General features: G+C 65.4%; 426 protein-coding genes and 3 tRNA genes (2 of these 429 running past the window's edge). 250 read left to right on the top strand and 179 right to left on the bottom strand.

Annotated elements, in window-relative coordinates:
• The 3 genes from QO014_RS08590 to QO014_RS08580 all read right to left on the bottom strand — a co-directional run.
• On the bottom strand, window positions 1–169 hold the start of the coding sequence (locus QO014_RS08590; RefSeq protein ID WP_266348269.1) for a glycoside hydrolase family 95 protein. It extends 2,063 nt beyond the left edge of the window; the window shows 169 of its 2,232 coding nt (coding positions 1–169); it begins with the start codon at window positions 167–169; its stop codon lies off the left edge, out of view.
• Window positions 170–286: 117 nt separating this feature from the next.
• Window positions 287–1,393, bottom strand: coding sequence for a mannitol dehydrogenase family protein (locus QO014_RS08585; RefSeq protein ID WP_266348268.1), 1,107 nt, complete (start codon window positions 1,391–1,393; stop codon window positions 287–289).
• Window positions 1,390–2,400, bottom strand: coding sequence for a zinc-binding alcohol dehydrogenase family protein (locus QO014_RS08580; protein WP_266348267.1), 1,011 nt, complete (start codon window positions 2,398–2,400; stop codon window positions 1,390–1,392). Before QO014_RS08580 ends, QO014_RS08585 begins: the two co-directional genes overlap by 4 nt.
• Window positions 2,401–2,811: 411 nt before the next feature.
• Here QO014_RS08580 and QO014_RS08575 point away from each other — a divergent pair, with 411 nt between their 5' ends.
• From QO014_RS08575 to QO014_RS08510, 14 genes are all read left to right on the top strand, one after another.
• The gene (locus tag QO014_RS08575; protein WP_266348266.1) at window positions 2,812–3,714 is read left to right on the top strand and encodes a GntR family transcriptional regulator; all 903 of its coding nucleotides are present in this window, start codon (window positions 2,812–2,814) and stop codon (window positions 3,712–3,714) included.
• Window positions 3,715–3,827: 113 nt separating this feature from the next.
• The gene (locus tag QO014_RS08570; protein ID WP_266348265.1) at window positions 3,828–5,099 is read left to right on the top strand and encodes an ABC transporter substrate-binding protein; all 1,272 of its coding nucleotides are present in this window, start codon (window positions 3,828–3,830) and stop codon (window positions 5,097–5,099) included.
• A gap of 89 nt (window positions 5,100–5,188) precedes the next feature.
• Complete coding sequence (locus tag QO014_RS08565; protein WP_266348264.1) at window positions 5,189–6,055, top strand: carbohydrate ABC transporter permease; 867 nt, start codon at window positions 5,189–5,191, stop codon at window positions 6,053–6,055.
• Window positions 6,055–6,876: a carbohydrate ABC transporter permease gene (locus QO014_RS08560; protein WP_266348263.1), complete on the top strand. Its 822-nt coding sequence runs from the start codon at window positions 6,055–6,057 to the stop codon at window positions 6,874–6,876. The genes QO014_RS08565 and QO014_RS08560 overlap by 1 nt, the downstream gene beginning before the upstream one ends.
• Window positions 6,877–6,975: 99 nt before the next feature.
• Window positions 6,976–9,198, top strand: a complete 2,223-nt coding sequence (locus QO014_RS08555) for a glycoside hydrolase family 95 protein (protein WP_266348262.1) — start codon at window positions 6,976–6,978, stop codon at window positions 9,196–9,198.
• Window positions 9,199–9,420: 222 nt separating this feature from the next.
• Window positions 9,421–10,335, top strand: coding sequence for a phosphotriesterase family protein (locus QO014_RS08550; RefSeq protein ID WP_266348261.1), 915 nt, complete (start codon window positions 9,421–9,423; stop codon window positions 10,333–10,335).
• A 129-nt stretch (window positions 10,336–10,464) separates the two neighbouring features.
• Complete coding sequence (locus QO014_RS08545; protein WP_266348260.1) at window positions 10,465–11,304, top strand: SDR family NAD(P)-dependent oxidoreductase; 840 nt, start codon at window positions 10,465–10,467, stop codon at window positions 11,302–11,304.
• A 514-nt stretch (window positions 11,305–11,818) separates the two neighbouring features.
• Window positions 11,819–13,210, top strand: coding sequence for an NAD-dependent succinate-semialdehyde dehydrogenase (locus tag QO014_RS08540; protein ID WP_266348259.1), 1,392 nt, complete (start codon window positions 11,819–11,821; stop codon window positions 13,208–13,210).
• 74 nt (window positions 13,211–13,284) lie between these two features.
• Window positions 13,285–14,064 carry an acetoin reductase gene (locus tag QO014_RS08535; protein ID WP_266348258.1) on the top strand — a complete coding sequence of 260 codons (780 nt, stop codon included), beginning with the start codon at window positions 13,285–13,287 and terminating at the stop codon, window positions 14,062–14,064.
• Between the two features lie 869 nt (window positions 14,065–14,933).
• Window positions 14,934–16,463, top strand: a complete 1,530-nt coding sequence (locus QO014_RS08530) for an ABC transporter substrate-binding protein (protein ID WP_266348257.1) — start codon at window positions 14,934–14,936, stop codon at window positions 16,461–16,463.
• 89 nt (window positions 16,464–16,552) lie between these two features.
• Window positions 16,553–17,500, top strand: a complete 948-nt coding sequence (locus QO014_RS08525) for an ABC transporter permease (RefSeq protein ID WP_266348256.1) — start codon at window positions 16,553–16,555, stop codon at window positions 17,498–17,500.
• A gap of 22 nt (window positions 17,501–17,522) precedes the next feature.
• Window positions 17,523–18,401: an ABC transporter permease gene (locus tag QO014_RS08520; protein WP_266348255.1), complete on the top strand. Its 879-nt coding sequence runs from the start codon at window positions 17,523–17,525 to the stop codon at window positions 18,399–18,401.
• Entirely contained in the window at window positions 18,398–19,384 is a 987-nt protein-coding gene (locus QO014_RS08515) for an ABC transporter ATP-binding protein (protein ID WP_266348254.1), read from the top strand. Before QO014_RS08520 ends, QO014_RS08515 begins: the two co-directional genes overlap by 4 nt.
• Window positions 19,381–20,232 (top strand): ABC transporter ATP-binding protein, encoded by an 852-nt coding sequence (locus QO014_RS08510; protein ID WP_266348253.1) that lies wholly within the window; start codon window positions 19,381–19,383, stop codon window positions 20,230–20,232. The genes QO014_RS08515 and QO014_RS08510 overlap by 4 nt, the downstream gene beginning before the upstream one ends.
• Window positions 20,233–20,235: 3 nt before the next feature.
• Here the strand turns inward: QO014_RS08510 and QO014_RS08505 are convergent, their stop codons facing one another.
• Both QO014_RS08505 and QO014_RS08500 read right to left on the bottom strand, forming a co-directional pair.
• Window positions 20,236–21,228 (bottom strand): GntR family transcriptional regulator, encoded by a 993-nt coding sequence (locus QO014_RS08505; protein ID WP_266348252.1) that lies wholly within the window; start codon window positions 21,226–21,228, stop codon window positions 20,236–20,238.
• Window positions 21,225–21,986, bottom strand: a complete 762-nt coding sequence (locus QO014_RS08500) for an SDR family NAD(P)-dependent oxidoreductase (RefSeq protein WP_266348251.1) — start codon at window positions 21,984–21,986, stop codon at window positions 21,225–21,227. The genes QO014_RS08505 and QO014_RS08500 overlap by 4 nt, the downstream gene beginning before the upstream one ends.
• A 65-nt stretch (window positions 21,987–22,051) precedes the next feature.
• On the opposite strand from QO014_RS08500, the gene QO014_RS08495 reads away from it, so the two are divergent.
• From QO014_RS08495 to QO014_RS08485, 3 genes are read left to right on the top strand one after another with little or no spacing between them, the layout of a single operon-like run.
• The gene (locus QO014_RS08495) at window positions 22,052–23,230 is read left to right on the top strand and encodes an N-acetylglucosamine-6-phosphate deacetylase (RefSeq protein WP_266348250.1); all 1,179 of its coding nucleotides are present in this window, start codon (window positions 22,052–22,054) and stop codon (window positions 23,228–23,230) included.
• Window positions 23,227–23,688: a helix-turn-helix domain-containing protein gene (locus tag QO014_RS08490; protein WP_266348249.1), complete on the top strand. Its 462-nt coding sequence runs from the start codon at window positions 23,227–23,229 to the stop codon at window positions 23,686–23,688. Before QO014_RS08495 ends, QO014_RS08490 begins: the two co-directional genes overlap by 4 nt.
• Window positions 23,685–24,173, top strand: coding sequence for a hypothetical protein (locus tag QO014_RS08485; RefSeq protein WP_266348248.1), 489 nt, complete (start codon window positions 23,685–23,687; stop codon window positions 24,171–24,173). Before QO014_RS08490 ends, QO014_RS08485 begins: the two co-directional genes overlap by 4 nt.
• A gap of 16 nt (window positions 24,174–24,189) precedes the next feature.
• Here the strand turns inward: QO014_RS08485 and QO014_RS08480 are convergent, their stop codons facing one another.
• From QO014_RS08480 to QO014_RS08470, 3 genes are read right to left on the bottom strand one after another with little or no spacing between them, the layout of a single operon-like run.
• Complete coding sequence (locus QO014_RS08480) at window positions 24,190–25,242, bottom strand: malate/lactate/ureidoglycolate dehydrogenase (RefSeq protein WP_266348247.1); 1,053 nt, start codon at window positions 25,240–25,242, stop codon at window positions 24,190–24,192.
• Window positions 25,243–25,279: 37 nt separating this feature from the next.
• On the bottom strand, window positions 25,280–26,770 hold the full coding sequence (locus QO014_RS08475; protein WP_266348246.1) for a M81 family metallopeptidase: 1,491 nt from the start codon (window positions 26,768–26,770) through the stop codon (window positions 25,280–25,282).
• Between the two features lie 55 nt (window positions 26,771–26,825).
• A complete protein-coding gene (locus QO014_RS08470) occupies window positions 26,826–28,130 on the bottom strand; it encodes a type III PLP-dependent enzyme domain-containing protein (RefSeq protein ID WP_266348245.1) in 1,305 nt (434 codons plus the stop codon).
• A gap of 273 nt (window positions 28,131–28,403) precedes the next feature.
• Here QO014_RS08470 and QO014_RS08465 point away from each other — a divergent pair, with 273 nt between their 5' ends.
• From QO014_RS08465 to QO014_RS08450, 4 genes are all read left to right on the top strand, one after another.
• A complete protein-coding gene (locus QO014_RS08465) occupies window positions 28,404–29,249 on the top strand; it encodes an IclR family transcriptional regulator (RefSeq protein WP_266348244.1) in 846 nt (281 codons plus the stop codon).
• Window positions 29,246–30,751, top strand: coding sequence for a M81 family metallopeptidase (locus QO014_RS08460; RefSeq protein ID WP_266348243.1), 1,506 nt, complete (start codon window positions 29,246–29,248; stop codon window positions 30,749–30,751). Before QO014_RS08465 ends, QO014_RS08460 begins: the two co-directional genes overlap by 4 nt.
• Window positions 30,748–31,134, top strand: coding sequence for a RidA family protein (locus QO014_RS08455; RefSeq protein WP_266348242.1), 387 nt, complete (start codon window positions 30,748–30,750; stop codon window positions 31,132–31,134). Before QO014_RS08460 ends, QO014_RS08455 begins: the two co-directional genes overlap by 4 nt.
• A gap of 110 nt (window positions 31,135–31,244) precedes the next feature.
• Window positions 31,245–32,609, top strand: a complete 1,365-nt coding sequence (locus QO014_RS08450) for an aspartate aminotransferase family protein (protein ID WP_266348241.1) — start codon at window positions 31,245–31,247, stop codon at window positions 32,607–32,609.
• Between the two features lie 450 nt (window positions 32,610–33,059).
• On the opposite strand, the gene QO014_RS08445 is transcribed toward QO014_RS08450, so the two are convergent.
• A tRNA-Gly gene (locus QO014_RS08445) sits at window positions 33,060–33,134 on the bottom strand.
• A 288-nt stretch (window positions 33,135–33,422) separates the two neighbouring features.
• On the opposite strand from QO014_RS08445, the gene QO014_RS08440 reads away from it, so the two are divergent.
• The 5 genes from QO014_RS08440 to QO014_RS08420 all read left to right on the top strand — a co-directional run bounded on the left by QO014_RS08440 (window position 33,423) and on the right by QO014_RS08420 (window position 36,660).
• Window positions 33,423–34,013 carry an outer membrane protein gene (locus tag QO014_RS08440; protein ID WP_266348240.1) on the top strand — a complete coding sequence of 197 codons (591 nt, stop codon included), beginning with the start codon at window positions 33,423–33,425 and terminating at the stop codon, window positions 34,011–34,013.
• Window positions 34,014–34,250: 237 nt separating this feature from the next.
• A complete protein-coding gene (locus QO014_RS08435; protein WP_266348239.1) occupies window positions 34,251–34,739 on the top strand; it encodes a prolyl-tRNA synthetase associated domain-containing protein in 489 nt (162 codons plus the stop codon).
• An 84-nt stretch (window positions 34,740–34,823) separates the two neighbouring features.
• Complete coding sequence (gene trxA, locus QO014_RS08430; protein ID WP_266348238.1) at window positions 34,824–35,747, top strand: thioredoxin; 924 nt, start codon at window positions 34,824–34,826, stop codon at window positions 35,745–35,747.
• A gap of 12 nt (window positions 35,748–35,759) precedes the next feature.
• The gene (locus QO014_RS08425) at window positions 35,760–36,437 is read left to right on the top strand and encodes an LON peptidase substrate-binding domain-containing protein (protein ID WP_266348237.1); all 678 of its coding nucleotides are present in this window, start codon (window positions 35,760–35,762) and stop codon (window positions 36,435–36,437) included.
• 22 nt (window positions 36,438–36,459) lie between these two features.
• Window positions 36,460–36,660 (top strand): Trm112 family protein, encoded by a 201-nt coding sequence (locus QO014_RS08420; protein ID WP_266348236.1) that lies wholly within the window; start codon window positions 36,460–36,462, stop codon window positions 36,658–36,660.
• Between the two features lie 34 nt (window positions 36,661–36,694).
• Here QO014_RS08420 and QO014_RS08415 read toward each other — a convergent pair whose 3' ends face one another.
• The gene (locus QO014_RS08415; RefSeq protein WP_266348235.1) at window positions 36,695–37,933 is read right to left on the bottom strand and encodes a ubiquinone biosynthesis hydroxylase; all 1,239 of its coding nucleotides are present in this window, start codon (window positions 37,931–37,933) and stop codon (window positions 36,695–36,697) included.
• Window positions 37,934–38,155: 222 nt separating this feature from the next.
• On the opposite strand from QO014_RS08415, the gene tesB reads away from it, so the two are divergent.
• From tesB to xth, 7 genes are all read left to right on the top strand, one after another.
• Window positions 38,156–39,007 carry an acyl-CoA thioesterase II gene (gene tesB, locus QO014_RS08410; RefSeq protein WP_266348234.1) on the top strand — a complete coding sequence of 284 codons (852 nt, stop codon included), beginning with the start codon at window positions 38,156–38,158 and terminating at the stop codon, window positions 39,005–39,007.
• Window positions 39,008–39,316: 309 nt separating this feature from the next.
• Entirely contained in the window at window positions 39,317–39,655 is a 339-nt protein-coding gene (locus QO014_RS08405) for a P-II family nitrogen regulator (protein WP_266278742.1), read from the top strand.
• 162 nt (window positions 39,656–39,817) lie between these two features.
• The gene (locus tag QO014_RS08400; RefSeq protein WP_266348233.1) at window positions 39,818–41,164 is read left to right on the top strand and encodes an ammonium transporter; all 1,347 of its coding nucleotides are present in this window, start codon (window positions 39,818–39,820) and stop codon (window positions 41,162–41,164) included.
• Between the two features lie 164 nt (window positions 41,165–41,328).
• Complete coding sequence (locus tag QO014_RS08395) at window positions 41,329–42,531, top strand: aminotransferase class I/II-fold pyridoxal phosphate-dependent enzyme (protein ID WP_266348232.1); 1,203 nt, start codon at window positions 41,329–41,331, stop codon at window positions 42,529–42,531.
• Between the two features lie 24 nt (window positions 42,532–42,555).
• A complete protein-coding gene (locus QO014_RS08390; RefSeq protein WP_266348231.1) occupies window positions 42,556–45,111 on the top strand; it encodes an FtsK/SpoIIIE family DNA translocase in 2,556 nt (851 codons plus the stop codon).
• A gap of 105 nt (window positions 45,112–45,216) precedes the next feature.
• Entirely contained in the window at window positions 45,217–45,858 is a 642-nt protein-coding gene (locus tag QO014_RS08385) for a LolA family protein (RefSeq protein WP_266348230.1), read from the top strand.
• A gap of 344 nt (window positions 45,859–46,202) precedes the next feature.
• A complete protein-coding gene (gene xth / locus QO014_RS08380) occupies window positions 46,203–47,006 on the top strand; it encodes an exodeoxyribonuclease III (RefSeq protein WP_266348229.1) in 804 nt (267 codons plus the stop codon).
• 363 nt (window positions 47,007–47,369) lie between these two features.
• Here the strand turns inward: xth and QO014_RS08375 are convergent, their stop codons facing one another.
• From QO014_RS08375 to hemC, 6 genes are all read right to left on the bottom strand, one after another.
• Window positions 47,370–47,615 (bottom strand): hypothetical protein, encoded by a 246-nt coding sequence (locus tag QO014_RS08375; protein WP_266348228.1) that lies wholly within the window; start codon window positions 47,613–47,615, stop codon window positions 47,370–47,372.
• 125 nt (window positions 47,616–47,740) lie between these two features.
• Window positions 47,741–47,816, bottom strand: a tRNA-Thr gene (locus QO014_RS08370).
• A gap of 101 nt (window positions 47,817–47,917) precedes the next feature.
• On the bottom strand, window positions 47,918–49,480 hold the full coding sequence (locus tag QO014_RS08365) for a heme biosynthesis protein HemY (protein ID WP_266348227.1): 1,563 nt from the start codon (window positions 49,478–49,480) through the stop codon (window positions 47,918–47,920).
• A 10-nt stretch (window positions 49,481–49,490) separates the two neighbouring features.
• On the bottom strand, window positions 49,491–50,690 hold the full coding sequence (locus QO014_RS08360; RefSeq protein ID WP_266348226.1) for a COG4223 family protein: 1,200 nt from the start codon (window positions 50,688–50,690) through the stop codon (window positions 49,491–49,493).
• A gap of 45 nt (window positions 50,691–50,735) precedes the next feature.
• Window positions 50,736–51,467, bottom strand: a complete 732-nt coding sequence (locus tag QO014_RS08355) for a uroporphyrinogen-III synthase (RefSeq protein ID WP_266348225.1) — start codon at window positions 51,465–51,467, stop codon at window positions 50,736–50,738.
• 4 nt (window positions 51,468–51,471) lie between these two features.
• Window positions 51,472–52,410 (bottom strand): hydroxymethylbilane synthase, encoded by a 939-nt coding sequence (gene hemC / locus QO014_RS08350; protein ID WP_266348224.1) that lies wholly within the window; start codon window positions 52,408–52,410, stop codon window positions 51,472–51,474.
• Between the two features lie 98 nt (window positions 52,411–52,508).
• Between hemC and tsaD the strand changes: the two genes are divergently transcribed.
• From tsaD to acs, 7 genes are all read left to right on the top strand, one after another.
• Window positions 52,509–53,603 carry a tRNA (adenosine(37)-N6)-threonylcarbamoyltransferase complex transferase subunit TsaD gene (tsaD, locus tag QO014_RS08345; RefSeq protein ID WP_266348223.1) on the top strand — a complete coding sequence of 365 codons (1,095 nt, stop codon included), beginning with the start codon at window positions 52,509–52,511 and terminating at the stop codon, window positions 53,601–53,603.
• Entirely contained in the window at window positions 53,600–54,079 is a 480-nt protein-coding gene (locus QO014_RS08340; protein WP_266348222.1) for an NUDIX domain-containing protein, read from the top strand. The genes tsaD and QO014_RS08340 overlap by 4 nt, the downstream gene beginning before the upstream one ends.
• On the top strand, window positions 54,076–55,044 hold the full coding sequence (locus QO014_RS08335; protein ID WP_266348221.1) for an NAD(P)H-dependent glycerol-3-phosphate dehydrogenase: 969 nt from the start codon (window positions 54,076–54,078) through the stop codon (window positions 55,042–55,044). Before QO014_RS08340 ends, QO014_RS08335 begins: the two co-directional genes overlap by 4 nt.
• Window positions 55,045–55,164: 120 nt before the next feature.
• On the top strand, window positions 55,165–55,446 hold the full coding sequence (locus QO014_RS08330) for a YciI family protein (protein WP_266348220.1): 282 nt from the start codon (window positions 55,165–55,167) through the stop codon (window positions 55,444–55,446).
• 34 nt (window positions 55,447–55,480) lie between these two features.
• Window positions 55,481–55,900, top strand: coding sequence for an EVE domain-containing protein (locus QO014_RS08325; RefSeq protein ID WP_266348219.1), 420 nt, complete (start codon window positions 55,481–55,483; stop codon window positions 55,898–55,900).
• Window positions 55,861–56,568, top strand: coding sequence for a class I SAM-dependent methyltransferase (locus tag QO014_RS08320; protein ID WP_266348218.1), 708 nt, complete (start codon window positions 55,861–55,863; stop codon window positions 56,566–56,568). The genes QO014_RS08325 and QO014_RS08320 overlap by 40 nt, the downstream gene beginning before the upstream one ends.
• A 122-nt stretch (window positions 56,569–56,690) precedes the next feature.
• On the top strand, window positions 56,691–58,643 hold the full coding sequence (gene acs, locus QO014_RS08315) for an acetate--CoA ligase (RefSeq protein ID WP_266348217.1): 1,953 nt from the start codon (window positions 56,691–56,693) through the stop codon (window positions 58,641–58,643).
• Window positions 58,644–58,829: 186 nt separating this feature from the next.
• On the opposite strand, the gene QO014_RS08310 is transcribed toward acs, so the two are convergent.
• Together QO014_RS08310 and QO014_RS08305 are read right to left on the bottom strand one after the other, a co-directional pair.
• Complete coding sequence (locus QO014_RS08310; protein WP_266348216.1) at window positions 58,830–59,030, bottom strand: DUF1674 domain-containing protein; 201 nt, start codon at window positions 59,028–59,030, stop codon at window positions 58,830–58,832.
• Between the two features lie 12 nt (window positions 59,031–59,042).
• Window positions 59,043–60,341, bottom strand: coding sequence for an SAM-dependent methyltransferase (locus tag QO014_RS08305; RefSeq protein WP_266348215.1), 1,299 nt, complete (start codon window positions 60,339–60,341; stop codon window positions 59,043–59,045).
• Between the two features lie 161 nt (window positions 60,342–60,502).
• Between QO014_RS08305 and htpX the strand changes: the two genes are divergently transcribed.
• From htpX to QO014_RS08280, 5 genes are all read left to right on the top strand, one after another.
• Window positions 60,503–61,486, top strand: a complete 984-nt coding sequence (gene htpX / locus QO014_RS08300) for a zinc metalloprotease HtpX (RefSeq protein WP_266348214.1) — start codon at window positions 60,503–60,505, stop codon at window positions 61,484–61,486.
• Window positions 61,477–62,844, top strand: a complete 1,368-nt coding sequence (gene rsmB, locus QO014_RS08295; RefSeq protein WP_266348213.1) for a 16S rRNA (cytosine(967)-C(5))-methyltransferase RsmB — start codon at window positions 61,477–61,479, stop codon at window positions 62,842–62,844. The genes htpX and rsmB overlap by 10 nt, the downstream gene beginning before the upstream one ends.
• Before the next feature lie 111 nt (window positions 62,845–62,955).
• The gene (locus tag QO014_RS08290; RefSeq protein WP_266348212.1) at window positions 62,956–64,719 is read left to right on the top strand and encodes a heparinase II/III family protein; all 1,764 of its coding nucleotides are present in this window, start codon (window positions 62,956–62,958) and stop codon (window positions 64,717–64,719) included.
• Window positions 64,720–64,789: 70 nt separating this feature from the next.
• On the top strand, window positions 64,790–66,406 hold the full coding sequence (gene purH, locus QO014_RS08285) for a bifunctional phosphoribosylaminoimidazolecarboxamide formyltransferase/IMP cyclohydrolase (protein ID WP_266348211.1): 1,617 nt from the start codon (window positions 64,790–64,792) through the stop codon (window positions 66,404–66,406).
• 215 nt (window positions 66,407–66,621) lie between these two features.
• Window positions 66,622–68,541, top strand: coding sequence for an NYN domain-containing protein (locus QO014_RS08280; protein WP_266348210.1), 1,920 nt, complete (start codon window positions 66,622–66,624; stop codon window positions 68,539–68,541).
• A 93-nt stretch (window positions 68,542–68,634) separates the two neighbouring features.
• Here the strand turns inward: QO014_RS08280 and phbB are convergent, their stop codons facing one another.
• Window positions 68,635–69,363 (bottom strand): acetoacetyl-CoA reductase, encoded by a 729-nt coding sequence (gene phbB, locus QO014_RS08275; RefSeq protein ID WP_266348209.1) that lies wholly within the window; start codon window positions 69,361–69,363, stop codon window positions 68,635–68,637.
• A 56-nt stretch (window positions 69,364–69,419) separates the two neighbouring features.
• Window positions 69,420–70,601: an acetyl-CoA C-acetyltransferase gene (locus tag QO014_RS08270; RefSeq protein ID WP_266348208.1), complete on the bottom strand. Its 1,182-nt coding sequence runs from the start codon at window positions 70,599–70,601 to the stop codon at window positions 69,420–69,422.
• A 276-nt stretch (window positions 70,602–70,877) separates the two neighbouring features.
• On the opposite strand from QO014_RS08270, the gene phaR reads away from it, so the two are divergent.
• The 3 genes from phaR (at window position 70,878) to QO014_RS08255 (ending at window position 72,761) form a co-directional block, all read left to right on the top strand.
• The gene (gene phaR, locus QO014_RS08265; RefSeq protein ID WP_266348207.1) at window positions 70,878–71,489 is read left to right on the top strand and encodes a polyhydroxyalkanoate synthesis repressor PhaR; all 612 of its coding nucleotides are present in this window, start codon (window positions 70,878–70,880) and stop codon (window positions 71,487–71,489) included.
• 171 nt (window positions 71,490–71,660) lie between these two features.
• Window positions 71,661–72,029: a YkvA family protein gene (locus tag QO014_RS08260; RefSeq protein ID WP_266348206.1), complete on the top strand. Its 369-nt coding sequence runs from the start codon at window positions 71,661–71,663 to the stop codon at window positions 72,027–72,029.
• Window positions 72,030–72,254: 225 nt separating this feature from the next.
• Complete coding sequence (locus tag QO014_RS08255) at window positions 72,255–72,761, top strand: invasion associated locus B family protein (protein ID WP_266348205.1); 507 nt, start codon at window positions 72,255–72,257, stop codon at window positions 72,759–72,761.
• 109 nt (window positions 72,762–72,870) lie between these two features.
• On the opposite strand, the gene QO014_RS08250 is transcribed toward QO014_RS08255, so the two are convergent.
• The gene (locus tag QO014_RS08250; RefSeq protein WP_266348204.1) at window positions 72,871–74,214 is read right to left on the bottom strand and encodes an ATP-binding protein; all 1,344 of its coding nucleotides are present in this window, start codon (window positions 74,212–74,214) and stop codon (window positions 72,871–72,873) included.
• 4 nt (window positions 74,215–74,218) lie between these two features.
• On the bottom strand, window positions 74,219–74,941 hold the full coding sequence (locus QO014_RS08245) for a response regulator (RefSeq protein ID WP_266348203.1): 723 nt from the start codon (window positions 74,939–74,941) through the stop codon (window positions 74,219–74,221).
• A 160-nt stretch (window positions 74,942–75,101) separates the two neighbouring features.
• Between QO014_RS08245 and QO014_RS08240 the strand changes: the two genes are divergently transcribed.
• The 19 genes from QO014_RS08240 to QO014_RS08150 all read left to right on the top strand — a co-directional run bounded on the left by QO014_RS08240 (window position 75,102) and on the right by QO014_RS08150 (window position 90,570).
• A complete protein-coding gene (locus tag QO014_RS08240; RefSeq protein ID WP_266348202.1) occupies window positions 75,102–75,425 on the top strand; it encodes a hypothetical protein in 324 nt (107 codons plus the stop codon).
• Between the two features lie 269 nt (window positions 75,426–75,694).
• Window positions 75,695–77,242, top strand: a complete 1,548-nt coding sequence (gene ffh, locus QO014_RS08235; protein WP_266348201.1) for a signal recognition particle protein — start codon at window positions 75,695–75,697, stop codon at window positions 77,240–77,242.
• Between the two features lie 55 nt (window positions 77,243–77,297).
• A complete protein-coding gene (rpsP, locus tag QO014_RS08230) occupies window positions 77,298–77,654 on the top strand; it encodes a 30S ribosomal protein S16 (protein WP_266348200.1) in 357 nt (118 codons plus the stop codon).
• 276 nt (window positions 77,655–77,930) lie between these two features.
• On the top strand, window positions 77,931–78,482 hold the full coding sequence (gene rimM / locus QO014_RS08225) for a ribosome maturation factor RimM (protein WP_266348199.1): 552 nt from the start codon (window positions 77,931–77,933) through the stop codon (window positions 78,480–78,482).
• Window positions 78,479–79,192, top strand: a complete 714-nt coding sequence (gene trmD, locus QO014_RS08220; protein ID WP_266348198.1) for a tRNA (guanosine(37)-N1)-methyltransferase TrmD — start codon at window positions 78,479–78,481, stop codon at window positions 79,190–79,192. The genes rimM and trmD overlap by 4 nt, the downstream gene beginning before the upstream one ends.
• Window positions 79,193–79,373: 181 nt before the next feature.
• Window positions 79,374–79,691 carry a 50S ribosomal protein L21 gene (gene rplU, locus QO014_RS08215; protein ID WP_266348197.1) on the top strand — a complete coding sequence of 106 codons (318 nt, stop codon included), beginning with the start codon at window positions 79,374–79,376 and terminating at the stop codon, window positions 79,689–79,691.
• Window positions 79,692–79,748: 57 nt separating this feature from the next.
• The gene (rpmA, locus tag QO014_RS08210) at window positions 79,749–80,021 is read left to right on the top strand and encodes a 50S ribosomal protein L27 (protein WP_266348196.1); all 273 of its coding nucleotides are present in this window, start codon (window positions 79,749–79,751) and stop codon (window positions 80,019–80,021) included.
• Window positions 80,022–80,139: 118 nt separating this feature from the next.
• On the top strand, window positions 80,140–80,811 hold the full coding sequence (locus QO014_RS08205) for a GNAT family N-acetyltransferase (protein ID WP_266348195.1): 672 nt from the start codon (window positions 80,140–80,142) through the stop codon (window positions 80,809–80,811).
• Complete coding sequence (locus QO014_RS08200) at window positions 80,783–81,340, top strand: GNAT family N-acetyltransferase (protein WP_266348194.1); 558 nt, start codon at window positions 80,783–80,785, stop codon at window positions 81,338–81,340. The genes QO014_RS08205 and QO014_RS08200 overlap by 29 nt, the downstream gene beginning before the upstream one ends.
• The gene (gene obgE, locus QO014_RS08195) at window positions 81,337–82,380 is read left to right on the top strand and encodes a GTPase ObgE (protein ID WP_266348193.1); all 1,044 of its coding nucleotides are present in this window, start codon (window positions 81,337–81,339) and stop codon (window positions 82,378–82,380) included. The genes QO014_RS08200 and obgE overlap by 4 nt, the downstream gene beginning before the upstream one ends.
• Complete coding sequence (proB, locus tag QO014_RS08190; RefSeq protein ID WP_266348192.1) at window positions 82,377–83,534, top strand: glutamate 5-kinase; 1,158 nt, start codon at window positions 82,377–82,379, stop codon at window positions 83,532–83,534. Before obgE ends, proB begins: the two co-directional genes overlap by 4 nt.
• A 9-nt stretch (window positions 83,535–83,543) precedes the next feature.
• Window positions 83,544–84,833 carry a glutamate-5-semialdehyde dehydrogenase gene (locus QO014_RS08185; protein ID WP_266348191.1) on the top strand — a complete coding sequence of 430 codons (1,290 nt, stop codon included), beginning with the start codon at window positions 83,544–83,546 and terminating at the stop codon, window positions 84,831–84,833.
• A 59-nt stretch (window positions 84,834–84,892) separates the two neighbouring features.
• Complete coding sequence (locus QO014_RS08180) at window positions 84,893–85,513, top strand: nicotinate-nucleotide adenylyltransferase (protein WP_266348610.1); 621 nt, start codon at window positions 84,893–84,895, stop codon at window positions 85,511–85,513.
• Between the two features lie 113 nt (window positions 85,514–85,626).
• Window positions 85,627–86,067, top strand: a complete 441-nt coding sequence (rsfS, locus tag QO014_RS08175; RefSeq protein WP_370877119.1) for a ribosome silencing factor — start codon at window positions 85,627–85,629, stop codon at window positions 86,065–86,067.
• 12 nt (window positions 86,068–86,079) lie between these two features.
• On the top strand, window positions 86,080–86,559 hold the full coding sequence (gene rlmH / locus QO014_RS08170) for a 23S rRNA (pseudouridine(1915)-N(3))-methyltransferase RlmH (RefSeq protein WP_266348189.1): 480 nt from the start codon (window positions 86,080–86,082) through the stop codon (window positions 86,557–86,559).
• A 191-nt stretch (window positions 86,560–86,750) separates the two neighbouring features.
• Window positions 86,751–88,085 carry a murein hydrolase activator EnvC family protein gene (locus tag QO014_RS08165; RefSeq protein WP_266348188.1) on the top strand — a complete coding sequence of 445 codons (1,335 nt, stop codon included), beginning with the start codon at window positions 86,751–86,753 and terminating at the stop codon, window positions 88,083–88,085.
• Window positions 88,082–89,416 (top strand): S41 family peptidase, encoded by a 1,335-nt coding sequence (locus tag QO014_RS08160; RefSeq protein WP_266348187.1) that lies wholly within the window; start codon window positions 88,082–88,084, stop codon window positions 89,414–89,416. Before QO014_RS08165 ends, QO014_RS08160 begins: the two co-directional genes overlap by 4 nt.
• Before the next feature lie 102 nt (window positions 89,417–89,518).
• Window positions 89,519–90,037: an RNA pyrophosphohydrolase gene (locus tag QO014_RS08155; RefSeq protein WP_266348186.1), complete on the top strand. Its 519-nt coding sequence runs from the start codon at window positions 89,519–89,521 to the stop codon at window positions 90,035–90,037.
• A gap of 158 nt (window positions 90,038–90,195) precedes the next feature.
• Window positions 90,196–90,570, top strand: a complete 375-nt coding sequence (locus tag QO014_RS08150) for an RcnB family protein (RefSeq protein ID WP_266348185.1) — start codon at window positions 90,196–90,198, stop codon at window positions 90,568–90,570.
• Window positions 90,571–90,656: 86 nt separating this feature from the next.
• On the opposite strand, the gene QO014_RS08145 is transcribed toward QO014_RS08150, so the two are convergent.
• The 5 genes from QO014_RS08145 to QO014_RS08125 form a co-directional block, all read right to left on the bottom strand.
• Entirely contained in the window at window positions 90,657–91,061 is a 405-nt protein-coding gene (locus tag QO014_RS08145; RefSeq protein WP_266348184.1) for a F0F1 ATP synthase subunit epsilon, read from the bottom strand.
• A 27-nt stretch (window positions 91,062–91,088) separates the two neighbouring features.
• On the bottom strand, window positions 91,089–92,537 hold the full coding sequence (gene atpD, locus QO014_RS08140) for a F0F1 ATP synthase subunit beta (protein ID WP_266348183.1): 1,449 nt from the start codon (window positions 92,535–92,537) through the stop codon (window positions 91,089–91,091).
• Between the two features lie 26 nt (window positions 92,538–92,563).
• The gene (locus tag QO014_RS08135; protein ID WP_266348182.1) at window positions 92,564–93,445 is read right to left on the bottom strand and encodes a F0F1 ATP synthase subunit gamma; all 882 of its coding nucleotides are present in this window, start codon (window positions 93,443–93,445) and stop codon (window positions 92,564–92,566) included.
• Between the two features lie 67 nt (window positions 93,446–93,512).
• Entirely contained in the window at window positions 93,513–95,042 is a 1,530-nt protein-coding gene (gene atpA, locus QO014_RS08130) for a F0F1 ATP synthase subunit alpha (RefSeq protein WP_266348181.1), read from the bottom strand.
• On the bottom strand, window positions 95,042–95,602 hold the full coding sequence (locus tag QO014_RS08125) for a F0F1 ATP synthase subunit delta (RefSeq protein WP_266348180.1): 561 nt from the start codon (window positions 95,600–95,602) through the stop codon (window positions 95,042–95,044). Before QO014_RS08125 ends, atpA begins: the two co-directional genes overlap by 1 nt.
• A 456-nt stretch (window positions 95,603–96,058) precedes the next feature.
• Between QO014_RS08125 and putA the strand changes: the two genes are divergently transcribed.
• Window positions 96,059–99,922: a trifunctional transcriptional regulator/proline dehydrogenase/L-glutamate gamma-semialdehyde dehydrogenase gene (gene putA, locus QO014_RS08120; protein WP_266348179.1), complete on the top strand. Its 3,864-nt coding sequence runs from the start codon at window positions 96,059–96,061 to the stop codon at window positions 99,920–99,922.
• A 170-nt stretch (window positions 99,923–100,092) separates the two neighbouring features.
• Window positions 100,093–100,497: a hypothetical protein gene (locus tag QO014_RS08115; RefSeq protein WP_266348178.1), complete on the top strand. Its 405-nt coding sequence runs from the start codon at window positions 100,093–100,095 to the stop codon at window positions 100,495–100,497.
• A 15-nt stretch (window positions 100,498–100,512) separates the two neighbouring features.
• On the opposite strand, the gene ccmB is transcribed toward QO014_RS08115, so the two are convergent.
• Together ccmB and ccmA are read right to left on the bottom strand one after the other, a co-directional pair.
• Window positions 100,513–101,181, bottom strand: a complete 669-nt coding sequence (gene ccmB / locus QO014_RS08110) for a heme exporter protein CcmB (RefSeq protein WP_266348177.1) — start codon at window positions 101,179–101,181, stop codon at window positions 100,513–100,515.
• Entirely contained in the window at window positions 101,181–101,780 is a 600-nt protein-coding gene (ccmA, locus tag QO014_RS08105; RefSeq protein ID WP_266348176.1) for a heme ABC exporter ATP-binding protein CcmA, read from the bottom strand. The genes ccmB and ccmA overlap by 1 nt, the downstream gene beginning before the upstream one ends.
• Window positions 101,781–102,077: 297 nt before the next feature.
• Between ccmA and acnA the strand changes: the two genes are divergently transcribed.
• The 4 genes from acnA to QO014_RS08085 all read left to right on the top strand — a co-directional run bounded on the left by acnA (window position 102,078) and on the right by QO014_RS08085 (window position 108,177).
• Complete coding sequence (gene acnA, locus QO014_RS08100; protein ID WP_266348175.1) at window positions 102,078–104,768, top strand: aconitate hydratase AcnA; 2,691 nt, start codon at window positions 102,078–102,080, stop codon at window positions 104,766–104,768.
• A 207-nt stretch (window positions 104,769–104,975) separates the two neighbouring features.
• Window positions 104,976–105,728 carry a DUF1223 domain-containing protein gene (locus QO014_RS08095; protein WP_266348174.1) on the top strand — a complete coding sequence of 251 codons (753 nt, stop codon included), beginning with the start codon at window positions 104,976–104,978 and terminating at the stop codon, window positions 105,726–105,728.
• Window positions 105,729–106,006: 278 nt separating this feature from the next.
• Window positions 106,007–106,666 carry a hypothetical protein gene (locus QO014_RS08090; RefSeq protein ID WP_266348173.1) on the top strand — a complete coding sequence of 220 codons (660 nt, stop codon included), beginning with the start codon at window positions 106,007–106,009 and terminating at the stop codon, window positions 106,664–106,666.
• A gap of 59 nt (window positions 106,667–106,725) precedes the next feature.
• The gene (locus tag QO014_RS08085) at window positions 106,726–108,177 is read left to right on the top strand and encodes a RimK-like ATPgrasp N-terminal domain-containing protein (RefSeq protein WP_266348172.1); all 1,452 of its coding nucleotides are present in this window, start codon (window positions 106,726–106,728) and stop codon (window positions 108,175–108,177) included.
• A gap of 1 nt (window position 108,178) precedes the next feature.
• On the opposite strand, the gene QO014_RS08080 is transcribed toward QO014_RS08085, so the two are convergent.
• Window positions 108,179–109,339 carry a CobW family GTP-binding protein gene (locus QO014_RS08080; RefSeq protein WP_266348171.1) on the bottom strand — a complete coding sequence of 387 codons (1,161 nt, stop codon included), beginning with the start codon at window positions 109,337–109,339 and terminating at the stop codon, window positions 108,179–108,181.
• A complete protein-coding gene (locus tag QO014_RS08075; protein WP_266348170.1) occupies window positions 109,336–110,616 on the bottom strand; it encodes a D-alanyl-D-alanine carboxypeptidase family protein in 1,281 nt (426 codons plus the stop codon). The genes QO014_RS08080 and QO014_RS08075 overlap by 4 nt, the downstream gene beginning before the upstream one ends.
• Window positions 110,617–110,985: 369 nt before the next feature.
• On the opposite strand from QO014_RS08075, the gene QO014_RS08070 reads away from it, so the two are divergent.
• The 9 genes from QO014_RS08070 to QO014_RS08030 all read left to right on the top strand — a co-directional run bounded on the left by QO014_RS08070 (window position 110,986) and on the right by QO014_RS08030 (window position 118,090).
• Window positions 110,986–111,858, top strand: a complete 873-nt coding sequence (locus QO014_RS08070) for an urease accessory protein UreD (protein ID WP_266348169.1) — start codon at window positions 110,986–110,988, stop codon at window positions 111,856–111,858.
• A gap of 33 nt (window positions 111,859–111,891) precedes the next feature.
• Window positions 111,892–112,194: an urease subunit gamma gene (locus QO014_RS08065; RefSeq protein ID WP_266348168.1), complete on the top strand. Its 303-nt coding sequence runs from the start codon at window positions 111,892–111,894 to the stop codon at window positions 112,192–112,194.
• 8 nt (window positions 112,195–112,202) lie between these two features.
• Window positions 112,203–112,511, top strand: coding sequence for an urease subunit beta (locus tag QO014_RS08060; protein WP_266348167.1), 309 nt, complete (start codon window positions 112,203–112,205; stop codon window positions 112,509–112,511).
• Between the two features lie 13 nt (window positions 112,512–112,524).
• Window positions 112,525–114,234, top strand: a complete 1,710-nt coding sequence (ureC, locus tag QO014_RS08055; RefSeq protein WP_266348166.1) for an urease subunit alpha — start codon at window positions 112,525–112,527, stop codon at window positions 114,232–114,234.
• A gap of 125 nt (window positions 114,235–114,359) precedes the next feature.
• On the top strand, window positions 114,360–114,824 hold the full coding sequence (locus QO014_RS08050; protein ID WP_266348165.1) for a DUF29 domain-containing protein: 465 nt from the start codon (window positions 114,360–114,362) through the stop codon (window positions 114,822–114,824).
• Window positions 114,821–115,507, top strand: coding sequence for an urease accessory protein UreE (locus QO014_RS08045; protein ID WP_266348164.1), 687 nt, complete (start codon window positions 114,821–114,823; stop codon window positions 115,505–115,507). The genes QO014_RS08050 and QO014_RS08045 overlap by 4 nt, the downstream gene beginning before the upstream one ends.
• On the top strand, window positions 115,455–116,240 hold the full coding sequence (locus tag QO014_RS08040; protein ID WP_266348163.1) for an urease accessory protein UreF: 786 nt from the start codon (window positions 115,455–115,457) through the stop codon (window positions 116,238–116,240). Before QO014_RS08045 ends, QO014_RS08040 begins: the two co-directional genes overlap by 53 nt.
• Window positions 116,237–116,863 (top strand): urease accessory protein UreG, encoded by a 627-nt coding sequence (gene ureG, locus QO014_RS08035; RefSeq protein ID WP_266348162.1) that lies wholly within the window; start codon window positions 116,237–116,239, stop codon window positions 116,861–116,863. Before QO014_RS08040 ends, ureG begins: the two co-directional genes overlap by 4 nt.
• Before the next feature lie 57 nt (window positions 116,864–116,920).
• Window positions 116,921–118,090: a M20 aminoacylase family protein gene (locus QO014_RS08030; RefSeq protein ID WP_266348161.1), complete on the top strand. Its 1,170-nt coding sequence runs from the start codon at window positions 116,921–116,923 to the stop codon at window positions 118,088–118,090.
• 13 nt (window positions 118,091–118,103) lie between these two features.
• Here QO014_RS08030 and QO014_RS08025 read toward each other — a convergent pair whose 3' ends face one another.
• Window positions 118,104–119,099, bottom strand: coding sequence for a TerC family protein (locus QO014_RS08025; RefSeq protein WP_370877118.1), 996 nt, complete (start codon window positions 119,097–119,099; stop codon window positions 118,104–118,106).
• A gap of 276 nt (window positions 119,100–119,375) precedes the next feature.
• Here QO014_RS08025 and ilvD point away from each other — a divergent pair, with 276 nt between their 5' ends.
• Window positions 119,376–121,226, top strand: a complete 1,851-nt coding sequence (ilvD, locus tag QO014_RS08020) for a dihydroxy-acid dehydratase (RefSeq protein WP_266348159.1) — start codon at window positions 119,376–119,378, stop codon at window positions 121,224–121,226.
• Window positions 121,227–121,290: 64 nt separating this feature from the next.
• Here the strand turns inward: ilvD and QO014_RS08015 are convergent, their stop codons facing one another.
• A complete protein-coding gene (locus tag QO014_RS08015; RefSeq protein ID WP_266348158.1) occupies window positions 121,291–121,875 on the bottom strand; it encodes a glutathione S-transferase C-terminal domain-containing protein in 585 nt (194 codons plus the stop codon).
• A 121-nt stretch (window positions 121,876–121,996) separates the two neighbouring features.
• On the opposite strand from QO014_RS08015, the gene QO014_RS08010 reads away from it, so the two are divergent.
• Both QO014_RS08010 and QO014_RS08005 read left to right on the top strand, forming a co-directional pair.
• Entirely contained in the window at window positions 121,997–122,362 is a 366-nt protein-coding gene (locus tag QO014_RS08010) for a winged helix-turn-helix transcriptional regulator (RefSeq protein WP_266348157.1), read from the top strand.
• Between the two features lie 244 nt (window positions 122,363–122,606).
• Window positions 122,607–123,641 carry a MerR family transcriptional regulator gene (locus tag QO014_RS08005; protein ID WP_266348156.1) on the top strand — a complete coding sequence of 345 codons (1,035 nt, stop codon included), beginning with the start codon at window positions 122,607–122,609 and terminating at the stop codon, window positions 123,639–123,641.
• 19 nt (window positions 123,642–123,660) lie between these two features.
• On the opposite strand, the gene QO014_RS08000 is transcribed toward QO014_RS08005, so the two are convergent.
• On the bottom strand, window positions 123,661–125,163 hold the full coding sequence (locus QO014_RS08000; RefSeq protein ID WP_266348155.1) for a M48 family metalloprotease: 1,503 nt from the start codon (window positions 125,161–125,163) through the stop codon (window positions 123,661–123,663).
• Window positions 125,163–125,969, bottom strand: coding sequence for a thermonuclease family protein (locus QO014_RS07995; protein ID WP_266348154.1), 807 nt, complete (start codon window positions 125,967–125,969; stop codon window positions 125,163–125,165). The genes QO014_RS08000 and QO014_RS07995 overlap by 1 nt, the downstream gene beginning before the upstream one ends.
• A 275-nt stretch (window positions 125,970–126,244) precedes the next feature.
• On the opposite strand from QO014_RS07995, the gene QO014_RS07990 reads away from it, so the two are divergent.
• On the top strand, window positions 126,245–126,754 hold the full coding sequence (locus QO014_RS07990; RefSeq protein ID WP_266348153.1) for a heme-degrading domain-containing protein: 510 nt from the start codon (window positions 126,245–126,247) through the stop codon (window positions 126,752–126,754).
• Window positions 126,755–126,764: 10 nt separating this feature from the next.
• On the opposite strand, the gene QO014_RS07985 is transcribed toward QO014_RS07990, so the two are convergent.
• The 6 genes from QO014_RS07985 to QO014_RS07960 form a co-directional block, all read right to left on the bottom strand.
• Window positions 126,765–127,631: an RNA polymerase factor sigma-32 gene (locus QO014_RS07985; protein ID WP_266348152.1), complete on the bottom strand. Its 867-nt coding sequence runs from the start codon at window positions 127,629–127,631 to the stop codon at window positions 126,765–126,767.
• 345 nt (window positions 127,632–127,976) lie between these two features.
• Window positions 127,977–128,573, bottom strand: a complete 597-nt coding sequence (locus QO014_RS07980) for a CarD family transcriptional regulator (protein ID WP_266348151.1) — start codon at window positions 128,571–128,573, stop codon at window positions 127,977–127,979.
• A 441-nt stretch (window positions 128,574–129,014) separates the two neighbouring features.
• Complete coding sequence (gene fdxA / locus QO014_RS07975) at window positions 129,015–129,353, bottom strand: ferredoxin FdxA (protein WP_266348150.1); 339 nt, start codon at window positions 129,351–129,353, stop codon at window positions 129,015–129,017.
• A gap of 117 nt (window positions 129,354–129,470) precedes the next feature.
• Entirely contained in the window at window positions 129,471–129,875 is a 405-nt protein-coding gene (locus QO014_RS07970) for an RNA-binding S4 domain-containing protein (RefSeq protein WP_266348149.1), read from the bottom strand.
• 28 nt (window positions 129,876–129,903) lie between these two features.
• Complete coding sequence (locus QO014_RS07965) at window positions 129,904–133,278, bottom strand: helicase-related protein (RefSeq protein WP_266348148.1); 3,375 nt, start codon at window positions 133,276–133,278, stop codon at window positions 129,904–129,906.
• A gap of 580 nt (window positions 133,279–133,858) precedes the next feature.
• Window positions 133,859–134,710: a DUF3108 domain-containing protein gene (locus QO014_RS07960; RefSeq protein WP_266348147.1), complete on the bottom strand. Its 852-nt coding sequence runs from the start codon at window positions 134,708–134,710 to the stop codon at window positions 133,859–133,861.
• Between the two features lie 256 nt (window positions 134,711–134,966).
• On the opposite strand from QO014_RS07960, the gene rpmB reads away from it, so the two are divergent.
• Window positions 134,967–135,266, top strand: coding sequence for a 50S ribosomal protein L28 (gene rpmB / locus QO014_RS07955; protein ID WP_266348609.1), 300 nt, complete (start codon window positions 134,967–134,969; stop codon window positions 135,264–135,266).
• 75 nt (window positions 135,267–135,341) lie between these two features.
• Here the strand turns inward: rpmB and QO014_RS07950 are convergent, their stop codons facing one another.
• The 4 genes from QO014_RS07950 to QO014_RS07935 form a co-directional block, all read right to left on the bottom strand.
• A complete protein-coding gene (locus QO014_RS07950) occupies window positions 135,342–136,367 on the bottom strand; it encodes an esterase-like activity of phytase family protein (RefSeq protein WP_266348146.1) in 1,026 nt (341 codons plus the stop codon).
• A complete protein-coding gene (gene cobT, locus QO014_RS07945) occupies window positions 136,364–138,265 on the bottom strand; it encodes a cobaltochelatase subunit CobT (protein ID WP_266348145.1) in 1,902 nt (633 codons plus the stop codon). Before cobT ends, QO014_RS07950 begins: the two co-directional genes overlap by 4 nt.
• 133 nt (window positions 138,266–138,398) lie before the next feature.
• The gene (gene cobS / locus QO014_RS07940) at window positions 138,399–139,385 is read right to left on the bottom strand and encodes a cobaltochelatase subunit CobS (protein ID WP_266348144.1); all 987 of its coding nucleotides are present in this window, start codon (window positions 139,383–139,385) and stop codon (window positions 138,399–138,401) included.
• Window positions 139,386–139,477: 92 nt separating this feature from the next.
• On the bottom strand, window positions 139,478–140,101 hold the full coding sequence (locus tag QO014_RS07935) for a J domain-containing protein (protein ID WP_266348143.1): 624 nt from the start codon (window positions 140,099–140,101) through the stop codon (window positions 139,478–139,480).
• Window positions 140,102–140,170: 69 nt separating this feature from the next.
• Between QO014_RS07935 and QO014_RS07930 the strand changes: the two genes are divergently transcribed.
• A complete protein-coding gene (locus QO014_RS07930) occupies window positions 140,171–140,434 on the top strand; it encodes a BolA family protein (RefSeq protein WP_266348142.1) in 264 nt (87 codons plus the stop codon).
• Window positions 140,435–140,451: 17 nt separating this feature from the next.
• Here QO014_RS07930 and QO014_RS07925 read toward each other — a convergent pair whose 3' ends face one another.
• From QO014_RS07925 to QO014_RS07915, 3 genes are all read right to left on the bottom strand, one after another.
• A complete protein-coding gene (locus tag QO014_RS07925; RefSeq protein ID WP_266348141.1) occupies window positions 140,452–141,147 on the bottom strand; it encodes a Crp/Fnr family transcriptional regulator in 696 nt (231 codons plus the stop codon).
• A gap of 178 nt (window positions 141,148–141,325) precedes the next feature.
• Window positions 141,326–142,456 (bottom strand): 3-dehydroquinate synthase, encoded by a 1,131-nt coding sequence (aroB, locus tag QO014_RS07920; protein WP_266348140.1) that lies wholly within the window; start codon window positions 142,454–142,456, stop codon window positions 141,326–141,328.
• Window positions 142,453–143,055: a shikimate kinase gene (locus QO014_RS07915; protein ID WP_266348139.1), complete on the bottom strand. Its 603-nt coding sequence runs from the start codon at window positions 143,053–143,055 to the stop codon at window positions 142,453–142,455. The genes aroB and QO014_RS07915 overlap by 4 nt, the downstream gene beginning before the upstream one ends.
• A 142-nt stretch (window positions 143,056–143,197) precedes the next feature.
• Here QO014_RS07915 and QO014_RS07910 point away from each other — a divergent pair, with 142 nt between their 5' ends.
• A complete protein-coding gene (locus QO014_RS07910; RefSeq protein WP_266348138.1) occupies window positions 143,198–143,344 on the top strand; it encodes a hypothetical protein in 147 nt (48 codons plus the stop codon).
• 2 nt (window positions 143,345–143,346) lie between these two features.
• Complete coding sequence (gene xerD, locus QO014_RS07905) at window positions 143,347–144,318, top strand: site-specific tyrosine recombinase XerD (RefSeq protein ID WP_266348137.1); 972 nt, start codon at window positions 143,347–143,349, stop codon at window positions 144,316–144,318.
• A gap of 28 nt (window positions 144,319–144,346) precedes the next feature.
• Here xerD and QO014_RS07900 read toward each other — a convergent pair whose 3' ends face one another.
• The 10 genes from QO014_RS07900 to pdxY form a co-directional block, all read right to left on the bottom strand.
• Complete coding sequence (locus QO014_RS07900; protein ID WP_266348136.1) at window positions 144,347–144,526, bottom strand: hypothetical protein; 180 nt, start codon at window positions 144,524–144,526, stop codon at window positions 144,347–144,349.
• 307 nt (window positions 144,527–144,833) lie between these two features.
• Entirely contained in the window at window positions 144,834–145,619 is a 786-nt protein-coding gene (locus QO014_RS07895; protein ID WP_266348135.1) for a sugar isomerase domain-containing protein, read from the bottom strand.
• A 35-nt stretch (window positions 145,620–145,654) separates the two neighbouring features.
• Entirely contained in the window at window positions 145,655–146,398 is a 744-nt protein-coding gene (locus tag QO014_RS07890) for a GntR family transcriptional regulator (protein WP_266348134.1), read from the bottom strand.
• Entirely contained in the window at window positions 146,395–147,300 is a 906-nt protein-coding gene (locus QO014_RS07885; protein WP_266348133.1) for an ROK family protein, read from the bottom strand. The genes QO014_RS07890 and QO014_RS07885 overlap by 4 nt, the downstream gene beginning before the upstream one ends.
• On the bottom strand, window positions 147,297–148,163 hold the full coding sequence (locus QO014_RS07880) for a carbohydrate ABC transporter permease (protein ID WP_266348132.1): 867 nt from the start codon (window positions 148,161–148,163) through the stop codon (window positions 147,297–147,299). The genes QO014_RS07885 and QO014_RS07880 overlap by 4 nt, the downstream gene beginning before the upstream one ends.
• Window positions 148,160–149,047, bottom strand: coding sequence for a carbohydrate ABC transporter permease (locus tag QO014_RS07875; RefSeq protein WP_266348131.1), 888 nt, complete (start codon window positions 149,045–149,047; stop codon window positions 148,160–148,162). The genes QO014_RS07880 and QO014_RS07875 overlap by 4 nt, the downstream gene beginning before the upstream one ends.
• 159 nt (window positions 149,048–149,206) lie before the next feature.
• Window positions 149,207–150,502, bottom strand: coding sequence for an ABC transporter substrate-binding protein (locus QO014_RS07870; protein WP_266348130.1), 1,296 nt, complete (start codon window positions 150,500–150,502; stop codon window positions 149,207–149,209).
• A gap of 279 nt (window positions 150,503–150,781) precedes the next feature.
• Window positions 150,782–151,198: a DUF3830 family protein gene (locus tag QO014_RS07865; protein WP_266348129.1), complete on the bottom strand. Its 417-nt coding sequence runs from the start codon at window positions 151,196–151,198 to the stop codon at window positions 150,782–150,784.
• A gap of 110 nt (window positions 151,199–151,308) precedes the next feature.
• Window positions 151,309–152,031 carry a DUF429 domain-containing protein gene (locus QO014_RS07860; RefSeq protein ID WP_266348128.1) on the bottom strand — a complete coding sequence of 241 codons (723 nt, stop codon included), beginning with the start codon at window positions 152,029–152,031 and terminating at the stop codon, window positions 151,309–151,311.
• The gene (gene pdxY, locus QO014_RS07855) at window positions 152,028–152,891 is read right to left on the bottom strand and encodes a pyridoxal kinase (protein WP_266348127.1); all 864 of its coding nucleotides are present in this window, start codon (window positions 152,889–152,891) and stop codon (window positions 152,028–152,030) included. Before pdxY ends, QO014_RS07860 begins: the two co-directional genes overlap by 4 nt.
• A gap of 109 nt (window positions 152,892–153,000) precedes the next feature.
• Here pdxY and QO014_RS07850 point away from each other — a divergent pair, with 109 nt between their 5' ends.
• The 6 genes from QO014_RS07850 (at window position 153,001) to QO014_RS07825 (ending at window position 155,984) form a co-directional block, all read left to right on the top strand.
• The gene (locus QO014_RS07850) at window positions 153,001–153,888 is read left to right on the top strand and encodes an HpcH/HpaI aldolase/citrate lyase family protein (RefSeq protein ID WP_266348126.1); all 888 of its coding nucleotides are present in this window, start codon (window positions 153,001–153,003) and stop codon (window positions 153,886–153,888) included.
• A gap of 385 nt (window positions 153,889–154,273) precedes the next feature.
• Window positions 154,274–154,549: a DUF1344 domain-containing protein gene (locus QO014_RS07845; RefSeq protein ID WP_266348125.1), complete on the top strand. Its 276-nt coding sequence runs from the start codon at window positions 154,274–154,276 to the stop codon at window positions 154,547–154,549.
• A 73-nt stretch (window positions 154,550–154,622) separates the two neighbouring features.
• Window positions 154,623–154,898, top strand: a complete 276-nt coding sequence (locus QO014_RS07840) for a DUF1344 domain-containing protein (protein ID WP_266348124.1) — start codon at window positions 154,623–154,625, stop codon at window positions 154,896–154,898.
• 78 nt (window positions 154,899–154,976) lie between these two features.
• Window positions 154,977–155,252 (top strand): DUF1344 domain-containing protein, encoded by a 276-nt coding sequence (locus QO014_RS07835; RefSeq protein WP_266348123.1) that lies wholly within the window; start codon window positions 154,977–154,979, stop codon window positions 155,250–155,252.
• A 90-nt stretch (window positions 155,253–155,342) separates the two neighbouring features.
• Window positions 155,343–155,618: a DUF1344 domain-containing protein gene (locus QO014_RS07830; RefSeq protein WP_266348122.1), complete on the top strand. Its 276-nt coding sequence runs from the start codon at window positions 155,343–155,345 to the stop codon at window positions 155,616–155,618.
• 90 nt (window positions 155,619–155,708) lie between these two features.
• Window positions 155,709–155,984: a hypothetical protein gene (locus QO014_RS07825; protein ID WP_266348121.1), complete on the top strand. Its 276-nt coding sequence runs from the start codon at window positions 155,709–155,711 to the stop codon at window positions 155,982–155,984.
• Between the two features lie 81 nt (window positions 155,985–156,065).
• On the opposite strand, the gene leuD is transcribed toward QO014_RS07825, so the two are convergent.
• The 3 genes from leuD to QO014_RS07810 all read right to left on the bottom strand — a co-directional run bounded on the left by leuD (window position 156,066) and on the right by QO014_RS07810 (window position 157,655).
• Window positions 156,066–156,671, bottom strand: coding sequence for a 3-isopropylmalate dehydratase small subunit (leuD, locus tag QO014_RS07820; RefSeq protein ID WP_266348120.1), 606 nt, complete (start codon window positions 156,669–156,671; stop codon window positions 156,066–156,068).
• Between the two features lie 85 nt (window positions 156,672–156,756).
• A complete protein-coding gene (locus QO014_RS07815) occupies window positions 156,757–157,173 on the bottom strand; it encodes a metallopeptidase family protein (RefSeq protein WP_266348119.1) in 417 nt (138 codons plus the stop codon).
• Between the two features lie 2 nt (window positions 157,174–157,175).
• Entirely contained in the window at window positions 157,176–157,655 is a 480-nt protein-coding gene (locus QO014_RS07810) for a GNAT family N-acetyltransferase (RefSeq protein ID WP_266348118.1), read from the bottom strand.
• 239 nt (window positions 157,656–157,894) lie between these two features.
• On the opposite strand from QO014_RS07810, the gene QO014_RS07805 reads away from it, so the two are divergent.
• Complete coding sequence (locus QO014_RS07805) at window positions 157,895–158,167, top strand: hypothetical protein (protein ID WP_266348117.1); 273 nt, start codon at window positions 157,895–157,897, stop codon at window positions 158,165–158,167.
• A gap of 69 nt (window positions 158,168–158,236) precedes the next feature.
• Here the strand turns inward: QO014_RS07805 and leuC are convergent, their stop codons facing one another.
• The 5 genes from leuC to gloB form a co-directional block, all read right to left on the bottom strand.
• On the bottom strand, window positions 158,237–159,655 hold the full coding sequence (gene leuC, locus QO014_RS07800; protein ID WP_266348116.1) for a 3-isopropylmalate dehydratase large subunit: 1,419 nt from the start codon (window positions 159,653–159,655) through the stop codon (window positions 158,237–158,239).
• Window positions 159,656–159,918: 263 nt separating this feature from the next.
• On the bottom strand, window positions 159,919–160,734 hold the full coding sequence (locus QO014_RS07795) for a class I SAM-dependent methyltransferase (RefSeq protein WP_266348115.1): 816 nt from the start codon (window positions 160,732–160,734) through the stop codon (window positions 159,919–159,921).
• Between the two features lie 77 nt (window positions 160,735–160,811).
• Complete coding sequence (rplS, locus tag QO014_RS07790; RefSeq protein WP_266348114.1) at window positions 160,812–161,198, bottom strand: 50S ribosomal protein L19; 387 nt, start codon at window positions 161,196–161,198, stop codon at window positions 160,812–160,814.
• A 154-nt stretch (window positions 161,199–161,352) separates the two neighbouring features.
• Entirely contained in the window at window positions 161,353–161,802 is a 450-nt protein-coding gene (locus QO014_RS07785; RefSeq protein WP_266348113.1) for a cupin domain-containing protein, read from the bottom strand.
• A gap of 8 nt (window positions 161,803–161,810) precedes the next feature.
• Window positions 161,811–162,581, bottom strand: a complete 771-nt coding sequence (gene gloB / locus QO014_RS07780; protein WP_266348112.1) for a hydroxyacylglutathione hydrolase — start codon at window positions 162,579–162,581, stop codon at window positions 161,811–161,813.
• Between the two features lie 108 nt (window positions 162,582–162,689).
• Here gloB and QO014_RS07775 point away from each other — a divergent pair, with 108 nt between their 5' ends.
• Window positions 162,690–163,502: a class I SAM-dependent methyltransferase gene (locus QO014_RS07775; protein WP_266348111.1), complete on the top strand. Its 813-nt coding sequence runs from the start codon at window positions 162,690–162,692 to the stop codon at window positions 163,500–163,502.
• Between the two features lie 57 nt (window positions 163,503–163,559).
• Here the strand turns inward: QO014_RS07775 and metW are convergent, their stop codons facing one another.
• Both metW and metX read right to left on the bottom strand, forming a co-directional pair.
• Window positions 163,560–164,186, bottom strand: coding sequence for a methionine biosynthesis protein MetW (gene metW / locus QO014_RS07770; protein ID WP_266348110.1), 627 nt, complete (start codon window positions 164,184–164,186; stop codon window positions 163,560–163,562).
• Between the two features lie 9 nt (window positions 164,187–164,195).
• The gene (metX, locus tag QO014_RS07765) at window positions 164,196–165,380 is read right to left on the bottom strand and encodes a homoserine O-acetyltransferase MetX (RefSeq protein WP_266348109.1); all 1,185 of its coding nucleotides are present in this window, start codon (window positions 165,378–165,380) and stop codon (window positions 164,196–164,198) included.
• A 178-nt stretch (window positions 165,381–165,558) separates the two neighbouring features.
• Here metX and QO014_RS07760 point away from each other — a divergent pair, with 178 nt between their 5' ends.
• From QO014_RS07760 to QO014_RS07750, 3 genes are read left to right on the top strand one after another with little or no spacing between them, the layout of a single operon-like run.
• On the top strand, window positions 165,559–166,455 hold the full coding sequence (locus QO014_RS07760) for a chorismate mutase (RefSeq protein ID WP_266348108.1): 897 nt from the start codon (window positions 165,559–165,561) through the stop codon (window positions 166,453–166,455).
• Window positions 166,452–167,576 (top strand): histidinol-phosphate transaminase, encoded by a 1,125-nt coding sequence (hisC, locus tag QO014_RS07755; RefSeq protein WP_266348107.1) that lies wholly within the window; start codon window positions 166,452–166,454, stop codon window positions 167,574–167,576. The genes QO014_RS07760 and hisC overlap by 4 nt, the downstream gene beginning before the upstream one ends.
• Entirely contained in the window at window positions 167,576–168,505 is a 930-nt protein-coding gene (locus tag QO014_RS07750) for a prephenate/arogenate dehydrogenase family protein (protein ID WP_266348106.1), read from the top strand. Before hisC ends, QO014_RS07750 begins: the two co-directional genes overlap by 1 nt.
• 14 nt (window positions 168,506–168,519) lie before the next feature.
• On the opposite strand, the gene QO014_RS07745 is transcribed toward QO014_RS07750, so the two are convergent.
• Complete coding sequence (locus tag QO014_RS07745) at window positions 168,520–169,650, bottom strand: DUF2125 domain-containing protein (RefSeq protein ID WP_266348105.1); 1,131 nt, start codon at window positions 169,648–169,650, stop codon at window positions 168,520–168,522.
• Between the two features lie 71 nt (window positions 169,651–169,721).
• On the opposite strand from QO014_RS07745, the gene QO014_RS07740 reads away from it, so the two are divergent.
• Entirely contained in the window at window positions 169,722–170,243 is a 522-nt protein-coding gene (locus QO014_RS07740; protein ID WP_266348104.1) for a gamma-glutamylcyclotransferase, read from the top strand.
• Here the strand turns inward: QO014_RS07740 and QO014_RS07735 are convergent.
• The 4 genes from QO014_RS07735 to ftsE all read right to left on the bottom strand — a co-directional run bounded on the left by QO014_RS07735 (window position 170,240) and on the right by ftsE (window position 173,544).
• Window positions 170,240–171,031 carry a lysophospholipid acyltransferase family protein gene (locus QO014_RS07735; RefSeq protein ID WP_266348103.1) on the bottom strand — a complete coding sequence of 264 codons (792 nt, stop codon included), beginning with the start codon at window positions 171,029–171,031 and terminating at the stop codon, window positions 170,240–170,242. The genes QO014_RS07740 and QO014_RS07735 overlap by 4 nt on opposite strands.
• Window positions 171,032–171,065: 34 nt before the next feature.
• On the bottom strand, window positions 171,066–171,677 hold the full coding sequence (locus tag QO014_RS07730; RefSeq protein ID WP_266348102.1) for a YdcF family protein: 612 nt from the start codon (window positions 171,675–171,677) through the stop codon (window positions 171,066–171,068).
• Window positions 171,678–171,908: 231 nt separating this feature from the next.
• Window positions 171,909–172,838, bottom strand: coding sequence for a cell division protein FtsX (locus tag QO014_RS07725; RefSeq protein WP_266348101.1), 930 nt, complete (start codon window positions 172,836–172,838; stop codon window positions 171,909–171,911).
• Window positions 172,839–172,884: 46 nt separating this feature from the next.
• A complete protein-coding gene (gene ftsE / locus QO014_RS07720; RefSeq protein ID WP_266348100.1) occupies window positions 172,885–173,544 on the bottom strand; it encodes a cell division ATP-binding protein FtsE in 660 nt (219 codons plus the stop codon).
• 527 nt (window positions 173,545–174,071) lie between these two features.
• Here ftsE and hpt point away from each other — a divergent pair.
• Window positions 174,072–174,611 carry a hypoxanthine phosphoribosyltransferase gene (gene hpt, locus QO014_RS07715; RefSeq protein ID WP_266348099.1) on the top strand — a complete coding sequence of 180 codons (540 nt, stop codon included), beginning with the start codon at window positions 174,072–174,074 and terminating at the stop codon, window positions 174,609–174,611.
• 23 nt (window positions 174,612–174,634) lie between these two features.
• Window positions 174,635–175,045 carry a response regulator gene (locus QO014_RS07710; RefSeq protein WP_266348098.1) on the top strand — a complete coding sequence of 137 codons (411 nt, stop codon included), beginning with the start codon at window positions 174,635–174,637 and terminating at the stop codon, window positions 175,043–175,045.
• On the opposite strand, the gene QO014_RS07705 is transcribed toward QO014_RS07710, so the two are convergent.
• From QO014_RS07705 to argH, 6 genes are all read right to left on the bottom strand, one after another.
• Window positions 175,039–177,588, bottom strand: a complete 2,550-nt coding sequence (locus tag QO014_RS07705; protein ID WP_266348097.1) for a TIGR02302 family protein — start codon at window positions 177,586–177,588, stop codon at window positions 175,039–175,041. The genes QO014_RS07710 and QO014_RS07705 overlap by 7 nt on opposite strands.
• A 158-nt stretch (window positions 177,589–177,746) precedes the next feature.
• The gene (locus QO014_RS07700) at window positions 177,747–178,496 is read right to left on the bottom strand and encodes a glucose 1-dehydrogenase (RefSeq protein WP_266348096.1); all 750 of its coding nucleotides are present in this window, start codon (window positions 178,494–178,496) and stop codon (window positions 177,747–177,749) included.
• A 94-nt stretch (window positions 178,497–178,590) separates the two neighbouring features.
• The gene (locus QO014_RS07695; protein ID WP_266348095.1) at window positions 178,591–178,992 is read right to left on the bottom strand and encodes an ArsR/SmtB family transcription factor; all 402 of its coding nucleotides are present in this window, start codon (window positions 178,990–178,992) and stop codon (window positions 178,591–178,593) included.
• A 13-nt stretch (window positions 178,993–179,005) separates the two neighbouring features.
• Window positions 179,006–180,274 (bottom strand): diaminopimelate decarboxylase, encoded by a 1,269-nt coding sequence (lysA, locus tag QO014_RS07690; protein ID WP_266348094.1) that lies wholly within the window; start codon window positions 180,272–180,274, stop codon window positions 179,006–179,008.
• A 74-nt stretch (window positions 180,275–180,348) separates the two neighbouring features.
• Window positions 180,349–180,546, bottom strand: coding sequence for an LPS translocon maturation chaperone LptM (lptM, locus tag QO014_RS07685; protein ID WP_266348093.1), 198 nt, complete (start codon window positions 180,544–180,546; stop codon window positions 180,349–180,351).
• Between the two features lie 75 nt (window positions 180,547–180,621).
• A complete protein-coding gene (argH, locus tag QO014_RS07680; RefSeq protein ID WP_266348092.1) occupies window positions 180,622–182,016 on the bottom strand; it encodes an argininosuccinate lyase in 1,395 nt (464 codons plus the stop codon).
• Between the two features lie 28 nt (window positions 182,017–182,044).
• Between argH and tlpA the strand changes: the two genes are divergently transcribed.
• Window positions 182,045–182,704 (top strand): thiol:disulfide interchange protein TlpA, encoded by a 660-nt coding sequence (gene tlpA / locus QO014_RS07675; RefSeq protein WP_266348091.1) that lies wholly within the window; start codon window positions 182,045–182,047, stop codon window positions 182,702–182,704.
• Between the two features lie 141 nt (window positions 182,705–182,845).
• Here the strand turns inward: tlpA and QO014_RS07670 are convergent, their stop codons facing one another.
• The 12 genes from QO014_RS07670 to QO014_RS07615 all read right to left on the bottom strand — a co-directional run bounded on the left by QO014_RS07670 (window position 182,846) and on the right by QO014_RS07615 (window position 191,956).
• Window positions 182,846–183,250 (bottom strand): type II toxin-antitoxin system PemK/MazF family toxin, encoded by a 405-nt coding sequence (locus tag QO014_RS07670; protein ID WP_266348090.1) that lies wholly within the window; start codon window positions 183,248–183,250, stop codon window positions 182,846–182,848.
• Window positions 183,251–183,260: 10 nt separating this feature from the next.
• Window positions 183,261–184,142 carry a 3-hydroxybutyryl-CoA dehydrogenase gene (locus QO014_RS07665; RefSeq protein WP_266348089.1) on the bottom strand — a complete coding sequence of 294 codons (882 nt, stop codon included), beginning with the start codon at window positions 184,140–184,142 and terminating at the stop codon, window positions 183,261–183,263.
• Between the two features lie 102 nt (window positions 184,143–184,244).
• Complete coding sequence (locus QO014_RS07660; protein ID WP_266348088.1) at window positions 184,245–185,180, bottom strand: electron transfer flavoprotein subunit alpha/FixB family protein; 936 nt, start codon at window positions 185,178–185,180, stop codon at window positions 184,245–184,247.
• Window position 185,181: 1 nt separating this feature from the next.
• Complete coding sequence (locus QO014_RS07655; protein ID WP_266348087.1) at window positions 185,182–185,928, bottom strand: electron transfer flavoprotein subunit beta/FixA family protein; 747 nt, start codon at window positions 185,926–185,928, stop codon at window positions 185,182–185,184.
• 118 nt (window positions 185,929–186,046) lie between these two features.
• On the bottom strand, window positions 186,047–186,766 hold the full coding sequence (locus QO014_RS07650; protein WP_266348086.1) for a rhomboid family intramembrane serine protease: 720 nt from the start codon (window positions 186,764–186,766) through the stop codon (window positions 186,047–186,049).
• A gap of 36 nt (window positions 186,767–186,802) precedes the next feature.
• Complete coding sequence (locus QO014_RS07645; protein ID WP_266348085.1) at window positions 186,803–187,375, bottom strand: cob(I)yrinic acid a,c-diamide adenosyltransferase; 573 nt, start codon at window positions 187,373–187,375, stop codon at window positions 186,803–186,805.
• 10 nt (window positions 187,376–187,385) lie between these two features.
• Window positions 187,386–187,577 carry a twin transmembrane helix small protein gene (locus QO014_RS07640; protein ID WP_266348084.1) on the bottom strand — a complete coding sequence of 64 codons (192 nt, stop codon included), beginning with the start codon at window positions 187,575–187,577 and terminating at the stop codon, window positions 187,386–187,388.
• Between the two features lie 80 nt (window positions 187,578–187,657).
• Entirely contained in the window at window positions 187,658–188,167 is a 510-nt protein-coding gene (locus QO014_RS07635; protein ID WP_266348083.1) for a TspO/MBR family protein, read from the bottom strand.
• A gap of 59 nt (window positions 188,168–188,226) precedes the next feature.
• The gene (locus QO014_RS07630; protein ID WP_266348082.1) at window positions 188,227–189,060 is read right to left on the bottom strand and encodes an SDR family oxidoreductase; all 834 of its coding nucleotides are present in this window, start codon (window positions 189,058–189,060) and stop codon (window positions 188,227–188,229) included.
• A 111-nt stretch (window positions 189,061–189,171) separates the two neighbouring features.
• Window positions 189,172–190,551 (bottom strand): extensin-like domain-containing protein, encoded by a 1,380-nt coding sequence (locus QO014_RS07625; RefSeq protein ID WP_266348081.1) that lies wholly within the window; start codon window positions 190,549–190,551, stop codon window positions 189,172–189,174.
• Window positions 190,552–190,641: 90 nt separating this feature from the next.
• Complete coding sequence (locus QO014_RS07620; RefSeq protein WP_266348080.1) at window positions 190,642–191,580, bottom strand: Gfo/Idh/MocA family protein; 939 nt, start codon at window positions 191,578–191,580, stop codon at window positions 190,642–190,644.
• Between the two features lie 55 nt (window positions 191,581–191,635).
• Window positions 191,636–191,956 (bottom strand): sulfurtransferase TusA family protein, encoded by a 321-nt coding sequence (locus tag QO014_RS07615; protein WP_266348079.1) that lies wholly within the window; start codon window positions 191,954–191,956, stop codon window positions 191,636–191,638.
• A gap of 147 nt (window positions 191,957–192,103) precedes the next feature.
• On the opposite strand from QO014_RS07615, the gene QO014_RS07610 reads away from it, so the two are divergent.
• From QO014_RS07610 to QO014_RS07600, 3 genes are read left to right on the top strand one after another with little or no spacing between them, the layout of a single operon-like run.
• Window positions 192,104–193,534, top strand: coding sequence for an MATE family efflux transporter (locus QO014_RS07610; RefSeq protein WP_266348078.1), 1,431 nt, complete (start codon window positions 192,104–192,106; stop codon window positions 193,532–193,534).
• Window positions 193,531–194,634 (top strand): GNAT family N-acetyltransferase, encoded by a 1,104-nt coding sequence (locus QO014_RS07605; RefSeq protein ID WP_266348077.1) that lies wholly within the window; start codon window positions 193,531–193,533, stop codon window positions 194,632–194,634. Before QO014_RS07610 ends, QO014_RS07605 begins: the two co-directional genes overlap by 4 nt.
• Window positions 194,631–195,599 carry a cupin-like domain-containing protein gene (locus QO014_RS07600; protein WP_266348076.1) on the top strand — a complete coding sequence of 323 codons (969 nt, stop codon included), beginning with the start codon at window positions 194,631–194,633 and terminating at the stop codon, window positions 195,597–195,599. Before QO014_RS07605 ends, QO014_RS07600 begins: the two co-directional genes overlap by 4 nt.
• Before the next feature lie 25 nt (window positions 195,600–195,624).
• Here QO014_RS07600 and QO014_RS07595 read toward each other — a convergent pair whose 3' ends face one another.
• Together QO014_RS07595 and QO014_RS07590 are read right to left on the bottom strand one after the other, a co-directional pair.
• Complete coding sequence (locus QO014_RS07595; protein ID WP_266348075.1) at window positions 195,625–196,233, bottom strand: CAP domain-containing protein; 609 nt, start codon at window positions 196,231–196,233, stop codon at window positions 195,625–195,627.
• Window positions 196,234–196,360: 127 nt separating this feature from the next.
• Window positions 196,361–198,721, bottom strand: coding sequence for a DUF3772 domain-containing protein (locus tag QO014_RS07590; RefSeq protein ID WP_266348074.1), 2,361 nt, complete (start codon window positions 198,719–198,721; stop codon window positions 196,361–196,363).
• A 174-nt stretch (window positions 198,722–198,895) separates the two neighbouring features.
• Here QO014_RS07590 and QO014_RS07585 point away from each other — a divergent pair, with 174 nt between their 5' ends.
• From QO014_RS07585 to QO014_RS07555, 7 genes are all read left to right on the top strand, one after another.
• A complete protein-coding gene (locus QO014_RS07585) occupies window positions 198,896–199,564 on the top strand; it encodes an exopolysaccharide biosynthesis protein (RefSeq protein ID WP_266348073.1) in 669 nt (222 codons plus the stop codon).
• Window positions 199,565–199,809: 245 nt separating this feature from the next.
• A complete protein-coding gene (locus tag QO014_RS07580; protein ID WP_266348072.1) occupies window positions 199,810–200,862 on the top strand; it encodes a LacI family DNA-binding transcriptional regulator in 1,053 nt (350 codons plus the stop codon).
• Window positions 200,863–200,925: 63 nt separating this feature from the next.
• Entirely contained in the window at window positions 200,926–202,173 is a 1,248-nt protein-coding gene (locus QO014_RS07575; RefSeq protein WP_266348071.1) for an ABC transporter substrate-binding protein, read from the top strand.
• A 71-nt stretch (window positions 202,174–202,244) separates the two neighbouring features.
• The gene (locus QO014_RS07570; RefSeq protein ID WP_266348070.1) at window positions 202,245–203,177 is read left to right on the top strand and encodes a carbohydrate ABC transporter permease; all 933 of its coding nucleotides are present in this window, start codon (window positions 202,245–202,247) and stop codon (window positions 203,175–203,177) included.
• A complete protein-coding gene (locus QO014_RS07565; RefSeq protein ID WP_266348608.1) occupies window positions 203,177–204,040 on the top strand; it encodes a carbohydrate ABC transporter permease in 864 nt (287 codons plus the stop codon). Before QO014_RS07570 ends, QO014_RS07565 begins: the two co-directional genes overlap by 1 nt.
• 41 nt (window positions 204,041–204,081) lie before the next feature.
• Window positions 204,082–206,022, top strand: coding sequence for a glycoside hydrolase family 127 protein (locus tag QO014_RS07560; RefSeq protein WP_266348069.1), 1,941 nt, complete (start codon window positions 204,082–204,084; stop codon window positions 206,020–206,022).
• A 195-nt stretch (window positions 206,023–206,217) separates the two neighbouring features.
• The gene (locus tag QO014_RS07555) at window positions 206,218–206,508 is read left to right on the top strand and encodes a hypothetical protein (RefSeq protein ID WP_266348068.1); all 291 of its coding nucleotides are present in this window, start codon (window positions 206,218–206,220) and stop codon (window positions 206,506–206,508) included.
• A 51-nt stretch (window positions 206,509–206,559) separates the two neighbouring features.
• Here the strand turns inward: QO014_RS07555 and QO014_RS07550 are convergent, their stop codons facing one another.
• The 5 genes from QO014_RS07550 to QO014_RS07530 form a co-directional block, all read right to left on the bottom strand.
• Window positions 206,560–208,086 (bottom strand): sensor domain-containing diguanylate cyclase, encoded by a 1,527-nt coding sequence (locus tag QO014_RS07550; protein ID WP_370877111.1) that lies wholly within the window; start codon window positions 208,084–208,086, stop codon window positions 206,560–206,562.
• Window positions 208,087–208,272: 186 nt separating this feature from the next.
• The gene (locus QO014_RS07545; RefSeq protein ID WP_266348067.1) at window positions 208,273–209,022 is read right to left on the bottom strand and encodes an SDR family oxidoreductase; all 750 of its coding nucleotides are present in this window, start codon (window positions 209,020–209,022) and stop codon (window positions 208,273–208,275) included.
• Between the two features lie 124 nt (window positions 209,023–209,146).
• Window positions 209,147–212,584, bottom strand: coding sequence for a pyruvate carboxylase (pyc, locus tag QO014_RS07540; protein WP_266348066.1), 3,438 nt, complete (start codon window positions 212,582–212,584; stop codon window positions 209,147–209,149).
• 126 nt (window positions 212,585–212,710) lie between these two features.
• A complete protein-coding gene (gene mdoH / locus QO014_RS07535) occupies window positions 212,711–214,918 on the bottom strand; it encodes a glucans biosynthesis glucosyltransferase MdoH (RefSeq protein WP_266348065.1) in 2,208 nt (735 codons plus the stop codon).
• Window positions 214,906–216,498, bottom strand: coding sequence for an OpgD/OpgG family glucan biosynthesis protein (locus tag QO014_RS07530; RefSeq protein WP_266348064.1), 1,593 nt, complete (start codon window positions 216,496–216,498; stop codon window positions 214,906–214,908). Before QO014_RS07530 ends, mdoH begins: the two co-directional genes overlap by 13 nt.
• 462 nt (window positions 216,499–216,960) lie before the next feature.
• Between QO014_RS07530 and QO014_RS07525 the strand changes: the two genes are divergently transcribed.
• Together QO014_RS07525 and QO014_RS07520 are read left to right on the top strand one after the other, a co-directional pair.
• Window positions 216,961–217,878 carry a ribokinase gene (locus QO014_RS07525; protein WP_266348063.1) on the top strand — a complete coding sequence of 306 codons (918 nt, stop codon included), beginning with the start codon at window positions 216,961–216,963 and terminating at the stop codon, window positions 217,876–217,878.
• 150 nt (window positions 217,879–218,028) lie between these two features.
• On the top strand, window positions 218,029–219,564 hold the full coding sequence (locus tag QO014_RS07520; RefSeq protein WP_266348062.1) for a UxaA family hydrolase: 1,536 nt from the start codon (window positions 218,029–218,031) through the stop codon (window positions 219,562–219,564).
• A gap of 150 nt (window positions 219,565–219,714) precedes the next feature.
• Here QO014_RS07520 and QO014_RS07515 read toward each other — a convergent pair whose 3' ends face one another.
• On the bottom strand, window positions 219,715–221,061 hold the full coding sequence (locus tag QO014_RS07515) for an Nramp family divalent metal transporter (RefSeq protein WP_266348061.1): 1,347 nt from the start codon (window positions 221,059–221,061) through the stop codon (window positions 219,715–219,717).
• Window positions 221,062–221,209: 148 nt separating this feature from the next.
• On the opposite strand from QO014_RS07515, the gene QO014_RS07510 reads away from it, so the two are divergent.
• The 4 genes from QO014_RS07510 (at window position 221,210) to QO014_RS07495 (ending at window position 223,672) form a co-directional block, all read left to right on the top strand.
• Window positions 221,210–221,524 (top strand): ArsR/SmtB family transcription factor, encoded by a 315-nt coding sequence (locus tag QO014_RS07510; RefSeq protein WP_266348060.1) that lies wholly within the window; start codon window positions 221,210–221,212, stop codon window positions 221,522–221,524.
• Window positions 221,521–222,045: an SRPBCC family protein gene (locus tag QO014_RS07505; RefSeq protein ID WP_266348059.1), complete on the top strand. Its 525-nt coding sequence runs from the start codon at window positions 221,521–221,523 to the stop codon at window positions 222,043–222,045. Before QO014_RS07510 ends, QO014_RS07505 begins: the two co-directional genes overlap by 4 nt.
• Window positions 222,035–222,661 carry an ATP-dependent Clp protease proteolytic subunit gene (locus QO014_RS07500; RefSeq protein ID WP_266348058.1) on the top strand — a complete coding sequence of 209 codons (627 nt, stop codon included), beginning with the start codon at window positions 222,035–222,037 and terminating at the stop codon, window positions 222,659–222,661. Before QO014_RS07505 ends, QO014_RS07500 begins: the two co-directional genes overlap by 11 nt.
• 69 nt (window positions 222,662–222,730) lie before the next feature.
• The gene (locus QO014_RS07495) at window positions 222,731–223,672 is read left to right on the top strand and encodes an aldo/keto reductase (protein WP_266348057.1); all 942 of its coding nucleotides are present in this window, start codon (window positions 222,731–222,733) and stop codon (window positions 223,670–223,672) included.
• 93 nt (window positions 223,673–223,765) lie between these two features.
• Here QO014_RS07495 and QO014_RS07490 read toward each other — a convergent pair whose 3' ends face one another.
• Window positions 223,766–224,266, bottom strand: coding sequence for a hypothetical protein (locus tag QO014_RS07490; RefSeq protein ID WP_266348056.1), 501 nt, complete (start codon window positions 224,264–224,266; stop codon window positions 223,766–223,768).
• Between the two features lie 313 nt (window positions 224,267–224,579).
• On the opposite strand from QO014_RS07490, the gene QO014_RS07485 reads away from it, so the two are divergent.
• On the top strand, window positions 224,580–225,614 hold the full coding sequence (locus QO014_RS07485; protein ID WP_266348055.1) for an aspartate-semialdehyde dehydrogenase: 1,035 nt from the start codon (window positions 224,580–224,582) through the stop codon (window positions 225,612–225,614).
• A gap of 66 nt (window positions 225,615–225,680) precedes the next feature.
• On the opposite strand, the gene QO014_RS07480 is transcribed toward QO014_RS07485, so the two are convergent.
• Complete coding sequence (locus QO014_RS07480) at window positions 225,681–226,352, bottom strand: carbonic anhydrase (protein WP_266348054.1); 672 nt, start codon at window positions 226,350–226,352, stop codon at window positions 225,681–225,683.
• 339 nt (window positions 226,353–226,691) lie between these two features.
• Between QO014_RS07480 and QO014_RS07475 the strand changes: the two genes are divergently transcribed.
• A complete protein-coding gene (locus QO014_RS07475; RefSeq protein WP_266348053.1) occupies window positions 226,692–227,480 on the top strand; it encodes a hypothetical protein in 789 nt (262 codons plus the stop codon).
• Between the two features lie 84 nt (window positions 227,481–227,564).
• Here the strand turns inward: QO014_RS07475 and QO014_RS07470 are convergent, their stop codons facing one another.
• From QO014_RS07470 to QO014_RS07460, 3 genes are all read right to left on the bottom strand, one after another.
• Entirely contained in the window at window positions 227,565–228,062 is a 498-nt protein-coding gene (locus tag QO014_RS07470) for an OsmC family protein (RefSeq protein ID WP_266348052.1), read from the bottom strand.
• 77 nt (window positions 228,063–228,139) lie between these two features.
• Window positions 228,140–231,841 carry an autotransporter outer membrane beta-barrel domain-containing protein gene (locus QO014_RS07465; RefSeq protein ID WP_266348051.1) on the bottom strand — a complete coding sequence of 1,234 codons (3,702 nt, stop codon included), beginning with the start codon at window positions 231,839–231,841 and terminating at the stop codon, window positions 228,140–228,142.
• 143 nt (window positions 231,842–231,984) lie between these two features.
• Window positions 231,985–232,800, bottom strand: coding sequence for a creatininase family protein (locus QO014_RS07460; protein ID WP_266348050.1), 816 nt, complete (start codon window positions 232,798–232,800; stop codon window positions 231,985–231,987).
• Between the two features lie 149 nt (window positions 232,801–232,949).
• Here QO014_RS07460 and QO014_RS07455 point away from each other — a divergent pair, with 149 nt between their 5' ends.
• The 8 genes from QO014_RS07455 to QO014_RS07420 all read left to right on the top strand — a co-directional run bounded on the left by QO014_RS07455 (window position 232,950) and on the right by QO014_RS07420 (window position 243,242).
• The gene (locus QO014_RS07455; protein WP_266348049.1) at window positions 232,950–234,320 is read left to right on the top strand and encodes an 8-oxoguanine deaminase; all 1,371 of its coding nucleotides are present in this window, start codon (window positions 232,950–232,952) and stop codon (window positions 234,318–234,320) included.
• 568 nt (window positions 234,321–234,888) lie between these two features.
• A complete protein-coding gene (locus QO014_RS07450; protein ID WP_266348048.1) occupies window positions 234,889–234,978 on the top strand; it encodes a K(+)-transporting ATPase subunit F in 90 nt (29 codons plus the stop codon).
• Between the two features lie 13 nt (window positions 234,979–234,991).
• Window positions 234,992–236,707 (top strand): potassium-transporting ATPase subunit KdpA, encoded by a 1,716-nt coding sequence (gene kdpA, locus QO014_RS07445; RefSeq protein WP_266348047.1) that lies wholly within the window; start codon window positions 234,992–234,994, stop codon window positions 236,705–236,707.
• 1 nt (window position 236,708) lies between these two features.
• Window positions 236,709–236,876 (top strand): hypothetical protein, encoded by a 168-nt coding sequence (locus QO014_RS07440; RefSeq protein ID WP_266348046.1) that lies wholly within the window; start codon window positions 236,709–236,711, stop codon window positions 236,874–236,876.
• 31 nt (window positions 236,877–236,907) lie between these two features.
• Window positions 236,908–238,995, top strand: coding sequence for a potassium-transporting ATPase subunit KdpB (gene kdpB / locus QO014_RS07435; protein ID WP_266348045.1), 2,088 nt, complete (start codon window positions 236,908–236,910; stop codon window positions 238,993–238,995).
• Window positions 238,996–239,006: 11 nt separating this feature from the next.
• Window positions 239,007–239,612 (top strand): K(+)-transporting ATPase subunit C, encoded by a 606-nt coding sequence (locus QO014_RS07430; RefSeq protein WP_266348044.1) that lies wholly within the window; start codon window positions 239,007–239,009, stop codon window positions 239,610–239,612.
• Window positions 239,613–239,835: 223 nt separating this feature from the next.
• Window positions 239,836–242,550, top strand: a complete 2,715-nt coding sequence (locus QO014_RS07425) for a DUF4118 domain-containing protein (RefSeq protein ID WP_266348043.1) — start codon at window positions 239,836–239,838, stop codon at window positions 242,548–242,550.
• Window positions 242,547–243,242: a response regulator gene (locus tag QO014_RS07420; RefSeq protein WP_266348042.1), complete on the top strand. Its 696-nt coding sequence runs from the start codon at window positions 242,547–242,549 to the stop codon at window positions 243,240–243,242. The genes QO014_RS07425 and QO014_RS07420 overlap by 4 nt, the downstream gene beginning before the upstream one ends.
• A gap of 12 nt (window positions 243,243–243,254) precedes the next feature.
• Here QO014_RS07420 and QO014_RS07415 read toward each other — a convergent pair whose 3' ends face one another.
• Together QO014_RS07415 and QO014_RS07410 are read right to left on the bottom strand one after the other, a co-directional pair.
• Window positions 243,255–244,385, bottom strand: coding sequence for an alpha-D-ribose 1-methylphosphonate 5-triphosphate diphosphatase (locus QO014_RS07415; protein WP_266348041.1), 1,131 nt, complete (start codon window positions 244,383–244,385; stop codon window positions 243,255–243,257).
• A gap of 216 nt (window positions 244,386–244,601) precedes the next feature.
• The gene (locus QO014_RS07410) at window positions 244,602–245,636 is read right to left on the bottom strand and encodes an aldo/keto reductase (protein ID WP_266348040.1); all 1,035 of its coding nucleotides are present in this window, start codon (window positions 245,634–245,636) and stop codon (window positions 244,602–244,604) included.
• A gap of 242 nt (window positions 245,637–245,878) precedes the next feature.
• Between QO014_RS07410 and kdgD the strand changes: the two genes are divergently transcribed.
• Both kdgD and QO014_RS07400 read left to right on the top strand, forming a co-directional pair.
• Complete coding sequence (gene kdgD, locus QO014_RS07405; RefSeq protein ID WP_266348039.1) at window positions 245,879–246,811, top strand: 5-dehydro-4-deoxyglucarate dehydratase; 933 nt, start codon at window positions 245,879–245,881, stop codon at window positions 246,809–246,811.
• Between the two features lie 124 nt (window positions 246,812–246,935).
• Entirely contained in the window at window positions 246,936–247,766 is an 831-nt protein-coding gene (locus QO014_RS07400; protein WP_307257773.1) for an NAD-dependent epimerase/dehydratase family protein, read from the top strand.
• Window positions 247,767–247,802: 36 nt separating this feature from the next.
• On the opposite strand, the gene QO014_RS07395 is transcribed toward QO014_RS07400, so the two are convergent.
• The gene (locus QO014_RS07395) at window positions 247,803–249,395 is read right to left on the bottom strand and encodes a GMC family oxidoreductase (RefSeq protein ID WP_266348037.1); all 1,593 of its coding nucleotides are present in this window, start codon (window positions 249,393–249,395) and stop codon (window positions 247,803–247,805) included.
• Window positions 249,396–249,610: 215 nt separating this feature from the next.
• Between QO014_RS07395 and QO014_RS07390 the strand changes: the two genes are divergently transcribed.
• The 4 genes from QO014_RS07390 (at window position 249,611) to QO014_RS07375 (ending at window position 254,305) form a co-directional block, all read left to right on the top strand.
• Entirely contained in the window at window positions 249,611–250,690 is a 1,080-nt protein-coding gene (locus QO014_RS07390) for a sugar ABC transporter substrate-binding protein (RefSeq protein WP_266348036.1), read from the top strand.
• Window positions 250,691–250,801: 111 nt separating this feature from the next.
• Window positions 250,802–251,821 (top strand): ABC transporter permease, encoded by a 1,020-nt coding sequence (locus QO014_RS07385; RefSeq protein ID WP_266348035.1) that lies wholly within the window; start codon window positions 250,802–250,804, stop codon window positions 251,819–251,821.
• A 5-nt stretch (window positions 251,822–251,826) separates the two neighbouring features.
• Entirely contained in the window at window positions 251,827–253,329 is a 1,503-nt protein-coding gene (locus QO014_RS07380) for a sugar ABC transporter ATP-binding protein (protein WP_266348034.1), read from the top strand.
• A gap of 7 nt (window positions 253,330–253,336) precedes the next feature.
• A complete protein-coding gene (locus QO014_RS07375) occupies window positions 253,337–254,305 on the top strand; it encodes an ABC transporter permease (RefSeq protein ID WP_266348033.1) in 969 nt (322 codons plus the stop codon).
• An 83-nt stretch (window positions 254,306–254,388) separates the two neighbouring features.
• Here QO014_RS07375 and gloA read toward each other — a convergent pair whose 3' ends face one another.
• On the bottom strand, window positions 254,389–254,805 hold the full coding sequence (gloA, locus tag QO014_RS07370; protein ID WP_266348032.1) for a lactoylglutathione lyase: 417 nt from the start codon (window positions 254,803–254,805) through the stop codon (window positions 254,389–254,391).
• Window positions 254,806–254,967: 162 nt separating this feature from the next.
• Between gloA and QO014_RS07365 the strand changes: the two genes are divergently transcribed.
• From QO014_RS07365 to QO014_RS07350, 4 genes are all read left to right on the top strand, one after another.
• Window positions 254,968–256,401 carry an FAD-binding oxidoreductase gene (locus QO014_RS07365; RefSeq protein WP_266348031.1) on the top strand — a complete coding sequence of 478 codons (1,434 nt, stop codon included), beginning with the start codon at window positions 254,968–254,970 and terminating at the stop codon, window positions 256,399–256,401.
• Window positions 256,402–256,414: 13 nt separating this feature from the next.
• Window positions 256,415–257,134, top strand: coding sequence for a FadR/GntR family transcriptional regulator (locus QO014_RS07360; protein ID WP_266348030.1), 720 nt, complete (start codon window positions 256,415–256,417; stop codon window positions 257,132–257,134).
• A gap of 127 nt (window positions 257,135–257,261) precedes the next feature.
• Window positions 257,262–258,005, top strand: a complete 744-nt coding sequence (locus QO014_RS07355; RefSeq protein WP_266348029.1) for an SDR family oxidoreductase — start codon at window positions 257,262–257,264, stop codon at window positions 258,003–258,005.
• A gap of 33 nt (window positions 258,006–258,038) precedes the next feature.
• Complete coding sequence (locus QO014_RS07350) at window positions 258,039–258,884, top strand: fumarylacetoacetate hydrolase family protein (protein WP_266348028.1); 846 nt, start codon at window positions 258,039–258,041, stop codon at window positions 258,882–258,884.
• A 106-nt stretch (window positions 258,885–258,990) separates the two neighbouring features.
• On the opposite strand, the gene larB is transcribed toward QO014_RS07350, so the two are convergent.
• The 4 genes from larB to QO014_RS07330 are packed head-to-tail and all read right to left on the bottom strand — an operon-like array spanning window position 258,991 to window position 262,719.
• Window positions 258,991–259,668, bottom strand: coding sequence for a nickel pincer cofactor biosynthesis protein LarB (gene larB, locus QO014_RS07345; protein WP_370877110.1), 678 nt, complete (start codon window positions 259,666–259,668; stop codon window positions 258,991–258,993).
• The gene (gene larE / locus QO014_RS07340; protein WP_266348027.1) at window positions 259,665–260,459 is read right to left on the bottom strand and encodes an ATP-dependent sacrificial sulfur transferase LarE; all 795 of its coding nucleotides are present in this window, start codon (window positions 260,457–260,459) and stop codon (window positions 259,665–259,667) included. The genes larB and larE overlap by 4 nt, the downstream gene beginning before the upstream one ends.
• Window positions 260,456–261,751, bottom strand: coding sequence for a nickel pincer cofactor biosynthesis protein LarC (gene larC, locus QO014_RS07335; protein ID WP_266348026.1), 1,296 nt, complete (start codon window positions 261,749–261,751; stop codon window positions 260,456–260,458). Before larC ends, larE begins: the two co-directional genes overlap by 4 nt.
• A gap of 14 nt (window positions 261,752–261,765) precedes the next feature.
• The gene (locus QO014_RS07330) at window positions 261,766–262,719 is read right to left on the bottom strand and encodes an NAD(P)-dependent oxidoreductase (RefSeq protein WP_266348605.1); all 954 of its coding nucleotides are present in this window, start codon (window positions 262,717–262,719) and stop codon (window positions 261,766–261,768) included.
• Between the two features lie 86 nt (window positions 262,720–262,805).
• Here QO014_RS07330 and QO014_RS07325 point away from each other — a divergent pair, with 86 nt between their 5' ends.
• On the top strand, window positions 262,806–263,552 hold the full coding sequence (locus QO014_RS07325; RefSeq protein ID WP_266348025.1) for a FadR/GntR family transcriptional regulator: 747 nt from the start codon (window positions 262,806–262,808) through the stop codon (window positions 263,550–263,552).
• Between the two features lie 43 nt (window positions 263,553–263,595).
• Here the strand turns inward: QO014_RS07325 and QO014_RS07320 are convergent, their stop codons facing one another.
• From QO014_RS07320 to QO014_RS07295, 6 genes are all read right to left on the bottom strand, one after another.
• Window positions 263,596–264,888, bottom strand: coding sequence for a nickel-dependent lactate racemase family protein (locus tag QO014_RS07320; protein ID WP_266348024.1), 1,293 nt, complete (start codon window positions 264,886–264,888; stop codon window positions 263,596–263,598).
• Window positions 264,885–265,616 carry an ABC transporter ATP-binding protein gene (locus QO014_RS07315; RefSeq protein ID WP_266348023.1) on the bottom strand — a complete coding sequence of 244 codons (732 nt, stop codon included), beginning with the start codon at window positions 265,614–265,616 and terminating at the stop codon, window positions 264,885–264,887. The genes QO014_RS07320 and QO014_RS07315 overlap by 4 nt, the downstream gene beginning before the upstream one ends.
• Window positions 265,613–266,335 carry an ABC transporter ATP-binding protein gene (locus QO014_RS07310; RefSeq protein ID WP_266348022.1) on the bottom strand — a complete coding sequence of 241 codons (723 nt, stop codon included), beginning with the start codon at window positions 266,333–266,335 and terminating at the stop codon, window positions 265,613–265,615. The genes QO014_RS07315 and QO014_RS07310 overlap by 4 nt, the downstream gene beginning before the upstream one ends.
• Window positions 266,332–267,351, bottom strand: a complete 1,020-nt coding sequence (locus QO014_RS07305; protein WP_266348021.1) for a branched-chain amino acid ABC transporter permease — start codon at window positions 267,349–267,351, stop codon at window positions 266,332–266,334. Before QO014_RS07305 ends, QO014_RS07310 begins: the two co-directional genes overlap by 4 nt.
• 24 nt (window positions 267,352–267,375) lie before the next feature.
• Window positions 267,376–268,245 carry a branched-chain amino acid ABC transporter permease gene (locus QO014_RS07300; RefSeq protein WP_266348020.1) on the bottom strand — a complete coding sequence of 290 codons (870 nt, stop codon included), beginning with the start codon at window positions 268,243–268,245 and terminating at the stop codon, window positions 267,376–267,378.
• 82 nt (window positions 268,246–268,327) lie between these two features.
• Window positions 268,328–269,542 (bottom strand): ABC transporter substrate-binding protein, encoded by a 1,215-nt coding sequence (locus QO014_RS07295; protein ID WP_266348019.1) that lies wholly within the window; start codon window positions 269,540–269,542, stop codon window positions 268,328–268,330.
• 161 nt (window positions 269,543–269,703) lie between these two features.
• On the opposite strand from QO014_RS07295, the gene QO014_RS07290 reads away from it, so the two are divergent.
• From QO014_RS07290 to QO014_RS07280, 3 genes are read left to right on the top strand one after another with little or no spacing between them, the layout of a single operon-like run.
• Window positions 269,704–270,690 carry an aldo/keto reductase gene (locus QO014_RS07290; RefSeq protein ID WP_266348018.1) on the top strand — a complete coding sequence of 329 codons (987 nt, stop codon included), beginning with the start codon at window positions 269,704–269,706 and terminating at the stop codon, window positions 270,688–270,690.
• 12 nt (window positions 270,691–270,702) lie between these two features.
• Complete coding sequence (locus QO014_RS07285; protein ID WP_266348017.1) at window positions 270,703–271,596, top strand: amidohydrolase family protein; 894 nt, start codon at window positions 270,703–270,705, stop codon at window positions 271,594–271,596.
• A gap of 10 nt (window positions 271,597–271,606) precedes the next feature.
• Window positions 271,607–272,605, top strand: coding sequence for an aldo/keto reductase (locus tag QO014_RS07280; protein ID WP_266348016.1), 999 nt, complete (start codon window positions 271,607–271,609; stop codon window positions 272,603–272,605).
• 114 nt (window positions 272,606–272,719) lie between these two features.
• Here the strand turns inward: QO014_RS07280 and QO014_RS07275 are convergent, their stop codons facing one another.
• The 9 genes from QO014_RS07275 to QO014_RS07235 are packed head-to-tail and all read right to left on the bottom strand — an operon-like array spanning window position 272,720 to window position 282,078.
• Window positions 272,720–273,682 (bottom strand): nucleoside hydrolase, encoded by a 963-nt coding sequence (locus tag QO014_RS07275; RefSeq protein WP_266348015.1) that lies wholly within the window; start codon window positions 273,680–273,682, stop codon window positions 272,720–272,722.
• A 2-nt stretch (window positions 273,683–273,684) separates the two neighbouring features.
• The gene (locus QO014_RS07270; protein ID WP_266348014.1) at window positions 273,685–274,581 is read right to left on the bottom strand and encodes an ABC transporter permease; all 897 of its coding nucleotides are present in this window, start codon (window positions 274,579–274,581) and stop codon (window positions 273,685–273,687) included.
• A complete protein-coding gene (locus QO014_RS07265; RefSeq protein ID WP_266348013.1) occupies window positions 274,578–275,633 on the bottom strand; it encodes an ABC transporter permease in 1,056 nt (351 codons plus the stop codon). Before QO014_RS07265 ends, QO014_RS07270 begins: the two co-directional genes overlap by 4 nt.
• A complete protein-coding gene (locus tag QO014_RS07260; protein ID WP_307257763.1) occupies window positions 275,630–277,156 on the bottom strand; it encodes an ABC transporter ATP-binding protein in 1,527 nt (508 codons plus the stop codon). The genes QO014_RS07265 and QO014_RS07260 overlap by 4 nt, the downstream gene beginning before the upstream one ends.
• A gap of 3 nt (window positions 277,157–277,159) precedes the next feature.
• Window positions 277,160–278,266, bottom strand: a complete 1,107-nt coding sequence (locus QO014_RS07255) for a BMP family ABC transporter substrate-binding protein (protein ID WP_266348011.1) — start codon at window positions 278,264–278,266, stop codon at window positions 277,160–277,162.
• A 39-nt stretch (window positions 278,267–278,305) separates the two neighbouring features.
• Window positions 278,306–279,679, bottom strand: a complete 1,374-nt coding sequence (locus tag QO014_RS07250; RefSeq protein ID WP_266348010.1) for an amidohydrolase family protein — start codon at window positions 279,677–279,679, stop codon at window positions 278,306–278,308.
• Window positions 279,676–280,515: a sugar phosphate isomerase/epimerase family protein gene (locus QO014_RS07245; RefSeq protein WP_266348009.1), complete on the bottom strand. Its 840-nt coding sequence runs from the start codon at window positions 280,513–280,515 to the stop codon at window positions 279,676–279,678. Before QO014_RS07245 ends, QO014_RS07250 begins: the two co-directional genes overlap by 4 nt.
• A gap of 7 nt (window positions 280,516–280,522) precedes the next feature.
• Window positions 280,523–280,843 carry a 2Fe-2S iron-sulfur cluster-binding protein gene (locus QO014_RS07240; protein WP_266348008.1) on the bottom strand — a complete coding sequence of 107 codons (321 nt, stop codon included), beginning with the start codon at window positions 280,841–280,843 and terminating at the stop codon, window positions 280,523–280,525.
• Window positions 280,843–282,078, bottom strand: a complete 1,236-nt coding sequence (locus QO014_RS07235) for a cytochrome P450 (protein ID WP_266348007.1) — start codon at window positions 282,076–282,078, stop codon at window positions 280,843–280,845. The genes QO014_RS07240 and QO014_RS07235 overlap by 1 nt, the downstream gene beginning before the upstream one ends.
• A gap of 115 nt (window positions 282,079–282,193) precedes the next feature.
• On the opposite strand from QO014_RS07235, the gene QO014_RS07230 reads away from it, so the two are divergent.
• Window positions 282,194–283,039 carry a helix-turn-helix transcriptional regulator gene (locus QO014_RS07230; RefSeq protein ID WP_266348006.1) on the top strand — a complete coding sequence of 282 codons (846 nt, stop codon included), beginning with the start codon at window positions 282,194–282,196 and terminating at the stop codon, window positions 283,037–283,039.
• A 137-nt stretch (window positions 283,040–283,176) separates the two neighbouring features.
• Here the strand turns inward: QO014_RS07230 and QO014_RS07225 are convergent, their stop codons facing one another.
• The gene (locus QO014_RS07225) at window positions 283,177–283,695 is read right to left on the bottom strand and encodes a flavin reductase family protein (RefSeq protein WP_266348005.1); all 519 of its coding nucleotides are present in this window, start codon (window positions 283,693–283,695) and stop codon (window positions 283,177–283,179) included.
• A 469-nt stretch (window positions 283,696–284,164) separates the two neighbouring features.
• Between QO014_RS07225 and rutF the strand changes: the two genes are divergently transcribed.
• From rutF to QO014_RS07190, 7 genes are read left to right on the top strand one after another with little or no spacing between them, the layout of a single operon-like run.
• Window positions 284,165–284,698 (top strand): NADH-dependent FMN reductase RutF, encoded by a 534-nt coding sequence (rutF, locus tag QO014_RS07220; protein WP_266348004.1) that lies wholly within the window; start codon window positions 284,165–284,167, stop codon window positions 284,696–284,698.
• Between the two features lie 41 nt (window positions 284,699–284,739).
• A complete protein-coding gene (gene rutA, locus QO014_RS07215) occupies window positions 284,740–285,822 on the top strand; it encodes a pyrimidine utilization protein A (protein ID WP_266348003.1) in 1,083 nt (360 codons plus the stop codon).
• Window positions 285,819–287,381, top strand: a complete 1,563-nt coding sequence (locus tag QO014_RS07210; protein ID WP_266348002.1) for an amidase — start codon at window positions 285,819–285,821, stop codon at window positions 287,379–287,381. Before rutA ends, QO014_RS07210 begins: the two co-directional genes overlap by 4 nt.
• 27 nt (window positions 287,382–287,408) lie before the next feature.
• Window positions 287,409–288,461: a CobW family GTP-binding protein gene (locus QO014_RS07205; protein WP_266348001.1), complete on the top strand. Its 1,053-nt coding sequence runs from the start codon at window positions 287,409–287,411 to the stop codon at window positions 288,459–288,461.
• Window positions 288,461–289,888: an amidohydrolase family protein gene (locus tag QO014_RS07200; RefSeq protein WP_266348000.1), complete on the top strand. Its 1,428-nt coding sequence runs from the start codon at window positions 288,461–288,463 to the stop codon at window positions 289,886–289,888. Before QO014_RS07205 ends, QO014_RS07200 begins: the two co-directional genes overlap by 1 nt.
• 1 nt (window position 289,889) lies before the next feature.
• Window positions 289,890–291,308, top strand: a complete 1,419-nt coding sequence (locus tag QO014_RS07195) for an amidase (RefSeq protein ID WP_266347999.1) — start codon at window positions 289,890–289,892, stop codon at window positions 291,306–291,308.
• Between the two features lie 9 nt (window positions 291,309–291,317).
• Window positions 291,318–291,494, top strand: coding sequence for a hypothetical protein (locus QO014_RS07190; protein WP_266347998.1), 177 nt, complete (start codon window positions 291,318–291,320; stop codon window positions 291,492–291,494).
• Window positions 291,495–291,570: 76 nt separating this feature from the next.
• Here the strand turns inward: QO014_RS07190 and QO014_RS07185 are convergent, their stop codons facing one another.
• From QO014_RS07185 to QO014_RS07170, 4 genes are all read right to left on the bottom strand, one after another.
• Window positions 291,571–293,091 carry a DUF1254 domain-containing protein gene (locus QO014_RS07185; protein ID WP_266347997.1) on the bottom strand — a complete coding sequence of 507 codons (1,521 nt, stop codon included), beginning with the start codon at window positions 293,089–293,091 and terminating at the stop codon, window positions 291,571–291,573.
• A 314-nt stretch (window positions 293,092–293,405) separates the two neighbouring features.
• On the bottom strand, window positions 293,406–294,431 hold the full coding sequence (locus tag QO014_RS07180; protein WP_266347996.1) for an ABC transporter permease: 1,026 nt from the start codon (window positions 294,429–294,431) through the stop codon (window positions 293,406–293,408).
• A complete protein-coding gene (locus tag QO014_RS07175; RefSeq protein WP_266347995.1) occupies window positions 294,428–296,026 on the bottom strand; it encodes a sugar ABC transporter ATP-binding protein in 1,599 nt (532 codons plus the stop codon). Before QO014_RS07175 ends, QO014_RS07180 begins: the two co-directional genes overlap by 4 nt.
• Window positions 296,023–297,159 (bottom strand): sugar ABC transporter substrate-binding protein, encoded by a 1,137-nt coding sequence (locus QO014_RS07170; RefSeq protein WP_266347994.1) that lies wholly within the window; start codon window positions 297,157–297,159, stop codon window positions 296,023–296,025. The genes QO014_RS07175 and QO014_RS07170 overlap by 4 nt, the downstream gene beginning before the upstream one ends.
• A 365-nt stretch (window positions 297,160–297,524) precedes the next feature.
• On the opposite strand from QO014_RS07170, the gene QO014_RS07165 reads away from it, so the two are divergent.
• Entirely contained in the window at window positions 297,525–298,424 is a 900-nt protein-coding gene (locus tag QO014_RS07165) for a GntR family transcriptional regulator (RefSeq protein WP_266347993.1), read from the top strand.
• A gap of 100 nt (window positions 298,425–298,524) precedes the next feature.
• A complete protein-coding gene (locus tag QO014_RS07160) occupies window positions 298,525–299,781 on the top strand; it encodes an MFS transporter (protein WP_266347992.1) in 1,257 nt (418 codons plus the stop codon).
• A 113-nt stretch (window positions 299,782–299,894) separates the two neighbouring features.
• On the opposite strand, the gene QO014_RS07155 is transcribed toward QO014_RS07160, so the two are convergent.
• Entirely contained in the window at window positions 299,895–301,211 is a 1,317-nt protein-coding gene (locus QO014_RS07155; protein ID WP_266347991.1) for an amidase, read from the bottom strand.
• A gap of 184 nt (window positions 301,212–301,395) precedes the next feature.
• Here QO014_RS07155 and QO014_RS07150 point away from each other — a divergent pair, with 184 nt between their 5' ends.
• On the top strand, window positions 301,396–302,064 hold the full coding sequence (locus QO014_RS07150; protein ID WP_266347990.1) for an isochorismatase family protein: 669 nt from the start codon (window positions 301,396–301,398) through the stop codon (window positions 302,062–302,064).
• Window positions 302,065–302,258: 194 nt separating this feature from the next.
• Here QO014_RS07150 and QO014_RS07145 read toward each other — a convergent pair whose 3' ends face one another.
• Together QO014_RS07145 and QO014_RS07140 are read right to left on the bottom strand one after the other, a co-directional pair.
• The gene (locus QO014_RS07145; protein ID WP_266347989.1) at window positions 302,259–303,038 is read right to left on the bottom strand and encodes an SDR family NAD(P)-dependent oxidoreductase; all 780 of its coding nucleotides are present in this window, start codon (window positions 303,036–303,038) and stop codon (window positions 302,259–302,261) included.
• Complete coding sequence (locus QO014_RS07140) at window positions 303,016–303,543, bottom strand: 2,4'-dihydroxyacetophenone dioxygenase family protein (protein WP_266347988.1); 528 nt, start codon at window positions 303,541–303,543, stop codon at window positions 303,016–303,018. Before QO014_RS07140 ends, QO014_RS07145 begins: the two co-directional genes overlap by 23 nt.
• Window positions 303,544–304,123: 580 nt before the next feature.
• On the opposite strand from QO014_RS07140, the gene QO014_RS07135 reads away from it, so the two are divergent.
• From QO014_RS07135 to QO014_RS07115, 5 genes are all read left to right on the top strand, one after another.
• Window positions 304,124–305,641, top strand: coding sequence for a sugar ABC transporter ATP-binding protein (locus QO014_RS07135; protein WP_266347987.1), 1,518 nt, complete (start codon window positions 304,124–304,126; stop codon window positions 305,639–305,641).
• A gap of 19 nt (window positions 305,642–305,660) precedes the next feature.
• A complete protein-coding gene (locus QO014_RS07130; RefSeq protein ID WP_266347986.1) occupies window positions 305,661–306,635 on the top strand; it encodes an ABC transporter permease in 975 nt (324 codons plus the stop codon).
• 31 nt (window positions 306,636–306,666) lie between these two features.
• Complete coding sequence (locus QO014_RS07125) at window positions 306,667–307,668, top strand: substrate-binding domain-containing protein (RefSeq protein ID WP_266347985.1); 1,002 nt, start codon at window positions 306,667–306,669, stop codon at window positions 307,666–307,668.
• A gap of 65 nt (window positions 307,669–307,733) precedes the next feature.
• Window positions 307,734–308,555 (top strand): NAD-dependent epimerase/dehydratase family protein, encoded by an 822-nt coding sequence (locus QO014_RS07120; protein WP_266347984.1) that lies wholly within the window; start codon window positions 307,734–307,736, stop codon window positions 308,553–308,555.
• A 2-nt stretch (window positions 308,556–308,557) separates the two neighbouring features.
• Entirely contained in the window at window positions 308,558–309,556 is a 999-nt protein-coding gene (locus tag QO014_RS07115; protein ID WP_266347983.1) for a hypothetical protein, read from the top strand.
• Window positions 309,557–309,566: 10 nt separating this feature from the next.
• Here the strand turns inward: QO014_RS07115 and QO014_RS07110 are convergent, their stop codons facing one another.
• On the bottom strand, window positions 309,567–310,211 hold the full coding sequence (locus tag QO014_RS07110) for a GntR family transcriptional regulator (protein ID WP_266347982.1): 645 nt from the start codon (window positions 310,209–310,211) through the stop codon (window positions 309,567–309,569).
• 239 nt (window positions 310,212–310,450) lie between these two features.
• Here QO014_RS07110 and QO014_RS07105 point away from each other — a divergent pair, with 239 nt between their 5' ends.
• From QO014_RS07105 to QO014_RS07060, 10 genes are all read left to right on the top strand, one after another.
• Window positions 310,451–311,314, top strand: coding sequence for an SMP-30/gluconolactonase/LRE family protein (locus tag QO014_RS07105; RefSeq protein ID WP_266347981.1), 864 nt, complete (start codon window positions 310,451–310,453; stop codon window positions 311,312–311,314).
• A 29-nt stretch (window positions 311,315–311,343) separates the two neighbouring features.
• Window positions 311,344–312,378: a sugar ABC transporter substrate-binding protein gene (locus QO014_RS07100; RefSeq protein WP_266347980.1), complete on the top strand. Its 1,035-nt coding sequence runs from the start codon at window positions 311,344–311,346 to the stop codon at window positions 312,376–312,378.
• Between the two features lie 89 nt (window positions 312,379–312,467).
• Complete coding sequence (locus tag QO014_RS07095) at window positions 312,468–313,991, top strand: sugar ABC transporter ATP-binding protein (protein ID WP_266347979.1); 1,524 nt, start codon at window positions 312,468–312,470, stop codon at window positions 313,989–313,991.
• Window positions 313,988–315,046, top strand: a complete 1,059-nt coding sequence (locus QO014_RS07090) for an ABC transporter permease (protein ID WP_266347978.1) — start codon at window positions 313,988–313,990, stop codon at window positions 315,044–315,046. Before QO014_RS07095 ends, QO014_RS07090 begins: the two co-directional genes overlap by 4 nt.
• A gap of 4 nt (window positions 315,047–315,050) precedes the next feature.
• On the top strand, window positions 315,051–315,839 hold the full coding sequence (locus QO014_RS07085) for an SDR family NAD(P)-dependent oxidoreductase (protein ID WP_266347977.1): 789 nt from the start codon (window positions 315,051–315,053) through the stop codon (window positions 315,837–315,839).
• Between the two features lie 17 nt (window positions 315,840–315,856).
• Window positions 315,857–316,351, top strand: coding sequence for a lactoylglutathione lyase family protein (locus QO014_RS07080; protein WP_266347976.1), 495 nt, complete (start codon window positions 315,857–315,859; stop codon window positions 316,349–316,351).
• Between the two features lie 25 nt (window positions 316,352–316,376).
• The gene (locus QO014_RS07075) at window positions 316,377–317,393 is read left to right on the top strand and encodes a C-terminal binding protein (RefSeq protein WP_266347975.1); all 1,017 of its coding nucleotides are present in this window, start codon (window positions 316,377–316,379) and stop codon (window positions 317,391–317,393) included.
• Entirely contained in the window at window positions 317,386–318,057 is a 672-nt protein-coding gene (locus QO014_RS07070; RefSeq protein ID WP_266347974.1) for an RraA family protein, read from the top strand. Before QO014_RS07075 ends, QO014_RS07070 begins: the two co-directional genes overlap by 8 nt.
• A 583-nt stretch (window positions 318,058–318,640) precedes the next feature.
• On the top strand, window positions 318,641–319,921 hold the full coding sequence (locus QO014_RS07065) for an NAD(P)/FAD-dependent oxidoreductase (protein ID WP_266347973.1): 1,281 nt from the start codon (window positions 318,641–318,643) through the stop codon (window positions 319,919–319,921).
• 119 nt (window positions 319,922–320,040) lie between these two features.
• Complete coding sequence (locus QO014_RS07060) at window positions 320,041–320,397, top strand: carboxymuconolactone decarboxylase family protein (protein ID WP_266348604.1); 357 nt, start codon at window positions 320,041–320,043, stop codon at window positions 320,395–320,397.
• Window positions 320,398–320,476: 79 nt separating this feature from the next.
• Here QO014_RS07060 and QO014_RS07055 read toward each other — a convergent pair whose 3' ends face one another.
• The 9 genes from QO014_RS07055 to QO014_RS07015 form a co-directional block, all read right to left on the bottom strand.
• Window positions 320,477–321,034 carry a TetR/AcrR family transcriptional regulator gene (locus QO014_RS07055; RefSeq protein ID WP_266347972.1) on the bottom strand — a complete coding sequence of 186 codons (558 nt, stop codon included), beginning with the start codon at window positions 321,032–321,034 and terminating at the stop codon, window positions 320,477–320,479.
• A complete protein-coding gene (locus tag QO014_RS07050) occupies window positions 321,034–321,522 on the bottom strand; it encodes an HPP family protein (protein WP_266347971.1) in 489 nt (162 codons plus the stop codon). The genes QO014_RS07055 and QO014_RS07050 overlap by 1 nt, the downstream gene beginning before the upstream one ends.
• Window positions 321,523–321,633: 111 nt before the next feature.
• A complete protein-coding gene (locus QO014_RS07045; RefSeq protein WP_266347970.1) occupies window positions 321,634–323,430 on the bottom strand; it encodes a V-type ATP synthase subunit A in 1,797 nt (598 codons plus the stop codon).
• A complete protein-coding gene (locus tag QO014_RS07040; RefSeq protein WP_266347969.1) occupies window positions 323,427–324,116 on the bottom strand; it encodes a hypothetical protein in 690 nt (229 codons plus the stop codon). Before QO014_RS07040 ends, QO014_RS07045 begins: the two co-directional genes overlap by 4 nt.
• Window positions 324,113–324,805, bottom strand: coding sequence for a hypothetical protein (locus QO014_RS07035; RefSeq protein WP_266347968.1), 693 nt, complete (start codon window positions 324,803–324,805; stop codon window positions 324,113–324,115). The genes QO014_RS07040 and QO014_RS07035 overlap by 4 nt, the downstream gene beginning before the upstream one ends.
• An 11-nt stretch (window positions 324,806–324,816) precedes the next feature.
• Window positions 324,817–325,263 carry an ATP synthase subunit C gene (locus QO014_RS07030; RefSeq protein ID WP_266347967.1) on the bottom strand — a complete coding sequence of 149 codons (447 nt, stop codon included), beginning with the start codon at window positions 325,261–325,263 and terminating at the stop codon, window positions 324,817–324,819.
• Complete coding sequence (locus QO014_RS07025; RefSeq protein WP_266347966.1) at window positions 325,260–327,053, bottom strand: V-type ATP synthase subunit I; 1,794 nt, start codon at window positions 327,051–327,053, stop codon at window positions 325,260–325,262. Before QO014_RS07025 ends, QO014_RS07030 begins: the two co-directional genes overlap by 4 nt.
• Window positions 327,050–327,655 carry a V-type ATP synthase subunit D gene (locus QO014_RS07020; protein ID WP_266347965.1) on the bottom strand — a complete coding sequence of 202 codons (606 nt, stop codon included), beginning with the start codon at window positions 327,653–327,655 and terminating at the stop codon, window positions 327,050–327,052. Before QO014_RS07020 ends, QO014_RS07025 begins: the two co-directional genes overlap by 4 nt.
• Window positions 327,656–327,657: 2 nt before the next feature.
• On the bottom strand, window positions 327,658–329,004 hold the full coding sequence (locus QO014_RS07015; RefSeq protein WP_266347964.1) for a V-type ATP synthase subunit B: 1,347 nt from the start codon (window positions 329,002–329,004) through the stop codon (window positions 327,658–327,660).
• Window positions 329,005–329,267: 263 nt separating this feature from the next.
• Here QO014_RS07015 and QO014_RS07010 point away from each other — a divergent pair, with 263 nt between their 5' ends.
• The 5 genes from QO014_RS07010 to ppk2 all read left to right on the top strand — a co-directional run bounded on the left by QO014_RS07010 (window position 329,268) and on the right by ppk2 (window position 336,583).
• A complete protein-coding gene (locus QO014_RS07010) occupies window positions 329,268–330,434 on the top strand; it encodes an efflux RND transporter periplasmic adaptor subunit (RefSeq protein WP_266347963.1) in 1,167 nt (388 codons plus the stop codon).
• A complete protein-coding gene (locus QO014_RS07005; protein ID WP_266347962.1) occupies window positions 330,431–333,583 on the top strand; it encodes an efflux RND transporter permease subunit in 3,153 nt (1,050 codons plus the stop codon). The genes QO014_RS07010 and QO014_RS07005 overlap by 4 nt, the downstream gene beginning before the upstream one ends.
• Window positions 333,580–335,394: a SulP family inorganic anion transporter gene (locus QO014_RS07000; RefSeq protein ID WP_266347961.1), complete on the top strand. Its 1,815-nt coding sequence runs from the start codon at window positions 333,580–333,582 to the stop codon at window positions 335,392–335,394. The genes QO014_RS07005 and QO014_RS07000 overlap by 4 nt, the downstream gene beginning before the upstream one ends.
• Window positions 335,387–335,629, top strand: coding sequence for a hypothetical protein (locus QO014_RS06995; protein ID WP_266347960.1), 243 nt, complete (start codon window positions 335,387–335,389; stop codon window positions 335,627–335,629). Before QO014_RS07000 ends, QO014_RS06995 begins: the two co-directional genes overlap by 8 nt.
• A gap of 87 nt (window positions 335,630–335,716) precedes the next feature.
• On the top strand, window positions 335,717–336,583 hold the full coding sequence (ppk2, locus tag QO014_RS06990; RefSeq protein ID WP_266347959.1) for a polyphosphate kinase 2: 867 nt from the start codon (window positions 335,717–335,719) through the stop codon (window positions 336,581–336,583).
• An 82-nt stretch (window positions 336,584–336,665) separates the two neighbouring features.
• Here ppk2 and QO014_RS06985 read toward each other — a convergent pair whose 3' ends face one another.
• Complete coding sequence (locus QO014_RS06985; RefSeq protein WP_266347958.1) at window positions 336,666–337,355, bottom strand: GntR family transcriptional regulator; 690 nt, start codon at window positions 337,353–337,355, stop codon at window positions 336,666–336,668.
• 99 nt (window positions 337,356–337,454) lie between these two features.
• Between QO014_RS06985 and QO014_RS06980 the strand changes: the two genes are divergently transcribed.
• Together QO014_RS06980 and QO014_RS06975 are read left to right on the top strand one after the other, a co-directional pair.
• Complete coding sequence (locus tag QO014_RS06980; RefSeq protein WP_266347957.1) at window positions 337,455–339,191, top strand: acetolactate synthase catalytic subunit; 1,737 nt, start codon at window positions 337,455–337,457, stop codon at window positions 339,189–339,191.
• 18 nt (window positions 339,192–339,209) lie between these two features.
• Window positions 339,210–340,262 carry a zinc-dependent alcohol dehydrogenase gene (locus QO014_RS06975; protein ID WP_266347956.1) on the top strand — a complete coding sequence of 351 codons (1,053 nt, stop codon included), beginning with the start codon at window positions 339,210–339,212 and terminating at the stop codon, window positions 340,260–340,262.
• A 26-nt stretch (window positions 340,263–340,288) separates the two neighbouring features.
• Here QO014_RS06975 and QO014_RS06970 read toward each other — a convergent pair whose 3' ends face one another.
• Entirely contained in the window at window positions 340,289–341,005 is a 717-nt protein-coding gene (locus QO014_RS06970) for a FadR/GntR family transcriptional regulator (RefSeq protein ID WP_266347955.1), read from the bottom strand.
• Between the two features lie 323 nt (window positions 341,006–341,328).
• Here QO014_RS06970 and QO014_RS06965 point away from each other — a divergent pair, with 323 nt between their 5' ends.
• From QO014_RS06965 to QO014_RS06945, 5 genes are all read left to right on the top strand, one after another.
• Complete coding sequence (locus QO014_RS06965; protein ID WP_266347954.1) at window positions 341,329–342,324, top strand: ABC transporter permease; 996 nt, start codon at window positions 341,329–341,331, stop codon at window positions 342,322–342,324.
• A 25-nt stretch (window positions 342,325–342,349) separates the two neighbouring features.
• Window positions 342,350–343,366 (top strand): sugar ABC transporter substrate-binding protein, encoded by a 1,017-nt coding sequence (locus QO014_RS06960; RefSeq protein WP_266347953.1) that lies wholly within the window; start codon window positions 342,350–342,352, stop codon window positions 343,364–343,366.
• Window positions 343,367–343,438: 72 nt separating this feature from the next.
• A complete protein-coding gene (locus tag QO014_RS06955; RefSeq protein ID WP_266347952.1) occupies window positions 343,439–345,559 on the top strand; it encodes an ABC transporter permease in 2,121 nt (706 codons plus the stop codon).
• The gene (locus QO014_RS06950) at window positions 345,559–346,653 is read left to right on the top strand and encodes an NHL repeat-containing protein (RefSeq protein WP_266347951.1); all 1,095 of its coding nucleotides are present in this window, start codon (window positions 345,559–345,561) and stop codon (window positions 346,651–346,653) included. The genes QO014_RS06955 and QO014_RS06950 overlap by 1 nt, the downstream gene beginning before the upstream one ends.
• On the top strand, window positions 346,653–348,155 hold the full coding sequence (locus QO014_RS06945) for a sugar ABC transporter ATP-binding protein (RefSeq protein ID WP_266348603.1): 1,503 nt from the start codon (window positions 346,653–346,655) through the stop codon (window positions 348,153–348,155). The genes QO014_RS06950 and QO014_RS06945 overlap by 1 nt, the downstream gene beginning before the upstream one ends.
• A 33-nt stretch (window positions 348,156–348,188) precedes the next feature.
• Here the strand turns inward: QO014_RS06945 and QO014_RS06940 are convergent, their stop codons facing one another.
• The 7 genes from QO014_RS06940 to mdlC form a co-directional block, all read right to left on the bottom strand.
• Entirely contained in the window at window positions 348,189–348,905 is a 717-nt protein-coding gene (locus QO014_RS06940) for an SDR family NAD(P)-dependent oxidoreductase (protein ID WP_266347950.1), read from the bottom strand.
• Between the two features lie 29 nt (window positions 348,906–348,934).
• Window positions 348,935–350,377, bottom strand: a complete 1,443-nt coding sequence (locus tag QO014_RS06935) for an NAD-dependent succinate-semialdehyde dehydrogenase (protein ID WP_266347949.1) — start codon at window positions 350,375–350,377, stop codon at window positions 348,935–348,937.
• A 114-nt stretch (window positions 350,378–350,491) separates the two neighbouring features.
• Window positions 350,492–351,751 (bottom strand): pyruvate dehydrogenase complex dihydrolipoamide acetyltransferase, encoded by a 1,260-nt coding sequence (locus QO014_RS06930; RefSeq protein WP_266347948.1) that lies wholly within the window; start codon window positions 351,749–351,751, stop codon window positions 350,492–350,494.
• 21 nt (window positions 351,752–351,772) lie between these two features.
• Window positions 351,773–353,959, bottom strand: a complete 2,187-nt coding sequence (locus tag QO014_RS06925) for an alpha-ketoacid dehydrogenase subunit alpha/beta (protein ID WP_266347947.1) — start codon at window positions 353,957–353,959, stop codon at window positions 351,773–351,775.
• Window positions 353,960–353,979: 20 nt separating this feature from the next.
• Window positions 353,980–354,747, bottom strand: coding sequence for an SDR family NAD(P)-dependent oxidoreductase (locus QO014_RS06920; protein ID WP_266347946.1), 768 nt, complete (start codon window positions 354,745–354,747; stop codon window positions 353,980–353,982).
• A gap of 680 nt (window positions 354,748–355,427) precedes the next feature.
• Window positions 355,428–357,224 (bottom strand): amidohydrolase, encoded by a 1,797-nt coding sequence (locus QO014_RS06915; protein WP_266347945.1) that lies wholly within the window; start codon window positions 357,222–357,224, stop codon window positions 355,428–355,430.
• Window positions 357,225–357,370: 146 nt separating this feature from the next.
• Complete coding sequence (mdlC, locus tag QO014_RS06910) at window positions 357,371–358,978, bottom strand: benzoylformate decarboxylase (protein ID WP_266347944.1); 1,608 nt, start codon at window positions 358,976–358,978, stop codon at window positions 357,371–357,373.
• A 305-nt stretch (window positions 358,979–359,283) separates the two neighbouring features.
• On the opposite strand from mdlC, the gene QO014_RS06905 reads away from it, so the two are divergent.
• Window positions 359,284–360,900 (top strand): MBL fold metallo-hydrolase RNA specificity domain-containing protein, encoded by a 1,617-nt coding sequence (locus QO014_RS06905; RefSeq protein WP_266347942.1) that lies wholly within the window; start codon window positions 359,284–359,286, stop codon window positions 360,898–360,900.
• Window positions 360,901–361,171: 271 nt separating this feature from the next.
• Window positions 361,172–361,945, top strand: a complete 774-nt coding sequence (locus tag QO014_RS06900; protein ID WP_266347941.1) for a putative universal stress family protein — start codon at window positions 361,172–361,174, stop codon at window positions 361,943–361,945.
• A gap of 168 nt (window positions 361,946–362,113) precedes the next feature.
• On the opposite strand, the gene QO014_RS06895 is transcribed toward QO014_RS06900, so the two are convergent.
• Both QO014_RS06895 and mocR read right to left on the bottom strand, forming a co-directional pair.
• Window positions 362,114–364,771: an erythromycin esterase family protein gene (locus QO014_RS06895; protein ID WP_307257741.1), complete on the bottom strand. Its 2,658-nt coding sequence runs from the start codon at window positions 364,769–364,771 to the stop codon at window positions 362,114–362,116.
• A gap of 204 nt (window positions 364,772–364,975) precedes the next feature.
• Window positions 364,976–366,448: a rhizopine catabolism transcriptional regulator MocR gene (gene mocR, locus QO014_RS06890; protein ID WP_266347940.1), complete on the bottom strand. Its 1,473-nt coding sequence runs from the start codon at window positions 366,446–366,448 to the stop codon at window positions 364,976–364,978.
• Between the two features lie 156 nt (window positions 366,449–366,604).
• Here mocR and iolE point away from each other — a divergent pair, with 156 nt between their 5' ends.
• From iolE to QO014_RS06860, 6 genes are all read left to right on the top strand, one after another.
• Entirely contained in the window at window positions 366,605–367,516 is a 912-nt protein-coding gene (gene iolE / locus QO014_RS06885) for a myo-inosose-2 dehydratase (RefSeq protein WP_266347939.1), read from the top strand.
• On the top strand, window positions 367,513–368,376 hold the full coding sequence (locus QO014_RS06880) for a polysaccharide deacetylase family protein (protein ID WP_266347938.1): 864 nt from the start codon (window positions 367,513–367,515) through the stop codon (window positions 368,374–368,376). Before iolE ends, QO014_RS06880 begins: the two co-directional genes overlap by 4 nt.
• A gap of 87 nt (window positions 368,377–368,463) precedes the next feature.
• On the top strand, window positions 368,464–369,438 hold the full coding sequence (locus QO014_RS06875; protein WP_266347937.1) for a rhizopine catabolism ABC transporter substrate-binding protein: 975 nt from the start codon (window positions 368,464–368,466) through the stop codon (window positions 369,436–369,438).
• 65 nt (window positions 369,439–369,503) lie between these two features.
• Entirely contained in the window at window positions 369,504–370,637 is a 1,134-nt protein-coding gene (locus QO014_RS06870) for an ABC transporter permease (protein WP_266347936.1), read from the top strand.
• Window positions 370,637–371,443, top strand: a complete 807-nt coding sequence (locus tag QO014_RS06865) for an ATP-binding cassette domain-containing protein (RefSeq protein WP_370877117.1) — start codon at window positions 370,637–370,639, stop codon at window positions 371,441–371,443. Before QO014_RS06870 ends, QO014_RS06865 begins: the two co-directional genes overlap by 1 nt.
• 33 nt (window positions 371,444–371,476) lie before the next feature.
• Window positions 371,477–372,586, top strand: coding sequence for a Gfo/Idh/MocA family protein (locus QO014_RS06860; protein ID WP_266347934.1), 1,110 nt, complete (start codon window positions 371,477–371,479; stop codon window positions 372,584–372,586).
• 86 nt (window positions 372,587–372,672) lie between these two features.
• On the opposite strand, the gene QO014_RS06855 is transcribed toward QO014_RS06860, so the two are convergent.
• A complete protein-coding gene (locus tag QO014_RS06855; RefSeq protein WP_266347933.1) occupies window positions 372,673–373,869 on the bottom strand; it encodes an ROK family transcriptional regulator in 1,197 nt (398 codons plus the stop codon).
• 332 nt (window positions 373,870–374,201) lie between these two features.
• On the opposite strand from QO014_RS06855, the gene QO014_RS06850 reads away from it, so the two are divergent.
• The 4 genes from QO014_RS06850 to QO014_RS06835 all read left to right on the top strand — a co-directional run bounded on the left by QO014_RS06850 (window position 374,202) and on the right by QO014_RS06835 (window position 378,841).
• Window positions 374,202–375,410, top strand: coding sequence for an ABC transporter substrate-binding protein (locus QO014_RS06850; protein WP_266348601.1), 1,209 nt, complete (start codon window positions 374,202–374,204; stop codon window positions 375,408–375,410).
• Window positions 375,411–375,514: 104 nt separating this feature from the next.
• Window positions 375,515–376,411: a carbohydrate ABC transporter permease gene (locus QO014_RS06845; RefSeq protein ID WP_266347932.1), complete on the top strand. Its 897-nt coding sequence runs from the start codon at window positions 375,515–375,517 to the stop codon at window positions 376,409–376,411.
• Window positions 376,408–377,286, top strand: coding sequence for a carbohydrate ABC transporter permease (locus QO014_RS06840; RefSeq protein WP_266347931.1), 879 nt, complete (start codon window positions 376,408–376,410; stop codon window positions 377,284–377,286). The genes QO014_RS06845 and QO014_RS06840 overlap by 4 nt, the downstream gene beginning before the upstream one ends.
• Before the next feature lie 34 nt (window positions 377,287–377,320).
• Entirely contained in the window at window positions 377,321–378,841 is a 1,521-nt protein-coding gene (locus QO014_RS06835) for a DUF5060 domain-containing protein (RefSeq protein WP_266347930.1), read from the top strand.
• 79 nt (window positions 378,842–378,920) lie between these two features.
• Here the strand turns inward: QO014_RS06835 and QO014_RS06830 are convergent, their stop codons facing one another.
• The 5 genes from QO014_RS06830 to QO014_RS06810 form a co-directional block, all read right to left on the bottom strand.
• A complete protein-coding gene (locus QO014_RS06830; RefSeq protein ID WP_266348600.1) occupies window positions 378,921–380,099 on the bottom strand; it encodes an alpha/beta hydrolase family protein in 1,179 nt (392 codons plus the stop codon).
• Window positions 380,100–380,197: 98 nt separating this feature from the next.
• Complete coding sequence (locus QO014_RS06825; protein WP_266347929.1) at window positions 380,198–381,376, bottom strand: HlyD family secretion protein; 1,179 nt, start codon at window positions 381,374–381,376, stop codon at window positions 380,198–380,200.
• A 106-nt stretch (window positions 381,377–381,482) separates the two neighbouring features.
• The gene (locus tag QO014_RS06820) at window positions 381,483–382,028 is read right to left on the bottom strand and encodes a GNAT family N-acetyltransferase (protein WP_266347927.1); all 546 of its coding nucleotides are present in this window, start codon (window positions 382,026–382,028) and stop codon (window positions 381,483–381,485) included.
• Between the two features lie 28 nt (window positions 382,029–382,056).
• Window positions 382,057–383,235, bottom strand: a complete 1,179-nt coding sequence (locus tag QO014_RS06815; protein WP_266348599.1) for an alpha/beta hydrolase family protein — start codon at window positions 383,233–383,235, stop codon at window positions 382,057–382,059.
• Window positions 383,236–383,412: 177 nt separating this feature from the next.
• On the bottom strand, window positions 383,413–384,726 hold the full coding sequence (locus QO014_RS06810) for an acetate and sugar kinases/Hsc70/actin family protein (protein WP_266347926.1): 1,314 nt from the start codon (window positions 384,724–384,726) through the stop codon (window positions 383,413–383,415).
• Between the two features lie 455 nt (window positions 384,727–385,181).
• Between QO014_RS06810 and QO014_RS06805 the strand changes: the two genes are divergently transcribed.
• Window positions 385,182–386,006, top strand: a complete 825-nt coding sequence (locus tag QO014_RS06805) for a helix-turn-helix domain-containing protein (RefSeq protein ID WP_266347925.1) — start codon at window positions 385,182–385,184, stop codon at window positions 386,004–386,006.
• A gap of 439 nt (window positions 386,007–386,445) precedes the next feature.
• Here QO014_RS06805 and QO014_RS06800 read toward each other — a convergent pair whose 3' ends face one another.
• A complete protein-coding gene (locus QO014_RS06800) occupies window positions 386,446–387,057 on the bottom strand; it encodes a cadmium resistance transporter (protein WP_266347924.1) in 612 nt (203 codons plus the stop codon).
• Between the two features lie 67 nt (window positions 387,058–387,124).
• Between QO014_RS06800 and QO014_RS06795 the strand changes: the two genes are divergently transcribed.
• The 5 genes from QO014_RS06795 to QO014_RS06775 all read left to right on the top strand — a co-directional run bounded on the left by QO014_RS06795 (window position 387,125) and on the right by QO014_RS06775 (window position 392,083).
• Window positions 387,125–388,492 (top strand): TAXI family TRAP transporter solute-binding subunit, encoded by a 1,368-nt coding sequence (locus tag QO014_RS06795; protein ID WP_266347923.1) that lies wholly within the window; start codon window positions 387,125–387,127, stop codon window positions 388,490–388,492.
• Between the two features lie 33 nt (window positions 388,493–388,525).
• Entirely contained in the window at window positions 388,526–389,341 is an 816-nt protein-coding gene (locus QO014_RS06790; RefSeq protein WP_266347922.1) for a bestrophin-like domain, read from the top strand.
• A 2-nt stretch (window positions 389,342–389,343) separates the two neighbouring features.
• Complete coding sequence (locus QO014_RS06785) at window positions 389,344–390,231, top strand: hypothetical protein (protein WP_266347921.1); 888 nt, start codon at window positions 389,344–389,346, stop codon at window positions 390,229–390,231.
• 260 nt (window positions 390,232–390,491) lie between these two features.
• Window positions 390,492–391,622 (top strand): extracellular catalytic domain type 1 short-chain-length polyhydroxyalkanoate depolymerase, encoded by a 1,131-nt coding sequence (locus tag QO014_RS06780; protein ID WP_266347920.1) that lies wholly within the window; start codon window positions 390,492–390,494, stop codon window positions 391,620–391,622.
• Window positions 391,544–392,083 carry a catalase gene (locus QO014_RS06775; protein WP_307257732.1) on the top strand — a complete coding sequence of 180 codons (540 nt, stop codon included), beginning with the start codon at window positions 391,544–391,546 and terminating at the stop codon, window positions 392,081–392,083. Before QO014_RS06780 ends, QO014_RS06775 begins: the two co-directional genes overlap by 79 nt.
• On the opposite strand, the gene QO014_RS06770 is transcribed toward QO014_RS06775, so the two are convergent.
• Window positions 392,035–392,742 carry a L,D-transpeptidase gene (locus QO014_RS06770; protein ID WP_266347918.1) on the bottom strand — a complete coding sequence of 236 codons (708 nt, stop codon included), beginning with the start codon at window positions 392,740–392,742 and terminating at the stop codon, window positions 392,035–392,037. The two genes, QO014_RS06775 and QO014_RS06770, sit on opposite strands and share 49 nt — an antisense overlap.
• 969 nt (window positions 392,743–393,711) lie before the next feature.
• Here QO014_RS06770 and QO014_RS06765 point away from each other — a divergent pair.
• A complete protein-coding gene (locus QO014_RS06765) occupies window positions 393,712–394,548 on the top strand; it encodes a neuromedin U (RefSeq protein ID WP_266347917.1) in 837 nt (278 codons plus the stop codon).
• Window positions 394,549–394,648: 100 nt separating this feature from the next.
• On the opposite strand, the gene QO014_RS06760 is transcribed toward QO014_RS06765, so the two are convergent.
• The 3 genes from QO014_RS06760 to QO014_RS06750 all read right to left on the bottom strand — a co-directional run bounded on the left by QO014_RS06760 (window position 394,649) and on the right by QO014_RS06750 (window position 396,904).
• Entirely contained in the window at window positions 394,649–395,818 is a 1,170-nt protein-coding gene (locus QO014_RS06760) for an MFS transporter (RefSeq protein WP_266347916.1), read from the bottom strand.
• 143 nt (window positions 395,819–395,961) lie between these two features.
• On the bottom strand, window positions 395,962–396,225 hold the full coding sequence (locus QO014_RS06755; RefSeq protein ID WP_266348598.1) for a LysR family transcriptional regulator: 264 nt from the start codon (window positions 396,223–396,225) through the stop codon (window positions 395,962–395,964).
• 241 nt (window positions 396,226–396,466) lie between these two features.
• Entirely contained in the window at window positions 396,467–396,904 is a 438-nt protein-coding gene (locus QO014_RS06750) for a RidA family protein (protein ID WP_370877109.1), read from the bottom strand.
• Window positions 396,905–397,044: 140 nt separating this feature from the next.
• Here QO014_RS06750 and QO014_RS06745 point away from each other — a divergent pair, with 140 nt between their 5' ends.
• Window positions 397,045–398,100: an ornithine cyclodeaminase family protein gene (locus tag QO014_RS06745; RefSeq protein ID WP_266347915.1), complete on the top strand. Its 1,056-nt coding sequence runs from the start codon at window positions 397,045–397,047 to the stop codon at window positions 398,098–398,100.
• Window positions 398,101–398,108: 8 nt separating this feature from the next.
• Window positions 398,109–399,257: an aminotransferase class V-fold PLP-dependent enzyme gene (locus QO014_RS06740; RefSeq protein ID WP_266347914.1), complete on the top strand. Its 1,149-nt coding sequence runs from the start codon at window positions 398,109–398,111 to the stop codon at window positions 399,255–399,257.
• 12 nt (window positions 399,258–399,269) lie between these two features.
• Here the strand turns inward: QO014_RS06740 and QO014_RS06735 are convergent, their stop codons facing one another.
• Window positions 399,270–400,145 carry a UTRA domain-containing protein gene (locus QO014_RS06735; protein WP_307257729.1) on the bottom strand — a complete coding sequence of 292 codons (876 nt, stop codon included), beginning with the start codon at window positions 400,143–400,145 and terminating at the stop codon, window positions 399,270–399,272.
• On the opposite strand from QO014_RS06735, the gene QO014_RS06730 reads away from it, so the two are divergent.
• The 8 genes from QO014_RS06730 (at window position 400,135) to QO014_RS06695 (ending at window position 408,300) form a co-directional block, all read left to right on the top strand.
• Window positions 400,135–400,266 (top strand): hypothetical protein, encoded by a 132-nt coding sequence (locus QO014_RS06730; protein ID WP_266347910.1) that lies wholly within the window; start codon window positions 400,135–400,137, stop codon window positions 400,264–400,266. The two genes, QO014_RS06735 and QO014_RS06730, sit on opposite strands and share 11 nt — an antisense overlap.
• A gap of 228 nt (window positions 400,267–400,494) precedes the next feature.
• Entirely contained in the window at window positions 400,495–402,072 is a 1,578-nt protein-coding gene (locus QO014_RS06725) for an ABC transporter substrate-binding protein (RefSeq protein ID WP_266347909.1), read from the top strand.
• A 2-nt stretch (window positions 402,073–402,074) separates the two neighbouring features.
• Window positions 402,075–403,013 carry an ABC transporter permease gene (locus QO014_RS06720; RefSeq protein WP_266347908.1) on the top strand — a complete coding sequence of 313 codons (939 nt, stop codon included), beginning with the start codon at window positions 402,075–402,077 and terminating at the stop codon, window positions 403,011–403,013.
• Window positions 403,013–403,900 (top strand): ABC transporter permease, encoded by an 888-nt coding sequence (locus QO014_RS06715; RefSeq protein ID WP_266347907.1) that lies wholly within the window; start codon window positions 403,013–403,015, stop codon window positions 403,898–403,900. Before QO014_RS06720 ends, QO014_RS06715 begins: the two co-directional genes overlap by 1 nt.
• A gap of 8 nt (window positions 403,901–403,908) precedes the next feature.
• On the top strand, window positions 403,909–404,955 hold the full coding sequence (locus QO014_RS06710; protein WP_266347906.1) for an ABC transporter ATP-binding protein: 1,047 nt from the start codon (window positions 403,909–403,911) through the stop codon (window positions 404,953–404,955).
• Complete coding sequence (locus QO014_RS06705) at window positions 404,952–405,935, top strand: oligopeptide/dipeptide ABC transporter ATP-binding protein (RefSeq protein ID WP_266347905.1); 984 nt, start codon at window positions 404,952–404,954, stop codon at window positions 405,933–405,935. Before QO014_RS06710 ends, QO014_RS06705 begins: the two co-directional genes overlap by 4 nt.
• A complete protein-coding gene (locus tag QO014_RS06700) occupies window positions 405,895–406,998 on the top strand; it encodes a LysR family transcriptional regulator (RefSeq protein WP_266347903.1) in 1,104 nt (367 codons plus the stop codon). Before QO014_RS06705 ends, QO014_RS06700 begins: the two co-directional genes overlap by 41 nt.
• 132 nt (window positions 406,999–407,130) lie before the next feature.
• Complete coding sequence (locus tag QO014_RS06695; protein WP_266347902.1) at window positions 407,131–408,300, top strand: NAD(P)/FAD-dependent oxidoreductase; 1,170 nt, start codon at window positions 407,131–407,133, stop codon at window positions 408,298–408,300.
• 77 nt (window positions 408,301–408,377) lie between these two features.
• Here the strand turns inward: QO014_RS06695 and QO014_RS06690 are convergent, their stop codons facing one another.
• The 4 genes from QO014_RS06690 to QO014_RS06675 are packed head-to-tail and all read right to left on the bottom strand — an operon-like array spanning window position 408,378 to window position 412,456.
• On the bottom strand, window positions 408,378–409,754 hold the full coding sequence (locus QO014_RS06690; protein ID WP_266347901.1) for an amidase: 1,377 nt from the start codon (window positions 409,752–409,754) through the stop codon (window positions 408,378–408,380).
• The gene (locus tag QO014_RS06685; RefSeq protein WP_266347900.1) at window positions 409,672–410,772 is read right to left on the bottom strand and encodes an NAD(P)/FAD-dependent oxidoreductase; all 1,101 of its coding nucleotides are present in this window, start codon (window positions 410,770–410,772) and stop codon (window positions 409,672–409,674) included. The genes QO014_RS06690 and QO014_RS06685 overlap by 83 nt, the downstream gene beginning before the upstream one ends.
• The gene (locus QO014_RS06680) at window positions 410,769–412,220 is read right to left on the bottom strand and encodes an FAD/NAD(P)-dependent oxidoreductase (protein ID WP_266347899.1); all 1,452 of its coding nucleotides are present in this window, start codon (window positions 412,218–412,220) and stop codon (window positions 410,769–410,771) included. Before QO014_RS06680 ends, QO014_RS06685 begins: the two co-directional genes overlap by 4 nt.
• Window positions 412,163–412,456, bottom strand: a complete 294-nt coding sequence (locus QO014_RS06675; protein ID WP_266347898.1) for a (2Fe-2S)-binding protein — start codon at window positions 412,454–412,456, stop codon at window positions 412,163–412,165. The genes QO014_RS06680 and QO014_RS06675 overlap by 58 nt, the downstream gene beginning before the upstream one ends.
• A gap of 381 nt (window positions 412,457–412,837) precedes the next feature.
• Between QO014_RS06675 and QO014_RS06670 the strand changes: the two genes are divergently transcribed.
• Window positions 412,838–414,007 carry a chromate resistance protein ChrB domain-containing protein gene (locus tag QO014_RS06670; RefSeq protein ID WP_266347897.1) on the top strand — a complete coding sequence of 390 codons (1,170 nt, stop codon included), beginning with the start codon at window positions 412,838–412,840 and terminating at the stop codon, window positions 414,005–414,007.
• 142 nt (window positions 414,008–414,149) lie between these two features.
• Here the strand turns inward: QO014_RS06670 and QO014_RS06665 are convergent.
• A tRNA-Leu gene (locus QO014_RS06665) sits at window positions 414,150–414,234 on the bottom strand.
• Between the two features lie 634 nt (window positions 414,235–414,868).
• On the opposite strand from QO014_RS06665, the gene QO014_RS06660 reads away from it, so the two are divergent.
• Entirely contained in the window at window positions 414,869–415,813 is a 945-nt protein-coding gene (locus QO014_RS06660) for an AEC family transporter (RefSeq protein ID WP_266347896.1), read from the top strand.
• Here the strand turns inward: QO014_RS06660 and gluQRS are convergent.
• Window positions 415,792–416,673: a tRNA glutamyl-Q(34) synthetase GluQRS gene (gene gluQRS, locus QO014_RS06655; RefSeq protein ID WP_266347895.1), complete on the bottom strand. Its 882-nt coding sequence runs from the start codon at window positions 416,671–416,673 to the stop codon at window positions 415,792–415,794. The two genes, QO014_RS06660 and gluQRS, sit on opposite strands and share 22 nt — an antisense overlap.
• Window positions 416,674–416,753: 80 nt before the next feature.
• Between gluQRS and QO014_RS06650 the strand changes: the two genes are divergently transcribed.
• The 3 genes from QO014_RS06650 to QO014_RS06640 all read left to right on the top strand — a co-directional run bounded on the left by QO014_RS06650 (window position 416,754) and on the right by QO014_RS06640 (window position 418,887).
• The gene (locus tag QO014_RS06650) at window positions 416,754–417,410 is read left to right on the top strand and encodes an alpha/beta hydrolase (protein ID WP_266347894.1); all 657 of its coding nucleotides are present in this window, start codon (window positions 416,754–416,756) and stop codon (window positions 417,408–417,410) included.
• A 112-nt stretch (window positions 417,411–417,522) separates the two neighbouring features.
• Entirely contained in the window at window positions 417,523–418,080 is a 558-nt protein-coding gene (locus QO014_RS06645) for an HNH endonuclease (RefSeq protein WP_266347893.1), read from the top strand.
• Between the two features lie 3 nt (window positions 418,081–418,083).
• Entirely contained in the window at window positions 418,084–418,887 is an 804-nt protein-coding gene (locus QO014_RS06640) for a TrmH family RNA methyltransferase (protein WP_266347892.1), read from the top strand.
• On the opposite strand, the gene QO014_RS06635 is transcribed toward QO014_RS06640, so the two are convergent.
• The gene (locus tag QO014_RS06635) at window positions 418,884–419,375 is read right to left on the bottom strand and encodes a disulfide bond formation protein B (protein ID WP_266347891.1); all 492 of its coding nucleotides are present in this window, start codon (window positions 419,373–419,375) and stop codon (window positions 418,884–418,886) included. The genes QO014_RS06640 and QO014_RS06635 overlap by 4 nt on opposite strands.
• Before the next feature lie 271 nt (window positions 419,376–419,646).
• Here QO014_RS06635 and dps point away from each other — a divergent pair, with 271 nt between their 5' ends.
• From dps to QO014_RS06495, 28 genes are all read left to right on the top strand, one after another.
• Window positions 419,647–420,126, top strand: coding sequence for a DNA starvation/stationary phase protection protein Dps (dps, locus tag QO014_RS06630; protein WP_266347890.1), 480 nt, complete (start codon window positions 419,647–419,649; stop codon window positions 420,124–420,126).
• Window positions 420,127–420,252: 126 nt separating this feature from the next.
• The gene (locus QO014_RS06625) at window positions 420,253–420,732 is read left to right on the top strand and encodes a DUF992 domain-containing protein (RefSeq protein ID WP_266347889.1); all 480 of its coding nucleotides are present in this window, start codon (window positions 420,253–420,255) and stop codon (window positions 420,730–420,732) included.
• A 318-nt stretch (window positions 420,733–421,050) separates the two neighbouring features.
• Window positions 421,051–422,538, top strand: coding sequence for a 4-hydroxyphenylacetate 3-hydroxylase family protein (locus tag QO014_RS06620; RefSeq protein WP_266347888.1), 1,488 nt, complete (start codon window positions 421,051–421,053; stop codon window positions 422,536–422,538).
• Window positions 422,539–422,545: 7 nt separating this feature from the next.
• Window positions 422,546–423,736: an amidase gene (locus tag QO014_RS06615; protein ID WP_266347887.1), complete on the top strand. Its 1,191-nt coding sequence runs from the start codon at window positions 422,546–422,548 to the stop codon at window positions 423,734–423,736.
• Window positions 423,733–424,656: a polysaccharide deacetylase family protein gene (locus tag QO014_RS06610; protein ID WP_266347886.1), complete on the top strand. Its 924-nt coding sequence runs from the start codon at window positions 423,733–423,735 to the stop codon at window positions 424,654–424,656. The genes QO014_RS06615 and QO014_RS06610 overlap by 4 nt, the downstream gene beginning before the upstream one ends.
• Window positions 424,653–426,167: an amidohydrolase family protein gene (locus QO014_RS06605; protein WP_266347885.1), complete on the top strand. Its 1,515-nt coding sequence runs from the start codon at window positions 424,653–424,655 to the stop codon at window positions 426,165–426,167. Before QO014_RS06610 ends, QO014_RS06605 begins: the two co-directional genes overlap by 4 nt.
• Entirely contained in the window at window positions 426,164–426,655 is a 492-nt protein-coding gene (locus QO014_RS06600) for a flavin reductase family protein (protein ID WP_266347884.1), read from the top strand. Before QO014_RS06605 ends, QO014_RS06600 begins: the two co-directional genes overlap by 4 nt.
• Window positions 426,656–426,669: 14 nt before the next feature.
• Window positions 426,670–427,440, top strand: a complete 771-nt coding sequence (locus QO014_RS06595) for a maleate cis-trans isomerase family protein (RefSeq protein ID WP_266347883.1) — start codon at window positions 426,670–426,672, stop codon at window positions 427,438–427,440.
• On the top strand, window positions 427,440–428,429 hold the full coding sequence (locus QO014_RS06590; RefSeq protein ID WP_266347882.1) for an asparaginase: 990 nt from the start codon (window positions 427,440–427,442) through the stop codon (window positions 428,427–428,429). Before QO014_RS06595 ends, QO014_RS06590 begins: the two co-directional genes overlap by 1 nt.
• Window positions 428,430–428,441: 12 nt before the next feature.
• Complete coding sequence (locus QO014_RS06585) at window positions 428,442–429,338, top strand: polysaccharide deacetylase family protein (RefSeq protein WP_266347881.1); 897 nt, start codon at window positions 428,442–428,444, stop codon at window positions 429,336–429,338.
• A gap of 12 nt (window positions 429,339–429,350) precedes the next feature.
• Complete coding sequence (locus tag QO014_RS06580; RefSeq protein WP_266347880.1) at window positions 429,351–429,641, top strand: hypothetical protein; 291 nt, start codon at window positions 429,351–429,353, stop codon at window positions 429,639–429,641.
• Complete coding sequence (locus tag QO014_RS06575; protein ID WP_266347879.1) at window positions 429,638–430,669, top strand: CobW family GTP-binding protein; 1,032 nt, start codon at window positions 429,638–429,640, stop codon at window positions 430,667–430,669. Before QO014_RS06580 ends, QO014_RS06575 begins: the two co-directional genes overlap by 4 nt.
• Window positions 430,670–430,908: 239 nt before the next feature.
• On the top strand, window positions 430,909–432,360 hold the full coding sequence (locus QO014_RS06570; protein ID WP_266347878.1) for an NAD(P)-binding domain-containing protein: 1,452 nt from the start codon (window positions 430,909–430,911) through the stop codon (window positions 432,358–432,360).
• A gap of 27 nt (window positions 432,361–432,387) precedes the next feature.
• Complete coding sequence (locus QO014_RS06565; RefSeq protein WP_266347877.1) at window positions 432,388–433,413, top strand: hypothetical protein; 1,026 nt, start codon at window positions 432,388–432,390, stop codon at window positions 433,411–433,413.
• A 176-nt stretch (window positions 433,414–433,589) separates the two neighbouring features.
• Window positions 433,590–434,564 (top strand): substrate-binding domain-containing protein, encoded by a 975-nt coding sequence (locus tag QO014_RS06560; RefSeq protein ID WP_266347876.1) that lies wholly within the window; start codon window positions 433,590–433,592, stop codon window positions 434,562–434,564.
• An 80-nt stretch (window positions 434,565–434,644) separates the two neighbouring features.
• Window positions 434,645–435,610 carry an AraC-like ligand-binding domain-containing protein gene (locus QO014_RS06555; protein WP_266347875.1) on the top strand — a complete coding sequence of 322 codons (966 nt, stop codon included), beginning with the start codon at window positions 434,645–434,647 and terminating at the stop codon, window positions 435,608–435,610.
• A gap of 233 nt (window positions 435,611–435,843) precedes the next feature.
• A complete protein-coding gene (locus QO014_RS06550; protein ID WP_266347874.1) occupies window positions 435,844–436,788 on the top strand; it encodes an isopenicillin N synthase family dioxygenase in 945 nt (314 codons plus the stop codon).
• A gap of 170 nt (window positions 436,789–436,958) precedes the next feature.
• Entirely contained in the window at window positions 436,959–438,335 is a 1,377-nt protein-coding gene (locus tag QO014_RS06545; protein ID WP_266347873.1) for an aminotransferase, read from the top strand.
• Window positions 438,336–438,512: 177 nt separating this feature from the next.
• On the top strand, window positions 438,513–439,676 hold the full coding sequence (locus QO014_RS06540; protein ID WP_266347872.1) for a histone deacetylase-like amidohydrolase: 1,164 nt from the start codon (window positions 438,513–438,515) through the stop codon (window positions 439,674–439,676).
• A gap of 1 nt (window position 439,677) precedes the next feature.
• Window positions 439,678–441,126 carry an aldehyde dehydrogenase family protein gene (locus QO014_RS06535; RefSeq protein ID WP_370877116.1) on the top strand — a complete coding sequence of 483 codons (1,449 nt, stop codon included), beginning with the start codon at window positions 439,678–439,680 and terminating at the stop codon, window positions 441,124–441,126.
• 70 nt (window positions 441,127–441,196) lie between these two features.
• Window positions 441,197–442,537 carry an 8-oxoguanine deaminase gene (locus QO014_RS06530; RefSeq protein WP_266347870.1) on the top strand — a complete coding sequence of 447 codons (1,341 nt, stop codon included), beginning with the start codon at window positions 441,197–441,199 and terminating at the stop codon, window positions 442,535–442,537.
• On the top strand, window positions 442,537–443,001 hold the full coding sequence (locus tag QO014_RS06525) for a VOC family protein (RefSeq protein ID WP_266347869.1): 465 nt from the start codon (window positions 442,537–442,539) through the stop codon (window positions 442,999–443,001). Before QO014_RS06530 ends, QO014_RS06525 begins: the two co-directional genes overlap by 1 nt.
• A gap of 166 nt (window positions 443,002–443,167) precedes the next feature.
• On the top strand, window positions 443,168–444,265 hold the full coding sequence (locus QO014_RS06520) for an NADH:flavin oxidoreductase/NADH oxidase (protein ID WP_266347868.1): 1,098 nt from the start codon (window positions 443,168–443,170) through the stop codon (window positions 444,263–444,265).
• 2 nt (window positions 444,266–444,267) lie between these two features.
• Window positions 444,268–445,347, top strand: a complete 1,080-nt coding sequence (locus QO014_RS06515; protein ID WP_266347867.1) for an aldo/keto reductase — start codon at window positions 444,268–444,270, stop codon at window positions 445,345–445,347.
• Entirely contained in the window at window positions 445,338–446,288 is a 951-nt protein-coding gene (locus tag QO014_RS06510; RefSeq protein ID WP_266347866.1) for a nucleoside hydrolase, read from the top strand. Before QO014_RS06515 ends, QO014_RS06510 begins: the two co-directional genes overlap by 10 nt.
• Window positions 446,289–446,510: 222 nt before the next feature.
• Complete coding sequence (locus QO014_RS06505) at window positions 446,511–447,083, top strand: ECF transporter S component (protein ID WP_266347865.1); 573 nt, start codon at window positions 446,511–446,513, stop codon at window positions 447,081–447,083.
• Between the two features lie 232 nt (window positions 447,084–447,315).
• Entirely contained in the window at window positions 447,316–448,197 is an 882-nt protein-coding gene (locus QO014_RS06500; RefSeq protein ID WP_266347864.1) for a 2OG-Fe(II) oxygenase family protein, read from the top strand.
• 84 nt (window positions 448,198–448,281) lie between these two features.
• Window positions 448,282–449,244 (top strand): nucleoside hydrolase, encoded by a 963-nt coding sequence (locus QO014_RS06495; RefSeq protein ID WP_266347863.1) that lies wholly within the window; start codon window positions 448,282–448,284, stop codon window positions 449,242–449,244.
• Between the two features lie 12 nt (window positions 449,245–449,256).
• Here QO014_RS06495 and QO014_RS06490 read toward each other — a convergent pair whose 3' ends face one another.
• Window positions 449,257–449,727: a hypothetical protein gene (locus tag QO014_RS06490; RefSeq protein ID WP_266347862.1), complete on the bottom strand. Its 471-nt coding sequence runs from the start codon at window positions 449,725–449,727 to the stop codon at window positions 449,257–449,259.
• A 249-nt stretch (window positions 449,728–449,976) separates the two neighbouring features.
• Here QO014_RS06490 and clcA point away from each other — a divergent pair, with 249 nt between their 5' ends.
• Genes clcA through QO014_RS06475 form a run of 3 tightly spaced genes read left to right on the top strand, consistent with a single transcriptional unit; the run spans window position 449,977 to window position 452,576 of the window.
• Complete coding sequence (clcA, locus tag QO014_RS06485; RefSeq protein WP_266347861.1) at window positions 449,977–451,278, top strand: H(+)/Cl(-) exchange transporter ClcA; 1,302 nt, start codon at window positions 449,977–449,979, stop codon at window positions 451,276–451,278.
• Window positions 451,278–451,586 (top strand): antibiotic biosynthesis monooxygenase family protein, encoded by a 309-nt coding sequence (locus tag QO014_RS06480; protein WP_266347860.1) that lies wholly within the window; start codon window positions 451,278–451,280, stop codon window positions 451,584–451,586. The genes clcA and QO014_RS06480 overlap by 1 nt, the downstream gene beginning before the upstream one ends.
• 36 nt (window positions 451,587–451,622) lie before the next feature.
• Window positions 451,623–452,576, top strand: coding sequence for a tyrosine recombinase XerC (locus QO014_RS06475; RefSeq protein WP_266347859.1), 954 nt, complete (start codon window positions 451,623–451,625; stop codon window positions 452,574–452,576).
• 101 nt (window positions 452,577–452,677) lie between these two features.
• Here the strand turns inward: QO014_RS06475 and QO014_RS06470 are convergent, their stop codons facing one another.
• Complete coding sequence (locus QO014_RS06470) at window positions 452,678–453,475, bottom strand: class I SAM-dependent methyltransferase (RefSeq protein ID WP_266347858.1); 798 nt, start codon at window positions 453,473–453,475, stop codon at window positions 452,678–452,680.
• A gap of 117 nt (window positions 453,476–453,592) precedes the next feature.
• Between QO014_RS06470 and QO014_RS06465 the strand changes: the two genes are divergently transcribed.
• Both QO014_RS06465 and QO014_RS06460 read left to right on the top strand, forming a co-directional pair.
• Complete coding sequence (locus QO014_RS06465) at window positions 453,593–454,384, top strand: helix-turn-helix transcriptional regulator (protein WP_266347857.1); 792 nt, start codon at window positions 453,593–453,595, stop codon at window positions 454,382–454,384.
• A gap of 182 nt (window positions 454,385–454,566) precedes the next feature.
• A complete protein-coding gene (locus tag QO014_RS06460; RefSeq protein WP_266347856.1) occupies window positions 454,567–455,547 on the top strand; it encodes a DMT family transporter in 981 nt (326 codons plus the stop codon).
• On the opposite strand, the gene QO014_RS06455 is transcribed toward QO014_RS06460, so the two are convergent.
• Window positions 455,548–456,357, bottom strand: coding sequence for a GNAT family N-acetyltransferase (locus QO014_RS06455; RefSeq protein ID WP_266347855.1), 810 nt, complete (start codon window positions 456,355–456,357; stop codon window positions 455,548–455,550).
• Between the two features lie 51 nt (window positions 456,358–456,408).
• A protein-coding gene (locus QO014_RS06450; protein ID WP_266347854.1) for an Hsp70 family protein crosses the window boundary here: on the bottom strand, window positions 456,409–457,145 show its 3' portion. Its footprint extends 517 nt past the window's final position; 737 of the gene's 1,254 nt are visible here — the last part of the coding sequence; its start codon lies off the right edge, out of view — the gene reads right to left on this strand; it ends in the stop codon at window positions 456,409–456,411.

The raw sequence follows: 457,145 nt of genomic DNA, 5'->3' as shown, positions 1-457,145 counted from the left end.
GATTGACCGGCTGGTAGGGGCCGCCGGACCAGAACGTGCTCTCATTGAGCTGGATCCGCTCTTCGGGGTATCCGCCGAACACCATGGCGCCGAGGCGGCCATTGCCGATCGGCAGGGCCTCGGTCCAGAGCGCTGCCGGACGTGGATACCAAAGCTCCAAAGCGGTCATCTGCTGTTCCTCTCCATGACGAGAGAAGCTTGCAGGCGGACGACGCAAAGGTCAACAAAGTTGATATCGATATCAACTGAGTTTGAGCGCCGTCCCGGCCGTTTCCGGCCGTGGCGGTCAGCCGCCGAGGCCCGGGAAGATCGCCGCGAGCCGGGGAAAGCCGACATCGGGCCGCACGCGCCGCGCCCAGCGCACCAGACCGCCGGCCCGTCGGTCGATCTTGGCCGCATGGTTCTGCCCGATATCGGCAAGACGATGATCGAGAAACGGATTGCCGAACCGGTCGAGACAGATGCGCCAATAGTCGCTCGCCTCGGCCTGCCTGTCGCCGAAGGCCGGAACCACCTCGCCGATCATGATCTCGTCGAGCCAGCCGCGCACCGTCGGATCGGCGATCATCGCGCGGACCGTTTCGTCGGCCGCCCGGCCGCTCTCGCGCCAGCGCTCCGCCATCAGCGTGTGGCCGAGATTGAGCAGGAACAGCTTGCGCTTCTCGATGAAGTCGAGATCGTCGACCAGTTGGATATCGGCGTGGGAGCAGGGCGGCACCAGCCCGTCCGTCCGCTCGATCGCCCAGAGCGCATAGGGTTCGGCCACGGCGCCGATCGGTTCGATCGGCTCCGAGACGATGCGATCGACCAGCGAGTTCGCCCAGATGCATGCGGTCTCGATCCAGGCGCGGAAGTCGGCGGATGGCGATGCCGCGCCGGCGAGCGTCAGCACGAGCGCGCGCAGCCTGTCGCCGTTACGCTCGACGAGTTCGCACGGCATGATGGTGAGGCCGGGCCTGCCGGCACGGAACCGTTCATAGAGCAGGCTGGTCAGCAGTTCGGGAAAGGTCGTCCATCCGGCCGGTGTCGAATCGGGCTTTTCGGGGACGTCGAAGCCGCGGTCGCCGGTATTGGAGATGACGTAATCGGCATGGTCGACGAAAAGGGTCCGCAACCGCTCCCAATCCGCCCGCGCCGAAAGGCCGTCGGTCACGGCCGTGACGCGACGGTCGACATCGACGGGACGGCCATTCACCAGACCGCGAATCCTGACCGGGTAGGCCGCTTGCGTTCGGAATGCCTTGACGCGCGCCTGTGACGCCGGCGAGCCGGTGGTCTCCACGATGCAGACCGAGCCGACGGCTTCGCCCGCCGCCGCCTCCGAGAGCATCAGGTCGACATGGGCCTGGAGAAACCGGCTCGTGCCGAACTGGATGATCGTCGGCGCGGTCATCCCGCCACGCTCACCATCGCCTTGATCACCTGGCTGCGGTCAGCCGCCCAGGCGGCGATGCTCTCGGGCAAGCCTTCGAGCGTCGTCGTATGCGTGATCAGCTTGCGATAGTCGATCGCGCCGCTCGCCAGCGCCGAGACCACGGCGCTGAAATCCTCCGACGTCGCGTTGCGGCTGCCGAGGAGGCTCATCTCGCGCTTGTGAAACTCGGCATCGTTGAAAATGATGTCGTCGGGCACCACGCCGACGAGCACCATGGTGCCGCCATGGGCGACATAGCGAAAGCTCGCCTGCATGGCGCGCACGCTGCCGGTGGCGTCGAAGACGACGTCGAATCCGTCGCCCTGCGTCGCCTGCATCAGCGCCTCGGGACCCTCGGCCACGGTGTGGATGCCGTCGAAGCCGAAGCGGTCGGCGACCATGGCGAGCCGCTCCGCGCTGGCATCGAGGAGGTGTACCTCCGCGCCGCGCAGCCGGGCAAAGAGGGCGGCGCCGAGTCCGATCGGGCCGGCGCCGACGACGAGGGCGCGATCGGCCGCGCCGATGCCCGACCGGCGCACGGCATGCGCCCCGATCGCCAGGAACTCGACCGTCGCGGCCTCGGCCTGCTCTAGCCCGTCGGCGGCGATGAGGTTCTGCGCGGGCACGTTGATGCGCTCGCAGAGGCCGCCATCGCGGTGCACGCCGAGGACGCCGATCTGCATGCAGCAATTCGGCTTGCCCCTCAGGCAGGCGTGGCACTGGCCGCAGGCGATGTAGGGGTTGACGATGATGCGCGCGCCCTTCTGCCAGCCGGCCGCATCGGCGGCGACCACGCCGCTCAGCTCATGGCCGATGACCCGGGGATAGTTGAGATAGGGGTGCTTGCCTTCGAAGATGTGATAGTCGGTGCCGCAAATGCCGACATGGGTGATGTCGATCGCGACCCAGCCCGGCTCGGGTGCTGCCGGCTCGGGCCGGTGGACCAGTTCGATCGAACCCGGTTGCTGAACCACAATTGCGCGCATGCTGCCTCGCTCTAGATCGGCGGCCAGCGGCCGCGGCGCCAGGCGCGCTCCAACCAGCCGCCTCGCTCATTGCTTTGGCCGAAAGAACAGCGAGCTCTGCGCCGCTGTCAAATGTTTTTATTTTTTCCGTGCATTTCCTTCATCCGCAGGGCGCGCCATGATACGCCATGGCTCGAAACACGGCCCGGAGCCGGGCCGAACTGGGGCGGTGAGGATTGTATGCAGCGGCGCCGGCATGTCTCGTCCATCGCCGCGCGGCGCGATCGGTGCCGCGGCGCCCTTGAGCGGGGCTCTGCGAATGCTGCGGGCCGCCGGACAGGCTTGGGGACAACCATGGCGAGCGCCGTTGACCGCGCTGATTGTTCTTATTAATTTCGATCATCGAAAGTAAAACAGATCGGATCTCGGGGCATGGCACGGAGCGACAAGCGGTTCAGGGAGACCTATAACGCCTTGATCGATCTGTGCTCGACTTCAGCGCCGGGAAGCGCGCTTCCCTCCGAGAATGCGCTCGCCGAACGCACGGGCGTCAGCCGAACCGTCATCCGATCGGTGCTGCAGCGGCTGGAGGATGTCGGCATCGTCACCTGGGAGGGCCGGCAGAAGACCGTACTGCGGTCCGCCACGCCCGAGGATCGGCTGAGCATCAAGGACGAATCGCTCAAGCCCGCCGATCTGGAGGGCGCCTTTCTCGAATGGGTGCTTCGCTTCGACGTTCCGGCCGGAACACCGCTGAACATCGCACAACTGGCGCGCGAATTCGCTGTTACGCCGCACATCCTGCAGGAGTTTCTCGCGAGCCTGAGCCGTTTCGGCCTGGTCGAGCGCGGCGCCAAGGGTGGCTGGCTCCTGCTCGGCTTCACCGCCGATTTCGCGGTTGAACTGTCGGAGTTTCGATCAGTCCTCGAACTCAATGCGATCCAGCATGTCCTCGGCAGTCACGTCGATCATGAAATATGGACCGAGCTCGAAGCGCTGCGGCGCGCACATCTCGAGCTGGAAGCCAATATAGACACGAACTATCATGATTTTTCACGGCTGGATGAGCAGTTTCATGCTGCGATCAATTCTGTCGTGAAGAACAGGTTTGCTTCTGAATTCCAGAAGGTCATCTCGCTGATATTCCACTATCACTATATGTGGGACAAGCGCGATGAAAAGGCCCGCAATGCGGCCGCCATTCGCGAGCACCTCGCCATCATCGCGGCGCTGCAATCCCGAGACGAGGATGCGGCTCTGGCGGCGGCCCGGCGCCATCTGAAAACCTCCATGACCACGCTGCTCTCCTCGTTGCGCGACCACCGCCTGGTCTGAGCACGGCTTTGCGCATGTGCCGTTCGCGGGGAAACGGTATTGCCGATGGTCTAAAATCGAAATATACATCCGGCAATGGCGGTCGATAGGCCGCGATCCTGTGGAGGAATCACATGATTCGATTGGGACGCGTGCTCGGCGCGCTCGGCATTGCCGTGACCATGGCCTGCCAACCGGCATCCGCGCAGCCAACCGGCGAGATTTCCTTGATGAACTGGCTCGGAGGAGCCGATGCGGCCGTCATCAAGCAGGTCATCGCCGGCTTCGAAGCCAAATATCCGGATCTGACCATCAAGCAGGTTCCCGTCACGACATCGGGCGATCAGCGCGGCGGTATCCGCACGGCGCTGCTCGGGGGCCAGAAGGTCGATCTCATCATCAATGCCTGGCCGGCCTTCCGCAAGGAACTCGCCGATGCCGGAATGCTGCGCGACGTCTCCTCCGTCTGGACCGAGAAGAACTGGGACAGCCTGCTGTCGCCGACCTGGCGTGAGCTGAGCACGACCGATGGCGCCGTCTACGGCGTTCCCTATATCTTCGGTTATCGGAGCGGAATCTGGCATGAGCCGCAGGATCTGACCCGCATCGGGCTGACCGCGTTCCCGGCCGACTGGAACGGTTTCACGGCCACCTTCGAGCCGCTGCGCAAGGCCGGCTTTGCCGAGCCGGTCGCCTTGCCCGGCAAGATCTACGGCCATAGCGAATGGTTCGAATCGCTGCTGCTGCGTGTCGGCGGCCCGGAAGTGATCAACGAACTCGCCAGTCACAAGATCAAGTGGACCGACGAGCGCCTGGTGAAGGCGCTGCAATTCTACAGCGAGATGATGGCGAAGGGCTGCTGCGCCGACATCCAGACGATCTACGCCTCGCACTGGGACGACGCGGCCGACCGTCTCTTCGTCGACCGGAGCGCCAACTACCTGCTGATCGGCATGTGGATCAACGCCCGCGCCCGCTCGCAATATCATCTGGAGCCCGGCAAGGACTACGCCCTCGGCAAGTTCCCGGCCTTCGGCCTCGGCCATGACGACGATTCGCTGGTCGATTCTAAGGAAGTACTGGCCACCAATCTCGGCGCGAATGCCGAAGGGGCGGATCTCTTCCTCGACTATCTGATCAATGGCGAAGGCGCTGGCATCATCGCCAAGGCGGGCTTCACCGTGCCGACCTCTGCGGTCGATATTTCGGCCTATGATCCCGTCGCCGCGTCGTCGGTCGGCTACGTCAAGGCGGGCAAGGTGCACTTCGTGCTCGGCGACATGCTGCCCGGTCAGCTCGTCGACGAATATCGCGTGGCGCTGCAGAAATTCATCGCCAATCCCGTCGAGGCGCAGATCATGCCGACTTTGGAGCAGATCGAAGCCGTCGCCGCGCAGTCCTATTGAGATCGGGGCTCAGCATGAACAACGCAACCAATGGCGTGCGCGGAGCGCACGCCAGCTCGGCTACGGCGACAAGAGCCACCCGATTTCACATGCCGCAGTCGATGGCGGCGTTTGCCCTGCTGACGCCCGTCGTGATCTTCTTCGGCCTGTCGGTCATCTACCCGCTCTTCGAGACGATCCGTATCTCGTTCTGGCAGATCCGCGGTCTTGGCAAGCCCACCTTCATCGGCATCGCGAACTACCAGCGGCTGTTCACGGATCCGACCTTTCTCGGCACGCTCTGGACCACGCTGATCTTCACGATCGGGGTGACCGTCATTTCGGTGGCGATCGGCTGGTTCCTGGCGATGCTGTGCTCGTTTGCACCGAAGCAGACCTCGATCTTCCGCCTGATGATCTTCGCCACCTTCGGCATATCGGAGGCCGTCGCCGGCTATATCTGGATCGGCATCTTCAGGCCGGGTGAGTCCGGCCTGCTGAACGGCGTGCTGATCGCGCTCGGGCTCGGCGACTGGAGCCAGGCCTGGCTCGGATCGGCCCATTCCGCGCTGATGGCGCTGATCGTCGCGGCGTCGTGGAGCTCGGTCGGCCTGCCCTTGCTGCTGAGCTTCGCGGCCGTGCAGACCATTCCCCGCACCGTGCTGGAAGCCGCCCAGATGGACGGCGCCAAGCCGCTCGCCGTCGTCTGGTACATCATGATGCCGCTTTCGACGGCCGGCGCGCGCGTCGCCATCTTCATCAACCTGCTGAGCGCGCTCCGCGCCTTCGACATCATCTTCGTGCTGACGAATGGTGGTCCGGCGCGGGCGACCGAAACGGTCGGCTTCTTCATGTACCGGGAATCGATGACCCAGTTCAATCTGGGCTACGGCGCCGCGGCGACCATCGTGCTGCTGGTCGCGGTCCTCGTCGTCGCGATACCGGCCATCGCGCAGCGTACGAAGGGAGCCCACTGATGGTCTATCGTGCCCCGAAATGGATCGTCTTCGTCGTCGGCATCATCGCCCTCATCTGGGTGGTGCCGATCATCGGCATCGTCGCCACCTCCTTCCAGACGCCGGATTCGATCGCGCGCGGCTGGTGGCACTTCAGCCAGAACCAGTTCACGCTGAATGCGTGGCGGAAGGTCTGGACCGATTATCCGCTCGCCAACAGCCTCTGGGTCTCGACCAAGGTCACGCTGATCGCAACAGTCCTGACCATGGTCACGGCGCCGGCGGCGGCCTATGCCTTCCACTATCTGAAGTTTCCCCTTCGCCGCACGACGCTCATCATCATCATCAATGCGTTCGTGCTGCCGCAGCAGGTCGTGATCATCCCGCTGTTCCGCCTCTGGCGCGAAATGGGCATGCTCGACAATATCTGGGCTGTCATCATCCCGTATGTCGGACTGAGCTATGCTTGGTCGGTGTTCCTGGTGAAGTCGTTCCTGGAGGATTTCCCCAAGGACCTGATCGAGGCCGCGCGGATCGACGGATGCGGCCCGATCAGCACGTTCACGCGCGTGGTGCTGCCCAATCTGCTGTCGCCGATCTTCGCCTGCGGCATCCTGCAGTTCCTGTGGTGCTGGAACTCGCTGCTGCTGCCCATGCTGTTCCTGCGCAACGACGTCACGCTGACGGTGCTGCTCGCGCGCATTTCGGGCACCTATGATCCCAATGTCGACCAGCAGGCCGTGGCGGCGATCGTCACCGCGATCGTGCCGCTGCTCGTGTTCCTGATCTTCCAGCGCCAGTTCGCCGTCGGCAACCGCGTCTCGAGCGGCGGCAAGGAATAGGCTCGCCGCAGCGCCATCGCAGGTCCGCCTCGCGCATTTCGCGCGCGGCGGCGCAGGCCCGGCTTGCGCCAATTGGCTTCCGTCACAGGTACGAGAACGATGTCCGACAGTCTTTGGTATCCGAAGGAATCTTGGGTCGAGTGGACGGCGGCCTTGCCCGTCGGCAATGGACGCCTGGGCGCGATGGTCTATGGCAACAGCCGTAAGGAGCGCATCCAGCTCAACGAGGATACGCTCTGGACCGGCTCGCCCTACAGCGCCGCTAACAAGGGCGCGCACGCGAATCTGGGCGCTTTGCGGCAACTGCTCTTCGCCGGCGAATATGCGGCGGCCGAGCGTCTCGCCGACGCCAGCATGATGGCGCGTCCGCGCGTCCAGATGACGTATCAATCCGCCGGCTGGATCTTCATCGAGACGCGTCACCGGCCCGAGCCCGGCTCGTATCGGCGCGAGCTCGATCTCGCCTCGGCGGTCGCCTCCATCGATTATCGCCATCACGGCATCCATTATCGCCGCGAGATCATCGCCTCGGCGCCGGACAATGTCATCGGCATCCGGATGTGGACCGAAGGCGGCGAACGGTTCGACAGCGACATCAGCTATGATATCGAGCAGCCTTTCGCGCCGGAGCTGGACGCCGTGCTGGGCGAGATCGTCTGCCGCGGGCGGAACCGCGCCGAATATGGCGTGCCCGCCGGGCTCGACTGGGTCGCCCGGCTGCGCGTGGTTCCCGATGGGGGCGCGATGAGCGTCTATGATAGCGGGCTGAGGCTTGCCGGAGTCAGGGGCTTCACGATCTGGGTCGATGTCGGCACGAGCTTCGTGCGCTATGACGACGTCTCCGGCGATCCGGAAGCCGCGACGACACGCCGGCTCGATGCCGCCGTCGCGCGCGGGTGGGATGCGATCCGGGCCGATCACATCGCCGATTATCAGAGCCTCTATGGCCGCTTCGCGCTCAGCTTCGGCGCGGGCAAGGACGATCTTCCGACCGATCGCCGGGTCGCCGATCCCGTCAAGGAGACAGATCCGTCGCTCGCGGCGCTCTATGTGAACTATGGCCGCTATCTCATGATCAGCGCGTCGCGGCCGGGAACGCAGCCGGCGAACCTGCAGGGTATCTGGAATGCGGAGTTCCGACCGGCTTGGAACTCCAAATATACGGTCAATATCAACGCCGAGATGAACTACTGGCTACCGGACCCGACCAATCTGGCCGCGTGCTTCGAGCCGCTGATCAGCCTGGTGGAGGATGTCGCGGAGACGGGGCGGGAGGTTGCGCGCGAGCATTATGGCACGGGCGGCTGGGTGCTCCACCACAACACCGACCTCTGGCGCGCGACCGGTCCGATCGACCAGGCGGATCCCGGGCTCTGGCCGATGGGCGGCGTCTGGCTCTGCTGCCAGCTCTGGGATCACTGCGTCTATGCCGGCTGGCCGGACGATCTGCTCCGCCGGATCTACCCGCTGATGCGCGGCGCGGCCGAGTTCCTGCTCGACTTCCTGGTCGAATTGCCGGGAAGCGACTGGCTCGTGACGGTTCCGACCAATTCGCCCGAGAATGTCCATCCTTTCGGCGCGAGCCTGTCGGTCGGCTGCGCCATGGACAACCAGCTCGGGCGCGATCTCTTCGATGCGATCCTGGCCGCCGGGGTGGAAGAGGATGAGAGCTTCCTCGCCCGGGTGCGCGAGACCCGCAGCCGCCTGATGCCGGACCAGATCGGCAAGGCCGGCCAGTTGCAGGAATGGCTCGAGGACTGGGACATGGAGGCGCGCGAGATGGACCATCGCCACGTCTCGCATCTCTATGCGCTCTTCCCGGGCCTCGCCATCGATCCGATCGAGACGCCGGAACTGGCGGCGGCCGCGCGCCGCTCGCTCGAGATTCGCGGCGACGAGGCAACCGGCTGGGGCATTGGCTGGCGCATCTGCCTCTGGGCCCGGCTCGGCGACGGCGAACGCGCCTGGACGGTGCTGAAGCGCCAGCTCTCGCCCGATCGCACCTATACCAATCTGTTCGACGCGCATCCGCCGTTCCAGATCGACGGCAATTTCGGCGGCGCCGCCGGCATTTGCGAGATGATCGCGCAGAGCCGGATCGGCGAAATCCGCCTGCTGCCGGCGCTGCCCAAGGCATTGTCGAACGGGTCCGTCCGCGGCCTGCGACTGCGTGGCGGGATCGAACTCGACATGGCCTGGAGCGCCGGCCGCGTGACGTCATGCCAGGTCCGTGCCGTGCATGGCGGGCAACTGACCGCGCGGTTCGGCGGTGAGGTGAAGGTGCTGGAGGTCGTTGCCGGCGCGTGGAGCCGGATCGTCTAGTCGGCGTCCGGGCGGCGCGGAGGGGCTGTGCGGCAGGAAAGTGCGATAAATCGAGAGGTGGGATCCATTCACGGTTTCGACGAAACGATGAATTGAGCGCCTTACCGGCGCTCGCGCTCGCCCCGGCACGGGAACGGTGGTTGAAGCGGGCGGCTATCCGTGCTGGCATGCCCTTGGGGAAGATCTGCCGTCAAACGGATTGGCTCGATTGAGGAGGAATCGATGAAACAGCTCTTTACGACGCTCGGACCGAGGGGCAAGGCGGAGCTGGGCATGATCCTGCCGCACGAGCACGTCTTCGTCGACCTGCGGACGCCGGATCAGCCGGGCTATGCGCGGGCCGAGAGCGCGGATGTCGTGCGGCTGATGGCGCCGGAGATCGAGCGCATCAAGGCGCTCGGGGTCACCGCCCTCGTCGAATGTTCGACCGGCGGCGTCGGCCGGCGGGCGGATCTCGACCTCGCCGTGTCTCTCGCCACGAACTTTCCGATCGTCGTTCCGACCGGCAATTATCGCGAACCCTGGATTCCCGATTGGGTGCGGTCCGCCACCGAGGCGGAGCTCGAAGCCTGGATGCTGGGCGAATTGAATGACGGCATTGAGGATACCGGCGTGCGCGCCGGGTGGATCAAGCTGAGCGCCGGCGATGACGGGATAACGCCGCTCGAGGCGAAGATCCTGCGGGCGGCGGCCCGGGCCGGCGCACAGACCGGCGCCGTCATCGGCAGCCACACCATCAAGGGCAGCGTCGTCATGGACCAGCTCGATATCATCGAGGCGGAGGGCTATCGCGCCGATCGCTTCATCTCGATCCATACCCAGGAAGAGAAGGACTTCGCGCTCAATATCGCCGTGGCGGAGCGCGGGGCCTGGATCGAATATGACCATGTCGGACGGAGCGAGGATGGCGCGGTCGCCGATCTGATCATGAGCGTGCTCGATGCCGGCTATGCCGACCAATTGCTGCTCAGCCATGATCGCGGCTGGTTTGACCCAGCGCTGCCGGATGGCGGAACGCCGCTGCCCTACACCCATCTCTCCACCGTGCTCCTGCCCGAATTGCGCCGGCGCGGCGTGGAGGAGCCCGTCATCACGCTTCTGACCCATACCAATCCGTTCGAGGCTTTCGCGCGCTGATCGCGCGGCGCCTCGGCGTGCATCGGTCGGCTGCGGTCAGCTTCGTTGCCGGTATCGCTCGATATTTTGTCGGCTTACCAATCCCTGGGGCAGGGGTTTTCGGTGGCCGGATTTCTGGAGGAGGACGCCATGACGAGTTTGCAGGACACGGTCGCCGTCGTAACCGGCGGGGGCCGCGGCATCGGACGGGAGATCGCGCTGCATCAGGCGCGCTTCGGCGCCCGTGTGGCCGTGCTGGCGCGAACGGCGCGCGAGATCGAGGAGACGGCGGCGTTGATCGCGACCGAAGGCGGCACGGCGATCGCCAGGGCCGTTGATCTCGTCGATCGGGCGGCCGTGGAAGAGACGTTGAAGAGCGTCGTGGCCGAGTTGGGGCCGATCGATACGCTCGTCAACAATCATGGCTCGTTTCGGGCCTTTGGCCCGATCTGGGAGTGCGATCCCGAGCTCTGGTGGGACGATATCGAGATCAATCTTCGCGGCACGTTCCACACCTGCCGCGTCGTGGCGCCCGCCATGCTGGCGCGGGGCAGGGGCCGCATCGTCAATCTCGTCGGTGGCGGCACGGGGACGAGTTTCCCCAACGGTTCCGGCTATGCGTCGAGCAAGGCCGGTATCATGCGCTTCACCGAATGCCTGAACGACACGACGAAGGAAGGTGGCGTGCTCGCCTTCGCCGTCGATCCCGGCCTCGTCCGGACGGCGATGACCGAGCTGCAGCTCTATTCGGAGGCGGGGAAGACGCATCTGCCCGCCATCCAGCAACTGTTCGACGACGGCATCAACGTTCCTCCGACGCGCGCCGCGTCCCTGATCGCCGATATCGCCGCCGGCCGGTTCGACCCGCTCGCCGGGCGGATGCTGTGCGGCGTCGATGATCGCGACGTGCTGGAACGCGACATGGCCGGGATCGTGGAGCGGGACGGACGGGCGCTGCGCGTCACCGGCATGGATATGGTGAAGCTCTAGTCGCCGTTGCGGGGATCGCCACGGCCGTCCGTGCGCGATCCGACCCCGGCGCCGAGGCGAACCGCAGCCCGCAACAGGCTGCACCATGGCGCTCGTCTCGGCCGCTCGGCCCAAGGCGCCGGATGTCTCTCGGGCCGAGACGGCGCGGGCTGGGCCTGGCGCCGGACGCGGGCGACGGCCCGCTTTCTCCGGCGTGGCAAGATTGCCGCCCTTCCGGAGCGAATTCCTGTACCCGGCCATGCCCTTGCTGGCCGTGCCCTTGCCGGCCGACCCCCGCCGACCACTGACCCGCGCCGGACGTTGAATCGTCGGCGCCCATGATCTGGGTCAAGGCGGATCGGTATGTAAGCCTTAATGATTGTCCCATCGACGCCCGCCTGATCGGAAGGCGATCCGTCGTCATGCCCCCCGGGAGCGGGTCCCGCTCGGCCTCACCATGGCCGGAGCCGGATCCGCTGGCTCGCCATGCTGACGATGCGCAGGCGCGACGGACATATCGTGAAAGGAGCCAGTCATGGCCTATGCAACGACCAATCCCTATACCGGCGAAGTGCTGAAGACGTTTCCGGATGCGACCGACGCCGATGTGATGCTGGCGATCGACAACGCGCACAAGGCGTTTCTGTCCTGGCGGGAAACATCGTTTGCCGATCGCGCCAAGGTCATGCAGAAGGCGGCCGATCTCCTGCGTCGGGATAGCGAGGGCTATGCCAGGATCCTGACGACCGAGATGGGCAAGCTACTCGCCGAGGCGAAGGCGGAAGTCGAGCTTTCCGCCGAGATTTTCGAATATTATGCCGCCCATGCCGAGAAGCTGCTGGCGCCGGAGGCGCTGCCTGTCGCCAATCCGGCCGAGGGCAAGGCGATGCTCGTGCACGAGCCGCTCGGTGTGCTGCTCTGCATCGAGCCCTGGAATTTCCCCTATTACCAGATCGCGCGCATCATCGCGCCGCAGCTCTCCGCCGGCAATACGACGCTGCTGAAGCACGCCTCCAACGTGCCGCAGAGCGCGGCCGCCTTCGAAAACCTGATGAAGGAAGCGGGCCTCCCCGACGGCGCCTTCAAGAACCTCTATGCCACGCGCTCGCAGATCGAGCTGATCCTCAACGATCCGCGCGTCCATGGCGTGGCGCTGACGGGCTCGGAGGGCGCCGGCTCGGTCGTCGCGGCGCAGGCTGGCAAGGCGTTGAAGAAATCGACGATGGAGCTCGGCGGCGCCGATGCCTTCGTCGTCCTCGCCGATGCCGACATGAAGAAGACCGTCGATTGGGCGGTGTTCGGCCGGCACTGGAATGGTGGCCAGGTCTGCGTGTCCTCCAAGCGGATGATCATCGTCGACGAGGTCTATGACGCGTTCCTGGAGCGCTATCGCAAGGGCGTCGCCAATCTCGTGGCCGGCGACCCGCTGGACGCGAAGACGACGCTGGCGCCGCTCTCCTCGCAGGGCGCAGCCGACGAGATCAAGGACAAGATCCGCCAGGCGGCTGCGCTCGGCGCCAAGGCCGAGGAAGTCGGTCCGAGCGTGCCCAACCAGGGCGCCTTCGTGCAGCCGACGATCCTGACCGATGTCGGCGAGGACAATCCGGCGCGCTATTGGGAATTCTTCGGCCCCGTCTCGATGCTGTTCCGCGCGAAGGACGAGGATGACGCCGTGCGCATCGCCAATGATTCGCCCTTCGGACTCGGCGGCTCGGTCTTCACCGCGGACACGGCGCATGGCGCGGAGGTCGCGAAGAAGATCTCGACCGGCATGGTGTTCGTGAACCACCCGACCATGGTCAAGGCGGATCTGCCCTTTGGCGGCGTTCGGCGCTCCGGCTATGGCCGCGAACTGATCGGCCTCGGCATCAAGGAATTCGTGAACCACAAGCTCATCGACGTCGTCGATATCGACGCGCCGTTCTGAGCCGGCTCGGTGCGCCGGTTGCCGCGCGGGAGCGGGCGCGTCCTCCTCATCCAATTCACTGAAAGGATAAAGACATGGCGATCAATGGCAAAGTGGCGCTGGTGACAGGCGCGGGGCAGGGCATCGGGCGCGGCATCGCGCTGCGGCTTGCGAAGGACGGCGCGGATATCGCGCTGGTCGACCTCAAGACCGACAAGATCGCGGCGGTGGCCAAGGAAATCGAGGCGCTCGGCCGCAAGGCGACGACCTTCACCGCCGATGTCAGCAAGCGCGACGAGGTCTATGCCGCGATCGAGCACGCCGAAAAGGCGCTGGGCGGCTTCGACGTGATCGTCAACAATGCCGGCATCGCCCAGGTGAACCCGATCGCCGACGTGACCCCGGAAGAAGTCGATCGCATCTTCAAGATCAATATTGAGGGCGTGCTCTGGGGCATCCAGGCGGCTGCGGCGAAGTTCAAGGCGCGCGGCCAGAAGGGCAAGATCATCAATGCCTCCTCGATCGCCGGCCATGACGGCTTCGCGCTGCTCGGCGTTTATTCGGCGACCAAATTCGCCGTCCGCGCGCTGACCCAGGCGGCGGCCAAGGAATATGCCTCGGCCGGCATTACGGTGAACGCCTATTGCCCGGGCATCGTCGGCACCGACATGTGGGTCGAGATCGACGAGCGCTTTTCCGAGCTCACCGGCGCTCCGAAGGGCGAGACCTACAAGAAATATGTCGAAGGCATCGCGCTCGGCCGCGCCCAGACGCCGGACGACGTCGCGGCGCTGGTCTCGTTCCTGGCGAGCGCTGATTCCGATTACATCACTGGCCAGGCGATCCTGACCGATGGCGGCATCGTCTATCGCTGAGGCGCGATAGCCGGTTCCGGCGTGCGTTTCGCATCGATGTTCATGGCATCGGTGCGAACGCGCCAAGACGCTGCGAGCCGCCGTAATCGACCACCGTCAGACTGTCGACAAACCCCGTCATCTTGGCGGGGTTTTGTTTTGGGGTCGGACGAGGCTTCGCAAGTGCGCATAACGTGGCGGACGGCGCCGCCTGGCATCGGCGAAGGCGCGATCTTCCGACGGCGCTCGCGGATCGCCGCGCGTGCGACGGCACGAGATCTATCGCTGCGTCGCCACGGGTCGATTGCTCGGGCCGGTGCGTAGCCTTCGGCTCCCAATCGGATCGGGACAGCGGCCCCAATGGGTCGCGATGGAACCGGATATCCGATGGGTGAACGTTCAGGCAGAGGCCCGTCGCTGCCATAGGTCACCGACATCACGATGCTCATTGCAGGGACGGTCCGAGGACCGAACCGTGGCGGAACGCCCGCGCCTGTTGTGAAGATGCCGAGGCGTCATGATCATCGTTCTATATTATGGGATGATTGGACTGCGAGGTTCTACTATTTCGGCGCCGCATTTGATTGGTGTGGATGATATTACTTGCAAATCGCCATTCCTCTATTCAAACTGACGTCATGAATAGGAATTCTCGTTCCACAATATGGGACGATCTTCCGGGGATCGAAATCGGAAGCCGCGAGCTTCCATGTCGCATGTCGGGCAGCCGGCGTGCGGCAGAGGCAGAACGTGCCACGAAATGCCGCCGGCGGCGCGAGCCGCGGGCGCACGCGCCGAAGCGGACGGCATCGTGCCGATGCAGTCCGCGCCATGCAGAGACGTCTAAACGTCCAGTACTTCCAGAAGGGAAAACCGAGATGCAGTCCAGAATGCGACCTATCCATCGGCGTATCGTCCGCCTCATGGCGGCAGCAGCGATCGTCGCGACGGCCCTCGGCGGCCTCGATTCGCTCGCGCAGGCCGCTTCGCCGCGTGCCGCCGAGAACAAGATGATCCTCGTGGCCCGGCAGGACCCCGGTACGCTCGATTTCGTCAAGAGCAACCTGACGGCGATGCGGCTGTGGATCCCCGCCAACGTCGTCGAGCCGCTGGTCTATTTCAACAAGGACGGCAGCGTCGAGCCGGGGGTCGCCGAATCCTGGACCATCAGCGATGACAAGCTGACCTATGTCTTCAAGATCCGGGAGACCACCTTCTCGGACGGCACGCCCGTCACCGCGGACGACGTGGTCTATTCGCTCAAGACCATGCAGGGGAGCCCGGTCGTCGATTATGCCGCCGCCTATGAAGCGGTGAAATCGATCGAGAAGGTCGACGATCACACCGTGAAGGTCACGCTTTCGCGTCCGAGCCAGAATTTCTGGCAGGGCATGGGCTCGATCTCGGGCCTTGTCCAGCCGCAGGCGAATGCGGCGAACATCGCCACCAAGCCGATCGGCACCGGCCCCTACAAGCTCGTGAACTATACGACCAACAGCGCCTTCGAATTCACCGCGAATCCGACCTATTGGGGTGCGAAGCCCGCCATCAAGGACGTCACGGTCCGCATCATCACCGATGGCACCGCCGGCCTGAATGCGCTGGAAGCCTCGGAGGTCGATGCGCTGCCGGTCATCACCATCGATCTGTGGGAGCAGCTCGGCAAGCGCGAGCTCGACAAGAAATACTCCCTCGTGACCTATCCGCAGGTCGGCGAGCCGACCTATGCGGTGCTGAACCAGAAGCTCGACAAGGGGCTACGCGAGACCATCGCCCGCACCTTCGATCGCCAGTCCTATAATGATGCCTTCGGTGCGGCCTGGGGTGCGGAAAACACCTGTACCTTCGCGCTGCCGAACCAGGTCTGGTACGAGAAGGAAAGCCCGGAAAGCTGCCCGTTCCCCTATGACATGGAAGGCGCGACCAAGACGATCGCCGAAAAGGGCTATGGCAGCACGCCGCTGGAATACGCCTCGCTCAGCGACGTTCCCGACCTGTCGCTGCCGGCCGATATCATGGTCCCCTCGCTGCAGGCCGCCGGCCTCAACGTCACCCGCAATGCGATCGACCTTGCGCGCTATTCGCAGCTGATCTTCCAGGGCCGGCCGCCGCAGTTCGACATCACGGTCATGTCGGGCGACGCCAATCCGGTGCAGTGGGCCTGCCCCGATCCGTCGAAGGCCGGATGGAGCACCTATTGCTCGGCCGAATACACCAAGGCGCTGGCTGATGCCGATGTCGCGCTGACCGATCAGGACTATGCCGCCAAGATGAAGCAGGCGGCCGATATACTGCGCAAGGATGCGGTCATCATTCCGCTGATCGCCAAGAAGGGCGTCGGTCTCTTCGACAAGGACCTGAAGGGCTTCCAGGAGCCGCGTGTCGCCGTGGCGATCGAACTGGCCAAGCTGCACTGGTAGAATTGCCGGTCTAGACCCGCAGCCGCTGCGCCTCGGGGCAGCGGCTGCGCCGTCGATTGATTGGATAGGCATTTCGCTGGGACAGGTGAATGACGATCTATGTGTTGCGCAAACTGGCGTTCTTCGTTGGCGCCGTCTTCGTCGCTTCGGTGGCGATCTTCCTCCTGATCCGCGGTGCTGGCGGCAATGTCGCGGCGGTCGTGCTCGGCAAGAGCGCCACGCCCGAGGCGATCAATGCGCTCGCCCATGTCTATGGCCTCGATCGCCCCTTGCCCGTCCAGTATGCCGACTGGATCTCCAACATGCTGCGGGGCGATTTCGGCCGTTCCTTCCGCACCAATGAGAGCGTCGCCGATCTCGTCACGGCGCGCCTCTCCATCTCCATTCCGCTGTCGCTTTCCGGGCTGATCCTCGGACTGCTCATCGCCATTCCCGTCGGCACCTATGCGGCGCGCAATGTCGGCACGCCGTCGGGCGCGGTGCTGGCGCTGGTCAGCCAGGTCGGCGTTGCCGTGCCGGTGTTCTGGGCCGGCATTCTGCTTTCGCTGCTGTTCGGCGTGCGGCTCGGCTGGCTGCCGACCGGCGGTTGGACGCCCTGGTCGCAGAGCGTCACCGAGGCGCTGCGCTCGCTGGTGTTGCCGGTGCTGTCGCTCGGCCTGATCATGGCGGCGACGCTGATCCGCTATGTCCGCTCCGCCGTTCTCGACGTCATGAACCAGGACTATCTGCGCACCGCGCTCGCGGTTGGCATGACCCGAACGCAGGCCCTGCTGCATGTCGGCCTGCGCAATGCCGCCTTGCCGCTCGTCACCATCATCGGGCTACAGATCGCCGAACTGATCGGCGGCACCGTGATCATCGAAACGGTCTTCTCGCTGCCCGGCCTCAGCCGCATGATCCTGGCCAATGTGGCGGCCCGCGAGGTGATCGTGGTGCAATCCACCGTCATGATCATCATCGTCTTCGTCATTACCGTCAATTTGCTGGTCGATTTGCTCTACGGCGTTCTCGACCCGCGCGTTCGGGCGACGCGCTGAGCCCAGCACCAGGATGGACACCATGAACAATTCCGCCATTCCTGCCGTGCAGGCGGCTGATCCCCCGACCCGTCGCCGGCTGCCGCGCAACGCCTCGCTGATCATCGGACTCGTCCTGACCGGCATCTTCCTGCTGGTCGCGCTCGCTTCGTTCTTCTATCTGCCGTCGAACCCGAACGTCCCGGATATCCGTCATCGCCTGTTGCCCGCCGGTGCGCCCGGCCATTGGCTCGGCACCGACGTTCTCGGCCGCGACATCGTCGCCCAGCTGATGGTCGGCGCCCGCACGTCGATCCTCGTCGGGGCCGGCGGCGCCACGCTGAGCCTGCTGTTCGGCACGATCACGGGTCTTGCGGCGGCCGCGGCCGGCAAGCTCACCGACGAAACGATCTCGCGCGGCGCGGATATCATGCTGTCGATCCCCGGCATGGTCACCGCGCTGGTGCTGGCGGCGACGCTCGGCTCGGGCGCGCTCACCACCATCCTGGCGCTGACGGCATTCTTCACGCCGTCATTCACGCGCGTCATCCGCTCGGCCGCGATGGGCGTGCTGCAGGAGGATTTCATCACGGCCGCGAGGCTCTATGGCCGTGGCCGGATCTTCGTGCTGGCGCGGCACGTGCTGCCGAACATCGCCGGCGTGATGATCGTGCAGTTCACGCTCTATTTCGCCGCCGGAATCCTGACCGAGGCCGGCCTCTCCTATCTCGGTGTCGGCGTGCACCGGCCGTCGATCTCGTGGGGCATGATGCTGAACGAGGCGCAACAGCAGGTGGGCGTCTCCTCGCCCCTCGCCATCTGGCCGGGCTTCGCCATCGTCCTCCTCGTGCTGGGCCTCAATCTGCTCGGCGACGGTCTGCGCGATGTGCTCGACCCCAAGCTGTCACGGAGGCGCGGATGAGCGGCGCCAACGCCCTTGAGGTGCACAATCTCGTCGTGCGCCATGATATGCTCACGGCCGTGCGCGGCCTCTCCTTCGCGCTTCCGGTCGGCGGACGCATGGGCCTCGTCGGTGAATCCGGCTCCGGCAAGACGTTGACGGCTCTGGCGCTGATGGGGTTGCTGCCCATGGGCTGGCAGGCCGATGGCAGCGTTCTGCATGACGGCGTCGATCTCATCCGCCAGTCCGACCGCGCGCTGGCGCACCGGCGCGGCCGGACGATCTCGATGGTGTTCCAGGATCCGCTGTCGTCGCTCGATCCGGTCCGCCGCGTCGGCTACCAGGTCAGTTCCGTGATCCGGCGGCACATGAAAACCTCCCGGCGCGAGGCTGAACGGCAGACGATCGAACTCTTCCGGCAGATGTCGCTGCCGCGCCCCGAGCAACTGGTGCGGGCCTATCCGCACGAGATATCCGGCGGCCAGCGGCAGCGCATCATGATCGCCATGGCGCTCGCCTGTTATCCGCAATTGATCATCGCGGACGAGCCGACCACGGCGCTCGACGTGACGGTGCAGAAGCAGGTGCTGCGGCTGCTGAACGGCGCTGTCGAGCAACGTGGCTGCGCGCTGCTGATGATCACCCACGACCTGCCGATCATCGCGGCGATGTGCGACACGGTCGCGGTGATGTATGCCGGTCGCATCGTCGAGATGGGGCCCGTCGGACAGGTGTTTCGTTCGCCGCGTCATCACTACACGCGCGGCCTGCTCGAGTCACAGCCGACCATGGACAACATTGCCCTCGACGGCAGCTCGCGGCTGACATCGATCCCCGGCATGGTGCCGCCGCTGCACAGTCTGCCGACGGGCTGCGCCTTCCATCCGCGCTGCGCCGCGGCGACGGAGAAATGCGTGGCCGAGGTGCCGACGCTCGAGGGCGGAACGCGTCGTGCCGCGTGCTGGCATCCGGTCGAGTCCATGGCGGAGGCTGCAGCATCATGACCACTCATACGAACGCTCCCTTGCCGACGAATGAGGCGATGCGGCCGATTCTGGAGATGCGGCAGGTCACGCAGACCTACACGCTGGCGCGGCAGAAGCTGTTCGAGGCGCGGCCGACGCTGACCGTGCTCGATCATATCGATTTCGACGTCCGACCGGGCGAGGCGGTCGGCCTCGTCGGTGAATCCGGCTCCGGCAAGACCACGCTCACCCGCATCCTGACCGGCATGGAGCAGCCGCGCGAGGGTCATGTCCTGTTTGACGGCCGCGACGTGTGGACGGCGGAGCCCAGCCATCGGCAGTTGTTCCGGCGCTCGGTGCAGGTCGTGATGCAGAACCCGCGCAGCTCTCTCGATCCGCGCATGCGCCTGGGCGCATCGCTGCTGGAACCGCTGCGCAGCCTGCGGATCGAGGGCGATCATGCCGCTCGGGTCTATCAGGTGCTCGATCAGGTGGGTCTCAGCCGCAATGCGCTGGAGCGTTTCCCGCACGAATTCTCCGGCGGCCAGTTGCAGCGCATCGCCATTGCCCGCGCCTTGATGTCCGGCCCGAAGGTGCTGATCGCCGACGAGCCGGTCTCCGCGCTCGACGTCTCGATCCAGGCGCAGGTGCTGAACCTGCTCAAGGATCTGGTGCGCGATCTCGGTCTGGCGCTGGTGTTCATCGCCCATGATCTCTCGGTCGTCGCCTATACGACCAGCCGTGTTTCGGTGATGTCGGCGGGACGGATCGTCGAGATCGGCAAGCCGCTCGATCTCTTCACCCACCCGAAGGCGGAGGCGACCCGCAATCTCGTCGGCGCCATCCTGACGGTGGAAAGTGGCCTCGCCGGCAATGCGCTGGCTTAGGCTCTACGGGCGGAACCGTGCCGGATAAGTGTGGATCGCCGGCGGCCGCTGGCGATCGCCGAGATGGGCATAGATCATCGGCAGGATCGTGCGCATCCAGCCGGCCGTATCGACCACGAAGCCGGGCGCTGCGGAATCGAGCAGGAACGGATAGATGGCGGCGTCTGGGACGATCGAGCGGATCAGCGGCCGCCAGGCCTGATGGATATGGCCGCAGACGACATCAGGCCGGACTTGCTCGATCGCGGCCTTGAGGGCGTCGGTGTTGCCGACATCGGTCTCCTGATTGACGGCAATGATCTCGAGCCGCTGGTCGACCTTGGTGCCGGCGCCGGCATGGCGGAAGGCGTCGAGGCGCGCCGCCTGCTCGTTCGAGCTGAACTTCGAGTCGAGATAGAGATAGGTCCGCCGCCGGGCGCCGGACTCGCGGAACATCTCGGCAAAGGCGGGGCCATAATCGAGGCGGTAGCTGTGGAAGCGGTCGCCGTCGAGGCTCGCATCGATCAGGCTGACCTGGCTCGATGTCTCGCCAAGCGCTTCGAGCCGCGTTTCGCCGGTAAAGCCGGTCAGCACCACGGCGTCGAGCGCATCCCACATGCCGACCGGCATGCGCTGGTGGGTGAAGCTGCCCATGATGAACTCATGACCGTCGGAGACGACGCCCTTCTCGAACGCCATCACCAGCCGCGTATAGAACTCGTTGTCGAAGATGCCGCCGCCGACGGTATCCCGATTATAGAAGAAGCCGATGCGCCAATGCGCCTCCGCCCAGGGCGTCTGCACCAGGAACGACCCCTTGCCGACCTGCCGCCGGATGATCCCCTCGCTCTCGAGGTCCTTCAACGTCTTGACGACCGTGATCAGGGAGAAATCGCAGAACCGGACGATCTCGTTCTGCGATTCGATGCGGTCGCCGGCGCCGAGCCCCAGCGTCTTCCAGCGCCGGAACAGCGTATCGCGCAGTTGCAGATGGCGCGGCGAGGACTCGATCGTCAAACGGGGGGCTCCCAGGTCTTCTGGATGGCGAGGATGCCGCCGTCGACGAACAGCATCTGGCCGGTGATATAGCCCGCCGCGGGCGAGGCGAGGAAGACGGCTGCGCCGCCGACATCATCCGGCTGGCCGATACGGCCGAAGGGGATCTGCGCATTGAGCGATTTGCGCACGCCCGGCACGTCGAGGCCGCGCTTGGTCAATGGCGTCTCGATGATACCCGGCCCGATGCCGTTGACGCGAATGCCCCGCCCGGCGAGCGAGACCGCGAGCGAGCGCACCAGCATCAGCACGGCGCCCTTCGATGCGTCGTAGACGACGCTGTGGCGCTCGGCCATCACCGAGTTGGTCGAGCCGACGCACAGGATGCTGGCGCCCTGCTGATCCGGCGCAACCTTGCGGACGAAGGCCTGTGAGGCGAACACATAGGCCTTCACGTTGAGGTCGAAGGTGCGGTCGAAGATCGCTTCGGTCAGATCGTCGAAAGGCACGTCGAGGAAGGTGCCGGCATTGTTGACCAGCGTATCGAGGCGCCCGAGCTTGGCATGGGCGGCCTCGATCAGCATCTCGGCGCCCTTGGCGGTGGAGAGGTCGGCCTGCACGAAATGGCATTCCGTCAGCGCGCTCAATCGTTCCACCGCCTCGGTGTTCGGCAGGTGGGAATTGATCACCAGCCGCGCGCCCTGCTGCGCAAACGCCTCGGCGATTGCGAAGCCGATTCCCTGGGTCGAACCCGTCACGCACACGCAGGGCTGCGCCATGTCTTTCTCCTTGAGCTGCTCAATTATTTTGTTAGCATGATAACATCATAACGATGGATTTCGCGATGCGCGTCAAGCAGAGATGGTCGAACGTCACCGTCGTCACGCCGGCAGAGCAGGCGGCCGCCGATCTGCTGATCGATGGGGACCGCTTCGCCGGCGTGGTCCCAGCCGAGACGGTCGTCGGAGATGATTGGCAGGCGATCGACGGCAAGGGCGCGGTCCTGTTTCCGGGCATTATCGATCTGCTGCAGCATGGCTATGGCACGCGCCTCTACAACGACACCGAGCAGGGGGCGGTGGCCGAGAATTCGCTGGCGTTGCTGGCGCGGGGCGTCACCGGCTTTCTACCCTCGATCAGTTGCCTGCCGCCTGGGACGATGGAGGGCGTGCTCAGCCGTCTGGCGGCGCAATGCGGCGAGGCGAAGGGTGCGCGGGCGCTCGGCGTGCACAGCGAGGGGCCGTGCTTCGGCTCGCCCGGCGCGCATAATCCTGAGAACATAGTGGCGCCCAGCATCGAACTGGCGGAACGCATGCTCGCCGCCACGGAGGGCACGCTGAAGGCGGTAACGGTCGCCCCCGAGCGCGAGGGAGCCGAGGGCTTTATCCGTACGCTGAAACGCGCCGGGGTCTCGATTCATCTCGGTCACAGCCAGGCGCGGCCCGAGAATGTCTCGCGCTATGTCGGCTGGGGCCTCGACGCCGTCACGCACATGTACAATGTCATGCCGACCTATCCGCCCGGCGGCATGGGCGTGCACACCGTATCGCTGACCGACGCGCTGCTGGCCGAGCCGACATTGGCCCTCGGCCTGATCTGCGATGGCATCCATGTCGATCGGCAACTGATCCGGCTGCTGGCGCAATTGCCGGCCGATCGGGTCTTCCTCGAAACCGACGCGATGAAATATGCCGGCACGCCGGGCAGGAAGTTCGAGTTCTATCCCGGCTATTGGGTCGAGAGCGTGCCGGGCAAGGCGGTGCGGGACGAGAATGGCGGCCTCTGCGGCTCGTCGCTGACGCCGGACGAAGCGATGCGCAACTATCTGCGCTTCTCCGGCCGGGATCTTGTCCGCGCCGCCCATGCGGCCAGTCTGGTGCCGGCTCGGGTGATCGGCATGGCGGCCGATATCGGCAGCATAGAGCGGGGCAAGCGGGCCGATTTCGCCGTGCTCGACCCAGCGACATTGGAGGTCCGCGCCACCTATCTCGATGGTCGGTGCGTCCATGGGAGTGCATCATGACGACATCTGGTGACGGAAGCCTGCGCTATCAGGAGGGGGGCAACGTCCACCTCGATTTCCATGGCGCCATCAACACCACGATCGATTTCATCGTCGAGCGCTTCGGCGTTGCGGCGATGGATGCGATCTTCGCCAGCGTCGGCCGCGACGTCTATGCCGGCATCCGCCGCGACCTGCTCGCCGGCGATACGCGGCAGCTCGTCGCCCATTGGCGCCACTTCTTCGACCGCGAGGGCGCCGACTACGACATCGACATCGGCGAGGATGCGATCGTGCTGACGGTTCGCCGCTGCCCCGCCTGGCATCATGTCCAGTCGCTGGTCGGCCGGGTCTCGCCGCATTTCTGCGATCAGACGATCCGCACCAACGAGGCCATGGCCGAGGGTTCACCCTACGCGGTGGATACCGAAATCACCGGCCCGGGCGCCTGCCGGCAGATCATCCGGAGACGGTCATGATTCCGAGCGATCATTTCACCCGCTTCTACAACGAAGTGTTCAAATTCCTCGAAACGCAGGGCGAGGAGGCGCTGGAAGCCTATTGGCTGGCGATCTCGAAGAACCAGGAGCGCCACATCCTCGAGCTGATCCAGACGCGCGGCCTTGACGGCATGTACGAATACTGGTCGCACATCAAGATCGAGGAAAACTGCGACATGGACATCGATCTCGACGATGACCGGCTGGAACTGAGGATGCATCTCTGTCCGAGCCTCAGCAAGGTGATGGACAATGACGCCGCGCCGATGGATCGCTATTGCGACCATTGCGCCGGCTGGATCGGCCCGATCATGGACAAGACCGGCTACCACATGGTCTACGACGCGATCGATCGGCAGAAGCCGCAATGCGTGATGAGGATCTTCAAGGATAAGGACAAGGCGCGCGCGGCCGAGACGGGCGCGGAGCTGCTGATGGGCTGGCCAGGGCGCCGCGCGGACTGACGTTCCGCGCCGAATTCTACGGCAGGTCGATCGCCGTCAGCCCGACATCCCGCGCTGCGGCAGCGATCTGATCAAGCGTTTTCGGGTCGAGCGGAATGCCGTCGCGCAGCCGGAGCGCGCGTGTTTCCAGTTCCGGCGTGCCGGGTAGCTTGATCGAGGCGCCATCGGCGTTTTCGGAGAGTACCCAGCCGAGCACGGCCTCCAGCTCCTGCGAGAACGCGGCGGCGGTACCGATCTGCTCGGGCGACACGATCACCGAGAACATCGAATTGATCGTCGTGCCGGCGCCGTCCGGACCGGACTGCGTCTTGCCGCCGACCAGCGCGGCACCGAGCAGTTCGCAGGCGAGCGCCAGCCCCCAGCCCTTGTGATCGCCGAAGGTCACCATCGAACCGGGCGGGGTCGCGAACAAGGCGGCCGGATCGGTTGTCGGGCGCCCTTCGGCGTCGAGCAGGGCGCCTGGCGGCAGCGCCTCGCCCTTGTTGTGGGCGACGCGGATCTTGCCCATGGCGAGCTGGCTGGTGGCGAAATCGACGATCACGGGCGGCGCATCCGGCCTCGGAAAGCCGGCTGCAAACGGGTTCGTGCCGAGCCGCGCCCGCGTCCCCGCGAATGGCGCGACGAACGTGCCTGCGGCGACGTTGACGAAGTGCAGCGACACCATGCCGGCGCTGGCGCATTGCTCGGCCCAATGGCCGATCCGGCCGACGTGATGGCTATTGCGCAGGCTGACGATGGCGCTGCCGCTTTGGCGCGCCCGCTCGATCCCGAGCGCCATGGCGTCGTGTGCCATCACCTGGCCGGCACCATTGCCGGCGTCGCAGATCAGCAGGCTGCCGGTATCGAGCGCCACCATCAGGGTCTGGTTGAGCACAAGCCCGCCGGCACGCGCGGTCGAGATATAGAGTGGCAGGACGCCGACGCCATGCGAATCGTGGCCACGCAGATTGGCCTCGACCAGATGATCGGCGACGAGCCTCGCCTCCCGCTCTGCCGAACCGGCGGCGCGCAGCAGGCTCGTCGTCGCGCTCCGCAGCCGCTCGGCGGCAATCCGATGAATTTCGGCCATGACCGACTCCTTCCCGAGGCTGCGACGTTCCGATCGTTCAGCTCTGTGGCCGCTCGCGCCAGTCCGTCACCGGATCGAGCGGATAGATCGGCCGGGGCGTGCGCGCCCAGGGAAGCGCAAAGACGTCGGACTGGCCTGGCCCGCGCGTATCGACGCGAATAACCTCGGAGGTGATCGGCGCGAAATACTGGAAGTTGGACGCGGTCTTGAGCACGGCCATCTTGTACTGGCTGAGATCGACGCCGAGCGCCTCATAGACACCCGGCAGATTTCCGGCGACGCCGCGCAGTTCCGTGATCATCAGCGTGACCGGCCCGACATCGAACAGCACCGCCTGGCCGAGATCGACCTCGCTCTGATGGTTGTAGTCGAGCTGGACCACACCGCCGCCGACCTTGCGAACAATACCGGTGACCGTGAGCGGGCTGAAGAAGGCGGTCGCCGCGTCACCACCGAGCGCCAACGTCACCTCCGCGCCCTCTCCGGCAGCCGAAAGCGTCGCTGCCGCAATCGGCGAGATCATCGGCACCAGCGCGCGGCCCGTGATGCCGAGCCGCAGCATCGCCTCGAGAATCAGGTTGCTGTCGCCGGCCGAGCCGCCGAAGACCGTATCGCCGGTGTCGCTGAGTACGACGATGCCGGCCGCGGCGGCATCGGCCATGCGCACCGCGTCGTCGATCGATACCGCCTCGCGGATCTGGAACTCATCGCGCAGCGACCATGCGAGATCGGCCAGTTCGTCGGCGAGCTGGTTGGCGAGTGCCGGATCGTTGTCGGTGACCACGATCGTCGCCCATCCGCCCTCGTCGACATCCAGCCAGGGCTGCATCGGATAGTTCGAGGCCTGCAAAACGCGCGGATCCGCTTCGATTGCGCGGGCGCGATCGAACCAGATCTTCATCGGTCCCTTCGAAGTCAGGAACTGCTCCTGATGCGATACGAGCGGGATCTTGCGCCAGGCGGTGGTCGGCTTCAGCCCTTCGGTCAGAATGCGGATCAGCAGTCTGGTGCCGATCAGGCCGGTATCATGGGGATCGTGCGGTTGCGTCCGGTGGCCGACGATCGCCGTGGCGTTGTCGATGATCTTTCTGGTGATATTGGCATGGTGATCGAGGCCGAGCACGATCGGTACGTCCGGCCCGAGCAGGCTGCGGCAGAGCGCGACCTGCTCGCCCTCGACGTCGTCGACGCCTTCCGCCGAGCAAGCGCCGTGCAGCTGTAGCGCCAGGCCGTCGATCTGGCCGGCGGCGAGCAGCCCCTGGCGGATCCTGTCCTGGAAGAAGTCGAAGGCCTCCCGGCTGATCCGTCCACCGGCCACCGCCCAGGCGCGGATGATCGGGACCGATTCGATGGCCAGGCCCGATTCCTCGATCGCCTGGATATGCCCGCCGACCTGACCATAGCCGCGCAATTTCTCCTCGATCTCGGCTCCCTCGAAGATCCCGAAAGATTCGAAATCGGCCAGCGTGGTCAGCACCGGGTTGAAGTCGTTGGTTTCCTGGGCAATGTGAATGAGGGCGATGCGCAAGGCATGTCTCCGGATAGCTCGGTTGTATCTGTCGCGACGGCCGGCAGGGCCGCCGTCAGAAGAAGGTCTTGATCGCCCCCGTGACACGGTAATCCGGGTCGACGAGCATGAGCAGCGACCATTTGTCGAAGGTGGTGCAGGGATGGCCGATGCCGAAGGCGACCATGTCGCCGGGCTTTAGCGGGCTGTCGGCTGGCGTAACGAGATGGCAATGCTGGTCATTGAGCGCCACGACCTCATGGCCGGCTGGCATCGGCGCAGGCGCCGTCATGGTGCCATCCGGCCGATACCAGCGCAGAGGCACAGGCATGCCGGCATCGTAGCTGATGTCACGCTTGCCGAGTGTCAGCATGGTGCGACCGTTCTCCGGCCGGGATTGCACATGCGCCCAGACCTCCAGCGCCGCTTCCAGGCCGCCCGGGGGCAGATGCAGTGTCGTCTCGTCCAGAATGCGGTGGAAGGCGGCGGCATAGCCGAGGCTGTCATGTGTCAGGTAGCAGCCCGAGCGAAGGACGCGGAGCACCGGTCGTTCGAAGTTGACGCGGCCGAACCGCTCGCCAACACGGTCGAAGAACGAAGAGCCGCCGGCGCTGAGCACGATCGGGCCGTCGTCCGGCAGCAGGCCTTCGTCGAGCGCGAGGCGCGACAGCATCGCAACATCGTCGATCAAGCCGTCGGCGGCCTCCGGCGAGGGCAGAAGCCCCTCGAAACACTCGAAGCCGCCGAGCGCCAGTCCCTCCGTCGCCGCGACGATGCGTGCGAGCTCCATCGCCGCCTCTATTGACCGGGCGCCGGTGCGCCCGCCGATGAAGCCGATCTCGACCAGCACGCGCAGAGGGTTGCCCGCCGGTGGCGGATTGAGCCGCGCGCCTTCCGCCAGCATGGCGATGCCGTCCTGGCCGTCCGCCAGGCAATAGAGCTCGAAGCCGTCGCTCGAATGCAGCGCCCGGAAGCAGGCGTCGATCGCCTGCGCGCCGACCGGCTGGTTCGCGAGCAGCACGCGCTTGACGCCGAAACGGACGCAGACACCGAGCTGCTGGACTGTCGCGACCGTCATCGCCCATGCGCCGTCGGCGAGCTGCAGGTCGAACAGGAAGGGCGACATCGTGGTCTTGCCATGAGGCGCGATCAGCAGATCGTTGGCCGCGGTGAAGGCTCCCATCCAGGCGCTGTTGGCCGCCACGATGTCCTGCCGGATCACGGCGAGCGGCAGCGGCAGGTCGCCGCGAAGCACGTTCCAGCCCTGCGCCGCGACATCACCGATGCGCAGGTATGGCGCATCGAAAGGCAGGCCTTTGGTAGACGGGTCGAGCGGCAGGTCGTCGAGTGCGGTCAAGTCGAGGCGGGGAAGCAGGCGCATGGATGGCGATCCGACGATTCCGGAGAGAGGCGTGTCAATTCTGAGAGCCGTGCCAGCTCATCTCTATCATTCCATTATATGGAACGAATATCGATCTCTGATAGATAATGTAAAGGCGACAGCATTCGGACTGTCAACTCTTGTTATAGGAGAATGCTCCATAAGCCAGCGATTGTCTTGCCTAATGAATTCAGTTGGTGTCTTATCAATGGCGAAGCATCGCATATTGATGTTCTACAATGTGGAACTAACCTCTAGGCAAGATCCAGGACCATGACCGCATCCGGCGTGCCGAAGCGAGAGAGCGAAGCCAGTCATCCCGCCGCGGAAGCGCGCATCCAGTCGGTCGCGCGGGCCAAGGCGCTGCTGGATGCGATGTCGAGCGGCGAGTGGGTGTCGCTGCGCGATCTCGCGACGCGCACGGGTCTCGCCAAGACGACGGCTTTCAATCTGGTGACGGCGCTGGTCGATATCGGCCTCGCCGAGCGCGACGCCAAGGCCGGCGCCTATCGCCTCAGCCTGCAGCACCTCGTCTATGGCAAGGCCGTCGAGCGGCGCCTCGACATTGCGGCCATCGCCCGCCCGCATCTGATCCGCCTCTGCGCGGCGACACGCGAGACGGTCAATCTGGCCTTGCCCGGCCCGACTGATGCTGTGATCGTGGAGAGCCTCGAAGGAAGCCAGAGCCTGCGCGTCTCGTCCTATTCCGGCACCCGCGCGGCCTATCACTCGACCGCGTGCGGACGGGCGCTGCTGGCCTACCAGCCGCCCTCGTTCCGCCGCATCATCTATAATCTCGGCTCGCTGCCTGCTGCCACCGATCGCACGCTGACCGATCCCGAGGCGCTCGAGACGGTGCTGGAACAATGCCGCAGCCGGGGCTGGACCACCGAATTCGAAGAAAACGAGATCGGCGGCGCCTGTGTTGCCGCGCCGATCTTCGCGCCGGGCGGTGAGGCCATCGCCGCCGTCAGCATCGCCGGCCCGTCGGCCCGTTTCGAGCCGGAGGCGATCGAGAAGCTCGGCCGCCTGCTGGTCGCGAGCCTTGCCGAAATCACGGACGAACTGGCGGCTTCCGCCTCCGGCCAGGCCGACCACACCGCAGGAAATCGCCGATGAGCCGACCGCGCCGCGTCCTTCTGGCCGGACTGTTCCACGAGACCCACACCTTCGTGGACGAAATCACCCGGATCGAGGATTTCACCATCCTGCATGGCGCCGAGGTTCTCGGCCGCCAGGGCGACGGATCGACGATCGACGGGTTCCTTCAGGTTGCGGCCGAGGAGGGCTGGGACGTCGTGCCCGTCGCCGATTATGCGGCGCTGCCGTCCGGCACGGCCGACCACGCGGCGTTCGAGGCATTCTGGGACGAGTTGCAGGCGGGCCTCCGCCGCGCCCTCGCCGAGGGCGAACTCGATGCGATCTGGCTGGCGCTGCACGGCGCCATGGTGACGACCGAAATCGTCGATGCCGAGGGCGAGCTGCTCGCGCGCCTGCGCCGCGAACCCGGCGCGGAGCACCTGCCGATCTTCGGCGTCTTCGATCTGCATGCGACCTTCACGGCGGCCATGGCGCAGAACGCCAACGGGCTCGTCGCCTATCGCGAAAATCCCCATATCGACGCGCGCGATGCTGCCGTCCGCTCGGCCCGATTGCTCGCCCGCGCGCTCCGGGAGGTTGCCGCGCCGGCGATGCACGTGCGCAATGCGCCGATCATCTGGCCGCCGACCGGCACCGGAACCGCCGACCGGCCGATGCGCGATCTCGAAGCGCTCGCGCGGGAGATCGAGGCGGAGGACCCGGAAATCTGGGCGGTCAATGTCATCGGCGGCTATTCCTTTTCCGACGTGCCCGATGCCGGCGTCGCCTTCTCGCTGATCACCACCGGAAGCGCCGAGCGGGCCGAGGCGCTCCTCGACCGTCTCGAGACCCTCGCGATCTCGCTCCGCGAGCTGGGCCTGCCGGCGGAATGGCCGCTCGATGCGGCGCTTGAGAAGATCAAGAACGCCCCGGGTGGGCCGTACATCGTCGTCGAGCCCTCCGACAATATCGGTGCCGGCTCGCCGGGGGACGATACCGCGGTGCTGCGCGGCTTCCTGCGCCACGGCATTACCAATGCGGCGGTCGCGATCGCCGATGCCGCCGCCGTGCGCAGCCTGGCCGATGCGGCGATCGGCGAGACGCGCACGATCAGCGTCGGCGGCAAGGGCAGCCACCTCGGCGCCGGCCCGCTCGAGATCGACGCGGTCGTCGTCAGCCGTAGCGACGGCGCCTTCACGCTGGAAGATCGCAACAGTCACCTCGCGGCGGCACAGGGCATCCATTTCAGCATGGGCCCGTCGGTCGTGGTCCGCGTGGCGGGCGTGCTCGTGCTGCTGACCAGCCGCAAGACGCCGCCCTTTGATCTCGGCCAGCTGCGTTCGCAGGGCATCATACCCGAATCGTTGTCGGCCATTGGCGTCAAGGCGGCCGTCGCGCATCGCCGCGCCTATGATCCGATCGCCGCCGGCAGCTTCACCGTCGCGACGCCCGGCCCCTGCACCAGCGTGCTGACCAGTCTGCCCTATCGCCGGCTCCGCCAGCCGGTGTTCCCTATCTCCCAAACGTCGAGCACCCGATGATCGAATATCCCAGCGCGCCCGATACACCCCGCTCGCATCTGCCATTCAGCCCGGCGACGCGCGTCGGCGAGCTGATCTTCGTTTCCGGTCAGGCGTCGGTCGATGCCACCGGCAAGATCGTCTCGGACAGTTTCGAAGGCGAGATGCGCCGCTCCATCGAGAACCTGCGCAAGGTCCTGGAGACGGCGGGCAGTGACCTCGCCCATGTCGTGCAGACGCGCAACTACGTCCGCGACGGCGAAGACCTCGCCCAGTTCAACGCGATCTATCCGGAATATTTCACGGCGCCCTATCCGGCCCGCACCACCATCACCAACTGCCTGACCCCTGCGCTGCGCTATGAGATCGAGTGCATCGCCGTGGTCAGGGATCGCCAGCGATAGAGCCGGCCGGTCCTGTCCCCGCCTTTTCGCCCCCGCGAAAGCCGGCGGTTCATTCCCCAACATCCCGGCGGCCTTGCCTGCTGGAAGCGCACGCATCGAGGAGTCCCGCTTTGACCGCCCAATCCCCGGCCGAGACCCAGGCCAAAGCCCAGACCAGCCCCGCCCCGGACCTTCTTTCATTCGACAAGTCGGCCGAGGCGATCCGCACGAATTCCCGCTGGATGTCGGGCGGCGTCAACAGCAATTTCCGCCTCAACATCTCGCCGACGCCGCTGGTGTTCGAGCGCGGGGAGGGGCCGTATCTGCATGATATCGATGGCAACCGGCTGATCGACTATTACCTCGGCATGGGGCCGATGATCCTCGGCCACAAGCCGCCGGCGATCGTCGACGCCGTCAAGGCGCAGATCGACAAGGGCATCCTGTTCGCCGGGCAGACGGCCATCGAGGCGGAGGCGGCGCGCCTTGTCTGCGAGATGGTGCCGTCGGCCGAGCGCATGCGGTTCGGCTCCTCCGGTTCGGAGGTCGATCAGGCGGCGCTCCGTCTTGCCCGGGCGGCCACCGGCCGCGCCAAGATAATCAAATTCGAAGGCCATTATCACGGCTGGTTCGACAATGTGCTCTGGTCTACGGCGCCGCCGCTCGATGCCGCCGGTCCCGAAGAGGCGCCGATGCCGGTTGCCGGCAGCAAGGGGCAGCTCGCCGATACGGCGGCGACGGTCGTCGTGCTGCCCTGGAACAATCTCGAACTGCTGCGGGAGCGGCTCGCCGCCGGCGATATCGCGGCGGTGATCATGGAAGCGGCGATGTGCAATGCCGGCGCGGTGCATCCGGCTCCGGGCTATCTCGAGGGTGTTCGCGAGGCTTGCACCCGATATGGTACGATCCTGGTGTTTGACGAGGTCATCACCGGTTTCCGTCTCGCTCCGGGCGGCGCACAGCAGAAATTCGGCGTCACGCCCGATCTCTCCACCTTCGGCAAGGCGATCGCCAACGGCTTCCCGGTGGCGGCGATCGCGGGCAGGGCGGAGCTGATGGATCTGTTTTCGACCGGCGGTGTCGTCCATGGCGGCACCTACAACGCCCAGCCGGTCGCCATGGCGGCGACGGCGGCGACGCTGAAATCCCTGACGCCGGCGCTCTACAAGGAGATCGACCGGACCGGCTCGGCGCTGATGAACGGCATTCGGGAGATATTCGCATCGGCCGGCGTGACGGCGTCGGTCGCCGGTTTCCCGCAGGTCTTCCATGTCGCGCTCGGCCTGGAAGCCCCGGCGCAGAACTATCGCGATCTCGCCCGCATGAACCGCCCGGCCTATGTCGCGCTCGCCACCGCCCTGCTCAGGCGCGGCGTACGCGTGCTCGAACGCGGCGCCTGGTTCCTGTCGTCCACCCATGACGACGCGGTGATCGAGGAGACGCTTGCCGCGATGCGAGGCGCCGTGCAGGAGCTGAAGGCCAAAGGCACGCTTTAGGCTCGGTCCTCGATCTCAAAGCCTGCATCTTTAAGGCCGCCCGGCCGGCCTGTGCGTCGGCGGGGCGGCTTGAGCGTCACCCGTAGAAGCGCATTCAGCGTGTTTTGCGTGACGCCGTCGCGAAGCCGGCCACTGCAGCGAACTGTTTGCCCACCCACGTCGAGTCTGGCGACGGCGGGCCGGTCCATTGTTCTGATTCGCCGTTCTGATTCGCAAATCGCGCCGTGGCCGCCACCATGCCACCGCCCCGGCCGGTGTCGAGGCGCGCGCCGCCCTTTGTCCCGACCTCGTGATCACTGGAACAGCTGGCACCAGCAGCGCTAAGCGAGGCGGCTGGTGGCGCGGCTGGTCGAAAACCGCCACCTTGAATTCCCTGGTTCACTGAACCCCAAAACGCAAAAGGCCGCGGTGAACCGCGGCCTTTTCGCATTCCGGTGGGTGCCGGAAAATTGGAGCGGGCGAAGGGATTCGAACCCTCGACCCTAACCTTGGCAAGGTTATGCTCTACCCCTGAGCTACACCCGCATCCGTGCCCGGCGCTGCCGGACGGCGCACCTTATGACCGATGCTCCGGATGAATGCAACAGTGTTTTTCGTTGCCTTATTCGGCCTGTGGATTGCCACGATCTCGCCATCAGTCGCGGCATTTCTGCCGCAGCGCAGCAAAGACAGGCAGCCTTACCTTAGGTCGCCATTTGCTTTGCCATGGAAAGGTCGCCATCGCGCTGCTAGTTGCCGCCGCAAGGGGAATGTCGGGGGACGTTTCGGGGTGCCGGCCCATCGGGCGGCGCTTCCCATGTGATGAGGTACGTTATGAAGAAGTTTCTGATCGCCGGCGCCGCCCTGGTCGCCCTCACCGGCGCCGCTTCGGCAGCCGACCTGACCTATGAGCCGGCGCCCGCAGCGCCCGCCCCCGCAGCGGCTTCCGCCTTCGACTGGAATGGATTTTACGTCGGCGTCCATGGCGGCGCCGCCATCGGCGATTTCACCAAGGACTTCAGCGACAATGGCTCGACCGGCGGCCTTTTCGGCGCCCAGGCCGGCTATAACTACCAGATCGACCATTGGGTGATCGGCGTCGAGACCGACATCGCCTATTCGACGCTGTCGGATGTCGTCGATCTCGACTGGCTCGGCACGACCACGGCCCGCGCCGGCTATGCCTTCGACAACCTGCTGCTCTACGGCAAGGGCGGTGTCGCCTATGGCGATCTCAAATATGCCGACCAGAGCAACTGGTCGGTCGGCTGGACCGCTGGCGCCGGTGTCGAATACGGCTTCACCAAGAACATCACCGGCCGGCTGGAATATGACTATGTCAGCCTACCGAGCAAGGATTTCGGCGGTCTCGAAACCGGCCTCAACACCAACAACATCACGGTCGGCCTGAACTACAAGTTCTGATCGATCGCGTTTCAAACGAGACGGAAAGCCCGGCGCGCAATCGCCGGGCTTTTTTTTATGAGCCGGGCCCGCGAGCGCGTTTCCGGGCGAAGGGACACGCGGTTCGCGTGAAGGAAACGCAGCAAATCAAATAGATAGATCATTTCAGCGTTTCCGTGAGGCGGTGAAATGATCTAGAGAGGCGGCGGTGCCCCAAACGACAAGGCCTCTTCCATGCCGGTTTCGCGCGATCAGCTGATGAGTTTTCTCGCCGATCTCGGGATCGCGAGCATGACGACCGAGCATGAGCCGCTGTTCACGGTCGAGGAATCGCAGAGCCTGCGCGGGCGAATCGCCGGGCGGCACAGCAAGAACCTGTTCCTCACGGACAAGAAGGGCGCGTATTTCCTCGTCGTGGCGGAGGAAGACAGCGTGATCGACCTGAAGCGGCTGCATGAGCGGATCGGTGCCTCCGGCCGGCTCTCCTTCGGCTCGGCCGAGCGCCTCGCCGAACGGCTCGGCGTGCTGCCGGGCTCGGTGACGCCGCTGGCGCTGATCAACGATCAGCCGGCGACCGTCCAGATCATTCTGGACGCCGTCCTGCACGATGCCGACGCCGTCAATTTCCATCCGCTGATCAATACGGCCACCACGACGATCACGCCGGCCGATCTCGTCAAATTCCTGCGCGCGACCGGGCACGAGCCGCTGGTGCTCGAATTTTCGACGGCCAATCGCGTCGGCTGATTTGTAAATCGCGCGGCGAAGCGCCATCTTCACCCCCGAACGGGGCCTGGACACGCTGTCCGGCCAGGACCATCGAGGCATTCCATGAGTCAACCAAGCTATAGTTTCGGCGGCGGCTACCCTGCGGCCAACGGCGCCGATGATCCGATCAAGGATACGACGACCAAGGCCTTCGCCAAGGACGTGCTGGAGGAATCGAGACGCCAGCCGGTTCTGGTCGATTTCTGGGCGCCCTGGTGCGGCCCCTGCAAGCAGTTGACGCCCGTGCTCGAAAAGGTCGTGCGCGCGTCCAAGGGCGGCGTTCGCCTGGTCAAGATGAACATTGACGACCATCCGGAGGTCGCGGGCCAGCTCGGCATCCAGTCGATCCCGGCGGTCATCGCCTTTGTCGACGGCCGTCCGGTGGATGGCTTCATGGGCGCGCTGCCGGAAGGCCAGGTCAAGAGCTTCATCGACAAGATCGCCGGACCGGGCGGGCCTTCGGAGATCGAAGCGGCGCTGACCGAGGCCGAGGCGCTGCTCGAACAGGGCGCGAACGAGGAAGCGGCACAGCTCTTCGCGGCCGTGCTCGCGGCCCAGCCCGACGAATTGAAGGCGCTGGCCGGACTGGCCCGCAGCCATCTGGCGCTCGGCCAGCTCGACGAGGCCAAGGCGCTGATCGGGAGCGTGCCGGAGGAGAAGGCCGGCGACCAGCAGATCGCGGCCCTGCGGGCGCAGATCGCGCTGCTCGAGCAGCAGGCCGCGCTCGGCGACGAGGGCGAATTGCGCGCGCGCATCGAGGCCAATCCGAAGGATTATGCCGCCCTCTTCGACCTGGCGCTGTTGCGCAATGCCAAGAACGATCGCGAGGGTGCTGCCGACTACCTCCTTGAAATCGTGCGCCTCAATCGCAATTGGGAAGAGGAAAAGGCTCGCAAACAGCTGGTCCAGCTGTTCGAGGCCTGGGGATTGACCGACGAGGCCACGCTTTATGGCCGTCGGCGGCTGTCTTCACTGTTGTTTTCTTGAGGCTTTGACAGGATGCAGGCTGGTAATGCCACCTATGACGGACCCGATGACGTGATCGACATCGTGCCCGTCTTCCCGCTTTCGGCGGCGCTGCTGCTGCCGCGCGGGCAGATGCCGCTCAACATCTTCGAGCCGCGCTATGTCGCCATGGTCGATGCGGCCATGGCTGGCGGCCGGCTGATCGGCATGATCCAGCCGGCATCCGGCGCTTCCGACGAAGAGGAAAATCCCGCGCTCGCGCCGATCGGCTGCGTGGGCCGGATCACGTCCTATGCGGAGAGCGGCGATAATCGCTACATGATCTGCCTGACGGGCATTGCGCGCTTCCGCGTGATCGAGGAGATCGAGAGCGATGCGCCGTTCCGGCAGTGCCGCATCACCACGACGCCGTTTCAGTCCGATTTCGTCGAGAATGTCGGAGCCGAGACGGTCGACAGGCCGCATCTGCTCGAAGTCTTCCGTGCCTATCTCGAGGCGAACCGCCTCGAGGCCGATTGGGACAATATCGACCGGACGTCGAACGAGACGCTCGTCAACGCCCTGTCGATGATGAGCCCCTATGGCGCTGCGGAAAAGCAGGCGCTGCTCGAGGCGCCGGATCTGCGCACGCGGGCGGAGACATTGATCGCGCTCACCGAAATCGCGCTCGCGCGACGCGGTGATGGCGGTCCGCCGTCGCATCTGCAATAGCCGAAGAACGAGGGAGGCGCGCATGGCCCCGATCGAGCGTCCGGCGAGCCGGATCGACCCGAAGCTGCTCGAGATCCTGGTTTGTCCGCTGACCAAGACCGCGCTCGAATATGATGTCGAGCGGCAGGAACTCGTCAGCCGGGCCGCGCGGGTCGCCTATCCCATCCGCGACGGGATCCCGATCATGCTGCCGGACGAAGCCCGGCCGCTGGACGATATCTAGTCGTTCACCAAGGAGCGAGGAGAGGGCGCCTCGGCTAGAGGGTCTCGCCGCGCAGCAGGCGCGGGGCGCTTCCGCCGGCCTCCGACGCCGCGCCGATGAAGCGCTCCTTCAGCCTCGGCAGCCGGTCGACGAGGCCGAGGCCGACATCGCGGATAATCCGCAGCGCGGCGTTGTCGTTCGAGAACAGCCGGTTGAGCCCATCCGTCACCATGCCCATCTGCACGGTATCGAAGCGGCGCCAGCGCTCGTAACGCTCCAGAATATCGAGCGTGCCCGGATCGAGGCCGAGGCGGGCCGCCTCGACGATCGTTTCAGCCAGAGCGGCGGCGTCCTTGAAGCCCAGATTGAGGCCCTGCCCGGCGATCGGGTGGATCGCATGGGCCGAATCGCCACAGAGCGCGAAGCGCGGCGCGACGAAGCGCCGGGCGAGTGTCAGCCCGAGCGGGTAGGCGCGGCGCGGCCCTTCGGGCTCGATCGCGCCGAGATGGTGGCCGAAGCGACGCTCCAGTTCGAGGCGGAAGGTGAAATCGTCCGCGTGGATGATTCGCTCGGCCTGTTCCGTGCGTTCCGTCCAGACGAGCGACGACCGATTGCCCTTGAGCGGCAGGATGGCGAAGGGACCGGCCGGCAGGAAATGCTCTTCCGCCCGTCCGTGATGCGGCCGTTCATGCGAGACGGTGGCGACGATGCCGGACTGGCCATAGGACCAGCCGACCGTGCGGATCCCGGCAAGGTCGCGCAGGCGCGAGCGGGCGCCATCGGCCGCGACGAGCAGCTTGGCCGCGATGGTGCCGCCGCCGGAGAGGCGTATGTCGACATGGCCGGGGCGCTCGATGAAATCGGTGACGCTTTCGCCATGGAGCATCGTGACCCCGGCTTCCACCGCCGCGGCGGTCAGCGCGCCGACCAGGACGCCGTTCGGCACCATATGGGCGAAGGGCTCGCCATGCTCGGCCGTGCCGGCGAAGGTGAGAAACACCGGCCGGACCGGATCGCGCGTGCGGCTGTCGGTCACGATCATTTCCGTGATCGGCTGGCTCTCGGGCAGGATGCCTTCCCAGAGGCCGAGCGCATCGAGCATGCGCTTCGCGGCGGCGGCGATTGCCGAGGCGCGTGCATCGCGGGCCGCCGCACCGGCGGGCGCCGGATCGACGATCGCGACGGCGAGCGTGGGCGCACCGCGCTTCAGCGCGAGGGCGAGCGAAAGCCCGACATAGCCGCCACCGGCAATCAGGACGTCGACCGGCTCCCGGCTGAGATCGACTTGTGGCATGGCGTGTCCTCTTTCATGCGCGAGCGCGGGCGATCGGTTCGTTGCGGGCGCGGTCTGTCGGTCATGACAGTGTGTGCGCCCGGCTCGGCGTCTCGACCCGGCTGGTTGTCCCGGCACTGTGTCCAATGCCCATTCTTGTCGTCTTGACTTAGGTTTGCTGTCGCCGCAACTGAAGACGACGGCCTCGTGGGCCGATCCTCCCCATTGAGCGGCCATCCCACCTTGACCAACGACCTTCTCTCGATACTCGACCTCGAGCCGCTGGAACACAATCTGTTCCGCGGTCGCAGCTATGATCCGGGCTGGCAGCGCGTCTTTGGCGGGCAGGTGATCGGGCAGGCCCTCATGGCGGCCTCGCGGACCGTCGATGAGCGGCTGGTTCATTCGCTGCACGGCTATTTCCTCCGTCCGGGCGATCCGAAGGCGCCGATCATTTATGATGTGGAGCGCATCCGCGACGGCGGCAGCTTCACGACGCGGCGCGTCGTGGCGATCCAGCACGGCCAGCCGATCTTCTCCATGGCGGCCTCGTTCCATCTCGTCGAGGACGGGTTCGAGCACCAGATCGCGATGCCCGATGTCGCGGCGCCGGAAACGCTGCCCGACGAGGCCTATCTCGTGGCCGAGATCCTGAAGACGGCGCCGGCCTCGGCCCGCGCCTTCTGGGCACGCAAGCGCCCGATCGAAATCCGTCCCGTCGACCCCGAGGCCTTCATCAATCGCGCGCATCCCTCGCCGCGTCAGGCTATCTGGATCCGGGCGCGGGAGGCGCTCGGGGACGATCCCGTGCTGCATCGCTGCGTGCTCGCCTATGCCTCCGACCTGACGCTGCTCGACGCGACGCTGCTCGCCCATGGCCGCTGGGTGTTCGACGGCAGCCTGCAGGTCGCGAGCCTCGACCATGCCATGTGGTTTCATCGTCCCTTCCGCATGGACGACTGGCTGCTCTATGTCGAGGACAGCCCCTCGGCCCAGGGCGCGCGCGGCTTCAATCGGGGCAGCCTGTTCGACCGCGCAGGTCGGCTGATCGCATCGACGGCCCAGGAGGGGCTGGTGCGTCCGGTGGCACGCTGACGTCGGACGTGACGTACAATTAGGCGTTTTTTGGCCCTGTTGTGCCTACCATTAAGGCACATGGCGCGATTTGCTTAGCCGACGCTCAGAAATTGTGGCAAGCTGACGACGGATGGTCACGTCGAGCGGATGATTTGCCTCGGTTTTGCGCGATTCGACGATTGGCGAAAAAAATAAGCTGACTTGGCACGGACCTTGATTAGTTCACGCCGGTCAAAGCCTCCGCGTTGCTCGCGGCCGGCATTGCCGGTTCGGCGAGATCGACGCCATGCGGTCCGCTGGCCGCACAACGAGACGGGATCTGAAGACATGAAAATCGTTATGGCGATTATCAAGCCGTTCAAGCTTGACGAAGTGCGCGATGCCCTGACGGCAATCGGCGTCCAGGGCCTCACGGTGACTGAGGTCAAGGGCTACGGCCGCCAGAAGGGACATACGGAAATCTACCGCGGCACGGAATATGCCGTGAGCTTCCTCCCGAAGCTCAAGATCGAGGTGGCCGTGCCGAGCGAGACGGTCGACAAGGTGGTCGATGCCATTTCCGGCGCCGCCAAGACCGGCCAGATCGGCGATGGAAAGATCTTTGTCTATTCGATCGATCAGGCGGTGCGCATCCGCACGGGCGAAACCGACACCGATGCGCTTTGAGACCACCTTCCCAGTACGTGTCGTTGCCGCAAGGCAAGGGAGTGATGGGGCACGATGACTGTAAACTATTTCGACAATCCAGCTTCAAACAGCCGCGAGAAGGGACTGTTCGTCCCGGGTGCAGGCAGCCGACCTGACGGTCGGTCCGACAGGAGAGGTCCGATGAATCTGAGAACTGCCAAGTATTCCCTTCTCGGTGCGGGATGGGCGCTTCTCGCGTCCACCGTGGCGAGCCTGGCGCAGGATGCCGCGCCGGCTGCTGCCGATGCCGCCGCCGCTGCCGCTCCTGCCGCGCCGGTCCTGAATTCGGGCGACACCGCCTGGATGCTGGTCTCGTCGGTCCTCGTGCTGTTCATGATCGTGCCGGGCTTGGTTCTGTTCTATGGCGGCCTCGTCCGCGCCAAGAACATGCTCTCCGTGCTGATGCAGGGACTGCTGATCGCCTCGATCGTCATGGTCGCCTGGGTGTTCTACGGCTACAGCCTGGCCTTCACCGATGGCGGACCGTTCATCGGCGGCCTGTCCAAGGCCTTCCTCGCCGGCATTGCGCCGGACACGCTCTCGGGCACGATCCCGGAATATGTCTTCGTCTGCTTCCAGATGACCTTCGCCGCCATCACGCCGGCGCTGATCATCGGCGCCTTCGCGGAACGCATGAAGTTCTCGGCCGTGCTGCTGTTCTCGCTGCTCTGGCTCACCTTCATCTACGCTCCGATCGCGCACACGGTCTGGCAGTCGACGGGCTACATGTTCCAGCTCGGCGCGCTTGACTTCGCCGGCGGCACGGTCGTCCACATCAATGCCGGTATCGCCGGTCTGGTCGGCGCCATCCTCGTCGGCAAGCGCATCGGCCTCGGCAAGGAGCTGATGGCGCCGCATTCGCTGACGCTCTCCATGGTCGGCGCTGCCATGCTGTGGGTCGGCTGGTTCGGCTTCAACGCCGGTTCGGCTCTCTCGGCCGGTCCGATCGCCGGTCTCGCCACGATCAACACCTTCGTCGCCACGGCGGGTGCCGCCATCGGCTGGTGCTTCATCGAGTGGATCGTCAAGGGCAAGCCCTCGATGCTCGGCGCGATCTCGGGCGTCGTCGCCGGTCTCGTCGCGGTGACCCCGGCTGCCGGCTTCGCTGGTCCGGTCGGTTCGATCGTGCTCGGCTTCGGCGCTGCGATCGTCTGCTTCTTCTTCGTCACCACGGTGAAGAACGCCTTCGGCTATGACGACGCGCTCGACGTGTTCGGCGTGCACTGCGTTGGCGGTATCGTCGGCGCGATCGCGACCGGCATCCTCGTCAGCCCGTCGCTCGGCGGCGTCGGCATCAAGGACTACGCGATGGGCCACCAGGTCTGGGTCCAGATCCAGGCCGTGCTCTTCACGCTGGTCTGGTCGGCGGTGGGTTCGGCGATCCTCTTCAAGATCGTCGACGTCATCATCGGCCTGCGTGTCCGCCCCGAAGTCGAGAGCGAAGGCCTCGATATCGTGGAGCTCGGCGAGCGCGCCTACCACAGCTGATCCGGTCTCCGGGGCGCCTTGGCGCTCCGGTCTTCCGAGACGTGAATATCTGGAAGCCCCGGTCTCGCCGGGGCTTCTTTTTTGCACAGCGCGCGGCGCTGTCGGGCGATGGTTAAAGGCGGCTTAACCAAAGCCGGGCTAGGGTCCTCAAATCGAATCCATCAATGAGGACCGGCGCCATGCTCGGCACGACGAGCGCCCGCAAAGCGATCTCGCCCTTTGTCCGGTTGAACGACCGTCTGGCCGGCATCGTGCCCGGCCTGTCGCCGATCAATCTGGGTCTCGGCGAGCCACAGCATCCGATCCCGTCCTTCGTCGGCCCGGTGCTGGCCGAAAATCTCGAATCCTTCGGCCGCTATCCCGCCATTCGCGGCACGGATGAGTTCCGCCAGACCATGGCGGGCTGGCTCGACCACCGCTACGGGCTGACGTCGACGCCGGTCGATCCCGAACGCATGGTTCTTCCGCTGAACGGGTCGCGCGAGGGGCTGTTCTTCGCGGCGCTCGGCGCGCGCGAGCGCGCCACGAACATCGCCCGCCCGGTGATCCTGCTGCCGAACCCGTTCTACCAGGCCTATGCCGCCGGGGCCGAAGCCGCAGGCGCCGAGGTGATCCTGCTCGAGGCCGGGCCGGAGGAGCGCTACCAGCCCGATCTCTCCCGCCTCTCCGACGATATTCTCGCGCGCACCATCGCCGTCTACATCGCGTCCCCTGTGGCGCCGCAGGGCAGCGTCGCGACGCTGGAGGACTGGACGCGGCTCATCAGCGTCGCCCGGCAGCGTGATTTCATGATCTTCGCCGACGAGTGCTATTCCGAGATCTATCGCGACGAGCCGCCGCATGGCGTGCTCGAGGCCGCCGATCGCCTCGGCGAAGGCTTCGCCAATGTGCTGGCGTTTCATTCGCTCTCGAAGCGGTCGAACCTGCCGGGGCTGCGCTGCGGCTTCGTCGCCGGCGACCCGCAGTTCATCACGGGCTGGACGCGGCTGCGCAACATGGCGGCGCCGCAGGTTCCGGGCCCGATCCAGGCCGTCGGCGTCGCGGCCTATCGCGACGAGGCGCATGTCGTGGAGAACCGCGCGCTCTATAACGAGAAATATCGCCTTGCCGCCGAGATACTCGGGCCGGACCTCTGCCCCACCGTGCCGGAGGGCGGATTCTTCCTCTGGCTCGATGTCGGCAATGGCGAGGAGGCGGCCGTGCGGCTCTGGCGCGAGGCGGGCGTGCGCACGATTCCGGGCGGCTATCTCTCGCTGCCCGGCGCCGATGGCCTCAATCCCGGCGATGGCTTCATCCGTGTCGCCATGGTTCAGGATATCGCCACCACCAAGGAAGCTCTGACGCGCATGGCACGCGTGCTCGGCTGATTCGGGGAAGGATACGGTTCGACGATGCGTTCGACACGATCGGTTTCGCTGCCCATGCCGTCCGATGACGGGGAGGGGCTTTCGCGGCTCCTGCGCCGCCATGTCGGCCTGGTGATCGGCGTGGCGCTCCTGGCGGGCGCTGCGGCGATCGCTGCGAGCCTCGTCACCTGGACCGTCGACGACCCGTCGCTTTCCTATGCGGCGGCCAAGCCCGTGGTCAATATTCTCGGCTTTCCCGGCGCCATCATCTCCGACCTGCTGATGCAGTTCTTCGGCCTCGCCGCGGCCGTCCTGCTGCTGCCGGCCGTGTTCTGGGGCTGGCGCGGGCTGTTCGGTGGCCGTTCCTTTCGCGGCATGATGATCGCGAGCTGGCTCGCCGCCCCGCTCGCTGCCGCCGCGTCCCTGTCCTATGTCCCGGTGACCGCGCATTGGCCGCTGCCGACCGGGCTCGGCGGCGTGCTGGGCGATGTTCTGGGCCGTATCCCGAACCTCGTGCTCGGCGGCCCGCCGACCGGCAATGCCGCGACGATCGCTCCCGCCCTCTTCGCGCTTCTGAGCTTCGCGCTGCTGCTGCATGCCGCCGGCTTTGTTCGCCTCGGTCGCCGCGATGATGAACGCCCGGCGCGCGAGAATGCGCCGCGTCCCGCAGCCAAGCGGCAGCGCGAGGTCGAGCCCGACGATGTCGACGCTTTTGATGACGACGAGCGCGGCAGCTTCTTCGCCGTACCGCTCGGTGCTCTCGCCCATTGGGGGTATTCGGCGCGCGCGAGTGTCGGGCGGCTGTTCCGTCGGCATGACGATGAGGACGACGTCCCGGTCCGTCCGGTCGGCGGTCGCGAGCCATCGGTCGATGGCGGACGGCGCGAGCCGCGCATGGTGCCGCGCAGCGTCGCGCCACGCGGCGGGGCCATGCCCGAGGCCGCGCTCGATGACGAGGACGATGAGGACGATGATCAGCTGAGCCCGCTGCCTTCGGCGCGGGTGAGCGCGCCGGCACCACGGCCGAAGGCCGGCAAGCGGCTCGCGCAGGATGCACAGCCCTCGCTGCTGAAGAATGAGAGCTTCGAGCTTCCGGCCCTGCAGTTCCTGGCGGAGCCGCGCGCCGTCGACCCCCGCGCCAAGATCAATCTCGAGGCGCTGGAGCAGAATGCGCGCGTGCTGGAAGGCGTGCTCGATGATTTCGGCATTCGCGGCGAGATCATCAATGTCCGCCCGGGCCCGGTCGTGACGCTCTACGAACTGGAGCCGGCGCCGGGCATCAAGTCGTCCCGCGTCATCGGCCTGGCCGACGATATTGCGCGTTCGATGAGCGCAATCGCCGCCCGCGTCGCCGTCATCCCCGGCAAGAACGCGATCGGCATCGAATTGCCGAATGCGCGCCGCGAGATGGTGTTCCTGCGCGAGCTGCTCGCGGCCGAGGATTTCGAGAAGTCGAAGGCGCGGCTGCCCATGTGCCTCGGCAAGACGATCGGCGGCGAACCCGTCATCGCCGATCTGGCGCGCATGCCGCACCTGCTCGTTGCCGGCACCACCGGCTCGGGCAAGTCGGTCGCGATCAACACCATGATCCTGTCGCTGCTCTACCGGCTCCGGCCGGATGAATGCCGGCTGATCATGATCGACCCGAAAATGCTCGAACTCTCCATCTATGACGGCATTCCGCATCTGCTGACGCCCGTCGTCACTGATCCCAAGAAGGCCGTCGTCGCGCTCAAATGGACCGTGCGCGAGATGGAGGACCGGTATCGCAAGATGTCGAAGGTCGGCGTGCGCAACATCGACGGCTACAATGCCCGTGTCGGCCAGGCCAAGGCGCGCGGCGAGGTGCTGACGCGCACGATCCAGACCGGTTTCGACAAGGAGACGGGCGAGGCGGTCTACGAGCAGGAAGACCTGCCGCTCGAGCCGATTCCCTATATCGTCGTGCTGATCGACGAGATGGCCGACCTGATGATGGTCGCCGGCAAGGATATCGAAGGCGCCGTCCAGCGTCTGGCGCAGATGGCGCGCGCCGCCGGCATCCATGTGATCATGGCAACGCAGCGCCCCTCGGTCGACGTCATCACCGGCACGATCAAGGCGAACTTCCCGACCCGCATCTCCTTCCAGGTCACGTCCAAGATCGACAGCCGCACCATCCTCGGCGAGATGGGCGCGGAACAGCTGCTCGGCCAGGGCGACATGCTCTACATGGCCGGCGGCGGCCGCATCCAGCGCGTCCACGGCCCCTTCGTCTCCGACGAGGAGGTCGAGCGCATCGTCAAGCACCTGAAGACGCAGGGCCATCCCGACTATCTCGATTCCATCACCGAGGATGACGGCGAGACGGAGGAGGGCGGCGAGGCCGGCGGACCGATCCTCGGCGGCGAGGAATCGAACGATCTCTACGACAAGGCCGTCGCCGTCGTCTTGCGCGATCGCAAGGCCTCCACCAGCTATATCCAGCGGCGCCTTTCGATTGGCTATAACCGCGCCGCCTCGCTGATCGAGCGCATGGAGAAGGAAGGCCTCGTCGGGCCCGCCAACCATGCCGGCAAACGCGAGATCCTGGTCGGTGGCGAGGATGAAGGCCGGTTCTGAGCCGGCTGTCGCGCCCCGAAATCGCCATCAAACGTCCTTAGGGCGAGAACCGACGGGCAATCCGGTCGGCTTCGCGCCGTCCACGACACGAAGGAAAGACGAATCGTGACGTTCGACAAGGTTTCACGCTCGACGCGCCGCGGTTTCCTGGCTTCTTCCGTCGGCTTCGCCCTGATGGCCGCCGCCGGGCCCGCCTATGCCGCCTTTACGCCCCAGCAGACCGACGCGCTGGGCAAGATCAACAGCTATTTCAACGCGATCCGCACCATGCAGGGTCGTTTCATCCAGTTCGGGCCGAATGGCGAGCAATCGGATGGCGTGTTCTTCATCAGCCGTCCGGGCAAGATCCGCTTCCACTATAGCCCGCCGGTCAAGATGGATGTGATCTGCGACGGCAACCAGGTCGCTGTGCGCGACAGCAAGGTGATGACGCAGGATCTCTATCCACTCGCCAAGACGCCGCTGCGCTACCTGCTGGCCGACCGGATCGACCTGACATCGGCCGATATCGTGCGCCAGCTGATCGAGGAGCCCGACCTGATCTCGCTGGTGCTGAAGCAGGACAGCGCCTTTGGCGATGGCAGCCTCAAGCTCATCTTCGACAACAAGACATTCGAGTTGCGCCAGTGGGTCGTGACCGATGCGCAAGGGCTCGATACGTCGGTTGCAGTCTACGATGTCGAGATCGGCCGGCCGGCCGATCCCAAGAATTTCAAGATCGACTACTACCTGCCGAACTCGAAGTAGCCCGCTCGCGTTGTTGTGAACGATTCCAAACCGCCCCTGGTTAAGCTGCTCTTGAATTATTCGGCGAATACACCAAATCATGTTGTGAGCGGGACATTCCATCGATCGGTAGTGCCCCCCGTCTCGCCGTAGATGGTCCCGCCATGCGCCGCGTCTATCAGACGGGCGCGGAGCGCTGAAAAGCGCAACGCCCAGCCTCCCCCGGGGCTGGGCGTTTCCTTTTCAAGCCTCACCGGAGCCGCATCCAGGCGCTCTCAATTCGGCGGTTCTTCTCAGCTTTTTCTTGGCCTCCGTCGCGTGATCCCGTATTGGCACCCGTCGGCCTCATGCCGCTGGGACAAGTCATGACGATCAGCATCGCGACCTGGAACATCAACTCGGTTCGGCTCCGGATCGATCTCGTCACCTCCTTCCTCGAGGCGCATCGCCCAGACATTCTCTGTCTGCAGGAGATCAAGTGCATCGAGGGGAACTTCCCCGCCGCCGCCTTCAAGAAGCTCGGCTATACGCATCAGGTCGTTCATGGGCAGAAGGGCTATCACGGCGTCGCGACCGTGGCGCGCGTGCCCTTCATCGAGAGCAATCGGCGCGGTTTCTGCGGCAAGGATGATGCCCGCCACGTCTCGGTGACGCTCGCCGATCGCGAAGTGCCGATCACGCTGCATAATTTCTATGTCCCGGCCGGCGGCGACGAGCCCGATCCCGCAATCAACGAGAAATTCGCGCACAAGCTCGGCTTCCTCGACGAGATGCGGTCCTGGCTCACGGGCGCGGAGACCAATCGTCCGGCGATCCTCGTCGGCGATCTGAACATCGCGCCGCTGGAGCAGGATGTCTGGTCGCACAAGCAGTTGCTGAACGTCGTCAGCCACACGCCGGTCGAGACCGAGAAGCTCGAAGCGGTACGCGCGGCCGGCGGATGGGTCGATGCCATGCGGCAGTTCGTTCCGGCCGATCAGAAGCTCTACACCTGGTGGAGCTATCGCGCGCAGGACTGGGAAGCGTCGGATCGCGGCCGCCGCCTCGATCATGTCTGGGTGACGCCGCCGCTGCGCGGTCGCTTGCTCGGCATGGAGGTCATCCGCGAGGCGCGCGGCTGGAACAGGCCCTCGGACCATGTCCCCGTCATCGTGAAGATAGCCGCCTAAATTATCGGAGCGACGATCCCGCATCCCCAAATGATGAGGGCAACCACCGCGGCCGAAGCCATGATGGTTGCCCTGTCATTCTCATGGCCAGCCGGGAAAAACACACCGATACGCGACCACGGGATCACTATGGCCTGAGATTGCTACTTTCTGGTTAAGAGCGAGGCCTCGACCAAAAAAACCTCGCGTCACACTGCATTCTCGTGTGTTGACAGCCCGGCGCACTTCGCTCAAATTCGCGCTGCATTGCGCCAGTATCGCTTTTGAAAGGCGCGCGAGACGGCCCGATTTTCGTTTTTTCAAAGAGGGGTCCGGGGGAAATATTGCTAAGGGCACCCAGTCGTTTTTGGCGGGTGCCCTTTTTCATTCCAGGATGGCGGTGATCGCGGTCGCCGGCTCGCAGCGGAAGATCACCTCGAAATCACCCTTGTCACGGACGGAGACTGCTGAGCTGGCGAACCCGATTTCGCAGGCGCTTTCCGCCATTTTGACCGCTATCTTGACGGCGTCGTCATAGCTTGAAAAGCGGCCGAGATCGGTGCCGTCATGGTGAACCGTCCAATCGGTACCGGCTGGGTCCGGCACGATATAGTAGGTCGCATTCTCCATCGAACCTCCGCCTCGGATCGGAGCCGGAAGCCGGACCGTTCCCGTCAGCGCCTGTTCGTCGAACCGACAGGCACCGCATGCAAGGAGCCGCCGGACAATCTTCGCAATGACTTCCGGGGGAAATGTGGTGCCGCTTACAGGATTCGAACCTGTGACCCCATCATTACGAATGATGTGCTCTACCAGCTGAGCTAAAGCGGCGTACCGGGTATCTCACGCCCGTCGGCGTCGACGGCTGCGGGAACCGGCGCGTTAATAGCCATATTCGGCGCCGGTTTCAAGCCCGGTGCCGAATATCCTGTTCATTGCAGACGCAGACGGTCGATCGGGACCGGCGCGATGTCCTCGACACCCGGGTCGTCGGGCGGCGGCGGCAGGTCTGCGAGCGCTACGGTGGCGCTGCGTTCCGGCGCGGTCGCGACGGCCGGCTTCATCTCCACCTTCGCGGCGGCGGGTGCAGGCGGTGGGGTCGGGGCAGGCGCCGGGGTGGCGTCGATCGTCAGCGAGAGTGTGTCGCCGTGATCGGTCTCCTCGCCCGCCGGCTCGGCGTCGAGCTCCAGGGCCGGGCGGTATTCGTCCGGAAGCGCCACGGTCGGTCGCCGCCATTCGAACGCGTCGATCCGGCCGGAAATCGGCGAGATCGGCGCCCAGGCCGGGAAGGCGTAGCCATCGGCCATCCAGACCGAATCACGCGGCGAGCGGACGGCCCGGCCGAGCCATTCGCGGGCGCGGCCACGGTCCCCCGCGGCACCCTGCTCGATTTCGGCCATCAGCAGGCAGAAGCGTTCGGTGCGGTCTTCCTCGCGGATCGAGGCCAGATGGCGGCGCGCCTCGGCCCATTCGCGCGCATCGATCGCGGCGCGTGCGAGAGCGAGCTGGCTTTCCGGATGTAGCGGGCGGAGCGCGGCGAGCTTTTCAGCGCGCTTCAGCCGGTCCAGCGCCGTGTCGCCGGTCCGTATCTCGGCATAGGCTTCGGCCAGTTCCGGATGCGGCTCGATCTTCCATGCGGCTTCGAGGATCTTCGAGGCGCGCTTCATGTCGCCGCCCCTGATCAGCACGCGGCTCGCGAGCGTCGCGGCCGGAACGAGGCCCGGGGCGAGCTTGACGGCTTCGAGCGCAACCGCCTTGGCGTCGTCGGGCTCGGCGGCCTCGAGATCGAGCCCGCGCGCCGTGAGCAGCACGGCCCGCAGCCTGTGGGCCTGGCCACGATCGACGAGCTTGGCGTGGAGGTTGGCGCCGAGCGTCAGCAGCGCGCCCTGCCAGTCGCCCGCCGCCGCCTGGTATTCGAACAGCGCCGTGCCGGCCCATGCGAGGCTCGGCGCCGCGGCGGCGGCCTCCTTCGCATAGTGATGGGCCGCTTCATGCTCGCCCGCGCGCTGGGCCTCGACAAAGAGGCCACGCAGGCCGAGCAGGCGCGTCTCGGGCACCTCCACCATGCTCTCAAAGGCCTGGCGCGCGGCAACCGCATCGCCCGTGAGCTGGGCGGATTGGGCGGCGAGCAGCAGCGTCAGCGGCTCGTCCTTCAGAATCTTGCGCGATTCGACGGCGAAGCGCTTGGCGCGCTTCACGTCGCCCGCGCCGATCGCGATCATGCCGCGTGACAAGGCGCGATAGCCACGGTCGCGCCGGCGCCCGGACATCCAGTCACCGAACAAGCCCGGCGCGCGAAAGACGGTCACGATCAGCCACAGGACGAAGGCGATCGCGACGAACAGCGCCGCCAGCGCCACGGCGCCGACCATCAGGCTGGTGTGGACTTCATAGCCCTGCCAGACCATGGCGATCTCGCCCGGCCGATCGGCGAGCCAGGCAAAGCCGGCGGCGATGGCGAAGACCAGGGCGATATAGATGAGGATGCGGATCATCGAGGTCCCGTCAGTTTGCAGGTCCGCTGGCGTCGAGCTGCTTCAGCGCGGCATCGATGGCGACACGCTTGCGCGCGGCGTCCGCCCATTCGGCCAGGGGAGCCCTCGCCACGGAATCGAGTCCTTCGGCCTCCTGCAGCGCGGCGGCGAGATCGCCCGCGCTGACGGCTGCCTCCATCCGCGACACGATCGCCGTCGTCGTGCTGCCGGCGACCGGGCCTGCCGGCTTGACGGAGACGAGCGAGCCGGCCGAGGCGGCGAGGCGGTCGAAGATGCCGGCATTCGGGTCGACCTTCATCGAGGCGGCCCGGATCTGGTCCGCGATTGCAGGGAATGCAGCCACGAGCGCGGATCGGGACGGAGCGCCACCGGCCGCCAGCGGCGCCAGCGCGGCATCCTCGACGCCGAGCGTCTTCAGCGCGGCGAGCTCGTTCTCGAACGGGCCGCCGGCGGTCGCGGCCTGCCGCAGCGTGGTGAGCGCGATGGTGCGGGCGGCGGCCTCGGTCCTGGGGTCGACGGGGGGATGCTGCTCGATCTGGTCGATCCGCGCGGCGAGCTGTTCGACATTGGCCTGGAGCGGCGTCAGGTCGATGGGCGGGGCTTGAGGCGCAGCCTCAGGCCGTGCTTCGAGCGCGGCGAGCCGCTGCTCGATCGGCGCGAGGTCGGCCGGTGCCGCTGGCTCGCTGGTGCCTTTGGGCAGGTTGTCGAACGCGGTCTTCAGCCCGGCGATCTGCTGATCGATGGCGTCGAGCCGGCCCGTGTCGATCGGCGCGGGCGTCTCGGTGGTCCTGGCCGCGATGCCGGCTTCGAGGCCATCGAGCCGCGAGGCGATGGTGGCAAACCGCGAATCGATGCTCGCCTGCGTGACCGTGTCGGTTCCAGGGGCCATCAGGAAGGCCGTCAGCAATCCGCCGATGACGCCACCGCCTATGGCGGCGCCGGCGATCTGGACGAGGCTGCCCATGCCCGACTGGCGCGGCGCCGCTTCCTGCCGCGGGGGCTCTTCCTGGCGCGGCGGAGGCGGCAGATCGACTTCTGGATCCTCGCTCGGCGGAACGGGCGCGGCCGGCTCTTCCGCAACGGGTTCGATGATCGGCGGCGCGGTATTGTCGTCCGGCTCCGCCTCGAGATCGATCGTGACCGGCGGGCGTTTCCGCCGTTGTCCGGTCGTGTCGCCCGTTGCCGGGTTAAAGATGTCCTCGTCGGCCATGTGCCTCGGTCTCACACTTCTTTGGGGGCAGTATAGGGCAAACCCCTAACGTATGCCTGCGTCCGATGTTCCGGTCGGGTTCGGTAGCAGGGCGAGGAGGGAATCCTCTGTCGGTTCGGCCGCGACACTGATGCGCCCGAAATCGAACGGTGACGCGGCTTTGTCGGATATGGCGAAGAGCCGGACCGCGCTCATGAACGGCGCCAGCTCATGCTGGTCGACCAGCGCCCGAAAGATCGCCGCCGTGCGCTGCGAATAGAGCAGGACGCCATCCAGCGTCCCGGATCTGATGTCGCCGACGACCGAATCAGGCAGCGCCGCGAGCGGCTGCATCCGGTAGCTCTCGACGACTTCGATCGGATAGCCGGCAGCGGTCAGATCCTCGGCCAGCCGGCCCGATCGGGCATCGGTCGTCAGGTAGAGAAGGGGACCATCCTCCGGCCTGCGGATCGCCATCACCAGCGCGGTCAGGTCCTCGACGTCGCCATCGGCCGAGCGAACATCGCTGAAGCCGGCCTCGAGCGCGAGGGCGGCGGTGTGCTCGCCGACGCAAAGCACTGGAATATCGGCCCAATCGGCGATCTCCGGCCAGCGCGCCACGCCGCGCGTCGCATTGCCGCTGGTGAGCAAGATCGTCCGTGGTCGGACGAGCCCGGCCGGCGGCGGCAGGAACTCGGCCACCAGGATCGAGGCGATGGCCGTCTCGTGACCGAGCGCCTCCAGCCGGGCGGCCGTCCTGGCCGCGTCGGGTTCGGGACGGGTGACGAGGATCTTCATGCGCTCATTCTGCGCGGAAGAATGCGGCGCCGCCGCGACCGATCAGTTCGTCGGCCGCCTCGGTGCCGATTCGTTCGGCATCCGCCACCGTGCCGGTCAGGCGGGCCGCCTCGGAACGCGCGCCATCCGGCGAAAGCACCATGCCGCGGAAGACCAGCTGATCGCCTTCGACCGTCGCGAGCCCGCCGATCGGCGTCCGGCAGGAGCCATCGAGGCGCAGCAGGAAGGCGCGCTCGGCGCTGAGCGCGATCGAGGTGGCCGCATGGTTGACCCGGCCGACGATCTCGCGGATGCGCGGATCGTCGGCGCGCGTCTCGATGGCGACAGCGCCCTGGCCGACGGCGGGGAGGAAATCATCGGTCTCGATGATGCTGGTGGCGTGGTCCGCAAGGCCGAGTCGCTTCAATCCCGCGAGCGCCAGCAGCGTGGCATGGGCCGTGCCTTCCGCGAGCTTTCGCAACCGCGTCTCGACATTGCCGCGAAAATCGACGGTCAGGAGATCCGGCCTCAGGCGAAGCGCCATGGCACGCCGGCGCAGCGACGACGTGCCGAGCACGGCGCCCTGCGGCAGGTCGGCGAGCGTGCCGGCGAGGGGCGAGATGAAGGCGTCACGCACATCTTCGCGCGGCAGGAAAGCCGAGAGCACCAGCCCGTCCGGCAGGACGGTCGGCATGTCCTTGGAGGAATGGACGGCGAGATCGATGGCGCCGCTCATCAGCGCCTCCTCGATCTCCTTGGTGAAAAGGCCCTTGCCGCCCACCTCGGAAAGCGGTCGGTCCTGGATGCGGTCGCCTGAGGTGCGAATGACGACGACGTCGATCTCCGTCTCGGCAAGATCCTGCGAGGCGGCGAGCCGGGCGCGGGTTTCATGCGCCTGTGCGAGCGCCAGCGGGCTGCCGCGCGTGCCGATACGAAGAAGCGAAGGGGAAGCGGCCAATTGCAAGGGGTCGTGTCCGGATGCTACGGGGACGGAGTCGGGCGCAGTCTAGTCACCGCGCGCCCGACCGCAAGCAAGCGATCCCTCCGCGTCAAGAGGCCCTCATGGTTTCGGCTCCTGTTCTTGTCCTCGGCATTGAGACGAGCTGCGACGAAACCGCGGCTTCGATCGTTGCGCGCGACGCCGATGGCCGGGGGACGATTCTCTCGAATGTCGTGTTGTCGCAGATCGCCGATCATGCGGCCTATGGCGGTGTCGTGCCCGAAATCGCGGCGCGGGCGCATGTCGAGGCGCTGGACCGGGTGATCGCGGCGGCGATGGACGAGGCGGGCGTGCGCTTCGCCGATCTCGACGGTGTCGCGGCGACGGCGGGGCCCGGGTTGATCGGCGGCGTCATCGTCGGCCTCACCACGGCCAAGGCGATCGCCTTCGCGGCCGGCAAGCCGCTGCTGGCCGTCAACCATCTCGAGGGCCATGCGCTGACGGCACGGCTGACCGACGGGCTCGATTTCCCCTATCTCCTGCTCCTCGTCTCCGGCGGCCATACCCAGATCCTGCTCGTGCGCGGCGTCGGCCAGTATGAGCGCTGGGGCACGACGATCGACGACGCCCTCGGCGAGGCCTTCGACAAGACCGCCAAACTGCTCGGCCTTCCCTATCCGGGCGGGCCGGCCGTGGAGCGCACGGCAGCGTTCGGCCGCGCCGATCGTTTAGCGCTGCCGCGCCCCATGCTGGGCCGGGCTGGATCCGATTTCTCGTTTTCGGGCCTCAAGACCGCGCTTCGCATCGAGGCCGAAGCGATCGCGCCGCTCTCCGACGTGGATGTGGCGGATCTTTGCGCCGCCTTCCAGCAGACGGCGACCGCCGTCGTGCGCGATCGGATCGGCCACGCGCTCGATCGCTTCCGCGCGGCTTTCCCCGATATCGCGCTGCCAGCGCTCGTCGTCGCCGGCGGTGTCGCGGCCAACAAGGCGCTGCGGGCAGGCCTCGAGGCCGAACTCGGCGCGCGCGGGTTCAGGCTGGTCGCCCCGCCGCTGGAGCTCTGCACGGATAATGGCGCGATGATCGCCTGGGCGGGCGCAGAGCGGCTGGCGCTCGGCCTCGTCGACGATCTCGATGCGCCGGCCCGGCCGCGCTGGCCGCTCGACCAGATGGCCGCGCCCCTGATCGGCTCCGGGCATAAGGGCGCCAAGGCATGAGCACCAAACCGCGATTCCCGCTCCGCTTTCGCAGGAAGGTCGTGATCTACGCGACTTGGCGCGACCAGATCCTCGTCTTCGAGGAGCCCGATTTTCCGCATATCGGGCTGCAGGTGCCGGGCGGCACGGTCGCCGACGACGAGACGGTGGAAGAGGCGGCGCGGCGCGAATTCGAGGAGGAGACGGGCCTCGACGCGCCGGACCATTTCGAGCCGCTCGGCGAGATGACCTATGTCTACGAGGCCGACGAAGTCCGGCATCAGCATCTGCGTCATTATTTCCATGTCGAGCTCGCGGGCGAGTTCCCAGAGCGTTGGGAATGGACCGAGGAAACGCCGGATGATGGCGGCAAGCCGATCCGCTTCGCCTATTCATGGGCGCCGCTGCTGCCGGTCGTTCCCGTCCTCTTCGGCCGGCTCGACGCGCTGTTTCCCGAGCTGCTGCGACGGCTCGAACAGGATGAGACCGAGGCATGACGATCGAGCGCGTTGCGATTGTCGGAGCCGGCGCCTGGGGCACGGCGCTGGCGCTGGCGGCCGAACGGGCCGGCCGCTCGGTCGTGCTCTGGGGCCGTGATATCGGCGAGCTCGCCGCGACACGCGAAAACAGCCGGCATCTCCCGGGCATTGTGCTGCCGGCGGCGATCGAGGTGACGGATGATCTCGCACGTGCCGTCACGGCAGACGCCATTCTGCTCGTGACGCCGACGCAGACTGTGCGCGCCGTCGCAAGGAGGCTTGCCGGCATTGCCGACGACACGCCGGTGGTGATCTGCGCCAAGGGCCTTGAGCGCTCGACCATGTTCCGCCCGACCGAGGTGCTCGAACAGGCCCTGCCGCCGGCCGCGCCGGCCGTGCTCTCAGGCCCGAGCTTCGCGGCCGACGTCGCGCGCGGCCTGCCGACCGCCGTCACGATCGCCGCTGCCGAGCCGCGGCTCGCCATGGATATCTGCCAGGCGCTCGGCTCGATCAGCTTCCGCCCCTATGCCGAGACCGACATTATCGGCGTCGAGATCGGTGGCGCCTTCAAGAATGTGCTGGCCATCGCGGCCGGCATCGTCACCGGCCGACGGCTCGGCGCCAGCGCTTCGGCCGCGCTGGTCGCGCGCGGCTTCGCCGAACTCCGCCGCATCGGCGCGGCCATGGGCGCGCGGCCGGAGACGCTGATGGGCCTGTCCGGCCTCGGCGATCTCGTGCTCACCAGTTCGTCGCCGCAATCGCGCAATTTCGCCTTCGGCGTCGCGCTTGGCCAGGGCGCGGACCCCGCACGGGTGCTGGTGGAAGGCGCCTCGACGGCGCCGGTGGCGCGCGAACTTGCCCGCGTTCATCAGGTGGAAATGCCGATTACCGAGGCGGTCGCCGCGATCGTCGAGGGAGAAGTCGGCATTGACGAGGCGATCGGCTCGCTCATGAGCCGCCCGCTGAAGCACGAGACCGATTGAGAGGCCGCATCTCGTGGGTCCTGGCGGCGTTCGAAACGAATTCGCACCCCTGCCGACACATGCACTTTACGGCCGTTGGCCTGCCGCTTAACGTGCCGCGCGTTTTCCTGGAGGAACCCCATGCATTTTGCCGTCATCCTCACCGACCGCAAAGACGGTCTGCCGATCCGCCTGGCCAATCGGCCGGCTCATATCGAATGGCTGAAGTCTTCGGGCATCCCGATCGCCGGCCCGTTCCTGGACGAGACCGGCGAGGGCATGATCGGCACCCTGCTGATCGTCGAGGCGGATGACGAGGCCGGCGTTGTCGCCATCATCGACAACGATCCCTATGCCAAGGCGGACCTGTTCGAATCGCGCCAGATCCGTCCCTGGCGCTGGGTCGTCGGCAAGCCCGCCTGATCCGTTCCCGACACGACCGTCCCCGGAGATTGCCATGGCGCATTGGCTCTACAAGTCTGAACCCGACGTCTTCTCCTTCGACGATCTGAAGCAGAAGGGCGCGGCCGGTCAGGAATGGGACGGCGTCCGCAACTATCAGGCGCGCAACAACATGCGCGCCATGCAGGTCGGCGATCGGGGCTTTTTCTACCATTCGAACGAAGGCAAGGCGATTGTCGGCATCGTCGAGGTGGTGAAGCTCGCCCATCCCGATTCGACCGATGGGACCGGCCAGTGGGAATGCGTCGACATTCGCGCCGTTCGTGATCTGCCGAAGCCCTATTCGCTCGCTGAGGCCAAGGCCGAGCCGCGCCTGAAGGGCATGGCGCTGGTGTCGAATTCACGCCTCTCCGTGCAGCCCGTCACCGACGAGGAATGGGCGATCGTCTGCGAACTGGGCGGGCTCGAACCCTGACGGTCGCCGACCGCGCGGCCTTCGTTCGCGCGCAGACGCGCCTCGCGCCCGTCGCCTTCGTGCCGGAAGTCCGGCTCCATCAGGCGGATGAGGCAACCGCGCTCTGGCATCTGACCGAGGCCGAGCTCGGGCTTGGCGATCTGCAGCCGCCGTTCTGGGCGTTTGCCTGGGCTGGCGGGCAGGGGCTCGCACGTTTCATCCTCGATCATCCCGGGATCGTCGCCGGCAAGCGCGTGCTCGATTTTGCCTCCGGCTCCGGCCTGGTCGCGATCGCCGCCGCCAAGGCGGGCGCGGCTCTTGTCGAGGCGGTCGATATCGATCCCTTCGCTCATGCGGCCATTCAGGAGAATATGGCGGCCAACGCCGTGGCCGTCACGGCGCAATGCGCCGATCTGATCGGAACCAGGCCGGCGGTCGATATCGTGCTCGCCGGCGATGTCTTTTATGACCGCAGCTTCGCAGCCGCTGCGACGCCGTGGTTCGGCGCGCTCGCGGCGGCGGGCGTCACGGTCCTCGCCGGCGATCCGGGGCGGCACTATCGGCCGCGCCGGGGCGTCCGTGAAATTGCGGCCTATGATGTGCCGGTCCATCCGGCGCTGGAAGATGCGGCGTTGAAGCGCGTTGCCGTTCTCTCCGTGGATGCTGACGTCGGCGTTGAGCCGGGTTAAAATGCCGGCATCCGGGAGGGGAGCCACCGGCGCCGCAAGGCGCCGAACGGTATCCGGATGCCGATGTGGATTGTGATGGGCGGTCGGGGCCTCGCGCTGCCGCCGCCCGAGGGAGGAAGAGTATGCACGACACCATCCATCCGGTTCCCGCCGATTGGAGCCAGTCGGCCCGGGTCGACGCGGCCGCCTACGAGGCGATGTATCGCCGGTCGGTCGAGGACCCGAACGGCTTCTGGGCCGAGCAGGCCGAGCGGCTCGACTGGATCAAGCCCTTCACCAAGGTCAAGAACACTTCGTTCGCGCCCGGTGCGGTCTCGGTCAAATGGTTCGAGGACGGCGTGCTCAACGCCTCGGCCAACTGTCTCGACCGCCATCTCGCGACGCGGGGCGACAAGGTCGCGATCATCTGGGAGGGTGACGATCCGAGCGAGAGCCGCTCGATCACCTATCGCGAGCTTCATGCCGAGGTGAACCGCTTCGCCAATGTGCTGAAGAAGCTCGGTGTCGCGAAGGGCGATCGCGTCACGATCTACCTGCCGATGATCCCGGAAGCGGCCATGGCGATGCTCGCCTGCGCGCGCATCGGCGCGATTCATTCCATCGTCTTCGGCGGCTTCTCGCCGGACAGCCTCGCCGGCCGCATCGGCGATTGCCATTCCAAGGTCGTCATCACCGCTGACGAAGGCCTGCGCGGCGGCAAGAAGGTCCCGCTCAAGCACAATACCGATACCGCGCTGACCAAGACGATCGGCGACGAAAAAGTGCTCGTCATCCGGCGGACCGGCAGCGAAGTCGCCATGCATGCCGGCCGCGACTACTGGTATCACGAGATCGCCGCGACGGTTTCCGACGTCTGCGAGCCCGAGCCGATGAATGCGGAAGATCCGCTCTTCATCCTTTACACCTCAGGCTCGACCGGGCGGCCGAAAGGCGTGCTGCACACGACGGGCGGCTATCTGCTCCATGCGGCGCTGACGCATGAGATCGTCTTCGACATCCGCGAGGACGACGTCTTCTGGTGCACGGCCGATGTGGGTTGGGTCACCGGGCACAGCTATATCGTCTATGGCCCGCTCGCCAACGGCACCACCGTGGTGATGTTCGAGGGTATCCCGAACTATCCGACCAATGCGCGCTTCTGGCAGGTGGTCGACAAGCACAAGGTGACGATCTTCCACACCGCGCCGACGGCGATTCGCGCGCTGATGCAGGCTGGCGACGAGCCCGTGAAATCGTCTTCGCGCGCCTCGTTGCGCCTGCTCGGCTCGGTCGGCGAGCCGATCAATCCCGAAGCCTGGGAGTGGTACTACCGCGTTGTCGGCGAGAATCGCTGCCCGATCGTCGACACATGGTGGCAGACGGAGACCGGCGGCGTCCTGATCACGCCGCTGCCGGGCGCGACGCCGCTCAAGCCCGGCTCCGCGTCATGGCCGTTCTTTGGCGTGCAGCCGGCGATCGTGGACGCCGACGGCAAGATCATTGAGGGGGCCTGCGAGGGCAATCTCGTGATCCTCGACTCCTGGCCGGGCCAGATGCGCACGGTCTATGGCGACCATGACCGGTTCGAGCAGACCTATTTCTCGACCTACAAGAACATGTACTTCACCGGCGATGGCTGCCGGCGCGACGCCGATGGCTATTACTGGATCACCGGCCGCGTCGACGACGTCATCAACGTGTCAGGCCATCGCATGGGCACGGCCGAGGTCGAGAGCGCCCTCGTCTCCCACACCAAGGTGTCCGAGGCGGCGGTGGTCGGCTATCCGCACGACATCAAGGGGCAGGGCATCTACGCCTATGTCACGCTGATGCACGGCGTTTCGCCGTCGGAGGACCTGCGCAAGGAGCTCAAGAACTGGGTGCGGGCCGAGATCGGGCCGATCGCGACCCCGGACCTGCTCCAGTTCGCGCCGGGCCTGCCCAAGACGCGCTCGGGCAAGATCATGCGCCGCATCCTGCGCAAGATCGCCGAGGACGAGTTCGGCGCGCTGGGCGATATCTCGACGCTGTCCGATCCGGCGGTGGTCGATGACCTGATCGCCAACCGGCAGAACCGGAAGACGGAGCCGGTGTAAAAAGCAGCCGGTTGCCTTGCTTACCCTCTCCCGCTTGCGGGGGAGGGCCCGAGGCAATTCCCCGCATGCGAGGACTGAGGAGCGCGTCCGATGACACGGTGAGGCGCCCCCTCTCCAACTCTCCCCCGCTTTGCGGGAGAGAGGGCTCATCGGGCGCTTCATCGGCGGCGAGGCAGCGCGCCCGCCTCAGAAATCGCTGGCGATGCCCTTGTTTTCCCAGTCGCCATAGCGCACCGGCTCCGGGCCGGCGCGGCCGTTGATCTCGCGCGGGCCACGGGCCGCCTCGTCGATCGCGCGACGGCGCTCGGCCGCCTCCTCCAGCGCGCGCTGCGCCTCCGGGGTCAGGGGCCGGCTGGCGGCAGGTGCGGGCATGTCCTTCTCGCTCATGCTTTCAATCCCTCAGACATAGAGATCCGCGCGTGTCGGCGGCAGGCCGGACGGGCCGCGCTGGCGCTTGGAGGCCAGCGTCTGGTTGATCGTGACCGAGTTACGCTCGAAGGCGATCGAGCAGCCGGCGATATAGGCGATCCAGAGCCGCGTCTTGACCTCGCCAATCTCCTTGACCGCATCGTCATAGCGGGCGAGCAGCCGGTCGTGCCAATGGCGCAGCGTATGCTGGTAATGCTCGCGCCAGCCCTCGACATCGTGCACTTCGAAGCCGTAGCGCTCGAGATTGGCGACCGACATGCCGAGATGGTCGAGTTCGCCGCCGGGGAAGATATAGCGACGGATCGCGGCATATTCCGGATTGGTCTTGCGGAAGACCTTCTCGGTCCGCTTGGCCGGGCGCGCGATGGCGTGGTGGAGATAAAGGCCGCCCGGCTTCAGCAGGCGGTTCACCGTCTGGAAATATTGCGGATAGTTGTCGATGCCGACCTGCTCGAACATGCCGATGGACGAGATCTTGTCGAACTGGCCCTGCACCAGCGTGTAGTCACGCAGTTCGAAACGGATCTTGTCCTGCAGGCCGAGCCGGATGACCTTCTCGCGGGCATAGACATATTGCTCGCCCGCCAGGGTCACGCCGACGGCGTTGACGCCGTAATGCTGCGCAGCATGGCAGACGAGCGCGCCCCAGCCCGAGCCGATATCGAGCAGGGTCTCGCCGGGCTTCAGCCGCAGCTTCTTGCAGATCATGTCGAGCTTGTCGCGCTGCGCCGTCGCGAGATCGTTGTTCCAGTCGCGGAAATAGGCGCAGGTATACACCATCTCCGGATCGAGGAAGAGCGCGTAGAAGGCGTTGGAGACGTCGTAATGATAGTGGACGTTCTCCTTGTTCGCCGTCTCGCTGCCATCGGCGGTCGCCTTGTCGCCGCGGATCTGCTCGAGCGGCCAGGGGCCGCCGCGCGAGCGGAAGATATAGTCGGCGACCGAGCGGAACAGCAGCTTCTTGTCCAGCAGGCGGCGCACCTCGCGCGAGCGGACCTTCGGCTTCTGCGCGACCATGTCGAACAGCGTGCCGTTCACGATGTCGATGCGCCGTGTCACATAGAGGTTGAGCAGCGTATTGAGGTTCGGCTTCCTGAACAGCGCCGCCGGGACGCTCTCGTCGGCGATGGCCACCGCCAGCGCGTCGGGCGCCAGATCGGCCGGAACGGTCGAGCCGTCCCAAAGCCTGAAACCAAGATCGATGCCAAGAGTTTCACGCAGATGCGCAAGAAGATTGCGCAGCCGCTCCGTTCGATTCACAACGCTCATCCGCCTACGCAGCCACCAGCCTTGACGACGATCACCCATCAGTAGCACCGCCGCGCCTATCGCGCCGGCTGGAGATCGTCTTGTTCATCCGCCGAAGCACTACCATCATATGGGACGCCGAATACAGGCCTCAGGGAGACCGCGCGTAGCGGGCGATGACGATGAACATCATGCGGACTGCCATACTGATCGCGGGCCTCACCGCCATCTTCATGGGGGTCGGCTATCTGGTGGGTGGCACGGGCGGCATGATGATCGCCTTCGTGATCGCCGCCGGCATGAATTTCTTCAGCTACTGGAACGCCGACAAGATGGTCTTGTCGATGTATGGCGCCCGCGAGGTCGATGCGCGCACGGCGCCCGAATATTACGGCATCGTCCAGAGGCTCGCGGCGCGTGCGGGCCTGCCCATGCCGAAGGTCTACATCATCGATACGCCGCAGCCGAACGCCTTCGCGACCGGCCGCAATCCGCAGAACGCAGCGGTGGCCGCGTCGATCGGCCTGCTGCAGACGCTGACGCCTGACGAGGTCGCCGGCGTGATGGCGCACGAACTCGCTCATGTGAAGAACCACGACACGCTGACCATGACGATCACCGCGACGATTGCCGGCGCGATCTCCATGCTCGCCAATTTCGCCTTCTTTTTCGGTGGCCGGCGTGACAATAACAGCCCGCTCGGGCCGATCGGCGCGATTGCCGCGGCGCTTCTTGCGCCAATTGCGGCTATGCTCGTGCAAATGGCGATCAGCCGAACCCGTGAATATGCCGCCGACCGCATGGGCGCGGAGATTTCGGGTTCGCCGCGTTCGCTCGCCACGGCGCTCTCCAAGATCGCCGGTGGTGCCTCGCATATCCAGAACGATGCGGCCGAAGCCAACCCGGCGACGGCCCATCTCTTCATCATCAATCCTCTATCCGGACAGCGCATGGACAATCTCTTCTCGACCCATCCGGCGACCGAGAACCGCATCGCGGCTCTCATGGAGCTCGAAGGCCAGATGGGCGGCAGCAGCGGGGGCATGGCGGCGCGGCGCGTCGACCTGCCCGGCGGCTTCGGTGCTCGTCAGCGTCGTGCCGACGATGCGCCGCGCGGCCCCTGGGGCAACCAGGCCGGCGGCACGAGCCGGGGACCATGGGGTTGAACCGGCCCGCGCCCCGCAAGGGAAACAAGAGCGCCGCGCCGGCCCGCAAGCCCAAGCTCGCCGCCGGCGTCGAAGCGCGCATGGCGGCGACCGCCGCCCTCCAGGCCGTGCTGGTCGATCATCGCGCCACCGAAGCCGTGCTGGAAGCGACGGACGGCCCCTTCTACAAGCTCGACCCGCGTGAGCGCGGACTCGCCCGGGCACTGCTCGGCACGGCGCTTCGCCGCCACGGGCAGATACGTGATGCGCTCGGCCGCTTCCTCGACAAGCCCGTGCCGAAGAAATCGGGTCCGCTCGCGGCGATCCTCGACATTGCCGCGGCGCAGATCCTGTTCATGGACGTGCCGGACCATGCGGCGGTCTCCGTTGCCGTCGACAGCGCCGAGAGCGATCGCGACGCCCGCCATTTCAAGGGCCTCACGAATGCCGTGCTGCGCCGCCTGACCGAGCAGCGTGATGCGATCCTGGCCGACCAGGACGAGATCGACCTGAACACGCCGGACTGGCTGTTTCGCGGCTGGGCCAAGGCCTATGGCACCGAGACGGCGCGCGCCATCGCCGCCGCCCATGTGCTGGAACCATCGCTCGACATCACTGTCAAATCCCGCCCCGATTACTGGGCGGAGCAATTGGGTGGCATTGTCCTGCCGACCGGCTCGATCCGCCTGATCGCGCATGGGCCGATCGAGGCGCTGCCGGGCTTTGCCGAAGGCGAATGGTGGGTTCAGGACGCGGCTGCCGCCTTGCCGGCGCGTTTGCTCGGTCCGGTCGAGGGCAAGCTGGTGGCCGATCTCTGCGCCGCCCCCGGTGGAAAGACCGCGCAGCTCGCCGCCGCCGGCGCGATCGTGACGGCGGTCGATATTTCCGAGATGCGGCTCGCCCGCGTCCGCGAGAATCTGGAGCGCCTGCATCTCAAGGTCGAGACGGTCGCGGCCGATGTCGAGAACTGGACGCCGGACGTGCTCTTCGATGCGATCCTGCTCGATGCGCCCTGTTCGGCGACCGGCACGATCCGCCGCCATCCCGATGTCGCCTTCCTGAAGCGTCCGGCCGATATCGCAGCTCTCGCCGATCTGCAGTTCCGCCTGCTCACCAAGGCGACGGAGCTGCTGAAGCGTGGCGGCACGCTCGTCTATTGCACCTGCTCTCTTGAGCCGGCAGAGGGCGAGGCGCAGATCCACCGCGCGCTCGGCACGCTGCCGCTGGCGCTCGAGCCTGTCGCTCCCGCCGATGTCGGCGGAATCGATTCGATTTGTCGCGATGGCTTCCTGAGGACGCTTCCGTCCGATCTTCCGCAAGAAGAGCCGCGTTTGTCCGGTTTGGACGGGTTTTTCGCGGCGCGGCTGCGGAAGCTCTAGGTAACGTCAAGCTGGTTCAATTTGATCGATCGGGCCATTAGATTGGCCCGATCGAACACATCAGCGATTCGAAATGGCCGCGCTTGCGTTGGTCGAGGGAGGTATGGGGGTATGGCGTTGCGAGCGGGGTCCGGGCGGGGGCGGCTTTTCCGCTTCGTGCTTGCGTCGGCCTGGCGCCGCGCCCGCTATGCATTTCATGCCGGCGCCTTCTATCGCTGGCGCTATTTCGGCCAGATCCCGGATCGGCTGCTGATTGCGCCGACCGATCTCAGGACGGCCGATCCGACGATCGCGCACGACATCTATGCCGGACGGTTCGTCTTTGCCGGCGATGTCGTCGATGTCTCCGGCTTCTCGGTGTTCGAGATCGAGGCGCCATCGCCCGAATGGGCGGCGGGCCTGCACGGCTTCGGCTGGCTTCGCCATCTGCGCGCCTCCGATCTCGCGGTCTCGCGCTCGAATGCGCGCTCGCTGGTCGACGAGTGGATCAAGTTCCAGAAGAACCACGATCCGATGGCTCGCGATCCGCAGGTCATGGCGCGGCGCATCATCTCCTGGCTCGCGCAGACGCCGCTGATCCTCGAGGGCTGCGACCACGCCTTCTATCGCCGCTTCATGCGCTCGCTCACCAAGCAGGTGCGCCAGCTGCGCCGGATCGCGCCCGATGTGCGGCCTGGCCTGCCGCGGCTTCATGTCGTGACGGCGCTCTCGGCGGCCGGGCTTTCGCTCTCCGACCAGACCCGCTTCGTGCGGCAGGCCTCGCGCTGGCTCGACCGCGAATTGGCGCGTCAGGTCCTGCCCGATGGCGGCCATGTCGGTCGCAATCCCGGCGCGGTGCTGGAAATACTGGTCGATCTGCTGCCGCTCCGGCAGGCGTTCACGGCGCGCGGCCTGCAGCCGACGCCCGCGCTGCTCGGCGCGATCGACCGCATGATGCCGATGCTGCGCTTCTTCCGGCACGGCGATGGCTCGTTCGCGAAGTTCAACGGCATGGGCGATACGGAGCTCGGCCTTCTCGCCACCGTGCTCGCCTATGACGATGCGCGCGGGGCGCCGGTGCGCAATGCGCCCTATGCCGGCTATCAGCGTCTCGATGCCGGCGACACGGTGGTGCTGACCGATACCGGCGCGCCGCCCGCGCCGGGTCTTTCCCTCGAGGCCCATGCCGGCTGTCTTTCCTTCGAGATGAGCGCCGGCCGGCATCCGATCGTCGTCAATTGCGGTGTCCCCGCCCGCGGCAATCTGGCGCTTCGCCGCCTCGCCCGCACGACGGCGGCCCATTCCACCGTCACGCTCAACGATTCCTCTTCCTGCCGTTTCCTGACCGGCAGTCTGCTCTCGCGCCGGATCGGCGAGGTGATCGTCTCGGGGCCGCAGCGCGTCGAGCTGTCGCGCCAGGAGGAGCGTGGCGAGACGGTCATCACCGCCGCGCACGATGGCTATGTCTCGCGCTTCGGCATCCGCCATGAGAGGCGGCTGACGCTTTCGCGCTATGGCGATGTTCTGGATGGCATGGACAGCTTCACCAGCCCGACCGGCGCGGCCGTGGCGCGCGGCGGTAAGGATTCCTTCGCGATCCGCTTTCATCTCCATCCGGCCGTCAAGGCGAGCCGGATCAAGGGCGGCCATGCGGTCCTGCTCGCGCTGCCCGATGGATCCGCCTGGGAATTCGAAACCAATGGCCATGACGCGATGATCGAGGAGAGCATCCGCCTCTCCGATATTCGCGGCAGCCGGCGCGCGGAGCAGATCGTCGTCTATGGGCGCGCGCTGCACCAGGCTTCGGTGCGCTGGCGCTTCCGCCGTGTGAGCGAGGCGGGCGGCCGTCGTCGCAATGACGACGAGGGCACGGCGGAGTTGCCGTTCGGCGGCTGAGGTTCGGGGCTGCGCGGCGGCCGAAATCGTGCTATCGCGCCGGCTCGTCACAATCACCCGTGAGGATGCCATGGCCGTGCTAGCGCCGAAGGTCGAGATGCCCGACCTCGTTCCGATGAAACGTGCTCTTTTCTCGGTCTCGGATTCGACGGGCCTGATCGATCTGGCGCGCGCGCTGCACGAGCGGGGCGTCGCGCTCGTCGCGACCGGCTCGACCTGCAAGGCGCTGGTCTCCGCCGGACTGCCGGCCACCAACGTCGCCGATGTCATCGGCTTTCCCGAAATTCTCGGTGGCCGCGTCAAGACGCTGCATCCGATGATCCATGGCGGCATTCTCGGCATTCGCAATGAGCCGACCCATGCGGCCGAGATGGCCGAGCACGGCATCGAGCCGTTCGATCTCGTCGTGGTGAACCTCTATCCGTTCGAGGAGACCATCGCGAAGAACGCCGACTACGCGACGGCGGTCGAGAATATCGACATTGGCGGACCGGCCATGGTCCGCGCCTCGGCGAAGAACCACGCCTTCGTGACCATCGTCGTCGACCCGGCGGACTACGCCTCCGTGCTGGAGACGCTGGAGGCCAATGGCGGCGCGACCTCGCTCGAATTCCGCAAGCATCTCGCGGCCAAGGCCTTTGCCCGCACGGCGGCCTATGATGCGACGGTCTCCGGCTGGTTTGCGCGCGTGCTCGATATTGAGACGCCCGCCTATCGCAGCTTCGGCGGCTCGCTGCGCGAGGTCATGCGCTATGGCGAGAACCCACATCAATCGGCGGCTTTCTATGTGACGGGCGACAAGCGCCCCGGCGTCGCCACCGCCCGCCAGCTGCAGGGCAAGCAGCTTTCCTACAACAATATCAACGATACCGACGCCGCCTATGAGCTGGTGGCCGAGTTCGATCCGGACGAGACGGCCGCAGTCGCGATCATCAAGCACGCGAACCCATCGGGTGTGGCGACGGCCTCGACGATTGCCGAGGCCTATGAGTTGGCGCTGCGCTCCGACCCCGTATCGGCCTTTGGCGGCATCGTCGCGCTCAACCGGACGCTCGATGCCGAGGCGGCGCGCCGGATCGTCGAGATCTTCACCGAGGTGATCATCGCGCCGGATGCGACCGACGAGGCGGTGGCGATCGTCGCGGCCAAGAAGAACCTCCGCCTGCTGGTCGCCGGCGGATTGCCGGACCCGGCGACGCCGGGCCTGACGGTCCGTACCGTTGCCGGCGGGCTTCTGGTCCAGAACCGCGATGCGGGACGTATCGGCGTCGGCGATCTGAAGATCGTGACGCGGCGCACGCCGACGGCGGCCGAACTGGCCGACCTGATCTTCGCCTTCCGCGTCGCCAAGCATGTGAAGTCGAACGCCATCGTCTATGCGCGGCACGGCGCGACGGTGGGCATCGGCGCAGGCCAGATGAGCCGCGTCGATTCCTCCACCATCGCCGCGAAGAAGGCGGCCGATGCCGCTCGGACGGCCGGGCTCGAGGAGACGCTCGCCAAGGGATCGGTTGTCGCCTCCGATGCATTCTTCCCGTTCGCGGACGGTCTGCTGGCGGCTGTCGAGGCGGGTGCCACGGCCGTGATCCAGCCGGGCGGATCGATGCGGGACGATGAAGTGATCGCGGCCGCCGATGCGGCCGGCATCGCCATGGTCTTCACCGGAATGCGTCACTTCCGGCACTGAGGCGCCGCGTCAAACGCTCCTGCCTGACGTTGGGTCAGGCGGGAGCTGGAACCGGACCTGGGATGCGTTCAATTCTTGTTGCGAGGCGAGACAGGCGCGGGAGGAATCGCTAAAAGGTTGGACGCTCGGTCAAGAGGGGTCGGTCGAAGGGGGCTTCGGCTGCGTTTTTTCGCCCGCCGGGGACGGAAGACCTGGATGCGCCGCAGGGAGAGTTCATGACGGCCACTGTCAAGAGTGTATTGTTCGTCGATTACGACAGTCTTTATCTGAGCCTGCGCGCACGTGATCCCGGCATCGCCCGACGTTTTGCCCTGCGCCCTCAGACCTGGATCGAAGCGATCGAAGCGGGTCTCCTGATCGAGCCGCGGGGCGAGACGCCGGTTCGGCGCCGGATCCTGATGCGCCGCTGCTATGCCGATCCCAAGCTGCTCGGCAAGGCGCGGCCGGCCTTTCAGTCGCAGGGCTTCCAGATCGTCGATTGCCCGCCTCTCCCCGGCCGCGAGCGCAATTCCGCTGAAATCCAGATGGTGCTCGACACCGTCGACGCGCTCGGCCACCAGACCGGCTTCGAGGAGTTCATCCTTCTCTCGGCCGATTCCGACCTGACCCCCGTCATTTTCCGGCTGCGTTCCTATAATCGTTCGACCACCATCTATTCGACCGTGATGACGGCCGCGGGCTACCGGGCGATCGCGGACGGGGCCGTCGACGAGCAGGCGCTGATCGCGTTGCTGGCGCCGATCGCCGATACCGACGCGCCGGAAATCGAAGACGTGGACGAGGAAGCGACCCCCGGTCGCCCCGGCCACGAAAAGGATGAGCTGGCCGTTCTCGCCCGCCGCATCCACCAGATGGCGAACGTCCCGCTCTATTCGCCCAAGGTCTATTCCGAGCTCTTCCGCGCGCTGGCGAGCGAAGTGTCGGAGAAGGGCTACCATTTCCAGGCGACGGCCGAGAACGTGGCCGCGCGCATGGTCGCCGGCGGACGCAACGTGTCGCGGCGCCAGGTCGCCTTCGTCGTCAAGGGCCTTGCCCTCAAGGGACACGTCTTCTCGACCACGGATACGCCGCAGAGGCTGGCGGAGGTGTTCAAGGAGCAGGTGCTCTATCTCGCGCGCAGCGCCGGCATCGATACGGATGAGGGTGTCGAAGAGCGCATCCATGCGTGGATCGTCGGGCGCGGCAACGGCACGCCGGCTGCGGCTTCGGCTCCGGCTGCGATAGAGGCGCCCGCCCGGCCGGCTCCGAAGCCGGTTGCGGCCGAGCCCGAGGCGCCGCAGCGCGCGTCCGGATCGACAGCCCGGCTTTCGCCCATTCCCGCGCCGCCGGCCATGCCGGCGCCCGAGCCGTCGGCTCCGCGTGCCCCGCGCCCGATCACGGTGCCGCCGCCCGCTGCGGCCATTCCCCAGCCGGTTCGGCCGATCCAGGTTCGGCCGATCCCCGCTCCTTCGCCGGAGCCGGCACCGGCTCCCCGCAAGGCTGCCGCCGCTCCCGCCCCCGTTGCGGCGCCGCCGCCCGTTGACCCGCCGGCTCCCGAGCCCGTCATCGAGCAGCCGGAGGTCATTGTCACGCCGCCTCCGCCGGTCGCAGTTGAGCCCGCGCCTGCGCCGGCTCCGAAGGCCGAGGCTGTGCCGGATGAACCGCCGCAGCCGGTCGAGGAGCCCCGTCCGCGCCCCTTGATCGCGCCGCCGCGCTCGCGGCTTGCCCGTCCCGCCACGCCAGAGCCGGAGGCGCCCGTTCCGCCCCGGGCGCCTGCGCCCCGGCCGTCGAGCCCTGTTGCCCTGCGACCGCCGGCGCGTCGTCCCGCGGCGAGCGCGGCTGATCAGGCGGCCGATGGCAAGGATCCGATCGAGAGTTCGATCCTGGCGGCGATTGCCGAGGCGGTGGATGTCCTGGTCGTGAACGAGGAGGCGGAACAGGCGGCCGCACCCGCGCCGGCTCCCGAGGACATCGCGCCGGTCAAGGCGCGCAACGCGCCGGCGCCCAGCGCTGCGCCGGCATTGCCGCGTGCGCCCCAGCCCAAGGCGGTCGTCCGTCAGCCGACACCGCCGGTCGAGGAGGATGGCGATATCGGCGACGAGATCCAGCGCATCCTCGCCGCCTACAGCCAAAACAGAAAGCCGCCCGGCAAGTAGCGCGGGCGGCTCGGTAGCGAGGGGCCCGTCGCGACAGGCGGCCCTTATGAGGCGATGATCGGCGACCGGACCAGAGGCCCGGTCCCATCGGCTTCAGCCATTGGCGATGTACTGGCCGCCATTGATCGTCAGCACGGCGCCCGTCATGAAGGCGCTCTGATCCGAGGCGAGATAGCCGACGACGGCGCCGATTTCATCGGCATTGCCGAGGCGGCCGACCGGGATCTGCGCAATGATCCCTTCCAGAACCTTCTCGGGCACGCCCGCCACCATGTCGGTGTCGATATAGCCGGGGCAGATGCAGTTGACCGTGATGCCCTTGCGGGCATTTTCCAGCGCCAGCGCCTTGGTGAAGCCGATCACGCCGGCCTTTGCGGCCGAGTAGTTCACCTGGCCGAGCTGGCCCTTCTGGCCATTGATCGAGGAGATGTTGATGATGCGGCCGAAGCCGCGATCACGCATGCCCTCGATGACGGGCCGCGTCATGGTGAACATCGAATCGAGATTGGTGCGCAGCACCGCCGACCAGGCATCGTAGTCCATCTTGTGGAACCAGCCGTCGCGGGTGATGCCGGCATTATTGACGAGGATCTCGACCGGCCCGACGGCCGCCTCGACCTCGGCGATGCCCGCGGCGCAGGCGGCGGCATCGCCGACATCCCACTGGAACACGGCGATGCCGGTCTCGTCGCGGAAGGCGTGCGCCTTCTCGACATTGCCGGCAAAGGTGGAAGCCACCGTATAGCCCGAGCCCTTCAGGGCGATGGCGATTGCCGCGCCAATGCCGCGCGTACCGCCTGTGACGAGGGCGACTCTACCCATGTTTTCCCCCTGCTTGTCCGGATCGGTTTATGCCCGATGCCTGGAGCCGTTTAATCTCAGCGCTCGACCGTGAGCGCGATGCCCATGCCGCCGCCGATGCAGAGCGTCGCGAGGCCCTTCTTGGCGTCGCGACGGATCATCTCGTGCAGCAGCGTGACCAGGATGCGGGCGCCCGAGGCGCCGATCGGGTGGCCGATCGCGATGGCGCCGCCATTGACGTTGACCTTCTCGGGATCCCAGCCGAGTTCCTTGTTCACGGCGCAGGCCTGCGCGGCGAAGGCCTCGTTGGCCTCGACGAGATCGAGTTCGTCCTTCGACCAACCGGCCTTGGCGAGCGCCTTGCGCGAGGCGGGAATCGGGCCCGTGCCCATCAAAGCGGGGTCGACACCGGCCGTAGCCCACGATGCGATGCGGGCGAGCGGGGTCAGGCCGCGCCTGGCGGCTTCGCCCGCCGTCATCAGCACGACGGCGGCGGCGCCGTCATTGAGGCCCGACGCGTTGGCGGCGGTGACCGTCCCGTCCTTGGTGAAGGCCGGGCGCAGCTTGGCGACGGATTCGAGCGTCGCGCCGGCGCGGATATATTCGTCCTGGTCGACGATGATGTCGCCCTTGCGGGTCGAGACCGTGAAGGGAATGATCTCGTCCTTGAACCTGCCAGCCTTCTGCGCCGCCTCGGCCTTGTTCTGCGAGGCGACGGCGAACTCGTCCTGCTGGCCGCGCGTGATCTGGAACTCGCGGGCCACGTTCTCGGCGGTGATGCCCATGTGATAGCCGTTGAAGGCATCCCAGAGGCCGTCCTTGATCATGGTGTCGACGAGACCGAGATCGCCCATCTTGGTCCCGGCGCGCAGATAGGCGGCGTGGGTCGAGAGCGACATCGATTCCTGGCCGCCGGCGACGATGATCTCGGCGTCGTCACTGGCGATCTGCTGCAGGCCGAGCGCCACGGCGCGCAGGCCCGAGCCGCAGACCTGGTTGAGGCCCCAGGCGGTGGTTTCGATCGGCAGGCCCGCGGCGATGGAGGCCTGGCGGGCCGGATTCTGGCCCTGCGCGGCGGTCAGCACCTGGCCGAGAATGACCTCGTCGACTTCGCCTGCTTCTGTCTTCGCCCGCTCGAGCACGCCCTTGATCACGGCGGCGCCGAGAAGGTGCGCCGGCGTCGTGCCGAAGGCGCCATTGAAGGCGCCGACGGCGGTGCGCCCGGCGGCTGCGATGACGATATCCTTGTCAGAAGCCATGACAAACTCCTTGGCGAAACTCTTCGCGATGGGGGTTCAGCGATTGAGGCGATGAGAGACTGCTCCCATGGTTCATGTCAACCAGAGGCAGCATGAATGCGTTGCTGCAGTGCAGCAATCGCGCAGCAAATCAGAACTGATGCGTTGCACAAAACATTGGCGGTCCCGCACGAAAACACCTATCGTATAGGTGGGAGAAGGGCTGCAACCGAGGACCCCTTGGGGTCGCCGGCGTGGCGCGGCCGATCAATCACGAGAGGGGTGATGGAAGCGGACATGGCCAAGGATCAAGAACCGACGACGATCAAGAAATACGCCAACCGCCGGCTCTACAACACGGGCACCTCGACCTATGTCACGCTCGAGGATCTCGCCACCATGGTGAAGACGGGCGAGGATTTCGTCGTCTTCGACGCGAAGTCGGGCGAGGAAATCACCCGCTCGGTGCTGACCCAGATCATCTTCGAGCAGGAGAACAAGGGCCAGAACCTGCTGCCGATCACCTTCCTGCGCCAGCTGATCCGCTTCTATGGCGACTCGATGCAGAATCTGGTGCCGACCTATCTCGATTTCTCGATCGACAGCCTGACGCGCGATTCAGACAAGCTGCGAGGCCAGATGGCCAACGCCTTCGGACCGAGCGCCTTCTCGGCGATCGAGGAGACGGTGCGGCGCAATACCGAGATGTTCGAACAGGCGATGCGCATGTTCCTGCCGTTCAGCGGCGGACGCCCCGATCCCGTTCCGACGACCGACCGGCCGAATGGCCGCGCGGATGGCAAGACCGAGACCAAGGCCGACGCCAAGTCCGAGGGCGATTTCGACGTGCTGAAGCGCCAGCTCGACGAAATGCAGAAGAAGATCGACCAACTGGCCGGCAAGGGCTGAGCCCGCCGCTGCCGGCGAGGCGCCCCGCCGGCTGACCGCCACGAAAGGCGCCTGCCCCTCGTCTTGACGAGCGGCCGGCATCCGGACCCGCTGCGGCCGATATGTCGTGCGGCGGTCTTTGCAGAGGCGGCGTGACCCACCATATCTTTTGGCGTGTGAAAGGATGGTGCGATGGGCAACGTTCGCTCTGGCGATATTCTGGGACCCGAAGGCAGCGACGAGCAGGCGGAGAAGGTCCGCGCCGGCTTCTGGAAGACCATGCGTCGTGCGGCACGCAGGATTCCCTTCGCCGAGGATGTGGCGGCCGCCTATTTCTGTGCCTTCGACGGCGATACGCCGCTGCGCGTCCGTGTCACGCTGATGGGCGCGCTCGCCTATTTCGTGCTGCCGATCGACGCCGTCCCCGACTTTATTGCCGGCATCGGCTTCACCGATGATGCGGCGGTGCTGATGACCGCGGTGACCCTGCTCGGGGCTCATCTGAAGCCGGTCCATCGCGAGGCGGCGCGCCGTGCGCTCGCTGGTGACGATCCAACCTGATCGTCCGGAATGCGCGATCTTCCTGACGCTAAGTCACGCGTCTCTGACGCCAAGTCACACTCTTGCCCCATTGCCGCGACCAATTCAGGGGCATCACATGTCACTGGCGTGCCGGGCGGACGTGGTTCACGAAATGTTAACCGCGACCTTATCAATTTGACTAAATTGCCCGGGTTATGGATTGTTCCGCCCGTTCGGCGCGCTGGCAAACTTGGTGGAAAGACAATGAACGCAATCAGGATCGCGACCGCCGCGCTCCTCGTCGGTGCTTTTGCCGGCGTGGCGCATGCTCAGACCCCGAATCGCGTCGGTACCTTCAAGGACTGGAGCGCCTACGCCTATTCCGACGCGCGCGGGAAGGTGTGCTACGCCGCCTCGCAGCCCAAGTCGCAGAAGCCGGAAGGCGCCAAGCGTGATCCCGCCTATTTCATGGTCACCGCCCGGCCGGCCGAGAATGTGCGCAGCGAGATCTCCGTGATCATCGGCTATCCCTTCAAGGAAGGCTCTAAGGTCACGGTCGACATTGACGGCCAGAAATTCTCGATGTTCACCAAGGACGATGGCGCCTGGATCGAGAACGCCGCCGAAGAGGCCTCGCTGATCGCGGCGATGAAGAAGGGCCACGCCATGTCGGTCTCCGGGACGTCGCGTCGCGGCACGGTGACGACGGATGCCTATTCCCTCTCCGGTATCTCGGCTTCGCTCGATTCGGTCGCCAAGAGCTGCCCGTAGGTTCCAATTCCTCTTTTTGATCATTCATTGCCGGGTTCGCCCGGCAATGACCTTCCGATCGCGATGATCGCCCGCTGAAGAGCGACGCCCACCGGATGGCGGGCGGTGGTCAGCGTGGCAGCGCGATGCCGACGCGCGCGCCGCCGCCGGGCCTGTCCTCGATGAAGACCCGCCCCGAATGGGCATCGACAACCTCGCGCACGATGGCGAGGCCGAGGCCTGCGCCGCCCGTATCGCGGCTCCGTGAGCCCTCCAGCCGCTCGAACGGCTCCAGCACGCGCTCGCGGTCGCTCTCGGGGATGCCCGGCCCGCGATCCTCGACGAGAATCACGACCTCGCTGCCGTGCTCTTCCAGCGACAGGTCGGCCGCGCCGCCGTAATTGATGGCATTGTCGATCAGGTTTCCGATCGCGCTGGCAAGGGAGAGCCGCCCGCCGGCGATCGAGAACGGCTTGTGGGGATGCTCGAAGATGACCTTGGCGCCGGCTTCGCGTCGGACCGCCGCGATATCGTCGATGAACGCGACGAGATCGATCGGCTCGCGCCTCTCGCTGTACCGGGTCGATTTGGCATAGAGCAGCGCCTGCTCGAGCAGCGCCTGCATGTCCTCGACATCGCGCTCGGCCGGAACGCGGATGTGCTCTTCCGGGATGAGCGCGACGCGGAGCCTCAGCCGCGTCAGGTAGGTCCGGAGATCATGGGCGATGGCCGCCAGCACGAAGGTCCGGCCATGCACCAGCCGTGTGATGCGCGCTTGCATGGCGTTGAAGGCGCGAATCAGCGAGCGCATCTCCGGCGCGCCCTTTTCGGGCATGGCTTCCGGCGTCATGCCGTGGCCGAATCGCTCGACGGCGCTGGCGAGTTTCGCGAGCGGCCGTGTTTCGCGCAGGATGGCGAGCCCGGCGAGGCTGGCGACGATGAAGCCCAGAATACCGGCGAGGAAGCCGGCGGGCAGGCCGAGCAGGCGGATGGAGAGATTGTCGGTGGAGTGAATGAAGAGGCTCCGCCCTCGGGAAAGGCCGATCGTGATCTGCACGGGCTCGCGCACGAAGAGCGAGAACGGATCGCGCGCCACCTCGAGTTCCAGCAAGGGCGTCGTATCGGAAACGGCGATGATCGGGCGCGCGTCTCCATCGGGCAGGTTTCGCCGGATGGCATTCTGTAGCCAGTAGATGCGGGGCAGCGCGACCTCGACCGGCGCCGGCGTATCGCGGATCGCCGCGGTCAGGCCCGGCCCGTTCAGCGCCCGCAGGATCAATCGCTCATCGGCAGGATCAGAGGTCTCGATCAGTTCGACGAGCGCGGCCACCTGATCGGGGAACGGGAAGCGCAGCCCGGTCGCCGTCGCCTCGCTCCGGCGGGCGAAATTGATCGCGGCCGAGCCGAGCTGGACGGCGACGAGCGCCAGAATTACCACGAGGGTCACCCGCCAGGCGAAGCTGAGCCGCATCATGGCGTCAGCCTTCCCTCATCTCGGCCGCGAACAGATAGCCGCCATTCCTGACCGTGGTGATCAGCCCGTCCGAGCCCGGCGCGGCCTCGGTCAGCTTGCGCCTGAGGCGGCTCACGGAGACATCAATCGTCCGGTCCAGCGGGTCCGACATGCGGCCGCGCGTCCAGTCGAGAAGCTGGTCGCGCGAGAGTACGCGGCGTGGGTGCTCTATGAAGCAGACCAGCAGGTCGAATTCGGCCGAGGTGAGCGCGACACGGCGCTCCCCGATCTCGAGGCTGCGCATGTCGATGTCGACGATGAAATCATGGAAGCGCCGCCGCCGGCGCGGCTCGTCCTCGGCGACCGCCCGTCCGCTGCGGCGCAATATGGCGCGGATGCGGGCGAGAAGTTCGCGCGGATTGAACGGCTTGCCGAGATAATCGTCGGCGCCGAGCTCCAGGCCGACGATGCGGTCTATATCGTCATCCTTGGCGGTGAGCATGAGGATCGGAACCCGGCTCCGGGCGCGCAGGCGGCGGCAGATCGAGAGGCCGTCCTCGCCCGGTAGCATCAGATCCAGGATCACCATATCCGGCTCGGTTCGGCCGAGCGCCATGTCCATGGCGCTGCCCGACAATGCGACCTCGACCTCATAGCCTTCGCGGCCGAGAAACTCGCTCAGCAGCGCGCCGATCTCGCGGTCGTCCTCGACGATGAGGATGACCGCCTGTTTGCTCGTCTGATCCATGGTCCGAACCTGCCCGCTGCGATCATCGCAAGCAATGCCGGCGGGGGTCGCGGTTACAAATCTTTACATCCTGCCGCAACCACGCAAATCCCCTGCAAAGTCGATCCCGGATTCTCTCCCCGTCGAGACCGCCCCGCTCGATCCACCAAGGAGAGCTTTGATGATGACGACGAACACGATCCGCCCGCTTCTGGCCGGCACCCTTGCGACCCTCGCCCTCGTCGCGCTGGCGACGCCCGCGAGCGCCTGGACGCGGAACGGCAGCGTGACGACGCAGCGCGGGACCTATGTGACGAGCGGCTCCGGCTATTGCGCCTATGGTGTCTGCCAGCGCAGCGGCAGCGTGACGGGCCCTTATGGCGGCACCGTCAGCCGTTCCGGCGCGGCGGTTCGCACGGCGCCGGGCGTGGTGACCTATGGCGGCACCATGACTGGGCCGCGCGGCGGCACGATCATGCGGAGCGGCACCATCAGCCGCTATTGAGCGCGTTCCGGCCGGCCGGCATGTCGTCCGCGCATGTCCGCCGCGCCGGCCGTTTCCCGATGGGCGTGGCGTTTCCCGCGCCCCTTGATTGACTTCGCCGCGGCTTCCACGTAGAAACCCGCGGAAATTCTGCGAAGAGGTATCCTCCGAGCCGCCGACCGGGACGAGATCCCGGAGGTCAACGTCCGCCAGCGCGATGCGCCCGCGGGCGCTGATTTCATTTGTTAATACGGCGGATCGGAAGCGATCCCTCCGAGGAAACGGAACCGATGTTCGACAATCTGTCAGAACGGCTGTCAGGCATATTCGACAAGCTCACCCGCCGCGGTGCGCTTTCGGAGAGCGATGTCAACGACGCGATGCGCGAAGTGCGCCGCGCGCTGATCGAGGCCGACGTCGCGCTCGATGTCGTGCGCTCCTTCACCGACAAGGTGCGCGCCAAGGCGGTCGGCGCGGATGTCATCCGTTCGGTCACGCCCGGCCAGATGGTCGTCAAGATCGTCCACGACCAGCTCGTCGAGATGCTGGGTTCGGAAGCCGAGACCATCGATCTGAACGCGCCGGCGCCGGTGGCGATCATGATGGTCGGCCTGCAGGGCTCGGGCAAGACGACCACATCGGCCAAGATCGCCCGCCGCCTCAAGGAGCGCGACAAGCGCAAGGTGCTGATGGCGTCGCTCGACGTGCGCCGTCCCGCCGCGCAGGAGCAGCTCCGTATCCTCGGCGAGCAGAACGGCATCGACACGCTGCCGATCGTGGCGAACCAGTCGCCGACCGATATCGCGACCCGCACGCTGCAGGCGGCGCGACTCGGCGGCTATGACGTCGTCATCCTCGACACCGCCGGCCGCACGCATATCGACGAGCCGCTGATGGTCGAGATGGCCGACATCAAGGCCATCGCCAAGCCGCACGAGATCCTGCTCGTCGCCGACAGCCTCACCGGCCAGGACGCCGTCAATCTCGCCCGCTCCTTCGACGAGCGCGTCGGCATCACCGGCATCGTGCTGACGCGTGCCGATGGCGACGGTCGCGGCGGTGCCGCTCTCTCGATGCGCGCCGTCACCGGCAAGCCGATCAAGCTGATCGGTACGGGCGAGAAGGCGACGGACCTCGAGGATTTCCATCCCGGCCGCATCGCCAACCGCATTCTCGGCATGGGCGACATCGTCTCGCTCGTCGAGAAGGCGGCGCAGAATATCGACATGGAACAGGCCGCGAAGGCGGCCGAGAAGATGCGCAAGGGCATCTTCGATCTCGACGATCTCGCCGATCAGCTTCGCCAGATGGAGAAGATCGGCGGCATGTCCGGCATGATGGGCATGTTGCCCGGCGTCGGCAAGCTCAAGAAGCAGATGGAAGGCGCCAATCTCGACGATGGCATGATCAAGCGCCAGGTCGCGATCATCTCGTCCATGACCAAGGCCGAGCGCCGCAATCCCGACATCCTGAAGGCGAGCCGCAAGAAGCGCATCGCCGCCGGCTCGGGCACGAAGGTCGAGGAAGTCAACCGCCTGCTCAAGATGCACCGCCAGATGGCCGACATGATGAAGGCCATGGGCAAGGGCAAGGGCGGCATGCTCGGCAAGATGATGGGCGCGCTCGGCGGCGGCATGGGTGGCGGAATGCCGCCCGGCGGCATGCCGAACATCGATCCGGCCCAGCTTGAAAAATTGGCGAAGCAGATGGGTGGCGCGGGCGGCATGCCCGGCGGTCTCCCGCCCGGCCTCGGCAAGGGAATGCCCGGTCTGCCGGGCCTCGGCGGCGGCAAGCTGCCCGGCCTCGGCGGTTTCCCGGGTCTTGGAAAGAAGAAATAGCGGGCCGAAAGGCCCGACCAACCTCTGAAGAATTCAGTTTCGAAAGGAAGAAGAAATGTCCCTCAAGATCCGTCTCGCCCGTGGTGGTGCCAAGAAGCGTCCGTTCTACCGCATCGTCATCGCCGACGCCCGTTCGCCGCGTGATGGCCGCTTCATCGAGAAGATCGGCTCGTTCGATCCGATGGTCGCCAAGGACAGCGACAAGCGCGTCGTGCTCGATGTCGAGCGTGCGAAGCACTGGCTGTCGGTCGGCGCGCAGGCGACCGATCGCGTCGAGCGTTTCCTCGCCGATGCGGGCCTGCTGAAGCGCGAGACGCGCAACAATCCCGAGAAGGCCGTCCCCGGCAAGAAGGCGCAGGAGCGCGCCGCCGAGAAGGCCAAGAAGGCCGAGGCCGCCGCTTCGGCCGAGTAATAGGCTTTCCCGAGCCTCCCCGCCCGGGAGGCTCCTGGACGCCCCCCTGATGGCAGAGCTGCCCTGTCGGTGAAGCCGATGCCGCGCACTCTCCCCCGACCGGGGGAGAGATGGAGCGGGCAGAAACAGGCGCAGAACGCGACCGGCGCCGGCATGTCCCGCCGGCGAGCGGGGCGCCTTCCTGTCCTTCCCCTTCGGGGAGGAGAAGAAAAGCTGACGGGACGATGCAAACGTTCCGCAAGCGTCCCTCAAGGGGTGTGCTCGGAAAGGGATAGAATGGCTGCGTCCGCTTCGGAAAAAGTCCTTCTCGGCCAGTTCGGCGCCGCGCATGGCATTCGCGGCGAGATCAAGCTCGCGAGCTATACGGATGCGCCGCTCGGCATTGCCGATTATGGCCCGTTCACGCTCGATGATGGCCGCGTGGTCGAGATCCTTGGTCTGCGCATGCAGGGCGATTCCATCATTGCGCGCGTCAAGGGCGTGATCGATCGCAATGCCGCCGAGACACTGCGCAATCGCAAGCTCTTCGTCGAGCGCTCGGCCCTGCCCGAGCTCGAGGAGGAGGATGATTTCTATCATGCCGACTTGGTCGGCCTCCGTGCCGAGCTCGAGGATGGTACGCTCTATGGCAAGGTCATCTCGGTGCAGAATTTCGGCGCCGGCGACTTGCTGGAGATCGAGCCGGTCCCGGCGGGGCGCAGCTTCTACGTGCCCTTTACGCGCGCGATCGTTCCGACCGTCGACGTGAAGGGCGGCAAGCTCGTCGTCGTGCCGCCGCCGGAGGTCGAAGTCCGTGAGGACGATGCGGCCGGGGAGGAGGAGGCGTGAACGCGCCCGCCGCTCCGTGGCAGGCGACGATCCTCACGCTCTATCCGGAAATGTTTCCCGGCCCGCTGGGCCAGTCGCTTTCCGGGCGCGCGCTCGCCGAGGGCAAGTGGTCGCTGGAAGCCCGCAACATCCGCGATTCCGCCACCGGCAAGCACCGCAACGTCGATGATACGCCCGCCGGCGGTGGTCCCGGCATGGTCATGCGCGCCGATATCGTCGCGGCCGCCATCGACGCCGCGACACCACCCGGCGACAGCCGTCCCCGCTTCCTGATGAGCCCGCGTGGCCGCCCGCTGGAGCAGGCGCGCGTGCGCGATCTCGCCCAGGGGCCGGGCGCGATCATCCTCTGCGGCCGCTTCGAGGGCGTCGACGAACGCGTGATCGAGGGACGTGGCCTCGAAGAGGTTTCGATCGGCGACTATGTGCTCTCCGGCGGCGAACTCGGCGCCATGGTGATGCTCGATGCGGTGATCCGCCTGTTGCCGGGCGTCATGGGCGCCGCCGATTCGGGCACGGAGGAGAGTTTCGAGGCCGGCCTGCTCGAATATCCGCATTATACCCGTCCGCGCGAATGGGAAGGGCGCAGCATTCCGGACGTGCTCCTCTCGGGCGATCACGCGGCAATTCTGCGCTGGCGCCGGCGCGAGGCCGAACGGCTCACGCGCGAAAGGCGGCCCGATCTCGCCGCCAAAGCCGGCTTAGCGGACTGAGCGGTTCTTTCACGGCCACGAAATGGCGGTTTTCGGCCCTGTTTCGCTTGACAGTCAGGACCGAGTCCTTCTACATGCGCCGCGATAGGGACGCCGCGTTTCCGTGGCCTCTTATTGTTCCATAACCCTTCGACTGAAGAAGCTGGTCCTTTGAGGCCGCGCTGAACAACTGGAAAAAACAATGTTCGCAGTCATTAAGACGGGTGGCAAGCAGTACACGGTTGCCGCCAATGATGAGCTCGAAGTCGAGCTCCTGACCGGCGAAGCCGGCGACAAGGTCACCTTTGGGGAGGTTCTCCTCCTCGGCGGCGAGAACGGCGTGACGGTCGGCGCTCCCTTCGTGGCGGGTGCTTCGGTCGCGGCTGAAATCGTCGACCAGACCCGGACCCGCAAGATCCTGGTCTTCAAGAAGCGCCGCCGCCAGAATTCCAAGCGGAGCCGTGGTCATCGCCAGCATCAGACGGTGGTTCGCATCACCGAGATCGTCGCCGGCGCTTAAGGCTTATGTGAGCGGCGCTTTCGAGCGCGCCCTAAAAAACGGATCAGGAGTTCCATCATGGCACACAAAAAGGCAGGCGGTTCGTCGCGCAACGGTCGCGATTCCGCGGGTCGCCGTCTCGGCGTGAAGAAGTTCGGCGGCGAAGCTGTCGTCTCCGGCAACATCATCATTCGTCAGCGCGGGACGCAATGGCATCCCGGTACCGGAGTTGGCCTCGGCAAGGATCACACGATCTTCGCCGTACAGGACGGACATGTAGCATTCCGTCAGAAAGCCAATGGTCGTGTTTACGTCTCCGTCGCCCCGGCGACGATGGAGGCTGCTGAGTAATACCGGCCTTTCCATGTGAACGCCGGTGTCGCATCGACCCGGCGGACCGTGACGGTCAGGAAACAGGGGAGATGGGACACCATCTCCCCTTTTCTATTGGCCCGATCGGGAGGCTCCAATGCGGGACGATGCGAGCGAAGAGACCAGCGAAGGCGAAGAACGGCGGCTGCTGACGCGGCGTCTCATCCTGCGCCCCCCGGGCATTCAGGATGCGGCCGCCCTGGCAGCAGCGATCGATAATCCACGTGTGGCGATGAACCTCGTCACCGTGCCCTACCCCTATCGGCGCACCGATGCCGAGATCTGGATCGAGCGCGAGCGTTCGGTCGAGGATGCGCCCGGTGCCTCGCATATCGCCATCTCCCGCAACCAGGGTGGCCTGGTCGGCGCAGGGTTTCATCGGCCGAGCACCGTCTGGCCGGATGGTTTCGAACTCTCGTTCTGGGTCGCCGAGCGATTCTGGGGGCAGGGCTTCGGCACCGAGATCGCCCATGCGGTCATCGACGATGCCTTTGTCCGCGGCGGCGTCATGCGGCTCATCTGCGCGATCCGCGTCACCAACGGCTCGGCGCGACGGGTCGTCGAGAAGTGTGGCTTCCAGTTTCGCGATACGGGCATGGTTCGCTCGATCGCGACGCGCGGCGCAGTGCCCGTCGAGCGCTTTGTCCTGGAGCGCCGGGTCTGGCAAAGTCTGAAGGCTTGGGGAGCCGAGCGCGTGATGCAGGATTTCGGCCCTGCACGGATTGTCGAGGGATCGGCCAATGATGTTGACGAGAGCAGCGCGGCCTGAAAGCCGCATCGAGACCGAGCGGCTCGTATTGCGTCCGGCTGAATTGTCGGATGCGGATGCGATCACCGCCGGCCTCGGCGATTTCGAAGTCACGCGATGGCTGGCCCGCGTTCCCTATCCCTATGACCGGGAAGAGGCGGAGCGTTTCCTGCTCTGGGAGCGGCGGCAACGCGGCTCCGGCAATGAGCGGGTCTACATCATCGATCGCGATGGTCCGCTCGGCCTGATTTCGCTGCGCGATTTCGGTCGTGCGCCGGTCCTGGGCTACTGGATCGCCCGGCCGCATTGGGGGAAGGGCTACATGACGGAGGCCGTCGGCGCGCTGGTCGCGGAGACCTTCGCCAATCCCGCCGTGCTGGAAATCCGCTCCGGGGTCTTCGAAGGCAATCTGCGCTCGCTCGCGGTCCAGAACAGCTATGGATTCGAGATCACGGGCCATTCGGTGCAGCACAACCTTGCGCTTGGCCGCGATCTCTCGCATATCGACACGGTTCTGACGCGTACGCGTCACCTAGAGTTCAAATCATGAAATTTCTCGACGAAGCCAAGGTTTTCATCCGCTCCGGCGACGGAGGTGCTGGATCCGTGTCTTTCCGGCGCGAGAAGTTCATCGAGTTCGGCGGACCGGATGGCGGTGATGGCGGGCGCGGCGGCGATGTCTGGGCCGAGTGCGTCGACGGTCTCAACACGCTGATCGACTATCGCTACCAGCAGCATTTCAAGGCAAAGACCGGCGTGCACGGCATGGGCCGCAACATGGCCGGCGGCCGTGGCGCCGACGTCACGCTCAAGATCCCGGTCGGCACGCAGATTTTCGACGAGGATAATGAGACGCTGATCGCTGACCTGACGCGGGTCGGCGAGCGCGTGCTACTCGCCAAGGGCGGCAATGGCGGCTTCGGCAATGCGCATTTCAAGACCTCGACCAACCAGGCGCCACGCCGGGCCAATCCGGGCCTGCCAGGGCTGGAGCGCTGGATCTGGCTGCGGCTGAAGCTGATCGCCGATGCCGGCCTCGTCGGGCTGCCCAATGCCGGCAAATCGACCTTCCTCGCGGCCGTCTCGGCGGCGAAGCCGAAGATCGCCGATTACCCCTTCACCACGCTGCATCCGAACCTCGGCGTCGTGCGCTCTGACGGGCGTGAATTCGTCATGGCCGATATTCCGGGCCTGATCGAGGGCGCGCATGAGGGCACTGGTCTCGGCGACCGCTTCCTCGGCCATGTCGAGCGCTGCCGCGTGCTGCTTCATCTCGTGGACGGCACGCAGGAAGACCCGGCCGAGGCCTATGTCGTCGTGCGCGGCGAGCTCGAGGCCTATGGCGGCGGGCTCGGCGAGAAGCGCGAGATCGTGGCGCTGTCCAAGGCGGATGCCATTCCCGCCGACGAGCTCGAAAAGAAGAAGCGGCAGCTCGCCAAGGTGGCGGGTTCGCCCCCGATCGTGCTCTCGGCCGCGACGGGGCAGGGCATGGAAGCGGCGCTGCGCATGCTGGCGCGCATCATCGACGAGGGTCGCACCATCGATCCGAACGATGTGCCGTCGCCCAAATCGGAGCACTGGCGGCCATGAGCGTGATGGCGGAGCGCTCGGCTGCCGCCGCGCCCGGGCCCAAGCCGGAAGATTTTCGCCGGATCGTGGTCAAGGTCGGATCGGCGCTGCTGGTCGATCGCGCAAATGGCAAGCTCAGGGCGGACTGGCTCGAAGCGTTCGTCGACGACATAGCGCGGCTCGCCAGTGGCGGCCGCGAGATCCTGCTCGTCTCTTCGGGCGCGATTGCGCTCGGGCGCGGCGTGCTCGGCCTGCCCAAGGGCGTGCTCAAGCTCGAGGAAAGCCAGGCGGCGGCCGCCGTCGGGCAGATCGCACTGGCGCGGGCCTATTCGGAAATGCTCGGGCGCCACGGCATCACGGCCGGCCAGATCCTGCTGACGCTCGGCGATACCGAGGAGCGGCGGCGCTATCTGAACGCCCGCTCCACCATCGGCACGCTCACCCGGCTCGGCGCCATTCCCGTGATCAACGAGAACGACACCGTCGCAACGAGCGAGATTCGCTATGGCGACAATGACCGTCTCGCCGCGCGCGTCGCCTCGATGATGGGCGCCGACCTGCTGGTGCTGCTCTCCGATATTGACGGGCTCTATACGGCCCCGCCGCAATCCAATCCCGACGCGAAGCTGATCCCGGTCGTGGAGCGGATCACGCCGGAGATCGAGTCGATCGCGGGTGGTCCGGGTTCGGAGCTCTCGAAGGGCGGCATGAAGACCAAGGTCGAGGCCGCCAAGATCGCGACGGTAGCGGGCGCCACCATGGTGATCGCGCTCGGCAAGCCGCTGAACCCCTTGAAGCGGATATCCGATGGCGCGGCGGCGACGTGGTTCCTCCCCGAGAGCAATCCCGTCACGGCCCGCAAGAAATGGATCGCCGGCCATCTGGAGACGCGCGGCCTGATCGTCATCGACGATGGCGCCGTCAAGGCGCTGCGCAGCGGCAAGAGCCTGCTTCCGGCGGGTGTGCGCCGTGTCGAGGGCCGGTTCCAGCGCGGCGACGCGATCGTGATCCAGGGGCTTTCGGGCGAGGAGGTCGGACGTGGCCTCGTCGCCTATGATGCCGGCGATGCCGAACGCATAGCCGGCCGCAATACACGCGAAATCGAGACGATCCTCGGCTATGCCGGGCGCGCCGCCATGGTCCATCGGGACGACATGGCGCTGCGCGGCGAATAGGAGAGCGAGATGACGGCCGCCCTTGCCACGATCAAGACCGACGACGTCGCCGCCATCATGCGCGACATGGGCCGCCGTGCCCGCGCCGCTGCACGGCAGATGGCGATGGCGCCGACCGAGGCGAAGAACAACGCGCTGATGGCCATGGCCGCCGCGATCCGGGCCAAGGTTCCGGCCATCCTTGCCGCCAATGCCGAAGATGTCGCGGGCATGAAATCGGACAATGCGGCGCCGTCCTTTCTCGACCGGCTGACGCTGACGCCGGCCCGGATAGAGGGCATGGCGGCCGGCGTCGAGGCGATCGCGGCCTTGCCCGATCCCGTCGGCGAAGTGACATCCTCGTGGGACCGTCCGAACGGGCTGCACATGGAGCGCGTGCGCACGCCGCTTGGCGTGATCGGCGTCATCTATGAGAGCCGGCCGAACGTCACCGCGGATGCCGGCGCGCTCTGCCTCAAGGCCGGCAATGTCGTGATCCTGCGCGGCGGCTCGGATTCGTTCCGCACCTCGCAGGTGATCCACGAGGCGCTGGTCGAGGGGCTCGTCGCTGCCGGGCTCCCCGGCGATGCGATCCAGATCGTGCCGACGCGCGACCGTGCGGCCGTGGGCGCCATGTTGAAGGGCCTCGACGGCGCGATCGACGTCATCGTGCCGCGTGGCGGCAAGAGCCTCGTCGCCCGCGTCCAGGAGGAAGCGCGCGTGCCGGTCTTCGCCCATCTCGAGGCGATCGTGCATGTCTATGTCGACGGGTCCGCCGATCTCGACATGGCGAAGTCGCTGCTCGTCAACGGCAAGATGCGGCGGACGGGCGTCTGCGGCGCGACCGAGACGCTGCTGATCGATCGCTCGGCCGTCGAGAGCCATCTCGTGCCGGTCGTGCGCGCGCTGATCGCCGCCGGCTGCGCCATTCGCGGCGATGCGGAGGTGTGCCGCCGTATTCCCGAGGCGACGCCGGCGCTCGAAGCCGACTGGTCGACCGAATATCTCGACGCGATCATCTCCGTGAAGATCGTCGACGGCCTCGACGAGGCCGTCGCCCATATCGAGACTTATGGCTCGCACCACACCGATGCGATCATCACCGAGGATGCGGAAGCCGCCGCGCGCTTCCTGAGCGAGGTCGATTCGGCGATCACCGTGCACAATGCGTCGACGCAATTCGCCGATGGCGGCGAGTTCGGCTTCGGCGGCGAGATCGGGATTGCCACCGGCCGCATGCATGCGCGCGGTCCCGTCGGGCTGGAGCAACTGACTTCGTTCAAATATCGCGTCCACGGCACGGGGCAGACCCGGCCGTGAGCTTCCTCAAGCCGGTCCATGGTCAGCGGGTCCATCTCGATGATCACGCCGATCCGGCGCTGCGTTCGGCGCTGAAGCTGCCGCTCGCGCTGCCGGGCCAGCGGATCGGCCTCTTCGGCGGCTCGTTCGATCCGCCGCATGCCGGCCACGTCATGGTCAGCCTGATGGCGCTGCGCCGGCTGCAGCTCGATCAGGTCTGGTGGCTGGTGACGCCCGGCAATCCGCTGAAGCATCGCGAGCCCGGCGATCTCGGCCGCCGCATCGCCGCCGCGCGGGCGATCGTCGCCGGCCATCCGGGCATCCGCATCACGGCGGTCGAGGCGACGCTCGGCACGCGCTATACCGCCGATACGCTCTCGCTGCTGTCGCAGCGCCTTGCCGGCGTCAAGCTGGTCTGGATCATGGGCGCCGATAATCTGCGCCAGTTTCACCGCTGGCGCGACTGGCGGCGCATCGCCGGCCTGATGCCGATCGCCGTCTATGATCGCCCCGGCAGCACATTTCGCGGACCGGCGGCCCCGGCCGCCGTGGCGCTCGCGCGCTGGCGGATCGACGAGCAGGATGCCACCCTCCTGCCCGACCTTGAGGCGCCCGCCTGGACCTTTCTGCACGGTCCGCGCGTCGCCTTGTCCTCGACGGCGCTCCGCGCCGCACGGCACAAGGAAAACGTGCCGTCTTGAAAGCTTCACCGCGTCGTGCCTATTTTAAGCTCAGCGGTGCGTATCAGCCGCGGGAGAGCCTTGGTTGCGGCCAATGAAAGGCCCGATGCGCCCTATGGCGAAAGGAACGACCACTGACGACGGCAATTCAAACTGAGGCCGCGGCTGACCGCGTTCCTCACCGGACGGCCGTGCGCCGGCAGATTGCGGCGAACGACGTTCTCAAAGCAGTCCTGGAAAGCCTCGACGATTCGAAGGCCGAGGACATCATCTCGATCGACATTGCGGGAAAATCGGCGCTGGCCGACCATATGGTCGTGGCCACGGGCCGATCGCAACGGCATGTTGGCGCGATCGCGGACCATCTGAGCCGCGATCTGGCCGAGGCGGGTTGCCGCGTCGGCAGCGTCGAAGGCATGCCTCATTGCGATTGGGTGCTGATCGACGCGGGCGATGTCATCGTCCATGTCTTCCGGCCCGAGGTCCGCACCTTCTACAATCTCGAGAAGATGTGGTCCGCCGATCCGCCGAAGGCGACGACACAGCGCACGGTTCCGGAGGCTGTCGAGGTCTGATAGAGACCTCCGATGCGAATTACTCTGGCAGCTGTGGGCCGGCTGAAGGCCGGCCCTGATCGCGCGCTCGTGGAGCGCTATGTCGAACGCGCCGGCCAGGCCGGCCGTTCGCTTGGCTTGACCATGGCCGTGCGCGAATTTCCCGAGAGCCGCGCCGGGCGCGGCGAGGATCGCATGGTCCAGGAAGGCGCGGCGCTGATCTCCGCCCTGCCGGATGGGGCGCGCCTCGTCGTGCTCGATGAGCGCGGCCCGACGCAGACCAGCCAGGAGTTCGCCAAGCGCCTCGGCGCCTGGCGTGACCAGGGCCAGCGCGACCTCGTCTTCGCGATCGGTGGTGCCGACGGCCATGGCGAGGCGGTCCGCAGGCGCGCCGACGATCTGCTGGCCTTCGGCGCGATGACATGGCCGCACCAGATCGTGCGGCTTCTTCTCGCAGAGCAGATCTATCGCGCCATGACGATTCTGTCCGGGCACCCCTATCACCGCGATTGAGCGGCCGCGCTTCGGCCGTAATCGGCCCATAGACTGGCTTTGTGCGATGGTTGACGCATCGTTAATGCTTTGAAGCCAAAGCTGCTGTTTTCGTGGTTGTCGACCACGCCGGGCCGATTCACTTGCTGCGAACCTCTCTTTCTTCGCTGAGCTTGCCTGTTGCCGCGATGCTCGCGGCGGCGGCTGCAGCCATGGTTCCGGCGGGAGAGGCGTTCGCGGTCGACCAGACACAGGGCGCCGCGCCCGATGCCCCTGTTTCGGCCGCTCCGGTGCCGGCCGCCGACGCGGTCGCCAGGACGCAGGAGCAGCGCAGCGCGAGGCGCGCCGAGCTCGACGCTATCACCCATGATATCGAGGTCACCCAGGAGCGGCAGGCCGCCCTCCAGGCGGAGATGGCCAAGCTCGACCAGGATCGGGCCTCCTTGAACCAGACCCTCATCGACACCAGCGACCGGGCGCAGCAGCTCGAGAAGAAGGTCGACGAGGCCGAGCAGCGCATGGGGAGCCTGCTCGACGAGGAGAAGGACGTGCACGCTTCGCTCGCAGCGCGGCGCAATGTCCTGGCGAACGTGCTGGCGGCGTTGCAGCGTATGGGGCGTAAACCGCCGCCCGCGATCGTCGTCCGGCCTCAGGATGCCCTTTCCGCCGTTCGCAGCGCCATGCTGCTCGGTGCCGTGGTTCCCGAACTGCGGAGCGAGGCGGGAAAGCTTGCCGACGACCTCCAGCATCTCGTGGCGCTGAAGAGCGAGCAGCAGCGCGAGCGCGACCGCATGCGCGCCGACGCGACGGCGCTTGCCGAAGAGCGCACGCGGATCGAGATCCTCGTCGAGGAAAAGCGCAAGGCGCGCGCCTCGTCGGAGGAACAGCTCGTTTCCGAGCAGCAGCATTCGGAAGAGCTCGCCAAGCGGGCGACCGATCTGAAGGGCCTGATCGCCAGCCTCGAGGAACAGCTCGCCTCCGCTTCCAATGCGGCCGAGGCCGCGCGGCGCGCGGAGGCCGCGAACCAGGCCGCAATCGATTCCGGCACGGCTTCGCGCCATCCCGACAGCCTGGGTGCTGCCGACCGCATCGCGCCCGCTGTCGCCTTCGCCGATGCCAAGGGGCTGCTGCCTAAGCCCGTCAGCGGCGTCGCGCTCAAGAATTTCGGCGATGCGGACGGCCTCGGCGGCACGACGCAGGGCCTTTCGATCGCGACCCGTGCCGGGTCCGGCGTCTCGTCGCCGGCCGATGGCTGGGTGGTCTATGCCGGGCCGTTCCGTTCCTATGGACAACTCTTGATCATCAATGCCGGCGGCGGATATCATATCCTTCTGGCAGGGATGGAGCGGATCGACGTCGAACTTGGACAGTTCGTGCTCGCGGGCGAGCCTGTGGCGGTCATGGGATCGCGTTTGCTCGCTACGAATAGTGTCGCGGGAGTTGGCGCGACGCAGCCGGTGCTCTATGTCGAATTCAGAAAAGACGGTACCTCGATCGACCCGGCCCCATGGTGGGCCCGATCCAACGACGAAAAGGTTGGCGGATGATTCGTAATGCTTCGCTTCTTCTGGCCGGTACGATCATCGGCGCGACGGCGGCGCTCACCTTTACTCAGGTTCCCAACCTGATTCCGGGTGTGGCGCACGCGGCCGTGTCCGACACGTATCGGCAGCTCAATCTGTTCGGCGACGTGTTCGAACGGGTCAGGGCCGACTATGTCGAGCAGCCCGACGACGCGGCGCTGATCGAGGCGGCCGTCAACGGCATGCTGACATCGCTCGATCCGCATTCGAGCTACATGAACCCCAAAGACTTCAAGGACATGCAGGTCCAGACCCGCGGCGAATTCGGCGGGCTGGGCATTGAAGTCACGATGGAGGACGGCGTCGTCAAGGTCGTCTCCCCGATCGACGATACCCCGGCTGCCAAGGCCGGCATCCAGGCGGGCGACCTGATCGTCTCGATCGATGGCGAGCCGGTCCAGAACCTCAACCTGAACCAGGCCGTCGAGAAGATGCGCGGTGCGGTCAACACGCCGATCACGCTGCAGATCCAGCGCAAGGGCATCGAGAAGCCCTTCGACGTGAAGGTCGTGCGCGACGTGATCCGCATCCAGTCCGTCAAGTCGCGCGTCGAGGGCGATGTCGGCTATATCCGCATCTCCAGCTTCAACGAGCAGACCTTCGACGGGCTGAAGACGGCGATCGCCAAGCTGCAGGACCAGATCGGCAAGGACAAGATCAAGGGCTACATCCTCGATCTGCGCAATAATCCCGGCGGCCTGCTCGATCAGGCGGTCGCGGTTGGCGACACGTTCCTCGATCACGGCGAGATCGTCGCGACCAAGGGCCGCCATGCCGACCAGAACACGCGCTATGACGCGCGCGACGGCGACCTGACCGACGGCAAGCCGGTGATCGTGCTGATCAATGGCGGTTCGGCTTCGGCGTCCGAGATCGTGGCCGGCGCGCTGCAGGATCAGAAGCGCGCGACCATTCTCGGCTCGCGCTCCTTCGGCAAGGGTTCGGTGCAGACGATCATTCCGCTCGGCTCGAACGGTGCGATCCGCCTGACGACGGCGCGCTACTACACGCCGGCCGGCCGCTCGATCCAGGCCAAGGGCATCGATCCGGATATCCAGGTGCTGCAGGACCTGCCGCCGGAGCTCAAGGACCAGGTGACGGACACCAAGGGCGAGGCCTCGCTCAAGGGCCATCTGACCAACGAGGCCGGTGGCGCCGAGGGCGGTGGTTCGCAGGCCTATGTCCCGCCGGACGAGAAGGACGACAAGCAGCTGCATCAGGCGCTCGACCTGCTGAACGGCGTCATCGTCAACAGCGCCTTCCCGCCGGACCCCAAGACGGTGGTTCCGAACTGATCAGGACGGCGCCCCCCGGGGCGCCGTTTTTCTGTCGGGCGCAGCCTGGCCGGACGTGGCCGCTGCGCTCATCTCCCATGACTTGCTCGGCGGATCATGCCCATGTCGAAGAAGAAGCTCGTCGATCCCAATACGTTGCCCTATCGGCCCTGCGTCGGGACGGCCGTGTTCAACCGCGATGGCCTCGTCTGGATTGGCGAGCGCTCGCCCAATGCGGAGCTCGCGCCGGGCGATCCGGTCTGGCAGCTGCCGCAGGGTGGTATCGACGAGGGCGAGGCGCCGCTGCCGGCAGCGCTGCGCGAGCTCTATGAAGAGACCAGCATGAAGTCGGTCTCGCTGCTCGCCGAGGCCGAGGGCTGGTTCGACTACGACCTGCCGCCCGAGTTGGTCGGGATCGCCCTTAAGGGCAAGTTTCGCGGCCAGCGGCAGAAATGGTTCGCCTTCCGCTTCGAGGGCGACGAGCCCGAAATCGACGTACTCAATCCCGGTGGCGGCAAGCACGAGGCGGAGTTCATCTCGTGGCGCTGGGAGCGGCTGGAGGTTCTGCCGAGCCTGATCGTGCCGTTCAAGCGCAAGGTCTATGAGCAGGTCGTCGCTGCCTTCCGCCATCTGGCCGCGTGATCGGCAGGCGGCATGGCCGCGCGCCATCTGGCGGCGGATGTCGCGGACATTGCGAGGGATTCGGCGGACGAGCCTGAACGGAGAGTAAGGCAGCCATTCAGTTTGAGTTCATCCTACGATTGATAGAAGGGGCTCATCGGCAACCCAAGGAGCCCCCCATGAAACGCCTTCTTCTCATCCCGGTCGCATTGGCGATGCTCTCCGTTCCGGCCGCCAATGCCCAATCCTATCGCGGCCCGGCGCAGCCGCAATCATGGTCGCAGAGCGATCGCGGCCAGCCCGGTCGCCCGGGGGATGTACGGGGGCAGGACCATGTCCGTGGCCATGATGATCGCAGCCGCTACGGCAAGCCGCAGCAGCGTTGGCAGCAGGGTCAGCGCATGCCGAGGAACCAGTGGGGCAGGGACGTAGACTATCGCCACCACCACCTGAAGCAGCCGCCGCGCGGCTATCGCTGGGTCGAGCAGGGCAACCAGTATTTCATGATCGGCATGGCGAATGGCGTGATCGCGGCGATCGTCGGCGCCCGTTGATCCGGCGCGACGCCAATAAAAAAACCCGCCGCCATCATCGGATGGGGGCGGGTTTTGATCGTCTGAGTTTGCCGAACGGCGCTGGCTCAGTGGCCGAGCGCGGTCTTGACGTCGTTCAACTGGGCCAGCTTGGTCGCAGCCGCGGTGCGCGTCACATCGTCGGTCGCGTCAGCCAGATCTTCCTCGGCATCGCGAATTTCGGCTGCGATGCGCTCGGCATTCAGGCTTTCCACCGGAATGGCCTGCTCGGCGAGGATGGTCAGGCCGTTCGCATTGATGTCGGCGAAGCCGCCGCGAACGAAGAAGCGCTGGGCCGCTCCGCTGGCCGGCGTCACCGTGACGACGCCGGGCTTGATGGTCGCCATGAAGGGCGCGTGGTTCTTCAGAACCTCGAACTCGCCCTCCGATCCCGGCACGACAACCGAGAGGACCTGCTCCGAGAGGAGCAGACGCTCGGGCGAGACGAGTTCGAACGGGAACGGATCGGCCATGGAAACTTACCTCTTGTCGTCGGGCGATCAGGCCGCAGCCGCGAGCTTCTTCGCCTTGGCGATCGCGTCCTCGATGGTGCCGACCATGTAGAAGGCAGCCTCGGGCAGGTGATCATAATCGCCGTCGCAAAGGCCCTTGAAGCCCTTGATGGTGTCGGCGATCGGCACCTGGACGCCCGGCTGGCCGGTGAAGGCCTCGGCGACGTCGAAGGGCTGCGACAGGAAGCGCTCGATCTTGCGGGCGCGGGCGACGGTGAGCTTGTCCTCTTCCGAGAGCTCGTCCATGCCCAGGATCGCGATGATGTCCTGGAGCGCCTTGTAGCGCTGCAGGATCTGCTGCACGCGACGGGCAACCGCATAATGCTCTTCGCCGACGATGGCCGGGGACAGCATGCGGGAGGTCGAGTCGAGCGGATCCACGGCGGGATAGATGCCCTTTTCCGAGATCGCGCGCGACAGGTTGGTCGTGGCGTCAAGGTGAGCGAAGGAGGTGGCCGGCGCCGGGTCGGTCAGATCGTCGGCCGGCACGTAGATCGCCTGCACGGACGTGATCGAGCCCTTGGTCGTCGTGGTGATGCGCTCCTGCAACTGGCCCATGTCGGTCGCCAGCGTCGGCTGATAGCCCACGGCCGAAGGAATACGGCCGAGAAGCGCCGACACTTCCGAACCCGCCTGCGTGAAGCGGAAGATGTTGTCGACGAAGAACAGCACGTCCTGGCCCTGGTCGCGGAAATGCTCGGCGACGGTCAGGCCGGTCAGCGCGACGCGGGCGCGGGCGCCCGGCGGCTCGTTCATCTGGCCGAACACCAGCGCGCACTTCGACTTGACGGCCGGATCGGGATTGTGCGGGTCGGCGTTCACCTTGGAATCGATGAACTCGTGATAGAGGTCGTTGCCTTCGCGGGTGCGCTCGCCAACGCCGGCGAACACCGAATAGCCGCCGTGAACCTTGGCGACGTTGTTGATCAGCTCCTGGATCAGCACGGTCTTGCCGACGCCGGCGCCGCCGAACAGGCCGATCTTGCCGCCCTTGGCGTAGGGCGCGAGCAGGTCGACAACCTTGATGCCCGTCAGCAGGATCTCGGCATTGGTCGACTGCTCCGAATAGGTCGGGGCGGGCGCGTGGATCGGGCGCAGGCCTTCGGCCTCGACCGGGCCGGCTTCGTCGATCGGCTCGCCGATCACGTTCATGATGCGGCCGAGCGTGCCGACACCGACCGGAACCTGGATGGGAACGCCGGTATCGCGAACGGGCTGGCCGCGGACCAGACCTTCGGAGACGTCCATGGCGATGCAGCGGACCGTCGATTCGCCGAGGTGCTGGGCAACCTCGAGAACGAGGCGGTTGCCGTTATTGCTGGTCTCGAGCGCGTTCAGGATGGCCGGCAGATGACCTTCGAACTGCACGTCGACGACGGCGCCGATGACCTGGGTGATGCGGCCGGATTCGGCCTTCTGATTGGTGGTATTCGCCATGGTGTTCTAGCCTTCCAAAAATCCGGTCAGAGCGCCTCGGCGCCCGAAATGATCTCGATCAGTTCCTTGGTGATCATCGCCTGGCGCGTGCGGTTGTAGCGCAGCGTGTACTTCTTGATCATCTCGCCGGCGTTGCGCGTCGCGCTGTCCATCGCCGACATCTTGGCGCCCATCTCGGAGGCGACGTTCTCAAGGAGCGCGCCGAGGATCTGGACCGAGATATTGCGCGGCAGCAGGTCTTCGAGGATCGAGGCCTCGTCCGGCTCGTATTCGTAGAGTGCGGTCGTGCCGGCGGCGACATTGTCGTTGGCCGGAACTTGCGCGGGAATGAGCTGCTGCGCGGTCGGGATCTGCTGGATGACCGAGCGGAACTTGGCGTAGAACACGGTCGCGATGTCGAACTGTCCCTCGGCGTAGAGGCTGAGGACCTTGCGACCGATCGCGTCGGCATTCGCAAAGCCAATCTGCTTCACGGAACGAAGCTCGATCAGCTCGATGATTTCCTTCTGGAACTGCCGGCGGAGGGAATCATAGCCCTTCTTGCCGACACAGAGGATCTTCACCGTCTTGCCGGCGCGCTGCAGCGCGAGGGCATGCTCGCGTGCGAGACGCGAGATCGACGAATTGAACGCACCGCAAAGACCACGCTCGGCCGTGCAGACGATCAGAAGATGCGTCTGGTCCGAACCCGTGCCGGCGAGCAGGCGCGGCGCGTCGGCCTGACCGGCGACGCCGGCGGCGACATTGGCCAGAACCGCGCTCATCCGCTCGGCATAGGGGCGGGCCGCCTCGGCCGCAGCCTGGGCACGGCGAAGCTTCGCCGCAGCCACCATCTGCATGGCCTTGGTGATCTTCTGCGTCGCCTTTACGGAAGCGATGCGATTTCTAAGTTCCTTGAGGCTCGGCATGACCGTCCCTGACGAGCGGAATACATGCCGGATCGCGTCGTGCGATCCGGCCCGACACTAAGAGCTCTTAGGCGAAGTTCTTGGCGAACGCGTCGAGCGTCGCCTTGAGCTTCGTGCGGATCTCGTCGTTGAGCTCGCGCTTGGTGCGGATCGCCTCGAGCAGGTCCTTGTGCTCGGTGCGCAGCAGAGCGAGCAGGCCAGCCTCGAACGCGCCGACCTTGTTGACCGGCAGCGGATCAAGATAGCCGTTCACGCCGGCGAAGATCACCGCGACCTGCTCCTCGACCTGAAGCGGCGAGAACTGCGGCTGCTTCAGGAGCTCGGTGAGGCGGGCGCCACGGTTCAACATCTTCTGCGTCGTCGCATCGAGGTCGGAACCGAACTGGGCGAAAGCCGCCATCTCGCGATACTGCGACAGCTCGCCCTTGATCGGGCCGGCGACCTGCTTCATCGCCTTGATCTGCGCGGCGGAGCCGACGCGCGACACCGAAAGGCCGACGTTCACCGCCGGGCGGATGCCCTGGTAGAACAGGTCGGTCTCGAGGAAGATCTGGCCGTCGGTGATCGAGATCACGTTGGTCGGGATGTAGGCCGAAACGTCGTTCGCCTGGGTCTCGATGACCGGCAGTGCCGTCAGCGAGCCATTGCCATTGTCGTCATTCAGCTTGGCAGCGCGCTCAAGCAGGCGCGAATGCAGGTAGAAGACGTCGCCCGGATAGGCTTCGCGGCCCGGCGGACGGCGGAGCAGCAGCGACATCTGGCGATAGGCGACGGCCTGCTTGGAGAGATCGTCATAGACGATCAGGGCGTGCATGCCGTTGTCGCGGAAGAACTCGCCCATGGCGCAGCCGGCGAAGGGCGCCAGATACTGCATCGGGGCCGGGTCGGACGCGGTCGCGGCGATGATGATCGAATATTCGAGCGCGCCGCGCTCTTCGAGCACCTTCACGAACTGCGCGACGGTCGAGCGCTTCTGGCCGATGGCGACATAGACGCAATAGAGCTTCTTCGACTCGTCGCCAGATGCGTTGATCTGCTTCTGGTTCAGGATCGCGTCGAGCGCGACGGCGGTCTTGCCGGTCTGGCGATCGCCGATGATCAGCTCGCGCTGGCCGCGGCCGATCGGGATCATCGCGTCGATGGCCTTGAGGCCGGTCTGCATCGGCTCGTGCACCGACTTGCGCGGGATAATGCCCGGCGCCTTCACGTCGACGCGGCGACGCTCGGTGTATTCGATCGGGCCCTTGCCGTCGATCGGGTTGCCGAGCGCGTCGACGACGCGGCCGAGCAGGCCCTTGCCGACGGGAACGTCCACGATCGCGTTGGTGCGCTTGACCGTGTCACCTTCCGAGATGTCGCGGTCGGAGCCGAAGATCACGACGCCGACATTGTCGGTCTCGAGGTTCAGCGCCATGCCGCGCGTTCCACCGGGGAACTCGACCATCTCGCCGGCCTGGACATTGTCCAGACCGTAGATGCGGGCAATGCCGTCACCGACCGACAGAACCTGTCCGACTTCGGAAACCTGAGCCTCGGAGCCGAAATTCTTGATCTGCTCCTTGAGGATTGCGGAGATTTCAGCGGCGCGGATGTCCATCAGCCGACCTCTTTCATGGCGATCTTGAGTGAATTGAGTTTGGTCCGCAGCGAGGTGTCGATCATGCGGCTGCCGATCTTGACGATCAGGCCGCCGATCAGGGCCGGGTCCACCTGCGGGATGAGGGTGACGTCCTTGCCGATCTGCGCCTTCAGCGCATCCTTCAAGGCCGCGATATGAGTGTCGGACAGCGGCTCGGCGCTGGTGACCTCGGCGGTGACTTCACCGCGATGCCGGGCCAGAAGCTTCCTGAAGTCCGCGATCATGGCCGGCACGACGAAGAGGCGACGGTTCGACGTCGCAACCTTCACGAAATTGCCGACCAGACCGCCAATGCCCGCCTTGTCGAGGACGGCGGTCACGGCGCGAAGCTGATCTTCGGCAGCGAAGACCGGGCTCCTGACGAGACGCTCGAAATCGGCGCTTTCGGCAATGAGGGCAGAAAAACGGGAAAGATCGGCGTCGACGGCATCCAGCGTGCCGCTCTCCAGGGCCAGATCGAAAAGGGCCGTAGCATAACGCCCGGCCACCCCTGAAACGATACTTTGCTCTTCCGCCACCTGATCCTCGCTCTCAGACGCGCTACCGGGCTTCGGCACCGCTCAGGCTATATTTAACAACGCATTGAACGGATTGGAAATTTTCTTGACGGCTTGAAAGCGTCTAGAATGGCCCGCCCGAAGACCGCGCGTTCGTTAGCACAGCCTCCCGCCTATCGCAACACTGGAAGCCCGTGAAATCGAACTGGAAAATCCAACCGGGCGCCGGGTGGGGCTCGTGCTTTTCCGTCGATCGCACATCAATACGGCCGCGCTAAGCGCATCGCGCTCAGGGTCTTACTATTGAGATATTGTGCCGCGATCGACAAAGGCGCTGGAAAGGCCGGTCGCCACCAGGTGAAACCCTCGGCGCTCTGCTTGGCCGGAAAGGTTGCACCTATTGCTTTGAAATAGTGAAACCTGTCGCGGCAAGGCTATGCTATCCATGTCGAGAGATGGGCGAGCGGAAGCATGGGCATGAGCACGACAGTCGGGATCAAGGTCGACGAGGAACTGCGGGCGCGGCTGAAGGCGGCGGCGGAGGGAATCGGCCGCACGCCGCATTGGCTGGCGAAGCAGGGGCTGATCGCCGCGATCGAGCGGGCCGAGCGCGGCGATGTCGCCTGCGCGGATGACGAGGCGGGAACGCCGGACCTGCCGGGCGGATCGCCATCGGGGCTCGATCCGTTCCTCGCCTTCGCCGAGGGCATCCGGCCGCAAAGCGTGCTTCGGGCGCGGATCACCGCCGCCTATCGCCGGCCCGAGACCGAATGCCTGCCATTCCTGATATCCGAGGCCGCTCTCCCCGCTTCGGCGAAGGCGGAGGCGAGCCGTATCGCGCGCGAACTGGTGGAGGCCCTGCGCGCCAAGGCGACGGCCGGCCGCGTCGATGGGCTGATCCGCGAATACTCGCTCTCGACCCAGGAAGGCGTGGCGCTGATGTGCCTGGCGGAGGCGCTGCTGCGCATTCCCGACCGTGCGACGCGCGAGGCGTTGATCCGCGACAAGATCGCGACGGGCGACTGGCAGTCCCATCTCGGCCACAGCCCCTCGCTCTTCGTCAATGCGGCCACATGGGGCCTCGTCGTCACCGGCAAGCTCACCGGCACGGCGAGCGAGCGCAATCTCTCCTCGGCCCTGTCGAGGCTGATCGGGCGCGGCGGCGAGCCGCTGATCCGCAAGGGCGTCGAGATCGCCATGCGGCTGATGGGCGAGCAGTTCGTCACCGGCCAGACGATCGGCGAGGCGCTCGCCAACAGCCGCCGGCACGAGGCCAAGGGCTTCCGCTATTCCTATGACATGCTCGGCGAGGCCGCGATGACGGCTGCTGATGCGGCGCGCTATTACGCCGATTACGAGCAGGCGATCCATGCGATCGGCAAGGCTTCGGGCAAGCGCGGCATCTATGAAGGCCCGGGCATTTCCGTGAAGCTCTCGGCGCTGCATCCGCGCTACTCTCGCGCGCAGATCGATCGCGTCATGGGCGAATTGCTGCCAAAGCTGAAGGCGCTCGCGGTGCTCGCGCGTCATTATGATATCGGCCTCAATATCGACGCCGAGGAAGCGGACCGGCTGGAGATCTCGCTCGATCTGCTGGAGGCGCTCTGCTTCGATCCGGAGCTTGCCGGCTGGAACGGGATCGGCTTCGTCATCCAGGCCTATGGCAAGCGCTGCCCCTTCGTCATCGACTACCTGATCGATCTCGCGCGCCGCAGCCGGCGGCGGATCATGGTGCGGCTGGTCAAGGGTGCCTATTGGGACAGCGAGATCAAGCGCGCCCAGATCGACGGGCTCGAGGATTTCCCCGTCTATACGCGCAAGATCCACACCGACGTGTCCTATCTCGCCTGCGCGCGGCGGCTGCTCGCGGCGCCCGACGCGATCTTCCCGCAATTCGCGACCCACAATGCGCAGACGCTCGCCACCGTCATGACCATGGCGGGCGAGAACTATTATGCCGGCCAGTACGAGTTCCAGTGCCTGCACGGCATGGGCGAGCCGCTCTATGAGGAAGTGGTCGGCCCCGACAAGCTCGGCCGGCCCTGCCGGATCTACGCGCCGGTCGGAACGCATGAGACGCTGCTCGCCTATCTTGTTCGCCGCCTGCTCGAGAACGGCGCCAACACCTCCTTCGTCAATCGCATTTCCGACCCGGATGTCTCGGTCGATGAGATGATCGCCGATCCGGTCGAGGCGGCGGCGCAATTGGTGCCGGTTGGCGCACCGCATCCGAGGATCGCGGCGCCGCGCGATCTCTTCGCCGGCGAGCGGCTGAATTCGGCCGGTCTCGACCTCACCAACGAGCAGCGCCTCGCCTCGCTCGCGGCGACGCTGCTGGGGAGCGGCCGCACGGCCTGGAGCGCGCAGCCGCTGGTCGGCGAGGCGGTCATAGCGGGCGAGGCGGCACCGGTCATCAACCCGGCCGATCACCGCGACCACGTCGGCACGGTGGTCAGCGCCGACGAGGCCGCGATCACCACCGCCTTCGAGAACGCCGTCGGCTTTGCGCCGATCTGGGCCGCCACGCCGCCGATCGAGCGCGCCGCGAGCCTCGAACGCGCGGCGGATCTGCTCGAAGAGCGCATGCCGGCCCTGATCGGGCTGATCGTGCGCGAGGCGGGGAAATCCATTCCGAACGCCGTCTCCGAAGTGCGCGAGGCCGTCGATTTTCTGCGCTATTATGCCGAGCAGGTGAAATCCGGCTTCGAGCCCGATACGCACCGCCCGCTCGGGCCGGTCGTCTGCATCAGCCCGTGGAATTTCCCGCTCGCGATCTTCACCGGCCAGATCGCCGCTGCGCTCGCTGCGGGCAATCCGGTGCTGGCGAAGCCGGCCGAGGAAACGCCGCTGATCGCGGCCGAGGCGATCCGTATCCTGCGCGAGGCGGGTGTTCCCGCCGCCGCGCTGCAGTTCTTGCCCGGTGACGGACGAATCGGCGCGGCACTGGTCGCCGATCCGCATGTGCGCGGTGTGATGTTCACCGGCTCGACCGAGGTTGCGCGGCTGATCCAGAAGAGCCTGGCGCAGCGGCTGACGCCCGAGGGCCGCGTCATTCCGCTGATCGCCGAGACCGGCGGGCAGAATGCGATGATCGTCGATTCCTCCGCGCTTGCCGAGCAGGTCGCGACCGACGTGATCCAGTCGGCCTTCGACAGCGCCGGCCAGCGCTGCTCGGCGCTGCGCATTCTCTGCGTGCAGGAGGATGTCGCCGATCGCATGCTCGCCATGTTGAAGGGCGCGATGGCCGAGCTCGTCATCGGCAATCCGGACCGCCTCGCGACCGATGTCGGACCGGTCATCACCGCGGAGGCGCGCGACAAGATCGAGGCCCATGTCATGGCGATGCGTGGCTGTGGCCTTGCGGTCGAGGCGTTGCCCCTGCCCGAAGGCGCGCGGCACGGCACGTTCGTTCCGCCGACTTTGATCGAGATCGAGGCGATATCCGATGTCGAGCAGGAGGTGTTCGGTCCGGTGCTGCATGTGCTGCGCTATCGGCGCGACGAGGTCGATGCGCTCGTCGACGATATCAACGGCACGGGCTACGGCCTCACCTTCGGCCTGCATACGCGGATCGACGAGACGATCGCGGCGGTCACCAAGCGGATCGAGGCCGGCAATATCTATGTGAACCGCAATGTGATCGGCGCGGTGGTCGGCGTGCAGCCCTTTGGCGGCAACGGCCTCTCCGGCACGGGGCCGAAGGCCGGCGGCCCGCTCTATCTGACGCGCCTGGTCGTGCCACATCCCGATCTGCTGCCCGCGCAGCCCGGCGCCACGCTGGATCCGGCCGCATCGGCGCTTGCGGGTTGGCTCGACGCCACGGGTCGTGGCGAGGTGGCGGCGCGCTGCCGTGACTATGCCTTGCGAGGGGGCCTCGGCGTGCCGCGCGAACTGAAGGGCCCGGTCGGCGAACGGGATATCTATGGCCTGCGTCCGCGCGGCGCCATCCTGATCAGGGCGCAGACGGAGGACGGGTTCTTCAAGGCGCTCGGCGCCGCCCTTGCGGCCGGCAACCGCGTCGTGATCGAGCGGACGGCCGCACGTGACGGTCTGGTCGATTCGCTGCCCGAAGCCGTCCGCGCGCGACTGGCCGCAGTGTCACACGACCTCGCTGCTCCCTTCGACGCCGTGCTGTTCGAGGGCGATGGCGATGCGCTCGCGGCGCTCAACCGGGAGATCGCCGATCGGCCCGGCGCGCTCGTGGCGATCCATGCCGTCTCCGTCGAGGGGCTCGCCTCCGGCCGCGAGGACTTCGCGCTTTCCGGTCTCGTCGAGGAAGTCTCGATCAGCACCAACACGGCTGCGGCCGGCGGCAACGCCAATCTGATGACGATCGGCTAGCCTCATCGATCGACCGCATCTATCCAGAATTGCGGTGGCGACTTGACACAATGCGGAGCTTCGTCAAGCCTGATGCGATCAGGGCGGAGGCGAGAATGAAATCAACAACGATCGCCGTATTGGCGGGAATAGTATGTTTGTCCGGTTGCGTGCAGGCAGTGACCGTTCAGGTGCCATTCAATCCTTCCGAGCATGACTATGCGAAAGGAAAAGGCGATTCCGTCATCTCCGGCCGGGCGTTCATGCGCAGCAGCTATGGCGGCGTCGTCTATGCCTCCGGCAGCACGGTCTACCTCCTGCCCGATACGAGCTATACGCGGGAGATCTACAACAAGGGGTCTCGGGCGTACGGGCCGGTCAATATCTCGAACGGAGATGGGCGCCTCCTGCAATATTTCCGGACGACGCTGGCGGATGGCGCGGGACGGTTCACGTTCTCGGGCATTCCGGCTGGCAGCTATCTGATCGTCACCGAAATTCTATGGATGGCGGACGGTCGGAGACAGGGCGGCGACGTCATGAAGTTCGTCTCCGTCTCTGCCGGCCAGAAGGTCGACGTGGTCCTTTCGCGCTGATTTCGTTCGGCTCCGCTAGTCCAGCGCCGCCCGGATCGCGGCGGCGCCGGCTATCGGGCCGATGACGGCGCTGGCGAGCGACAGCGCGACCAGGATCAGCAGCGGCGTCGCGATGCTCGGGCCGTCGGTCGTTGCGGCCGAAACCGTACTGACGCCGAAAATCAGCACGGGAATGGTGAAGGGCAGCACCAGCACGGCGACGAGCAGGCCCCCGCGGCGCAGTGCCGTGATCAGCGCCGCGCCGATCGCGCCGATGAAGGTCAGTGCCGGGGTGCCGAGCAGCAGCGTCAGCGTGACGAGGCCGATGGCGGTGCCGTCGAGGCCGAGGATCAGCCCGAAGACGGGCGTGCCGATGACGAGCGGCAATCCTGTCGCGAGCCAATGGCCGGTCGCCTTGGCGAGCACGACGAGTTCGAGCGGCAGGCCCGAGAGAATCAGCTGGTCGAGCGTTCCGTCGTCGCGATCGTCCTGGAACAGGCGGTCGAGGCCGAGCAGCGTCGCGAGCAGGGCGGCGATCCAGAGCATGGCCGGCCCGATGCGGGCGAGCAGCGGCATGTCGGGGCCGACGCCGAACGGCACCACGGATACGACCGACAGGAAGAAGACCAGTCCGGTGAACGCGCCGCCGCCGGCGCCGAGCGACAGGCGGGCGGTGCGGCCGATCAGGGCGAGGAAGAAGCCCATCAGCGCGCCTCGAGCGCGAGGGTGGCCGTAGCCGGAACCGGCATGGGGCGGTGGGTGGCGGCAATGGCGAGGCCGCCTCGCGCGAGATGCGCGGCGAGCAGGTCGCCGAAGGTCGCCTCCGCTTCCGCGTCGAGCGCCGAGGTCGGTTCATCCAGCAGCCAGAGCGGCCGGCGGACGAGAAGCAGGCGCGCGAGTCCGACGCGCCGCCTCTGGCCGGCCGAGAGATAGGCGGCGGGAAGATCGTCGAGATGATCGAGGCCGACCTCCTCCAGCGCCGCGATGATGTCGACGCCGGGCGCGCCGGCGATCCGCGTCCAGAGCGCCAGATTGTCGGCGACGGTGAGCGAGGATTTGAGGCCGTCGAGATGGCCGAAATAATGGGCGTGCTCGCCGACCGGCCCATCGGCCGGATCGATCGATATCGTACCTGCGACGTGGGGTAGCAGGCCGGCAATGGCGCGCAGCAAGGTCGACTTGCCGGCCCCGTTGCGGCCGGTGACGAGAAGCAGCTCGCGGCTGCGAAGCGTGAAGGAAAGATCCGCCAGGATCGGCCGCCCACCGCGCTCGACGGCGAGATCGCAGACCGAAAGCTGTCTCATGAACAGGCTTCCGGCGCCGTGCGTCGGGCGCGATCGGGGTGGGATTTATTTTCGAATTGTTCCAAGCGCACGGACTTTCCTTGATCTGGCTTCTCCTTACGAAATTCATTATAAGGCCTGCAACCCGGCGCGCCGGTTGCGCCGCGGTAAAGACCTGCGTCACCACCCCTTTGATGGATCGCGCGCCGAGCCTTCCGCCTCCGCCGTCATCATTGGGTGCGCCTGACCGGGTCGGGCACGGTTCGTGCATCGACTTCGGCCAAGCGTTTCCGCGACCGAACCGAGGACGAGTCCATCGTGAGCACTGAGCATCCCGACAGCTTCAAATCCCGCAAGACCCTTCAGGTCGGCGCGGAGAGCTATGTCTATTTCAGCCTGAAGGATGCGGAGGCGAACGGCCTCGACGGCATCTCCAGCCTGCCCTTCTCGCTCAAGGTGCTGCTCGAGAATCTGCTGCGCAACGAAGATGGCCGTTCGGTCACCAAGAACGACATCATCGCGATCAAGGACTGGCTGGTCTCGCGCGGCAAGGACGAGCGCGAGATCGCCTATCGCCCGGCCCGCGTGCTGATGCAGGACTTCACCGGCGTTCCCGCCGTGGTCGACCTCGCCGCCATGCGCGACGCGATGGTCAATCTCGGCGGCGATCCGAAGCGCATCAACCCGCTGGTGCCCGTCGATCTCGTCATCGACCACTCCGTCATCGTCAATTTCTTCGGCAATGCGCAGGCCTTCGGCAAGAATGTCGAAGAGGAATACAAGCAGAACCAGGAGCGCTACCGCTTCCTGAAATGGGGCCAGTCGGCCTTCGACAATTTCCGCGTCGTGCCGCCCGGCACCGGCATCTGCCACCAGGTGAACCTGGAATATCTTGCCCAGACCGTCTGGACCAAGACGGAGGACGGCGAGACCGTCGCCTATCCCGATACCTGCGTCGGCACCGACAGCCACACCACCATGGTGAACGGCCTCGGCGTGCTCGGCTGGGGCGTCGGCGGCATCGAGGCTGAGGCGGCCATGCTCGGCCAGCCGGTTTCCATGCTCATTCCCGAGGTCATCGGCTTCAAGCTCACCGGCAAGCTGAACGAGGGCATCACCGCCACCGATCTCGTGCTGACCGTGACGCAGATGCTGCGCAAGAAGGGCGTCGTCGGCAAGTTCGTCGAGTTCTTCGGCCCCGGCCTCGACCATCTCTCGCTCGCCGATCGCGCCACGATCGGCAACATGGCGCCTGAATATGGTGCAACCTGCGGCTTCTTCCCCGTCGATAGCGAGACGATCGCCTATCTCGACGAGACCGGCCGCAAGGCCGAGCGCATCGCGCTGGTCGAGGCTTATTCCAAGGCACAGGGCATGTGGCGCGAGCCCGGCCTTGCCGATCCGGTCTTCACCGACGTGCTCGAGCTCGACATCACCACCGTGCTCCCTTCGCTCGCCGGTCCGAAGCGCCCGCAGGATCGCGTGCTGCTCTCCGACACCAAGGCCGGTTTCCTCGCCTCCCTCGAGGGCGAGTTCAAGAAGCCGGGCGAAGCCGACAAGCGCGTCGCGGTCGCCAACAGCGATTTCACCGTCGGTCACGGCGACGTGACGATCGCCGCCATCACCTCCTGCACCAACACCTCCAATCCGAGCGTGCTGATCGCCGCCGGCCTGCTCGCCCGCAATGCGGTCGCCAAGGGCCTCAAGTCCAAGCCGTGGGTGAAGACCTCGCTCGCGCCGGGATCGCAGGTGGTTGAGGAGTATCTGAACTCCGCCGACCTGCAGAAGGACCTCGACGCGCTCGGCTTCAATCTGGTCGGCTTCGGCTGCACCACCTGCATCGGCAATTCCGGTCCGCTGCCGGAGGATATCTCGGTCGCGATCAACCAGGGCGACCTCGTCGCCGCGGCGGTCCTTTCCGGCAACCGCAACTTCGAAGGCCGCGTGAACCCCGACGTCAAGGCGAACTATCTCGCCTCGCCGCCGCTGGTCGTCGCCTATGCGCTCGCCGGCTCGATGCAGATCGACCTCACGACCGAGCCGCTCGGCACCGGTTCGGATGGCCAGCCCGTCTATCTCAAGGATATCTGGCCGTCGAACCAGGAGATCGCCAGGTTCATCCGCGAGAACGTCACCAAGAAGATGTTCCAGGCCAAATATGCGGATGTCTTCAAGGGCGATGTGAACTGGCAGAAGATCGCCGTGCCGCAGGGCGAGACCTATGCCTGGGACGATCGCTCGACCTATGTGCAGAACCCGCCTTATTTCGTCGGCATGTCGCGCGATCCCGAGGCTATCACCGACATCATCAATGCCCGGGTGATGGGCCTCTTCCTCGATTCGATCACGACGGACCACATTTCGCCCGCCGGTTCGATCAAGGAAGCAAGCCCCGCCGGCTCGTATCTGCGCGATCATCAGGTCCGCCCGGCCGACTTCAACCAGTACGGCACGCGTCGCGGCAATCACGAAGTGATGATGCGCGGCACCTTCGCCAACATCCGCATCAAGAACCAGATGCTGGGCGGCAAGGAAGGCGGCTTCACCAAGCATTGGCCCGACGGCACCGAAATGCCGATCTACGATGCGGCGATGAAGTACAAGGCCGAGGGCGTTCCGCTCGTCGTGTTCGCCGGCAAGGAATACGGCACCGGCTCGTCGCGTGACTGGGCGGCCAAGGGCACCAAGCTGCTCGGCATCCGCGCCGTCATCGCGCAGTCCTTCGAGCGCATCCATCGCTCGAACCTCGTCGGCATGGGCATCGTTCCGCTGGTCTTCGAGGAAGGCACGTCGTGGCAGACGCTCGGCCTCAAGGGTGACGAGGTCGTCACCATCAAGGGCATTGCCGGCGATCTGAAGCCGCGCCAGATGCTCGATGCCGAGATCACCTTCGCCGACGGCTCCACCAAGGTCGTGCCGTTCCTCTGCCGCATCGATACGCTCGACGAGCTCGACTACTTCAGGAATGGCGGCATCCTGCAATATGTGCTGCGCAAGCTCGTCGCCTGACGCGCTTTTCTCGACCTTCCCGCGCCGCCGCAGGGCGGTGGCGCGGGTCTGCCCCCCGACCTCTGCAATACGTAACTTTCGCCGCTATACGATCAGTCACCCGAATTTGACTGGCTCGCGATCAAGGACAAGCCTAGCTATTCCAATGCGGGGATGGTGGCGCGAGCATCGGTGTTCACGCTTCTTGGTCGGGATCAATTTCGACGAATGTCGATACGAAAATCAGTCATCGGTGTGCTGCTGCTCTGCCTGGTGATTCCAGCGGCGTCGGCAGGTGCATTGCAGGGCGAGCGGGTTTCCGCCGTTCTCGAGCTGTTCACCAGCCAGGGCTGCGCCTCGTGCCCGCCCGCTGACGAGCTGCTTGAGGAATATGCCAAGCGTCCCGATATCGTTTCGCTCTCCTTCTCGGTCGATTACTGGGATTACCAGGGCTGGAAGGACACGCTCGCGACGCATGAGTTCACCGAGCGGCAGAAGGCCTATGCCGCCGCGCGCGGTGACCGCCAGATCTACACGCCGCAAATGGTCGTGAACGGCCGCAGCCATGTCATCGGCAGCGACGAGACGGCCGTCAACGACGCGCTCGAGGCTGGCCCCGCGCTCTCTGTCCCGATCACGATCGGCAAGACCAGTGATGCGTTCAGTGTTTCCGTCGGCGCGGACGCGGTCGACAATCCCCGCAAGGCGACGCTCTGGCTCGTGCTCTATGAGCGCCATGTCCGCGTCCCGGTCGATCGCGGCGAAAACGGCAGCAAGACGCTCGATTACTACAATGTCGTGCGCAAGATGCGGCCGATCGCGATGTGGCGCGGCGAGCCGATCCAGGTCGATCTGCCGATGGGCGAGTATCACCAGAGCAAGGCCGACGGCTGCGCGGTCCTGCTTCAGGAGGAGGGGCTGGACGGCGTTCCGGGCCCGATACTCGGCGCGGCGCATATCGAGCACAAGGACAGCTGGTAGAACGGAAGCGTCCTGCGGTGTAGCGCCTGCCGTGAAAGGGTGTCTTTCCGTATAAAGAATCCATAGGAAAGTCGCCGTTCCAGTATAGCGATCAATTAATTAGGTAATCTCGCTCCAGGATCTATATTTCGGCCGGGTTTCAATATCAGGGTCGATAGAAGATCATGGATCCATCGGCGATAGAACTACTCGGTCGTGCGTTGGCGGATAACCGCCTGTTTTCCTCGACGTCCGAGCTTCCCCTCAAGTCCATCCGTTCGCAAGCCGAGGCGGAGTCGGTGCAGACCGAGGCCGTCATCGCCTATGCGAGCTGGTCGAAGGGCTACACGGTCACGGGTGCCGATGCGCAGAGCCGCCGGCTGCTCAATCTCCATGAGCCGATCTGCGGGCCGCTGCTCGAGCATGACATCGTGCCGTCCGGCGCGCGTTACCGTCTGCCCCAGGGCACGCTCGGCGTCTGCTGCCAGTTCGTCTTCACCTTCGGCCGTCCCTATCCGATGCCGGGAGAGGCGATCGATCTCGCCTCGCTGCTCCATGCGATCATTCATGGCCGTCCCGGCCTTGTCGTGCTGGCGCGTCGGGTGACGGGCGCCGTTCCGCTGAACGACTGGACCGCCACGGCCGATTTTGGCCTCGCCGCCTGCCATGTGATCGGCGCGGGCGTAGTCGATCCCGGCGATCCGGCGGCCCGTGAGCTATCGATCAGCGCGGTCGTCGACGGGCAGAAGCTCGCCGAGGTGTCGGCCGGCGATGCGCTCCGCGACGCCCTCGACGGATTGGTTCATCTGGCTCGGGTGCTGGCCGGACGCGGCAACGTGACCGAGGCCGGCGACATCGTCGCCGTCAGCGCCTGCTGCGGCATTCTTCAGGCCATTCCCGGCCAGCAGTTCGAGGCCGATTTCGGCCGCTGGGGCCGCGCCACGCTACGCCTGCGCTGAGGGGTCGCGTCGATCGTCGACGCCGCCTTGCCCCCGAACGAACAGAACTCCCGGAGTTGATGATGCGACATGCGACGCTCGTCGTCGAACACGCTGCCGATATCGGGCTGGTCGATACCGACAGCCCCGTGGTCGACGGCAGTCATTTCCTGAGCCGGAGATCGGGCGACCGACACAGTCTGGTGGTCAATCTCTGCGACGTCCGCGACTATCTCTCGCTCGGCTATTATTGTTCGCTGATCGCCGAGGCGCGCGGACAACCGGTCATTCCCGCCGCCAGCACGCTGTCGGTGCTGCAGCAGGGGCCGCTGCAACGCGCCATGCTCAAGGAATTGAGCGCCGAACTGGCGCTGTTGCGGGAAGGTGGCGCGCTCGCCCGGCGCGATGGCCTGATCGTCGTCTTCGGCCGCGCGGTCGATCCTGCCCTGCAGCCGCTCGCCGATCGCGCCTTTGCCGAATGTCCCTGTCCGCTGCTGTCGATCCAGTTCGATGATGCCATGGAGGCGGTGGTGGCGATCCGCGTCATGGGATTGAGCGAGCTGCCCGATAGCTGCCGCCCGGCGCTGGAGCAGGGGCTGCGTGACTGGACGCGCGGTCCGGCCAAGGCGCGCGACATGCGCCCGCATGCCACGCCCAGCATCGCCATCCTGCATGATCCCGACGAGGAACTGCCGCCCTCGCGCGCGGAGACGCTGCGCAAGTTCCGCGAGGTCGGCGCGCGCATGGGCATGCGCATCGCCCTCATCCGCCATGGCGATGCCGCGCAGCTCTCGGCGTTCGACGCGCTGTTCATCCGCGAGACGACGGGCGTGCGCCACGCCTCATTCCGTTTCGCCAAATCGGCGGAGCGCCATGGCCAGCCGGTCATCGACGATTCGCAGTCGATCCTGCATTGCGGCAACAAGATCTATCTGGCCGAGTTGCTGCAACGCCATCACATCCCGACGCCGCGCTCGCTCACGACCAGCCGCGCCGGCCTCGCGGAGGCGGCCGAGCAGCTCGGCTATCCCCTCGTGCTGAAGAAACCGGATGGCAGCAGCGGCATCGGCGTGGTCAAGGTCGATAATCCCGAGGCGCTGGCCGGGCTCGGCCGCGACCTGTTCCGGCATTCCTCGCTGATCGTCGCGCAGGAATGGATGTATACGCCGTTCGACTGGCGCGTCGGCGTGCTGGCGGGCAAGCCGATCTTCGTCTGCCGCTACCGGATGGCGCGTGATCACTGGCAGATCTTCCACCACATTGCCGGTCGCCCGCCCGAGGAGGGCGCGACGGAGGCCGTGCCGATGCGCGCCGTTCCCCGGCAGGTGCTGGCGGTGGCGGTCCAGGCCGCGGAAGCCGTCGGCGACGGGCTCTATGGCGTCGACCTCAAGGAGACGGATGACGGCGTCTTCGTCGTCGAGGTCAACGACAATCCGAATATCGATGTCGGGCTCGAAGATGCGGTCGAGGGCGACGATCTCTATCGCAACATATTGAACGAGTTCCGCCGCCGGCTCGACCTCGCGGTCTGAGTCAGCGCGGCTGGAAGCGGCCGGAGAAGCCGGCGATCGCGAGCGGATTGTCGGCGATCGTACGCGCATCGGCCGTGTCGGTGCGCGGCAGGTCGGAGAAGGCGCCGATGATCGCATCCTCCGCCTCTTCCGGCAGGTCGCGCACGATCAGCACGAGCCGCGAGCGGTGATCGGCGCTCGGCCAGGCGGGCAGGCTCGCCGGCGGATGGAAAATCGTCTGCGCGGCCTGCACGACCAGCGGCCGATCGGGATCGCCCGCCGTCTGGATCAGGCCCTTGATGCGCAGCAGATGCTCGCCGTGGCGCTCGGCCAGGCGGGAGAGGAAATCCTCCAGTGCCGCGCGCGAAATCGGCGTCGCCCGCGTCGCGACGAAGCTGCGAATCCGCGCATCGTGCCGGTTGACGTCGTGATGGGCGTGGGCATCCTCGTGCTCGTGCTCGTGCTCGTGCTCGTGCTCGTGCTCGTGCTCGTGCTCGTGCTCGTGCTCGTCGCCGGCGAGCCATGCGGCGACGTCGGCGATCTTGCCGTCCGTGCTGAAGGGCTGTGTATCGAAGAGCTGCGACGGCTCGGCCTCGCCATCCACGGCATTGAGAATACGCGCCGACGGGTTCAGCCGGCGGATCGTTGCGCGAATGCCCGGATCGGCGGCCGAAAGATCCGTCTTGGTCAGCACGATCCGATCCGCCACGGCGATCTGGCGCGCAGCCTCCCAGCTCGTCTCGATCGTCCTGGCGCCATTGACCGCATCGACCACCGTCACGACGCCGTCGAGCCGGTATCGGATCGAGAGATAGGGGTGCAGCAGCACGCTCTGCAGCACGGGGGCGGGATCGGCGAGGCCGGTCGTCTCGATGATCACGCGGTCGAGCCGCTCGATGCGGTGATTGTCGAGCGCGCGCAGGAGATTTTCCAGCGTGGTGACGAGCGCGCCGCGAATCGTGCAGCACAGACAGCCGGAGGAGAGCTCGATGATGCCGTCCTCGGATTCGCCGACGAGCAGGTGATCGAGCCCGACCGCGCCGAATTCGTTGATGATGACGGCCGTGCCCGCAAGCGCCGGATCCTTGAGCAGGCGGTTCAACAGCGTGGTCTTGCCGGCGCCCAGGAATCCGGTGAGGACGGTGAGCGGGATAGGCGGCTTGCGGCCTGAAGGCGCGGTCATTGCGTCGCCGGGGCCGGCATGTCGGGCAGCGGGGCGATGTCGGTCGATTCGAACGGCACGCCGACTTCGAGCTTGGGCGCCGCCTTGGCCTGCGGCTTCGGGGCCGCGGCCGGCGCGCTCGCCTTGGTCTCCTTCGAGACGGCGGCCTTCTTCGGCTTGCTCTCGGTGCTCTTCTTTGTCGCCTTCGGCTTCTTGGGCGACTTCACGGCGGGCGGGTCGTCCTGCGTATCGGCCGCCGTGGCGACGCCCACGCTGCCATCCGCCTTCCGGATGCCGAGCGTCGTGACCGTGACCGGCTCCATCAGCTTGAAGCGCGGCTCGAGCGCGCTGGCTGTGACCACGTCGTCGATCTTGTCAGCATCGGCTTCGTTCTCGCCGCGATCCTTCTTCTTGCAGACGCCCTCGTCGCGCATGTCGATCACGTCGGGAATCGGCGAGGAGCCGCGCGAATTGGCGAGCGTCGGGCGCTGTCCCGGCAGCGAGAGCATGCCGAAACCCTGGTTGAACAACCGCCCTGCCAACTCGGCGCGATCCTTGGCGTTCTGCGAGCCGAGCACGACGGCGGCGAGCGTCCGCCCGTTCCGCGTCGCCACCGCGACGACGTTGAAACCGGACGAGCAGATGAAGCCCGTCTTCATGCCGACTGTGCCGCGATAGCGCTCCAGGAGCGTATTGGCCGACTTCATGACCTTGTTGCCGGAGCGGATGGCGGAAATGCCGAAGAGCGGGCGCTTTTCCGGATATTCCGTCCAGAGCGCCTGCGCGAGAACGGCGAGATCGCGCGCAGTCGTGTGCTGTCCCGGCCCGGGCAGGCCGTTCGGATTGATGAAATGCGACGATGTCATGCCGAGGCCCGCGGCTTCGGCATTCATCATGGCGACGAAGCCCTCTTCGCTGCCGCCCACCGTCTCGGCGATCGCCATGGCGATGTCGTTCGACGAATGGACCAGCATCATCTTCAGGGCATTGTCGAGATTGATGACCGTCCCGACCTTGAAGCCCATCTTGCTCGGCGGCTCGTCGAGGGCATGGCGCGATACGACGACCTGCGTGTCGAGCGTGATGCGGCCCTGCTTCAGCGCCTTGAACACGACATAGGCGTTCATCAGCTTGGTGATCGAGGCGGGATACCAGAGCTGGTAGGGGTTGCGCTGTGCCAGGACCTTTCCGCTTCCCATGTCGACGACGATATAGGGCGTCTCGATGGCGGCGGCCTTGCCGAGCCCGAATCCGATCAGAAGCAGGGCGGCGAGGAAGCGGGTGATCGATCGCGTCACGGTAGCAGGTCCTGAAAAGGGCGGTCCGACAACGACGCCGCGAGGGCACGAGGCCGGGCGCGCGAAGTCATTCCATACTCGATAAGCGGCGTCCTTGGCAAAGCCGGGAGGCGCCGCGGCGCGGTCACAATTTCGAAGTCCATGAAAAAACGGTGAAAATCGGCCGGTTCCTGTACCGATCTCCTGAGCCGGCACGCCCCGCTCAAGACGACAAACGGTGCTTGCCGCCTTTTCCGTCGGCGGCATATGGACGGCTTCGCCTGCGCCGGGATAACGTGAACTGCGAGGCTGGGCCGCGCCGGATCGGTGCGCCGGGCCGAAGAGACTTTGACGGCGCGTTTCGCGCGCCGCGCATATCGGGGAATGATCATGTCGGCCGTGGTTGCTGCGAACGATCAGGACGCAGGCCAGGGCTTGCCGGTCATCCAGGGCGCGCCGGTCATGCAGCGCGCCAAGGGTCATGCGCGCATTTCCTTCCGCCGCGATGGCGACGCGATCCGCCTCCGGGAATTTCACCAGCAGGGTTGCTGCAAGATCCGTCTGCCGCGCGTCGAGCCGGGCGATCCGCCCGAGGCGGTGCTTCTCAATACGTCCGGCGGTGTCACGGGCGGCGATCATCTCGTCTTCGAGGTCGATATCGGCGCCGGGGCATCCGCCGTCGTCACGACGCAGGCAGCCGAGCGCATCTATCGCAGGCTTGCCGGGGCCGGCCGGATCGAGAACCGGCTGACGGTTGGTGCCGGCGCACGGCTCGACTGGTTGCCGCAGGAGACGATCCTGTTCGATCGGTCCGCGCTCGACCGCAATCTGGAGGTCGACCTCGCCGAGGATGCCAGCGCGCTGCTGCTCGAGAGCATCGTCTTCGGACGCGGTGCCATGGGCGAGACGGTGAAGACATTGTCGCTCGCCGATCGCTGGCGCGTGCGGCGTGGTGGCCGGCTCGTCTTTGCCGACGGCATATCGATCGACGGTGACGCGGCGACGCTGCTCGGACGTGGGGCAACCGGCGGCGGCGCCACGGCGGCGGCGACGCTGGTGCTCCTCGACAAGGCGGCCGGTGCGCGGCTCGAAGCGGTCCGGGCGGCGCTGGAGGGCACGCGCGGCGAGACGGGCGCAAGCGCCTGGGGTGAAATACTGTGCGTGCGTTTTCTGGCTGCAACCAGCCAGATCTTGCGGCAGGATATCGAAATCGTAGCAAAGGCCATTCGCGGTCGGCCCATGTCGCGCGTCTGGCATTGTTGATCATGAATGATGGGGAATCGGTGAGGTCCTGGCATGAATCTGACACCGCGTGAAAAAGACAAGCTGATGATCGCGATGGCCGCGATCGTGGCGCGCAAGCGGCTGGAGCGGGGCGTCAAGCTGAACCATCCCGAAGCGATCGCGCTCATTTCGGACTTCGTCGTCGAGGGCGCGCGCGACGGCCGCACCGTCGCCGACCTGATGGAGGCGGGCGCCCATGTGGTCACCCGCGCCCAGGTCATGCCCGGCATCGCCGAGATGATCCACGACGTCCAGGTCGAGGCGACGTTCCCGGATGGAACGAAGCTCGTCACCGTGCACGAACCGATCCGCTGAGGCCCATCATGATTCCAGGCGAAATCATTTCCGCGCATGGCGACATCGAGATCAATGTCGGCCTGCCGACCGTCACCCTCGACGTTTCCAACGCCGGCGACCGGCCGATCCAGGTCGGCAGTCATTATCACTTCTTCGAGACGAACAACGCGCTCAGCTTCGACCGCGACAAGGCGCGCGGCATGCGGCTCGACATTGCGGCTGGTACGGCCGTGCGCTTCGAGCCGGGCCAGACCCGCACCGTGACGCTGGTGCCCTTCGGGGGAACCCGCGAAGTCTACGGCTTCCAGCAGAAGATCATGGGCGCGCTCGCCTGACAGGAGATTGAAGATGGCTAAGATTTCCCGTCATTCCTATGCGCACATGTTCGGGCCGACTGTCGGCGACAAGGTCCGTCTGGCCGATACCGAGCTGATCATCGAGGTCGAGAAGGATTTCACCACCTATGGCGAGGAGGTGAAGTTCGGTGGCGGCAAGGTGATCCGCGACGGCATGGGCCAGAGCCAGGTGACGCGCGCCGGCGGCGCGGTCGACACCGTGCTGACCAATGCGCTGATCGTCGACCACTGGGGCATCGTGAAGGCCGATATCGGCCTGAAGGGCGGCCGCATCGTCGCGATCGGCAAGTCCGGCAATCCCGACGTGCAGCCCGGCGTCAACATCATCATCGGGCCGGGCACCGAGGTGATCGCGGCCGAAGGCAAGATCGTCACGGCCGGCGGCATCGATTCGCACATCCACTTCATCGCGCCGCAGCAGATCGAAGAAGCGCTGATGTCGGGCGTCACGACCTTTGTCGGCGGCGGCACCGGGCCGGCGCACGGCACGCTCGCCACCACCTGCACGCCCGGCCCCTGGCATATCGGCCGCATGATCCAGGCGATGGATTCCTTCCCGATCAACGTCTCGATCTCCGGCAAGGGCAATGCCTCGCAGCCGGCGGCTCTGGTCGAGATGATCGAGGGCGGCGCCTCCTGCATGAAGCTGCACGAGGACTGGGGCACGACGCCTGCCGCGATCGATTGCTGCCTTTCGGTCGCCGATGATTATGACGTGCAGGTGATGATCCACACCGACACGTTGAACGAATCGGGCTTCGTCGAGGATACGATCGCCGCGATGAAGGGGCGCACGATCCACGCCTTCCACACCGAGGGCGCCGGCGGCGGCCACGCGCCCGACATCATCCGCGTCGTCGGCCTGCCGAACGTCATCCCCTCCTCGACCAATCCGACGCGGCCCTATACGCGCAACACGCTCGAAGAGCATCTCGACATGCTCATGGTCTGCCACCACCTCGACAATTCGATCCCCGAGGACGTGGCCTTCGCCGAGAGCCGCATCCGCAAGGAGACGATCGCCGCCGAGGACATTCTGCACGATCTCGGCGCCTTCTCGATCATCTCGTCGGACAGCCAGGCCATGGGCCGCGTCGGCGAGGTGCCGCTCAGGACCTGGCAGACGGCCCACAAGATGAAGGTCCAGCGCGGCCGCCTCGCGCAGGAGACGGGCGACAACGACAATTTCCGCGTCAAGCGCTACGTCGCCAAATATACGATCAACCCGGCGATCGCGCAGGGCCTCGCCCGCGAGGTCGGCTCGATCGAGATCGGCAAGCGCGCGGACCTCGTCATCTGGTCGCCGGCCTTCTTTGGCGTGAAGCCCGATCTCGTCGTGGTCGGCGGCATGATCGCCGCTGCGCCGATGGGCGATCTGAATGCCTCGATCCCGACGCCGCAGCCGGTGCACTACCGGCCGATGTGGGGCGCCTTCGGCAAGGCGATGACCAATTCATCGGTCACCTTCGTCTCCAAGGCAGCGCTCGACAACGGCATCAAGGAGCGGCTCGGCGTCGACAAGGAACTGGTCGCCGTCGATAACACGCGTGGCGGCATCGGCAAGCACTCGATGATCCACAACAACGCCACGCCGCATATCGAGGTCGATCCGGAAACCTATGAAGTGCGCGCCGATGGCGAATTGCTGACGTGCGAACCGGCGGATGTGCTGCCGATGGCGCAGAGGTACTTCCTGTTCTAGATTGAGGGCATGAGCACGACCAAGCCGAAGCTCGCCGAGCGTCCGACGAAGGAATCCGCCTCTTACGAGGGGGATTTCTTTGCGTGGGCGATGGACCAGGCGCGCCTGCTCAATGAGCCTGTCCGATGAGCACCAAGGCTGCGACCCACCCGGCCGTCGATTACGAAGCGGATTTCTACGCCTGGACGCAGGACCAGGCGGAGAAGCTGCGCGCGCGCCGCCAGAACGAAATCGACTGGGACAATGTCGCCGAGGAGATCGACAGCGTGGGGCGATCGCAACGGAAGGAAATTCGACATCGGCTCGTCGTGCTTCTTCATCATCTCCTGAAATGGGAATATCAGCCCGAGCGTCGGTCCAACAGCTGGCGCGCCTCCATCGGCGAAGCGCGAGCGGAGATCCGCAGCGAAATCGACGACAGCCCGAGCCTGCGTGGTTACCCGGACGAAGTGCTCGCCCGGCAGTATTGGCTGGCTGGGCTGAAGGCGGCAGAGGAGACGAACCTGTCCGAAGCGACCTTTCCTGAAGAATGCCCCTATTCCGTCGAGCAGATACTCGACCCCAACTATTTCCCCGGTACCCCGTCATGATCCGCGCCACTTCCGTCTATCCCGCCGGCCTTTGGTCGAAGGCCGCTTCCGATGTCGTGCTGCTCGATTTCGATGCGCGGCATCGGCGTCGTGTCGCCATGTCGGCCAAGGGCGGGACGGCCTTCCTGCTCGACCTGCCGGAGGCCGTGGCGCTCGCCCATGGCGATGGGCTGTTGCTTGAGGACGGGCGCATCGTCGCCGTCGAGGCGGCGCCCGAGGCACTCGTCGAGGTCACGGCCGAGAACCAGGCCCATCTGGTGCGCATCGCCTGGCATCTCGGCAATCGCCATCTGCCGACGCAATTGCTCGGCGATCGGCTGCGCATCCGCCGCGACCATGTCATCGAGGCGATGCTGGTCGGCCTCGGCGCGATCGTGACGCCGATCGATGCAGCCTTCGATCCCGAGGGCGGCGCCTATGGCCATGGCCGCGTGCACGGCCACGACCTGCCGCATGACGACCATGGCCACGATCACCATGATCACGCCCACCATGATCATGCCCGTGACGATCATCATCATGACGATCAGCATCATGATCACGGCGCGCATGATCATGCCGGCCACGCTCACGCTCACGCCCACAGCCATTCCCATAGCGAATCGCACAGCCATAGCCACAGCGAAGCGCATGACCACGACCATGACGGCCACGACCATCACCACGGCCACACTCATGGCTGATGGGGCCGCGGCGCCGGGACTGGACGGCCCTGCGTGGGACGAGTGGCTCGACGTCGCCGCGCTGCACCGGCTGATGAGCTGGCTGTCGCCGTCCTTTCCAGTCGGCGCATTCAGCTACAGCCACGGCCTGGAATGGGCGATCGAGGACGGCACCGTCACCAGCACGCCCGAGCTCACGCTCTGGGTCGCCGACATATTACGCCATGGCGCCGGCCGCTCGGATGCGATCCTGTTTGCCCATGCGTGGGATGCGGCCATGTGCGACGATGGCGCGGCGCTCGCCGAGATCGCCGCGCTTGCCGTCGCCTTCCAACCATCGGCGGAACGCCGGCTCGAATCGCTGTCGCAGGGACGGGCCTTCCTGCTCGCGCTCCGCGCCGCCTGGCCGGCGCCGGCGCTCGAACATCTTTTGCCGTTCGTCGATGGCGAAGACGGCACGGCCTATCCGGTGGCCGTGGCGCTCGCAGCCGCCGTTCACGGCGTGCCGCGCGGCGCGGCGATCAACGCCTATCTCCATGCCTTCGCCGCCAATATCATCTCGGCCGGCCTGCGCGCCGTGCCGCTCGGGCAGACCGACGGCCAGCGCATCATCGCCGGGCTCGGCCCCATCGTGCACGAGGTGGTGGAGGCCGTGAAGGATCGGCCGCTCGACGCGCTCGGCGGCGCGGTGTTCCGGGCCGATATCGCCAGCATGAAACACGAAACCCAGTATACGAGGCTGTTCCGCTCATGACCCGCTCCCCCAACGGACCTCTTCGTGTCGGCGTCGGCGGCCCCGTCGGCTCCGGCAAGACGGCGCTGATGGATGCGCTGTGCAAGAAGCTGCGCGACGATTACGACATCGCGGCCATCACCAACGACATCTACACCAAGGAAGACGCCGAGTTCCTGACGCGCTCCGGCGCGCTCGATCCCGATCGCATCCTCGGCGTCGAGACGGGCGGCTGCCCGCATACGGCGATCCGCGAGGATGCCTCGATCAATCTGGCCGCCGTGGCCGATCTCAACAAGCGCTTCCCCAATCTCGACGTCATCCTGATCGAATCGGGCGGCGACAATCTCGCCGCGACCTTCTCGCCCGAGCTCGCCGACATCACGATCTATGTCATCGACGTTTCGGCCGGCGAGAAGATCCCGCGCAAGGGCGGCCCTGGCATCACCCGCTCGGACCTGCTCGTGATCAACAAGATCGATCTCGCGCCGATGGTCGGCGCCTCGCTCGAAGTGATGGACCGCGATTCGAAGAAGATGCGCGGCAGCCGGCCCTTCGTCTTCACCAATGTGCGCGCCGGGCACAATGTCGACGAGGTCGTCGCCTTCATCCGCCAGGCGGGCGGGCTGCAAGCCGCGGCGTGATTTTTTGTTGCGGTGCAGCTAGACTGGCTGCTTCCGTCGCGTTGTCAGGGGGTCACGATGCCGATCATCAACCGTCTCGCCGAATATCAGGACGATGTCGTCGCCTGGCGGCATGATCTGCATCGCCATCCCGAGCTGCTCTACGAAGTGCACCGCACGGCCGCGACCGTCGCCGAACGGCTGAAGGAGTTCGGCGTCGACGAGATCGTGACCGGCCTCGGCCGCACGGGCGTCGTCGGCGTGATCAAGGGCAGGCGGGGCACCGGCGGCAAGACCATCGGGCTCAGGGCCGACATGGATGCGCTGCCGATCCAGGAGATCACAGGCAAGCCCTATGCCTCGACCGTTCCGGGCAAGATGCACGCCTGCGGCCATGACGGCCACACCGCCATGCTGCTCGGCGCGGCGCGCTACCTGGCCGAGACGCGCAATTTCGACGGTACGGCGGTGGTCATCTTCCAGCCGGCCGAAGAGGGCGGCGGCGGTGGCCTCGCCATGGTCGAAGACGGGCTGATGGAGCGCTTCGGCATTGACGAGGTCTATGGCATGCACAACATGCCCGGCCTTGATCTCGGCCATTTCGCGATCCGCACCGGCCCGATCATGGCCGCGACCGACGAGTTCAATTTCGACATTCGCGGGATCGGCGGCCATGCCGCCAAGCCGCACCTGACCATCGATACGGTCGTGGTTGGCGCGCAGCTGGTTCAGGCGATGCAGACGATCGTCTCGCGCTCGGTCGATCCGCTCGAATCGGTCGTCGTCTCTGTGACGAAGTTCCATGCCGGCGACGCGCACAACATCATCCCCGAGACCGCCCGGCTCGGTGGCACGGTCCGCACGCTGACGACGGAGATGCGGGACCTCGCCGAGGCGCGCATCCGCGCGATCGCCGCCGGCGTCGCGGCGACCTTCGGCGCCACGATCGAGGTCGATTACGACCGCAACTATCCGGTCACGCGCAACCATGTGAAGGAAACGGGCTTCGCGGCCCGCGTGGCCTCCGCCATCGTCGGCGCCGATCGCGTCGACACCGAGGCGGCGCCGATGATGGGTGGCGAGGATTTCTCCTACATGCTGGAGAAGCGGCCCGGCGCCTTCATCTTCGTCGGCAATGGCGCCAGCGCCGGGCTGCACAACCCATCCTATGACTTCAACGACGACGTGATCCCGTTCGGTTCGTCCTATCTGGCGAAGCTGGTCGAGACGGCGCTCGAGCCGGCCTGACGCGCGGCCGTCCTCACGCGGAGCGATGAGGCTTCGCGTGGTTTTCGACAGGGTCGTTGCGCGTCTTCCAGAGCGAGACGATGACGCCGCCGGCGAGCAGGGCCATGGTCAGGCCGAGCGAGATGGCGGACGGGACGGGTCCGACGAGATGGGCCCAGAAGATCTTGGCGCCGACCGCGACCAGCACCAGCGCCAGCGCATATTTCAGATAATGGAAGCGGTGAACGGCGGCGGCGAGCGCGAAATAGAGCGCGCGCAGGCCGAGGATCGCGAAGATATTGCTCGTATAGACGATGTAGGGGTCGGTCGTGATGGCGAAGACCGCCGGCACGCTGTCGACCGCGAACACGATGTCGGCGATCTCGATCGTGATCAGCGCCAGGAAAAGCGGCGTCGCGACCAGCTTCATCGCGCCCGTGCCGGGCTCCGGCTGGCGCACGAAGAACTTGTGGCCGTGCAGGGCGGGCGTCACCGGCACGATGCGCCGCACGAAGCGGATGATCTTGCTCTCTTCCAGGTTCATCGGCTCGTCGCCGGCGAACAGCATCTTGATGCCGGTGAAGACGAGGAAGGCGCCGAAGACGTAGAGGATCCAGGCGAAGTTCGAGATCAGTGCCGCGCCGAGGCCGATCATGATCGCGCGCAGGATCACCACGCCGACAATGCCCCAGAACAGCACGCGATGCTGGTAGGCGCGCGGGATCGCGAACGTGCCGAAGATCAGCGAGATGACGAAGATGTTGTCGAGCGCGAGGCTCTTCTCGACCACGAAGCCGGTCAGGTAGTTCATGCCGGAGACCGGTCCCTGGCTGAACCAGATCCAGGCGCCGAAGAGCAGCGCCACGCCGATATAGAAGGCCGAGAAGATCAGGCTTCGCTTGATGCCGATCTCGTGGTCGCCGCGATTGGCGATGCCGAGGTCGAAGGCCAGCAGGGCGATGATGACGACGAAGAAAATGGCCCAGGCGCCAACCGGCTGCCCGAGAAAATCGGTCGCGAAAAAAGAGATCATATCCATGGAACGAGCACACTGTCGCCGGGCCTGTGGGCTCTAAGGGTCCGACATCACGGTGGGCGACACACCGCCAGAGGGGCCCGGACCCCGCTCGTCCGCTTAAGCTGGCGCAACTCGTCCCCCGTTTCAAGGGCCGCGCCTAAGCGAAATTTTCTCGACTTTATTGGCATTGTGGTGCAACGAAACCTATCTTCACGCCCCTAGCCTTTCCGGATATGCCGGAGGGGCCGCGTTCCCGTTGTGGAGCGCTCGCCACCATGCGAGGTTCACATGCCTGCTTACCGTTCCCGCACCACCACTCACGGCCGCAACATGGCCGGTGCCCGCGGCCTTTGGCGCGCCACCGGCATGAAGGATGGGGATTTCGGCAAGCCGATTATTGCGGTGGTGAACTCGTTCACGCAGTTCGTGCCGGGCCATGTCCATCTGAAGGATCTGGGCCAGCTCGTCGCGCATGAGATCGAGCAGGCGGGCGGCGTCGCCAAGGAGTTCAACACGATCGCCGTCGATGACGGCATCGCGATGGGCCATGACGGCATGCTCTATTCGCTGCCCTCGCGCGAGATCATCGCCGACAGCGTCGAATACATGGTCAATGCGCATTGCGCCGATGCGATGGTCTGCATCTCCAATTGCGACAAGATCACCCCCGGCATGCTGATGGCGTCGCTGCGCCTCAACATCCCGACGATCTTCGTCTCGGGCGGTCCGATGGAGGCCGGCAAGGTCGTCATGCACGGTAAGAAGGTCGCGCTCGACCTGGTCGATGCCATGGTCGCCGCGGCCGACGACAAGGTCTCGGACGAGGACGTCGCCGTCATCGAGCGCTCGGCCTGCCCGACCTGCGGCTCCTGCTCGGGCATGTTCACGGCGAATTCGATGAACTGCCTGACCGAGGCGCTCGGCCTGTCGCTGCCCGGCAATGGCTCGACGCTCGCGACCCATTCCGATCGCAAGCGCCTCTTCGTCGAGGCCGGCCACCAGATCGTCGACATCACGCGCCGCTATTACGAGCAGGACGATGAGAGCGTGCTGCCGCGCAACGTCGCCTCCTTCGGCGCGTTCGAAAATGCGATGACGCTCGATATCGCCATGGGCGGCTCGACCAATACCGTGCTGCACATCCTCGCAGCGGCGCATGAAGCCGAGATCGATTTCAATCTCGACGATATCGACCGCCTGTCGCGCCGCGTGCCGGTCATTTCCAAGGTCGCGCCCGCCAAGCAGGACGTGCACATGGAAGACGTCCACCGCGCCGGCGGCATCATGGCGATCCTGGGCGAGCTCGCCCGCGCCGACCTGCTGAACACGGAGCTGCCGACGGTTCACTCCTCCACGCTGGCCGAGGCGCTGGCGCGCTGGGATATCCGCCAGACCAATTCCGAGAGCGTGCGCGAATTCTTCCGTGCAGCGCCGGGCGGCGTGCCGACCCAGGTGGCGTTCAGCCAGAGCGCGCGCTGGGAAGAGCTGGATCTCGACCGTGAAAAGGGCGCGATCCGCGACGTGCCGCACGCCTTCTCGAAGGATGGCGGCCTGGCCGTGCTGAAGGGCAATCTGGCGCCGAACGGCTCGGTCGTGAAGACGGCCGGTGTCGACGAATCGATCCTGAAGTTCACCGGCCCCGCCGTCATCTTCGAGAGCCAGGACGACGCCGTGCACGGCATCCTGAACAAGAAGGTGAAAGAGGGCGACGTCGTCATCATCCGCTATGAAGGGCCGAAGGGTGGTCCCGGCATGCAGGAGATGCTCTATCCGACGAGCTATCTGAAGTCGCGCGGGCTCGGCAAGGCCTGCGCGCTGATCACCGATGGCCGCTTCTCCGGCGGCACGTCGGGCCTTTCCATCGGCCATGTCGCTCCCGAGGCGGCTTCGGGCGGCGCGATCGGCCTGGTCGAGGAAGGCGATACGATCGAGATCGATATCCCGAACCGCTCGATGCGTATCGTGATCTCCGATGAGGAGCTGGCGGCGCGCCGTGCGGCGATGGAGGCCAAGGGCAAGGCTGCCTGGAAGCCCGCCAAGCCGCGCAAGCGCAACGTCACGACCGCGCTCAGGGCCTATGCCGCCATGGCGACCAGCGCCGATCGTGGCGCCGTGCGCGATGTGACGCAGGTGGAGTAGGCCTCTTCGAAGGCACGCCGCGCCCGGTCTCGCGCCGGGCCGGCGGTCTTCATGCCCGCTCCGATCAGAGGGCGAGTCCTTCCTCCGCGAAAGCGCGGACGACCGAGGGCCGCAGCTTCAGTCGCGCGAAGTAGCGGTTGAGGCGCTCCGGTAGCGTCACGCCGCTGCGTGGCGCCACCATCAGAACCCAGAAGAGATAGCAATCAGCGATCGTCAGCTGATCGCCGAACAGGAAGGGCTGGTCGCCGAGCTGGTCCTCGAGAATCGCGAAGCTCTTCGCGAGCTTCTGCCGCGCGCGCGCCTTCTCCACTTCGGGAAAATCCTTGAAGAAGGGAAGATAGGCCGGGTGGATCTCCGAGGACATGAAGGCCAGCGCTTCCAGCACGCGCCAGCGGCCGATGCCCTCCGGCAGCAGGCGACCGCTCGCCTCGGCGATATAGGCCAGGATGACCTGGTTTTCCGTTAGGATCGTCCCGTCGTCGAGCTCCAGCGCGGGAATGTAGCCCTTGGGATTGATCGCCAGGAAATCGCGGCCATCGGCGGTCTTCTTGCCATGGTCGATGCTGACGAGGTCATAGGCGAGTTTGGTCTCGATCAGCGCGATATGATCGGCGAGGCTGCAGGCCGCCGGGAAATAGATCAGCTTCATCGTGGTCTCCGCGGGACCGGTTTCGAGGCGATCGCCCGGAAGCACGGTCAGGATTGTTGACCACGGCCATTTATGGGACCAGAGAACTCTCGTCAAAAGCATATGTTGGGGAGCAGGGCAGATGGATGTGACCGCAAAGCCCGGCGGCGACTGTCGCGCGGTCGGCGAGATCCTGAGCCGGGTCGGCGATAAATGGACAATCCAGGTGGTCGTTGCGCTCCGGGCCGGGCCGCGGCGCTTCAACGCCATCAAGCGCGACGTGAACGGCATTTCGCAGCAGATGCTGACCCGGACGCTGAAGGCGCTGGAACGCGACGGCATGGTGGCGCGCACCGTGCGGCCGAGCACGCCGCCACAGGTCGAGTATGACTTGACGCCGCTCGGCCATTCGCTGTCGGCGACCGTGCATCAGCTCGCGGAATGGGCCGCGCGGCACCGGGCCGAGATCGAAGGGCACAGGCTTCGTCACGACGCCGCCGGCCCCTGACCGCGGGAGGCCAGCGGGAGAGCGGAACGCCGCTCCCGCTCCCGCTGCGACGATCTTCACCGTCTCGCCCACTGCCGGCAATCCGTCGACGGGCTTGATGTCGTTCAGTACGAGGAAGGGATCGCGCGGCCGATTGCGCAAGACGCGCTTCGCTCGACCTTGACCCGGCCCTTGACCTGGCCCTTGACCTGGCCCTTGGGGCCGCCCCGATAAGGGATGCGGTTGGTCAATGGCGAGGTGATTCGTGAGCTCTTCCGCGCAATTCCTGAATCCGTCCGAAGCCGCAAGGCGGCTCGGCGTTTCCACCAAGGCCCTGCGGCTCTACGAGGAGCGCGGCCTGCTTACGCCTGTTCGTACGGCGGCAGGCTGGCGCGCCTACGGGCCGGAGGAGCTCGCCCGCGCCGCCGAGATCGCGGCCCTGCGCTCGCTCGGCCTCAGCCTCGCCGAGGTTGGGCGCGTGCTGGATGGCGATCCCCGATCCCTCGAACCCGCGCTCGCCACGCATGAGGCCGCGCTGCAGGCGCAGGTGGTCAGGCTCGGCGAGACGATCGCGCGTGTTCGCGCGCTCCGCGGCGAGATCGCCGACGGCAAGGCGCCCGCGATGGAGGACCTGTCGCGGCTGCTGGACCCTGCCGGCCGGACCAGCGTCGCATTCGACCTGCCCTGGCCGTGGGGCGGCGAGCGCTTCGAACTCCGGGACCTCAGGCCGATCACCTACATCATCGGCCCGCTGGGCAGCGGCAAGACGAGGCTGGCGCAGCGCCTCGCCGAGACCTTGCCGAACGCGGCCTATCTCGGGCTGGAGCGACTTTCCGATGACGGCGCCACGGCGCGGGCGACGCTCGATGCCGATCCGACACTGAGGCGGCGGGTCGAGCATCGCCTGGCGCTGCTGGTCGATGAGGGCGCGACGGTATCGCCGGCGCTCGTCGCCCTGCTGGTCGGGCTCGAACGGGAGGGGCCGGCCAGCTTGGTCATCGACATGGTGGAGGATGGGCTGGAGCAGGCGACGCAGGAAGCCCTGATCGCCCATCTCCGCCGCCAGGCGCCGGTCGGACGGCCGCTGATCCTGATGACCCGCTCCCGCGCGATCCTCGATCTCGAGGCGGTCGGCGTCAATGAGGCGATCATTCTCTGCCCCGCCAATCACGCGCCGCCGAGCCTTGTCGATCCCTATCCGGGCGCGCCGGGATACGAGGCCGTCGCGACATGCCTCGCATGGCCGGAGGTGCGGGCGCGGACGGCGGGCGTCATTGCGTGGCGGGCCCAGCCGGCATAGGGCGGCCCGCCATACGGCTTCAGTCGTGGACGATCTTCACCTTCTCGCCAATGGCGGGAAGGCCGGCGCCGGGCTTGATGTCGTTCAGGACGAGGAAGAGATCACGCGGCCGGTCGACGCCCTGCATGCGCGCCGCCATGGTGTCGACCGTGTCGCCCGGCTGGACCGTGACGATGCGGATGCGGAGCGGCTGCAGCGAGGCGGCTTCCTGCGGCGTCAGCTTGCGGAAGCTCTGCACCGTGGCCGCCGTGGCCTTTTCGAGCCCGGGCGTATCGCTCTCATTGGCGAAGATGAAGCGATAGGTCGCGGCGTCGCCCGCGCGGATCACCGCGATGCGGAACACCCAGCCCTTGGCCTGGGCGCGGGCGGAGACCGCTTCGAGCCCGTTGACGGTGAACGTCCTGATCGATGCCTTGTCGAGCCCGTTGACCCAGCCGGAAGCGAGGTAATCGGTGAGCGAGGTGCCGGGCGGCAGGTTGGCGCCGTCGAAGCGCAGCGCCGTGCCGTCGGGGCCGGTCGCGAGCACGGCGTCGGAGGTATTGTCGAGCACGAAGCCATCCGGCACGGCGAAGCCGACGCCGAGGCTCGGATGCAGGAACAGCTTGCCGCGCACGAAGCCCTGCGACGGGTCATCGCCATAGACGATGCCGTCTATGCCCATCAGATAGCGGTCCCGGTCGACCTCGCCAATGCCCGGCGCGCCGAACTGGCGGGCGGCGCGGACGGCGAATTCAACGCGCTGCGGCGTCGCGGGATGGGTGGCGAGGAAGTCCGGCTGCTTGTCCTGCAGCGTGCCGGCGGATTTATAGGCCGCGTAGCGCCCCATCTGATCGAGGAAGCGGGCGGCGGCGAAGGGATCATAGCCGGCCTTGCCGATGGTGCGCACGCCGATCGCGTCGGCCTCCAGCTCCTGCTGCTGCGAGAAGGCGGCAAGCGTGCGCTGGCTCGAGGCGAGCGCGAGCTGGCCGGCATCGTCGTTCTGCAGCACGTCGGTGACGACGCGGCTGACGATCATGGCGGCGCGCGCCTTCTCCTGGCGCTGCATGGCGTGGTTGGCGGTCACATGGCCCATCTCGTGCGAGATGACGGCCGCGACCTCGGAACTGTCGTTGGCGAGCGCCAGCAGCCCGCGCGTCACATAGAGATAGCCGCCCGGCAGCGCGAAGGCGTTGACCGAGGGGCTGTTCAGGATGGTGATGCGATAGGATTGCGAGGGATCGTCCGAGGCGGCAACGGCGCGGCCGACAATGCGGGCCAGCGTCTTCTCGAGCTTGTCGTCATGATAGACGCCGCCGAAATTGGCGACGATGCGCGGATGTTCCTCCGCGCCGATCTTGGCCTGGACGGGATCGACGGGCGCCGGATTGGCCGCGCCGGCGACGGTCTGCGGCGGGCCATAGGTTCCTTCGAGCGTGGTCGTGCATCCGGCGAGCACGAGGCTCGCCAGCACCAGGATGATCCGTCCGAACCGGCTCCGGTCCGCGTTCCGGGGCACTGCGCCCACGGCACCGATGTCCGCCATCACTCTCCGTCATCCAACAGTTCGAGCTGCTCGGGATGTGTGACCCGCATGCTCGCGCCGTCGTGGCTCTCGATCCAGCCGCGCAGCCGAACCCGTCTTCCCATCAATGTGCCGACGTCCAGCCCCTCTGCCGTCAGCGTCTCAGTTGCTTCCTTCGATAGCACGGCGGTGAAATCCGTCGCCCAGTCGCGCCCGAAATCGAGATAGACGATCGGGCCGCGCTCGCCGACGGAAAAAACCGTTCCTTCAACCAAATCATATACGTCGTGTTCGGTTGCAAGGGCCTGGTCGGTGGCCGCGCGGATGGCGTAGTACGGATCGCTCCAGACGCCAAGCCCCGATTTGCGGGCTTCCCGCTCGGCGTTCATCAATGCGCCGAGGCATTGCCGGTTATCGGGGAAGGAATAGACCCGCGCGAAGCCCTGATCCAGCATGGCGCGCTGCAGCCAGATTTCCTCGCTATCCTCAGGGAGCACCGTGACCTGACCGAGCGCGCGGCCATAACGGTCGCGCCGCGTGCCGCCATAGCGCACGATCGCCGGCTGTCCGAGCGCCAGCCTCTCCAGCGCCGCCTTCGCCTCGGCCGCCAGCGGCCATGCGGCGAAGTCGGGGCGGTCGAGCGGCAGCTTCGGCGCCTGGATGCCGATCAGGCGCACCTCGATGCCCGTGTCGAGCTTCACCGTGTCGCCATCGACGACCGAGGCCACGACGCCCGTTTCGCCGTCGACGAGCGCGCAACTCGTCCCGCCGATGAGATGCTCTTCCGCCATGGTTTCGCCCTTGGCCGAAGCAGTCGCGTCGGCCATCAAGATTGCGACAAAAACCATGACGATGGCGATCGCGTGGCGATGCCCACGGACGGCTGGTCGGATGCTCGGCGGTCTGGTCGCGGCAGGCATTGGCGTGATCGTCGCATTCTCCCGCTTGCGTTGAAAGGGGCGGAAACGGCCCCGCGCCGATTTCCGCATCGCTCGCGCCTCAAGGGGCGCAGCCTGTCGGTTCCCGGCACGATTGACCTTGCCGGGCCCAGATGCGATGCCAGACGGCGAACCGGGCCATTGTCGTGACAATCGAGGGCGTGATGAGCGAAGACCAGAACCTGCTGCAGGATTTGCTGGATCAGGAGAAGCGGCTCGTCTTCGACCGCTTCGACAACGACATCGCCATCCTGCTCGGCACGCGGATCGTCGAGCGCGCGCGTCAGGAAAAACTCGCCATCGTGGTCGATATCGCCCGCGGCGACCAGCGCCTGTTCTATTGCGCGCTCGCCGGCACATCGGCCGACAACGAATTCTGGGTCGCCGGCAAGAAGGCCGTGGTGCGCCGCTTCGGTCATTCGTCCTTCTATATCGGCCAGCGCGCGCGCCTGCGCGGGGTGGATTTCGCCGCGAGCGCGCTGGTCGATCCCGCGCTCTTCCGCGCCCATGGCGGCTGCTTCCCGATCAATGTCGCCGGTGTTGGCATGGTCGGCACGGCGACCGTTTCGGGCTTGCCGCAGGCGGACGATCACAAGCTCGTCGTGAGCGTCATCGAGGATTTGCTGGCCGAACTCGGGCAGGGCGAGCCCCGCGCCGAGGTCTGGACGGCCTGAGGCTCGAGCCTCAGACGAAATTCGCCCGGTCGGGATGCTCGCGCAGCAGCGCGACGCGCAGCTTCTCGATCGCGCGGTTCTCGATCTGGCGCACGCGTTCCTTGGAGATGCCGAGCGTCTCGCCCAGCGCTTCCAGCGTCGCGCCGTCTTCGCGCAGCCGCCGCTCCCGCAGGATCCGCGCCTCGCGCGCCGACAAGATCGACATGGCGTCCCTGAGCCATGACAGCCGCCGCTCGCCATCGATCGCCTCGCCGACCATCTGGTCCGGCAGCGGGCCGTCATCGACCAGGAAATCCTGCCGGTCGGAGGCCGAGCTGTCGGCGTCGTGCATCGGCGCGTTGAGCGAGGTGTCGGATCCCGACAGCCGCGCATCCATCATCGCGACATCGTCGCTCGAAACGCCGATCGTCAGCGCGATCTGCTGGTAGATCTGGTGGTTGGGCACCGCCTCCGTGCCCTGGGTCAGCTTGGCGCGCAGCCGGCGCAGGTTGAAGAACAGCGCCTTCTGCGCCGAGCTCGTGCCGCCGCGCACGATCGACCAGTTGCGCAGGATGTAATCCTGGATCGAGGCGCGGATCCACCAGGTGGCATAGGTCGAGAAGCGCACGTCGCGATCCGGCTCGAAGCGGGCGGCCGCCTCGAGCAGGCCGACATGGCCCTCCTGGATCAGGTCGCCCATGGGCAGGCCGAAATGGCGGAAACGCGAAGCGAGCGCGATCACCAGTCGCATATGCGAGGCGGTCAGCCGGTGCAGAGCCGCCTGGTCGTGTACGTCGCGCCAGCGAACGGCCAGATCGCGTTCTTCCTCGCGCTCCAGATAGGGTGCCTGCATGGCCGCCTTGATGAACTGACGACCGGATATTGCCGATGTGCCCATGGTACTCCCCCTCCTTCAAGTGGTGACATGAAGTTCACGCAAGAGGTACCGGCGAGCCTACGCGAAGGTTGCAGAACGGCTCGACACATTGCCGTGATGCACTGCAACGAAGCCGTGATCGGCGCGTGCGCAAAATGGGAGGAGAGGCGATCTGATCGCCGATCCAACAAGGGGGAATGACGCAAGGGTAGTGCGCCAGCGCCGAACGACAAGACCCGATGGCCTGGGCAGAGAGCAAGATTGGGGTGGCAGGGCAGGGCGGACACAAAAAAACGCCCGGCGCGGGGCCGGGCGTTTTTTTGAACCTCTCAGATCCGCCATGAAGCGGATCTGCGGGCGAAGGCCTTATGCGGCCTCGTCATGCGTTTCGTCGTCGCCATCCTCGGCTTCGGCCTCGACCACGGCTTCATCCTTGCCGCCGCGCCGCGGGCTCTTGGCGAGGTTCTGCTCGATCTGGCGCACGGCCTCGGTCTCGGAGATCTCGCTCACCGCCGCGATTTCGCGCGACATGCGGTCGAGAGCCGCCTCATAGAGCTGGCGCTCGCTATAGGACTGCTCGGGCTGGCTGTCGGAGCGATAGAGATCGCGCACGACTTCCGAAATCGCGATCAGGTCGCCCGAATTGATCTTCGCTTCGTATTCCTGGGCCCGGCGGCTCCACATGGTGCGCTTGACGCGGGCGCGGCCACGGATCGTCTCGAGGGCTTTCTTGACAGTCGCGGCGTCGGACAGCTTGCGCATGCCAACCGAGTTCGCCTTGGCGACCGGGACACGCAGCTTCATCTTGTCCTTCTCGAACGCGATCACGAACAGTTCGAGCTTGATGCCGGCCACTTCCTGTTCCTCGATGCCGACGATCTCGCCAACACCGTGCGCCGGATAGACGATATGCTCGCCGGCCTTGAAATCGGAACGCTGAGTGGTCTTCTTCAGTGCGGCCATACGCGTATTAACTCCGTTAGGGTGACGGTCCCGGCTCGCCTAAGCCTGAGGCCGGATATCGACGAACCCCGTCCTATCCACCACTCCAGCGAACGCGCCGGCGCCGGGACGCGAAATCCCGGAGGCGAACCGGCAGGCTCGCTCGCTCATCATGTCAGCCGATGGGAAAATCGCTTGCACGATCAGGTGGTCACGCGCGCGGCAAACCTCAATGACGACCAGTCGCCGGCGCGCTCATATGTCGCGCCTTGACGCCTAATCGTTCAAATATTGAGGGCTGATCACGAACCAAACACCAAACGGGGTGCGGCGATGCCGTAAGTTTTTACCGACTGTGTTGGGTATATATCACAAAATACCCGGAAAACAAAGCTTTACGATTACGGCAAGGCGGATATCGCCCTGCAGCATCATTCAGTCGGACTCTGCGGCGTCGCGATATCAGTCGCCGGTGCCGGGCTCCGGCGAGAAATGCGCCTCGAGCTTGTTGGCCACGCCGTCAAACTCGGCAGCCTCCGGCAGGGGCTCCTTGCGGACGGTAATGTTCGGCCATTTCTCGGCATATTCGGCGTTGAGCTTCAGCCACTTCTCGAGGCCCGGCTCGGTATCCGGCTTGATCGCCTCGGCGGGGCATTCCGGCTCGCACACGCCGCAATCAATGCATTCGTCGGGGTGGATGACGAGCATGTTGTCGCCCTCGTAGAAGCAGTCCACCGGACATACTTCGACGCAATCCGTGTACTTGCAGCGGATGCAGTTGTCGGTCACGACATAGGGCACGGCAGTCTCCTCGGGCGGGCACGATCATGTCCCGGGCAGAGCGTTGGCGTAAACGGTTTGGGAATGAGGTGCAAGGATTCGGGATGCCGCAGTTTGGCGATCCGCCGAACGGTTTGCTCAGTCTTCCCCATCATCGGAAAAATCGTCCTCGCTGAAGGGCGAAGACGCAGAATTGAACGCATCGATCGCCCGACGGTCCCGTTTCGTCGGCCTCGGGCCGCCGGATTGCGGCGTGTCGACCGGCGGCTTTGGCGGCGTCAGATCCTCATAGAGGCGCTGCGCTTCCGGCGCCGGACCACGGCGCGTGCCGGGATCGAGGATCTTGACGACACGAACCTGGCGTTCGAGCGCCACGGTCAGCACATCGCCGGGCTTCACGGGACGGCTGGGCGCATCGATCTTCTCGCGATTGATGCGGACCCCGCCGGACTGGACGAGCTTCTGGGCAATCGTCCGTGTCCTGCAGAGGCGGGCATACCAGAGCCATTTGTCGATCCGCTGGCGGCCCGTCTCCTCGTTCATCGCGTCTCCCGGCCGTCTTCGCCGTGTCCTATCCGCCGCGCTTCTTGGCCTCGAGATCGGCCTTCAGGGCCGCGAGTGCCGCAAAGGGCGAATTCGGATCGATCGGACGCTCGCGCCGCGGCTCCTCGCGGCGCGGCGGTTGCGCCTGCTGGTTGCGGTGATCGCCCGGACGGTCCTGATTGCGGCGGTCCGGCCGATCGCCGTGCGGGCGGTCATGCCGCTGGCCGCGATCCTCGCGCCGGTCCTGACCACCTTGCGGGCGGTCCTGACGCGGACGATCCTGATGCGGCCTATCCTGGCCATCGCGCTGCGGCGGACGGCCGTGACGGCGGCCCTGGCGCTGCTGCTCGCCATCATTGCGGCGCGCTTCGCCATCGGCCGGCTGCGCGGCCTCCGCGGCGGCGCCGGCTGCCGGCTGGCGGCCACCGCGACGATCATGACGCTCGCGCTGCGGCGGGCGGCGATCGAAGCGGCCGGGACGCCAGACGTCGATCATGACCGGCTCGGCCGGCGTCTCGACAGCGGTCGTCTCCGTGACGATGGTCTCGGTGATCACTTCGACGACGGTCGTCGTCTCGCCGGCTTCAGCCGTCGCGCTCGTCTCGTCCGCCTCGGTCACTTCCACGGCCTCGTCGATGGCCACGGTCTCGGCGGCTTCGTCGATGGCCTCCGATGCGGCGGTGTCGGCAATGGCCTCTGCCGCTTCCGTCTCGTCGAAGGCGACGGCCTCCGTCGTTTCGGCGATGGCTTCGGCAACCGCCTCGTCCTCGACCGGCGTTTCGACCGGAACACTCTCCAGCACATCGATCACCGGCTCGGCGGTGATCGTCTCCTCGGCGAGTGCAGTCTCTTCGGCGCTCTCGACCGTCTCGGTAACGGTCGTGCTGGCGGTTACCGGCGCGGGGGCCGGCACGGCGGCGATCGGGGCCGCCTTTGGCGGGGCCGGGCGGCGATCGAGGCGATAGCCGAGCGATTTCAGCACGCCGGCGAAATCTTCGCCCGAGCAGCCGAGCAGCGACGTCATCGAGACCGTGACGGTGAAGCCATTGCCATCGACGGCGCCATCCGGCGGAACGAGATTGTCGGAGGTCGGCTTCCAGGCGATCAGCGGACGGATGATATCGGCGAGGCGCTCGAGAATATCGAGGCGCACGGCCCGATTGCCGGCGATCCGGTAGCCGACGACGCGATAGAGCTGGCGGGCGAAAGTCGGGTCGACCAGGATGGTTGTGCGGCCCGAAGCGGAGAGCTGCGGCAGCTCGGCGAGGCCGGGCGTGTCGAGGCCCTGGTTCTTCAGAGCCCAGAGCAGCGCGTTGAGCGCGCTCGGGGCCGGCTTCAGCAGCGCCGGCACATAGACGTGATACGCGCCGAAGCGGACGCCGAGCTTCCTGAGGCCCGCACGCGATTCCTGGTCGAGCGCCTTCAACTCGTCCGAGACCTCCGAGCGATCGAGCACGCCCTGTCCCTCGACGATGCGGAAGGCGATGCCGCGCGCCGGCGCCGTCAGCTCGACACCCGAGAGGAGATCAAAGAGCGGCTTCAGCAGCGTCTCGACATGGCTCTTCAGCCAGAGATCGACACGGTCCTGCACGCGCTCGCGCGACGGGCCCGTCAGGCTTTCATCGGCGAGCAAGATCAGCCGCGGCTTCAGATATTCATCCGTCGACACGATCTTGGCGACCGGGGCGCCGAGCCAGCGCAGCGTGCCATCGACCGAAAGGACGAATTCGGGATTGGGAGCCTTGCCGATCTTCTCGGCGCGGCGTTCGATTTCTCCGGCCAGCGCCTTGTGGGCGACGGCGGCAATGGCCTTGGCGTCGGGTCCGTCGGCCTTGGGATCAGGCGTGAAGCGGAAACCCTGCAGGCTTCCGACATGCTGTCCCTCGACCAGCACGTCGCCGGAGGTCGTGATTTCTGCTTCAAGCATGGCGTTTTCTCTAAGCCGCTTCATCAGGACGCTGGTGCGCCGATCCACGAAACGCTGGGTCAGCCTTTCATGAAGCGCATCCGAAAGACGATCCTCTATCGCGCGCGTGCGCTCCTGCCAATGGCGAGGATCAGAAAGCCAGTTCGGACGATTCGCCGCGAATGTCCATGTTCGAATGTGGGCGATGCGATTTGCGAGCGTATCGATGTCGCCATCGGTACGGTCGGCGAAGGCGATCTGGCGGGCAAACCAGTCGTCCGGCACAGCACCGTCGCGCGCCACGAAAGTGAAGATCTCGCCGACCAGCTCGGCGTGGTTCGCCGGTGCGATACGACGATAATCGGGAATCTGGCAGATATCCCAGAGCAGCGCAACCCGCTCCTGCCCCTTGGCGAGATCGCGTATCCCACTGTCGCGATTGACGATTTCGAGCACTGTCACGTCCTCGGACGGCGGCGCCTTGGAAAGCCCCTCGACTTCGGGCGGCCGGTCGAGGCTCAAGCGCAGCGCGTCGATCGAGCGAAAATCGAGCGCGCGGTTGCGCCATTGCAGCGTGCGGACGGGCGAAAAATGATGCCCTTCCAGCGCCTCGATCAGTTCGTCCTCGAACGGATCGACCTGTCCCGTCACGCCGAACGTTCCGTCGCGAAGATGGCGTCCGGCGCGTCCGGCGATTTGTCCGAATTCCGAGCCGGTCAGGCGGCGATATTGGTAGCCATCATATTTTCGCTCCTGCGCGAAGGCGACATGGTCGACGTCCAGGTTCAGTCCCATGCCGATCGCATCGGTGGCGACGAGGAAATCGACGTCGCCGGACTGGAAGAGTTCGACCTGCGCATTGCGCGTGCGCGGCGAGAGCGAGCCGAGCACGACGGCGGCGCCGCCGCGCTGGCGGCGGATCAGCTCGGCGATCGCATAGACTTCATCGGCCGAAAACGCCACGACGGCCGAGCGGCGGGGCAGGCGGGTGATCTTCTTCGAGCCGGAATAGGTCAGCATCGACATGCGCGGCCGCGTGACGACGTTCACGCCCGGCAGCAGCTTTTCGATGATTCCGCGCATTGTCGCGGCGCCGAGCAGCAATGTCTCGTCGCGTCCGCGCAGGTTGAGCAGGCGATCGGTGAAGACATGGCCGCGTTCAAGATCGCCGGCGAGCTGGATCTCGTCGATCGCCAGGAAAGAGGCGGTCGTCTCCGACGGCAGCGCCTCGACCGTGCAAACCCGGTAGCGCGGGTTGGCGGGGATGATCTTCTCCTCGCCCGTGATCAGCGCGACCGCTTCGGTCCCGACCCGCGCAACGACCCGTCCATAGACTTCGCGCGCCAGCAGCCTGAGCGGCAGGCCGATGACGCCGCTGGAATGGGCCAGCATGCGTTCTATGGCGAGATGTGTCTTGCCGGTATTGGTCGGCCCCAACACGGCGGTGACGTTGCGCCCACCGGCGCCAGCGCCCCGCAGTCTCGATAATTCCGTCATCTCGCGGGCGGTCTCACAGTCCCTGACATATCTGGGAGGCCCTTTCTGTATCACGACGAAACAAAGGGGGCCGATTTTTTTGCACTGCGCCGTTTCGTCTTAACAACCGGAACGAGTCTGGAACAAACGATGTCCGAATCGCTGACTCGCATCCCTTCGCGTTCTGTTCACGGCCACATATGTGGTGCGGGCGGCGGCAAAACACCAAGCGAACGCAAAATTCGATGCGCAAAGGCAGCGATCTGGTTCGAATATTAACGCGCGAGGCAACGGGAATTGCCTGTCGACGTGGTTAGTGAAGGGTGAAGATGTGGCGAGGCTCTGGCGCGCTCGCCCTTAACAAAGCGGCCGAACGCGGAACGGAGCATGGACGAATCGCTCGATTCGATTCGTTCCGCTTTCGTGCCCGCCGCTATTGGGGGCTCGATTGGCCCGGGACACTATAGGCAGTGTCGCTGGCGGCTTCAGCATGGAATGCAGGGGCGCCGTCGGCACTCCCCGCCTTAACCATTGCCCGCCATCTGTCCTGCTTCGGCACAATCGCGGCGATCGTGCGCTTTCGGTTCGGAGCCGGCGGATCTCACTCCGCCGAGGCGCGCTGGGTCGATCCCTGGCCGACAAAACGCGAGGCGTGGATCGTCAGGATACCGACTTCGGTTCCGATCTGCATGCGGAAGGGCATCAGCACGCCCAGCTCCTCGACCGGCGCGAACCAGACCTCCAGGTCCTTGTTCTGCTCCATGAATTGGACCGCCTCGAGGGTCGGGCGGTGGCCGGCCAGCGCGATATAGCGCGCGCCGCACACCGTGACCGGGCCGGAATAGGAGCCGTTCTCGCCGCGAACCTCGGCGGTCGACTTGTAGAACAGCTTGACGTCGAAGCGCTGCCATCCGTCGAAGACGGGTATGGAGCGATTGCAGGCCGCGCTCATATGGTCCTTGTCGAGCGGAACGATCATTGCCGATAGTGGATCGAGAATATTGTGCTTGTGCCGCGGCAGGATCGGAACGCGATCAGCCTTTTTCATCAATGGCGGCAGGGCGGCGACGGAAACGATATTGCCCGCGTTCATGCGCATGTTGACATTGCTGCTCATGCGGCCGTTTTCGGTGGTGTCGAGGTAGTAGTCATTCGGCAGCAGTTTAGTGCCGCTGATCCGCCCGCTGCTCTTCAGGAGACCCGTTCCGTCCGAGACGAAACGGCTGACGCCGCTGGTCGATCCGCGCACCGTGACGGTATATTCCGAGCGATCGACGATCGTGTCGAGCTTGAAGCGCCCGATGGTCAGCCCGCCCAGCAGGATGTTGTAGCTGGCCTCCAGCGATCCATTGGGGATCGTCTGGGGACGAGCCTCGGCTGATGCTGTCGCAAGGCCAAGAAGTGCTGCGAGGCCCGTTCGCATCAGGAGGCGTGAAGGTCGGATCCGGTTCATGGAGTGGTCCCGTCGAATGCCGTTCGCCGTTGTCATGTCATTAACCATAGTCGCCGAACGTCTCGAAAGTGTTACCTTCGCCACCAAATTTGCGGATCGGAAGCCATTTGGCGCGCTTTCCTCGCCCCGCGATCGCCCGGAAAGCTTGACGGCCCGGTCTTCGGTGACTAAGAGATGGCCCAACTTTTTCCAATACCCCTGCCGTGATGACTGCCGAACCCGGCGCGCTGCGGCGGAAAAGAAGGATGTCTGTCTCATGTCCCGTGTGTGCGAACTGACCGGCAAGGCTGTCATGACTGGCAACACCGTCAGCCATGCCAACAACAAGTCCCGTCGTCGGTACCTGCCGAATCTTCTCAACGTCACCCTGATGAGCGACGTTCTCGGTCAGAGCTTCAAGCTGCGCGTCAGCGCCAATGGCCTGCGTTCGGTTGAGCATCGCGGCGGTCTCGACGCGTTCCTGGTCAAGGCCTCTGCAGATGAGCTTTCGCTGCGCGCCCGTATCCTGAAGCGCAAGATTGCCCAGAAGATCGAGGCAGCTGCCGTCGCAGCCTGATCGAGTTCTTCAAGACCTTTTGCAGCGGCCGCCTTCGGGCGGCCGTTGTCGTTTGTGGGATGGCAACCGCTTCGGTCAGTTCGAGACGGTGCTGCCCGGACCCTGCCAGATGAATTCCAGCATCAGCGTTCGCTGCATGATGCTGAGATTGTCGTCCGAGACGAGGGTGATGCGGGTCGCGCCGTCGGCGTCGCGGCTTACGGCGAGGCCCTCCATATTGTCGATCTGGTTCAGCATGTCGGCCTGCATGGCGATGGGGCCGTCGACCAGCGCGCCGGGCCTGATCTGATTGCCGGGAATGCGCCGAAGCCGCATGCCGACGCCGATCGGCATGATGACGCGCCGCTCCAGCAGCAGAAGATCGCCATTCGGCAGGAAGGCGCCGTCGGTTATGTCGAAATCATCGCTTCGGACGACCGAGAATGCACCGGCGAGCGGACCGTTGACGATCCAGGCCCGGTGATTGCCCGATTTGTCGAGCGAGCGCTCCGAGACCAGCACAGGGGAGCCGGCCAGCGGGCCCTTGGCGGGCGCCAGCGCGATCGTCTCCAGCCCGCGATTGCTGACGAGCCCCTTCAGCGAGGACGGCAGCTTGACCTTTTGCGGACGCGCCGAGGCGAGATCGGGATCGGCGCGATAGAGGCGGAGATCGTTGCTGCGTTCAAACGACACATAGGCCGCTTCGCGCCCGTTGATCGTCGTCAGGCGCAGGCCTTCTGCGTCGGCGTTCCGCTTGGAGCCGAGCGGCTGACCCTTGTCGTTGAGCATCGGCGCCCATTGCGCATCGGCGATCCCGACCAGCTTGCCGCCTTCGCGCAGCAGCGTGCCGCGAAACCAATAGCCCATGTCGGAAACCGAGACGAAGCTGTGGCCGTCCGGCTTGATACCGAGCCCGGAGAGCCCGCCAAACTTGCGGTTCTGCGACGTCAGGACCAACCCGCCGGCAAATTCGAATTCGCCGAAGCGGGTGGCGTTGCGGCCGATCAGAAAATTGCCGATCGGCGTGGTACGCAAAGGCTCCGGCGCGAAGCCGGAGGGGAACGCCGCTCCGACCGAGGCGATCAGCAGCAATCCGGCAATCGCGCCGCGCAGGCGCTTCATCGAGCGGACGCTCTCCGGCGTGGCGCCGCGCGCGCCGGGGCCGATGACTTCTCGTCGAAGAGTTCGGCGAGCTTGTCGGTCATCGCACCGGCAAGCTCTTCCGCATCGACGATCGTTACCGCACGGCGATAATAGCGCGTGACATCGTGGCCGATGCCGATCGCGATCAGTTCGACCGGCGAGCGCGTCTCGATATCCTCGATCACGGCACGCAGGTGCCGTTCGAGATAATTGCCGGTGTTCACGGACAGCGTCGAATCGTCGACCGGCGCGCCATCGGAAATCATCATCAGGATCTTGCGCTGCTCGGAGCGCGCGAGCAGCCGCTCATGCGCCCAGGCGAGCGCCTCGCCGTCGATGTTTTCCTTCAGCAGTCCTTCGCGCATCATCAGGCCGAGATTGCGCCGCGCGCGCCGCCAGGGTGCGTCGGCCGCCTTGTAGATGATGTGGCGCAGATCGTTGAGCCGGCCCGGCGCTGCCGGCTTGCCAGCCTGCAACCAGGCTTCGCGCGATTGTCCGCCCTTCCAGGCGCGGGTCGTGAAGCCGAGGATCTCGACCTTGACGCCGCAGCGCTCGAGCGTGCGTGCGAGAATGTCGGCGCAGGTCGCGGCCACGGTGATAGGCCGGCCGCGCATCGAGCCGGAATTATCGAGCAGCAGCGTCACGACCGTGTCGCGGAAATCCGTGTCCTTCTCGATCTTGAAGGAAAGCGGCTGCATCGGGTCCGTCACGACGCGGTGGAGCCGCGCCGGATCGAGCATGCCTTCCTCGCGGTCGAAATCCCAGCTGCGGTTCTGCTGCGCCATCAGCCGGCGCTGGAGCCGGTTGGCGAGCCGTCCCACCGCGCCCTGGAGATTGGCGAGCTGTTTGTCGAGGAAACTCCTGAGGCGATCGAGCTCGGCCGCGTCGCAGAGATCCTCGGCCTTGATGATCTCGTCGAAGCGCGTGGTGAAGGCCTTGTAGTCGACATTGGGGCCATGGTTCGAATAGGGGCTATCGGGCCGCTTGGCCTCGCCCGCGTCGCGCGCATCCTCGGCGTCCTCGCCTTCGGATTCGTCCTCGGCGCCGGCCTCGGTCGTCTCGGTCTCGCCCGATTCGGCCTCATCGCCCGTGGCGTCGGATTCCTCCGAAGCCTCGCTTTCGGCCTGCTCCGCCTGCTCGGACTGGTTCTCCTGCTCGGAGCCCGAATCCTCGGAGGCGTCGCCCTTCTCGTCATTATCGTCTTCGTCGCCACCGCCGAGCTCATCGGCCATTTCGAGCGAGGCAAGCAGCGAACGAACGGCCGAAGCGAAGCGCTTCTGGTCGCCGAGCGTCGTCGAGAGCTTGTCGAAACTGTCGCCCGCGCGCTCCTCGATCCAATCGCGCCAGAGATCGACGATCTTGGCACCGGATTCGGGCGGCTTCTGCCCAGTCAGCTTCTCGCGCAGCAGCAGCGATACGGCGTCTTCGAGCGGCGCTTCCGAGCGCTCGGTGATTTCGTGGAAATTGCCGCGGTGGTAGCGGTCTTCGAGCATGGCGGCCAGATTGCCGGCGACGCCATCCATGCGACGGGCGCCAATCGCCTCCACGCGGGCCTGCTCGACAGCGTCGAAAACCGCGCGCGCGTTCTTGCCTTCCGGCGCGACGGTCCGATGCAGCGCGGTATCGTGGCAGGCGAGGCGCAGCGCCATGGAATCGCCGAGGCCGCGCGTGATGGCGATTTCGTTCGCGGTCGGCTTGCGACCGGGCTCAGGCAGGCGCGCCCGCAGACCGGTCAGTACGGGCCGGTCGTTGGAGAACGTGACTTCGAGGTCCGGCTTGCCGGAGATCGCCCGCACGCAGCCTGCGACGGCCCGCTTGAAGGGCTCTGTCGCAGGCTCGCCGGGCTTCTGTCTCGGATCGCTATTGCTGCCGCTCATGGTTCTTTCCTTCTCCCTTTCCCGCTTGCGGGAAAGGGCGCCGGTCAGGGCCGGAAGGGGTGTCGCCGGCTGTCGTGCCGCGCGATCACCCGTCCTGGAGTCCTCGCCCATTGGCGATGGGCTCCGGCTCGTCTCAGCTCAACACGACATTCGCTGCCGATTCCGTCAGCTCTTCGCCAAAGGCGCGCTGGTAGAACTCGGCCACCAATGCCCGCTCAAGTTCGTCGCACTTGTTCAGGAACGTGACGCGGAACGCAAAGCCGATATCGCCGAAGATCTCGGCGTTCTCGGCCCAGGTGATGACGGTGCGCGGGCTCATGACGGTCGACAGATCGCCATTGATGAAGGCCGAGCGGGTCATGTCGGCGAGGCGGACCATGCGGCCGACCAGCGCCTTGCCCTTCGGATCGGCAAAATGCTTCGCCTTCGAGACGACGATGTTCACCTCGTTGTCGTGCGGCAGGTAGTTCAGCGTCGTCACGATCGACCAGCGGTCCATCTGGGCCTGATTGATCTGCTGCGTGCCGTGATAGAGGCCCGACGTGTCGCCGAGGCCTACCGTGTTGGCCGTGGCGAACAGGCGGAAGGCCGGGTGCGGCCGGATGACGCGGTTCTGGTCGAGCAGTGTCAGGCGGCCCGACGATTCCAGCACGCGCTGGATCACGAACATCACGTCCGGGCGGCCGGCATCATATTCGTCGAAAACGAGCGCGACATTGTGCTGGTAGGCCCAGGGCAAAATACCGTCGCGGAATTCCGTGACCTGCAGTCCGTCCTTGATGACGATGGCATCCTTGCCGATCAGGTCGATACGGCTGATATGGCTGTCGAGATTGACGCGGATGCACGGCCAGTTGAGGCGTGCCGCGACCTGCTCGATATGGGTCGACTTGCCCGTGCCGTGATAGCCGGTGACCATGACGCGGCGGTTGCGCGCGAAGCCGGCGAGAATGGCGAGCGTGGTCGCCCGGTCGAACAGGTAATCCGCATCCGCATCCGGAACGTGCTCGTTCGGGGCGGAATAGGCGGGCACCTGAAGGTCGCTGTCGATGCCGAACACCTCGCGGACCGAGATCGTCGTATCGGGAAGGGCGGTCGTGTCGGTCGTCTTATCAGTCATATCTGCTCCGTGGCGTCCGACGGACGCTTTCGGTCGGTTCCAAGGCGGGGAGGCCGGTTTCGCGCGCAGGCGAACGGGTCTGAAATGCCGTTCTAGCAGAAGCCGGCGGCTTTGAGATAGTTGTATGCCTGAATGATTTCTCGAAGCCGGTCTTCCGAGCCGCGGTCGCCGCCATTGGCATCGGGATGGTAGAGCTTCACCAGCATTTTGTAGCGCGCCTTGATGTCCGCCGCCGCCTCGGAACCTTCCAGTTCGAGCGTGTCGAAGGACTTGCGCTCCAGCGTCTTCAGGTGGCGCTGCGGCTTTTCAGGCTCTGCCTGCTTCGGCCCATAGCCGGGCCCGAACATGTCGAAGGGATCGCGTATGCCGCCGGTCCAGTCGCGCGCCGCATGGGTCTTGACGCGTTCACGCTGCTCGCCGGCGCTGTTGACGCCCATCGTCCAGGTCGGGCGATGGCCGGTCAGCGAATCCTTCTGGTAGGCGGCTATGTCGTCGTCGCCCATGCCGGAAAAGTAGTTGTACGACTTATTGTACAACTTGACGTGGTCGATGCAGAAATGGTGGTACTGACCTTCGCGATTGCGGCCCTTCGGCGCCTTGTGCGTGCCCGGCCGATCGCATCCCGCCCAGCCGCAAGGCGGGTTGGTCTCCTTCAGGACCGGGTCCTCCGCCGGGCGGATCCTGATCCGATCGAAGAGTTTTGAATCGAGCTTCATGATGCGATTATGGTAGCCAGCCCCCTCACGGACAAGGCGAAGTTTCGCCCCCAGTGAAAGAGGTTGGGAATGAATACGAAGGAACGGATTGCGGCGGTGCTGGAAGCAGCGCTGTCGCCAGAGAGCCTAGATGTGATCGACGAGTCGCATTTGCACAAGGGCCATCAGGGTGCCCGCCCGGGGGGCGAGACACATTACCGCGTCAGGATCACCGCCGAGGCCTTTCGGGGCAAGAGCCGCGTGGACATGCACCGGACCATCAACGCTCTGCTGAAGGATGAGCTCGCGGCAGGCGTGCACGCGCTCGCGATCGAAGCCCGGGCTCCGGGCTAGCGGCGCCTCCTGCGGCCTCAGGCCGGCCTGGCCTCGGCCACGATCTGGCGGTTCGAGGCGACCAGCTTGCGCGCCAGCGCGTTGCCGATGACCTGGTGAATGGCGGCCGAGACCTTGGGATCGGCAGCGCAGGCCTCGGAGAGCTTGAGGCTGTCGAGCGCGATCACCGAAAGCTGCTCCGACGCCCTGACGGTCGCCGTGGCGGGAATGCCGGTCAGGAACGAGACTTCGCCGACGAATTCGCCGGGGTTGATGCGCCCAACCTCGACGCCCGCCACTTCGGCGACCGCGTGCCCCGCCGCGACGAGATAGACGAACTCCACCGGCTTGCCCTGCTCGGTCAGCAGCGCACCGGGCGTCAGGTCGAAGGCCTCGCCGAGCTTCATCAGCTCGACCAGGTTTTCGTCGTCCAGTTCGCCGATGCTCTGCTTCAGCAGGTAGCCGCCGCTCGCGCTTCCGAGGATCCGCCGGGCGTTCAGCAGCGTGATGAGGCGGTAGAGGTTGATCAGGATGATGATCACATCCCAGATCATGCCGGTGTAGAGATAGCTGCTCGACATCGCGAAATAGACGATCTCGAAAGCGAGCGAGACGATGACGAAAATCCTGAGCCAGAAGATGTTGGTCAGGAAGAACGAGATCGCGAACAGAATATAGGAGATGTTGGCGGGCAGATCGTACCAGCCGCCAAAAGTTTCGAGCACGTCAAACACGGGCCACCTCCATCGGGGCCCGACGGAGATCACGTCGCCCGTCCTCGCATCCTCTCGCCCCCACTGCCAAGTCTAGGCATGATGAAGGCCGGCCGGCAATGGCACTGCAGGATCAAAGGCGGTTCTGGCGTCGCCGCTCTGCTGTTTGCGCCCGTTCTTTCGCCGCGCGAGCGAAAGCTCAGGCTTCGAGCTTCTCCTGGAGGAAGCTGCGGACGGCGTCGGGCGGCACATCCTTCGCGATGAAGGCCTGGCCGATGCCACGTGTCAGAATGAAGGTGAGTGTTCCACGGGAAACTTTCTTGTCCTGCGCGATCAGCTTCATCAGCCCATCGGCGTCCGGCAGGTCGCCCGCTATGTCGCCAATCGTCGTCGGCAGGCCGACCGCCTTCAAATGGCGCACGACACGCTCGCCATCATCGGGGGAGCATAGGTTCATGCGCGCGGAAAACTGATGCGCCAGCGCCATGCCGATCGCCACGCCCTCGCCATGGACGAGGCGCTGCGAATAACCCGTCGCCGCCTCCAGCGCATGGCCGAAGGTGTGGCCGAGATTGAGCAGAGCGCGCTCGCCGGTCTCGTGCTCGTCGGCGGCGACGACCTTGGCCTTGGCGCGACAGCTGGTCGCGACGGCATATTCGCGCTCCGGCCCGCCGGAGAAGATGCCGGCCCAGTTCGCTTCCAGCCATGCGAAGAAGTCGGGATCGTCGATCAGCCCGTATTTGGCGACCTCGGCATAGCCGGCGCGAAACTCGCGCGGGGAGAGCGTGTCGAGCACGCCGGTATCGGCGATGACGAGGTCGGGTTGGTGGAAAGCGCCAACGAGGTTCTTGCCCTCCGGCGTGTTGATGCCCGTCTTGCCGCCGACGGAGGAATCGACCTGCGCCAGCAGCGACGTCGGCACCTGGACGAAGCGCATGCCGCGCCGGACGATCGCGCTGGCAAAGCCGGAGAGATCGCCGATGACGCCACCGCCGAGGGCGATGACGATGTCGCCGCGTTCGAGCCGGGCGGCCAGTACGGCGCGCACCACCTGCTCCAGCGTCGCAAAGTTCTTCGATCCCTCGCCCGGCGGCACGATGACCGGCACATGATCGATGCCCGCCTCGGCAAGGCTCGCGGACAGCGTCGGCAGATGCAGCCGGCCGACATTCTCGTCGGTCACGATCGCGGCGCGTACCTTCGGCAGCCGCTCCGCGACCAGCTTGCCGCCCGCCGCGAGAAGCCCCCGGCCGATGACGATGTCATAGGCCCGCTCGCCCAGTTCGACGCGAACGGTCGTCACATCGGGTGTGGTCGCGGCGGTGTTCATTGCGGGTTCCTTCGTGCGGCCTCTTCCTCGGTCAGGAAGGCGTCTATGGCGCGTATGGTTTCGTCGGCGACGACGTCATGGGCAACATCGCGCGACAGGATATGGATATCGGCCTTCGCATAGACCGGATAGCGCTGGTCCATCAGGCCACGCATGGTGGCCTCGGGATCGGCCGTCTGGAGCAATGGCCGGTTGGAGCGCTTGCGGACACGCGCCATCAGAATGTCGAGGTCTGCGCGCAGCCAGATCGAGATGGCGCCGGCGGCGATCGCCTCGCGCGTCTCCTCGCTCATGAAGGCACCGCCGCCCGTCGCCAGCACCTTTGGACGGCCATCCAGCAGGCGGCGGATCACGCGCCGCTCACCGTCGCGGAAATAGGCCTCGCCATGCTTTGCGAAGATCTCGGGAATCGTCGCATTGGCGGCTTTTTCAATTTCCGCGTCGGCGTCGATGAAGGGCAGTTGCAGCTTGGCCGCGAGGCGCTTGCCGACTGATGTCTTGCCGGCGCCCATCAGCCCGACCAGCACGATGGTGCGCGTGCCCAGTCGGTCGACCAGGGCCGTGTCGGCAGGCTTCGCCTCATCAGAGCTGTCGTCCATCTTTCCGTCCGCCCGTGCGCTCGCGCCGTGCAGGAAGAAGCGGAGGCGGGCGACGCTGTCAAGCCGAAGCGCATGCGCTTGCCACGACACGGCTGCCATGGGCATAAGTTTCTGCCTGAAATGACGAAAAGGCTGCCCCCGTATGCCGACCCTCTCGCGCTTCATCCTGGCGCTGATCGTGATCGCTGCAGTGGCCTATGGCGTCGTTTTCGCGCTCGCAACCTTCGTGGAGCCGACACAGCGGGAGATTACGGTCCGCGTCCCGACGGATAGGCTGCTGCAGGAATGAAGATGAGCGTGACACGAAAGAGCAGGCCGGCACTTGCCGGGCTGCACCATCTCGAGGCCTTTCTGGAAATGATGAGCGCCGAGCGCGGCGCCTCGCCCAATACGCTCATTTCCTATCGCCGCGACCTCGAGGACTATGCGGGCTATCTCGCCTCGAATGCGTCGGATTTCGAGAAGGCCGGCATCGGCGAAATTCGCGGCTACATGATCGATCTCGAGACGCGGGGCTTTGCGGCATCGTCGGCGGCACGGCGCCTTTCGGCGCTTCGCCAACTGCATCGCTTCCTGTTTACCGAGGGCGTGCGGACGGACGATCCCTCGGGCATTGTCGAGGGCCCGAAGAAGAAGGCGCCCTTGCCGAAGATCCTGTCCGAGGCGGAGGTCGATCGCCTGCTGGGGACCGCGGAGGCGGCGATCCTCACCGCCAAGACGCCGATCGCGGCCCTGCGCGCGGCGCGGCTCGCGGCGCTGCTCGAGACCCTCTATGCCTCCGGCATGCGGGTCTCGGAACTCGTCGCATTACCGGCCTCGGCGGCCCGGGCCGATCTGCGCTTCATCACGGTGCGCGGCAAGGGCGGCAAGGAGCGGATCGTCCCGCTCACCGAGCGCGCGCGCGACGCGATCAGCCGCTATGTCGCGCTCCGCCGCGAGCATGAAGGCAAGGCGCCGAGCAGCCAATGGCTGTTTCCATCCTTCGGCGAGACGGGCACGCTCACCCGCCAGGCCTTTGCGCGCGATTTGAAGGATCTCGCGGCGGCCGCGCAAATTCCGTCGAAGCGTGTCTCGCCGCATGTGCTGCGCCACGCTTTTGCGAGTCATCTGCTGCAGAACGGCGCCGATCTCAGGATCGTGCAGCAATTGCTGGGTCATGCCGACATCTCGACGACCCAGATCTATACCCATGTGCTGGAAGAGCGGCTTCGGGCGCTGGTCGCCGAGCATCACCCGTTGGCCAAGGATCCCGTCGACGGTTGATGGGTCCGGTCGTTCACCGGACTAAACGTCAGAGCCAGGACCAGTAGGCGAGCGTCCAGACGACATCCGAGGTCTCGTCGCTGTCGTCGTCGGCCGGTCTTTCGCGTTTCGGCTGGCGGCGGGCCTTTTCGGCCGCAAGGGAAGCGAGAGGCGTTTCGGCGCGCCGCAGCACGGGTTGATCGCAGACAAAATCGTAGGCGAAGGTCATGTTCGTCTCCTATCGTCCAGGTCCCCACAATGTTGCATTCAAGGCCGCTTGCGCGGCCGCCGCCGTCCTCCATCCTCATGGTCGCGGGCCTGAAACCGCGTGCCGAAGGCGAGCATTCCCCAACGGGCGGGCGCTGTCAACAAACCCGACTGGCTCGATCGTGTATCCCGCAATGCGGGTTCGAATGGTTGCGCTGCGATCTTTCCCCGGATTCACAGGGAGAGCGAGTTCGCTTGGGGAATGCTGTGCCCAAGAAAAAAGCCGCGGAGTGGGCCCCGCGGCTTAAATTCGTCAGTCGGGGCGTGGATCAGCCCTTCATGGTGTCCTGGAAGGTCTTCAGGTGCTTCTGCTGGGCTTCCAGCATCTTCTCGCGATAGATGCCATAGATGATGTCGGTGTCGTGCAGCGTGACGCCCTCGATGGTCGGCGACGCGAAAACCGGCAGCTCGACGCCCTTCTTCGACAGCGCATCGGCGGTCCGCGCGATCAGCTCATGCGTCAGGATCATCGCGAGCACCGTCGACGAACCCGAGACCGGACGGCTCCAGCCCTCGATCGGGACGATCGCGTCCTCGACCGGCGAGTTCGTGTCGATCACGATGTCGGCCGCATCCTTCAGCCGCTTGCCGGAGGAGTGCTTGGCGGGCTTGTCGTTCGCCTTGGAGGTGATCGCCACGACGAAGAGGCCGCGCTTCTTGGCATAGATCGCCGTCTCGATGCCGGCGGAATTGGTGCCGGAATGCGAGTAGATGATGATCGAATCGCCGGGATTGAGCGGCTGGTGGTCGAGGAACTTGTCGATGTAGTTTTCGGTCCGCTCCAGCCAGAGCAGTTCGCGCACGCCGCCGGCGCCGAGCACGTTGTGCCACATGACACGCGGGTCGGTCAGCGGGTTGAAGCCGACATAGGAACCATAGCGCGGGAAGGCCTCCTGGGTGGGCAGCACCGAATGGCCCGAACCGAAGAGATGGATCAGCCCGCCCTTGGCCAGCGTCTCGGAGAACTTCGCGGCCGCCTCGGTCAGGTTGGAATCATTGGCCGAACCGGCCTTTTCGATCAGCTTGATCAGCCGGTGCAGGTAGAAATCGGACATTGCAGTCTCCTTGGGGGTAATGGGAGGGGATCGGGTCAGACGCGCAGCGTGGAGCGGATCTCGTAGCGATCGCCGCGCATGATCGAATGGGTGAATTCATAGGGGCCGCGTGGATCGACGGTGACGCGCTCGACCACGAAGGCGGCGCTGCCGGGGGCTACGCCGAGAAGGGCTGCGTCGACGGCGTCGACGGCGCCGACACGATAGGTCTCGGTCGCTTCGGTCGGCTGGATGCCGTAGAGCCGGTCGAGCCGATCATAGAGAGAGCCCTTGGAAAGGTCCTCGTCGATCAGTCCCGGCACCCGGTCGAGTCGCAGATGGGCCGCCTGCACGCCGATCGGCGCGTCATTGCCGAGGCGGAGACGGCGGATTCGCAGGACCGGCTCGCCTTCCTCGATCTCGAGCGCGGCGGACGTCATCGCATCGGCGGGGATGATCTCCTGCGAAAGCAATGTGGAGCCGACCACGAGCCCGAGCGCGGCCATTTCCTCGGTGAAGCTCGTCAACCCACGCAGGCCGGCGACGACGGTCGCGCTCCTGACGAAGGTGCCGCGTCCATGCTCGCGCCGGAGCAGGCCCAGCGATTCGAGGTTTCGCAGCGCGTGGCGCACGGTGATGCGGCTGACGCCGAGCAGTTCGCAGAGCCGATCCTCGGCCGGAATACGGGTGCCTGCCGGCCATTCGCCCGCCTCGATGCGGGCACGAATGGCGCGCTCCGCCTGATGCCAGAGCGGTTCGGGGCGGCGGCGGTCGAGCGAAACAATCGGATCGCTGCTCATCTTATTCTCCACCATTGCGGTCCATGCCCCGCAGCCACTGCGGCGCCGACAAGGCCTGCGCGCGGGCCGAACAGGCCGGGTCGGATGCTGATTGTCCTCAGATGCGGCGGGACATGCCGTCGAAGGGATTCGAGGAGCGGCGGTCCGAGGACGTCGATCGTCTCGGATACGCCGCCGGCGAGGAGGATCGCCTGCGGGTCGAGCAGCGCCACGGCGCCGGCGAGCGCCGTGCCCAGCGCGGTTCCGGCCGCATCGATCGCTGCTCTTGCCGTAGCGTCACCGGATCGCGCCGCATCGATGAGTGCGGCGCCATTGGCGAGACCCACCGCTTCGGCGCGCGCATCGAGCGCGCGGCCGGCTGCCTGGCGCTCGAGCCAACCGGAACGGTCGCCCCCGCGATCCGTCACATCGGCGACGGCCCAGCCGAACGAACAGGCGCCGCCATGCGCGCCGCGCACGATCCGGCCCCCGGCGAGCACCGACGAGCCGATGCCGGTGCCAATCGCAAGCAGGATCGCGTCGTCGAGCCCCTGGGCGGCGCCGACGGTTGCTTCCGCCAGCAGTGCGATCTGCGCGTCGTTGCCGGCAGCGACGGGCGCCCCCGCGGGCCTCAACAGACCGGCGAGGTCGATGCCGTCGAGATACGGCAAATTCGGCACCCAGCGCGAAACCGTGCCTTCGACAAGCCCCGGTATGGTGATTCCGATGCCGGCGAGCGGGCCCGACGCCGTATGCGCAGCGATGATCTCGATGACCTTGTCGCGGAGTGCGGCTGCGCTATCGGGCGCCGGCCATCGTCCGATGCTTTCCAGCGCGGTCGGATATTCGATCGGCGCGAAGGCGGCGCGCAGGCTGGTGCCGCCAAGATCGAGCGCCAGGACGTGAGGCTGGTTGTTGCTCATTGTCCGGTCATCCCGGAAGCGGTGATGGTGCGGACAAAGAAGCGCTGGAGGAAGACGAAGAGGATCAGCGGCGGCAGGACGGCGAGCGTCGCGCCAGCCATGACGAGGTTCGTGTTCACGGCCGAGCGGTTATAGGAGAGCAGGCGGGAGAGGCTGATCACGATCGGGTAGTTGTCGGAATTGCCCTGCAGGACCGTGAGCGGCCAGAGATAGCTGTTCCAGTGATAGACGAAGGCGAAGAGCGCGAGTGCTGCGAGGGCAGGCGCGACGGCAGGCGCCACGATCTGGAACAGGATGCGCATCTCAGAGGCGCCATCGAGCCGTGCCGCCTCCAGCAGTTCGTCCGGAACTCCTGCGATGAACTGGCGCATCAGGAAGATGCCGAAGGCATTGGCGAGGTTCGGCAGGATGACGCCGACGAGGCTGGCATTGAGGCCGAGCGAACCCACCAGGCGATAGAGCGGAATCAGCGTCACGATGGGCGGCAGGAACATGGTCGCGATGGTGATCGCGAAAAGCGCGTCGCGGCCGCGGAACCTGTATTTCGAAAACGCATAGCCCGCCATCAGGCTGGTGACCAATATGCCGAAGGTGGTCACGCCGGCGATCAATGCCGAATTGGCGAAGGAGCGTCCGACATTGATCAGTTCCGCGACCTTGGAATAGGCGTCGAGCGATGGCGTCGCCGGTATCCAGACGGGGGGCGTCTGCATTGCCTCGGCCGGCGTCTTCAGGCTCGACAACACCATCCAGGCCAGCGGAAAGGCCGAGGCGACGGCAATGCCGATCATCAGGAGATAGAGCAGGGCCTTCCAGGCGGGCGAGGCGGCGCCGGGGGCGATCGTGATGTCGCGGGCGCTCATCGCTGCGGCTCCCTGCGGGCAAGGGCGAAGACCGCCGTGACGGTGACGACGAGGGCAAGCAGCAGCGTCACGGACATGGCCGATCCGAGACCACCCTGCGCACGCTCGATGCCAACGCGGCGGATATAATAGGTCATGACGTTGGTGGAGCCGACGGGCCCGCCCTGTGTGATCAGAGCGACCGGCTCGAACACCTGGACGGCGTTGATGAGCGCGATCACGGCCGAGAAGAGCAGCGTGCGCCTGAGGAGCGGCAGCGTGATGAAGCCGAACAGATTGAGGCCCCGCGCGCCGTCGATCCGCGCCGCGTCATAGAGCGAGGGTGGGATCTGGGTCAGGCCGGCAATGATGAGGATCGTGAAATAGCCGACCTGTTGCCAGACATTGAGCAGCACAACGGAAACGAGGGCGGTGTCGGGCGAGGAGAGCCAGGGCTGCGGACCGATGCCGACCCAGCCGAGCATCTGGTTGAACGGACCTTCCGACGGCGAATAGAGCTTGGAGAAGACCAGCGCCACCGCGATCATCGGCACCATATAGGTCGCGAACAGGATCGTGCGCAGGATATTGGCGCCGCGCAATTGCGCCTGGTGGATCAGCATGCCGAACAGGATGGAGAGCGGCAGGATCAACGCGATCGAGAGCAGCGCATAGAGCGCGGTATTGATCAGGGCGCCCTTGAAGTCACGCCCGACCGAGCTCGATCCGAAGATCTCGGCGAAATTGTCGAGGCCGATGAAGGTCGCGGTCGAGAACGGTGTCTGCGACGACCATTTCGTGAAGGCGAGCGCGACCGTCAGCGCCATGGGCACGAGGATGAAGACCGCAATCAGCCCGATGCCCGGCGCGAGCATGGTGAAGGTCCATTTTCTGATGCCGGTCATTCGCTGCGACTTACGCGTTGCATGGGGTTTGAATTCGCGAGACGTCTTCGAGGAAGGTTTGAAAGGGCGGGCTGCTTCTCATCCCCGGGATTGCACCGGGGATGAGAAAGGAGCGTGACGGAACGGGCCGCAGCGAGCCGCGGCCAGCTTGCGCGGCGGTTACTTGGCCGCCTTCTCCAGGATCGCGGCCGCATCGGCCTGCGCTGCTGCCGCTGCTTCCGCCGCCGTCTCCTTGCCGAACTGCACGGCTTCGATATGGCCCTGCAGCGCTTCCGTGAATTCCTGTCCGCCGAGGACGGTCGGGAAGGGATGAGCCTGCGAGAGCACGTCGACATAGCCGGCGAGGAACGGTGTCTTCAGCCGCTCGGCGAAGGCTGCGACATCGGAGGTGCGCGACGGCAGGATGCCCATGGACTGGAGCAGGTCACCCATCGCGGAGGCGCCATTTGCGCCGGAATTAGGACCGTTGAACCAGGCGAGGAAATCCCAGGCGGCCTTCTTCTCGGCGTCGGATGCACCTTCCGAGACGACGGTCATCCAGGAGTAGGAGATTGAGTGCGGTCCGTCGCCCTTGGGGCCGACCGGGATCGGCGCAGTGGCGATGTCGGCGAAGCGTTCGCCCATGCCGGCCTTCAGCGCCGATTCCCACCAGTTCGCCATGATGATCATGCCGGTCTTGCCGGACACGAAATTGTCGAGGAACGGGCCCGTCGTGTTGGCGTCGGCCGTGCCCATGGTTGCAACCGAGGCGCCGGACTTGATCAGCTTCTCGTAGAGGTCGAAGGTCTCCTTGGCGTTTTCGCTGTCGAGCGCCGGCTTTCCGTCCACGACCAGCGAGCCGCCATTCGAGGCGAGCAGCGAGGCAAAGGGATGGACCACGCCCGCGGCCCATGAGTTGATCATGCCGAAGCCCTGCTGACCCTTGTCCTTGTTGGTCAGCTTCTCGGCGGCGGCGAAGAACTCGTCCCAGGTCTTCGGCGCTGCCGTGATCCCGGCTTCCTCGAAGAGCTTCTTGTTGTAGTTGAGCGCGTAGACGTCGATCTCGTTCGGATAGCCATAGACCGTGCCGCCGACGCTCGCCGCCGTGGCGACGCCCTTCGGCCAGTTGGTCGTGACGTCGGTGCTGTTGGCTTCCGGGGCCGCGTTGACGAGCTTGTCGCGGGCGAGCTCGGGCAGCCAGAGGTCATAGATGCCGGTGATCGTCGGGCCGCCGGCCTGGCCGGCCTGCGAGCGGAGCGTGGTCAGGAGGTCGCCGAACGGTACGGCCCGAACCTCGATCTTCACACCGGCATGATCCTTCGAATAGGTCGCGGCGGCAGCCTCGAGCTTGGCGACCGTCTCCGGCGGCCAATGCGTCAGGAACGAGACGGTAACGTCCTCCGCCCAGGCGAGGCCCGTCGAGAGCGCTGCAATGGCCGAGCCGAGAAACAAGCCCATAAATGGTCTGATGGTCACGGAACCCCTCCGTTCTATGTCGGCGATCCATCGATCAATGGTCGCTTATTCATTATGACGTAAGGACGTTATAATGACTTTTTCGACGAGGCAAGGCCAGCTTGGGCGAATTATCGGCAGGTCGACGGCAATGGTGTCGAGAGCGGCCGCGCTGGCGAGAGCGCCCTTAAGGCGAAAGCGCGGGAAAGCGCCGAGCGCCGGGGGTGCGACGGCGCCATCGATCGTGGCGGCTTCTGGATGGGCCGGCGCGCTATCGCGCCGGCTCGTCGCAGCGTGAGATTATTCGGCCAGTTCGAACAGGATGTCCTGCGCGCCCTGCCAGAGCGTCATCTTGCCGAGCGCGACAAGGTTTTCGCGGCCTTCGGTGATGGTCAGGAAATGGTTGCCGGCGAGCTGGCCAACCTTGCTCGCGAAATCGACGCCGCCATAGGCGAGCAGGATCTCGGTCTCGCTGATGCCGCCGGGATAAAGGATGAATTCGCCCGGCGCCGGGTGGCTGGTGTGGTTTTCATAGGAAAGGCCGAGATCGAGATCGCCGAGCGGGATCCAGCAGCCCTCGCCGCTCCAGCGAACATGGATGATCTTTTCCTTGTAGGGCAGCAGGCTCTTGAACACGGCGACCGTCTTCGGCGCGGCTTCCTCTTCGAGCTTGCCGTAGAATGTGAAGGGGCCGGCAGTGATTTTCAGCTTGGTCATCGCGGTTCGCAGGTCCTGTCTTTCCGGGTTGATGCGTTGGGCGGGATACACTGTCCCAGTGCCCAATCTCTGCGGGGCGCGCGCCGCGCGGTCAAGTCATGCGCCGGGTTTCACGCCCAGATCGCCATGCGCAGGCCGCGGCCGTCGCGCTGGGGTTCCCGCGGGAAGGGTTCGGCGAGGCCGGAAGCGATGCGTCGGGCGATCAGCGCATTGGCGGCGGCGTCCAGCAGATCGTCGGCCCCCGCGCCGCGCGGTGCACGGGCGAGAAAGCCGGCATCAAAGCCGTGACGCACCAGGATCGCGCGCCGCTCGTCGAGTCCGGCTGGATCGGGGCGGCCCTTGACCTTCTTGGGAAGGGCAAGCGCGTGATCGTCATTCAGTCGCCAGAAGGCGAGCTCGGGATGAACCTCATAGATTCGCGACTCGGCTGCCGGCGTCATCAGCGCGTCGATCTCGCGCATTTTCGGGAAGAGGTGATAACACTGCTTGGCCACCATGCGCGGCGGGGTCGAGGTCGCGGCGGCGACATCGCAGGCCGCGCGATAATCCTCGGTGAAGACAGCCGCGCGCGAGGGAACCGCGAAGACGGAGGATTGCCGGCCGCCGAGAAGAGGGCGGACGCGTTGTTCGGGTCCACGGCCTGTCGGGCCGATGCTGTCGGGCAGGCCGATCGGCATATCGACCGCGATGATGGCGGTGTCTTCGTCCATCACGGCCTTGAAGCTTGTGGCGATCGCCACTGTGGGGTCGAGCGGGCCCTCGGCCGCAATGGCAACCACGATCCATCCGCTGGGGCAGCCGTCGACGCCGGCGAGGCGGCCCGCGCTGGTCATTGCTCGCGCAATGCGATGTGGGCTTGGGGAGCAACCAGACTTTCCTGGCAGGTTGCGAGTGGCAGTTCATCGGTGCCGAGGCGAAGCGCGGCGCCCAGCATCTCGAATACCGAGGCCGTCGCGAGCTGCAGCGCCTCGCCATCGGTTGCGCCTTCGAGCAACCGGCCCAGCAGCAAGCCCGCGAACAGGTCGCCCGTGCCATTGGCGACACGGCCCTCGATGCGAGGATGGCTCGCAATGATCGTCCGGGCCTGCCCGACCAGCAATGTCTCTGTATCGCCTTGATCACTACGCGCCGATGTCACGACGACGCGAGCGGGGCTGAGCGTTCCCGCGAGCGCGACGACATCGCTCATCGAATCCGTCGGTACGCTGGCGAGGAAATTGAGTTCCGTCAGATTGGGCGTCGCAATATCGGCCCGCGCGGCCAGCTCGTCCCTGATCGCCACGGCCGTCGGCTCCGGTACGTAGAGCCGTCCGGCGTCGCCCATTACGGGGTCGCATATATAAAGTGCGTCTGGCCGCTTCGCCTTGACGGCGTCGATCAACCGCGCGACCTCGGCTGCCTGCCAGGAAGCGCCCATATAGCCTGAGAGAATGCCGCCGATCTCGCCGAGCCAAGGTGCGCGAATGAGATCGTCGATCAGCGTCACGAAAGCTGCCCGATCGGGCACGATCCGGCCAGCCGGTCCGTGTCCGGGATGCCAGGGCAATGTCACGGTCTGGACGGCCCAGACGGGGAAGCCGAGCCTTTCGAGCGCAAAGATCGCGCCGCGTCCGCCGATGGCGCCGCGAACGACCGTGCTCGATATGACCAGCACTGCGGGCCGCGGCGCTCGTTCGGTGGTGGTCCCCGTCATGTCCTGGCTCGCTCCGGCATAAGGATGAGGGCGGAAACTAGCCGATTCGCTTTCGAACCGCCCCGCCCATCGTTATGGTCGAGCCAATGCCTTTGATCATGACAAGCCGATGACCCAGATCCGTCCGCGCCGTACGGCGCTCTATGTGCCGGGATCGAACCAGCGCGCCCTCGACAAGGCCGGCACGCTCGGTGCCGACGTCCTCATTCTCGATCTGGAAGACGCCGTGGCGCCGACAGAGAAGGATGATGCGCGGAGGCGAGTCGTCGAGGCGGCTGTCGGCTTCAGGATGTCGGGCTTTCGCGGTGAAGTCGTAATCCGCTGCAATGGACTCGATTCGCCATGGGGCCATGCGGATCTTGCCGCGATAGTGAAGGCGGCGCCGGATGCCGTTCTGATCCCCAAGGTGTCCCTCGCGGCCGACATAGAGCGGGTTCGGGCAGTCCTGCGTGCCACCGATGCCCCTCGTCTGCCGATCTGGGCGATGATCGAGACGCCGCGTGCCGTGCTCGATCCCTTGGCGATCGCGCTATCGGCGGACGAGCATTGGCCGCTGGCCGCGCTGGTGCTTGGCCTCAATGATCTCGCTCGTGAGACGCGGGCACGACAGGTGGCGGGCCGTGCACCGATGATGGCCTGGATGATGGCGGCCCTGGCCGCTGCCCGGGTGGCCGGCCTCGATATATTGGATGGCGTCTTCAACGCTATCGCTGACCATGAGGGCTTCGTGTCCGAATGCGCCGCCGCACGGGATTGTGGGTTCGACGGCAAGACCGTCATCCATCCCTCCCAGATTGCCTCCTGCAACGCAGCATTCTCGCCCGATGCCACGGAGCTGGCCCTTGCGAAGCGGATCGCCTCGGTTTTCGACCTGCCGGAGCATGCAGGGCAGGGCGTGGTGATGGTGGATGGGCGCATGGTCGAGCGCCTTCATGCCGAAATGGCCCGCCGGACGCTCGCGATCGCTGCTGCGATCACGCATCGCAGCGCCGGCTGAGCATTCAGCTCACGGCGCGGCGACTCGTTATCGCAGTGCGCTCGCGATCTTGTCATGGGGCCGCTGAAAATATGCAAAGCTTATCATGAGCTTCGCTATTTTCGTTGAACAGCTATGCATGGAATAGTGAACAATAGCGCCCCGTTTGGATTTTTCGTTCCTATAAGTCCGCATAATCTGGAACGCTGTATCCGAATAATTCGGTCTCAAGAAAAAATCGTCCAAAGGGGCAGTTCAAGGCCTGCTTGGATGACATTTGCGTGATTTGTTTCGCCGGCAAGCTACCCCCAAATCAGCGTCACCAGCGACGGACACACCGGCTAGCCAAAACCTCCGGCCAACGCCCGCCACGGTGTTTGAAACTGAAAAGAACGGGACTTGCATCATGCGCAATTTCATCTTCGCTGCGGCTTCGGTCGCTTTTCTCGCCTCGGGCGCTTCGGCTTTTGCCGCACAGCAGACTGAAGGCACCGTCCAGAGCGTCAACCCTGCCAATGGCACGCTGACCCTGCAGTCGGGCGAGAGCTTCAAGTTCGCCAATGGCGCCCAGCTCTACGGCATCCTGCCGGGCCAGACCATCGGCGTCACCTATAATGGCAACCAGGGTGTCGGTGCCTTCAATCCCCACCCGGCCAATTCCGACAGCGATGTGAGCTTCTGATCGGCTGACCGATCGCTCGCTCGGCCCGCCGCCGGTCGGCGGGCCACCCCATACAGATAATAAGGACTTCATCATGCGCAATCTCATGATCGCCGCGGCTTCGGTCGCTTTCCTCGCCTCGGCTGGTGCAGCTGTTGCTGCTGAGCAGACGATCGGCACCGCCGTCTCGGTCAATCCGGCCTCCGGCACGCTGACGCTGCAGAACGGCCAGACCTATCAGTTCGCCAATGGCGCCCAGCTCTACGGCATCCTGCCGGGCCAGGTCGTCGGCGTAACGGCGAATGGCAACCAGGGCGTGGGCGCGTTCAACCCGAACCGTGCCGCCTCGGACAACAACGACAGCAACTAATCCACGGGCGAAAGCTCGGAACAACAAATGGCCTGCCGCCCGGCGGCAGATCCATCAGCAAGAACAAGGACAAAAACTATGCGCAATCTCATGATCGCTGCGGCCTCGGTCGCCTTCCTCGCTTCGGCTGGTGCGGCGTTTGCCGCTGACCAGGTCGAGGGCACGGTTCAGAGCGTCAACCCCGCTTCGGGCACGCTGACCCTTCAGTCGGGTGAGAGCTTCAAGTTCGCCAATGGCGCGCAGCTCTACGGCATCCTGCCGGGCCAGACGGTGGGTGTGACCCATAACGGCGCCGAAGGCGTCGGTGCCTTCAACCCGCATCCGGAAAGCTCGGATAACGGCAGCCAGTTCTAAGCGAAACGTCGAACACGGATCTGTTCGAACCCAGGGGGCCGGTGTTCGCCGCATGACGGCGGGCCGGTCGCCCAAGACAGGATATTCACTATGCGCAATTTCATGATCGCTGCGGCTTCGGTCGCCTTCCTCGCTTCGGCTGGTGCGGCGTTTGCCGCTGACCAGGTCGAGGGCACGGTTCAGAGCGTCAACCCGGCTTCGGGCACGCTGACCCTTCAGTCGGGTGAGAGCTTCAAGTTCGCCAATGGCGCACAGCTCTACGGCATCCTGCCGGGCCAGACGGTGGGCGTGACCCATAACGGCGCCGAAGGCGTCGGTGCCTTCAACCCGCATCCGGAAAGCTCGGATAACGGCGGCCAGTTCTAAGCGAAACGTCGAACACGGATCTGTTCGAACCCAGGGGACCGGTGTTCGCCGCATGACGGCGGGCCGGTCACCCAAGACAGGATATTCACTATGCGCAATTTCATGATCGCTGCGGCTTCGGTCGCTTTCCTCGCCTCTGCCGGCTCGGCGCTCGCCGCTGAGCAGACGATCGGCACCGCCGTCTCGGTCAACCCGGCCGCTGGCACGCTGACGCTGCAGAACGGCCAGACCTACCAGTTCGCCAATGGCGCCCAGCTTTACGGCATTCTGCCGGGCCAGGTCGTCGGCGTAACGGCGAATGGTAACCAGGGCGTGGGCGCGTTCAACCCGAACCGTGCCGCCTCGGACAATAACGACAGCAACTAGTCAGTTTGCTGTTGCCCAATGAAAACGGCGCCCGGAGATGATCCGGGCGCCGTTTTCGCATGTCATAACGAATGAGGCGGCTCAGGCCCAGGGACGTTCGGTGGCGAGCGTCTCTTCGAAGGTCGCGATCGACGGCGCCTTGACCAAGGTCAGGCCGATCTCGTCGAGGCCGTTCAGGAGCTTTTCCTTCTTGGCCGGGTCGATTTCGAAATGCACGATGCCGCCATCGGGGCCATGGATCTCCTGCGAGGCCAGGTCGACCGTCAGCGTCGAGTTGGAGCCGCGATCGGCGTCGTCGAAGAGCTTGTCGAGATCTTCCTTCGAAACGCGAATGGGCAAAATGCCGTTGTTGAAGCAGTTATTGTAGAAGATGTCGGCGAAGGACGTGGAGATCACGCAGCGGATCCCATAATCGAGCAACGCCCAGGGCGCATGCTCGCGCGACGAGCCGCAGCCGAAATTGTCGCCGGCAACAATGATCGAGGCATGCCTGTAGGCCGGCTTGTTCAGCACGAAATCGGCGTTCTCGCTGCCATCGTCATTATAGCGCATCTCGGCGAAGAGGCCCTTGCCAAGGCCGGTGCGCTTGATCGTCTTCAGATAGTCCTTCGGAATGATCATGTCGGTGTCGATATTGATGAACGGCAGCGGGGCCGCGACACCGGTGAGCGTGGTGAATTTTTCCATTGCCATCATTCCTGGAACTAGCGGTTGGACAGGGCTAAATGCGCCGAAAACTGGCCTGGGTCAAGGGTTTCGAGGTTGCAGCACCCTAGCCGGCCGCATCCTCGATCTCCTCCATGTCGTCGTCTGAAAGGCCGAAATGGTGGCCGATTTCGTGGATGAGGACATGGCTCACGATCGCTTCGAGCGTTTCGTCGTGTTCGGCCCAATAATCGAGGATCGGGCGACGATAGAGCCAGATCCGATTGGGCATGACGCCGGTATATTCGACCGCCGGCGCATGAGCCATGCCGACACCGTGAAAGAGCCCGAGCAGGTCGAATTCGGTTTCGGCGCCGAGGTCGTCGAGCACCTCCGGCGTGGGGAAATCGTCAACGCGCAGTTCCACGTCGCCGGCGAGTTTCCGAAACTCCTCGGGCAGGGTGTCGAGCGCGACACGGCCGAGCGCTTCGATATCGTCGAGCGATGGCGCCTTGAGCGCTCCGATCTTCAGCGATGTGGCCATGATCAGACCGTAAGCCGCCGGCCGATATCGACCGTGAAACTCTCGATCGGCGCCCGTGGGCCGAGCGTTTCCGCGAAGTGGATCCGCTCGTCCGATCCCGACGGAACCATGCAGCGCAGCGACAGCCAGTCGCGCATCTTGCCGGTGCGGGTGAGTGAATCGACAAGGGCCCGCGCAATGCCGCGGCCGCGTGCATGATGAATGACGAAAAGGTCGTCGATCTGGCCGATTCTCCGACCACTCAGGGCGTCCGGCAGGTCATGATAGACCGCGAAGGCGACGAGTTCGCCGTCAAGTCGGGCACCCATGATCTCGGCCGTGCGGTCGCCGAGCAGTGTCTGGGCATAGAAATCATCCGGTCGCCCCGGGGCGCCGTGCTTCATGTCCTGCACGTAAGCGGCGATCAGGGGTGACAGTTCATGGGCATCGTCCGGGGTGAGGGTGACGATGTCAAAGCGTGTCCTCAGGGGAAGCGTTTCCATGGTCGCTACCATTGCTTGTCGGCAGGCCGGCAAAGCCGACTGCCGCTCGACCCTATTCCTAATTCATAGAAATGTCGCATAGCGTGCGGCGATGCAATATCGCGTTTGCGAAGACGATCAATGATCGGTTGAACGCCTGATGAACGAGGAACTCAGCCAGGGTTCAGGCGTCGTGTCCTTTGATAGCGCCCAGACGATGTGACGTTCAGCACATCGCCCTTTCAAAAGGAGACGCCAAAATGCTGAAGACCACATTAATCGCTGCAGCCACCACACTCGCTATCGCGGCCGGCTCGCTCACGGCGATGACCGGCACCGCGTCGGCGCAGCCCTATCATAACGGTCCGTACTGGCATGGCGGCGGACCCGGTGGGCCGGGATGGGGCCATCGCCCGCATCGTGTATGCAAGCCGGTCTTCCGTTCCGTGAAGGTACGCGGCTACCAAGGCTGGTACTGGAAGCGCGTGGTAGTCGGCGAGCGCTGCTTCTGGTCGAACGGCTATCGCTGGTGACCGGAAACGAAAAGGCCCGACACCACGAGGCGCCGGGCCTTTTCGATCAGGCGATGTCGCCCGGGGCGATCAGCCCCAGTTGCGGATGTCGACGAAGTGGCCGGCGATCGCCGCGGCCGCCGCCATCTGCGGCGAAACGAGATGGGTGCGACCCTTGAAGCCCTGGCGGCCCTCGAAATTGCGGTTCGAGGTCGATGCGCAGCGCTCATGCGGCTTCAGCCGGTCGTCGTTCATGGCGAGGCACATGGAGCAACCCGGCTCACGCCATTCGAAGCCCGCCGCCTTGAAGATCTTGTCGAGACCCTCGGCCTCGGCCTGCTCCTTGACCAGGCCCGATCCGGGCACGACCATCGCATTGACGCCCTCGCGAACCGTCTTGCCACCGATCATGGCGGCAGCGGCGCGCAGGTCTTCGATGCGGCCATTGGTGCAGGAGCCGATGAAGACGCGCTCGATCGGGATGTCGACCATCTTCGTGCCGGGCTTCAGGCCCATATAGTCGAGCGCGCGCCACTTCGACGAACGCTTATTCTCATCGGCGATGTCGTCCGGATTGGGCACGACACCGGTGATGGCGATGACGTCCTCGGGCGAAGAACCCCAGGTGACGATCGGCGGCAGGCTCGCGGCATCGAGACGGACATGCGTGTCGAAATGCGCGCCTTCGTCCGAATGCAGCTTTTCCCAATAGCGCATCGCAGCGTCCCAGTTCGCGCCCGACGGCGCCTTGGGACGGCCCTTGATATATTCGAACGTCTTCTCGTCCGGCGCGATCAGGCCAGCGCGGGCGCCACCTTCGATCGACATGTTGCAGACCGTCATGCGGCCTTCCATGGACAGCGCGCGGATGGCCTCGCCAGCATATTCCATGACGTGGCCGGTGCCGCCGGCCGTGCCGATCTCGCCGATGATGGCGAGGATGATGTCCTTGGCCGTCACGCCGGCCGGCGCGACGCCGTCCACCGTGATCAGCATGTTCTTGGCCTTCTTCTGGATCAGCGTCTGCGTGGCGAGCACATGCTCGACCTCCGACGTGCCGATGCCATGCGCCAGCGCGCCGAAAGCGCCGTGGGTCGAGGTGTGGCTGTCGCCGCAGACGATGGTCATGCCCGGCAAGGTGAAGCCCTGCTCGGGGCCGACAATGTGGACGATGCCCTGGCGATGATCGAGCTCGGAATAATACTCGACGCCGAAATCGGCGGCATTCTCGGCCAGCGTCGCGACCTGCAGCGCCGATTCCGGGTTCTCGATGCCGTGCGTGCGGTCGGTCGTCGGCACATTGTGATCGACGACGGCCAGCGTCTTCGCCGGCTGGTGCACCTTGCGGCCGGCAATGCGCAGGCCCTCGAAGGCCTGCGGACTCGTCACTTCATGCACGAGGTGACGATCGACATAGAGGATGGCGGTGCCGTCCTCGGTCTGCTCGACGACGTGGTCGTCCCAGATCTTGTCGTAGAGGGTACGGGGTTTTTCCTGCGAAGCGGTCATGGCGTCTTCTTCCTAAGGATCGGATATCGGATGAGGGGGATCGATCGGGGCCATCGCCCCGTCAAAGTCGATCCTGTCCCCGATCCTCGGTCGCCTGCAGCCGGGCGAAGAAACGCCAGGGCAACCGCGCATGATCCGTCAAGGCCGCGAAATTCGCGGTCGTCGGCAAATGGCAGCTGGTGATGAGCGACTTGTTCATAGGGGTTCTAAATAGCAGCGCCCGCATCGGCGGACAATGTGTTCGTTGATGCGATCAGGGCGGCTCAACCCGTTCTGGTGGCCTGCAGCGAAAGCGCGAGCGGCATGCGGGGCACACCCGGCGGAAGGCGGAACATGCGCTCGCCCGCGTCCACCATCATCGGGTACAGCTTGAATGGCAGCGTCTCATGCTCGCGCAGCCAATCGAGCCGCATGCCCGCCTCGAGCAGCGCGCCGATCACGTCGGAAAGGCCGCGCATCCATTCATAGGTGACGTCGGTGACGAGCGGCGTCTGGTCCCCGGTATAGGTCGTCTTGGAATCGAAGCGCTGCGGGCTTTCGCGCGCCGAGCGCCAGTCATAGCGCGCACGGATCGATCCCTCGATCTCCTCATGCTGCATGACGGAGGGGTTGCTGTCGGCGAAATAGAGCCGGCCGCCGGGTTTCAGGACGCCGGCGATCGCCCGTGCCCAGGCACGAATATCGTCCAGCCAGGTGATGGTACCCCAGCTGGTGAACACCATGTCGAAACCCGATCCGATGAGCTCGGGCGCGTCATAGACTTCACCCTCGACGAAATCCGCCTTGATCCCGGAGCGCTCGGACAATGTACGAGCCTGCGCGATGGCGTTCGGCGAGAAGTCGAGGCCCGTCGCGACGGCGCCGCGGCGCGCGAGGCAGAGCGTGTCGATGCCGATATGGCACTGGAAGTGTGCGAGTTTCAGCCCGGCAATATCGCCGATCTCGCGCTTCTCGATCGGATAGAGAACGTCCTCGCCCGCCAGAAAGGCGTCGATGGCATAGAAACCGGTGCGGTCCTGCGCGTGAATATCGGCGCGCTCGTCCCAGTTCTTGCGATTGCTGAGTTTGAAGGCATCCATGATCGGACATCCCAAAGAAAAAGGCGGATCGATGCGACCCGCCTTCAAACCGTCCAGCCTTTTCAGAAAGGCGAGGTTCAGACCTTCGCCTTGTCCTTGCGGGGCTCGGTCTTTTCGACGATACGGGCCGACTTGCCGCGACGATCGCGGAGGTAATAAAGCTTGGCGCGACGAACCTTGCCGCGACGGATAACCTCGATCGAGTCGATCAGCGGGGTGTAGACCGGGAAGACGCGCTCGACGCCTTCGCCATAGGAAATCTTGCGGACGGTGAAGCTCTCATTGAGGCCGCCACCCGAACGGGCGATGCAGACGCCTTCATAGGCCTGAACGCGCGAACGCGTGCCTTCGACGACCTTCACGTTCACCTTGACGGTGTCGCCGGGGCCGAACTCGGGAACGGCGCGCATCGCCGCAACCTTCTCGAGCTGCTCTTTCTCGAGTTCTTCGATGATATTGGTCATTGACCTGACTCCTGCCGATGCGGCCCTGTTTCGGGCTGCGAGCGTTTCGGTGCGCTGTTTTCAGTTGGTTTCCCTGCCGTCTGCAGACCGCATGGGATGCGCGCATTTACATGAAGACGCAGCCAAAGTCCACGCTTTGCGCCGATATTTCTCATCAACGCCCCTCGGGTGTCCGGTCTTGCGGCGTCCAGCCGGGCGGGGCGAGCTCGAAACCCTCGAAGCGAAAGCCGGGCGCCACCGTGCATCCGACCAGAGTCCAGTCGCCGAGACTCGCCGCCGCCTGCCACCAGCCAAGCGGCACGATGCCCTGTGGTCTCTCACCCGCCACGAGGTCGGGCCCGATCATGAGCGTCTCGCTCGTCGCACCGGTTTCGGAAAGTCCGAGCGCGAGCGGCGCACCGGCATAATAGTGCCAGGTCTCGATCGCATCGACCCGATGCCAATGCGACGGGGCGCCGCCCTTCAGCAGGAAATAGATCGCCGTCGAGGCAGGCCGGCCGTCATAGAGTGCGCTGTCGCGAAAGGTCTGGCGATAGAAGCCACCCTCGGGGTGCGGCTGCAGGTCGAGGATGCGGATGATGTCGTCGGCGCTGGTCACAAGCATCTCCCCGCTTACTTGAACACGTCCTTGGCGAGACGGATCGCGGCGAAGACCTCGGCCGGGGTGCCGTTCGGCAGGTTCATCGAGGCGCGCAGCTCGGGCGTATCGGCGCGCAGATAGGGATTGGTTGCGCGCTCGATTGCGACATTGGTCGGGATGGTCGGCTTGCCGGCGGCTCGCAGCGCCTTGATCTCGCCCCCGCGTGCGATCAACGCCTCGTTGGTCGGATCGACGGTCAAGCAGAAGCGGAGGTTCGATTCCGTATATTCGTGTCCGACATAGAGCTGTGTCTCAGCCGGCAGCGCGCCGACCTTCGAGACGGATTCATACATCTGATCGAGCGTGCCTTCGAAGACGCGGCCACAGCCGAGGGCAAACAGCGTGTCGGCGACGAAGGCGACCGCATCATTCTCGAAATAATAGACGATGTGCCCGAGCGTGTGGCCGGGCGTCGCGATGATCTTGACGGGATGGCCGGCGAAATCGATCACGTCGCCATCGCGCACCGTCTTGTCGATGCCGGGGATCTTGTCGGCTTCATCGGCCGGGCCGGTGATCGTCGCGCCGGTTGCGGCCTTCACTTCCAGATTGCCCTGGACGTGGTCGACATGGTGATGCGTCGTGAAGATGTCCGAGAGCGTCCAGCCCTTTTCCTTCAGCGCGCCGAGCACTGCGGACGCTTCGGGCGCGTCAATCGAGGCGGTGCGGCCGGAAACAGGATCATGAACCAGCACGCCGTAATTGTCGGAGAGGCAGGGAAAGAGATAGATGTCGAGGGCCATGTCGAACTCCGCAGCGCTGCGATGATGGGGCGGGTGCCAGCGAGGCTGGCGCCGCTCGGATTCGTTTCCTAACATTCGAGAGCCGATATCGACAGGGGAGCGGAGAATTTGGAAGAGGGCCGCACCATATCGCCCGACGTCGTCGACCTCCGTTCCTTTTATGCGGAGCGGATCGGCGTGGTCGCGCGCGGGCTGATCGCGGCCAAGCTTGCGGAGCACTGGCCGGCCACGACCAATGACCGGGTGCTCGGCATCGGCTATGCGACGCCCTATCTCGAACCCTTTGCCGCGAAATCCGAGCGCGTGCTCGCCTTCATGCCGGCGGCGCAGGGCGTCATGAACTGGTCGGCCGATGGCGGCAATCTGGCCGCGCTCGTCAACGACGACGCCCTGCCGCTTCCCGACGCGTCGATCGATCGTATCTTCGTCATCCACTGCCTGGAGACGACGGCCAATGTCCGCGATCTCCTGCGCGAACTCTGGCGTGTCCTCGTCCCCGGCGGGCGGCTGATCGTGGTCGTGCCCAACCGCCGCGGCATCTGGGCTCGCGTCGAGCGCACGCCTTTCGGCTATGGGCGGCCGTTCTCGCGCGGACAAATCGCAAGCCTCTTGCGCGAGACGCAGTTCAGCGAAGTCGCCTGGTCGGGCGCGCTGTTCGCGCCGCCGATCTCGAACCGGCTGTTCCTCAGGAGCGGAAAGGGTTGGGACAAGATCGGCGCCATCCTCTGGCCCGCCTTCCCCGGCGTCCTCATCGTCGAGGCGACCAAGCTGATCTATCAAGGCCTGCCTGCCCGCCGCACCAGTCGCCGCAGCATGCCGGTCCTGCAGCCCGCGTTGATCCCGGCCGGAGGGCGAAGCGCGAGAGACCTGCGCAATGATAGCTCGGTCGTGTTCGGCGTGGAGCGTGTCCGCGAGCCATAGTGGCGCCTCTCCTCGCAGCGTGGGGAGTTGAGCGACCGCGCGCGGTGACGTGGTGGTTCAGCGCCTCAGCACGAACACCGCCTGCTGGCCGAACAGGTTCCAGAACCACCAGGGAGCGTTCAGCGTCATGCGCTGGCCGCCGGCATTGAGCGCGACCGCCTTTTCGATCTTCGCGTCCACCTCGTGGCAGAGCGCGACGAAGTCGCGGATCGTGCAGAAATGGATGTTCGGCGTGTCATACCAGCTATAGGGCAGGTTCTCCGTCACCGGCATGCGACCCTTGAAGCCGAGCGAGGTGCGGACCGTCCAGTGGCCGAAATTCGGGAACGAAATGATCGCCCGCCGGCCGATGCGCAGCATCTCGCCGAGCACGGCCTTGGGATTGCGCGTCGCCTGGATGGTCTGGCTCAGGATGACATAGTCGAAGCTGTCGTCGGGATAGTCGACCAGATCCGTGTCGGCATCGCCCTGGATGACGGACAGGCCGCGCGCCAGGCATTCGTTGACGCCCTGATAGGACAGTTCGATGCCGCGACCATCGACGTCGCGGGTATCCTCGATGAGCTTCAAGAGTTCGCCATCGCCGCAGCCGACGTCGAGGACGCGAGCGCCGCGCTCGACGAGTTCGGCGATGAGCAGCAGGTCGACGCGGTTGGAGAGACTGCCGGTTACAGGCTCGGTCATCGCTCTCTCCTATTGCCAGCGCGCGGCTGCGGCGGAGGACAGGAAGCCACGCACGCTGGCGAACATGACTGGCTCGTCGAGCAGAAACGCGTCATGGCCGCGATCGGTCTCGACTTCGACGAAGGAGACGCTCGCGCCGGCCGCATTCAGGGCGCGCACCACGGCCTTGCTCTCCGTGGTCGGGAACAGCCAGTCGGAGGTGAACGAAATGATGCAGAAGCGCGTCTTCGTGCCCAGGAAGGCGTTGGCGAGTCGACCGCCATGGTCGGCGGCGAGGTCGAAATAATCCATCGCCCGCGTCACATAGAGATAGGAATTGGCGTCGAAGCGCTCGACGAAGGAAAGGCCCTGGTGGCGCAGATAGGATTCGACCTGGAAATCGGCGTCGAAGCCGAAGGCGATCTTGTCCCGGTCCTGCAGGTTGCGGCCGAATTTCTTGTGCAGACCCTCGTCGGACATATAGGTGATGTGCGCCGCCATGCGCGCGACCGCGAGGCCCTTGCGCGGGCTCGCGCCGACGCTCAGATAGCGCCCGCCATGCCAGTCGGGATCGGCCATGATCGCCTGGCGGCCGACCTCGTGGAAGGCAATGTTCTGCGAGGAATGGCGCGGGCCGGTCGCGATCGGCAGAGCCGCGAAGACACGCTCCGGATAGGCCGCCGCCCATTGCAGCACCTGCATGCCGCCCATGGAGCCGCCCGCCACGCAGAAGAGCTGGTCGATACCGAGCGCATCGACTAGCATGGCCTGGGCGCGCACCATGTCGGGAATGGTGATCAGCGGCAGGTCGAGGCCGTAAGGCTGGCCCGTCGCCGGATTGGTCGAGGCGGCGCCGGTCGTTCCCATGCAGCCACCGACGACGTTGGTGCAGATGACGAAAAAGCGGTTGGTGTCGATCGGCTTGCCGGGGCCGACCATGGTCTCCCACCAGCCGGGCTTCCCCGTGACCGGATTGACGCTCGCCACATGCTGGTCGCCGGTCAGCGCGTGGCAGACGAGCACGCCATTGGAGCGATCCGCATTGAGCTCGCCATAGGTCTGGTAGCCGATCTGGAGATTGTCGATCTTGGCGCCCGAATCGAGGACCAGCGGGTGGTCGGGGCCGAAGCGCATGACGAGGCTCGACGGGGTATCGGCTTCGCTTCGCGCCTGGCTGGCGCCATCAAGGGGGGCTGGGTGCCGCAGTGTCGTCATGTCGGTTCAGGACCGCTAGGAAATGGGCGACTAGCTAGGGTCGGGGCCTCGGAGCTGTCAATGTTTTCTTTGGTTTGACAGTTTTCTTTGATTTCACCTTTGGGCTTGCCTATGAATCGGCGCCCGCTGGCTCGCTCACATGCCGGCTTTCTGTTTTCCCGCCCAAGAGCGTTTGAGCATGGCTTCGACCGAGATGCCCCGGACCCCAGAACCAGGCCAAGCGAATGAGGCCGATGCCAGGACGCTGGCCGAAATCCGCGCCACCATCGATCGGCTCGATGCCGAGATGCATGGCCATCTGATCGAGCGCGGCCGGGCGATCGGAACGTTGATCAAGGTCAAGGGCACGAGCCGTCCAGGCGCCGCCTTCCGCCCGGGCCGTGAGGCCGACATGATGCGCCGGCTCGTTGCCCGCCATCAGGGCGCGCTGCCGCTCTGGACGGTCGAGCATATCTGGCGCGAAATCATCACGACGTTCACCCGCATGCAGGCGTCGTTCGATGTCGCCTATGATGCAGGGGCGAATGGCGATCAGATGCGCGATACCGCGCGCTTCCTGTTCGGCTTCACTGTAGCGCTCCATCGCCAGCCCGATGCGCTCTCGACGATCAATCACATTCGCGAGAGCGGCACGGATCTCGGTCTTGTCGCGCTCGAGCAGCCGGCCTCGGCCGGTGCCTGGTGGCGGGCGCTCGGCCGCCCCGCCGGCCCCCGAATCATGGCGCTCTCGCCCTTCATCGAGATTGCCGGCCGCCCGGCCGATCATCCCGCTCTGGTGATCGCACCTGAACTCGCGGATCCGACCCCGCCCGATCTGGAGCTCTTCGCCGTCACCATGCTCGGTGTCGATCCGGCACCCGTCATCGGGGCGGCCGGGGGCACCGTGCTTGCCCGGGTGCACCGTGAATTGATGGTGGCTGTGCCGCGCGGTACGCAGCTTGCCGCGCTTTCGGCCCGTGCCGGCCTCGATGATATTGCGCGCGTTGGCGCGCTTTCACGCGGCATTGCGGTCGGCGACGTCGCCGTCAATCCGGTTCTCTACCAGCGCCTCGACGAGGCGGGAGCTTTGAAATGACCAAGCCGTCCGACACGAAGCCGATCGATCGGCCGGTTCCGCGCGCCGGGGTTCTCGATATCGCCGCCTATGTGCCTGGCAAATCCAAGGCAACGGGTGGCACGAAGCTCTACAAGCTCTCCTCGAACGAAACACCGCTCGGGCCGAGCCCGAAGGCGATCGAGGCTTATCGCGCCGCTGCCGACAACCTTGAGTTCTACCCGGATGGAAGCGCCTCGGCGCTACGCGCCGCGATTGCCGAGGCACATGGGATCAAGGCCGAACGCATCATCTGTGGCGCCGGGTCGGACGAGATCCTGAACCTGATCGCGCACGCCTATATCGGGCCGGGCGACGAGGCGATCTACACGCAGCACGGCTTCCTCGTCTACCCGATCGCGATCCGCGCTTCGGGCGGAATCCCGGTCGTGGCGCCTGAAAAGGACTTCACGACCTATGTCGATGCCATCATCGATCGGGTCAGCGAGAAGACGCGCGTGGTGTTCGTCGCGAACCCCAACAATCCGACGGGCACCTATGTGCCGTTCAGCGAGATCCGCCGCCTGCATGCGGCGCTGCCGCCGCGCGTGCTGCTGGTGCTGGACGCGGCCTATGCCGAATATGTGCGCCGCAACGACTATGAGAGCGGCATCGAATTGGTCGGGCAGTCGTCCAACGTCGTGATGGCGCGGACCTTTTCGAAGATCCATGGCCTTGCCGCGCTCAGGATCGGCTGGATGTATGGCCCGCCCGAGGTCGTCGACGCGCTCAATCGCATCCGTGGACCGTTCAATGTCTCGGCGCCGGCTATCGCAGCCGGTGCGGCCGCTCTGTCCGACCGGGCCCATGTCGAGAGCGCCGTCGCTCACAATGAGGAATGGCTGCCGCGCGTGACATATGCTCTGGAGGGTCTCGGCCTTCAGGTCACGCCCAGCGTCGCCAATTTCGTGCTGATTCACTTTCCGGGCACGAAGGGCAAGACGGCGGCCGAGGCGGACGACTATCTGCTGTCGCACGGTATCGTGTTGCGCCGGGTCGCGAGCTATGGCCTGCCGGATGCCCTGCGCATGACGATCGGCACGGCCGAGGCCAATGAGGCGACGATCGCGGCGCTGCGCCATTTCATGCACGGCGCCGGCTGATGGCGGATCCACTGTTTCCGCGCCTTGCGCTGATCGGCATCGGGCTGATCGGCGCCTCGATTGCGCTGGCGGCGCGCCGTGCCGGCGTGGTGGGCGAGATCGCGATCCACACGCGCAGCCCGGCAACGTTGAAGCGGGCCGAGGAACTCGGTCTCGGCGACGTCTATTGCTCGACGGCCGTCGAAGCCGTGAAGGATGCCGATTGCGTCATCGTTTGCGTCCCCGTTGGCGCCTGCGAGGGCGTCGCGATCGAGATCGGGCCGCATCTGAAGACCGGTGCCGTCATATCCGATGTCGGCTCGGTCAAGGCCGCGGTGATCCGCGCCATGGCGCCGCATCTGCCGCCGACCGTGCATTTCATTCCCGGCCACCCGCTGGCGGGCACCGAGCATTCGGGCCCGGATGCGGGCTTCGCCGAACTGTTCCAGAACCGTTGGACCGTGCTCACGCCGGCGCCGGACGTCGATTCCGAGGCCGTCGCGCGGTTCACGGCCTTCTGGCGGGCGCTCGGTGCCAATGTCGAGGCGATGTCGGCCGAGCACCATGATCTCGTGCTTGCGATCACCAGCCATCTGCCACATCTGATCGCCTACAATATCGTCGGCACGGCCGCGGACCTCGAATCGGGCCTGCGCTCTGAAGTGCTGAAGTTCTCGGCCTCCGGCTTCCGCGACTTCACGCGCATCGCGGCCTCCGATCCGACCATGTGGCGCGACGTCTTCCTGAACAACAAGGACGCCGTGCTCGAGATGCTGGGCCGGTTCAACGAGGACCTGGCGCTCCTGACCCGCGCGATCCGCAATGGCGACGGCGATACGCTGTTCGACCTGTTCACCCGCACGCGCGCCATCCGCCGCTCGATCATCGCCATCGGCCAGGATACGGCGGCTCCGGATTTCGGCCGGCGCGACCACAAGCCGGCGGAATAGGACGCCTTTCGTCTTCAGCCCTCGGCGGTTTTCGCGAGCTTCAGTGGCGGGATCGTGCCGAGCGGGATGAAGCCGACCGTGGCGCGGCCATCCTTGATGGTGACCGTCGTCTCGCGCCAGGTCTTGCCGTCGACCGTGACGGGCTTCAGGAAGGCGGCGAGCGGCCCGATGATGCGGGCGACCTGGTCGCGATGGCCCGGCCGGATCGCCTCGATGAGATCAGGAAGCTTGTCGAGCTGATCGACGCGGACGGCAACGCGGCCGGAGACAAGACCGTCGGGTGAGACAGTCAGATCGCCAGAGGCGACAGCCATGAAGCCGCCGACATCCACGCCCAGCCGATCGAGCTTGACCTCGCCGCCGGCAGCGAGCCAGGCCGCGACGGGATCGACCGTCTCGTCGCGATGGGCCGGCAGGGCGCCGGGCAGGATGGCATGGACATCGCCGTTCAGCGTCGGCAGGGCAGGCGCTCCGGGAAGCATCGCGGCCAGACCCTGCGCCGTCGACCAGATTTCGAGCGCGGTGGCGTCGCCGTCAGCCTGAAGCAGATGCAGTTCGCCGTGCTTGGCCTTCAGATCAGTCGCTGCGATGAGCTTGTCCGGGCTTTCGAGCGAGATATCGAGATCGTCGACGACGCCCGAGAAGCGCTTCAGCCGGCCGGACAGGCCGACGCGCAGACTGGCCTTGGCGGCGCTCCATTCGGCATTGACGCCGAGGCCGTCATGCAGGCGGAGCACGAGCGGGCCTTGTGCCGCGGCGAGCAGATGGGTTGGATTATAGGCGAGCGCAATGGCCTCGACGGCACTGACCCGAGCCGATAGCCCGCTGTCCGGCAAAGTGATGGCGGCGGGCGTGCAGTTCAGCACGAAACGGAATGGAAAGCCGCTGATGCGCTCGCTTTCGCAGGCGAACGACCCGCCCTGATCGGCGACATCCTGCTGGATCGCAGCAAGGCGGCCCTCGGCATAATGGCGAATCGCGAACCAGCCCGCACTCCAGAGCGCTACAAGAAGCAGCGCCGCCAGGATGATGAGCTGAAAGCGCCGGCGCGCGGGCTTTGCTGGTGGCGCTTCGGTCGGATCGGCCTTGGGCGCGTGGTCCATATCCGTTGCGATCGGCTCGTCCGGTTCCGCCGGTGTCGTCATCCGCTTAACTCCGTTGAACTTGCCGTCCCGCGCTGTTACGCGAGAGCGCTGCCGTTCCGGGGACGTCACTCATGTCCGATTTCTGGGTTTTTGGCTATGGCTCGCTGATGTGGCGGCCGGGGTTTCCCTATGTGGAAACGCGCCCCGCCCATCTTCACGGCGAGCATCGCGCGCTCTGCGTCCTTTCCTTCGTCCATCGGGGGACACGGGAACATCCTGGCCTCGTATTGGGGCTCGATCGAGGCGGTTCCTGCCGGGGGGCCGCGTTCCGTGTCGCCGATGAGGATCGAGATACCGTGCTGGCCTATCTGCGCGAGCGCGAACTGGTGACGAACGTCTATCTGGAGGTCGAGCGCAACATTCGGCTCGAAGGTCCGGAGCGTCGTTACGTCAAGGCGCTGACCTATGTCGTCGATCGCGAACATGAGCAATATGCCGGAATGTTGAGCCGCGAGGCGGTGCTCGAGCGGGTGCGCGACAGCGTCGGCGTATCGGGGCGGAACCGTGACTATGTCACCGCGACTGCCGAACATCTTGCCGGCGCCGGCATTCGCGATTCGCTGCTTTCCTGGCTGGCGGAGGAACTGCGCTAGGCTGTTCCGGCCACGGCGAGCGCGGAGATGCGCGTCTGCGCTTCGGCCGGGATAGGCGGCGGATTGGTGCTCGCGGCTGCCTCGGCCATCAGGTGGTCGGTCGCGGGTTCGATCCGTGCGATCAGGGTCGAGAGGAACGTCTTCGAATCGAGCCCGGGCTGGATCGGGTCGAGCACTTCAATGATGATCGTGCCGGGATAGCGCAGGAAGCTGCGGCGGGGCCAGTAGAGCCCGGCATTGAGCGCGATCGGCACCACAGGAACCTTGAGTTCGCGGTAGAGGTGGATGATGCCGAATTTGTAGTCTGGCGGGGCACCGGCAGGCCGGCGCGTGCCTTCGGGGAAGAGAATCACCTGCCGGCCGGCTGCAGCGGCCGCCTTCGAATCGGCCGCAAGCTTGCGGAGCGCTTTCGAGCCGCCTGCGCGATCGACCGGAATCATGCCGGCCTTCCATGTGTACCAGCCGAAGAGCGGAATCAGCATCAGCTGCCGCTTCATGACGAAGGTCGGATCGCTGAGCAGCGGGAAGAGCGCCATCGTCTCAAAAGCCGACTGGTGCTTGGGCGCGATCAGCGCACCGCCCTTGGGCAGCTTCTCCAGCCCCCGCACCTCGATCTTCGTGCCTGCGACGACGCCAAGCGCCCACATGGACGCGCCGGTCCAGAATTTGACGACCGCTATGGCCGCGCGGTGCGGCAGGAAGAAGAAGAAGGGCAGGGTGACGATCAGGATCGCCGCCATGATCAGGTAGAAGACGATCTGGTAGGCGAGCGAGCGAATGATGAGCATGATGGGGCTCTGCGTCGGCGTCGGAACAACGGCGTCAGCGCAAAACCTCGTTCGTCGTCGCGGTGGCGGCAGCAGTCGATTCGGTGCTGCGCGCGCTCCGCGGCGCCTTGAAGGCAAGCCGCGCACGAGCGACCGTATACTTCACGTATTCGCTCAGGAGAAGCTTTACCGAGCTTGGATGACGCCACCAGCGGTCCATATCGAGCTGCGGGTTCCTGACCGGATAGGGGATGAGTTCGACATCGGGCATGGCGCCATGGAGTTCGGCCATGCTGCGCGGCATGTGATAGTCGCTCGTGACGACGATCAACGAATGGAAGCCGCGCCGTTCGACCCACGCGCGGGCCTCGTCGGCATTGCCGATCGTGTCGCGCGCGGAGTGCCCGAGCTCGACGCGCTGGTCGAGCGAAGCGCGGTAGCTGGCCTCGACGGCCGTGGCGATGTCGCGGCGTCCGACCGACGGGTTGACGCCCGATATCAGCAGCCTTTCGGCACGATTGTCGGCCAGCAGCGCCAGTGCGCCGTCGATTCGGGCCGTGCCACCCGTCAGCGCAACAATCCCTTCGGCCCGCACGTCGCCCGGCTCGGCGAAATGCGACACCTGCCGCTCGAAGCGGAGGAAATCGATGCCGAGGAGAGCGATCATCAGCAGCGCGAGGAAGCTAAGGCCGCGACGCAGCCTGCCGTGGCGCGGATTCCTGCCCGTTGCGCGGGCCGCACCGCTCCGCCCGCCGGGGAGGGCGGGGTCGCCAAAAGTGAGCTGGGAACGGGCAGCATCCATCATCCAATCAAGATGGTAGCAGAATAAGGCCATGGCTTGGCAAGAAGATCGCGTAGCGGCGCGTCAGGGCGGCGGCTCGTTCTCGGCAGGGTGGTCTCATTCGATCGAGGCGAGGTGCCGGTAGACGGTGAGGCGCGAGGTAATCGCCGTCATGATCGCGATCAGGATCGCGATGGCGAGCGCGCCGAGATAGCCGGTCGGGCCGATGGCGAAGCGACCGAACAGCGCCGAGACCTGGTCTCCCTCGGGCGTCGCGACCGAGCGACCGATGAAGAAGCTCAGGACCGCGAAGAGGATGGTCGCGCCGGCAGCGCCACAGAGCCCGCCCTTGAGGCCCAGGAGCAGGAAATGACGCTGGAATTCGCGGGCCGTGAAGCTCGCCTCGGCGCCGACATAATGGAGCACCGCCACGATATCGCGATTGGACGCCATCGCGCCGCGCGTGGCGAAGACGACCGAGAGCACCGTCGCGACAAAGACAAGTGCCAGGATGGAGAATCCGATGATGACGGTTGCGTTCGCCATCGTCTTCAGCCGGTCGGTCCAACTGCGATGGTCATCGAGGCTCGCGCCTTTGACGCCCTGCTGCAATTGGGCGGAAAGCGCCGCGAGGTCGACACCGTCCGGATCGGACAGTTCCACGACGATCAGGCGCGGAATCGGCAGGTCGCTCATGTCGAGGCCGCTGCCGAGCCAGGGCTCGAGCAGCTGCGCATTCTCCCAGCTCGACAGCGCCCGAGCGCTCGCCACGCCGGGCACGGCCGTCGCGATCGCTGATGCCTTGGCGGCTTCAGCATCCGTATCGACGCCTTCGACGGGCCGAACCTGGATCGTGATCTCGCGGACGATGTCGGACTGCCAGTCGAGCGAGGCGTCGCGCACGAGCGATACCGCGCCCAGCGTCAGGCAGGCGAGGAAGCTCATGATCGCGACGACGATCGTGAGCGATCGGCCGGCAATCGACTGGGCGGGAACGATCGGGCCGGGGCCAGCCGACTTCTGGCCCCTGCGCGACCTCGCCGGCATCAGGCCGCCTGCCATCCGGCCGAAAGACGTTGTCGTCGATCGCTTGTCAGTCATAGATCGACAATCGTCCTTCATGGAGCACGAGACGGCGCGCGTCGAACTGGTTCATGAGCCCGATGTCATGGGTGGCGATGACGACCGACGTGCCGAGGCGGTTCAGCTCGACGAAGAGGCGGAGCAGGCGCTTGGCGAGCGGCGGATCGACATTGCCCGTCGGTTCGTCGGCAAGCAGGATTTCCGGCTGGCCGATCAGCGCGCGCGCGATCGCGGCGCGCTGTTTCTCGCCCCCGGAAAGAACCGGCGGCAAGGCCTGAACCCGGTCGCCGAGGCCAACCCATTTCAAGAGCTCTATCACATCGGCCCGATAGCTCGCCTCTTCACGGCCGAGCACGCGCAGTGGCAGCGCGACATTCTCGAAGGTCGTCAGATGGTCGAGCAGGCGGAAATCCTGGAAGACGACGCCGATACGGCGCCTGAGCGACGGCAGCTCGGTCTTGGGGAGGCTCGCCACGTCACGATCAAAGACGGTGATCAGGCCGCGAGTCGGCTTCAGCGACAGGAACAGAAGGCGCAGGAGGGTCGACTTGCCGGCACCGGAAGGGCCGGTCAGGAACTGGAAGGATTTCGGCGCGATCTGGAACGAGAGGTCGCGCAGGACCTCGGCTCCCATTCCGTAGCGCAAGCCGACATTTTCGAAGCGGATCACCTGATCGTCCCTGTTTCCGCCCTCATCAGCCCCTCGTGACCGGGATCCACCGATCCGGTCCGGTCGTGCCGGATGGCGGGTCCCGCCGTTTCGTTTACCATGTCAGCATCGGCGTTAACGATTTGCCAATACTCCGCGGTTCATGACGTGGAAATGCCATTCGATCAAGGCAAAGACACGGCGGCTCCCCGATCGCGATGCCCCTGTCTTTTTGCCGTCCGGTCGGGGCGAGGGCAGATGAGCATGTGGCCAATCGGTGAGAGAGCGGGACGTCGAGCGGCTCCGGCGCAGCCCAGACCGGCGCGATCGGCACAATTTGGCGGCAAAGCCGCCGGATATCGCGACCGCAGGCTTGTGCTTTTGGCGGAAGGCGGTCAGGACATCCGGGCTTGGTCCAGGGGACCGGTCGGGGTTTTTGCCTTGCCCGTGATGTCCCCGAGCTTCGAAACGAGGATTGCGCCGCGACCGGACCGAGCCTTCCGGGTTGTGGCGCGCTTCGCCGGCACGGCGACGGAAGGAACTGATTGATGCCCGTGGTTCGTGGCCGGTCTATCCGGATACTGTACGACATTGACACCATCGCAGCGCGCAACCGCGAACTCGCGGCCGAGATTGCGGAGGCCGGCTATCACGATCTCCTGGTGATCTCGATCCTCAAGGGGAGCTTCGTCTTCGCGGCCGACCTGATCCGGGCGCTGCACGAGGCGGGTCTGGCGCCGGAGGTCGAGTTCATCTCGCTGTCGAGCTATGGCGCCGGTACGGAATCGAGCGGCAAGGTCCGCGTCGTCAAGGACATCGAGAGCGAAGTCGCGGGTCGAGACGTTCTTCTCATCGACGATATTCTCGAATCGGGCCGCACGCTCTCCTTTGCCCGCCAGCTGATGGTCGAGCGCGGTGCGCGCCGGGTCGGCGTGGCGGTGCTCCTTGAAAAGCCGGGCAAGCGGGTCGTCGAGACCAAGGCCGATCATGTCGGCTTCGTCTGCCCGGATCTGTTTGTGGTCGGCTACGGCATGGATGCGGCGCATGCGTTCCGCGAACTGCCGTTTGTCGGCGTGGTCGAGGACTGAGAGGCACGGGACTAAGGGGCGCGATGGCACGAATTCTTGTCACGGAAGATGATGATGCGGTGCGGAGCTTTGTGGCGCGGGCGTTGACGCTCGACGGCCACAGGATCGTCACTGCCGAGGATGGCGCCGACGCGCTCGACGTGCTTCGCCGTGAGGCCGGGGCCTTCGACCTTCTGCTTTCGGATATCAAGATGCCGATGCTGGACGGCATAGCACTTGCGCTCGAGGCCGCGCCCGAGTTCCCGAACCTCACAATATTGCTGATGACCGGCTTCGCCGACCAGCGCGAGCGGGCCGAGGAGCTCGACCGCATCGTCCATGATGTCGTGCCGAAGCCGTTCTCGCTGGCTGAAATCCGCCACGCGGTCGGTGGCGCGCTGGCCGCCGGCCGTATGCGCCTCGGCGGCGCCGAGACGGCTGCCGCCATTCAATAGGGCTCGAGCAGCCGCTCCAGATAGTCGCGCTCGATCAAGGGGCGCGCTGCATCACCCAGGCGCTTGCGGATCGCGTCGAGGATCTCGCGGGCGCGCTGGGTATCGATCGCGTCGGGAACCTTGACCGACGAGCCGAGGTCCGTGCCCCGGCTTTGTTGGCGCCGACCGAGCGGATCCTGTCCCTGGCCGCGCGCCGTCCCGGTACCGGGCTGCGTACCCGTGCCGTTCTGCCGCGCCATCTGCTCAGCCAGACTGCGCGCGCCGTCGCGTAGCGCCTGCAGCGCCTCGCCCTGCGGCCCGACCGCCTGTCCCGGCTGGCCCTGCCCGAGTTGATCCGTCGCCTCGCCCATGGAGCGACCGGCTTGGCCGAGCTTGCCGTCGGGCTTCATGCCCTGGCCTTCCATCTGCTTCTGCAGGTCCTGCAGCGCCTGGGCGAGGTCCTGCTGGCCTTTGCGGAGCGCATCGAGAGCCTGCTGGCGTTCCTGCGGCGTCATGGGCTGCTGTTCGGCGCCGCTGCCATCGGTGTCGGGATCCATCTTGAAGGTCTTGTCCATCAGCTCCTGCTGGCGACGGATCATCTCGCCAAGCTTGTCGAGCGCCTGGTTCATCTCACCCTGCTGGCCCTGTTGCTGCTGGGCCTGCTGTGAACGACCAGCCTCCAGATTCTCCATCATCTGTTGCAGCTCGCTCAGCATTTGCTGCGCGGCCTCCTTCGAGCCGGTCTTGGCGAGGTTCTCGATCTGGTCGAGCATCTTCTGCAGGTCTTCCGGCCGCAGCATCTGGGCGTTCGGGTTCGCGGCCTGCTGGTTTGCCTGCGGGTTCTTCTGCGCCTGCTCGGCCAGGGCCTGGAGATATTTGTCCATTGCGGCGCGGAGATCCTGCATCGCCTTTTCAAGTTCGGCGTCCGAGGCGTTGTTCTCGATCGCCTTGCGCAATGCTTCCTGCGCCTGCCGCAGATCCTGCGCCGCAAGCGACAGATCGCCATCCTCGATGCCGAGCGCGATTTCCCAGAGGAAGTCGACGACGCTGACCAGATCGGCGTCATCGCGAGCGCCGGTCAGGCGGTGATAGGCAGCGCGCAGGGACAGATAGACGCCGTCCTGCTGGAACTTGGACGGGTCGACGGTGATCGCGTCGAGCGCCATGGCGACATAGCCGGCCTTGTTGGCGTCGAGCGCCAGCGTGCGGCGTTGTTCGACGACAGCGCGCGCCAGCGGATTGTTGAAACGCCGGGCCGGCAGCACAAACTCGATCGGCGCGCTTTCGCCGGTCTGGTTCATCTCGTCGGTCGCGACCAGCGTCATGCGGACTTTGGCGCCGGCCCAGGGATGCGCGCTCAGGTCGCGTATGGTCTCGCCTGTGCCTTCGCGCATGCGCAGCCGCGGCAGGTTCAGCGGCAATTCCGGCGCCTCGACGAGCGGCCGCGCGCCATCGCCGGTCGTGGGATCTGCATTGACGATGAGGCCCTTGGCGGAGACGACGCCGTAATCGTCGCTGACCGAGTAGGCGAGCGACAGCGAGCCGCTGGCCGTCGCGCCGGGTTCGCGCGTCGGGCTGATCTTCGGCGGCTCGTCGGGCGTGACCGCGAAGCTCCAGCCCATCATCGTCGTGCCGTTGCGATCGATCCTGACCGTGCTGTCTCCGACCAGCGTCAGACGGCGCTCCGCCGGTGCGCCGGTCGGGCCCGCCTTGTCCGCCGGGGCAACATCGAGCGGAACCGGCCGGCCGTCCTTGGTGAGGGCCGTGACACCGAGATCGGCGGTGTCGGGCATGCGGATGGTGACGGTGGAACCCTGCGGCACCGTGATGGCGCGCTCGGACTCTGCCGCAACAGGTCGGTTCACGTCACCGGTCAGGAATATCGGGGGATGGCCGGTATAGGCCGGCGGCGTGACCCAGGCATCGATGCGGGGCGCCGCCTCGGCCATGATCGTGGTCGGCCGCACGGCATCCGCGAGCCGGCCGCCGCGATCGGGTCCGGCCGCGATGAAGGTCACGAGCAGCAACAGCGGCACCAGGAAGCGCAGCGCATAGGGGTCGCGGCGGTTCATGCCCGGCGCGGGCCAGCCGGCCTTGAGCTGTTGCAGGCGTTCGAGCAGGCGCAATCGGTGGGCACGCCACAGCGCCAGCGTCAGTTCGTCCTCGGTCGGATGCGAGAGAGGATCGTCGAAGGCAACCGCCGGACGATGAGCCTCGCCGCTTTGCCGTGCGACGCGCGCCAGCGCTTCATCAGGGCCGGGCCAGGCGACGTGGCGAAATCGCAGCGCCAGAAAGAGCAGAATGGTGCCGAAGAGACCCAGCAGGCCGAAGCGCGCCAGCTCAGGCAGCGCCGTCCAGATGCCGAGCCAGGACAGGATGAGGAAGACGCCGACGGTGCAAAGGATCGGAACGATCAGGGGCCAGACGCGCTCCCACAGAAGTGCCGCCTGTGCACGCCCGCCCGCCGCTGCAATGCGCCGGCGGGCCATGGCCTCTGCGGCCGGGGGAAGGTCCCGTCGAATAGCGGGGCCGTTCTGGTCGTTTTCCCTAGCGGGGTCGGTCATCACCGCTCCGTCTCGTCCTCCGCGCCCGCCACGACAAGCACTCTAGCAAGAGAGCTGGTGCAGCGCGACCCTAAAGGCAAGACGTCGATTTCAAATGCGTTCCGTCCGGATGTCCGGGCGGAACGCCATTCGACGCCGTGTCGGCGCCGCTTCTTATGTTAGCGCATGCCGCCGGAGGCGAGCAGGAGCTCACCCGTGAGCCAGGCGGAATCGGACGAGGCGAGGAAGACCGCGATCGTGCCGATATCGGCCGGCTGACCTATACGTCCGAGCGGAGTCTGCGCGACCAGCTGCTTTTCCATGTCGCTGCCGACTATGCCGGCCGCATGCGTGCCTTCGGTCTCGACGCCGCCCGGATTGATCGAGTTCACGCGGATGTTCCGGCCGGCGAGTTCCTTCGACAGCACATGCGTAATCGCGTCGACGGAAGCCTTGGTCGCCGTATAGATGGCGGTATTCGGCATGGGGAGTTGGCTGATGGTCGAGCCGATATTGATGACGCTGCCACCATCGGCGTTGAAGTGCTTCACACCTTCCTGTGTCGTCAGCAGCAAGCCGAGCACATTGGTGTTGAATTGCCGGTGGAACTCGTCTTCCGTGACGGCCTCGAGCGCCCCGAACTGGTAGACACCGGCATTGTTCACCAGAATGTCCACCGCGCCATAGGCCGTCTTCGCTTCGTCGAAAAGCCGCTTCACGTCGGCTGCCTTCGAGATGTCACCCTGGACGGCGACGGCCTTGCCACCCTTGCTCTCGATATCCGCGACGACGCGATCGGCACCTTCGCGGCTGGAGGCGTAGTTCACCACGACCGAAGCGCCGGCGGCCGCCAGTTCCTTGGCGATGCCCGCCCCGATGCCCTTCGATGCGCCCGTCACGACCGCAACCTTGCCTGTCAGTTTGCTCAACTCATCCACTCCTGTTGGGTTCGAGTTGATTAGACAATTAGATAATCATCTAATCATTACAAGTGCGACAGGTGTGTCGGAGAGCTACTTCTTTTCAGATTTCCGAAAGCTGGCGCAGATAGGCGTCGAGAACGCCACGCTTCAGCACGAGGCTCGCGAACTTGCCCTCGCGCACGATCTCGATCAGGCCCGCATTCTCCAGCTCTTTCATGTGATGCGACATCGTCGCCGCACTCACCTTCTGGCTCTGGACAACGCAGCTGCAGGCAACCGGTGCACCAGCGGCGCCGATTTCCTTCAGGATCTGATAGCGCCGGGGCTCAGCCAGCGCCTTGGAGATGAGCGTGAACTGCCGATCGCTGAGGCGCAGGCGCTCTCCCGTTGCGGCATTCGAGGATGAAATGAACGTGTCGGCGTTCGTCATCCAGCCTATATCGGCCCTGTGCGGCGCCTTGGCAATGCGCGTTGCCCCAGGATCGACCGCGGGTCGCGCCACCAAACGACGTTCGCTAAGGCAGCCAGGGCGGCAGGCGGTCCATGCCGATCAGTTCCTCATAGGTCTGGCGCGGGCGGATCACGGCGAAGCGGTCGCCATCGACGAGAACCTCGGCAGCGAGCGGATGGGTGTTGTAGGTCGAACTCTGCACCGCGCCATAGGCGCCCGCCGTCATCACCGCCATGAGGTCTCCCGGGTTGACCGCCGCGATCGTGCGATCGAGCCCGAGATAGTCGCCGGTCTCGCAGATGCCGCCGACAATGTCCGCCTTCATGGTCGGCGTCGCGATGCCGGGCAAGCGCACGGGGCGAATATCGTGATGCGCCTCGTAGAGAGTCGGGCGGATGAGATCGTTCATCCCGGCATCGACGATGACGAAGTTCTTCGCCGCGCCTTCCTTCACATACACGACCTCGGCGACGAGGATGCCGGCATTGCCGACGATCAGACGGCCCGGTTCGAACAGGATCTTGGCGCCCAGATTGCCGAGCCGCTTCCTGACGATGGCCGCGAAGGCCATCGGGTCCGGCGGTGCCGGATCGTCGAGGCGGTACGGTATGCCGAGGCCGCCACCGCCATCGACATGCTCGATCGTGTGGCCGTCTTCGCGCAACTCGCGGACGAGGTCGGCGAGCAGCCCATAGGCCGTGTCGAACGGCTCCAGATCGGTGATCTGGCTGCCGATGTGCATGTCGACGCCGATGATGCGAATGCCGGGCAGCGCGGCGGCGTGGGCATAGACCGCCCGTGCGCGCTCATAGGGGATGCCGAACTTGTTCTCGGCCTTGCCCGTGGTGATCTTGGCGTGGGTCTTCGCGTCGACGTCGGGATTGATCCGGATCGAGACCGGAGCGTGCAGCCCCTTCGAGGCCGCGACCTCGGAAATCTGGACGAGCTCCGGCTCCGATTCGACGTTGAAGCAGTTGATGCCGGTGTCGAGCGCGAAGGCGATCTCGCGCGCCGTCTTGGCGACGCCCGAAAACACGATCTTCTCCGGCGGGCAGCCGGCGGCGAGCGCGCGGCGCAACTCGCCCTCGGAGACCACGTCCATGCCCGCGCCCTCATTGATGAGCGTACGCAGAACGGCCTGGTTCGAATTCGCCTTCATGGCGTAGCAGACCAGCGTGTCGAGCCCGGTCAACGCCTCGCGGAAGACACGAAAATGGCGCGTCAGCGTCGCGGTCGAATAGCAATAGAACGGGGTGCCGACGGCGGCTGCGATCTCGGGGACGGGCACGCCCTCGGCATGGAGGACGCCGTCGCGATATTCGAAATGATTCATGGTGGATCGGCGACCGGCACGCCGCCGCTTTCATTCGTGGTGTCGGGAGCGGCTGGGCCTCGGCCCGTCCGCGATCAGATCAGCTTGTCGATCCAGAGTTTTCGGTCCGGGCGCAGCGGGACCGAAGTGTCGACCTTCTCGCCGCGCTTCTGCGCTTCGGCCGCACTGGTTGCCTGAGCGCCGCTCGGCGGCGGCTCCAGCGGCCCCTTGACGCCACAGCCGGCGAGGGTCAGGGCGGCGAGGAAAAGAACGATACGGGTCGAGGCGGCCAAGGCGACGTCTCCAGGAATTTCCAGATGGCGGCGCATCTTATCCGATCGCGCCGCCGCGTCATTGCCGAAGTTGGCTCAGCGGCGCTTCTCGCGCGCCAGCGCGTTCTGCCAGCGCTTGGCCTGCGACCGCACATTCTTCGGCGAAGTCCCGCCATAGCTCGTACGGCTGCGGACCGATTTGTCGACGGTCAGCACCGAATAGACGGCATCGGTGATCGCGGGGTGCACGGCCTGCATGTCGGCAAGCGGCACCTTGGTCAGCTCGATATCGCGCTCCGACGCGATCGCAACGATGCGTCCCGTCACGTGATGGGCTTCGCGGAACGGCATATTGAGCGCGCGCACCAGCCAGTCGGCGAGATCGGTCGCCGTCGCAAAGCCGGAGCCAGCCGCCTTCTTGAGGTTCGCCGCCTCGGGCTCCATGTCGAGCACCATGCCGGTCGCGGCCGCGATGGCGAGTTCCAGGCTCTCGAAGGCGTCGAAGGCCTGTTCCTTGTCTTCCTGCATATCCTTCTGATAGGCGAGCGGAAGACCCTTCATGACGATCTGCAGCGCGGTCTGCGCGCCGATGATGCGCCCCGTCTTGGCGCGCACCAGTTCGGCCGCGTCGGGATTGCGCTTCTGCGGCATGATCGACGAGCCGGTCGTGAACTTGTCGGAAAGCTTGATGAAGCGGAATTGCGCCGAAGACCAGATCACGATCTCCTCGGCGAAGCGCGACAGGTGGATCGCACAAAGGCTCGCAGCGGCCAGCGCCTCGATGACGAAATCGCGGTCGGAGACGCTGTCGAGCGAATTGGCCGTCGGACGGTCGAAGCCGAGCGCCTTGGCGGTGTCGAAACGGTCGATTGGAAAGCTCGTGCCGGCGAGCGCCGCGGCGCCGAGCGGATTCTCATTCAAGCGCCTGCGCGCATCCTGGAAACGGCCGCGATCGCGCCCGATCATTTCGACATAGGCGAGGAGATGATGGCCGAAGGTGACCGGCTGCGCGCTCTGCAGATGGGTGAAGCCCGGCATGACCTGGCCGGCATGGAGAAACGCCTTGTCGGCGAGCGCGATCTGAAGCTCGCGCAGCGCTGCGTCGACAGCATCGATCGTGTCGCGGACCCAAAGCTTGAAGTCGGTCGCGACCTGGTCGTTGCGCGAGCGCGCCGTATGCAGGCGGCCTGCGGGCTCGCCGATCAGCTCCTTGAGGCGCGATTCGATATTGAGATGGATATCTTCCAGCGCCCGCGAGAATGTGAACGTGCCCGCTTCGATTTCTCGCAGGATCGTGTCTAGACCCGCTACGATCTTTTCGGCATCGTCCGCGCCGATAATGCCCTGGCGGGCGAGCATCCGGGCATGCGCCTGTGATCCGGCGATGTCCTGGCGGTAGAGCTTCTTGTCGAAGTCGATCGACGCGTTGATCTCTTCCATGATCGCGGCCGGGCCTTCGGAGAAGCGGCCGCCCCACATCGAATTGCTCATGAACACTCTCTTCGGAGGTCGGAACTAGATGGACGAAACGCGCGGCAAGACGCGTCTGCGAATGGTGATCGGTGTGGCGGCGATCGCGGGGATCGCCGCAGGTTTGGCGGCGGTATACGTGAGCGGGGCCTTGGATGGCAACGGCGGTGATCAAGCCTCTGCCGATTGCGCGCCTGCGGTCAAGGCTGCGGGCCTGCTGGCGCCGCTCGCCAAGGGCGACGTGGCGGCCTTCCAGGTCGCGACCGAACCCGTCTCGCTGCATGGATTGAGCTTCCAGAAGGCCGATGGCTCCAAGGCGACAATCGGCGATTTCGCCGGCAAGACCGTGCTGCTGAACCTCTGGGCGACATGGTGCGCGCCGTGCCGCAAGGAAATGCCTGCGCTCGATCGGCTCGAGGCGAGCAAGCCGGGCGACGATTTTTCCGTGGTGGCCGTCTCGATCGACACGCAGGACCCCGCGAAGCCGAAGCAGTTCCTGGACGAGATCGGCGTCAAGGCACTGGATTTCTACGGCGATCCGACGACGGGAATCTTCTCCGGCCTCAAGAGTCGCGCCATGGCCGTTGGCCTGCCGACGACCGTGCTGATCGACCGGAAAGGCTGCGCGCTCGGCGTGATGTCGGGCCCGGCCGAATGGGATTCCGAGGACGCCAAGGCGCTGATCGCTGCGGCGCGAACGAGTGTGTGAGACAAAAAACTAAGGGAGCCACGCGGCTCCCTTAGTCTGTAGTTCCCTCGCGGGAAGCGGACACCCTTACGGGGCCGTATGTGTTATCAATATACGCAATGATACGATCTCTTTCAATGTATACGGCCGGCGCTCAAGCTCTCATTCCGACGACGGCGGCAGCTTGGGCAGCAAGTCCAGCACGATCCGCAACAACGCGTGAAATTCGTCCTCCGGCATCCGAACGATGCCATTCTTGTCAGGCAACAATCGGCTGACGGCCACGGTGGTGGGCTTGTCGCAAATCGCCCAAGCAGCGCGGCCGTCTATGGTTGTCCGCAATGGAAATGCCAAGCGCGGATCCTGCTGCGCCTGTGTTGAACACGGAATGACCGTGACGGACCCAAACAGAGTGGCCCTGTAGGACAGGATGACCACAGGACGCCGTTTCCAGAACTCAGGCAGGTGTGCATCGAGCGGAAAATCACACCAATAGATCTGTCGGATCTTGGGTGCCGACTTCAGTCGTGGCGCTACACGAGGAGGCGGTTCCTGTTCCTCGGCCACCAGATAGCCCTTATCGCGTCGGGACGGGGTGCTCGCCGCGATAATCGTAGAAGCCGCGATTGGTCTTGCGGCCGAGCCAGCCGGCTTCGACATATTTCACGAGAAGCGGGCAGGGGCGGTATTTCGAATCGGCCAGCCCTTCATAAAGCACCTGCATGATCGAGAGGCAGGTGTCGAGGCCGATGAAATCAGCGAGCTGCAGGGGCCCCATCGGATGGTTGGCGCCAAGCCTCATCGCCGTGTCGATCGCCTCGACCGAGCCGACGCCCTCATAGAGCACGTAGATCGCCTCATTGATCATCGGCAGCAGGATGCGATTGACCATGAAGCCCGGGAAGTCCTCGGCGACGGCGACGGTCTTGCCGAGCTTCGCGACATAGGCTTTCGCGGCCTCGAAGGTCTCGTCGCCCGTTGCAATGCCGCGGATCAGCTCGACGAGCTGCATGACCGGGACGGGATTCATGAAGTGAATGCCGATGAACCGCTCCGGGCGGTCGCTCGCCGAGGCGAGGCGCGTGATCGAGATCGAGGAGGTGTTGGTCGCCAGCATCGCGTCCGGCCGCAGCACCGGACAGACCGACGCGAAGATCTTGCGCTTGACCTGTTCGTTCTCCGTCGCGGCCTCGATGACCAGATCGCAATCGCCGAGCGCGTCGACGGCTATTGCCGGCCTGACGCGCGCCATGGCGGCCTTGCGGTCATCCTCGGTGATGCGGCCTGAGTGAACCTGGCGCGACAACGTGCCGTCAATGGTCGCAAGACCCTTGATCACGCGCTCTTCGGCGACGTCGTGGATAAAGACGTCATAGCCCGCCAGCGCGCTCACATGGGCGATGCCGTTGCCCATCTGGCCCGCGCCGATGACGCCGATCGTTGAAATCGCGTTGCTCATGCTCGAAACGGGCCTCTCTTCTTTCGACATCACTTGGCGCCGGAACGCCGGCCGTGCCAATCGAGCACGGCCGTGCGGAATGTCAACCACTGCAGGCCGAGCTTAGCCCTTCAGCGCGGCGATGAAAGCCGGTACGGCCGAGAAAAGATCGTCGACCAGGCCGTAATCGGCAACCTGGAAGATCGGCGCGTCGGGATCCTTGTTGATCGCGACGATGATCTTCGAATCCTTCATGCCGGCGAGGTGCTGGATCGCGCCGGAAATGCCAACGGCGACATAGAGGTCCGGCGCGATGACCTTGCCGGTCTGGCCGACCTGGAGATCATTGCCTGCATAACCCGCGTCGACAGCCGCGCGCGAGGCGCCGATCGCAGCCTTCAGCTGGTCGGCGAGAGGGGCGATGACCTCGTTGAATTTCTCCGCCGAACCAAGGGCGCGGCCGCCGGAAACCACGATGCGCGCCCCGGCGAGTTCGGGGCGGTCCGAGGTCGAGAGATCCGCGCTGATCCAGCTGGAAAGGCCGGTGTCCGTCGGCACGCCGACGGTCTCGATCGGCGCATTGCCGCCCGTTCCGGTCGCAGGGAAGGCTGCGATGCGGACCGTGATCACGCGCTTCGGATCGTGGCTTTCGACCGTCTCGATCGCATTGCCTGCATAAATCGGACGCTCGAACACGGTTGGCGAGATGACCTTGGTGATCTCGGACACCTGCATCACGTCGAGCAGCGCCGCGACGCGCGGCAGCACGTTCTTGCCCGATGCCGTCGCAGGCGCGACGATCGCGTCATAGCCGTCGGCCAGCGAGACGATCAGCGCCGCGACTGGCTCGGCGCGGCGGTGCGCCAATTCCTCGTCGTCGGCGAGCAGCACCTTGGCGACGCCATCGAGTTGCGCGGCCTGCTCGGCCACTGCGCGGCAATGGAGTCCGGCGACCAGTATGTCGACCGGCGCGCCGAGGGCCTTTGCCGCGGTCAGGGTCTTGGCGGTCGCCTCGTTGAGGCTGTGATCGTCATGTTCAGCGATGATCAGCGTGGTCATGTCAGATGGCTCCCGCTTCTTTCAGCTTCGCCACGAGTTCGGCGGCGGATGCGACCTTGATGCCACCGGTGCGGCCTGCGGGCTCGACGGTACCGAGGACGGTGAGACGCGGCGTGACGTCGACGCCGAGCGCTTCCGGCGTCGTCTCGTCGAGCGGCTTCTTCTTGGCCTTCATGATGTTGGGCAGCGAGGCGTAGCGCGGCTCGTTCAGGCGCAAATCCGTTGTCACGATCGCGGGAAGCTTGAGCGCGATCGTCTCCGATCCGCCGTCGATCTCGCGGCTGACGGTGGCGCCGCCATCGGTGAGCACGATCTTCGAGGCGAAGGTCGCCTGCGGCCAGCCGAGCAGTGCCGCCAGCATCTGGCCGGTCTGGTTCGAATCGTCGTCGATCGCCTGCTTGCCCAGAATGACGAGGCCGGGCTCTTCCGCCGCGATGACGGCCTTCAGCAGCTTCGCGACCGCGAGCGGCTCGATGCGGGCGTCGGTCTTGACGAGAATGCCGCGATCGGCACCCATGGCGAGGCCGGTCCGAAGCGTTTCGGCCGCCTTGTCCGGGCCGATCGACACAACCACGACCTCGGTTGCAAGGCCGGCTTCCTTGATGCGCAACGCTTCTTCGACGGAAATCTCGTCGAAGGGGTTCATGGCCATTTTGACGTTGGCGAAATCGATGCCGGTCCCATCCGGCTTGACCCGGATCTTCACGTTGGCGTCGACCACCCGCTTCACGGGTACAAGGATCTTCATATCGGCAATCGTCCCCAGTTCGGGCGCGCCGGCTCATGACCAGTTGGCCGGCTTTCGGCGCGGGACCGTATCGGCGGTATCCGGCCAAGTCAACGCGCGCAGGACCGCTTGGAACGGCTCAAATCACCGGTTCAGCGGCGATCAGAGCCGGCTCGTCGCGCGCGAGCAGGGGAACGCCGCGCCGGCGCATGACGAGGATCAAGACTGCGCCGGTCAGGAAGCCGCCGAGATGGGCCGCCCAGGAGATTTCGCCCGGGGGGCCGAACAAGAAGCTGTAGACCTGCCACAGGATCCAGAAGCCGAGCACCCAGACGGTGCGCAGCCTGAGCGGAATGCGGAAGAGCAGCAGGATCCAGATCTTCACGCGCGGATGCAGGATCAGATAAGCGGCGATGACGCCGGCAACCGAGCCCGACGCACCGATCAACGCCATGTCCGAGCCCGACGCAACGGCGACATGGGCAAGACCACCGCCGATCGCGCAGAGCAGGTAGAACACCAGGAACCGCACCGGCCCCATCGCATCCTCGACATTATCGCCGAAGACCCAGAGGAACAGCATGTTGCCTGCGAGATGCCAGACATCGCCGTGCAGGAAGCTCGACGTGATGAAGGTCAGATATTCCGGCGCATGGAAGATGCCGGGCGTGCGGACATGGATGCCGGCGAGCGTCGAGGGGATGAGCCCGAAGGCCATCACCGAGCGGGCCTCGGCCTCGGCATTGCCGCCGCCCTGATAGAGCAGGAAGATCAATACGTTGAGCACAACGATACTGCGCGTCACCCAGGGGAAGCGGATGTAGCGAAGCGGGTTCTGGTCGTGCAGCGGAACGAACATGGATCGTCTCTGCGCCTGCTCTTCGGCGGTTCGGTATCAGCGATTCTGGCCGGGCACCCACAGAACATCGCCCGAACCGCGATCATTCACGAATCGGGCCGCGACGAAAAGGAAATCCGATAGGCGATTGATATAGCGCATTGCCGATGGGCCGACTTCTTCTCGGGTGGCGAGTTCCACCATCAATCTCTCGGCGCGGCGGGCCACTGTCCGCGCGACATGGAGATGCGCGGCCGCCGCCGTACCGCCGGGCAGCACGAAGGAGCGGAGCGGCGCGAGCTCGGCATTGAGCAGGTCTATCTCGCCCTCCAGCCGCTCGACTTGATGATCGATGATCCTGAGCGCCTCCCGGCCGGGCTTGACGCTGGCGGGTGGCGTCGAGAGATCGGCGCCGAGGTCGAACAGGTCATTCTGGATACGCCCGAGCATGGCGTCGAGATCGGGAAAGGCCGCCAGATGAAGCCGAACCGTGCCGATCACGGAATTGGTCTCGTCGACCGTGCCGTAGCTTTCGACACGCAGATCGGATTTCAAGCGTCGTTCGCCCGCGCCGAGGCCGGTCGTGCCGTCATCGCCGGTCTTGGTGTAGATGCGGTTCAGGACCACCATCGCATTTCTCCTATTTCGAGGAGAAATAGAGCGCGGCCATCATGACGACGAGCGCCACGAATTGCAGGATCACGCGCCAGCGCATCAATGTCTGCGAGCGATTGGCCGATCCGCCACGCATCATGTTGATCAAGCCGAGGATCAATACGCCCGCGACTGCAATCAGCGCGATCGGTGTCAGGAAATAGAAGAAGCTGCTCATGGCTCTGCCGTAACGGGAATCGGATTTATTCCCTTATACGCGGGAAGCACGAAAGCGTGTCATGCAGCGCCGTCGCAGCGTCAGTTCAGGGCGAAGATGGAGACGTTGAGCAGCGTCGCGAACGAGACCCAGGCGAAGTAGGGTGCAAGCATCCAGGAAGCCGGCCGGTCGACCGGGTAAAAAAGCCTGATCGTCGCCGCAATGGCCACGAGCAGCGCGATGATGACGAAGATCGCGAGGCCGGGCGCATGGGCTGCGAAAAACGCCGCCGACCAGCCGATATTGAGAGCCAGCTGGATTGCGAACGCGATGGTGGCTTTGCGCCGGGTGGAGCCGGTGGCGCGAATCCAGACGCGCCACATGGCGATCGCCATCAGCGCGAACAAGGCGGTCCAGACCGGAGCGAATATCCAGTTCGGCGGATTGAAGGGCGGCTTGACGAGGTTCTCGTACCATCCGGGGATGTTCGGGGTCGTCAGCAGGGATCCGATCCCCGCGGCTGCAAAGCAGACGACCAGGCAGATCGCAAGAATAGCGATCGATGGCAGGCCCGATTGTTTCAGACCTTCAGCCTGATGTACCGCGCTCATGGACGACGACCCTTCATGGCAAAGCCTGAATCAATTCCGCCTCGGCCGTTTGGTTCCCGTCACGAATTGCCAGCGATGAGCTTGTCCATCAGCCTCGTCGGCAGGATCCGCTTCAGGAAGGCCGCGCCGCGCGTCAGCGTCGTGACGTGATAGCGCGCCCTCGGCCGTGGGCTTTCGAGCGCGTGGATCAAGGCCGCTGTCACGGCCTCCGGTCCGAGCTTGAATCGTGACGGGCGGCGGGTGCCGGTCAGTCGGGCGAGTTGCGACTGGTACTCGGCACGATGGACCGACGTCTCGACATCGACCGTCGTGCGGAAATTCGCGAGCGCGTTCTGCGTGAAGCGCGTGGCGATCGGGCCTGGCTCGATCAGCGAAACGTGGATACCGCTGCCCGCAAGTTCGATGCGCAGCGTGTCCGTCAGCCCTTCCAGCGCATATTTGGAGCCGACATAGGCGCCGCGATATTTGCCGGCGACGAGGCCGAGAATGGACGAACACTGGATGATCCGGCCACCGCCCTGCGCCCGCATGACCGGCACCATGCGGCGCGTCAGCGTGTGCCAACCAAAAAGGTTGGCCTCGAACTGGCGGCGCAGAACATCGGTTGTCAGGTCTTCGATGGCTCCGACCTGGCCATAGGCGCCGTTGTTGAAGAGTGCGTCGAGCTGACCACCGGTGGCCGCAAGTACGGCATCAGCGGCGTCGAGGATCGATGCTTCGTCGGCATAATCGAGCCTCAGAGAGTCCAGCCCCTCCGCCTGGAGGCGCGCCAGATCGTCGGCCTTTCGGGCGGTAGCGAAGACGCGCCAACCGCGCGCCTTGAGGGTTTGCGCCGCGTCATAGCCGATGCCGGACGAAGCGCCGGTGATCAGGATCGTGCGGGGCAGGGACATGCGAACACCTTCAGCATCGGCCACTTGCGGGGCCGCGCCGCGCGACGATGGCGGCTGATGCTATCTGCCATTGCCGGAGGGGCGCGGCAATGCGGGTCGATCGAGTCCGCGCTAGTGACAATAGCGGCTGTTCCCGTTCCGGCCGCGATGGCGCATGTCGAGATGGAGATGGTCTTCATGATAGCCATCCGAACCCGGGCCCAGCACCGTCATGAAAACGCTGCAGCCCTCTTCTCGCACCGCCTGGATGAAATCGCTGTCGCCGGGCTGGTCGTCATCCTTCTCGACCGTCACCCAGCGGCCACCAATCTCGAAGGCGCTGATATCGATCGCGTTCATGAAGGCATGCTCTGACAATTGCGCGCCGACGACACGGTTTCGGCCGCGACAGCTGTACGAATCCGCGACCCGCAGCGCCGTCACGGGCGCGCCGAACTTGGCCTGCGCTGCGGGCTGCACCTCTGTATCGAGCCAGCGAGCAAGCATGGTCGTCATCTCGCAATTGATCGTCGCGGCAGGCTGCAGCGCGACCTTGCCGTCGTCGAGCGCGGTCACGCTGAAAGGGTCCGGCGCGCCGCAGGCATCCTGCTGCACCGCTGGCATAGGCTTGGCAGCGATCTTGAGCCCGGCAAGTCCTGCCCGGCAGGCCGCGAACTCGGCCGGCGTGCTGGGGATCGCCGGCACGATCGGCGGAATGATCGCGGCGAGCATGACGCTCGGCTTGCCGCGTGGCAGCGGCACACCGTCCGCGCCATCCATGTCCTTGACCAGCGGCTCCATGGGTGCCGTCGCGTCGGGCGCGTGATCGTCCTGCTCGACCTCGGCCCGGTCGGGCACGATGACCGTGCCGAGCGGGATCGCGGAACTCGCCGTGGACGGCCAGTTCATCGGGGTCGCCAGCGCAGGCGGCGCGAAGGCCAGTTCGTCGGCCCGGTCGGACCAGGCGGGAGCGGCGCCCGCCATTGCGGCCGTCGCCGCACGGGCTCGCTCCGCGCGGATCGTGCCGTCCGGCGCAATGGCGACGGTCGCCACCTTTTCGATCCTGGCGGAGGGGGCCGGCGCAACGCCCGTCGGCTGGCCGGACGGAGAAGCGATCGCGTCCCCGCTGTCAGTCGGTTTCGCGCGCGGCGGCGGAACGGTCGCGACAAGCGGCGCTTCTTGCTCCGTCTGCGGTGCTTCCGCCTTGTCGGCCAAAGGCGCATCTGCCGGAAGGCCTGCGGGCGTCGTCTCGGCTGCCGTGGGCTTCGGCCGCGGCTTGGCGGTTACGACGGCTTTGTCGACCGGGGCTTCCACCTGTTTTTCAACTGTCTCAGGCGCTTTGGTCGGCTTGGTGCGGCGATGGGTCTTGAGCGGCTTCTGCTGAACGCGCGGGATGATCTTTTCGAAGAGCTGGTCCGGCGTGACCGCTTGAGCTGTGATCGGCATCGACACGGGCAAAAGCAGCGACACGGGCAGGAGCAGCGCGGCGAAACATGCCAGACGTCTGATCACTGCCCGTGTTCGCGCTGTCATGAGCCGCTCCCCCGCTAATCTCTCCGACTAACGCTGGACTGCATGATTTGGTTTCGCGGCACGGAGATCCTACCAGTCGAAGGCGTCGGTGGTCTGACGCCGCCCCACCAGCATTGCGTCGGCGACGAGACGGAGCGGCGCCCCGTCGACATCGCTCTCGCGCTTATCGAGCAGTTCGGCAAAGCGCACATAGATGCGCTCATATTCCTCGCTCGGTGCCTCGACGACGATCTTGCCGTCGATCTCCAGAATGGTGCCGCCCTTGTAGAGGCGGACTCTGCGGCCATCGCCGGTCTCGATCATCATGTGCCACTTCTCGTCGCCCTGTTCGCGCCAGTCGAAATCGGCGGTCAGCGTCGGATTGGCGGGATCGGCCGAGGAGAAGACGAGCTTGGCGCCGATCGGCGTCTGGCGATTGGCGGGATAGGTCAGCTCCGCACTCTTCACGAAGGGCGGCGTCGGCATGATCTTGACGAAGATCGAGAGCGCATTGATGCCGGGATCGAACACGCCGAAGCCGCCGGGCTCCCAGACCCAATCCTGCCCCGGATGCCACTTCTTCACATCCTCGCGCCATTCGATCCGGATCGACTTGACCCCGGCTTCGGCAAGCAGCGCCTTGGTGGCGTCGACGGCCGGATTGAATTGCGAATGCCAGGTCGCGAACAGCACGCGGCCCTTCGATGCGGCATAGGCCTCGAGGTCGGCAAACTCGGCGAGGGTTGCTGCCGGCGGCTTTTCGAGCAGAACATCCTTGCCGGCGTCGATCGCCTGACGGGCAATGGCGTGGCGGACATCCGGCGGCGTGCAGATCGCGACGGCCTCGATATCGGGCACGGCCGCATACATCTCCGCCGGCGTCTTGAAACTCGGCACCGCGCCATGGCCGAGGCCGCGCTGGCTGGTCACGCCGACCAGCTCGAAATCACTGTTCTTGTCGATGACCGGCAGATGCTGGTCCTGCGCGATCTTGCCGAGACCGATGATCGCTATCTTGTGCTTGGCCATGCCGGCTCCTCCCCTCTGTTCGTCTGCTCTGGCGAGCCTCACACTGCTTCTAGGATCAAAGCGGGTCGCGGTCGAGCCGTCGCTCAGAGGCCGACTCGGCTCGATCCGTGCCCCGTTCGATCAGGAACCGCAAGATCGGCGGCGCGGAGCGATCCTGGTTCACGAGAATGTGGCCGTCCTCGTGGCAGAGATGCGGGATGTCGATCGCCGCCATCGGGTCGGTCGCCTCGACCAGGAGCCGCGCACCGGGCGCCATCTGCGCGAGCATTTTCCGCGCCTTCAAGACGGGGAGGGGACAGGCGAGGCCGATGGCGTCGAGCCGGCGATCGTCCGGAGAGGGGGCGTGCGAGCCGACAATGGTGTTGCCCTGATCCATCCCTGATGTTGCATCCCGTTGCATTTGGCGCACTCGCGCGCTGCGATCTCGGCGAACGCTTTCTTAAGCCGGAGAGCATACGCACATTCGGCATCGTCGGCAGCAGGCCGGATGCTGGTCGTCGAGCTTCGCCTTGTGGATGGTCGAATGCGCGTTTCCGTTGCCGGTGTGATCGAGCGCTGGGCGCCGCGGCCGCTGCGCGCCCGGCTGGCCGGCCCCGCCGCCTGGGCTGATGGCGCGCTGCTCGGCGCAGATGATCGCGCCGTGGCGCGGCGGATCGCGCTCGCGACCTTCCTGGTCCGAATCGCCTCCGCCGTGATCGCCTATCTGAGCCAGGTCCTGCTCGCGCGCTGGATGGGCGATTTCGAATATGGTGTCTATGTCGTCGTCTGGGTCGGTGCCGTTATCATAGGCGGCCTCTCCTGCCTCGGCATCCAGACGGCGCTCGTCCGCTTCATCCCCGAATATGCCGCCCGCGGCGCATTCGATCTGCTGCGCGGCGTGATGCTCGGCAGTCGCCTCCACGGCATCGTCACGGCAACAATCGTGGCGGCGGCGGGCGTCGCCGGTGTGGCGCTCTTCCGTGCCGAGATCGCCCACTATTACCTGATGCCGCTCTATCTCGCGGCGATCTGCATTCCTATGCTGGCGATCGGCGAAATCCAGGACGGGCTGGCGCGTGGCTTCAACTGGGCCGATCTCGCGCTTTGGCCGACCTTCATCATTCGGCCGCTGTTGATCATCGTGCTGACCTATGCCGCGATCCGGCTCGGCGGCGCGCCCGATGCGGTCACGGCCATGATCGCGGCGATCGTGGCGACGTGGCTGGTGGCGCTCGGCCAGATGGTCGCGATCAGCCGCCGCGTGCGCCGGACGGTGCCCGCCGGCCCGCGGCGCACCCAGTCGCTGCACTGGATCGCCGTGGCACTGCCGATCTTCCTCGTCGAGGGCTTCTTCAACCTGCTCACTAATGTCGACATACTGATCGTCGGCCAGTTGCGCCCGCCGGAGGAAGTCGCGGTCTATTTCGCGGCCGTGAAGACGCTGGCGCTGGTCCATTTCGTCTATTTCGCCGTCCGCGCTGCGCTGATGCCGCGCTTCTCGCAATATTACGCCTCGGGCGAACATGATCGCTTCGAGGCCTCGGTACGCGATTCGCTGCACTGGACCTTCTGGCCATCGGTCGCGGCGGTATTGCTGCTTTTCGTCTTCGGCCGGCTGCTGCTCGCCATGTTCGGGCCGAGCTTCGTCGGCGGCTATTCGCTGCTCTTCATCTTTGCGATCGGCCTGCTGTTCCGTGCCTCAATCGGCCCGGCCGAGAGCATTCTGACCATGGCGGGGGAGCAGCGCATCTGCGCGGCGGTCTATGCCGGCACCTTCCTCGTCAATCTGGTGCTGAACTACTCGCTGATCCCGCGCTTCGGCCTGGAGGGGGCGGCGATCGCGACGACGACGGCCCTGATCGTGGAAACGGTCGCCGTCTATTGGGCCGTCCGCTGGCGGCTCCGCCTGCGCTGCTCGATCCTGCACATCTTCAGCGGCAGCCTGCGGATTTTGCCGCGCGCGGATGCGGCATGAACGCCGCTGAACCGCCGCCTTCGGACTGGGCCGGCCTCGCGGTGAGGTCGATCGAACAGAATCCCTTCTTCGCCCCTTTTCTCACCCGCGCGGCGCTTGCCCATCTCGCCAAGGGCCATGTCCACCTCGCGGCGGTGCGTAACGCCTGCGGGCGACTGATCGCCCTGGCGCCCGTGGGCGGCATGCGACTTGGGCGCCTCCTGCCGGCCCGCGCCGTCTGGACGCATCTCTACGGGCCGCTCGGCACGCCGCTGATCGATGCCGAACAGCAGGACGAGGCGGTCTCAGGGCTCATCGCCGCTATGGATGGCAAGCGTCGCCATGGCGCCCTGCTGGTCTTTCCTGATCTGCCGATCGACGGGCCGGTCTCACAGACGCTTCAGGCGCAGGCCCGGGCGGCCGGACGACCGGTGGCGATCATCGCGCCCTATCGCCGGGCGGCGCTGTTCCATGCCGACGAACCGCCTGTCGCCGTTCGCGACGGGTTGCCTCCGAAGCGGCGCAAGGAATTGTCCCGGCAGTTGCGCCGTCTCAGTGAAGAGGGCGTACTCACCATCGAGGTGAGCCCGGCCGCCACGGCGATCGACGATTTCCTCGCTCTGGAAGCGGGGGGCTGGAAGGGCGCGCGCGGCACGGCGCTTGCCCGCCGGCCCGAGGCCGAAGCCTTTATGCGCGCGGCCATTGAGGGGGCGGAGGAGGGTGCTGCGGCGATCATCGCCATGCGGCTCGACGGTCGTCCAGTCGCGATGCTGCTCGTCTTCCGGTCGGGCGATATGGCCGTCACCTGGAAGATCGCCCATGACGAGGCGCTGGCGCGCTTTTCGCCCGGCGTCCAGCTGATGCTGGAAGCATCCGACCGGCTGATGTCCGATCCCGCACTCAGGCGGATCGATTCCCTCGCCAGCGCCGACCACCCGATGATCGACCGGCTCTGGCCGGACCGCATCGGCATCGCTACGCTGGTGATCGGCCCGCGCAATGGACGGCTCGGCTTCGTGCTCGGCGTGGCGCTGGCGCGTGCCGAGGCGAAGGCCCGCGCCATGCTGCGCAATGTCATTCGCCGCAGGGCGGCGCGGTCCGGCAGGGAGGTTTCCTCATGACGAAGGCGAAGCCGGGCGGGGCCGAGGGCGCGCGATGGATCGATTTCGACAGGGCGACGCTGGCAAAGGCGTTTCCGGCCGAGCCCTTCACCTATCGTCACCGCCTTGCCGATCATCCGCTGCTGCAGCTCGACGCGCTGGCGCAGCTCGCGGCGGAGCTGCCGCGCGACCGGCTCGAATATAATTCCGGCCGCCTGCAGCCGGACCAGCGGCCCGAGGAAACGCCCGGCATCGATCTCGAGCCGGAGGCAATCGTGCGCCAGATCGAAACGGCCGGCGCTTGGATGGTGCTGAAGAATGTCGAGGCTCTGCCCGCCTATCGCGCCCTGATCGACGCGGTGCTCGCCGATGCCGCGCGCGCCGCCGGTCGCGATAGTCTCGCCGGGGCCGGCATGATCGAGCCTATGGGCTTCATCTTCGTTTCGTCGGCGCATTCGGTGACGCCGTTCCACATCGACTATGAGGAGAATTTCTTCGTTCACCTGCATGGCGACAAGGCCATGCACGTCTTCGACAATCGCGATCGGTCGATCGTCGACGAGGCGGGGCTCGAAACCTATCCGGGCAAGCACCGCAATCATCGCTACAGCGCGGCATACGAGGCCAGGGGACGGGTGTTCCGGTTCGGGCCCGGCGACGGGCTCTTCCTGCCCTATACCTGGCCGCATTGGGTCGAAACGGGCGAGGACTGGTCGATCTCCATGGCGATCACGTGGAAATCGCCGGCCGATCGGCGGCTCAACAAGCTCTATTTCGTCAATGCCGTGATGCGGCGCCTCGGCCTGCCGCAGGCAAGGCCCGGAGCGCGTCCCTGGACGGACGGCCTCAAGGTCGCGGCCTATACGCTGGCGCGCGTGCCGATCGAACCGCTGCGGCGCAGCGAAGCCATGCGCCGCCGGCTGCGCGGCCTGATCTTCGGCCGCAAGGCGAACTACTTCTACGCAAAGCCCGGGAAGAAGGCCTGACCGGGGCCAGGCCGCTTCATCGCAGCTATTTGGTCATCACCGCGCCGCCGATCGAGACGACGGTGCTGCCATCGGCCGGCAGTGGCGCGCCCATTGCCGCTGGCGGCTCATAGGGCTTGGCGAGGATCAGCGACCAATAGACCTTGTACTTGCTGTTCGGCGCATAGGCGGTGCCGATGCCGAGCTTCGTCACGCCGGGGCGCAGCATGTTGGCGTTGTGCGACTTCGAATCGCGCCAGCCGGAAAAGGCCTCCGCGAGCGTGCGATAGCCCGCTCCGACATTCTCGACCGCGATGCCCGCATCGAAGCCCGAAGCGGCAAGGCGCTTGTTGAACGCGCCGCCACCCTTGACGTCATGGCTGACCTGATCGACGGCGGCCATGGCGCGGGCCTGGTCGGCGGCCATCTTGTTCAGCGCCGCATCCGGCACGACCGCGCTGAGCCCGCGGGCGGTGCGGTATCCCGTGATCAGATTGGCCGCAGTTTGCGGATCGACCGCCGCGCCGGCCGCGTCGAGGCGGTCATAGAAGATCGGCGATCGGGGCGTTTCGACCGTCTCGGAGCAGCCGGCCAGCACCGTGGCACCGAGAAGACCCATGGCAATCAGGGTCAAGGGTCTGGGTAGAGACTTCATCGGACGGCCTCGTGCGGAACCGGGGGACAGGAACGATTCTATGGAACGGCTTCTGGAGAGCCGTCAGTGTTGGCCGAATTGCGGCAATCGCGCAATGACCCCGCTTTTCACAGGCTGGCAGGCTCGATCAGGGCAGGTCGACCCCCTGATCGCGCAGCCGGTTGAACACGTCGAAGCGCAGATCGGATCGCGTGGTCGCGCCATTGGTTATGTCGGCGAGATAGCAGCGCAGCTCGAAATCGAGTGAGACATTGTTGAACGCCATGAACAGCACCACAGGCTCCGGATAGTTGAGCACCAGCGGATGCGCCTTGGCGGCCGCGAGCAGGATCGACCGGACCTGCTCCGCATCGGCCTTCTTGGAGACCATCACCGGCACGACGATACGGCCCGAGCGGTCGCGCAGCACCATGTTCTTCACGACGCCGGAAATCAGGCTCGAATTCGGCACGATGACGGTGGCGCGGTCGACGGTCTCGATCTCGGTGGCGCGGACATTGATGCGCTTGACCGTGCCTTCCTCGGCGCCAACGGCGATCCAGTCCCCGGCGCGGATCGGCCGCTCGGCGAGCAGGATCAGGCCCGAGACGAAATTGTTCACGATCGATTGCAGGCCGAGGCCGATACCGACCGACAGCGCACCTGCGACGATCGCGATGCTGGAGAGGTCGAGCCCGGCATAACCGAAGGCGATTGCCGCGGCCGCTATCCAGCCGACATGGCCGACGCTGGTGCGGATCGAGTTGCGCAGGCCCGAATCGAGCCGCGTCGTCGGTAGGAAGCGCGTATCGAGCCAGTTCTGGATCGCGCGGGTGATGATGAGGCCGACGATGAACACGGCGATGGCCGTGACGATCGTCGAGATCGATATGGTGATCGCGCCGATCTTGAAGCCGAAGAACAGGACGCGCATGCTCTCCAGCAGGCTCGCGGAGTCAACCCCCCAGGGCGCTGCGACGGCGAGCACGGCGAGAACCACGAGCCCGACCTGCACCAGGCCGTTGACGATGACGCCGACCTGCGTCACCGAGCGCGGGGCGAAGCCGATCGACGAGACCAGGCGGCTGCCGACGAGTCCGTCGCGCTTGAACGCCGCCGCGGTCACCTCGTCGGCGAGCTTCAACAGTAGGATCAGGAGCGCCGCGATGATCGTGATCCAGGTGATCTGGGTGACGATGAAGCGGCACAGCGCCACATAGCCGAGAAGGGCGACGACCACGGCGGTCGTCGCCAGTATGCCGGCCATGATGAGGGCGAAGCGCAGCAGGCCGTTCTCGTCGTTCGGCGGATCGTCCTTGTCCTCCTCGTCGATCGGCAGGCGCCGGTTCAGCGTTCGCACGCTCAGGATGATCAGGATGGCCGTGATACCCGACAGCACGCCATCGGCGGCGACGATCAGGGGCAGGGCGGTGAAGGTGATCCGCGTGAAGGCATCGAGAAAGACGACGAGCGCCTGGATCGCCGCGATGGCGACCGTCAGCCGGAAGACACGCCGTGCCACGTTGTCGTCGAGCGCGACCAGCCGGAAGTCGGAGCCTGCCGGCGTGAGCAGCGCGCGGGCGAGGCCGAAGCCGAGCGAGAAGAACACGACCGCCGAGGTGAAGCCGTACCAGAGCTGGTCGATCCTGTCGGGCGAGAGATCGAGCGCGTTGAGGATCGCGTGACCGCTCGCCAGGACCAGGAGCGGAACGATCGTATTGATGGCGATGATCGTCGTGGCCGTGACGATGCGCGGCCGGCTCGCCTTGGGCTTCAGGGCGGCCCGACGTCCAAGCCGGCGGAGCAGCAGGGCGCGGCCGGGCAGCGTCACGGCCACCATGACCGCGAGCAGGCCCACCACCATCGCGATCGCCGAGCGGTCGCTGCGATTGGCGAGCAGCTTGATCCAGTCGCCGAAGAGAATGCCGGTCCGCTCGATCAGTACCGGCACTTCGGCGGCGGCATCCTGCCAGAGCGAAGGATCGAGCAGGCTGCTGTTGCGCTGCAGCAGCCGCGCGGTGAACAGCGCGCGGCGGCGGTCATTGATCTGCGTCGAGGTATAGAGGCCGTGCGCCGCGACGGCCTGGGCCTGCTGCTGGCTGCCCGCAAGGTCGGCATAGACCTTTTGTGCCGCGTCGCGATCGGCCTTGATCGCATCCGAGACGCTGGCGTCGGCCCCTTCCATCGGCGCCAATTGCTTGACCTGGGCGGCCGCCGCCGCGACCTGTCCGGTCAGGCTGTTGGCAAACGCATTGGCGCTGTCGATGACCTCGGAGACCTGGTCGCGCAGCCGGCGGAGATCGGCTTCCGCGATGCCCTCTGCGCGCAGGGCCGTATCGATGCGCTCGAGCGTGGCGTTCCAGCCATTGATCGTGACCTGCGCCTCATCGGTCGCCGCGCTCTGGGCGGAAGCGCCCGCGCAGAAGGCAAGCACGATGAGGCTCGCAAGCGCGAAGACGATCGATCGCAAGCTTTGGGGCGCGAAACGGCGCGCGATATCGCCAACCAAGCTTATCTCCCGGCAGAAATCGTTGAGGCGTGGGTAGAAGAAGGATGAAACGTGTCGATAATACGAAGGCCCACCTTCATGCGGCGGTCAAGGAAACCGCGCCATGAAGGTGGCGGATGCGGCGAACAGACCTATATGCGCTTCGCCCTGCCGTAGCCAATGAGGATCGCTCGATTGACGTCGGATCTGCCCGCTGGCGCCGCCGCACACATCTTCATCCCGCCGCGCTCGGCCTCGGTGATCCTGTCGAGCCTCGACAGCGTGCTGACGGAGGATCGCGTTTCGCTGGGCGAAATGGTCGATGCGCTCGGCGAATCGGGGCTGGGCATCACGATCCTCATGCTGGCGCTGCCCTCGTTCATCCCGATGCCTGGCCTGCCCACAGGCGTGGTGTTCGGCACGGCGCTGGCGATCCTGTCGCTTCAGGTGATGCTCGGCGCCGATCGGCTGATCCTGCCGCAGAGGCTCCGGCGCTTCAGCCTGCCGCGCGGGCCGGTGGTCAAGGGTGGCGCCTGGATCGCGCCCTGGTTCCGACGGGTTGAATGGCTGCTGCGGCCGCGCTGGCCGATTCTGACGGGGCGGGTCGCGCAATTCATCCTGGCGCTGCCGATCTTCGTCCATGCCGTGATGATCCTGCTGCCGATCCCGCTCGGCAATCAGTTGCCGGCGCTCGCCGTGATCGCCTTCGCCTTCGGCCTCATCGAGCGCGACGGCGTGGCCGTGCTCGCCGGCACGGTGCTGACCGTGATCGCCATCGCATGGAACAGTGCCATCGTCTTCTTCGGGGCGGAACTGAGCCTCTTCTTCTATCGCTGGGCGACGGCGTTCTGGCAGGCGCTCTGACCGCCCGAGGCCAGTTGCAAGCCTCAGAGCCGGTGTGTCGCGACGGGCGGAGGCTTGCGCAAATCTTCGCCACGGCCGCTTGCGCCGATCGAAAACTCCGTATAGCTTTTCAATGAGAAAAGGTTTTCTCATCTGGTTCCTGGCGGTCGGTCCTTTCCTCCGCCATTTTTAAGTGCCGGATGAGAAAAGCTTTTCTCAGAGCAAGGCGAGCGGAAATGAATTCGCCGGCTCACAGGGAGAGCGCCATGACCGACATCACGGACAGCGAGATCAGGATCGCCCGCAGGCGACCCGTGACGCTGCGCGATGTCGCGCTCGAGGCCGGCGTCAGCGTCGCGACCGCGTCCAAGGCGCTCAACGACCAGGGCCGCATGACGGCCGAGACGCGCACGCGGATCCAGGAGACGGCGCGCCGGCTCGGCTTCCGGCCGAACAGCCTGGCGCAGAGCCTGTTGCGCCAGCGCAGCTTCACGGTCGGTCTGCTCACCAACGACACTTACGGCCGCTTCTCGCTGCCGGTCATGGCCGGCATTTCCGATGCGCTGGTCGATAATGGCGTCTCGGTATTCCTCTGCAATGTCGAGGACGATTCGCGCCTCGGCCAGCTGCATGTCGACGCCATGCTCGACAAGCGCGTCGACGGCATCATCGCGACCGGCAAGCGTGTCGACCGTCACCTTCCCGTCGATCTCGCCCAGCTCGGCATTCCCGTCATCTATGCCTTTACCCAGCCCGATCCGGGCTCGATCGCCTTCGTCTCGGATGACGAGCAGGGCGCGCAACTGGCGGTCGAGCATCTGGTCGGCCTCGGCCGCAGGCGGATCGTTCATGTCACGGGGCCCGACACGTTCACCGTCGTGCACCAGCGCGCGGCCGCCTATCAGGCCGTGCTGCGCGCGGCGGGCCTGCCGCTCTACGACGTGCTGATGGGGCGGTGGTCGGAGGCCTGGGGCCATGAGGCGGTCGCCCGGCTCTTCGGCGGCGATGGACCGGCCCCGGACGCTGTCTTCTGCGGCAATGACCAGATCGCGCGCGGCGTGATCGATGCGCTGCGCGAGCGCGGCATCCGCGTGCCGGAAGATGTCGGCGTGATCGGCTTCGACAATTGGGAGATCGTGGCCAGCGCCTCGCGCCCGCCGCTCACCACCGTCGACATGAACCTTGTCGCGCTCGGCCGCGAGGCCGGGCTGACCCTGCTTTCCCTGGTCGACGGCAAGCCCGTCGAGCCGGGTATCCGGAAACTGCCGTGCCGTCTCGTGGTGCGCCAGTCTTGCGGCCATCCACCACCGGACGGCTGAACGAAACCGTCGTGCACCGCGGGAGGAGCTGCGGTGATGCGATGTCTCAAGGGAGGAATGGAAATGAAAAGACTGACACGCCTGATGGCCGCCACGGCGGCCCTGATGTCGATGACGGCGCTGGCTGCCGCGGCCGAGACGGCCACGATCTGGGCCCGCTCGGATTCGTCGACCTTCATGCCGAAGATCGTCGAGGCCTTCAACAAGAGCCATGAAAACCAGATCAAGCTCGACATCATCCCGACGGGCGAACTGGTGCAGAAATACGCGACCTCGGCTGCTGGCGGCACGGCGCCGGACGGGCTTTCGCTCGACCTGATCTACACGCCGGCCTTCGCGGCGGCCGGCCAGCTCGAGGACATCACCGACTGGGCCAAGTCCTTGCCCTATTACAAGGATCTGTCGCCGGCCCATGTGAAGACCGGCACCTATAAGGACAAGATCTACGGCTTGCCCTATTCGGCCGACAGCTCGGTCCTGATCTGGAACAAGAAGCTGTTCAAGCAGGCCGGCCTCGATCCGGAAAAGGGACCGACCAACTGGGCCGAGATCGAAGCCGATGCCGAGAAGGTCAATGCGCTCGGCGGCGACATCAAGGGCTTCTACTTCTCCGGCGCGTGCCCCGGCTGCAACATCTTCACCTTCGCGCCGCTGGTCTGGGCGTCGGGCGGCAGCATTCTCTCCGATGACGGCAGCAAGGCGACGCTGAACGATCCGAAGCTGCGCGAGGCGATCGACTTCTATCGCGACATGGTCAAGAAGGGCCTCGTGCCCGAGGGCGCGCAGACCGACACCGGCGCCAACTTCTTCGCGGCGTTCGCCGGCGGCAATATCGGCATCGCCCCGTCGGGTGCCTTCGCCATCGGCGCGCTCAACACGCAGTACAAGGACATCGACTACGGCGTCACCTTCCTGCCGGGCAAGGATGGCGGCTGGTCCTCCTTTGCCGGCGGCGACAATTTCGTCGTCACCAAGGGCACGCCGAAGCTCAAGGTCCTGCAGGAATTCCTCGACTTCTCCTATTCGCTGGAGGGGCAGACCCTGCTCGCGAGCCTCGGCAGCCTGCCGGTGCGTGGTGATATCGCCAAGGAAGCGCTGAAGGATCTCGATCCGCGCTACCAGATCGCGGCCGAAGCCATGGCCAACGGCCATACGCCCTATTCGGTGGTGTTCAACGACATCATCAATTCGGCCAATGGTCCCTGGGCGCAGCTGATCAGCGAGGTCTTCTACGGCGACGACGTCGACGGCTCGATCAAGAATGCCCAGGACACGATGCAGGGCATCATCGACGCGGGCACCGGCCAGTAGGCCATCCCGCAACAGCGAGGGCGCGCGGACGCGCCCTCGCATGTCCGCTCCTCCGCGTTGAAGGAAACGCCATGTCCTCGATCTCGGCCAAGGCAGGCACCGTCCCCGTGCGACGGACAGTGCGCTCGTCCAAGGTGGACCGCAGCCACTGGATCGGACTGCTCTATATCGCGCCGGCGATCGCGCTGGTGACGGTGTTCTTCGTCATCCCGCTCGGCATGACGGCCTGGATGTCGCTGCACAATTGGCCGCTGATGGGCGGGCACCGCTTCATCGGCCTCGACAATTACGTCGCGATCACCAAGGACGTCCGCTTCTGGAACGCCCTCAAATTCACGCTCTACTATACGGTGATCGTGACGATCGCGATCTTCGCCGTCGCCTTCCCGCTGGCGCTCTTCGTCGAGAAGCCGCGGCCGATGGCAGGTGTCTATCGCACGGCCTTCTTCATGCCCGTGGTGGTCGGCTTCGCGTCGGCGAGCCTGCTCTGGGCGTGGCTGCTCAATGTGGATTCGGGCCTCTTCAGCCCCGCGGCGCAGATGCTCGGCCTGACCGAGAAGAAGTTCAACCTGCTCGCGACGTTCAATCCCGCCTTCTGGTCGATCATCGTCATGGTGGTCTGGAAGGTCGCCGGCTTCACCATGGTGATCCTGATGACCGGGCTCCAGTCGATCCCGACCGAGCTGCAGGAAGCCGCCAAGATCGACGGCGCCAATGCCTGGCAGCGCTTCCGCGCGATCACGCTGCCACTGATGCGCAGGACGGTCGCGCTGGCGCTGATCCTGTCCGTCGCCGGATCGATCCTCGCCTTCGACCAGTTCTACATCCTGCTGCGTGGCGGGCCGCGCAACTCGACGATCACGGCGGTCTACTGGATCTTCAACCAGTCCTTCGTGTCGTTCAAGCTCGGCTATGGCGCGGCACTGTCGATGGTCCTCCTCGTCATCCTCGTGGTGCTGAGCCTCGTCCAGCTCCGCCTTCTGCGCAATCCGGAGGGCACATGATGGCCGCTGCGAACCGTATCCGCGACAACCGAACGCTCGGAGGCCTCGTCGCCGAGCACAGTGTCGGCCTGTTCCTGTCGGTGATCTTCATCGCGCCGATCGTCTGGGCGATCCTGTCGACCTTCAAGCCGCCGTCGGAGGCCCGCCAGCCGCCGATTCCGCCATGGCCGACGACGGGCTTCTCGATCCAGAACTACCTGACGCTCGACAGTTTCGGTGCCGGCCTCTGGCATTCCGCGCAGAACAGCATCTTCGTCGCCGTCTCCAGCGTGGTCCTCACCGCGGTCATCAGCCTGCTCGCTGGCTACGGGTTCTCGCGCTTCCGCTTCCCGTTCAAGAACTTCTTCTTCATCATCATCCTGTCGACGATCATGATCCCCTTCCAGTCGATCCTGACGCCGATCTTCCTGATCCTGTCGTGGCTCGGCCTGCAGAACACGCTCACCGGCCTCGTGCTGGTCTATGTGACGCTGCAACTGCCCTTCTCGATCTTCATGATGCGGAACGCCTTCGACGCCGTGCCGAAGGAGATCGAGGAAGCGGCCCGGATCGACGGCGCCAGAAGCGTCGCGCTGCTGACCAAGATCATGCTGCCGCTGGTCTGGCCCGGTGTCGTCACGGTCGCGCTCTTCGCGTTCCTGAACACCTGGAACGAGTTCCTAGCGGCCCTCGTGCTGATGACCGACCAGTCCAAGTTCACGCTGCCGATCATGATGACGGCGGTCCAGTCCGGCCGCTTCGGCGCCATCGACTGGGGCGCCGTCCAGGCGGGCGTCACCGTCATGATGATCCCGTGCCTGATCCTCTTCCTGCTGCTCCAGCGCTTCTACATTCGCGGCCTGACGGCCGGGGCCGTGAAGTAGCGCTCGCCCCCCTAACAAAATCAAACGCCAAGGAGACCTCCATGAGTGCCCAACCCTCGCCCGCTCCGGTGGAAGCGCCGCGCGCCCGCTTTCGCCCGCCCTCCGTACCGCAGGTCGATGTCCGCGGTTTCTGGGGCGCGCGCGTCGACGCGGTCGCCGACCGGACGGCCGATATTCTCTACGAGCGCTGCGTCGAGGCCGGTATGCTCGACCAGATCGATCCGGACCGGCCAGTGCCGGAACTGCGCATCCCGTTCCACCCGGGCGGCAAGGTGACGATGCAGATGTTCTGGGACTCCGATCTCGGCAAGACGATCGAGACGGCGGCCTATTCGCTCTATCGCAAGCCCAATCCGGAGCTTGAGAAGAAGATCGACGCCGTCATCGACATGTTCGAGAAGCTGCAGCAGCCCGACGGCTATCTGTCGAGCTGGTACCAGCGCATGGAACCCGGCAAGCGCTGGACCAACCTGCGCGATTGCCACGAGCTCTACTGCGCCGGCCACATGATCGAGGGCGCCGTCGCCTATTATCAGGCGACCGGCAAGCGCAAGTTCCTCGATGTGATGAGCCGCTATGCAGACCATATCGCGACCGTGCTCGGTCCCAATCCAGGCCAGAAGCACGGCTATTGCGGCCATGAGGAGCTCGAACTCGCGCTGGTGAAGCTCGCGCGCGCCACCGGCAATCACAAATACATGGATTTCGCCAAATATCTGATCGACCAGCGCGGCCAGCAGCCGCATTATTTCGACGAGGAGTCGCTGGCGCGCGGTGAAAACCCGAGCGAATTCCACTTCAAGAACTATGAATACAACCAGTCGCACCTGCCGGTCCGCGAGCAGGACAAGGTCGTGGGGCATGCCGTTCGCGCCATGTATCTCTATTCCGGCATGGCCGACGTCGCGACCGAATATGGCGATGAAAGCCTGCGGGTCGCCCTCGACAGGCTCTGGGACGACCTGCATTCGAAGCGCCTCTATGTGACCGGCGGCCTTGGCCCGTCGGCCGACAATGAGGGCTTCACCGCCGATTACGACCTGCCGAACGAGACGGCCTATGCGGAGACCTGCGCGGCGGTCGGGCTCGCCTTCTGGGCCAACCGCATGCTCGGCATGGGCCCGAACACGCGCTACGCCGATGCCATGGAACTCGCGCTCTATAATGGCTCGATCTCCGGCATCTCGCTCGACGGCTCGCTGTTCTTCTACGAAAACCCGCTCGAGAGCCGCGGCGCGCATAATCGCTGGAAGTGGCATCGCTGCCCCTGCTGCCCGCCCAATATCGGCCGCATGGTCGCGTCGATCGGCAGTTACATGTACGGCCAGGCCGATGGCGAGGTGGCGGTCCATCTCTATTGCGATTCGACCGCACGGCTCGATATTGGCGGCAGCGAGGTCACGCTGACGCAGGATACGCGCTATCCCTGGGACGGCGCGATCGCGATCAAGGTCGATGTCGAGAAGCCGACCCGCTTCGCGCTCAACCTGCGCATTCCCGCCTGGAGCCGGCGGGCGAGCCTTTCGGTCAACGGCACGCCGATCGACCTTTCCACGGTCACGAGCGATGGCTATGCGAAGATCGACCGCGAGTGGAAGGCCGGCGATACCGTCCAGCTCGATCTCGATCTCGCCGTCGAGCGCTTCTATGCCCATCCGGAGGTGCGTCAGGATACGGGCCGTGTCGCCATCAAGCGCGGACCGTTGCTCTACTGCCTCGAAGGCATCGACAATGGCGTGGCGCTGAACCGCATCCGCGTGCCGCAATCGACCGCGTTCGACGCGAACTTCGAGCCGGGACTGCTCGAAGGCATCGTGACGCTGTCGGCCAGGGCCGAAGCGGACGCGACTTCGGACTGGGACGGCAATCTCTATCGCAACGAGCCGCCGAAGACCGAGACCGTGCCGATCAAGGCGGTTCCCTATTACGCCTGGGATAATCGCGCGCCGGGCGAAATGCTGGTCTGGCTGCGCGGCAACTAGCCTTCCGGCTACGCCCGCGCATGGCCATCAGGCCCGCCGCGATCAGGAATGGTCGCGGCGGGGTCTTCCTGGCGCTTGAGAGGGAGCGGTTCGGGCCGGCGGCGATTGTCCGGCGAGGTCTCTGAGCCCGAGGCCCGCGCTTCCGCTCGCGGAATGCGCTACGGTCGGCTTGAAGATCGAGCCCGGAGTGGTGCCGTGTTGTCGTCCCTGATCCGACTTGCCATCACCTATCTCGCGATCGGCGTGATCATTCTGCTGGTGCAACTCGCCAATACGCCCTGTGCCAGCCCACTGGTGCTCTATGACGGCCAGAGCGCCACGAGCGGGCCGATCGACCTGACGCGGCTCGGCAAGGACCCGAATTATGCAATGAGGCTCGGACGCGACGTCGCCGTATGGCTGCCGCGTCTCATCGATTATGTGGCGCTCGGCGACATCTCGCTGAAGCGCTTCCTCCTGGCGACCGACTGCCGCTCGATCACGTGACAGGTTGCGTTTCCATCACGCGAAACGATGTCCACCGCGCTCGGAAGGGCATCAGGTCGGGCGGGGCGATACCGGCAGGGGCAACCAGGTCGTGCGTTCGCGATCGAGCGCCGGCGTGGCGTAATAGGCGCGCTTCGCCTCGTACATCATCCGGTCGGCGCGTCGCGTGACCTCTTCGAGCGGCTCGTCATGCCGGCTGGTCGCCGCGCCGCAGGACAGGCTGATCGGCATCTTCGAATAATACTGGTTGTTGAGCTCGACGAGCATCTGCACCTTTTCCATGATGGTCTGGGCCTCGGTCTCGTTGACACCCGGCAGGATGACCGCGAACTCGTCGCCGCCGATCCGCGCGGCATGGGCCGGACGCTCCGCCAGCTTGCCCAGCACCTCGCCGACCCGCCGCAGCATCTCGTCGCCGGCGGCATGGCCATGTTGGTCATTGGTCTCCTTGAGCCCGTTCAGGTCGGCAAGGATGACGGTGACCGGCTTCGGGCCATTGCGCTGCAGGCGGTTGATCTCGTCGATATAGAAGGAGCGGTTGTAGAGCTTGGTCAGCGCGTCATGCTTGCCGAGGAATTCCAGATAGGCCTCGGCCGCCTTGCGGGCCGTGATGTCGGTCAGTGCGACCTGGACCAGCGACCAGTCCTTCTCATGGCCGGGCAGCACGGAAAACTGCATCATGAGATAGAGTTCGCGGCCGTCGAGCGTGTAGTTGACGACCTCGCGCTGCTGGAAGAGCTTGCCGGCCCAGAGATCGATCAGCTGCTCGCGGAAGGGCAGCTCCATCTTGTCGCGGAAGACATCGCCGAGCCTTCGCAGCAAGACCTTCTTGTCGGCGGCTCCGAAGAGCTCGAGCGTATGGCGATTGACGTCGACCACCCGGATCTCGCTCATGCAGCGCGTGACGAATTCGGGATGGACGTCGGTGAAGGTGCGGAAATCGAGGATGCCGCGCTGGCGGATGTCGTCGATCAGCTGCTTGACGGCGCTGAAATCCTCGACCCAGAGCGATACGGGCGAATGGTCGAACAGGCCGCGCGCATAGGCCTCGCTCGCCGCCAGCTGTCGCTGCGCCGTCTCGCGCTCGGTGACGCTCTCGGTCGAGACGAGGACGCGGCTCCAGCATTGCTCGTAGCCGGGCAGGATCGCGCCGCGCAACAGGATATCGAGCCGCTTGCCTGAAAGCGTGTAGTTGACCGTATTGCTGGCGAATTCCGTCTCGCCGTCCCAAAGCCGGACGAGTTCGTCGATATGGATCGGCAGCATGTCGTCGCGAAAGACCCGGCCGAGATTTTCGGTCAGGTCCTCGAAATTGTCGGCCTCGAATAGCGACAGCGTCCGGCGGTTGACCTTGACGAGGCGGATCCGGTCCGAGCAGGCCTTGACCCGCGCCAGATCGTCGACAAGGTAGGTCCTGAGCGAAGTGACGCCCGCCGCCGCAAGATGATCGAAATGCGACTTGAGCTCACTATAGTCTTCGAGCCAGAGCGCGACCGGCGCGAGGTCGAACATCTTCTCGTCATCATCGAAAGCCCGATCGAGGGCTATGTTCGCCGTTTCATTGTGTACAATTCGCATGGCCGGCCCATCTCAAACGTTGGTCTGGCAGAATCGGCAAAGCGCCACTTTCGCAGTGCGTGCACTGCATCGCAATGCACCTTCTTTTCACACGATTGGCCAACGAACAACTATGACGCGCCGTGACGGCTATTTCAGGGCGGTCCGCCGCCCCGAAACGGTTCGCTATTGCGGGGGCCGCATGCTTCAGCCGCGCCCGGTGAAGGGCATTTTCGTCGCCATGACCGTCATGTTGAGGACATTCGCGTCGAGCGGCAAGCCGGCCATGTAGAGCACGGCATCGGCGACGTGCTTGACGTCGAAGGTCGGCTCGACCTTGACGGTGAGGTCGGGCTGCAGCACGCCCTTCGACATCTGCGCGGCCATCGGGGTCGCGGTATTGCCGATGTCGATCTGGCCGCAGGCTATGTCGTATTTCCGCCCGTCGAGCGAGGTCGACTTGGTGAGGCCGAGCACGGCGTGCTTGGACGACGTATAGGGCGCAGAATTCGGGCGCGGCGCGGTGGCCGAAATCGAGCCATTATTGATGATGCGGCCGCCACGCGGGTTCTGGTCCTTCATGATCTTGAAGGCCTGCTGCGTGCAGAGGAAGACGCCGGACACATTGGTGTCGATCACGGCCTTCCATTGCTCATAGGTCAGTTCCTCGAGCGGAATGGGCGGCGCGTTGGTGCCGGCATTGTTGAACAGGACGTCGAGCCGCCCGAAGCGCTCCTTGACGGCGGCAAAGAGGGCCGCGACCGATGCCGGATCGGTCATGTCGGAGGTCAGCGCGACCATGTCGCTCCCGGCCTCGCGCACCACCTCGTCGAGCGCCTCCTGGCGGCGCCCCGTGATCACCACCTGATAGCCCGCGCCGGCCAGCGCCAACGCAACCGCCTTGCCGATCCCGGTTCCTCCCCCGGTGACCAGCGCAATCTTTCTCGTATCGGACATGATTGGTTCTTTGATCTGCCTTTGGCCGAACGACGCTCCTCCGCGCCTCTGCCGATATGACATATGAAAACGCCGGGACAAAAGCCCCGGCGTTCGCATTCATCCCGATATTTGTCGCCAGCACCTATTCGAAGACGACGAGCAGGTCCTTGGCGTCGATCTGGCCGCCGGCACTCACCAGCACTTCCGCGATCGTGCCATCGCGATCGGCGTGGATCGCCGTCTCCATCTTCATGGCCTCGATCGAGAGCAGCACGTCGCCGGCCTTGACCGCCTGGCCGGGCTTGACCGCGAGCGTCGAGACGACGCCGGGCATCGGCGCCGGCACGTGGTTGGGATTGCCCTCGTCGGCCTTGCGCTTGACGGCGATCTTGCCGGAATTGGCGCGGTCGGGAACCTTGACGACGCGCGGCTGGCCGTTCAGCTCGAAGAAGACGCGGATCCGCCCGTCATCATCCGCCTCGCCGATCGCCTGGCAGAGGATGACCATGGTCTTGCCCTTTTCGAGCTCGACCAGGATCTCCTCGCCCACCGGCAGACCATAGAAATAGACCGAGGTCGGCAGCGCGCTGGTCGGCCCGTAGGTGTCGAGCGCCTTGGCGAAGTCGGTATAGACCTTGGGATACATGAGGTAGGAGGCGAGCGCGAAATCGTCGAGCGGCTCGCCGGTCTTGGTCACCGCCGCCTTGCGCTCGGCCTCGAGATCGGCGAGCGGGATCAGCGAGCCCGGACGCGCCGTCGACGGCTTCTCGCCCTTCAGCGCCTTCTTCTGGATGCCCTCGGGCCAACCGCCCGGCGGCTGGCCGAGATCGCCACGCATCATCTGCACGACGGAATCCGGGAAGGCGATGTCCTTGGCCGGATTCTCGACATCGGCAACGGTCAGGTTCTGGCTGACCATCATCAGCGCCATGTCGCCCACGACCTTCGAGGACGGCGTCACCTTGACGATGTCGCCGAACATCTTGTTGACGTCGGCATAGGTCTGCGCAACCTCGTGCCAGCGCGTGTCGAGGCCGAGGGAGCGGGCCTGTTCCTTGAGATTGGTGAACTGGCCGCCCGGCATTTCATGCAGGTAGACTTCCGAGGCGCCGGCGCGCAGATCGCTCTCGAAGGCGACATACTGGGCGCGCACGGCTTCCCAGTAGAACGAGATCTTGCGGATCGCCGCCGGATCGAGCCCGGTATCGCGCTCGGTCGACTTCAGCGCCTCGACGATCGAGCCGAGGCAGGGCTGCGACGTCAGGCCCGAAAGCGCATCCATCGCAGCATCGACGGCGTCGACGCCCGCTTCCACGGCGGCCAGCACCGTCGCGGCCGAGATGCCGGATGTGTCGTGCGTATGGAAATGGATCGGCAGGCCGACCTCTTCGCGCAGCGTCGAGACGAGCTTCTTGGCGGCGGCCGGCTTCAGCAGGCCGGCCATGTCCTTCAGGCCGATGATGTGTGCGCCGGCGGCTTCCAGTTCCTTGGCGAGGCCGACATAGTATTTGAGATCGTATTTGGCGCGGTCGGGGTCGAGGATATCGCCCGTGTAGCAGATCGCCGCCTCGAGGACCTTGCCCTCCTCGCGCACGGCGTCCATCGAGACGCGCATGTTCTCGACCCAGTTCAGGCAGTCGAACACGCGGAAGAGGTCGATGCCGCCCTTGGCTGCCTGCTGGACGAAGTACTTCACGACATTGTCGGCGTAATTGGTGTAGCCGACGCCGTTCGCGCCGCGCAGCAGCATCTGCAGCAGGATGTTGGGCGTCTTCTCGCGCACCAGCGCCAGACGCTCCCACGGATCCTCGGTCAGGAAGCGCATCGAGACGTCGAAGGTCGCGCCGCCCCAGCATTCGAGCGAGAGCAGGCTCGGCAGCGCGCGGGCATAGCTGTCGGCAATGCCGACAATGTCATGCGTGCGCATGCGGGTCGCGAGCAGCGACTGATGGGCATCGCGCATCGTCGTGTCGGTGACGAGCACGCGGGTCTCGTCGCGTATCCATTTGGAGAGCGCTTCCGCGCCATGGGTGTCGAGATATTGCTTGGTGCCCGGCGCGGGCTCGGCCGGGAAGTGGGGGATCACCTTGGCGAGCGCATCGGCCTTGGGCCTGACGCGGCCGCGCGTCTCCGGATGGCCGTTGACCGTCACGTCGGCAATATAGGTGATGAGCTTGGTGGCGCGGTCGCGGCGGCGCACCGAGGCGAAGAGCTCCGGCGTCGTGTCGATGAAGCGCGTCGTATAGGAATTGTCGCGGAACTTCGGGTGGTTGATGATGTTCGCGACGAAGGTGAGGTTGGTCGCGACGCCGCGGATACGGAACTCGCGCAGCGCACGGTCCATGCGGGCGATCGCTTCCTGAGGCGTCGGCGCCCAGGCGGTGATCTTCTCCAGCAGCGGATCGTAGAAGCGCGTGATCACGGCGCCCGAATAGGCCGTGCCGCCGTCGAGGCGGATGCCGAAGCCCGAAGCCTCGCGATAGGCGGTGATGCGGCCGTAATCGGGAATGAAGTTCTGCTCGGGATCTTCCGTCGTGATGCGGCACTGCAGGGCATGGCCGTTCAGACGGATATCGGCCTGCTTCGGCACGCCCGAGGCCGGCGTCCCGATCGCCTCGCCCTCGGCGATGGCGATCTGGGCCTTGACGATATCGATGCCGGTCACGACCTCGGTAACGGTGTGCTCGACCTGGATGCGCGGGTTCACCTCGATGAAGTAGAACTTGCCGGTATCGGCATCCATCAGGAACTCGACCGTGCCGGCGCCGTAATAGTCGGCCGCCCTGGCGATCTTCACGCCGTAATCGGTGATTTCCTTGCGCTCGGCCTCGGAGAGGTAGGGCGCGGGGGCGCGCTCCACGACCTTCTGGTGCCGGCGCTGGACCGAGCAGTCACGCTCGAAGAGGTGGACGATGTTGCCGTGCTGGTCGCCGAGGATCTGCACCTCGACATGGCGCGCACGTTCGACGAGCTTTTCGAGATAGATCTCGTCCTTGCCGAAGGCAGCCTTGGCTTCGCGCTTCGCCGTTGTCGCATCTTTGAGCAGCGTCTCTTCGTCGCGGATGACGCGCATGCCGCGTCCACCGCCACCCCAGGACGCTTTCAGCATCAGCGGATAGCCGACACGCAGCGCCTCGGACTTGATGGTCTCGACATCGTCCGGCAGGGGATCGGTGGCCGGCATGACCGGCACGCCCGCGGCGATCGCGAGATTGCGCGCGGCGACCTTGTTGCCGAGCATGCGCATCGTCTCGGGCGAGGGGCCGATGAAGATGATGCCGGCTTCGGCGCAGGCTTCCGCGAATTCCGGGCTTTCCGAAAGCAGGCCGTAGCCGGGATGGATCGCGTCCGCCTTGGCTTCGCGGGCGACGCGGATGATATCGGGAATGTTCAGATAGGCCTCGATCGGGCCCAGACCCTTGCCAACCTGATAGGCCTCGTCGGCCTTGAAGCGATGGAGCGCGAGCTTGTCCTCTTCGGCGAAGATGGCGACGGTCCGTAGACCCAGCTCATTGGCCGCCCGGAACACGCGGATTGCGATTTCCGATCGGTTGGCGACGAGAATTTTCTTGATAGCCACAAGATCCCCCGATGTCTGCCTCGGCGACGCCAGTCAACGTCTGCCCTATTCTTAGCCGGTTTGTGCGCATGCGAAAAGATCGCTCACTTGCGCTGCGCTGCAAGGATGATGGTCTTTGCTCAATAATCAGGCGGATGGCAGGCTTGCCAGCCGATCGAGCAGGCTCGGCGTGGCGATCACCATGGCGCGTTCCTGCGGCGTCATGAAGGAGACGGCCTCGCTGATGGTCCTGGCGTCGTCGATCTTCGCCGCGGAGAGCGCCTCGACCGCCTCGATCATGCCCGGCGGACGCGCGGGAACGCGGTCGACCAGGCTGAGATGGATCGCGCGCTTTTCAGGGTCGGCCGCAAGCACGGCGAGCGAGGGATGCCGCGCGATCATCTCGTCATAGGCCGGGCGGGCCGCCTGCGCGGCCAGGGCGACGGCCGGCGGATCGACCTCCTCGGGCGTGCGCAGCAGGCCGAGCCGGCGGATGAAGCGGCCGACCTTGGTCGAGCCCGTCAGGCCGGAGACCGGCACGGCGAGCAGCAGGCCGAGAAGGGCCGGCGACAGCCAGGCGACGAGAACGAGCGAATCGAGCGAGGCGGCGAAGAGCAGCGCCACACCGACCAGGAAATGCCAGCGATGGCGCACGATCAGCGAGCGGATCGGCACGCCGCCATCGTCGCGGCGCTGCGGTTTCCATCCGGAATCGCGGCCGAGCAGGATCGAGATGATCGCGCCGGTATGGACCAGCATCATGATCGGCGCGATCAGCGCCGAGACGAAGATCTCGAAGAAGAAGCTGAGGATCGTCTTGAAGCCGCCCACTGTCCGCCGCGCCTCGCGGTCGCGCAGGAAGGCGATCAGGCCCATGATCTTCGGCCCGAACAGGATGGCGAGGGTGAGCGCGAAGAGCCGCAAGGCGCGCTCGGCGTCGATCACCGGCCAGGTCGGGAAGAGCTGGAACTCTTCCGTGAAATATTCGGGGCGGATGAAATGCGCCTGCAGCGACAGCGCGAGGCCGGCGAGGATCAGGAGCAGCCAGAGCGGCGAGGCGAGATAGGAGCCGATGCCGGTCAGGAGATGGATGCGGCTCACCCAGTTCAGGCCACGGGCCGGAAGCACGAAGAGGTGCTGGAGATTGCCCTGGCACCAGCGACGATCGCGAATGGCGAGGTCGATGATGGAAGGCGGGCTCTCCTCATAGGAGCCGGCGAGGTCGTCGGCGATGCGAACCGTCCAGCCCGCGCGCCGCAGCAGCGCAGCCTCCACGAAATCATGGCTCAATATATGGCCACCGAAGGGCGGCTTGCCGGGCAGGTTCGGCAGGCCGGCCGAGGCGAGGAAGGCCTTGGTGCGGATGATCGCGTTGTGGCCCCAGTAATTGCCTTCCGCGCTGGTCCAGAATGCGAGGCCGGACCCCACGATCGGGCCATAGACGCGTCCGGCGAACTGCTGCAGCCGGGCGACGATGGTGGTGCCGTTGACGAGCGCGGGAATGGTCTGGATCAGGCCGGCATCGGGGTCTTCTTCCATCCGCCGCGCCAGCTCGACGATCGTCTCGGGCGCGATCAGGCTGTCGGCGTCGAGCACGAGCAGATGGTCGTAGCCGCTGGCCCAGCGGGTGCAGAAATCGGCGACATTGCCGGCCTTGCGCGAGACGTTCTTGCGCCGGCGGCGATAATAGATCCGCGCCCGGCTGCCGAGCCGCTCGCGAATACCGATGAGGGCGGCTTCCTCGGCGAGGGCTACATCCGGATCGGTCGTGTCGGAGAGGATGAACCAGTCGAAGGCCGGGCCCTGGCGCAGGCTGTCCAGCCCCGCCGCCATCGCCTCGACGGCGGCGAAGACGCGTGCCGGGTCTTCATTATAGGTCGGCATCAGCATGGCGGTGCGCGAGCCGAGCGGACCGGGCGCCACGCGCTTCGGCCGGTCGAGTCGTCCGATCACGATGCCATAGCCCGCGATCGCGCTGGTGAAGGCGAGCGCGATCCAGCCGAAATTCAGCGCGAAGAGCACGAGGACGGCGATCTCGATCGGCGTCAGGCCGCCGACGGAGAGCACCTGCTCCATCTCGTAGACGGCGAGGCCGGCCAGGAGGAGTGCGCCGCCGAGCACGGCGATGCGGCGGCCGATCGGCGAGCGCGAGCGACGCGGATCCTCGAATCGGCGCCTGTTCCGCCGCTGGAAGCGCCAGAGCGATTGCGTCGGCATGTCGCCCGGATGCTCCGGCGGCATGCCGCGTTCTGGAACCGTCAGCCTGTCCTCGGGGGGCATATGCTCGACGTCCTCGGACACAACGTCCGACGGAAGCACGGTCTGCCCCTGCGGAAAGGCAATCACGCCGTCCATCGGTAGACCCACGTCTCCGCTGGCCGGTCATCGGGGAAATCGAGCACGGTGCGCAATTCGATCAGCGTCGCATCCTGCGGATCGAGCTCGAAATTGACGCGCCAGCCATTGCCCCCTCCGATCATCGGGTTGGGGATCAGCACGACATTGCTGACGACGCCCTTCGATGTCGTGACGGTCGCCTTCGGCTCGGCGGCCGGCTTGTCGGCCAGCGGCTGGGGTGACGCGAAATCGATCACGAAGCGGCGCTTCGGCGTGTCGCCATCGAGCGTCGCGCGGCCGATCATCGTGTCGGCCACGACCATGCCACCCGGCGCGAAGGCCGGGTCGCCGCCCCATGAGAGGCGATAGGCGAAGGAATATTCCGAGCCTGCCGGCATCGGATCCTTCGGCGACCAATAGGCGACGATGTTGTCGTGGATCTCGGAATTGGTCGGGATCTCGACCAGGGTTACGGCGCCCTGGCCCCAATCGCCGACGGGCTCGACCCAGAGGCTCGGGCGGCGCTCATAGCTCGCCTCGAGATCCTGATAGGTTTCGAAGATCCGGTCGCGCTGCATCAGGCCGAAGCCGCGCGGCCCGGCATCGACAAAGGCGCTGATCTGCAGGGTGCTCGGATTGGCGAGCGGTCGCCAGAGGCGCTCGCCACGGCCGTTCAGGATGAGCAGGCCGTCGGAATCGTGCACTTCGGGCCGGAAGTCGTCGATGTTCTGGCGGTCGTTCGGACCGAAATAGAACATGCTGGTGCCCGGCGCGAGGCCGACCTTGGTCAGCTCGACGCGCGGGAACAGATCGGCCTCGACATCCATGACCGTCGGATAGCCCGGGCGGATGGTGAAGCGATAGGCGCCGGTGACGCTCGGGCTGTCGAGCAGCGCATAGAGGACGATGGTCTCGCTGTCCTTGAGCGGTGTTTCGATCCAGAAGGCGCGGAAGATCGGGAATTCCTCGCCCTCGGGCTCGGCCGTCTTGACCGCGAGGCCGCGCGCCGAAATGCCGTAGAGCTGGCCCTTGCCGAGGGAGCGGAAATAGCTCGCGCCCTGGAAGACGACGATCTCGTCGAGATAATCGGGACGGTTCAGCGCACCATGGATGCGAATGCCGGCGAAGCCGAGATCTGTATTGGGGATGCCCTTCGGCACGAGCGGGCCGAAGTCGAACAGGTCGGTTGAATAGGGCAGGTGCTTGGCCTGGCCGTCCTGGACGATCGCGACCTCGATCGGCTCCTTGAAATAGAAACCGGGGTGGAACAGCTGCAACTGGAAGGGCAGGCCGGTGCCGGCCCAGATCGCCGCCGACGGCTTGAAGCGTATGTCGCGGTACTGGTCGTAGGTCAGGCCCTGCAGGACGTCGGGCAGGCGCGAGGTCGGCGCCGCGAAGGGGACGCGCGAAAGGCGCCGCGCGATTTCCGAAACGGTGGAGCGGGTGAAGGGCCCGTCGGTTGCGAGCGAGGCCGCGACATTCGAGGTCTGGGCCTGTGCCGTGGCCGGGAAGAGGTCGCCTGCCGCTGCGGCGACCGTCATGGCGCCTGCGGAAGCAAGCAAGCGACGCCGCGTGATCTTGTACGGAGTTCTCGTCATCTGTTCTTCTGTCTGGTCCCGCCGAAACGGCGCGGCAACGGCACGGTATGTTTGAACTGTGGTGAAAGTGTCACCGCCGTCATGGCGTAACCGATTTGACTACACTCGTCGATGGTCGTGAGCGCCGGTTTGGCGCTGTATTTCGGGGCCGACGGAGCCAGCGCCGCGCAACGACGCCGCTTGAGAAGCAACTCTGTAACGCCATGACAGCCAGACGCCCCGGTGAAGCAGGTAGAGCCCCGTATTCTAATGATATTTGCGCCACCGCGAAATGACTCGCATGACCCGTTCAGCGCCAATTTCGGGCCGCGAAGCGCGCTCTGATTCCAGGAATGGCGCGCGCGTCAAAACGTTCCCTCCGATGGCCCCTGCGTCATGCGCCTCGATCGCCGCGCGCTCTTGACCGCGCGGCCTCCGCCCTCCAATCGTCGCCGATACAAATCTGCTCAAGGGAGAGAGCGCGTGATCACGATCTTCGGCTCGATCAACATTGATCTGGTGTGCCGGACCGCACATCTGCCGCGACCGGGCGAAACCGTGCCAGGCTCGGACTACCAGCTGATTGCCGGCGGCAAGGGCGCCAACCAGGCGCTGGCGGCGCGCCGGGCCGGTGCGGCGGTGCGCCTCGTCGGCGCGGTCGGTGCCGACGACATGGCCGCGATCGCGCTCTCCGAGCTCAACGCCGCGGGAACCGACCTCGCCTCGGTGGTGACGCGCGGCCCGACCACGGGCATGGCGATCATCACCGTCGACCAGCACGCGGAAAACACGATCGTGCTGTCGCCGGGCGCCAATGCGCGGCTCGTCGCATCCGATCTCGGCGAGGGCCGGCTCGGCGAGGGCGATACGCTCTTGCTGCAGATGGAAGTTCCCTTTGCCGAAAGCCTGGAGGCCGCGCGACGCGCCAAGGCCGCCGGCGCCCGCGTCATGCTCTCGATCGCCCCCTTCCTGCCGGTCGAACGCGCGGCGCTCGTCGATGTCGACATCATCCTCGTCAACGAGACCGAGGCCGGCGATCTCGCGCGCCATCTCGGCCTGCCGGTCGGCCCAGACGGTGCCGCAACCGTCGCGACCCTCGCCGAGGCGTTGCAGCGGACCGTCATCGCCACGCTCGGCGCCGACGGGGCCGTTGCGGCGCACCAGGGCGAGACGATCCGCGTCGCCTCGTTGCCCGTCGTGCCCGTCGATACGACCGGCGCTGGCGACACCTTCGCCGGCGTGACGGCGGCGCTGCTCGACCAGGGCGAACCGCTCTCCGTGGCCATGCAATATGCGGCGGTGGCCGGCGCGCTCGCCTGTACGCGCGAGGGCGCGCAGCCAAGCTTTCCGCTGCGCGGCGCGATCGACGAGGCCCTCGCCGCGGTACCGTCTTTTCCGTGACAGGACGCCATGCGTGTTGTATGACTAATAAGCAGCCTGATCACTGGTGAATGAGCAATTCATCAAGAAAGCCGGCGATCAGGCCGAATGACGACCGCCAGTGACCGCATGGCGGCTACGCCAATCGTCCCCTGACCAGTCGAGATCCCGATGAGCGCCACCACCGCCACCGCCCAGCCTCGTAGCCTCCGCCTCAACCCGAGCGACAATGTGCGCGTGGCGATCGACACGATCATGCCAGGCTCCACGGTCGAGGGCGTTGTCGCGAGCCAGCGCATTCCCAAGGGCCACAAGATCGCGGTTACCGGGATTCCTGAAGGCGGCCCAGTGCTGAAGTTTGGCCAGATCATCGGTTTCGCCAAGGCGCCGATCGCGCCGGGCGAATGGGTGCACGAGCATAATTGCGGCATGCACGAGTTCGATCGCGATTATCAGTTCGCGCAGGGCGCCCATGATGACGGCCTGCTGCCGGATGCCGAGCGCCGCCATTTCGACGGCTTCCACCGGCCGAACGGCAAGGTCGGCACGCGCAACTATCTCGGCATCCTGACCAGCGTGAACTGCTCGGCCACGGTGGCGCGGCACATTGCCGAAGCCTTCAATCGCCAGAGCTTCCTCGAGCAGTTCCCCAATATTGACGGCGTGGTCTCCTTCGTCCACGGCACGGGCTGCGGCATGGGCGGATCGGGCGAGGGCTTCGATACGCTGGAGCGGACCCAGTGGGGCTATGCCACGCATCCCAATCTCGCCGGCGTTCTCGTCGTCGGCCTCGGCTGCGAAGTGTTCCAGATCCCGCGCCTGATGAAGGAATACAACCTCGTCGAGCATGAGGGCTTCCGGACGATGACGATCCAGGAGACCGGCGGCACGCGCAAGACGATCGAGCGCGGCGTCGACATGATCCGCGAAATGCTGCCGGCCGCCAACAGCCATCGTCGCCAGCCGACCCCGGTCTCGGAAATCACGGTCGGCCTGCAGTGCGGCGGCTCGGACGGCTATTCCGGCATCACCGCCAATCCGGCGCTGGGCTACGCCTCAGACATTCTCGTCAAGCATGGCGGCACGACGATCCTGTCGGAAACGCCGGAGATCTATGGCGCCGAGCATCTGCTTACCCGCCGCGCGGCCAACCGCGAAGTGGGCGAGAAGCTGGTCGACCTGATCCATTGGTGGGAAGATTACACTGAGCGGAACCAGGGCGAGATGAACAACAATCCCTCGCCCGGCAACAAGCTCGGCGGCCTGACCACCATCCTGGAAAAGTCGCTCGGCGCGGCGGCCAAGGGCGGCACGTCGACGCTCCGCGGCGTCTACAAATATGCCGAGCCGATCGACACGCACGGCTTTGTCTATATGGACAGCCCCGGCTATGATCCGGCCGCCGTCACCGGCCAGATCGCCTCCGGCGCCAACATGATCGTCTTCACCACGGGCCGTGGCTCCGCCGCCGGTTACAAGCCGACGCCCTCGATCAAGCTCGCGACCAATTCCGACATCTACAACCGCATGGTGGACGACATGGACATCAATTGCGGTGACATTCTCGATGGTGTCTCGATCGAGGCGAAGGGCGCGGAGATCTTCGAGGAGATCGTCGCGGTCGCCTCGGGCAAGAAGTCGAAGTCGGAAGAACTCGGCTATGGCGACGCCGAGTTCGTGCCGTGGCAGATAGGCGCGGTGATGTGAGGACGGGACCGGATCCGATCCGGTCCCCGGGACGTCACGCGCCGGCATCCGGTGCGTGAGCCCACACTGTTTCGATCGGGGCTGTGGTCAGCCCCGATATCACGTGGCCGCTTGGGGCTTTAGCCCAGCGAATTGACGGCGAACCGTGCCTCACCCTATCGCCACGTCGTAGATCAGCTTCAGGTTCAGCACGATGATGACGGCCGCGGTGATTCCCGCCACCGCCGTCAGCCAGCGCGGGGCGACGAAGACGCCCATCTTGCGGCGTTCGGCCGTGAACATCACCAGCGGCACGACGGCGAAGGGCAGTTGCAGGCTCAGGATCACCTGGCTGAAGATCAGCAGCTTGCCCGTGCCGCTCGCGCCATAGATGATGGTCACCACCGCAGCCGGCACGATGGCGATGCCCCGCGTGATCAGGCGGCGGAGCCAGGGCGCGAGGCGGATGTTGAGGAAGCCCTCCATCACGATCTGACCAGCCATCGTCGCCGTCACGGTCGAGTTCAGGCCGCAGCAGAGCAGCGCGATGGCGAAGAGCGAGGGCGCGAGCGCCGAGCCCAGCAGCGGATGCAGCAACTCATAGGCCTTGTCGATCTCGACCACGTCGTGATTGCCCGTCGCATGGAAGGCTGAGGCCGCCAGGATCAGGATCGAGGCGTTGATCGTCAGCGCGAACATCAGCGCGAAGGTCGAATCGAGCGTCGCATAACGGATCGCCGAGCGCTTGCCGGCTTCGTCCGTTTCATAGGCGCGGGTCTGCACGATGCCCGAGTGCAGATAGAGATTATGCGGCATGACCGTGGCGCCGATGATGCCGAGCGCGAGATAGAGCATGTCGGGATTGCGGACCAGCTCCGTGCTCGGCGCGAAGCCGCGAACGACCTCGCCCCAGTTCGGGTCGGCCATGACGATCTGGACCAGGAAGGAGAGCGCGATCACGCCCAGAAGCGTGATGACCAGCGCCTCGACCCAGCGGAAGCCCTTGTTCTGCAGATAGAGCACCAGGAAGACGTCGAGCGCGGTGATGATCACGCCGATCTCGAGCGGAATGCCGAAGAGCAGGTTGAGGCCGATTGCCGTGCCGATCACTTCGGCAAGGTCCGTCGCGCAGATCGCGATCTCGGCCAGGAACCAGAGGACGCCGGCGACCGGCGCGGGATAGGCGTCGCGGCAGGCCTGGGCGAGGTCGCGCCCGGTGGCGACGGCGAGCCTAGCCGCGAGCGCCTGCAGGATGATCGCCATGATATTGGAGAGAAGGGCGACGAAGAGGAGCGCGTAGCCGAATTTCGAGCCGCCGGCGAGCGAGGTCGCCCAATTGCCGGGGTCCATATAACCGACGGCGACGAGATAGCCGGGGCCGAAGAAGGCGGCCGCCTTGCGCCAGTTGGTGCCGGTCTTGGCCACCGCGATCGTGCCGTGCACCTCGGATAGAGACGGTGTGCCGCGCTCCCGCCGCCAGCCGCCGCTCGCTACCCGTTCGTCGTCGATCACGCGCATGCCCAATCCTGATCCGTTCTTGATAATGCGAATTATTCGCATTTAGGAAGAGCCGCCAGCCTATGTCAATGGAAAGTGCCGAGAAAGGCCACGCGGCCGGGCGAAAACGAAACTTGCGAATCAAATAAGCCAATGCTTATATGTTGACATGATCGAGCCCGACATCTTCCGCGCCCTTGCCGATCCGACCCGTCGCGCCGTGTTCGAACGTCTGGCGGCGGGCGAGATGAGCGTGTCCGAGCTGAAGGCCAAGTTCGCCGTGTCGCAGCCGGCGATCTCGCAGCATCTCGCCACATTGAAGGGGGCGGGCCTGGTCTCGGAGCGACGGGAGGGGCGCTTTGCCTATTACAGCGTGACCCCGGGCGGCCTCGCGCCGCTCGCCGAATGGGTCGACCGCTATCGCGCCTTCTGGCCGGAGCGGATCGAGAAACTCAAGGACGTCCTGAAAGGAATGGAGCCATGACGGAGCAAGATGCATCGGCGCGCAAGGAGGTCTCGCTCCTGCTGGAATGCGATCTCGACGCACCGATCGAGACGGTCTGGCGCGCGCTTTCCGAGCCCGAACTGCTGGCGCAATGGCTGCTGCCGAACGACATCACGACCGAGCAGGGCGGCCGTTTCACGCTTGCCGGCGGAGCGGAGCTGGGTGGCCCGATCGCCTGCGAGATCCTCGCGAGCGACGCGCCGCATCGGCTGAGCTTCAGCTGGCGGGGAAGCGAAACGCATCCCGATGGGAGCGAGAGCGTGCTCGATACGGTCCTGACCTTCGAACTCTCGCCGGTCTCCGATGGCCGTACGCATCTGCGGCTCGTCCATGGCGGCTTTGTCGTGCCGGCGGATTATCCGGTCGATATCGCCGCGCTGGAGCCTGAAATCCTCGTCTACCTCCCGCTCGATGCCGTTGCGCGCCGCCGCATCCGCAAGCCGCGGCGGGCCGCGCTCGCGCGGGGCGCCTTGCCCGTCATGATGCGTCTTGCGGCCTGATGCGAAGGAACAGGCAATGAACTTTGTCCCTATGGTGGTCGAGCAGTCGAGCCGCGGCGAGCGCTCGTTCGACATCTATTCCCGCATGCTGCGCGAGCGCATCATCTTCCTGAACGGGCCGATCGACGACGACGTCTCGGCCAGCATCTGCGCGCAATTGCTGTTTCTCGAATCGGAGAGCCCGAACCGGGAGATTTCGCTCTACATCAACTCGCCGGGCGGGGTGGTGACGAGCGGCTTCGCGATCTATGACACGATGCAGTTCATATCGAGCCCGGTCTCGACGCTCTGCATGGGCTCGGCCTGTTCGGCCGGCTCGTTCCTGCTCATGGCCGGCGCGCCGGGCCGCCGCATCGCGCTGCCCAATTCCAGCATCATGCTGCACCAGCCCTCGGGCGGCTTCCAGGGCGTGGTCTCGGACATAGAGCGCCATGCCGAGAATATCGGTCGGACCAAGAGGCGGCTGAACGCGCTCTATGCCCGGCATTGCGGCCGCTCGCTCGACGAGGTCGAACGCACGCTCGACCGCGACCATTTCATGGACGCTGAAGAAGCCAAGGCCTGGGGCATCGTCGACCATGTCTATGAGAGCCGCCGCGATGATAAGGCAGCCTGAGGGGCTGGCAGGCCGGGCGACGCGCGCTACTATGGAGGGAACAATACCGTACAGGAAGGACGCCTCACCATGGAAACCCGCAAGCTCGGCACGAGCACGCTCGAGGTCTCGGTTATCGGGCTCGGTTGCAACAATTTCGGCGGCCGCATCGACCCTGCCGGCTCGCGCCGCGTGATCGATGCCGCCATCGACAAGGGCATCAATTTCTTCGACACGGCCGATATCTATGCCGATACCGAGTCCGAAACGGTCATCGGCGACGTGTTGGGCGCGCGGCGCGACAAGATCGTGCTCGCGACGAAGTTCGGCAAGCCGATCCAGGGTTCGCCCGAGACGAAGCGCGGCTCGCGCAGCTACATTGTCCGCGCGGTCGATGCCAGCCTGCAGCGGCTGAAGACCGGTCATATCGACCTCTACCAGATGCACGAGCCGGACGCGGAGACGCCGATCGAGGAGACGCTCGGCGCGCTTGAGGAACTCGTCCAGGCCGGCAAGATCCGCTATTACGGCGCCTCCAATTTTTCGCCCGAAGGGTTGGCGGCAGCGCAGGCCGCCGCGCGCAAGGCCGGGCAGACCGGCTTCGTGACCAGCCAGGATGAATACAGCCTCGTCGTCCGCGATATCGAGGCCGGTCTGTTGCCGGTCATCGAGCGGGAGAAGCTGGCGCTGATCCCGTTCTTCCCGCTCGCCAGCGGCCTGCTCACGGGCAAGTATCGCGGCGGCGCGAAGCCGGAAGATAGCCGCTTCGGCGCCTGGACCGGGCTCGGCGACCGCTATCTGACCGCGCGAAACATCGCTCTCGTCGAGGCGTTCGACGCCTTTGCCCGCGAGCGCGGGCACACGCTGCTCGAACTCGCCTTTGGCTGGCTGCTCTCGCACCCTGTCGTGCCATCGGTGATCGCCGGCGCTACCAAGCCGGAGCAGATCGAGGCCAATGTCGCCGCCGCGGGCTGGCGGCTCGGCGCGGCGGACCTTGCCGCCTTCGATGCGATCGGGAAGGCAATCGCCTGATCCGACCGATCGGCGCGCGGGCGCCGACGTCCAGCTATTTGACTTGTCGCGTTTCCTTCACGCGAACTGGTACCCGCTTCGCTCGGAAACGCTCTAAAGCTCGACCTCGGGCGCCTTGGGGCAGGTCGGCGGGTGGCTGCGGTCCCAGCCGCGCGAGGTCCATTCCTTCCGCGGGCCGGCTTCAGCCTTGGGCGCCGGCGCGGTCGTCGGCGCGCCATCGGCCGGCGGCTCGGCGTCGGTCGGCTCTTCGGGTTCGTAGAAGGTGAAGCAGTTCGTGCCGTCCCGCTCGACGAAGAAGCATGAACCCTGCTGGGATTCGTAGAAGGTGCAGAACTTGCCGTCCTGCACCGACCATTCGCCCGAATCCGCGCCGTCCACATCGTGGTACCGGATGCTCCGGTCCTCATTATAGCTTTCAGTGAAGAAGGCGCCGGTCGAATAGATCCCGTCGAGCGTGATGCCGGAGAAGGTCCTGGCAATCTCGCTCTCGGGCATGCGTTCGCCGGCCATGGCGGCGGGTGCTGCCATCAGTGCGATGAACAGGCCGGCGAAGACCGTATTAGGGCGCCTGTGCTTTCGTGTGGTGGGGAGCAAGACCGCATTCTCCGTTGACTTCGCGCCGTTTTGGCGGCAGAAGGGCGTCGATTTCACTCGGATATTCCGATGCCTGCGCGCGCTCATGCCGTTTCGATCCTAGTCGAGCTGGTGGCTTCCGTCACCGGGATGCATACGGCCGGCCTGCGCACCTCCACCACGACCAAAACGTCGAAAACCACGACGACCGCCTGATCGTCCTTCCTGCGCCCCGCTCTCTCCCTCGGGGTCTCGAGGGAAACGGGGCTGGCCAGCGCGCGGTTGGGCGTGCTGGACGGCGAGGGGGAGAGAGACGGACAAGGAGCAGGACAAGATGGGCTACAAGATCGCAATCGTCGGTGCCACGGGCAATGTGGGCCGCGAAATGCTCAATATTCTGGATGAGCGCGGCTTCCCGGCCGACGAGGTCGTGGCGCTCGCCTCGCGCCGCAGCCAGGGAACGGAAGTTTCCTTCGGCGACCGCACGTTGAAGGTCAAGCCGCTCGACCAGTTCGATTTCTCCGATACGGACATCGTGCTGATGTCGGCCGGCGGCACGGTCTCGAAGGAATGGTCGCCGAAGATCGCCGCGCAGGGCGCGGTCGTGATCGATAATTCCTCGGCTTGGCGCTATGATTCCGAGGTGCCGCTGATCGTTCCGGAAGTGAATGCCGATGCGATCGTCGGCTTCTCCAAGAAGAACATCATCGCCAATCCCAACTGCTCGACGGCGCAGCTCGTGGTCGCGCTGAAGCCGCTGCACGACATCGCCAAGATCAAGCGTGTCGTCGTCTCGACCTACCAGTCCGTCTCCGGCGCCGGCAAGGAAGCGATGGACGAGCTCTTCACGCAGACCCGCGCCATCTTCGTCAACGATCCCGTCGTCTCGGAGAAGTTCACCAAGCGCATCGCCTTCAACGTCATTCCTCACATCGATAATTTCATGGAGGATGGCTACACGAAGGAAGAATGGAAGGTGATGGCCGAGACGAAGAAGATCCTCGACCCGAAGATCAAGCTGACCTGCACGGCCGTGCGCGTGCCGGTCTTCGTCTCGCATTCGGAATCGGTCAATATCGAGTTCGAGCGGCCGATCACCGCCGATGAGGCGCGTGACATCCTGCGCGAGGCGCCGGGCTGCCTGGTTATCGATAATCCGGAAGAAAACGCCTACATCACCCCCTATGAGGCGACCGGCGAGGACGCGACCTATATCTCGCGCATCCGCGAGGACGCGACGGTCGAGAACGGTCTCAACATGTGGGTCGTTTCGGACAATCTGCGCAAGGGTGCGGCGCTGAATGCCGTCCAGATCGCGGAAGTGCTGATCAACCGCAAGCTGATCCAGCCGCGCAAGAAGGCCGCCTGAGCGGCCTCCGACGGCCGACTGCCATTCTCAAACGGCCGCCTTCGGGCGGCCGTTTTTCGTTCGGGCTCAGCCGATCGGCGTCGCGGCGACACTGAAGCGCCCGGTGGCCTGATCGAGCACATAGAGCTCGCCGGTCGAGATATCGAACCAGGCGCCGTGCAGTTCGATCTCGTCGATCTCTTCGAGGCTTCGGATCGTCGGGAAGGTGCGCAGGTTTTCGATCGCCTTCCTGACGGAGGCGAATTCGAGCGCGCGCTGGGCATCCGCCGTTTCGGCCGGGTCGTCGCAGACCAGCGCTTCGGCCGGCGCGATCAGGGAGATCCACTTGCCGATGAAGTCGCCCGGCGACAGATCCGCGCTGTCGGACGGCGCATTGCGCGACGCGATATAGGCCTGCACGCCGCCACAGCGACCATGGCCCATGACCACGATGTTGCGCACCTTCAGCCCCATGACGCCAAACTCGATCGCCGCCGAGGTGCCGTGATACTCGCCATCGGGATCATAGGGCGGAACGAGGTTCGCGACGTTGCGGATGACGAAGAGTTCGCCCGGCGCGGCGTCGAAGATGGTCTCCGGCGCGGCGCGGCTGTCGCAACAGCCGACGATCATGGTGCGCGGGCGCTGGCCGGCTTCGGCCAGCACCTTGTAGCGCGAGCTTTCAAGCGGCAGGCGCTGGTCGCGAAACGCAGCATAGCCACGCAGCAGACGGGTCGGAAAATCGGGGGCCTTGGCCATCGGGTTCTCGCTCCTGACAGAGGGCCTGAATCGCATCATGCAGTGCAGCATCACTCGTTCGGATGCAAGAGCCCGCCGGCGGATGCTAGAGCCGGCAATGTCGCTTGCTGGCGGCTGCCTGCATCTGCAGATTGCAAGGCGTCCTTGCAAAGCGCGGCAATCTTGTCACCTGGAGGCCAAATCACGCATCCACGCCTCATGCGCTGCTTGTCGTTTTTTTGCACCGCTGTCAGAGTCGATGGGTCATTTGATTGCGCGTCGTGATCTGTTCGGCTGGTCGCCGGGAGAGTTCGCCGCCACCCGCCGGGTGGCGCGGTGCACGATAGTGGAGACGGTACGATGAAGAAGCTTGGATTGTTCGGCCTGATCTTCGCCATGCTGGGCGCTGCGCCGGCCATGGCAGCTGATCTTTCCGTCGAGCCGGCGCCGGTCGCGCCGACGCCGGTGGTCAATGATTGGCGGTTCCAGGCGACGCTCTATGGCTGGGCCACCGGCATCAATGGCGACGTCGGTGTCCGTGGATTGGGTCCGGTGGATGTCAATGTCTCGGCGAGCGAGGCGATCAGCGATCTCCATGGCGCTTTCATGGGGTCATTCGGCGGCAACAATGACAACTGGATGTTCCTGACGGATTTCGTCTGGGCGCGGGTCAGTGACAGCGGGCAGGTCGGGAACAAGCCCCTCAACTACGAATACACGCAGAACCAGGCCATCGTTCAGGGCATTGTCGGCTATCGCCTGCCGATCAATGTCGACAAGCTCACGGTGAACGGCACACTCGGCTTCCGCTACATGTATCTCGATGGCGATCTCGGCCTTGGGATCGTGGGGTTGCCCAATTCTGCCAGTGCCAGCGGCAGCGAGCAGTGGATCGACCCGACCGTCGGCCTCAATGTGCGCTATGATTTCAACGACAAGTGGTTCGTGAACGCGCTCGGCGATATTGGCGGGTTCGGCGTAGGCTCGGACCTGACATGGCAGGCCTTCGGTGCCGTGGGCTACAACTGGTCGAAGACGATCTCGACCTCGCTCGGCTATCGCGCCATCTACGAAGACTATTCGGACGGTGGATTCGTCTACAAGACGACGCAGCAGGGCGTCATGGCCGGCATCGGAATTCACTTCTAGGCCAGGGCCTCGATCGGGCGCGGCAGGAATCCGCGCCCGCTATATCCGCGCCCGCTCTGCGGCATCTCCGGCCGGGCTGTCCGGTCAGGAGCGCTCTTCGCGGGTGACGCTGATCGGATCGCTGGCCGGAAAGCTCTCTTCCAGCGCTTCGTCCAGCCGCTCATCGAGATGCTCGGCGGTTTCGGCCGGGTGGGGCGGAACGATATGCGTCGCGATATCGGCGCCTTCCTTGAGCGTGAGCGTGACCGGGGTCTTCTCGGCGATTTCAGCCAGCCGCGCCAGGTGCTCGTCGCTCAAGGGGGCGCCGAAGCGAAGCGTCCGCGTGATCTTGGAGCGCTTGCCGTCCTTGGTGTGCTCGAGTTCGGCGTGGATGGTGCCGAGCGTCCAGCCTTTCCGTTCGGCATACATGCGCAACGTGATGATCGTGCAGGAGGCGAGGCCTGCCAGCAGCAGTTCATACGGGGCCGGGCCGGTATCCTGGCCGCCGCGCGCCACCGGTTCGTCGCTCGCCAGCGCATGTCGGCTCGCGGTGATCTTCACCGCATAGTTCGCCGCGCCGATTTCTGCCTCGACCTTTGCCATGGCGGTCTTCTCCTGATGCAACGCAATGGCGCGATGCGCGCCGCGTCATGTGGGTTGAGCTATGGAATTTCGCGCCTTCACCACTGTACGCGCAAGCCGAAACCGCCCGCCCAGAGATTATCGTCGCCCGAGGAAAGCGATGTCGTCGCATAGCTCAGTTCGCCATAGAGGCTCGAGCGCATACCGAGTGTCAGCGTCGCGCCCAAACCGAGTTCGCCTGCGAGCGCAGTCTGCTCCTGCGACAGGGTCGTGTTGGCGATGATGACATCGGTCCCGCCGATGAAGGCATAAGCCACATTGGCGATCAGATAGGCGTTGAGCCGCATCGCGTCGGCCGCATCGGCGCTGACGAAGCCGGCATGTTCGGCCCTGAGGCCGACGCGGCCGACCAGGCTGTCGGCGCTGCCGCCTTTGACCGAGACCGTGTCGCGATCGGAGAAGCCATCGAAATTGACCGAAGTGTAGACGAGTTGCGCCTCCGGCGTGAGCGTGAAGCCCTGGCCGACCGGGAAGGCGCGGCCGATCTCGAGGCTGGCCGCTGCGCCTGTGGCGCTGGCGCCGGAGACCAGCGTGCCGATCTCGTTGGTGGCAACGTCGGTGTCGTAGAAGGTCGCCTGCGCCACCGCATCGGCATAGAAGCCGTCATTGCCGCGCCAGGTCAGGTTGCCGCCTATGCCATAGGCGTTGGTGTCGATCGAGCCGCTGCTTGCCTGCCCGTGCGAGATCACGCTCACCGTGGTCGCCGATTGGCCGAAGGTCGCCATCAGTCCGGCCGAGAGCGCTCCATTGGCATTGACGGGGAGTTCGGCCTCGGCACCGGCCTGGCCGAATTTGATTGTCTGGTCGTAGGGCGAGCCACCGTCGGGGCTCATATCGGCCCAGGAGCCGCGCGCCCGCACCCAGGCGCCACCGGGCAGATTGGTGATGGCGGCGCCGGTCTGCCAGCCGCCCGTGCGCTCGCGCAGCGTGCCGATACTCTCGCGGCCATAGGCGAGCAGCGTCGCGGGATAGGCACGATAGGTCTGCGCCGCATAGGAAAGGTCGCTGCGGAGATACCAATTGCCATTGTTCGCATCGCTGCCGACACCGCCTTGATAGAGGCGATAATCCCAGGCGCCCGCGATCAGGCGATTGGCGTTGAAGGCATTGCCCGGCGATGCACCGGCGACCGAGACGAGCTCGATGCCGTCGCCAAGAGTGGCCGCGCCCGATCCGCCGAGATTGACGACCTGCAGGCGCGTGACGCCGGAAACATTGCCGGCAACCGTCAGCCGGTCGGTTGCCGACGCATCGCCACCAAGCGCGGTGCCGAGTGTCAGCGTGCCGGAGCCGACGTAGTCGCCCGAGACTGCAAGCGTCGCCCCCGCCGTGGTTCCCAGGACGGAGACCGTGCCGGCATTGGAGAGGCTCGCGACCGTCTGGCTGTAGCCGGCGAGGTCCAGAACGGCGCCGTTTGCGATCGAGACCGCCGAAAGCGGGCTGAACGCGGCGGCGGCACCGGCGCGCAGCGTACCGGCCTCGACGGCGGTGACGCCCTCATAGAGGTTCGCGGCGGTCAGGACCGTCGTGCCGTTGCCGATCTGGTAGAGCGCCGTCGAGCCCGTCACCCGTGTGGCGAATGCGTAGGCGCCCTCATTGTGATTGAAGACGACGGCCGCTTCGCCGTCACCGCCTGTGATTTCGGCAGCCTGCAGCGTTCCGGCGCCGGCACCGGCGCCGATCTGGATCGTGCCGCTGCTGCCGGCGCTTGCGGCAAGGACGATCGTGCCCTCGCCGCCGCCGACGCTGACCGCGCCCTCATTGGTGATCGAAAGCGTGCCGTCGCCCTCGGCGCCGATCGTGAGCTCGTTGGCAACGGTCAGGCTCGATCCCTGGCCATTGACCGATACTGTGCCCGTCCCGCCCGCTCCCTCGCCAATGACGGCCGAAGCGCTGGTCGTCGTGCCGCCCGCCCCGATCTCCAGCGCGCCATCGCCGCGCGCGCCGATCGTCATCTGGCCGGCATTGATCCATTGCGAACCATCGCCGCTGACGGTGACCACACCCGTTCCGCCTGCCTCGGCACCGACAAGGCTCTCCGTATTCGAGACGGTTCCCGATTCGGCGATAGCCAGCGTGCCCGTGCCGGCGGCACCGACCGTCAATGTGCCGTCGACCGACAGGTTCGAGCCTTCGCCGGATATCGAGGCTGCGCCGGTTCCGCCGGTATTGGCGCCCAAGGTCGCATCGGCGCTCGTGACCATGCCGCCGGCGGCGATGGTGAGGGCGCCGTCGCCATCGGCGCCGAGCGTTAGCAGGCCGTCCATCGTGAGCGAGGACCCGTCGCCCGAAACGATGGCGCTGCCGGCGCCGGATTTCGCCGCGCCGATCGTCACCTCGCCAGCCGTGACGCTGCCGCCACCCTGGACCGTCAGGCTCCCTGCGCCGGCATCGCCAATGGTCAGTGTTGAGTCCGTTTCCCAGAGCGTTCCGCTGCCCGAGACCTTCGCGCTTCCGCTGCCTCCGGCCGATGCGCCGATCGTCGCGCTGTCGTCGGAGACCGTTCCGCCGAGTTCGACCGTCAGGGCGCCGTTGCCTCCCTTGCCGATCGTCAGTGCTTGTTCCGTCGTCCAGCTCGAATCGGCGCCGGTGACCGTGGCGGCGCCGGTGCCGGACGCCCGGTTGCCGATGACCGCACTCGCGTCCGAAACGGCGCCGCCCGCCTCGATGGTGAGCGTGCCATCACCCGCATCGCCGAGCACCAGCTCCGTGCTGGTCGTCCAGCTCGAACCGGAGCCCGTCACCTTGGTCGTCCCGCTGCCGCCTTCGAGCGCGCCGACCGTGGCGCTCGCCGCCGTCACGGAGGCGCCGGATTCGACGGTGAGTGCGCCATCGCCAGCCTCGCCGATCGTCAGCGCGCCGGTGGTGGTCCAAGCCGAGCCCGAACCCGTTGCCTTGACGGTTCCGCTGCCGCCTTCCAGTTCGCCGATCGTGGCAACCGCATCGCCGACGGTGCCCATGGCCTCGATGGTCAACTCGCCCGTGCCGGCGCCGCCAATGACGAGCGTGCCGGTATGGGACCAGTTCGACCCATCGCCCGTGACCTTGACCGTGCCGGTCCCGCCTGCCAGCGCGCCGATGGCCGCGTCGGTATCGGTGACGACGCCGCTGCTCGATACCGTCAACGATCCCGTCCCGGCATTGCCGACGATGATCGTGCCGCCGCTGGTCCAGCTCGAACCGGCGCCGTCGACGCGCGCGATACCGGTCGCGCCGGCTTCATTGCCGATGATCGTGCTGCTGCCGGCGTCGGTATTGGTGGTGATGGTGGCCGACATGTCGACGGTCAGCGTGCCGGAGCCGCCGGCGGCATCGCCGATGACGACCGTGCCGCTATTGGTCCAGGACGAACCGAGGCGGCTCACATTCAGAACGCCTGTGCCGGACTGGCCGATCACCGCGCTGGCCGAGACGAGCGTGCCGCCGACGGCGCTTTGCGTGATGGTCAGCGTTCCCGTACCGGTCGTGGTGCCGAGCGTGATCGCCCGGGCGGTGGCGCCGGGCGCGGTGATCTGCGCTTCGCCATTATTGTCGATGACGACGTCGCTCGCAGCCGTCGGGACGGCGGCCGGGTTCCAGTTGGCGTCGATCGCCCAATCCGCCTGGCCCGGAGCAATCCAGACGCTCTGGGCATGCGCGGTGGAGGAGAGCAGGGCGAGCGCGAGCGCCGCGAGGCCGATCGAGCCTGGGCGCCATTCCGTCAGGGCCCATGCCGCGCCGCTTCCGTCCAACCTTGCCAATTGCCTGTCCCTGCCTGCCCGACCGCTTTGGTCCGGCGCGCCCGCGCGAGAGGCGGACGCTGCCGATGTCAGGGGCAATCTGGCCGGCTGGCGCTTAAGGGCGGGTTAACCATAGGCCGCGAAACGGTTTTTCCCCGTGCGCCTCAGTCGGCCGAATAGGCGGTCTTCTGGGTGATGTGCGACAGCGGGAAGGCGGCTACCTCGGTCAGCAGCTTGACGAGGAGGGCGGCGGCGCGATCGACGGCGATCTTGCCGCGCGCGGGATCGGCGGCGCTCGCATTGCCCATCGCGCCCGTTGGCTGCACGTCCTGCGCCTGCCAGCCATAGTCGACCTTGCCATAGGGGATCAGCACCTCATTGGTCTTTTCGAGCGCGACGGAGAGCGGCACGAAATTCTCGGCGAGATCCATCTTCACGAGGTCGGGGTGGAGGTCGAGCATCAGGCTCGTCTCGATCTCGCCGCCATGGATGCCGTGGCGGTGCTCGGCCTCAGAGAAGAGATCCGTCAGATCCGTCATGCCGAACCAGGTCGAGGCGACGGCGAACATGTCGAGCTTCACGCGCAGTTCGCGGCAGACGATGTCCATCACCTGCGGCTGGCCGCCATGGGAATTGAAGAACACGATCTTGCGGCAGCCGGCGCGGTTGACGCTCTCGCCGATCTCGAACCAGAGCCGCGCCAGCGTCTCATAGGAGAAGCTGAGGGTGCCGGGGAAGGCGAGATGTTCGTTTGATTTGCCGATCGGCATGGCCGGCAGCACCAGCACCTGCAGATCGTCCGGCATCTGGTCGATCGCGCGCTGGACGATGCCCGCATTGATGGCGGCGTCGACGCGCACGGGAAGATGGGGGCCGTGCTGCTCGATCGCACCGACCGGCTGCAGGGCGACGACCTTCGACATGTCGAGCTTCGAGAATTCCGCGGTCGTCAGATCCCACCAATAGCGCGAGGGCAGCATGTCTTGTCCTTCCAGTGTCGGCGTTGAGAGCATCGGCGTTGTCGCGGATCGATATCACCAATAGTCTCTCCGGGGTGTTGCCATGGTCGCAACGCACCAGCCTCAATCTTGATTGCGTGACGCGCAACCCTTTAGCGGGATGATGATCGATGCAGAATGCACAGGGTTCGGCGCCGGAGCGGCTTTGGGTCAAGACGCCGCTCGCGGTGATGGCGGAGGGCGCCGAGGGCGGGATCGTGGTCGAGGATGGCCGGATCGCGGAGCTGGTGCCGGGCGGCGCCGAGCCGGCGCACCCGGTGCATGCGATCTTCGATGCCTCGCGCCATGTCGTGACGCCAGGCCTCGTCAATGCGCACCATCATTTCTATTCGAACCTGACTCGGACACACCCGAAGGGCATCAACAAATCGCTGATGCCCTGGCTCGAAGGGCTCTATCCGCTCTGGGCGGCGAAGCTCAATCCGGAGAATTTCCGCCTCGCCTGCCGCATGGCGTTGACCGAATTGCTGCTGTCGGGTTGCACCACGGCGGCCGACCACCATGCGATGTTCGCGGTTGGGCTCGAGGATGCGATGGACATCCAGGCCGAGGAGGCGGAGAAGCTCGGCATGCGGCTCACGCTGGTGCGCGGCTCGCGCGATCTCTCGGTCAAGGACGGCATGCTGGCGCCGGAAAACGTCGTCCAGTCGATCGATACGATCCTCACCGACAGCGAGCGCGTCATCCGCCGCTACAATGACCGGTCCGAGGGCTCGATGGTGCAGGTCGCGCTGGCGCCGGATTCGATGTTCACGGTCAGCGAGACGCTGATGCGCGAAACGGCCGCCCTGGCGGCGCGGCTCGATTGCCGGCTGCATACGCATCTTTCCGAGCGCGCGGCGGAGGTCCCCGCCTCGTTCGAGCTCTATGGCTGCGGGCCGATCGACCGGATGGAGGAACTGGGCTGGATCAACGACCGGCTCTGGCTCGCGCATGCGATCCATCTCGACGATGCCGAGATCGCCAAGCTCGGGCGCCACGGCGTCGGCGTCTGCCATTGCCCGACCTCCAGCATGATGTTGGGCGCCGGCCGCTGCCGCACCAATGAGCTCGAGGCGGCGGGCTGCGCCATCGGCCTCGGTGCCGATGCATCGGCGGCGAATGACTGCTCCAATGCGATGGGCGAGGTTCGCCAGGCGATGCTCCTGAACCGGCTCACCTACGACCCGGCCGATGTCAGCCATCTCGACGCGCTGCGCTGGGGCACGGAGGGCTCGGCACGCTGCCTCGGGCGCACGGATATCGGCACGATCGCGGTCGGCAAGCAGGCCGACCTCGCCTTCTATACCGTCGATGAACTGCGCTTTTCCGGCGCGGGCGACCCGCTCGCGGCGCTGGTCTACTGCGCCGCGCAGAGCGCCGACCGCGTGATGATCCGGGGCGGCTGGCAGGTCGAGGACGGCGCTCCAAAGGGCGTCGACGTGGGCGAACTGATCTTCGAACACACCAAGGCGTCCAGGGCTTTCCTGCAGGCGTTGTAAGCGGCCGAACTCAGGCCCGCGGATACGCGCCGTCAGCCCTCTCTCCCGCGTAGCGGGGGAGAGTGGGAGAGGGGGCGCGCAAGCTCCGTCGGCGGTGCGGCGGGCCCCCTCCCGACCTCCCTCGCAAGCGGGAGAGGAGAAGGAAGAGGGAGCCGGGCGGGATAGACGACTGGGAAAGGCACCAGCCAGCCCTCTCTCCCGCGCAGCGGGGGAGAGTGGGAGAGGGGGCGCGCAAGCTCCGTCGGCCGATGCGGCGGGCCCCCTCCCGGCCTCCCCCGCAAGCGGGAGAGGAGAAGGAAGGGGAGGCGATAGCTCTTCATCCCTATGAGATTTTAATACGGCCAGCTTTGCCGCCGTCTCGATCCCTTATGCGCTTCTGACGATCTTCAGCACCGAAGCCGGGTCCCGCATGGGGTCCGGCTCGTCGTCTGTTGCGGCGTGCCGGTCCCGGCCGCCCGATCCAGGAGTGCTCCCATGCTCGATATCGTCATGCTGGCGATCGGCCTCGGCTTCTTTGCCGTCGCCGCTCTGTACAGCCTCGTCTGCGACCGGCTCTAGGGAGGCTGCCATGCTTCTCGATTATGTGCTCGGCGGCGGCGTCACGCTCATCCTGCTCGTCTATCTCACCTATGCCCTGATCCGCCCCGAGCGGTTCTGAGAGGCCTTTCATCATGACCTTGAACGGTTGGATCCAGATCGCGCTCTTCTGCGTGGTCGTCATCGCGCTCGTGAAGCCGCTCGGCTGGTACATGGCGCGCGTCTTTTCCGGCGAGCGGACCTTTCTCTCGCCCGTGCTCAGGCCCGTCGAAGCCGGGCTCTACAAGCTCGCCGGCACCAGCGACCGGGAGGATCAGCACTGGCTGACCTATGTCGGCGCCATGCTGCTCTTCAACCTGGCCGGCTTCGTCGTCCTCTATCTGCTGCAACGCTTCCAGGCGTCGCTGCCCTATAATCCGATCGGCATGTCGAACGTGCCGCCGCAACTCGCCTTCAACACGGCGGCGAGCTTCGTGACGAATACGAACTGGCAGAACTATGGCGGCGAAAGCACGATGTCCTATCTCGTGCAGATGGCCGGCCTCGCGGTCCAGAACTTCGTCTCGGCCGCCACGGGCATCGCGCTCGCCATCGCGCTGATCCGCGGCTTCGCTCGCCACTCGGCCCGCGGCATCGGCAATTTCTGGGTCGACCTGACCCGCGCGACGCTCTACCTGCTCCTGCCGATCTCGATCCTCTTCACGCTGTTCCTCGTCTGGCAGGGCATCCCGCAGACGCTCGGCAGCTATATCGAGGCGACGACGCTGGAAGGCGCCAGGCAGACCATCGCGGCCGGCCCGATGGCCTCGCAGATCGCGATCAAGATGCTCGGCACCAATGGCGGCGGCTTCATGAACGCCAATGCGGCGCATCCGTTCGAGAACCCGACCGCGCTCTCCAACATGATCCAGATGATCTCGATCTTCGCGATCGGCGCGGCGCTGACCAACGTCTTCGGCCGCATGGTCGGCGACCAGCGCCAGGGCTGGGCGATCTTCTCGGCGATGGGCGTCCTCTTCCTCGCCGGCGTCATCGTCTGCTACTGGGCCGAAGCCTCCGGCAATCCGCTGGTCCATGCGCTCGGCATCGATGGCGGCAACATGGAAGGCAAGGAAGTCCGCTTCGGCATCTCCATGTCGGCGCTCTTCGCGGTGATCACGACGGCCGCCTCCTGCGGTGCGGTCAACGCCATGCATGACAGCTTCACGGCGCTCGGCGGCATGATCCCGCTGATCAACATGGAACTCGGCGAGATCATCGTCGGCGGCGTCGGCGCGGGCTTCTACGGCATCCTGCTCTTCGTCATCATCGCGATCTTCATCGCCGGCCTGATGGTCGGGCGCACGCCCGAATATCTCGGCAAGAAGATCGAGGCGAAGGAGGTCAAGATGGCGCTGCTCGCCCTCCTGGTCCTGCCGCTCGGCATGCTCGGCTTCACGGCGATCGCGGTGGTCATGCCGTTGAGCGTCGCGTCGATCGCCAATCCCGGGCCGCATGGATTTTCTGAAATCCTCTACGCCTATACCTCGGCGGCAGCCAATAACGGCTCGGCCTTTGGCGGGCTCACCGGCAATACCGACTGGTACAACATCACGCTGGGCATCACCATGCTGATGGGCCGCTTCCTGATGATCGTCCCGGCCATCGCCATTGCCGGATCGCTCGCGGCCAAGAAGACGGTGCCGAGCTCGGCCGGCACGCTGCCGACCCATGGCGGGCTCTTCGTCGGCCTGCTCGTCGGCGCCATCGTCATCGTCGGCGGACTGACCTTCTTCCCGGCGCTGGCCGTCGGCCCGATCGTCGAGCATTTCGCGATCGCCTCCGGCCAGACCTTCGGTGCGGGAGGCTGAGATGGACCTCTATCTGCAGAAGAGGCGGATCCGGGTCGATGCCCGGGTCCAGGAGACATCGGACCCGCCACGCGCCTCCGACGTCCTCATCGTGATGCTCGCCACGCTCTCCGTGGCGGCCGGCCTCCTCTACCTCATCGCCACGCTCTTTCCGGCTCTCGCCGTCTAGTCGGCCGACCGGATCATTACGGGATCATCCCATGAGCCAGATCAGATCAGCGAGCATTTATGACGCTCGCATCCTCGTGCCGGCGGTCGGCGCCTCCTTCCGGAAGCTCGACCCCCGCATCCTCATCAAGAACCCCATCATCTTCGTGGTGGCGGTAGTCTCCCTCCTGACCACCATCCTGTTCCTCCGCGATCTCGCCACGGGGCGCGGTGGCCTCGGCTTCTCGTTCCAGGTCAATGTCTGGCTCTGGTTCACCGTGCTCTTCGCGAACTTCGCCGAAGCCGTCGCCGAAGGGCGCGGCAAGGCGCAGGCCGAAGCGCTCCGCCGCACGCGGACCGAGACGCAGGCGAAGCTGCTCGCAGGCCCCACCGCCGACCTCGCCATCTACAGGATGGTCCCCGGCAACAGCCTCAAGGTCGGCGATATCGTCCTGGTCGAATCCGGCGACATCATTCCTTCCGATGGCGAGGTCATCGAGGGTGTCGCCTCGGTCAACGAGGCGGCGATCACGGGCGAATCCGCGCCGGTGATCCGTGAATCCGGTGGCGATCGCTCGGCGGTGACGGGCGGTACGCAGGTGCTCTCGGACTGGATGCGCGTGCGCATCACGGCGGCGGCGGGCTCTACCTTCCTCGACCGCATGATCTCCCTGGTCGAGGGCGCCTCGCGCCAGAAGACGCCGAACGAGATCGCGCTCAATATCCTGCTCGCCGGCATGACGCTGATCTTCGTTTTCGCCACGGCGACGATCCCGAGTTTTGCCGCCTATGCCGGCGGCTCGATCTCGATCCTCGTGCTGGTCGCGCTCTTCGTCACCCTGATCCCGACCACGATCGGCGCGCTCCTCTCCGCGATCGGCATCGCCGGCATGGATCGGCTCGTGCGCTTCAATGTGCTCGCCATGTCCGGCCGTGCGGTGGAAGCGGCGGGCGACGTTGACACGCTGCTGCTCGACAAGACCGGTACGATCACGCTCGGCAATCGCCAGGCGACCGAGTTCCGCCCGGTGCGCGGCGTCTCGGCCGAGCAACTGGCCGATGCCGCCCAACTCGCCTCGCTCGCCGACGAGACGCCGGAAGGCCGCTCGATCGTCGTGCTCGCCAAGGAGAAATACGGCATTCGCGGCCGCGACATGGCCTCGCTCCATGCGAGCTTCGTGCCCTTCACGGCACAGACGCGCATGAGCGGCGTCGATGTCGACGGGTCCTCGATCCGCAAGGGCGCGGTCGATTCGATCCTCGCCTATATCGACACGCTGCCCTTTGACGGGAGCAGCGCGCCGCAGTCGGGCGCCAGCCGCGAGCTGGTGCGCGAGATCCAGTCCATTGCCGAAGAGATCGGCAAGTCGGGCGGCACGCCGCTCGCGGTTGCCCGCGACGGCCGCCTGCTCGGCGTCGTGCACCTGAAGGATATCGTCAAGGGCGGCATCAAGGAGCGCTTCGCGGAACTGCGCCGCATGGGCATCCGCACCGTCATGATCACCGGCGACAATCCGATGACCGCGGCGGCGATCGCGGCGGAAGCCGGCGTGGATGATTTCCTCGCCCAGGCCACGCCGGAGAACAAGCTGGCGCTGATCCGCGAGGAGCAGGCCAAGGGCAAGCTCGTCGCCATGTGCGGCGACGGCACCAATGACGCGCCGGCGCTGGCCCAGGCCGATGTCGGCGTGGCGATGAACACCGGTACGGTCGCGGCCCGCGAAGCCGGCAACATGGTCGATCTCGACAGCGATCCGACCAAGCTCATCGAGATCGTCGAGATCGGCAAGCAATTGCTGATGACGCGCGGCGCGCTGACGACGTTTTCGATCGCCAACGATATCGCGAAATATTTCGCGATCATCCCGGCCATGTTCGTCGCCTTCTACCCGCAGCTCGGCGCGCTCAACGTCATGGGCCTGTCGACGCCGCAGAGCGCCATCCTGTCGGCGATCATCTTCAACGCGCTGATCATCATCGGGCTGATCCCGCTGGCGCTGCGCGGTGTCACCTATCACGCGGTGGGAGCCGCCTCGCTGCTCCGTCGCAATCTCGTGATCTATGGCCTGGGCGGTATCGTGGTGCCCTTCGTCGGCATCAAGGCGATCGACATGATCGTCACCGCGCTCGGCCTCGCCTGAGGACCAAGACCATGTTGAAACAGCTTCGTCCCGCCCTTGTGATGATCGTCGCCATGACCGCCATCACCGGGCTTCTCTACCCCCTCGCGATGACCTCGGTCTCGCAGGCGATCTTCCCCGCGCAGGCCAATGGCAGCGTGATCGAGAGGGACGGCAAGATCGTCGGCTCCGCGTTGATCGGCCAGTATTTCGCGAGCCCCGGCTATTTCCACGGCCGTCCGTCGGCGACGACCGGCCCAGACCCGGCTGATCCGTCCAAGTCGGTCGCCCAGCCCTATAATGCGGCGAACTCGATGGGTTCCAATCTCGGGCCGAGCAACCCGGCGCTGATCGACCGGATCAAAACCGATGCGGCGACGCTGAAGGCCGAGAATCCGAACGCACCCGTCCCGATGGATCTTGTGACCACGACCGGCAGCGGCCTCGACCCGCACATCACGCCGGAGGCGGCAGCCTTCCAGGTGCCGCGCGTCGCCAAGGCGCGTAACCTGCCGGAGGATCGCGTCGCCGCACTCGTCAGCCAGCATGTCGAAGGCCGCCTCTTCGGCATTCTCGGCGAGCCGCGCGTCAACGTGCTGGAACTCAACCTTGCGCTGGACAAGCTGGCGGCGGGTTGAGTGGCTGCGCGAGGCGGTTTGCTTTCTGCCGTGGGAGACTGCTTTGAGAAAGGCATTCAAATTCCGTCATGCCCGGGCTTGTCCCGGGCATCCACGCTTTCCCGGCAGCTGGACCCGTCTGCGCCAGCAAGTCGTGGATGGCCGCGACGGGGCGCGGCCATGACGGCTATACTGCAGCGGACAACGCGTCTTTTATGACAGCAAGAATTGGGTACACCACGGAATGAGCGACAGCTCGACCCGGGACGACAAGCGACCTTCGCCGGATGCGCTTCTCGACGCCGCCAGGCGCGAGGAGCGCGGCCGGCTGAAGATCTTTCTGGGTGCCGCGCCGGGCGTCGGCAAGACCTATGAGATGCTGCAATCCGGCCGGGCACGGCTCACCTCCGGGGCCGATGTGGTGGTCGGCGTCGTCGAGACGCATGGCCGCAAGGAGACGGAAGCCCTGGTCGAGGGCTTCGAGATCATTCCGCGCCGCCGGGTCGACCACAAGGGCCAGGTCCTCGACGAGATGGACCTCGATGCGATCCTGGCGCGGCGGCCGGAACTGGTGCTCGTCGACGAACTCGCCCACACCAATGCGCCTGAAAGCCGGCATCCCAAGCGCTACATGGATGTCGAGGAGCTGCTCGCCGCCGGCATCGACGTCTATACGACGCTCAACATCCAGCATGTCGAGAGCCTGAACGATGTCGTGGCGCAGATCACCCGCATCCGCGTGCGCGAGACCGTGCCGGATTCGGTGCTCGACAGCGCCGACGATATCGAGGTGGTCGATCTCTCGCCCGCCGACCTGATCGAGCGGCTGCAGGAGGGCAAGATCTATCTCGCGCATACGGCGAAGCGCGCGATCGAGCATTTCTTTCAAGCCGGTAACCTGACCGCGCTCCGGGAACTGGCGCTGCGCCGCACGGCCCAGCGCGTCGATGCGCAACTGCTCTCGCACATGCAGAGCCACGCCATCGCCGGGCCTTGGGCGGCGGGTGAGCGCGTTCTGGTCTGCGTCAGCGAGGATCCGCGCTCGCCGGCGCTGGTGCGCTATGCCAAGCGCCTCGCCGATCGGCTGCACGCGCCCTTCGTCGCGCTCTATATCGAGACCCGGCGCAGCCTCCAGCTCACCGAGGCGGAGCGCGACCGGATCGCCGAGACGCTGCGGCTCGCCGAGCATCTGGGTGGACAATCCGCCTCGATCCCCGGTGGCGACCGGCGCATTGCCGATGAAGTGCTCGCCTATGCGCGCACGGAGAACGTCAATCACATCGTCATCGGCAAGACGGACCGCTCGCGCTGGTTCGAGCTCATCAATGGTTCCGTCGTGCACGAGCTGGTGCGCCGCGCCGGCTCGATCAGCGTCCATGTCATCGCCGGCGAGACGCTGCCCGACACTGCCACGACCGGGCGGCGGCCGGCGACGGTGCGCGAACCGGTCAAGCCGCTGCCCTATGCCATCGCGCTCGTCGCGGTCGCGATCTCACTGGGGATTAGCAAGCTGATCCAGCCTTCGGTCGGCATCGAGAATGTCGACCTGATCTTCCTCGTCGGCATCATCGCCGTGGCCTCGCGTTTCGGGCTCGGGCCGGCGCTGGTCGCGATGGTGGCCGCTTCGCTCTGCTACAATTTCTTCTTCCTGCCGCCGACCTACACCTTCACCATCGCTGACCCGACCAATGTCGCGGCGCTCTTCATCTTCACACTGGTGACCTTCATCGTTTCCAACCTCGCCGCGCGGGTGCGGGCGCAGGCGATCTCGGCGCGCGGCCGGGCGCGCACCACCGAGCAGCTCTATTCCTTCAGCCGCAAATTGGCCGGCGTCGGCACGATCGACGATGTGCTCTGGGCGACAGCCTACCAGATCGCGGCCATGCTCAAGGTGCGCGTCGTCCTGCTGCTCTCGCATGATGGCGAGTTCGGGGTGCGCGCGGGCTATCCGCCGGAGGACAAGCTCGACCAGGCCGATGTCGCGGCGGCCAAATGGGCGTTCGAGAACAACCAGCCGGCCGGTCGCGGCGCCGATACGCTGCCGGGGGCCAAATGGCTTTTCCTGCCGATGCGCACCGGTCGCGGCGCCATCGGCGCCATCGGCATCTCGAGCGAGGACAAGGCCGGGCCGATCCTGGCGCCGGAGGAAAGCCGGCTCCTCGATGCGCTCGCCGATCAGGCGGCGCTGGCGATCGAACGTGTCTTCCTTGTCGAGGATATCGACCGCGCCCAGCGCTCGGCCGAGACCGACCGTCTGCGCTCGGCGCTCCTGACATCGATCTCGCATGATCTGAAGACGCCGCTCGCCTCGATCATGGGCGCCGCCGGCACGCTGCGCGATCTCTCCGCCGCCCTCGACGAGCCGACCAAGGCGGAACTGATCGGCTCCATCATGGACGAATCGGAACGGCTGAACCGCTTCATCGCCAATCTGCTCGACATGACGCGGCTCGAATCGGGCGCCGTCGAACCCAATCTGACGTTGATCGATGTCAGTGAGGTCGTCGGCACGGTGTTGCGGCGTGCGGCGAAGATCCTCGCCCGGCACAGCGTCGATGTCCGCGTGCAGCCGGGATTGCCGATGGTGCGGGTCGATCCGGTGCTGTTCGAGCAGGCGCTCTTCAACCTGATCGACAATGCCGCCAAATATACGCCGGCCGGTTCGACCATCCGGCTCGAAGCCTGGCAGCGCGGCGACCGCGTGACGCTGCAGATCATCGACGAGGGACCGGGATTGCCCGCAGACGATATGGAGCGGATCTTCGACAAGTTCTATCGCGTGCGAAAGGGCGACAATGTCCGCGCCGGCACCGGGCTCGGCCTCTCGATTGCGCGTGGCTTCGTCGAGGCCATGGGTGGAATGGTGATGGCGTCGAACCGCAATGATCGCAGCGGCGCGGTGTTCACCGTGCTGTTGCCGGTGCCCGACGAGGCGGCGAAAGTCGGGGAGGCGGCATGAACGCGCCGGTCGCCAGGATCCTCGTGGTTGACGACGAGCCGGCGATCCGCCGGCTGCTGCGCGCCGGGCTTTCGACGCAGGGTTATGAGATTGTCGAGGCGGCGACGCTCGCGGAGGCGCGGACCGCTGTCGTCCGCGACGCGCCCGATCTCGTCATCCTCGATCTCGGCCTGCCCGATGGCAGCGGCCGCGACCTGCTCATCGAATGGCGCGCCGCAGGCCTCGTGATCCCGGTTGTGATCCTCTCCAGCCGCACCGACGAGACGGGCATCGTCGAAGCGCTCGATCTCGGTGCCGACGATTATGTGACGAAGCCGTTCGGCATCAACGAACTGATCGCGCGGCTCCGCGTGGCGCTGCGCCATCGACTGCAGCAGCAGGGCGAAAAGCCGCTCTTCGTCAGCGGCGATCTCTCGGTCGATCTGGTGCGCCGGATCGTCAGGCTGCGCGGGCAGGAGGTGAAGCTCTCGCCGAAGGAATATGAAATCCTGCGCGCCCTGGTGCAGCATGCCGGCAAGGTTCTGACGCACCGCCATCTGCTGCACGAGGTCTGGGGCAATGCGCAGGACCCGCAATATCTGCGCGTCTATGTCCGCCAACTCAGGCAGAAGCTCGAGGACAACCCCGAGCAGCCACATTATATCCGCACCGAAACCGGAGTCGGCTACAGACTTCGCGAGGCGGATCGTTAGCCGGATTCGGATCTAGAGATAGCGTCGTCCGGCGACCCAGATCCCGCGAATGACGGGAACACCGCCGACCAGCGTCACGCGCAGCAGATCGGCGCGCAGGCCCGGTGCGATGCGGCCGCGGTCGGGAAGGCCGATCGCATCGGCGGGTTTCGCCGAGACCATCGCGATCGTGTCGTGCAGCGGCCGGCCGCGCGCGGCCAGAATGAAGGGCGCGTGCAAGAGGCTCGCCGGCACATAGTCCGAGGTCAATATATCGAGCAGCCCGGCATCGGCGAGGTCGGTCGCGCTGGCATTGCCCGAATGCGAGCCGCCCAGCACGATGTTGGGCGACCCCATCACGACCTGCATGCCGAGCGCGCGCGCCCGTTCGGCGGCGGCGAGCGTGGTCGGGAACTCGCTGATAACGATGCCGTCGGCATGCGCCGTCTCGACATCGTCGAGGGTGGTGTCGTCATGGCTGGCGAGAGAAATGCCGCGCTCCAAGGCGGCCCGGCTGATCACGGCGCGGCTCGGCGGTACGTGGAGTTGCTGATGGGCACGTCGCTCCGCCAGATAAAGCGCGAATTCCTCGTCGCTCCAGACGCGGGCGTTCTTCTTGCGCCGATATTCGCGATAGAGCGCCATGTCGTGCCATTGCCGCTGGCCGGGCGTGTGATCCATCAGGCTCATCAGGCGCAGGCCCGGATTGTCGACATGGCGCTCGACGATGCCGAGCAGAGCAGGATCGGAGAGTTCGCAGCGGAAATGGAAATAGTGATCGGCCTTGAGGAGGCCCGCCGTGCGCGCCTCGGTCAAGCCACCGATGGCGGCGTCGAGCATGGCGGTGCGCAGTCCGCGGCTGTCATAATCACCGATCGAAAGCGAATCGAGCACGGTGGTGACGCCGGCGCCGAGCATCTGCCAGTCATGTGCCAGCACGGCCGCCAGCGTCGCCGGCCATTTCACGCCGGGACGCGGCATGAAATGATGCTCGATATTGTCGGTGTGGATATCGATGAGACCGGGCAGGAGATAATCCGCGCCCTCCCGCGCTCCGTCCCCCATACTCTCGACCCGCCCGATCCTGTCACCGTCGAGGGTTACGGTTCCGAAGATGGTGCGATCGTCGAGGACGATATTCAGGGCGTCGGCTGAGGGCTGCATGGCGGCTCTGGGGAGAGAGGGGAACTTTCGATCGGCATCGCCGATCTTGGCGTACCCCCGGCCGCAGGCCAAGCTGCGCCCGGCATCTCGCCTGCCGGACGCACTCGCATCCTGTGCCGCGAAGCGCGCTGGCACAGGGGCTTAGGCACTGCCCATGATGATTTGATGACGCCTTGTGCCGGCCCGGTGGAAACGTCGCCGCCGGGCCGCGAGGGGTCACGATGCGGGGAGCGGCGCCGCCGGGTCGATCAGGCCGGCCTGCCGCAAATCCGTCCAGAGTGCCGGCGGGATGGGCTGCCGCAGATAGCCGAGATTCTGCTTCAGTTCGCCGACCGAGCGGGCGCCGGGAATAACGCTTGCGACGGCGGGATGCCCGAGCGGAAATTGCAGGGCGGCGGCGGGCAGGGAGACCTTGTGGTCGGCGCAGATTGCCTCGATGCGGCGGACGCGCTCCAGGACCGGCTCCGGCGCGAGCCGTGTGTTGAAGGTCGCGCCTGCGACGGCGCCGGTCGCCAATATGCCCGAATTATAGGGGCCGCCGATGATGATCTTCGTGCCGCGCTGCTCGCAGAGTGGCAGCAGGGTCGCGAGCGGTTCCTGTTCCAGCAGCGTGTAGCGACCGGCGAGCAGGAAATAGTCGAAGGTTCCCGCCACTACGAAGTCCGACAGCATCTGCCATTGGTTGATGCCGACGCCGACGGCCTTGATGACGCCCTGCGAGCGCAGCGCGTCGAGCGCGGGATAGGCGCCATCCATCGCCTCGCGGAAGCGGCTCCGCGCGAACGGGTCCTCGCCGGGCTGGAAATGCAGCGCCTCGTCGGGATCGTGGATCGAGACCATGTCGACATAGTCGGTGCCGAGGCGCTTCAGCGTGCCCTCCAGCGAGCGCATCACGGCATCGCGGGAATAGTCGAATTCGGCGCGGTAGGAGCCGGGCTGCTCCCAGAGTGTCGGCTTCAATTCGTCCGGCGCGATCGGGACGAGGTCGTAGCCGATCTTGGACGAGATCACGATATCGGCGCGCGGCAGGAATTGGATCGCGAGCCCGAGCCGCGTCTCGCTGACGCCGAAGCCATAGACCGGCGCCGTGTCGAAATAGCGGATCCCGTTCTCATAGGCCGCATGCACCGTGCCGATCGCCGCCTCCGTGTCGACGGCGCGGTACATATTGCCGAGGCCGGTGCCGCCGAGGCCGATGGTTGTCACTTTGAGACCGTTCTTCGCGACGGTCCTGAGCTCGATCTCTGCCATTTTTCCTTCCCAGTGCTTGGAATCTCGTCGTGGCACGACCGCGCGCACTGCGCGCCCGCGCCCGGTTTGCTGCCGAAAATCCGCGTTCCGGCCCCGGCTTCGAATGAGCATTGACACATAACTTGTCATATAACAATGTAACCGCACAAAAGACGTCGACGGCCCGCCGGGCTCGGCCCGACCACCATCACCGGCGTTTCCGGCCTGTCAGGCCGGCCGGGTTCAGACACGGAGTATTCGACTTGACGTTCTCGCCCGCCGAACTGACGACATCCCTCGCCAAGGGCCTCCTGTCCTTCCCGCTCACCTTTTTCGACGGATCCGGCGCCTTCAACGAGGCGGGCTATCGCGCGCATGTCGCGAGCCAGGGTTCAGCCGGGGCCGCCGGTCTGTTCGCGGCGGGCGGCACGGGCGAGTTCTTCTCGCTCACGCTCGATGAATATCGCCGTGTCGTGCGGGCGGCGGCCGACGAGGTTCCGGCCCATGTTCCGCTGCTCGCCGGTGTTGGCTACGGCACGAAGATGGCGGTGGAATTCGCCAAGGCGGCCGAGGCCAATGGTGCGGACGGGCTGCTGGTGTTGCCGCCCTATCTGATCAAGTCGGAGCAGGATGGCCTGCGCCAGCATCTGGCGACGATCTGCCGGTCGGTCGATATCGGCGTGATCGCCTATAATCGCGACAATGCGATCCTGACCCCGGAAACGCTGGCCCGCCTCGCCGAGGAGTGCCCGAACCTCATCGGCCTCAAGGACGGCGTCGGCGATATCGAGCTCCTGACGGGGTTGCGCGCGGAGATGGGCGATCACCTGATCTTCATCGGCGGCATGCCGACGGCCGAGGTCCATGCCACGGCCGCGGCAGCGATCGGCATGACGACCTATTCGTCGGCGATCTATAATTTCGCGCCGGAGCTGGCGCTCAGCTTCTACAACGCGCTCCATGCCGGCCGCTCGTCGGAAATCGACGGCCTGATCCGCAGCTTCTTCCTGCCCTATCTCGCCATTCGCAATCGGCGGGCCGGCTATGCCGTCTCGATCGTCAAGGCGGGTGCGCGCCTCGCGGGGATCGATTGCGGCCCGGTCAGGCTGCCGCTTCTCGACCTGACCGCCGACGAGGAAAGCCGGCTGATGGCGTTGATGCGGTCTTGCGGCATGCCGGTCGCCGAGATGGCGTGAAGCCGCTGGCAGCCCGCATTGCGGACGGATGGCTCTCTTCCGGAGAGGCGTGATGACGTCTGACCGCGAGGCACCTCCGCGAGTCCTGCCGCCACGATGATCATCGAGCATGAAAGGACAGGACGTGGCCCTATCCGACCGACCGGTTCTGTTGACGGGTGCGGCCGGCACGATCGGCCGGCTGCTGGCGCATCGGCTCGCGGCCCTCGGCTGGCCGCTGCGGCTGACCGATCTTGCGCCGCTGCCGTTTCCGCTCCCGCCCGGGGCAACCTTCGAGACGATCGATCTGCAGGATCAGGAGGCCGTGCACCGCCTTGCCGAGGGTTGCGGGTTGATCCTGCATTTCGGCGGCGTCTCGACCGAGCAATCATTCGAGGCCGTTCTCGGCGCCAATCTGCGCGGCAGCTACCACATCTACGAAGCGGCGCGACGGCAGAAGGCGCGGGTGGTCTTCCCGTCCTCGGTGCATGCCGTCGGCCTCTATGAGCGGTCAGCAATCCTCGACCAGGACTGCCCGCTTAGGCCGGACGGCTATTACGGCCTCTCGAAAGCCTATGGCGAAATGCTGGCCCGGCTCTATTGGGACAAGCACGCGGTGGAGAGCGTGCTGATCCGCATCGGCTCGGTGCTGCCGGAGGTGAGCGACGAGCGAATCCTCTCGACCTGGATCTCGCATGATGATTTCGTGCGGCTGATCCAGCGCTGCGCCGCCGCCGAGCGGGTCGATTGCTCGGTCATCTGGGGCGCGTCCAACAACAGCCGCAGCTTCTGGCGGCACGATGCGCGGGCGAAGATCGGCTGGATGCCGCGCGACAGCTCCGACGATCAGGCCGAGCGGGTGGCCGGCAAGGTGACGGCCGATCCCGTGGTCGAGCGCTATCAAGGCGGCAAGTTCGTCGTGGTCGATTATAGCCGCACCGATTTCCCGCCACCGGCCATGTTCAGCGACGATTGAGCCGGCAGGCGCCACAGCCGGCCGGCTCGACAGCTATCAGGCCGCCGGTGCGACGCCCTTGATGAGATCCGCCGCCTTCTCCGCGATCATGATCGTCGCTGCATTGGTGTTGGACGATATCAACCGCGGCATGACCGAGCTGTCGCAGACGCGAAGCCCCTCTATGCCGCGCAGCTTGAGAGTGGGGTCGACGACACTCTCCGCATCCCCGCCCATCCGGCACGTCCCGACCGGGTGATAGGCCGACCGTGCATGTTCGCGTGCAAAGGCGGCATAGTCGCTGCGCGTGCGCACCGTGTCGTCCGGCAGGTGAAGGCGCCGCACGAACGGCCTGAAGGCGGGTTGCGACAGGATATGCTGGCTCATCTCGATGCCGTCGACGGCCCGCTCCAGATCGTAGGGATCGGAGAAGGCGTTCGGATCGATCGCCGGCGCCATGCGCGGATCGGCCGTCCGCAGCGTGACCGTGCCGCGTGAGCGCGGCCGCACATGATAGGAATTCAGCGTGCAGCCATGGCCGCCCGGCACGCTGCCGATGCCCTCTTCGAGACCGGCCCCCGGGAGAAAGTGAAACTGGATGTCAGGCGTCGCCTCGCTGCGATCGCCCCACCAGAAGCCGCCGGCCTCGACGATGTTCGAGGCGACGGGTCCCTTGCGGAACATGAGATATTCGAGCGCCGCCACCGCCTGCCAGCGGCGCTTCTTGTAGCGATCGATGCCGAAGGAGCCCGAGAGCTCGGCGAGAACATCCACGTCCATATGGTCCTGCAGGTTCTGCCCGACCTGCGGCAGGTCGCGCACGACGTCGATGCCGAGGCCGCGCAGATGGTCGGCCGGCCCGATGCCGGAGAGCATCAGGAGCTTCGGCGAGCCGATCGCGCCTGATGTGACCACCACTTCGCGCTCGGCGCGCAATATGACCGGGCGGCCCTGATCGATGATCTCGACGCCGATGGCGCGGCCTGATTCGATCACGATCCGGTTCACGAGAACCCCCGTCCGGACCGTCAGGTTGGGGCGGCCGGCGGCGGGGCGCAGATAGCCGACGGCGGTGCTGCTGCGTCGGCCGGCACGCGTGGTCGACTGGTAGAAGCCGGCACCGGCCTGTCTGCCCGCATTGAAATCGGCATTGAAGGGCAGGCCCGCCTCCTGCGCCGCGCGCACGAAGACACGCGTCAGCGGATGCGGCGCCGGCGCGCTGACACCGAGCGGCCCGTCATTGCCGTGATGTTCCCCGCCAAAGGTGTCGTTGCCCTCGGACTTTCGGAAATAGGACGACACGTCGCCATAGCCCCAGCCGGCGCAGCCTTCCGCGTCGCGCCAGGTGTCGTAATCTTCCGGGCAGCCGCGCGTGAAGACCTGGGCGTTGATCGACGATCCGCCGCCGAGAACGCGGGCCTGAGGATAGACCATCCGCCGCCCGACGATCTCCTGCCCCGGCTCGGTCTCGTAGCCCCAGATCAGCGGGCCCGCGGTCATCTTGAAGAAGCCGACCGGCACATGGATGTAGGGGTTGGTATCGCGTGGCCCCGCCTCCAGCAGCACGACCGAGATCGCGGGATCCTCGGTGAGGCGGGCCGCGAGCACGCAACCGGCCGACCCTCCGCCGATGATGATGTAGTCCGGCATGGTTCTCCCTCCCAAACCGCAGGAGGGCTGTTCCGCCATCTCCGCCGTCATTTCGCCCGCACATTCGCAAGCCCCTTGCCGACGGTCAAGAGTATGCATATGGTGAGCTTCTTGAAGGGTTGTCGTACAAATAACGATACGAGCCACTTCGGAGTTCAGATGCCGGGGAGAACGGGCGGCATCCGTGCTTGCATCATTCATTGGGAGGGTAACGAATGGATCGCATAACGAAATCGCGCTTCGGCGCCATGAATCGCAGGTCGTTCCTGACGACCATCGCCGCCGGCGCAACGGTCGCCGCGCTGCCGAAGACGCTGTTTGCAGCCGACAAGCCGACGCTCGTCACGTCCATTCGCTCGCTGTCGAACCCCTATCACGCGGTCTGGAAATCCGGCGCCGAGGCCTTCGCCAAGTCTGTCGGCCTCGATCATGTGACGCTGGTTTCGGAAGGCAATAGCGAGAAGGGCATTGCCGACATCAAGGCCCTGCTCGCCAAGACCGGCGGCAACATGGTGCTGAATTCCGACCCGAACGATACGCCGGATGCGCGCCCGATCGTCGAAGCCTGCGCCAAGGCGGGCGCCTATGTCGTCACGCAGTGGAACAAGCCGGCCGATCTCCATCCGCGCGACTTCAACCCCTATTATGTCTCGCATATCGAGTTCGACGGCACGGTCAGCGGCAAGCTGATCGCGGAAATCCTGTTCAAGTCGATCGGCGGATCGGGCGGCATCGTGGCGCTCGGCGGGCAGATCTCCAACACGGCCGCGATCGAGCGCAAGCAGGGTCTGGAAGCGGCGCTCGCCGCCAATCCCGACATCAAGCTGCTCGATTTCCAGGTCGCGAACTGGAAATCCTCGGAAGCCTATGATCTGACCGGCAACCTGCTCACCCGCTTCGGCGACCAGGTGAAGGGCATCTGGGCCGCCAATGATGACATGGGCACGGGCGCGCTCGAGGCGCTGCGCGCCGAAGGCCTCGCCGGCAAGGTTCCGGTCGTCGGCGTCGACGGCATCAAGGCGGCCGTCGATGCGGTCCGCAATGGCGAGTTCGCCGCCACCGTCACCTCCGACCCGTTCTGGCAGGGCGGCATGGGGCTCTCCATCGCCCTGCAGGCGCTGGAGAAGAAGTTCGACCCCACCACGCAGCCGCCGGACCACCGCGAATTCTACGGCAAGGCCGTCCTCATCTCGAAGGACAATGTCGAAGAATATTACAAGACCAACATCGAGTCGCAGCCGACGGTCGACTGGAACGATCTCTGGGGCCGCGTCACCGGCCCGATCAGGAGCTGATCTCCCTCCGAGACGATTGCGCAAAGCGCACTGTTCCGTCCGCGCCGGCAGCATTGCCGGCGCATTTCGGCAGCTGCCGGCTCCAGCCGGCCATGAGCGGGGCTTAGTTTGTTGACCGCAAATATCGATAATCTCAAAGCGGGCGGAGCGTCCGAACGACGGTCGGCGCTGCTCGGCCTCGCGCGCCGGCTGACGAACAAGCGCGCCGCGCCGCTCTTCGTGCTGATTGCGCTCTGCGTGCTGATCACCATTGCCAATCCGAGCTTCATCGAGCCGCGCAATCTGGTGCGCATCGCCAATTCGGCCGCGGTGCCGCTGACGCTGGCCATGGGGCTCACCTTCATCATCCTGCTCGGCAGCATCGACCTTTCGGTGGAGGGATCGCTATCGGTCGCCGCCATGGTCGTCGTGCTGCTCGCCGCCAATGACGCCAATACCAATCAGTTCGGCTGGCTCGCGGTCTTTGCCGCGATCGCCGCAAGCACGGTCATGGGCCTGGCGACCGGGCTGATCCAGACCATGCTGCGCATCCCATCCTTCATGGCGACGCTCGGGGTCTGGTTCATCGGCCTCGGCATTTCGGTTTATATGCTGGGTGGGTCCGCCGTGCGCCTCATGGACCCCTCGATCCGTAATCTCGCTTTGGCGCGCTTTGCCGGCCTGCCGCTCGGCGTCTGGGTGGCGCTCGGCGCCTTCGCCTTCGCCTGCACGATCCAGTATCATACGCGTCTCGGCCGCTACATCATGGCGATTGGCGGCGGCGAAGACCTCGCCGAGCTTTCGGGCGTCAATGTGCGCCGCGTGCGCATTCTCGCGTTCGGCCTCGCCGGTTTCTTCTTCGGCATGGCGGGCGTCCTCTCGGCTGCCCAACTCGGCCGGTCGGATGCGGTCATCGCCGATGGCCGGCTGTTTGCGGCCGTCACGGCTGTCGTCGTCGGCGGCACGGCGCTGACCGGTGGTGAAGGTGGTGTCGTCAATACGCTGATCGGCGTGCTGATCGTCACGATCCTCGGCAATGGCATGATCCTGCTCGGAGTCTCCCCCTATGTGCAGCAGACCGCGCAGGGGCTGATGATCATCGCCGCCGTGGCGCTCTCGCTCGACCGCATTCGCCTCCAGATCGTGAAGTGACCGACATGCTCTCAGCACATTCGATCACGAAATCCTTTGCCGGCGTTCCGGCGCTGAAGGGCGTCTCGCTCGAGATCCGCCCCAATGAGGTGGTTGGCCTCATCGGCGAGAATGGCGCCGGCAAGTCGACGCTGATGCGCGTCTTCGCGGGAACGCATCAGCCCGATGGTGGCACGCTGACGCGCGACGGACAGCCCGTCCGCCTGCGCAATGCCCGCGACGGCGCCGCGAACGGCATCGGCATGGTGTTTCAGGAGCAGTCGCTGCTGCTCAATCTCTCCGTCGCCGAGAACATCTATCTCGGGCAGGAAAGCCAGTTCGTCCGCTTCGGCCTTGTTGACTGGAAGGCCATGCGGTGTGCCGCCCGGCGGCAGCTCGACAAGATCGGCGTCGATATCGACGTCACCGCGCGAACCTCGGAGCTGACCTTCGCCGCGCGCCAGATGGTCGAACTCGCTAAGGCGCTGACGCTGGAGGAGACCATCGCGCGGCCGCTGGTGATCCTGCTCGACGAGCCGACCTCGGTGCTGAGCGGCAGCGATATCGAGATCCTGTTCAACCGCGTTCGCTCGCTCAAATCACGCGCGAGCTTCGTCTTCGTCTCTCACCGTCTCGACGAGGTGCTGCGCATCTCCGACCGCGTCTACACGATGAAGGACGGGGAAGTGGTGGCGGAGCACCGGGCCAGCGACATTTCCGGCCCGGAACTGCACAAGATCATGGTCGGTCGCGGCCTGCACACCGCCTATTACAAGGAAGACCGCCAGCTTCCGCCGCGCGACGAGGTGCTCGTCGATGCAACGGACCTCGGCGCCGGCGACACGTTCAGCCATGTCGATCTGAAGATCCATGCCGGCGAGATCGTCGGAATCGCGGGCGTGGTGGGCTCGGGCCGCGAAGAGGTGACGCGCACGATTGGCGGCTTCATGAGCCACACCGAGGGCTCGCTCAAGATCATGGGCGAGGCCGTCCATTTCCGCTCGCCTGAACAGGCGGTGCGCCGGAGCATTGGCTATATCCCGCGCGAGCGCCGGCTCGAAGGGCTGGTGATGTTCCTGTCGATCGCGGAGAACATTTCGCTCGCCGATCTTTCCGCCGTCACCAAGAACGGCCTGATCAACTATCACGCCGAGCGCGCGCTCGCGACCGACTGGATCAGCCGGCTGCACATCAAGGCGCCGGGACCGGACATAGCCTGCCGCAAGCTCTCCGGAGGCAACCAGCAGAAGGTGGTGCTGGCGCGGTGGATGACGGCCGGCTCGCGGATTCTCATCCTCGATCATCCGACACGCGGCCTCGATGTCGGCGCGAAAGAGGAGGTCTACGAACTCGTCCGCGAACTCTCGCGCCAGGGCGTGGCCATTCTCCTGATCTCCGACACGCTGGAGGAAACCATCGGTCTGTCGCATCGCGTCATCGTCATGCGGGACGGGGCGGTGACGGCCCGTTTCGACGCCGCGCCGGGCAACAAGCCCGACCAGGTCGATGTCGTCCGGGCGATGGTGTGAGGCAGCAATGAAGACCTATTCGGATATCCGATCGTTCATGAGCGCCGGCTGGTTGCAGGGCGCGATTCCGCCGATCCTGCTCGTCGTCCTGATCCTGATCATCGAAATCGCCGCGCCGGGCTTTCTCTCCGGCGAGACGCTGATGCTGCTCCTGTCCAATACCGCGGTGCTCTTCATCCTCGCGGCAGGCGTCACCTTCGTCATCCTGATTGGCGGCATCGATCTCTCGATCCAGGCGGTGGCCTCTCTCGCCAGCGTCATCCTGGCGCAGCTTCTGCCGAGGATCGGCCTCTGGGCCTTTCCGGTCGCGATCCTGAGCGGCCTCGTCTTCGGCATCCTGTCGGGATATGTGCATGTGCGCCTCAAGGTACCGTCCTTCGTGGCGACACTCGCGACCGGCGGTGTCGTGGCCGGTATCGCGCTCTGGATCGCCGATGGACGGGCGATCACCATTGAAGAGGGCGGCCGCGCCAATACGGCGTGGATCAACGGCACCGTCGCGGGCATACCCGCCGTCGTGCTGATCGCCACCTTGATCGGGCTCGTCGCCTTCTTCGCGATGCGATACACGCGCTTCGGGCGCTACAGTCTCGCGGTCGGCGCGGGCGAACCGGCGGCGCTCGCGGCTGGCATCAACGTGCCGCGCACCAAGATCACGGCGTTCGCGGTATCCGGCATGCTGGCCGCGATCGCCGGCACGATCCTCGCCGCGCGCCTTTCCAGCGGCTCGCCCAATCTCGCCAACCAGCTTCTGCTGCCGGCCATCGCGGCGGTAATCGTGGGCGGGACGGCGATCACGGGCGGTCTCGGCGGGGTCGCGCGCACGGCAGTCGGCGCGCTGATCATCTCGATCGTGCGGATCGGCATGACGTTCGTCGGCATCAATATCTTCGCCGAGAATGTCGTGTTCGGTTCGGTGCTCATCCTGGCGGTCGCGATCACGATCGACCGCAGCAAGATCGCCATCATCAAATGAAGACCGCGCTGTACCCGGCAGCGATCGGGGCCAAACGCGGAAAGGGCCGCGCCGTCCGGCGCGGCCTCCCGTCTCGCGAAACGCTACGACATGGTGGCGAGGTCGATCAGCTCGATCTTGTAGCCGTCAGGGTCCTCGATGAAGGCGATATGCGTGGTGCCGTGCTTCATCGGGCCCGGCGGGCGCGGAATCCGGACGCCCTGGCTCTCGAGATTGGCGCAGACGGCATAGATGTCGTTGACGCCGAGCGCGAGATGGCCAAAGGCCGTGCCGAGGTCGTAGGGCTCCTCGCGGCCCCAGTTCAGCGTCAGCTCGACGACTGTATCCGTGTCCTCGGGGCCGTAGCCGACAAAAGCATTGGTGAACTTGCCTTCGGGATAATCGTCGCGCCGAAGCAGCGTCATCCCGAGCATATCGGTGTAAAACTTGATCGATTTGTCCAGATCGAGCACGCGGATCATCGTGTGCATCATTCTAAACTTGTCGGGCTTGTCGCTCATGATCGAGAGTCCTCCTGCAAATCATCGTATTTGAGCTGATTTTCGAGTGGAAGAAGCGCTTCAACTCGTTGGCGCACTTGATGTTCTGAATCAGCGTTGTATGATAACCATGCAAGTTATGTCATTGTCCAGACGTTTTGGACCCCAGTCAGGTTGATGTCCATGCACGCCGTTCTGCCGCAACAGAAAACCGCGCTCGCCGCCCTTCACGCCGCGATGCCGGAGGGCGTGCTGCTATCTGATCATTCGGATCTCGAGCGCTACAGCCGTGATTGGACGGGCGATCATTTCGGCCGCCCGCTCGCCGTCGCCCGGCCGCGCTCGGTCGAGGACGTCAGCCTGCTGATGCGCTGCTGCCATGAGCTCGGCATCCATGTCGTGCCGCAGGGCGGGCTGACGGGGCTCGTCGGCGGGGCGGTGCCGAGTTTTCCCGGCGGCGAGGTGGTGGTGTCGCTGGAGCGGATGAACAAGGTCCGCTCGATCAACGCGATCGATTTCGCCATGGTCGTCGAGGCCGGCTGCATCCTGGAGGATGCCAAGCGCCAGGCTGAGGCGGCCGATTGCATCCTGCCGATCACCTTCGGCGCGCAGGGCAGCTGCCGGCTCGGCGGCAACGTCGCGACCAATGCCGGCGGCTTCAATGTGCTTCGCTACGGTATGACGCGCGACCTCGTCCTCGGGCTCGAGGTCGTGCTCGCCGATGGCCGGATCTGGAACGGCTTGCGGACGCTGCGCAAGGATAATCGCGGCTATGATCTGAAGCAGCTGTTCATCGGCAGCGAGGGAACGCTCGGCATCATCACTGCCGTCTCGCTCAAGATGTTCCCGCGGCCGACCCAGATCGAGACCGCGCTGGTGGGGCTCGCCTCCGTCGAGGATGCGATGGCGCTCTATGCCGTCGCGCGGCGTGAATGCAGCGATCTGCTGTCGGCCTTCGAGCTCATCCTGCGCGGTGGTATCGAGATCGCCGTCAACGCTCATCCCGATCTCGATGATCCGCTGTCGCAACCCTATCCCGTCTATGTCCTGCTGGAGGCATCGGCCGGCGGCCGCGTCGACCTGAAGGCCCTCGTCGAAGATTTCCTCGCCAATGCGGGCAATCTCGTGCTCGACGGTGTCATCGCCGCGAGCCGCGCCCAGGGCGAGAAATTGTGGCTCTTGCGCGAAATGATGGTCGAGGCGCAGGGCCGGGGCGGACGTTATCTCAGGACGGACGTGTCGGTGCCGATCTCGAGCATCGCCTCCTTCGTCACCGAAAGCATCGCCGCGCTGGAGGTCGCTCATCCCGAAGCCCTGGTGGTCACCTATGGGCATGTCGGCGATGGCAATATCCATATGAACGTCGTACCGCCCGAAGGCATGCGCGCCGAGGATATGGATGGGCTTTTCCACGCGGCCGAGGACATTATCTTCGATGTGATCGACCGGCATGGCGGGTCCATCAGCGCCGAGCACGGCATCGGCCGGGTCAAGCAGCGCGCCTATATCAAGCGCGCCGACCCCTTGACGCTTGAACTGGCGGGCCGGATCAAGGATGCGTTCGATCCGCTGCACCTGCTCAGCGCGGGGCGGATACTGCCCTTGCGTGAAGTCTGACGGAGATAACGGCGTGACATTGAAGCTCGACAAGGTGAGCCGCGGCCCCAATCTCTCGACTTTGGTGGCGAGCTCGATCTCGCGCGAAATCGCGCAGGGCCGTCTGCAGCCGGGTGACCAGTTGCCGACCGAGCAGAAGCTGGCGCTGACTTTCGGCGTCAGCCGCAACGTCATCCGCGAGGCGATTGCGCGGCTTCGTTCCGAGGGGCGGATCTGGTCGCAACAGGGGCGCGGCGCCTTCGTCACCGACGAGCCGAACGCGACCGTGCTCACCATCGACTATGACGCGCTGCAGCAGGCATCGGCATTTCGCAGCCTGTTCGAGCTGCGCGGCATTCTCGAAGTTCAGGCGGCGGCGCTGGCGGCGCAGCGGCGGACGGAGGCCGATGTCGCGGCGATGCGCGAAGCGCTCGAGACGATGACCAACGTGCCCTATGGCAGCGTCATGTGGCTGACGACGGATCTGAACTTCCACAAGACGGTCGCCGCCGCGACGGGCAATTTCTACATGGTGCAGTTCCTGACATTCGTCTCGGAGCGGGTCCGCGACAGTATTCTGGCGTCGGGTAACCAGAAGAAGTCGGAGGAACTCGCCCGGGTTACGATCGGCGAGCACCAGCGAATTCTCGATGCCATCGAGGCGCGCGACCCCGCTGCCGCGCGGGAGGCGATGATCGCCCATCTCTCCGGTGCGGCGAGCCGCGTCGGGCTCCCCGAGGAGCAGGCCGAATAGAGCGTTTCGGGCGGAGCGGAACCCGCACCGCGCCAGCATAGCGCGACCAGACCAGGCGTTGACCGCCGGCGTTTCCACGAAACGCCGGGAGAGCGCCGGATATTGTCAAAACGAGGATATTGACAGGATGACGGGCCGACTTTCAGGAAAGACCGCCGTGGTGACCGCGGCGGCGCAGGGCATCGGGCGAGCGACCGTGCTGGCGTTCCTGCGCGAGGGCGCGCAGGTGCGGGCAACCGATATAGACGAGGGCAAGCTCGCCTCGCTCCGTGATCTCGCCGGCGTGTCGACGCATCGCCTCGATGTTCTGGATGGCCAGCAGATCAAGGACTTCGTGGCCACTGCCGATGCGCCGGACATCCTCTTCAACTGCGCCGGCTTCGTCCATGGCGGCTCGATCCTCGAATGCGAGGAGGAGGATTTCGATTTCTCGGTCAACCTCAATATCCGTGCCATGTATCGCATGATCCGAGGCTTCCTGCCGGGCATGATCGCGCGCGGCGGCGGCGCCATCGTCAACATGGCGTCCGTAGCCTCGACCGTGATCGCGGCGCCGAACCGCTTCATCTACGGCACCACCAAGGCCGCCGTGATCGGCATGACCAAGTCGGTCGCGCTCGACTATGTCGGCAAGGGCGTCCGCGCCAATGCGATCTGCCCGGGCACGGTCGAGAGCCCGTCACTGCAGGACCGCATGCGCTCGACCGGCGATTACGACCAGGCGCGTGCGGCCTTCGTGGCGCGTCAGCCGATGGGGCGGATCGGCAAGGCGGAGGAGATCGCCGATCTCGCCGTCTATCTCGCCAGCAACGAGTCCGCCTTCATGACCGGCAACGCCATCGTCATCGATGGCGGCTGGGCCAATGCCTGACACGACCCTCATTTCCACAGTGGAACATACGACATGAAACTTGTTCGATACGGCCAGTCGGGCCGCGAGAAGCCCGGCATCGTCGATGAAGACGGCGCGATCCGCGATCTCTCCGCGCATGTGACCGACATTGCCGGCCACGCGCTGACCGCCGAGGGACTCGCTGCCATCGCGGCGATCCCGACCGCGAGCCTGCCGGTCGTGACTGATCCGGGCCGCTATGGGCCCTGCGTTTCAGGAACGGGCAAGTTCATCTGCGTCGGCCTCAACTATGCCGACCATGCGGCCGAGACCGGCTCTGCCATTCCGGAGGAGCCGATCCTTTTCATGAAGGCGACCAGCGCCATCACCGGCCCGAACGACAATGTCATCATTCCGCGCCGCTCGAAGAGGACGGATTGGGAGGTGGAGCTTGGCGTCGTTATCGGCGATGAGGCGCGCTATGTCTCTGAAGCGGATGCGCTGGACCATGTCGCGGGCTATTGCCTGATCAACGATGTCTCGGAGCGCGAATTCCAGGCCGAGCGCGGCGGCCAGTGGACGAAGGGCAAGTCGGCCGACAGCTTCGGCCCGATCGGCCCCTGGATGGTCACGCGCGACGAGATCGTCGACCCGCAGGCCCTCAAGATGTGGCTCTCGGTCGATGGCGTCATGCGGCAGAACGGATCGACGAAGACGATGATCTTCGGCGTCGCGTTTCTCGTCCACTACATCTCGCAGTTCATGAGCCTGCAGCCCGGCGACATCATCTCGACCGGCACGCCGCCCGGCGTCGGCCTCGGCATGAAGCCCCCTGTCTTCCTCCTCGCCGGCCAGACCATCCGGCTCGGTATCGAAGGACTCGGCGAACAGTCACAGCTCACGGTCGACGCGGCCTGAGGCGGCAATCGCGCGGCGCCGGACCGGCAGCGGTCCGGTGCCGTTATCTAAATGATTTGTAGCGCTTCCTTCACGCGAACCGATGGCCCCTTCGCTCGGAAACACTCTAGCGGAAGCTGTTGAGGATGCGGATGGCGGCGCAGGCGGCGCCATAGCCATTGTCGATGTTGCAGGTCAGGAGCCCCGGCGCGCAACTCGACAGCATCGCGTTCAGGGCCGTTCTGCCATGCTCGGCCGCGCCATAGCCGACCGAGGTCGGCACGCAGATGACCGTGCTCTGCACCAGCCCGCCGAGAACGCTGGCGAGCGCCGCATCCATGCCGGCGACCGCGATGACGATCGGAAACTGCCGAATTTCCTCGATCCGGTCCATCAGCCGCCAGATACCGGCGACGCCGACATCGACGATCAGCGTTGCATCGACCCCGGCATGCCGCAGCGTGCGTGCCGCTTCGCGTGCGACCGGCGCGTCCGATGTTCCGGCAGCGACGATCGCGACCTTGCCCGTGATCATGATAGGCCGGAGCGGGCCGAAATAGGCGGTCTGCGACAGGGCGCAATAATCGAGCGCGTCGAGGTGTTCCGCGGTCAATTGCTGGAGCTTGGCCGTGTCGAGGCGCGTCAGCAGCACGCCATGGCCTTTTGTTTCCGCCAGGCTGAGGATCGAGCCGATCTGATCGGCGCTCTTGCCGAGGCAGTATACGGCTTCATCAATGCCGATCCGCTCGCCCCGGCCATGGTCGAACACCACGTCGCTTCCGCTCAGGATGTCGCTTTCGCTCACGACGTCGCTCCGACAAAGGCGCTGCCCTTGCGATAGGCCTCGAACCTGACCGGACGGGCGGCAAGCGTACCGGGCAGCAGCGCGGTGATCGCCGCGCGCAGCTCCCGGTCGCCGTCAGCTGCGGCCAGCGCGGGCTGGTCCAGCTCGACGACGACGCCAGTGTGCCGGACGCGGCAGCGCACCGTCTGCGGCTGTAGCCGTGCACCGACCAGTTTTTCCACCGCGTGGATGGCGATCAGCATGGCGGGCTCGATCGCGATGGCCGTCTCGACGCGGCTGGACAGGCATGGCGAGGCGGGTAGCTCGGCGAGATCGCCCAGCCCGAGTTCGCGAGCGAGCGCGCGGATCGAGGCCTTGTCGATCTCCGCCTCGACATAGGGATGGCGCACGCCCACCTCCCGCGCTGCATCGAGGCCAGGCCGATATTCGCCGAGATCGTCCATATTGGCTCCGGAGAGGATCTGGCGTTCCGAGACGCGCGCGATCGCGCCATAGAGATGGCCCTTGCAGAAGAAGCAACGGTTGACCGGATTGTCGAGATAGTTGCGATCGCCGAACTCCCCGGCATCGAGCGTCAGGAGGGCCCAGCCCTCGCGGTCGGCCCAGAGCCTGACCCGCTCGGTCGCCTCGGGCTGCACCGCCGGCGAAACGGCGTGGCCGACATTGACGGTGTCGGCACCAAGCAGGCGGTTAGCGACAATGGCGAGCGTCATGGAATCGACGCCGCCGCTGACGGCGATGGTGACCGGTCCGAGGGAGGACAGCACGCCCTCGAGTTTGGCTCGTATCACGGCAGCTCCCTCCTTGCCTTCAGCACGCCTTCGAGCAGTGCGCGCAATGATGAGCGCGACGCCGCCCCCGGAAGACCCGCGAGATCGTCGGCCTCGATCTTCGCAGTCCGTCCCGATGGCCGGTCTGCCGTCTTGGCGTGGTAGATGACACCGTCATGCTCGACCGTGGTCTTTTGCCGTCGCAGGATCGCACGCTCCACGAGCATGTGGCGAATGCCGAGCGTGGTGGTCTCGTCGAACGCGGCGGCCATGACGGCATCGCGCCGTTCGGGCGTTGCGAGGATGCGCAGATGCGTCATCACGCGGCCCTTCTTTCCGAAGACCTGGGCCTGCACGACATCGAGCACGCCGGGAAGGGCCCTCAAATTCGAGACGGCCTGGGCGATATCCTCGCCGGTCTGGTCGTCGATCTCGAATTCGAGCACGGCGACCTGGTCCGACGAAGCATCCCGCGCGGGCGGCGTTTCGAAGGCGAGAACGCGCACGCAATTGCTGATGCCGGGGAAGCGCTTGGTCCCGAAGCCATAGGCTGAGGATTTCAGGATTCGTGCCCCGACATGCGGGGCCGGGTTGCGGCAGAGATAGGCGAGGATCGCCGCCCCTGTCGGCGTGACGCGCTCGCCGTCCAGGCCGTCATCAATCACCGCGAAGCCTTCGAGCAAGAGGGCCGCCGCCGGGGCGGGAACCGGCAGCAGGCCATGCGCCGAGCGGACGCGGCCGCGTCCAATCGGGATCACGCCCACGGTCCAGCGCTCGGCCGCGAGCCGCGTCACCAGCCAGGCCGCCGCGACGATATCGGTGATCGAATCCCACGCGCCCACCTCATGGAAGACGACGTCATCGACATTGCGCCCGTGGACGCGTGCCTCGGCCCCGGCCAGCAGCTTGAAGATCCCGATCGCGTGCCGCTTGGTCTCGTCGTCGAGCCGGGACTGCGACAGCGCCTCGCGAATCAGGCGCCAGTCGACATGGCCGTGGTGGTCATGGTCCTCGTGAGCATGCTCGTGCTGGTGGTCATGCCCATGCGCGTGTTCGTTTGCATGGGGGTGATGATGGTGGTGGTGGGGTTCGGGAGCCGGGGCGTCGGCGTCGTCATGGCGCACGAGGAACCGGCGCCCCGTCAATATGCCGTCATCATGGGCGACGAGGCTGCATTGCACGGTCTCGATCAGCGGGCACAGCGCGAGAGCGGCCTTCAGACCCTCTTCGAGATCCGGCCGAAGGTCGAGCAGGGCGGCGACGAACATATCGCCGGCCATGCCGCCGACCGGATCGAGATGAAGATGAAGCATGAGGAGGTTCCCGCTCAGTCGGCCGCGTCTGCGGCTTCAACGAGTGTAACCCCATTGGCGGCGGCGATCACGTCGGAGAGGGCCGGCACGAAGGCATTTCCACGGCCGGCGGCAACCGCCGTGGCGAAACTGTTGCGGACCGCGGCGTTGATCGGGTTGATCGCGCCGGAGGCCAGCGCGAAGGAGGAGAGATAGGACATGTCCTTCAGCGCGTTGACCATGGCGAAGCGCTGCGCGTTTTCGTTGCGGTTCAGCACGAAGTCGAAAAAGGCCTGGTAGAAGCCGCAATCCATCCGGCTGCCGCGAAGCACGCTATCGAAAACCTGGGGCGTCAGCCCTGCCTTGGCGCCCAGCATCAGCGCCTCGGAATAGATCGCCGAGTAGCCCATCGACACGAAATTGTTGAGGAGCTTCATGGTGTGGCCGCTGCCGACGGGGCCGGTCGGGACGATGCGGGCCGCGAAGGCCTCGAGGATAGGCCGCGCCCGCGCGACATCCGCCGCCGAGCCGCCGACCATGACATCAAGCTTGCCTTCGGCCGCTTCCTTCGGCGTGCGGGCGAGCGGCGCGTCGATCAGCGTGATCTGGCTCGCCGCCAGCTCTTCCGCGAGCTTCGTCGTCACGGAGGGATTGGAGGTCGAGCAATCGATCAGGAAGAGCGGTTTTCCCGCCGCGATGATGCCGTCGGTGCCGTTGAGGACCTGCTGCACCTGGTCCGAACCCGTGACGCAGAGGATGACCACGTCGCTCGCAAGCGCCAGTTCGCGCGGCGTCGTCGCCTCCGATGCGCCGGCCGCGAGCAGCTTTTCGACTGGCGCGCGATTGCGATGCGCGAGCACGGTGACAGGCCATCCCTTGGCGCAGAGATTGCCGGCCATGCCTGAACCCATGGCGCCCACGCCGATGAAGCCGATGCGCTCCTTCATGACATTCCTCCTCCGTTGTTCGGCCCGGTTGAAGGCGCCGATGCTTCTTTGCTTTTCCGGTCCGCTTACGCTAGCAAAAGGCTATACGCGCAAGCGTCGGCACTTCATTTGCGGGATTTCGAATCCAGATGACTGACAAGGACGACGTCGTTTTCGGCGCCATCCAGCAGGTACCCAATCTGCGTAGCGGACTTGCAGATACGCTGATTGCGCAGATCGAATCCGGTGCCCTGAAGCCGGGCCAGCGTCTCCCGACCGAGCAGGCGATCGTGCAGGCGACCGGCGTCAGCCGAACCATCGTGCGCGAGGCGTTGGCGACCTTGCGCGCCAAGGGACTGATCGCGACCCGCCAGGGCCTCGGCGCGTTCGTGTCGAGCAACCCCACGCCGCCCGCCTTCACCATCCTGCCGAACGATCTCGAATCGATCGACGAGGTCCAGCGCGTGCTCGAGCTGCGCATGGGCATCGAATATGAGGCGGCGGGCCTTGCGGCCCTGCGCCGTACGCCGGAAGACATCGAGCGCATCCAGGCCTGTCTCGATGCGCTCGATCAGGCGATCGAGGAAGGCGGCTATGGCGCGCAGGAAGATTACGCCTTCCACCGCGCCATTCTCGTTGCGACGCATAATCCCTATTACGGGCGCCTGTTCGATACGTTCGGCAGCAGCATGGTGCCGCGGCAATGGGCGCGGCTCGATCGCATGACGCCGGCGGAGCGCAGGCGCCATGCGACGCGCATGCGCCGGGAGCATCACGCCATCTTCGCCGCCATTCGCGACGGCAATGAAATGGCCGCACGCCGCACGATCCGCAGCCATCTTTCGAAGAGCGCCGCGCGCTTCGAGGAGATGCGCGAGGCGAATCTGAAGCCCTGAAATCCCGGCCCGCCAGTGCGGGATGCCGAGGCTGGAGGACATGCTAGGGCGCGAAGCGGGGAACGACATAAGGCCCCTCGGGAATGATGGCGACATCCCGGTCGCCGCTCAGCGCCATGCTTTCGGCGATCGCGGCTTCAATGTCGTCAACCATCGTGACCCCGGTCAGCCTTCGATCATCGCCGGCCAGACCCGTGGAATAGAGCGCGACCTTGCCGAGCCGCATGGGCTTCAGCTGCATCTCGGTCTGCCACTCGTCGATCTCGGCGAGCGATTTCGCCGTGAGCGTCGCGAGGAAGCGTTCGGGGCCGAGCTCGACGAGCTTCGCCTGCGCCTCCCGGAACTCGGCCGAACCGAAGCCTTCCGAGCATTCGGAGGCGATGATCAGCGTGCCGCCCGGCTTCAATATGTCGAGCGGCGTCACCATCCCCTTGATGGTCTGGTAATAGGTCTTGTCGAGCGGGTAGCCGGCCGAAGAGGTCACGACGGTCGAGAATTTCCGGTCGAAGCGGATGTTGGTCGCCTCGCTGACGAAGTCGACAGCAGCCTGGTGGCTCGCAATGATCTCGCCAAAGGTGATGCAGACGAGATCGCGGTCCTCGTCCAGCACCGTGTTGAGCGCATAGACCTCGCCCAGCATGCGGACGATCTGAAGCTGTTCCTCATGGAGCGGGTTGCCGACGAGGTTGCACTGAACCGCCAGCGGATCTTCCATGAAGCGCGCGGAATGGAAGGTCCGGATCGTCTCGTGATGGGCGACGCCGGGCGCGATGACCTTGCGGCCGCCGGACCAGCCGGCCATGAAATGCGGCTCGACCAGGCCGGTCGCGATCCTCAGATCGGCTTCGACGAACAGCCGGTCGAGCTTGACGGGCGTGTGGCGCGTCGGTGTATGGCCGAGATCGACATGGGCCGCCTCGTCGCGCGCATAATGGTTCTCAATCCGGACATGCTCGAGCACCCAGGGATCGCCGATCAGCTCGGCGAGCTCGTCGCCGAGATTGGGCCGGTGAAGCCCTGTCGCGACCAGGATCGATATCTGTTGCAGCGGAATGCCCGCCGCCATCATGGTTTCGATCATCGGGCGCAGAAAGAGCCCGTTCGGGACCGGCCGCGTGATGTCGCAGATGAGGATGCAGGCGCTCTTTCGGCCCTTGGCCAGTTCGGCCAGCGGCAAGGCCGCGATCGGCTTCGAAAACGCAGCCTGGAGCGCGCCAGCAGGGTCCGCGAGCTTCGGCAGCGGCTGCTTGCGGACGAGCGTTGCGACGGCATCCGGCGGCAGGCTTACCGACAGATGGCCGCGGCCATAGGAAACGGCGATCGGATCATGACTCATGAAGCCTGTTCCGTAATTCCACCCAGATAGAGCTCGCGCATCAGCGACATGTCCTTGAGTTCGGCGATGGGACCGGAGGTCACGATGCGGCCATTCTGCATCAGATAGCCCCGGGTGGCGACGGACAAGGCCAAACCGGCGTTTTGTTCCACAAGCAGGACGGATGCGCCGAACTGCTTGCCGATGCCGAGGATGATCGCCTGGATCTCCTTGACGAGCAGGGGGGAGAGGCCGAGCGACGGCTCGTCGAGGAGCAGCACGCGCGGGCGGGCCATCAGACCGCGCGCGATCGCCAGCATCTGCTGCTGGCCGCCGCTGAGTGAGCCGCCCTTCTGGTGGCGTTTCGTCGCCAGGATCGGGAAGAACGCCTCCATCGTGCCGACATCGGCCTCGATCGCTTCGGTATCCGTCCGCGCATAGGCGCCGAGACGCAGGTTCTCGCCGACCGTCATCTCCGCAAAGATGCGCCGCCCCTCGGGCACGAGCACGACGCCGCGCTTGGCGAGAATGTCGGGCGTCCGGCCGGTCAGGTCCTCGCCATTGAAGATGACGGTTCCGCCCCGTGGCTTGACGAGGCCGACGATCGTGCGCAGCAGCGTCGACTTGCCAGCGCCGTTCGGGCCGAGGATGGTGATGACCTCGTTTTCCTGCAGCGTCAGGGAGACGTTGCGGTTGACGACGGTCGGGCCATAGCCGGTGGTGACATCGCTGATGGAGAGAAGCGTCACAATACGCCTCCGAGATAGACTTCCAGAACCTTCGGATCGTTCAGGACGTCGTGGATGAGGCCGTCCGCGATCTTCGATCCGAAATCGAGCACGACCAGCCGACGGCAGAGCATCTGCATCAGCTTCATGTCGTGGTCGATCACGCAGACGCTGATTCCATGCTGCGGAAACTGCTTGACCAGACCAACGAGGGTCTGCGTCTCCCTGTCGTTCAAGCCCGCCGCCGGCTCGTCGAGCAGGATGAGCGAAGGTCGTGTCGCAAGGGCGAGCGCAATCCCGAGAAGGCGCAGGCTGCCGAAGGGCAGGATGCCGGCGCGCTCATGGGCGAGTTCGGACAGGCCGACAAAGTCGAGCAGCGCGTCCGGCGTGGTCCAGGGATAGGGCCGGGCGGATTTGCGGGCGTGCTCGCAGGCGATCTGCACATTCTCGAAGACGGGAAGGCCGGGAAAGGCCATCGCCTGCTGGAAGGTGTGGGCGATGCCCGCGCCCGATACCTCATGGGCGACGAGGCCCGTAATGTCGCGGCCGTGCCAGGTGACGGCGCCGGCCGTCGGCTTGTAGACGCCGGTGACGACATTGAACAAGGTCGTCTTGCCGGAACCGTTCGGCCCGACAACGCCGAGGATTTCGCCCTCGTCGATGGAGAGGTCCACGCCCGAAAGGGCGGTCACGCCTCCGAACTGCTTGCGCAGGCCCCTGATTTCCAGAATCGCGTTCATCGCCTTGCCCCGGATGCGTTGTTGGCGCCGGCCGCTGGCGTCTCCGCGCGCGAGCCGAAGGCGGCCTTGACGATCGCCTGCAGGCCCTGCAGCAGGCCGGCGATCAGCCCGTTCGGCAGCAGCAGGATGACCGCGATCAGGCAGACGCCATAGAGAATGCGCGATTCCACTGGATCGAGGTTCAGCATTTCCGGCAGGAAGGAGACGAGAATGCCGCCCGCGATCGGGCCGAGCAGCAGCCGCGCGCCGCCGATCATCACCATCAGGGCAAGATAGATGCTGGGGAAGGACGAGAACTGGTTCGGCGAGATATGGCGGAAGAAATAGGCGAGGAGCACGCCCGACACTCCCGCGAACAGGCCGCTGACGACAAAGGCGCCGATCTTGTGCCGGCCGACATTGATGCCGAGCGAGGCAGCGAGCTTCTCGTTCTCGCGGATCGCCCGCAGCGTGCGGCCATAGGAGGAGTTGATGATGGCCCAGCTCGCGATCGCGCTGATCGCGACGAAGGCGACGACGATGAAATAATAGGGCACGAGCTCGCCCGCATCGCGGCCGAACCAGGTTACCGGCAGTTGCAGGTCGAGGCCGGTGGCGGCGCCCGTGAAGTCACCGCCATTGGTCAGCACGATGGCCAGCAACTGGCCGAAGGCGAAGGTCATGATGACGAAATGGTGGCCGCTGACGCGCAGCGATGGCACGCCGACAATGGCCGCTGCCACCGCCGCCAGGAGGCTCCCGAGCGGCAGGGCGACCCAGAAGCCGATGCCCGCATCACGGGCGAGGATCGCCGCGACATAGGCACCGACGCCGACCAGCGCGGCATGACCCATGGAGAGGATGCCGGTCTGGCCGAACAGCACGGCGAGGCCATAGAGCGCGACGATGTTGATGCCGGCGGATATTGCGAGCGACAGCGTGCGGTTGCTGGGGCCGAGGGCCGGAACCAGCACCAGGACGCCGATCACGAGCAGGGCCGGCAGGAGGGAAGCGAACGGGGAGGCGCGGTTTTTCATGGTATGGGACGCTTTCATCGCCGCTCAGGCCATCTTGGGGCCGCTTGTGCCCCCGAAGAGGCCATTGGGCTTGATGAGAAGAACGAGGATCATGAGGCCGAACGAATAGGCGTCGGTCCATTCGGAGAAGCCGTAGCCGGCGCTGAATCCCTCGACGATGCCGAGGATGAGGCCTGCGACGACAGCGCCCGTCAGATTGCCGAGACCGCCCATCAGCGCGACGGCGAAGCCCTTCATGACCATGGTGCCGCCGGTAAAGGGCGTGACCGGGAAGAGCGCGATCAGCAGCGCGCCGCCGAGGCCGGCCAAGGCGCTGCCCAGCACGAAGACGCCGGTGATATAGCGACGGACGGGAATGCCCATCAGCGCGGCGGTATCGCGATCTTCGACCGCGGCGCGCAGCGCGCGGCCATAACGGCTGCGGGTGATCATGACGAAGGTCATGGCGACCACCGCGATCGTGACGAGGATGACCATCACGCGGACCGAGGCGATGCGAACGCCCGAGACATCCCAGACGCCGGAAAGCGGCCGCGGAATGCTCTTCTGGTTAGGGCCGAAGAACAGGATGACGACGTGCTGCAGGACGATGATCAGGCCGAGCGAAACGATGAAGCCGTTGGTCGGTCGCGTCAGGGTGAACTGGAACAGGCCGCGCTCGAGCGCGAAACCCATGACCGCCACGACGAGGATCGCGATCAGCATGGCCGGGAGGAACGGAATGCCCTGCTGCACCGCGATCCACGTCACGATGCTGCCGACCATCAGGAACTCGCCATGGGCGAAGTTGATGATGCCTGTCAGGCCGAAGATGAGGGTGACGCCAACGGCGATCAGCGTGATGACGCTCGCGATCGAGAGGCCGTTCAGCACCTGCTGTATGAGGATATCCACTTCGGTCTCCGCCGGTGAATGAAACTGCCGGGATCGACGGACGGCGCCAGGAAGGCTGCGCCGTCCGTCGATCTTCCTGGGGCTAGTTCGGTGCGTCAGCCGGCGGCTGCTGCATGGCGCAGGTTATTGCACCGCCCGGCGCGGCGGCGCAGACCTCCGTCGCATGCGTCACCTGATGCGAGCTGTTGAACGAGAGATCGTCGGAGACGACGCCCTTGTGGTGCAGGGTTTCGAGTGCTGCCACAGTCGCGTCCGGATCGAGCGATCCGGCCTTTTCCCAGGCTTCGGCGAGGAAGTGGACATAGTCGTAGTAGAGCAGCGAGACGGAGGAGGTCACGCCCTTGGGTGCGCCGGCCGCGAAGTAGTTGGTGAAATAGGCCTTCGCGTTGGCGTTCGAGGATTCGCCCCAGCAGATCGGCACGCAGCTCATCGCCACCGGAACATCGGCGGTGAGCCCGCGCTCCTTCCAGATACCCGGATCGACGCCGAACAGGAAATAGCTCGGCGCCACGCCCAGTTCGAGCGCCTGCGGCAGGGCCGTCAGCGTCGAGTCACCATTATACCAGAAGTGGACCACGTCGGGATTGAGGCTCTTCGCACGCGTCAGGAAGGGCGAGAAGTCGGTGGTATCCGGCGGATAGGAGATGACTTCCGGCACCTCCTGGCCCTCGGCCTTCAGCGCCTTGACGTAATAGGAGGTGAGGAACTGGCCCGTCGCGTCATTGCCGACGATGACGACCGACTTCTTGAGCGGATGGCCGACCAGCGGGGTCAGCAGGCTCAGCACGCCGCGCGCCGTCGAGCCCGAGCGCTGGAATTCCTGCGGTTCGGACTGGAACAGATAATGGTCCTCGCCGCCGGGCGCGACGGACTGGGGATTGAGAACCTTAGCCAGCGTACTGTTACCGGCAAAATGGATCACCTTGGCGGGCTGGGTGATCTTGGCCATGGCCAGCGTGAAATCATGTGATTCGGAACCGAAGATCGCGGCGACCTTGTCGTCGCGGACCAGTTCCTGCGTTGCGGCGATCGCGGTCGAGATGTCGGTGCGGTCGTCGCGCTTCAGCAGTTCGATCTTGTAGGTCTTGTCGCCGACCTTCACGCCGCCGGCATCGTTGATCTCCTTGACCGCCAGGCCGACGCCCGCAGGCAGGGTGTGGCCGGCCGAGACGAAAGCGCCGGACTCAGCGGCGACGACGCCGATCTTGATGGTGTCGGCGTCCTGCGCGGCCGCCTGATATGCGGATGCGGCGAGGCAAAGCGCCAGGGACGCGCCTCTCAATAGCAGTGAGCGCAAGGTCTGATCCTCCCAGAGCAAATTTTTGCAGTCTTACCGGGTTGTCGTACAACCCTATTTTCTGTTAGTGGCATTGACCGGGGATGTCAAGCGAGCGTAGGGACACTCCCGGCAGGCCGGCGCGACAGTGCGGCAGGCGGCAGATGAACGAGGAGATCGGGATGAGATCGAGGGATTTTGGCCGGACGGGCCGCAAGGTGAGCGAGATCGGCTTCGGCGCATGGGCCATCGGCGCGTCATGGGGCGAGGTGAATGACGAGGAGGGACTGGCGGCCCTGCACACGGCGCTCGATACCGGCGTCACCTTCATCGACACGGCCGACGTCTATGGCGACGGACATTCGGAGAAGCTGATCGCCAAGGTCGTGCGGGAGCGCGGCGGCGAGCGGCCTTTCATCGCCACCAAGGCTGGCCGCCGACTACCGGCGCAGACCGTCGCCGGCTATACGTTCGAGAACCTGTCGGCCTATATCGACCGCAGCCGCACCAATCTCGAGATGGATACGCTCGATCTCGTGCAGCTGCATTGCCCGCCGACGGACCTCTATTACCATCCGGAGATCTTCGAGAGCCTCGACAAGCTCAAGGCGCAGGGCAAGATCCGCGACTACGGCGTCAGCGTCGAGCGGATCGAGGAAGCCCTGAAGGCGATTGAGTATCCGGGCGTCGTCAGCGTCCAGATCATCTTCAACGCGTTCCGTCAGCGCCCGATCGAACATTTCTTCAAGCTCGCCCAGGAGAAGAATGTCGCGATCATCGCCCGCGTGCCGCTGGCGAGCGGCCTGCTGTCCGGAAAGTTCACCAAGGACACCCAGTTCGCAGCGACGGACCATCGCCTGTTCAATCGAAATGGCGAAGCTTTCGATGTCGGCGAGACCTTCTCGGGCGTGCCCTATGAGATCGGCCTCGAGGCCGTCGAGCGCGTCCGCCCGCTGGTCTCGGGCGATGCCAGCATGGCCCAGTTCGCGCTGCGCTGGATCCTGATGTTCGACGCGGTCACCGTCGCCATTCCCGGTGCTCGCAATCCGGCCCAGGCACGCTCGAATGCTGCGGCGGCGGAGCTTCCCCCGCTCAGCGACGATGCGATGCAGGAGATCCGCGCGATCTACGAGTCCTTCATCAAGCCCTACGTGCATCAGCGCTGGTAGTCGGAGAGTTCCATGTCTTCACCTGTCATCGGCTCTTCACCCGTCATCGACGCTCATCACCATTTCTGGGATCCCGCCTCCGGCGGCGATTATGGCTGGCTGAGCGGTCCATTCGCGCCGATCAACCGCACATTCGAGCCGGACGATCTGCGTCCGGCCCTGCTGCAGAACGGCATCGACGGAACGGTGCTGGTGCAGACATGGAACGATCTGGGCGAAACCCGGGATTTCATCCGTACGGCGGCGGCGACGGATTTCGTCGCCGGCGTCGTCGGCTGGATCGACCTGACCGATCCCGATGTCGGCGAGACCATTGCGGCCCTGCAGGCAACACCGGAAGGAAAATGGCTCGTCGGGGTGAGGCATCTCATCCAGACCGAGAACGACCCGAACTGGCTGTTGCGCGGCGACGTCAAGCGCGGTCTTCGGGCCGGCGGCGCCGCGGGCCTCGCCTATGATCTCGTGCCCAACCTGCCGCAGCTTCCCTCCTGCGTGCAGATAGTGGCCGCGTTGCCCGAGCAGCGCTTCGTGCTCGATCACATCGCAAAGCCCGAGATCCGCAATGGCGGCTTCGACGAATGGGCAGCGCTGATGCGGGGCTTCCGCGCGGAGCGGGGTCATGTCTGGTGCAAACTGTCCGGCATGGTGACCGAGGCGAACTGGGAAAGCTGGACGCCGGCCGACCTCAAGCCCTACGTGCTTGAAGTGCTGGACATTTTCGGCGTCGAGCGCTGCATGTTCGGAACGGACTGGCCGGTCTGCCTGGTGGCTGCGAGCTATACGCGCGTTGTGGATGCGCTGCGCGAATGCCTCGTCGATCTCTCCAGCGACGAGCAGGACCAGATCTTCAGTCGATCGGCCATCGAGGCCTACCGGCTGCCGGACTTTTACAGCGCGGCCCCATAGGATCGTCACCATGACAGAGTTGGCAGCATCATCGGGCCTGGCGCCATCGTCGGGCAAGATCGGCTTTCGTTCGCGCCTCGGCTTCGGCGCGAGCGGCATCGGCACGCTCTACCGCAATGTCTCGGAGGATCAGGCGGCCGAGACATTGGCGGCGGCCTATGATGCCGGCCTCCGCTATTTCGATACGGCGCCGCTCTATGGGCACGGCTTGAGCGAATTGCGCGTCGGACGATTCCTGCGGACCGTGCCGCGCGAGACGCTGACGGTATCGACCAAAGTCGGCCGCTATCTGGTGCCGCCCTATGGCGAGGCCGTCGATTACGGGCTCTGGGCGCGGCCGCTGCCGCTCAAGCCCGTCTTCGACTACAGCTATGCCGGCACCATGCGCGCGCTGGAGCAATCGGCCAACCGACTCGGCATCGCCGATTTCGACCTCGTCTATATCCACGATGTCGACCGCTTCACGCATGGCGACGCCTATGAGCGGCGGTTCAACGAGGCGATCGAGGGTTGCTTCCGGGCCCTCGACGACCTTCGCAAGGCGGGGCACGTCAAGGCGATCGGCGTCGGCGTGAACGAGAGCGACGTGGCGACGCGCTTCCTGAAGGCGGCGACGTTCGATGCCGTGATGATGGCGGGTCGCTACACGCTGCTCGATCGGCAGGCCGAGGCCGACCTTCTGCCAGAGGCGGCACGGCAGGGAACGGAGATCGTCGTTGCAGGCGTCTTCAATTCCGGCATCCTCGCCGCGGGGCCGGATGCCGTGGGCACGACCTATGATTACGGCGCGCCGCCAGCGGCGGTGATTGCGCGGGCGCAGCGCATCGCGGCCGTCTGCGCGACCCATGACGTGCCGCTCCAGGCCGCAGCTATCCAGTTCCCGTTCCGCAATCCCCTGGTGTCGGCGGCGGTTCTCGGCATGAGCCGCCCAGACCGCATCGGCCAGAATCTCGCCTGGTATCGACAGGCGATACCGGAAGCATTCTGGGCTGAGCTCGAGACGGTGTAGCTGCCGGCCCCGGCGTCATCGATGCCGTCCCGCGATCCGGCGGGGCTGCTTGGGCCATGACGACGCGGCACGGCCAAGGCAGCCCGTCTCGGGCGGCCTTTGGTGACCTGACCCTCAGCGGCCAGACCTGAGCTGCAGGGTCGAGCGATAGAGCCGCCTGAGGCCTTCGGCATCGACGCCGGTGCAGATCCTGTGTTCGGGCCGGCCATCCCACGGGCTGGGTGGGCCCGATTGGTCGGCCGGCTTCTGGATGGTCATGCCGAAGGCCAGACCTTCGCTGACGACCCTGATGCTGCCACGCCGGGTTTCGAACAGGTCTGGGGCCAGCAGATAGGCAACGGCCGAACTGTCATGGACATAGATGCTGTCGACGCCGCCTTTCAGATGGAAGGCTTCATAGAAGCGGGAGATTTCCCAGATGAAGCGGCCGACCTTGCCCGCCTCATTCGCCAGTGCGCGCAGGAACGGGGTGGGCATCCGGGTCTGCTGCGTGACGTCCAGACCGACCATGGTGAGCGGCCAGTTCGCGCCAGTGACTTCATCGGCCGCGAGCGGGTCGCCCCATATATTGGCCTCAGCGGCCGGGGTGACGTTTCCAAGCACGCCGTTGATCCCGAAGGCGCCGCCCATGATGACCACCTGCTTGACCAACGGCGCGATATCGGGCGCCTCGCGGAGCGCGAGCGCGAGGTTGGTCATGCGCCCGACCGCGACGATCTCGATTTCGCCGGGATGGGTGCGCACCAGATCGATGATCAGACGATACGCAGGACGCGGGTCGGGCTGACGGGTCAGGACGGCGGGTATATCAATGTCGCCGAGGCCGTTGCCGCCATGGACGAAATCCGGGGGATCGCCTGCCGCGCCCACCAGCGGCGCGCCGGCCCCGCGCCCAATCGGCGCCGCGATGCCGAACCGCTCGGCGAGGTAGAGCGCGTTGCGCGTCGTCGTCTCGATCGTGCCATTGCCGAATGTGGTGGTGATCGCCAGCAGATCCACCTCGGGGGAGGCGTGGAGAAACAGCAGGGCCATCGCGTCGTCGATGCCGGGATCGGTGTCGAAGATCACCTTGTGCATGGTCAGTGGGCCTCGCGGCGTTTGCGGCGCCGGGCATGGATGACCATGGCCAGCACCGGAACAAGATAGGGAATGGCCTGCAGCAACTCGCTTGGGACGCCGAAGCCCTGCAGTGACAGCGTGATTGCCTCGGTCGTGCCGAGCAGCAGGGCGGCCGCCATCGTTCCCCAGGCATAGCCGAAGCCCATCACGTCGGCCGCGAGCGCGATGAAGCCGCGCCCGGCCGTCATGTTCTGCGAGAACCAGCTGACATAGCCCATCGACAGGAACGCGCCCGCGGCACCCGCGAAGAGGCCGGAGATGAGCAGCGCCGTGACCTGCACGCGCAGCACGGGCACGCCGGTTGCCGCCGCAGCCTCGGGGTTCTCGCCGACCGCCCGCATGGCGAGCCCAAGCGGTGTTCGGTTGACCAATATGGCAACAAGCGGCACGGCGAGCAGGCCCGCATAGGTCAACACATTATGTCCCGAGAGCAGCGGGCCGAGGATCGGGATGTCGTCGATCAGGGGAAGCCTCACCATGGGCAGGGTCAGGCTCGGCAGCGAGCTGGAAATGCCCTTGTCACCCGTCAGCGCGAACAGCGCGAGCGTGGTGCCGGCCAGGGCGGCCATGTTGAGGGCAATGCCCGAGAGCACGAGATCGGCGCGCAGCAGATGGATGGCGACCGAGAGCAGGGCCGCCAGCACCGCGCCGGCGAGCAGCGCTGCGACCAGTCCGAGCCAGGCGTTCTGGGTCAGAGCGGAGATCACCACGCCCGCCAAGGCACCCGCCAGCATCATGCCTTCGATGCCGATATTCAGCACGCCGGCACGCGACGAGACATGGACGCCGAGCCCGGCCAGGATCAACGGTGTCGAGACGCGTAATATGGCCGGGACCAGTCCGAGCAGGTCGATCATCGGGCGGCTCCCGGCGAGCGCGCGCCAAAGGCACGCAGCAGGCGTGGATTGCGCGTCAGGGCGGCGGCCGTCACGGTGACGAGGAGCAGCGCTTGCATCAAGCCTACGGCCTCGTTGGGAATGTCGAAGTTCCGCGCCACGAGGTCGCCGCCGACCTGCAGCCAGCCGAGAAACAGCGCGGCGGGGATGACCAGCGCAGGATGGTCGCGCGCGAGGATGGCGACGGTGACGCCCGTCCAGCCATTGCCCGGCAAGGCTTGCCATGAAAAGCGCTGGTAGAGACCGAGCATCTCGATTCCGCCACCGAAGGCCGCGATTAGCCCGCCCAGGATCTGCGCCCGCAGCCCGATCCGGGCCACGTCGAGCCCGAGATGCGCGGCGAAACTCGGATTGGCACCGGCGATCCGGCTCTCGAAGCCGCCGGCCGTGCGGAACAGGTAGAGCGCGCCGAGACCGCAGGCCGCGAGCGCGAGCAGCACCCCGATATGGATGCGGGTTCCCTCGATGAGGCGCGGGAGCCTCGCGTCGGCCGGGATCTTGAATGAGACCATGGCGCCCGCCGCCGGATCGCGCAGCCAGACATTGAGCACATAGAGCCCGATGAACAGCGCAGCGAAATTGAGCATGAGCGAGGAGACGAGTTCGGACGCGCCGTAGCGGGCGCGCAATACGCCGGGGACGACGCATACGGAGGAGCCGATGACGGCGCCAGCGAGCAGAGCGGCCGGAGCGAGCCAGGGGCCGGGCAGCGGCAAGATCAGTGCTGCGGCGACCGTGCCCAATCCGCCGAGGAAGAACGCGCCCTCCACGCCGAGGTTGAACATGCCGGCTCGCAGGATCAAGGCCACGGCGAGCCCGCAGAACATGGACGGCGTGGCGAGTTCGATGATGTTGCCGATATGGCGGATGCTCTTGAACGGGCCGAACAGGAAGGTCGTCACGACACCGACCGGATCGGCCTGGGTCATGGCAAGAGGCACGAGAACGAGTGCCACGACGACGAAAACGATCGCGAGCGTGAGTGCGGTTTCTGCGAGAGCGTTGCGGATCATGCGGCGACCTCGAGCCCGAGCATGAACGGGCCGAGCCGGGCCGGCGTCAGCTCCGGATCGTTGGGGAGGCTGGCGACGATCCGCCCGGCATAAAGCACGACGATCCGGGTGGAGAGACGCAGCAGTTCGTCGAGGTCGGCGCTGAGCAGCAGCACCGCGCAGCCGGAGCGCGCGAGGGCGACGATCTGGTCCTGGATGAAATTGGCGGCGGCGACGTCGATGCCCCGCGTTGGCTGGTCGACGATCAGGAAACGTGGGTTCGAGCCGAATTCGCGCGCTGCGATGATCTTCTGCGCATTGCCGCCGGAGAGCGCGCCGAGTGGCGCGAGCGGGCCCGGACATCGCACTGCGAAGCGGTCGATGATGCCGCGCGTCGTCTCGATCATGGCGCGGGGCTTCAGCAGCGGGCCGAAGCGATAGTTGCGATGGGCGCCGGCCAGCGCGTTCTCGGTGAGCGTCAGGCGGCGCGATCCGCCGTCGCGGAAGCGGTCGGCCGGCAAATGCGCGAGGCCGCGCCGGCGAAGGGCGCCGGTGTTCGCGCCGGCTACGCTCTTCCCATCCCACGCGATCATGCCGGCGTCGGGCTGGCATGCACCCGTCAGCACCTTGACGAGGCCGCGCTGGCCGGATCCATCGACGCCGGCGATACCGAGGATCTCGCCCGGACGAATTGCGAGGTCGATCGCATCGAGGCGGTCATTGGCGTCGCGTGCCCGCAAGGTCAGGCCGCGAACGGTAATGCGGGCTTCGGCCGATTGGGGTTCCGGTCGGACGATGGCGGAGGTTCCGGCTTCGCCCATGACGAGGCGCGCGATCTCGTCATCGGATATCGCCGACATCGGAGCATCGCCCGATACGCGTCCGGCACGAAGCGTCGTAACCTGCTGCGCCAGGGCGCGCACTTCCTTGAGCTTGTGGGAAATGAACAGGATCGTCAGCCCGCTTTCGCGCAGGGCGACGAGGCGGCGGAAGAGTTCCTCGGTCTCGGGCGGTGAGAGCACCGCCGTCGGCTCGTCGAGAATGAGAATCCGGGTGTCGCGGGAGAGGGCCTTGAGGATCTCCACCTTCTGCTGCGCCGCGACCGAGAGCGTGGCGAGTTTCGCATCCGGGTCGACATCAAGGCTGTAACGGGCGGCGAGATCGAGCACGCGCGCCCGGGCCTTGGCGCGATCGACGAAGGGGCCCCGGCGCGGTTCCTGCCCGAGCAGGATGTTCTCGGTCACCGTCAGGCTGCCGATCAGCGAGAAATGCTGATGCACCATGCCGATACCGAGGGCGGCCGCCGCGCGTGGACTATCCGGGCGGACGGGCTCTCCATTGATGGAGATGCTGCCGGCGCTCGGCAGCTCCAGCCCGGACAGGATCTTCATCAGGGTCGACTTGCCGGCACCGTTCTCGCCGCAGATCGCGTGAATGGTGCCGGCGGCGACCGAGAAGCCGACATCGGACAGGGCAACCGTCCCGTTGGGATAGGTCTTCGAAACATGCTCGAAGCGGATCAAGGGACGGTTGCTCGGGCTCATCGATCAGGGACGCACGCTGTCGCGCAGGGTGTTCAGATCGGCCTGGCTGACGACGAAGCCCGACGAAACCGTGATCGAGCCGTCGACGATGCCCGCCTTGGCTGCCGCGATCCGGGCCTTGAGCGGGTCCTTGGCGAGTGTCGCCATGTTGCCGGTCTCGACGAGGCCAACGGCATCCTCCTTGAGGCCGATCGACTCCGTCTGGCCCACGGGCAGCGTGCCGGCGATGTAGAGATCGAAGGCGCGCAGCAGCGTCACGTCGACCTTCTTGAGCATGGAGCTCGCGACCTTCGACGCCATCTCGGGATCGGAGTCCTTGAAGATCGCCTCCTGGTCGGAGTTGACCCCAAGCGCGAGGCGCCCGGCTTCCTTGGCGGCGGCCAGCTGGCCGAGGCCGGTGAGGCCGGCGACGTTGAAGCCGATCGCGGTGCCGCCACGATACTGGGCGAGGGCCAACTCCTTGCCCTTGGCGGCATCGTTGAATGAGCCGGCATAGGCGATCGCGACCTTGATGTCGGGGGTGACCGAACGTGCGCCTTCGATATAGCCGACGAGGAAATCGTTGATGACCGGAATATCCATGCCACCGAGGAAGCCGATGGATTTGCCCCAATCGGCCGGGATCGTCCCGTCTGCGATCAGCCCGGCCGCCAGAATGCCGGCGAGGTAGGAGCCTTCATTCTGCTTGAAGGTCACCGAATAGACATTGCCGAACTTGCCTTCATCGAACGGAACCACGCCGTCGATCAGGATGTAGGTCTTGTCGGGATATTGCGGCGCGATCTCGACCATGATGTCGGAAATCTCGAAGGTGCAGCCGACGATGACGTCCCAGTCGCCTTCCGAGGCATCCTGGAAGGTGGCGAGCCACTTCGTCTGGTCGGTGCCCATTTCGATGACCTTGGTCTCGACGGCATCGCCATATTTGGCCTTGATCTGGTTCATGCCCAGCGCGCCGAGATCGAAATAGGACTTGTCGCCGAGATTGCCGTTCACGAGGAACACGATCTTCTTGGGCTCGCTGGCATGGGCGGCCGGCACGCCTACGGCAGCGATCGCGGCACCGGCGACAAGAAGGGTATTGAATCGGCGTCTGGTCAGGTGAGGCATCTGGTCTTGCTCCTGTAGTCCCTGGAAGGTTCTTTTTGGTCAGGTTCGACTGATTGGACTCGTTGCGCCGTCGGCATGCCCGGCCAGCCATGCTGCGCGTCGGGCGAAGAGACCGGGCACGACCGCGTTGACCCGCTGGATCAGCTCGGCCATGTCGGCCGTCTTGAGCGCGCCATCCTCGACCACGATGCGTCCGTCGATCATGGTGAGGTCGACATCGCCGCCGCGCACGGCATGGACCAGATTGTGGTGCAGGTTCCCGTTGCTGCCGCCGATGAGCGGCGTCAGTCGGGGCGTATTGGTGCGAACGGCGATCAGGTCGGCCTTCTTGCCGGCTTCGAGCGAGCCGATCTCGTGGCTCTTGCCGATGGCGCGGGCGCCCTCGATCGTGGCCATGCGCAGCACATCCCAGGCCGGCATCGCGGCCGCATCGAGGCTGGCGAATTTGGCGAGCAGCGAGGTGAACTTCATCTCCTCGAACATGTCGAGATTGTTGTTTTCCTTCTCGCCATCGGTGCCGATCCCGACGGCGACCCCGGCGCGGCGGAGCTTCTCGACTGGCGCGGCGCCGCTGGCGAGCTTCATATTGCTGGCCGGATTGTGCGCGACCGCGATCCCGCGCCTGGCCATCAGCTCGATCTCGGCGTCATCCAGCCAGACGCAATGGGCGAGCAGGGTGCGCGGCGCATCGAGCAGGCCCAGCTTCTCGAGCGCGGGGATAGAGCGGCAGCCATAGCGGCGGTGCATCTCGCGGAGCTCCACCTCGGCCTCGTTCGAATGGGTGTGAAAGCCGGTGCCGAACTTCCGCGCCAGCGCGATCGCCCGCGCATGCGCCGGCTCGGTGGCGTAGAAGGCGTGCTCCAGCCCGACCCAGACCTCGACCCGCCCATCGGCTCCGCCGTGCCAGTTCTCGAGCAGGCGCTCGGTATCGTCGAGATGGTCGAAATAGTCGTAGTCGGGATGCTCGCCGACATAGGGCACCATGACGGTGCGATTGCCGATCTGCTGCGCGGCATGGGCGCTGCCATCCATGTAGCGCCACATGTCGACCACGGTGGTCGTCCCGGACAGCACTGCCTCGGCGTAGCAGAGAAAGCTTGCCGCCTCGGCATCCTCAGGACTGAGAACCCTGTGCATCGGATCGATGAACATGCGCAGCCAGTCCCAGACCGGCAGGCCTTCTGCCGTGCCGCGCAGCAGGCCAGAATGGAGGTGCGCATTGACCAGGCCCGGCATCAGCAGACGGTTCGAAAGGCGACGAACCGGCACGCCGGGATAGCGCATACGCAAGTCCGCGGCAGGGCCGACCGCTGCGATCCGATCGTCCTGGACCACCACAGCGCCGTCGGCGATCACACGGTTGTCGATATCAAGGGTGAGGACGTGGTCCGCGTGCAGGAGCGTCGTGGTCATGCTGTCGGTCCGCTCACGGACCATATACGGCGCGCGAGATCTTTGAGGACGAGGGAATCGGCCCAGCGATCGGAGAGGTCGCGACCGTCGGGTCCGGTAATGGCGTAGGGCCGTGCGCCCAGTTCGCAGAGGAAGCTGAGCGACGCTCCGGCTGGCGCCTTGGCCCGCCAGATCTCGAAACCGCGCTGCCACCAGCGCGCGAACTGCTCGATCCAGGGGGCATGCTGGACAAAGCCGATCTCGGCCTGGATCTGCTCGCTCGTGGCGATGCGGCCATGGAATGCAGCGGCGTTTTCAAGGACCCGCGTGATGCGACGGTCCGTCTCCTCGGCGACCGGCAGCATGATCTCGCCGCCCACGACATAGTGCGAGAGGTCGGCGGTGAGCTTCAGCCAGGGGCAGGCCTTGAGCAGTTCGAGCGTGAAGAGCAGGTCGTTGGTGAGCCGGCCGCGATGCGTCTCGATATAGACCGGAAAGTCGACCTGCTCGGCGAGCCGTTGCCAGCCTTCCAGGACGGCCGCGCCCTCGCTGACACTGGCCGTGCGGATATCGGGCTGCACGTTGAGATGATGCAGCCCGAAGGCGGTGCCCCATTCGAGCGCGGGCTTGAGGGCGTCGACGCTATCGGGCAGGGCGAGGCCTTCGAGCAGCAATCCGCGCTCGCTGGCGAGACGTGCCGCCATCTCGGCCTGGCCGCGTTCGAGCCAAAGCGTGCCGGCTCCATCGAAGCCGGATGTCTTGATGAGATCCAGCCGCGCTTCCAGCGTTGCGGCACAGGGCTGCTCGGCGAGATCCTCGAAGGTCCAGAGTGATTGCAGCACGATCAGCCTGTGCATCGGGGCCTCAATACTGCGCTGCCGGGAGATGGAGCACGAGACCATCGAGTTCGCTGCTGAGCCTCAACTGGCAGGTGAGCCGGCTTTCCGGCTTGGGCGCGATGACGCACTCGATCATCGCCGCTTCGCTCTCGGAGGGTGGAGCAAGGCGTTCGACCCAGTCGGCATCGACGTAGCAGTGGCAGGTGCCGCAGGCGCAGGCGCCGCCGCATTCGGCGAGGATCACCTCGATGCCGGCATTGACCGCAATGGACATGACGGACTGGCCGATATCACCCTCGGCCTCGGTGACCGTTCCGTCGGCCGCAATGAATGTGACGCGCGGCATCAGGCTGCCTCCAGCTTGAGGCGCAGCGCCCTGGGACCGCGCACGGAGAGACTGCGCTTGTATTCCGGCGTTTCAGCCAGTTCGATGGAGCGGAAGGTCTCGAACAGGGTGGTGAAGATCACGTCCATGTCGAGCCGTGCGAGGTGATTGCCGAGGCAGAAATGGGCTCCGCCGCCGAAAGCGAGGTGGCGATTGGGCGTTCGGCCGACATCGAAGCTGTCCGGCTCGTCGAACTGCTCCGGGTCCCGATTGGCAGCGCCATAGAGCAGGCCGAAACGGGTGCCGCGCGGATAGACCGTGCCGCCGATTTCGACCTCCTCAGCGGCGTAGCGATCGAAGAAGGGGAGCGGGGATTCGAAGCGGAACATCTCCTGCACCGCCGTGGCCATCAGCGAGGGGTCCAATTTGAGCCGCTGCATCTCGTCGGGGAAGCGCAGCAGCGCATGCATGCCGCTGCCCAGCACGTCGATGGTCGATCCGTGCCCGGCCATCAGAATGAGCATGGCGGTTGAAATGAACTCATCCTCGCTCATCGCGCCGGACCGTTCCGCCTCGACAAGACGCGTGACCAGATCGTCCTTGGGTGCGCGAAGGCGCTCTGCCTTGAGTTCGCGCAGATAGGAAGCGAACTCGGCCGCCGTCGACTCGGCCAGAGCCTTGCGCGCCTCGGACCGATCGACGTCGAAATACTGGACGATATTCTCCGACCAACGGCGCAACATAGGGCAATCGGCTTCGGGCACGCCGAGCAGATGACCGATCACATGCCCCGGCACATGGACCGCCAGTTCGGCGACGAAATCGACCTCGCCCGCGCCGACGAGCCCTGAAACCAGCCGGGTGACATAGTCCTCGATCGCCGCGCGCTGCCCGGCGATCAGCGCCGGCGTGAACATGCGATAGACCTGCCGACGCAGGCGGTCGTGGACCTCGCCGTCGCTGTTCAGCATCGAGAACTGAACAAACCGCGCATGGTTGGGCATGTCGTGGAAGTTGTCCTGGCGCTGGCGACGATCAAGTTCGGTATCGTCGAGAATGCCCAGGGGCATGCGCGGCAGGCGCTTGTCGGCGACGATGGCCGCCACGTCGCGCTGCCGTGTGACGAGCAGCATGTCCAGCTCGGGGAACGGGAACAGGCCCGGAAACGCCCGCATCCGGGCATAGACGGCATAGGGGTCCGCCGCGAATTCCTCCGAAAGGGGATCGAAGCGGAAAGGTGTGGTTGGAGCCGTCATCACGCGGGATCCTTGAAGTGGTTGACCCGAACTCTAGGCCCCGGCGAGCCAAAGAAAATGCACGGCGCTGTTATCGAGATGGACAAAACTCGCATCGTCATGGTTTTGTCGCGAGATGCTGGAAGAACGGCTTTGTCTGCGCGCACCGCATCCGCTGGATGCTGCCGTCGCCTATCAGGTGGTCGGAGGCGGGCAGCGCACTGCCGCGCCGGGCGCGGCGCCGATCACGACGCGTTTTCATGAGCACGCCTTCATACTTTCGATGGAGGGGCGCGGGCAGGTGGAGGTCGGCGACGCGGTGCGCCTGGCTGAGCCCGGCGACATGGTCTGGCTCAACACATCGATCCGCTATGCGCATGGATGCGCGCCGGGCGCCGCCGGCTGGAGCTATCTGTGGATGGGCGTCGGAGCAGGCCCCGGGCTCGATGCGGCCTATCAGATGGCACGGGCGGCCGAGGAGCCTGTTTTCATCGGTGCATTGGAGCCGGAGGTCGTCGCCATGTTCGAACGCGGCATCCACGCGCTCCGGCTCTCGGGTCCGATATCACCGGCGGTGATCAGCGCGGCGGTCGGCGACATCATTGCCGAGGCGCTCGGACGGAGGGCCCGCCGACAGGGGCTGTTCGGCACCGAGCAATTCGGCGGTCGTCTTGGCAGCGCTCTGGAGCGGATCCGGGCCGACATAGACTGGCCATGGACTATTGCCGACATGGCGCGGCTGGCAACCCTCAGTCCCTCGCAATATCACCGGCTGTTCAAGCAGCACTTCGGCAGTTCGCCGATCACCTGGCTGAGGCACGAGCGCATCAGTCGCGCGTGCCGGCTGCTGGCAGACCGCTCACTGAGTGTGGCAGAAGTCGGACGGCGCTGCGGCTACACGGACCCCTACCATTTCAGCCGTGATTTCCGCCGCCTCATCGGCAGCAGCCCGAGCCGGTTTCGGGCGGACAAGGGCTGGTAGGACGCGGCAAACACCAGCGGCTCGACGAGGTCGTCGCCAACCTTTGTCGAGGTCGCGGCACACGGTTCTCGGCCAGCTGGCTCTGGATGGCAGCGAGAGCAGGTGGTGCTGACAGCGCGGGAACGTTGCCTCTGCCATCAGGCCGGCGTGCCGACGCCGCGCCAGCTCTTGCCGTGGAAGAAGATCAGCGGTTCACCTTCGGCGCTTGAATGCGCCGCGAGCACGCTGCCGATCACGATGACGATGTTGCCACGCTCGATCACGTCTTCGACGGCGCAATCGAAGGCGCCGAGTGCCGACTTTAGGATCGGTGCGCCGCTGGCGAGCGTCGTCCATTCGCCATCCGCAAAGCGCGCGGCGCCGGAAATGCCCGTCTTGCCGCCGAAGATATCGGCGATCGGGCCGGCTTCAGCCGGTAGATAGTTGATTGCGAAATGACGGCGCGAGAGCACGCCGGCAAGCGCGTGGGTCTTGCGGTCGATCGAGACCAGCATCGTCGCGGGGTCGGCGGTGACATGGGCGGCCGAGAGCCCCAGGAAGCCGGTCGGGCCGTCATCGCTGTCGGCGGTAACGATCGTCATGCCCGTCGCCCTCTGTCCGAGCGTGCGCCAGAAAGTCTTCATGTCGATCACGGCAGGGGCGGACGCATCGGTCATCGGATTTCTCCATTTCGGGAACGGCTGAGGCAACGTCGCGGTCTGGCGGTCCAGGCAAGAGCGAGACAGGTGTTGGCCCCCGCACGACACTGCGGACCGGCCACACGGCATCTGATCTAGATCATATTAATGTACGGACAAGTGACAATAATCGACCGCTGCTTGAGCGGCAAATCCGGCTTGGCCCGAATTTTGTGCTGTTAGGTCGGACAGGGCACCTCCTTGTGCGGTCACGGCGATCGCGGTTGACAGCCGTGTTGGCATTTTTGCCGAAAGCTCACAGAGCTTCCGCTCCACCAATTCTGGGTGCACCTGCAAATAATCCGACCATCCGTGCTGCCAATATAGGCATGAGTGCATCGCAATATCGATGTATGTGTACGGACATACCAATAGAGCATTGACGCGGATCTGCCGTTGGAGCCTCGCGGAGTTCCAGACGGCACTCGCTGAAGAAAGGACCACGAGCATGCAGGTCGAAACGGTCACCACGACACCGCCTGCGCCTTCGGCGTCGATTCCGGATGTACGGTTGCTGTTTCGCGAGGGCATGGCGCGCCTCGGTGCGGCCGTGAACATCGTGACGACGGACGGGCCGGCGGGACGCGCCGGTTTCACCGCATCGGCCGTCTGCAGCGTGAGCGATACGCCGCCGACGCTGCTCGTCTGCCTGAACCGTCAGGCCTCCGTCTACGACACGTTCAAGCGCAACGGCGTGCTCTGCGTGAATACGCTCGCGCGCGATCACGAGGCGATTTCGCGCTTGTTCGGCGGCAAGACGCCGATGGCGGAGCGCTTCGCTTCCGCCGGCTGGAGCACGCGCGAGACCGGCGCGCCGGTGCTCGACGGATCGGTCGTGGCGTTTGATTGCCGCGTCACCAAGGTGGTCGAGAGCGGCACGCATGATGTCCTGTTCTGCAACGTCCTTTCGATTGAAATCGATCATGCTCGCGATGGGCTCGTCTATTTCGCCCGTCGCTATCACGGACTTTCCGCTGGCTGAGGCCGTCCCGTTCTTTTGAAGCTGTTCAAGGAGATCTCACGATGGATATCGGCGTTTTCATTCCGATCAACAACAATGGCTGGCTGATCTCGACGGCAGCGCCGCAATACATGCCGAGCTTCGAGCTGAACAAGCAGATCGTCCAGCTTGCCGAGCGCTATGATTTCGACTTCGCGCTGTCGATGATCAAGCTGCACGGCTTCGGCGGGAAGACCGAGTTCTGGGATTACGGCATGGAGTCGTTCACGCTGATGGCGGGCCTCGCCGCCGTGACGACCAAGATCAAGCTCTTCGCCTCGACCGCCATCCTGACGCTCCCTCCGGCCATCGTCGCACGCATGGCGACCACGATCGATTCGATCTCGGGCGGTCGCTTCGGCGTCAACATCGTGTCGGGCTGGCAGTCGGCCGAATACACGCAGATGGGCCTCTGGCCGGGCGACGAATATTTCGCATACCGCTACGAATACGCGACCGAATACGTCTCGGTGATGAAGGAGCTCTGGGCAACGGGCAATTCCGACTTCAAGGGCAAGCATTTCACCATGGACGGCTGCATGATGAAGCCGACCCCGTCGACGCCGATCAAGATCGTCGCGGCGGGCCAGAGCCCGACGGGCATCGAGTTCTCGGCCAATCTTTGCGACTACACCTTCGCCATGGGCTCCGGCATCAACACGCCGACCAAGTTCGCGCCGTTCAACGAGCGCATGGTCGAGGCGGCGAAGAAGGCTGGCCGTGACGTCGGCACCTACGTCCTCTTCATGGTGATCGCCGAAGAGACGGACGAGGAAGCACAGGCGAAGTGGCTGAAATATCGCGAAGGCGCGGATGTCGACGCGCTCGCCTGGATGGCGGACCAGGGCAGCAAGGACCAGACGGCCGACAGCAATTCGACGGCCCGTCACATCAACCTCCCCGAAGGCGCCGTGAACTTCAACATGGGCACCCTGGTGGGCTCCTATGCGACCGTCGCGCGGATGCTCGACGAGGTCGCGGCGGTTCCCGGGACGAAGGGCATTATGATGACCTTCGATGACTTCCTGACCGGCATCGAGAAGTTCGGCGAGCACATCCAGCCCTTGATGCAGAGCCGCGCCGAACGGCTCGCGGAGGCGGCGTGAGCGCCCCAGTGGTCGAGTTGAGGCCGACGGCGGTTGCGCCGTCGAGCTCGTTCCCGGAAGCGGCGAGCGGGCTTGCACCTGAGCCGCTCTGGTTCGAACGGCGCATGGCGGCGGAGGTGGCCGAGGTCCGGCCATCGCCTTCGCCTGCGGTCGCTGTCGATGTCACCGGCGAGCCGCATCAACTCGGCGTCGCCGGGCTGCTTGCGGCCTATGAGACGGGCAATCTCGATCCGGTCGGCGTGCTGGCCGCGCTGCGAGCGCGGATTGCTCGCTATCGCTCGGGTCTCGATGCCATTCTCGCACCCATTCCCGGCGCAGACGCGCTGGCGGAGGAGAGCGCACTGCGCATTCGCGAGCGCCGCATGCGCCCACTCGAGGGCATCCCCTTCGGCGTCAAGGATATCATTGATGCGGCCGGGGCCCGCGTCACCTGCGGCTCGCTGCAGACTGGCGACAGGGTTGCACCAGCCGATTCCGCCGTTGTGGCGCGGCTGAAGGCGGCGGGTGCGATTCCCTTCGTGATGACCGCGACAACCGAGTTCGCCTGTGGTTCGGCGCTCAATGCGCGCTATGGGCCTGTGCGCAATCCATGGGACTCCGAACGCTGGACCGGCGGATCGTCAACCGGCTCCGGCGCCGGGCTCGCGGCGCGGCTGTTCCCACTGGCGCTTGGCACCGACACTGGCGGTTCGATCCGCGTGCCCTCCGCCTGGTGCGGCACGACCGGCCTGAAGCCGACGCGCGGGCTCGTCCCCCGCACGGGCGTGGCGCCGCTGTCATGGACGCTCGATCATATCGGCCCGATGGGGCGCAGCGCCGCCGATCTCGCATTGGTCATGCCGCAGATCGCCGGTGCCGATGGCGAGGATTTCACGTCTGCCGGCGCTTATGACGGCTCGCGCTGGCGCAATGGCTTCGCCGGTCTCAGGATCGGCGTGCCGGGCGGCTGGTTCGTCGAGATGCAGGATGCCTCGGTGCTCGCGGCATGGCGCGCGGCGCTCGGCGTGATGGAAGAGGCCGGCGCAACGCTGGTCCCCGTCGATCTCGGCGAGATCGGCAGCGTTGTCGAAGATGGCTACACGATCCTGTTCTGCGAGCTCGCTACGCTGCAGGAGCCGAGCCTCGGCTCGATGGAACTCTATGATGCCGGCACCCGCGGCAGGCTCGAGCAAGGGCTTGCTCGCTCGGCGACGCAGTATCTGCGCGCGCTTCGCCTGCGACCCGTCGTGCAGTCGCGCATCCTCGCCGCGATGGCCGATGTCGACGTGGTCGTGACACCGGGCCTCGGCAGCGAGGCTGGCTTCCTGGACGATCTGGCAGCTTCCGTCGATGGCAAGCGCCAGCCGTTCCACAATGTCATCCCGCGCAACACCATGGTGTTCGACTATACGGGCCAGCCGGCGCTGATGCTGCCTTCCGGCCTTGGCGCGAATGGCCTGCCGGTCGCGATCCAGATCGTCGGCAAGCTCTATGACGATGCGCTCTGCCTTTCGGTCGGCGCTGCCTTCCAGCAACTGACCGACCATCACCGGAACGCCCCGCCGGATCCGATCGACTGATCCAGAGCCTACCTGAAGGGGAGGGAAATGACGTCCGCAGTCCCCAAGATCCCGATTGCATTGCTGACGGGCTTTCTCGGCAGCGGCAAGACCACCCTCCTGAAGGCGATCCTGGCTGCCCCGGACATGGCCGGCACGGCGGTCATCATCAACGAGGCTGGCGACGCCAGTCTCGATCACCTCCTCGTCGAGACGGTCGACGAGGCGATCTACGCCCTGCCGAGCGGCTGTCTCTGCTGCGTGCGCCGGCTCGATATCGTGACCACCGTGCGCTCGCTGCTCGAGCGGCGCGATGACGGCACGATCCAGCCCTTCGACCGCATCGTCATCGAGACGAGCGGTCTCGCCGATCCCGCGCCGATCCTCTACACGCTTGCCGTCGATCCGATGCTCGGCCACCGGCTCGCCTTCAGTGCCGTGGTGACGCTGGTCGATGCGGTCGCGGGAGGGGGATCCCTGGAACGCCATCCCGAGGCGGCGGCTCAGGTCGCCGTGGCCGATCGGCTGCTGCTCAGCAAGACCGATCTCCGCGCGCCGTCGCCAGATCTTCTGGCCCGTCTCGCCGCACTGAACCCCTGGGCGCCGCAGATCACGCTGCCCACCGATGGTGCGCTGGCAAAGCTCCTGTTCGACGTCGGGCTTTCCGGTTTCCTCGAGCGCATGCCGGCGGCCCTACCGAAGCCCGCCCACAGCTTCGGCATCGAGACCTTTTCGATCACGCTGCGCTCCGCTCCGACGCGCCTCGCCTTCGCCATGGCTCTTGGCCGCCTCGCCTCGGAACGCGGAGAAGATCTCCTGCGCGTGAAGGGGTTGGTCGAATTCGCCGATCGGCCCGGTTTCGTCGGCGTCATGCATGCGGTCCAGCACACGCTCTATCGGCCGCAGTGGCTGGATCGCTGGCCGGATGAAGACGAGCGCAGCAGGCTCGTCTTCATCGTCCGCGGCGTCGGCCTCGACGACATCCTCGCCCGCTTCGCCTTTGCCGATCCGAGGCCCTGGCAGAAGCTGCCGCCGGGCTTCGCCTGCGACGCTCCGCCTGTCCCGCTCGCTTCCCTTTCCGCTTTGCCTGGAGACGCCTGATGTTCGACGTTGTTATCGCCAATGGCCTCGCCGTGCTGCCCACGGGCCCCGAACGCGTCGATATCGGCGTCAAGGGAGGCAAGATCGTTGCCATCGCAGCTCCGAAGACGCTGGGCGCCATCGGCGCCGAGCGGGTGGTCGACGCGACGGACCAGATCGTCATTCCAGGCGGCATCGATCCGCATATCCATTGCGGGTTGACCATGCCCGGCCCGAACGGCACGTCCGTCACCGGCGCGACACCGGCCGAGGTCAGCAAGGCCGCGTTATTTGGCGGCACGACGACGATGTGCGATTTCGCGTTCTGGCAGGGCAGCGGCACGCTGCAGCAGACCGTCGAGAAGCGGCACGAGAGCTGGACCGACGCCTGCTATAGCGATTACACGCTGCACATGGCGGTCGAGAGCCCGATGGGCCCGTCCATCATCGGTGAGGTGCCGGAGTTGGTGCAAGCCGGCTATCCGACCGTCAAGATGTTCACGACCGACATCACGCCGGGCCGCCTCGCTCATCTCACCAACCATGGCGAGATCTGGGAGATGCTGAAGCAACTCGCCAAGTCCGGCGGGCTGGCGCTGATCCATGCCGAGGACAATGACCTCGTCATGCACATGTATGAGAAGCTGATTGCCGAGGATCGCGTTGGCTTCGAGCATCTCGCCGAAGCGCATACCGTCCTGTCGGAGGAACTCGCCTTCAACCGGGTTATCGCGCTGGCGCAAAATGTCGAGGGCGCGGCTATGTACATGGTCCATACGAGCGCGCGCACCGGCGTCGACGCGATCGCCGCCTCACGGGCGAAGGGCTTCCCCATTTATGGCGAGACGCTGCATCAATATGCGCTGTTCAATGTCGAGGACTACAAGCGCCCGAACGGGCAGATCTACCATACCTATCCCTCGCTCAAATATCCGGACGACCAGGCGGCGCTCTGGCGCGGCATGAAGGACGGCGTTCTCAGCTGCGTCGCGACCGACGAGGTCTGCTGCCCGCTCGAGGTCAAGCTGGTGGGCAAGCGCATCGACGACACGACCGGGGGGAATTCCGGCTGCGAACCGCGCGTTGCGTTGATGTATACGGAAATGGTCGGCAAGCGTGGCTTCAGCCTGAATGAGTTCGTCGACCTCGTCTCGACCAAGGCAGCGCGGATCATGGGGCTTTATCCGCGCAAGGGCGTGCTCGCGGTCGGTTCCGACGCCGATGTCGTGCTGCTCGATCCGAACCTCGCCCACACGATCGACGGCTCGGCATTGCACTCCGCCGATTATTCTCCATGGGATGGCTGGGATGTCTCGGTCTGGCCGAGCCTGACCATGTTGCGCGGCAAGGTCGTGGTCGAAGGTGGCCAGTTCAATGGCGAACTCACTGACGGCGCCTTCATCCCGCGCAAGATTGCCGACGACATCCGCTCCGGCCCGGCCGTCTGAGATGGTGATCGACAGGACAAAGCCCGAAGCGATCCTCGGGCTGACGCTGCGCCAGGCATCGGACGCCATCGCCGCCCGCGCTCTCTCGCCCGTCGAACTCGTCGATGCCTATCTCGATCGCATCGAGACCGTGGATGGCCGCCTGCGCAGCTATATCACAGTGCTGGCCGACGAGGCGCGCGCGGCAGCCTCTCAGGCCGAGGCGGAGATCGCGGCGGGAGAGTATCGCGGCCCGCTGCATGGGCTGCCCTATGCCGTGAAGGACAATTACTTCACGAAGGGCGTGCGCACGACGGCAAATTCGCGGCTTCGGCTCGATGCCGTGCCGGATTTTGACGCCACGGCGATCGTGAGGCTGAGGGAGGCCGGCGCGATCCTGCTCGGCAAGCTCAACACCTGGGAATATGGCACGGGCATGGGCCCCTTCTATGACGACCTGCCGTTTCCCTATGCTCGCAACCCCTGGAACCTCGATCGCTACACGGGCGGTTCGTCGACGGGGGCGGGTGCATCGGTCGCCGGGCGCACTGCGCTGTTCGCGCTCGGCAGCGATACCGGCGGATCGGTCCGCCTCCCGGCCGCCGCCTGCGGCCTGCAGGGCCTCAAATCCACGACCGGACGCATCAGCCGGCACGGCATCTTTCCCAATTGCTGGGCCTTCGACGTCGCTGGCCCGCTCTGCTGGAATGTCGAAGATTGCGCGATCGTCGCTGAGGCGCTCTCGGGTTTCGATCCTTCGGACCCGATCAGCGTCGACAAGCCCGCCGATTTCCGCTCCGATCTGAACAAGGGTGTGGCCGGGCTTCGCATCGGCGTGATCCGCGACATGGATTGTGGCGGCGTGCATCCCGATCCGGACGTTCTCGCCAATCTCGCCGAGGCCGCGCGGGTTCTGCAGGCGGCCGGCGCGATCCTCGTGGAAACGGAGCTTCCCGCGCCGGTGCTGCGCTATCGCTCGGCCGCGTCGATCATCAACTGGGCTGAGTCCTATTCGATCCACGAGGCCGATTTCCAGTCGGGCTGGCATCTCATGGGCCAGGCGCTGCGCGACAAGATGACGGCTGGGCTTCAAATCTCGGCCGTCGATTATCTCGCCGCGCTGCGCGAGCGGCGGACGCTCGCCGAAATGACCGACGCCTTGCTCTCGGGCTTCGATGCGCTGCTGTTGCCCTCGGCTTTCCATGTGGCGCCTGCCTTCACGGACGCCGCCGGCCTCGGTGCGTTCATCGGCGATACGGCCGCAACGCCCTTCAGCATGTCGGGCCATCCGGCGCTGTCGATCTGCACCGGTTTCGATAGCGAAGGCCTGCCGACGAGTGCGCAGATCGTCGGTCGATGGTTCGACGAGGCGATGGTCCTGCGCGTCGGCCATGCCTATGAGACCGCGACGCCGTGGCGCTCGCACTTCCCGACATTCTGAGGGGCTTCGATGTCAGACGACAATTTCGCCGACGTTCGCCTGCCGGCCGATTTCACGCCGGAGGCGCTGGCGCGGATGCGCGAGATCGCGAAGATCGTGCGCTCGAATGTCGCCAACACGAAGCGGACGCTCGACGAATTCGCCGAGCCCGCCCCTGTGCTCGATCTTCATCTCCGCCGCCGCTGAAGCGTAGCAAGGACGCCCATCTCCAGGCTGTCCGGGCCGCCATTGCGGCGACCCGTTCCATCTTGTCGCGTGGTGATCACTTCACCAGTTCGATGTCGCCTGGCTTCCAGCTCTTGTCGAACCAGGGCTCGAGCGGACCATAGAGACGCAGCAGCACGTTCCAGCCTTTGCCCGGCGTGGTCTGCACCCAGTTGCTCTCCTGCCCCTCGGGCGCTTTCGGTCCGAACCAGACCGTCGCCGAACCGTCCGCTGCCAGCTTCAGCTTCGGATCGTTGCTGTCGACGCCGGCGAACTTCTGATCGGTCTCCAGCAGCGAGCGCGTTTCATTGTCATAGACGACGAAGGACCAGAAGTCCTTGGCCGGAATCGGCCCCGGCAGCGTGACCTTGTAGGTCTTCCCGCCATCCAGATAGGCGCCGTTCGAATCCTTTACTGCCCCTGCATAGGCCGAGCCTGAGCCAACCTTGGCCATGGACATGGCGGGGGTTATGCCGGTCGCGAAGTAGAAGAACATGGTGCGCGCATTGAGAAGACGCGCGGCTCCATCGAGGAACTGGTAGCTGCCGCCCACGAAGGGGGTCATCCACGCACGATCGGGATAGAACTTGGTCCCGGGGTCGCGACTGTCGAAGACGATGGTGCGTGCGGTTGCGTTGCCCACCGCCACGGCATCGGTCAGGATCTTCTTCATGCGCTCGTCGGGCGCGAAGGGTTGGCCCTTCCGGATGCCGATCGAGGCGTAGAGGCCCACGACGTCGGGATCGACGAAGTCCGCCGGTTCCTTTTGCACGACCTGGTTCAGCTCATCATAGAAGCTGAAATCGTTGGCGCTGATCGTGTTGAACTTCAGGCCCGACGTATTCACCCACTCGGTCTCCGGCGGCTCGCCGTTCTCGGTCGTGGCGTGGAGCGGATAGAGCTTCGCGCCCGTCTTCACGTGCTGGACCGCGCCGGCGATATCGCCGTTCTTCACGAAGGCTCGGAAGAACACGAGCAGGGTGTTGGTGCTGGGCTTCGCCTGGAAATAGCCCTCGGTCGGCAGGGCGTCCTTGTATCCTGGCGGCACGAACAGGTATTGGCCGCCCTTGCCGGCATCCGGTCCTGTCAGGCCGATATCGGTGACCCAGCGGAAATCGGCGTCGTCCACAGGCCCCAATACGCCCGTCGGCACCTCCATCACGATCGGGCCGTCCGACAGGTCCAGGCAGGTAAACACATAGACCGTCGTGGTGTTCGGCGTGAGGAACAGGCTCCGTGCGTCCATCAGGTCTTCGGTAATGCCGAAGGTACGATTAGCCTTCACGCCCACGCTCTCGAGCCCGTTGCAGAGCGCGCGCACCGAGGTGGCGGACATGCCGCGCAGAAAAGCCTGCACCCCGCGCATGTGGTCCAGATTGTCATAGACCAGCGACGACGTGGCCGCATCGGGCGCGCCATTCTTGAATTTTAACGTACCGATCCGCGTGTCGACACTCTCGGGCGTAGTGATCTTTTCGGGCACATCGGCTGAATATTTCGGCTCGGCATGCGCCACCATCACGCTGCCCATAAGCGCCAAAGCGCCAAGGGCCGCCCATCTTCCGCCTAACATCTTCATCGCCGACACTCCCTGAGAGAATTCGGCGGAATACTAGCGGCTTCGCGTCAAACGGCAATATTGACGTAAAACAACCTTTGATGTTCAGGATTTGGAGTGTTCGGGATTCAGGAATATTGTTCCCGCTCCGAGCGGACGTCCCCTTGAAGCCATTGGAGGCGGAGACACCTGCGGGACGACGTCGAGCCCTAAGGGAGCGCTTCCAAGGCAGTCGCCGAGGCGGGTCTCGGGCATGCGTGACGCCCGGGTGACCGGGCGCCTTTGCAGGATATTGATTTGGTGCGGCGGCGTGTCCGTCGCGCGCAATCCTTCGGTTAGCTGAAGTCCTGCGCTTCGCGCTTGCGTACGAGCTGCGACAACGCCACGGCCAGCACCAGCGCGCCACCATAAAACAGGTTCTGCACGAAGGTATCGATGCCGAGCATCGTCAGCCCCGTAATGCCGATGACCAGGAAATACACCGCGACCAGCGATCCCCAGGCGTTGAAGCGTCCCGGCGTTATGCTCGTCGCGCCGAGGAAGGCGGCGGCGAAGGCCGGCAGGAGGAAGGTGTTGCCCGAGTTCGGATCCGCCGCGCCGATCGTGCCGGCATACATCATGCCCGTGATCGCGCTGAGCACGCCGGAGCAGACCAGGGCAGCAAACCGCACCCTGTCGACGGGGATGCCCGAAAGACGCGCCACCTCGCGTCCACGCCCCACGAACAGCAGGCGCCGGCCGGCGGCCGTGAACCCGAAGAAGTACCAGAGCAGGATGCAGAGCCCGAGCGCGTAGTAGAAGGCGAGCGGGATGCCGAAGACACGCGTCACCACGACATAGGTGACCAGGAAGGGATCGATACCGCTGATCGTGTTGGAATTGCTGATCCAGAGCACGAGACCATTGATGAAGGTGCCCGTGCCGAGCGTGACGATCAGCGAGGGGATGCGGAAATACAGGATGAAGCCTGCATTGACGCAGCCGATGATTGCGCCAATCGCGATTGCGACGGCCACGGCGCCAGCGAGCGGAATGCCCATCTGCGCATTGAGGACCGCGATGGTCATCGCCGACATGGTGAGCGTCGCGGCAATGGAAAGGTCGAAATCACCCGCGGTCAGCGGGATGATCAGGGCGAGCGTCAGCAGAACCAGCACGGCCTGTGAGCCGAGCATGGTTGAGATGTTGGCCCAGGACAGGAAGGCCTGCGGCTTCAATATGCCGAAGATCGCGAACAGGATCAGCAACGCGCCGACCAGCGCGAAGGATTCGGCAAAGCGCGCCCATTGGAACGGCGCACGGGATGCGCCGCCACGGGGCGCCATCCGGGTAGGGCTGCTCTCAGTGTGAACCTGGCTCATGCGGCCTCCGATAGGGTTGCGGAACTCATGCTCCTCAGGCACTCCTCGGCGATCCTGTCCTTCGTGATCTCAGCGCCCGTCAGTTCCTTGACGATGCGGCCGCGGGCGAAGACGAGAACGCGGTGGCAGATCTGGGCGAGCTGCTCGGAATCGGTGCTCGCGACCAGGATCGATGTTCCCTTTTCGGCTGCGGAATCGAGGGCAGCGAACAGGTGCTGGCGCGCGCCGACATCGACGCCTTGCGTCGGCTCGTCGAGCATCAGCAGCGCCGGCTCGGTCTGGAGCCATTTCGCCATCAGCACCTTCTGGGCGTTGCCGCCGCTGAGCGCTGATAGATTGAGCTCCGGCCGATTGGGGCGGACGTCGTAGCGCTGGCCGAGCTGGCGCGCGCGTTCGGTTATCGCGCCCCAGTCGAGCCCGCTCCAGTTGCGGAATTCGGTCAGGACGGGAAGCGACATGTTGTCGGCAATAGTGAGGTTGCCGACGCCGGCCGCGCCGAGACGATCAGCCGGGAGGAACGCGATCTTTGCCGCCATCGCATTGCCGGGTTTTAGCCCAGCAAGCGGCAATGGCTTGTTTCCAGCGATTTCGATCGTGCCCGAAGTGGCCGGCTTTGCGCCATAGAGCAGATAGGGCAGTGCATCGGAGCCGGATCCGATCAACCCGGTCAGCCCGACGATCTCGCCCTTCCGCACATCGAAGGAGACGTTGTCGACGAGTCCTCCGCCGGCATTACGGATCGTGGCTGCCACGGGCCGGCCGGAGAATTCAGGCTTCTCGGCTTGATAGAGCGAAACGCGGCGGCCGACGATCAGCTCGATGAACTGGTCGTGGTCGGCCGTCTTCGACACGACCGTGCCGGCGAGATTGCCGTCGCGCAGGATCGTCGCCCGGTCGGTGATCTCACGAATTTCATCGATATCGTGCGAGACGAAGATGACGCTGGCGCCAGCCTTGACGATGCCGCGCACGAGCCCGAACAACTGGTCGACACCGGCCTTCGGCAGGAAGGGCGTCGGCTCGTCGAGAATGAGCAAGCCGCGTCCGCCGGCCGAATGCTGGCGCACATCCTCGAAGGCGCGAACGATTGCGACCAGTGCGCGCGAAACCTGCGGCAGGTCGCCGATCCGTGCGCGGGGGTCGATATCGAGCCCGAAGCGGGCGAAGGTTTCGCGTGCCTTGGCCGCCTCGCGCCGCCAGTCGATCCGCCAGAGATTGGCGGCCGCGAGATCTCCGAGCAAGAGGTTTTCGAGCACCGACAGCGACGGGATCAGGCCGAGATGCTGGTGCACGAAGGCGATGCCAAGGCGCCGCGCCGCGCCGGCCGGCATCGGCAGTTCGGCGGCCTCGCCATACATTGAAAGTTCCGCGCCCGGCTCCGGGTCATGAAAGCCGGCGAGCACCTTGATCAGCGTCGACTTGCCGGAACCATTCTGGCCGAGCAGGCCGTGCACTTCGCCCGGCATGACGTCGAGCGCGACGTCGTTCAGCACCAGTGAACTGCCGAAGCGCTTGGACAGATGCCGGATGGAAAGTGCCGGGGCTTCCCCCGGCACTTTCCGAGGCAGGTCGTCCTGCCTCGGATCGGCGATCACTTCAGCCCCCACAGCTTGGCGAAGCCATCCACATGCTTGTCGCCATAGCCCTTGTCGAAATCGGCCGGCACGCCGGCATCCTTCGCATTCTCGGCCGAGAAGATGTAGAGTGGCACGTTCAGCGTGTCGTAGGTCTCGAGGCCGCAGAGCTTGCGCATGTAGCCGTCGAGCGTCGAGCGTGCGATCCAGCCGAGGCTCTCGCCGACATCCATCTCGACATCGCCCTTCTGGATCATGTCGATGATGAACGGCGTACCGTTGAAGGTCGCGATCTTGACGTCCTTCCGTCCGGTGATCGTCAGCGCCGGCAGAACGAATTGCGACATGCTGTCGTAGACTGGAACGATGTAGTTGATCGTCGGATCGGCGATCAGTGCCGACTGCACGGTGGTCTGGATCTTGGTTGACCAGTTCGGAATCGTCACGTTGACGTAGCTGTGCTTGCAGCCGTCGCCGCAGAGCTCGTCCAGCGTCGATTCGATCTTCTTGCGGTAGGGATCGGTCGGCAGCACGTCTTCCGAGCCGATGATCAGCACGTTGGCCTTGCCGCCGGTTTTCACCGTGATCCACGCGGCGATCGTCTTGCCGACCTCGTTGAACGGCAGCGCGAGATTGACCTCGGCGGCCGGGTCTCGCGGCTGCGTCGTGTCGGCATAGTGCGAGGCGAAGACATGCACGCCGGCCGCCTTCGCGGCGGCAACCTGCGGGCCGAGCGAGGACGGGATGATGCCGCCCATCAGGTCGATCGCGGTAAAGCCGTTATTCGTGCCGAACTCCATGCCCTGGACCCATTGGGTCGGCTGGCCCTGGTTCTTCCACTGCTGGAACTCGAAGCCGATTTCCTTGGCGACGCCGGCCATCGAGCTTTCGATGCCGTCGACGAAGGGTATCGAGCTCGAGACCGGGATGGAGAGCAGCTTCTTGCCGGCCATGCAGGCCTTGGCGTCGAACGGCGGGCCGGGCGGGACGAAATCCGGGATCTTGCTATGCGCGTCGACGATGGCCTGCGCAGCGGCAAGGTCGGGTCCGGCGGCGGCGGCCGGCGAAACGGCGGCCAGCGAGCCGGCAGCCGCAACCATTAGGGCGGCGATGCCGGCCAATGCCGGCACGCGGACGGAAGCGATGTGCACCATAGTCAGAAGTCTCCCTCTGCGGCCAAGACAGGCGCCATGGGCGGGATGCGGCGGCGCCGACATAAGTCCGGACTAGACGCGAGACTTCAAAGCAAGCGCCGTACCAACTTCCGGAGGGTGCAATCAGGCCGTAGTTTGTCCGGACAAAAGCATGCGGTGCGGCGATTTGAGGCCAAATTGCGCAACGACTTGCCGCGCTGCACAAATTGGGCGCAACGGCTCGCGCCGTGAGTGCTCTGGTCTGGTCGATGCCAGCCCGGCGGGTGGCGGAAGCGCTGCGGCCGGGCTATGATTGGACAGCAGATAAATCCGTCCAAAGCCGAAGATCCGGAAAAAAGCGGGCGGAACCGGGAGGAATGGCGGCGATGACAGTCGGAGCGGCATTGAAGACACGCAAGACGAGCACGGCGAAGAATGCAGATGCGGCGACCATCGAAGCCGGTGCAGCGGAATCGCTGGAAGAGCTGGTATCGGCCCCAGCGTCTGTCGTGGCGCCTGATCTGCGTCTGGTCGACACGGAGGCGGGCGATTCGACCCGCAAGGCCGGTTCGACGCCGCGCTATCTGACACTCGCCCGCGCGCTTCAGGACGCCATTCGCGCGGGTACCTATCCGGTTGGATCGCTCCTGCCGACCGAGGTCGAACTCGCGACGCTCTATAGCGTCAGCCGCCAGACTGTGCGCCAGGCGATCGGCGTCTTGCGCCAGCAAGGCCAGCTTTCCGCCCGCAAGGGCGTGGGTACGCGGGTCGAGGCTTCGGGCAGCCGGCGCCAATTCACCTATTCCGCCTCATCCGTTTCCGACCTGATCGAGATCGCGCATGACTGGGAGGTCGTGATCCATTCGAGCGAGATGGTGACGGCCCGTGGCGCGCTCGCGACCGAACTCGGCTGCCGCTCCGGTCATCGCTGGCTCCGGCTTGATTGTTCGCGCACGGTCGACGGCGAAAGCCGGCCGATGTCCTGGGTCGAGGTCTATCTCGACGGACGCGTGAGCCAGAATTTGAAGTTGCCGCGCACCATGCGCTCGGCGTTGTTTGCCATGGTCGAGAAGCAGACCGGCGAGATCTTCTCCGATATCCAGCAGGAGATTCGCGCGACCCTCATCGACGAGGCCATGGCCAAGCGCCTCGATGCGCCGGTGGGGTCGCCGGCATTGCAGATCACGCGGCGCTATTACAGCACCGGGCGGCGCCTCGTCGAGGTTGCGATCAACACCATGCCGGCGGATCGCTTCTTCTATTCGGTGGCGATCACGCGGAACTGACCCCTTCCGCCGACTGGCGGCGGGGCTCCGAGACCTGTTGCAAGGCGCGTCGAGTTCTGGTCTATGTTCGTACATATGAACGGGACCAGCCGCGCTGCACATGACTTCACGTGACATCCGACCGGACGCTTTCGACGTCCCGCTCGCTCCGAACCACGGTGTTGCCACCCGGGAACCCGAGCTTGCCGGCACGCTTGCCATCTGCACGGCGTCGCAGGTTCTGGCAACGGCCTCCGTGTTGGCCCTGGCGACGGTCGCGACGATCGTATCGGTCGATCTTGGCATATCGGCGCATCTGATCGGCTTCCAGGTGAGCCTGATCTATTGCGCCGGCATCATCGCTTCGGCGCTCGCTGGCGGCATGGTGAAGCGCTACGGCTCGGCGCACATCGCCCAGCTCGCGCTCTATTGCGCCGGCATTGGTCTGATCGGCCTGGCGAGCGGGATCCTGCCGGTGATGGTGCTGGCGTCGATGCTGATCGGCATCGGCTATGCGTTCAACAATCCGGCTTCCTCGCATATTTTGAAGCGCGTCACGCCGGCGCGACAGCGCAATCTCGTCTATTCGATCAAGCAGGCCGGCGTTCCCGTAGGCGGCATCCTCGCCGCGCTGGTGATGCCGCCCTTGAGCGCGGTGACGGGTTGGCGCGTCGCGCTGCTGGTCTTCGCCTTCGCGACGCTCGCGCTCGGCGCGGCCTTTTATCCGCGTCGGAAGGTCTGGGATACGGATCGCGACCCGACAGCTGCGGTCGTGGGCAGCATCTGGAAGGGCCAGAAGATCGTCTGGTCTATGCCGGGATTGCGCGCGCTCGCGCTGCTCGGACTGTTCTATTCCGCCATCCAGCTCTGTGTTTCCACCTTCACGGTGGCCATGCTCGTCGACGAGTTCGGCTGGACGCCGATCGCCGCGGGAACCATGGTGGCTGGCGTGCAAGCCTGCGGCGCCGTCGGCCGCATCGTCTGGGGCCTCGTCGCTGACTGGATCAAGTCAGGCTTCGCGGTGCTTTCGTTCCTGGGCGCGGTTACGGCCGCGTGCTGCTTCTTCCTCTATTTCGCGACCGGCACCGCCCAATTGGTGACGCTGATCGTGCTCTGCATCCTTGGCGGCTGCTCGATCGGCTGGAACGGCGTCCTGCTGGCCGAGACGGCGAAGTTGAGCCCCGGCGCGGCCGGGACGCTGACGGGCGAAGTGCTGACTTACACCTTCATCGGCGTGATGGTCGGCCCGTCGACCTACGCGCTGATCTATGGCGGCACGCAATCCTATACGCTTACCTTCTCGTTCTTCGGCGTGCTGGCGCTCGCCGGAACGGTGGTTGCCGCCATCGCCCATTTCAAGGTTCCGCACCGGCACTAAAGCGCTTCCGAGCGAAGTGGGCACCGGTTCGCGTGAAGGAAGCGCGATAAATCAAATGGTCTAGCCGGGCGCCGGCGCGCACTGCGCACGGCCGATAATCGGCCGGTGCCGGCTCAGGCCGGCTCGCGCACCGTCTCGGGCAGGCTCGAGGCGAGCGCCGCCGCCACGGCCAGCACCTGCCGGTCGAAGAAGCGCGGCCCGGTCAGGCTGACGCCGACGGGCAGGCCGTTCGCGCCGAAGAAGCCGGGCACGTTGACGACCGGCGCATGCAGCAGCGTCCAGATCTGGTTCTGCCCGGGATCGCCGTGCCAACGACCGGGCGGGGCCACGCCCGGCGCGCTCGGGGCGAGAATGGCATCGAAGCTCGATGCGATCTCCTCGAACGCGACCCGGCACGAAGCGGCCGTATCATAGGCGCGGACGAGATCGGCCCGCGAAAAACCATCGCGGTTCTCGGTGCGATGACGGAAATCCTCGTGCAGTGCGCCGAAATGCGCCCGGTAGAGATTCAGGAAGGCGCTGCGGCCCTCGCTGAACAGGATGACCCTATGGACATCGTTCAATGTCGCGAACACCGATGGCAGGGCGATCTCGACCACTTCCGCGCCTTCGGCGCGCATGTGGCGGACCGCCGCCAGGACGGCCTCGCGGCTGTCGGCGCTGGTCGCGTCCGGGAAGGGCAGGCAATAGCCGATGCGGCGGCCGGCAAGCGGGCCCGTGCGCGGCGGTGCATCGTCGACAATGCCATAGACTTCGGCCAGCAGATCGAGGTCCTCGACGCTGCGGGCGTACCAGCCGATCGTGTCGAAGGTGACCGAATAGAACTTGGCGCCTTCGCGGCTGACGGCGCCCCAGGTTGGCTTCAGCGCGAAGGCGCCGCAGAACGAGGCCGGACGGATGGTCGATCCACCCGTCTGCGTTCCGAGCGCCAGCGGCACCTGGAAATCGGCGACGGCGGCGGCCGAACCGCTCGACGAGCCGCCGGGCGAGCGGCTGAGATCATGCGGGTTGCCCGTCGGCGCATAGCGGCCGGCGGCGGCGAATTCGAGCGTCTCGGTCTTGCCGATGATCAGCGCGCCAGCGGCGCGCAATGTCTCGACACAGGCCGCATCCAGCGACGGCTGATGGGCGACATAGATCGGCGAGTTGTGCTGTGTCGGCATGTCGGCGGTATCGATCATGTCCTTGATGCCGATCGGCACACCATGCAGAGGTCCCTTGGACGGCGAACGGTCCAGCTCGCGCGCGGTCCGCAGCACCGCGTCGCGATCGACGAAGCTCCAGGCCTTCAGCGCGGGATCGCGTGCGGCGATCCGGTCGAGCAGCGCTCGGGCGAGCGCCTCCGACGTCAGCTCGCCGGCTGCGATCGCCGCGGCTGCGGCGGTGGCCGTCAGGCGATGCAGCCCTTCGGATGGGGTCGTCGTCGGCATCGCTCTCTCCTGTGGCATCGAGCTTGCTATGAGAAAATGAATGAGAAAATATGGTAGAAGAAAGACCGGACTTATGTAAACAAATCGATACAGAAAATCGTGATTTTAGCTGTCGATTGACGCCATGAGGGCCGATTGAAAGATCGGACTTAATATGGAAATTCGGCCAGATGCGAGGGATTCGATGCAGACGTCCAGCATGACCGCCAGGGAGATGTACGAGGCGCTGAAGGCCAATCCCGTCCATCCGCCCTTCGGCTTCGGCGAGAAGCCGATTCTCGTGAATGTCGATTTTCAGAAGGCCTATACGGCGGTCGGCCAGTTCGCGACTGCCTATGAGACCGACCCGCACCAGATTGATCATGTGAACCGTCTCGCGGCGATGTTTCGGGAGCAGGGCCTGCCCGTGGTGTGGACCTATGTCGGCTATGTCGCGTCGGGCGAGGATTGCGGCGTGTTCGGTTCGACAGGCGAGGGGCCGGACGCGCTGAAGAACGTCAAGCTCGGGGAGGCCCGTGCCGAGTTCGACGACCGCCTCGTCATCGAGCATGGCCGCGACATCATCTACAACAAGAAGATGCCATCGGCATTCCATGAGACGCCGCTGCAATCGCTCGCCGTCTGGCACCGCTGCGATACGGTGATCGTCACCGGCGGCTCCACATCAGGCTGTGTGCGGGCAACCGTCGTCGATGCGCTTTCGCGCGGCTATCGCACCATCGTGCCCGAGGAATGCGTCGCCGACCTGCATGAGAGCCCGCACTTCGCCAATCTCTACGACATGATGAAGAAATATGCGGACGTGCTGCCGGTGGCGGACGTCTATGCCCATCTTGCGGCGCGGCAAGGCTGAGGGGCCGGTTCGGGCGGCAGCGGAAGGTGAGTTCGTTGCTTCCGAGGTCTCGATTTGCCCTCGGGCAGCGCTCCAATCCGAGCGCTGCCTCCGGGGCCAGGCTATTTTCGTCACGGTCTCGGCGGTCGCGCCGGACGCTCAGGTCTGGTTTCGTCTTGGCGACGATGACCGCCCCATGAGCGATCAATGGGCGATCACGTGATCAGATAGCCGCCGTCGATGACGAGCACGGAGCCGGTAACGAAGCTCGCGAGCGCAGAGGAAAGAAACAGCACGCCGCCCGCCAGTTCCGAAGGTTCGCCCCAACGTTTCAGCGCCGTGCGGCCCGTGATCTGCGCATCGCGCGCGGGATCCTCGCGGATCGCCTTGGTCAGCGGCGTGGCGATCCAGCCCGGAGCGATGGCGTTGACGCGGATTCCCTCCGCGGCATAGGCGATCGCGAGAGACTTGGTGAGCTGGGCTATCCCGCCCTTCGAGGCCGAATAGGCGGGAACGAGGCCGCCGCCGAAAAAGGCCAGCATCGAGGCGGTGTTGACGATCGTCCCGCCGCGTTCGGCGAGACGCGCCCGCGCAGCGGCGCAAACCCGCATCGTGCCGTTCAGGTTGATGTCCACCACCTCATCGAACACGGCCGGGTCCAACTCGTCGCCGCGCCGGATGACTCCGGCGCAGTTCACGACATGATCAAGGCGCGGCAGCGCATCGATCAGCGCGGTCACACTGGCCGGTTCGCGAACATTGAGTTGCTCGATATGCGCACGCGCCAGCTCCGGAGCCTGCCGCGCGGCCTCGACCTCTCCCTTAGTGACGCCGGTTGCAAGCACGTCGGCACCAAGCGCCAGGAAGGCGGCGCTGATGGCGGCGCCGATGCCGGAGGTTCCCCCGGTGACCAGAACTTGCCGGCCGGAAAACAGATCCGGCCTCAGACAGGCCGCAACGTCGACCATGCGGTCAGCGGATGAATTGGTCGACATAATCTTCGCCCAGTCCGACTTTGGCGTAATGCGCGCGGCACATGTCGATCTTGGTGAACACGTCCTCGAAGCCGAGCGGCTCACCAAAGGCATCGACGTAATACATGATGCCGTTCACCTGGAAGAAGGTGATCATCTCTTCCACATCGTCCGGCACGACGAGCGTGTGCGTCTCGCCCGGCGGCTCGAATACGTAACCGCCTTCCTCCGCGATCCAGTCATGTTCCAGGTAGAACCACCGGCCTTTCAGCACGAGGCCATGCACTGCCTGTGGGTGGCGATGGCGCGAAAGGACGCCAGACTTCCTGACCCGCAGCAGGTTCATCCAATAGCCCTGCGATCGGTTGAGGCAGAGCGGGCGGAACCAGACATTCTCGCCTTGCGGCACCCAGATGCGCTCGTCCATCGGTATCGCCTCGGCGATCACGATATCGGGGAGTGCCTCCTTGGGGTTGGGATGCTGATAGGGCATCCGCGGGTTCGGGTCGGTCTTCATGGGAGGCATGGCTAGGTTCCTGGCCTGTTGCGCAAGTTGGCGATGCGGGCTTTTGGTGGGGCGGCCGGCGGCAATTTCGTCCGCTCTATCGGCGATGGCGGGGGTGGGCGCATTGCTGTTGCCGCTGGAGAGCGTCGGATGGGACCGATGACGCGCCGCCGACGGGGCATGGCCCGGCCGATCCGCGCCCATCCTCTTCTTCGATACCGCGATATCATATCTGATATACCAGTTCAAATGGCAATTCACTGAATGTGGATTGCCATGTCGGCGGAGCATCTCCGACGCGCTTGCGGGCCCCCGTGCCGGGCCCGTTCCGAGAGAGGCGACGAGGCAGGCATTGGGCCTTCGCGCCACGCGGCAGGACGTTGACATGAATTGGGCGCGAGCGTTCCGGGGGCTGTCCGGCGTGATCGCCTCCGCCTCCCGGGCACAAAGATCGCGGCCGATCTCGCCCGATCCGCTGGGTCTACAGGTAGGCTGACCGCCCCCGATCGGGACGAAGCCCTAAGCCGATCGCCGCGCTCTTGACAGTCAACTGGTATGTCAGATACCAAATATCAGTAGCGGTCGACCGGGGAGGGGTTGGATGCGTGCGGTCGTCTCACTTGAGGACGTGCGGAAGTCGTTCGGCGCCACGCGTGCGCTCGACGGGGTTTCATTCGATCTCGCCGAAGGTGAGGTCCATGCCCTGGTCGGCGAGAATGGCGCGGGCAAATCCACCCTCATCAATGTCCTTGCAGGCGTGGTTCGTCCCGATAGCGGGCGGCTCGTCGTCGACGGGGTTCGCCGGGATTTCCAGACGACGCACGACGCGAAGTCGGCCGGCATCGCCACGGTCTTTCAGGAACTCAGCCTCGTCGATGGCCTGAGCATCGCCGAGAACATCTGCGCCGGTCGCCCGCCGAGCCGGTTCGGCCTGATCGATCGGCGCAGCCAGTGGGCGCGTTCGGTCGAGGCCCTGCGCATGCTTGGGGTCCAGCTTCAGCCGGAAATGACGGTCGGACGCCTGCTGGCCAGCCAGCGGCAGCTGGTCGAGGTGGCCAAGGCGCTCGATCAGATCTCTGCTACAGCGGGGACCGAAGGCCGGGCGCGGGTTCTGATCCTGGATGAGCCGACCTCGGCACTGAATCCCGATGAGAAATCGGCGCTGTTCCGGGCGGTGCGTGCGCTGCGCAGCCAAGGCGTCGCCATCATCTATATCAGCCATCACCTTGATGAGGTTCTCGCGCTCGCCGACCGCATCACCGTGCTTCGGGACGGGGCGACGGTCTGGACCAGGCCGGCAGCCGGCATGGACAGCGACACCATGGTTCGCGCCATGGTGGGGCGCGACGTGCAGCGCGCCGTTAGGTCACGAGTGAGTGCCGGTGACGAGATCGCGCGGTTTGAAGATGTCGGCGCGCGCGGCCGGATCGAAGGCGTCTCGTTCTCGCTGCGCCGGGGCGAGATCCTGGGCGTGGCGGGCCTGGACGGTTCGGGGCGCGAGAGCGTGGCGAGGCTGCTCGCCGGGATCGAACGGTCGACCTCGGGACGGATCGTCCTCGCGGGCCGCGATCATCCCGGCTCGCTGCGGGCCGCCATGGCTCTGGGGCTCGGCTACGTGCCGGATGACCGCAAGACGCTCGGCCTGTTCCTCGACATGCCGATTGCCGAAAACGCCGTGGCGGCCGGGCTTTCCAGCGTGTCGCGGTTGGGCCTCATGAATGCCGATGCGATCCGTCTCGCGGGTGCCGGCGTCATGAAGCGTCATGGCGTGAAGGCGGACAGCCCCCGCCGTGCCGTGAGCGCGCTCTCCGGCGGCAATCAGCAGAAGGTTCTCTTCGGCAAATGGCTTCGGCGCGACCCTGCCATCCTGGTGGTCGAGGAGCCGACAAAGGGCGTGGATATCGGCGCCAAGCGCGACATTCACGATCAGCTCGTCGCCCATGCGAGGGCGGGGGCCGCCGTTCTGGTGGTCTCGTCGGACCTGCCCGAACTGCTGGAGCTCTCCGATCGGATCGCGGTTCTGCATCGCGGGCGTATTGCCGGGATCGTCGACGGTCCGACGGCAACCGAAGAGATGGTGATGACGCTGGCTGCCGGCGCAACACCCAGAGCTGCATGACCCACGAGGACATTCGATCGTGACCGCAACCATTGACCATCCCGCGCCGACATCGTCCAGACTCCGCCATCTCGGAAGCCTGCGCGAACTGGCGCTTCTCCTCATGATCGCGGCGCTGATCGCCGGCATGAGCATCCTGTCGCCCTATTTCCTGACGCCGGCAAACTTCCAGGCCATCGTCGTCGGCATGGTGCCGACGGCGATCATCGTCGTGGGCATGACGATCCTGCTGGTTTCGGGCTCGTTCGATCTCTCGGTCGGATCTGTCCTGGCGCTTTCGAGCACGGTCGTCGCGCTTCTGCTGCTCGCCAAAGTGCCGATACCGCTCGCCATTCTTGCGGCCTTGCTCGTCGGCGTCGGATTCGGTCTGGCGAACGGCCTGATCGTGACGATGCTCGGCGTCAACCCTCTCATCGCGACGCTGGGCACGATGTCGATCGCGCGTGGCGCGGCGCTTGTCTTTACCGAGGGGTTTTCGCTGTCGAGCCTGCCGCCCGCTTTCGGGGTCTTCGGCAAGACCCAGATTCTGGGCCTGCCTTTGATGGCCTGGATCATGGTGGCCATCGTGATTGCCGGCGACGTGGCTCTGCGTCGGACCCGCTTCCTGCGTCAGGTCTATTTCATCGGCGGGAGCGAGAAGGCCGCCGCCCTCTCCGGAATCGCCGTCAATCGTGTCCGCATCGTGTGCTTCGTGGTCTCGGGCCTGCTGGCGTCCGTCGCGGGCGTGCTGCTCGCGTCACGGTTGATGAGTGGAACGCCGACCGCCGGCAACGGGCTGGAGCTGCAGGCTCTGGCGGCAGCTGTGATCGGCGGCGCGAGCCTGCGGGGCGGAGAGGGAACGATCTTCGGCGCCGTCCTCGGCGTCGTGTTCGTGGCGCTCATTTCCAATGCGATGACCATGCTGGCCGTGTCGATGTACTGGCAGATGATCGTGACGGGGCTCGTTCTCGTCATCGCCGTGGCGGTCGACATGCTGACCCGGCGAAAGAGTTGAAGACTGCTGCTTTCAAGAGGAGGAAAACGCAATGGAAAAAGCTGAACTGAACCGTCGTGGCCTGTTGGCCGCCATCGCGGCTGCCGGCGTCGGAGCCGCCGTGCCGCTGGCCGCTGGCTCGGCCACCGCCGCCGCCGCCGAGGCGAGCGACGCCGAATATGTGTTCCTGTCGATCGTGACGCAGGTGCCCTTCTGGGTCGATCATCGCGCGGGTCTCGACGCCGCGGCGGCCGATCTCGGCGTCAAGACCACCTTTACCGGACCGCTCGATTTCGACACGGCGGGCCAGGCACGCCAGCTCGACGAGCTGATCGCCCGCCGGCCGGCCGGACTGCTGATTTTTCCGGGTGATGCCGCCGCATTGGCGCCCGGCATCGACCGCGCCATCGAAGCCGGCATTCCGGTTGCCTGCATCATTGGCGACGTGCCTGAATCCAAGCGCACGGCCTTCCTCGGCATATCGAACTATGACGCCGGCCGGGTCGGCGGCGAGATGCTGGCGGAGGCGGTCGGCGGCAAGGGCAAGGTTCTGCTGGGAACGTTCCCGGCCCCGTCAACGCTCGACCGCGTGAGGGGCTACAAGGACGTCTTCGCGGAGAAATATCCCGAAATCGAGGTCGTCGATGTCGTGAACGACAAGGCCGATCCATCCTACGCGCCGACGGCCTATTCCCAGGCGCTTCAGGCCCATCCCGATGTCGTCGGCATCGGCGGCACGGATGGCGACAGCGGCAAGGGGGCTGCTCTGGCCGTGGTCGAACTCGGCAAGGTCGGTGCCGTCAAGATCGTCGCCATGGATCGCAATTCGGACATGCTGCCCTACATCGCCGACGGAACCATTGATGGTGCCGTCGCGCAGAAGAGCTGGCTGGAGAGCTATCTGGCGGTCCACCTTCTGCACTGGCTGCACGAGAACAAGATCCAGATCGTGAAGGACAGCGCCAAGGCCGGGATCAATCCCCTGCCAGATACGGTGTCCACGGGCGTGATGCGCGTAACCAAGGCCAATGTGGCCGAGTTCATGTCAGCCTGAGTCCTGACGAAGGACAGGGCCGTCGACCCGGATGGGCCGGCGGTCCGTCGTTGAAGAATGGGCCGATGGTCAAGAATATCGTTGTTACCGGCGCGGCCGGCCATCTCGGTGCAAAGCTGGCTTTGCATCTCCAGCAGGAAGGGCACCGCGTAACGGGGCTCGACCGGATCGCGGCGTCGGGGCCCGTGCCGATTCACGCGGCCGACCTGTCGCGCGCCGATGATGGATGGGCACGGCATCTGGAGGGGCAGGATGCCATCGTGCATCTGGCTGCCGATCGCTCGCCCGATGCCGGCTGGAAGACGGCGGTGCCCCACAATATCGATGCCGTGCTCAACCTGTTCGAGGCGGCGCGTCGGGCGGGGGTGCCGCGCGTGGTGTTCGCCAGCTCGAATTGGGTTCTCGGCGGCTATCGCTTCCGCAAGGATCGACTGGGCGCCGACACCGTACCCGATCCGGTCAATCCCTACGGCATGTCAAAACTGGCCGGCGAGCGGATCGGCGCCCATTTTTCTGCCGCGCATGGGCTCAGCGTGATCTGCCTGCGCATCGGCTGGACCCAGTGGACACATGGCAACCGGCCCGGCCCACACATGGCGATGGGCCGATGGGGCCAGCAGATGTGGCTGAGCGACCGTGATTTCCTCGATGGGACAACGGCCGCCGCGACAGTGGCGCATGAAGGCTTCGCTATCGTCAACCTGATGTCCGACAATCCCGGGATGCGTTGGTCGCTCGACGAGACGCGCGCCGTTCTCGGGTTCTCTCCCCAGGATGGCGCGGCGGCCGTGTTGCCTTTCCGCGTTCGGCTGACCGAATGGGGCGCGTGGGTGGCCAAGGTCGGCATTCCGCGCCTGACGGCCCGGTTGACCGGCTCGGACTGGTAGCGATGGACGCGGAGCGACAGCTACTGGAGGATATCGAGCAGGAGGAGCGCGGCTTTCTCCGGCTGGAACTGGGACAAGGCGCCTCGCTGGTGGTCAGCGCCAGTGGCGGGCGTGTCTTTGGTCCGTTCATGGATGGCAACGATCCGCTCGGCTGGTGCCCGGACCGGCCGGAATTTGCGCGGATGCTTCGCGAGCATCAATGGAATATCGGCGGAGAACGCGTCTGGCTCGCCCCTGAGGGGCTGTTCAATTTCACCGACCCGAACCACGTCATCGAGACCTATCGGGTTGATCCGTCTCTCGATCCCGGGTCATGGCGGTTGGAGAGGCGAGGCGCGGGCTGTCTTCTCTCTCTGGATGCGGATGTCGCACTCGCTTCCGGCACGGGCTCCATCGGGGTGCGGATCAGTCGAACGATCGAGCCCTTTGCGACGAATGCAGCAGTCGGGGCGCGTGCCGTCGCCGGCTATCGGCAGCGGGTCGAGGTTCGGCAGACGGGCGGCGAAACGCTGCCGCTCGTGCCCTGGATCATCCGTCAGGTCGCGCCGGGCGGCATGGCGTTCGCCTCCGCCTCCGATGGCGGCACGACAACCGCGATATTTGGCGACCCGCCCCGTTCGGCGCTGAAGGCGCGCGACGGCCACTGGCAGGTCGATATGTCGGGGCCTGGCTTCTACAAGGTCGCCTGCCATCGGGACGCGATCGGTCGCGGCGACATGGGCTATCTCAAGGCGTTCGGTGCAAACACGGCCTTTGCCGTGCTCTGCCAGCCGGTCCTGGCCGTTGCGTCAGCCTACCCCGAAACCTTGCCTCTCGATCGCGCCGCGACCGGGCAGGCGGCTGCCCTGTTCTATGATTCGGGCCGCTTCGGCGCTTATGGCGAACTCGAACTCTACGGGCACCGAACGCCCGCGGGCCGCGGCGTTCTGGAAACCGACTGCCTGCTCCTGCGGGGAGCGGCGGCCGAGCTTCGCCAACGGATTGGGTTGGCCGACGACTGACGGTCGCCGATCAGGCGACCGAGATGTCCTCTATGCCGATCTCGTAGGTCTCCTGCGTCCGTCCGATGTGGCGATCGAGAACGTCGAGCAGCGCGTCGATATCGCGCCTGCGAACGGCATCGACAATCTCGCCATGCTCCTTGAGCGAAAGGTTGGTGTGCTGCGGCTTCTGGGCCAGATGCGTTCGTAGCGCCGAGATCTTGCCGGAATAGATGCCATAGGCGTTCTTGAGATAGGAGTTCCCGCAATTGGCAAAGAACGCCAGGTGAAAATCCGTATCTAGTTCCAGATATTTGCGGGTGTCGCCCTTCCCCAGCGCCTTCTTCATCTTCGCTTCGATGGCCTCGAGATCACGAAGCAGCGGCGCCGGGTTCTCAGCCATGGCTATCTGCAGTGCTGCCTTCTCGAGCGCCCGTCGAAAAGCGCAGATCTCGCGCACCTCGCGCGCGCTGAGCGTGAACACCCGTGCGCCAGACTGGGGCACGACGGTCACCAGGCCCTCATGCTTGAGCTGGGCCAGTGCTTCGCGCACGGGCGTCTTGGAAACCTTGAGATCAGCGGAAATGCCCCGTTCGGATATGGACGAGCCGAGCGGAAGATCCCCGTCCACGATCATGGACCGGATGCGGTCCGTGACGAGGGCGGTCAGGGACAAGGGGCGCTCCAGTTCCATTATATCGACTCCTGTAAATTTCATTCTACTATGGTATTTGGTGCACCAGATGTCAAAGTCGAGCTGGCGGTCCGTTGCGATATTTCGCTGAGCGGGCTCGTCTGGGCCAGATAGCCCGTCGCCTGTGAACGATCAGCCACGACAGCGCAATCACCCTCTTGACTGGTATATCAGATGGCAGATATCTTCCATCCCACAGACGTGACCGGGGAGGGCGCGACGTGGAGGCGAGACTTGCTGTCGACTGCCGCAACAGGCATGGCGAGGGTGTCCTGTGGAATCCGCTCGATCGGCGGGTTTGGTGGACGGACATCCATGGCCAGGCGCTGTGGTGGTACGAGCCGGCATCCGAGAGGAGCGGGCGGATCGAGCTTCCCCGCCGTCTCTGCGCCTTTGCTCCGCGCAGTCGCGGCGGGTGGATCATGGCCTTTGCCGACGGCGTGGAGCTCTGGTCGGGTGACTTGCTCGAGGCGCAGAGGCTCTTTGCATTCGAGCCCGGGAACGCCGATACGCGCTTGAATGACGGCCGCACGGATCGTCAGGGGCGGTTCGTCGTGGGCGGGATGAACGAAGCCTCCGGTGATCCCGACAGCTCCGTCATCCGGGTGAATGCGGATCTGGGCGTCGAAACGCTGATCGATGGCGTCGCCTGTGCGAATTCGACGTGCTTTTCGCCGGACGGCTCGGTGATGTACTTCGCCGATACGCCGGAACGCCGCATCCGTGCCTACGCTTATCGGCAGGATGGGCTCGGTCCCGCCCGTGTCTTCGCGGAGATGTCGGCCGAGCCGGGGCTGCCGGACGGATCCTGCGTGGATATCGAGGGCGGGGTCTGGAACGCCGAATGGGAGGGCGGACAGGTCGTCCGCTACGGCCTCGACGGGCGCATCACGCACCGGGTCACGCTTCCCGTGCCGAAAGCGACCTGTTGCGCCTTCGGGGGCGACGATCTCGCCACCCTCTTCATCACTACGTCGCGCCTGATGTCGGGCGCCGAAGATCTCGAACGGGCCCCGCTGTCGGGCTCGCTCTTCGCCATCCGTCCGGGCGTTCGAGGGGTCGCCGACACTCCGTTCGCCGGCTGATTGACTGCAATAACCAAGGGAGGACTATCATGAAACATATTGCCCTGGCGGCATTCGCGCTCGCCTTGACGGCGGCGCCGGGATCGCTCGCCATCGCGCAGGACTATCCCGCGCCCGTGCCGCTCGCCCAAGGCGCGCAAGCGCCGATCGACGCGATCCACAAGGCCGATGGCCGGCTGCGCATCGCCTACATGCCGCCCGCGACCGAGTTCAACTACTACATCGCGATCGGCGAAGGCATCAAATCCGTGGCTGCCAACAAGAACGTCGATGTGTTCATGCTGGCTCCGCAGAGCGGCGCCGACATCAACGGCCAGATGGGCATGATCCAGGACGTTCTCACGCAGAATGTCGACGCCATCATCTTCGGCACCCATGACGAGGGCGCGGCCGCACCGCTTCTGAAGCAGGCGGTCGACAAGGGTGTCGCCGTCGTGATGATCAACTCCGACATCCCGAACTTCCCGACGCCCATCCATGGCGTGGTCGGCTATGCGCAACGCAAGGGAACCCACAAGATCGCCGACTGGGCGATCGCAAAGTTCGCGGGCGCTCCCGTGAAGGTCGGCGTGATCGAGGGGCAGCCGGGCTATCATTCGACCGAACGCGTCGGCGGGTTCCTCGACGGCATCAAGGGCGCTCCCAACTTCGAGGTCGTGGCCTCGATCGATGGCAAGTGGAACGTCGAGGGCGGGAACACGGCCGCCATGGACCTTCTGCAGGCCCATCCCGAGGTCAATCTGATCTTCGCCGCGAACGATTACATGGCGATCGGCGCGTCCTATGCCGCCAAGGCGCTGGACCGCAAGGATCTCATCATCCTCGGAAATGACGGCGACACCTCGGGCCTCGAGGAGATCGCGGCCGGTACCGTCACGGCCACGGTGAACACCGTGCCGTTCCTGATGGGGCAGGCGGCGATGCATGCGACGCTCGATGCGCTCGATCACAAGTTCCCGGGCGGCTGGGTCGAGATCCCGACCGAAATCGTCGATGGCACGAATGTCGTCTCGGTGCTCCAGAAGCCCGAGAAGCTCTATCCGAAGCCTTCCAAGTCCTACTGAGACTTCCACGAGGGCCGGCACGGCCGTGCCTTCGAGCTTGGCCGCCCCCCAGGAGGTGGGCGGCCAGCATCTCCAACAGGATTGAACCGATGCACGTCTCCGATCAGCCCCTATGGGACATCGATGCCGTTTCGAAGGCCTATCCGGGGGTTCAGGCCAACGACCGGGTGTCGATCCAGCTCATGCCCGGCCGCATCCACGGACTTCTCGGCGAGAACGGGTCGGGAAAATCGACCCTGATCCGCCTGCTGTCCGGAGTTGATCGTCCGGATTCCGGCGAGATCCGCCTGAAGGGTCGCGCCGTTAGCATGGCCAGCCCGACCGAGGCCCGTGCGCTCGGCGTCGCCACGGTGTTCCAGGAGTTCTCGATCGTCCCCAGTCTCACGGTTGCGGAGAACGTCTTTCTGGGGCGCTGGCCGCGTCGGGCCTTCGGCCTGATCGATTGGGACACGATGAACAGCCGGTCGCGCGACGTTCTCGCCGAGCTCGATATCGAGCTGGACCCGGAGGCCGTGACCTCGACCCTGTCGGTCGCGCAGCAACAATTGATCGAGATCGCCAAGGCGGTCGCCGCTGAGGCGCAGCTCATCATCCTCGACGAGCCGACCACCGCTCTCGGGCTCGACGAGATAGCCCAGCTCCATGCGCTCCTCAGGCGCATGCGCGACAAGGGCCATGCCATTCTCTACGTGTCGCATCGCCTCGACGAGGTGACGGCGCTGGTCGACGAAGTGACGATCATGCGGGGAGGCCGTGTGGTCAGCGCCGCCGGCAACACGGCCGTCCAGGTCGATGCCATCGTCAGCGCCATGATCGGCGGCGACGTCAGGGAGCACTATCCCAAGATATGCAACGTCACCTCCGAGGTCGTGCTGGACGTCAGCGGAATGTCGAGCGCGAAAGGCGCGCGCGATGTGTCCTTCACCCTGCACAAGGGCGAGGTTCTCGGGCTCGGCGGTGTTCTGGGTTCCGGGCGCACCGAGATTGCGCGCGCCTTGTTCGGGCTCGATCCCATCGTCGCCGGAACGGTTGTGGTCCGTGGCCGCCGCCTGCAGGCACGCAGCCCCGCCGATGCGATCGCCGCTGGTCTCGCGCTGGTCACGGAGAACCGGAAGACGGACGGACTCTTCTTCAACTTCGACGGACGCTCGAACATTTCGAGCGCCAGCCTGTCACGTTTCTCGCATTTCGGCTTCCTGGATCTGAAGCGGGAGGAGCGGGAATCCGCCAGGCTCGCCCAACTTCTCGAATTGTCGCGTGGAGCCGAGGACAAGTCCGTCAGGCATCTGTCCGGCGGCAACCAGCAGAAGGTCGTGCTCGCCCGCTGGCTTCTCTCCGAGACGCGCGTGCTGATCCTCGACGAGCCGACGCAAGGCATCGATATCGGCGCCAAGCTGGCTGTCTATCGGCTGATCAACCAGCTGACGGCCCAGGGCTGCGCCATCCTGCTGATCAGCTCCGACCATGATGAGCTTCTGGCGATGAGCGACCGGATCGCGGTGATCCGGCAAGGATCCGTCACGGACATACGCGCCCCCAACGAGTTGAGCCACGCCGATCTGGTGAGGGCTGCGACGGGCGAAGACACAATTCAGGGAAGGAAAGTCGCATGAGACGCATCTTCGATGCGCAGTTGGTGGGTCCCCTCGCGGCAATGCTGCTGGTGGCTCTCGTCGTGGCGATGACGACGGATCGGTTCCTCGATCCCGGCAACCTCGCCAATCTGGCGCTGCAGGTCTCCATCGTGTCGCTGATCGCGATCGGGGCAACGGTCGTCATCTTCGCCGGAGGGATCGACCTCAGTTCCGGCTCGATGGTGGCGCTGCTGACGATGATCCTGGCCACCGTGGTGAAGACGTTCGGGTATCCGCTCTGGCCCACTCTGGCCGGCGTGCTGCTCATCGGGGCGGCGCTGGGTGCGCTGAACGGGGTGCTGACGGCCTTCCTCCGCATTCCATCCTTCATCGTGACGCTCGCCGGGTTGATCGCGTTTCGCGGCCTTGCGCTGATGTTCAACAATGGATCGCCGATCTTCTCCCTCGATCCCAATTTCGAGCCGGTGTTCTACGGCAGGCTGTTCGGGATCCCGCTGCCGTTCTTCTATCTCGTGGTCCTCTACGGCGCCGCGACGGTGATGATGAACAATACCCGCCTCGGCCGCGAGATCTATGCGGTCGGCGGAAATCCGGCTGCGGCGAAGCTCTCGGGCATCAATGTGCGCCGCGTGCAGACCTATGCCTTCACGATCGCGGGTTTGATGACGGCCGTCGGTTCCATCCTGATGGCGTCCCGCCTCAACTCTGGCTCGCCGAACTATGGCCAGACCTTCGAGCTGCAGGCGATCGCGGCCGCGGTGGTCGGTGGTGCCAGTCTCATTGGCGGCCGGGGCAACATCCTGTCCACGCTGGTGGGCGCTTTGACCATCGTCATCGTGCAGAACGGGCTCAACCTCCACGCCGTGCCTTCGGCGGTCCAGAACGTCGTTCTCGGGCTCATCATCCTGATCGCCGTGGGCGTGGACATGTGGCGCACCGAGATTGCCCGATCGATCCGCCGGCTTTCGGGGCTGGGCAAGCGCGCGGCTGGTGCGACGCAGCCCGGGCCGTCCTCCTCAGGCAAGACCACGACCGGCAATACGACGACCGGCAAGGCAGTGGCAGGAAAGTAGACAGATGGATCTCAATCTTCAGGGAAAGCGCGTGGTCGTCACCGGGTCGGCCACCGGAATCGGGCGGGCGACGGCGGAGGTCTTTCTTCGCGAAGGCGCCGAGGTCGTCATCAACGGCCTCACCGAGACCGAGGTCGCAGCCGCCATCGCGTCGCTCTCGCCCCATGGCGCGGTCAGCGGCCTGGCGGCGGATATTGCGACCGCGGAAGGGGCCAACGCGCTGCTCGACTTCGCGAAGCGTGATGGCGCCGTCGATGTCCTCGTCAACAATGTCGGCATATTCTCCGTCAAGCCGTTCGAGGAGATCACCGACGCGGATTGGCTGCACTACTTCAATGTCAACGTGCTGACCGCCGTTCGAATGACCCGCGCGATCCTTCCGGCGATGCTGGAGCGCGGCACGGGCGCCGTCGTCAATCTCGCCTCGGAAGCCGGGGTGAAGCCGCTGCCCCAGATGGTGCACTATTCCGTGACCAAGACGGCCATGATCGGCCTCACGCGCGGCCTTGCCGAGCTGACCAAGGGCACGGCGGTGACGGTCAACGCCGTTCTGCCGGGTCCGACATGGACCGACGGCGTCGAGGCCTATTTTCGCGGCCTCGCGGCAGCGAAGTCCCTGCCGATGGACGGCGTCATCGAAAGCTACTTCCGCCAGGACGAGCCGACCTCGCTGATCCAACGTTTCGTCAAGCCCGACGAGGTGGCGCGCATGATCGCCTTCGTCGCCTCGTCGCCCGCCTCCAACGGCGCCGCCTACCGCATCGAAGGCGGCATCATCCGCAGCATTCTCTGACTTGAAAGGAGCGACCCATGGCCGCCGTTACCTTCTCCCATATCGGTATCACCGTCCCTGACCTCGACCGGGCGGTCGAGTTCTATTCCAAATGCTTCGATTTCTACGTGATCATGCCGCCCACCACGGTCCATCAGGACGATAGCGCGATCGGGCAGATGTGCGATGACGTCTTCGGCGCCGGCTGGGGCAGCTTTCGCATCGCCCATCTTTCGACCGGCGATGGTATCGGCATCGAACTCTTCGAATTCCCGCAGACCGTCGCTGAAGAGCGGCCCTTCGAATACTGGCGTCGGGGACTGTTTCATTTCTGCCTGCAGGACGAGAAGCTCGAGGAACGCGTCAAGCTGATCGAATCCATGGGTGGCCGTCAGCGCATGCAGCAGGTGCGCCACTACTACCCCGGCGAGAAGCCGTATCGGATGGTCTATGTCGAGGACCCCTTCGGCAATGTCTTCGAGCTCTACAGCCATTCCTACGAGCTGACCTATTCGGCCGGAGCCTATGTCTGATCATCCAGCGAAGAGGACATCGGCGATGAATCGCAAGCCGAAGGTCGTGATCACCGACTATGACTATGGCGACGTCGACATTGAGCGGCACATTCTCGAGGCCGCCGGCGCGGAGGTCGTGGCGCTGCAGGCCAAGCGCGAGGACGACCTCTTCGAGGAAGCTCGCGACTGCGACGCCATCATGAACCAGTATGCGCGCGTCGGCGCGCGGACCATTGCCGTGATGGAGCGATGCCGTGTCATCGCCCGCTACGGGGTGGGAGTCGACATCGTCGATGTCGCGGCAGCCTCGGCCAAGGGCATTCTCGTCACCAATGTGCGGGATTATTGCACGGACGAGGTGGCGGACCACGCCATCAGCCTTTGGCTCGCCCTCGCGCGGCGTCTGTTCGACTATGATCGGGCGACCCATCAGGGCATCTGGCGGTGGCAGTCGGGCAGTCCGATCCATCGCCTGCGCGGGCGCACCGTCGGCATCGTGTCGTTTGGAAAGATCGGTCAGGCGATTGCCAGCCGTGCGCGGCCCTTCGGCGTCGACCTCATCGTCTATGACCCGTACCTCTCGCCGGATGTGGCCCAGTCTCTGGGCGTCCGGCAGGTAGACAAGGCCACGCTGCTGGCCGAGGCGGACGTGCTGATGATGCAGGTCCCGATGACCGCGGAAACCCGTCACTTCCTGGGAGAGGCGGAGTTCGCGGCCATGAAGCCCGGCGCTCTTGTCGTCAATACCGGTCGCGGTCCGACCATCGACAACAAGGCGCTCTATCGCGCCCTGGTCGAGGGAAGGATCGCCGGCGCCGGGCTCGACGATCCGGAAGAAGAGCCGGCGAAGCTGGCCGACTGGTCGCCCGCCGGCAATCCGATCTTCACTTTGCCCAATGTGGTCGTGACGCCGCACGTTGCCTACTACTCGGAGGAATCCATCCGCTCCGCCCGGGAAATCGCCGCGAGCGAGGTGGCGCGGGTGCTGACGGGCCAGGCGCCACGAAATCCCGTTAACGCTGCCGCGCTGCTGGCGCCGGAAGGAAAAGCCTATGCTTAAGGAATTCAACGATTTCGAGCGTCGCCCCGATCTCCTGGCCCAGTTCGATGCGGTGATCGGGAGCTATTCGGCGGCGGCGATCTTTGCCGACGTCCAATATCGCACGGGCGTCATGGATAGCGGCATCAAGCCCGCCTTCCGCGCCAAGGTCACGGGGCAGGCGATCACCGTGCAACTGTCCAAGGGCGACCTCGTCGATCCGTTGCGAGCTCTCGAGATGGGGCAGCCCGGCGACGTGATCGTCGTCGACGCGGGTGGCGACGAGAACACATCCGTCTGCGGCGGCCTGATGGGCGGTCTGGCGCTCAATCGCGGCATCCGTGCGATGATCGTGGATGGCGCTGGGCGCGATACGGACGAACTCCAGGATATAGGCTGGCCGATCTGGACGCGCGCGATCACGGCGCGCGGTACCCACACCATGTTTTCCGGCCGCAAGGAGGAGCTCTCCATCAATGTTCCGATCGCTTGTGGCGGGGTCGTCGTGAACCCGGGCGATTTCATCGTCGCCGATCTCATGGGCGTTGTCGTCGTGCCGCTCGCGCGCGCCGCCGAGGTCGTCCGCCTTGCGAAGGAGCAGGCCGATCGCGAGGAGGCAACCCGGGCCTGGGTCAAGCAGGGCAAGACGGTCGAGGATCTTCTGGCCGAATTCGGCAGGATCTGACCAGCAAGGCCGGGTTCTTGAAGCGCGGATCGACTTCATGCCCGGCCTCTCGATCCAGAAAGCCGTTTGCGGTCCGACCGACCGGCGGCCCGATCTCCTCCAAGACGACAGCGATCCATAGGCACGTGTTCTGCTGAACACGGCAGCAGATCGTGATCCACAGTCGCTGGACAGCGCGCTCGATCGAGCGCTGCCGCGCGAGAGGCTTCCTCCCATCCTCTCGCGCACCACTGAGGCGCGGCCTCACCCAATCCAGCATCAATTCGCTTCGTGACCCCGGTCGCTTCGACTTCTGCAAGCATCTTGCGTCGTCGGGAAAGACGGGCCAAGCCTTTTTGGCCAGCGCGTTCCCCAAGGATCGATCGCCGAACAGACCCGCTGCGGCGGCTTGCCGATCCCTCGGGATCCGACCGTCAGCCGAGAGCCCGCGCCAGGACACGCCTTCAGCCGACTGGTTGCTGCACATGCGGCAGCCTTCATCCATGCGCCGTCGATTTCATATTTGCGTATCTACGAATATTCGAATATATAGGAAGGGAGGACAAGGCGCGACGCCTGAGCGCGCCAGCGAGGAGGAATCGCTATGGCTGATATCGTCGTTCTGGGGGCCGGCCTTGGCGGCACGATCATGGCTTACGAGCTGATCGATCAGCTCGGGCCCGATGACCGCCTGACCTTGATCGGCCAGGAAGCCCGCTTCCATTTCGTTCCCTCCAATCCCTGGGTCGCCATCGGCTGGCGCGAACGCGAGCAGATCGAGATTGACCTCGCGCCCGTTCTCGCCAGGCGCAATGTCCGCTTTCTGGACCAGGGCGCGAAGCGTGTTCATCCGCAGGACAATCGGATCGAGATGAATACGGGGGAGGACGTGACCTATGACTATCTGGTGGTCGCGACCGGTCCGGAGCTCGCCTTCGACGAAATTCCCGGATTGGGACCGGAGGGCGAGACCAATTCGATCTGCCATGTTTCCCATGCGGTGAAGACCCATGAGGCGTTCGAGGCGCTGGCTGCGAAGCCCGGCCCGATCATCGTCGGTGCCGTTCAGGGCGCCTCGTGTTTCGGACCCGCCTATGAATTCGCGTTGATCCTCGACACGGAGCTTCGGCGCCGCAAGCTTCGCGACAAGGTCCCGATGACCTTTGTCACGGCCGAGCCCTATATTGGCCATCTCGGTCTCGACGGCGTCGGTGACACGAAAGGGCTGCTCGAAAGCGAATTCCGCAACCGTCATATCAAATGGATCACCAATGCAAAGGTCGCGTCCGTCGCCGCTGGCGCGATGAAGGTCGAGGAAATGGCGGACGGCGGCGTGGTCGCAAGGACGCATGATCTTCCCTTCTCCTTTTCGATGATGCTGCCGGCCTTTCGTGGTGTTGCGGCAGTGCGCGGTATCGAGGGGCTGACCAATCCGCGTGGATTTGTCCTGATCGACAAGCACCAGCGCAATCCGGCCTTTCCGAACATCTTCGCGATCGGCGTCTGCGTCGCCATTCCGCCGATCGGGCCGACGCCGGTTCCTGTCGGAGTTCCCAAGACCGGATTCATGATCGAATCCATGGTGACGGCGACGGCGCGCAATATCGGCGCGCTGCTGCGCGGCGGTCAGCCCAAGACCGAGGCGACGTGGAACGCGGTCTGCCTCGCCGATTTCGGGGATACCGGCATCGCCTTCGTCGCCGAGCCGCAGATTCCACCTCGCAACGTCAACTGGTCGGCCAAGGGGAAGTGGGTTCACACCGCCAAGGCCGGCTTCGAGAAATACTTCATTCACAAGGTGAAGAAGGGCGAGAGCGAGCCGTTTTACGAACGGCTCGTCATGGAGCGGCTGGGCATCCGGAAATTGAAGGAGACGGCCGACTGAGCTGCACCGTCAGGTCTGCCGCATGCGTGCGGCGGATCGCCTATGCGGCGGCTGCCGTCGAATATCGTGATCGAGGCCGCGACGCCCCTGCCGCCCCTCGCAATGGGAAGGACTATGAGATGTTGAATGATTGGGTTGCCATGACGCGCGAATATTCGGCGAAACTGCGAGACGTGCGCGGCGGCATTCCCGATGTCATGAAAGGCTTTTCGGCTGTCGCCCAGGCTTCCCTGAAGGGGAACGCGCTGGACACGAAGACCAAGGAGTTGCTGGCGCTCGGCGTTGCTGTTGCGGTCCGCTGTGATCCCTGCATCGCCTTCCATGCCGAAGCCGCCGTGAAACAAGGCGCGTCGCGGGAGGAGATCCTGGAGACCATGGCGGTGGCGATCTACATGGGAGCCGGTCCCAGCGTCATGTATGCCGCCAAGGCGCTCGAAGCCTTCGATCAATTCGCCCCCGCTCCGCCGGCTGCCTGAAGAGGGACGATCGGCCGCCCGATTGGGCTTGGGACGCCGGTGTTGCCGGCGCCCGCCAGGGCGGATTCGCCTTGGGCAACTATGCCTCGTTCGTCGCCCGGCGCAATGTCTTCAGGACGGCGGTGAAGTGCGTTTCATCGTTCAGGGCGCGGGCCAGCACGATCGCGCCCTGGATGCCCGCCACCGTATCGCGCGCCAGGCGGTCGGCGGTTTCCTTGTCCATTCCGCCGCGCTGATGCGCGGTCGACAGTGTCGCGAGCCAGCGTTCGAAATAGTTGCCCACGGCTGCCGCAAAGCGATCGCGGGTTTCCTCGAGCGCGAAGGCGCCGACGAGGCAGATGCGGCGGCCCGAGCGGAAATAGTCGTCGACGCTCGCGAACATGTGCTCGATCGCCTCGTCTGGAGGGTCCTCTTCCAGCGGGCGAAAGATCTCGGCCTCGAACCAGTCGCGGATATGGGCGAGCACGGCTTCGGCCATCTCCTCCTTCCCGCCCGGAAAGAAGTGATAGAGGCTGCCCTTTCCGAGCCTGGTCTGCTCGGTTATGCGGGCGAGGCTCGTCCCCTCGAAACCGTAGCGGCGGAAGATCTCCGCGAGCACGGGCACGACATCGGAGCGCTCGGCGATCAGGCGGGCCATCAGGCTTTTCCCGCCGGATAGGCCGTGCCGCTCGCCCGGTGGAACAGCGTCGCCAGGGCCACCAGCACCGCCGCGCCCGACAGGACGGGCAGGATCAGGAAGCCGAAGCCGGGATCGGCGGCGAACACCACCAGCGGATCGGCCCCCGCCGGCGGATGCGTGACGCGTAGCGCGGACATCAGCGCGATGGCGAGGCCGACCGCCAGTGCCACGGCCCACCATTCGTTCGGCAGCAGCAAGCGCAGCACGAGGCCGACAAGGGTCGCGACGACATGCCCTCCGATGACGTTCATTGGCTGCGACAGGGGGCTGCCCGGTACCGAAAACAGCAGCACGCAGCTCGCGCCGAAGGGCGCCATGACGAGCGGCTTGTGCGCATAGATGGTGAAGAGGCCGATCGAGCCGATAGCGATCACGCCTCCGAGCCCGGCCATGACGGCGTGATGCAAGGGCTGGCGCGGCTGGTGGCGGGCGAAGAAAGTCCGCATGACTGTACCTATCGTTATTGAGTTGACCGATTGGTACAATAACGCATTCGCTTGTGCAAGTGCCGCCGCCTCAAGGCCCTCGCCGGCCGATGCGACTTTCGGGCCCCGCTGCTATGTCGCCGTCTTGTCGAGCGTCTCGATCTCGGTCGCGAGTCTTTGCGCCTCGCTCGATCCCGTGGCGGCATAATTGAGATTCTTGAACAATCCCATGAGCTTGGTGAAGTGCTGTCGGGCTGCTTCCTTGTCGGCAAAGGCGTAGCGGCGCGTCGTGAGCCGGTGCACCATGTCGAACAGGGCCTGCTGGCGCGCGATCGGCGAGGAGGAGTCGACCGCGTCGAATGCGTCCTGCTGCAGGAAAACCATGTCGAGGAAGCGGGCGGCCTCGGCGGCGACGAAATCCTCCAGGCTGATGCCTTCTTCGCCCGTGACCTGCTCCATGCGCGAGACCTCGTCGCCGCGCGCGAGCAGCGCCGTCATGGCCTCCACCTTCTCGCTCCAGTCCGGCGCGAGGTTTTGCGCTGACCAGGCGGCGAGCTGGCCGCGATAGCGCGACCAGGAAATCAGCGGATCGATCGCCGGATAGAAGCGGCGATAGGCGCGGTCATAGGAGAGGCCGAGGAAGCACTTCACCGCGGCGAGTGTCGACTGCGTCACCGGCTCCTCGAAATTGCCGCCCGCCGGCGATACGGAGCCGATGATGGTGAGCGCGCCGACCGAGCCATCATTGGTCTTCACCACGCCGGCGCGCTCGTAGACGCTCTTCACCGCGCTGTCGAGATAGGCGGGAAATGCCTCCTCGCCGGGGATTTCCTCGAGCCGTCCGGAGGTCTCGCGCATGGCCTGCGCCCAGCGCGAGGTCGAGTCGGCGATGACGAGGGCGCGCAGGCCCATCTGCCGGTAGTATTCGCCGATCGCGATGCCGGTATAGATCGAGGCCTCGCGCGAGGCGACGGGCATGGACGAGGTGTTGCAGACGATCACGGTCCGGTCCATCAGCGAACCGCCGGTACGCGGGTCCTTGAGGCGCGGAAATTCCGAGATGGTCTCGACCACCTCGCCGGCGCGCTCGCCGCACGCGACGAGGATGACGATGTCGACGTCGGAGTGACGGGCGATCAGGTTGAGCAGGACGGTCTTGCCGGCGCCGAACGGGCCGGGGATGCACGCGGCCCCACCCTGCGCGATCGGGAAGAACACGTCGATGATGCGCTGCGTCGTGATCATCGGCTGATCGGGATAGAGGCGGCTCGAATAGCCGGCGGTGACGATGCGGCGCGGCAGCGGCTCGCGCACCGGCCAGTCCTGGGCGAGCGTTATCTCGCGCTCGGCGCCGGAGGCGGCCTTCAACCGCGCGACCGGTTCGTTCACCGTCACGCTGCCATCGCGGATCCAGGTGATCTCCAGCGTCTCGTCGAGGTCGAAGGGGACCATGATCTTGTGGGTGATCGGGCCTTCGGGAACCGTGCCGATCGCATCGCCGCCGCGCACCTTGTCGCCCGAACGGCGCGTGGCGGTGAATGACCATTTGGCCTCCGGGTCGAGGCCGGGGGCCTCGACGCCGCGCGGCAGGAAGACGCCGTGGCCGATGGCGAGCGCCTCGAGCGGGTTCTGCAGCCCGTCATAGACGCGCCCCAGCAGCCCGGGGCCGAGCCTGACCGAGAGAAGCCGGCCCGATTGCTCGACGGCATCGCCGAGACCGACGCCGCCCGTGCTCTCGAACACCTGCGCGTCGGCCTGGTCGCCGTCGATGCGCAGGATCTCGGCCTTCAGCCGCTGCTCCGGCTCGCGGGCGGGGAGGATATAGATCACCTCGTTCTTGACGAGACGACCGGTGGCGGCATCGTCGAGCCGCAGGCGGACAATGTCCTCCTGCACGGCTGTGATGCTGGCGGTGGGAGATTCAGTCATGCCGCCACCTCGAGGGATGCCATGGGGGGAAGGGCGGCATCGAGCAGTTCGGCGAAACGGATCGCGGCCGCGTCGGCGTCGTAGCGCGCCCAGCGATCGGCGAGCTGCCAGCGCATCAGGTAGAAAACGACGGCCTCGAAATCGAATTCATGGCCGAATTCATGTCGGGCGGCGGCCTGCCATGTGACGTCGAGGATCAGCCTTTCCAGCCCGACGCTGTCGCCCGCTTCGAGCTTTTCGCGCGCGGGGCCGACCCAGCGGTAGAAGCGCGCCATGCCCAGATCGGGCTGCGTCCAGTTCCGGCGGATCGTTTCGACGTGACGGCCAATGCCCCAGACCGTGCCGGCGGCCGGTGCTTCCTCGCCGGCATGGCGGCGGCGCAGCGCGGCGATGAGCGTGCGGATCTCCAGCCTTTCGAGCGCCGCCTCGCGCAGCGTCGCGCTGCGGATCGCGGAAAGGATGCGCTCGGCGCGCGCCACATAGGCGGCATCGTCGTCGCCCGTGTCGATGCGGTTCCATGAGAGGATCGAGGCGATGGTCATGAGCTCGTCGCGATCTTCCGGCTCCAACAGCTTCATCCGCTCGGTGAGGCGGGCCGGGTTGATGGGCAGCGCCTTTTCGCCGAGCAGCCGGATCGAGGGCAGGCTCGCCATCAGCATCACATAGCGCTCGGTGCGCGGGATCATGACACCACCCCTTCGAGGATCGCCCGGAACCGCGGCTGCATATGGGCGAGGAGCGCGTCGGCCACGGCCTTGTCTGTGACGTCGATCGAGACGCCGCGATCGGCGAGCACGATCGTGATGCCGCCAGTGCCGTCTTCGGCGCGGCCGTAGCGCACCCCTTCCCGCAGCATCTCGCCCGTGAAGGCCGCTACCAGACGGGTGAGCGGGCCCTCGCGCAGTTCCTCCGGCTTGCGGCGGAGGTCGTCGAGACCAATGACGGCGCGCGGCAGCAGCAGCTCGATATCGGCGGACTGGTCGGCGCCGCTCTCCGTGCGGACGCGACCGACCAGGGCGAGGATCATCCGTTTCAGCATGTCCTCGTCGCGCATCGCATCCGAGACCGCCTTGCCGACATCGTCGGCGAAGCGGCGGGCCAGCCGCTCCTTCAGTTCGAGCGCGATGTCGCGGGCTGCCTGCTTCAGCGCATCCTCGCCCGCGCGGCGGAAGGCCTCGGCCTCCTTCCGGGCGGCCTCGATCTTTGCCTGCGCTTCCTTCTCGGCGCCGTCGATAATGGCGCGCGCCGCGGCCTCGGCCTCCGCCTTGAGGCGTTCGGCCTCGCTGCGCCCGGCGGCGACGCCCTGATCGCGCAACCGTGCGATGAGTGTCTCGACGCCGGATTCCGTCTTCTGGGCTTGGATCTGCGCGGCCATGATGGTTTTCCTCAGCCCTTGATATTGCCGGCGAGGACGAGCGCGAACACGAAGGTGAAGACCGCGAAGCCTTCCACGATCGCGGCCGGCGCCAGCGAAAGGCCGAAGATCTCGGGCTTTGATTTCGACGCGGCGATCGCGCTGGCGCAGGCCTTGCCCTGCCAGACCGAGGCATAGGCGAGCGCGATGCCCGTCAGGATGCCGATGCCGAACAGGCCGGCCCCGTTTTCCGGCGTGATGGTCCGCTGCAGCGAGAACATGACGACGATGCCATAGATCACGGTCGACGAGGGGATCGCCGCGACGCCGACAAAGCGGCCATAGCCGCTGTCGGTTTCCAGCATTGCCCCGATCGCGGCCTGTCCGGCGATGGTGACGCCGATGGCGCTGCCGATCGCGCCGAGACCGACTGGCGCGAAGACGCCAAGCCAGCCGAGTATGACCATGAGCTCGTTCATTCGGGGATCTCCCTCTTGGCGAATGCGCGGAACGGATAGCCCTCTTCCGAGAGGCCCCAGCCGAAGAATTCGATGTAGTTGAGCCTCAAGCCATGGACGACGCCGCCCATGATGCCGATGACGAAGTTGATCGCGTGCCCGAACAGCAGGATCAGGATCGAGGCGAGCAGGCCGAGGCCAGGGCGCGAGATCTGGAGCCCGGCGGCCATGCCGTTGAAGGTGGTCGCCAGCGAGGCGCTGGCGAGGCCGAGGGCGAACAGGCGCAGATAGCTCAATATGTCGCCGAACAGCTTGGTGATGCCGGTCAGCCCCATGAAGCCGTCGCTGAACCGCAGCAGCCAGTCGGCTTTCGTCCGGATGACGCGGCCGGAGGCGGCGCCAATGAACACGGAAACGAAGCCGGCGATGAGGATGGCCGGGCCACCAATGGCGAAGGCGCCGCCGCCGAGCCAGATCAACAGCCCGCCCGCGATCACCGCAAGCCAGCCGATCGGCACGAGCACCTTGAGGGAGTGGCGTCCGAGCCAGGCGGTCGCCGCGAGCGCGATGCCGATATGGACGGCTCCGATCACGACGGAGAGCTTCATCATCTCGTCGAAATTGGTCACGTCGATGATCGCGAGCTTCGCCAGCAAACCGCCCTTGGGCGGCGCGACGCCGAAATAGGAGCCCGCGAGCACGCCATAGATGAAGGACGCGCCGGCGATCACGGTCAGCATGACGCGCATCCGCTGGCCGCTCTCCGTCTTGCCCATGCGCGACCAGTACCAGACGACGATCAGGCCGATCAGCGCGGCATAGCCCGCATCGGCGAGGATCATGGCGAAGAAGATCGCGAAGGAGGTGAAGACGATAAAGCTCGGATCCCAGGCGCCATAGGCCGGGGTCGTGTAGAAATTGGTCAGATCGGCGCCGCCGCCGAGGCGGGCATCGTGCGGGCGCAGCAGGGTCGGCGGCTTGTCGTCCGCCGTCGGAGACTCCGCGAGCACGGCGAGGTGCTGGTCGAGGGCGAGTTGCTCGATCGCCGTGACGCTCTCGGCGGGCGCCCAACCCTGGAGGGCGAACAGGCCGTCCGTGTCCAGCGTCTTGCTCGCGACGTCGCGCCGCTCGTCGGCATCCTCCGCTCCGGCGAGTTCGGCGCCGAGCAGCAATCGCCACCGGGTCAGTTCACCGCGCTCCGCCCTTGCCTTGTCGAGGTCGATCTCGAGCTCGTCGAGTTCCGCCGTCAGTTCGTGCAGCGGCCGGGCCCCGAAATGCGTGCGCGGCACCGGCAGCAGGTCGGCAGCGGGTTCCTCCGGCGTCACGACCACGATGAAGATATGCGTCGTGTCCTTGCCGACGATCGCCCAGGGAAGCTGGAGCCTGTCGAGCGCCGCCCGTTCCTTGATCGGCAGAACATAGAACCAGAACCGCTCCCCGCCGAGCGCGTCGATGGGAGGCAATTCGATGTCGCCCCAGATGGAAACATCGCCGATGCGTTGGATCAGCTCGTCGCGCCGGTCCGACAGACGGCGAAGCCTGCGGCGGTTTTCGGTGATCTCTCTGACGATCGCCGTCAAATCGAAGGCGGTTCCGGGACGATAGAGGCGGCGTTGCTCTGGCGATTCCGTCAGATGGCGGAAGGCCGTCCGCGCCAGGTTTCGCTCGGCCGCATCCGTCGGGGCGAGCGGATCGGCCGTGGTGAGCGGGATCAGATGCAGGACGCCGAGGCGCTGCAGAGCTTCGATCACGGCGTCTTTTTCGGGGAGCGGGCCGCAGACGGCCACTTTCTGCATGGCGACGATGCTCATGTGGCACCTCCCGCCGCGCGCTGGCGCTTGGCGATCTTGCCACCGACGACGGCCGCCCGCTCGGCGTCGCCGAGATAGACCATGATGCGGCGGATATTGGCCTCGGCCTCCGGGATCAGCACCTTGTCGAAGAGATTGACGCGCTGCGTCGTGGTCGCGACCGCCTTTTCCAGCTTGGCGAGGCGCTGGCGTGCGACATCGACCTCGATGCGCAGCCGGATGGCGGCTTCCAGCCGCTCGACCACGGCATCGACCCAATGCGGCCGCACCATCCTTCCATAGGGGGCGCGGATGATCTCGACCGCTTGAAGCACGGGCAGGCTGACGCCCGCGACATTCTGCGTGCCCAGTTCGACCTTGCCGAGCGTGACGAGGCCCGCGACGTCGATGCGGCTGTCGGCAAGCATGGGCAGCGCCGCCCCGGCTTTTGCCGCTGCGCCGGCGACCTTGTCCTCCGCCTCGCGGATCGCACGGACCGCATGGGCGCGCTCGCCCATCAATTGCTGGCGCTTCAGATCGAGCGCCGGCAGATAGCGCCGATAGGAGACGAGGTTCTCCTTTTCCTTGCGCAATTGAGACTTGCTGAGCGGCACGCGGGCCATGATCAGGAGGCCTTTGCCGGATAGTATTTGTCGATCAGCGCCTGGCGGATCAGCAGTTCTTCGGCCGGGAAACACTCGGCCATGGTCTTCCAGCCGAGATCCAGCGCCTCGTCGAGCGGCATGGAAACGGCGAGATCCATGAAGCGCGCCTCGAACAATTGGCCGAACTTGAGCGAGCGATGATCGAGATCGGAGAGCTCGAACGCCATGGCCTGCTTGCGTTGCGCATCCCGCGCTCCGGAATAGAGGCGGATCATCGTGTTCATGACGGCGCTGTGGTCGTCGCGCGTTTCCTTGCCGATCACGTGCTGCTTCAGGCGCGACAGCGAGCCGAACGGGTCGATGCGGCCACCGCGAAGATAGAACTGCCCCTCGGTGATGTAGCCGGTATTGTCCGGCACAGGATGCGTGACGTCGCCGCCGGGCATGGTGGTGACCGAGAGGATCGTTACCGAGCCGGCGCCGGGAAAGACGGCCGCCTTCTCATAGCGGCGCGCGAGCTGCGAATAGAGATCGCCGAGATAGCCGCGATTGGAGGGGACGCGGTCGAGCGCGATGCCGACTTCCTTGAGCGCGTCGGCAAATGCGGTCATGTCGGTCAGGAGCACGAGAACGCGCTTCTTTTCCTCGGTCGCGAATTTCTCGGCGACGGCGAGCGCCATATCGGGGACGAGAAGCCGTTCCAGCACTGGATCCGAGGCCTGGTTGACGAACATGATGGTGCGCCCGAACACGCCCGCATCCTCGAAGGCAGTCCGGAAGCGCCAATATTCGTCGAAGGTCAGGCCGAGGCCGCCAAAGACGACGACATCGGCATCGGCCTGGATACCGATGCGCGCCAGCAATGTGTCGTGCGGCTCGCCTGACGTGGAGAAGATCGGGATTTTCTGGCTTTCGACCAGGCAGTTGAACACGTCGATCATCGGCACGTCGGTGCGGATCATCCGCGAGGCCAGCGCCCGGCGGGCCGGATTGGCCGAGGGACCGGCGATCTCGACGTCTGGCTCCTGGTCGAGGGCCGGGCCGCCGTCGACGACGGTGCCTGCGCCGGAAAAGACGCGGCCGAGAATGTTCGGCGAAAAGGGAACGCGCGGTGCATGGCCGAGAAACTGTGTCTGCGCCCGGGTCGACAGCCCCCGCGTGCCCGGAAAGACCTGAAGCGAGGCTTCGCCCTCGGCGATCTTCACGACCTGGGCCAGCCTCGGGCCGCTGCCGCCTTCCTGAACCAGCGCCAGATCGCCGAAGCGGGGCCCGGCCGGATCGTCGCGCGTCTGCATTGGCAGCGCAACGCGCAGCACGTCGCCGACGATCGATAGAACCCGATCATAACGAATGGGTACGACGGACATTGGCTCGCTCCGCTCTTAAGCGTATCAGATAGAGCAAGTTCAACGTCGATGAACATTGATGCTGATCAATTATAGGTCGATTGCATCCTCTAGAATTCAATATGAATTCTTCGCGAGATGTTGCGGTGCAGTAATATTATGAATGTGACCCGCAGTTTTATTTTCTTTCGCCCGACTGAACTGCCCGGTGACAGGAGGCTGAACTGATTGTTCGTTTGCCATATCATCGCACCCGGGTCGGAGGCCATGTCGTCGAGGTCGGCATGACAGCGCCGAGGCAAGGTCTGCGCGCACTTGTGGCCGTCGCGGCGGGCATGGGCCTGTTGCTGATCGCGAGCGGCTGTTCCGACCAGGACAAGGCGAAGGCGCCCGCGCCGCCGCGGCCGGTTTCGGCGATGCAGGTCGGTGTCGCGACCGCACTCGGCCAGCGCCAGTTCCCGGGCCTCGCCAAGGCGGCGCAGGAGGCGATGCTGGCCTTCCGCGTCTCGGGGCAGATCGCCAGCCTGCCGGTGCGCGTCGGCCAGAGGATCGAAGCGGGCACCATCGTGGCCACTTTGGACGAGAGCTCCTATCTGTCGGACGTGACACGGCTTCAGGCCGATCTCGATCAGGCCAATGCCGATCTGCAGATGAAGTCCGACCAGTATGAGCGCGTCATGCCGTTGGTGAAGAGTGGCACCTATCCGAAGGCGCGCGGCGACGATGCGTTGAGCGCCCGGGAGGGGGCGGCGGCACGCGTCCAATCCGTGCGCTCCGCCCTGCGCCGCGCCCAGATCGATCTGGAGCAGACGGTCCTTAAGGCGCCGTTCGAGGGCCGCGTCGTCGCGGTCTATCCCGAAGTGTTCGAGGAAATCCGCGCCCAGCAGCAGATCGTGCGTCTGCTCGACATGCGCCGTCTGGAGGCGGTGATCGACGTGCCGGAGACGCTGATCACCCTCGTGCCGCTTGTCGGTTCGATCGAAGCGCGGTTCGACGCCTATCCGGGTCTGGTGCTGAAAGGCGAGGTCGTCGAGATCGGCACGGAAGCGTCGCAGTTGACACGCACATTCCCGGTCACGATCGCGATGGACCAGTCCTCCGACGCCAAATTCACCATCCTGCCCGGCATGGCCGGCAGTTTCCGCGTCGCCAGCGTCAACGAAGGTGAGGCGGCGAAGCAGATCGTCGTGCCGCCGATCGCCGTGCGCCCGCTCGAGCCGGGCAAGGCGCCGCTTGCCGTCTGGGTCGTCGACCCGGCAACGGACAAGGTCGCGTTGCGGCCGATCGAGGTCGGCCGCGTCGTCCAGGGCGGCATCCAGGTCACTCAGGGTCTCAAAGCGGGTGAATGGGTGGTGACGGCCGGCGCCAACAGCCTGACCGATGGCGAAATCGTGCGCCTGCCCGACGAAGCGGCCGAGCCCGCGAAGCCTGTCGAAGGGTCGAAATCATGAAGATCGTCGAATTCGCCGTCGATCGTCCGACCGCCACCTGGTTTGCTGCGGCTTTGATCCTGATCGGGGGCGTTGCGGCGTTCTTCACGCTCGGCCAGCTCGAGGATCCGGAATTCACGATCAAGACCGCCGTGGTGATGACCAGCTATCCGGGGGCGAGCCCGGAGGAGGTCGAGCAGGAGGTCACCGACAAGCTCGAAATCTCGTTGCAGAAGCTCAAGGAGCTCGATTCGCTCGAGAGCTTTTCGCGCGCCGGCAGCTCGCGGATCAAGGTCAACATCAAGGCCTCCTACAGCTCCGAGGAACTGCCGGGGATCTGGGACAAGGTTCGCGCCCGAGTCGATGAAGCCGCGCGCCAGTTGCCGCCCGGCGCCGGCAAGCCGCAGGTGATCGACGATTTCGGCGATGTGTTCGGCCTGCTGCTCGCCGTCACCAGCGACGGCTATTCGCCGAGCCAGCTCAAGACCTATGCCGACGATCTCAAGCGCGAGCTCAGCCTCGTTCCCGGCGTTGCCCGCGTCGATCTCTGGGGCGTTCAGAACCGCCAGATCTATGTCGACGTGAGCCAGAGCCAGCTCGCGCAGCTCGGCATCTCCGAGGCGACCATCGCCGCCGGCCTCGCCACGCAGAACGCGGTCGTCGATGGCGGCCAGATGTATGTGAACGACAGCAAGCTGCGCATTGCGCCGACGGGCACGTTCAGCCTGGCCGAGGAGATCGGCGATCTGGCCCTGCAGCCGACCGCGCTCGACCTGCTGCAGAATGCCAGCCGGCAATCGCAAGGCGGCACCAATGAGGTGATCCGGCTGCGCGATGTCGGCACGGTTCGCGAAGGTTATGTCGATCCGCCGACGCAGATCATGCGCTTCAACGGCCGTCCGGCGATCGGCATCGCCATCACCAACCGCCCGGGCGAGAATGTCGTCACGGTTGGCAAGGCGGTCGACAAGCGCCTCGCCGAGCTCGTGCTGGACCTGCCGATCGGCGTCGGCGTCGAAAAGGTCAACTGGCAGTCGGAGACCATCGACCAGTCGGTGCGCGGCTTCTTCATCAGCCTGCTCGAATCGATCGTCATCGTGCTCGTGGTGCTCACCGTGCCGTCCGGCTGGCGCATGGGCGTGGTCATCGGCACGGCGTTGATGCTGACCGTGATGGCGACCTTCCTGCTGATGAGCATATTCGGCATCGACCTGCAGCGCATGTCGCTCGGCGCGCTGGTGATCGCGCTCGGCATGATGGTCGATAATGCGATCGTCATCGCCGACGGCTATGCCGTGCGCATCAACCAGGGCATGGAACGAAGGGCGGCGGCGGTCGAGGCGGCGAGCCAGCCGGCGATGGCGCTGCTGGGCGCCACCATCATTGCGGTCATGGCGTTCTATCCGATCTTCGCCTCGCAGGAGAGCGCGGGTGAATATTGCGCCAGTCTCTTCTCGGTCGTCGCGATCTCGCTGCTGATCTCCTGGGTGCTGTCCGTCACGGTCACGCCGCTGCAATGCATCGCCATGTTGAAACCGGCCAAGAACCCGAGCGCCGAAGCATTTGGCGGCCCATTCTTCGACGGTTTCCGTGGCCTCCTGCATCTCGCGATCCGCTTCCGCTTCGCCACGATCGCCATCGCGGTTGCCGTGCTGATCGCGGCGCTCGGCTCCTTCGGCAGTGTGACCAAGCTGTTCTTCCCCGATGCCGCCATGACCAAATTCATGGTCGACTACTGGATGCCGGAGGGCACCCGCATCGAGCGCGTCTCGGCCGATCTGGCCGCGATCGACCAGCATCTGCGCGCCGATCCACGCGTGGCCGACGTCGCAACCTTCGTCGGCGCCGGCCCGCCACGCTTCTACCTGCCGGTCGAGCCCGAATCCCAGAATTCGGCCTATGGCCAACTCGTCGTCAACGTCCATGAGCTCGGCGAGATCGATGGCCTGATCGCCGATCTGCAGCCCTGGCTGGCGCAGAACTATCCGACCGCGCTGACGCCGTTGCGCAAGTTCGGCGTCGGGCCCGGCGATACCTGGAAATTCGAGCTCCGCATCAGCGGTCCCGGCACGGCGAGCCCAGCGGTCCTGCGTGGCCTCGGCGACGAAGTCCTCGCCATCCTGCGCGCCAGCCCCGATTCCGGACTGATGCAGACCGACTGGCGCCAGGCGGTGCTGGAGGTGCGGCCGGACTATAACCCGATCCGTGCCGGCTGGGCGGGCGTCAGTCGCGAGGACCTCGCCCGCACGACGCGGCGCACCTATGACGGGCTGCCGATCGGCCTGTTCCGCGACGGTGACGAACTGGTTCCGATCGTGATGCGCAACGTGGCGAGCGAACGGGACCGGCCGGGCGACATCGACGTGCTCGGCGTGCGCGGCATCGAGAGCACGCGCAGCGTTCCGCTGGCGCAGGTCGTGGACGGAGTCCTCGTCGCGCCGCAGGAGGCGGTGATCGCGCGCTATGATCGCCGGCGGACATTGACGGTGCAGGCCAATGCGGCGCCCGGCAAGACGTTTCCGACCCTCTACCAGGATGTGAAGTCGAAGATCGAGGCGCTGCCGCTGCCGGCCGGCTACAGCATGGAATGGGGTGGTGAGCAGGAAAACAGCACCAAGAGCCAGGCCTCGCTGCTCCCCGGCGCGATCCCGGCGCTGGGCATCACGATCTTCATCATGGTGGCGCTGTTCAACGCGCTGCGGCCGCCGCTCGTCATCGCCCTCACAATACCGTTCGCGCTCGCCGGCGTCATATTCGGGCTGCTCGTCACCGGCGTTCCGTTCGGCTTCGTCGCGCTGCTGGCGGCGATGAGCCTCGCGGGCATGATGATCAAGAACGGACTCGTCCTGCTCGACGAGATCAATGCCGGCATCGGCCGTGGCCTCAGCCGATACGACGCCACGATCGAGGCCGCGGTCTCGCGGCTCCGTCCCGTTCTGCTCGCGGCGGGCACGACCGTGCTCGGCGTCATCCCGCTTTTGTCGGATGTATTCTGGGTCGGCCTCGCCGTCGTGATCATGGCCGGGCTCACTTACGGCACGCTGCTGACCATGGTTCTCGTGCCGGTGCTCTATTCGACCTTCTATGGCCTGAAGCGGGACCGGAAAGCAGCCGAGGCGCCGCCGCCATCCCTCGGCGCAACCGTGCCGCCGGCAGGGGTTTCGGCATGACCAGCGCAGACGAGGCGAGAGAGGGCGTGGTCGGCCGTCTTCTCGGCGCCATCGCCCGCGTCGATCGCTGGGCGCCGGGGATCACGGCGCTGCGCCACTATAATCGCGCCGACCTTCCCGCCGATCTCAGGGCGGGCATCGCGGTCGCGGCGGTGGCGATCCCCGTCGGCATCGCCTATTCCGAGCTGGCCGGCTTTCGTCCGGAATACGGTCTCTATGCCTGCTTCGTGCCGCCGCTGGTCTATGCCGTCTTCGGCTCGTCGCGGCAATTGATCGTCGGGCCGGATGCGGCGACCTGCGCCGTGCTCGCCGCGGCTGTCGCGCCGCTCGCTCTGGGCGATCCGGTCCGCTACGCCGCGCTCGCGGCCATGCTGACCCTGCTCGCCGGCCTGATCTGCCTGATCGCGAGCCTGCTGCGCCTGGGAACGCTGGCCGATTTTCTGTCGAAACCGATCCTCGTCGGCCTGCTGAACGGTATTGCGCTCACCATCATCCTCGGCCAGCTCGGCAAGCTCACCGGCATTCCGCTCCAGAGCCACGGGCTGGCGTTGGCGCTCGAGACACTGCGCCGCGCGCATGAGGCCGTTCCGGTCGCCGTCGGGATCGGGCTCGCGGCGCTCGCAATCGTCGGGCTGCTGCCGCGCCTTCTCCCGGCGTTACCGTCCGGCATTGTGGCGATGGCGCTCGCCGCCGCCGCCGTCGCGCTGCTCGGGCTCGATCGCCTGGGGCTCGCCACGCTCGGGCCGGTGCCTGGCGGTCTGCCGCATTTCGCGTTTCCAAGCGCCGGGCTCGCCGACCTGCCCGATCTCCTGCCCAATGCCGCCGCGCTGGCGCTGGTCAGCTATGCGAGCCTCATATTCTCCGCCCAGTCCTTCGCCGCGAAGAACGGCTATGAGGTCGATGCCGACCAGGAATTCGCCGCGCTCGGTGCCTCCAATCTGGCGGCCGCGCTTTCCCAGACATTCGCGATCAGCGGCGCCGATTCGCGCACGGCCGTAGGCGACGCCAATGGCAGCCGGACCCAGCTCACCGGCCTCGTCGCTGCGGCGATCGTCGGCGTGGTGCTCCTCGCCCTCACCTGGCCGCTCCGCTATGTGCCGCTGGCGGCGCTCGGTGCCGTGCTGGTTTTCGCCGGCCTCTCGCTGATCGATCTGACGACGCTGCGGCAGATCTGGCGGGCCGACCGGATCGAGGCGGCGATCTCGGTTCTCGCCACGCTCGGTGTCGTCGGCCTCGGCATCACCAAGGGTGTGCTGTTCGCCGTCGTGCTGGCCCTGCTCCGTTTCATCCAGCTGACCGCGCGCCCGGGCGTCGATCGTCTCGGCAGCGTCGAGGGCTTGCCGGGGTTCCACGCGCTCGGCCGCCACAAGACGGCGCGCCCGGTGCCCGGGCTGGTCATCCTGCGCTTCAACGCACCGCTCGTATTCTTCAATGCCGGCCAATTCCGCAAGGAACTGCTGGCAGCGGTGGCGGCGGCGCCCACGCCGCTCCATGCCGTGGTCATCGACCTGCTGCCGATGACGCGCATCGACATTACGGGCCTGTTCACCCTGCGCGATATCGCCGATGCACTGCGGCAGCGCGGCATCCGCCTGGTCGGCGCCGGGCGCGCCACCGAATGGAAGCACTGGCTGGCCGAGCGCGGTTTCGATGGGCCCAGCGTAGAGATCTACCCCACCCTGCGCAGGGCCGTTCGCGCGCTCGCGACCGAGACGGGCGGCCCGGCCGGCGAGGAGGACGATATCGGCGAGATGGGCGAGCCGGTTCTCAGTCCCGAGCCTCTGGAGAAACGAGGAGGTCAACATGATTGATCCGCATGTCGCAGAGCTGTCGATCGCGATCGAGGCGGCGGCCCGACTCGCCCGCGACGGAGACGAACTGGCGGCCTCGATCTGCAGGGCCTATCCGCACGAGCCGATCCCGGTTCTCCGTCGCGCGCTCTATTACGCCGTCACCGATCCGGATCGGCGTGACGATGCCGTGACGATGAAAATGTTCGATGCCGCCTTCGCGATCATGGCCGCCACCAATCTCCATGCCGCCTAGGGCGCTTCCGAGCGAAGTGGAGATCGGTTCACGCGAACAAGACGAGACCAACCCAGGAGCGCGTCGACGCCGCAACGGAGAATTGTCATGAGTGAGAAGAACAGGGGCGAGAAGAGCAGGGACGACAAGCATGTCGACCTCAGGGAACTCCAGTCCGAGGCGGCGCCCACCGATGCCGGCAAGAAACTCGGCCGCAAGATCTATGAGGCCGAACTGGAACGGCTGCAGACGGAGCTGGTGCGCTTGCAGCAATGGGTCAAGCAGTCCGGCGCCAAGATCTGCATCATCTTCGAGGGACGCGACGCGGCCGGAAAGGGCGGCGTGATCAAGGCGATCATGGAGCGCGTCAATCCGCGCGTGTTCCGCGTGATCGCGCTTCCGCCGCCGACGGAGCGGGAGAAGTCCCAGCTCTATGTGCAGCGCTACCTGCCGCATCTGCCGGCTGCGGGTGAAATCGTGATCTTCGACCGCAGCTGGTACAACCGCGCCGGCGTGGAGCGCGTGATGGGCTTCTGCACGGAGGAGCAGGCGACCAAGTTCCTCGCCAGCGTCGGCGGCGTCGAGCGGGCCATGGTCGATTCCGGCATCATCCTGATCAAATATTGGCTCGAAGTGAGCCCCGAGGAGCAGACGCGCCGCATCGAGGCGCGCATCGATGATCCGAAGAAGGTCTGGAAGCTGTCGCCGATGGACGTGCTGTCCTATGAGCGCTGGTTCGACTATTCCCGCGCCCGCGATGCGATGTTCGAGGCGAGCGACACGGGCTGGGCGCCCTGGTATGTCGCGCAGTCCGACGACAAGAAGCGCGCGCGCCTCAACATCATCAGCCACCTGCTGTCGAAGGTCCCCTATGAGCGGATCAAGACCGAGAAGGTCAAGCTGCCGAAGCGCCAGAAGGCCGGAGACTATGTCGAGCCGGACCAGCCCTTGCACAGGATTCCGGAGCTCTTCTAGAAGACGGCATCGGCGCTGGGGCCGCCCCGGACGACTGTTCGGGGACGTTCAGCGCTGGTGATCACGGCGAACCGACGCCCGCTCAAGGTTTCGGCTGGCTCAGCAGTTGCGCGAGCCGTTGCCCGCCGACGACGATATCCCGCTCGATCGCCTTGCGGACGGCTTGGCCGTCCCGCTCCACAAGGCCGCGCAGCACGGCCAGGTGTTGGTGGCCCTCGGGATCGCGCGGCGGCGAGACCTCGTAGAGTGCGCCCATTGCGGGGCCGCATTGCACCCAGAGATTCTCGACGAACTGGAGCAGCATCGGCATCCGCGCCAGCGTGCACAAATGCAGGTGGAACTGGCCGTTCATCTCCAGCGCGAGGGCCGAATCCTGGTTCTTTTCCGCCTCCGCCATGCGTTCATGGATGGCGGAGAGCCGCTCTATATCGGCATCGTTCACCGTCTCGACGGCGCGCAGGCCCGCCTGGCCTTCCAGCCAGAGGCGCAGGTCGCGAATTTCGAGATAGCGTTGCAGCGTCATCTCCGGGACGAAGGCGGTGCCGCGACTGTCGAACTGGACGATGCCTTCCGATCCGAGCCGAAGCAGCGCCTCGCGCACCGGCGTGGCGCTGATGCCGAGCTGCTCGGCGAGGCTGCGCAGCACCAGCTTCTGGCCGGATTTCAGCCGGCTCTGGGCCAGCGCGTTGCGGATCTGCCGATAGGCGCTCTCGCTCAGGTTCTGCCGGCTCAGCGCATCGAACGGCGAGGCCGCCACTACGTCATCGTTCATCGAAATCCCCAGCCGAAGCAGTTGCCGACAAAGTGCTTGACAATCAGTCGGCGCGCAAGTTCATTTGTTATAACAAACAACATATAACATGAGGATAGCATGGCGGGAGAGACAAAGGGCAAGCGCATCGACGGGACCGTCGTTGCCATGCGGCTGGCCGAGGCCTTCAAGCGTCACGGCGTGGATCATGTCTTCGGCCAGAGCATACCGAGCGCCTTCCATCTCGCCGCGCCCCATGTCGGCATCCGGCAGATTGTCTATCGGACGGAGAATGCCGGAGGCACCATGGCGGACGGCTATGCCCGCGTGACGCGGAAGGTCGGTGTCGTGACGGCGCAGAACGGCCCGGCGGCGACGCTGCTGGTGCCGCCGCTCGCCGAGGCGCTGAAGGCCTCCGTGCCCATGGTCGCGCTCGTGCAGGACGTGGCGCGGTCGCAGACCGACAAGAATGCCTTCCAGGAATTCGACCATCTGCGCCTGTTCGATTCCTGCGCCAAATGGGTGCGCCGGATCGAGGATGCGGACCGCATCGACGACTATGTCGACATGGCCTTCACGGCGGCGACATCGGGACGGCCGGGGCCGGCGGTGCTGATCGTTCCCGCGGATCTCCTGATCGAGACGGTTGGTCCCGCGCCGCTTTCCCCCCGTCGGGACGATCACGGAACGGCGCCTCTCGACCGTCCGACACCCGACGCGACGGCGATCGCGACGGCCGCACGGCTTCTGGCCGAAGCGAAGGCGCCGCTGGTGATTGCCGGCGGCGGCGTCCATGGCTCCGATGCTTCGGCCGAACTCGCCTGGCTACAGGAGACGTTTCATCTTCCGATCGCGACCACGGTCATGGGCAAGGGCGTGGTGTCGGAGCGTCATCCGCTTTCGCTCGGCGTCATCGGCTATTTCATGGGAGAGGGCGGCCGCAGCCGCGATCTCCGCCCGCTCGTCGAGGCGGCGGATGTCGTGCTGCTGATCGGCAACCGGACCAACCAGAACGGCACCGACAGCTGGTCGCTCTATCCGCGCGATGCGACCTTCATCCATCTCGATATCGATCCGATGGAGATCGGCCGGAACTATGAGGCCGTCCGCCTGGTCGGCGACGCCCGGCAGGGCATTGCCGCGCTTGGCGAGGCGATGGCCAGGCTGGATCTGTCGCGGCGCGTCGCCGCCCGCCCCGAGATCGAAGCGAAGATCGCCGCCGCCCGTGCCGGCTGGGAGGCCCTGACCGCCCGCATCCGCACCGAGGATGCCGTGCCGATCCGTCCGGAGCGGGTGATGGCGGTGATCGATGCCGCCTTGACGGCCGACATGATCATCACCACCGACGCCAGCTATTCGTCGATCTGGGCGGCCAATTATCTGACGGCTGCTGCGGCCGGGGCGCGCTTCATCACGCCGCGCGGTCTTGCTGGTCTCGGCTGGGGGCTGCCGCTTGCGATCGGCGCCAGCCTGGCGCGGTCGGGCGCGCCGGTCATCGCCATTGTAGGCGATGGCGGCTTCGGCCATGTCTGGTCCGAGCTCGAAACGCTGAAGCGGCTCGACCTTCCCGTCGTCACCATCGTCCTCAACAACCAGATCCTCGGCTATCAGAAGGATTCGGAAGACGTGCTCTATGGCGAGCACACCGACGCGGTCTATTTCGCGCCGGTCGACCATGCGGCAATCGCACAGGCCTGCGGCATCCGGGGCGTCCGCGTCGAGGACGGCGCGGCGCTGGCTGGTGTACTGGCCGAGGCGCTGGCGAGCGGCAAGCCGGCTGTCATCGACGTGCTCACCGATCCCGGCGCGCAGCCGCCGGTGACCGTCTATGCCGGCCAATTCGCCAGCCCCTTCTGAACCGGCGGAGCCGACGCGATGCTGGCGTTCCAGAAGGCAGATGCCGGGCACGGATTGAGACGGGCGGATGTGCCCGCGCCCGTCGTGACGGCGGGCGACGACGTCCTCATCGCGGTCGAGGCCGTCGGCATCTGCGGCAGCGATGTCCATGCCTTCGAATGGACGGACGGCTATCAGTTCCTGACGGCGCATTTTCCACGCACGCTCGGCCATGAAGCCAGCGGCCGTATCATTCGCGTGGGCAAGGATGTGGTCGGGCTTGTCCCCGGCGACCGCGTCGTCATCGCTCCGGTCGTGGTCTGCGGCCATTGTTCGGCCTGTCGCACGGGGCAGCCGCAATTCTGCACGAACCGCAGCATTGTCGGCTTCCATCGCGATGGCGCCTTCGCCGAGCGGGTCGTGGTCCCGGCGGCCAATTGCTTCCGCCTGCCGGACGGGGTCGATGCGGAGCTCGGTGCGCTGATCGAGCCGCTCTGCGTCGCCGGCAATGCCGTCGATGTCGGCGCGGTCGGCTGGGGAGATCGCGTCATCGTCATGGGGGCCGGCCCGATCGGGGTCGGCATTGCCTGGCTCGCCAAACGGGCGGGTGCAACCAGCGTGCTGCTGGTCGGCAAGGACGATGAAACGCGGCTCGGCGCGGCCCGAAGCCTCGGTATCGAACGGACGCTCGATCTGGCTCTCGCCGCGCCGGATATGGCGACGACCTTGCTCGGTGGCGCCGCGGATGTCGTTTTCGAGGCGACGGGGGTTCCCGAAACGATCGAGACCGGCCTTGGCTGGCTGAGGCCGGGCGGGACCCTCGTCGCCACCGGCATTCATGCGCGCCCGGTCCAGTTCGACCTGACCCGCTTCGTGCGCTCGAAGCAGCAATTGCGCGCGGCCTATGATTCCTCGCCTGCGACCTTCGCGCGCATGCTGTCGATCCTCGCCGAGGATGGCGAGGCGCTGCGGGGGATGATCACGCACCGTCTGCCGCTCTCGGCGACGCTCGAAGGCTTCGAGATCGCGGCCAGCCGGCAGGCTCTGAAGGTCATGCTGCTGGCAAACTCCGACGCCACGGCGGCGCCATGAGCGCGCGCCTCGCCTTCGGCGTCTGCTCAGCCGCGCTGGCGCAGCCGCGTCGCGGCGTTGCGCAGATGTTGCTCCGCAGCCAGGCGCGCCGCATCCTTGTTGCCTTCGGCGATCGCCTTGTAGATTTCGCGATGTTCCTGCTGGACGAGGTCCGTCAGGCCGGCGCGCGAACTGTTGGCGCGCGCCTCGCGGATCAGGTGGCGAACCCGGTTTTCGAGGAAGGCGGCAAAGGAGATGAAGAACTCGTTGTTCGTGGCGGCCGAGATCTCGGCATGGAACTGGAGGTCTTCGTCGATGCCGGTCTCGTTGCGGCGGATCGCGTCTTCCATCGCGTCGAGCGCGGTCTTGATTCGCGCGAGTTCCTCGGTCGAGCGACGCTCGGCCGCGAGGCCGGCGGCGGCGGATTCATGGGCGAGGAGAAATTCGAGCACCCGGTCCAGTTCGTCGCGATCGCTGAGGTCCGCCTCGGCGAGGCGGAACGTCGCCTCCGGCAGCTTGCCGGATACGAAAATGCCGCGCCCCTGATAGCTCTCGAGGACGCCGCCCTGCTTCAGCGCGCTGACCGCCTCGCGAATGACGGCACGGCTGACGCCGAACGTCGCGCAGAGCGCGCTTTCCGTGGGCAGGCGTTCGCCGGGACGGAACACGCCCCGGTCGATCTCGGCGCGCAAAATATCCGCGATCTTGTTGGCATAGCTGCGAGGAGGCGCCAAACGCCGGTTCGTCGTGTCCATACCGCTCATCTATCGCTCCGCCACATTCCGGGGCGTTACCACCATAGCACGTAACTAGTCTCATCGATCGAGACGGGCAAGCAGGCAATCTCACTACAAGCTTGTCAGGCAAGCTGATTAGTGCCATAGAGTCGTCAACAGCACGGCGGACCTGATGCCGCCGATCGTCGCCCATCTGGGTGCGACGAGCCTTGGGAGGGGCACATGCAGTCTGGACCTTGTTCGCGATCCGTCGGCGCAGGCGCCGTCCTGTCGATCCGGGACCGATAGCCGGTCGCCGAACCATCCAATGTGCATTCTTCGCAAGATCCGGAGAATGAAGGGAGTCGTGAATGTCGGCTAGTCAAACAGAGCGGCGTCAGGGTGGGTTCAAGCTCACCCAGGAGAATATCGTCTTCTTCATCGCGCTGCTGCTTTTCATCGGCTTCTCCGTCCTGCTGCCGGGCTTCTTCGATACGTCGAACCTGCTCTCGCTGGTCCAGAACGTCGCGATCCTCGGCATTCTCGGTATCGGCATGGGCATCGTCGTCATCGGTCGCGGCATCGATCTCGCGATGGTCTCGACCATGGCGCTCTCGACGGCCTGGACCGTCGCGCTGATCAATCGCGGTTTCGGAACGGCGGAAGCAATCGGGCTCGGCCTGGCCTTTGCGGCTGCCGTCGGCATCATCATGGGCGTGCTCGTCGCCTATGTCGAAATCCCGGCGATCTTCGCGACGCTCGCCATGTCGACCGTCATCTACGGCTTCGGACGTCTCGCGCTGGTCGATCTCGACGTCATCTACCTGCCGGACAATGCGATCTGGCTCCGCTCGATCTCCAATTCGTTCCTCGGCGTGCCGCTGCCGGTGATCTGGTTCTCGGTGCTGGCGATCGTCGCCTATCTGTTCCTGCGCTTCACCAAATGGGGCCGCTATTTCTACGCCATCGGCGACAATCGCGCCGCCGCGCGTATCACCGGCATTCCCGTCCGGCCGATGACCGTCATCCAGTATCTGATCTCGTCGATGATCGCCTTTGGCGCCGGGCTGATCACCGCCTCGCTGCTCGCCTCGGTCAATATCCGCGTGGCGCAGTCGACCATGGTCTACGACGTCATCCTGGTCGTCGTCCTCGGCGGCATAGGTCTCAGCGGCGGCAAGGGCGGCGTCCGCAATATTCTGGTCGGCACGATCCTGATCGGCATCCTCCTGAATGGAATGACGATCCTCGATATGCCGTTCACCATGCAGAACATCGTCAAGGGAACAGTTCTGCTCATAGCGATCATCGTCGACAGCCTGGCTAACCCGCGAGATGAACAGACGGCTCAGCAGGGCGATATCTGATCTACTGAAATCGGAGGAGGAAACAATGAAGAAGATCATCGGAAGAACATTGGCGGCCCTGTTGGCGCTCGGTTCTGTATCGACGGCCATGGCCGATCAGTTCGACGACGGGCTGGCCCCATCCTATTTCGACGCCTTCAAGGGCAAGAAGGTCGTGTTCCTGCCGCTCGCCATGAGCTTCGACCTGCCGCAGGTCTGGGCGAAGGCGATGGAAACCCAGGCCGCCCGCCTCGGCTATGATTTCTCGGTTCGCGACCCGAACTGGAGCAGCGATGCCGGCGCACAGGCGCTGACCACGCTGATCACCGAAAAGCCGGACCTCCTGGTCGTGCACAATCCGGACATGCAGGTCTATGCGCGGCTGCTGCAGCGCGCGCAGAAGGACGGCATCCCGGTCATCCAGATCAATCTGAAGTCGGTCGCGACCACCGACGCCTATGTCGGCGTCAACTGGTACGAGGTCGGCCTGCATCAGGCGAAGATGGCCGTCGAGGCCTGCAGCCCCGCCGCCGGCAAGAGCGGCAAGATCGCCATCATGCAGGGCACGCCCACCAATCCGAACAACGCCATCACCATGACGGCGATCGAGGATACGCTGGCGAAGAATCCCGACATCAAGGTGGTTTCCAGCCAGTCGGCCGATTGGGACGCGACCAAGGCGCACGCCGTGGCCTCGACCGTGATCAAGCAGAATCCCGATCTCTGCGCCTATGTCGGCCTTTGGGAGGTCATGGATGCCGGCGTCGCCGCCGCGATCCGCGAGGCCGGCAAGACCGGCGCCATCCAGCTCATCACCAATGGCGGCGGCCAGAAGCCGGCCTGCGACAATATCGAGAACGGCACCTTCAACGGCTATGTCAGCTATGACGCCATCGGCCAGGCCCGCGACCTGACCGACGCCATCGCGCAGGTGCTGCAGGTCAAGGCCAAGCCCGGTTCGCAGCCCTACGGCATCTACACGCCGATCAAGGACATCTCGCGCGACACCATGCGTGCGAATTCCTGCTGGACCATGGAAGACGTCGCCGCCGCGCCGTTCTGAGCCTGAGGCAGCTCCGCTCCCATTGGGCGGAGCTGCCCCCTTCGTGACCACGAGATCTTGAGGCATCGCGACATGTCGGTTTCCGAATCCTTTGCCAAATGGCGATACCGGCTCGTTCCGGATCATCTGCTCGGCGAGGTGCTCTCCAAGAACTGGATCGACAATACGATCCCGTTCCTCTTCCTCATCATCGTGGTCGTGCTGTTCCAGTCGCTGATCCCGGGCTTTCTCTCGATTGCCGGTTTCGCCGATCTGGGGCGCCAGCTGGGCGAGGTCGCCTTCGTCGCGATCGGGCTCGCCATCGTCATGCTGGCCGGCGGCATCGATCTGTCCGTCGGCTCGGTCTTCGCGCTTGCCAATTTCGCGGCGCTCGCCTTCATCAACTATCTCGGCTGGCCGCTCTATCTCGCCATTCCGGCCGTCGCGGCCATCGGCGCCCTGGTCGGCCTGATCAACGGGCTGCTCGTCGGCTATCTCAGGCTGCGCGCCTTCCTGACGACGCTGGCGACGCTGATCATCGTGCGCGCCGTCGTCGACCTCCTCATCCTCGCCTATGCCCGCAAGGTGGCGATGACCATGAGCGATTCCGACGCCTGGCTGTTCCTCGGCGAAGGCGATTTCTTCGGCGTGCCGTTCAATTTCATCCTGCTCGTCGCCGTCGCCATCCTCGCGCATCTGGTGCTGAGCCGCTCGCGCTATGGCTGGCACATATTGGCGGTCGGCGGCTCGCGTCGCTCGGCCTATAATGCCGGCATCGCGGTGCGTCGCACGATCTGCATCACCTATGTCATTTCAGGCATGTTCGCCGCAATCGGCGGCCTGTTCTATGCGGCGAGGCTCGGCAGCGTCGGTCCCGATACCGGCATCGGCCTCGAGGTCACGGTACTGACGGCGGCCGTTCTCGGCGGCGTCAGCCTCGGCGGCGGTCGCGGCTCGATCTTCAAGGCGCTGCTCGGCACCGCGATCGTGCTTTTGGTCACCAACAGCCTGATCCGCCTCAACATGCCAAGCGGCGCGACGCCGCTGGTGCTCGGTCTCCTGCTGCTGCTCGCCGTCGCCGTCGATATCCGCTGGCTCAAGAACCGCCACAAGCTGCTGTCGCGGGTCTATGTGTCGCCGACCTATTTCGAGCTGCCGCAGCGCCCCGCGACCGAGGCGGGCTCCGCGTCTCCCTATGCCGTCAACGACGCCTTCCACGACGTCGAGGCGATCGGCCTCGGCGAGCTGGACGGCCCGGAAGACATCATCTTCGACAGCAAGGACAATCTCTATACCGGCGGCCGCCAGGGCGACATCGTTCGCTTCCTCGCGCCGGACTACCGGCAGTCGGAGATCTTCGTCCATCTCGGCGGCTTCCCGCTCGGCCTTGCCTTCGATGCCGAGGACAATCTCCATGCCTGTGTCGCCGGCATGGGCGTCTACATGGTGACGCCGGAGCGCGAGATCGTGCGCCTTTCGGACGAGACCAATCGCAGCTTCTTCTCGATCATCGACGATTCCCGCATCCGCATGGCCGACGATCTCGACATCGCCGCCGATGGCCGCGTGTTCTTCAGCGAGGCGACGGTGCGCTACGGCGTTTCCGATTGGGCCGTTGATGCGCTGGAAGGCCGGGGCAATGGTCGCATCATCGCCTATGATCCGCACACCAGGAGCACGCGCACCGTTCTCTCGGGCCGCATCTTCCCCAATGGCATCTGCATGGTCGGCGATGGTGAATCGCTGCTCTTTGCCGAGACCTGGGCCTGTCGCATCAGCCGGTTCTGGTTTGCGGGCCCGAAGAAGGGGCGGGTCGAAACGGTTGTGGCCGATCTCCCCGGCTATCCGGACAATCTGAACAAGGCGTCCGACGGTCGCTTCTGGGTCGCGCTGGCCGGGATGCGGTCGCCCGTCTTCGACATGAGCCTCACCGTGCCCTCGTTCCGCCGCCGCATGGCGCAGCGCGTCGCCATGGATGAGTGGCTCTATCCCAACCTGAACACGGGCTGCGTGGTGAAGGTCTCGCTCGACGGCACGGTGACGGAATCGCTCTGGGATCTCGGCGGTGCCTCGCATCCGCAGATCACCTCGGTGCGCGAGCACAAGGGCTATCTCTATCTGGGCGGCATCAACAACAACCGCATCGGCCGCCACAGGCTGGCGGATGCGGACCCGTCCTGGACCAGCCAGCACGCCTATTGGGGCAAGTCCTGATGTCATTCCTCAAGCGAACCTACGATTCGATCTTTGGTGCCGGCGAGGCGGCGGTGACCGTGCCCCCGCTCGACGGCGCCCTGCTGCCGAACGATGCGCTCGATCACGCCATGCTGGTCGCGACGTCGATCGCGGCGGATAATCTCGTCCGCGACGGCGAAGATTGCTTCTTCACGAGCGGCGCGGAACTGATCCGCCTCGACCCCAGGGGAGAGACGACCCCGGTCGAACGCTTCGATGCGCCGATCAGCGCGCTCGCGGCCGATGGCAAGGGCGCGCTCGCCATAGCGCTGAGCGGCAAGGGTCTCGTCATCCGTGGCGGACGCCATGATGGCCGCCGCCTCTCCGGATTGCCCGAGGCCGAAGCCGCCTGCATCACCGCGCTCGCCTTTGACGGTTCCGACAGCCTCTACCTCGCCGTCGGCTCCAGCCGGAACCGGCCGGAGGATTGGGCGCGCGATCTGATGGAGCGCAACCAGCTCGGTTCCGTCTGGCAGGTCGACCTTTCCACGGGCGCCGCGCGGCGCATCGCCGACAAGCTCGCCTGGCCCGCCGGCCTGCTGGTGCGCAAGGCCGCAGGCCTCGTCGTCTCGGAAGCCTGGCGCCATCGCCTGATCGCGCTCGACGACAAGGGACGACCATCCGTCCTGCTCGACAATCTGCCGGCCTATCCCTCGCGCCTCGATGCGAGCGATGGCGCGGTGTGGCTCAGCCTGTTCGCGCCGCGCCGGCAGTTGATCGAATTCGTGCTGCGCGAGCCGGCCTTCCGCCGCAAGATGCTGAAGGAGATCGACCCTGCCCATTGGATGGCGCCGGCGCTCGCCTCGGGCAAGAGCTTCCTCGAGCCGCTTCAGGGCGGGTCGGTGAAGCAGCTCGGCGTGCTGAAGCCATGGGCGCCGTCGCGCTCCTACGGGTTGCTCGTCCGTCTCAATGCGGCGTTCCAGCCGGAAGCGAGCTTTCACAGCCGCGCCGACGGTACGCGCCACGGAATTACCAGCAGCGTCGTGATCGGCGGGCGCGTCTTGATGACGTCGAAGGGCGGGGGCGCGGTGCTTTCGATCGCAGCGGACGAAAATCGCAGGGAAGTTCAATGATGACGGCGCCACTGATCGAATTGCGCGATGTCTCCAAGGATTATCGCGGTGTCTATGCCGTCCGGAACGTCAATTTCACCCTGAACAAGGGCGAGATCCACGCGCTTCTGGGCGAGAACGGCGCGGGCAAGTCGACGCTGACCAAGATGATCGCCGGCGTCACGCAGCCGAGCGACGGCCAGATCCTGCTCGACGGCAAGCCCGTCAGTTTCCAGCGTCCGGCCGAGGCGCTGCAGAACGGCATCGCCATGGTGTTCCAGGAAACCAGCCTGGTGCCGTCGATGACCGTCGCGCAGAACCTCTATCTCGGCGACGAAAAGCTCTTCAACCGGCTGCGCGGGCTCTATATTGCGGCGCAGCAATTCCTGTCGTCGCTCAATTTCAACGTCGATCCCTGGGCCAATGTCTCCACCCTCGGCGCGGCGCAGAAGCAATTGGTCGAGATCGCGCGCGCCGTCCGGCAGAAATCGCGCGTCATCATCTTCGACGAGCCGACCGCGACGCTGACGCCCGAGGAGAAGCATTATTTCTTCTCCCTCGTCGATCGCTTGCGCAAGGATGGCGTCTCGATCGTCTTCATCAGTCACGCGCTGGAAGAAGCGCTGGCGATTTCCGATCGCATCACCATCCTGCGCGACGGCGAGCTGGTCGCCTCGGACGTTACCTCCAAGTTCGACCGCGACGGCATCATCCGCGCCATGGTCGGGCGCTCGCTCTCCAACGAGCTCTATGGCCGCAAGCGCAGCGACGCCGATGCACGGCCGCCGGGCGCCCGGGTCCTGAGTGTCGAGAACCTCTCCATGGGGTCCATGGTCCGCAATACCTCGTTCTCGATCTATGCGGGGCAGGTGACGGGCCTGTTCGGCCTGATCGGATCGGGCCGCACCGAGACGGCGAAGATCATCGCCGGCGTCATCAAGCGCAACATCTTCCATGGCGGTGAACTGCGCTTCGGCGAGCGCTCGGTGCGCTATCGCGAGCCGCGGCCGGCCATGCGCGACGGCATCGTCTATGTGACGGAGGATCGGAAGGCCGAGGGCTTCTTCGAGACGATGTCGATTGCCGAGAACATCCAGATGGGGCTCCTCGCCTCCGGCCTGCAGTCGAGCAATGTCGTGACGCAGACCGAGGCGCGCGAGGTAACGGCCGAATGGTCGAAGCTCTTGCAGATCCGCGCGATCAATCCCAATGCCCGGATCGTCGAGCTCTCCGGCGGCAACCAGCAGAAGGTCGTGATCGCCAAGTCGCTGGTGCAGAAGCCGAAGCTCGTCATCTTCGACGAGCCGACGCGTGGCGTCGATGTCGGCGCGATCGCCGAGATTCACAAGGTCATCCAGGACCTGGCCGATAGCGGGCTCGCCGTGATGGTGATCTCGTCCTATCTGCCCGAGATCATGGTGCTTTCGGACCGCATCCTCGTCTACCGCATGGGCCGCGTGGTCGAGGAGTTCACGCCGGGCCGCGCCACCGAGGAAAAGATCATGTATGCGGCGGTCCATTGACCGCCGCCCATTGCCGCGAAGCCTGCGGCGGCCTCACGCCATATAGAGGCCGCCATTCACCTGGATGGCCTCGCCGCTGATATAGGACGCGCCGGGGCCGGCCAGGAAGACGGCGACGGAGGCGATTTCCTCGACGCGGCCGAGCCGGCGCAGCGGCAGGCCCTCGATCGCCTTCTCGACCCGCTCGGGTGCGAGGCTCTGCATCATCCGTGTATCGATCAGGCCGGGCGAAATGGCGTTGACGCGGATGCGCGGCCCCAGCTCCTGCGCGAGGCTGCGGGTCAAGGCGAGCACGCCGCCCTTGGCCGAGGCATAGGGCGCATGATCGGCGCTGCCGCGATGGCCGGCCATCGAGGCTATGTTGATGATGCTGCCGCCCTCGCGGATCAGCGGCAGCACGGCTTGCAGGGTCAGATAGACACCATCGAGATTGACCGCGATGCCGCGCGCCCAGTCGCCGGGCTTCAGCGTCGCGAAGGGCAGGTGCTCATAGAGTCCGGCCGAGGTGATGACGGTGTCGAGTGCGCCGAAGCGCTCGGTGAGCTGCCGCGCCAGTTCCGCCGTTTCCTCGCCATTGGCGACGTCATGGCGAAAGACATGGACTTCGGTCGGCAGTTCCTCGGCAAAGCTCCCGAGCGCGTCCGGATTGAGATCGGTGAGCGCGAGCGTCGCGCCCTCCGCCGCAAAGGCGCGCGCGACGGCGCGGCCGATCTCGCCATTGGCGCCGGTGATCAGAACGAAGCTGGGCATGGTTTCCTCCCGTAAACGCTGCGGCTCGCCTAAAGACCAGCCATGCAGAGATATTTGATTTCGCTGTAGTCCTCGATGCCGTGGCGCGACCCCTCGCGGCCGAAGCCCGATTCCTTGATGCCGCCGAAGGGGGCGACCTCGGTCGAGATCAGCCCGGTATTGATGCCGATCATGCCGCACTCCATGGCCTCGGCAACGCGCCAGATCCGGCCGATGTCGCGGCTGTAGAAATAGCCGGCGAGGCCGAATTCGGTGTCGTTGGCCAGCCGGATCGCCTCGGCCTCGTCGGTGAAGCGGAACAGCGCCGCCACCGGGCCGAAGGTCTCCTCCCGCGCCAGCGCCATGTCCGGCGTGCAGCCGGTCAGCACGGTCGGCTCGAAGAAGGTGCCGCCAAGCGCATGACGTTGGCCGCCGGACAGGACTGCGGCGCCATGCTCGACCGCGTTGGCGATGTGTTCCTCGACCTTGTCGAGCGCCGGGACGTCGATGAGCGGTCCCTGCGTCACGCCCGGTTCCGTGCCGGGGCCGACCTTCAGCTGCGCGACGGCGATGGCGAGCCGGCGCGCGAATTCGTCATGGACGCCGTCCTGGACCAGGATGCGGTTGACGCAGACGCAGGTCTGGCCGGTGTTGCGATATTTCGAGGCGATCGCGCCTTCGACGGCCGCATCGAGATCCGCATCGTCGAAGACGATGAAGGGCGCATTGCCGCCGAGCTCCATGGAAAGCTTCTTCAGCGTGCCGGCGCTCTGCGCCATCAAGAGCTTGCCGATCTCGGTCGAACCGGTGAAGGAAAGCTTGCGCACGACAGGGTTTGCGGTCAGTTCGCCGCCGATTTCGCGTGCACTGCCGGTGATGATGTTGATGACACCGGCCGGCACGCCGGCGCGCTGGGCGAGGCGGCCGAGCGCAAGCGCGGTCAGCGGCGTCTGCGAGGCGGGCTTGACGACGAGCGTGCAGCCGGCGGCCAGCGCGGCTGCGGCCTTGCGCGTGATCATGGCCGCCGGAAAATTCCATGGCGTGATCGCGGCGCAGACGCCGACCGGCTGGCGGATGACGAGCAGGCGGCTGTCGGCGCGATGGCTCGGGATGATCTCGCCATAGACGCGCTTGGCTTCCTCGGCGAACCATTCGACATAGGACGCCGCATAGGCGATCTCGCCGCGCGCCTCGGCCAGCGGCTTGCCCTGCTCGCGCGTCATGATCATGGCGAGGTCTTCGGTCGCTGCGAGGATCGCGTCGAACCAGCGGCGGAGGATCGTCGCGCGCTCCTTGGCCGTGCGGGCCCGCCAGGCCGGCAGCGCGCGCTCGGCGGCGGCGATCGCCTCGCGCGTTTCAGCGGCGCCGAACTGCGGCACGCGGGCGATCTCCTCGCCCGTCGCCGGGTCGGTCACGGCGAGCTTCGGCTCCCCCGTCCAGATGCCGTCGATCAGGCACGTGTCACGCAGCAGGTCCGCGTCGATGAGATCCATCGTGTAGCTCCCTTAGAGCATCGGACCGAAAAGTGGAATCCGGGTTTCGGGTCGATCCGATGCGAAAACAAAGAGATAGATCGCCTCTCCGCGTCCGGCTGGACGCGTGGCGATCTAGGCGAGCAGGCGAAGTGGCCGCTCGATCAGATCCTTGAAGGCGGCCAGGTAGCGGGCGCCGATGGCACCATCGACCGAGCGGTGATCGACCGAGAGCGTGCAGTTCATGACCGTCGCGGGGACGATCGTGTCGTCATCGCGCACGACGGCCCGGCGCTTGCCGGCGCCGACCGCCAGAATGCAGCTCTGGGGTGGATTGATGATCGCCGCGAAGGACACGACGCCATACATGCCGAGATTGGAGACGGTGAAGCCGCCGCCCTGATAGTCCTCGGGCTTCAGCTTGTTGGCGCGGGCGCGCCCGGCGAGTTCCTTGATCTCGTTCGAAAGCGTGCCGAGGCTCTTCTCGTCGGCATGGCGCAGGACGGGCGTGATCAGCCCGCCATCCGTCGCCACAGCGACCGAGACGTCGACATCGTCGAAACGGAGGATCGCATCCTCCGTCCACATCGCATTCGCCTCCGGCACGATGCGGAGCGCTTTCGCCGCCGCCTTGATGACGAGATCATTGACGGAAAGCTTGTATTCATCCGCCGCGACGGCATTGAGGTCCGCGCGCAGCGACAGCAGCCGGTCGATCTCGCATTCCACGCTCAGATAGAAATGCGGGACGGTCTGCTTGGATTCGAGCAGACGCCGGGCGATGACACGGCGCATGGCGCTGTGCGGCAGCCGCGTGACCCGCTCGGCGCGTGTCTCGACGGCCGGCGCGGGCGGCGCCTCGGCCACGGACGGGGCGGTTGCCGGCATTGTCGGGGCCGCGGCCAGCGCCCGCTCGACATCGACGCGCACGATCCGCCCACGCGGGCCGCTGCCTTCGAGCGTCGCGAGGTCGATTTGTCCAGCGGCGGCGAGGCGGCGCGCCAGCGGCGAGGCGAGGTGCCGGGGTGGTAAATCGTCGGCGGGCTGTGGCTGGGGTTGTGCCTGGCCGGCCGGCTTAGGATCGGCAGGCGCCACGGGCGGAGCCGGCGGTGTGGCAGGGGTTGCGAGTGTGGGCGCCTGGGAGAGGGTTTCTCCCGGCTGCAGGAGGATGGCGATTGGCGTGTTGATGATGACGCCGCTCGTGCCGGCGGCGACGAGCAGCGCTCCCAGCGTTCCCGATTCAGCGGCTTCCATCTCCATGGTCGCCTTGTCGGTCTCGATCTCGGCGATGATCTCGCCGGCCGCGACGGCATCGCCCTCGGCCTTCAGCCAGCGCGCGAGCGTGCCTTCCTCCATCCCGGCTGAAAGGGACGGCATCAGGATTTCCTTGGGCATCCGAACGCTCCGGATCGAGGATTAGGGAAGGGGACGGCCTTGGCCGGCCATGACGGCCCGCAGGCCGGTTTCGACATCGCCCGCGCCGGCGAAGGCGGCCGTCTCCAGCACCTTCGAGATGCTGGGCGAGGCCTCGCCGCCATGCACGCGCTGCACAGGCTGGTCGAGCCAGTCGAACAGGCGGCTCTCGATTTCGGCTGCGAGCCAGCCGCCATAGGACGTGCCGATCGAGCCCTGTTCCACGACCAGCACATTGCCGGTCTTGCGGATCGAGGCCTCGATCGTGTCCCAATCGACGCCGGCGCGGTCGAGGCTGCGCAGATCGATGATCTCGGCGTCGACGTCCAGTTCCGCGACCTTGTCGAGAACATGCCGGACCATGCCGAGATAGGTGAGCACCGTCACCGCATTGCCCGGGCGCAGCACCTTCGCCTTGCCGAGGGGAATGAAATAGTCGAGGTCGCCCACCGGCGCGGGGCCGCGCGAATTGTAGAGATCGACATGCTCCAGCACGAGCACGGGATCCTTGCAGCGCAGCGCGCTGTTCATCAGCCCGACATAGTCGAACGGGGTCGAGGGCGCGACGATCCGCCAGCCGACCGACGTCGCGAAGATGCCGGCGGGGTCCATCGAATGTTGCGAACCATAGCCCGTGCCCATCGCGACCTTGGTGCGCAGCACCAGCGGCATCTCGCTGTCGCCGCCGAACATGTGCCGAGCCTTGGCGATCTGGTTGAACAGCTGGTCGGCCGCGACCCAGAGGAAATCCGGATACATGAACTCGATGACCGGGATGTTGCGGCCATCCATGGCAAGCCCGCCGGCGAGGCCCGCAAAGGCATTTTCGCTGATCGGCGTGCCGAGCACGCGGTCGGGATAGAGGTCCTTCAGCCCGCGCGTGGCGCCATTGGTGCCGCCCTTGAGGCGGTGGACATCCTCGCCCATCACGACGATGCGCGGGTCCTGTTCCATGCGGCGTTGCATGACGTCGGCGATGACATCGACGAACTTCGCCTCCGGCTCGATCGCGCCGGCAAAGCTCTCCAGTTCGGCCGTGCGCACGCCCTGGAATTCCGAGAGATCGCCGCGAATGCCGAAATCATGGAAGGAGGGGGAGGGCCAGAGCACGGGACGAATCCGCTTCTTGCCGTCGACATCCTCGATCAGTTCGGCAGCGACATCGTCCATCAGCGCCTTGCAGCGCTGGCGCAGCGCGGCAATCGCGTCTTCGCCCAGGATCTGACGCTCCAGCATCACGCGGGCGACGCGGTCGATCGGGTCGCGCGCGCGCCAGGCGGCCTCCTCGGCCTTGCTGCGATAGCCGAAGGCGCTGCCCGGCAGCGGGCCGTTCTGGTGGAAGAAGCGATAGACATCGGCCTCGATGATCGTGGGGCCGCCGCCCGATCGCATGACCTCCAGCGCTTCCTGCGTCGCGAGATAGACGGCGAGCGGGTCCATGCCGTCGACCTTCCAGGACGGAATGGCGAAGGCGCTGCCGCGAGCGGAGAGGCGGGTCTCGGCCGTTGATTCCTCGACCGTGGTCGAGACGGCGTAGCGGTTGTTCTCGACGAAGAAGCAGAGCGGCAGCTTCCACGCGGCGGCAAGGTTCATCGTCTCCAGCACCGAGCCGATATTGATCGCCCCGTCGCCGAAATAGGTGAAGGCGACATCGCCCTGGCCGGCCCGGCGATGGGCGAAGGCGGCGCCGGCCGCCAGCGGCGCGCCGCCGCCGACAATGGCATTGGTGCCGAGATTGCCGGCATCGGCCCAACGCAGATGCATCGAGCCGCCGCGGCCATGGCAGAACCCGTCGGCAAGGCCGAGGATCTCGGACAGGGTCTTGTGCGAGAGATCGCGCACCGAGGACGCCAGATCGGCGGTGGGCGAGAGGCCGTCCGGCTCGATATAGCGCAGCGATTTGGCGAGAAACTGATGATGCGCGCGATGCGAGCCATTGATCTGGTCGGTCGCGCGCAGCGGCAGGGCGGAGCCGACGGCGCCGCCTTCCTGGCCGATCGCCGAATGGGCAGGACCGTGCACGAGGCCCTGTCCGGCGAGTTCCAGCACCTTCTCCTCGAAGGCGCGGATGATCTGCATGGAAGTCAGCAGATTGCCGAGAAAGGCTGGGTCGGCGGCGGCCCAGTCGGCTTCCGTCGCGATCAGCTCGCGCCAGGGCGCCGCCGGGGAGAGATTCTTGTATTCAGGCATCGCGAGCGCTCCGCGGAGATTCAGACGTAGCCGTAAGCCGTCCAGCCACCATCGATGCCGATCGTCTGACCGGTGATGAAGGCGGCGGCGTCGGAGGCGAGGAAGATGGCGAGGTCGGCGATTTCTTCGGGGGCCGCCATCCGCTTCAGCGGCGTGCGGCCGAGAAGGGCGGGCTCGTCCATGCGGCCTTCGGCGATGAGGTCATCGACGAACGGTGTCCGCACATAGCCCGGCGCGATCGTGTTGACGCGAATGCCGTGCTCGGCCCATTCGATCGCCAGGACCCGGCCGAGCATGTCGACGCCGGCCTTGGTGCCGCAATAGCCGGCCCGTCGGGGCGCGGCGACGGTTCCGAACATGGAGCCGAGATTGAGGATCACGCCGCGGCTCCGCGCCGCCATCTTCGCTCCGACGATGCGGGAGACGAGGAACGTGCCCGTCAGGTTGATCGAAACCACCCGCTCCCAATCGGCGAGCGAGAGTTCGAAGGTCGGCTTGTTGCTGGCGACGCCCGCACTGTTGATCAGGAGCTCGATCGGCCCGAGGTCCTGTTCCGCAGCATCCACTGCGCTTTCCACAGCCGTCTCATCCGCAACTGAGCCGACAAAGGGCAGGGCTTCCGTGCCGCTGTCGCGAAGGGCGGCGCAGGCAGCCTCCACGGCTTTCGGATCGATATCGAGAAGCGCCAGCCTGTAGCCGGCAGCGGCAAAGCGTCGGGCGCAGGCGAGGCCAATGCCCGAGCCGGCGCCCGTGATCAGCGCGACAGGGCCTTTCGAGGAAGAAGTCATGCGACGACCGGACGCCTCGGCTGGAACGCCTGCGTCATTGCGCCTGTCATCTTCGCGCCGGGCCCAAAGGCCGTGCGCTGCCGTGCTCTCCACGTCATCCGTTTTCCTCCGTCCTCGATTTCACCGGCTGTCGACCGGCGTTTCGACTTATTGACCGCAGGCTAATCTTTATCAGCTTGTCTGGCAAGCTGATAAAAGCCTGTATCGGCTTGTTGGAGCGCGGGAAACGTCCTCTCAGGGGGCGGGTGGATCAGGACCGGCAGGCTGATTTGAGCCGGACGCGTCAGCTGTTGCGTCGTGCTGGCGGCTCTTGGCGGAGGGGCTGGTGCAGACAGAGCCATGAGGGGCGCGCGCGGACGGGCTGGGCCACGTCACGAGGCATGCCGGCCGGGGAAAGGCACGGTGATCACCGAGAGGGATGGCGGCACTCTTCGCCGGCCGCGCGCGTCGCGGGGAGGGCCATGTCGCCGATGATCTCGACGTCTGGACGGAGATGGACGGCGATCGACCCTCGCTTCACGCGCGGCGTCGGATGTCGGCTTCGTTCAGTCAAATGGGGTTGGATATCTGCCGGGCGGCGGCTCCGGCCAGCCGATCGGACTGGCGCGCCGAGGCCCAGATTTTCCAGCGGCTACCCGACCGGGCGGCCGCTGGAGAGCATGGTGCGTTTTGGGGCGGCCTCAGCCGAAAATCTTCTCGCCGGCCACCCAGGTTTCCGAGACCTTGATCTTCATGATCTCGTCGGGCGCCACCTTGAACGGGTCCTGCTCCAGGATCACCAGATCGGCCTCCTTGCCCGTTTCCAGCGTGCCGATGCGATCGGCCTGCCCGATCTGGGCTGCGGCCGAGGCGGTGACCGCGCGGATCGCTTCCTCGACCGTGACCGCCTGGTCGGGGCCGACGATGGAGTTGTCGACGATGCAGCGGCGCGTGACGGCAGTCTGGATCAGCCGCAGCGGGCCGAGGGGCGAGCAGGGAGCGTCCGTGTGCAGCGTAAAGGGCAGCTCCTCCTTCACGCAGGCTCCCGCCGGGTCCATGAACGCCGCGCGCTCCGGGCCGAAGAGCTGGTCGCGATAGGCCGCGCCATAGAGATAGACGTGGTTCATCAGGAAGCTCGGCTCCACGCCCAGCTTCTTCATGCGTGCGAGCTGGTCCGGGCGTGCGAGCGTGGAATGCTCGATGCGATTGATGCCGGTCGGCGGATTGGCGCCATAGGCCGCCTCGATGGCGTCGAGCGCCGAATCGATGACGGCGTCGCCATTGCAGTGGATCTGCACCGGCCAGCCGGCTTCCTTGATCGCCGCGACCATGGTCTTGAGTTCGGCCGGCGTGTAGTTGGGATTACCCTTCCAGTCCGTGCCGAGATAGGGAATGGTCTGCGCGCCGGTCTTGGTCTGGTTGGAGCCATCGCCGACGATCTTGATGCCATAGAGCGAGAAGCGCGAATTGGGGAAGAGCGTCGCCGTGGCGCCTCGGCCGAGATCCCGGTAGGCGTCGCCGGCCTTCATGTCGTCATACATGATGCTCGCGCTCAGACGGCCGGTTCCGCTGGCGGTGAGCTTGACCAGCCCTTCGATCCATTCGGGCTGGACCGTGCCGGGCTCATGCGTCGTGGTGTTGCCGAGCGAGGCGCTCAGCTTGAAGTAATCGGTCATCGCCTTGGCGAAGATCGCCGGCGTGATCTTCGGCAGGCCGAAGGGCACCACCTTCAGCATGGCGCTTTCTTCGTAGATGAGGCCGTTCAGCTTGCCGTCGGCGTCGCGTCCGAAATGCCCGCCGCCGGGCAGCGCGCCGATATCCTGCGGGATCTGCGCCACCTTGAAGGCGGCCGCATTGGCCGCCCCATCATGCATGTTGATGTACCAGATCATGATCGGCCGATCCTTCGACACGCCGTCGAGCTCGGCCATCGAGAGGTCGCCACCCTGCAGCAGATTGTCGAAATTATAGCCCATCAGCCATTCGCCGGCCGGCAGCTTGGCGTCGAGCGCCTTGAGGCCGGCGATCAGATCGGCGCGGGTAGGATAGGTCGCGTAGCCGACATCAGCCAGCAATTCGCTGAACAGGGCGACGAAGCACGTATGCTGGTGGGGATCGATGAAGCCGGGCAGGAGCGTGCGCCCGCCGAGATCGACGATCTTGGTCGTCGCGGTCTGCAATGCGGCCATGTCGGACTGGGAGCCGACGGCCACGATCTTGCCGCCCCGGACGGCGAGCGCCTCTGCGCGCTTCGGTCCCGCGGCCGACATCGGAATGATCGTGCCGCCCTGGAAGATCACATCCGCAGCGCCCGTCGTTTCGGCAAGCGCACGGCCCGACGGCAGGGCGAGACCGGCCACGCCGGCCGCAGCGCCCGCCAGGGCCATGAAGGCCCGTCGCGAAGGCCCATCCTGCGATCCCGGCTCCGCAGCGGAACTGGACCATCCGCTATAGAGGCTCTTGTTGGTAAAGAGCGTTCCCACACAGACGCGGCACATGACGGGCTTCCTCCGAAGTTCCCTTGATCGGGCATTGGCTTGCAAGGAGAGCCTTCCCACGTTTTCACGAACGTGGAAAAGCTCCCTGCTTCTTGTTGGTCGGCGCCTTCATTGCGCCTGATGGTCGCTCGAGCGTCGGACGCGTCCTAGCCGAGCAGGCCTCCGAGCTTGGGCGTGATCGGCACCACGATAACGCTCGTGCCCTTGAAGTCGAGAGCGGCTTTGAAGGCGCTCGACAGTTCCTCGATGGTCTTTGCGCTCGACGTATTGGCACCATAGCCCTTGCCCAGCGAGACGATATCGAGGCCCGGCAGGTCGAGGCCCGGGACATTGGGTGTGTTCTCGAGTTCGGCAAACTGTTTCAGGATGCCGTATTCCTCGTTCTGCAGAACCACATAGATCAGATGGGCCTTCTGGCGGACGCCGGTGTAGACGCCCTGCACCGAATACTGGAACGAGCCGTCGCCCATGATGCAGAGCACGGGGCGGTTGCGGCCGCTATCCCGCTCGGCGAGCGCAAGACCCACGGCGGCGGGAACCGTCCAGCCGAGCGCGCCCGAGGCGAAGGCATAGGAGACGTCGGGCTTGCGGACGCGGATCTGGTCCTGAAGCTGCGGGATGTTGGAGGGCGATTCCTGCGTCAGCACGAAATCGTCCGGAAGCAGCCCGTTCAGCGTGGCGAACACAGCGGCCGGCGTCAGCGGCAATTCGTCGGACGGGATTTTCGGGGCGGCGCGCAGCGATGCGCCGGCAAAGGCGGAGCGAGCCTCCACCAGCGGCAGTAGCGCTTCCAGGAACAGGCCGGCATCGCTGACCAGGCTGTCGCCGACCGCCGCCTTGGCTGCGGCATTGGCGTCGTCGGTGACGTGGATGAGCTCGGCCCCCTCCGGCAGATAGGAGCCGGGAACATAGGGGTAATAGCGGAACACGGGGGCGCCCACGACGACGATCAGGTCGTGGCCCTTGAGCAGGCCGCTGAGCGGCCCGATGGCCGGCGGCAGCGGGCCCGCAAACTGCGGATGGGTCTCGGGGAATGGCGGCCGCTCGCAGAAGGGCGACGTCCAGACGGGGACGCCGAGACGTTCGGCCAAAGCGATGCCGTCCGCCCAGACATCGGCGCCACCGCGCGCCATGTCGGCGCCATAGACCAGGACCGGCGACTTCGCCTTGTTGATCCGGGACGCGAATTCTTCGACCCGCGCCGGATCGGGGCCGATACGGGTCGAGACCGTGCGCCGCAGCTCGATTTCGTCCATCGGCTGGTCCCAATCGTCCAGCGGCAGCGACAGATAGACCGGCCCGGCCGGCTCCTGGACAGCGGTGGCATAGGCCCGCATGAAAGCGCCGGGCACGTCCTGCGCGCGGGTCGGCTCATAGGCCCATTTCACCCAGGGGCGCGGCAGCATGGTGGCGTCGATATTGGTCAGCATCGGCTCGATCAGCAGCATGTCGCGCGTCTGCTGGCCGGCCGTGATGATCAGCGGGGTCTTGTTGAGATAGGCGGTGAGAATGGCGCACATGGCGTTGCCCGTGCCGGCGCCAGTATGGAGGTTCACGATCACCGGCTTGCGCAGCCCCTGCGACAGTCCGTCGGCAATGCTGACGACGCTCGCCTCCTGCAGGGCCATCACATAATTGAAATCATCCGGGAAATTCTTGAGGAATGGCTCTTCCGTAGACCCGGGATTGCCAACCACCGTGGTCAATCCCAGCTGACGCAAGAGATTGAACGTTACATCCTTCACCGTCGACATCGAAGTCCCCCCAATCTTCGTGGCGCCGAGACGCGATCCCCGACCGCGCTCTCGACGCGCCCCGGCACCTTAGGCCGGGCCACGTGAACGATTCATTTCGGACCAGGCACATTCTCACGAGCCGATGCCCGTCGCAAAGATGGCCGGCCAATCACGTCGCAGTCTCAGCCGAGGGCGCGCTCGCGGTCGAATTCGGGAAGATCGTCGAGGCCTGGAACAGCGAGAAGACGATCGACATCGAGATCGCGCGACCTTAGGCTTTCGCGCCACATGTCGGCGAGGCAAGACGAGGAGCCAGCCAGGTTATGTCCGCATCGGAACTCTCCGATGGCGGGGCGATACGCCTCCGCTTCCATGGCGCGACCGAAATGGTCACGGGCTCGTGCTATGCGCTCGAAACACCGCAGGCCCGCATTCTGGTCGACTGCGGCATGTTCCAGGGCTCCAAGACCGAGAAAGAGCTGAATTACAGGGCGTTTCCCTTCGATCCCGGTGCCCTGGACGCGGCGATCCTCACGCATGCCCATATCGATCACAGCGGCCTGTTGCCGAAGCTGGTGAAAGACGGATTCACGGGTTCGATCCTCGCGACGCGCGCGACCGTGGACCTCTGTTCGGTCATGCTGCCCGATTCCGGCCATATCCAGGAGACGGAGGTCCTGCAGCTCAACCAGCGCAACGCCCACCGTGGACTGCCGGCGGTCGCCCCGATCTACGACGTGCAGCAGGCGATCGCGACGCTGGCCCAGTTCAGGCCGGTCGACTATGCCGCATGGACGCCGGTCGCCGACGGGATTCGGGCGCGGTTCTGGAATGCCGGCCATCTGCTCGGCTCGGCCTCGGTCGAGGTCGAGATCGCGCAGGGTGGCGGCAAGCCGCTGAGGCTGCTCTTCTCCGGCGATATCGGGCCCGGCCACAAGCTGTTTCAGGCTGAACCGGACGCGCCGCAGGGCTTCGACTACGTCGTCTGCGAGTCGACCTATGGCGACACCGATCGCGAGGAGGTTTCGCCTGAGCGGCGGCTGCACGTCCTGCGGAGCGAGGTCAAGGCGGCGATCAGAACGGGAAGCGGCGCGTTGCTCATTCCCTCCTTCGCCGTCGAACGGACGCAGGAACTGCTGGTCGATCTCGTTCACCTGATGGAGAGCGGCGATATCCCGACGATCCCGATCTTCATCGATTCGCCGCTCGCGACCAAGGCGAGCGCCGTCTTCGGTGAGCATGCCGGAGAAATCGTCGGCGGCGACGCGCTGCAGCGGGCGCTCGGCGCCCGCAATGTGCACTTCACCGAGACGGTGGAACAGAGCAAGGCGATCGGCCGGATCCGCAGCTTCTATATCGTCATCGCGGCGAGCGGGATGTGCGATGCCGGCCGCATTCGTCACCATCTGAAGGACTGGCTCTGGCGCGAAGAAGGGACTGTTCTGCTGGTCGGCTTCCAGGCGCAGGGTACGCTCGGGCGCATTCTGCTCGATGGCGCATCGCGCGTGCGGCTGATGGGCGAGGAGATCGTGGTTCGCGCGCGGATCCGTTCGATCGACCTCTATTCGGGCCATGCCGACGCGCCGGAACTGGCGGCGTGGATCGCGGGCAGGCGCCCGATCGGCGGAAACATCTTCCTGACACATGGGGAGAAAGGGGCGATCGACGCGCTGAAGGATCGGCTGCACGGTTTGCCGGATGACACGCAGATCGTCGTTCCCGTGCTCGACGAGGCCTTCGAACTGACCGGGGGCGTGGCCCGACCCGTTCCGGGCGAAGCTCCCGCGCGGATTGCGCTCGAATCCGTCGGTCGTCTCGATTGGCACAATGATCTCTCGAAGCTGATCCTCGACGTCAACGACGCGGTTCACCAGGCGGCCGATGATCGCGCCAAGCGGGTGATCCTCCGCCGCCTTCGCCGGGCGCTGACGGACTCCTGACCGGCTGCTCCGAGCCTGCCGGCTAGCGTGCCGAAGGACAGACGACCCATGGTCTTGATGCACGTCAATGCGGCGATACGAGAAATAGCCAGTCTGTCCTGAACGTCGAGATCTTCGTTTCTTGCAAGGCGGCCAAGGAAATTGTTCGTCGAACGATGACAATGGCCCGTCAGGCGGTCGGTTCTTGTTGCCGATCTGTCTCTCGCAGACCAAAATTACGTCCGATCCCGGCAGCGCATGAGTCTCCGCAACCAGCAGACGGCAGGCAAGCATGTCTATCAAGGATATTATCGTCAGCGTCGACCTTTCCGATACCGGCCGCGAACGCATGCTCTTCGCCATGGACATCGCACAGTCCCATGGCGCGTTCGTCACCGCCTTCTACACATCGCCGACCGTCTCGGCAGGCGAGGGCGCCCCGGACGAGATCGCCCAGGCGGTCGAGGCCGCGTTCGACCTGCAGCTGCGCACGCGCGAGCTTGCCGGCGCCTGGATGTTGAGCGACGAGCCGGTGGCCGATGATCTGATCACCCAGATCAGGCATGTCGACCTGGCGATCCTGGGATTGGGCTCGCCCGACAATGACGATCGGAATCCGCAGGGCTTCCGGATTGCCGATGTCGTGCGCTCCTGTGGCCGACCGATCCTGGCGGTTCCCATCAGCCGCCTCTCCAGCAGCCGGTTTTCCCGCGTGCTCGTCGCATGGGATGGCAGCCGGGAGGCGACCCGGGCGCTGCATGATGCGATCCCGCTGCTGCGGGGCGCGGAGACGATCCAGATCGCCTCGATCGGCTCCGTGGAGCGCGCCCAGCCGGAACTCATCGTGCAGCATCTCGCCCGGCATGGACTGACCGCGGTGATGGATACGACGCCGCCTTACGAATTCGAAATCGGCGCTGAACTGCTGCAGAGGGCGGCCATGGACGAGGTCGATCTGGTGGTCGCCGGTGCCTACGGCCATTCGAAGTTCGGCGAGAGCCTCTTTGGCGGCGCGAGCGATACGCTGCTGCATCAGATGCTCGTCCCGGTCCTGCTCTCGCACTGAGGCCGATGCGCCGGGCCATCTCACGCGGTGAGGGCCCGGCGGCGGCTTATCGAAAGTCCCCGCGCGACATCGCGTATGCACGCGGCCGACCGAAGCCGAGATCGTCCCGTGCCATTCCGGCTGAGGGCGGCCGTGCACGGCCGCGTAAACGCCGCCGCGTCCGTGCCGTCAGAGTCCGAACGGGTATGTTTCGTCCTCGCCCGCGCTGACCTGCCCCGGCAAGGGGATCACGGCATGCGTGGTGTCGAACCAGGCGAAGGCATCATATTGCTGGGGCAGGATCGCATAGCTGTAGTGGCTCCAGCGTTCGGTGTCGGGCCGGTAGATGACGCCGATATAGCGCTCGAGCCGAGGGTCGGCCAATTCGCGGCGGAGCTCATCATGCTGTCCCGGTCTCAGATCGACCAGGAAGCGTTCCTGGCCGGTTTCGTGGCAGAGCGCTTCATAGCTGTCGGGCCGGGACGGCCTTACGGTCTTGACCTCCATCGGCGCATCCCATTCGGAAGCGGCGGCGACGGTGCCGGCATGCGTGCCGAACCCGATCAGGCTTGCGTCGCTGCCATATGTCTCGCGGCATAGCTGGCCGATGTTGAGCTCGCCACGCTCCCGGCCCATCTCGGTGAAACGCGCGTCTCCAATATGCGAATTGTGCGCCCAGACGACGGCCTTGGCGTCCGGACCGGCCTGCGCCAGAATGTTCTTCAAGGTTTCGAACATGTGCCGGTCGCGCAGGTTCCAGGATTCGCGCGCGCCATAATACATGGCCCGATAATAGCGCTCCGCATCTGCGACCACGCGCGCATTCTGCGCCGCGTCGAAAAAGCGCTCGCCATCGTGGCGGGCGTAGCGCAACTCCTTCTGCAGCAGTTCGACGAGAATGCGCGTCACCGGCACTTCGCAGAGCGCATAGCCCTCGGTCAGCGCGGCGCGCCCATAGGCGGCCGGCTCGAGCGACCAGGGCGAAAGGCAGGCATAGCGGGCGCGCGCGATCTTCGCCGCATCGGGATCGATCCGGTCGAGATAGGCGAGCACCGCCGAGATCGATGCCGTCATGCTGTAGAGGTCGAGCCCATAGAACCCGACCCGATCCGCCGGGGGCCTCGCGGCATTGTGGTTGCGCAGGAAGCCGACGAAGTCATCGACATCCTTGTTGCGCCACATCCAGCTCGGAAAGCGGGTGAAGGGCGACGAGTTCATGGGTTGGCGCGGATGTCGCCGGACATAGCGATCGATCGCGGCGGCGTCGGGCCAATCGGCCTCCACGGCCACGATGGTGAAGCCATGGCGCTCGATCAGGCGACGCGTGATGGCGGCCCGGGCGCGGTAGAATTCCGACGTGCCGTGCGACGCCTCGCCGAGCAGGACGATCCGCGACTGACCGAAGCGGTCAAACGCGGCGGCGAATTCGGGATCGTCGAGCGCCGGCAAGGGCTCGGCCGCCGCCTTGAGCAGGGCGGCCGATGAGGGGACCTGCTTCAGCGGCGGCGCAAGCGCATGCGGCTGCGCGGCCGGCGCGAGATAATGCTGGAACCAGGCGCTCGCCAATTCGGTCACGGCTTCGAGCGCGCCGGGCTCCTCGAACAGATGGTTGGCGTTCGGAACGATCTTGAGCAGCTTCTCGCATCTCAGCATGGCGAGCGCCTTGCGGTTGAGATCGAGGACCTGATGGTCGTTGCCACCGACGATGAGCAGGCTCGGCGCGGCGACTTCGGCCAGCCGGGCAGCGGCGAGATCGGGCCGGCCGCCACGGGACACGACCGCGGCGACGCGACCGCGCAGTTCCGCCGCGGCGAGCATGGCCGCACCGGCCCCCGTGCTCGCTCCGAACAGGCCGAGCGGCAGATCGGCGAGATCCGGCTCCGCGCTGATCCAGAGGGCAGCCTCCACCAGCCGTTCGGCCAGGAGCGGAATGTCGAAGACGTTGCGCCGGTCCTTTGCCTCTTCCTGCGTGAGCAGGTCCAGGAGAAGGGTCGCGAAGCCCTGGCTGTGCAGGGTTTCGGCAACCGCGATGTTGCGCGGGCTCAGGCGGCTCGAACCGCTGCCATGGGCAAACAGAACAATGCCGCGCGGATCGGCGGGCACGCGGAGATCGCCGGCGAGGCCGAGCGGCGGCACCTTGATCTGGCGCGGGTCCGCCGGCGCCGGCGCGGGCTGAGCGGTGCCTTGGCCATCCACCCAGCCCTGGCGCAGCAGGCCGATCGTCTCTTCGTCGGAAAGCTGGTGGAAATCTCCGTAGAAGGCGCCGACACCGGCAAATTGCACGGCGGGATGAAGGCAGACGACGAGGTCCGCATAGTTGGCCATCTCGTCCAGGGTCGATTTCGGCGCGACCGGAATGGCAAGGATGGTCCGCGTGGCGCCCCGGCGCTTGATCGCAATGAGGGCCGCCTTGGCCGTCGCGCCCGTGGCAAGCCCGTCGTCGACGATGATGGCGGTATGTCCTCTCGGATCGACCCGTGGCCGATCGCCGAGATACCGGCTGCGGCGCCGTTCCAGCTCCTGCAACTCGCGCTCGCGCGCCTGGTCCAGGAAGACGTCGTCCGCCCGCGACGTCCGCTTCACTTCCTGGTTGATCACGATCTCGGGCGGCTCGCCCTCGACCAGGGCGCCCAGGGCCAGCTCCGGCGCTCCGGGGGCGCCGATCTTGCGCACGAGTATGAGATCCAGTGGCGCCTCGAGGGCGCGCGCGATCTCCAGCGCCACGGGCACGCCACCGCGCGGCAGCGCGTAGACGACAGGACGATCGAGGGACATTGCCGACAGTCGCGCCGCGAGTTGCTGGCCGGCGTCGAAACGGTCGCGAAACGTGAAATACGAGCCTGCCATGCTGCTACCCCTTTCGTTGACGGGATATCCTGCATTGAGCTTGCACACCCGCCAGAGAGCAGAAGGCGGCGGGATGGCTGCTTGGTCCAACTCCCATATTCGCCTGTCCGGGCGAGCCTGTTCTTGTCCTGGATCAATCTGCATCGGCCTGAGTGCCGTCGGCCGAAGATATTCCCCGTCTCGCCCGCGGGGGTGGGGTTCCGATCAAGTCGCTGGCTTCAAGGGGAGGGCGGCGCGGTGGGCTTCTCCGAGTGCGATGATGCCCCGGTGCATCATCGGCTCCGTGGCGCCGGCATAGCCCAGCAGGAGGCCCTGCCTCGGCGAGCCGTGGCGGTACTGGATCGACAGGGGCGAAATGCTCATGCCGCGGAGGCGCGCTTCGGCGGCGATGGCGTGATCGTCCAGCCCGTCCGCGAGCATGCCGACCATCTGGATGCCGCTCTCGCCCGGAACGATGCGTAGCCAATCGGCGAGCTCCGCCTCGCAGAGGCTGCGGAAGGCCTGGCGGCGCGTGGCATAGAGTCTGCGCATGCGGCGGAGATGGCGGGCCATGTGGCCCTCTTCGATGAAATCCGCCAGCGCCGCCTGCAGGATCAGCGGCGCGAACTGGCCGGTGATGCTGAGCGCGCGGGCCATGCCGTCGGCGAGCCGGCGCGGCAGGACCATGAAGCCGAGGCGAAGGGCCGGGAACAGGATCTTGGCGAAGGTTCCGACATAGACGACGCGCTCGGTCGTGTCGGCGCCCTGCATGGCCGGGATCGGCTGGCCGTGGAAGCGGTATTCGCCGTCGAAATCATCCTCGATGATCCAGGCGTCGCGCGTATCGGCGATCTCCAGCAGGCGCAATCTCTGGTCCATGCGCATGGTCGCGCCCATCGGGTGCTGGCAGGAAGGTGTGACGTAGATCAGGCGCGGTGCGGCGCCGGCAGGCTCCTCGATATCCCAGCCGTTCTCATTGACATGAAGCGGCGCGAATTGCGCGCCCGCCGCCGTGAAGGCCGCATGCGCTCCATAATAGCCCGGCTCTTCCATCCAGACGGTGTCGCCCGGATCGAGCAGGAGCCGCGCCAGCAGGTCGAGCGCCGCCTGCGCGCCCGTCGTCACGACGATCTGCTCCGGCGAGCAGCGCACGCCGCGCGAGGCCTTCAGATAGTTGGCGATCGCGATGCGCAGCTCGGGATGGCCCGTCACATGATAGGTGCCGAAGAGCGTGCCGCGCGCGAAGCGCGCATGTTTGGCGACGAGCCGCCCCCAGGTCGAGAACGGGAAACTGTCCGCGTCCGGCATGCCGGGATGGAAGGCGAGCTGGCCCGGCGTTCCGTGATGAACGGGCTGCTGGATCATCAGATCGCCCCGCCTGGAGATCCGGTGCACCGGAACGGCCGGTGCCGACGGCAGATCGCCCGCCGCGCCGGTCGGCAGGTCGACCACCATCGGCCGCGCGCCCTGGCGCGGGAGGATGTAGCCCTCCGTCGCGAGCTGGTCATAGGCGACCGTCACCGTGTTGCGGGCAATGGCGAGATCGCCGGCGAGCGCGCGCGTCGATGGCAGCGCGCTGCCGGCGGCGAGCGTGCGGTCCTGGATCAGGCCGCGCAGCGCCTCGTAGAGCTGACGGTGCAGCGGCACGGCCGATGTCCGCGAGAGCATCAGCGATTCAAGCGGAAAACTCTGGCGCAATGCGCGGTCTCCTGCCGGGTAGATCGGGGCTCCCATGGTTGGTTCGATGGGGATCAGCTGTCAACTGGATCCTTCGTTTTGACTGAAACTGGCTCTCGCGATGGGGACAGATCGCCCTAGGATCAAGCTCTGTTCACAGTCCCGGATGGTTATTCCATGAGCGTCAAGCTGGGTATCAACCCCATCACCTGGTCCAATGACGATGATCCCTCGCTCGGTGGCGATACGCCGCTCGAGGTCTGCCTGGCGGAAACGCGGCAGGCCGGGTTTCGCGGTACCGAGCTCGGGGGCAAGTTCCCGCGCCAGAGCGCCGAACTGGGGCCTATCCTCGCCGGCCATGAGCTCGAGCTGGTCTCGGGCTGGTATGACGGGCGGATCCTGGAGCGCAGCGTCGACGAGGAATTCGCGGCCATCACCCCGCATCTGACGCTGCTGCGCGATCTCGGCGCCCGTCACGTCGTCTATGCCGATACGTCGCGCGGCCGGCTCGACGCGATCCGGCAGCCGATTTCCGATCGCCCGAAGCTCGCTGAGGGCGAATGGCGCGATTACGGCATCAAGATCACCGCGCTCGCCGAACGCATGGCCGATTTCGGCGTGCGCATGGCGTTCCATCACCATATGGGCACGATCATCGAGACCGATGCCGAGATCGACGCGTTGATGGATCATACCGGGGAGGCCGTCGGCCTGCTCTACGACACCGGCCATTGTGTCTTCTCCGGCGGCGATCCCGAGGCTCTGCTGGCGCGGAACATCGACCGCGTCGTCCATGTCCATTGCAAGGATGTACGGCCGGACATTCTGGCGCGGGCGCGCGCCGAGGACTGGAGCTTCATGGCTGCCGTCCTCGCCGGGATCTTCACCGTGCCGGGCGATGGCTCGGTCGACTATCCGACGCTCCTGAAGCGGCTCGCCGATCACGGCTATGCCGGCTGGCTGGTGGTCGAGGCCGAGCAGGATCCGGCCAAGGCCCATCCGCTGACCTATGCCACGATGGGCCACGACAATCTGCTGCGGCTCGCCCGCGCGGCCGGCTTCACCGTCGAGGAGCGCGCCGGATCATGAGCGAGGCGGCCGCGCGGCTTCCGGGACTGATCGTGAACATTGACGACCTCGGCATGTGCCATGGCGCCAATGTCGCGTTCCTGGAGCTTTTCGCGCGTGGCCGCTGCGATTCCGGCTCGGTGATGGTGCCGTGCCCCTGGTTCCTGGAGATCGCCGAAGCCGGGGCTGCCGATCCGGCGCTCAAGCTCGGCGTGCACGTCACGCTGACGGCCGAGAAGGCGCATTATCGCTGGCGCCCCCTGACGGCGCCGCCGAAAAGCTCCGGCCTCGTCGACGATGACGGCTATTTCCACGGCGATCCGCAAACCGTGCGCCGGCGCGCCGTTCCCGAGGCCGTCGAGGCCGAGATGCGGGCGCAGATCGAGATGTTCTTGAGGCACGGACTCAAACCGACGCATTTCGACCCGCATCAGGATACGGTTCTGGCGCCGGAGTTCTTTCCGATCTACGTCGCGCTCGGCCGGGAATATGGGGTTCCCGTGCTGTTTCCGCGCAACCTCGCCAGTCACGATTCGATCGATGGCATCGGTCCGGTGGACGAGGCGGCCTATATCGCCGCCGCGCTGGAGCTCGAGGCGTCGGGCGAACCCGTCGCCGACAGCATCCGCGAGACGCCCTGGCATCGCGACCAGCCGGCGGAGGCGCGTTATCGCGCCCTGTTCGCCGATATCGGGCCGGGTCTCACCTTCATGGCGATGCATGCCAATGCGCCCGGCGAGATCGAGGCGATCGAGCCTCGGTCGGCCGCAATTCGTACCGAAGAATATGACGTCCTGCGCGCCGAGGGGCCGATCGACTGGATCGACGGCCTCAAGGTGCGGCGCGGCACCCTAACCGACTTCCGGACGGTCTCGCCCTGAGGCGAGGCCGGAAATCGCTCCCCGAACCTGCGGCGGAGGTGCGAACCGGGCTTGAGAGCGCAGGCACACCGACAGAGGGACAGATCCATGCGAAATATGTTCAAGGTCAGATGCCTGGCGGCCGCGGCGCTGCTCGCGACGGCATTCACGGGCGCCCTGCCGGCTTCGGCACAGCTGAAACCGGCCGCCGATGTCCGTATCGTCTTCGTGACGCACGGCCAGGCCAACGACAATTACTGGACCGTGGTCAAGAACGGCCTGACGGCGGCAGCCGCGGCGATCGGCGCCAAGGTCGACTATCAGGCGCCGACCACCTTCGACGTGGTCAAGATGGGCCAGATGATCGAGGCCGCCACGGCCTCCAAGCCGGACGGCCTCGTCGTGACAATTCCCGACGCTGCCGCCCTCGAAGCGCCGATCAAGGCGGCCAAGGCCGCCGGCATTCCGGTCGCCGTCATCGATACCGGCCTGGAACAGGTCAAGCCGTGGGGGCTCGATCTCTATATCGGCGGCGGCGCGGAATATCCGAACGGCCTCAATGCCGGCAAGCTGCTCGGCAAGTCCGGCGTGAAGGTCGCGATGTGCGTCAATCATGAAGTCGGCAATGTCAGCCAGGACGAGCGCTGCCGCGGCCTGACGGACGGGCTGAAGGAGACCGGCGGCAAGGTCGAGGTCGTCGCCGTCACGCTCGACCCGACGGAGGCGACGCGTCGTGTCGAAGCCTTCATGAGCTCGCACAAGGATGTCGACGGCATGGTGCTGCTCGGGACCTCACTGGTCGGGCCGATGCTTTCCATGCTCGACGAGCGTGGCATGGCCGGCAAGCTCAAGATCGGCGTCTTCGACCTTTCGCCGGAAGTGCTGGATGCGATCAGCGCGGGCACGATCCTCTTCGGCCTCGACAACCAGCAGGTGCTGATGGGCTATCTGCCGGTCGCCGTCCTGACCGCCAAGGCGATGTTCGGCACGATCCCGACCGACAACATCATCACGGGGCCGATGCTGGTCACCAAGGATACGGCCCAGGCCGTCAAGACACTGAGCCAGCAGGGCTTCCGCTAGGCGTCCGGGCGGCTGCAGCCGCGCTGCGGCCGCCCTGGGCTTCAGGCATAAACGGATATTCCATCATGACACATGATCTGGCATCGGATCCGGCTGCGGCCGCCGTCAGTGCGCAGAATGCGCGCGCCCGCCGTCGCGGTGGTTTCGCGGCCCGCATGCTGCGGCGGCCGGAACTGGGCGCGTTCGGGGCGACGATCTTCGTCTTCCTGTTCTTTGCCGTGACGGCAGGCGACAGTGGCCTGTTCAGCGTCCTCGGCATCACCAATTTCCTGCAGGTCTCCGCGCAGCTCGGCATCCTCTCGGCGGCCGTGGCGCTTCTGATGATCGGCGGCGAGTTCGACCTTTCGCTCGGATCGATGATCGGCTTTGCCGGCATCATCATCGGCATTTGCGTGGTCCAGTTCGGGCTGCCGATCTGGCTCTCGGTCATCATCACCTTCCTCGTGGCGATCGTCATCGGCGCGCTGAACGGGCTTCTGGTCACGCGCACGCGGCTGCCCTCCTTCATCGTGACGCTCGCGAGCTATTTCGTGCTGCGCGGCCTCAGCCTCGTGGTGACGCGCATGCTCACCGGCCGCACGCAAATCCCCTACATCACCAAGGATACGACCGAGGGCACCTTCGTCTCGCTGTTCGCCGGCAAGTTCGGCCGCGGCTTCTTCACCTGGCTCGGCCATATGGGCTGGATCGATCTCCGGCCCGACGGCCTGCCCGTCGTGCAGGGGCTGCCCATGTCGGTCGCATGGTGGATCGGCTTGACCGCGCTTGCGACGTGGATCCTCGTCCGGACGCGCTTCGGCAACTGGATCTTCGCCGTCGGCGGCGACATCGGCGCGGCGCGCAATGTCGGCGTGCCGGTCGAGAGGGTGAAGATCATGCTCTTCATCGGAACGGCCTGTGCCGCGACGCTGTTTGCGACGATCCAGGTGCTCGAGGCGGGATCGGCCGATGTTCTGCGCGGCACGCAGAAGGAGTTCGAGGCGGTGATCGCGGCCGTGATCGGCGGCAACCTGCTCACGGGCGGATATGGCTCGGCGATCGGCGCCATGTTCGGCTCGCTGATCTTCGGCACCGTGCAGATGGGCATCTTCTATACCGGCGTCGACAATGACTGGTTCATGGTCTTCCTCGGCCTGATGGTCCTGGTCGCCGTGCTCTTCAACAATTATGTGCGCCGCAAGGCGACGGAGGCGCGATGATGGCCGTGCTCTCGAAATCCGACCGGCCCCTGATCGAACTCGATCAGGTCGGCAAGCAGTTCGGCTCCGTCGTCGCCCTCAAGGACATCACCTTCGCCGCGCGCCCCGGCACGGTACATTGCCTGCTCGGCGACAATGGCGCCGGCAAGTCGACCCTGATCAAGATCCTGTCCGGGGTCCATCAGCCGACGGCCGGCGAAATGCGGATCGATGGCGAGCCGATCGTCCTCACCTCGCCGCGGCAGGCGCTCGACAAGGGCATCGCCACGGTGTTCCAGGATCTCGCCATGATCCCGCTGATGTCGATCACGCGGAACTTCTTCCTCGGTCGCGAGCCGACGAGAGGCAGATTCCTGCTGCGCCGGATCGACATGCGGCACGCCGACGAGATCGTCTATGAGCAGCTGTCGCAGATGGGGATCAATGTGCGCGATCCGCAGCAGGCGGTCGGCACGCTTTCGGGCGGCGAGCGGCAATGCGTGGCCATCGCGCGCGCCGTCTATCATGGCGCCCGCATTCTGATCCTCGACGAGCCGACATCGGCGCTCGGCGTGCATCAGGCCTCGATCGTGCTCCGCTACATCGCCCAGGCGCGCGAACGCGGCATTGGCGTGATCTTCATCACGCACAACATCCACCATGCCTATCCGATCGCCGACATGTTCACGCTGCTCAACCGCGGCAAGGCGCATGGCACCTTCGCCAAGTCCGAGATCAGCGAGGCCGAAGTGCTCGACCTCATGGCCGGCCGGCGCGATCTGAAGCATCTCGACGCCGAACTCGCGCGTCCCGCGCCGCAGGCCTGACCAGGCCTGCCGCACTCTTTCCCTGACAGGATCATGATGACGACAATGAAGCGGCTCAAGATAGGCGTCGCCGGCGGTGGCCTGATCGCCCAGGTCGAGCATATTCCAAACCTGCTGGCGCTTGCCGACCGATTTGAACTGGTGGCGGTCAGCGATCCCTCGGCCAAGGTCCGCGCGGGGCTTGCCAGTCGCTTCGGGGTCGTGACGGTCGCAGATGTGAGCGACCTTTTCGGCCTCGGGCTCGATGCCCTGCTGATCGCGACGCCCGATTCCTGGCATGGCGAAATTGCCGGCGCGACCCTCGAAGCGGGCCTCGCCGTCTTCTGCGAGAAGCCGCTCTGCTACGGCGTCGCCGAACTCGATGCGCTCGCTGAAACGCAGCGGCGCAGCGGCCGCGTGCTCCAGGTCGGCTATATGAAGCGCTTCGATCCGAGCTATGAGGCGGCCTGCCGCCGCATTGCAGGCAAAGGTGGCCAGCTCCGCTATCTCTCGGTCGAAGTCAACGATCCCGATGCCGGCCCCTTTGTCGGACACCACCCGCTCGTCGCGGCGGACGACGTTCCGCCCGCGCTGATCGAGGCGACCGGCGAGCGACGTCGGGCGCAGGTCGAGGCAGCGCTTGGATTCAAGCCGTCGCCGGTGCTGGCGCGTGGCTTCGCGGCCTCCTATTGCTCGGCGCTCGTGCATGACGTGAACGCGGTGCACGGCCTTCTCGACGTCATGGGGCTCGCGGCCGGCGCCGTGCGCGGCGCGGCGATCTTCGCAGGCGGCGTCGGCTCGCAGGGCACGGTCGATCTGCGCGACGGCGCGGCGCTCTGGACGATGACCCATGTCGAAATTCCGGGCGTTGCCGACTATCGCGAGCGCATCACGCTCTATTTCGAGGACGAGATCGTCGAGCTCGTGTTCCCGGCGCCCTATCTCAACCATCATCCGACGCGGCTCACGGTCCGCCGGACGGCGCATGGCGATCTCGAGCAACTGGATATCCGCTCGGGTTTCCGCGAACCGTTCGTGCTGGAGCTCGAATCCTTCTGGTCGGCCGTTGTCGAAGGCACGCCCCAGCGCAACACCATCGCCGACGCGCGTCGCGACCAGGCGCTGCTCGTCGAGCTGGCACGAGCCGCCGCCCGGCACGAATGAGGGCTGCCGCCGAGGATGTGGCGTCGGCCGACGCCCATCGCCCGGCCGACGAGTTGGAAGGCGAAAAGACCGCAATAATGAGTCGGCTAAGTCAGCCGGCCATGATGGCGTAGAACGAGCCCGACCGCGCCCATTGTGTTGTCGTTGTCGAGGAAGCGGCCGACCACGAAACGAGGCGCAAAGCCGTCGGATGTGCTCTGGCTCTTCGTCAGGGTGTAGCGCTCATAGCTGGTCTTCAGCGGTGCAAGCAGGATCTCGCCCGCCTCGGCGAGGCCGCCGCTGATGACGAAGAGGGGCGGGTTGAGGATGGTGCCGACCATGGCGAGCCCGCGCCCCGCGACCTCGCCGGCATCCTCGATCAGCCGCCTGTAGCCGATATCGCCGGCGAGGGCGCCCTTCACGACCTCCGCGAGGCTCGTCGTGCGCCTGAGCCGCTTCTCCGCGAGATCCGTGATGGCCGAGCCGCCGCAATAGAGCTCCAGGCAGCCCCGATTGCCGCAACGGCAGAGAGGCCCCTGCGGGTCGTGGACGATGTGTCCGAACTCGCCGGCCGTCCCGGCGGCCCCGGTCAGGATTCGCCCATTCGCGACGATCGCGCCGCCGACGCCGAGATCGAGCTTGAAGAGGACGAAATCCTCGACGTCGATGGCCGCGCCCCACATCATCTCGGCCAGCGCCGCGCAATGGCTCTCATTGTCGGCGAAGATCGGCTTCTGCAGCACGGGCTCGAACAGCGCGCGCAGATCGACGCCGACCCAGTTCGGCAGCATGGAGCCCGGCATGATCCGCCCGGCCGGCGAGATCGGCCCTGATACCGCAAAACCGACTCCGAGGAGGTTGGAGAACGGCAGGCTGTGTTCCTTGTAGAGATTGTCGATCGTGTGCTTCACCGACCGGATCACCCTGTCCGGCGCATAGTCCCGCTCGAACGGCATCGAAACGTCGGAAATGACGTTGTGGGCGACGTCGGCCAGGATGATCCTCACCTCCCTGAGGCCAAGCAGCACGCCGACTGAGGTTCCCGCCTCGGGATTGAGGGAATGGGCGAGTGCCGGCCGGCCGAGGCCGGGGCTGCGCGTCTCGACCTCCACCACCAGCGCCGACCGCCGCAGATCGCCCAGGATCGTCGAGACGGTCGAGCGGGCGAGGCCCGTCGTGCGGGCGATTTGCGAGGTGCTCACGGCGCCATGACCGCTCAGTGCCCGGACGACGCGGGCGACAGGCGTGTCAATCTGGCGCTCATTGAGCAGCCCCTTGAGATCGTCACCCAGCATATTCGCCATAGGCGTTGTCCACCCAGCCGTGAGAATTGTGTCGGCTATCGCATAATACGTTCGCGCTCGCACGGGAAGTGCGCTTGAAGCCGCAATATTTGTGTCGTCCAAGACGGAAGGCCGTCGGCCTGGATCCAAGGGGATCGCTTGAATCTGTTCGTTTACCGGTCTGGCTGGCAGAGGGTGCCGGGCGGTTCATCGAGCTATTTATGTCATGGATGACATAATCCATGCTTGACAGATATCCGCCAGCAAGCGCTATAAATACGCAACATTCGCAAAAAAAGTCGAAAGGGAGGAGCCCAATGACTTCGTTTTTGAATGCGGTTCGGATCAGTGCGATGGCCGGAACGCTGATGCTTGCGCCAAGCCTCGTCTCTGCGGAGACGATAACGCTGTGGACGCTGAATTTCAGTTCGCAGGCGGCCAACGACGCCTTCCAGAAGATCGCGGATGATTTCGCGGCCGCCAATCCCGGGTCGAAGGTCGAGATCGTGACCCGCGGCACCGACGACCATAAGACGGCGCTCCGCGTCGCGGCTGGTTCGGACAAGGGCCCGGATATCTATTTCAGCTGGGCCGGACTTGGCCTCGGCGGTGAATATATCAAGGCCGGATTGAGCCTGCCGCTCGACAAATACTATGCCGAATATAAATGGGACGACGAACTGATCCCTGCGGCGCTCTCTTTCTCCAAGATCTACCCGGGCGGCCGCCAGGGCGTGCCGTCGTCGTTCAAGGGCGAGGCCATCTACTACAACAAGGCCCTGTTCGCGAAGGCGGGCATTACCGAGCTGCCGAAGAATTACGACGAGCTGGTCGCCGATGCCGAAAAGCTCAAGGCGGCCGGAATTCCGGCGATCACCTTTGGCGGCACGGTCAACTGGCATGTGATGCGCCTCATGGACGTCATTCTCGAGTCGAAATGCGGCGCCGAGAAGCATGATGCGCTGATGGATATGAAGCTGGACTGGTCGACGGAAGCCTGCGCCGTCGAATCCTTCGCCGAACTCGACAAGTGGAGCAAGAATTACATTCTCTCGCCCTTCATGGGCATCGACAATGCGCAGTCCTTCAACCTGTTCGTCGCCGGGCGTGCGGCCATGGTGCTGGAAGGCGACTGGCTGGTCCAGCAGCTCTCCGAGGCGGGTAATCTCGACGACTACGATATTTTCCCGTTCCCGACCGGGACGAACCGGCTCTATGGCTTTGCCGAGTACAATTACGTGAGCACGAAGAGCAAGAACCCGGATCTTGCCGCGAAATTCCTGGACTATTTCATCTCCACGCCGGTGCAGCAGGAAGTTCTCGGAAAGTTCAGCCCGACGTCGATCAACAAGAACGTCGTCTATAAGGATCTTCGCCCGCTCGACCAGAAGTGGGTGGATATCTTCAATACGTACAGCCAGGTCTACATGAACGGCGACCAGGCCTTCCCGCTTGATGTGACGACCGAATATTTCCGCGTCATCAACGAGGTTGCGAGCGGAAACATGGCGCCTGCCGAAGCCGCCAAGCAGTTGCAGACCTTCATCGGTAATCGCGGCTAGGCTGCTGGACACCATGGCCGGCCTCCTCCTCGGGGAGGCCGGCTCTGTCTGCGCGTCGCAAGGCCGCGACGCCAGGCCGGAGGCGGCACGCGAAGGAATGGCCCATGACTCCCCGTAAAGTCCTGTCCGACGCTCGTTCACAGGCTGTATTGCTGCTCGCGCCGGCGCTGGTCATCTATCTGGTTTTCGCCATCTACCCGATGATCGACGTGGTGATCCTGAGCTTCCAGAAATGGAATGGGCTCGATCCGCACCGGCAGTTCGTCGGAACGGTCAACTATTCCGACATCTTCACCAAGGATCCGGTCTTCTGGGGTGCGTTCCGCAATACGGTGATCTGGACGATCCTCTCCGTGATCTTCCCGCCGATCATCGGCCTCGCCCTCGCCCTCGGCCTCAACCAGCCGATCTTCGGGCGGAACACGCTCAGGGCCGTCTATTACCTGCCCGTGATCATCGCGCCGATCGCCGTCGCGACGATGTGGCGCTGGATGTACGACCCCTTTTTCGGCCTGTTCGGCGAGGTGCTCGGCATGCTCGGGCTGCAATCCTGGAACCAGGACTGGCTCGGCAATCGCAACATCGCCCTCTATTCCGCCTTCGTCGCCCATCTCTGGCAATCGGTCGGCTTCTCGATGGTGCTGTTCCTCGCCGGACTGCAGGGCGTCAACAAGACGCTGATCGAAGCGGCGCGCATCGACGGCGCCGGGCGCTGGAACGTCTTCCGCCACGTGACCATGCCGGCGCTCAAGACGACGATCACCATCGTGCTGGTGCTCTCGATCATCTCGTCGCTGAAGGCCTTCGACATCGTCTATGGCCTGACTGGCGGCGGCCCGGCGCAGTCGACGCAGATGCTGGCGCTCTGGGCGTTCACCCAGTCGATGCAGATCTTCGACTTCGGTCGCGGCAGCGCCATTTCCGTCGTCCTGCTGCTGATCACCCTCGCCGTCGTCGTTCCCTATCTGCGCTGGTCGCAGAAGCGTGAGGAGTTTCAATGATGGCCGCTTCCCTCGCCGTCATGAGCGAAGACGCCACTGATCGCAGGCCCCAGCGCGACTGGGTCCTGGTCGGGCTCTGGATCGCGCTCGTCGTGGTCGCGATCGTCTGGATCGCGCCCTTCGTGTTCATCGTCTTCACTTCGTTCAAATCCACCGCGCAGGTGATGTCCACCAGTGCCTTCGCGCCGCCGCTCTCACCACGTTTCGCCAATTTCTCGGACGCCTGGGCGCGGGGCCGGTTCGGCACGACGGTCTTCAACAGCGCCATCATCACGCTGATCAAGGTGCCGCTCGGCCTCTTCATCTCGTCGATGGCCGCCTATGCGCTGGCGCGGATCTCCTTTCCCGGCGCGAAGCTCCTGCTTCTGGCGATCCTGTTCGGCACGATGATCCCGTTTCAGGTGATGCTGGCGCCGCTGTTCACGCTGGTGAACAGTTTCGGCCTGATCGACACCTATCCCGGCGTCATCCTGCCTTATCTCGCCTTCGGCGTTCCGTATCAGGTCTTCATCCTGCACGGCTTCTTCCGCGGCATTCCTGTCGAGCTCAGCGAGGCGGCCCGCATCGACGGCGCATCGCACTTCGTGATCTTCACGCGCATCTTCCTGCCGCTGTCGCTGCCGGTTCTGGCGGCACTGCTGATCATCGATTTCGTGGCGACGTGGAACGAGTTCGCCATGGCGCTCGTCCTGCTGCAGGACCGCAACATGTGGACCCTGCCGCTCGGCCTCTCGGCCTTCCAGGGACAGTTCTCGCGCGATTACGGCCAGCTCAACGCCGCGATCGTCATGACCGTCCTGCCGGCGACGATCGTCTACCTGATCTTCCAGCGCTATTTCGTGTCGGGTCTCACATCCGGCGCCGTCAAGGGCTGAAGCCCCGTCTTTCCTCCGTCAGTGAAGCATGGATATGTCGAACCAGACTGTTGCCAAGTGGGATGTCTTCGAAGCGGTCCTCGAGGGCCCCTCATCAGGCAATCCGTTCATCGAGGTCTCGCTCGAGGCCGTTTTCAGCCAGCGCAGCCGTACGGTGCGCGTGCCGGGCTTTTATGATGGCGACGGCGTCTACAAGGTCCGCTTCATGCCGGATAATGAGGGCGAGTGGTCCTATGTGACGCGCTCGTCGGCTGCGGAACTCGATGGCCGTGAGGGGAGCTTCACCGCGTCGGCGCCCCGGACGGGCAATCGCGGCCCCGTGCATGTCAGCGAGCGCTATCATTTCGCCTATGCCGATGGCTCGCCCTATCTGCCGTTCGGCACCACCTGCTATGCCTGGACGCATCAGCCGCTGGAACTGCAGGCGACGACGCTCGAAACGCTCAAGAAGACGCGCTTCAACAAGCTGCGCATGGGCGTGTTTCCGAAGGATTATCCCTTCAACGTCAACGAGCCGCTGCACGACGTCTATCATCGCGATATCGAGGGCGAGCTCGATTTCGACCGGCCCAATCCCGAGAGCTTTCGCCATTTCGAGAACCAGGTGAAGGCGCTCGGCGATCTCGGCATCGAGGCCGACATCATCATCTTCCACCCCTATGATCGCTGGGGCTATTGCGACATGAGTGCGGAGCAGGACTACCGCTATGTCGCCTATCTCGTCGCGCGCCTCGCCGCCTATCGCAATGTCTGGTGGTCGCTCGCCAACGAATATGACTTCCTGCTCAATTCCAAGCCGATGGAGCTGTGGGATCGCACGTTCCAGATCATTGAGGAGAATGATCCCTACCGGCATTTGAAGTCGATCCACAATGGCGACGTCAACGCCAATTATGATCATCGCAAGCCCTGGGTCAGCCATGTCTGCATCCAGAACTGGGATGTGAAGCGGACCCAGGAATGGCGCGAGGCCTATGGCAAGCCGGTCATCAACGACGAGCCGGAATATGAGGGCAACATCATGCTCTCATGGGGTAATATCTCGGCCGCCGAGCTGGTGCATCGCTACTGGATCACGCTGCTGCGCGGTGGCTATGCCGGCCATGGCGAGACCTTCATGCATCCCGAGGACATCCTCTGGTGGGCGAAGGGCGGCGTCCTGCATGGCGAGGCCTGGCAGCGGATCGGGTTCCTGCGCGATCTGCTCGAGGAGGATGTCGCCTCCGGCCTGACGCCTATCTCCGGTGCTGCGAACTGGCCGTGGAGCCGCGTGTCCGGCGCCAAGGACGGTGACGTCACTTATATCTATCTGGGCGAACATCAGCCGGTCATCTGGGCGCCGGGCCTGCCGCAGGAGCCCGGCGACTATGAGGTCGATATTATCGATACCTGGAACATGACCGTGACGCCGGCGACGATCGTCGACGCGCCCGCCAATCATCCAACCCGCCATGGTGCCGCCGTCCGCCAGCGGCGACCGGATGCGGCCTTCGCGGTGGAACTGCCCGGCAAACCGCATCTCGCAATCCGCGTCCGCCCGAAGCGCTCGGTCTGACGCCGCACACATGCGCGAATGGAGCCGGCAGCAGTTATTGCGATCCCGGCTCCACTCCCAAGGCAGGTCTATTGGCGCTTCACTGGCCGTCGAACCATTTCTTCCACAGGGGAACGGCTGTGGCGAAGGTGCCGCGGTGGTCGGTTGGGCCTGTCGAGATGGCTTCGACCCGGTTGTTGCCGCCGCCAATGCCCTGCTGGTAGGTCATGACCAGCCTGGCGAGCCCGACCGAGACGACCTCGTCTGCTTCGCCATAGTAATTGTGAACCGGCGTCTTGATGATCCAGCGATAGGCCTGCGTCGCAAGCGCGATCTTGCCATAGGCGGAATTGGCGAAGAAGTCCGGGTCGAAATAGTCTGAACGGATCAGCTTCCTGAGGTCGGTCGGAATATCTTCAAAAGCGTAGGGCTGGCGCTCATAGACCTTCCTGGCGAGATCATAATAACCGTCGGCGATGACGGAGCGCGCGAGGCCCGGCAGGCCGTAATAGTTCTCGAAAGAGAAGGCCGAGAGAATATAGAGAAGATTGGCGGACGGAGCGTCGTTCTTCCTGGGGAAGTCGAGAAAGCCGCTGAGGAGCGAATAGACGTCGGCCGGTCCGCTCGCCGTCGCCGCGCCATCGATCTTGACGTCGACCTTCTCCAGCCGCTCGAGGAAGGCCATGGTGGCGAAGCCGCCTTGCGACCAGCCACCGATGAAGAGCTTGCCGGTCGAGAGCTTCATCTGGTCGAGCACGGCCTGCGCCGCCTTCAGCATGTCGAAGCTCGCCTGCTGCTGGCTGGCGATGACGCCGAAGCCTTCGGGCTCGGTCGACGAGCCCATGCCGAAATAATCGGCGCCGATCACGACATAACCCTGGCCGGCGAACTGCGCGATGATCAGCTGCGTCTCGGGCGACTGGTCCGGGAAGGACGGCACCTGGGTCTTCAGATAGACCGAACCATGCTGATAGGACATGACGGGAAAGCTGGTCGCGTCCGTCTCCGGCACGGCGAGCAGGCCGGTCGCCATGATCGGCTTGTTGTTCTTCTCCGGCACGATGGAGGAATAGGTCACGCGATAGAGCCGAACGGCATTCGTCGCCGGCGTATACGTTACGGCGATATCGAACACCTTCGGCGCGTCGACCGTCAGGATCTGGTTGAGTTTGTCGACGTCCCAGCGGCCGATCAGTTCATAGCTCACCCCGGAGGGAACGGTGATCGGCGCCGCTTCATCCGCCCGCGCCGAGCCCGCGCTTGCGATCATGACGACCATGGCGGCGAAGGCGGAGACGAACCCGACCAGGCGGGAAAGAGCCGATCGGGCGTCGCGCAAATCGCCGACAGGACCGATGGCGTGACAAGCGAGGGCGTTCATGGCTGGCCCTCCGCCGTCGCGCCGGCAGCGCCCACCGTCTGGCCCTGAGCCAGCAAGGTCGCGAGATCGCCCAGGCCGACGGCCCCTGCGGGCGTGTCGGGGGCGAGCGCTATGCGGACGAGATAGACGATGCTGCCGGGAATGAAATAGGCGACGGTATCATCGTCGAAGAAGAGGTTCCTCGCCTCGGCCCTGGAAAGCGGCGTCTTCGAAATCGATCGGATCGTGCCGGAGAGCGGCCGGTCCAGATCCTTCCTCGCACGGGCAGGAGCGAGCGAGACGGTCATCCCCGCCTTGAGCTGTGGCACATCGGCGATATCGACAAAGGCATAGGCCTGCAGCGTCGGATTGGCGTTCGACAGCGTCATCAGCACATCCTTGGCATCGATCGACGCGCCGCGCGTGACGAAGATCGAATTGACGATCCCATCGCTCGGCGCGCGGATGGTGCGCAGATATTCGTACTGGGTTTCGAGTTCGCCGAGCGCGATGCGCTGATCCTCGATCTGGCGCGCCAGGGGAGAGAACTGCTCGTAGCGCTGCTGCTGCATCTGGGCGATGCGCGAATCGACCTCAAGCAGGGCGAGCTTCTGCTTCATCAATTCGTTGACGCTCTGGTCATATTGCACCTGGGCCTGGAAGGTCGAACCACTGGTCTCCAGTCCCTTGCTGCGGAGCTCGGTCTTGCCGTCGAGGATTTTCCGATAGCCGTCGCGCTCGTTCTCGATCGTCGTGATCGCTTCGCCGATCTGCCGGCGGCGCTCGCCCTCGAGCGTCAGGATCGCGCTCTCATACTGGTTCGCGAGCCCGGTAAGCTCCTGCAGATAGTCGCTGCGCCGCTGGAGCGATGATTTCGTCGTGGCGATCTTCTCGTCGAGAAGCGGCGACCGCAGCGTCAGCAGAATCTGTCCCTTGGTCACCACCTCGTCCGGCCCGATCCTGATGTCCTCGACGATAGCGGGACCCGCGGAATAGATCGGGCGGACGACGTCGAAATCAGGAGCGTCGGGCAGGAAGATTGCCCGTGCCTTGATCTCGGGCAGGCTCGAGGCGGCAGGTGCCCCGAAAGACGGCATAGGCAGCAAGGACAATGCGAGCGTGGCGAACAGGCCGGCGGACAGCCTCCGCCATGCCGCGCCGCGATGAAACTTTGCCGACATCATCGACTGCGCCATGAGTGGCTCTCCAATGAGCAAGACGGGCCGTGTCCGGCCGCGCCGAGGGATGGTTCCGGCGCGTCGCGAAATTGCGCATGCGGCCGGATCGGGCGTGGTGGGCGCGTCAGAGTGCGCGCTCCATGAAGAGCCAGAAGGGCAGAAGCTGCGGCGGCGGCTCGGCCCCTTCATAGGGCTCGCGAAGCGAGAAGCCGGCAGCCCGGTATATCTTCTGGGCTGATTTCATGAAAACCGCTGTGTCGAGCCTGAGAATCCCGTAGCCGAGCTGGCCCGCCTCGTCGACAAGATGGCTGACCGTCTGAAAGCCGAGGCCCTGGCCGCGAAAAGCCGGGCGCGTGAAGATGCGGACGATCTCGGCCGTGCCATCGGGAAGGCGCCGCAGTCCGCCCATCGCCATGATCTGGCCGGCGGCGTTCCTTCGGGCATAGATGCCGCCATCCTCCGGCCCGATCCGGCCGGCGATTTCAGCCGTGTGCCGGACATAGTCGGCAACGCCCATTCCGACCATGTCCGGAATGGACAGGTTGCAGAACCGGACGATCTCTCCATTCATCCAGTCGAAATAGTCCTGCGTGATCGCAATGAAGTCGTCCCGAATGGCCGTTGCCTGCAGGTCCATGCGGTCGAATGGCAGAGGATCGGAGCCCGGCATGCCGGGCTCCACGTCTCGCGAAGGCGAATTACTGTCCATCGAACCACTTCTTCCAGAGAGGAACGGCCGTCGCGAAGGTACCGCGGTGGTCGGTTGGGCCGGTCGAGATGGCCTCGACCCGGTTGTTGCCGCCGCCAATGCCCTGCTGGTAGTTCATGACCAGCTTGCCGAGCCCGACAGAGACGATCTCGTCGGCCTCGCCATAGTAGTTGTGAACCGGCGTCTTGATGATCCAGCGATAGGCCTGCGTCGCCAGCGCGATCTTGCCGTAAGCGGAGTTGGCGAAGAAATCAGGATCGAAATATTCCTGACGGATCAGCTTCGTCAGATCAGTTGGAATGTCGGAGGCGTTATATTGCTGCCGCTCATAGACCTTCTTGGCGAGGTCGTAATATTCGTCGGTTATGACCGTGCGCGCAAGGCCCGGTATGTCGTAGTAATTCTCGAAGGAGAAGGCCGACAGAATATAGAGCACGTTGACCCACGTCGCGTCGTTCTTGCGCGGGAAATCGATGAAGCCGCTGAGGAGCGAGTAGATGTCCGCCGGACCGCTAGCGGTGGCCGCTCCGTCGACCTTGACGCCGACCTTCTCCAGCCGCTCGAGGAAGGCCATGGTGACGAAGCCGCCCTCCGACCAGCCGCCGATGAAGAGCTTGCTGGTCGAGATCTTCATCTGGTCGAGCACGGCCTTCGATGCCCTCAGCATGTCGAAGGTCGCCTGCTGCTGGCTGGCCATGACGCCATAGCCTTCCGGCTCGGTCGACGAGCCCATGCCGAAATAGTCGGCGCCGATCACGACATAGCCCTGGCCGGCGAACTGCGCGATCATCAGCTGCGTCTCGGGCGACTGGTCCGGGAAGGACGGCACCTGGGTCTTCAGATAGACGGTGCCGTGCTGGTAGGACACCAGCGGGAAGCTGGTCGCATCCGTTTCCGGCACGGCGAGCAGGCCCGTCGCCACGATCGGCTTGTTGCTCTTCTCCGGCACGACGGAGGAATAGGTGACCCGATAGAGCCGGACGGCATTCCGGGCCGGCGTGTAGGGTACGGAGATCGCGAAGAATTTCGGCGCGTCGACGGTCAGGATCTGGTTGAGCTTGTCGACGTCCCAGCGGCCGATCAGCTCATAGCTCACCCCGGAGGGAACGGCGATCGAGGTCATCTCCGCGGCCCGGACCGGACCCGGGCTCGCGATCGTGATGACCATGGCGGCAGCAAAGGCTGCGAGAATACCGAAACGACGCAACATCTGAATCTCCTGCCGGCGGTTCCGGCTCTGTGCCGCTGGTGGGCGGCAGGTGGTCTCGCCTCTTTGCAAGGCTATCGTCGGCAAGGCGGCTTCGGGACAGGAACGGATGCCGTCCGGCGTCCATCCGCACTCGCGCTATCGGGCGTATTTCTGCAGCAGATACCCCTTCGTCCTTGAAATTGAGCCGGCCGCCTTTCCGTCGACGACGATCTGGTCGGCAATCGTCGTCTTGAACCGCTCCGGATTCTGACGAAACAGCCCGCTCGGTCCATAAAGGAGCGCGTCGATATAGGCTGCGGACGCGCAGGCGCGCTGTTCGAACTTCTGGCTGATCCTGAAATTGCCGACGGCGTTGGCGGGAACGCATTTCGCCGCCACGGCATCCGCCAGGCTGGATGGATCGGGCAACTGAGGCGTCGCGCCGATTTGCTCATAGGCGTAGCGAACGGCAGCGATGCCGTAGAAGGGGCTCGTGCTGTTGGCGACGACGGGATCGCCCAATTCGGCCAAGCGCTTCTCGATGAGCGCCGAATAGCTGGCGCGGCACTGCGTAGCGTCGAATATTGCCGGCCCCGTGATCCGGACGAGCTTGCCGCCGATCAGGTCACCGGAATCATCGGTCGGCTGCATGCCGGTCGGAAAGCAGTGTGCTCCTCCATTAGCGGGCGGGTCTTGCTGCCGCATCGTCCGACGGGCATCGTCGATCCCGAGCCCGATATAGGTGCGATCGAAGACTGAGAAGGTCTTGCCGTTGATCGTGACCGCGTAGACGTTCCTGGCCGGATCCGGCGTGGCTGTCGTCGGATAGCTGACCTGCATGGAGGAGCCGCCGACCTCGACGATCCCAACCGGCGCCTTGTCCGTGCGGAAAGCGTCGCGATAGCGGTCGTTCAGGTCGATCCAGGTCCACAGACCTTCCTCGGCGCTGCCATCGGTGGTGCGGATTTCTCCGGCCGCGAAGCCCTTCTGCGTGATGAAGTGGCGGATGCCGTCGTAAAAGGCGTCCACGTCCGATTGGTCATGCGTGCCGATCGGCTTCAATGCGCTGCGCATGCCCGCGGTGGCCAGAAGGTCGATGACGACGTCGCGATCCTGAACGCCACGGGCCTTCAGCGTCGGCGCGACCGCGTCCAGAAGCGGCCCGATCAGAGCCTCTCCCACGGCGTCCGGACCGAGATCCTTCTTCGGCCCGCCGACATGGTCGAGAAAATCGTCGATGCCTTCGTCGCCGGCGACACCCTTGTGCTTCGCGATCTCCTTGATCACCGGGTACGGACCCGGGGTGATTTCATAGAGGGAGATGCGCGTTCCGCTGCTGCCCGCGTCGATAACGGCGGTGTAGACCGTCGCAGACGCCGCGGCAGCCGGCGAGAGCCCGACAGGCCCCGCCGCGAGCATCGCAGCGACGCTCAGGATCGCAGCAAGGGGGAACTTTGCTTCAAGCCTCATCGCTTTGCAGACTTTGCTCGGACGTGAACCATTCGTGCCAGGATTGAGCTCCTCAGAGCTGCAGGAGGATCGTGATCGAACTTGCCGCAGGCCAGGCTGCCGCGAACCATGGCCCTGGCGTCTTGCCCCTCGCGCACCGACGGCGCGTTCGGATGGCCCGTCCAAGACGCGCTCCGCGCGCTGCACTTCAAATTGCCGCGCGTGATCCCGGCAGCCAGTATCGATACGTTGAACCTAATGGGATCGACAATCGATTCCGTCAAAATAGATCAAATCAGCAAGCCTCTCGACATGGCAATGCCACGCAAGTGATCCGATTTTGTATGACATATTACCCGTTCTCCCCGCAGAACGTTTATGGTCCCGTTAAATGCAGGACAATATGGATTCTATTTCGATTTTTTCTATCAGAAACTTTAACAAGAGCGCAAAAACCTGCCGTAGAGCGCTTCAGCTTGGCCCTGTTGGCGAAGTGTGAGCAAAACAAAGCCGGCCTGCAGCAGGGTGTTTTTGCCCGTTCCAGGTCAAAGCATAAAGTCTACTTCGCGCGAAAGGAATTAGCCCCTCTCTATTTTGCGATCGAACTTATTCCAGGATGCGACGACTGCGCTATGACAAAAGCGTCCGCCATGATAACGAAAATATACGCCCATATACGCATCGAGAAACATTGGCCCATGAGTGAAATCGGCATCGGCGAGAAGCTCAGGATCTGGCGTCGTTCCAACGGCATCAAGCAGGATGCGATGGCGGCGGCACTCGGCGTGTCGCAGGCCACGGTATCGCGCTGGGAGAGTGGACGCGATATTCCCTCGATCGAGATATCGCGCCGGATAACGGATCTGATCGCAACGCAGATCCGCGACGAACTGGCGATCGAGAGCCGGTTCATCGAGAAATTGTCGTCGGTCCAGGCGATCTTCGATATCGACGGAATTCGTCTGCAGGCCGCCTCGTCGGGGTGCATCCGCGCGTGGCCGCTCTTTTCACGGCTCGCCGGGCGAGCCTTCGAGGCGAGGATGATCGGCGAAAGCCGCATCATCCTCGACGATGCGGAGACGAGAAGCAGTGTCGTCAGAGGCGATATCGCCATGATCGTCGGTGTCAGCACGCGCCATCTGGATCTGGAGGGCGACGCGCCGTTCAAGCATCGCTGGATCTCCCGCTTCTGGTTCCACGGCCACCGCGTCTTCACGACACTGGCCTATGAGCCATGCGACGCCGACACGCCCATCGGGATCGAACAGATCTTTCGCCTGGAAGACATCGCCAAGCGCTAGGCTGGTGCGCGGCTATCCATCGCTGCCGCAATACACGCCAGCGCGGTATTGAAGACATTGACGCACGCAATCGTCGCCGAGCTTGGCGTCACGGCAGCCGCCCGCGCCGTGCATTGCCGCCGCGATGCTGGGCAATAGCCAGTCTCGGCACGCGACGTCTGCATCACGACAAAATCGTCGGCCAGATCGATGAAAATATACGCCCATATACGCCGCCGGGAAGGTTTCCGGGTCCTCGAACGCATCCGGCATCGGCAGAAAAACTGTGGCTCTACAGTCCATTGGCCGAAATATGTGCGTGCATGGTGCGGATCGTGTCGATTGTCTCGCATGCGCAAAGGCGGGAGTTACGGCGCGGCGATGCGCTTGACGCGCTCGAGCGGTCAGTGCAACGCTCAAGGCGCAGAGACGCCATGAATTACTGTACCTCTCATTCGCGTCAAAGCAGCACTAAGGCGCCGGACAATATGTGAATTCCGATGGCAATCAGGACAAATGGAAGAATTTTGTGCCCGTAACGTCGGATATGATCGCCCAAAAGGCGATTATTTACTATGAGGTGCCCCATAAAGCACCATAACAGCGTCATCGCGGCGAAGACGGCGACAAAAAGCGGTATCCACGACGATCCGCTTGCGAAGAGGGGGATGTATACGCCGAGATTGTCGCCGCCATTCGCGATCGTAACGCCGGCGATGGCCAATATCTGTGAGTGCCATGCCTGCTCCAGCTCGTGTTCCGCGCGGTCCGATTGCGCATCGTTGGCTGCGTCGTCCGACGGTCGCCGCAGCGCGATCAACTGCTTGATCCCCAGACCAAGCGGCACCACACCGAGCAGGGCGATCAGACCGGACGGCAAGGCAACGGCGAACCAGGCGGCCAGACAACTCACGAGGACCAGGGCGCCGATGCCAAGAAACTGGCCGATGACAATGGACCGTGGCCTGATCTTCCTGTCGGAAAAGAAGGCTGCCAGCAGGAAGATGTCATCGACATTTGTCGATATGAAGACAGCAATTGCTAGGGCGATATGCGTGTATAGTTCGCTCATTTAAGCCATTTCGTATGGTTTTATTCGATTCTGATCGCAACAATTCGGTATGGCGCGTGGCGTGTCAATGAATATATTCAATCATTTCAGGCTATATGCGCGGCATGATCTTGGTCGAGAGCTTTCGGTCTGGGGAAAGATCGGCCAGTTCTATCTGCCGGTTGCGATCGTTGTCGCGTTAGCTGCTGCGGCAACCTTCTTCTACGTCCAGCCCTTCCCGGGGCGCGACACCGTGCTCGCCACAGGACAGCGCGGCACGGTGACCGATCAGTTGGGCGAGGCCTTCGAGTCCTTCTTCAAGCGGAATGGCCTCACGCTTCAGATCGAGAGCCGAACGGGCCTCGACGAGATCGAGAACGACCTGCGGGACCCGGACTCCCGGGTCAATGCCAGCTTTGTGGTCTCGGGCGCGGGATCGCCGGCGGACTATCCCGCGCTCGTCTCGCTCGGCAATGTCGCCATCGCACCACTCTGGCTGTTCTATCGCGGCGACACGCTGAGCGTGGACGACCCGTTCGAATATTATCGCGACAAGCCGATCGCCATCGGCGCTCCGGGAACGGTGAGCCAGAAGCTGTTCAAGACACTGATGGAGCTCAATAATCCGGGGACGGGAGACAAGCCCAATTTCCTGAAGCTTCCGCATGCGGAGGCCGCCGACCGGCTCCTCGCCGGCGACATCGATGCGCTCTTCATCGTCGACGGATATAGCTCGCCCATCGTCCAGCGGCTGCTGCACAGCCCTGATATCAAGCTCATGAACTTTCCGCTCGTCGACGCCTATGTTCGGCGGCTTCCCTTCCTGCAGAAGGTCACCGTTCCCCGCGGCTCGATCGATATCAGCGAAGTCCAGCCCGCGGCGGATGTCGCGATGCTGGCGTCCGGCGTCAACCTGCTCGTCGAGAAGGATGTTCATCCGACGGTGCAGTGGGCCTTCCTGCTGGCCGCACGCGAACTCAATCTGAAGACCGACAATTTCTTTCCGTCCGCCGGAAATCTCCCCCAGTACAAGGATCGCGGCTTTCCGCTGAGTTCGGTCGCGACGCGCTTCTACACGAGCGGCGTGCCGTCATTCTTCGGCTACATGCCTTTCTGGCTCGCCTCGCTCCTGGAGAATGTCTGGGTCGTCCTGTTTGCCCTGTTCCTGCTGGCCCTGCCGATCTTCAAGAGGCTCATCGGCTATCGCGGCTTCGCTTCGCAGAAGCTGCTCTGGCTCCATTTCTGGGAGCTTCGCTATCTGGAAGACGAGCTCAAGGAAAGCCGCACGGCCGGGCAGGCCAGTGCCGTCCTCGAAGGCCTCAGGCATCTGGATGAACAGGTGGCCGCGACCTGGGTCGTGGACGATCAGATGCGCCACTACTTCAATCTACGGCGCTGCGTCGGTTCCGCAATTCAGGATGCGGGCAAGAAGATAGCCGACCTCGAAAAGGTCTGAATCCGTGAAACGCATGCCGCATTCGGGTGATCCGTGTATCCATCCTTCATAGAACGCCTGTCGGACCTGCAGCTTTTGCTGCTGTTTCCGGTCGTGGCCTGTCTGGTCCTGACGCTGTTGACGGTCGCTCTCCGGCTGGCGAACGAAAAGCTGCACTGGCTCGACTATGACAGCGACATTGTCGATACGGCGACGCAGAACACCATGTCGGGCGCCTATGTCGTGCTCGGTTTCGTCCTCGCGCTGGTGATGGCGACGGCCTCCGGCATCGACGACAAGGTCTCGCAGGAGGCGCAGTCGATCCGGGGGCTCAACCGGATGCTGATCCTGGACGGGTCCGAGCCGGCCCTCAAGGCGCGGCAGTCCCTCATCGACTACGCGCAGTCCATCCTCCGCGATGAATGGCCCGTTCTGCGGCAAGGGCATGGGAGCAGCCTGACCTCGTCGGCGCTGACCGGCGTCTTCCAAAACATCGACCGGATCAATCCGCAAACGCCAGAGGCCGTTGCCGTCTTCGGCAGGATCCTCGACGCCGCGGACCGCGTGGCTCAAGGTCGGAACGACCGGATCCTGAGCGTAGCCACCACGCTGCCCGGGATGTTCTACACGGTCAGCCTGCTCAGCATTCTGGGCGTGATCATCATCTGCGCCCTTCGGCTGATCGAGGCGACCACGCTTCGGGTGATCACGCTGACGGTTCAGCTGATCATGCTGACGCTGATGCTGGGCGCCATCGCCATCATCGATCTGCCCTATCTCGGCGACACGCGCATCTCGGCTGAGAGTCTCACCACGGTCTATGACGCCCTGGTGGCGCAAGACCCGATCCTTCACCAGGGCGAGGACTAGATATGGCCAGGCAAGACCATCAGATCCTGGACGGCTCGATCACCGGCACGCTTTGGCTGAAGGCCGGGCTGCTTTACGTCGTAACGTCGGACGTGCGCGTGCGGAAAGGCGCCACGCTCGTGGTCGAGGACGGCGCGACCATTCTCATCCAGAACGGCATCGTCCCATCGAGCGAGATACGACACGCCGCGCTTATTTTCGAGCAGGGGGCGACCCTGAAGGCGGGGCGGCTCTTCATCAGGGCGTGCGACGACCGTTTCAGGCCGGTCAAACAGGCCGATAATGGCGGCGTGTGGTTCTTCGGCGCCTATCGCAGCGCGGAGAAGGATGGGCTGAGCGTGACGGCCGCGCCTGCGACGAGCGCCTCTTCATTCAGCGCCGCCCTGATCGCCGCCTATTATCTGGGCCATCGCGACCCGATCACGGAGAGCGCCGATCCGGTCAATGATGACAGGGACGGCTTCTCGCTGATGGGCGTCGGCCCGCAGGAGTGGGATGTCGCGGAGGTGCGGAGCTATCATTCGGGGGATGACGGAATCGACCTGACCAATTCGCAGATCCGCCTGCAAAGGCTGCGCGTCGTCGCCCCAACCGAAGATGGCATCAATCTGAGCAGCAGCACGCTGCAGGTCGCCCGCAGCCTCCATGTCGACGTGACCATGACCTCCGTCTTCGACCGCGACATCTTCGATTTCGAAACGGATGATGGTCCGAGCTATGTGGAGATCGCGCAGCACTGCCATGTCGACATTCGGGGCGTGTTCGGCGACCAGCTCCACCTGAAGAGCCCGGACATGCCGGCGCCGAACGCAGCCGACAACGAATCCTACCGCTTCAAGGCCTTCCTCCGCCAATCGCCCGCCCTCATCTATTCGTTGAACGAGGACTGACGCCGGCCCGTGTCGGGCGATGTGCGGGGTGTCATGGGTGCGGGTGGCGACTGCCTCCGCCTCGTGCGCAGAGGGCTGATGCGAGATGAGCGGCCAGGCGCTGACCGCAGGCGCGTCCCAGCAATCGCTCGGATGAACGCAGCCAGACGTCCCTTCCTGTCAAAATACCACGCGGCTCATTGTGCAGTGCAACATAGATCGCCAGATAAGCGTATCGACAGAATGCCAACAAGGCCCGGACCGGGCATTGAGGAGGCGCGATGCGCAAGCTCTCGGATACCATTGCCCGTCTCGCCGCGATGCGCGCGGCGCAATATCCCAAGGATCAGCTCGACCTTGTCGATCGGCTGTCCGATCGCGAGAATTTCGGCTCGAACCCCGGCCTGTTGAAAGCCAGGGCCTATGTCCCGGCTCGTCTGCCTCCGAATTCGCCGCTCGTGGTGGTGCTCCATGGCTGTACGCAATCGGCCGCCGCCTATGATCATGGATCGGGTTGGTCGGCATTGGCCGATGCGGGCGGCTTCGCCGTGCTGTTCCCGGAGCAGACGCGCGCCAACAACCCCAATCTCTGCTTCAACTGGTTCGAGCCCCGCCACATACGGCGTGGACAGGGCGAGGTTCTATCCATCCGGCAGATGATCGCCGACATGGTGCGAGACCACGACATTGACGAGACGCGGATCTTCATCACCGGCCTTTCGGCCGGCGGCGCGATGACATCGGCGATGCTCGCGGCCTATCCCGAGCTCTTCGCGAGCGGCGCTATCGTCGCGGGGCTGCCTTATGGGGTGGCCGGCACCGTCCCCGAGGCCTTCGACCGGATGCGCGGGCATGGCGGCCCCTCGGGCGAAAAGCTGGCCGGGCTGGTGCTGGGCGCATCGGACCACAAGGGACCGTGGCCGACCATCTCGGTCTGGCATGGCACGGCCGACCAGACGGTGAGCCCCTCCAACGCTTCCGACATTGTGGAGCAATGGCGCGGCGTGCACGCCTTGCCTTCCGAGCCGAGCGTGATCTCGGTCGTGGACGGCCACAAGCGGCGGATCTGGCGGGATTTCGGTGGCAGGGATCGCATCGAGCTGTTCACGATCGAGGGAATGGGGCACGGCACCCCGCTCCAGGCAACGGGCGCCGACGCGCTCGGGGCCAGTGGCCCGTTCATGCTGGACCGGGGCATCTCGTCCACCCGCCACATCGCCCGGTTCTGGGGCATAGCGCCGCCAGCCGATGCGCAGGCAGCGAGCCGGACGACGTCACGGCCCATCGAGCCGGCTGAATTCACGCGCACAAGGGAAATGCCGTCGCCGGCTCGATGGGCCGAACCCGCCCGGGCCGATCCGATCCGGTCGGTCATCGAGACAGCGCTTCGTCAGGCCGGGCTGATGAAGTAAACCGGCGTTCCGCCCCAACGCTCGGGGACTCCCTGCCGTTCGACATTCTGGGCACCACCAAGCTGATACCGGAAGCGATGGTGCCGATCCGGTTCGTCGGCCGCCTCGTACGGAACCTGAACCCCGACAATCTCCTCGCCGAGACCGAACAGGTCGCCTCCCTGCCGACCGAAGCCGGCGAGGAAGGCGGCCCACACGAAGATCTCACGGCCGGATTCCGGGCTCGTGGATTGAAGCCTGCAGGGGCGAAGGTGCGGCTGCGGACCGAGAGCTCCGCAGGTCACAATATGCAGGCGCGGCGCTTCAACCTCGCCGGGCCGTCTTCGCGAGCGAGACGGTCAATGGTCCGGCGGGTCGCTCCGGTTCGTGTTGGTCGACGTCAAGATCGCGCCAAGCCGGTAAGCGGCCGTCGCTATGACGGCAGCATGACCACCTTGGTCCCGACCTCGGTGTGGTTGTAGAGGTCGATCATGTCCTGGCTCAAGAGGCCGGTGCAACCACTCGTGACGCCCTTGCCGATCGATTCGGGATGGATGCTCGCATAGATCGTGTAGAGCGTGTAGACGCCATCCTGATAGAGATAGAGCGTTCGGGCACCGAGCGGGTTGTCGAGGCCGCCTGGCATGCCAGCAGCATATTTCGCGGCCTCGGGCTGGCGCGCGATCATCTCCTTGGGCGGCGTCCATGTTGCCCATTCGCCCTTGCGGCCGACAACGACGTCGCCGTTCCAGCGGAAGCCGTCACGGCCGACATTGGCGCCATAGCGCGTCGCCAACCCGTCGCCCTCGATGCGATAGACGTAGTACTTCTTGGGATCGATGATGATCGTGCCCGTCGCTTCCTTGGTCTCGTAGCGAACGGTCCGGCGGTAATATTTTGGATCGACCTTGCTGATATTGACGGCCGGGATCGGGAATTTCTCATCGGGCACGGGCCCGTAGACCTTCTTGGCCTCGGCGAGGCTCATGCCCCCGGTCGTGCAGCCGGCGAGCGCCAGAGCGCCTAGGCCGGCACCCGTGCCGACCAGAAACGACCGGCGGCTGAGAAAGCCCGCCTGGCGCCCATGCGACCCGACGGGGGCCATCGTGTCGGCATCGGCGTTTCGACCGTTCATCATCATGATCCTGGACTTTCCGTATCCTGTTGCCCGGCGACGGTGGGCTGTGGCATCCCGCCGGCGGGCATCTTTCCGAGCTGACATTGCCGGCAGAGTGCGCGCCTGGCAAGACTTGGACCCCATCTCCCGATGCAATCCGGGCCGATGCCATTCCACGTTCGGGACGTGCAGGCAAGATGGAATGCTCGGAAGCGTGGGCAATCATTCGCCGTCGGCGAAGGTTTTCCTGGCATGGGCATCAAGGATTTTCAACGCGCGGCAGCGCTGTTCGCCCGGCCCCGGGTCGAGCCGCCGCTTCAATATGCCCTGCACGGAGCGGTGCGAGAGATTGGCTGCACCGGCCAGTTCCTCTTGGGGAACCAGCCTCGACGGCCGACCGGTCCCGACAATTGGTGAGGCGGTGCCCGCTCAGCCTGAGGAGAACGGCTACGCAGCGACGTGCGCACTCGCGGATCGGCGGCGACCCTCGACGCCATAGGTAATGGCGAGAGGCATCAGTTGGCGTCACCCGTCTGGCCGGCGGCTCTGCCAGCCCTGTTCGCCAAGCCATTCAGTTCCGTCGCCCCTATGCGAGGCAGTCCTCCGCGGCTGGCATCATGGATCGCAGGATAGCCCACCCAAAATTGATAGATTGAATAGTCGAGAACGGGACAGTTATGATGAAAATATATATCAATGTGAATAAGTAATGTTCTCACAAAATATCAATGCAGTATCGATTCTGTCGGATATCGCGCCGAAGATAGTTTCAATCAAATCTAAGAATACAGGATATTCAAAGCTGCCATGGTGAATCGGATGAAGCGTTTTCAACCCGCTGCTGTGGCCAGCGCGTGACGGACTTCTTCGGCATGGCCAAGCCGGTCCGCCCGCCACAGATTGGCCCGGCACATCCCTATTGGCGGTTCCGATCTGCTATTATCGTTGCCTCGCGGGTCTGCCCTCACGAGGCCGGGCTTGAGGGGGATACGAATGATCGCAGGACCTTCTTGCCAGCCGCGTCGCGTCGCCAGCGCTTGCATGATACTGGCGGCGCTCTGTTTCGGTGGCGCTCCGGCCCGGGCCGCCGACGATACGGAGACGCTCGCCAAGGCGGCGCAGAACCCCGTCGCCGACATGATCAGCCTGCCGTTCCAGTTCAATACCAATTTCGACACAGGGCGCTTTGGCGGCACGCAGGAGGTTCTGAACGTCCAGCCCGTGATCCCGATCAACCTGTCGCCCGACTGGAACCTCATCACCCGCATCATCACGCCGCTGGTGGAGCAGCCGACCCTCTATCCTGGCGACGAGGTGACCTACGGGCTCGGCGACATCACGCCGACATTGTTTCTGTCGCCCGTCCAGAGCGGAAAGTTCATCTGGGGCGCGGGCCCGGTCTTCCTGCTTCCGACGGCGACGTCGTCCGAGCTCGGCTCCGGCAAATGGGGCATCGGACCATCAGCGGTCGGCCTCGTCATGGACGGGCACTGGGTCTATGGAGCGCTCGTCAACAACATCTGGTCCTTCGCCGGCGATTCCAGCCGGCCGAACGTCAACCAGATGACGCTGCAGCCTTTCGTGAACTACAATTTCAGCGATGGCTGGTATCTGACCTCGTCGCCGCTCGTGACGGCGAACTGGGAGGCGGACAACGACAATCGCTGGACGCTGCCGATTGGCGGCGGCTTTGGCCGCGTCTTCCGTCTCGGCAAGCAGCCGATCAACGCCCAGCTCAGCGCCTATTACAATGCCCTGACGCCCGAAGACACGGGGCCGCAATGGCAGCTCCGCTTCAATCTGCAGTTCCTCTTCCCGACCAAGAAATAGCCGCCGGATCGTCAGCCGGCGAGCCGCCATGTCCCCGGCGAATGACGCGGCGGCCGGGGATGTGACCATGGGCGGACGCCTCAAAAAAGGGGGCGGCGCTTCAACGACCCTCTCGGAGAGGCAGCAGCGATAGCAGCCCGATGGCCGAAAGTGTCGTGCCCGCGATCGCCAGTGGCCAGAGACCGACGGCGATATACGGAGCGACGAGCGTTGTTCCAAGGCCGGCAATGCCCAGGATCGCCGCGACGATGATGGCGGCGGCCCGCGAATGATCGCCGCGGGCGGTCGTGATCGCCCGATGAAACCCGATCGGTCCGCGAATGCCGAACCCCAGGTTCACTGCCATCCAGATCGGGACGAGAACATAGAGGCTGCTTCCATCGCCGAGCGCGTAGACGAGGATTGCCAGGAACGCGAGCGGCATGATCGCCGTGCCGAACCGGATCGTCCGCAACGTGCCGAACGTGCGGGCCACCCACGCGGATGAGTTGGCAGCGAGAATGAAGGCCGCGATACCGAAGACCTGCAGGACGACGAAGGCGGCGATCCCCTTGCCGAGAGGGCCGGTCAATACGGCCGGAGCGCCGAAGACGAAGACCAGCAAACCTCCGAGCGAAAGAGCCTGGCTCGACGCATAGCTGATGAATTCGCGATTTCTCAGAATGGCGAGATAGCTGTGATGACCGTGAGGCACGCGCGTCGGTCGGGGGAATTGGCGCCGCTGCGAGAATACGGCCGTGCCTATGAGCACCGAGAGCACCGCCAGGAGGACGAAGGATAGTCGCCAGCCTCCGAGCTCCAGCAGATAGGCCCCGGCAATCGGCGCGAGCGCCGGCGCCAGGGATTCGATGGAGCCGAGCCGTCCCAGGGCGGAAGCGGCCTTGTCCTGTGCATAGAGGCCCTGGATGAAACCGGGCGCGAAGACGGCCGGTCCCGCGCCGAAGGCGCCTTGGGCAAAGCGCAGGGCGATCAGCCACTCGATTGAAGGCGATGCCGACGCCGCCAGCGAAGCGGCCCCGAACAGGGCCAGCGACGCCATGAACAGTTTGCATGGATCTAGTCGCGCGCCGAGCTCGCCAAAGATGAGAAGTCCGATCAGCGTGCCGAAGGCATAGGCGGCAAGAACGAACTGCGCGGTCTCGACGCTTCCTCCCAGCTGCAACGGCAGGCTCGGGACGGCCGGCAGAACCAGATCGGTCCCGGCAATTCCGAGAACGGTTCCGCTGGCGATCAGGACGAATAGAAGGGAAGTCTTCGTGGTCGTGGACATCCTTCCCCGATATCAGAGCCGAATCCCGCGACCAATCGCGTTCAGGCGATTTCTGCTATTCAATGAATTGATCTTTCCGCCACCTCGGCGGGCTGGAATATCGGTCCGCCCCGGTCAACAGGCGATCCGTCCTCGGGAGGCGATCAATCTGGAGATGATGGTGCGGGTAGTCGGAATCGAACCGACACTCCTTTCGGAACCGGATTTTGAGTCCGGCGCACTCGGGCGAGATAACGTTGACCCGCCAAGGTCAGACTCACACCGTCGGGCCGCCGAAGAAACAGAGACGCGCCGATCTGATCTTCGATGTCTCGAATACGACGGCTAATCGCGGATTCTCGAACTTGCAGAGCAATCGCAGCTTTGCGGAAAGAGCCGTGATCTGAGGCCGCAACTAGATAATCCAAGTTCTTTAGATTTAACTTATGACGATGAAATCGTTTAGGATCTTTAATTTCATGGTTTTGCAATAGTATTATTGTGATATATACGTAATGAGATCATTTATACGTATAGATTAAATAACTATAATTGCCTCGTATGAAGCGTAGATCACGAATATGCGGCATCGTACTTAGGAATTATCGTTAATTCACAACGTCAGCTTTCGTCAAATGGACGATTGAGAAGCCTGAATTGGCCGCAGGCCTAGATCGTCGTCGCGGGTGTGGAGGCGGCTGCCAGCGCCACGGTGAACTGGATTTCGACGAGGATGTCGCGCAGCCCGAGTACGGCCTGGACCGTGGCTCGTGCCGGGGGTTCGTCCTTGTCGATCCATTCGGTCCAGACGCTGTTCATCCCGTCGAAATCGTCGATGTCGCGCAGCCAGATCGTTGCGCTCAAAAGGCGGGACCGATCCGAACCAATCTGCGCGAGGAAGACGTCGGTCTTCGCCAGAATTTGGCGGGTCTGGCCGACGACATCCTGTTGCCGGTCGTCGGCGGTCAGGCCGGAAAAATACGCCACGCGCTCGTGGATCACCACTCGGCTGAGCCGCGCCGTCTTCTCAATGCGTTGGATAGCCACGATCTCACTCCAGCCGGTATTGGGCCGGCGCAGGATCGGGGGAACGGACGGGTCGGTCAAATAACCTGGCCGGCGTCGCGGGTCGCCTTTGGTTATGAAGGAGCATCGGCGTGTGCGGCCCGCCTCATGAAATAACCGCGAAAACTAGACGCGGCGAGTTATGAAGTTTCGCGCCCGAAGAAGCGCTGTTCAGTGCTTCTATGATCGCCGGAATCTGCCAATCACCTAGGTCAACAATGCCCATGTCATCTCCCCGGATCGACAGCCACGCGACCCGGCTGCTGGTCATTGATGGGGCCACGGTCGAAGCGCTGGTCAGCCCCGGCGAGGCCTTGGCTCTGGCTGAGGCCGCCTTGCGAAAGACGTCGAGCGGCGCAGCTCGCCAGGACATCCGGCGCACCCTCGCTCTCTCGGGCGATCCCGGAACCTGCCTGTCGATGATGTACGCATCGCTCGACGAGAGCCCGTATTTCGGCGCCAAGGTGCAGTCCGTATATCCACGGAACTTCCAGCACGGCATGCCGTCGCATCAGGGCGGCGTGTTGCTCTTCGACCGGGAGAGGGGGGAGCCGGTTGCCTTGATCGGCGCCACCGCGATCACCGGGTTGCGGACGCCTGCGGCGACGGCCGTCGCGACGGGGGCGTTGGCGCGAGAGAACTCCTGCGAGTTGGCCGTCATCGGCTACGGAGAGCAGGCTAAGCGTCACATCGCAGCGATCTCGCTGGTTCGGACGATCACCCGCGTCCGCGTATGGGGGCGCAACGCGGAGAAGGCCGCGCGCTTCGCCGAAGCGGAAAGCGCCGTGGGCTTTCCAACGGTCGCCATGCCCACCGCGCGGCTCGCGGTCGACGGTGCCGATATCGTTTGCACCGTTACGTCCTCGGCCCTTCCGGTGCTCGAAGGCGAGTGGCTGTCCCCTGGCACGCATGTGAATGCCGTCGGCGCCAGCGTTGCCGGCCTGGCGGAAATCGATCTCGCCTGCGTGACCCGCTCGAGCATTTGGGTCGATTATCGGCCCATGGCGATGGTGGCGGCGTCCGATCTGATCGAGCCGCTGTCGCAGGGCCTCATTGAGAGCTCGCACATCGTCGGAGAGATCGGCGCCGTGCTCAACGGCGCGGTGCGAGGCCGGAGTTCCGAGGCGGAAATCACGCTCTATCGATCGCTCGGCGTTCCTGCAGAGGACATCGAACTCGCGAATTTCATCTATCAGAAAGCCAAGGATCTCGGCCTCGGCGTCGACGTTCCCCTGTGAGGTTTGCCATGCTCGCCAGCCAGCGACATCTCTTCTCGATCCCGGACGACGTCACCTATCTCGATGCGGCTTACATGTCGCCAATTCCCACGAGTGCCGTGGAGGCGGGCGGTCGGGGTGTGCTGGTCAAGGCCGCGCCATGGGACATGACGATCGGCAATTACTACGACGAGGTCGAGCGGGCGCGCGAACTCGCCGCCTCGTTCATCGGGGCGAGCGCCGACGACATCGCCGTCATTCCGGCGACGAGCTATGGCATTGCCGTTGCCGCTTCGAATGTTCCGGTTCCGGCGGGCTCGGTCATCATCATGATGGAGAACGAGCACACCTCGCATCGCTACGCCTGGTACGAGCTGGCGGCGCAGAAGGGCGCGCGCGTGGTTCAGGCCGCGCGGCGGCCCGATGAGACGTGGGCTTCGGCGCTGGTGCGGGCGATCGAGACATCCGACGCGCCGGTATCCGTCGTCTGCGGCACGATCGTGCATTGGTTCGAAGGCATGAGCGTCGACATCGAGGCCGTCGCCGTGGCGGCGCGCGCCGCCGGCGCCTCCCTGGTCATGGATGGAACGCAATGGGTCGGCGCGGTCCCGTTCGACGTGATGCGCGTCCGGCCGGATTTCCTGGCGTTTGCGACCTACAAGTTCCTGCTCGGCCCCTACCGCCTCGCTTTCCTCTATGCCGACAAGGCCTGGGGCGAGACGGGCCGCCCGATCGAGTTCCATTCTTGGAACCGCAAGGGCGGCGATCGCCCGGATTTCTATCTGCAGACCATGCCGGATTACCTTCCCGGTGCCCGCCGCTTCGACATGGGCGAGCGTTCCGACTTCGCGGTTCTCCCGATCGCCATTGACGCGCTCGAACTGCTGCAGGGCTGGGGCGTGCCGTCTGTCTTCGAGCGGCTGACCTTTCTGAACCGGCTGATCTGGAGCGAGGCCGAGCGTCGCGGTTTCGGCGGCCCCGCTGTCGATGTCCGTGCCCCGCATATCGCGGTGGTGGAGCTCGGCGACCGGTATCATCCGAATCTCGTTCGCCAATTGAAGGAGAACCGGGCGATCGTGACGATCCGCGGCACGAAGATGCGGGTTACGCCCCATGTCTACAATGAAGAGCGGGATATCGTCCGGCTATTCGACCTGCTCGAAAAACTGGCGCCGTGACGGCAGTCGCGGTCAGATCCGCGCGTTCATCCGGTAGCCCGGCGCATAGGAGAGGCGAACCGATGTGATCGGCACGCCCTTGTCCCAGGTGATCCGGTCGACGACGAAAAGCGCAGCCCCTTCTTCGGTGCCGAGCAGCTCGCCGAGCGCGCGGTCGGCGTTCTTGGCGGACAGGGCAATATCGCTGGCGCTACAGGGCGCATTCAGGATCAGCCATTCATTGGCGCTGACCGCCGCGAAGTCGACTTTGCGCGCCTCCGGGACGGCGGCGAGATGGATCCAGCGGTCCTCGTGCAGGAAAGGGTGATTGTCGGCGAAGTGCATTGCGGTCAGATGCAGCATCTGCGTATCGCGTTCAAGGCCGAGGTGGCTAGTGATGAGGCCGGCAGCGGCGAGTTCGCGCATGGCACGGTTCACCGTGGCGCGCGCAGCCGAACTCGACGGCCAGGTCGGTTTCGTTCGGCAGTAGATGGCCCGGCGGCCATTCCCGCTCATAGATCCGGCGCAGCAATTCCGCCTGGATGTTGCGCCAGGAGATCGTATCGAGTTCGGTCGTAGACGGCCCTTGAGCGAACCCATCGCCTGCCGGTAGCGGCTTGCGATGGGTTCGCGATTGACGTGGCGGCCGGCCTGCACGAGGTGGCGGCCGGCAGACCATACGTCGCGGATCGTTCGGTCGTCACCGGCAAGGATGTAGCTGTCCAGCAGCTCGTCGCCCTGGCGACCTTCAAGGTCGACGGCGGTGATGTCGAGGGCGACGAGATCCGCCCAATCGCCCGCCTCGATGGTGCCGGTTCCGCGGCCTGCCGCCTGCGCACCGCCGCGCACGGCGCCGTCGTAGAGCTCGCGGCCGGTCGAGGCTTTCTCGGTGGCGAGGATGGACGGCATCGCGACGTCTGATCAGCAGTCCGCTGTCCTTGCGGCAGAGGACGCGCTTCGTATCGAGCCGGGCGAGTTCGCCGATCTCGCCGAAGGAGCCGGTTGGCTGATCGAGCTGCTGCCGGCATAACGGCACCGGATTCGGTCTTTCACGCATCAACGCCGAGCCCGGCTGCCTTGCATCCGAGCATGCTGCCGCCTCGCTAAGCGACAGGTCTGCAAGTTCATAACCTAATCAGGCAATGTGCCGCGCCTTCCTCATTTGCTGCACAAGTCACAGTGTCATCAACTGCATGAAAGGGCCCGCGAATGGGAACGTGCCGAACGGTGCGATATCGCGAGAGCCAAGGGGACAAAGATGGCTTCCTTCAACAGACGTGACTTCCTCCTCCATGCCCTGGCGGCCGGTACCGTTGCCCCGGCGATCTTCAGCTCCACGAGCGTGTTTGCGCAGAGCGCCGGCACCGGGACATTGCGGGTCCCGACCGCCCGCGAAGCGAATGATCTCAATCCGTGGAAGTATAGCGGCCTGTGGGTCGTCTCGTCGCTGATCTACGATCCGCTCGTCAGCTATGGGCCGGGCGGCAAGATCGTGCCGGCGCTCGCCGAATCGTGGACGGTCAGCGACGACGGCCTCGATTACGTGTTCAACCTGCGCAAGGGCGTCGTCTTCAGCGATGGTGCGCCGTTCGATGCCGATGCGGCGTTGTGGAACCTGAAGCACTGGATCGGCCAGAGCGACCATAGCTGGCTGAGCGTGTCGGCCAATTTCGAGGCCATGCGCAAGATCGACGACACCACGATCGGCATCAAGCTCAAGGCGGCGGCGCCGCCGGCTCTGATCGAACTCACCACGATCAACCCGATGCGCTTCCTGAGCCCTGCATCGGCAGACGCCGCTGGCAACTATGTGAAGCCGGTCGGAACCGGCCGCTGGGTTGTCGTCAACAGCAATGCCAACGGCTCCGAACTCGTCCGCAACGACAAGTACTGGGGCGACAAGCCCGATCACGACCGCCTGTCCATCCCCGTCATCCCGGAGGGCCGCAGCCGCGTCGCCGCGATGCGCGCCGGCGAACTGGACATGATGGGCGGCAGCTTCGCCGCGAAGATCTCGCCCCAGGAGGCCGAGACGCTGAAGGCAGCGCCCGGCATCACCGTCGTCACCGACATGGGAACCGACACGATCGTCCTCGGCTTCAACCCGACCCGCGAGATTCTCAAGGACCCCGCCGTGCGCGAGGCGGCGGGGCTCTGCCTCGACCGGGCGGCGATCGCCAAGGTCGTGATGGCCGGCTATGCCGATCCCACCGTCAACCTCTTTCCCCCGAGCGTGCCTTACGCCGGGAGGCGCGAACCGGTTCCGGGGCGCAATGTCGAGGCGGCCAAGCAGGCGCTCGAGGCCGCGGGATGGACGGGGGACGGCACGCGCCAGAAGAATGGCGTCCCGCTGGCGCTCGAACTGGTGATCTCGGAAGATGCGGTCCCAGGATCGCGGGCGCTATCGGAAGTGATCCAGAGCCAGCTCAACGAGGCGGGCTTTCAAGTATCGATCCGCCAGGTCGATCACGTGACACGCCACGATGACATTCCGAACATGAAATACGACATGTCGCTGTTCATCACCAACGGCGCTCCCTACGATCCACATGGTTCGATAACGATCTTCTTCCTGAGCACCTTCACGTCGGGGACCGACGGCAAGATGTTCGTGGATGCAAAGAACCTCGATCCGCTGATCCTCAAGGCGCTGGCAGCCGATGAAGCCGACCGGGCGGCCGCCTACCAGGCGGTCCTCGACTGGCTGCGCGACAATCACGCGATCTGTCCGATCTACCACGCCAAGCGCATCTGGGCTCACACGGAGCGCGTCGCCACCTTTGTGTTCCCGACGACCGAATATGAGATGCCCGACAAGGGCATTGTTCTGGCCTGACCATGTCCAGGATTGTCCTCCGCCGTTTTCTGAGCGCTCTGGTCCTCATGGTCTTTGCATCCATCGCGTGCTTTTCGATCGTGACGGCATTCCCGGGCAACGTCGCGCGCGTGATCGCCGAGATGCGGTCGTCGACCGTCTCGGATGAGATCGTGCGGCAAATCGAGGTGGAATATGGTCTGAACGACCCCCTGCCGCTGCGCTATCTGCACTGGGCGGGGAGGGCCCTCAGCGGGGATCTCGGCGAGTCGTTGCGAACGGGTCAGCCAGTCGCCGAGGCCTTGATCGAGCGCGCGCCGCCGACCGTGACCCTCATTATCGGGGGCGGCTTGTTCGCCCTCGTGATGGGGGCTGGACTGGCGTTCCTCGGTGCGCTCGTTCCGGGCTCCATCTTCGACCGCATAATCCATGTGCTGTCGCTGGTCGGGGCGTCCGCGCCAAAGTTCTTCGTCGCGGCGCTTCTCATCTATACGTTCGGCGTCGCCTTCCGGTTGCTCCCGACCTACGGATTTGGCGGGCCGCTGTCATGGATCCTGCCCTGCATTTCCATCGGCATCATCCCGGGCTCAATCCTGAGCCGGGTGGCGCGGGTGGCGCTGGCTGAAGAGATGAGCCGGCAATATGTCGTCACGGCCATCAGCAAGGGCCTGTCGCGCCGGCGCATTCTCATGCATGACGCCGTTCCCAACGCGCTGCCTGTGACGATCAATGCCTTCGCCATGCACTTCGCCTTCATGGTGCAGGCTGCACTCGTCATCGAGCCGATCTTCGCCTGGCCGGGAATCGCCGCCTATTTCGTCGAAGCTGTGCGCTTCCGCGATTATCAGGTGCTGCAGTCATGCCTGCTCGTCTTCTGCATCTTCTTCATCCTGGTCAATCTGTCGGTGGATCTGATCTCCGTGACGCTTGATCCCAAGCAGCGTCAGAAAGGACTTGCCTGATGGGCGCCTGGCTCACAACGACGTCCACTTTCGCCCGACGTCTCGGGTGGCTGGCGATCCTGATCATCGCGACCTACCTGATGCTCGCGCTGTTCGCGCCGTATCTGACACCCTACCCGCCGAACGCGCAGGACCTGATGTCGGCGAACCAGAGTTTCTCGGCGCAGCACCTGCTCGGGACGGATCATCTTGGTCGCGATACGCTCAGCCGGCTGATTGCGGGCGGACAGACCACACTCGTCGCTGTTGCCGTCGTCGTCGTGCTCGCAATGTTCATCGGCGTCGTGATCGGCACTATCTCGGGCTATGTCGGCGGGTGGATCGACGAGATCATCATGCGCATCACCGACTTCATGCTGAGCATTCCGTCGCTGATTGTCGCGCTGGCCATGATCGGCATCTTTGGACTGGGCTATTGGAACATGGTCGCCGCGCTGACCATCGCCTGGATCCCGAGCTATGCGCGGATCACCCGCGGCGTCGTGGTGGCCACCGTCCATCAGCCGCATATCGAGAGCCTCTGGGTGCTCGGAGCGTCGCGGACGAGGCTCATCGCCTTCCACCTGCTACCCGCCGCGCTCCGCTCGATCCTCGTCTACGCCTCGGTCGATGCCGGCGTTCTGGCGCTCGCCGTCGCGACGCTCAGCTTTCTCGGGCTGGGCATTCAGCCGCCGATGTCCGAATGGGGCGAGATGTTCGTCGACGCGATGCCTTATCTCGACGTCAGCCCCCGGCAGGTCGTGTTGCCCGGCCTGGCTCTCACCTTCACTGTCGCCGGCTTCAACTATCTTGGTGAACGCCTGGCCTCGCTTGACGCGCCGCGCGCCATTTCCGGCCGAGCCTTGCGGACGCGGTTGGCAAACGCCCGAAAGCTCCTCGTCTCATGAGCCCCACCATGACCGCGTCCCGTGCAGAAGCGACAACCGCCATGCGACCGGCCGACCAGCCCGTCCTCAGCGTGAAAGGCCTCTCGGTGCTGCTGTTCACAGAAACGGCCACCGTTCGCGCCGTGACCGATGCGGGCTATGACGTCGGCCGTGGCGAGGCGCTGGCGATCGTTGGCGAGAGCGGCAGCGGCAAGACCGTGATGAACCTCGCCCCGCTCGGACTGCTCCCTGGCGGCGTGCGCGCCGTCGTCGGCGGCTCCGTCGAATTGTCCGGCGAGGACCTGGCCGTGGCGAGCGAAGAGCGGATGATGCAGATCCGCGGTCGCAAGGTGGGTGTGGTGTTTCAGGACCCGCTCAGCGCCCTCAATCCCAATCGTCGCATCGGACCACAGATCGAAGAGGTGCTCCGGCTTCGCCTCGGCCTCGACCCCAACGCGTCCCGCGCGCGGGCCATCGAATTGCTCACGATGGTGGGCATCCCTGAGCCGGATCGTCGCCTGCGTCTGTTCCCGCACCAGATGTCGGGTGGCATGCGCCAGCGCGTCATGATCGCCATCGCGATTGCCGGCGATCCCGAACTGCTGATTGCCGATGAACCGACGACCGCGCTCGATGTCACCATTCAGGCCCAGTTGCTGGAACTGCTGGCGAGGCTGCAAAGGCAATTGCACATGGCCATGGTGTTGGTGACGCATGATATCGGCGTCGTGGCGCGCATCGCCGACAGGGTGGCGGTCATGTATGCCGGCACGATCGTCGAGATTGGAACGGTGCGCGACGTGCTGAAGCGGCCCCGGCATCCCTATACAAGAGCGCTGCTGGCCGCTGTGCCGGCTCCGGACGCCGAAGTCGGCAGTCGCTTCACCGGCCTGACAGGCTCGCCGCCCGACCTCAGCACTCCGCCGGCTGGCTGCGCCTTTGCACCCCGCTGCGTGCTCGTCCAGCCGGAATGCAGGCTGGACGCGCCCAGATTGGCGACCGCCGGGGGTGACCACAAAGCCGCCTGCTGGATCACAACACCGGTCAGCCCCAGCGGTCAGGAGTTTGCGCGATGAGCCTGCTCACGGTCAAAGATCTCGTGGTCGAATTTAGGGATGCCGATACTGGCGGCGTCAATCGAGCCTGCAACCACGTCTCTCTTGATGTCGATGAGGGCGAGATTGTCGGCCTGGTCGGGGAATCCGGTTGCGGCAAGTCGACACTCGGCCGGACGATCGTCGGTCTCGAGCACGCCCGGTCGGGATCGATCATTTTCGACGGCGTCGATATCCTTTCGCTGCCAGGGGGACGCCAGCGACAGGCGCGGCGAAATCTGCAGTATATCTTCCAGGACCCGCTGGCCGCGCTCGAACCGCGACAGACGGTTGGCTCCGCTCTGGACGAGGCCCTTATCATCAAGGGCGAGCGAAACCCGCGCGCCCGCGCAGCGCGGATCAGCGAGATTCTCATCGCGACCAATCTGCCGTCGGGCATCCTGACAAGGCGTCCGAGGGAACTGTCGGGCGGGCAGCGTCAGCGTGTCTGCATTGCGCGCGCGCTACTGGCCGAGCCGAAGCTGCTGATCTGCGACGAGCCGGTCAGTTCGCTCGACATGTCGCTCCGGGCGCAGGTGATGAACCTGTTCCTCAGCCTGCGCGACGATCTGGGGGTCGCGATCATCCTTATCGCGCATGATTTGTCGATCGTCCGGCAGGCGAGCGCCCGGGTGAACGTCATGTATCTCGGGCGCATCGTCGAAAGCGGTCCGAGCGCCGAACTCTATGCCGAGCCGCTGCATCCCTACAGCCACGCTCTGACATCGGCGATCCTCCATGTCGACCCGGATATCGAGCGCAATCGCGAGCGAACGGTTCTGAAGGGCGATCTGCCCAGTCCGTTCGCGCCGCCGAGCGGCTGCAGCTTCCGGACACGCTGCCCGAATGCGTTCGAGACCTGCGCGGAGCTGGAGCCTCGGGAGTGGATCGAGGCCGGCCGCTCAGTCCGCTGTCACCTCTATGATGAGGTCGAGACGAAGCAACTCACCATGGCGTATTGAGCCATCGGGAAAGCGATATCCGGATCAAGAAGGCATCCCTTGGCGCCGCGAGTCCGGAGCGGATAGGATCCGCTTTGGACGGACATGGCGTTTTGCGACCGGGGGAATGCACCTAATGGCGACGGATCGGGATTTCACCCCGCGCGAAATCGAGGTGTTTGCCGCGGTGATGCTGCACGGGACGACGACCAAGGCGGCCGATGCGCTCAACATAACCCAGCCCGCGGTTAGCAAGACGCTCGTGCAGCTAACCGACAAGGCCGGATTCCAGCTCTTCAAGAAAAACCGCCAGCGTCTCGTTCCGACGCCGGAGGCACATATGCTGTACGCTGAGGTCCAGCGCGTCTTCGAGTCGGCGCGGGGGATTTCGGTCGCGGCCCGCGATATTAGGGAACTGCGCAACGGACGCTTGAAGATCTGCGCATTGCCGGCGTTCGGACTGACCCTGCTGCCGTCCGTCGTCGCCGACTTCTCGAAGCTTCATCCGACGGTTTCGATCTCGCTGGACATTCGCAGTTCGATCACCGTGCTGCAGCGAGCGAGCCGCAACCAGATCGACATCGGCATCGGCGTTACTTCGGCGGACGATACACCCTCCGTATCGCGCCGCTCGCTGACCTCGACGCCGCCGGTATGCGTTATGCCCAGGGGGCATGCGCTGTCGCGGCTGAAGCTGGTCCAGGTGCACGACCTCGACGGGCTCGATTTCATCTCGATGGCGTCCGGGGATCCGATGCGCCTGCAGCTTGATGCGCTCTGCGACGAGAATGACGTGACCAGGACGCTCAAGACAGAAGTCAGCCTCTCCAGTGCCTGCATCGGCATCGTTGCCGCCGGAGGCGGCGTGACGGTCGTCGATCGTCTCTCGGCCTGGATGGCGCGCGACCTGCCGATCGAGATCCGCGACTTCCGTCCCCATCTCGACCTCAATCTGAGCGTCTATCGGCCATGGGGCGTGATCGAATCGTCCATCGCGGACGCTTTCACCGACTATCTGATCCAGCAGACCCGCAGCTACATGAATACGGTCGACGCCGGGATCGCCGCATCGGCAGCGGCGTAGGTGACCTCGCGCACTGGATCGCCGGAAGTTCATAACCTCGCCGCGCCAGCTTGCTGCGACTTGTCATGTGCCGGCTTCTGCCTGCGGCGATAAGGTCCTGCCAGCGAGTTGAACGGGGATCGTGACATCAACATGCACGTCGTGGTTATAGGCGCAGGTATTGTCGGAGCATCGGTCGCCTACGAGTTGGCGAAGACGGGTGCGAAGGTCACCGTATTCGAGGCGTTGGGCGCCGCCGGAGGCGCCTCCACCGCAAGCTTTGCCTGGACCAACGCCAACGGAAAGGCCCCTCGATCGTATTTTTCGCTCAATGTTGCCGGCATGCGTTCGCATCTCGATCTGGCGCGCGAATTCGGCCAGGCGCCCTGGTTCAACCAGACCGGCAGCTTCGAATGGTGGACGAGCCCGCAAAGCCAGGTCGACCAGCGCGAAAACTTCAGTCAGATGAAGGAATGGGGCTATGGCGTCGAGTGGATCGAGCCCCGCAAAGTCAAGGAATTGGAGCCGGATATCAACGTCGAGGCCGTGAACGGCGCGCCGATCCTCTATTATCCGGAGGAGGGCTGGGTCGACCCCGCGCTCTACGTCGCATGGCTGCTGCGCGCGGCGAACGCCCGCGCCGAAGTCGCCCTGCACACGGGGACGCGGGTCTCCGGCCTCAGGACCGATGCGTGCAAGGTGACCGGCGTGCGCCTCGACAATGGCGATGACGTCGTGGCGGATGCCGTGGTGAATTGTGCCGGCAGTTGGTCGGCAGACCCGATCGATGGGGCGCCGATCGTTCCCATGGCGTCGACCGTCGGCATCGTCGCCTTCACGCTACCCGTTGCGACGACGCTTCGGCGGCAGTTTCATGCCGAGGATCTCGACGTTCGCCCGGACGGAGCGGGGCGCATCATGATCCATAAGGTTTCAGTGGATCGGACGCTTCTTGAAAAGAAGCGACTGGATCCCGCCGGTGCGGAAGGTCGCGCGCTGCTCGATGCAGCGGCCCGATATCTTCCAGCCTTGGCCATGACGGAAATCGAAGCGATACGGACCACTATGCGGCCCATCCCGGCTGGCGACGGCCTGACCTGCGTCGGTGCCTTCCCACAAACACCGGGATACTATCTGGCGGTCACGCATAGCGGCGTGACACTGGCGCCCTATCTCGGCAAGGCCGTCGCCGAAGAAGTCGTCTTCGGACGCCAGCACCCCGATCTTTCCGAGTTCCGTCCCGCGCGCTTTTTTGCGGGCGAGGAGAGCCCACTGAGGTTCGGCACTGGCCCAGCCAGAAAACGCGGCAACGAGTTCAACTGACCAAGACCAGACCGGACGAGCCAGAACCGGCGCGCGATGCATCCAACGGATGCTCCCGGATCTCCCACGACAGCAGCTCACCCGCCGACTGCGCGGCCGAGCGCTGTGGCAAGGTCGAGCAGAACGGCGTCCGCACGGGGCCGGCCGGCAAGCTGGATCGATGCCGGAAGGCCGGGCGGACGGGTGACCGGAATGGCGACGGCCGGGAGACCGATGGTGTTGGCCCACATCCGCAGCTCGGCTCCGGCCGGGCCATAGGGAACCCATTGGCCCCCGACCCTTGTATGTTCGTCTTCCAGGCGCGGCGCGAGGCCAGGCGCGCTCGGCAGGAGCACGGCGTCTAGCCCTTCGAGGTGCCGGTGCCAAAGCTGGCGGTGCTCACCGATCCGCGCGAGCGCGTCGTCATACTGCGCTGCCGAGACCTGCGCGGCGATCGCAAGGAAAGCGTGGACGTCCTGGCCGACGCGCTCGGGTGCCGCGGCTATGGCTCCGCGATACTGCCGGTGGAATTCGTAGCGCAGGATTTCGCGGCCCGCCTGTGACAGCGCAGCGGCGTCGCTGAACGTCACCTCGACGATCTCGCCGCCGCCCGCCCGGATCGTCTCCGCGGCGCATTCGAGAGCCCGCTCGACGCTTGCGTCTACCGGCCCGTGCAGGCCGATCGGCCGCGCGAAGACACGGCCCGCCAGCGCGACCCCCTCCGACGGGGGCCGGCCCACAAGCGCCGCGAACACTCTGGCAAGGGTCGACCCGCTCCGGCTCAGGATACCCACCGTGTCGAGGGTCGGCGACACCGGACGGACGCCCTCGACTGAGAGAAGGCCATTGGTCGGCTTGAAACCATAGAGGCCGGTGGCCGCCGCGGTCGACCGGTTCGATCCGCCGCTATCGGTTCCGAGCGCGAAATCGACGAAGCCGGCGGCGACCGCGGCGACGGAACCGCTGCTCGTTCCACCAGTGCCATGCGCCGGGGAAAGCGGGTTGACGACCTGGCCGAACCACGGATTTTTCGCGCTGCCGACGGCGAGCTCATGCATATTCGACTTGCCGACGACCACCGCGCCGGCCGCCTGCAGATCACGGACTATCGGCGCGTCTTCCAAGGCCGGGACGGAACCGAACAGACTGGAACCGCCGGTCGTCGGCATGCGGGCGACGTCGATCAGTTCCTTGGCCACATAGGTCAGTCCGAGCAGCGGCTTGACGCCAGGCGAGGCGTCGACCGAAGCGGCGCGAGCGCGCGCATCCGCTGGGTCGACATGGGTGAGCGCACGGAGGCGGACATTGTCCCGGCGAATCGCGGCGAGCGACAGCTCAACCGATTGGGAAGCGCTTAAGTCAACCAAAGGCAGGCTCCGATGCGGTCGCGGGCTAAGAAAAGCGGTCGAGGCTGAAAGGCGCCGCCTCGGCGGGAAGTGATCCCTCGGAAAGCCAGCCCGCGACCCGGTCGGCATGGATCGCCGCGAGCGATACGCCGCTGTGGCAGGTCACCAGAAATGCGCCGGGGGCGAGCTCGTGATAGATCGGGGCATTGTCGGGGGCGAGGATGCGCAGCGCCGACCAGCTGCGGACAAGCCGGACGTTCTTGAGAAACGGGAAGTAGCGCACCGCGAGGGCCGCAATGTCCCGGGTCACCTCGAACGTCGTCGAGACGTCGTATCCGACATCCTCCCAACTCCCGCCAAGCAGGAAGGTGCCGTCCTGGGTCTGGCGGACGTTTTCGCTCGGCACCTTCATGATCCTCTCGTGCCGCTCCGTCACTAGAATCTGGCCGCGCATCGGCTGGATCGGCAGCGTGATGCCAAGTGTTTCGGCGAGCGCAACATTGCCGAGACCCGCGGCCAAAACGACGTTTTCGCATTCGATCCCGGTCCCGCCCGAGACCAGGCGATAGCCGCCGGATACCGGTTCGATCCGCTCAATCGGCGTGCCCCGGCGGAGCGCGCCTTCGGTCCCTGAGATCGCGGCGTGGAGGGCGCGCAACAGCTTCAGTGGATTGGCATGGCCGTCCTCGCGCGAGAATGTGGCGCCGGCAAAATGCTCCGACACCCCCGGCATGTAATGGGCGATCTGCGAGGGCGTCATGACGTCGTAGTCGAGACCTGAGCGCGTGCGCAGCCGCTCCATGGTGTCGGCGCGCGATCTTAGGGTTTCTTCTGTCAAGCAGAAGACGAAGCCGCCATTCTGCTCGAGTTCGACATCCACATCGGTTGCGGCGGACAACTCGCTGGCAAAATCGGGCCAGAGGGCCGCGCCCTGCCTCGCCCACGGCGCATAGGCTTCGAGCTTGTCGCCCTTGCCCTGCGCCCAGACCAGCCCGAAATTGCCGCGGCTTGCGCGGAAGGCCGAATCGCCTTCGTCCAGCAGTGCGACCTGCCGGCCTTTACGGATTAGCCCATACGCCACAGCGGCACCGACCAGCCCGCCGCCGATTACCGCGAATTCGACGCCCGCGCGGGATCGAGCGCTCATCGCACAACCTCCGCTTCGGCAGTCGCGATCTGGCCAAGCGGCAGCGGCTTCAGCGGCGACCGGATCTCGTGGCGACCGATCGCCTCGACGGTGCTGCCGGTTTCCTTCGCGATAATCTCCGCGACAGCCATCGAACAGCTTCGGCCCTGGCAGGGTCCCATCCCGCATCGGGTGAAGGACTTGAGCTGGTCCGGCCCGGTCGCGCCTTGGGCCACAGCCAGACGGATCTCACCGGCGGTCACGTCTTCGCAGCGGCAGAGGACGGTGTCCGATGCCGCATCGCCGGCCAGTGCGATCGATGGCGGGAACTGCATCTCGAGGAACGGCCGGAACGAATGCTGCCGCCTGAGCGCGCGACGCGGGCGTTCGGCCTGGCGATCGCGTTCCCCCTCGGCGATCCGGCCGAGCTGTCGGGCGATTTCGAGCGCGGCGAGTGTTCCGGCAAGCTCCGCGGCCCGCCCGCCACCAATTCCAGTGCAATCGCCAGCGGCAAACACCCCCGGCAGCGACGTCTCTCCCCACGGGTCCGTCTCTGGCTGGAAGCAATGTTGCGCCTCATTCCAGCGCTCGCGGCAACCGAGCTGACGGGTGACATGATCGTTGGGGATGATGCCGTCATGCAGCAGAACCAGTTCGGCCTCGATCGACTGGCGCCGGCCTTCGGCATCCGTGAACTCGACGCGCTCGACCCTGTCGCGCCCCGCGATCGAAGCCCGAATCGCGCCGCGATGAAACGGGACGCCGGATGCCTTTAGCTTGCCGAGCAGTCGGATACCCCTGGCAAGCAGTCCTGGCGCATTCAGCGCCGAGGGCAAATGCGACAGGAAGGCTTGAAGGCTGGTGCGCGGCTTAGTCTCGACAATGCCGGCCGGGCGAACGCCAAAGGCCAGCAATTGTGTCGCCACCAACAGAAGTAGCGGTCCGCTGCCGACGAGGACGCAGCGCCCCGCCGGGACGGACGCAGCGCTCTTGAGCAGCAATTGCGCCGCGCCGGCATACATCACCCCGGGCAACATCGCGCCAGGGATCGGTACCGGCCGTTCCATCGCACCGGTCGCGATCAACAGCCGCCTCGGCGCGATCGATCGAACGCCGCCCGCCCCGTCGGCGACGAAAGTCCGCCCGTCACGCTCGATGCGCCAGGCAAAGGTGCTGCTGCTTCGCGTCGCCCCGGCTGCGCCGGCAAGCAAGGCCCGGCCGCGGACCTGGTCCGGTCCGAAAGCCCTATCGTCGTCCGCGCGCTTACCGACGCCCGCATAGAGGTTCCCGCCAAGCGCACTCCGTTCGTCGAGAAGCTCAACCGTCAGCCCCAGGCCGTCTGCCGTTGCCGCAGCCGAAAGGCCGGCAGCTCCCCCGCCGATGATCAGGAGGTCTGGCTCGCTCACAGGCGTCATCCTTCGGGTATCTGGCGCTTGATGCGCATGCCGCTGCGGACCCGGACGAGGCATCCCTGCTGGTTCTTTTGCCCGTCGATCTCGACGAGGCACTCGAAGCAGACCCCCATCATGCACAATGGCGCGTGCGACTGAGCGGACACCACCGATTGTCGGTAACGATCGGGATCAACCGTCCGGAGCAGAAAGCTCGCGACCGTATCCTGCTCGCGCGCGATCATCGGCTCGCCATCCAGATCGACTGGGATGGACGGAACTTCATCGCGAAGGGACCGAAACAGCGGATGCACGGCCGCGTTCTGTTTGCCTGATCTGCACATGCAGCAAGATTAGGTGATGGCCGAGCGAGGCACCAATTCCCAAATGCTAGGCGCGTCCACCGAAAAGTTATCAAGTGAGAGTCGACCGCGGCGGATGCTGCAAACCGGTCGCGATCATTAAACACCGGGATCTCGGCCGACCAGCGGTTGGGCTTCGCCTGACGGAGAGACCAGACCGCAAGGCCCTCGGTCTGGATAGCGCCAGCAGGATCCTCTGAGATCAACCATCCGAGCCGGCAACGGCCAATCGAACCATGCCGGCTCGGGGGGCGAAGGACGTTTTTCGCGATTACCTCGTGAGGCGGCAGCCTGAAGATCGCGTCCGAGCTCCCGATAGGGGTATGGACGCTTATGCCGTCGAACACCGAAATTTCCGTGTCTCAACTTTCCCGCCTGGCCGGTTTGCCGACCGCACCGATCATCATCAATGTTCGCACGCCAGAGGACTTCGATGCTGATCCGCGTCTCCTGCCGGCCGCCTTGCGCCTAGATTTTCAAACGGTCGCGACTTGGGCGGCCGAGTTTGCCGGCCGCGATGTCGTCATTGTCTGCCAGAAGGGACTGAAGCCCAGCCAGGGTGTCACCGCATGGCTGCGCCATGAAGGGATCAAAGCAGAGACCTCCGAAAGCGGCTTCGAGGCGTGGCGCGCTTTGGGCGGACTATTGGTCAGGACCGACAAGCTGCCGCCACGCGACGCCGCGAACCGCACCGTATGGGTGACACGCGCGAGACCGAAGGTCGACCGTATCGCTTGTCCGTGGCTGATCCGCCGTTTCATCGATCCCGACGCCTTGTTCCTGTTCGTCGCGGCGTCCGAGGTGGCTGCTTTAGCCGAGCGATTCAACGCGACGGCCTTCGACGTCGACGGCGGGAATTGGAGCCATCGCGGTGAGCGCTGCACCTTTGACACCACGACCGAGGAGTTCGGCCTGACCTCGGAACCTCTGCACCGTCTCGCCCTGATCGTGCGAGCCGATACAGCGCGACTTGACCTCGTGCCGCAGGCGGCCGGCTTCCTCGCCGCCTCGCTCGGCCTTTCCCGCATGTTCCGTGACGACCTTGAGCAACTGGAGGCGGGCCTGTTGCTCTACGACGTCTTCTACCGCTGGTGCCGCGACGCGACCGAGGAAACACACAACTGGCTGGCCCCCGGCGAGATGGTCGATGGACTGGGCCTTGCCGAGACGACGCCGGGGCCGCTGATCATGGTCCTGCAGTTTGTCGGCTTTCTCGCCGCCCATCGTGCGCCCTGCAGCCTCGATCCTCTTCTGGCCGTTTGTCTGGGTGCACTCCTGACCACCAGGGCGACCTTTGCACCCTGCTTCTTCTGGATGTTCCTCGGTGCGCCCTACATCGAGGCACTGCGCGGCAACAAGGCAGTCTCTTCGGCGCTATTGGCGATAACCGCAGCCGTCCTGGGCGTGATGATAAATCTCGCCTTGTGGTTCGGGCTGCATGTCGTGTTTAGGGCGGTGAGAAGCTTTGGGGTCTTTAGTGTCGGCCCGATTTGCCGGTGCTGACGTCCGTCGATTGGCTGGCCGCTGTCCTCGCCATTGCCGCCTTCTTGCACCCGAAAAATTTAATGTGAGGGGGACATCGCAGCCGCCACAGCATGACATCGACAAACTCATCGAACGCCAACGTCGCGTCCAAAAGAGATGATGGTGCGGGTGGTCGGAATCGAACCGACACTCCTTTCGGAACCGGATTTTGAGTCCGGCGCGTCTACCAGTTCCACCACACCCGCACGGTGCCGAGCCCAGCGCATATAGCGCCCTGAGGTAGCCGGCAGCTCCTATACAGCACCGGCGAGAAGATATCCACGGGTGTCATGACCAATCAATGCCAGATTCCCCGTCTTTTGGCCGACGGCTTCCCTCCGATGGCTTGACCGCGCGGGGCTGCAGCGGAGAGGTTGCAAGCTGTCAATGCGAACACTCACGCCCCCTTGCCAGTACGGACTATTTCGGAAAGGCGAGCAGGCCACTCGCGTCCGCCGGCAGGGGAAATGCCGAGTGCTCTCACCTTGTTGAAGATGCGTAGAAGCTCGAGAGCCGGCATCGGCCCGGCGACGGGCAGAACAAAGCTGCCTCTCGCCTGATTCCTGGTCTGACGGCCCGACCGATTCTGCAAGGCGTTGGCGGATGAGGGCGGGCGGTCTGCCGCCGCGACGATAGTTGCTTGTGGCAGAATTGGCCGCGTTTTGATGCCGAATGCGCTTCATGAACAGCGCGCAGCCGTCAAAGCGGCGCGTGATGGCCGCGCGCGATTGACCGGGCGACGGGACGATGCCAAGTCTCGGCCCTCCTCTCCCGGATCTTCCGCTCTATGTTCCAGTGCCTGCCTCTCTGCGCGATGCCCGTTTCGGGATGGTCGACGCCATGATCGCGCGCCTTGCCGATATCGCCCTGATCATCCTGCCGATCTTCGGATTGATCGGCCTCGGCTATGTCTCGGGCTGGACCAAGCATCTGGGCGAGCGTGCCGGCGACGGGCTTTCCGAATATGTCTTCGGCATCGCCGTGCCGGTCCTGATCTTCAAGACGCTCTCCGAGGCGAAGATGCCTGCGGACGGGCAACCCTGGGGCTACTGGATCGCCTATTTCACCGGCGCCTTCCTTGTCTTCGGCCTCGGCTTCCTCGCGGCGCGCAAGATCTTTGGCCGGACCCATCTCGAATCCGTCCTGCAAGGCTTTGCGAGCGGACAGGCGAATACGGTGTTCGTCGGCGTGCCCGTCATCCTGAAGGCGTTCGGCGAGGCCGGCGCAGTGCCGCTCTTTCTGCTGATCGCCGTCCATCTGCCGATCATGACGACGGCCGCGACCGTGCTTGCAGAGGGCGCGGAGGCGGGCGTCTCGCGCGCCACCATGATCCGCCTCGTGAAGGCGCTCGCGCGAAATCCGCTGCTCTTCGGCATCTATGCCGGCGCGATCGGCCAGATCACCGGCATTCATGCGACCGGCGCGGCTGGGCAGATCGTCGGCATGGTCGCGGCCTCCGCCGTGCCCTGCGCGCTGATCTCGATGGGGCTCGCGCTCAGGCGATATGGTTTCGCCGGCGATTTCAGCGCCTCGCTCGTCATCAGCACGCTGAAGCTGGTCGTCCATCCGCTCGCCGTGTTCGGGCTCGTGCACCTCCTGCCCATGCCGCCGGCCTGGGCCGGCGTTGCCGTCGTCTTCGCAGCGATGCCCTGCGGCGTGAATGCCTATCTGCTGGCCAATCACTACAAGGCCGGCGTCGCCAGCGCGGCGAGCGCGGTGTCTCTGTCGACCATATTGAGCCTCTTCACCGTGACGATCTGGCTCTATGTGCTCGGCGTGGGCTGATGGCGGCGGAGGCCGATGCGCTGCCGAATTTCGTCCGGAGTGACGCCGGCCGCTCGGAGCGCGGCTAGGCCCGCATCGCCGTCGGATTTGGAGAGCTTGCGGCCCGTCGCGTCGCGGATCAGGCCGTGATGGTGATAGAGCGGCTCGGGCAGGCCGAGCAGGGCCTGCAGCAGGCGATGGACGCTGGTCGCCTGGAAGAGGTCCTGGCCGCGCACGACATGGGTCACGCCCTGCAGCGCGTCATCGACCACGACCGAGAGATGATAGCTCGTCGGCACTTCCTTCCGGGCGAGGATGACATCGCCCCATAATTCGGGCCGGGCGGGCAGCACGCCATGTTCGCCCGCGGGGCCCGCGCCGGCTTCGGTGAAGGTGAGGGGGCCTGCGCGCCGCATCGCCTCGTCCATGCGCAGCCGCAGCGCATAGGGCGCTCCGGCCGCGATGCGGGCTTCGGCTTCGGCGCGGGGGCGGTCGCGATCGACGCCCGGATAGAGCGGCGCGCCGTCGGGATCGCGTGGCCAGTCGGGGATCCCCGTCGCCGCGCGGATTTCGGCGCGCGAGAGAAAGGCCGGATAGATGAGGCCCATCGCATCAAGCCGCGCCAATGCGTCGCGATAGGCATCGAAATGCTCGGACTGCCGGCGGACGGGCCGTTCATAGTCGATGCCGAGCCAGGCGAGGTCGTCATGGATCGCCTGCTCGAATTCGGGTTTGCAGCGCGTCGTGTCGATATCCTCGATCCTGAGCAGCAGCCGGCCCTGCGAGGCCGCGGCGAGGTCGGCATTGAGCAGGGCCGAATAGGCGTGGCCGAGATGGAGCAGGCCGTTGGGGCTCGGGGCGAAACGGAAGACGGCGCTCATGATGCGGCGAACCGGGGTGGCGGATGGGCGAGAGGGCTTGCTAGCATGAAGCGCTTTGTCATCCCTCGCAGAGAATTTCCATGCTCGATGGTCCCCGTCTCGCGCCGGCCTCCGGTGGCCCCGCCCGCAAGCTCGTCATCCTGTTGCACGGCGTCGGCGCCAATGGGCGTGATCTGATCGATATAGGCGCCCATTGGGCACCGATCTTCCCGGATGCCGCCTTTGCCGCACCCGACGCGCCGGACCCGAGCGACTGGGATCCGGCGATGCGGCAGTGGTTCCGCCTGGGCGTCCGCGACGCCCATGAATATTGGCTCGGCGCGGCGGCAGCGGCGCCGAAGCTCGATGCCTTCATCGATGCCGAACTGGCGCATCACGGTCTGGTCGATGCGGATCTCGCGCTGGTCGGCTTCAGCCAGGGCACGATGATGGCGCTGCAGGTCGGTCCGCGGCGTGCCCGGCCGATGGCCGGGATCATCGGCTATTCCGGCCGGATCGCCGGGCCGGAGCGGCTCGCCGCCGAAGCGCGCAGCCGGCCGCCGGTGCTGCTCGTGCACGGTGCGCAGGACGAGGTCATTCCGGTCGCGGCGCTGGCCGAGACCGCCGCCGTGCTGCGCGGCGCCGGCTTCCGCGTCGAAACCATTGAGCGGCCGGGCCTTCCGCATGGTATTGATGCCGTCGGCCTTTCGGCCGGCGCGGCATTTCTGCGACAGGTCTTCGGAACTGCTGCCGCCTGACCTTTCGTCGCGGCGGTCCGATTGTCGCTGGTGCTTCACAAGGATGACATAGACCCTATAGATTAATCGAACGCATCTCGAGGTTCGGCGCTGCTCAAAGGAGAAGCCAGTCTTGACGATAGCCGTGTCGCCCGGCGCACATCCCGCCCTGGTGCTCAATGCCGATTATCGGCCTCTGAGCTATTACCCGCTCTCGCTCTGGTCGTGGCAGGACACGATCAAGGCGGTGTTTCTCGATCGCGTCAACATCGTCTCCGAATATGATTTCGCCATTCGCAGCCCGTCCTTCAACATGCGGCTGCCGAGCGTCGTTTCGCTGAAGAGCTATGTTAAGCCGACCCGCAACCCGGCCTTCACCCGGTTCAATGTCTTCCTGCGCGATCGATTCCAGTGCCAATATTGCGGCACGCGGGACGATTTGACGTTCGATCATGTCATTCCGCGTTCGCGCGGTGGTCAGACCACATGGGAAAACGTCGTCGCCGCCTGCTCGCCCTGCAATCTGCGCAAGGGCGGCAAGCATCCCGGCGAAGCCAATATGTGGCCGCACCAGATGCCGTTCCAGCCGTCAGTGTCCGACCTGCATAATAATGGCCGGGCCTTCCCGCCGAACTATCTGCATGATAGCTGGCTCGATTATCTCTACTGGGATACCGAGCTCGATCCATAGCGCGTGCCGACGACAACCGAAATCACCGATCCCGCGGACCCGCGCATCGCGGCCTATCGCGATGTGCGTGAGCGCGACCTGGTCGGCCGCGACGGGCATTTCATTGCCGAGGGCGAGGTTGTGCTGCGCCACCTCGTCCAGTCGCCACGTCACAAGCCCTTGTCGCTGCTGATCGACCAGCGCCGGATCGACGGGCTCGCCGATCTGCTGGCGCAGCTTGCCCCCGACGTTCCGGTCTACACCGCCGGGCAAAGCGTGCTCGACGCCATTACGGGTTTTCACATCCATCGGGGCATATTGGCCCATGGCATGCGCGAGGCGCCGCGCGGGGCGCCGGCGCTGCTCGGGTCGCTCGGATCGCGCGCGCTCGTCGTCGCGCTGATGGGAATCTCCAACCACGACAATATGGGCGGCATCTTCCGGAACGCGGCCGCCTTCGGCGCCGATGCGATCCTGCTCGATTCCGGCTGCTGCGATCCATTCTATCGCAAGGCGATCCGAGTCTCGGTCGGTACGGCGCTGACCGTGCCGTTCGCGCAGCTCGCCGCCGGCGAGGATATCGTCGATGTGCTGGCGACAGCCGGCTTCACCGTCATCGCCCTCAGCCCAGGCGGCGAGACGGAGCTTTCAAGCCTCCAGCGCCCCGATCGTGTGGCGATGCTTCTGGGCACCGAGGGGCCCGGCCTGCCCACGCCGGTGATGGCACGGACGCGGACCGTACGGATATCGATGGCGGCGGGGGTCGATTCGCTCAATGTCGCGACGACGAGCGGCATCGTCCTCCACGCCTTGACGCGAACGACTTAGCCGCGGCGGAGGCCTGCCGAGAGCAGCAGCGCCGCGACGATGGCCGAGACCAGCGCGTTCCAGCCCGCGAAGGACAGCCCGAGAACGCGCAGCGCTGCGTCCGTGCAGCTCACGACCTTGGTCTTACCGATCTGGCTCAGGAGATCGCCGGCATTGCCGGTGGTCGCGACGCCGCCGCCGCAATCGGCCGGGCCGAGCCAGAAATGCCATTCGACGCCGGCATGGTAGATGCCGAGGCCGAGGCCGACGACGAAGATCAGCCCGGCGACCACGAGCAGGGCGCGCGCTGGGAGTTGTGCGCCCCGACGCAGCAGCACCAAGCCGATCAGCAGGATCGGCAAGCCGACATAATAGGGAACGCGCTGCTCGAGGCAGAGCTTGCAGGGGGCGTAGCCACCGAAGATCTGGAAGCTCCACGCGCCGAGAATGGCGGCCAAAGCGAGCAGAAAGGCCAGGACGGCGAAGCGAAAGCGGGTGGTGGCGGCCATATCGGGTTTCCTGATGCGGTGCCGCGCTTCTAGCCCGTCGCCCTTCGCCTGTCGACGCAGTGCGGAATCACATCCCTGTGCAGCGCGACGGCGCTATGCCGCCCACCGGTCCGGGCTCGAAAAGTGGGCCCAGTGAGATTTCCATGATTTCAACCGTGACTTAATCGGTTCCCGGGCATTGAATGCAGGCCGGCGGGATATTGACGCCGTCGTTTGTGGCCGTGGCAGTTATCAGGGCCGAAATACAAGAGATCGTGACGAGGAAGACATCATGGCAACATCGAAATCACGGATTGAACTGGCCTCCAACACCAAATCCGCAATGATCGACCTTCTGAATGCACGGCTGGCGGATGGCATCGACCTTGCGCTGGTGACCAAGCAGGCGCACTGGAACCTGAAGGGCCTGCAGTTCATCGCCGTGCATGAAATGCTCGACGGGTTCCGGACCGAGCTCGATGATCACAACGACACGATCGCGGAGCGGGCGGCGCAGCTCGGCGGTATCGCGCTCGGAACCGTGCAGACGGTGGCCGGCGCTACGACGCTGAAGCCCTATCCGACCGACATACAGAGCATCAAGGACCATCTGGTGGCGCTGGTCGACCGCTATGCCGAAACGGCCAATGCCGTGCGCGCGGCGATCGATACGGCTGACGAAGCTGGAGATGCCGATACGGCGGATATCTTCACCGCTGTTTCACGCTCGCTCGATAAGTCGTTGTGGTTCTTGCAGTCTCATCTCGAATAAAGCTGAACGGGCAGCGGAACTTTCATTGATCTTTTCAATCCTGCCTCCGCCGATCTAGTACTATCTCTGCGACGAATCACACGGACATGCGGAAAGATCGGCATGATCGCGATTGGGAGAACAAGAATGAAGATGATGCAGAAGGTTCTGTTGGCTGCTGCAGCCGTCATGTCGATGTCTGCGCCGGCTCTGGCCGAAGCCAAGGCTTCGGTTGGTACGCTGACCTGCGACGTCTCGGCCGGCGTCGGCATGTTCATCATGGAAAAGCAGACCATGAAGTGCGTGTTCAAGCCCGCCAATGGCGGTGCTGAAGACCGCTACACCGGCAAGATCAACGAGTACGGCGTCGCCGTCGGCGCGATCGAGAAGGGTGTTCTCGTCTGGGGCGTCGTCACGGCGACCAACGAGATCCCCGGCCCGGGCACGCTGTCGGGTGAATATGGCGGCCCCGGCGCGGACGTCGCCTTCGTGGCCGGCCTCGGCGCCAACGTGCTCGTCGGCGGGTCGAACAAGTCGGTTGCCCTGCAGCCGCTCTCGGTCGAGGGCGAAGTCGGCTTCAACATCGCCGCCGGCGTGACCACCGTGACGCTGGTCGCCGCTCCGTAAAGATCGTTCGGCCTGCTCGCGCAGGTCTTCATGCGATATTCAGGACGCCGGGATGCGCCAAGCATTCCGGCGTCTTGTTGTTGATTGGCGCCGCCAACGGATGCGCGCGGTCCCCGTTTCGATTTCCAGGACAGGTTGACCTGCCCAATTGCTGTGCTTGACGCTCGATTGAGCCGGATGCTACCTCTCGCATTGCAGCATCGAACCCGATAATGGGCGGTGCGCCACAGCCAAACCGTTTGTAATCAACCTGTTCCTCCGATTGCGAAGGGCTGAGAGCCTGGCGTCGGGATCCAGCTCTGAAAGCGGGAGCCCGCCATGGTGAAAGACGGCCGAGCCTATCTGGCCAGCCTCAAGGACGATCGTTCCATCTATATTGATGGTCGCAAGGTCGTCGACGTGACCACCGATCCGGCCTTTGCCAATGCGGTTCATTCCGCGGCGAAGCTCTATGATTTCCAGGCTGCTCCCGACAATATCGAGGCGATGACCTTCGTCTCGCCGACCTCGGGCGAACGGGTCAGCCGCGGCTGGCAATTGCCGCGAAATCTCCGCGAGCTGACCGAGCGGCGGCAGGCATTGGAGAAATGGGCGGCGCTCACCTGTGGCATGGTTGGCCGCTCCCCCGATCACGTCGCGTCGACCTTTGCCGGCTTCCGCATGGGCCTCCATGCCTTCCGCGACAATGACCCGGCGCGTGCGGCGGCGCTCGAATCCTATTTCGACTATGCCCGCGACAATGATCTCTTCCTCTCCTACGTCATCATCAATCCGCAGGCCGACAAGGCGAAGACGGCCGGCGGCCAGCCCGATCCGCATCTCGTCGCCTCGATCGTCGACGAGGACGGGGAAGGCATCACCATTCGTGGCGCCAAGATGCTGGCGACATCGGGCGTGATGGCGAACGAGATGATGGTCTCGGGCTTCAACGCGCTGCAGGCGGGCGACGAGGCCTATGCCTTTACCGGCGTCGTCCCGCTCGGCGCCAAGGGCCTGACGCTGATGTCGCGCCGCAGCTATGAGCAGAACGCCACCTCGACCTTCGACTATCCGCTGTCGGCCCGCTTCGATGAGAACGATGCCGTCGTCTATTTCGACGATGTGAAGATCCCGTGGGATCGCGTCTTCGTCCATAAGGACCTGAAGATGGCGCAGGCGCAGTGGCACGATACGCGCGCCCATGTCATGCAGAACTACCAGTGCATGATCCGCCTGATGGTGAAGCTGAAATTCCTGCTCGGCCTCGCGCGCAAGATTGCCGAGACAAACAACATCATCAACTATCCGCAGGTGCGCGAAACGCTCGGCCTGATGGCGGCCAAGGTCGCCAATATCGAGGCGCTCGTCATCGCGATGGAGGCGAGCGGCGAGCATTTCCAGGGCTATTTCGTCCCGAACCGTTCGATCCTTTGCACCGCACAGGTGATCGCGCAGACGACCTATCCGGAAATCATCGAGGCGATCCGCACGCTTTCGGGTGGCGGCATGATCATGGTGCCGTCCTCCTATCTCGATTTCGAGACGCCTGAGACTGCGGCGATCATCGGCAAGACGCAGCGTTCGCCGGTCGCGAGCTCGCAGGAGCGGGTCAAGCTGATGAAGCTCGCCTGGGACGCCGTCGGCTCGGAGTTCGGGTCGCGCCATCTCCAATATGAGATGTTCTATTCCGGACCGACCTTCGTCACGCGCGGCAATTCCTTCCGCTTCTATGATTGGGACGGCGTGAAGGGTTTTGTGGACGATTTCATGGGCACATATGGTCTGCCGTCGTCGACCGGGACGTCCCTTTCCTCGGCTGCCGAATAGGGACGTCATGACCGATGTTCAGGAAATCGCGCTGAGTGCGTTCGTCGCGCATGGCCCGACCTCGCTTCAGATGCGGGACGAGGGGGCGCTTGCCGGCCTCACCTTTGCCGTCAAGGATCTGATCGACGTCGCGGGCTACAGATCGGCCTGGGGCAACCCGGACCGCCTCCGCGATGCCGAGCCGGCCGTCGCGACCGCGCCCTCGGTGCTGGTTCCGCTGATGGCCGGGGCGCGGATCGTCGGCAAGACGCACACGGACGAACTCGCCTGCGGCATGTTCGGGATGAACCCGCATTTCGGCATCCCGATCAATCCGCGGGCGCCGGATCGCGTGCCGGGTGGTTCGTCGAGCGGCTCGGCCTCGGCTGTTGCGGCCGGGCTCTGCGATTTCGGCATCGGCACCGATACGGGCGGCTCGATCCGCGTGCCGGCGAGTTTCTGCGGGCTCTATGGGTTGCGCACCACCTTCGGCCGGATCTCGGTCGCCGGGGTCATGCCAATGGCGCCGAGCTTCGATACGGTCGGGTTCCTCGCCCGTGATGCCGCCATGCTGAAGCGCGTCGGCGAGGCCTATTTCGGAACGATCGGGGCCGCCGGGCCGCAACGGCTCCTGCTGGCGCGCGACGCCTTCGATATTCCGGTTCCCGCGATCGGCGCGGCACTCTTGCCGGTGGCGCGCTCGCTCGCGCCGGCCGAGGAGGTCACGCTCTTTGCCGAGGGCGTCGATTTCTGGCTCGATACGTTCCGTCCGCTGCAATTGCACGATCTCTGGTCGACGCTCGGCGGTTGGGCGACCATGCCGGGCCGTGTCCTGAGCCAGGCTGTCGAGGAGCGGATCGCGCTCTCCGCCACGGTCGATCCCCGCATGTTCGCCAAGGCGGTGATCCAGCGCGAAGCCCTGACGTCGCGGCTCGTTCGCCTTCTCGGCGATGACGGCATGCTGATCATCCCGACCGCGCACGACCTGCCGCCACTGCGCACGGCACCGGTCTCCGCGCAGGTGGCATTCCGCGAAAAGACGCTGGCACTCACCTGCATTGCAAGTCTCTGCCGGCTGCCGCAGATCAATATTCCGGCCGTCGAGGTGGATGGCTGCCCGGTCGGCCTGTCGCTGATCGCCGCACCGCGCGGCGATGAGCGGCTCCTCGCCTTCGCCGCCGAGCTCGGCGCGATCCCGTCCGCTTCGGTCCCGGCATGAGCATTCCCGCGAATGGCGCGCGCGACTTCGTTGGCTATGGCCGCCGGCCGCCCGATGCGCAATGGCCGAACGGCGCCCGTCTCGCGCTCGTTATCGTGCTCAATGTGGAGGAGGGCGCCGAGCCCTCCATCCCCGATGGTGACAAGGCGACCGAGATCGGGCTGACGGACGGGATCTTCGGCGAGGTGCCGGCGGGCACGCGCGATCTCGTGGCCGAGACGCTGTTCGAATATGGCTCGCGCGTCGGCTTCTGGCGTCTGACCGATCTCTTCGCCGAGCGTGGTGCGCGGCTCACCATCAATGCCTGCGCGCAGGCGCTCGAGCGCAATGGCGAGATCGCGGCGGCAATCCGCACGGGCGATTTCGACCTCTGCTGCCACGGCGATCGCTTCGCCCGCCATTTCCTGATGGGCGAGGATGAAGAGCGCGCCGTGATCGCGCGTGCCGTGGCGAGCCTCGAACGGACCACGGGCAAGAAACCACTTGGCTGGCAAAGCCGTTACTCCCCGAGCGAGCGGACGCGAACCCTGCTCGTCGAGCAGGGAGGTTTCCTTTATGACGCCGACAGCTATGCCGACGATCTGCCCTATTGGGTCACGGTCGGAGCAAGCCCGCACCTCGTCGTGCCGCACAGTTTCACCCATAACGACAACCGCCTCGCCACCGCCAAGCTCGGCACGGCGAACGATTTCTACGATCATCTCGCGGCCGCCTTTCGCGTGCTTCACGCCGAGAGCGCGCGGACGCCGCGCATGATGACCGTCAGCCTGCACAGCCGCATTTCCGGCCAGCCCTCGCGATTCGAGGCCGTGACCCGCTTCCTCGACCTCGTCGCCAGCCATGACGGCGTCTGGATCGCCGGCCGTTCGGACGTCGCGCGCCACTGGATGGCGACGCACCCGGCGGAGGTCTCATCATGACGGCATCGGCACGGCTGCTCATTCGCGGCGGGCTCGTCGTCGACCCGGAGGCGGGCACGGCCGAGCGGCTCGATCTTCTCATCGATGGCGGCCGGATCCAGACCGTTAGTGCGCCCGGCACGATCATCGCGCCCGGCATTCCTGAATTCGACGCGGCCGACCGGCTCGTGCTCCCCGGCCTCGTCAATGCGCACACCCATGGCCATGCCAACCTCATGAAAGGCGTCGCCGATCGCTGGACGCTCGAGGCTTCGCTCACCAACGGCCCGTGGCTCGGCGGCGCGCGCGATCCCGAGACGATCTATCTCTCGACGCTGCTCGGCGCGGTCGACATGCTCTCCAAGGGCTGCACCGCCTGCTACGACCTCGTCTATGAATTCCCCCGGCCGACGGTCGAGGGCTTCGCGGCGGTCGCCCGCGCCTATGCCGATGCCGGCATTCGCGCCGTGCTCGCGCCGATGGTGGCCGACAAGAACCTGTTCCAGGCGATCCCCGGCCTTCTCGATGCGCTACCGGTGGATCTCCGCGAGAGGGTCGAGCGGTTCGGCCTCGGCGGTGGTGACGAGACGATTGCGGCGATCGAGGCGATCATCGCGGCGCGGGACAGCTTGCCCGACGGCATCAGCCTCGCCATCGCGCCGACGATCCCGCATCACTGTTCCGAACGCTTCCTGATGCAATGCGTCGGGCTCGCGGAGCGCCATGGCCTGCCCATCCACATGCACATCGCCGAATCCCGCCTCCAGGCGCTGACGGCGCGGCGGCTCTGGGGCAAGTCGCCCGTCGCCTATCTCGCGGACCATGGCGTGCTGCGGCCCGGTTTCACGGCGGCGCATTCCGTCTGGCTCGACGATGACGATCTGGATCTCCTCGCGGACAAGGGCTGCTCGGTCGCCCATATTCCGGCGTCGAATTTCCGTCTTGGCTCGGGCATCGCCTCGGTGCGGCCCATGCTCGATCGCGGCATCACGGTCGGCCTCGCCACCGATGGCGCCAATTCGTCCGATGCGCTCTCCATGCTGCAGGCGATGCGGCTCGCCTCCTTTGGCGCGCGCGCCTATGCCGGGCCACGGACCGATTGGCTCTCGGCGGTCGAGACCGTTCGCCTCGCGACGGTCGGCAGCGCCGATATCGTCGGGCTCGATCAAGGCGGCCGGATCAGGGCGGGCGCGCTCGCCGATCTCGCCTTCTTCGATCTGGACCATCTCGACTTCATTCCGCTGACCGATGCGTTCAACCAGCTGGTCAGCGCCGCCGATTCCGCGTCGATCACGGATGTCATGGTTGGCGGGCGCTTCGTCGTGACGGATGGCAAGGTTGTGTCGGTCGATATCTCCGATCTTCCTGCACGCGTCCGCGCCGCGGTCGAGCGGCTCGGCGCGGCTCTGGGCGATGCGCGCGCGCTCGCCGCGCGGCTGGAGCCGCATGTGGTGGCCTTTGCCGAAGGACTTTCCGATGAGCCGATCGGCATGGAGCGCTTCGTCCGGCGCGAGGCGAGGGGGACGTCATGAGCGTCATTGCCGAGATGATCGATCCGCTCGAATTCCGCCGCGCCTGCGGCCGCTTCGCCACCGGCGTCGCCATCGTGACGGCGCGGCTCGGCGAGGAGAAGGTCGGCATGACGATCAACTCGTTCTCGTCAGTCTCGCTCGATCCGCCGCTGGTTCTCTGGAGCCTTCGCAACAAGGCGCGCTCGCGTGCCGTGTTCGAGGCGGCCGGTGCCTTCGCCGTCAGCATTCTGTCCGCCGAGCAGGCCTTCGTCGCGCGCCATTTCGCCAGCGGCGTCGCGGGCATCTTCGACGGCACGGAGATTGCGTACACCGAGCGCGGCCTGCCGCTCATTTCCGGTGCGCTCGCCCATCTCGAATGCGAAACGCGCCATATCCATGAGGGTGGCGATCATCGCATCATGATCGGCGAGGTCACCGGCCTGAATATCATGGACGGTGATCCGCTCCTCTTCTTCAACGGCCGCTTTGCCGGCCTTCCCGATCTCTAGACGTCTGGCTCCCGATGACCGATACCCTTCTCACCGCTCCCGCGCCCCATGTTGCGGCGCCATCCAGGATCAAGCGCATCGGCCATATTACGCCGTCGTCCAATACCGCCCTGGAGCCACTGACCTATGCGATGAACCGGGGGCTCGAACATCAGCTCGCGCATCATTTCACGCGCATTTCGGTCACCCATCTGGCGCTATCGGCGAGCTCGGAGGCCCAGTTCCAGCTGGAGCGCATGCTGGCCGCCGCCCGGTTGCTGGCGGACGCACCTCTCGACGCGCTGGTCTGGAACGGCACGTCGGCGAGCTGGCGTGGGCTCGAGAATGATCTGAGGCTCTGCGAGGCGATCACCCGCGAGACGGGCATTCCGGCCACGACGTCGACGCTCGCCTTCTACAACGCCTTCCACGAGAAGGGTTACAAGACGGTCGGCCTGGCGCTGCCCTATATCGAGGAGATCTCGGCGCAGATCGCCACGGAATATGCCAAGCAGGGCTTCCCGGTGACCGGATCGTCCTCGCTGGGCCTCCTCGCCAATGTCGATATCGGCGCGGCCGAGCCCGACGCTATCCGTGGCGTGCTGCGCGGCGCGGCGAAGGAGAAGCCCGACTGCATCGCCGTCGTCTGCACCAATTTCAACGCGACCGAACTCGTCGAGGAGATGGAGGCCGAACTCGGCATTCCGATCGTCGATTCGATCGCGGTCACCTTCTGGGAGGCGGCGCGCGTTGCCGGCGTCGACGTCAAGGCGCCCGGCTGGGGCAAGCTCCTGGCGGGCGAATAATGGCCGGCGCGAACGTCGTCGTCCTGACCACAGGCGGGACCATCGCCTCCAACCATGATGTCCAGTCCGGGTCGGTCCAGGTCCGGCTCGATGCCGGAGCGCTCCTGGCCAGCGTGGCGGCGGACGGACTGCCGGCCATCGAGGCGCGCGGCATCTTCTTCAAGAGCAGCTTTGCCCTTACGCTCGACGACGGCCTCGCCATCGTCCGTGCGATCAAGGCGGAACTGGCGCGCGACGAGGTTGCCGGCGTGGTCGTGACGCATGGCACCGATACGATGGAGGAGACGGCCTTCCTCGCCGATCTCCTGATCGCGCCGGGCAAGCCGGTCGTCTTCACCGGCGCGCAACTTGCCGCCGATCATCCGGGCGCGGATGGGCCGCGCAACATCGCCGATGCGATTCGCGTCGCCGCCGCGCCGGCCGCCATCGGGCTCGGTGCGCTGATCGTCTTTGACGGCGACATTCTCGCGGCGCGCGACGCGACCAAGCGCCATACCTCGCAATTGCACGCCTTCGCGGCACCGGGACGTGGTCCGCTCGGCATCGTCATGCGCGGCGCCGTGCACATCACCCACAGGCCGGCGTCCTATGAGCGCTTCGGCGTCGAGGCGCTGGCCGAGCCGGTCGATCTGATCACGCTCGCTATGGGCGGAGGCGATCGCCTGCTCCGCGCCGCGGTCGAGACCGGCGCCAGGGGCATCGTGCTGAACGCCACCGGGCTCGGCAATGCGGCGCCGCCGATCACCGCCTATGTCGGCGAACTGGTGGCGTGCGGCCTTCCCGTTGTCGTCACCTCGCGCTGCGGCGAGGGGCGCGTCGCGCCGGTCTATGGCGCGGGCGGCGGCGTCGATCTCGAAAAGGCCGGAGCCATTTTCGCCGGCGACCTGAACGGGCCAAAGGCACGGCTTTTGCTGGCTCTGGCGCTGGCGCAGCCCGAGCCGCGCAATATTGCCGAATTGATTGCGTCGGTCGTCGACGCCGAACCCTAGAGGAGCTTGATCATGGCCAAGGAAATCTTCGTAGCTTACGGCGTCGATGTCGACGCGGTGGCGGGCTGGCTCGGCTCCTATGGCGGCGAGGACAGCCCCTGCGATATCTCGCGCGGCGTCTTTGCCGGCGAGGTTGGAACGCCGCGCCTGCTGCGCATGTTCGATCGCTTCGGCATCAAGACGACGTGGTTCGTGCCCGGCCATTCGATCGAGACCTTCCCGGACGAGATCAAGGCCGTCGCCGCCGCCGGCCACGAGATCGGCATGCACGGCTATTCGCATGAAAATCCGCTGATCATGACGCCGGATCAGGAAGAGGCGGTGATCGACAAGTCGATCGCGCTGATCACCGAGCTGCAGGGCCGGCCGCCGTCGGGCTATGTCGCGCCCTGGTGGGAGTTCTCCAATGCGACCATCGAGCTGCTGCTGAAAAAGGGCATCCTCTACGATCACAGCCTGATGCATAACGACTTCTTCCCCTACTATGCCCGCACGGGCGAGAGCTGGACGAAGATCGACTACAGCCAGCCGGCCGAGACCTGGATGAAGCCGATGAACCGCGGCACGGATACCGATCTCGTCGAGATTCCGGCCTCCTGGTATCTCGATGATCTGCCGCCGATGATGTTCATGAAGGCGGCGCCGAACAGCCATGGCTTCGTCAACCCGCGCGATATCGAGCAGCTCTGGCAGGACCAGTTCGACTGGGTCTATCGCGAATATGACTATGCCGCCTTCACGCTGACCATCCATCCCGATGTCTCGGGCAAGCCGCAAGTGCTCCAGATGCACGAGCGGCTGTTCGCGCATATGTCGAAGCATCCGGGCGTGAAGTTCGTGACCTTCGAGGAAATCGCCAAGGATTTCATCAAGCGCTACCCGAAGGGCGCCCCGAAGCCGACGCCGTAGGACGGCGCGGCGATGTGCGGCTTCTGCGGCTCGTTTTCCGAACGGCATTGGAGTGCGGCGCCGGTTTCCGGCGCCCGTCCGACGCTGGCGCGGCTCAACGTCGCGCAGATCGCCGGCAGGCTCACCGCTGCCGGCGGCGTGCGGCTCGTCGCCTGGGGCGATCGCTTCCAGTTGACGGGCCGGACCGGCCGCACGGCGCTCGCCGCCAATCTCTCGGAGATATGGCAGGCGACGGACCGCCTCGGCAAGGCCATCGATCCGCTCGATGAGGCGCTGCTCGATCGGCTCGAGGCCGGCGCATGAGCGCGGTGCTGCCGCCGATCGTCGTCGATGTGCTCACGGGCTTTCTCGGAGCGGGCAAGACGACCTATCTGCGGCGGCTGCTCGATGCCGGTGCGCTCGCCGATACGGCCATCCTCGTCAACGAGTTCGCCGATCTTCCCGTCGATCAACGGCTCGTCGGGGCTACGGGTTCGCTGACGGCGGTGCTCGCCGGCGGGTGCCTCTGCTGCGCTATTGACGGCGACCTGAAGGAGGGCCTGCTCGGGCTCATCCAGCAGCGCGCCGATGGCACGGTGCCGCCCTTTGCCCGCATCCTGGTCGAAACCTCGGGCATTGCCGATCCGGCGCCGGTCGCGGGCACGATCCTGGGCGATCGGCAGTTGCAGGCGCGGCTGCGCTTCGGCGGGACGGTCACGGTGGTCGATCTTCTCAACGTCGCCGAGACATTGGCGACGCAGGAGGAGGCTTTGGCGCAGATCATCGCGGCCGATCGCATCGTGCTATCCAAGGGCGATCTCGTCGATGATGCGCGGCGCGCCGAGGCCGTGGCGGCGATCGGCGCGATCAACCCGCTCGCGCCGATCGTCGATGCCGAACCGCGTCCCGGAGAAAGGCTCAATCCGTGGCGCACTATCGGCTGGACCACGCCGACGGCTCCGCGTCGCGCAGCCTTCCAGGCCGTGGCGCAGGCCGGCGATCGACACAATGGTCTCGGGGCGTTGGTCCTGACATGGCCGGAACCAGTCGATTGGGCGGTCTTCGCCACCTGGCTCTCGGCGCTGCTGCATCGCCATGGCGCCCGCATCCTGCGCGTGAAGGGCCTGATGCGGATCGCGGGCGAGACTGAGCGCGGGCCGGTCGTGATCCAGGGCGTGCGCCATGTCGTCTATGCCCCGGAACATCTTGCTGATGCCGATGACGTCGTCGGGGCCGAGTTCGTGATGATCGTGCGCGATCTCGATCCGGCGCTGATCCGTCGCTCGTTCGAAGCGTTCATGGCCCTCGGCCAACGGGCCGGGGAGACGCAACGCGGAGCGCGCGCATCGTGACGCTATGGAGGGCAGACTGCCTTTCGAATGGGCAGCGGATCGCGCTGGGCGGTTTTCGGCGCCAACGCTGCCCTGACTGGTACGGCGATTGCTTATGACGACAACGGTTTCGAGTGACCGGAAAACCGGATCGAGCCGTCCTCACACCACGACAGACGCGAAGCGGTGCGCCCTGGACGGCGTCTCGCTGGCGGAATTCCGCCGGTCATTCGTGGTTCTTGCTGATTGAGGTTGGATCGATGTCGAAGGAAGTCTCGGGACTGGACGAACTGGCGGAGCGCGCGCGCTTCGAACTGGACTGCGTCAACTATCCCGCGCGCGAATGGGCGCTGCCGCGCGAGTTCGACGGCGTGCCGGTGCATGACGCCGTGATCGTCGGCGGCGGCCAGAACGGCCTTGCCGTGGCCTTCCGTCTCCTTCGCGAGCGCGTCACCAATATTCGCGTGCTCGACAAGAGCCCCGCCGGCCTGTCCGGTCCCTGGGTGACCTTCGCGCGCATGCATACGCTGCGGACACCGAAGACTGTCTCCGGGCCGGAACTCGGCATTGCCAGCCTCTCCGTCCGCGCCTGGTACGAGGCGAAATTCGGCAAGGAGGCCTGGGCTGGGCTCGGCAAGATCCCGCGCGGCCATTGGCATGATTATATCGGCTGGCTGCGCGAGACCGTCGGCATCGACGTCACGCATGACGCCGAGATCATCGACATCGAGCCGCTCGCCGATGGCATCCTCGCCGTGCACGCGCGGATCGGAGGCACGGTCGAGCGCGTGCTGGCGCGCAATGTCGTGCTCGCCACCGGCATTGAGGGCTCGGGCCGCTGGATGGTGCCGAACATGATCCGCAATGCGCTGCCGCGCGAGCGCTATGCCCACACCTCCGAGGCGATCGACTTTGCGGCGCTCGCCGGCAAGCGCGTTGCCGTCATCGGCGCCGGCGCCTCGGCCTTCGACAATGCGGCCATGGCGCTGGAACATGGCGCGGCATCGGTGGTGAGCTTCGTGCGGCGCAAACAGCTGCCGAAGATCAACCCCAATCGCTGGATCGAATTTGCCGGCTTCATGCGCCATTTCACCGATCTCGACGATCGGCGGAAATGGGCCTTCATGAAGACCATCTTCGACATGAACCAGCCGCCGCCGCAGGATACGTTCGAGCGCTGCACGCGCTTCGACCAGTTCGACCTGCATCTGGCAAGCCCGATCGATGCGATCGCCTTCGAGGATGACGAAATCCGGCTGACGACGCCTGATGGCACCTATGCCTTCGACTTCCTGATCGTCGGCACCGGCTTCGGCGTCGATCTCGCCGGGCGGCCCGAGCTTGCCCGTTTTGCCGACAAGATCGCGCTCTGGTCCGACCGCTATACGCCGGAACCGGGAGAGGCGAGCGCGACCATGGGTGGCTATCCCTATCTGACCTCGAACTTCCAGTTCACCGAGAAGGTCGAGGGCACGGCACCCTTCCTGAAGAACATCTTCAACCATACCTTCGGCGCCATGATGAGCCTTGGCGGCGCGGCCGGCATCTCGCAGCTGAAATTCAGCACCGACCGCATCGCCTATGGCATTACGCGCAATCTCTTCCTCGACGACGCCGACGCCTATATTGCGAGCCTCAAGGCGTATGACGTCGCCGAGCTCGACACCTCCGCCTTCGAGGCGAAGCGCGATCCTGCCTCCGAGGCCGCATGAGGCCTCCTCTCCCGCCACAGGTCATCCATGGTTACCGTTGAAAACCGCGAACAGCGCATCCGCGAATCCACGTCCAAGATCGAGAGCCCGTTCGTTCTCGATCCGACGCTGTGTCTCTACAGCCCGCAGGACAATGTCGATGCGCTGACCCATCCGCGCATCGCCGAATGGCTGGATTTCATCGGTTCCGACTATGAGCCCCAACTGCCGGAGGCCGAGCGGCGGGTGCTGCTCTTCATGCCCTGCACCAAGACCAAGCCCTATCCGTTCTCCACCGAGCATCAGGCGATCAACCAGCGCCTGCTCGACAGCGGCTTCAAGCCCACGGAGCGGCTCTATCTGCCGCAGGAATTGCAGGCGCGGCTGGAGCCGGGTTTCTCGCCCGAGGTGCTGAACATCTCGCCGCTCTCGGACGGCAAGGGCACGGTGATCCACCGCATGGTGATCTCGGAGCCGATGGCGGTCGTGCCCTATGAGCACATCGCCGAATATCAGGGCAAGAAATCGCCGGCGACCGCCTATGACGATCCGGGCCTGTTCGAGAAGCGTGGCAATGCGGTTTCGCCCTGGCGGGAGAACTCGACCGCGACGCAGGTTTCCGCCACGCGCTGGAAATGGGGCGACGAGGAGCGGCGGCACTACGTGCTGATGCACAATGTCATGGCCGATGTGCTGGCGAAGTTTATCGCGCGTGTCGGCCATCACTATACCGACATCGTCGCCTGGGTGGCGCCGGGCCTGACGCATCGCAGCTTCGTCATCGGCAAGGGCGAGCGCTCGTCCAACAAGGTCGTGGCGACCCGCCTGGTCGGCAAGGAGCGCATGGCGCTGATCGGCGCCAATGATCATCTCGGCCCGGAGCAGGCGATCGAATGCCTGCCGACGCTCGACCAGTGCAAGGACGCCGTCGAGCGTCTGGCCGCACGGCTCAATATCGATATCGGCCATGCCACCGGCATCTATGCGCGCGGCGGGGCCAATGCGACGCCGCTCGCTTTGCCGGAGATGCTGGACAATTTGGTGGCGCGGATAGGCCGGGGCACGGCGGCTTGAGGCGATGCGAGAGGATAATCCGCTCCTCCGTCATCCCGGGCGAAGCGAAGCGCAGACCCGGGATCCATCCAGCCGGGGCCTGACGATGGAAGACCCGGGCTGAATGGATCCCCGCTTTCGCGGGGATGACGGAAAGGCTGGAGCATTCGGGTGATAGTTGGAAAGCGAGTTTGTGAATGACCGAACTGGTTCTGAAGATCGGCGTCAGCGACAGCGACCGGACGCGGCCTATCGCCAATGGCGAAGTCGCGATCGAGGGCGTCAAGGCCGATGTCACCTTCATGGGCGTGCAGGCGCTCTTCAATCAGCAATTGACCAAGCATTCCTTCGATTGCTGCGAATTCCCGCTCGCGACCTATCTGAGAACGCTGGAGCGCCCCGACCGGCCCTATCTCGCCGTGCCGATCTTCCCCTCGCGCCATTTCCGCTATTCGAGCGTCTTCATCAATACGACCAAGGGCATCGAGAAGCCGGCCGATCTGGCGGGCAAGCGGATCGGCATCTCGGTGTTCGACATGGCCGCCGCCGTGTGGCTGCGCGGGATCTTCGAGGATCACCACGACCTGCCGCGAACGGCGCCGATCTATGTCGCCGGCGGGCTCGAAGTGCCACGCACGGGCGACGAGCATCCGCAATTCTATCCCGATCGCTTCAAGCACGAGGAACGGCTCGACAAGAGCCTGGCGCAACTTCTGGCCGAAGGCGAGATCGACGCGCTCTATACGGCACGTGCGCCCTCCACCTGGCCGTCGCCGACGGTTGCCCGCCTCTATGAAGACCCGATGCCGGCGGAACTCGCTTATTTCGACAAGACCGGCATCTTCCCGCCCATGCATGTGCTAGCGATCAAGCGCCCGCTCGCCGAGGCCAATCCCGGCCTCGCGCGTGCCGTGTTCGAGGCCTTCGCCAAGGCGCAGGAGATTGCGCGCGCCAAGCTCTATGACGCCGTGGCGCTCTCCACCATGCTGCCCTGGCAGCTCGAAAGCCTGCTTTTCGCGGAGAAGCGGCTCGGCAAGGACTATTGGCCAGTGGGCTTCGCGAAGAACAAGGCGATGCTCGAGATCATCATCCGCTATATGCAGGAAGACGGTCTGGTCACGACGGCGTTCAAGCCGGAGGATCTGTTCGAGGGCGACATTCTGGAGACGTGACGCCGGGTCGGCCGGGCGCGGGTCTATTGCCCGACCAGGCCCGGCCATGGTGATGTTGGGCGGGACAGGCGGAGCGCGGCATGATCGAGATGGCAGGCGGTTGGCAGGGTCTTTCAACGGATCTCGTGCCCCCGTGCGAACGGCTCGATTACTGGCGCGAGGCGACCAACAGCCTGTTTCCGCCGACGCGCCTCGCCCGCCCGAGCTATGAGGGCTTCTATGGGCAGGTCTCGTGGCTCCGGATCGGCGAGGTGACGCTCGCCGACATCGTCTCGACCAGCCTGGAAGTCACCCGTTCGGAGCGCGAGATCCGCGGGCAGGATGATCGCTGGTTCGAGGCCACGATCCAGGTCGAGGGCGAGGGCGCCTTTTCGCAGGACGGGCGCGATGTCGTGACCGGCCCGCGCTCCATGGTGCTCTATGACAGCCGCAAGCCCTATGCGATGCGGTTCGATGGCCCCTACCGCCAGCTTTCGCTCAAGGTTCCGCGCGCCGCTCTCCGCGAAAGGCTGCCCAATGCCGATGCGCTCGTGGCGCGGCATGTTCCGGCCTCCGGCATTCCCGGTCGCTTCATCTATGATCTGGCCGCCGGCCTCTGCGATGCGCCGGAAGCTCTGCCCGAGCCGATCGCCTCCCGGCTGGAGGCCCATCTGCTCGACCTGCTCGCGACGGCGCTGCTCGGCGCCGATGCGCCCGCTGCCGCCTCGCCCGGCCGCCTCTCGCAGCTCGAACGGGTGAAGCGTTATATTCTCGCCCATCTCGACGATCCCGATCTCGACCCGCGCGAGATTGCCGGCGCCAACCGCATTTCGCTGCGCTCGCTCTACGAACTGTTCGAGACCGAGGATATGCAGGTCGCCCGCTTCATCCAGGCGCAGCGCCTTGATCGCATCCGCCGCGATCTCGCCGATCCGCTGAAGCGCGCGCTGCCGATCAGCACCATCGCGCTCGATCGTGGCTTCAAGGACATCTCCCATTTCAGCCGCGCCTTCCGCCGGCAATACGGCATGGGGCCGAGGGCGTTCCGGAACGGGCGGGTGAACTGAGGGCGTTCATGTTCATGCTGTAGCGCAAGCCGCCAGGATGGATCGGGCGCCAGGTCGGCGCGCGAATTTTGTGTACGCCCAGAGCGGAATTCGGCTCTATCGAAGAGCGCCGAGATCGTGAAGGGTTTGCCCGGTCGGCTGTCAGGGCCGGTCCCGACGGCGATAATCCGCGTGAGTGGCAGGCGTCGTTCGTCCTCCTCGTTTCCACCCTTATCTGGCGCATGAGAAGAGCAATGTCCGAACTGCCCATCATCGATTTTTCCGGCATGTATTCGGCGGATATCGAATCCCGTCGGGCGGTGGCGCGCCACGTCCGCGCGGCTTGCCTGGAGAATGGCTTTTTCTATCTGAGCCATACCGGTGTCACCGCGGATCAGACCGAGCGCGTGCTGGCGGCGGCGCGTCAATTCTTTGATCTGCCCGAGGCGGTGAAGCTCACCATCGACAAGAGCCAGTCGAATTGCGGCCGTGGCTATGAGCGGATGGGGGGACAGAGGCTGGAAGCCGGGGCCCAGGCCGACCGCAAAGAGGCCTTCATGATGGGCACGGAACTGCCGGCGGATGACCCGCAGCTTGCCGGCCTGTCGCATTATGGGCCGAATCTTTGGCCCGAGGGCATGGATGCGTGGCGCGCCGAGATCGAAGGCTATCGCGCAGCGATGATCGCGCTCGCCCATAGGATCATGGCTTGCCTCGCCTTGTCGCTCGACGTGGCCGAGGACTATTTCGATCCCTGCTTCGTCGATTCGATTTCCTCCCTCCGGCTCCTGCACTATCCGCCACAGCCGGCCAATGCCGGCGCGGATGCGCGCGGGGCCGGCGCCCATACGGACTGGGGCGCGATCACTATCCTGCTGCAGGACGATGTCGGCGGATTGCAGGTCAAGGACGGCGACGATGGCTGGATCGACGCGCCACCCATTCCCGGCGCCTTCATCATCAATCTCGGTGATCTGGTGCCGCGCTGGACCAACGGCCTCTACCGCTCGACGACCCACCGCGTCATCAACCGCTCCGGTCGCGAGCGTTATTCGATCCCGTTCTTTTTCGACGGTCGCGGCGATTATGTCTCGGAGACGATCCCGACCTGCCTCGCGCCCGGCGAACTGCCGAAATTCACGCCGCTTTCGGTCAGTGAGCACCTCGCCCACATGCTCAGCAGCACGCGGGCCATGTGAGCGTCTTCGGGCCTGCCCATTCGGGGAGGGGGTGGGCTCGTTATCCCCGTCGATGCTTCGCACGCAGAGCCAAGTTTTTGCGCGTGCGGCGTCATGGTCGCCGCACGGCAAAACCCGCATCACTTCGGTCAATATCGGCGCACCATGCCGAACGATCTTCGAGGTGAGAGATGGCGTTCAAGGAACTCGACACGGCAGGCTGGCAGGCGCTCGACAGCGCACATTACCTGCACCCCTTCACCGATCATGCGAACCTCGCCAAGACCGGATCGCGCGTCGCGGTGCGCGGCGAGGGCGTCTATGTCTGGGACAATAATGGCGACCGCATCATCGACGGCCTCTCCGGCCTCGGCTGCGTGAATATCGGCTATGGTCGGCCGGAGCTCGCCAAGGCCGTCTATGACCAGATGCTCGACCTCTCCTATTGCCAATCCTTCTTCAACACGACGCATCGCTCCGCCGTCGAACTGGCCGATACGCTCACCTCGATGCTGCCCGAGGGACTGAACCATGTGTTCTTCCAGTCCTCCGGCTCCGAGGCGAACGAGACGGCCGTCCGCCTGATCCGCAAATATTGGGATCTGGTCGGCCGGCCGGAAAAGCGCGTCATCATCGCGCGCGAACTCGCCTATCACGGCTCGACCCATATGGCGGCGAGCCTCTCCGGCATCACGCCGATGCACTATGCCGGCGGCGACCTGCCGCTGCCGGGCATTGCGCGCATCAACACGCCCTACCAGTATCGCCACGGCGCCAACATGACGGCCGATGATTTCGGCGTCGTCGCCGCGCGCTGGCTCGAAGACAAGATCCTGGAGATCGGGCCCGAAAATGTCGCGGCCTTCTTTGCCGAGCCCGCCCAGAGCGCCGGCGGCGCGATCTGCCCGCCCATGACCTACTGGCCGGAAGTGCAGCGGATCTGCCGGAAATACGATGTGCTCCTGGTCGCCGACGAGGTCGTCTGCGGCTTCGGCCGCACCGGCGACTGGTTCGGCTGCTATCATTACGGCTTCGTCCCGGACATCATGCAGCTCGGCAAGGGTCTGACCTCGGGCTATCTGCCGCTTTCGGCCTGCGTCATCTCCGACCGCATCACCGATGTGCTGATCGGCCTCGGCGGCGAGTGGGCGCATGGCTACACCTATTCGGGCCATCCGGCCTGCTGCGCCGTCGCGCTCGAGAACATCCGCATCCTCAGGGAGGAGAAGATCGTCGAGAACGCCAAGGCCGAGCTGGTGCCCTATTTCAAGGCCAAGCTCGAGACCTTCGTCGATCATCCGCTGATCGGCGATGTGCGCTCGGTCGGGTTGATGGGCGGGCTCGAGATCGTCAAGGACAAGAAGACCGGCGAATCCTACCTCTATGAGGAGCATATCGGCCCCTATTGCAGCGCCGAGGCGATGAAGCGGGGCCTCGCCTTCCGCGCCAATGGCGACACGATGAGCCTGATGCCGCCGCTGGTCATCACCAAGGACCAGCTCGACACCGTCTTCGACATAGCACGCGAGGCGCTCGACGCGACGGCGAAGCATCTGGGGAAGATGTGAGGTCGTGACGGACATCCGCGAAGCGTCCGAATAGCAGCCGTCATGGCCGGGCTTGTCCCGGCCATCCACGACTTGCTTTCGACGTCACGGATGCGCCGGCCTTGCAAGCGAGGCGTGGATGGCCGCAACAAGTGCGGCCATGACGGAGGCTAAATGACCGGAGACCGCACTAGACCCATGATGTCTGCATCCGTTAGCCGCCTCCCCACCGGCCTCGTCTGGCACGAGCTGCTGATGTGGCACGACACGAACCTGCTCGCCGGCTTCCTGAAGGCCGGGCGCGGCGTGGTCGAGCCGGACGAGCCATCGGAGAGCGCGGCGAGCAAGCGGCGGATCAAGAACCTGCTCGACGTCGCGGGCCTCACTGAACAGCTCGCATGGGTCAAGCCGCGGCCGGCGACCGACGCAGAGCTGACGCGCGTCCATGCGCCGGCCTACCTCCGCGCGTTGAGAAAGCTCTCGGCCGGCGATGGTGGCGACGCATCCCTCGGCGCCTTTGGCGGCGATACGCCCTTTGGCCCTGGCGGCTTCGAGATCGGCATTCTCGCGGCCGGCGGGATGCTGGAGGCGGTCGATGCGATCGTCGAGGGGCGGATCGCCAATGCCTATGCGCTGGTGCGCCCGCCCGGCCATCATGCCGTTCGCGAGCACGGCTTCGGTTTCTGCATGTTCAATCACGGCGCGCTCGCCGCCCGTCATGCCCAGGAAAAGCACGGGCTGAAGCGGATCGCGATCGTCGATTGGGATGTGCATCACGGCAATGGCGCCGAGCAGATCTTCTGGGAGGACCCGTCGGTCTTCACCCTTTCGATCCATCAGGACGGCGCCTATCCGCCGCGTTCCGGCCCGATCGATGCGCGCGGGGCAGGGGCCGGGTTCGGCGCCAATCTCAACGTGCCGCTGCCGCCGGGTTCCGGCGTCGGCGCCTATGAGGCGGTGATGGACCGGGTCGTGATCCCGGCGCTGCACCGGTTCAAGCCGGACATGATCATCGTCGCCTGCGGCTTCGACGCCGGCGCCTATGATCCGCAGGCGCGGATGATGCTGCATTCGGATGCGTTTCGCGGCATGACGCGTCGGGTGATGGAGGCGGCCGACACGCTCTGCGGTGGGCGGCTGCTGCTGACGCATGAAGGCGGCTATCATCGCCCGTCAGTGCCGTTCTACGGTCTCGCCGTGGTCGAGCAGCTTTCGGGCCTGAAGGGGACGGTCGAGGACATATTCGTGCCCATGATCGAGGCGATGGCCTATCAGGCCTTGCAGCCGCATCAGGACGCGGTGATCGCGGCGGCCGAGCGGCTCGTCGCGGATATTGGACAAGAGGCTGGTAGTGGTGGTTGAGGTGCGGCCTTTGGGCGATACGACGAAATTCTACATCAATGGCGCATGGGTCGACCCGGTCAGCCCCCGCTTGCATGACGTGATCAATCCGGCGACGGAAGAGCCGGCCGGCACGATCAGCCTCGGCAGCGCGGCCGATGTCGACCGCGCCGTGGCCGCCGCCCGCGCCGCCTTTCCCGCATTCGCCGCAACCAGCGTCGCCGAACGGCTGGCGCTCTTCGCCCGCATCGTGGAGCGCTTCAAGGCGCGGCAGGCCGACCTCGCCGCTGCCGTGACGGCCGAGATGGGCGCGCCGAAATGGCTCGCCTGGGATATCCAGACCGCGTCGTCGATCATCTATTTCGAGGATGCGGCCGCCGTCCTCAAGGATTTCGCGTTTGAGACGCTGAAGGGGCCGACGCTCATCACCCATGAGCCGATCGGGGTCTGCGGCCTGATCACGCCGTGGAACTGGCCGCTCAACCAGATCGTCACTAAGCTCGCCCCGGCGCTCGCCGCCGGTTGCACGGTCGTGCTGAAGCCGAGCGAAGTCTCGCCGCTTTCGGCGCTGATCCTGGCGCAAGTGATGGACGAAGCCGGCGTGCCGCCCGGCGTGTTCAACCTCGTCAACGGCACTGGACCAGAGGTCGGTCACGCGATCTCGGCGCACCCGGATATCGACATGGTGTCGTTCACCGGCTCGACGCGCGCCGGCGTCCAGGTTGCGAGGGACGCGGCCGAGACGGTCAAGCGCGTGCATCAGGAGCTTGGCGGCAAATCGGCCAATATCGTGCTGCCGGATGCCGATATGGACCTCGCGATTACCGATGGCGTGAAGCGCTGCTTCATCAATTCCGGCCAGTCCTGCATCGCGCCGACGCGCATGTTCGTGCATCGCGATCAGCAGGCCGACGTGATCGAGCGGGCGAAGGCGGTGGCGGCGTCGGTCGTGGTCGGCGACCCGACCTTGTCGACGACGACGATGGGCCCGCAGGCCTATGGCGGGCAGTATCGCAAGGTGCAGGGCCTGATCGAGGCCGGCATTGCCGAAGGTGCGACGCTCATCGCCGGCGGTCCGGGCCTGCCGAGCGGGCTCAATCGCGGCTTCTACACGCGGCCGACGATCTTCGCCGATGTCGATCCCGACATGACCATCGCGCGGCAGGAGATCTTCGGGCCGGTTCTGTCGATCCTCACCTATGAGAGCGAGGCGGAGGCGATCCGGCTCGCCAACGACACGCTCTACGGCCTCGCCGGCTATGTCTATTCGCGTGATCTGCAGCATGCCCGCGACGTGGCTTCCAGGATCCGCGCCGGCCGCATCTTCATCAACAACCCGCCCTTCGATTTCAACGCCCCCTTCGGCGGCTACAAGCAATCCGGCAATGGCCGCGAACTGGGCGAGCACGGCATGCGGGAGTTCCTGGAGGTGAAGGCGGTGCTGGGCTATGCGGTGGGGGAAGCGTCTTGAGTGCCATCGTGCCGGTGACGCACGCTCCGCTTAACCCGCCCGCAAGGGGCGGGTTCAGAAGGAGCCCTTCATGAAAACCTGGCTGAAAGACCCGATCGCCGTGATGGCCGACGGTGCCGAGCGCGGGCTCGTCGTCGAGGACAGCCGCATCGTCGAGCTGGTCGGGCCGGGCGGTCCTGAGTCGGCTTACGACCAGGTTTTCGATGCGTCGCGCCACGCGATCATTCCCGGCCTCGTCAATACGCATCATCATTTCTTCCAGACGCTGACCCGCGCCCATCCGGACGCGATCAACAAGGAGCTCTTTCCCTGGCTCAAGACGCTCTATCCGCTCTGGGGTGATCATCTGAACCGCGATCGCTTCCGCCTCGCGGTTCGCGTCGCGCTGACGGAACTCTTGATGTCGGGCTGCACCACGGCGTCGGATCATCTCTTCGTCTTCGCCGCCGACATGGCGGATGCCGTCGACATCGAGGCGGAGGAAGCGGCCAGGCTCGGCATGCGCATCACGCTGACGCGCGGCGCGATCAATCTCGGCTCGAAGAGCGGCGGCATCGCCGATGAGCGGCTGATGCAGGACTACGACACAGTGCTCGCCGATTGCGAGCGGGTGCTCGCAAAATATCATGACCGCCGCGAGGGCGCGTTCAGTTGCGTGGCGCTCGCGCCCTGTGCCCCGTTCAACGTCACCAAGCAGTTGATGATCGATACGGCGGGACTAGCGGAGACATATGATTGCCGCCTGCACACCCATCTCGGCGAAACCTTCGACGAGGACGAATATTGCCTCGCCCATTTCGGCTGCCGGCCGCTCGACTATCTGGAGGAAGTCGGCTGGATGAGCGAGCGCGTCTGGCTCGCCCATGGCATCCATTTCAACGATGAGGAGGTCAAGCGGCTCGGCAAGCATCGGATCGGCGTCTGCCATTGCCCGACCTCGAACATGGTGCTCGCCTCCGGCATCTGCCGCACCAAGGAACTGGAGGAAGCCGGCGCGATCGTCGGTCTCGGCGTCGATGGCTCGGCCTCGAATGACAGTTCCAATCTGATGGAGGGTGTCCGCCACGCGCTGATGATCGGCAGGCTGCGCTATGGCGCGTCCGAGGTTACCCATCTCGATGCGCTGCGCTGGGCCACGGAGGGCTCGGCGAAATGCCTCGGCCGCGAGGATATCGGCACCATCGCTGTCGGCAAACAGGCGGATCTGGCGCTGTTCACGCTCGACGAGCTGCGCTTCTCCGGCGCGGGCGATCCGCTCGCGGCACTCGTGCTCTGCGGCGCCCACCGCGCTGATCGCGTCATGATCGGCGGTGATTGGCGCGTCGTCGACGGCGCGCCGGTCGGCGTCGACATTGCCCGGTTACGTCATGAGCACGGCCTCGCGGCGCGCGCTTTCCTGGAGGCGCTCTGATGGCAGGCCTTCTCTCCGGCGCGGACATCCGGTGGCATCACGCCTCGCTGACGGTGAGCGCCATCGATCCGGCTGTCCGCTTCTTTGGTGATGTCTTCGGCTTCGAGATCGATTTCCTCGAACGCGGCATGGCGGATGACATTGCGAAGCTGACGGGTAAGCCCGGCCTCGTCTGCGATTTCGTGCAGATGAGGAGCGCGAGCTTCGCCATGGTGCTCGAATTCATCGCTTTCCGCTCGGAGGTCGATGCGATCCCCGAGGGTGACAGCGTGCCGTGGCGGCCGGGGGCGGGCCATGTCTGCTTCCATGTGCCGGATTTCGATGTGGCGGTCGCGATCGTGGTCGAGAACGGCGCGCGCATCCTCGGCGAGCCGATCAGCTTTCCCGGTGGCCGCTCGATCTATGCCCAAGCCCCCGGCGGCGCCTTCTTCGAGCTCGAATATTTCCCGGGAGCGGAGGGATGAGCCATCCGGTTCGTCTTTCCAAGCGTCATCAACACCCGCTCTCCGTCATCCCCGCGGAAACGGGGACCCATTCATCCACCAGGCGGCGGAAGCTGAATGGATCCCGGGTCAAGCCCGGGATGACGGCGGTGCGTGGTGCGGGATCGGTGCCGAACAGGAATCAAGTATGACATCTCTCTTTACGCCGTTCAGCATCAGGGGCGTGACCTTCAAGAACCGGATCGTCGTCTCGCCCATGTGCCAATATGCGGCCGTGGATGGCTTCGCGACCGATTGGCATTTCGAGCATCATGCGCGCTTTGCGCTCGGCGGTGTCGGCGGCGCGCTGGTCGAATCGACCGGCATCCTGCCCGAGGGCCGGATCACACCGGATTGCCTCGGCCTGTGGGACGACAGGCACATAGAGGGCCTGTCGAGGATCGTCGGCACCTACCATCGTGAGGGCGCAGCGATCGGGATCCAGATCAGCCATGCCGGCCGCAAGGGCAGCTCGACGCCGCCCTGGGATGGCGGCTGGGCGCTGCCGGTCGATGATCCGCGCGCCTGGCAGACGGTGGCGCCGTCGCCGATCGCCTATCACGAGGAATGGCCCGTCCCGCACGCGCTCGACACCGACGAGATCGCATCGATCACCGAGGCCTTCGTGGCCGCAGCGAAACGGGCTGTCGCCGCCGGCTTTGATTTCGTCGAAATCCATGGCGCGCATGGCTACCTGCTGCATTCTTTCGTCTCGCCGATTTCAAACCAGCGGACGGATCAATATGGCGGCTCGGCGGAAAACCGCATGCGCTTCTCCGTCGAGGTCGCGGCGGCGATCCGCAAGGCGATCCCCGACGACATGCCGCTCTTCTATCGCGCCTCCTGCATCGACCGTGTGCCCGATGCCGGGCTGACGCTGGACGATGCCGTTGCGCTCGCCAAGGCGCTGAAGGCTGTCGGCGTCGACCTGGTCGATTGTTCGGCCGGCGGCATTCTGGTGCGCACCAATCCCGGCCATATCAGCGAGAGCCCGGGTTTCCAGGTCACGTTTGCCGAACGGGTGAGGCGCGAGGCCGAGATCCCGACCATGGCGGTCGGCTTCATCACCGAGCCAGACCAGGCGGAGGCGATCATCGCGTCCGGTCAGGCCGATCTGGTTGCGCTCGGCCGCGAAATGCTGGCCGATTCCAATTTCGCCTATAGCGCGGCGCTGACGCTCGGATTCGACAAGCCGGATTTCGTGCTGCCGCAGCGCTATGCATTCTACCTGCAGTTCAGGAGATAGGCATGGCAAAGCCGCTTCCGCTGGTTCCCCTCGGCCGCTCCGGCATTACCGTCTCCCGCGTCGGCTTCGGTTCGGCACCGCTCGGCGATTTCTTCGAGAAGCTCGACGAGAAGACCGCGATTGCGACGGTCGAGGCGGCCTTCGCCGCCAGTATCACGCTGGTCGACACCTCGCCGCACTATGGCAACGGACTGGCCGAGCACCGGATCGGCACGGCGCTTCGAACCGTGCCGCGCGACAGCATCGTCATCTCGACCAAGATCGGCCGGGTGATGCAGCCGCGTGCGCCAGCGGGTGGGAGGCATCCGCCGGCGCGCGGCTTCGTCGGCAGCCTGCCGCACAAGCCCGCTTTCGATTACTCCTATGACGGCGTGATGCGCTCGTTGGAGCAGTCGCTGCTGCGCCTCGGCACGGACCGGATCGACATTCTCCTCGTCCATGACATCGATGCCTGGTCGCAGGGCGAGGACATGGTCGAGTCGCGCTATCGCGAGACGATGGATAGCGGCTATCGCGCGCTCGACGAGCTTCGCTCGGCCGGCGTCGTCAAGGCGATCGGGCTCGGCCTCGATGATCATGACTGGTGCGAGCGCTTCCTGCGCGAGGGCGATTTCGACGCCGTGCTGCTCGCCGGCCGTTATTCGCTGCTCGAGCAGCCGGCGCTGGCGACGCTGCTGCCGCTGGCGCTCGAAAAGGGCGTTGGCATCATGCTCGGCGGCATCTTCAATTCCGGCATTCTCGCCACCGGCGCCGTTCCCGGCGCGCGCTACAATTACGAGGCCGCGCCGCCGGAAATCATGGAGCGCGTGGCGAAGATCGAGGCTGTGTGCCGGTCGCATGGCGTGCCGCTGGCGCGCGCGGCGGTCCAGTTCGCGCTCGGCCATCCCGCCATCTCGACGCTGGTGCTGGGGGCTGTTCAGCCGGCTGAAATCGCGCGTAATTTAAGCGCCATCGAAGAATCGGTTCCCGCCGGCCTCTGGAGCGATCTGAAGACCGAGGGACTGCTTGATCCAGCCGCACCGGCTCCGAAAGAAGAGCCGGCTCAATCGAACCTTTCCCAGGAGCCGACCGCATGCCCTTGAACGAAGCCGCCAAGACGCTCTGGATCGACACCGATACGGGCTCCGACGACGCTGTCGCGCTGGTCATCGCCTTCAAATATCCCGGCATCGAGATTGCGGGCATTTCGGTCGTCGCCGGCAATCTCGGCCATGACAAGGCGATGCAGAACGCGCTCTACACGCGCGAGATCTGCGGCGCCGAGCATGTGCCGGTCTATGTGGGCCTCGGCAAGCCGCTGCTGCGCGCGCCCTTCCACGCCGAGAACGTGCATGGCATCGACGGCATGGGCGATATCGGCCTGCCGCTCACCGGCCGCGTGCCGAATGAGGGCCACGGCATCGACAAGATGATCGAGGCGATCCTGGCCCGCCCCGGCGAGATCACGTTGGTGACGCTCGGCCCCCTCACCAACATTGCCGTGGCGCTGGCGCGCGAGCCGCGCATCGCCGAGGCGGTCAAGCATTGCGTCATCATGGGCGGCATCGGCGATGGCCCCGGCAATGTGACGCCGACGGCGGAGTTCAACATCTATGCCGATCCCGATGCGGCGCGGATGGTGTTCCGGTCCGGCATGAAGTTGGTCATGTGCGGCTGGGAGGTGTCCTGTCGCTATGCGGTGGTCGAGCCGGAGGATACGGCGGAGCTGAAGCGCATCGGCGGCAAGCTGGGCGATTTCTGCGTCGACATCCAGAAGTGCCTGATCGAGTTCTCGACCAAGATCTCGGGCCTGCCGGGCATCGATCTGCCCGATCCGATCACCATGGCGATCGCGCTCGATCCGAGCCTCGTGACGAAGTGCGGCGATTATTACGTCGAAGTGGTCAACCAGGAAGGGCCGACGCTGGGCCAGACCGTGGTCGATCGCAAGAACGCGCTCGGCAAGGCGCCGAACGCGACGGTGATCGACGTCGCATCGCGCGAAGGGTTCATGAACATGCTGCGGGCGAGCGTGACCGCCTGAGGGCGGTCTCGCTTCCGGAGAAGATGACGTAATTGCAACGGGCAGGTGCGGGGGCTGGGATCTGCCGGAACGTTGTTGGTAGCCGAAGGCCGGTATCGTCCTCGCCGAAACCGGATTTGTCGCGTTCCAGCTCTTTGCCGGCTCGGTTCATGGCCCGGTGATTGGTTGGTTTTGACGGATTTTCCGCTCGATCCTCGTGCAATTATTTCTTCGGAGACAATCATGCAGTTTACGACCAAGACCCTCGTGCTGATGGCCGCGGCCATCGTCATCAATATCGTCGTCGGGCAGATCGTCGCCTGGGTGAAGCTGCCGCTTTTCCTGGATTCGATCGGCACCGTGCTGGTCGCCATCCTCGCCGGGCCGCTCGCCGGCGCGGTGGTGGGCACGGTCAGCAATCTGATCTGGGGCCTGCTCTTCAATCCGGTCGCCGCGGCCTTCTTCCCCGTCGCCCTCGTCATCGGCCTGACCGCCGGCATCTGCGCGCGCTACGGCCTTTTCGCCAATCTCGGCAAGGCAATCGTTTCGGGCCTGATCATCACGATCACCAGCACGATCGTCTCGATCCCGATCGTCGTCTATATGTTCGGCGGCGTCACCGGCTCGGGCACGGATTTCATGACGACCTACATGCTCGCCATGGGCACCGAACTGATCAATTCGGTCTCGATCTCGAATCTCGTGCAGAACATCCCCGACAAGGTCATCACGGCCGTCGTCGCTTATGTCATCGCGAGCGGCCTGCCGAAGAACATGACCTCGGGCATGCCGTTCTTCGCCTATTCCCGGCCCTGACCGGCGCCCAGCGCCCCACGGGTCCGTTCAGACTGGCTCAGCTTGGTAGCGCTCTTCGGGGTGGATCCGGGCGTTTGCGCTGATGGCCGGGGCTTTTTAGCCCCGGTCAATTTGTGGGCATGAGGAGTCAGTTCCCGCTTGAACAAGCGTCTTGCCGGCAACACACTGGCGCGTCGAACGGCTCGTGAATGAAGCCGGACCCATCACTCCACAGGGATCGCGAGGCAGGGACATGGCAACGCATTCAGCAGAAGAGACAATCGAGCCGGCCGAAGGCGTGGTTTCCTCGGTATCCTACAAGGATCCGGACGCGCCCAAGCTGTTCGCCGATTCGCTGCACCGCACCGGCTTCGGCGTCATTCGCGACCATCCGATCCCGCAGCCGATGGTCGAGGGCATCTACAAGGAATGGCTGGATTTCTTCCAGGACGACGCCAAGCACAAATACGCCTTCACGCGCGAGACGCAGGATGGCTTCTTCTCGCCGGAAATCTCGGAGACGGCCAAGGGTCACACCAAGCGCGACCTGAAGGAATTCTATCATCTCTACACCTGGGGCCGCTATCCGGCCGAGGTGTCGGACGCGGCCCGGCGCTATTTCGATCTCGCCTTCGACTTCGCGACCGAACTGCTCGGCTGGATCGAGGACAACACGCCGGCCGAGGTCAAGGCGAAGTTCAGCCGGCCCCTGCCGCAAATGCTGAGTGGGCCGCAGCACACGCTGCTCAGGGTGCTGCGCTATCCGCCCCTGACCGGCGACGAGGATCCGGAGGCGCTCCGCGCGGCCGCGCATGAGGATATCAACCTGATCACGCTGCTGCCGGCATCGAACGAGCGCGGCCTGCAACTGATCAACAGCAACGGCCAGTGGACCGACGTCCCCTCCGATTTCGGCTCGCTCATCATCAATGTCGGCGACATGCTGCAGGAGGCCTCGGGCGGCTATTACCGCTCGACGACGCACCGCGTGGTGAATCCGACGGGCGATGGCGCGCGGCGCTCACGCGTCTCGCTGCCATTCTTCCTCCAGCCCGATCCCGACGTCGTTCTCTCCGAGCGCTATACCGCTGGCTCCTATCTCGACGAGCGGCTGCGCGAACTCCGTCACAAATAGCAATCCGACATCTGACAATCAGAACAGATGGCGACCGGGCCGAACGGGCCCGGTCGATCCATTGTCCAGAAGGGCTGTGTTTTCATGAGCAAGATCAAGGTTATCTTCGATACCGATCCGGGTGTCGACGATGCGATGGCGCTTCTCTTCCTGCATTTCGCGCCGGAAGTGGACCTCGTCGGCATCACGACGACGCTCGGCAACGGGTCGATCGATACCACGACGCGCAACGTGCTCTATCTGACCGAGCGCTTCGGCATCGATGCGCCCGTCGCGCGGGGACCGGACACGACACTGCTGGGCGATGCGCCCGCGCCGGCCGATTTCGTCCATGGCAAGAACGGCCTCGGCGATATCGACCTGCCCGCCACGGTCGGCCGCACGGCTGACCCGCGCCCGGCCTTCCAGTTCATCATCGATACGGTCCGTGCCAATCCGGGCGAGATCGCGATCGTCGCGGTTGGCCGCATGAGCAATCTGGCGCTGGCGTTGCGGGCCGATCCGGAGATCGCAGGCCTCGTGAAGCAGGTCGTCATCATGGGGGGCGGCTTCGGCTATTTCGGCAATCTCGGCAATGTCTCGCCGGCGGCCGAGGCCAATATTCATGGCGATGCGCTTGCTGCCGATGAGGTCATGGGCGGCGCCTGGCCGATCACCGTGGTCGGCCTCGACGTGACGCAGCGCACCAACATGACGACCGAATTTCTCAAGGCGCTGGCGGATGACGGCGGCGAGGCCGGGCGCTTCATCTGGGACATCACGCGCTTCTACGAGGATTTTCATCACAAGTCGGGCGTGCCGAACATCTTCGTGCACGATTCCTCGGCCGTCGCCTATCTGCTGCAGCCATCGCTGTTCAAGACGCGGACCGGCGCGATCCGCGTCATCACCGAGGGGCTGGCGATCGGCCAGACGATCCAGAAGCCGGATGGCCGTGGCTTCCCGCCGAGCCCATGGGATGGCCGGCCGTCGCAGACGATCTGCGTCGATGTCGATTCCGAAGGGCTGCGCGATCTCTATCGCCGCACGATCCTGCGGGGCGCCTGAGGAAAGCGCCGCTCAGACGTGAGCGGCGTCGGGCTTGGGCGCGGCGTTGTGGTTGGCGTGATGCCCCATCCTCGGGATGGCATCACGCAACTGCGCGACGCGCTGGCCTTCCTCATAGACCGCCCGCGACGCATCGCGCCAGGCGAGCAGGAGCTGGCGGTTTTCCGGCGTGTCCTCGACGAGACGGTTCATGTCGACCTTCTCGCGCCGCTCGTTGCGGGGATTGTCGAGCTTGTTGACGACCCAGGCGCTGGTGCCGTCTCCATCGGCCATCACGACAAGGACGGGCGTGATCGAGAAGCCCGAATGGTCGAACAGGAAGGCCCGAGCATCGATCTTTCGCGATTCGGTCTCGGTCGTCTCGATCTTCGAGCGCAGCGTCGACAGCTTTTCGGCTTCGAGCCCCAACTGGGGGCACCGCCAAAGGTCGTCCTGCTCGGAATAAACGACGACGTAACCGTTATGCTCGGTGGTGATACTCATTGAACTCGCTTCATATGTTGAGCGACAGAGCCAGAGACGCGCGTCGCGGACCGGCTACAGGTATCTGTCCAGCGATCGCTCACCATGACGTTTGCGTCGATTGTGCGATGGTTGTGCCGCCGTGATCAAGAGCAGAGGTGCGCGCGGCGGTGGTATCCGGGGGTACTCAGGGTCATGCATGGACCAGAACGTCATATTTCGCCGGATTCCGGCCTGCCGAACGCGCTCTTGAACGCGGCGGAGGAAAACGTGGACGAACGCGATCGCTCGGGTGGATTCCTGGCGCTGGCGATTCTCGCGCCGGTTGTCGGAGCCCTGGCCGGACTGGTCGGAGCGCTCTTCCGGCTCTCGCTGGACGGTGCTGATTCGTTCCGCAATGGCATTGTGCTGCGCGCCCATGATCTCGGCCTCTTGGGGCTGCCGCTCGTCATGGTCCTGTGCGCGGCGGGTGCGTGGCTCGCCGCCTGGCTGGTGCGCTCCTATGCGCCTCCCGCATCGGGTAGTGGCATTCCCCATGTCGAGGCGGTGCTGCTCGGCCGTGTTCCGCCCGCGACGTTCAGCCTCATCCCGGTCAAGTTCTTTGGCGGCGTTCTGGCCATCGGATCCGGTCTGGCGCTCGGCCGCGAGGGACCCACCGTGCAGATGGGCGCGACGCTCGCCCATCTCGTCGGTCGCCTCTTCCGCGTCGCCTGGGCCGATAGCCGCGTGCTGCTCGCCGCGGGCGCCGGCGCGGGCCTCGCCACCGCCTTCAATGCGCCGATCGCCGGCGCCGTCTTCGTGCAGGAGGAGTTGGTCCGCCGTTTCGAACCCCGCATCGCGATTGCGGCCCTCGGTGCTTCGGCCACCGCGATCGGCGTTTCGCGCCTGATCCTCGGCGATGCGCCCGATTTCGAGATCAGCGCGCTCGCGGAGGCCCCGGGCTGGAGCATGCCGCTCTATGTGCTGCTCGGCGTCGCATCTGGTCTCATGGCCATCGCCTATAACCGGACGCTGCTCGCCTGTCTCGGCCTCGCCGGGCGGTTCGGCAACAGGCCGGAGATCGTCGCCGCCTTGATCGGCGCCGTGATCGGCGCGATCGCCTGGTTCGGCCCCGGCCTGGTCGGCGGTGGTGATCCGATCACGGCGCGCATGCTGCTCGGCGAGGGCACGCTCGCCATGCTGCCGCTCGTCTTCCTGCTGCGCTTCGGGCTCAGCACCACCTCCTATGCCGCCGGAACGCCGGGCGGGCTGTTCGCGCCGATGCTGGTGCTCGGATCGCAACTCGGGCTGTTCTTCGGCCTCGCCTGTGTCGCGCTCGTGCCGGGCCTCGATCTGGAGCCGCGCGGTTTCGCCGTGGTCGGCATGGCCGCGCTCTTCACGGGGATCGTCCGCGCGCCGTTGACCGGCATCGTGCTGGTCACCGAGATGACCGGCAGCGTCACGCTGCTCTTGCCCATGCTCGCCGCCTGCTTCGCCGCTATGCTGGTTCCGACCCTGCTGCGCGATCCGCCGATCTATGATTCGCTGCGCGACCGGATGCCGGGGCAGTCGCCTCCGAAGGAGCCCGATTGATGATCGTCGAGCACGCGCTCCTTACGGTGAAGCCGGGACAAGAGGCTGCATTCGAGGCCACGATGCGCGAGGCGGCGCCGCTGATCGCGGCAAGCGACGGCTTCCTCGGCATGGATGTGCGGCCGTCGATCGAGACGCCCGGCCGCTATCTGCTGCTCGTGCGCTGGCGGAGCGTTGCCGACCATGATCCGGGCTTTCGCGGATCGGATCGCTATCAGGGCTGGAAGGCGCTGCTGCATCATTTCTATGAGCCGTTCCCGCTCGTCGAGCACTATGGCGAGCCGGTCGCGGCTGTTGGCGAGCGTTAGGACTTTGTTAAGCACCGCCGGCATCATGATCAGCTCATGACCGCCGCCGCGCCGCTCGTCATTGCCGCCCGCGACACGCTCGACCAGATCGAGGCGTGGGGCGAGCATCTGCGTGGCGAAAGGCGGCTCTCGCCCAAGACGCTCGAGGCCTACTCGCGCGATCTGGAGCAGTTCCTCTCGTTCCTGACCATGCATATCGGCAATCCGCCGACGGTCGCTGACCTCGCCGATCTCAGGACCGGCGATCTGCGCGCCTTCATGGCGAGCCGGCGCAAGGAGGGGGCAGGGGCGCGGACTTTGGCGCGGGGGCTGGCGGGGATCCGCTCCTTCATGGGCTTCCTGGAGCGCGAGGGCCTCGCCAATGGGGCTGCCTTCCGCGCCATGCGGGCGCCGCGACAGCCGAAGACCCTGCCGAAACCGCTCGCGTCGAGTGCCGCGCGCCGGGTGGTCGATGCCGACGAGCAGCTCGATGCTGAACCTTGGGTTGCCGCGCGCAACGCCGCCGTGCTGGCGCTTTGCTATGGCTCGGGGTTGCGCATATCCGAGGCGCTGGGCATCCGCCGCGCCGATGCGCCGCTTTCGGGCGAGGGCGTGCTGCGCGTGACCGGCAAGGGTGGCAAGACACGACTGGTCCCGGTGCTGCCCGTGGTGGCCGAGGCGATCGCCGAATATCTGCGCCTCGCCCCGATGCAGCCCAAGCCTGAAGGCCCGCTCTTCCTCGGCGTGCGGGGCGGACCGTTGAAGGCGCGGATCATCCAACTCGCCATGGCGAAGATGCGCGGTGCGCTCGGTCTTTCCGATAGCGCCACGCCGCATGCGCTGCGCCATTCCTTCGCGACGCACCTGTTTTCGAATGGCGGTGATCTGCGCGCCATCCAGGAGCTTCTCGGCCATGCCAGCCTGTCGACGACGCAGATCTACACTGCCGTCGACACGGAGCGCCTTCTCCAAGTTTTCGAGAAGGCCCATCCGCGCGCCGGACGCCTCTAGATCGTTTCGGCGTTTCAAGGAAACGCCGAAACGATCTATCTATTTGACTTGTCGGGTTTCCTTCACGCGAGCCGGTGTCGCCTTCGCTCGGAAAAGCGCTTCTAGAGTGCCTTCAGCTCGAACACGGCCGTGTCGATCGTGAAGGTGCCGTTCGGCTGAACCTCGAAATGTGCGCGCACCGGGTCCGAGACGGCTGCCTGCAGCGCGCGGATCGCGTCGACGAAGACTTTGGGTGTGCGCATGCGGCCGATCCAGCTATCGAAATCGAGCCAGAGCCGGCGCCGTGTCACGCCGGTCAGGCCGAAGCCGGCTTCCGAAGCGATGGCGACCCATTCGGCGGCCGTATAGTCGCGAACATGCGAGGGATCGCGCAGCATCTCGAAGGTCTGCAGGAAGGTGTCGAGCACCGCGCTTTCCGGCGCGATGGCATCGGCGAACCCCGCGACCCCGTTCGGCTTCAGCACGCGCCGCGCTTCACGCACGCCCTGGCGGACATCCTGCCAGTGATGCGCCGAATAGCGGCAGAGGACGACATCGAAGCTCGCATCGGGAAAGGGCAGCGTCTCGGCCGGTCCCTGCACCGTCGTCAGGTTGCCGATCCCGCGTTTCGCCGCCTCGGCGCGGACCGCCGCCAGCATGTCCGACGAGAGATCATAGGCGGTCACGGACCCCGCGATCGCGGCGGCGGCATAGCTGACATGGCCGCCACCGCAGCCGAGGTCGAGCACCTTGGCGCCCGGCGCGATCAGCGCCGCGAGCTGCCCTATGTCATCGCCTCCGGCATGGGTCAGGCTCGCGACATAGGCGCTCGCCTGCGTGCCGAACTGCTGCACCACGAGCGCATCATGGCCGACGCCTTGTGGTGGGGTCTGTTCTTCCTGCGTGCTGGTCTGGGACATGGCTTTCGTTCCGACGGGACGATCCTGAGGGTGATGATGATCGCTCCACACCCTTTCGGTAAGCCGGAACGATAAACGCGTACCAGATCCAATCTTATCCTGGTATAACTCACTTCCATGATCGCACCGACCGACAAGGCGCGCCGGGAGGAACTCGGCGAGTTCGTCCGCGCCCACAGGGAGCGGCTGCAACCCTCCATGTTCGGTATCGATCCGGGCGCCCGCCGTCGCACGCCGGGCCTGCGGCGGGAAGAACTGGCGCAGCTCTGTGGTGTCAGCGCGACATGGTATAGCTGGATCGAGCAGGGCCGCGACGTCTCCGTCTCGGCCACCGCGCTTGGTCGCCTCGCGCGCGTCATGCGCCTTTCGCCTGCCGAGCGCGCCTATCTGTTCGACCTCGCCGGCAAGCGCGATCCGCAACTGAGCGACGAAATCGCCGAGGCCGATCTCCCGGCCGGGCTGATCGATGCGCTTAGCCTGATGGCGACGCCCGCCTATCTCATCGACCGGTCCTGGACGGCGCTGGCCTGGAACGCACCGGCCGAGCGTCTCTTCATCGGCTGGCTCAATGGCGGCGAAACACGCAATTTGCTGCGCTACATCTTTCTCGATCCGCATGCGCGCGCGCTTATCCAGGATTGGAGCGAGAGGGCGCGCCGTGTCGCGGCGGAGTTCCGCGCCGATTACAGCCGGCATATCGCGGCGCCCGAGATGCGGACGCTCGTCGACGATCTGAGCCGGGCGAGCCCGCTCTTCGCCGAGGCCTGGGACGCCCATGCCGTGGTTGATCGCGAGGGCGGCGAACGGACCTTCACCCATCCGGTCGACGGCTTCCTGCGCTACCGGCAGATCACGCTGCTGCCCGCGCGCCATCCCGATCTGAAGCTGGTGATCCTCACGCCGGCCTGATGACTTCGCATCTGCGAGATCTGCGGATGACAAGGCAGCCTTGCGATGATATACAGTATACCAAGATCGAGCTGATTGGCTATGTGACTGTATCATATCGCTGAATTCGAGCTCAGGCCGGGTGTTGCCTCGCTGGCGGGGCGAGCACCTCTTCACAAAACGACCTATCGAATGGAAGCCCCATGACGAGCACGGCCGTCCCGGCGGACACTCTGAGCGCGATCGCCGCACGGCGCAGCATGATGATCGGCTATCTCTATGCCATCATCGGCGCCTTGCTGTTTGCCTCGAAGGGTATCCTGATCAAGCTCGTCTACCAGCACGGGCTCGATGCCGAGACGATCCTGACGTTGCGCATGCTGTTCTCGCTGCCCTTCTATCTGGTGATCGGCATCGTGACCGTGGCGGAATATCGCCGCATCGGCCGCGCGCTGCCCGGCATAGGGCTCGTGGTCAAGTCGATCCTGGTCGGCCTGCTCGGCTATTGGCTCTCTGCCTATCTCGATTTCATCGGCCTCGAGACGATTTCGGCCCAGTTCGAGCGGCTCATCCTCTACACCTATCCCTTCTGGGTCGTGCTGTTTGGCGTCGCCTTCTTCGGCCAGCGGGCGAAGCCCACGGCGCTGCTCGGCTTCGTCGTTTCCTATGCCGGCCTTGCCCTGATCTTCACGCAGATGACGGCGGCGCCCGGCCAGGATGTCGTCTTCGGCGTGCTGGTCATACTGGGCGCAGCGATCGCCTTCGCCCTCTATCAGCTGTTCGCCAAGAACCTGATCGCAACCGTCGGCCCGCAGCTCTTCACCTGCATCGCCATGATCGGCGCGGCCGCAATCATCATCGGCCAGTTCGCGCTGACCCATCCGATCTCTGCGCTCGCGGTCAACCACACCGTATTGATCTACTCGATCATCCTCGCCGTCGGAACGGCCGTGCTGCCCGCCTTCTTCATGAATGCGGCGCTGCAGCGCATCTCGGCGCAGGCCAACGCCACCATCGGCATGCTCTCGCCGGTCTGCACCATCTTCCTCGCCATGGGCATTCTGGGCGAAATGCTGACGCCGACCGACTGGGTCGGCACGGTGCTCGTCATTGCCGGCATCGCCTGGTTCACCGTCTTCGACCGCCGCAAGGCCGAGACCACCGCGGAAGCCGCCGTCAACTGATCAGCGCGGCACCGGCGCGAGGAGCCTCGCCTCCTCTTCGCGCGAGATCCGCGCGAAGAGGTATGAATGCTCGACATCAGGCCGCAATCCGCAGGCGATCTGCATCTTCATCGACGGCTGGTTGCCATCCTCGATGCTGGAGATGAAATGCGTGGGGCGGCCGCGCCGGGTCGATAGCATCACAGTGCTCGCGGATATCGCCGCGCCCAAGCCCCGGCCGCGATACGCTCCGTCGATCGCGACGCCATTCAACTGATACCAGCCGCGCCGCCGGCCATGGGCCTCGAGCGGCAGCAGGGAGGCGAAGCCGACGATACGGTGTTTTGCATCCCGTATGACGATGCCGCACGACGCAGGATCGACGATCGCGTCCTGCGGCATCGGCACCAATCCGCCCTTGAATTGCAGCTGTTGGATCTCGACGACGTCCTGCTCGCCCGCGCCGTCGAGCGGTGCCAGCGTCAAGCCGGTGGGCGATGCGAAGCTCCGCATCAACGCCTCGCTCCGGCCGAGGACGTCGGGCGCACCGCCGGAGAGCGCCGACAGACCGGCCTTGACCTCGAAGCCACCCTCGACCAGTTGGCCCGCGCGCTTCGATGCCTCGGCCTGCGGCAGATAGATCATCGCGCGGCCGAACTGGCGGATGACCACCGCGGCTGCGTCCGGTGCCGCGCCGGCCTCCTCGAACAGATAGATGTAGCGCCCGTCCGAGGCGAGGTCCGCCCGCTCTGCGATCATCGCCGACAATGCAGCCGTCTGGTCGAGCGTATGGCGCTGCAGGGCGGTCCAGAGGCGATCAGCGTCGGTCATGGTTGATGCCTCAGGCCGCAGGGGCCCGCTGCGAGCGGGGCGTCATGATGGTCAGGCCGCGCGGCCATAGCGGTTCGCCGCTTCGATGGTGAGGCCCATGCCGACCGATCCGAATGTATCGCCATCGACCACCCGCGCCTCGGGGACCGTCGCCAGGATCGCTGCATGGACGTGAGCGAGGCGCGTCGATCCGCCGGTGAGGAAGACGGCATCGATCTGGTCGGCCTTCAGCCCGGCATCGCGCAGGCAATCGCCGATGCGGTCGGCAATGCGGCCGGCGAGGTTCTCTGTCTGGCGAACCAGCGTCTCGCGATCGATCGCGCTTGCCAGGCCGCGCTCGACCCAATCGAGCAGCAATTGCACCTTCGGCTCGTCGGAGAGTGCGATCTTGGCGCCCTCGACATCGATGGCGAGCCTGTGGCCACCGCGCTCATCGACGACATGAATCAGCCGCGCGATGAGCTCGGGGTGGGCGGCGTCGCGGCGCACCTCCTGCAACTGGTGCATGACACCGCGCTCATAGAGCCGGTTGATCGTCGACCAGGTCGCGAGGTCGTGGAAATAGCCCGATGGCACGGGCAGGCCGGCGCGCTTCATGCCGCTGCCGAAGCCGAGCAGCGGCATGACCGTGCCGAGGCTGAGCTGCTTGTCAAAATCGGTGCCGCCGACGCGGATGCCGTCATTGGCCAGGATATCGTCGACGCGTTCGGCGCGGCCGCGCCGTTCGGGCCCGATGCGGACGATGGAGAAATCCGATGTGCCGCCGCCAATATCGGCGATGAGCGCGA

This window comes from Kaistia dalseonensis (genome assembly GCF_030814715.1).
GTDB classification, from domain to species: Bacteria; Pseudomonadota; Alphaproteobacteria; order Rhizobiales; family Kaistiaceae; genus Kaistia; species Kaistia dalseonensis.
This window is presented reverse-complemented; position numbering and strand designations above follow the sequence as displayed.

Coding starts and splice junctions, on each gene's coding strand:
- QO014_RS06855 (WP_266347933.1), bottom strand. CDS start 373,869: ATGGCGAATATGCTGGGTGACGATCTCAAGGGGCTGCTCAATGAGCGC.
- QO014_RS07250 (WP_266348010.1), bottom strand. CDS start 279,679: ATGACCACGACGCTCCTGCACGCGGACCACGTCCTCACCCTTGATATC.
- QO014_RS06695 (WP_266347902.1), top strand. CDS start 407,131: ATGCACGTCGTGGTTATAGGCGCAGGTATTGTCGGAGCATCGGTCGCC.
- QO014_RS08395 (WP_266348232.1), top strand. CDS start 41,329: ATGAGGACCGGCGCCATGCTCGGCACGACGAGCGCCCGCAAAGCGATC.
- QO014_RS07840 (WP_266348124.1), top strand. CDS start 154,623: ATGCGCAATCTCATGATCGCCGCGGCTTCGGTCGCTTTCCTCGCCTCG.
- QO014_RS08355 (WP_266348225.1), bottom strand. CDS start 51,467: ATGAAGATCCTCGTCACCCGTCCCGAACCCGACGCGGCCAGGACGGCC.
- QO014_RS07965 (WP_266348148.1), bottom strand. CDS start 133,278: ATGACGGAATTATCGAGACTGCGGGGCGCTGGCGCCGGTGGGCGCAAC.
- QO014_RS08460 (WP_266348243.1), top strand. CDS start 29,246: ATGAGCCGACCGCGCCGCGTCCTTCTGGCCGGACTGTTCCACGAGACC.
- QO014_RS08050 (WP_266348165.1), top strand. CDS start 114,360: ATGAGCACCAAGGCTGCGACCCACCCGGCCGTCGATTACGAAGCGGAT.
- QO014_RS07985 (WP_266348152.1), bottom strand. CDS start 127,631: ATGGGCACATCGGCAATATCCGGTCGTCAGTTCATCAAGGCGGCCATG.
- QO014_RS08015 (WP_266348158.1), bottom strand. CDS start 121,875: ATGAAGCTGATCTATTTCCCGGCGGCCTGCAGCCTCGCCGATCATATC.
- ureC (WP_266348166.1), top strand. CDS start 112,525: ATGGCTAAGATTTCCCGTCATTCCTATGCGCACATGTTCGGGCCGACT.
- QO014_RS07565 (WP_266348608.1), top strand. CDS start 203,177: ATGGCCGCTGCGAACCGTATCCGCGACAACCGAACGCTCGGAGGCCTC.
- QO014_RS07100 (WP_266347980.1), top strand. CDS start 311,344: ATGAAACATATTGCCCTGGCGGCATTCGCGCTCGCCTTGACGGCGGCG.
- QO014_RS06680 (WP_266347899.1), bottom strand. CDS start 412,220: ATGCCTCGTCCGGGTCCGCAGCGGCATGCGCATCAAGCGCCAGATACC.
- leuD (WP_266348120.1), bottom strand. CDS start 156,671: ATGGAAAAATTCACCACGCTCACCGGTGTCGCGGCCCCGCTGCCGTTC.
- QO014_RS07205 (WP_266348001.1), top strand. CDS start 287,409: ATGACGTCCGCAGTCCCCAAGATCCCGATTGCATTGCTGACGGGCTTT.
- QO014_RS06575 (WP_266347879.1), top strand. CDS start 429,638: ATGAGCGCGGTGCTGCCGCCGATCGTCGTCGATGTGCTCACGGGCTTT.
- QO014_RS07650 (WP_266348086.1), bottom strand. CDS start 186,766: ATGTTCGTTCCGCTGCACGACCAGAACCCGCTTCGCTACATCCGCTTC.
- QO014_RS06490 (WP_266347862.1), bottom strand. CDS start 449,727: ATGAGTATCACCACCGAGCATAACGGTTACGTCGTCGTTTATTCCGAG.
- QO014_RS07080 (WP_266347976.1), top strand. CDS start 315,857: ATGGCCGCCGTTACCTTCTCCCATATCGGTATCACCGTCCCTGACCTC.
- QO014_RS07440 (WP_266348046.1), top strand. CDS start 236,709: ATGGACCTCTATCTGCAGAAGAGGCGGATCCGGGTCGATGCCCGGGTC.
- QO014_RS06590 (WP_266347882.1), top strand. CDS start 427,440: ATGGCCGGCGCGAACGTCGTCGTCCTGACCACAGGCGGGACCATCGCC.
- QO014_RS06850 (WP_266348601.1), top strand. CDS start 374,202: ATGGCCGGAACGCTGATGCTTGCGCCAAGCCTCGTCTCTGCGGAGACG.
- ffh (WP_266348201.1), top strand. CDS start 75,695: ATGTTCGACAATCTGTCAGAACGGCTGTCAGGCATATTCGACAAGCTC.
- QO014_RS08010 (WP_266348157.1), top strand. CDS start 121,997: ATGGATGTGACCGCAAAGCCCGGCGGCGACTGTCGCGCGGTCGGCGAG.
- QO014_RS06705 (WP_266347905.1), top strand. CDS start 404,952: ATGAGCCTGCTCACGGTCAAAGATCTCGTGGTCGAATTTAGGGATGCC.
- QO014_RS06530 (WP_266347870.1), top strand. CDS start 441,197: ATGAAAACCTGGCTGAAAGACCCGATCGCCGTGATGGCCGACGGTGCC.
- QO014_RS08585 (WP_266348268.1), bottom strand. CDS start 1,393: ATGACCGCGCCGACGATCATCCAGTTCGGCACGAGCCGGTTTCTCCAG.
- QO014_RS07980 (WP_266348151.1), bottom strand. CDS start 128,573: ATGGCCGCACTGAAGAAGACCACTCAGCGTTCCGATTTCAAGGCCGGC.
- QO014_RS08490 (WP_266348249.1), top strand. CDS start 23,227: ATGACGACATCTGGTGACGGAAGCCTGCGCTATCAGGAGGGGGGCAAC.
- proB (WP_266348192.1), top strand. CDS start 82,377: ATGAGCGTGATGGCGGAGCGCTCGGCTGCCGCCGCGCCCGGGCCCAAG.
- QO014_RS07365 (WP_266348031.1), top strand. CDS start 254,968: ATGCACGCCGTTCTGCCGCAACAGAAAACCGCGCTCGCCGCCCTTCAC.
- QO014_RS08495 (WP_266348250.1), top strand. CDS start 22,052: ATGCGCGTCAAGCAGAGATGGTCGAACGTCACCGTCGTCACGCCGGCA.
- ccmA (WP_266348176.1), bottom strand. CDS start 101,780: ATGAGACAGCTTTCGGTCTGCGATCTCGCCGTCGAGCGCGGTGGGCGG.
- rplU (WP_266348197.1), top strand. CDS start 79,374: ATGTTCGCAGTCATTAAGACGGGTGGCAAGCAGTACACGGTTGCCGCC.
- QO014_RS08420 (WP_266348236.1), top strand. CDS start 36,460: ATGGCCCCGATCGAGCGTCCGGCGAGCCGGATCGACCCGAAGCTGCTC.
- QO014_RS07000 (WP_266347961.1), top strand. CDS start 333,580: ATGACCAGCGCAGACGAGGCGAGAGAGGGCGTGGTCGGCCGTCTTCTC.
- QO014_RS07230 (WP_266348006.1), top strand. CDS start 282,194: ATGCTGGAAGAACGGCTTTGTCTGCGCGCACCGCATCCGCTGGATGCT.
- QO014_RS07225 (WP_266348005.1), bottom strand. CDS start 283,695: ATGACCGATGCGTCCGCCCCTGCCGTGATCGACATGAAGACTTTCTGG.
- QO014_RS07645 (WP_266348085.1), bottom strand. CDS start 187,375: ATGGTGGTCCTGAACCGCATCTACACCAAGACCGGCGATGACGGCACG.
- gloA (WP_266348032.1), bottom strand. CDS start 254,805: ATGAGCGACAAGCCCGACAAGTTTAGAATGATGCACACGATGATCCGC.
- QO014_RS06685 (WP_266347900.1), bottom strand. CDS start 410,772: ATGAGCGCTCGATCCCGCGCGGGCGTCGAATTCGCGGTAATCGGCGGC.
- QO014_RS07880 (WP_266348132.1), bottom strand. CDS start 148,163: ATGAGCGCCCGCGACATCACGATCGCCCCCGGCGCCGCCTCGCCCGCC.
- QO014_RS06730 (WP_266347910.1), top strand. CDS start 400,135: ATGGACGGCATCGCGACGTCTGATCAGCAGTCCGCTGTCCTTGCGGCA.
- QO014_RS08550 (WP_266348261.1), top strand. CDS start 9,421: ATGAAACAGCTCTTTACGACGCTCGGACCGAGGGGCAAGGCGGAGCTG.
- QO014_RS07035 (WP_266347968.1), bottom strand. CDS start 324,805: ATGGCCGCGCAGATCCAAGCCCAGAAGACGGAATCCGGCGTCGAGACA.
- QO014_RS06615 (WP_266347887.1), top strand. CDS start 422,546: ATGACCGATGTTCAGGAAATCGCGCTGAGTGCGTTCGTCGCGCATGGC.
- QO014_RS07640 (WP_266348084.1), bottom strand. CDS start 187,577: ATGAGCAGCTTCTTCTATTTCCTGACACCGATCGCGCTGATTGCAGTC.
- QO014_RS06860 (WP_266347934.1), top strand. CDS start 371,477: ATGATGACGACAATGAAGCGGCTCAAGATAGGCGTCGCCGGCGGTGGC.
- QO014_RS07395 (WP_266348037.1), bottom strand. CDS start 249,395: ATGCCGGACTACATCATCATCGGCGGAGGGTCGGCCGGTTGCGTGCTC.
- QO014_RS07410 (WP_266348040.1), bottom strand. CDS start 245,636: ATGGCAGAGATCGAGCTCAGGACCGTCGCGAAGAACGGTCTCAAAGTG.
- QO014_RS07120 (WP_266347984.1), top strand. CDS start 307,734: ATGGTCAAGAATATCGTTGTTACCGGCGCGGCCGGCCATCTCGGTGCA.
- QO014_RS07470 (WP_266348052.1), bottom strand. CDS start 228,062: ATGGCAAAGGTCGAGGCAGAAATCGGCGCGGCGAACTATGCGGTGAAG.
- QO014_RS07910 (WP_266348138.1), top strand. CDS start 143,198: ATGCCGACCCTCTCGCGCTTCATCCTGGCGCTGATCGTGATCGCTGCA.
- QO014_RS06760 (WP_266347916.1), bottom strand. CDS start 395,818: ATGTCCACGACCACGAAGACTTCCCTTCTATTCGTCCTGATCGCCAGC.
- QO014_RS06845 (WP_266347932.1), top strand. CDS start 375,515: ATGACTCCCCGTAAAGTCCTGTCCGACGCTCGTTCACAGGCTGTATTG.
- QO014_RS06495 (WP_266347863.1), top strand. CDS start 448,282: ATGAGCAAGATCAAGGTTATCTTCGATACCGATCCGGGTGTCGACGAT.
- QO014_RS07065 (WP_266347973.1), top strand. CDS start 318,641: ATGGCTGATATCGTCGTTCTGGGGGCCGGCCTTGGCGGCACGATCATG.
- QO014_RS06975 (WP_266347956.1), top strand. CDS start 339,210: ATGCTGGCGTTCCAGAAGGCAGATGCCGGGCACGGATTGAGACGGGCG.
- QO014_RS07595 (WP_266348075.1), bottom strand. CDS start 196,233: ATGAAGTCTCTACCCAGACCCTTGACCCTGATTGCCATGGGTCTTCTC.
- QO014_RS06560 (WP_266347876.1), top strand. CDS start 433,590: ATGACCGAACTGGTTCTGAAGATCGGCGTCAGCGACAGCGACCGGACG.
- QO014_RS07730 (WP_266348102.1), bottom strand. CDS start 171,677: ATGATCGCTCTCCTCGGCATCGATTTCCTCCGCTTCGAGCGGCAGGTG.
- QO014_RS07170 (WP_266347994.1), bottom strand. CDS start 297,159: ATGGTGCACATCGCTTCCGTCCGCGTGCCGGCATTGGCCGGCATCGCC.
- QO014_RS07725 (WP_266348101.1), bottom strand. CDS start 172,838: ATGCCGGCGAGGTCGCGCAGGGGCCAGAAGTCGGCTGGCCCCGGCCCG.
- QO014_RS07895 (WP_266348135.1), bottom strand. CDS start 145,619: ATGTCCGATTTCTACCTGCACCGGCTGATCAAGCTGATCGAAAAGGCC.
- htpX (WP_266348214.1), top strand. CDS start 60,503: ATGAACATCATGCGGACTGCCATACTGATCGCGGGCCTCACCGCCATC.
- QO014_RS07310 (WP_266348022.1), bottom strand. CDS start 266,335: ATGAACGCGATTCTGGAAATCAGGGGCCTGCGCAAGCAGTTCGGAGGC.
- QO014_RS07795 (WP_266348115.1), bottom strand. CDS start 160,734: ATGGATGCCTTCAAACTCAGCAATCGCAAGAACTGGGACGAGCGCGCC.
- xth (WP_266348229.1), top strand. CDS start 46,203: ATGACGATCAGCATCGCGACCTGGAACATCAACTCGGTTCGGCTCCGG.
- QO014_RS07355 (WP_266348029.1), top strand. CDS start 257,262: ATGACGGGCCGACTTTCAGGAAAGACCGCCGTGGTGACCGCGGCGGCG.
- QO014_RS07485 (WP_266348055.1), top strand. CDS start 224,580: ATGGGCTACAAGATCGCAATCGTCGGTGCCACGGGCAATGTGGGCCGC.
- QO014_RS08065 (WP_266348168.1), top strand. CDS start 111,892: ATGAATCTGACACCGCGTGAAAAAGACAAGCTGATGATCGCGATGGCC.
- QO014_RS07140 (WP_266347988.1), bottom strand. CDS start 303,543: ATGCCTCCCATGAAGACCGACCCGAACCCGCGGATGCCCTATCAGCAT.
- QO014_RS07835 (WP_266348123.1), top strand. CDS start 154,977: ATGCGCAATCTCATGATCGCTGCGGCCTCGGTCGCCTTCCTCGCTTCG.
- QO014_RS08165 (WP_266348188.1), top strand. CDS start 86,751: ATGGTTCCGGCGGGAGAGGCGTTCGCGGTCGACCAGACACAGGGCGCC.
- QO014_RS07430 (WP_266348044.1), top strand. CDS start 239,007: ATGTTGAAACAGCTTCGTCCCGCCCTTGTGATGATCGTCGCCATGACC.
- QO014_RS06825 (WP_266347929.1), bottom strand. CDS start 381,376: ATGGCGCAGTCGATGATGTCGGCAAAGTTTCATCGCGGCGCGGCATGG.
- QO014_RS06525 (WP_266347869.1), top strand. CDS start 442,537: ATGGCAGGCCTTCTCTCCGGCGCGGACATCCGGTGGCATCACGCCTCG.
- QO014_RS07610 (WP_266348078.1), top strand. CDS start 192,104: ATGCGCGTTTCCGTTGCCGGTGTGATCGAGCGCTGGGCGCCGCGGCCG.
- QO014_RS06670 (WP_266347897.1), top strand. CDS start 412,838: ATGCCGTCGAACACCGAAATTTCCGTGTCTCAACTTTCCCGCCTGGCC.
- QO014_RS07660 (WP_266348088.1), bottom strand. CDS start 185,180: ATGACCACGCTGATCATCGCTGAACATGACGATCACAGCCTCAACGAG.
- QO014_RS07240 (WP_266348008.1), bottom strand. CDS start 280,843: ATGCCGCGCGTCACATTCATTGCGGCCGACGGAACGGTCACCGAGGCC.
- QO014_RS07165 (WP_266347993.1), top strand. CDS start 297,525: ATGACAGTCGGAGCGGCATTGAAGACACGCAAGACGAGCACGGCGAAG.
- QO014_RS08565 (WP_266348264.1), top strand. CDS start 5,189: ATGCCGCAGTCGATGGCGGCGTTTGCCCTGCTGACGCCCGTCGTGATC.
- QO014_RS07460 (WP_266348050.1), bottom strand. CDS start 232,800: ATGCTGCCCTCGCGCTATTGGTGGGATCTGACGACCGCGGAATTCTCG.
- QO014_RS07615 (WP_266348079.1), bottom strand. CDS start 191,956: ATGGATCAGGGCAACACCATTGTCGGCTCGCACGCCCCCTCTCCGGAC.
- QO014_RS08040 (WP_266348163.1), top strand. CDS start 115,455: ATGACCACGACCATGACGGCCACGACCATCACCACGGCCACACTCATG.
- QO014_RS07995 (WP_266348154.1), bottom strand. CDS start 125,969: ATGGCCGACGCGACTGCTTCGGCCAAGGGCGAAACCATGGCGGAAGAG.
- QO014_RS07075 (WP_266347975.1), top strand. CDS start 316,377: ATGAATCGCAAGCCGAAGGTCGTGATCACCGACTATGACTATGGCGAC.
- QO014_RS07255 (WP_266348011.1), bottom strand. CDS start 278,266: ATGCCTCACCTGACCAGACGCCGATTCAATACCCTTCTTGTCGCCGGT.
- QO014_RS07265 (WP_266348013.1), bottom strand. CDS start 275,633: ATGATCCGCAACGCTCTCGCAGAAACCGCACTCACGCTCGCGATCGTT.
- kdpB (WP_266348045.1), top strand. CDS start 236,908: ATGAGCCAGATCAGATCAGCGAGCATTTATGACGCTCGCATCCTCGTG.
- dps (WP_266347890.1), top strand. CDS start 419,647: ATGGCAACATCGAAATCACGGATTGAACTGGCCTCCAACACCAAATCC.
- QO014_RS06545 (WP_266347873.1), top strand. CDS start 436,959: ATGGCGTTCAAGGAACTCGACACGGCAGGCTGGCAGGCGCTCGACAGC.
- leuC (WP_266348116.1), bottom strand. CDS start 159,655: ATGACCGCTTCGCAGGAAAAACCCCGTACCCTCTACGACAAGATCTGG.
- QO014_RS08530 (WP_266348257.1), top strand. CDS start 14,934: ATGCGACCTATCCATCGGCGTATCGTCCGCCTCATGGCGGCAGCAGCG.
- QO014_RS06505 (WP_266347865.1), top strand. CDS start 446,511: ATGCAGTTTACGACCAAGACCCTCGTGCTGATGGCCGCGGCCATCGTC.
- QO014_RS07150 (WP_266347990.1), top strand. CDS start 301,396: ATGCAGACGTCCAGCATGACCGCCAGGGAGATGTACGAGGCGCTGAAG.
- rutA (WP_266348003.1), top strand. CDS start 284,740: ATGGATATCGGCGTTTTCATTCCGATCAACAACAATGGCTGGCTGATC.
- QO014_RS08325 (WP_266348219.1), top strand. CDS start 55,481: ATGGCGCATTGGCTCTACAAGTCTGAACCCGACGTCTTCTCCTTCGAC.
- QO014_RS08390 (WP_266348231.1), top strand. CDS start 42,556: ATGCGTTCGACACGATCGGTTTCGCTGCCCATGCCGTCCGATGACGGG.
- QO014_RS06585 (WP_266347881.1), top strand. CDS start 428,442: ATGGCCAAGGAAATCTTCGTAGCTTACGGCGTCGATGTCGACGCGGTG.
- QO014_RS06785 (WP_266347921.1), top strand. CDS start 389,344: ATGGCCAGGCAAGACCATCAGATCCTGGACGGCTCGATCACCGGCACG.
- QO014_RS07745 (WP_266348105.1), bottom strand. CDS start 169,650: ATGACGACACCGGCGGAACCGGACGAGCCGATCGCAACGGATATGGAC.
- QO014_RS07825 (WP_266348121.1), top strand. CDS start 155,709: ATGCGCAATTTCATGATCGCTGCGGCTTCGGTCGCTTTCCTCGCCTCT.
- QO014_RS06715 (WP_266347907.1), top strand. CDS start 403,013: ATGGGCGCCTGGCTCACAACGACGTCCACTTTCGCCCGACGTCTCGGG.
- atpD (WP_266348183.1), bottom strand. CDS start 92,537: ATGGCGAATACCACCAATCAGAAGGCCGAATCCGGCCGCATCACCCAG.
- QO014_RS08305 (WP_266348215.1), bottom strand. CDS start 60,341: ATGAGCGTTGTGAATCGAACGGAGCGGCTGCGCAATCTTCTTGCGCAT.
- QO014_RS06720 (WP_266347908.1), top strand. CDS start 402,075: ATGTCCAGGATTGTCCTCCGCCGTTTTCTGAGCGCTCTGGTCCTCATG.
- QO014_RS07390 (WP_266348036.1), top strand. CDS start 249,611: ATGGATCGCATAACGAAATCGCGCTTCGGCGCCATGAATCGCAGGTCG.
- QO014_RS06870 (WP_266347936.1), top strand. CDS start 369,504: ATGACACATGATCTGGCATCGGATCCGGCTGCGGCCGCCGTCAGTGCG.
- QO014_RS06915 (WP_266347945.1), bottom strand. CDS start 357,224: ATGTGCCGCGTCTGTGTGGGAACGCTCTTTACCAACAAGAGCCTCTAT.
- QO014_RS07060 (WP_266348604.1), top strand. CDS start 320,041: ATGTTGAATGATTGGGTTGCCATGACGCGCGAATATTCGGCGAAACTG.
- QO014_RS07285 (WP_266348017.1), top strand. CDS start 270,703: ATGTCTTCACCTGTCATCGGCTCTTCACCCGTCATCGACGCTCATCAC.
- cobT (WP_266348145.1), bottom strand. CDS start 138,265: ATGAGCGGCAGCAATAGCGATCCGAGACAGAAGCCCGGCGAGCCTGCG.
- QO014_RS07760 (WP_266348108.1), top strand. CDS start 165,559: ATGGCTTCGACCGAGATGCCCCGGACCCCAGAACCAGGCCAAGCGAAT.
- QO014_RS06775 (WP_307257732.1), top strand. CDS start 391,544: ATGGGCCGAACCCGCCCGGGCCGATCCGATCCGGTCGGTCATCGAGAC.
- QO014_RS06935 (WP_266347949.1), bottom strand. CDS start 350,377: ATGGATCTCATCGACGCGGACCTGCTGCGTGACACGTGCCTGATCGAC.
- QO014_RS07665 (WP_266348089.1), bottom strand. CDS start 184,142: ATGAGCAACGCGATTTCAACGATCGGCGTCATCGGCGCGGGCCAGATG.
- mdlC (WP_266347944.1), bottom strand. CDS start 358,978: ATGTCGACGGTGAAGGATGTAACGTTCAATCTCTTGCGTCAGCTGGGA.
- QO014_RS06460 (WP_266347856.1), top strand. CDS start 454,567: ATGACGAGCACGGCCGTCCCGGCGGACACTCTGAGCGCGATCGCCGCA.
- QO014_RS07875 (WP_266348131.1), bottom strand. CDS start 149,047: ATGACCGGCATCAGAAAATGGACCTTCACCATGCTCGCGCCGGGCATC.
- QO014_RS06960 (WP_266347953.1), top strand. CDS start 342,350: ATGAAGAAGATCATCGGAAGAACATTGGCGGCCCTGTTGGCGCTCGGT.
- QO014_RS06815 (WP_266348599.1), bottom strand. CDS start 383,235: ATGGTCATCACGATCGCGAGCCCGGGTCCGGTCCGGGCCGCGGAGATG.
- QO014_RS07750 (WP_266348106.1), top strand. CDS start 167,576: ATGGCGGATCCACTGTTTCCGCGCCTTGCGCTGATCGGCATCGGGCTG.
- QO014_RS08425 (WP_266348237.1), top strand. CDS start 35,760: ATGCAGGCTGGTAATGCCACCTATGACGGACCCGATGACGTGATCGAC.
- QO014_RS06930 (WP_266347948.1), bottom strand. CDS start 351,751: ATGCCCAAGGAAATCCTGATGCCGTCCCTTTCAGCCGGGATGGAGGAA.
- QO014_RS08375 (WP_266348228.1), bottom strand. CDS start 47,615: ATGGAGAATGCGACCTACTATATCGTGCCGGACCCAGCCGGTACCGAT.
- QO014_RS07860 (WP_266348128.1), bottom strand. CDS start 152,031: ATGACCAGCGCGGGCCGCCTCGCCGGCGTCGACGGCTGCCCCAGCGGA.
- QO014_RS08415 (WP_266348235.1), bottom strand. CDS start 37,933: ATGCCACAAGTCGATCTCAGCCGGGAGCCGGTCGACGTCCTGATTGCC.
- QO014_RS08500 (WP_266348251.1), bottom strand. CDS start 21,986: ATGGCGCAGCCCTGCGTGTGCGTGACGGGTTCGACCCAGGGAATCGGC.
- QO014_RS07040 (WP_266347969.1), bottom strand. CDS start 324,116: ATGATCCCGCGCACCGAGCGCTATGTGATGCTGATGGCGAGCCTGCCC.
- QO014_RS07280 (WP_266348016.1), top strand. CDS start 271,607: ATGACAGAGTTGGCAGCATCATCGGGCCTGGCGCCATCGTCGGGCAAG.
- QO014_RS07025 (WP_266347966.1), bottom strand. CDS start 327,053: ATGAGCATCGTCGCCATGCAGAAAGTGGCCGTCTGCGGCCCGCTCCCC.
- QO014_RS07415 (WP_266348041.1), bottom strand. CDS start 244,385: ATGCAGCCCTCAGCCGACGCCCTGAATATCGTCCTCGACGATCGCACC.
- QO014_RS08260 (WP_266348206.1), top strand. CDS start 71,661: ATGGGCAACGTTCGCTCTGGCGATATTCTGGGACCCGAAGGCAGCGAC.
- QO014_RS06480 (WP_266347860.1), top strand. CDS start 451,278: ATGATCGTCGAGCACGCGCTCCTTACGGTGAAGCCGGGACAAGAGGCT.
- QO014_RS07350 (WP_266348028.1), top strand. CDS start 258,039: ATGAAACTTGTTCGATACGGCCAGTCGGGCCGCGAGAAGCCCGGCATC.
- QO014_RS06470 (WP_266347858.1), bottom strand. CDS start 453,475: ATGTCCCAGACCAGCACGCAGGAAGAACAGACCCCACCACAAGGCGTC.
- hisC (WP_266348107.1), top strand. CDS start 166,452: ATGACCAAGCCGTCCGACACGAAGCCGATCGATCGGCCGGTTCCGCGC.
- QO014_RS07530 (WP_266348064.1), bottom strand. CDS start 216,498: ATGACGAGAACTCCGTACAAGATCACGCGGCGTCGCTTGCTTGCTTCC.
- QO014_RS06555 (WP_266347875.1), top strand. CDS start 434,645: ATGATCGAGATGGCAGGCGGTTGGCAGGGTCTTTCAACGGATCTCGTG.
- QO014_RS07050 (WP_266347971.1), bottom strand. CDS start 321,522: ATGCGGACTTTCTTCGCCCGCCACCAGCCGCGCCAGCCCTTGCATCAC.
- QO014_RS07970 (WP_266348149.1), bottom strand. CDS start 129,875: ATGAACGAGGAGACGGGCCGCCAGCGGATCGACAAATGGCTCTGGTAT.
- QO014_RS08250 (WP_266348204.1), bottom strand. CDS start 74,214: ATGATGCGGCTCAGCTTCGCCTGGCGGGTGACCCTCGTGGTAATTCTG.
- QO014_RS07990 (WP_266348153.1), top strand. CDS start 126,245: ATGAGCGAAGACCAGAACCTGCTGCAGGATTTGCTGGATCAGGAGAAG.
- QO014_RS07005 (WP_266347962.1), top strand. CDS start 330,431: ATGAAGATCGTCGAATTCGCCGTCGATCGTCCGACCGCCACCTGGTTT.
- QO014_RS07935 (WP_266348143.1), bottom strand. CDS start 140,101: ATGAAGCTCGATTCAAAACTCTTCGATCGGATCAGGATCCGCCCGGCG.
- QO014_RS06955 (WP_266347952.1), top strand. CDS start 343,439: ATGTCGGTTTCCGAATCCTTTGCCAAATGGCGATACCGGCTCGTTCCG.
- QO014_RS08535 (WP_266348258.1), top strand. CDS start 13,285: ATGGCGATCAATGGCAAAGTGGCGCTGGTGACAGGCGCGGGGCAGGGC.
- QO014_RS08570 (WP_266348265.1), top strand. CDS start 3,828: ATGATTCGATTGGGACGCGTGCTCGGCGCGCTCGGCATTGCCGTGACC.
- QO014_RS07185 (WP_266347997.1), bottom strand. CDS start 293,091: ATGAAGATGTTAGGCGGAAGATGGGCGGCCCTTGGCGCTTTGGCGCTT.
- QO014_RS07095 (WP_266347979.1), top strand. CDS start 312,468: ATGCACGTCTCCGATCAGCCCCTATGGGACATCGATGCCGTTTCGAAG.
- QO014_RS07635 (WP_266348083.1), bottom strand. CDS start 188,167: ATGAGCGCGGTACATCAGGCTGAAGGTCTGAAACAATCGGGCCTGCCA.
- QO014_RS06965 (WP_266347954.1), top strand. CDS start 341,329: ATGTCGGCTAGTCAAACAGAGCGGCGTCAGGGTGGGTTCAAGCTCACC.
- QO014_RS08440 (WP_266348240.1), top strand. CDS start 33,423: ATGAAGAAGTTTCTGATCGCCGGCGCCGCCCTGGTCGCCCTCACCGGC.
- ilvD (WP_266348159.1), top strand. CDS start 119,376: ATGCCTGCTTACCGTTCCCGCACCACCACTCACGGCCGCAACATGGCC.
- QO014_RS06875 (WP_266347937.1), top strand. CDS start 368,464: ATGCGAAATATGTTCAAGGTCAGATGCCTGGCGGCCGCGGCGCTGCTC.
- QO014_RS06735 (WP_307257729.1), bottom strand. CDS start 400,145: ATGCCGTCCATCCTCGCCACCGAGAAAGCCTCGACCGGCCGCGAGCTC.
- QO014_RS08455 (WP_266348242.1), top strand. CDS start 30,748: ATGATCGAATATCCCAGCGCGCCCGATACACCCCGCTCGCATCTGCCA.
- QO014_RS08540 (WP_266348259.1), top strand. CDS start 11,819: ATGGCCTATGCAACGACCAATCCCTATACCGGCGAAGTGCTGAAGACG.
- mdoH (WP_266348065.1), bottom strand. CDS start 214,918: ATGGACGGCGTGATTGCCTTTCCGCAGGGGCAGACCGTGCTTCCGTCG.
- QO014_RS07850 (WP_266348126.1), top strand. CDS start 153,001: ATGACCCAGATCCGTCCGCGCCGTACGGCGCTCTATGTGCCGGGATCG.
- QO014_RS07015 (WP_266347964.1), bottom strand. CDS start 329,004: ATGTCCGTCGTACCCATTCGTTATGATCGGGTTCTATCGATCGTCGGC.
- QO014_RS07010 (WP_266347963.1), top strand. CDS start 329,268: ATGACAGCGCCGAGGCAAGGTCTGCGCGCACTTGTGGCCGTCGCGGCG.
- QO014_RS07705 (WP_266348097.1), bottom strand. CDS start 177,588: ATGACCGACCCCGCTAGGGAAAACGACCAGAACGGCCCCGCTATTCGA.
- QO014_RS06540 (WP_266347872.1), top strand. CDS start 438,513: ATGATGTCTGCATCCGTTAGCCGCCTCCCCACCGGCCTCGTCTGGCAC.
- QO014_RS07815 (WP_266348119.1), bottom strand. CDS start 157,173: ATGGCCACATCGCTGAAGATCGGAGCGCTCAAGGCGCCATCGCTCGAC.
- QO014_RS07030 (WP_266347967.1), bottom strand. CDS start 325,263: ATGAACGAGCTCATGGTCATACTCGGCTGGCTTGGCGTCTTCGCGCCA.
- QO014_RS07260 (WP_307257763.1), bottom strand. CDS start 277,156: ATGAGCCCGAGCAACCGTCCCTTGATCCGCTTCGAGCATGTTTCGAAG.
- QO014_RS07900 (WP_266348136.1), bottom strand. CDS start 144,526: ATGACCTTCGCCTACGATTTTGTCTGCGATCAACCCGTGCTGCGGCGC.
- QO014_RS08085 (WP_266348172.1), top strand. CDS start 106,726: ATGATGCGACATGCGACGCTCGTCGTCGAACACGCTGCCGATATCGGG.
- QO014_RS08150 (WP_266348185.1), top strand. CDS start 90,196: ATGAAACGCCTTCTTCTCATCCCGGTCGCATTGGCGATGCTCTCCGTT.
- QO014_RS06940 (WP_266347950.1), bottom strand. CDS start 348,905: ATGCCCAGCTTCGTTCTGATCACCGGCGCCAATGGCGAGATCGGCCGC.
- QO014_RS08245 (WP_266348203.1), bottom strand. CDS start 74,941: ATGGATCAGACGAGCAAACAGGCGGTCATCCTCATCGTCGAGGACGAC.
- QO014_RS07740 (WP_266348104.1), top strand. CDS start 169,722: ATGTCCGATTTCTGGGTTTTTGGCTATGGCTCGCTGATGTGGCGGCCG.
- QO014_RS06830 (WP_266348600.1), bottom strand. CDS start 380,099: ATGGTCGTCATGATCGCAAGCGCGGGCTCGGCGCGGGCGGATGAAGCG.
- QO014_RS08555 (WP_266348262.1), top strand. CDS start 6,976: ATGTCCGACAGTCTTTGGTATCCGAAGGAATCTTGGGTCGAGTGGACG.
- QO014_RS07245 (WP_266348009.1), bottom strand. CDS start 280,515: ATGCACAGGCTGATCGTGCTGCAATCACTCTGGACCTTCGAGGATCTC.
- rutF (WP_266348004.1), top strand. CDS start 284,165: ATGCAGGTCGAAACGGTCACCACGACACCGCCTGCGCCTTCGGCGTCG.
- xerD (WP_266348137.1), top strand. CDS start 143,347: ATGAGCGTGACACGAAAGAGCAGGCCGGCACTTGCCGGGCTGCACCAT.
- QO014_RS08465 (WP_266348244.1), top strand. CDS start 28,404: ATGACCGCATCCGGCGTGCCGAAGCGAGAGAGCGAAGCCAGTCATCCC.
- QO014_RS07630 (WP_266348082.1), bottom strand. CDS start 189,060: ATGTCCCTGCCCCGCACGATCCTGATCACCGGCGCTTCGTCCGGCATC.
- QO014_RS08255 (WP_266348205.1), top strand. CDS start 72,255: ATGAACGCAATCAGGATCGCGACCGCCGCGCTCCTCGTCGGTGCTTTT.
- QO014_RS07235 (WP_266348007.1), bottom strand. CDS start 282,078: ATGACGGCTCCAACCACACCTTTCCGCTTCGATCCCCTTTCGGAGGAA.
- QO014_RS07785 (WP_266348113.1), bottom strand. CDS start 161,802: ATGCTTGTGACCAGCGCCGACGACATCATCCGCATCCTCGACCTGCAG.
- QO014_RS06970 (WP_266347955.1), bottom strand. CDS start 341,005: ATGAGCGGTATGGACACGACGAACCGGCGTTTGGCGCCTCCTCGCAGC.
- QO014_RS07275 (WP_266348015.1), bottom strand. CDS start 273,682: ATGCACAAGGTGATCTTCGACACCGATCCCGGCATCGACGACGCGATG.
- QO014_RS06515 (WP_266347867.1), top strand. CDS start 444,268: ATGGCAAAGCCGCTTCCGCTGGTTCCCCTCGGCCGCTCCGGCATTACC.
- QO014_RS07085 (WP_266347977.1), top strand. CDS start 315,051: ATGGATCTCAATCTTCAGGGAAAGCGCGTGGTCGTCACCGGGTCGGCC.
- lysA (WP_266348094.1), bottom strand. CDS start 180,274: ATGAATCATTTCGAATATCGCGACGGCGTCCTCCATGCCGAGGGCGTG.
- QO014_RS07090 (WP_266347978.1), top strand. CDS start 313,988: ATGAGACGCATCTTCGATGCGCAGTTGGTGGGTCCCCTCGCGGCAATG.
- QO014_RS06600 (WP_266347884.1), top strand. CDS start 426,164: ATGAGCGTCATTGCCGAGATGATCGATCCGCTCGAATTCCGCCGCGCC.
- QO014_RS06500 (WP_266347864.1), top strand. CDS start 447,316: ATGGCAACGCATTCAGCAGAAGAGACAATCGAGCCGGCCGAAGGCGTG.
- aroB (WP_266348140.1), bottom strand. CDS start 142,456: ATGAACACCGCCGCGACCACACCCGATGTGACGACCGTTCGCGTCGAA.
- QO014_RS08470 (WP_266348245.1), bottom strand. CDS start 28,130: ATGCGCCTGCTTCCCCGCCTCGACTTGACCGCACTCGACGACCTGCCG.
- QO014_RS06895 (WP_307257741.1), bottom strand. CDS start 364,771: ATGGCAGGCTCGTATTTCACGTTTCGCGACCGTTTCGACGCCGGCCAG.
- QO014_RS06780 (WP_266347920.1), top strand. CDS start 390,492: ATGCGCAAGCTCTCGGATACCATTGCCCGTCTCGCCGCGATGCGCGCG.
- QO014_RS06510 (WP_266347866.1), top strand. CDS start 445,338: ATGCCCTTGAACGAAGCCGCCAAGACGCTCTGGATCGACACCGATACG.
- QO014_RS06745 (WP_266347915.1), top strand. CDS start 397,045: ATGATCGCCGGAATCTGCCAATCACCTAGGTCAACAATGCCCATGTCA.
- QO014_RS07180 (WP_266347996.1), bottom strand. CDS start 294,431: ATGAGCCAGGTTCACACTGAGAGCAGCCCTACCCGGATGGCGCCCCGT.
- QO014_RS07160 (WP_266347992.1), top strand. CDS start 298,525: ATGACTTCACGTGACATCCGACCGGACGCTTTCGACGTCCCGCTCGCT.
- purH (WP_266348211.1), top strand. CDS start 64,790: ATGGCCGTGCTAGCGCCGAAGGTCGAGATGCCCGACCTCGTTCCGATG.
- QO014_RS07605 (WP_266348077.1), top strand. CDS start 193,531: ATGAACGCCGCTGAACCGCCGCCTTCGGACTGGGCCGGCCTCGCGGTG.
- QO014_RS08270 (WP_266348208.1), bottom strand. CDS start 70,601: ATGGCTTCTGACAAGGATATCGTCATCGCAGCCGCCGGGCGCACCGCC.
- QO014_RS06700 (WP_266347903.1), top strand. CDS start 405,895: ATGATGAGGTCGAGACGAAGCAACTCACCATGGCGTATTGAGCCATCG.
- QO014_RS06995 (WP_266347960.1), top strand. CDS start 335,387: ATGATTGATCCGCATGTCGCAGAGCTGTCGATCGCGATCGAGGCGGCG.
- QO014_RS08525 (WP_266348256.1), top strand. CDS start 16,553: ATGACGATCTATGTGTTGCGCAAACTGGCGTTCTTCGTTGGCGCCGTC.
- rimM (WP_266348199.1), top strand. CDS start 77,931: ATGGCTGCGTCCGCTTCGGAAAAAGTCCTTCTCGGCCAGTTCGGCGCC.
- QO014_RS07890 (WP_266348134.1), bottom strand. CDS start 146,398: ATGAGCAGCGATCCGATTGTTTCGCTCGACCGCCGCCGCCCCGAACCG.
- QO014_RS08045 (WP_266348164.1), top strand. CDS start 114,821: ATGATCCGCGCCACTTCCGTCTATCCCGCCGGCCTTTGGTCGAAGGCC.
- QO014_RS07885 (WP_266348133.1), bottom strand. CDS start 147,300: ATGAGCAACAACCAGCCTCACGTCCTGGCGCTCGATCTTGGCGGCACC.
- QO014_RS06595 (WP_266347883.1), top strand. CDS start 426,670: ATGACCGATACCCTTCTCACCGCTCCCGCGCCCCATGTTGCGGCGCCA.
- QO014_RS08400 (WP_266348233.1), top strand. CDS start 39,818: ATGAATCTGAGAACTGCCAAGTATTCCCTTCTCGGTGCGGGATGGGCG.
- QO014_RS06795 (WP_266347923.1), top strand. CDS start 387,125: ATGAATATATTCAATCATTTCAGGCTATATGCGCGGCATGATCTTGGT.
- atpA (WP_266348181.1), bottom strand. CDS start 95,042: ATGGACATCCGCGCCGCTGAAATCTCCGCAATCCTCAAGGAGCAGATC.
- QO014_RS08280 (WP_266348210.1), top strand. CDS start 66,622: ATGACGGCCACTGTCAAGAGTGTATTGTTCGTCGATTACGACAGTCTT.
- QO014_RS06925 (WP_266347947.1), bottom strand. CDS start 353,959: ATGCCTGAATACAAGAATCTCTCCCCGGCGGCGCCCTGGCGCGAGCTG.
- QO014_RS07735 (WP_266348103.1), bottom strand. CDS start 171,031: ATGCTCATCATTCGCTCGCTCGCCTACCAGATCGTCTTCTACCTGATC.
- putA (WP_266348179.1), top strand. CDS start 96,059: ATGAGCACGACAGTCGGGATCAAGGTCGACGAGGAACTGCGGGCGCGG.
- QO014_RS07915 (WP_266348139.1), bottom strand. CDS start 143,055: ATGGACGACAGCTCTGATGAGGCGAAGCCTGCCGACACGGCCCTGGTC.
- QO014_RS07505 (WP_266348059.1), top strand. CDS start 221,521: ATGACGGAGCAAGATGCATCGGCGCGCAAGGAGGTCTCGCTCCTGCTG.
- QO014_RS07810 (WP_266348118.1), bottom strand. CDS start 157,655: ATGGAAACGCTTCCCCTGAGGACACGCTTTGACATCGTCACCCTCACC.
- rlmH (WP_266348189.1), top strand. CDS start 86,080: ATGCGAATTACTCTGGCAGCTGTGGGCCGGCTGAAGGCCGGCCCTGAT.
- QO014_RS08335 (WP_266348221.1), top strand. CDS start 54,076: ATGACGATCGAGCGCGTTGCGATTGTCGGAGCCGGCGCCTGGGGCACG.
- QO014_RS06660 (WP_266347896.1), top strand. CDS start 414,869: ATGATCGCGCGCCTTGCCGATATCGCCCTGATCATCCTGCCGATCTTC.
- QO014_RS06945 (WP_266348603.1), top strand. CDS start 346,653: ATGACGGCGCCACTGATCGAATTGCGCGATGTCTCCAAGGATTATCGC.
- QO014_RS08520 (WP_266348255.1), top strand. CDS start 17,523: ATGAACAATTCCGCCATTCCTGCCGTGCAGGCGGCTGATCCCCCGACC.
- QO014_RS06725 (WP_266347909.1), top strand. CDS start 400,495: ATGGCTTCCTTCAACAGACGTGACTTCCTCCTCCATGCCCTGGCGGCC.
- QO014_RS07270 (WP_266348014.1), bottom strand. CDS start 274,581: ATGATCGACCTGCTCGGACTGGTCCCGGCCATATTACGCGTCTCGACA.
- QO014_RS07805 (WP_266348117.1), top strand. CDS start 157,895: ATGCTGAAGACCACATTAATCGCTGCAGCCACCACACTCGCTATCGCG.
- QO014_RS07425 (WP_266348043.1), top strand. CDS start 239,836: ATGAGCGACAGCTCGACCCGGGACGACAAGCGACCTTCGCCGGATGCG.
- QO014_RS07145 (WP_266347989.1), bottom strand. CDS start 303,038: ATGTCGACCAATTCATCCGCTGACCGCATGGTCGACGTTGCGGCCTGT.
- QO014_RS06840 (WP_266347931.1), top strand. CDS start 376,408: ATGATGGCCGCTTCCCTCGCCGTCATGAGCGAAGACGCCACTGATCGC.
- QO014_RS07930 (WP_266348142.1), top strand. CDS start 140,171: ATGAATACGAAGGAACGGATTGCGGCGGTGCTGGAAGCAGCGCTGTCG.
- QO014_RS08560 (WP_266348263.1), top strand. CDS start 6,055: ATGGTCTATCGTGCCCCGAAATGGATCGTCTTCGTCGTCGGCATCATC.
- QO014_RS06810 (WP_266347926.1), bottom strand. CDS start 384,726: ATGAGGCTTGAAGCAAAGTTCCCCCTTGCTGCGATCCTGAGCGTCGCT.
- iolE (WP_266347939.1), top strand. CDS start 366,605: ATGAGCGTCAAGCTGGGTATCAACCCCATCACCTGGTCCAATGACGAT.
- ppk2 (WP_266347959.1), top strand. CDS start 335,717: ATGAGTGAGAAGAACAGGGGCGAGAAGAGCAGGGACGACAAGCATGTC.
- QO014_RS06605 (WP_266347885.1), top strand. CDS start 424,653: ATGACGGCATCGGCACGGCTGCTCATTCGCGGCGGGCTCGTCGTCGAC.
- QO014_RS07950 (WP_266348146.1), bottom strand. CDS start 136,367: ATGAAGCGCCTGCGCGGCGCGATTGCCGGATTGCTGCTGATCGCCTCG.
- QO014_RS07710 (WP_266348098.1), top strand. CDS start 174,635: ATGGCACGAATTCTTGTCACGGAAGATGATGATGCGGTGCGGAGCTTT.
- QO014_RS07020 (WP_266347965.1), bottom strand. CDS start 327,655: ATGGCCCGCGTGCCGCTCAGCAAGTCTCAATTGCGCAAGGAAAAGGAG.
- QO014_RS07135 (WP_266347987.1), top strand. CDS start 304,124: ATGCGTGCGGTCGTCTCACTTGAGGACGTGCGGAAGTCGTTCGGCGCC.
- QO014_RS08365 (WP_266348227.1), bottom strand. CDS start 49,480: ATGATCCGCATCCTCATCTATATCGCCCTGGTCTTCGCCATCGCCGCC.
- QO014_RS07575 (WP_266348071.1), top strand. CDS start 200,926: ATGAAAAGACTGACACGCCTGATGGCCGCCACGGCGGCCCTGATGTCG.
- QO014_RS08310 (WP_266348216.1), bottom strand. CDS start 59,030: ATGAGCGAGAAGGACATGCCCGCACCTGCCGCCAGCCGGCCCCTGACC.
- QO014_RS06905 (WP_266347942.1), top strand. CDS start 359,284: ATGTCCGCATCGGAACTCTCCGATGGCGGGGCGATACGCCTCCGCTTC.
- QO014_RS06710 (WP_266347906.1), top strand. CDS start 403,909: ATGACCGCGTCCCGTGCAGAAGCGACAACCGCCATGCGACCGGCCGAC.
- QO014_RS06565 (WP_266347877.1), top strand. CDS start 432,388: ATGGTTACCGTTGAAAACCGCGAACAGCGCATCCGCGAATCCACGTCC.
- gluQRS (WP_266347895.1), bottom strand. CDS start 416,673: ATGAGCGCCGTCTTCCGTTTCGCCCCGAGCCCCAACGGCCTGCTCCAT.
- QO014_RS06820 (WP_266347927.1), bottom strand. CDS start 382,028: ATGCCGGGCTCCGATCCTCTGCCATTCGACCGCATGGACCTGCAGGCA.
- QO014_RS07480 (WP_266348054.1), bottom strand. CDS start 226,352: ATGGCCAAGGCCCCCGATTTTCCGACCCGTCTGCTGCGTGGCTATGCT.
- QO014_RS07115 (WP_266347983.1), top strand. CDS start 308,558: ATGGACGCGGAGCGACAGCTACTGGAGGATATCGAGCAGGAGGAGCGC.
- QO014_RS06880 (WP_266347938.1), top strand. CDS start 367,513: ATGAGCGAGGCGGCCGCGCGGCTTCCGGGACTGATCGTGAACATTGAC.
- QO014_RS08080 (WP_266348171.1), bottom strand. CDS start 109,339: ATGACCGCGCCTTCAGGCCGCAAGCCGCCTATCCCGCTCACCGTCCTC.
- QO014_RS06520 (WP_266347868.1), top strand. CDS start 443,168: ATGACATCTCTCTTTACGCCGTTCAGCATCAGGGGCGTGACCTTCAAG.
- QO014_RS08290 (WP_266348212.1), top strand. CDS start 62,956: ATGGCGTTGCGAGCGGGGTCCGGGCGGGGGCGGCTTTTCCGCTTCGTG.
- QO014_RS06570 (WP_266347878.1), top strand. CDS start 430,909: ATGTCGAAGGAAGTCTCGGGACTGGACGAACTGGCGGAGCGCGCGCGC.
- rplS (WP_266348114.1), bottom strand. CDS start 161,198: ATGACCAATATCATCGAAGAACTCGAGAAAGAGCAGCTCGAGAAGGTT.
- cobS (WP_266348144.1), bottom strand. CDS start 139,385: ATGACTGATAAGACGACCGACACGACCGCCCTTCCCGATACGACGATC.
- QO014_RS06920 (WP_266347946.1), bottom strand. CDS start 354,747: ATGACTTCTTCCTCGAAAGGCCCTGTCGCGCTGATCACGGGCGCCGGC.
- QO014_RS07190 (WP_266347998.1), top strand. CDS start 291,318: ATGTCAGACGACAATTTCGCCGACGTTCGCCTGCCGGCCGATTTCACG.
- QO014_RS06865 (WP_370877117.1), top strand. CDS start 370,637: ATGGCCGTGCTCTCGAAATCCGACCGGCCCCTGATCGAACTCGATCAG.
- QO014_RS06765 (WP_266347917.1), top strand. CDS start 393,712: ATGATCGCAGGACCTTCTTGCCAGCCGCGTCGCGTCGCCAGCGCTTGC.
- QO014_RS08575 (WP_266348266.1), top strand. CDS start 2,812: ATGGCACGGAGCGACAAGCGGTTCAGGGAGACCTATAACGCCTTGATC.
- QO014_RS07495 (WP_266348057.1), top strand. CDS start 222,731: ATGGAAACCCGCAAGCTCGGCACGAGCACGCTCGAGGTCTCGGTTATC.
- QO014_RS06650 (WP_266347894.1), top strand. CDS start 416,754: ATGCTCGATGGTCCCCGTCTCGCGCCGGCCTCCGGTGGCCCCGCCCGC.
- QO014_RS07475 (WP_266348053.1), top strand. CDS start 226,692: ATGAAGAAGCTTGGATTGTTCGGCCTGATCTTCGCCATGCTGGGCGCT.
- QO014_RS07325 (WP_266348025.1), top strand. CDS start 262,806: ATGACTGACAAGGACGACGTCGTTTTCGGCGCCATCCAGCAGGTACCC.
- QO014_RS08580 (WP_266348267.1), bottom strand. CDS start 2,400: ATGCGCGCAATTGTGGTTCAGCAACCGGGTTCGATCGAACTGGTCCAC.
- QO014_RS07380 (WP_266348034.1), top strand. CDS start 251,827: ATGCTCTCAGCACATTCGATCACGAAATCCTTTGCCGGCGTTCCGGCG.
- QO014_RS08205 (WP_266348195.1), top strand. CDS start 80,140: ATGCGGGACGATGCGAGCGAAGAGACCAGCGAAGGCGAAGAACGGCGG.
- obgE (WP_266348193.1), top strand. CDS start 81,337: ATGAAATTTCTCGACGAAGCCAAGGTTTTCATCCGCTCCGGCGACGGA.
- QO014_RS08160 (WP_266348187.1), top strand. CDS start 88,082: ATGATTCGTAATGCTTCGCTTCTTCTGGCCGGTACGATCATCGGCGCG.
- QO014_RS08070 (WP_266348169.1), top strand. CDS start 110,986: ATGTCGGCCGTGGTTGCTGCGAACGATCAGGACGCAGGCCAGGGCTTG.
- gloB (WP_266348112.1), bottom strand. CDS start 162,581: ATGGCCCTCGACATCTATCTCTTTCCCTGCCTCTCCGACAATTACGGC.
- QO014_RS06580 (WP_266347880.1), top strand. CDS start 429,351: ATGTGCGGCTTCTGCGGCTCGTTTTCCGAACGGCATTGGAGTGCGGCG.
- acs (WP_266348217.1), top strand. CDS start 56,691: ATGCACGACACCATCCATCCGGTTCCCGCCGATTGGAGCCAGTCGGCC.
- QO014_RS07600 (WP_266348076.1), top strand. CDS start 194,631: ATGACGAAGGCGAAGCCGGGCGGGGCCGAGGGCGCGCGATGGATCGAT.
- QO014_RS08545 (WP_266348260.1), top strand. CDS start 10,465: ATGACGAGTTTGCAGGACACGGTCGCCGTCGTAACCGGCGGGGGCCGC.
- QO014_RS07290 (WP_266348018.1), top strand. CDS start 269,704: ATGAGATCGAGGGATTTTGGCCGGACGGGCCGCAAGGTGAGCGAGATC.
- QO014_RS08240 (WP_266348202.1), top strand. CDS start 75,102: ATGATGACGACGAACACGATCCGCCCGCTTCTGGCCGGCACCCTTGCG.
- QO014_RS07560 (WP_266348069.1), top strand. CDS start 204,082: ATGAGTGCCCAACCCTCGCCCGCTCCGGTGGAAGCGCCGCGCGCCCGC.
- QO014_RS08145 (WP_266348184.1), bottom strand. CDS start 91,061: ATGGCCGATCCGTTCCCGTTCGAACTCGTCTCGCCCGAGCGTCTGCTC.
- QO014_RS08510 (WP_266348253.1), top strand. CDS start 19,381: ATGACCACTCATACGAACGCTCCCTTGCCGACGAATGAGGCGATGCGG.
- QO014_RS08480 (WP_266348247.1), bottom strand. CDS start 25,242: ATGGCCGAAATTCATCGGATTGCCGCCGAGCGGCTGCGGAGCGCGACG.
- QO014_RS07570 (WP_266348070.1), top strand. CDS start 202,245: ATGTCCTCGATCTCGGCCAAGGCAGGCACCGTCCCCGTGCGACGGACA.
- QO014_RS07155 (WP_266347991.1), bottom strand. CDS start 301,211: ATGCCGACGACGACCCCATCCGAAGGGCTGCATCGCCTGACGGCCACC.
- QO014_RS06835 (WP_266347930.1), top strand. CDS start 377,321: ATGTCGAACCAGACTGTTGCCAAGTGGGATGTCTTCGAAGCGGTCCTC.
- QO014_RS08515 (WP_266348254.1), top strand. CDS start 18,398: ATGAGCGGCGCCAACGCCCTTGAGGTGCACAATCTCGTCGTGCGCCAT.
- QO014_RS06985 (WP_266347958.1), bottom strand. CDS start 337,355: ATGAACGATGACGTAGTGGCGGCCTCGCCGTTCGATGCGCTGAGCCGG.
- QO014_RS07450 (WP_266348048.1), top strand. CDS start 234,889: ATGCTTCTCGATTATGTGCTCGGCGGCGGCGTCACGCTCATCCTGCTC.
- QO014_RS06980 (WP_266347957.1), top strand. CDS start 337,455: ATGGCGGGAGAGACAAAGGGCAAGCGCATCGACGGGACCGTCGTTGCC.
- tsaD (WP_266348223.1), top strand. CDS start 52,509: ATGGTTTCGGCTCCTGTTCTTGTCCTCGGCATTGAGACGAGCTGCGAC.
- QO014_RS07510 (WP_266348060.1), top strand. CDS start 221,210: ATGATCGAGCCCGACATCTTCCGCGCCCTTGCCGATCCGACCCGTCGC.
- QO014_RS06690 (WP_266347901.1), bottom strand. CDS start 409,754: ATGCCGACCGGGTCGCGGGCTGGCTTTCCGAGGGATCACTTCCCGCCG.
- QO014_RS07655 (WP_266348087.1), bottom strand. CDS start 185,928: ATGAAGATCCTTGTACCCGTGAAGCGGGTGGTCGACGCCAACGTGAAG.
- QO014_RS07055 (WP_266347972.1), bottom strand. CDS start 321,034: ATGGCCCGCCTGATCGCCGAGCGCTCCGATGTCGTGCCCGTGCTCGCG.
- QO014_RS07375 (WP_266348033.1), top strand. CDS start 253,337: ATGAAGACCTATTCGGATATCCGATCGTTCATGAGCGCCGGCTGGTTG.
- argH (WP_266348092.1), bottom strand. CDS start 182,016: ATGAGCAATTCGATGTGGGGCGGCCGCTTCTCCGAAGGCCCGGCCGCG.
- QO014_RS07865 (WP_266348129.1), bottom strand. CDS start 151,198: ATGACCAAGCTGAAAATCACTGCCGGCCCCTTCACATTCTACGGCAAG.
- QO014_RS08185 (WP_266348191.1), top strand. CDS start 83,544: ATGACGGCCGCCCTTGCCACGATCAAGACCGACGACGTCGCCGCCATC.
- pdxY (WP_266348127.1), bottom strand. CDS start 152,891: ATGACGGGGACCACCACCGAACGAGCGCCGCGGCCCGCAGTGCTGGTC.
- QO014_RS08435 (WP_266348239.1), top strand. CDS start 34,251: ATGAGTTTTCTCGCCGATCTCGGGATCGCGAGCATGACGACCGAGCAT.
- QO014_RS07070 (WP_266347974.1), top strand. CDS start 317,386: ATGCTTAAGGAATTCAACGATTTCGAGCGTCGCCCCGATCTCCTGGCC.
- QO014_RS06550 (WP_266347874.1), top strand. CDS start 435,844: ATGTCCGAACTGCCCATCATCGATTTTTCCGGCATGTATTCGGCGGAT.
- larC (WP_266348026.1), bottom strand. CDS start 261,751: ATGCTTCATCTTCATCTCGATCCGGTCGGCGGCATGGCCGGCGATATG.
- rsmB (WP_266348213.1), top strand. CDS start 61,477: ATGGGGTTGAACCGGCCCGCGCCCCGCAAGGGAAACAAGAGCGCCGCG.
- QO014_RS08340 (WP_266348222.1), top strand. CDS start 53,600: ATGAGCACCAAACCGCGATTCCCGCTCCGCTTTCGCAGGAAGGTCGTG.
- rpsP (WP_266348200.1), top strand. CDS start 77,298: ATGTCCCTCAAGATCCGTCTCGCCCGTGGTGGTGCCAAGAAGCGTCCG.
- QO014_RS08155 (WP_266348186.1), top strand. CDS start 89,519: ATGTCGAAGAAGAAGCTCGTCGATCCCAATACGTTGCCCTATCGGCCC.
- QO014_RS06625 (WP_266347889.1), top strand. CDS start 420,253: ATGAAGATGATGCAGAAGGTTCTGTTGGCTGCTGCAGCCGTCATGTCG.
- QO014_RS06610 (WP_266347886.1), top strand. CDS start 423,733: ATGAGCATTCCCGCGAATGGCGCGCGCGACTTCGTTGGCTATGGCCGC.
- QO014_RS06475 (WP_266347859.1), top strand. CDS start 451,623: ATGACCGCCGCCGCGCCGCTCGTCATTGCCGCCCGCGACACGCTCGAC.
- QO014_RS07320 (WP_266348024.1), bottom strand. CDS start 264,888: ATGAGTCATGATCCGATCGCCGTTTCCTATGGCCGCGGCCATCTGTCG.
- QO014_RS06740 (WP_266347914.1), top strand. CDS start 398,109: ATGCTCGCCAGCCAGCGACATCTCTTCTCGATCCCGGACGACGTCACC.
- QO014_RS06800 (WP_266347924.1), bottom strand. CDS start 387,057: ATGAGCGAACTATACACGCATATCGCCCTAGCAATTGCTGTCTTCATA.
- QO014_RS06900 (WP_266347941.1), top strand. CDS start 361,172: ATGTCTATCAAGGATATTATCGTCAGCGTCGACCTTTCCGATACCGGC.
- phaR (WP_266348207.1), top strand. CDS start 70,878: ATGGCCAAGGATCAAGAACCGACGACGATCAAGAAATACGCCAACCGC.
- QO014_RS07420 (WP_266348042.1), top strand. CDS start 242,547: ATGAACGCGCCGGTCGCCAGGATCCTCGTGGTTGACGACGAGCCGGCG.
- QO014_RS07305 (WP_266348021.1), bottom strand. CDS start 267,351: ATGAAAAACCGCGCCTCCCCGTTCGCTTCCCTCCTGCCGGCCCTGCTC.
- phbB (WP_266348209.1), bottom strand. CDS start 69,363: ATGGGTAGAGTCGCCCTCGTCACAGGCGGTACGCGCGGCATTGGCGCG.
- QO014_RS08405 (WP_266278742.1), top strand. CDS start 39,317: ATGAAAATCGTTATGGCGATTATCAAGCCGTTCAAGCTTGACGAAGTG.
- QO014_RS07520 (WP_266348062.1), top strand. CDS start 218,029: ATGAGCGCCACCACCGCCACCGCCCAGCCTCGTAGCCTCCGCCTCAAC.
- QO014_RS06465 (WP_266347857.1), top strand. CDS start 453,593: ATGATCGCACCGACCGACAAGGCGCGCCGGGAGGAACTCGGCGAGTTC.
- tlpA (WP_266348091.1), top strand. CDS start 182,045: ATGGACGAAACGCGCGGCAAGACGCGTCTGCGAATGGTGATCGGTGTG.
- QO014_RS07045 (WP_266347970.1), bottom strand. CDS start 323,430: ATGACTGAATCTCCCACCGCCAGCATCACAGCCGTGCAGGAGGACATT.
- QO014_RS06620 (WP_266347888.1), top strand. CDS start 421,051: ATGGTGAAAGACGGCCGAGCCTATCTGGCCAGCCTCAAGGACGATCGT.
- QO014_RS07200 (WP_266348000.1), top strand. CDS start 288,461: ATGTTCGACGTTGTTATCGCCAATGGCCTCGCCGTGCTGCCCACGGGC.
- QO014_RS08030 (WP_266348161.1), top strand. CDS start 116,921: ATGCCGATCATCAACCGTCTCGCCGAATATCAGGACGATGTCGTCGCC.
- QO014_RS08095 (WP_266348174.1), top strand. CDS start 104,976: ATGTCGATACGAAAATCAGTCATCGGTGTGCTGCTGCTCTGCCTGGTG.
- QO014_RS06455 (WP_266347855.1), bottom strand. CDS start 456,357: ATGACCGACGCTGATCGCCTCTGGACCGCCCTGCAGCGCCATACGCTC.
- QO014_RS07550 (WP_370877111.1), bottom strand. CDS start 208,086: ATGCGAATTGTACACAATGAAACGGCGAACATAGCCCTCGATCGGGCT.
- QO014_RS07580 (WP_266348072.1), top strand. CDS start 199,810: ATGACCGACATCACGGACAGCGAGATCAGGATCGCCCGCAGGCGACCC.
- QO014_RS07960 (WP_266348147.1), bottom strand. CDS start 134,710: ATGAACCGGATCCGACCTTCACGCCTCCTGATGCGAACGGGCCTCGCA.
- QO014_RS06950 (WP_266347951.1), top strand. CDS start 345,559: ATGTCATTCCTCAAGCGAACCTACGATTCGATCTTTGGTGCCGGCGAG.
- kdpA (WP_266348047.1), top strand. CDS start 234,992: ATGACCTTGAACGGTTGGATCCAGATCGCGCTCTTCTGCGTGGTCGTC.
- QO014_RS07515 (WP_266348061.1), bottom strand. CDS start 221,061: ATGCGCGTGATCGACGACGAACGGGTAGCGAGCGGCGGCTGGCGGCGG.
- QO014_RS08200 (WP_266348194.1), top strand. CDS start 80,783: ATGATGTTGACGAGAGCAGCGCGGCCTGAAAGCCGCATCGAGACCGAG.
- QO014_RS07830 (WP_266348122.1), top strand. CDS start 155,343: ATGCGCAATTTCATGATCGCTGCGGCTTCGGTCGCCTTCCTCGCTTCG.
- QO014_RS06635 (WP_266347891.1), bottom strand. CDS start 419,375: ATGGCCGCCACCACCCGCTTTCGCTTCGCCGTCCTGGCCTTTCTGCTC.
- QO014_RS08000 (WP_266348155.1), bottom strand. CDS start 125,163: ATGGCGGACATCGGTGCCGTGGGCGCAGTGCCCCGGAACGCGGACCGG.
- QO014_RS07620 (WP_266348080.1), bottom strand. CDS start 191,580: ATGGCCAAGCACAAGATAGCGATCATCGGTCTCGGCAAGATCGCGCAG.
- QO014_RS08320 (WP_266348218.1), top strand. CDS start 55,861: ATGGGCGATCGTCTGCGAACTGGGCGGGCTCGAACCCTGACGGTCGCC.
- rpmB (WP_266348609.1), top strand. CDS start 134,967: ATGTCCCGTGTGTGCGAACTGACCGGCAAGGCTGTCATGACTGGCAAC.
- metX (WP_266348109.1), bottom strand. CDS start 165,380: ATGACGACACTGCGGCACCCAGCCCCCCTTGATGGCGCCAGCCAGGCG.
- QO014_RS08330 (WP_266348220.1), top strand. CDS start 55,165: ATGCATTTTGCCGTCATCCTCACCGACCGCAAAGACGGTCTGCCGATC.
- metW (WP_266348110.1), bottom strand. CDS start 164,186: ATGACCGAGCCTGTAACCGGCAGTCTCTCCAACCGCGTCGACCTGCTG.
- rpmA (WP_266348196.1), top strand. CDS start 79,749: ATGGCACACAAAAAGGCAGGCGGTTCGTCGCGCAACGGTCGCGATTCC.
- QO014_RS07455 (WP_266348049.1), top strand. CDS start 232,950: ATGCAGAATGCACAGGGTTCGGCGCCGGAGCGGCTTTGGGTCAAGACG.
- hpt (WP_266348099.1), top strand. CDS start 174,072: ATGCCCGTGGTTCGTGGCCGGTCTATCCGGATACTGTACGACATTGAC.
- ccmB (WP_266348177.1), bottom strand. CDS start 101,181: ATGGGCTTCTTCCTCGCCCTGATCGGCCGCACCGCCCGCCTGTCGCTC.
- QO014_RS07195 (WP_266347999.1), top strand. CDS start 289,890: ATGGTGATCGACAGGACAAAGCCCGAAGCGATCCTCGGGCTGACGCTG.
- QO014_RS06770 (WP_266347918.1), bottom strand. CDS start 392,742: ATGATGATGAACGGTCGAAACGCCGATGCCGACACGATGGCCCCCGTC.
- QO014_RS08060 (WP_266348167.1), top strand. CDS start 112,203: ATGATTCCAGGCGAAATCATTTCCGCGCATGGCGACATCGAGATCAAT.
- QO014_RS07845 (WP_266348125.1), top strand. CDS start 154,274: ATGCGCAATTTCATCTTCGCTGCGGCTTCGGTCGCTTTTCTCGCCTCG.
- QO014_RS08135 (WP_266348182.1), bottom strand. CDS start 93,445: ATGCCGAGCCTCAAGGAACTTAGAAATCGCATCGCTTCCGTAAAGGCG.
- ureG (WP_266348162.1), top strand. CDS start 116,237: ATGACCCGCTCCCCCAACGGACCTCTTCGTGTCGGCGTCGGCGGCCCC.
- QO014_RS07125 (WP_266347985.1), top strand. CDS start 306,667: ATGGAAAAAGCTGAACTGAACCGTCGTGGCCTGTTGGCCGCCATCGCG.
- QO014_RS08360 (WP_266348226.1), bottom strand. CDS start 50,690: ATGGCCGACGAGGACATCTTTAACCCGGCAACGGGCGACACGACCGGA.
- QO014_RS08485 (WP_266348248.1), top strand. CDS start 23,685: ATGATTCCGAGCGATCATTTCACCCGCTTCTACAACGAAGTGTTCAAA.
- trxA (WP_266348238.1), top strand. CDS start 34,824: ATGAGTCAACCAAGCTATAGTTTCGGCGGCGGCTACCCTGCGGCCAAC.
- QO014_RS07545 (WP_266348067.1), bottom strand. CDS start 209,022: ATGTCCGATACGAGAAAGATTGCGCTGGTCACCGGGGGAGGAACCGGG.